This is a genomic window from Marinobacter vulgaris (genome assembly GCF_003344045.1).
In the GTDB taxonomy this organism is placed as follows: Bacteria; Pseudomonadota; Gammaproteobacteria; order Pseudomonadales; family Oleiphilaceae; genus Marinobacter; species Marinobacter vulgaris.
The window spans coordinates 1-418,527 of sequence record NZ_QFWX01000005.1 but is presented as its reverse complement, the minus strand read 5'-3'; the positions used below and the strand labels follow the sequence as shown (position 1 = coordinate 418,527).

At 58.2% G+C, this 418,527-nt stretch carries 391 protein-coding genes, 5 tRNA genes, 1 rRNA gene, 1 other RNA gene and 2 pseudogenes; 125 read left to right on the top strand and 275 right to left on the bottom strand.

Features of this window, described 5'->3' with window-relative positions; translation table 11 throughout:
- Positions 1 to 45: 45 nt before the first annotated feature.
- Both DIT71_RS13320 and DIT71_RS13315 read right to left on the bottom strand, forming a co-directional pair.
- Positions 46 to 1,194, bottom strand: a complete 1,149-nt coding sequence (locus tag DIT71_RS13320; protein WP_114613699.1) for a penicillin acylase family protein — start codon at positions 1,192 to 1,194, stop codon at positions 46 to 48.
- 184 nt (positions 1,195 to 1,378) lie between these two features.
- Positions 1,379 to 2,497 (bottom strand): CaiB/BaiF CoA transferase family protein, encoded by a 1,119-nt coding sequence (locus tag DIT71_RS13315; protein WP_114613698.1) that lies wholly within the window; start codon positions 2,495 to 2,497, stop codon positions 1,379 to 1,381.
- A 182-nt stretch (positions 2,498 to 2,679) separates the two neighbouring features.
- On the opposite strand from DIT71_RS13315, the gene DIT71_RS13310 reads away from it, so the two are divergent.
- On the top strand, positions 2,680 to 3,699 hold the full coding sequence (locus DIT71_RS13310; RefSeq protein WP_114613729.1) for an AraC family transcriptional regulator: 1,020 nt from the start codon (positions 2,680 to 2,682) through the stop codon (positions 3,697 to 3,699).
- Here the strand turns inward: DIT71_RS13310 and DIT71_RS13305 are convergent.
- Both DIT71_RS13305 and rmuC read right to left on the bottom strand, forming a co-directional pair.
- Positions 3,684 to 4,550, bottom strand: coding sequence for a hypothetical protein (locus tag DIT71_RS13305; protein WP_114613697.1), 867 nt, complete (start codon positions 4,548 to 4,550; stop codon positions 3,684 to 3,686). The genes DIT71_RS13310 and DIT71_RS13305 overlap by 16 nt on opposite strands.
- 5 nt (positions 4,551 to 4,555) lie before the next feature.
- Positions 4,556 to 5,911 carry a DNA recombination protein RmuC gene (gene rmuC, locus DIT71_RS13300; protein ID WP_244312015.1) on the bottom strand — a complete coding sequence of 452 codons (1,356 nt, stop codon included), beginning with the start codon at positions 5,909 to 5,911 and terminating at the stop codon, positions 4,556 to 4,558.
- A 380-nt stretch (positions 5,912 to 6,291) separates the two neighbouring features.
- On the opposite strand from rmuC, the gene DIT71_RS13295 reads away from it, so the two are divergent.
- The 3 genes from DIT71_RS13295 to DIT71_RS13285 are packed head-to-tail and all read left to right on the top strand — an operon-like array spanning position 6,292 to position 9,541.
- The gene (locus DIT71_RS13295) at positions 6,292 to 7,077 is read left to right on the top strand and encodes an ATP-dependent zinc protease family protein (protein WP_227538102.1); all 786 of its coding nucleotides are present in this window, start codon (positions 6,292 to 6,294) and stop codon (positions 7,075 to 7,077) included.
- Positions 7,074 to 8,591, top strand: a complete 1,518-nt coding sequence (locus DIT71_RS13290; protein WP_114613695.1) for an inactive transglutaminase family protein — start codon at positions 7,074 to 7,076, stop codon at positions 8,589 to 8,591. The genes DIT71_RS13295 and DIT71_RS13290 overlap by 4 nt, the downstream gene beginning before the upstream one ends.
- A complete protein-coding gene (locus DIT71_RS13285; protein ID WP_114613694.1) occupies positions 8,591 to 9,541 on the top strand; it encodes an alpha-L-glutamate ligase-like protein in 951 nt (316 codons plus the stop codon). The genes DIT71_RS13290 and DIT71_RS13285 overlap by 1 nt, the downstream gene beginning before the upstream one ends.
- A 64-nt stretch (positions 9,542 to 9,605) precedes the next feature.
- On the opposite strand, the gene DIT71_RS13280 is transcribed toward DIT71_RS13285, so the two are convergent.
- Both DIT71_RS13280 and DIT71_RS13275 read right to left on the bottom strand, forming a co-directional pair.
- Positions 9,606 to 11,195: a BCCT family transporter gene (locus tag DIT71_RS13280; RefSeq protein ID WP_114613693.1), complete on the bottom strand. Its 1,590-nt coding sequence runs from the start codon at positions 11,193 to 11,195 to the stop codon at positions 9,606 to 9,608.
- Between the two features lie 240 nt (positions 11,196 to 11,435).
- Entirely contained in the window at positions 11,436 to 13,025 is a 1,590-nt protein-coding gene (locus DIT71_RS13275; protein ID WP_114613692.1) for a BCCT family transporter, read from the bottom strand.
- Positions 13,026 to 13,266: 241 nt separating this feature from the next.
- Between DIT71_RS13275 and DIT71_RS13270 the strand changes: the two genes are divergently transcribed.
- Complete coding sequence (locus DIT71_RS13270) at positions 13,267 to 14,913, top strand: FMN-binding glutamate synthase family protein (RefSeq protein ID WP_114613691.1); 1,647 nt, start codon at positions 13,267 to 13,269, stop codon at positions 14,911 to 14,913.
- A 113-nt stretch (positions 14,914 to 15,026) separates the two neighbouring features.
- Positions 15,027 to 15,103: transfer RNA gene (locus DIT71_RS13265), tRNA-Pro, on the top strand.
- Positions 15,104 to 15,152: 49 nt separating this feature from the next.
- On the opposite strand, the gene eutC is transcribed toward DIT71_RS13265, so the two are convergent.
- The 24 genes from eutC to DIT71_RS13145 all read right to left on the bottom strand — a co-directional run bounded on the left by eutC (position 15,153) and on the right by DIT71_RS13145 (position 45,009).
- Positions 15,153 to 15,980, bottom strand: coding sequence for an ethanolamine ammonia-lyase subunit EutC (eutC, locus tag DIT71_RS13260; protein ID WP_114613690.1), 828 nt, complete (start codon positions 15,978 to 15,980; stop codon positions 15,153 to 15,155).
- Positions 15,977 to 17,389 (bottom strand): ethanolamine ammonia-lyase subunit EutB, encoded by a 1,413-nt coding sequence (locus DIT71_RS13255; RefSeq protein WP_114613689.1) that lies wholly within the window; start codon positions 17,387 to 17,389, stop codon positions 15,977 to 15,979. The genes eutC and DIT71_RS13255 overlap by 4 nt, the downstream gene beginning before the upstream one ends.
- A gap of 81 nt (positions 17,390 to 17,470) precedes the next feature.
- Positions 17,471 to 17,842, bottom strand: a complete 372-nt coding sequence (locus DIT71_RS13250) for a VOC family protein (RefSeq protein ID WP_114613688.1) — start codon at positions 17,840 to 17,842, stop codon at positions 17,471 to 17,473.
- A 155-nt stretch (positions 17,843 to 17,997) separates the two neighbouring features.
- The gene (locus DIT71_RS13245; protein ID WP_114613687.1) at positions 17,998 to 18,363 is read right to left on the bottom strand and encodes a MerR family transcriptional regulator; all 366 of its coding nucleotides are present in this window, start codon (positions 18,361 to 18,363) and stop codon (positions 17,998 to 18,000) included.
- Positions 18,344 to 18,646, bottom strand: a complete 303-nt coding sequence (ihfA, locus tag DIT71_RS13240) for an integration host factor subunit alpha (RefSeq protein WP_071264800.1) — start codon at positions 18,644 to 18,646, stop codon at positions 18,344 to 18,346. The genes DIT71_RS13245 and ihfA overlap by 20 nt, the downstream gene beginning before the upstream one ends.
- Before the next feature lie 3 nt (positions 18,647 to 18,649).
- The gene (gene pheT / locus DIT71_RS13235; protein ID WP_114613686.1) at positions 18,650 to 21,022 is read right to left on the bottom strand and encodes a phenylalanine--tRNA ligase subunit beta; all 2,373 of its coding nucleotides are present in this window, start codon (positions 21,020 to 21,022) and stop codon (positions 18,650 to 18,652) included.
- A 59-nt stretch (positions 21,023 to 21,081) separates the two neighbouring features.
- Entirely contained in the window at positions 21,082 to 22,080 is a 999-nt protein-coding gene (pheS, locus tag DIT71_RS13230) for a phenylalanine--tRNA ligase subunit alpha (RefSeq protein WP_114613685.1), read from the bottom strand.
- A 138-nt stretch (positions 22,081 to 22,218) separates the two neighbouring features.
- Entirely contained in the window at positions 22,219 to 22,572 is a 354-nt protein-coding gene (gene rplT / locus DIT71_RS13225) for a 50S ribosomal protein L20 (protein ID WP_027831417.1), read from the bottom strand.
- A 50-nt stretch (positions 22,573 to 22,622) separates the two neighbouring features.
- The gene (gene rpmI, locus DIT71_RS13220; RefSeq protein WP_114613684.1) at positions 22,623 to 22,814 is read right to left on the bottom strand and encodes a 50S ribosomal protein L35; all 192 of its coding nucleotides are present in this window, start codon (positions 22,812 to 22,814) and stop codon (positions 22,623 to 22,625) included.
- 94 nt (positions 22,815 to 22,908) lie between these two features.
- Positions 22,909 to 23,451: a translation initiation factor IF-3 gene (gene infC, locus DIT71_RS13215; RefSeq protein ID WP_114613683.1), complete on the bottom strand. Its 543-nt coding sequence runs from the start codon at positions 23,449 to 23,451 to the stop codon at positions 22,909 to 22,911.
- The gene (gene thrS / locus DIT71_RS13210; RefSeq protein WP_114613682.1) at positions 23,448 to 25,373 is read right to left on the bottom strand and encodes a threonine--tRNA ligase; all 1,926 of its coding nucleotides are present in this window, start codon (positions 25,371 to 25,373) and stop codon (positions 23,448 to 23,450) included. The genes infC and thrS overlap by 4 nt, the downstream gene beginning before the upstream one ends.
- Positions 25,374 to 25,513: 140 nt before the next feature.
- Positions 25,514 to 28,114, bottom strand: a complete 2,601-nt coding sequence (locus tag DIT71_RS13205) for a TRAP transporter permease (protein ID WP_114613681.1) — start codon at positions 28,112 to 28,114, stop codon at positions 25,514 to 25,516.
- Positions 28,115 to 28,204: 90 nt separating this feature from the next.
- On the bottom strand, positions 28,205 to 29,188 hold the full coding sequence (locus DIT71_RS13200; RefSeq protein WP_114613680.1) for a TAXI family TRAP transporter solute-binding subunit: 984 nt from the start codon (positions 29,186 to 29,188) through the stop codon (positions 28,205 to 28,207).
- Between the two features lie 188 nt (positions 29,189 to 29,376).
- Positions 29,377 to 31,761 (bottom strand): efflux RND transporter permease subunit, encoded by a 2,385-nt coding sequence (locus tag DIT71_RS13195; protein ID WP_114613679.1) that lies wholly within the window; start codon positions 31,759 to 31,761, stop codon positions 29,377 to 29,379.
- A gap of 49 nt (positions 31,762 to 31,810) precedes the next feature.
- Entirely contained in the window at positions 31,811 to 32,956 is a 1,146-nt protein-coding gene (locus DIT71_RS13190) for a YCF48-related protein (protein WP_227538101.1), read from the bottom strand.
- A 152-nt stretch (positions 32,957 to 33,108) separates the two neighbouring features.
- Positions 33,109 to 34,497, bottom strand: coding sequence for a DUF1329 domain-containing protein (locus DIT71_RS13185; protein ID WP_114613677.1), 1,389 nt, complete (start codon positions 34,495 to 34,497; stop codon positions 33,109 to 33,111).
- A gap of 180 nt (positions 34,498 to 34,677) precedes the next feature.
- Complete coding sequence (gene pepN / locus DIT71_RS13180; RefSeq protein WP_114613676.1) at positions 34,678 to 37,326, bottom strand: aminopeptidase N; 2,649 nt, start codon at positions 37,324 to 37,326, stop codon at positions 34,678 to 34,680.
- Positions 37,327 to 37,356: 30 nt separating this feature from the next.
- Complete coding sequence (locus DIT71_RS13175) at positions 37,357 to 38,199, bottom strand: DUF2797 domain-containing protein (RefSeq protein WP_114613675.1); 843 nt, start codon at positions 38,197 to 38,199, stop codon at positions 37,357 to 37,359.
- A complete protein-coding gene (locus tag DIT71_RS13170) occupies positions 38,196 to 38,495 on the bottom strand; it encodes a YeaC family protein (protein WP_114613674.1) in 300 nt (99 codons plus the stop codon). The genes DIT71_RS13175 and DIT71_RS13170 overlap by 4 nt, the downstream gene beginning before the upstream one ends.
- Before the next feature lie 127 nt (positions 38,496 to 38,622).
- Positions 38,623 to 39,498, bottom strand: a complete 876-nt coding sequence (locus DIT71_RS13165; RefSeq protein ID WP_114613673.1) for a rhomboid family intramembrane serine protease — start codon at positions 39,496 to 39,498, stop codon at positions 38,623 to 38,625.
- A 3-nt stretch (positions 39,499 to 39,501) separates the two neighbouring features.
- Positions 39,502 to 40,515, bottom strand: a complete 1,014-nt coding sequence (locus DIT71_RS13160; protein ID WP_114613672.1) for a metallophosphoesterase — start codon at positions 40,513 to 40,515, stop codon at positions 39,502 to 39,504.
- 4 nt (positions 40,516 to 40,519) lie between these two features.
- Positions 40,520 to 41,404 (bottom strand): NAD(+) kinase, encoded by an 885-nt coding sequence (locus DIT71_RS13155; protein ID WP_114613671.1) that lies wholly within the window; start codon positions 41,402 to 41,404, stop codon positions 40,520 to 40,522.
- Between the two features lie 131 nt (positions 41,405 to 41,535).
- Positions 41,536 to 42,786 (bottom strand): DNA repair protein, encoded by a 1,251-nt coding sequence (locus DIT71_RS13150; protein WP_114613670.1) that lies wholly within the window; start codon positions 42,784 to 42,786, stop codon positions 41,536 to 41,538.
- A 156-nt stretch (positions 42,787 to 42,942) separates the two neighbouring features.
- Positions 42,943 to 45,009 (bottom strand): oxidoreductase, encoded by a 2,067-nt coding sequence (locus DIT71_RS13145; protein ID WP_114613669.1) that lies wholly within the window; start codon positions 45,007 to 45,009, stop codon positions 42,943 to 42,945.
- 131 nt (positions 45,010 to 45,140) lie between these two features.
- Here DIT71_RS13145 and DIT71_RS13140 point away from each other — a divergent pair, with 131 nt between their 5' ends.
- Positions 45,141 to 46,199, top strand: coding sequence for an AraC family transcriptional regulator (locus DIT71_RS13140; RefSeq protein ID WP_114613668.1), 1,059 nt, complete (start codon positions 45,141 to 45,143; stop codon positions 46,197 to 46,199).
- 203 nt (positions 46,200 to 46,402) lie between these two features.
- Here the strand turns inward: DIT71_RS13140 and DIT71_RS13135 are convergent.
- A tRNA-Asp gene (locus tag DIT71_RS13135) sits at positions 46,403 to 46,479 on the bottom strand.
- 127 nt (positions 46,480 to 46,606) lie between these two features.
- Here DIT71_RS13135 and DIT71_RS13130 point away from each other — a divergent pair.
- Positions 46,607 to 47,485: a MaoC family dehydratase gene (locus tag DIT71_RS13130; protein ID WP_114613667.1), complete on the top strand. Its 879-nt coding sequence runs from the start codon at positions 46,607 to 46,609 to the stop codon at positions 47,483 to 47,485.
- Between the two features lie 5 nt (positions 47,486 to 47,490).
- Here DIT71_RS13130 and DIT71_RS13125 read toward each other — a convergent pair whose 3' ends face one another.
- From DIT71_RS13125 to pncC, 7 genes are all read right to left on the bottom strand, one after another.
- Positions 47,491 to 49,080: an ATP-binding response regulator gene (locus DIT71_RS13125; RefSeq protein ID WP_114613727.1), complete on the bottom strand. Its 1,590-nt coding sequence runs from the start codon at positions 49,078 to 49,080 to the stop codon at positions 47,491 to 47,493.
- Positions 49,081 to 49,125: 45 nt separating this feature from the next.
- A complete protein-coding gene (fixJ, locus tag DIT71_RS13120) occupies positions 49,126 to 49,752 on the bottom strand; it encodes a response regulator FixJ (RefSeq protein ID WP_114613666.1) in 627 nt (208 codons plus the stop codon).
- Between the two features lie 38 nt (positions 49,753 to 49,790).
- Entirely contained in the window at positions 49,791 to 52,199 is a 2,409-nt protein-coding gene (locus tag DIT71_RS13115) for a Lon protease family protein (protein ID WP_114613665.1), read from the bottom strand.
- A 171-nt stretch (positions 52,200 to 52,370) separates the two neighbouring features.
- Positions 52,371 to 52,763 (bottom strand): acyl-CoA thioesterase, encoded by a 393-nt coding sequence (locus tag DIT71_RS13110; RefSeq protein WP_114613664.1) that lies wholly within the window; start codon positions 52,761 to 52,763, stop codon positions 52,371 to 52,373.
- Between the two features lie 71 nt (positions 52,764 to 52,834).
- Positions 52,835 to 53,305 (bottom strand): flavodoxin family protein, encoded by a 471-nt coding sequence (locus DIT71_RS13105; RefSeq protein WP_114613663.1) that lies wholly within the window; start codon positions 53,303 to 53,305, stop codon positions 52,835 to 52,837.
- Positions 53,306 to 53,343: 38 nt separating this feature from the next.
- Positions 53,344 to 54,393: a recombinase RecA gene (recA, locus tag DIT71_RS13100; protein WP_114613662.1), complete on the bottom strand. Its 1,050-nt coding sequence runs from the start codon at positions 54,391 to 54,393 to the stop codon at positions 53,344 to 53,346.
- Positions 54,394 to 54,539: 146 nt separating this feature from the next.
- The gene (gene pncC / locus DIT71_RS13095; protein ID WP_114613661.1) at positions 54,540 to 55,040 is read right to left on the bottom strand and encodes a nicotinamide-nucleotide amidase; all 501 of its coding nucleotides are present in this window, start codon (positions 55,038 to 55,040) and stop codon (positions 54,540 to 54,542) included.
- Between the two features lie 82 nt (positions 55,041 to 55,122).
- Here pncC and mutS point away from each other — a divergent pair, with 82 nt between their 5' ends.
- Together mutS and fdxA are read left to right on the top strand one after the other, a co-directional pair.
- Entirely contained in the window at positions 55,123 to 57,756 is a 2,634-nt protein-coding gene (mutS, locus tag DIT71_RS13090) for a DNA mismatch repair protein MutS (protein WP_114613660.1), read from the top strand.
- A 137-nt stretch (positions 57,757 to 57,893) separates the two neighbouring features.
- Positions 57,894 to 58,217 carry a ferredoxin FdxA gene (gene fdxA / locus DIT71_RS13085; RefSeq protein ID WP_114613659.1) on the top strand — a complete coding sequence of 108 codons (324 nt, stop codon included), beginning with the start codon at positions 57,894 to 57,896 and terminating at the stop codon, positions 58,215 to 58,217.
- Positions 58,218 to 58,226: 9 nt separating this feature from the next.
- Here fdxA and DIT71_RS13080 read toward each other — a convergent pair whose 3' ends face one another.
- From DIT71_RS13080 to DIT71_RS13060, 5 genes are all read right to left on the bottom strand, one after another.
- Positions 58,227 to 58,892 carry a LysE family translocator gene (locus tag DIT71_RS13080; RefSeq protein WP_114613658.1) on the bottom strand — a complete coding sequence of 222 codons (666 nt, stop codon included), beginning with the start codon at positions 58,890 to 58,892 and terminating at the stop codon, positions 58,227 to 58,229.
- Between the two features lie 31 nt (positions 58,893 to 58,923).
- A complete protein-coding gene (locus DIT71_RS13075; protein WP_114613657.1) occupies positions 58,924 to 59,958 on the bottom strand; it encodes a hypothetical protein in 1,035 nt (344 codons plus the stop codon).
- A 60-nt stretch (positions 59,959 to 60,018) separates the two neighbouring features.
- Positions 60,019 to 60,969 (bottom strand): DegV family protein, encoded by a 951-nt coding sequence (locus tag DIT71_RS13070; RefSeq protein WP_114613656.1) that lies wholly within the window; start codon positions 60,967 to 60,969, stop codon positions 60,019 to 60,021.
- Positions 60,970 to 61,214: 245 nt separating this feature from the next.
- Positions 61,215 to 62,591, bottom strand: a complete 1,377-nt coding sequence (locus DIT71_RS13065) for a solute carrier family 23 protein (protein WP_114613655.1) — start codon at positions 62,589 to 62,591, stop codon at positions 61,215 to 61,217.
- 50 nt (positions 62,592 to 62,641) lie between these two features.
- Positions 62,642 to 64,270 carry an acyl-CoA synthetase gene (locus DIT71_RS13060; protein ID WP_114613654.1) on the bottom strand — a complete coding sequence of 543 codons (1,629 nt, stop codon included), beginning with the start codon at positions 64,268 to 64,270 and terminating at the stop codon, positions 62,642 to 62,644.
- A gap of 155 nt (positions 64,271 to 64,425) precedes the next feature.
- Between DIT71_RS13060 and DIT71_RS13055 the strand changes: the two genes are divergently transcribed.
- From DIT71_RS13055 to DIT71_RS13040, 4 genes are all read left to right on the top strand, one after another.
- The gene (locus DIT71_RS13055) at positions 64,426 to 65,925 is read left to right on the top strand and encodes a sensor histidine kinase (RefSeq protein ID WP_114613653.1); all 1,500 of its coding nucleotides are present in this window, start codon (positions 64,426 to 64,428) and stop codon (positions 65,923 to 65,925) included.
- Positions 65,918 to 66,559 (top strand): response regulator transcription factor, encoded by a 642-nt coding sequence (locus tag DIT71_RS13050; protein WP_114613652.1) that lies wholly within the window; start codon positions 65,918 to 65,920, stop codon positions 66,557 to 66,559. Before DIT71_RS13055 ends, DIT71_RS13050 begins: the two co-directional genes overlap by 8 nt.
- On the top strand, positions 66,556 to 67,365 hold the full coding sequence (locus tag DIT71_RS13045; protein WP_114613651.1) for a PhzF family phenazine biosynthesis protein: 810 nt from the start codon (positions 66,556 to 66,558) through the stop codon (positions 67,363 to 67,365). Before DIT71_RS13050 ends, DIT71_RS13045 begins: the two co-directional genes overlap by 4 nt.
- Positions 67,366 to 67,548: 183 nt before the next feature.
- Entirely contained in the window at positions 67,549 to 68,733 is a 1,185-nt protein-coding gene (locus DIT71_RS13040) for a BaiN/RdsA family NAD(P)/FAD-dependent oxidoreductase (protein WP_114613650.1), read from the top strand.
- A gap of 16 nt (positions 68,734 to 68,749) precedes the next feature.
- Here DIT71_RS13040 and DIT71_RS13035 read toward each other — a convergent pair whose 3' ends face one another.
- The 5 genes from DIT71_RS13035 to DIT71_RS13015 all read right to left on the bottom strand — a co-directional run bounded on the left by DIT71_RS13035 (position 68,750) and on the right by DIT71_RS13015 (position 75,215).
- Positions 68,750 to 70,318, bottom strand: coding sequence for a phospholipase D family protein (locus DIT71_RS13035; RefSeq protein ID WP_114613649.1), 1,569 nt, complete (start codon positions 70,316 to 70,318; stop codon positions 68,750 to 68,752).
- Positions 70,318 to 71,244: a universal stress protein gene (locus DIT71_RS13030; protein ID WP_114613648.1), complete on the bottom strand. Its 927-nt coding sequence runs from the start codon at positions 71,242 to 71,244 to the stop codon at positions 70,318 to 70,320. The genes DIT71_RS13035 and DIT71_RS13030 overlap by 1 nt, the downstream gene beginning before the upstream one ends.
- Before the next feature lies 1 nt (position 71,245).
- Positions 71,246 to 72,733 carry a SulP family inorganic anion transporter gene (locus DIT71_RS13025; protein ID WP_114613647.1) on the bottom strand — a complete coding sequence of 496 codons (1,488 nt, stop codon included), beginning with the start codon at positions 72,731 to 72,733 and terminating at the stop codon, positions 71,246 to 71,248.
- A gap of 36 nt (positions 72,734 to 72,769) precedes the next feature.
- Complete coding sequence (nhaB, locus tag DIT71_RS13020) at positions 72,770 to 74,275, bottom strand: sodium/proton antiporter NhaB (RefSeq protein ID WP_114613646.1); 1,506 nt, start codon at positions 74,273 to 74,275, stop codon at positions 72,770 to 72,772.
- Between the two features lie 319 nt (positions 74,276 to 74,594).
- On the bottom strand, positions 74,595 to 75,215 hold the full coding sequence (locus DIT71_RS13015; protein WP_114613645.1) for a LysE/ArgO family amino acid transporter: 621 nt from the start codon (positions 75,213 to 75,215) through the stop codon (positions 74,595 to 74,597).
- A 140-nt stretch (positions 75,216 to 75,355) separates the two neighbouring features.
- Between DIT71_RS13015 and DIT71_RS13010 the strand changes: the two genes are divergently transcribed.
- Positions 75,356 to 76,636, top strand: a complete 1,281-nt coding sequence (locus DIT71_RS13010) for an MgtC/SapB family protein (protein ID WP_114613644.1) — start codon at positions 75,356 to 75,358, stop codon at positions 76,634 to 76,636.
- Between the two features lie 26 nt (positions 76,637 to 76,662).
- Here DIT71_RS13010 and DIT71_RS13005 read toward each other — a convergent pair whose 3' ends face one another.
- From DIT71_RS13005 to alkB, 3 genes are all read right to left on the bottom strand, one after another.
- Positions 76,663 to 78,114 (bottom strand): GntP family permease, encoded by a 1,452-nt coding sequence (locus DIT71_RS13005; RefSeq protein ID WP_114613643.1) that lies wholly within the window; start codon positions 78,112 to 78,114, stop codon positions 76,663 to 76,665.
- 7 nt (positions 78,115 to 78,121) lie between these two features.
- Complete coding sequence (locus DIT71_RS13000; RefSeq protein ID WP_114613642.1) at positions 78,122 to 79,201, bottom strand: patatin-like phospholipase family protein; 1,080 nt, start codon at positions 79,199 to 79,201, stop codon at positions 78,122 to 78,124.
- Positions 79,202 to 79,383: 182 nt separating this feature from the next.
- Positions 79,384 to 80,034, bottom strand: a complete 651-nt coding sequence (alkB, locus tag DIT71_RS12995; protein ID WP_114613726.1) for a DNA oxidative demethylase AlkB — start codon at positions 80,032 to 80,034, stop codon at positions 79,384 to 79,386.
- 57 nt (positions 80,035 to 80,091) lie between these two features.
- Between alkB and djlA the strand changes: the two genes are divergently transcribed.
- A complete protein-coding gene (gene djlA / locus DIT71_RS12990) occupies positions 80,092 to 80,862 on the top strand; it encodes a co-chaperone DjlA (protein WP_114613641.1) in 771 nt (256 codons plus the stop codon).
- 21 nt (positions 80,863 to 80,883) lie between these two features.
- On the opposite strand, the gene DIT71_RS12985 is transcribed toward djlA, so the two are convergent.
- From DIT71_RS12985 to DIT71_RS12975, 3 genes are all read right to left on the bottom strand, one after another.
- Positions 80,884 to 81,510, bottom strand: coding sequence for a methyltransferase family protein (locus DIT71_RS12985; protein WP_114613640.1), 627 nt, complete (start codon positions 81,508 to 81,510; stop codon positions 80,884 to 80,886).
- A gap of 296 nt (positions 81,511 to 81,806) precedes the next feature.
- Positions 81,807 to 84,848 (bottom strand): efflux RND transporter permease subunit, encoded by a 3,042-nt coding sequence (locus DIT71_RS12980; protein ID WP_406565111.1) that lies wholly within the window; start codon positions 84,846 to 84,848, stop codon positions 81,807 to 81,809.
- 56 nt (positions 84,849 to 84,904) lie between these two features.
- Positions 84,905 to 85,987, bottom strand: a complete 1,083-nt coding sequence (locus DIT71_RS12975) for an efflux RND transporter periplasmic adaptor subunit (protein WP_114613638.1) — start codon at positions 85,985 to 85,987, stop codon at positions 84,905 to 84,907.
- A gap of 324 nt (positions 85,988 to 86,311) precedes the next feature.
- On the opposite strand from DIT71_RS12975, the gene ilvG reads away from it, so the two are divergent.
- Together ilvG and DIT71_RS12965 are read left to right on the top strand one after the other, a co-directional pair.
- The gene (gene ilvG / locus DIT71_RS12970) at positions 86,312 to 88,012 is read left to right on the top strand and encodes an acetolactate synthase 2 catalytic subunit (RefSeq protein ID WP_114613637.1); all 1,701 of its coding nucleotides are present in this window, start codon (positions 86,312 to 86,314) and stop codon (positions 88,010 to 88,012) included.
- Entirely contained in the window at positions 88,009 to 88,287 is a 279-nt protein-coding gene (locus DIT71_RS12965; protein WP_114613636.1) for an ACT domain-containing protein, read from the top strand. Before ilvG ends, DIT71_RS12965 begins: the two co-directional genes overlap by 4 nt.
- Before the next feature lie 184 nt (positions 88,288 to 88,471).
- On the opposite strand, the gene DIT71_RS12960 is transcribed toward DIT71_RS12965, so the two are convergent.
- Genes DIT71_RS12960 through DIT71_RS12950 form a run of 3 tightly spaced genes read right to left on the bottom strand, consistent with a single transcriptional unit; the run spans position 88,472 to position 91,820 of the window.
- Positions 88,472 to 89,515, bottom strand: coding sequence for a proline racemase family protein (locus DIT71_RS12960; RefSeq protein WP_114613635.1), 1,044 nt, complete (start codon positions 89,513 to 89,515; stop codon positions 88,472 to 88,474).
- 2 nt (positions 89,516 to 89,517) lie between these two features.
- Positions 89,518 to 90,663, bottom strand: a complete 1,146-nt coding sequence (locus DIT71_RS12955; protein ID WP_114613634.1) for a zinc-binding dehydrogenase — start codon at positions 90,661 to 90,663, stop codon at positions 89,518 to 89,520.
- Between the two features lie 44 nt (positions 90,664 to 90,707).
- The gene (locus tag DIT71_RS12950) at positions 90,708 to 91,820 is read right to left on the bottom strand and encodes an AI-2E family transporter (protein WP_114613633.1); all 1,113 of its coding nucleotides are present in this window, start codon (positions 91,818 to 91,820) and stop codon (positions 90,708 to 90,710) included.
- A 140-nt stretch (positions 91,821 to 91,960) separates the two neighbouring features.
- On the opposite strand from DIT71_RS12950, the gene DIT71_RS12945 reads away from it, so the two are divergent.
- Positions 91,961 to 92,389 (top strand): SRPBCC family protein, encoded by a 429-nt coding sequence (locus DIT71_RS12945; RefSeq protein WP_114613632.1) that lies wholly within the window; start codon positions 91,961 to 91,963, stop codon positions 92,387 to 92,389.
- A 141-nt stretch (positions 92,390 to 92,530) separates the two neighbouring features.
- Positions 92,531 to 93,337 (top strand): oxygen-binding di-iron domain-containing protein, encoded by an 807-nt coding sequence (locus tag DIT71_RS12940; protein ID WP_114613631.1) that lies wholly within the window; start codon positions 92,531 to 92,533, stop codon positions 93,335 to 93,337.
- A gap of 4 nt (positions 93,338 to 93,341) precedes the next feature.
- On the opposite strand, the gene DIT71_RS12935 is transcribed toward DIT71_RS12940, so the two are convergent.
- Positions 93,342 to 93,734 (bottom strand): tetratricopeptide repeat protein, encoded by a 393-nt coding sequence (locus DIT71_RS12935; RefSeq protein ID WP_244312017.1) that lies wholly within the window; start codon positions 93,732 to 93,734, stop codon positions 93,342 to 93,344.
- A gap of 213 nt (positions 93,735 to 93,947) precedes the next feature.
- Between DIT71_RS12935 and DIT71_RS12930 the strand changes: the two genes are divergently transcribed.
- The gene (locus DIT71_RS12930; RefSeq protein WP_114613629.1) at positions 93,948 to 94,682 is read left to right on the top strand and encodes a YebC/PmpR family DNA-binding transcriptional regulator; all 735 of its coding nucleotides are present in this window, start codon (positions 93,948 to 93,950) and stop codon (positions 94,680 to 94,682) included.
- Position 94,683: 1 nt separating this feature from the next.
- Positions 94,684 to 95,397, top strand: coding sequence for a glutamine amidotransferase (locus tag DIT71_RS12925; protein WP_114613628.1), 714 nt, complete (start codon positions 94,684 to 94,686; stop codon positions 95,395 to 95,397).
- Between the two features lie 3 nt (positions 95,398 to 95,400).
- Here the strand turns inward: DIT71_RS12925 and DIT71_RS12920 are convergent, their stop codons facing one another.
- Genes DIT71_RS12920 through DIT71_RS12910 form a run of 3 tightly spaced genes read right to left on the bottom strand, consistent with a single transcriptional unit; the run spans position 95,401 to position 98,171 of the window.
- The gene (locus DIT71_RS12920; RefSeq protein ID WP_114613627.1) at positions 95,401 to 95,751 is read right to left on the bottom strand and encodes an FHA domain-containing protein; all 351 of its coding nucleotides are present in this window, start codon (positions 95,749 to 95,751) and stop codon (positions 95,401 to 95,403) included.
- 15 nt (positions 95,752 to 95,766) lie between these two features.
- Complete coding sequence (locus tag DIT71_RS12915; RefSeq protein WP_114613626.1) at positions 95,767 to 96,516, bottom strand: PP2C family protein-serine/threonine phosphatase; 750 nt, start codon at positions 96,514 to 96,516, stop codon at positions 95,767 to 95,769.
- Complete coding sequence (locus DIT71_RS12910; RefSeq protein WP_114613625.1) at positions 96,513 to 98,171, bottom strand: serine/threonine-protein kinase; 1,659 nt, start codon at positions 98,169 to 98,171, stop codon at positions 96,513 to 96,515. Before DIT71_RS12910 ends, DIT71_RS12915 begins: the two co-directional genes overlap by 4 nt.
- A 217-nt stretch (positions 98,172 to 98,388) precedes the next feature.
- Here DIT71_RS12910 and DIT71_RS12905 point away from each other — a divergent pair, with 217 nt between their 5' ends.
- From DIT71_RS12905 to DIT71_RS12890, 4 genes are read left to right on the top strand one after another with little or no spacing between them, the layout of a single operon-like run.
- Entirely contained in the window at positions 98,389 to 99,825 is a 1,437-nt protein-coding gene (locus DIT71_RS12905) for a phospholipase D-like domain-containing protein (RefSeq protein WP_114613624.1), read from the top strand.
- 19 nt (positions 99,826 to 99,844) lie between these two features.
- The gene (locus tag DIT71_RS12900; RefSeq protein WP_114613623.1) at positions 99,845 to 100,942 is read left to right on the top strand and encodes a carboxysome shell carbonic anhydrase domain-containg protein; all 1,098 of its coding nucleotides are present in this window, start codon (positions 99,845 to 99,847) and stop codon (positions 100,940 to 100,942) included.
- A gap of 20 nt (positions 100,943 to 100,962) precedes the next feature.
- Positions 100,963 to 101,364, top strand: a complete 402-nt coding sequence (locus tag DIT71_RS12895) for a PA2779 family protein (RefSeq protein WP_114613622.1) — start codon at positions 100,963 to 100,965, stop codon at positions 101,362 to 101,364.
- Positions 101,365 to 101,376: 12 nt separating this feature from the next.
- Positions 101,377 to 102,381, top strand: coding sequence for a PA2778 family cysteine peptidase (locus DIT71_RS12890; RefSeq protein ID WP_227538097.1), 1,005 nt, complete (start codon positions 101,377 to 101,379; stop codon positions 102,379 to 102,381).
- Here the strand turns inward: DIT71_RS12890 and DIT71_RS12885 are convergent.
- The 5 genes from DIT71_RS12885 to DIT71_RS12865 form a co-directional block, all read right to left on the bottom strand.
- Entirely contained in the window at positions 102,378 to 102,914 is a 537-nt protein-coding gene (locus tag DIT71_RS12885; RefSeq protein ID WP_227538096.1) for a class I SAM-dependent methyltransferase, read from the bottom strand. The two genes, DIT71_RS12890 and DIT71_RS12885, sit on opposite strands and share 4 nt — an antisense overlap.
- A gap of 126 nt (positions 102,915 to 103,040) precedes the next feature.
- Positions 103,041 to 103,358, bottom strand: a complete 318-nt coding sequence (locus DIT71_RS12880) for a putative signal transducing protein (RefSeq protein ID WP_114613620.1) — start codon at positions 103,356 to 103,358, stop codon at positions 103,041 to 103,043.
- 87 nt (positions 103,359 to 103,445) lie between these two features.
- Positions 103,446 to 103,823 (bottom strand): thiol-disulfide oxidoreductase DCC family protein, encoded by a 378-nt coding sequence (locus tag DIT71_RS12875; protein WP_114613619.1) that lies wholly within the window; start codon positions 103,821 to 103,823, stop codon positions 103,446 to 103,448.
- Between the two features lie 56 nt (positions 103,824 to 103,879).
- On the bottom strand, positions 103,880 to 104,293 hold the full coding sequence (gene arfB / locus DIT71_RS12870; RefSeq protein WP_114613618.1) for an alternative ribosome rescue aminoacyl-tRNA hydrolase ArfB: 414 nt from the start codon (positions 104,291 to 104,293) through the stop codon (positions 103,880 to 103,882).
- The gene (locus tag DIT71_RS12865) at positions 104,287 to 105,279 is read right to left on the bottom strand and encodes a CobW family GTP-binding protein (protein WP_114613617.1); all 993 of its coding nucleotides are present in this window, start codon (positions 105,277 to 105,279) and stop codon (positions 104,287 to 104,289) included. The genes arfB and DIT71_RS12865 overlap by 7 nt, the downstream gene beginning before the upstream one ends.
- Before the next feature lie 138 nt (positions 105,280 to 105,417).
- On the opposite strand from DIT71_RS12865, the gene DIT71_RS12860 reads away from it, so the two are divergent.
- Positions 105,418 to 105,987, top strand: a complete 570-nt coding sequence (locus DIT71_RS12860; RefSeq protein ID WP_114613616.1) for a DJ-1/PfpI family protein — start codon at positions 105,418 to 105,420, stop codon at positions 105,985 to 105,987.
- A gap of 47 nt (positions 105,988 to 106,034) precedes the next feature.
- On the top strand, positions 106,035 to 106,403 hold the full coding sequence (locus DIT71_RS12855; protein WP_114613615.1) for a ribbon-helix-helix domain-containing protein: 369 nt from the start codon (positions 106,035 to 106,037) through the stop codon (positions 106,401 to 106,403).
- 15 nt (positions 106,404 to 106,418) lie between these two features.
- On the opposite strand, the gene DIT71_RS12850 is transcribed toward DIT71_RS12855, so the two are convergent.
- Positions 106,419 to 107,111 (bottom strand): SDR family oxidoreductase, encoded by a 693-nt coding sequence (locus DIT71_RS12850; RefSeq protein ID WP_114613614.1) that lies wholly within the window; start codon positions 107,109 to 107,111, stop codon positions 106,419 to 106,421.
- Positions 107,112 to 107,286: 175 nt separating this feature from the next.
- Between DIT71_RS12850 and DIT71_RS12845 the strand changes: the two genes are divergently transcribed.
- Positions 107,287 to 108,147, top strand: a complete 861-nt coding sequence (locus DIT71_RS12845; RefSeq protein WP_114613613.1) for a PA4780 family RIO1-like protein kinase — start codon at positions 107,287 to 107,289, stop codon at positions 108,145 to 108,147.
- Here the strand turns inward: DIT71_RS12845 and DIT71_RS12840 are convergent.
- From DIT71_RS12840 to DIT71_RS12810, 7 genes are all read right to left on the bottom strand, one after another.
- Positions 108,144 to 108,539: a hypothetical protein gene (locus DIT71_RS12840; RefSeq protein WP_114613612.1), complete on the bottom strand. Its 396-nt coding sequence runs from the start codon at positions 108,537 to 108,539 to the stop codon at positions 108,144 to 108,146. The two genes, DIT71_RS12845 and DIT71_RS12840, sit on opposite strands and share 4 nt — an antisense overlap.
- A 21-nt stretch (positions 108,540 to 108,560) precedes the next feature.
- Complete coding sequence (locus DIT71_RS12835; RefSeq protein ID WP_114613611.1) at positions 108,561 to 109,094, bottom strand: hypothetical protein; 534 nt, start codon at positions 109,092 to 109,094, stop codon at positions 108,561 to 108,563.
- Positions 109,095 to 109,219: 125 nt separating this feature from the next.
- Complete coding sequence (locus DIT71_RS12830; protein ID WP_114613610.1) at positions 109,220 to 109,894, bottom strand: spermidine synthase; 675 nt, start codon at positions 109,892 to 109,894, stop codon at positions 109,220 to 109,222.
- Positions 109,895 to 110,239: a YdbL family protein gene (locus DIT71_RS12825; protein ID WP_114613724.1), complete on the bottom strand. Its 345-nt coding sequence runs from the start codon at positions 110,237 to 110,239 to the stop codon at positions 109,895 to 109,897. It abuts the gene before it with no gap.
- 29 nt (positions 110,240 to 110,268) lie between these two features.
- Positions 110,269 to 110,433 (bottom strand): YnbE family lipoprotein, encoded by a 165-nt coding sequence (locus DIT71_RS12820; protein ID WP_227538112.1) that lies wholly within the window; start codon positions 110,431 to 110,433, stop codon positions 110,269 to 110,271.
- Between the two features lie 69 nt (positions 110,434 to 110,502).
- Positions 110,503 to 112,404, bottom strand: coding sequence for a YdbH domain-containing protein (locus tag DIT71_RS12815; protein WP_158538973.1), 1,902 nt, complete (start codon positions 112,402 to 112,404; stop codon positions 110,503 to 110,505).
- 30 nt (positions 112,405 to 112,434) lie between these two features.
- Positions 112,435 to 114,003, bottom strand: coding sequence for a carbon-nitrogen hydrolase family protein (locus DIT71_RS12810; protein ID WP_114613607.1), 1,569 nt, complete (start codon positions 114,001 to 114,003; stop codon positions 112,435 to 112,437).
- 161 nt (positions 114,004 to 114,164) lie between these two features.
- On the opposite strand from DIT71_RS12810, the gene DIT71_RS12805 reads away from it, so the two are divergent.
- Complete coding sequence (locus DIT71_RS12805) at positions 114,165 to 114,665, top strand: C40 family peptidase (protein ID WP_114613606.1); 501 nt, start codon at positions 114,165 to 114,167, stop codon at positions 114,663 to 114,665.
- Positions 114,666 to 114,677: 12 nt separating this feature from the next.
- Here the strand turns inward: DIT71_RS12805 and DIT71_RS12800 are convergent, their stop codons facing one another.
- Positions 114,678 to 115,718: a sodium:calcium antiporter gene (locus tag DIT71_RS12800; protein WP_114613605.1), complete on the bottom strand. Its 1,041-nt coding sequence runs from the start codon at positions 115,716 to 115,718 to the stop codon at positions 114,678 to 114,680.
- Between the two features lie 81 nt (positions 115,719 to 115,799).
- Here DIT71_RS12800 and ftsH point away from each other — a divergent pair, with 81 nt between their 5' ends.
- Positions 115,800 to 117,692, top strand: coding sequence for an ATP-dependent zinc metalloprotease FtsH (gene ftsH, locus DIT71_RS12795; RefSeq protein WP_114613604.1), 1,893 nt, complete (start codon positions 115,800 to 115,802; stop codon positions 117,690 to 117,692).
- A gap of 13 nt (positions 117,693 to 117,705) precedes the next feature.
- Here ftsH and DIT71_RS12790 read toward each other — a convergent pair whose 3' ends face one another.
- Complete coding sequence (locus DIT71_RS12790; protein WP_114613603.1) at positions 117,706 to 118,107, bottom strand: DUF2784 domain-containing protein; 402 nt, start codon at positions 118,105 to 118,107, stop codon at positions 117,706 to 117,708.
- A gap of 132 nt (positions 118,108 to 118,239) precedes the next feature.
- Between DIT71_RS12790 and DIT71_RS12785 the strand changes: the two genes are divergently transcribed.
- Positions 118,240 to 119,295, top strand: coding sequence for an alpha/beta hydrolase (locus DIT71_RS12785; protein WP_114613602.1), 1,056 nt, complete (start codon positions 118,240 to 118,242; stop codon positions 119,293 to 119,295).
- Between the two features lie 148 nt (positions 119,296 to 119,443).
- Positions 119,444 to 122,014, top strand: coding sequence for a GcvT family protein (locus DIT71_RS12780; RefSeq protein WP_114613601.1), 2,571 nt, complete (start codon positions 119,444 to 119,446; stop codon positions 122,012 to 122,014).
- Between the two features lie 26 nt (positions 122,015 to 122,040).
- Here DIT71_RS12780 and DIT71_RS12775 read toward each other — a convergent pair whose 3' ends face one another.
- The gene (locus tag DIT71_RS12775; RefSeq protein WP_114613600.1) at positions 122,041 to 123,423 is read right to left on the bottom strand and encodes an L-serine ammonia-lyase; all 1,383 of its coding nucleotides are present in this window, start codon (positions 123,421 to 123,423) and stop codon (positions 122,041 to 122,043) included.
- A 321-nt stretch (positions 123,424 to 123,744) separates the two neighbouring features.
- Here DIT71_RS12775 and gbdR point away from each other — a divergent pair, with 321 nt between their 5' ends.
- Positions 123,745 to 124,854: a choline metabolism transcriptional regulator GbdR gene (gbdR, locus tag DIT71_RS12770; protein WP_114613599.1), complete on the top strand. Its 1,110-nt coding sequence runs from the start codon at positions 123,745 to 123,747 to the stop codon at positions 124,852 to 124,854.
- Here gbdR and DIT71_RS12765 read toward each other — a convergent pair.
- The 5 genes from DIT71_RS12765 to DIT71_RS18025 form a co-directional block, all read right to left on the bottom strand.
- Positions 124,846 to 126,582: a formate--tetrahydrofolate ligase gene (locus tag DIT71_RS12765; RefSeq protein WP_114613598.1), complete on the bottom strand. Its 1,737-nt coding sequence runs from the start codon at positions 126,580 to 126,582 to the stop codon at positions 124,846 to 124,848. The two genes, gbdR and DIT71_RS12765, sit on opposite strands and share 9 nt — an antisense overlap.
- Positions 126,563 to 127,492, bottom strand: a complete 930-nt coding sequence (locus tag DIT71_RS12760; RefSeq protein ID WP_114613597.1) for a methylenetetrahydrofolate reductase — start codon at positions 127,490 to 127,492, stop codon at positions 126,563 to 126,565. Before DIT71_RS12760 ends, DIT71_RS12765 begins: the two co-directional genes overlap by 20 nt.
- Positions 127,493 to 127,569: 77 nt before the next feature.
- Positions 127,570 to 128,931, bottom strand: coding sequence for a glycine cleavage T C-terminal barrel domain-containing protein (locus DIT71_RS12755; RefSeq protein ID WP_114613596.1), 1,362 nt, complete (start codon positions 128,929 to 128,931; stop codon positions 127,570 to 127,572).
- Between the two features lie 136 nt (positions 128,932 to 129,067).
- Positions 129,068 to 129,646 (bottom strand): hypothetical protein, encoded by a 579-nt coding sequence (locus DIT71_RS18030; protein ID WP_199491012.1) that lies wholly within the window; start codon positions 129,644 to 129,646, stop codon positions 129,068 to 129,070.
- 48 nt (positions 129,647 to 129,694) lie between these two features.
- Positions 129,695 to 130,417 (bottom strand): hypothetical protein, encoded by a 723-nt coding sequence (locus DIT71_RS18025; RefSeq protein ID WP_199491011.1) that lies wholly within the window; start codon positions 130,415 to 130,417, stop codon positions 129,695 to 129,697.
- A gap of 187 nt (positions 130,418 to 130,604) precedes the next feature.
- Between DIT71_RS18025 and DIT71_RS12745 the strand changes: the two genes are divergently transcribed.
- On the top strand, positions 130,605 to 130,958 hold the full coding sequence (locus tag DIT71_RS12745; RefSeq protein WP_114613595.1) for a gamma-glutamylcyclotransferase family protein: 354 nt from the start codon (positions 130,605 to 130,607) through the stop codon (positions 130,956 to 130,958).
- A gap of 48 nt (positions 130,959 to 131,006) precedes the next feature.
- The gene (locus DIT71_RS12740; RefSeq protein WP_114613594.1) at positions 131,007 to 131,420 is read left to right on the top strand and encodes a DUF2721 domain-containing protein; all 414 of its coding nucleotides are present in this window, start codon (positions 131,007 to 131,009) and stop codon (positions 131,418 to 131,420) included.
- Here the strand turns inward: DIT71_RS12740 and DIT71_RS18210 are convergent.
- From DIT71_RS18210 to DIT71_RS12705, 7 genes are all read right to left on the bottom strand, one after another.
- Positions 131,359 to 132,405 (bottom strand): serine hydrolase domain-containing protein, encoded by a 1,047-nt coding sequence (locus tag DIT71_RS18210; protein WP_227538095.1) that lies wholly within the window; start codon positions 132,403 to 132,405, stop codon positions 131,359 to 131,361. The two genes, DIT71_RS12740 and DIT71_RS18210, sit on opposite strands and share 62 nt — an antisense overlap.
- Positions 132,402 to 133,532 (bottom strand): GGDEF domain-containing protein, encoded by a 1,131-nt coding sequence (locus DIT71_RS18205; RefSeq protein WP_114613593.1) that lies wholly within the window; start codon positions 133,530 to 133,532, stop codon positions 132,402 to 132,404. The genes DIT71_RS18210 and DIT71_RS18205 overlap by 4 nt, the downstream gene beginning before the upstream one ends.
- Positions 133,533 to 133,535: 3 nt before the next feature.
- Complete coding sequence (locus tag DIT71_RS12725) at positions 133,536 to 133,814, bottom strand: DUF2721 domain-containing protein (protein ID WP_114613592.1); 279 nt, start codon at positions 133,812 to 133,814, stop codon at positions 133,536 to 133,538.
- Between the two features lie 43 nt (positions 133,815 to 133,857).
- Complete coding sequence (locus DIT71_RS12720; protein ID WP_114613591.1) at positions 133,858 to 134,295, bottom strand: PaaI family thioesterase; 438 nt, start codon at positions 134,293 to 134,295, stop codon at positions 133,858 to 133,860.
- An 87-nt stretch (positions 134,296 to 134,382) separates the two neighbouring features.
- Positions 134,383 to 134,937 (bottom strand): RNA 2',3'-cyclic phosphodiesterase, encoded by a 555-nt coding sequence (gene thpR, locus DIT71_RS12715; protein WP_227538094.1) that lies wholly within the window; start codon positions 134,935 to 134,937, stop codon positions 134,383 to 134,385.
- Complete coding sequence (locus DIT71_RS12710; RefSeq protein ID WP_227538093.1) at positions 134,930 to 135,520, bottom strand: CPBP family intramembrane glutamic endopeptidase; 591 nt, start codon at positions 135,518 to 135,520, stop codon at positions 134,930 to 134,932. Before DIT71_RS12710 ends, thpR begins: the two co-directional genes overlap by 8 nt.
- Positions 135,517 to 135,843 (bottom strand): antibiotic biosynthesis monooxygenase family protein, encoded by a 327-nt coding sequence (locus DIT71_RS12705; protein WP_114613590.1) that lies wholly within the window; start codon positions 135,841 to 135,843, stop codon positions 135,517 to 135,519. Before DIT71_RS12705 ends, DIT71_RS12710 begins: the two co-directional genes overlap by 4 nt.
- A 345-nt stretch (positions 135,844 to 136,188) precedes the next feature.
- Between DIT71_RS12705 and DIT71_RS12700 the strand changes: the two genes are divergently transcribed.
- On the top strand, positions 136,189 to 136,395 hold the full coding sequence (locus DIT71_RS12700) for a cold-shock protein (RefSeq protein WP_027831301.1): 207 nt from the start codon (positions 136,189 to 136,191) through the stop codon (positions 136,393 to 136,395).
- 176 nt (positions 136,396 to 136,571) lie between these two features.
- Positions 136,572 to 136,991, top strand: coding sequence for a universal stress protein (locus DIT71_RS12695; RefSeq protein WP_114613589.1), 420 nt, complete (start codon positions 136,572 to 136,574; stop codon positions 136,989 to 136,991).
- Positions 136,992 to 137,063: 72 nt separating this feature from the next.
- Here DIT71_RS12695 and DIT71_RS12690 read toward each other — a convergent pair whose 3' ends face one another.
- From DIT71_RS12690 to DIT71_RS12680, 3 genes are all read right to left on the bottom strand, one after another.
- A complete protein-coding gene (locus DIT71_RS12690; RefSeq protein WP_114613588.1) occupies positions 137,064 to 137,258 on the bottom strand; it encodes a hypothetical protein in 195 nt (64 codons plus the stop codon).
- Positions 137,259 to 137,355: 97 nt separating this feature from the next.
- Positions 137,356 to 138,027: an SDR family oxidoreductase gene (locus DIT71_RS12685; protein WP_114613587.1), complete on the bottom strand. Its 672-nt coding sequence runs from the start codon at positions 138,025 to 138,027 to the stop codon at positions 137,356 to 137,358.
- A 27-nt stretch (positions 138,028 to 138,054) separates the two neighbouring features.
- Positions 138,055 to 138,516, bottom strand: a complete 462-nt coding sequence (locus DIT71_RS12680) for an MgtC/SapB family protein (RefSeq protein WP_114613586.1) — start codon at positions 138,514 to 138,516, stop codon at positions 138,055 to 138,057.
- A gap of 201 nt (positions 138,517 to 138,717) precedes the next feature.
- Here DIT71_RS12680 and DIT71_RS12675 point away from each other — a divergent pair, with 201 nt between their 5' ends.
- Positions 138,718 to 139,560 (top strand): M90 family metallopeptidase, encoded by an 843-nt coding sequence (locus DIT71_RS12675; RefSeq protein ID WP_114613585.1) that lies wholly within the window; start codon positions 138,718 to 138,720, stop codon positions 139,558 to 139,560.
- On the opposite strand, the gene DIT71_RS12670 is transcribed toward DIT71_RS12675, so the two are convergent.
- Positions 139,555 to 140,019 (bottom strand): ion channel, encoded by a 465-nt coding sequence (locus tag DIT71_RS12670; protein WP_114613584.1) that lies wholly within the window; start codon positions 140,017 to 140,019, stop codon positions 139,555 to 139,557. The two genes, DIT71_RS12675 and DIT71_RS12670, sit on opposite strands and share 6 nt — an antisense overlap.
- 46 nt (positions 140,020 to 140,065) lie before the next feature.
- The gene (locus DIT71_RS12665; protein WP_227538092.1) at positions 140,066 to 140,296 is read right to left on the bottom strand and encodes a hypothetical protein; all 231 of its coding nucleotides are present in this window, start codon (positions 140,294 to 140,296) and stop codon (positions 140,066 to 140,068) included.
- Positions 140,297 to 140,445: 149 nt separating this feature from the next.
- Between DIT71_RS12665 and DIT71_RS12660 the strand changes: the two genes are divergently transcribed.
- Genes DIT71_RS12660 through DIT71_RS12650 form a run of 3 tightly spaced genes read left to right on the top strand, consistent with a single transcriptional unit; the run spans position 140,446 to position 144,797 of the window.
- Positions 140,446 to 141,186, top strand: coding sequence for an ABC transporter ATP-binding protein (locus DIT71_RS12660; protein WP_227538091.1), 741 nt, complete (start codon positions 140,446 to 140,448; stop codon positions 141,184 to 141,186).
- Positions 141,187 to 141,190: 4 nt separating this feature from the next.
- On the top strand, positions 141,191 to 143,569 hold the full coding sequence (locus tag DIT71_RS12655; RefSeq protein WP_114613583.1) for an ABC transporter permease: 2,379 nt from the start codon (positions 141,191 to 141,193) through the stop codon (positions 143,567 to 143,569).
- A gap of 19 nt (positions 143,570 to 143,588) precedes the next feature.
- Positions 143,589 to 144,797 (top strand): efflux RND transporter periplasmic adaptor subunit, encoded by a 1,209-nt coding sequence (locus DIT71_RS12650; protein WP_114613582.1) that lies wholly within the window; start codon positions 143,589 to 143,591, stop codon positions 144,795 to 144,797.
- Between the two features lie 4 nt (positions 144,798 to 144,801).
- On the opposite strand, the gene nuoN is transcribed toward DIT71_RS12650, so the two are convergent.
- The 13 genes from nuoN to ndhC all read right to left on the bottom strand — a co-directional run bounded on the left by nuoN (position 144,802) and on the right by ndhC (position 159,684).
- A complete protein-coding gene (nuoN, locus tag DIT71_RS12645) occupies positions 144,802 to 146,241 on the bottom strand; it encodes an NADH-quinone oxidoreductase subunit NuoN (protein ID WP_114613581.1) in 1,440 nt (479 codons plus the stop codon).
- Entirely contained in the window at positions 146,241 to 147,773 is a 1,533-nt protein-coding gene (gene nuoM, locus DIT71_RS12640; protein ID WP_114613580.1) for an NADH-quinone oxidoreductase subunit M, read from the bottom strand. The genes nuoN and nuoM overlap by 1 nt, the downstream gene beginning before the upstream one ends.
- The gene (gene nuoL, locus DIT71_RS12635; RefSeq protein ID WP_199491014.1) at positions 147,770 to 149,650 is read right to left on the bottom strand and encodes an NADH-quinone oxidoreductase subunit L; all 1,881 of its coding nucleotides are present in this window, start codon (positions 149,648 to 149,650) and stop codon (positions 147,770 to 147,772) included. The genes nuoM and nuoL overlap by 4 nt, the downstream gene beginning before the upstream one ends.
- Positions 149,651 to 149,655: 5 nt before the next feature.
- Complete coding sequence (gene nuoK, locus DIT71_RS12630) at positions 149,656 to 149,964, bottom strand: NADH-quinone oxidoreductase subunit NuoK (protein ID WP_114613578.1); 309 nt, start codon at positions 149,962 to 149,964, stop codon at positions 149,656 to 149,658.
- Positions 149,961 to 150,491, bottom strand: coding sequence for an NADH-quinone oxidoreductase subunit J (gene nuoJ, locus DIT71_RS12625; protein ID WP_114613577.1), 531 nt, complete (start codon positions 150,489 to 150,491; stop codon positions 149,961 to 149,963). Before nuoJ ends, nuoK begins: the two co-directional genes overlap by 4 nt.
- Before the next feature lie 18 nt (positions 150,492 to 150,509).
- Positions 150,510 to 151,112 (bottom strand): NADH-quinone oxidoreductase subunit NuoI, encoded by a 603-nt coding sequence (gene nuoI, locus DIT71_RS12620; protein WP_114613576.1) that lies wholly within the window; start codon positions 151,110 to 151,112, stop codon positions 150,510 to 150,512.
- 9 nt (positions 151,113 to 151,121) lie between these two features.
- Entirely contained in the window at positions 151,122 to 152,099 is a 978-nt protein-coding gene (nuoH, locus tag DIT71_RS12615) for an NADH-quinone oxidoreductase subunit NuoH (protein WP_114613575.1), read from the bottom strand.
- Entirely contained in the window at positions 152,096 to 154,813 is a 2,718-nt protein-coding gene (gene nuoG, locus DIT71_RS12610) for an NADH-quinone oxidoreductase subunit NuoG (protein ID WP_114613574.1), read from the bottom strand. The genes nuoH and nuoG overlap by 4 nt, the downstream gene beginning before the upstream one ends.
- A gap of 8 nt (positions 154,814 to 154,821) precedes the next feature.
- A complete protein-coding gene (nuoF, locus tag DIT71_RS12605) occupies positions 154,822 to 156,129 on the bottom strand; it encodes an NADH-quinone oxidoreductase subunit NuoF (protein WP_227538111.1) in 1,308 nt (435 codons plus the stop codon).
- Positions 156,130 to 156,179: 50 nt separating this feature from the next.
- A complete protein-coding gene (gene nuoE, locus DIT71_RS12600) occupies positions 156,180 to 156,695 on the bottom strand; it encodes an NADH-quinone oxidoreductase subunit NuoE (protein WP_114613572.1) in 516 nt (171 codons plus the stop codon).
- A complete protein-coding gene (gene nuoC / locus DIT71_RS12595) occupies positions 156,695 to 158,467 on the bottom strand; it encodes an NADH-quinone oxidoreductase subunit C/D (RefSeq protein ID WP_114613571.1) in 1,773 nt (590 codons plus the stop codon). Before nuoC ends, nuoE begins: the two co-directional genes overlap by 1 nt.
- 50 nt (positions 158,468 to 158,517) lie before the next feature.
- Positions 158,518 to 159,195 carry a NuoB/complex I 20 kDa subunit family protein gene (locus DIT71_RS12590; protein ID WP_114613570.1) on the bottom strand — a complete coding sequence of 226 codons (678 nt, stop codon included), beginning with the start codon at positions 159,193 to 159,195 and terminating at the stop codon, positions 158,518 to 158,520.
- A 72-nt stretch (positions 159,196 to 159,267) separates the two neighbouring features.
- A complete protein-coding gene (gene ndhC / locus DIT71_RS12585; RefSeq protein ID WP_114613569.1) occupies positions 159,268 to 159,684 on the bottom strand; it encodes an NADH-quinone oxidoreductase subunit A in 417 nt (138 codons plus the stop codon).
- 199 nt (positions 159,685 to 159,883) lie between these two features.
- Here ndhC and DIT71_RS12580 point away from each other — a divergent pair, with 199 nt between their 5' ends.
- Both DIT71_RS12580 and DIT71_RS12575 read left to right on the top strand, forming a co-directional pair.
- Positions 159,884 to 160,324, top strand: coding sequence for a universal stress protein (locus DIT71_RS12580; protein WP_114613568.1), 441 nt, complete (start codon positions 159,884 to 159,886; stop codon positions 160,322 to 160,324).
- 142 nt (positions 160,325 to 160,466) lie between these two features.
- The gene (locus tag DIT71_RS12575) at positions 160,467 to 160,907 is read left to right on the top strand and encodes a universal stress protein (RefSeq protein ID WP_114613567.1); all 441 of its coding nucleotides are present in this window, start codon (positions 160,467 to 160,469) and stop codon (positions 160,905 to 160,907) included.
- A 2-nt stretch (positions 160,908 to 160,909) separates the two neighbouring features.
- Here DIT71_RS12575 and DIT71_RS12570 read toward each other — a convergent pair whose 3' ends face one another.
- From DIT71_RS12570 to DIT71_RS12555, 4 genes are all read right to left on the bottom strand, one after another.
- Positions 160,910 to 161,539 (bottom strand): methylated-DNA--[protein]-cysteine S-methyltransferase, encoded by a 630-nt coding sequence (locus tag DIT71_RS12570; protein WP_227538090.1) that lies wholly within the window; start codon positions 161,537 to 161,539, stop codon positions 160,910 to 160,912.
- A gap of 21 nt (positions 161,540 to 161,560) precedes the next feature.
- On the bottom strand, positions 161,561 to 161,860 hold the full coding sequence (locus DIT71_RS12565) for a YkgJ family cysteine cluster protein (RefSeq protein ID WP_114613565.1): 300 nt from the start codon (positions 161,858 to 161,860) through the stop codon (positions 161,561 to 161,563).
- Between the two features lie 25 nt (positions 161,861 to 161,885).
- Positions 161,886 to 162,905 carry a chemotaxis protein CheB gene (locus DIT71_RS12560; protein WP_114613718.1) on the bottom strand — a complete coding sequence of 340 codons (1,020 nt, stop codon included), beginning with the start codon at positions 162,903 to 162,905 and terminating at the stop codon, positions 161,886 to 161,888.
- A gap of 217 nt (positions 162,906 to 163,122) precedes the next feature.
- Positions 163,123 to 163,950: an ion transporter gene (locus DIT71_RS12555; protein ID WP_199491010.1), complete on the bottom strand. Its 828-nt coding sequence runs from the start codon at positions 163,948 to 163,950 to the stop codon at positions 163,123 to 163,125.
- A gap of 249 nt (positions 163,951 to 164,199) precedes the next feature.
- Here DIT71_RS12555 and DIT71_RS12550 point away from each other — a divergent pair, with 249 nt between their 5' ends.
- Positions 164,200 to 165,489 carry a cation:proton antiporter gene (locus DIT71_RS12550; protein ID WP_114613563.1) on the top strand — a complete coding sequence of 430 codons (1,290 nt, stop codon included), beginning with the start codon at positions 164,200 to 164,202 and terminating at the stop codon, positions 165,487 to 165,489.
- 340 nt (positions 165,490 to 165,829) lie between these two features.
- Here the strand turns inward: DIT71_RS12550 and DIT71_RS12545 are convergent, their stop codons facing one another.
- The 4 genes from DIT71_RS12545 to DIT71_RS12535 all read right to left on the bottom strand — a co-directional run bounded on the left by DIT71_RS12545 (position 165,830) and on the right by DIT71_RS12535 (position 167,357).
- On the bottom strand, positions 165,830 to 166,096 hold the full coding sequence (locus tag DIT71_RS12545) for a DksA/TraR family C4-type zinc finger protein (RefSeq protein WP_114613562.1): 267 nt from the start codon (positions 166,094 to 166,096) through the stop codon (positions 165,830 to 165,832).
- A gap of 169 nt (positions 166,097 to 166,265) precedes the next feature.
- Positions 166,266 to 166,427 (bottom strand): hypothetical protein, encoded by a 162-nt coding sequence (locus DIT71_RS18015; protein WP_167507461.1) that lies wholly within the window; start codon positions 166,425 to 166,427, stop codon positions 166,266 to 166,268.
- Positions 166,428 to 166,544: 117 nt separating this feature from the next.
- A complete protein-coding gene (locus DIT71_RS12540; RefSeq protein WP_114613561.1) occupies positions 166,545 to 166,754 on the bottom strand; it encodes a hypothetical protein in 210 nt (69 codons plus the stop codon).
- Positions 166,755 to 166,844: 90 nt separating this feature from the next.
- Positions 166,845 to 167,357 (bottom strand): copper chaperone PCu(A)C, encoded by a 513-nt coding sequence (locus DIT71_RS12535; protein ID WP_227538089.1) that lies wholly within the window; start codon positions 167,355 to 167,357, stop codon positions 166,845 to 166,847.
- A gap of 217 nt (positions 167,358 to 167,574) precedes the next feature.
- Here DIT71_RS12535 and DIT71_RS12530 point away from each other — a divergent pair, with 217 nt between their 5' ends.
- The gene (locus DIT71_RS12530; RefSeq protein WP_114613560.1) at positions 167,575 to 168,303 is read left to right on the top strand and encodes a tellurite resistance TerB family protein; all 729 of its coding nucleotides are present in this window, start codon (positions 167,575 to 167,577) and stop codon (positions 168,301 to 168,303) included.
- Positions 168,304 to 168,336: 33 nt separating this feature from the next.
- On the opposite strand, the gene DIT71_RS12525 is transcribed toward DIT71_RS12530, so the two are convergent.
- From DIT71_RS12525 to DIT71_RS12515, 3 genes are all read right to left on the bottom strand, one after another.
- A complete protein-coding gene (locus DIT71_RS12525) occupies positions 168,337 to 168,852 on the bottom strand; it encodes a phosphate-starvation-inducible PsiE family protein (RefSeq protein ID WP_114613559.1) in 516 nt (171 codons plus the stop codon).
- Positions 168,853 to 168,876: 24 nt separating this feature from the next.
- Entirely contained in the window at positions 168,877 to 170,832 is a 1,956-nt protein-coding gene (locus DIT71_RS12520) for a metallophosphoesterase family protein (protein WP_114613558.1), read from the bottom strand.
- Between the two features lie 101 nt (positions 170,833 to 170,933).
- Complete coding sequence (locus DIT71_RS12515; RefSeq protein ID WP_114613716.1) at positions 170,934 to 171,500, bottom strand: histidine phosphatase family protein; 567 nt, start codon at positions 171,498 to 171,500, stop codon at positions 170,934 to 170,936.
- 120 nt (positions 171,501 to 171,620) lie between these two features.
- Here DIT71_RS12515 and DIT71_RS12510 point away from each other — a divergent pair, with 120 nt between their 5' ends.
- From DIT71_RS12510 to DIT71_RS12485, 6 genes are all read left to right on the top strand, one after another.
- Positions 171,621 to 172,073, top strand: a complete 453-nt coding sequence (locus DIT71_RS12510; protein WP_114613557.1) for a YaiI/YqxD family protein — start codon at positions 171,621 to 171,623, stop codon at positions 172,071 to 172,073.
- 83 nt (positions 172,074 to 172,156) lie between these two features.
- Positions 172,157 to 173,947, top strand: a complete 1,791-nt coding sequence (locus DIT71_RS12505) for an ABC transporter ATP-binding protein (protein WP_114613556.1) — start codon at positions 172,157 to 172,159, stop codon at positions 173,945 to 173,947.
- Between the two features lie 97 nt (positions 173,948 to 174,044).
- On the top strand, positions 174,045 to 174,818 hold the full coding sequence (locus DIT71_RS12500) for an ABC transporter ATP-binding protein (protein WP_114613555.1): 774 nt from the start codon (positions 174,045 to 174,047) through the stop codon (positions 174,816 to 174,818).
- Positions 174,808 to 175,740, top strand: coding sequence for an iron-siderophore ABC transporter substrate-binding protein (locus DIT71_RS12495; protein ID WP_114613554.1), 933 nt, complete (start codon positions 174,808 to 174,810; stop codon positions 175,738 to 175,740). Before DIT71_RS12500 ends, DIT71_RS12495 begins: the two co-directional genes overlap by 11 nt.
- The gene (fhuB, locus tag DIT71_RS12490) at positions 175,730 to 177,757 is read left to right on the top strand and encodes a Fe(3+)-hydroxamate ABC transporter permease FhuB (protein WP_114613553.1); all 2,028 of its coding nucleotides are present in this window, start codon (positions 175,730 to 175,732) and stop codon (positions 177,755 to 177,757) included. Before DIT71_RS12495 ends, fhuB begins: the two co-directional genes overlap by 11 nt.
- Positions 177,747 to 178,568: a (2Fe-2S)-binding protein gene (locus DIT71_RS12485; protein ID WP_114613552.1), complete on the top strand. Its 822-nt coding sequence runs from the start codon at positions 177,747 to 177,749 to the stop codon at positions 178,566 to 178,568. Before fhuB ends, DIT71_RS12485 begins: the two co-directional genes overlap by 11 nt.
- 128 nt (positions 178,569 to 178,696) lie before the next feature.
- Here the strand turns inward: DIT71_RS12485 and DIT71_RS12480 are convergent, their stop codons facing one another.
- Positions 178,697 to 180,874 (bottom strand): TonB-dependent siderophore receptor, encoded by a 2,178-nt coding sequence (locus tag DIT71_RS12480; RefSeq protein ID WP_114613551.1) that lies wholly within the window; start codon positions 180,872 to 180,874, stop codon positions 178,697 to 178,699.
- Positions 180,875 to 181,090: 216 nt separating this feature from the next.
- Here DIT71_RS12480 and DIT71_RS12475 point away from each other — a divergent pair, with 216 nt between their 5' ends.
- Positions 181,091 to 182,215, top strand: coding sequence for a PQQ-dependent sugar dehydrogenase (locus DIT71_RS12475; protein WP_114613550.1), 1,125 nt, complete (start codon positions 181,091 to 181,093; stop codon positions 182,213 to 182,215).
- A 10-nt stretch (positions 182,216 to 182,225) separates the two neighbouring features.
- Here DIT71_RS12475 and DIT71_RS12470 read toward each other — a convergent pair whose 3' ends face one another.
- On the bottom strand, positions 182,226 to 182,639 hold the full coding sequence (locus DIT71_RS12470) for a GFA family protein (RefSeq protein WP_114613715.1): 414 nt from the start codon (positions 182,637 to 182,639) through the stop codon (positions 182,226 to 182,228).
- Positions 182,640 to 182,762: 123 nt separating this feature from the next.
- Between DIT71_RS12470 and dkgB the strand changes: the two genes are divergently transcribed.
- Positions 182,763 to 183,572, top strand: coding sequence for a 2,5-didehydrogluconate reductase DkgB (dkgB, locus tag DIT71_RS12465; RefSeq protein ID WP_114613549.1), 810 nt, complete (start codon positions 182,763 to 182,765; stop codon positions 183,570 to 183,572).
- Here dkgB and DIT71_RS12460 read toward each other — a convergent pair.
- Together DIT71_RS12460 and DIT71_RS12455 are read right to left on the bottom strand one after the other, a co-directional pair.
- Complete coding sequence (locus tag DIT71_RS12460; RefSeq protein ID WP_114613548.1) at positions 183,541 to 184,227, bottom strand: DUF6064 family protein; 687 nt, start codon at positions 184,225 to 184,227, stop codon at positions 183,541 to 183,543. The two genes, dkgB and DIT71_RS12460, sit on opposite strands and share 32 nt — an antisense overlap.
- On the bottom strand, positions 184,224 to 185,147 hold the full coding sequence (locus DIT71_RS12455) for an aldo/keto reductase (protein WP_114613547.1): 924 nt from the start codon (positions 185,145 to 185,147) through the stop codon (positions 184,224 to 184,226). The genes DIT71_RS12460 and DIT71_RS12455 overlap by 4 nt, the downstream gene beginning before the upstream one ends.
- Before the next feature lie 358 nt (positions 185,148 to 185,505).
- On the opposite strand from DIT71_RS12455, the gene dacB reads away from it, so the two are divergent.
- Positions 185,506 to 186,981, top strand: coding sequence for a D-alanyl-D-alanine carboxypeptidase/D-alanyl-D-alanine endopeptidase (gene dacB, locus DIT71_RS12450; RefSeq protein WP_244312023.1), 1,476 nt, complete (start codon positions 185,506 to 185,508; stop codon positions 186,979 to 186,981).
- A gap of 52 nt (positions 186,982 to 187,033) precedes the next feature.
- Here dacB and DIT71_RS12445 read toward each other — a convergent pair whose 3' ends face one another.
- Genes DIT71_RS12445 through napE form a run of 6 tightly spaced genes read right to left on the bottom strand, consistent with a single transcriptional unit; the run spans position 187,034 to position 191,638 of the window.
- The gene (locus DIT71_RS12445) at positions 187,034 to 187,621 is read right to left on the bottom strand and encodes a cytochrome c3 family protein (RefSeq protein WP_114613545.1); all 588 of its coding nucleotides are present in this window, start codon (positions 187,619 to 187,621) and stop codon (positions 187,034 to 187,036) included.
- Positions 187,618 to 188,094, bottom strand: coding sequence for a nitrate reductase cytochrome c-type subunit (locus DIT71_RS12440; RefSeq protein WP_114613544.1), 477 nt, complete (start codon positions 188,092 to 188,094; stop codon positions 187,618 to 187,620). The genes DIT71_RS12445 and DIT71_RS12440 overlap by 4 nt, the downstream gene beginning before the upstream one ends.
- 11 nt (positions 188,095 to 188,105) lie before the next feature.
- On the bottom strand, positions 188,106 to 190,610 hold the full coding sequence (gene napA, locus DIT71_RS12435; RefSeq protein ID WP_114613543.1) for a nitrate reductase catalytic subunit NapA: 2,505 nt from the start codon (positions 190,608 to 190,610) through the stop codon (positions 188,106 to 188,108).
- Between the two features lie 22 nt (positions 190,611 to 190,632).
- Positions 190,633 to 190,932: a chaperone NapD gene (locus tag DIT71_RS12430; protein ID WP_114613542.1), complete on the bottom strand. Its 300-nt coding sequence runs from the start codon at positions 190,930 to 190,932 to the stop codon at positions 190,633 to 190,635.
- Positions 190,925 to 191,455 carry a ferredoxin-type protein NapF gene (gene napF, locus DIT71_RS12425; protein ID WP_114613541.1) on the bottom strand — a complete coding sequence of 177 codons (531 nt, stop codon included), beginning with the start codon at positions 191,453 to 191,455 and terminating at the stop codon, positions 190,925 to 190,927. Before napF ends, DIT71_RS12430 begins: the two co-directional genes overlap by 8 nt.
- A 9-nt stretch (positions 191,456 to 191,464) precedes the next feature.
- Entirely contained in the window at positions 191,465 to 191,638 is a 174-nt protein-coding gene (napE, locus tag DIT71_RS12420; protein ID WP_114613540.1) for a periplasmic nitrate reductase, NapE protein, read from the bottom strand.
- Positions 191,639 to 191,932: 294 nt separating this feature from the next.
- Here napE and DIT71_RS12415 point away from each other — a divergent pair, with 294 nt between their 5' ends.
- From DIT71_RS12415 to DIT71_RS12405, 3 genes are all read left to right on the top strand, one after another.
- A complete protein-coding gene (locus tag DIT71_RS12415; protein ID WP_114613539.1) occupies positions 191,933 to 192,307 on the top strand; it encodes a DUF4398 domain-containing protein in 375 nt (124 codons plus the stop codon).
- Positions 192,308 to 192,333: 26 nt separating this feature from the next.
- On the top strand, positions 192,334 to 193,143 hold the full coding sequence (locus tag DIT71_RS12410) for an OmpA family protein (RefSeq protein WP_114613538.1): 810 nt from the start codon (positions 192,334 to 192,336) through the stop codon (positions 193,141 to 193,143).
- 262 nt (positions 193,144 to 193,405) lie between these two features.
- On the top strand, positions 193,406 to 194,275 hold the full coding sequence (locus DIT71_RS12405) for a DUF6279 family lipoprotein (protein ID WP_114613537.1): 870 nt from the start codon (positions 193,406 to 193,408) through the stop codon (positions 194,273 to 194,275).
- Positions 194,276 to 194,277: 2 nt separating this feature from the next.
- Here the strand turns inward: DIT71_RS12405 and DIT71_RS12400 are convergent, their stop codons facing one another.
- From DIT71_RS12400 to DIT71_RS12380, 5 genes are all read right to left on the bottom strand, one after another.
- Positions 194,278 to 195,048: an SDR family oxidoreductase gene (locus DIT71_RS12400; RefSeq protein ID WP_114613536.1), complete on the bottom strand. Its 771-nt coding sequence runs from the start codon at positions 195,046 to 195,048 to the stop codon at positions 194,278 to 194,280.
- A 16-nt stretch (positions 195,049 to 195,064) separates the two neighbouring features.
- Positions 195,065 to 195,754, bottom strand: coding sequence for a histidine phosphatase family protein (locus DIT71_RS12395; RefSeq protein ID WP_114613535.1), 690 nt, complete (start codon positions 195,752 to 195,754; stop codon positions 195,065 to 195,067).
- Positions 195,754 to 196,818 carry a phosphotransferase family protein gene (locus DIT71_RS12390; protein ID WP_114613534.1) on the bottom strand — a complete coding sequence of 355 codons (1,065 nt, stop codon included), beginning with the start codon at positions 196,816 to 196,818 and terminating at the stop codon, positions 195,754 to 195,756. Before DIT71_RS12390 ends, DIT71_RS12395 begins: the two co-directional genes overlap by 1 nt.
- A gap of 41 nt (positions 196,819 to 196,859) precedes the next feature.
- On the bottom strand, positions 196,860 to 197,675 hold the full coding sequence (locus DIT71_RS12385; RefSeq protein WP_114613533.1) for an SDR family oxidoreductase: 816 nt from the start codon (positions 197,673 to 197,675) through the stop codon (positions 196,860 to 196,862).
- Positions 197,676 to 198,046: 371 nt separating this feature from the next.
- The gene (locus DIT71_RS12380) at positions 198,047 to 199,258 is read right to left on the bottom strand and encodes an acyl-CoA dehydrogenase family protein (RefSeq protein ID WP_114613532.1); all 1,212 of its coding nucleotides are present in this window, start codon (positions 199,256 to 199,258) and stop codon (positions 198,047 to 198,049) included.
- Positions 199,259 to 199,378: 120 nt separating this feature from the next.
- On the opposite strand from DIT71_RS12380, the gene DIT71_RS12375 reads away from it, so the two are divergent.
- On the top strand, positions 199,379 to 200,272 hold the full coding sequence (locus tag DIT71_RS12375) for a LysR family transcriptional regulator (protein ID WP_114613531.1): 894 nt from the start codon (positions 199,379 to 199,381) through the stop codon (positions 200,270 to 200,272).
- On the opposite strand, the gene DIT71_RS12370 is transcribed toward DIT71_RS12375, so the two are convergent.
- Positions 200,273 to 200,629: a hypothetical protein gene (locus tag DIT71_RS12370; RefSeq protein WP_167507462.1), complete on the bottom strand. Its 357-nt coding sequence runs from the start codon at positions 200,627 to 200,629 to the stop codon at positions 200,273 to 200,275. It lies immediately after the preceding gene.
- Positions 200,630 to 200,650: 21 nt separating this feature from the next.
- A complete protein-coding gene (locus tag DIT71_RS12365) occupies positions 200,651 to 201,415 on the bottom strand; it encodes an EAL domain-containing protein (RefSeq protein ID WP_114613530.1) in 765 nt (254 codons plus the stop codon).
- 191 nt (positions 201,416 to 201,606) lie between these two features.
- Between DIT71_RS12365 and DIT71_RS12360 the strand changes: the two genes are divergently transcribed.
- Positions 201,607 to 202,758 (top strand): isocitrate/isopropylmalate dehydrogenase family protein, encoded by a 1,152-nt coding sequence (locus tag DIT71_RS12360; protein WP_114613529.1) that lies wholly within the window; start codon positions 201,607 to 201,609, stop codon positions 202,756 to 202,758.
- Between the two features lies 1 nt (position 202,759).
- On the opposite strand, the gene DIT71_RS12355 is transcribed toward DIT71_RS12360, so the two are convergent.
- From DIT71_RS12355 to DIT71_RS12345, 3 genes and pseudogenes are all read right to left on the bottom strand, one after another.
- Entirely contained in the window at positions 202,760 to 203,329 is a 570-nt protein-coding gene (locus DIT71_RS12355) for a DUF1439 domain-containing protein (protein WP_199491009.1), read from the bottom strand.
- A gap of 40 nt (positions 203,330 to 203,369) precedes the next feature.
- A complete protein-coding gene (locus DIT71_RS12350; RefSeq protein ID WP_114613528.1) occupies positions 203,370 to 203,561 on the bottom strand; it encodes a CPXCG motif-containing cysteine-rich protein in 192 nt (63 codons plus the stop codon).
- 95 nt (positions 203,562 to 203,656) lie between these two features.
- Positions 203,657 to 204,652: pseudogene (locus DIT71_RS12345) on the bottom strand (pyridoxal phosphate-dependent aminotransferase); the annotation flags it as partial.
- 399 nt (positions 204,653 to 205,051) lie between these two features.
- On the opposite strand from DIT71_RS12345, the gene DIT71_RS12340 reads away from it, so the two are divergent.
- A complete protein-coding gene (locus DIT71_RS12340; protein ID WP_114613526.1) occupies positions 205,052 to 206,032 on the top strand; it encodes a D-2-hydroxyacid dehydrogenase in 981 nt (326 codons plus the stop codon).
- 138 nt (positions 206,033 to 206,170) lie between these two features.
- On the opposite strand, the gene DIT71_RS12335 is transcribed toward DIT71_RS12340, so the two are convergent.
- The 4 genes from DIT71_RS12335 to DIT71_RS12320 all read right to left on the bottom strand — a co-directional run bounded on the left by DIT71_RS12335 (position 206,171) and on the right by DIT71_RS12320 (position 212,207).
- Positions 206,171 to 206,836 carry a response regulator transcription factor gene (locus tag DIT71_RS12335; protein WP_114613525.1) on the bottom strand — a complete coding sequence of 222 codons (666 nt, stop codon included), beginning with the start codon at positions 206,834 to 206,836 and terminating at the stop codon, positions 206,171 to 206,173.
- Positions 206,837 to 206,880: 44 nt separating this feature from the next.
- Positions 206,881 to 208,827, bottom strand: coding sequence for an acetate--CoA ligase (gene acs / locus DIT71_RS12330; RefSeq protein WP_114613524.1), 1,947 nt, complete (start codon positions 208,825 to 208,827; stop codon positions 206,881 to 206,883).
- 285 nt (positions 208,828 to 209,112) lie between these two features.
- Positions 209,113 to 210,648: a fatty acyl-CoA reductase gene (locus tag DIT71_RS12325; protein ID WP_114613523.1), complete on the bottom strand. Its 1,536-nt coding sequence runs from the start codon at positions 210,646 to 210,648 to the stop codon at positions 209,113 to 209,115.
- 236 nt (positions 210,649 to 210,884) lie between these two features.
- Positions 210,885 to 212,207, bottom strand: coding sequence for an AAA family ATPase (locus DIT71_RS12320; protein ID WP_114613522.1), 1,323 nt, complete (start codon positions 212,205 to 212,207; stop codon positions 210,885 to 210,887).
- A gap of 315 nt (positions 212,208 to 212,522) precedes the next feature.
- On the opposite strand from DIT71_RS12320, the gene DIT71_RS12315 reads away from it, so the two are divergent.
- Together DIT71_RS12315 and DIT71_RS12310 are read left to right on the top strand one after the other, a co-directional pair.
- Complete coding sequence (locus tag DIT71_RS12315; protein WP_114613521.1) at positions 212,523 to 214,502, top strand: HDOD domain-containing protein; 1,980 nt, start codon at positions 212,523 to 212,525, stop codon at positions 214,500 to 214,502.
- A gap of 22 nt (positions 214,503 to 214,524) precedes the next feature.
- Positions 214,525 to 216,699, top strand: coding sequence for a GGDEF/EAL domain-containing response regulator (locus DIT71_RS12310; protein WP_114613520.1), 2,175 nt, complete (start codon positions 214,525 to 214,527; stop codon positions 216,697 to 216,699).
- Positions 216,700 to 216,706: 7 nt separating this feature from the next.
- On the opposite strand, the gene murI is transcribed toward DIT71_RS12310, so the two are convergent.
- Both murI and nudC read right to left on the bottom strand, forming a co-directional pair.
- On the bottom strand, positions 216,707 to 217,528 hold the full coding sequence (gene murI / locus DIT71_RS12305; RefSeq protein WP_114613519.1) for a glutamate racemase: 822 nt from the start codon (positions 217,526 to 217,528) through the stop codon (positions 216,707 to 216,709).
- Entirely contained in the window at positions 217,525 to 218,355 is an 831-nt protein-coding gene (nudC, locus tag DIT71_RS12300) for an NAD(+) diphosphatase (protein ID WP_114613518.1), read from the bottom strand. Before nudC ends, murI begins: the two co-directional genes overlap by 4 nt.
- Positions 218,356 to 218,498: 143 nt before the next feature.
- Here nudC and plsB point away from each other — a divergent pair, with 143 nt between their 5' ends.
- Positions 218,499 to 220,967: a glycerol-3-phosphate 1-O-acyltransferase PlsB gene (gene plsB / locus DIT71_RS12295; protein WP_114613517.1), complete on the top strand. Its 2,469-nt coding sequence runs from the start codon at positions 218,499 to 218,501 to the stop codon at positions 220,965 to 220,967.
- 20 nt (positions 220,968 to 220,987) lie between these two features.
- Here plsB and DIT71_RS12290 read toward each other — a convergent pair whose 3' ends face one another.
- The 7 genes from DIT71_RS12290 to ppc all read right to left on the bottom strand — a co-directional run bounded on the left by DIT71_RS12290 (position 220,988) and on the right by ppc (position 228,711).
- Positions 220,988 to 221,800, bottom strand: coding sequence for a class I SAM-dependent methyltransferase (locus DIT71_RS12290; protein WP_114613516.1), 813 nt, complete (start codon positions 221,798 to 221,800; stop codon positions 220,988 to 220,990).
- Positions 221,800 to 222,084, bottom strand: coding sequence for a hypothetical protein (locus DIT71_RS12285; RefSeq protein ID WP_227538087.1), 285 nt, complete (start codon positions 222,082 to 222,084; stop codon positions 221,800 to 221,802). The genes DIT71_RS12290 and DIT71_RS12285 overlap by 1 nt, the downstream gene beginning before the upstream one ends.
- 183 nt (positions 222,085 to 222,267) lie before the next feature.
- Positions 222,268 to 223,065, bottom strand: coding sequence for an undecaprenyl-diphosphate phosphatase (locus DIT71_RS12280; RefSeq protein WP_114613514.1), 798 nt, complete (start codon positions 223,063 to 223,065; stop codon positions 222,268 to 222,270).
- A gap of 36 nt (positions 223,066 to 223,101) precedes the next feature.
- A complete protein-coding gene (gene tsaB / locus DIT71_RS12275) occupies positions 223,102 to 223,797 on the bottom strand; it encodes a tRNA (adenosine(37)-N6)-threonylcarbamoyltransferase complex dimerization subunit type 1 TsaB (RefSeq protein WP_114613513.1) in 696 nt (231 codons plus the stop codon).
- Positions 223,798 to 223,801: 4 nt separating this feature from the next.
- On the bottom strand, positions 223,802 to 224,455 hold the full coding sequence (gene adk / locus DIT71_RS12270) for an adenylate kinase (RefSeq protein ID WP_114613512.1): 654 nt from the start codon (positions 224,453 to 224,455) through the stop codon (positions 223,802 to 223,804).
- Between the two features lie 204 nt (positions 224,456 to 224,659).
- On the bottom strand, positions 224,660 to 226,030 hold the full coding sequence (locus DIT71_RS12265) for an HDOD domain-containing protein (RefSeq protein WP_114613511.1): 1,371 nt from the start codon (positions 226,028 to 226,030) through the stop codon (positions 224,660 to 224,662).
- Positions 226,031 to 226,065: 35 nt separating this feature from the next.
- On the bottom strand, positions 226,066 to 228,711 hold the full coding sequence (ppc, locus tag DIT71_RS12260) for a phosphoenolpyruvate carboxylase (protein ID WP_199491008.1): 2,646 nt from the start codon (positions 228,709 to 228,711) through the stop codon (positions 226,066 to 226,068).
- Positions 228,712 to 228,812: 101 nt separating this feature from the next.
- Here ppc and DIT71_RS12255 point away from each other — a divergent pair, with 101 nt between their 5' ends.
- Complete coding sequence (locus tag DIT71_RS12255) at positions 228,813 to 229,046, top strand: hypothetical protein (protein WP_114613509.1); 234 nt, start codon at positions 228,813 to 228,815, stop codon at positions 229,044 to 229,046.
- A 78-nt stretch (positions 229,047 to 229,124) separates the two neighbouring features.
- Here the strand turns inward: DIT71_RS12255 and DIT71_RS12250 are convergent, their stop codons facing one another.
- From DIT71_RS12250 to cysM, 5 genes are all read right to left on the bottom strand, one after another.
- Entirely contained in the window at positions 229,125 to 229,469 is a 345-nt protein-coding gene (locus DIT71_RS12250) for a pilin assembly protein (protein ID WP_114613508.1), read from the bottom strand.
- Positions 229,470 to 229,597: 128 nt separating this feature from the next.
- Positions 229,598 to 230,446 (bottom strand): nucleoside triphosphate pyrophosphohydrolase, encoded by an 849-nt coding sequence (gene mazG, locus DIT71_RS12245; RefSeq protein WP_114613507.1) that lies wholly within the window; start codon positions 230,444 to 230,446, stop codon positions 229,598 to 229,600.
- Positions 230,443 to 232,680, bottom strand: coding sequence for a GTP diphosphokinase (gene relA, locus DIT71_RS12240; protein WP_114613506.1), 2,238 nt, complete (start codon positions 232,678 to 232,680; stop codon positions 230,443 to 230,445). The genes mazG and relA overlap by 4 nt, the downstream gene beginning before the upstream one ends.
- A 57-nt stretch (positions 232,681 to 232,737) precedes the next feature.
- Positions 232,738 to 234,075 (bottom strand): 23S rRNA (uracil(1939)-C(5))-methyltransferase RlmD, encoded by a 1,338-nt coding sequence (rlmD, locus tag DIT71_RS12235; RefSeq protein WP_114613505.1) that lies wholly within the window; start codon positions 234,073 to 234,075, stop codon positions 232,738 to 232,740.
- Between the two features lie 35 nt (positions 234,076 to 234,110).
- The gene (gene cysM, locus DIT71_RS12230) at positions 234,111 to 235,004 is read right to left on the bottom strand and encodes a cysteine synthase CysM (RefSeq protein WP_114613504.1); all 894 of its coding nucleotides are present in this window, start codon (positions 235,002 to 235,004) and stop codon (positions 234,111 to 234,113) included.
- A 246-nt stretch (positions 235,005 to 235,250) separates the two neighbouring features.
- Between cysM and DIT71_RS12225 the strand changes: the two genes are divergently transcribed.
- Positions 235,251 to 238,130, top strand: coding sequence for an ATP-binding protein (locus DIT71_RS12225; RefSeq protein WP_114613712.1), 2,880 nt, complete (start codon positions 235,251 to 235,253; stop codon positions 238,128 to 238,130).
- Between the two features lie 23 nt (positions 238,131 to 238,153).
- On the opposite strand, the gene pdxJ is transcribed toward DIT71_RS12225, so the two are convergent.
- From pdxJ to rpoE, 13 genes are all read right to left on the bottom strand, one after another.
- On the bottom strand, positions 238,154 to 238,903 hold the full coding sequence (gene pdxJ / locus DIT71_RS12220; RefSeq protein ID WP_114613503.1) for a pyridoxine 5'-phosphate synthase: 750 nt from the start codon (positions 238,901 to 238,903) through the stop codon (positions 238,154 to 238,156).
- The gene (gene recO, locus DIT71_RS12215) at positions 238,893 to 239,621 is read right to left on the bottom strand and encodes a DNA repair protein RecO (RefSeq protein ID WP_114613502.1); all 729 of its coding nucleotides are present in this window, start codon (positions 239,619 to 239,621) and stop codon (positions 238,893 to 238,895) included. The genes pdxJ and recO overlap by 11 nt, the downstream gene beginning before the upstream one ends.
- 7 nt (positions 239,622 to 239,628) lie before the next feature.
- Entirely contained in the window at positions 239,629 to 240,546 is a 918-nt protein-coding gene (gene era, locus DIT71_RS12210; RefSeq protein WP_114613501.1) for a GTPase Era, read from the bottom strand.
- Complete coding sequence (gene rnc, locus DIT71_RS12205) at positions 240,546 to 241,235, bottom strand: ribonuclease III (protein WP_114613500.1); 690 nt, start codon at positions 241,233 to 241,235, stop codon at positions 240,546 to 240,548. Before rnc ends, era begins: the two co-directional genes overlap by 1 nt.
- The gene (locus tag DIT71_RS12200) at positions 241,232 to 241,621 is read right to left on the bottom strand and encodes a DUF4845 domain-containing protein (protein WP_114613499.1); all 390 of its coding nucleotides are present in this window, start codon (positions 241,619 to 241,621) and stop codon (positions 241,232 to 241,234) included. Before DIT71_RS12200 ends, rnc begins: the two co-directional genes overlap by 4 nt.
- A 29-nt stretch (positions 241,622 to 241,650) precedes the next feature.
- Positions 241,651 to 242,436 (bottom strand): signal peptidase I, encoded by a 786-nt coding sequence (gene lepB / locus DIT71_RS12195; RefSeq protein WP_114613498.1) that lies wholly within the window; start codon positions 242,434 to 242,436, stop codon positions 241,651 to 241,653.
- An 11-nt stretch (positions 242,437 to 242,447) separates the two neighbouring features.
- Positions 242,448 to 244,250, bottom strand: a complete 1,803-nt coding sequence (gene lepA / locus DIT71_RS12190; protein ID WP_114613711.1) for a translation elongation factor 4 — start codon at positions 244,248 to 244,250, stop codon at positions 242,448 to 242,450.
- Positions 244,251 to 244,355: 105 nt separating this feature from the next.
- Positions 244,356 to 247,082, bottom strand: coding sequence for a bifunctional diguanylate cyclase/phosphodiesterase (locus DIT71_RS12185; RefSeq protein WP_114613497.1), 2,727 nt, complete (start codon positions 247,080 to 247,082; stop codon positions 244,356 to 244,358).
- A gap of 107 nt (positions 247,083 to 247,189) precedes the next feature.
- The gene (locus DIT71_RS12180) at positions 247,190 to 248,659 is read right to left on the bottom strand and encodes a DegQ family serine endoprotease (protein WP_114613710.1); all 1,470 of its coding nucleotides are present in this window, start codon (positions 248,657 to 248,659) and stop codon (positions 247,190 to 247,192) included.
- An 89-nt stretch (positions 248,660 to 248,748) separates the two neighbouring features.
- A complete protein-coding gene (locus DIT71_RS12175) occupies positions 248,749 to 249,198 on the bottom strand; it encodes a SoxR reducing system RseC family protein (protein WP_114613496.1) in 450 nt (149 codons plus the stop codon).
- On the bottom strand, positions 249,195 to 250,229 hold the full coding sequence (locus tag DIT71_RS12170) for a MucB/RseB C-terminal domain-containing protein (RefSeq protein WP_227538084.1): 1,035 nt from the start codon (positions 250,227 to 250,229) through the stop codon (positions 249,195 to 249,197). The genes DIT71_RS12175 and DIT71_RS12170 overlap by 4 nt, the downstream gene beginning before the upstream one ends.
- Positions 250,230 to 250,271: 42 nt before the next feature.
- On the bottom strand, positions 250,272 to 250,850 hold the full coding sequence (locus DIT71_RS12165; protein ID WP_114613495.1) for a sigma-E factor negative regulatory protein: 579 nt from the start codon (positions 250,848 to 250,850) through the stop codon (positions 250,272 to 250,274).
- 14 nt (positions 250,851 to 250,864) lie between these two features.
- Positions 250,865 to 251,482, bottom strand: a complete 618-nt coding sequence (gene rpoE, locus DIT71_RS12160; protein WP_114613494.1) for an RNA polymerase sigma factor RpoE — start codon at positions 251,480 to 251,482, stop codon at positions 250,865 to 250,867.
- A 199-nt stretch (positions 251,483 to 251,681) separates the two neighbouring features.
- Here rpoE and nadB point away from each other — a divergent pair, with 199 nt between their 5' ends.
- The 5 genes from nadB (at position 251,682) to DIT71_RS12135 (ending at position 256,033) form a co-directional block, all read left to right on the top strand.
- Positions 251,682 to 253,286: an L-aspartate oxidase gene (nadB, locus tag DIT71_RS12155; protein ID WP_199491007.1), complete on the top strand. Its 1,605-nt coding sequence runs from the start codon at positions 251,682 to 251,684 to the stop codon at positions 253,284 to 253,286.
- Between the two features lie 44 nt (positions 253,287 to 253,330).
- Complete coding sequence (locus DIT71_RS12150; protein ID WP_114613492.1) at positions 253,331 to 253,585, top strand: FAD assembly factor SdhE; 255 nt, start codon at positions 253,331 to 253,333, stop codon at positions 253,583 to 253,585.
- A gap of 10 nt (positions 253,586 to 253,595) precedes the next feature.
- Positions 253,596 to 254,069 (top strand): hypothetical protein, encoded by a 474-nt coding sequence (locus DIT71_RS12145; RefSeq protein WP_144114491.1) that lies wholly within the window; start codon positions 253,596 to 253,598, stop codon positions 254,067 to 254,069.
- Positions 254,070 to 254,083: 14 nt separating this feature from the next.
- The gene (ygfZ, locus tag DIT71_RS12140) at positions 254,084 to 255,082 is read left to right on the top strand and encodes a CAF17-like 4Fe-4S cluster assembly/insertion protein YgfZ (RefSeq protein WP_114613490.1); all 999 of its coding nucleotides are present in this window, start codon (positions 254,084 to 254,086) and stop codon (positions 255,080 to 255,082) included.
- A 117-nt stretch (positions 255,083 to 255,199) separates the two neighbouring features.
- Positions 255,200 to 256,033 carry an HDOD domain-containing protein gene (locus DIT71_RS12135; protein ID WP_114613489.1) on the top strand — a complete coding sequence of 278 codons (834 nt, stop codon included), beginning with the start codon at positions 255,200 to 255,202 and terminating at the stop codon, positions 256,031 to 256,033.
- Between the two features lie 164 nt (positions 256,034 to 256,197).
- Here the strand turns inward: DIT71_RS12135 and ung are convergent, their stop codons facing one another.
- From ung to ffh, 13 genes are all read right to left on the bottom strand, one after another.
- On the bottom strand, positions 256,198 to 256,944 hold the full coding sequence (gene ung, locus DIT71_RS12130; protein WP_114613488.1) for a uracil-DNA glycosylase: 747 nt from the start codon (positions 256,942 to 256,944) through the stop codon (positions 256,198 to 256,200).
- 1 nt (position 256,945) lies between these two features.
- Positions 256,946 to 258,478, bottom strand: a complete 1,533-nt coding sequence (lysS, locus tag DIT71_RS12125) for a lysine--tRNA ligase (protein ID WP_114613487.1) — start codon at positions 258,476 to 258,478, stop codon at positions 256,946 to 256,948.
- A gap of 52 nt (positions 258,479 to 258,530) precedes the next feature.
- Positions 258,531 to 259,626, bottom strand: a protein-coding gene (gene prfB / locus DIT71_RS12120; protein WP_114613486.1) for a peptide chain release factor 2 whose coding sequence is annotated in 2 segments (ribosomal slippage) — positions 258,531 to 259,553 and positions 259,555 to 259,626 — 1,095 coding nt in all. Because the reading frame shifts where the segments join, the coding sequence is not laid out codon by codon here.
- A gap of 132 nt (positions 259,627 to 259,758) precedes the next feature.
- Positions 259,759 to 261,492 (bottom strand): single-stranded-DNA-specific exonuclease RecJ, encoded by a 1,734-nt coding sequence (gene recJ / locus DIT71_RS12115; protein ID WP_114613485.1) that lies wholly within the window; start codon positions 261,490 to 261,492, stop codon positions 259,759 to 259,761.
- Between the two features lie 5 nt (positions 261,493 to 261,497).
- Positions 261,498 to 262,901, bottom strand: coding sequence for a threonine synthase (thrC, locus tag DIT71_RS12110; protein ID WP_114613484.1), 1,404 nt, complete (start codon positions 262,899 to 262,901; stop codon positions 261,498 to 261,500).
- Between the two features lie 12 nt (positions 262,902 to 262,913).
- Positions 262,914 to 264,215 carry a homoserine dehydrogenase gene (locus DIT71_RS12105; RefSeq protein ID WP_114613483.1) on the bottom strand — a complete coding sequence of 434 codons (1,302 nt, stop codon included), beginning with the start codon at positions 264,213 to 264,215 and terminating at the stop codon, positions 262,914 to 262,916.
- Positions 264,216 to 264,328: 113 nt separating this feature from the next.
- Complete coding sequence (locus DIT71_RS12100) at positions 264,329 to 265,018, bottom strand: DsbC family protein (RefSeq protein WP_406565110.1); 690 nt, start codon at positions 265,016 to 265,018, stop codon at positions 264,329 to 264,331.
- A 195-nt stretch (positions 265,019 to 265,213) separates the two neighbouring features.
- Entirely contained in the window at positions 265,214 to 266,146 is a 933-nt protein-coding gene (gene xerD, locus DIT71_RS12095) for a site-specific tyrosine recombinase XerD (RefSeq protein WP_199491006.1), read from the bottom strand.
- 109 nt (positions 266,147 to 266,255) lie between these two features.
- Complete coding sequence (gene rplS / locus DIT71_RS12090) at positions 266,256 to 266,612, bottom strand: 50S ribosomal protein L19 (RefSeq protein WP_027831200.1); 357 nt, start codon at positions 266,610 to 266,612, stop codon at positions 266,256 to 266,258.
- A 26-nt stretch (positions 266,613 to 266,638) separates the two neighbouring features.
- Complete coding sequence (gene trmD / locus DIT71_RS12085) at positions 266,639 to 267,397, bottom strand: tRNA (guanosine(37)-N1)-methyltransferase TrmD (RefSeq protein WP_114613481.1); 759 nt, start codon at positions 267,395 to 267,397, stop codon at positions 266,639 to 266,641.
- A 3-nt stretch (positions 267,398 to 267,400) separates the two neighbouring features.
- The gene (gene rimM, locus DIT71_RS12080; protein ID WP_114613480.1) at positions 267,401 to 267,928 is read right to left on the bottom strand and encodes a ribosome maturation factor RimM; all 528 of its coding nucleotides are present in this window, start codon (positions 267,926 to 267,928) and stop codon (positions 267,401 to 267,403) included.
- Positions 267,929 to 267,958: 30 nt separating this feature from the next.
- A complete protein-coding gene (rpsP, locus tag DIT71_RS12075; protein ID WP_114613479.1) occupies positions 267,959 to 268,204 on the bottom strand; it encodes a 30S ribosomal protein S16 in 246 nt (81 codons plus the stop codon).
- A 143-nt stretch (positions 268,205 to 268,347) separates the two neighbouring features.
- On the bottom strand, positions 268,348 to 269,736 hold the full coding sequence (gene ffh, locus DIT71_RS12070) for a signal recognition particle protein (protein ID WP_114613478.1): 1,389 nt from the start codon (positions 269,734 to 269,736) through the stop codon (positions 268,348 to 268,350).
- A gap of 179 nt (positions 269,737 to 269,915) precedes the next feature.
- Between ffh and DIT71_RS12065 the strand changes: the two genes are divergently transcribed.
- From DIT71_RS12065 to DIT71_RS12050, 4 genes are all read left to right on the top strand, one after another.
- The gene (locus tag DIT71_RS12065; RefSeq protein ID WP_114613477.1) at positions 269,916 to 270,722 is read left to right on the top strand and encodes a cytochrome C assembly family protein; all 807 of its coding nucleotides are present in this window, start codon (positions 269,916 to 269,918) and stop codon (positions 270,720 to 270,722) included.
- Between the two features lie 90 nt (positions 270,723 to 270,812).
- Positions 270,813 to 272,090: an HlyC/CorC family transporter gene (locus DIT71_RS12060; protein ID WP_114613476.1), complete on the top strand. Its 1,278-nt coding sequence runs from the start codon at positions 270,813 to 270,815 to the stop codon at positions 272,088 to 272,090.
- A gap of 124 nt (positions 272,091 to 272,214) precedes the next feature.
- Entirely contained in the window at positions 272,215 to 272,817 is a 603-nt protein-coding gene (locus DIT71_RS12055) for a Yip1 family protein (protein WP_114613475.1), read from the top strand.
- Positions 272,818 to 273,003: 186 nt separating this feature from the next.
- Positions 273,004 to 275,232 (top strand): DUF1631 domain-containing protein, encoded by a 2,229-nt coding sequence (locus DIT71_RS12050; RefSeq protein ID WP_114613474.1) that lies wholly within the window; start codon positions 273,004 to 273,006, stop codon positions 275,230 to 275,232.
- Between the two features lie 75 nt (positions 275,233 to 275,307).
- Here DIT71_RS12050 and grxD read toward each other — a convergent pair whose 3' ends face one another.
- Complete coding sequence (grxD, locus tag DIT71_RS12045) at positions 275,308 to 275,634, bottom strand: Grx4 family monothiol glutaredoxin (protein WP_114613473.1); 327 nt, start codon at positions 275,632 to 275,634, stop codon at positions 275,308 to 275,310.
- A 326-nt stretch (positions 275,635 to 275,960) separates the two neighbouring features.
- Between grxD and argF the strand changes: the two genes are divergently transcribed.
- Both argF and DIT71_RS12035 read left to right on the top strand, forming a co-directional pair.
- Positions 275,961 to 276,875: an ornithine carbamoyltransferase gene (gene argF, locus DIT71_RS12040; RefSeq protein ID WP_114613472.1), complete on the top strand. Its 915-nt coding sequence runs from the start codon at positions 275,961 to 275,963 to the stop codon at positions 276,873 to 276,875.
- 4 nt (positions 276,876 to 276,879) lie between these two features.
- The gene (locus DIT71_RS12035) at positions 276,880 to 277,950 is read left to right on the top strand and encodes an ABC transporter ATP-binding protein (protein ID WP_114613471.1); all 1,071 of its coding nucleotides are present in this window, start codon (positions 276,880 to 276,882) and stop codon (positions 277,948 to 277,950) included.
- Between the two features lie 20 nt (positions 277,951 to 277,970).
- On the opposite strand, the gene glpK is transcribed toward DIT71_RS12035, so the two are convergent.
- From glpK to DIT71_RS12020, 3 genes are all read right to left on the bottom strand, one after another.
- The gene (glpK, locus tag DIT71_RS12030; protein ID WP_114613470.1) at positions 277,971 to 279,452 is read right to left on the bottom strand and encodes a glycerol kinase GlpK; all 1,482 of its coding nucleotides are present in this window, start codon (positions 279,450 to 279,452) and stop codon (positions 277,971 to 277,973) included.
- A 280-nt stretch (positions 279,453 to 279,732) separates the two neighbouring features.
- Positions 279,733 to 281,307, bottom strand: coding sequence for an ATP-binding protein (locus tag DIT71_RS12025; protein WP_114613469.1), 1,575 nt, complete (start codon positions 281,305 to 281,307; stop codon positions 279,733 to 279,735).
- 58 nt (positions 281,308 to 281,365) lie between these two features.
- Positions 281,366 to 282,103, bottom strand: a complete 738-nt coding sequence (locus tag DIT71_RS12020) for a response regulator (RefSeq protein WP_114613468.1) — start codon at positions 282,101 to 282,103, stop codon at positions 281,366 to 281,368.
- Positions 282,104 to 282,402: 299 nt separating this feature from the next.
- Between DIT71_RS12020 and DIT71_RS12015 the strand changes: the two genes are divergently transcribed.
- Positions 282,403 to 283,167, top strand: a complete 765-nt coding sequence (locus DIT71_RS12015) for a GNAT family N-acetyltransferase (RefSeq protein ID WP_114613467.1) — start codon at positions 282,403 to 282,405, stop codon at positions 283,165 to 283,167.
- Positions 283,168 to 283,197: 30 nt separating this feature from the next.
- Positions 283,198 to 284,007, top strand: coding sequence for a lysophospholipid acyltransferase family protein (locus tag DIT71_RS12010; RefSeq protein ID WP_114613466.1), 810 nt, complete (start codon positions 283,198 to 283,200; stop codon positions 284,005 to 284,007).
- Here DIT71_RS12010 and DIT71_RS12005 read toward each other — a convergent pair.
- From DIT71_RS12005 to DIT71_RS11990, 4 genes are all read right to left on the bottom strand, one after another.
- Complete coding sequence (locus tag DIT71_RS12005) at positions 283,992 to 284,450, bottom strand: FKBP-type peptidyl-prolyl cis-trans isomerase (protein ID WP_114613465.1); 459 nt, start codon at positions 284,448 to 284,450, stop codon at positions 283,992 to 283,994. The genes DIT71_RS12010 and DIT71_RS12005 overlap by 16 nt on opposite strands.
- On the bottom strand, positions 284,450 to 286,657 hold the full coding sequence (locus DIT71_RS12000; RefSeq protein ID WP_114613464.1) for an acetyl-CoA hydrolase/transferase C-terminal domain-containing protein: 2,208 nt from the start codon (positions 286,655 to 286,657) through the stop codon (positions 284,450 to 284,452). The genes DIT71_RS12005 and DIT71_RS12000 overlap by 1 nt, the downstream gene beginning before the upstream one ends.
- Positions 286,658 to 286,834: 177 nt before the next feature.
- On the bottom strand, positions 286,835 to 287,149 hold the full coding sequence (locus tag DIT71_RS11995) for a hypothetical protein (RefSeq protein WP_114613463.1): 315 nt from the start codon (positions 287,147 to 287,149) through the stop codon (positions 286,835 to 286,837).
- A gap of 255 nt (positions 287,150 to 287,404) precedes the next feature.
- Positions 287,405 to 288,442, bottom strand: a complete 1,038-nt coding sequence (locus DIT71_RS11990; protein ID WP_114613462.1) for an NADP(H)-dependent aldo-keto reductase — start codon at positions 288,440 to 288,442, stop codon at positions 287,405 to 287,407.
- A 146-nt stretch (positions 288,443 to 288,588) separates the two neighbouring features.
- On the opposite strand from DIT71_RS11990, the gene DIT71_RS11985 reads away from it, so the two are divergent.
- Both DIT71_RS11985 and DIT71_RS11980 read left to right on the top strand, forming a co-directional pair.
- Positions 288,589 to 289,809 (top strand): glycosyltransferase family 4 protein, encoded by a 1,221-nt coding sequence (locus DIT71_RS11985; RefSeq protein WP_114613461.1) that lies wholly within the window; start codon positions 288,589 to 288,591, stop codon positions 289,807 to 289,809.
- Positions 289,775 to 290,350, top strand: coding sequence for a phosphatase PAP2 family protein (locus DIT71_RS11980; RefSeq protein ID WP_114613460.1), 576 nt, complete (start codon positions 289,775 to 289,777; stop codon positions 290,348 to 290,350). The genes DIT71_RS11985 and DIT71_RS11980 overlap by 35 nt, the downstream gene beginning before the upstream one ends.
- Here the strand turns inward: DIT71_RS11980 and dinB are convergent.
- Positions 290,325 to 291,389, bottom strand: coding sequence for a DNA polymerase IV (gene dinB / locus DIT71_RS11975; RefSeq protein WP_114613459.1), 1,065 nt, complete (start codon positions 291,387 to 291,389; stop codon positions 290,325 to 290,327). The genes DIT71_RS11980 and dinB overlap by 26 nt on opposite strands.
- A 113-nt stretch (positions 291,390 to 291,502) precedes the next feature.
- Between dinB and DIT71_RS11970 the strand changes: the two genes are divergently transcribed.
- From DIT71_RS11970 to DIT71_RS11940, 7 genes are all read left to right on the top strand, one after another.
- A complete protein-coding gene (locus DIT71_RS11970; protein WP_114613458.1) occupies positions 291,503 to 291,784 on the top strand; it encodes a DUF1244 domain-containing protein in 282 nt (93 codons plus the stop codon).
- Positions 291,781 to 292,170, top strand: a complete 390-nt coding sequence (locus tag DIT71_RS11965) for a HopJ type III effector protein (protein WP_114613457.1) — start codon at positions 291,781 to 291,783, stop codon at positions 292,168 to 292,170. Before DIT71_RS11970 ends, DIT71_RS11965 begins: the two co-directional genes overlap by 4 nt.
- On the top strand, positions 292,167 to 292,931 hold the full coding sequence (gene minC, locus DIT71_RS11960; protein ID WP_114613456.1) for a septum site-determining protein MinC: 765 nt from the start codon (positions 292,167 to 292,169) through the stop codon (positions 292,929 to 292,931). The genes DIT71_RS11965 and minC overlap by 4 nt, the downstream gene beginning before the upstream one ends.
- A 65-nt stretch (positions 292,932 to 292,996) precedes the next feature.
- Positions 292,997 to 293,809, top strand: a complete 813-nt coding sequence (minD, locus tag DIT71_RS11955; protein WP_114613455.1) for a septum site-determining protein MinD — start codon at positions 292,997 to 292,999, stop codon at positions 293,807 to 293,809.
- Between the two features lie 3 nt (positions 293,810 to 293,812).
- Positions 293,813 to 294,067, top strand: coding sequence for a cell division topological specificity factor MinE (minE, locus tag DIT71_RS11950; RefSeq protein WP_114613454.1), 255 nt, complete (start codon positions 293,813 to 293,815; stop codon positions 294,065 to 294,067).
- Positions 294,068 to 294,230: 163 nt separating this feature from the next.
- Positions 294,231 to 294,722 (top strand): CBS domain-containing protein, encoded by a 492-nt coding sequence (locus DIT71_RS11945; RefSeq protein ID WP_114613453.1) that lies wholly within the window; start codon positions 294,231 to 294,233, stop codon positions 294,720 to 294,722.
- Between the two features lie 20 nt (positions 294,723 to 294,742).
- On the top strand, positions 294,743 to 296,128 hold the full coding sequence (locus DIT71_RS11940) for a PhoH family protein (RefSeq protein WP_208727692.1): 1,386 nt from the start codon (positions 294,743 to 294,745) through the stop codon (positions 296,126 to 296,128).
- Positions 296,129 to 296,162: 34 nt separating this feature from the next.
- On the opposite strand, the gene DIT71_RS11935 is transcribed toward DIT71_RS11940, so the two are convergent.
- From DIT71_RS11935 to DIT71_RS11920, 4 genes are read right to left on the bottom strand one after another with little or no spacing between them, the layout of a single operon-like run.
- A complete protein-coding gene (locus tag DIT71_RS11935; RefSeq protein WP_114613451.1) occupies positions 296,163 to 296,588 on the bottom strand; it encodes a secondary thiamine-phosphate synthase enzyme YjbQ in 426 nt (141 codons plus the stop codon).
- A gap of 14 nt (positions 296,589 to 296,602) precedes the next feature.
- Entirely contained in the window at positions 296,603 to 297,670 is a 1,068-nt protein-coding gene (locus tag DIT71_RS11930) for a succinylglutamate desuccinylase/aspartoacylase family protein (protein WP_114613450.1), read from the bottom strand.
- Position 297,671: 1 nt separating this feature from the next.
- Positions 297,672 to 298,577 carry a 30S ribosomal protein S6--L-glutamate ligase gene (gene rimK / locus DIT71_RS11925; RefSeq protein WP_114613449.1) on the bottom strand — a complete coding sequence of 302 codons (906 nt, stop codon included), beginning with the start codon at positions 298,575 to 298,577 and terminating at the stop codon, positions 297,672 to 297,674.
- A complete protein-coding gene (locus tag DIT71_RS11920) occupies positions 298,574 to 299,071 on the bottom strand; it encodes an ATP-dependent zinc protease family protein (RefSeq protein WP_114613707.1) in 498 nt (165 codons plus the stop codon). The genes rimK and DIT71_RS11920 overlap by 4 nt, the downstream gene beginning before the upstream one ends.
- A gap of 132 nt (positions 299,072 to 299,203) precedes the next feature.
- Between DIT71_RS11920 and phrB the strand changes: the two genes are divergently transcribed.
- Positions 299,204 to 300,604 (top strand): deoxyribodipyrimidine photo-lyase, encoded by a 1,401-nt coding sequence (gene phrB / locus DIT71_RS11915; RefSeq protein WP_114613448.1) that lies wholly within the window; start codon positions 299,204 to 299,206, stop codon positions 300,602 to 300,604.
- A 115-nt stretch (positions 300,605 to 300,719) separates the two neighbouring features.
- Here the strand turns inward: phrB and DIT71_RS11910 are convergent, their stop codons facing one another.
- Genes DIT71_RS11910 through hemA form a run of 4 tightly spaced genes read right to left on the bottom strand, consistent with a single transcriptional unit; the run spans position 300,720 to position 304,680 of the window.
- Positions 300,720 to 301,478: a HesA/MoeB/ThiF family protein gene (locus DIT71_RS11910; RefSeq protein WP_114613447.1), complete on the bottom strand. Its 759-nt coding sequence runs from the start codon at positions 301,476 to 301,478 to the stop codon at positions 300,720 to 300,722.
- Positions 301,465 to 302,316, bottom strand: a complete 852-nt coding sequence (prmC, locus tag DIT71_RS11905) for a peptide chain release factor N(5)-glutamine methyltransferase (protein WP_114613446.1) — start codon at positions 302,314 to 302,316, stop codon at positions 301,465 to 301,467. The genes DIT71_RS11910 and prmC overlap by 14 nt, the downstream gene beginning before the upstream one ends.
- Complete coding sequence (gene prfA, locus DIT71_RS11900; RefSeq protein WP_114613445.1) at positions 302,309 to 303,394, bottom strand: peptide chain release factor 1; 1,086 nt, start codon at positions 303,392 to 303,394, stop codon at positions 302,309 to 302,311. The genes prmC and prfA overlap by 8 nt, the downstream gene beginning before the upstream one ends.
- The gene (gene hemA / locus DIT71_RS11895) at positions 303,391 to 304,680 is read right to left on the bottom strand and encodes a glutamyl-tRNA reductase (protein ID WP_114613444.1); all 1,290 of its coding nucleotides are present in this window, start codon (positions 304,678 to 304,680) and stop codon (positions 303,391 to 303,393) included. Before hemA ends, prfA begins: the two co-directional genes overlap by 4 nt.
- Before the next feature lie 238 nt (positions 304,681 to 304,918).
- On the opposite strand from hemA, the gene DIT71_RS11890 reads away from it, so the two are divergent.
- The 14 genes from DIT71_RS11890 to DIT71_RS11825 all read left to right on the top strand — a co-directional run bounded on the left by DIT71_RS11890 (position 304,919) and on the right by DIT71_RS11825 (position 319,262).
- On the top strand, positions 304,919 to 306,679 hold the full coding sequence (locus DIT71_RS11890; protein WP_114613443.1) for a tetratricopeptide repeat protein: 1,761 nt from the start codon (positions 304,919 to 304,921) through the stop codon (positions 306,677 to 306,679).
- Complete coding sequence (gene lolB, locus DIT71_RS11885; RefSeq protein ID WP_114613442.1) at positions 306,676 to 307,314, top strand: lipoprotein insertase outer membrane protein LolB; 639 nt, start codon at positions 306,676 to 306,678, stop codon at positions 307,312 to 307,314. Before DIT71_RS11890 ends, lolB begins: the two co-directional genes overlap by 4 nt.
- Complete coding sequence (gene ispE / locus DIT71_RS11880; RefSeq protein ID WP_114613441.1) at positions 307,311 to 308,168, top strand: 4-(cytidine 5'-diphospho)-2-C-methyl-D-erythritol kinase; 858 nt, start codon at positions 307,311 to 307,313, stop codon at positions 308,166 to 308,168. The genes lolB and ispE overlap by 4 nt, the downstream gene beginning before the upstream one ends.
- A 19-nt stretch (positions 308,169 to 308,187) precedes the next feature.
- Positions 308,188 to 308,262 (top strand) — tRNA-Gln (locus tag DIT71_RS11875).
- A 52-nt stretch (positions 308,263 to 308,314) separates the two neighbouring features.
- On the top strand, positions 308,315 to 309,265 hold the full coding sequence (locus DIT71_RS11870; protein ID WP_114613706.1) for a ribose-phosphate diphosphokinase: 951 nt from the start codon (positions 308,315 to 308,317) through the stop codon (positions 309,263 to 309,265).
- Between the two features lie 156 nt (positions 309,266 to 309,421).
- A complete protein-coding gene (locus DIT71_RS11865; RefSeq protein WP_114613705.1) occupies positions 309,422 to 310,075 on the top strand; it encodes a 50S ribosomal protein L25/general stress protein Ctc in 654 nt (217 codons plus the stop codon).
- Between the two features lie 30 nt (positions 310,076 to 310,105).
- Positions 310,106 to 310,693 carry an aminoacyl-tRNA hydrolase gene (gene pth / locus DIT71_RS11860; RefSeq protein WP_114613440.1) on the top strand — a complete coding sequence of 196 codons (588 nt, stop codon included), beginning with the start codon at positions 310,106 to 310,108 and terminating at the stop codon, positions 310,691 to 310,693.
- A gap of 36 nt (positions 310,694 to 310,729) precedes the next feature.
- A complete protein-coding gene (ychF, locus tag DIT71_RS11855) occupies positions 310,730 to 311,821 on the top strand; it encodes a redox-regulated ATPase YchF (protein WP_114613439.1) in 1,092 nt (363 codons plus the stop codon).
- Between the two features lie 20 nt (positions 311,822 to 311,841).
- Positions 311,842 to 312,582 (top strand): 4'-phosphopantetheinyl transferase family protein, encoded by a 741-nt coding sequence (locus DIT71_RS11850; protein WP_114613438.1) that lies wholly within the window; start codon positions 311,842 to 311,844, stop codon positions 312,580 to 312,582.
- 77 nt (positions 312,583 to 312,659) lie between these two features.
- A tRNA-Met gene (locus DIT71_RS11845) sits at positions 312,660 to 312,736 on the top strand.
- A gap of 284 nt (positions 312,737 to 313,020) precedes the next feature.
- Entirely contained in the window at positions 313,021 to 314,298 is a 1,278-nt protein-coding gene (locus DIT71_RS11840) for an O-acetylhomoserine aminocarboxypropyltransferase/cysteine synthase family protein (RefSeq protein WP_114613437.1), read from the top strand.
- Positions 314,299 to 314,447: 149 nt separating this feature from the next.
- Complete coding sequence (lipA, locus tag DIT71_RS11835) at positions 314,448 to 315,494, top strand: lipoyl synthase (RefSeq protein ID WP_114613436.1); 1,047 nt, start codon at positions 314,448 to 314,450, stop codon at positions 315,492 to 315,494.
- A gap of 8 nt (positions 315,495 to 315,502) precedes the next feature.
- On the top strand, positions 315,503 to 316,723 hold the full coding sequence (locus DIT71_RS11830) for a methyl-accepting chemotaxis protein (protein ID WP_114613435.1): 1,221 nt from the start codon (positions 315,503 to 315,505) through the stop codon (positions 316,721 to 316,723).
- Between the two features lie 52 nt (positions 316,724 to 316,775).
- On the top strand, positions 316,776 to 319,262 hold the full coding sequence (locus DIT71_RS11825; protein WP_114613434.1) for an efflux RND transporter permease subunit: 2,487 nt from the start codon (positions 316,776 to 316,778) through the stop codon (positions 319,260 to 319,262).
- A gap of 129 nt (positions 319,263 to 319,391) precedes the next feature.
- Here the strand turns inward: DIT71_RS11825 and DIT71_RS11820 are convergent, their stop codons facing one another.
- Entirely contained in the window at positions 319,392 to 319,841 is a 450-nt protein-coding gene (locus DIT71_RS11820; protein WP_114613433.1) for a Spy/CpxP family protein refolding chaperone, read from the bottom strand.
- Positions 319,842 to 320,059: 218 nt separating this feature from the next.
- On the opposite strand from DIT71_RS11820, the gene ylqF reads away from it, so the two are divergent.
- Together ylqF and fnr are read left to right on the top strand one after the other, a co-directional pair.
- Positions 320,060 to 320,932: a ribosome biogenesis GTPase YlqF gene (gene ylqF, locus DIT71_RS11815; RefSeq protein WP_114613432.1), complete on the top strand. Its 873-nt coding sequence runs from the start codon at positions 320,060 to 320,062 to the stop codon at positions 320,930 to 320,932.
- Positions 320,933 to 321,090: 158 nt separating this feature from the next.
- The gene (gene fnr / locus DIT71_RS11810) at positions 321,091 to 321,837 is read left to right on the top strand and encodes a fumarate/nitrate reduction transcriptional regulator Fnr (protein ID WP_114613704.1); all 747 of its coding nucleotides are present in this window, start codon (positions 321,091 to 321,093) and stop codon (positions 321,835 to 321,837) included.
- Positions 321,838 to 321,867: 30 nt separating this feature from the next.
- Here the strand turns inward: fnr and DIT71_RS11805 are convergent, their stop codons facing one another.
- The 9 genes from DIT71_RS11805 to rnr form a co-directional block, all read right to left on the bottom strand.
- Positions 321,868 to 322,746, bottom strand: a complete 879-nt coding sequence (locus tag DIT71_RS11805) for a sugar nucleotide-binding protein (protein ID WP_114613431.1) — start codon at positions 322,744 to 322,746, stop codon at positions 321,868 to 321,870.
- Positions 322,747 to 322,866: 120 nt separating this feature from the next.
- On the bottom strand, positions 322,867 to 323,964 hold the full coding sequence (alr, locus tag DIT71_RS11800; protein WP_114613430.1) for an alanine racemase: 1,098 nt from the start codon (positions 323,962 to 323,964) through the stop codon (positions 322,867 to 322,869).
- A complete protein-coding gene (gene dnaB, locus DIT71_RS11795) occupies positions 323,964 to 325,361 on the bottom strand; it encodes a replicative DNA helicase (protein ID WP_114613429.1) in 1,398 nt (465 codons plus the stop codon). Before dnaB ends, alr begins: the two co-directional genes overlap by 1 nt.
- Before the next feature lie 184 nt (positions 325,362 to 325,545).
- On the bottom strand, positions 325,546 to 325,992 hold the full coding sequence (gene rplI / locus DIT71_RS11790) for a 50S ribosomal protein L9 (protein ID WP_114613428.1): 447 nt from the start codon (positions 325,990 to 325,992) through the stop codon (positions 325,546 to 325,548).
- Between the two features lie 20 nt (positions 325,993 to 326,012).
- Complete coding sequence (locus DIT71_RS11785; protein WP_114613427.1) at positions 326,013 to 326,879, bottom strand: hypothetical protein; 867 nt, start codon at positions 326,877 to 326,879, stop codon at positions 326,013 to 326,015.
- Between the two features lie 27 nt (positions 326,880 to 326,906).
- Complete coding sequence (gene rpsR / locus DIT71_RS11780) at positions 326,907 to 327,137, bottom strand: 30S ribosomal protein S18 (protein ID WP_114613426.1); 231 nt, start codon at positions 327,135 to 327,137, stop codon at positions 326,907 to 326,909.
- 29 nt (positions 327,138 to 327,166) lie between these two features.
- A complete protein-coding gene (rpsF, locus tag DIT71_RS11775; protein ID WP_114613425.1) occupies positions 327,167 to 327,583 on the bottom strand; it encodes a 30S ribosomal protein S6 in 417 nt (138 codons plus the stop codon).
- Between the two features lie 230 nt (positions 327,584 to 327,813).
- Positions 327,814 to 328,551: a 23S rRNA (guanosine(2251)-2'-O)-methyltransferase RlmB gene (gene rlmB, locus DIT71_RS11770; protein ID WP_114613424.1), complete on the bottom strand. Its 738-nt coding sequence runs from the start codon at positions 328,549 to 328,551 to the stop codon at positions 327,814 to 327,816.
- Positions 328,552 to 328,554: 3 nt separating this feature from the next.
- Entirely contained in the window at positions 328,555 to 331,182 is a 2,628-nt protein-coding gene (gene rnr, locus DIT71_RS11765; RefSeq protein ID WP_114613423.1) for a ribonuclease R, read from the bottom strand.
- 271 nt (positions 331,183 to 331,453) lie between these two features.
- Here rnr and DIT71_RS11760 point away from each other — a divergent pair.
- Both DIT71_RS11760 and DIT71_RS11755 read left to right on the top strand, forming a co-directional pair.
- Positions 331,454 to 331,540: transfer RNA gene (locus DIT71_RS11760), tRNA-Leu, on the top strand.
- 227 nt (positions 331,541 to 331,767) lie between these two features.
- On the top strand, positions 331,768 to 332,442 hold the full coding sequence (locus tag DIT71_RS11755; RefSeq protein WP_114613422.1) for a sensor domain-containing diguanylate cyclase: 675 nt from the start codon (positions 331,768 to 331,770) through the stop codon (positions 332,440 to 332,442).
- Positions 332,443 to 332,583: 141 nt separating this feature from the next.
- Here DIT71_RS11755 and DIT71_RS11750 read toward each other — a convergent pair whose 3' ends face one another.
- From DIT71_RS11750 to mpl, 6 genes and pseudogenes are all read right to left on the bottom strand, one after another.
- The gene (locus DIT71_RS11750) at positions 332,584 to 332,976 is read right to left on the bottom strand and encodes a globin family protein (protein ID WP_114613421.1); all 393 of its coding nucleotides are present in this window, start codon (positions 332,974 to 332,976) and stop codon (positions 332,584 to 332,586) included.
- Positions 332,977 to 333,446: 470 nt separating this feature from the next.
- Positions 333,447 to 334,134, bottom strand: a pseudogene (locus DIT71_RS11745) (IS6 family transposase).
- A gap of 36 nt (positions 334,135 to 334,170) precedes the next feature.
- The gene (locus tag DIT71_RS11740; RefSeq protein ID WP_114613420.1) at positions 334,171 to 335,445 is read right to left on the bottom strand and encodes a sensor domain-containing diguanylate cyclase; all 1,275 of its coding nucleotides are present in this window, start codon (positions 335,443 to 335,445) and stop codon (positions 334,171 to 334,173) included.
- Positions 335,446 to 335,996: 551 nt separating this feature from the next.
- Complete coding sequence (locus DIT71_RS11735) at positions 335,997 to 337,142, bottom strand: acyl-CoA dehydrogenase family protein (protein ID WP_114613419.1); 1,146 nt, start codon at positions 337,140 to 337,142, stop codon at positions 335,997 to 335,999.
- A 116-nt stretch (positions 337,143 to 337,258) separates the two neighbouring features.
- A complete protein-coding gene (locus DIT71_RS11730; RefSeq protein ID WP_114613418.1) occupies positions 337,259 to 337,906 on the bottom strand; it encodes a flavin prenyltransferase UbiX in 648 nt (215 codons plus the stop codon).
- Positions 337,907 to 337,944: 38 nt separating this feature from the next.
- Positions 337,945 to 339,339: a UDP-N-acetylmuramate:L-alanyl-gamma-D-glutamyl-meso-diaminopimelate ligase gene (mpl, locus tag DIT71_RS11725; protein WP_114613417.1), complete on the bottom strand. Its 1,395-nt coding sequence runs from the start codon at positions 339,337 to 339,339 to the stop codon at positions 337,945 to 337,947.
- Between the two features lie 153 nt (positions 339,340 to 339,492).
- On the opposite strand from mpl, the gene DIT71_RS11720 reads away from it, so the two are divergent.
- Positions 339,493 to 340,755, top strand: a complete 1,263-nt coding sequence (locus DIT71_RS11720) for a 6-phosphofructokinase (RefSeq protein ID WP_114613416.1) — start codon at positions 339,493 to 339,495, stop codon at positions 340,753 to 340,755.
- 71 nt (positions 340,756 to 340,826) lie between these two features.
- Here the strand turns inward: DIT71_RS11720 and DIT71_RS11715 are convergent, their stop codons facing one another.
- Together DIT71_RS11715 and DIT71_RS11710 are read right to left on the bottom strand one after the other, a co-directional pair.
- The gene (locus DIT71_RS11715; RefSeq protein WP_114613415.1) at positions 340,827 to 341,078 is read right to left on the bottom strand and encodes a GrxA family glutaredoxin; all 252 of its coding nucleotides are present in this window, start codon (positions 341,076 to 341,078) and stop codon (positions 340,827 to 340,829) included.
- 127 nt (positions 341,079 to 341,205) lie between these two features.
- On the bottom strand, positions 341,206 to 343,332 hold the full coding sequence (locus DIT71_RS11710; RefSeq protein ID WP_114613414.1) for a methyl-accepting chemotaxis protein: 2,127 nt from the start codon (positions 343,330 to 343,332) through the stop codon (positions 341,206 to 341,208).
- Between the two features lie 103 nt (positions 343,333 to 343,435).
- On the opposite strand from DIT71_RS11710, the gene DIT71_RS11705 reads away from it, so the two are divergent.
- Positions 343,436 to 343,876: a YqaA family protein gene (locus DIT71_RS11705; RefSeq protein WP_114613413.1), complete on the top strand. Its 441-nt coding sequence runs from the start codon at positions 343,436 to 343,438 to the stop codon at positions 343,874 to 343,876.
- On the opposite strand, the gene DIT71_RS11700 is transcribed toward DIT71_RS11705, so the two are convergent.
- The 12 genes from DIT71_RS11700 to DIT71_RS11645 form a co-directional block, all read right to left on the bottom strand.
- Complete coding sequence (locus tag DIT71_RS11700) at positions 343,819 to 345,261, bottom strand: ABC1 kinase family protein (RefSeq protein ID WP_114613412.1); 1,443 nt, start codon at positions 345,259 to 345,261, stop codon at positions 343,819 to 343,821. The genes DIT71_RS11705 and DIT71_RS11700 overlap by 58 nt on opposite strands.
- A gap of 95 nt (positions 345,262 to 345,356) precedes the next feature.
- Positions 345,357 to 345,995, bottom strand: coding sequence for a lipoyl(octanoyl) transferase LipB (gene lipB / locus DIT71_RS11695; protein WP_114613411.1), 639 nt, complete (start codon positions 345,993 to 345,995; stop codon positions 345,357 to 345,359).
- A 4-nt stretch (positions 345,996 to 345,999) separates the two neighbouring features.
- On the bottom strand, positions 346,000 to 346,269 hold the full coding sequence (locus DIT71_RS11690; RefSeq protein WP_114613410.1) for an HP0495 family protein: 270 nt from the start codon (positions 346,267 to 346,269) through the stop codon (positions 346,000 to 346,002).
- A gap of 28 nt (positions 346,270 to 346,297) precedes the next feature.
- Complete coding sequence (locus DIT71_RS11685; RefSeq protein WP_114613409.1) at positions 346,298 to 347,464, bottom strand: D-alanyl-D-alanine carboxypeptidase family protein; 1,167 nt, start codon at positions 347,462 to 347,464, stop codon at positions 346,298 to 346,300.
- A gap of 31 nt (positions 347,465 to 347,495) precedes the next feature.
- On the bottom strand, positions 347,496 to 348,353 hold the full coding sequence (locus DIT71_RS18410; protein ID WP_114613703.1) for a septal ring lytic transglycosylase RlpA family protein: 858 nt from the start codon (positions 348,351 to 348,353) through the stop codon (positions 347,496 to 347,498).
- Between the two features lie 11 nt (positions 348,354 to 348,364).
- Positions 348,365 to 349,393: a lytic murein transglycosylase B gene (gene mltB / locus DIT71_RS11675; RefSeq protein WP_114613408.1), complete on the bottom strand. Its 1,029-nt coding sequence runs from the start codon at positions 349,391 to 349,393 to the stop codon at positions 348,365 to 348,367.
- Between the two features lie 113 nt (positions 349,394 to 349,506).
- Positions 349,507 to 350,649, bottom strand: a complete 1,143-nt coding sequence (gene rodA, locus DIT71_RS11670; protein ID WP_114613407.1) for a rod shape-determining protein RodA — start codon at positions 350,647 to 350,649, stop codon at positions 349,507 to 349,509.
- Positions 350,649 to 352,541 carry a penicillin-binding protein 2 gene (gene mrdA, locus DIT71_RS11665; RefSeq protein ID WP_114613406.1) on the bottom strand — a complete coding sequence of 631 codons (1,893 nt, stop codon included), beginning with the start codon at positions 352,539 to 352,541 and terminating at the stop codon, positions 350,649 to 350,651. The genes rodA and mrdA overlap by 1 nt, the downstream gene beginning before the upstream one ends.
- A gap of 9 nt (positions 352,542 to 352,550) precedes the next feature.
- Positions 352,551 to 353,021 (bottom strand): 23S rRNA (pseudouridine(1915)-N(3))-methyltransferase RlmH, encoded by a 471-nt coding sequence (rlmH, locus tag DIT71_RS11660; RefSeq protein WP_114613405.1) that lies wholly within the window; start codon positions 353,019 to 353,021, stop codon positions 352,551 to 352,553.
- Positions 353,022 to 353,023: 2 nt separating this feature from the next.
- Positions 353,024 to 353,374: a ribosome silencing factor gene (gene rsfS, locus DIT71_RS11655; protein WP_114613404.1), complete on the bottom strand. Its 351-nt coding sequence runs from the start codon at positions 353,372 to 353,374 to the stop codon at positions 353,024 to 353,026.
- Positions 353,375 to 353,461: 87 nt separating this feature from the next.
- Complete coding sequence (gene nadD, locus DIT71_RS11650; RefSeq protein WP_114613403.1) at positions 353,462 to 354,094, bottom strand: nicotinate-nucleotide adenylyltransferase; 633 nt, start codon at positions 354,092 to 354,094, stop codon at positions 353,462 to 353,464.
- A gap of 6 nt (positions 354,095 to 354,100) precedes the next feature.
- On the bottom strand, positions 354,101 to 355,357 hold the full coding sequence (locus DIT71_RS11645; RefSeq protein WP_114613402.1) for a glutamate-5-semialdehyde dehydrogenase: 1,257 nt from the start codon (positions 355,355 to 355,357) through the stop codon (positions 354,101 to 354,103).
- Positions 355,358 to 355,547: 190 nt separating this feature from the next.
- Between DIT71_RS11645 and DIT71_RS11640 the strand changes: the two genes are divergently transcribed.
- The 3 genes from DIT71_RS11640 to DIT71_RS11630 are packed head-to-tail and all read left to right on the top strand — an operon-like array spanning position 355,548 to position 359,013.
- On the top strand, positions 355,548 to 356,564 hold the full coding sequence (locus tag DIT71_RS11640) for a GGDEF domain-containing protein (protein WP_114613401.1): 1,017 nt from the start codon (positions 355,548 to 355,550) through the stop codon (positions 356,562 to 356,564).
- Entirely contained in the window at positions 356,564 to 357,562 is a 999-nt protein-coding gene (locus DIT71_RS11635; RefSeq protein WP_114613400.1) for a GGDEF domain-containing protein, read from the top strand. The genes DIT71_RS11640 and DIT71_RS11635 overlap by 1 nt, the downstream gene beginning before the upstream one ends.
- Positions 357,559 to 359,013: a bifunctional DedA family/phosphatase PAP2 family protein gene (locus DIT71_RS11630; RefSeq protein ID WP_114613399.1), complete on the top strand. Its 1,455-nt coding sequence runs from the start codon at positions 357,559 to 357,561 to the stop codon at positions 359,011 to 359,013. Before DIT71_RS11635 ends, DIT71_RS11630 begins: the two co-directional genes overlap by 4 nt.
- Positions 359,014 to 359,021: 8 nt before the next feature.
- Here DIT71_RS11630 and DIT71_RS11625 read toward each other — a convergent pair whose 3' ends face one another.
- Together DIT71_RS11625 and DIT71_RS11620 are read right to left on the bottom strand one after the other, a co-directional pair.
- Positions 359,022 to 359,600 (bottom strand): LON peptidase substrate-binding domain-containing protein, encoded by a 579-nt coding sequence (locus DIT71_RS11625; RefSeq protein WP_114613398.1) that lies wholly within the window; start codon positions 359,598 to 359,600, stop codon positions 359,022 to 359,024.
- Positions 359,601 to 359,655: 55 nt separating this feature from the next.
- Positions 359,656 to 360,912, bottom strand: coding sequence for an HDOD domain-containing protein (locus tag DIT71_RS11620; RefSeq protein ID WP_114613397.1), 1,257 nt, complete (start codon positions 360,910 to 360,912; stop codon positions 359,656 to 359,658).
- A 147-nt stretch (positions 360,913 to 361,059) separates the two neighbouring features.
- On the opposite strand from DIT71_RS11620, the gene ilvD reads away from it, so the two are divergent.
- Positions 361,060 to 362,895: a dihydroxy-acid dehydratase gene (gene ilvD / locus DIT71_RS11615; protein ID WP_114613396.1), complete on the top strand. Its 1,836-nt coding sequence runs from the start codon at positions 361,060 to 361,062 to the stop codon at positions 362,893 to 362,895.
- A 70-nt stretch (positions 362,896 to 362,965) separates the two neighbouring features.
- Here the strand turns inward: ilvD and DIT71_RS11610 are convergent, their stop codons facing one another.
- Together DIT71_RS11610 and DIT71_RS11605 are read right to left on the bottom strand one after the other, a co-directional pair.
- On the bottom strand, positions 362,966 to 363,385 hold the full coding sequence (locus tag DIT71_RS11610; RefSeq protein ID WP_227538082.1) for a peptidoglycan-binding domain-containing protein: 420 nt from the start codon (positions 363,383 to 363,385) through the stop codon (positions 362,966 to 362,968).
- An 80-nt stretch (positions 363,386 to 363,465) separates the two neighbouring features.
- Positions 363,466 to 364,581 carry an AI-2E family transporter gene (locus DIT71_RS11605; RefSeq protein ID WP_114613701.1) on the bottom strand — a complete coding sequence of 372 codons (1,116 nt, stop codon included), beginning with the start codon at positions 364,579 to 364,581 and terminating at the stop codon, positions 363,466 to 363,468.
- A gap of 124 nt (positions 364,582 to 364,705) precedes the next feature.
- Between DIT71_RS11605 and DIT71_RS11600 the strand changes: the two genes are divergently transcribed.
- The 3 genes from DIT71_RS11600 to DIT71_RS11590 all read left to right on the top strand — a co-directional run bounded on the left by DIT71_RS11600 (position 364,706) and on the right by DIT71_RS11590 (position 366,440).
- The gene (locus DIT71_RS11600; protein ID WP_114613395.1) at positions 364,706 to 365,050 is read left to right on the top strand and encodes a hypothetical protein; all 345 of its coding nucleotides are present in this window, start codon (positions 364,706 to 364,708) and stop codon (positions 365,048 to 365,050) included.
- A 120-nt stretch (positions 365,051 to 365,170) separates the two neighbouring features.
- Positions 365,171 to 365,419, top strand: a complete 249-nt coding sequence (locus DIT71_RS11595; protein ID WP_114613394.1) for a hypothetical protein — start codon at positions 365,171 to 365,173, stop codon at positions 365,417 to 365,419.
- A gap of 121 nt (positions 365,420 to 365,540) precedes the next feature.
- Positions 365,541 to 366,440 carry a haloalkane dehalogenase gene (locus DIT71_RS11590; protein WP_114613393.1) on the top strand — a complete coding sequence of 300 codons (900 nt, stop codon included), beginning with the start codon at positions 365,541 to 365,543 and terminating at the stop codon, positions 366,438 to 366,440.
- 12 nt (positions 366,441 to 366,452) lie between these two features.
- On the opposite strand, the gene DIT71_RS11585 is transcribed toward DIT71_RS11590, so the two are convergent.
- Positions 366,453 to 367,241, bottom strand: a complete 789-nt coding sequence (locus DIT71_RS11585; protein ID WP_114613392.1) for an acyl-CoA thioesterase — start codon at positions 367,239 to 367,241, stop codon at positions 366,453 to 366,455.
- Positions 367,242 to 367,438: 197 nt separating this feature from the next.
- Here DIT71_RS11585 and DIT71_RS11580 point away from each other — a divergent pair, with 197 nt between their 5' ends.
- Complete coding sequence (locus DIT71_RS11580) at positions 367,439 to 368,950, top strand: DEAD/DEAH box helicase (RefSeq protein WP_114613391.1); 1,512 nt, start codon at positions 367,439 to 367,441, stop codon at positions 368,948 to 368,950.
- 28 nt (positions 368,951 to 368,978) lie between these two features.
- On the opposite strand, the gene DIT71_RS11575 is transcribed toward DIT71_RS11580, so the two are convergent.
- The 4 genes from DIT71_RS11575 to DIT71_RS11560 all read right to left on the bottom strand — a co-directional run bounded on the left by DIT71_RS11575 (position 368,979) and on the right by DIT71_RS11560 (position 372,374).
- Entirely contained in the window at positions 368,979 to 369,494 is a 516-nt protein-coding gene (locus DIT71_RS11575; protein WP_114613390.1) for a dihydrofolate reductase, read from the bottom strand.
- Positions 369,495 to 369,939: 445 nt separating this feature from the next.
- Complete coding sequence (locus DIT71_RS11570) at positions 369,940 to 370,779, bottom strand: thymidylate synthase (protein WP_114613389.1); 840 nt, start codon at positions 370,777 to 370,779, stop codon at positions 369,940 to 369,942.
- A complete protein-coding gene (lgt, locus tag DIT71_RS11565; RefSeq protein WP_114613388.1) occupies positions 370,776 to 371,564 on the bottom strand; it encodes a prolipoprotein diacylglyceryl transferase in 789 nt (262 codons plus the stop codon). Before lgt ends, DIT71_RS11570 begins: the two co-directional genes overlap by 4 nt.
- Before the next feature lie 15 nt (positions 371,565 to 371,579).
- Positions 371,580 to 372,374, bottom strand: a complete 795-nt coding sequence (locus DIT71_RS11560) for a sulfite exporter TauE/SafE family protein (RefSeq protein ID WP_114613387.1) — start codon at positions 372,372 to 372,374, stop codon at positions 371,580 to 371,582.
- A gap of 81 nt (positions 372,375 to 372,455) precedes the next feature.
- Here DIT71_RS11560 and DIT71_RS11555 point away from each other — a divergent pair, with 81 nt between their 5' ends.
- From DIT71_RS11555 to dxs, 4 genes are all read left to right on the top strand, one after another.
- Complete coding sequence (locus DIT71_RS11555; RefSeq protein ID WP_114613386.1) at positions 372,456 to 373,241, top strand: NRDE family protein; 786 nt, start codon at positions 372,456 to 372,458, stop codon at positions 373,239 to 373,241.
- A gap of 48 nt (positions 373,242 to 373,289) precedes the next feature.
- Positions 373,290 to 373,544: an exodeoxyribonuclease VII small subunit gene (locus tag DIT71_RS11550; protein WP_114613385.1), complete on the top strand. Its 255-nt coding sequence runs from the start codon at positions 373,290 to 373,292 to the stop codon at positions 373,542 to 373,544.
- Entirely contained in the window at positions 373,544 to 374,443 is a 900-nt protein-coding gene (locus DIT71_RS11545; RefSeq protein WP_114613384.1) for a polyprenyl synthetase family protein, read from the top strand. Before DIT71_RS11550 ends, DIT71_RS11545 begins: the two co-directional genes overlap by 1 nt.
- A gap of 160 nt (positions 374,444 to 374,603) precedes the next feature.
- Positions 374,604 to 376,538, top strand: coding sequence for a 1-deoxy-D-xylulose-5-phosphate synthase (dxs, locus tag DIT71_RS11540; RefSeq protein ID WP_114613383.1), 1,935 nt, complete (start codon positions 374,604 to 374,606; stop codon positions 376,536 to 376,538).
- Positions 376,539 to 376,566: 28 nt separating this feature from the next.
- On the opposite strand, the gene ribA is transcribed toward dxs, so the two are convergent.
- From ribA to DIT71_RS11510, 6 genes are all read right to left on the bottom strand, one after another.
- Positions 376,567 to 377,181 (bottom strand): GTP cyclohydrolase II, encoded by a 615-nt coding sequence (gene ribA / locus DIT71_RS11535; protein WP_114613382.1) that lies wholly within the window; start codon positions 377,179 to 377,181, stop codon positions 376,567 to 376,569.
- Between the two features lie 113 nt (positions 377,182 to 377,294).
- Positions 377,295 to 377,801: a cyclic pyranopterin monophosphate synthase MoaC gene (moaC, locus tag DIT71_RS11530; protein ID WP_244312013.1), complete on the bottom strand. Its 507-nt coding sequence runs from the start codon at positions 377,799 to 377,801 to the stop codon at positions 377,295 to 377,297.
- A gap of 59 nt (positions 377,802 to 377,860) precedes the next feature.
- Positions 377,861 to 378,820, bottom strand: a complete 960-nt coding sequence (locus DIT71_RS11525; RefSeq protein ID WP_114613380.1) for a Nudix family hydrolase — start codon at positions 378,818 to 378,820, stop codon at positions 377,861 to 377,863.
- Between the two features lie 2 nt (positions 378,821 to 378,822).
- Positions 378,823 to 380,040 carry a bifunctional glutamate N-acetyltransferase/amino-acid acetyltransferase ArgJ gene (argJ, locus tag DIT71_RS11520; protein ID WP_114613379.1) on the bottom strand — a complete coding sequence of 406 codons (1,218 nt, stop codon included), beginning with the start codon at positions 380,038 to 380,040 and terminating at the stop codon, positions 378,823 to 378,825.
- A 95-nt stretch (positions 380,041 to 380,135) separates the two neighbouring features.
- Positions 380,136 to 382,883, bottom strand: a complete 2,748-nt coding sequence (secA, locus tag DIT71_RS11515; RefSeq protein WP_114613378.1) for a preprotein translocase subunit SecA — start codon at positions 382,881 to 382,883, stop codon at positions 380,136 to 380,138.
- Positions 382,884 to 383,045: 162 nt separating this feature from the next.
- The gene (locus DIT71_RS11510) at positions 383,046 to 383,999 is read right to left on the bottom strand and encodes a M23 family metallopeptidase (protein WP_114613377.1); all 954 of its coding nucleotides are present in this window, start codon (positions 383,997 to 383,999) and stop codon (positions 383,046 to 383,048) included.
- A 293-nt stretch (positions 384,000 to 384,292) separates the two neighbouring features.
- Between DIT71_RS11510 and DIT71_RS11505 the strand changes: the two genes are divergently transcribed.
- Complete coding sequence (locus DIT71_RS11505; RefSeq protein WP_114613376.1) at positions 384,293 to 384,739, top strand: DciA family protein; 447 nt, start codon at positions 384,293 to 384,295, stop codon at positions 384,737 to 384,739.
- A gap of 12 nt (positions 384,740 to 384,751) precedes the next feature.
- Here DIT71_RS11505 and lpxC read toward each other — a convergent pair whose 3' ends face one another.
- From lpxC to rsmI, 18 genes are all read right to left on the bottom strand, one after another.
- Positions 384,752 to 385,666 carry a UDP-3-O-acyl-N-acetylglucosamine deacetylase gene (lpxC, locus tag DIT71_RS11500; protein WP_114613375.1) on the bottom strand — a complete coding sequence of 305 codons (915 nt, stop codon included), beginning with the start codon at positions 385,664 to 385,666 and terminating at the stop codon, positions 384,752 to 384,754.
- A 206-nt stretch (positions 385,667 to 385,872) separates the two neighbouring features.
- Entirely contained in the window at positions 385,873 to 387,030 is a 1,158-nt protein-coding gene (gene ftsZ / locus DIT71_RS11495) for a cell division protein FtsZ (protein ID WP_114613374.1), read from the bottom strand.
- 101 nt (positions 387,031 to 387,131) lie between these two features.
- The gene (gene ftsA, locus DIT71_RS11490; protein ID WP_114613373.1) at positions 387,132 to 388,367 is read right to left on the bottom strand and encodes a cell division protein FtsA; all 1,236 of its coding nucleotides are present in this window, start codon (positions 388,365 to 388,367) and stop codon (positions 387,132 to 387,134) included.
- A 36-nt stretch (positions 388,368 to 388,403) separates the two neighbouring features.
- Positions 388,404 to 389,243 (bottom strand): cell division protein FtsQ/DivIB, encoded by an 840-nt coding sequence (locus tag DIT71_RS11485; protein ID WP_114613372.1) that lies wholly within the window; start codon positions 389,241 to 389,243, stop codon positions 388,404 to 388,406.
- The gene (locus DIT71_RS11480) at positions 389,236 to 390,210 is read right to left on the bottom strand and encodes a D-alanine--D-alanine ligase (protein ID WP_114613371.1); all 975 of its coding nucleotides are present in this window, start codon (positions 390,208 to 390,210) and stop codon (positions 389,236 to 389,238) included. Before DIT71_RS11480 ends, DIT71_RS11485 begins: the two co-directional genes overlap by 8 nt.
- Positions 390,203 to 391,648, bottom strand: coding sequence for a UDP-N-acetylmuramate--L-alanine ligase (gene murC / locus DIT71_RS11475; protein ID WP_114613370.1), 1,446 nt, complete (start codon positions 391,646 to 391,648; stop codon positions 390,203 to 390,205). Before murC ends, DIT71_RS11480 begins: the two co-directional genes overlap by 8 nt.
- Positions 391,641 to 392,726 (bottom strand): undecaprenyldiphospho-muramoylpentapeptide beta-N-acetylglucosaminyltransferase, encoded by a 1,086-nt coding sequence (gene murG / locus DIT71_RS11470; protein WP_114613369.1) that lies wholly within the window; start codon positions 392,724 to 392,726, stop codon positions 391,641 to 391,643. The genes murC and murG overlap by 8 nt, the downstream gene beginning before the upstream one ends.
- Positions 392,719 to 393,921: a putative lipid II flippase FtsW gene (gene ftsW / locus DIT71_RS11465; protein ID WP_114613368.1), complete on the bottom strand. Its 1,203-nt coding sequence runs from the start codon at positions 393,919 to 393,921 to the stop codon at positions 392,719 to 392,721. The genes murG and ftsW overlap by 8 nt, the downstream gene beginning before the upstream one ends.
- Positions 393,921 to 395,261 (bottom strand): UDP-N-acetylmuramoyl-L-alanine--D-glutamate ligase, encoded by a 1,341-nt coding sequence (gene murD, locus DIT71_RS11460; protein ID WP_114613367.1) that lies wholly within the window; start codon positions 395,259 to 395,261, stop codon positions 393,921 to 393,923. Before murD ends, ftsW begins: the two co-directional genes overlap by 1 nt.
- A 14-nt stretch (positions 395,262 to 395,275) precedes the next feature.
- A complete protein-coding gene (gene mraY / locus DIT71_RS11455; RefSeq protein ID WP_114613366.1) occupies positions 395,276 to 396,361 on the bottom strand; it encodes a phospho-N-acetylmuramoyl-pentapeptide-transferase in 1,086 nt (361 codons plus the stop codon).
- Positions 396,346 to 397,737, bottom strand: a complete 1,392-nt coding sequence (locus DIT71_RS11450) for a UDP-N-acetylmuramoyl-tripeptide--D-alanyl-D-alanine ligase (protein WP_114613365.1) — start codon at positions 397,735 to 397,737, stop codon at positions 396,346 to 396,348. The genes mraY and DIT71_RS11450 overlap by 16 nt, the downstream gene beginning before the upstream one ends.
- Entirely contained in the window at positions 397,734 to 399,218 is a 1,485-nt protein-coding gene (locus DIT71_RS11445; protein WP_114613364.1) for a UDP-N-acetylmuramoyl-L-alanyl-D-glutamate--2,6-diaminopimelate ligase, read from the bottom strand. Before DIT71_RS11445 ends, DIT71_RS11450 begins: the two co-directional genes overlap by 4 nt.
- A gap of 4 nt (positions 399,219 to 399,222) precedes the next feature.
- A complete protein-coding gene (locus tag DIT71_RS11440) occupies positions 399,223 to 400,962 on the bottom strand; it encodes a peptidoglycan D,D-transpeptidase FtsI family protein (RefSeq protein WP_114613363.1) in 1,740 nt (579 codons plus the stop codon).
- Positions 400,963 to 400,992: 30 nt separating this feature from the next.
- Positions 400,993 to 401,400 carry a cell division protein FtsL gene (gene ftsL, locus DIT71_RS11435; RefSeq protein ID WP_114613362.1) on the bottom strand — a complete coding sequence of 136 codons (408 nt, stop codon included), beginning with the start codon at positions 401,398 to 401,400 and terminating at the stop codon, positions 400,993 to 400,995.
- Between the two features lie 35 nt (positions 401,401 to 401,435).
- The gene (gene rsmH / locus DIT71_RS11430; protein ID WP_114613361.1) at positions 401,436 to 402,395 is read right to left on the bottom strand and encodes a 16S rRNA (cytosine(1402)-N(4))-methyltransferase RsmH; all 960 of its coding nucleotides are present in this window, start codon (positions 402,393 to 402,395) and stop codon (positions 401,436 to 401,438) included.
- The gene (gene mraZ / locus DIT71_RS11425; RefSeq protein ID WP_114613360.1) at positions 402,392 to 402,844 is read right to left on the bottom strand and encodes a division/cell wall cluster transcriptional repressor MraZ; all 453 of its coding nucleotides are present in this window, start codon (positions 402,842 to 402,844) and stop codon (positions 402,392 to 402,394) included. The genes rsmH and mraZ overlap by 4 nt, the downstream gene beginning before the upstream one ends.
- Before the next feature lie 304 nt (positions 402,845 to 403,148).
- Positions 403,149 to 403,510, bottom strand: an RNA gene (gene rnpB / locus DIT71_RS11420) — RNase P RNA component class A.
- Between the two features lie 91 nt (positions 403,511 to 403,601).
- Complete coding sequence (rsmI, locus tag DIT71_RS11415; RefSeq protein ID WP_114613359.1) at positions 403,602 to 404,468, bottom strand: 16S rRNA (cytidine(1402)-2'-O)-methyltransferase; 867 nt, start codon at positions 404,466 to 404,468, stop codon at positions 403,602 to 403,604.
- A gap of 185 nt (positions 404,469 to 404,653) precedes the next feature.
- Between rsmI and DIT71_RS11410 the strand changes: the two genes are divergently transcribed.
- The 3 genes from DIT71_RS11410 to DIT71_RS11400 are packed head-to-tail and all read left to right on the top strand — an operon-like array spanning position 404,654 to position 407,505.
- On the top strand, positions 404,654 to 406,522 hold the full coding sequence (locus DIT71_RS11410; protein WP_114613358.1) for a penicillin-binding protein activator: 1,869 nt from the start codon (positions 404,654 to 404,656) through the stop codon (positions 406,520 to 406,522).
- 15 nt (positions 406,523 to 406,537) lie between these two features.
- Entirely contained in the window at positions 406,538 to 406,912 is a 375-nt protein-coding gene (locus DIT71_RS11405) for a YraN family protein (protein ID WP_114613357.1), read from the top strand.
- A gap of 2 nt (positions 406,913 to 406,914) precedes the next feature.
- A complete protein-coding gene (locus tag DIT71_RS11400; protein ID WP_114613356.1) occupies positions 406,915 to 407,505 on the top strand; it encodes an SIS domain-containing protein in 591 nt (196 codons plus the stop codon).
- A 70-nt stretch (positions 407,506 to 407,575) separates the two neighbouring features.
- Here the strand turns inward: DIT71_RS11400 and DIT71_RS11395 are convergent, their stop codons facing one another.
- From DIT71_RS11395 to rrf, 13 genes are all read right to left on the bottom strand, one after another.
- Entirely contained in the window at positions 407,576 to 407,998 is a 423-nt protein-coding gene (locus DIT71_RS11395) for a ClpXP protease specificity-enhancing factor (protein WP_227538103.1), read from the bottom strand.
- A gap of 56 nt (positions 407,999 to 408,054) precedes the next feature.
- Positions 408,055 to 408,684, bottom strand: a complete 630-nt coding sequence (locus DIT71_RS11390; protein WP_114613354.1) for a glutathione S-transferase N-terminal domain-containing protein — start codon at positions 408,682 to 408,684, stop codon at positions 408,055 to 408,057.
- Positions 408,685 to 408,792: 108 nt separating this feature from the next.
- Positions 408,793 to 409,548, bottom strand: coding sequence for a cytochrome c1 (locus DIT71_RS11385; protein WP_114613353.1), 756 nt, complete (start codon positions 409,546 to 409,548; stop codon positions 408,793 to 408,795).
- Positions 409,548 to 410,780 carry a cytochrome b gene (locus DIT71_RS11380; protein WP_114613352.1) on the bottom strand — a complete coding sequence of 411 codons (1,233 nt, stop codon included), beginning with the start codon at positions 410,778 to 410,780 and terminating at the stop codon, positions 409,548 to 409,550. The genes DIT71_RS11385 and DIT71_RS11380 overlap by 1 nt, the downstream gene beginning before the upstream one ends.
- The gene (gene petA / locus DIT71_RS11375) at positions 410,780 to 411,376 is read right to left on the bottom strand and encodes a ubiquinol-cytochrome c reductase iron-sulfur subunit (protein WP_114613351.1); all 597 of its coding nucleotides are present in this window, start codon (positions 411,374 to 411,376) and stop codon (positions 410,780 to 410,782) included. The genes DIT71_RS11380 and petA overlap by 1 nt, the downstream gene beginning before the upstream one ends.
- Before the next feature lie 241 nt (positions 411,377 to 411,617).
- A complete protein-coding gene (gene rpsI, locus DIT71_RS11370) occupies positions 411,618 to 412,010 on the bottom strand; it encodes a 30S ribosomal protein S9 (protein WP_114613350.1) in 393 nt (130 codons plus the stop codon).
- Positions 412,011 to 412,022: 12 nt separating this feature from the next.
- The gene (gene rplM, locus DIT71_RS11365; RefSeq protein WP_114613349.1) at positions 412,023 to 412,451 is read right to left on the bottom strand and encodes a 50S ribosomal protein L13; all 429 of its coding nucleotides are present in this window, start codon (positions 412,449 to 412,451) and stop codon (positions 412,023 to 412,025) included.
- 242 nt (positions 412,452 to 412,693) lie between these two features.
- Positions 412,694 to 413,482 carry a TatD family hydrolase gene (locus tag DIT71_RS11360; protein WP_114613348.1) on the bottom strand — a complete coding sequence of 263 codons (789 nt, stop codon included), beginning with the start codon at positions 413,480 to 413,482 and terminating at the stop codon, positions 412,694 to 412,696.
- 16 nt (positions 413,483 to 413,498) lie between these two features.
- Positions 413,499 to 415,079: a peptide chain release factor 3 gene (gene prfC, locus DIT71_RS11355; RefSeq protein WP_114613347.1), complete on the bottom strand. Its 1,581-nt coding sequence runs from the start codon at positions 415,077 to 415,079 to the stop codon at positions 413,499 to 413,501.
- A gap of 96 nt (positions 415,080 to 415,175) precedes the next feature.
- The gene (rimI, locus tag DIT71_RS11350; protein ID WP_227538080.1) at positions 415,176 to 415,682 is read right to left on the bottom strand and encodes a ribosomal protein S18-alanine N-acetyltransferase; all 507 of its coding nucleotides are present in this window, start codon (positions 415,680 to 415,682) and stop codon (positions 415,176 to 415,178) included.
- 3 nt (positions 415,683 to 415,685) lie between these two features.
- Positions 415,686 to 416,528: a hypothetical protein gene (locus DIT71_RS11345; RefSeq protein ID WP_114613346.1), complete on the bottom strand. Its 843-nt coding sequence runs from the start codon at positions 416,526 to 416,528 to the stop codon at positions 415,686 to 415,688.
- A 28-nt stretch (positions 416,529 to 416,556) separates the two neighbouring features.
- The gene (locus tag DIT71_RS11340) at positions 416,557 to 418,104 is read right to left on the bottom strand and encodes a 2-isopropylmalate synthase (RefSeq protein WP_114613345.1); all 1,548 of its coding nucleotides are present in this window, start codon (positions 418,102 to 418,104) and stop codon (positions 416,557 to 416,559) included.
- A 187-nt stretch (positions 418,105 to 418,291) separates the two neighbouring features.
- Positions 418,292 to 418,407 (bottom strand): 5S ribosomal RNA (rrf, locus tag DIT71_RS11335).
- Positions 418,408 to 418,527: the final 120 nt, after the last annotated feature.

The following is a 418,527-nucleotide window of genomic DNA, read 5'->3' as shown; positions in this document are numbered from 1 at the left end:
CAATGCAGCAGAGCTGGCCTATTGGAAAGCTCAAAAGACGGTGGCCTAAAACACTTGACCACTACATGGCTTCTCAACTTTGTCCTTTACGTACGCAAGGTTGTCGCCATCCTTGAGCACCAATTCGTACCAGGTAAACTGACGGCTCGCGGTATTGGTATGGGACCAGGCCAGATTCGCGTTGAAGTTGATCAGTGGAATAGCTGTACCCAAAAGCCCGGCGCCATGAACATTAAGATACCCCGGCACTGTCATCTGCACCTCGTAAAGGCGGCGATGTCCTGTGTAGGGGAAATGCGGATTTGCCAGGAGGGCGCCACGCCCCTGCTCGGTCATGGATTTACCTAGCCCCCAGGCGTTGCTGGCAAGACCGGTGCCAGCGAAGTTGGTGTCCGATTTCGCCCCTGCCCGGGCAGTTGCCACGATGTCTTCAAGGAGCTTATCCACTCCCTCCGCATTGCTAACCGAACCTACAGCACGTGGTGCAGGGCTCTGGCCGGGAGGAACCGCCAGAAATACAGCGCCAGTCGCGAATAACGCCCCACTGGCGTACTGCCCCACCAGCCGATAATAGGCCAGAAGATCAGCAGGTGTAATCACTTTCACCCATTCCTGATCCCTGCATTCCTCGGGCAGGTCGCTCGGGTCCGTCTCCCTCACGTAACGATTGAATCCTTCAGTGAAGCCCTCAGTCAGTGCACGGCTTTCGTTAGTCAGTGCCGCAAACTCGGCTTCAGCACCACTGTGAATTTTTTGCGCCTTGTAGCTGAAATCATTGACGATGTTGAGTCCCACACCAAATTGAGTGTCCGGACCTGGGCCAAAATATTTCGCCCTTTCGCTTCTGGCCTTAACAATCGCTTCCGCCAATACACATACATTATCCTGGGCCTGCGCATAACCATGCCCGAACGCCGCCGAAGCAAGATTAGCCGCCTTGATATGGGGAACCCCGTTCGTCGTTCTCCTTATGATGGCCTTATATTTATCGTTTGGTGGGGAGAGCCGTTTCTTCATTGCACCTTTGAGAACTGCCCTCTCCGAAACTCTGCTCTCGGACACGTCGCCCTCGGAAGCTGAAGAGCCGCTACTGTACAAACACCCCGCGATCAAAAAGCTGCTGGCCAGCGTCACCCCAGCCGCTTTCAATGCGCCTTTATTGGCATTCTTGAAAGGTTTAGGAAGTAATTTCATAGTCCTTTATCCATTGTCCATCGTCCATTGTGATCTTGAGAGTGAGCCAGAGGACTCACTCTCAAAAATTAGCAGAGAAACCCATAAACCGATACGAGCTAATTCTGCATTCATCTCCTATTCGGGTGGCAATGCGATTGATTGTCAGAATGAGTATTTTAAGGCGAAGTGAAGCAGAACAACGCTAAAGATCGCCGTTATCCGCGCCCAGCCTGCGCCCCGCATAGTGAGTCTCACATGGCGTTGCACTGAACTTGATCGGGTGTCCGATCTGCTTCTGAAACCCGCCATCTCCTTTGGCCACCTCAATTACCATGTCCCGTGCTTTCATCTGCGGATGATCAGCAGCCTCGGTAATCGTCAACACCGGTTCAACGCAGGCATCCAGGCCTGCAAAAACCTCCTCCCATTGCTTCAGGGTTTTTTGGGCGAACGCCGCTTTCAGGGCCTCACGGATGGTTTGCTGATGCTCGGGGTTCTGGCTCAGCGCAAAGCTTTTCATCTCGGGAATGTCCAGGGCATCGCATAACCGGCCCGAGAATTGTGGCTCAAGGCTGCCAACCGATATCCAGCGATCATCGCTGGTCTGGTAGTAGTCGTAGAAAGTGCCGCCGTTGAGCATGGAGCTTTCCTGCTTCTGTTCCTGACCACCGGCCAATGCCGCGGCTCCGGCCATGCCGTTCAGAGCGAAGGCGGCGTCGGTCATGCTGATGTCGATGTACTGCCCTTCCCCGGTCTGCTGCCGGTGAATGACGGCCGCCAGGACACCCATTACGGCGTGGTGAGAGCCGCCTGCCACGTCCGCTATCTGGATTCCCATCGGTGGCGGCCCGCTCTCCTTGCGGCCGCAGTGGCTGGACACACCCGCCAGCGACAGGTAGTTGATATCGTGACCGGCACGGTCTTTGTACGGGCCGGTCTGGCCGTAGCCGGTGATAGCGCAGTAGATAAGGTCCGGGTTGATGGCTTTCAGGGTGTCGTAACCGATGCCCAGTCTGTCCATCACGCCCGGGCGAAACTGTTCGATCACAACGTCGTGCTCCTTCACCAGTCGCTTGATGACGTCCGCACTGCCTTCTTTTTTCAGGTCCAGGCTCAGCGACCGCTTGCCGCGGTTGAGGAACGTGTGGGCGGTGCTTACGCCGTCTTCCAGCGGGGGCATGACACGGGTCAGGTCCAGGCGATCAGGGGCTTCCACGCGCAATACGTCAGCCCCCATATCCGCCAGCAGCATGGTGGCGTAGGGGCCAGGCAGCAGCGTGCTGAAATCCAGTACCTTGAGTTGGCTTAAAGGGCCGGGCATGTATCACTCCTTTTGTTCCTGTTGTTGGTGCCGATCGATGCTGCCCTTTTTCCCTGGCCGGGCCAACTGCCGGTTCCGTCATTCCAACTGACCATTTCTTCCATCCGGCGGACGGCGCAATGGTTGCATTGTACCCGGGGGGTTTTATGATGGGCCTCATTCAAATCAGGATAAAGGATGACATGTCGGAACTCACCGTTTCCAGACACTTCGTGGAAGCCGCATTGACCGGTCCTGAGAGGGCGGGTTTCGATGCCCGGGCCCTGCTCGGGGAAGCCGGTATTTCACCGGACCTGCTGAGGATCGAGATGGCGCGGGTCAGCAGCACCCAGTACAGCCGGCTGCTGCAGGCCATCTGGAATGTGATGGAAGATGAGTTCATGGGGCTGGGGCCAAGACGGTGCCGCACCGGCACTTTTGCCACCATGTGTGCCCTGGTTATCGACTGCCCCAACCTCGAGGCGGTATACCGTCAGGCATTCGAGTTCTGCCGCCTGTTTGAGCCCATGGTGGCCATGAAGCTGGAGGTGGATGAGAAGGTTGCAAGGCTGGTCACGGTGATCGAGGGCGACATTCAGGACCCGATGTATTTCTTCCGGGAGAGCATCCTGGTGATCTGGCACCGGCTTGGCAGCTGGCTGATCGGGCAACCGGTAGATCTGCTCAAAGCAGAGTTCAGCTACCCGCGACCGCCCCACGGCGACGAGTACCGGCACATCTTCCATTGCCCGCTGTCGTTTGACGCCAGTGAAACCGCCCTGACGTTCGACAAGCGTTTTCTCCAAGCGCCGGTCATCCGCGATAAACCTGAAATGCGCCAGTTTCTGAAAACCTCGCCGGCCGATCTGCTATCGAGGCCGGACGAGAGCAACACCTTTACCGGCCGCATCCGGGCGCTGATTGGCCGGGATTTTACCCGTTCCCTGCCCGATTTCGAGTGGATTGCTGCGGAGCTCCATACCAGCCCCCAGACCCTGCGCCGGCGGCTGAAGCAGGAAAATACGTCGTTCCAGGAGATCAAGGATCTGCTCAGGCGGGATATGGCCATCTACTACCTGTCACGGCCGGATCTGCCCATCAATGACATCGCATTCCGGGTGGGCTTCACCGAGCCGTCCACCTTTCATCGTGCCTTCAAGAAGTGGACAGGCGTCACTCCGGGCGCTTATCGCGATGGCGAACGGGGTCAGCTGCGGGGCTGATCCACACCCTGCATGGTTTTTATCAGGCGGCCGAGTGTGCGGGCGATTTCCTGGGCCCGTTCGCGATCCTGGCTCAGTTTCATCAGCCGCGAGCCGTCCCTGGGGTCGTAGATCCAGCAGCTGTCGGTGGCGCTCTCGCAATTCCACTCGACCTGAGGATTCACACCGAACACACCCAGTGATTCCGCGGTTCTCACCACGCGGCCACTGTCCTCGCGACGGGCCTCCTGAATGCTGATCAGATCGTTGCGCCGGTCAAGCTTGTACGCAATGTCGGCGGGCTGATCGAGTCGCACGATGCGCTGGTCTTCCCGCCAGCCGGCTCCTTCCAGAAGGGTATTGGCGTGAATCACCAGGGCTTCTGCATCCGAATCCGCCAGGTACAGCTGCTTGAGCTGTTCCACGGTCTCGGTACCGGCCGGCTCGATAATCGCAACAGGTTCACTGGCGTTCTGACCACTCTGACTGGCCCGGGCGCCTTCCTGTTTGCGGGTTTTTTCCACGCGGGTGATCAGCTTCAATGCGTCGTTATAGTAGTCGCCCTCGGCCCCCGCCTCGCTGACGTATTTTTCCAGTGCCGCTCGCGACTCGTTGAAGTGGCCCGACTCCAGCATCACGCGGCCGCGATAGTAGAAATAATCCGCGGGTTTTTCCCCTTCCAGTTGCTGAAGACGGTTCAGATACTCCCCGGCTTCACCCCAGTTCTCAGCGGCAACGGCCTCTTCAGTGGCCAGCATCAGGCGGCGAATTTCATGTTCGGGCTCCAGTGCACTGACATGGCCCGCCATCAGCAGCAGCGCCACCACAAGGCCGCAAACAGAACTGCGCCCGGCTCGGATTACTCTCACCATGTTATCTACTCCCTCTGGTTGTCTCGGGCGTCATCGTCTTCGGCATCCACTTCCGCCTGATCCAAAATCGTTTTTGGAAGTTCTTTTTTAACACGAACCCCCAGCTCCACAAAGCGATTGGCCTGGGATATGAGATTTCCCCGGCCACGGGTCAGGGTATTCATTGCTGAATCATAGCTGCCCTGGGCAGTATGCAACTGGCTGCCAAGCTTCTCCATGGCCTCCACAAACACCCGCAATTTGTCATAAACCGCACTGGCCCTGTCTGCAATCCGCCGCGCGTTCTGGCTCTGGCGCTCGTACCGCCAGATGTTCTCGATGGTGCGTAATGTGGCCAGCAGGGTGGTTGGTGTCACCACAATAATCTTTCGCTCAAAGGCTTCTGCGAATAGGTTCTCGTCCTGCTGAAAAGCGGCTACAAATGCCGGCTCGATGGGCATGAAAAGAAAGACGAAGTCGGGCGAATGTATGCCGTGAAGCTGGCTGTAGTCCTTTTCACTCAACGTGCGGATATGATTGCGCACAGCTTCTACGTGTTGCCTGAGCGCTTCTTCGCGGGCAGTGTCGTCTTCTTCCGTTGCCCACTGCTGATAGGCCAGCAGAGAGACTTTCGAGTCCACCACCAGGTTGCGCCTGTCGGGCAGGTGAACAATCACATCCGGCCGCAGCAGCTGGTTGTCGCCGTCTCGGTAGCTGCCCTGGGTCTCGTACTCAATGCCCTTGCGCAGGCCGGAGCGTTCCAGCACCCGCTCCAGAATCAGCTCGCCCCAGTTGCCCTGGATTTTCTTGTCGCCCTTCAGAGCCTTGGTGAGGTTGGAAGCCTCTTCGGTAATCTGGCGATTCAGTTCCTGAAGGGACTTGATCTCGCTTCTCAGGGCCTGGCGGTCACGGGTTTCGCTGGTATAGACGTCTTCCACCCGCTTGCGGAAATCCTGCAACTGGTCCCGGAACGGGTTCAACAGGGTATCGATGCTGGTGCGGGTCTGCTGGCTGAAGCGTTCACTTTTCTGCTCGAAAATACGATTGGCAAGGTTCTCGAATTCCTGTTTCAGGGCTTCGCGATTGCGCTCCAGCAGCTCCAGCTTTTCCGTGGTCGCCCGGCGCTCTTTGTCGAGAGTGACTTCCTGTTCCCTCAAAGCGACCTTGGCATCGCCAAGCTCCCTGGCCAGTCCATCAGCACGGCGCTGCTGCGAGACTCTTTCCGCTTCCAGCTGCTCGATGCGTTCCAACCTGGACCGGCTTTCAGACTCCAGACCGGCCACCTGGTTGTCCAGCACTGCGGCGCGCTGACGCCAGCTTTCGGCAGCGCGACCACCCTTCACCCCCCAGAATGCCAACAGGCAGAAGACCAGGACGAGCATTACCGCAAACACCATGATCTCCGGTTGATTCTGCAAGACAGCGACAACGGCCTCGGGCACCCTGATCTCCTTGACTGATTTCTCGAAAATGACACTTTAACGACAGTTTACCGCATTAGCAGACCGTTTTTGCGCGATGCCGCACCGGATAGGTCTCGTTATACCCCGGGGCAATTCGCAACCTGGCAGGATTCGATCCACCCATAATGCCGCCGTTAATGATCTGTAAACGTGCTCGGCAGTTATGTTGTTGTATACTTGCCTATTGTGACTGATTTGACTGCCCAACAGGGCAACGACGTTAATTGCGGCATTCTTTATGACGGTATTCCGGGATTCGGGAATTCACGCCGCGGCTTCAGAGGTTTCGGATGTTTTTTATGCGCTCGGATTTTGGAAAGATTACGACGGCCACAATTGTTCTGTTGCTGTTGGCGGGCTGCACGGCAGATCGCTACTTCATGGTCGAGAAAAACGACCTTGAGACCCTGAGCACCTCGCTCGAGAGCCAGAGTGAGCAGATTTCCAGACTTGGAAACCGTGCAGAGGAGACCGTCGAGACGCTGACCCGCCTGAATGAGAAATCCACCAATACCATCCTGCAGGCCATCACCGAACAGGTGGAAAAGCCCGCCTGTCCGCCTGCGCCGGAAGAGCCGGTATGTACCATCGCCGACACCAGCAGCGATGGCAGAGCCGACAGGCTTGATGGCAAGGTCATCGTCGGCAAGGTTGAAAAATTCTACCTGGTCGGGACCGGGCTCGTTTATGACGCCCGCATCGACAGCGGGGCAGAGACTTCGTCACTGGATGCCCGAAACATTACCCGCTTTGAACGGGACGGCAGTAACTGGGTCCGGTTCGACGTTCCGGTGCCGGGTGCCGATGGGCTTGAAACCCTCGAGCGGGAGATTTCCCGCCGGGTGAAAATCATCCAGTCCAGCACAGATGAATCGGAGCGACGGGTGGTGGTGGAATTGCAGTTCATGATTGGTAACCATCGCCAACAGGCGGAATTTACCCTGACAGACCGCGAGCACCTGTCCCACAGAGTCCTGGTCGGGCGCAATATACTGAGAGATGTCATGCTGGTTGATGTTGGCAAGGAATTCGCCACAGAGCTTCCCGATGATCTCCCCGAGGAAGACAGCGGGGATAAATCTTGACCTCGCGCTCCCGCATACCCTTCTACTTTGCCATTCTCCTGTTGATCGCTGCCGGAGTCTCCATCGCTGTCTGGCGCCATGTGGAGCTCAGGATTCCCTGGTTTACCGGCGAACAGCAACCGGTGTGGATGGTAGAGGCCCGTGTTGATTTCACAGGCACCGGCGAGCCGGTGCTTGCCAGCATGAATATTCCCGATCAGCCCCCGGGCTTCCGGATTATTTCCGAACAGGCTGCATCACCGGGCTATGGTTTTTCCATCGTGGAGGATTCCGGCGAACGCCGGGCCGAGTGGTCAAAACGCGATGTCAGCGGCGCACAGACCCTTTACTTTAAGGTCCAGCTGGTTCCCGACGAGCAGATAAAGCCAGACAAACCCCGGCAGCGCCCGAAACCTGAGCCCGCATTCTGGGAGGAACCCCAGGCAACCGCCGTGGAAGAATTGCTTCAACAGGCCGCTGCCAGGTCGAGCACACCGGAGAGCATGACTCGGGAGCTGATCAAGCTGCTGCAGCCGGACGGCAATGCACAGAATACAACCCTGCTGGTGGCCAATGACAATTACATCAACCTGTTGAACCGGATGCTTAACCACGCCGGCATTCCCGCGCGCACTGCGGATGGACTGGCCCTGGAAGACGCACGGCGCCGGCAACAACTGCGCCCGTTCCTGCAAATCTACGATGGCGACAAATGGCTGACCTTTAACCCCCGCACCGCCGAGCAGGGTCTGCCGGAAAACGTGCTGCTGTGGCGCCAGGCTGCCACGTCCCTGCTGGATGTGGTGGGGGGTGACGACTCCGAGGTGAGCTTCTCCATGCTGAGGCAAACCGTGCCCGCATTACAGCTGGCCCAGGCCCAGTCCGCCGAGAATGGCCTGGGTTTTCTGAGCCTTTACCAGCTGCCCATCGAAGAGCAGGGCATGTTCAGGATGCTTCTTCTGCTGCCACTGGGCGCCCTTGTTGTGGCTTTTATGCGTATTGTTGTCGGCATCAGAACCTCCGGCACCTTTATGCCGATACTGATTGCTGTGGCCTTTGTACAGACCACGCTGATTCCGGGACTCATTGCCTTTCTGTCCGTGGTGGCCATCGGCCTGCTGATGCGCGGCTACCTGTCGAGCCTGAACCTGCTTCTGGTATCGCGAATATCCGCGCTCATTATTCTGGTGATCTTTATCACCGCAGGGCTCAGCATTGCCGGCTACCAGATGGGCTTCAACACCGGCATGACGGTGACCTTCTTTCCCATGGTAATCATCGCCTGGACCATCGAGCGCATGTCCATACTCTGGGAGGAGGAAGGTGCCCGTGAAGTATTTGTCCAGGGCGCGGGCAGCCTGTTCGTGGCGGTGTGCGCTTTTCTGCTGATGAGCGCTCCCCTGGCAGAGCATCTGACGTTCAATTTCCCTGAGTTGCACCTTGTGGTGCTGGGGCTGATCCTGCTGATGGGGCAATATACCGGCTACAAACTGTCTGAGCTTCGTCGCTTCCATCCCATGAAGGCCTACGACTGATGGGCTGGATCTCGCCCTTCAAGCTCAATCAGCTGGGGATGCTGAACATGAACCGGCGCAATGTGGACTACATTGCCCGGTATAACAGCCGCGCCTCCTACCCGCTGGTGGACAACAAGCTCAAAACCAAGCTGGTGGTCGCCGAATATGATGTCCGCACACCCCGGCTGCTTCAGGTAGTGAGGCAGCAGCACGAGATCCCCCATTTCCGGGAAATGGCCGAGGACCTCACGGGCTTTGCCATCAAACCTGCCAAGGGATCAGGCGGCAAAGGCATTACCGTGGTGACGGGGCGCGACGGCGACGAATACATCAAGGCCTCAGGGGCACGCGTCCCCTCAGCCTATCTTGAGCGGCATCTGTCCAACATTCTTGCCGGTCTTTATTCACTGGCCGGCACGCCGGACGTGGCCGTGGTTGAAAACCTCGTGGAGTCCATCCCGGGGCTGGCCAAATACTCTTTTCAGGGTGTGCCGGACATCCGGATCGTGGTTTTTCAGGGTTACCCGGTGATGGCGATGCTGAGACTGGCCACCAAGGCTTCAGATGGCAAGGCGAACCTTCATCAGGGCGCTGTTGGCGTGGGCCTCAACATTGCCAACGGCCATGGCCTGAATGCGGTACAGTTCAACCGCCCTATCACATTACATCCGGACACCGGCCTGGCACTGGAAAATATCGTTATTGAGGACTGGCAGGAAATGCTGGTGATGGCCTCCCGGTGCTACGAGGCCACTGGCCTCGGGTACATGGGAGTTGATCTGGTAGTCGATGTTAACGAAGGACCACTGCTGCTTGAGCTGAATGCCCGTCCCGGTCTTGCAATCCAGATGGCTAATGGCCGTGGCCTGCTGCCGCGTCTGCGGCAGATTGAAGCCATCCGCAAGCCACACTTCACACCTGAAGAGCGGGCAGCCTTCGCAATGGAAACCTTTACCTCCAGACGTTGATCGGCAAATTCCAGGCACAAAAAAACCGGGGCCGTGGCCCCGGTTTTTCAGTCCAGTGCTGCAATCAGAGCTTGCCCTCGGCAAGCAACAGTTTGCGCTCATGGGACAGGCCCTTCAGCAGCCCCCAGGTCATTACCAGTAGCACCGCCGTAAAAGGCAGGCCTGCGGTTATCGCAACCGCCTGGATCGCACCCAGGGCATCTTCACCGCCACCGAAGATCAGTGCCGCGGCAATCGCACCTTCCATAACCACCCAGAACACACGCTGAGCGGTGGGCGCATCGGTTTTGCCGCCGGCGGTGATGCTGTCAACAACCAGCGAACCGGAATCCGAAGAGGTCACAAAGAACACCAGAACCAGAATGATGCCAATGAAAGAACTGATGCCAACGAACGGAAGGTTGGCGAGCATCTGGAACGACGCCAGGGGAACATCTGTCAGACCATCTTCGGCCAGGGCGCCGATGCCTTGCTGGATCTGCTCCAGGGCAGCGCCACCAAATGCACTCATCCAGACCACGGTGATTACCGTCGGAACAATCAATACCGCGGTGACAAACTCACGTACCGTGCGTCCGCGGGAAACCCGGGCGATAAACATACCGACGAACGGTGACCAGGAGATCCACCATGCCCAGTAGAACACGGTCCAGCCGTGGAACCAGGCCTCGTCATCGCGGCCGAACGGGTTGCTCAGCTGCACGACATTACCCACGTAGCTGGAGGAAGTGATCCAGATGGTCTCGACAATGGTCATGGTCGGGCCGGCAAAAATGATAAAAAACAGCAGAAGTGCCGCCAGCGACATGTTGATGTTACTCAGGAGTTTCACGCCACCGTCCAGGCCTCGCAGTACCGAGATCAGAGCCGCTGCCGTTACGCCGGTAATAATTGCCATCTGCACGTTGATACCGGACGAGATCCCGAACAGGTAGTCCAGACCAGCGGCCGCCTGCTGGGCACCGAAACCAAGAGACGTGGCAAGGCCGAATATTGTCGCCACGACCGCCAGGGTATCGATGATGTGTCCCGGCCAACCCCAGACACGATCCTTAAGCAAAGGGAAGAAGGCTGAGCGGATGGTCAGTGGCATGTTCTTGTTGTAGGCAAAGAACGCCAGCGACAGGGCTACAATCGCGTAGATGGCCCAGGGGTGCAGGCCCCAGTGATACATGGTGGCACCCATGGCCAGCCTCGCAGCCTCCGGGGTGTTGGCTTCGACGCCCAGAGGCGTTTCATACCAGCCGGTGTAGTAGGCCACCGGTTCGGCAACGGCCCAGAACATGAGGCCGATACCCATACCTGCGGCAAACAGCATGGCGAACCAGGACGCCGTCGAGAAATCCGGTTTTGCGTCCATACCGCCAATGCGGATTTTACCCATCGGCAAAAATATCAGGGCAAGAGCAACCACCACAAAAATATTGGCACTGAGCAGAAAGAACCAGTCAAATTGTGCGATTGTCCACCATTTCGCGCCGTCCAGAAGCTCTTTCGCTTCTCCCGGGAACATCAGCGTACCTATAACGAACGCTACTACCAGTGCCGCCGTGATCGGAAATACCGGCGCGTGCAGGTCGAGACCGTATTTCTGGATATTATCCTGGCCTGCGACGTAATCCGTCGAGTATTCGTCTTTTACCGCGTCGCCCACGTGTTGAGCCTCCTGTTTGAGTAAAGCTTTTAAATATTCAGGTGCGAATATTAAAAGTTCGCCATCTTATTGCTTTGAGTTCAAAACATCAAAGGCTGGATGCCCCTCGAGTCTTCCGGAAACTTTAGGCCAATCCTTCTGGCAAGATGTCTTTTTCATGAAAAAAGGCACCATACTGTCGGGGCATCCAGCAGTATAGCGCCTTCTGGGGTGAAACCCGGCTTCGGGCTTTTTTACTTATCAGAGCTTACCCTCCGCCAGGAGCAGTTTGCGCTCATGGGTCAGGCCTTTCAGCAGACCCCAGGTCATCACCAGCAGGATCGCGGTAAATGGCAGACCGGCCGATATCGCAACCGCCTGTATCGCGCCCAGTGCGTCCTCGCCACCGCCAAATATCATTGCAGCGGCGATCGCACCTTCCATGACCACCCAGAATACGCGCTGAGCAGTCGGCGCATCGGTTTTACCGCCGGCGGTGATGCTGTCGACAACCAGCGAGCCGGAGTCGGACGAGGTTACGAAGAAAACAAGCACCAATATGATACCCACGAAGGATGTAATCCCGACGAGCGGCAGGTTGGAGAGCATCTGGAACGAGGCCAGGGAAACGTCGGTCAGGCCATCTTCGGCCAGGGCGCCAATGCCCTCCTGGACCTGTTCCAGGGCAGCGCCACCGAAGGCACTCATCCAGACCACGGTAATGACGGTGGGAACAAGCAGGACCGCGGTGACAAACTCACGAACCGTGCGGCCGCGGGACACCCGGGCGATAAACATACCGACGAACGGGGACCAGGAAATCCACCAGGCCCAGTAGAACACGGTCCAGCCGTGGAACCAGGTCTCATCTTCGCGCCCGAACGGGTTGCTCAACGCCAGGCCATTAGATACATAACTGGACGAGGTAATCCAGATCGTCTCGAGGATGGTCATCGTAGGGCCGGCAAAAATAATGAAGAACATCAGAATGGCTGCCAGTGCCATATTGATGTTACTGAGGACTTTTACGCCGCCGTCCAGGCCCCTCAGAACCGAGACCAGAGCCGCTGCCGTCACACCGGTAATGATCGCCATCTGTACATTGACAGTGGCCGAGATGCCAAACAGGTAATCCAGCCCTGATGCGGCCTGCTGGGCGCCGAAACCCAACGAGGCGGCAAGCCCGAAAATGGTTGCAAACACCGCCATGGTATCGATGACGTGGCCCGGCCAGCCCCAAACCCGATCTTTAAGCAGTGGAAAGAAAGCGGAGCGGATCGTCAGCGGCATACTCTTGTTGTAGGCGAAAAATGCCAGTGAAAGCGCCACCAGCGAGTAGACGGCCCAGGGATGCAGGCCCCAGTGGTACATGGTGGCACCCATGGCGAGCCTGGCCGCTTCCGGGGTTTCTGCCTCAACCCCCAGCGGTGTTTCGTACCAGCCAGTATAATAGGCCACCGGTTCCGCCACCGCCCAGAACATCAGGCCGATACCCATACCTGCGGCAAACAGCATTGCGAACCAGGATAGTGTCGAGAAATCCGGCGTGGCGTCGACACCGCCGATGCGGATCTTGCCTATGGGCAGGAAAATCAGCGATAAAGCAACGATCACCATGATGTTGGCGCTGATCAGAAAAAACCAGTCAAACTGGCCCAGTATCCACCATTTTGCCCCGTCAAGAATTTCTTTAGCTTCCGACGGAAAGATCAGGGTACCTATAACGAAAGTAAGCACCAGTACGGCCGTAATCGGGAATACTGGCGCATGCAGGTCCAGACCAAACTTTTGAATATTATCCTGGCCTGCAACGTAATCCGTTGAGTATTCGTCTTTTACAACGTCGCCCACGTTTGAGCCTCCTGTTCGAGTAAGCTGGCTTGGTTCGGATGCAAACGTTACAAGTTCGCCATACTATTGCTTTGAACTCAAAACATCAAAGACCGACATGTTTACGCCCTGAAAACAAGCTTAGACCAATATTCGGGGATGCAGAGAAAACCAGCTGAACCGATTTCAGGCCGTGACACCCAAGGCCCGATTAAATGCTGGTAACATTTATCGCACTGTCGCTCAACGCCCAGAGGATTCAATGGCAAAAACACGAACCATTCCCTTCCGTTACACCGTCTACGCCCTGAGCGTGGCAGGCTTGCTGCTGTCCCTTCTGGGCAGCGTCTCACTGAAGGGCTGGTTCATTGCCCTGCCTTTCGTTTTTGGCGCTCTGACGATATTGGGCACCTGGGACCTGCTTCAGCGCAAGCGCACCGTCAGCCGAAATTATCCGATCCTCGCGCATTTTCGCTATTTCCTTGAATCCATCGGCCCCGAAATACGGCAGTACTTTATCCAGTCCGACACAGACGAACGCCCGTTCTCGAGGGAACAGCGAACTATTGTCTACCAGCGGGCCAAGAACATTCTCGACAAGCGCCCTTTTGGCTCCCAACTGGGTATGTATGACGAAGGTTTCGAGTGGATCAATCATTCCCTCAGGCCGGTGGAGCTGACCGATTCCGACTTTCGCATCGTGATTGGCAAACACTGCCCCAAGCCCTACAACGCCAGCGTCTTCAACATCTCTGCCATGAGTTTTGGCTCCCTTTCCGGCAATGCCATACTGAGCCTGAACACCGGTGCGAAAATGGGCGGGTTCTATCACGATAGCGGTGAGGGTTCTATCTCCCGCTATCACCGGGAACCCGGAGGTGATCTGGTGTGGGAAATCGGGTCTGGCTACTTTGGCTGCCGGCACCCGGACGGCACTTTCAATGAGGAGATGTTTGTCCGGAATGCCGCGCCAGATCAGGTCAAGATGATAGAGGTCAAACTTTCTCAGGGCGCGAAACCGGGGCACGGCGGCATACTGCCCGGAGAAAAGGTAACACCTGAAATTGCCCAGGCCCGAGGGGTGGAGCCCGGTGAAGATGTGGTCTCTCCCGCCAGCCACTCAGCGTTCTTAACCCCCACGGAACTGCTTGAGTTCCTGGATCACCTGCGCGAGCTATCCGGTGGCAAGCCCGTCGGCTTCAAGCTGGCCATAGGCCATCCCTGGGAGTGGTTCGCCATCGTCAAGGCAATGCTTGAAACTGGCAAAAAGCCGGATTTTATTGTGGTTGATGGCGGCGAGGGAGGAACCGGCGCGGCTCCCCTGGAGTTCATCAACCGACTGGGTACGCCCATGAGAGAGGCCCTGTTACTGGTGCATAACACGCTGGTGGGAACGAATTTACGGGAAGACATCGCCATCGGCGCTGCCGGCAAAATCACCTCCGCTTTCAATGTCGCCAGAACCTTGGCCCTGGGCGCCGACTGGTGTAACGCGGCGCGCGGTTACATGTTTGCCCTGGGCTGCATTCAGGCACTGAACTGCCACACCGGTAAATGCCCCAGCGGCGTCGCAACCCAGGATCCGAGGCGCAGTAATAAGCTGGACGTAGAGGACAAAAGCCAGCGGGTATACAACTACCACCGGAACACCCTGGATGCGTTGATGAATCTGCTCGCCGCCTCTGGCCTGAAGCATCCTTCCGAGCTGGGGCCGGAGCATATCATCCGCCGCACCTCCCGCACCGAAGTCCACTCCTACATGGAACTGTTTCCATTCCTTGAGCCTGGCGCGCTGTTCAAAGGTGAAACCGGCCAGCAGGTGTTCGACAAATATTGGCCCGCGACCACCGCGAACAGCTTCGAGCCCCCGGAATTCATTCGCAAATTACGCGACACCAAGCTTCAGTAGAAATACCCAGGGAATTCGCGAAAGGTTGTTTATTTTTTGCAGAGGCTGGTGTAGACTTCGCTCCCGCTAAGCCACTGAGATTTATCCCAAGTTTCTCTGGCCAATAGCAGTATCGGGGCGTAGCGCAGCTTGGTAGCGCACTTGCATGGGGTGCAAGGGGTCGTAGGTTCAAATCCTACCGTCCCGACCAGAATTCCCTACAACAAAGCCCGGGCCGGAAGGTCCGGGCTTTGTTGTTTTCAGTCAGTCAGAAAATTCCTGTTATTCGCGGTTTTTTCGATCACAACCTCTTCGGTTCGATCCTTGAGACTGACACCGGAGATCTTCAGCCGCCTGGCCCCGCGCATCAGGTAGAGAAGGCGCTGACTCGCTTGCTCAAAAGCCAGCCCCGCAGGCCGAATATTCGAGATGCAGTTGCGGCGGGCGTCGTTCAATCCACTCTCAGGGCCCCAGGTAAGATAGATCCCCAGGCTGTCAGGCGAGCTGAGACCGGGCCGCTCACCGATCATGACAACCACCACACTGGCCCCCAGACGCTGTCCGATTTCATCACCCACGGCAACCCTCCCCTGCTCCACAATTGACAGCGGCGCGAGCCGCCAGCCTCCGCAATCCTGCTCCAAGTCCTGCAGAAATTGCCTGACCATGGGCACGGCGTTGTTCTGGACGGCCGAGGATGAAAGGCCATCGACAATCACAATGGCGACAACGGTCCTGGCCTGGTCGCTGACCTGGAGCCCGGCGAGGCGTCGCACTGACTCCCGGGACAGAGCCCGTCCGAGATCCGGACGTTGCAGGTAGGTCTGCCGGTCGTCTGCCTGACTTCGAAGCAACACAGGGGACTCGGCCGGCAATGCCAGGGCCGATTCCTGCAGGTCGCCAACCAGCCGCTTCACGTCCAGAGGGAAGTGCACGGCGTCCCTGGCCTGAGCGTGAGCAAGCTGGAACCTGAGGAGCTCGTGAGTGGGCAGGCTGATACCGGCGCGGCCCAGGCCGATTCTGGCGTCGGTGAACTGGCGCAAGACCCGCCAGGCATTATCGGTTACGGGGATGTTCTGCTCACTCATTGGCCCGCGCCTCCCCCGGTCAGTCGTTTCAGCGATCCCTTGAACAGGTCCGGCAGTTTCCGGCTGGGCGTGTAGCTATTTGCGTTCTCGAAAATCTGCATCTGAATCAGCCAGTCCTCGAATTCCGGCGCCGGCCTGAGATCGAGAACACGCCTTGCATAGAGTGCGTCGTGGAAGGAGGTGGTCTGGTAATTCAGCATGATGTCGTCGGAACCCGGAATCCCCATGATGAATGTGCAACCGGCGACCCCCAACAGGGTGAGGAGGTTATCCATGTCATTCTGGTCGGCTTCGGCATGGTTGGTGTAACAGATGTCACACCCCATGGGCAGGCCCAGCAACTTCCCGCAAAAGTGGTCTTCCAGTCCTGCACGGATGATTTCTTTGCCGTCAAACAGGTATTCCGGACCAATAAAGCCCACCACCGTGTTAACCAGCAGCGGATCGAAATGCCGGGCCACCGCATAGGCTCTGGCCTCACAGGTCTGCTGGTCGATGCCGTGGTGGGCGTTGGCAGACAGGGCACTACCCTGTCCCGTCTCGAAATACATCACGTTGTTGCCGACAGTCCCCCTCTTCAGGGACAGGGCCGCATCTTGCGCCTCCCTGAGTGTCGCAAGGTTGAAGCCGAAGCTGCTGTTGGTGGCTTCGGTCCCTCCGACAGACTGGAAAACAAGATCGGTGGGGGCGCCCTGCTCTATGGCTTCAAGGGTATTGGTCACATGGGTAAGCACGCAGGACTGGGTGGGAATATTGTATTTCTGGATGACGTCATCCAGCAGCGTCATCAACCTGATGGCCTGACTGACATTGTCCGTTGCCGGGTTGATACCGATAACCGCATCGCCATTTCCATAGAGCAGACCATCCAGAATGCTCGCAGCGATGCCGGTAATGTCATCGGTCGGGTGGTTTGGCTGAAGGCGGGTGGAAAGATGGCCAGGCAGGCCGATGGTGTTCCGGAACGCCGTTGTCACGCGGCACTTCCTGGCGACCAGTATGAGGTCCTGGTTACGCATCAGTTTGCTGACAGCGGCAACCATTTCCGGTGTCAGGCCGCTGCGAAGCAGCTCCAGGGTTGCCGAAGTGGCATCGTCGCTCAACAACCAGTTGCGGAAGTCACCCACGGTGAGGTGGGCTACCGGCGCAAAGGCTTCCGCATCGTGTGAATCCAGGATGAGGCGGGTCACCTCATCCTTTTCGTAGGGAACCAGCGCCTCGCAAAGAAACTCCCGAAGGGGCATCTCGGCAAGGCGCATTTGAGCAACCACACGCTCTTCCGCCGATTGCGCCATGATGCCGGCCAGCCTGTCACCGGAACGGGCCGTCGTTGCCTTTGCCAGCAGGTCCGCCAGGCTTCTGAACTGCCAGGTACGTGCTCCCAGGGTGAACGAGTACTTGTAATCCATTGGCTTTCCCGCCCCTTGCAAGGGTCAGACAGATAACAGGCAAACCACTACACCAGGCAACCTTGCCCCGGCCTTTTACGACTAGCCGAAGTGGAAGAAGGCCAGTTTGTTGCCATCGGGATCGCGAACGTAGGCGCCATAAAACTGGTCCGGTATGCGTTGACCGGGCTCTCCGTCGCTGGTGGCACCCAACTCAATCGCACGGTGATAATGTGCATCAACCGCTTCTTTTGAGCCAGGGGGAATGGCAAACATATTACCGTTACCACAGTTGGCGTCCAGCCCGTCTGCCGGTGTACAAACCGCCAGCATCGGTGATTTCATGTCCTTGCCGATAAACGCGATGCGGCCAAGATCCAGCAGCTCTTTTGCACCAAGGTCGCCCAGCAGGTCCAGGTAAAACTTCTTGGCTTTCTCCATATCCTTCACGCCAATTGTTACGTAACCGATCATATTGCTTTGCTCCTGTTTGAGAGTATATACGGATAGCTATACGAGCCACCGGGTGAAAACAGCCACCGGTTTACGGACATTCCCCGCAATTAACGTGGTGCTTTAACAAAAAAACCGAAGGCGAACCTTCGGTTTTCGATGTCTGATGCGGACGTTCACTTTGCCGGCGCGTTGAGTACATCCAGGACTTCCTCGAGCTCTGTGATCATCTGCCGGATGAGCTGCTTGTACTGGGAGGTATCGTCTTTCACCTCATGGCTGCTGAGCTTTTGTTTGGCCCCGCCGATGGTGTAGCCCTGGTCATAGAGCAGGCTTCTGATCTGGCGAATGGTGATAACGTCGGCACGCTGGTAATAGCGGCGGTTACCACGGCGTTTGACGGGCGAGAGCTGCGGAAACTCCTGCTCCCAATACCTGAGGACGTGTGCCTTCACCGCGCAGAGTTCGGCAACTTCACCTATGGTGAAGTAGCGCTTACCCGGTATCGTAGGTAACTCGTTGTTATGACTGGGTTCCAACATACGCTTCTACTTTCTGTTTTAGTTTTTGTCCTGGGCGAAACGTAACCACACGTCGTGCACTGATGGGAATTTCCTCACCAGTTTTCGGGTTCCGTCCCGGCCTCTGCTTCTTGTCACGCAAGTCAAAGTTGCCGAATCCCGACAACTTTACCTGTTCATTATGGCTGAGAGCGCCTCTGATTTCGTCGAAAAAAGCTTCCACCATCTCCTTGGCTTCACGTTTGTTGAGACCCAATTCCTCGTACAAGCGCTCCGCCATTTCCGCTTTCGTCAAAGCCGCCATCTGTTAACTCCTCAGTGTTGCCCCCAACTCTTCCCTCAGTGCCTCGATAACACCGTTGAAGAGCGAATGCACCTCTTCTTCATTTAGTGTGCGTTCGGGATGCTGCCAGAACAGGCTCAGGGCGAGGCTGCGATTACCTTCACCCAGGCTTTCACCTTCATAGACATCAAACGCACGCAAAGCCGTGAGGTAACCGCCGGCGTGCTTTTTCGCCACGCGTTCGACGTCTGCAAACCCCACATCGCTTCCGATAATAATAGCCAAATCGCGCCGAACTTCAGGGAATTTTGAAATATCTTTGAAATTAGGCACATATCCGGAAACGATCGAATTCAAGAATAGCTCAAACATCAGAATCGTGCCATTAAGTTCCAGTTTTTTCTGAACTTGTGGGTGCAACGTGCCCAGCCAGCCTACATGTTCTCCGGCACGCATTAATTCAGCCGTCTGGCCCGGATGCAAGGCCGGATGCTGGCCGGGAAGGAACCGGACTTCAATGCCCAACAGGCGGAACAGGCTCTCCAGTTCTCCTTTGACATCAAAGAAGTCGGCGTTCCGGCGGCCATTTGCCCAGTTTTCAGGCAGCTGGTTACCCACAACCACGCCGGCGAGCATCGGCTGCTGATCAATCCTGTCGCCTTCCTTCACAAACCGGAGGCCGGTTTCGAACAGGCGAATCCGTGGTTGCTGGCGATTCTGATTATAGGCAACCGTTTTCAGCAGCCCGCTCCAGAGACTGGTGCGCATGACTGACAGATCCGAGGAAATGGGATTTGCCAGGGCAATGCCTTCCCGCTCGGGATCAATCAGGCCCTGGACCTTCGGGTCCACGAAACTGTAAGTAATAGCCTCCTGATAACCACAGGCCACGAAATAGTTCTGGATCGCTGAAACCGGGCGAATCGCCTCTTCCTGGGCTCTCAGGCCCAGCGCTCCGGTCGGCTCAGTGACCGGCAGGTTGTTATAGCCGTAAATCCGGCCGATTTCTTCAATCAGATCCTCTTCGATACTGATGTCCGGGCGAAAGCTGGGTACGTGCACACGCCAGCCGTCCTTCAGCAGCTTGTCGATATGTAAGCCAAGGCGAGTCAGGATTTCTTCCAGCGTTGTCCGGTTAATTTCCAGGCCCAACACATCCGCGACGCGCTTCTCGCGAAGGTCAACCGTTCGATCCTCCGGCAGATGCTGCTTGCTGACCACCTCGACAATAGCACCGGGCTCACCGCCAACGATGGACATCAGCAGTGCAGTGGCGCGCTCCATGGCGTCGCGGGCAAGCTCATAGTCCACTCCCCGCTCGAAGCGGTGTGAGGCGTCGGTATGAAGTCCGTAATGGCGGGCCTTGCCGGCCAGGGTAATCGGGTCGAAGTAAGCTGCTTCCAGAATCAGGTCGCGGGTTTTTTCGCTGACACCGGAATGCTCACCGCCCATGACGCCTGCGATGGCAATCGGCTTGGCATGATCCGCTATAACCAGCGTGTCCCCGGTCAGCTCCACTTCCTGACCGTCCAGCAACACCAGTTTTTCGCCCGGATTCGCCATACGCACCACAATGCCACCGTCGATCTCATAACGATCAAAGGCATGAAGCGGCTGGCCCAGCTCGAGCATGACGTAGTTGGTGACATCCACGGCCGCATCAATGGAACGAATACCGGAGCGGCGCAGTTTTTCCTGCATCCAGAGCGGCGATTCAACGGTAAGGTCCACGTTGCGCAGAATCCGCCCCAGGTAGCGGGGGCAGCCTTTCGGCGCCTTGACGATGATTTCCGGAACTTCCGAATGCGCCGCTTCCACAGGGCCAATTTCGGGACCTTCAAACACCAGACTGTTCAGCGCACCGACTTCACGGGCAATGCCTTTGATAGAGAGACAATCACTGCGATTGGGCGTCAGATCCACATCAATGGCGACATCGTTCAGCTTGAGAAATTCGCCCAGCTCCTGGCCCACCGGTGCATCACCAGGCAGTTCCATCAGACCGTCGTGGCTTTCTGACAGCCCCAGTTCCGCCTCCGAGCACAGCATACCCTCGGATGACTGCCCGCGGAGCTTCGCCTTCTTGATCCTGAAATCACCGGGCAACACCGCGCCCACAACGGCAAAGGGCACCTTGAGACCATCCCGCACATTAGGCGCGCCACAAACCACCTGTACCGTCTGCTTGCCATCACTAACCTGACAGACCCTGAGCTTGTCCGCATCCGGATGGGGCGCCACGGAAACCACTTCACCCACCACAATGCCACTGAACTTGCCGGCCACCGGCTCAAACCCGTCAACTTCCAGACCCGCCATGGTGATCTGGTCCATCAATGCCTGGGTATCGTTTGCCGGATTGACCCATTCCCGTAGCCACTGCTCACTGAATTTCATGGTATCTGCCTTGTCCTGATGCGGTTTTGCCTGTTAATTCGATTGCCCGGATAACGCGTTCAGCGGAACTGCCGCAAGAAGCGGAGGTCGTTCTCGAAGAACATGCGCAGGTCGTTCACGCCATAGCGAAGCATGGCCAGGCGCTCAACCCCGAGACCAAACGCAAAGCCCCGGTATTCCTCGGCGTCAATACCGCAATGTTCGAATACCTTGGGGTGGACCATGCCGCAGCCCATTACTTCCAGCCACTTGATGCTGCCATCTTCTTCGCGGCCCCACTCGATATCCACTTCTGCGGAAGGTTCTGTAAACGGAAAGTAGGAAGGGCGAAAGCGCACTTCCAGATCCCGCTCGAAGAAAACCCTCAGGAATTCCTCAACAGTGCTCTTCAAATCGGCGAAGCTGACGTTTTTCTCAACCAGCAGCCCTTCCACCTGGTGGAACATGGGGGTGTGGGTCATGTCCGAGTCACAGCGGTAAACGCGCCCGGGGCAGATCATGCGAAAAGGTGGCTTACCATCTTCCATAGTGCGGATCTGTACCGGCGAGGTGTGGGTTCGCAGTAGCGTGCCCGGATTGAAATAGAAGGTGTCGTGCATGGCGCGAGCGGGGTGGTGGCCGGGAATATTCAGGGCTTCGAAGTTGTGATAATCGTCCTCGATTTCAGGGCCCTGTTCCACGGTGTAGCCGGCGCGGGAGAAAAACTGTTCAATGCGTTGCAGGGTGCGAGTCACCGGGTGGAGCCCGCCCAGTTCCTGGCCACGACCCGGAAGAGTCACATCAATGGATTCACTGGCCAGCTTCTGCTCAATGGCAGCCCGTTCCAGATCCGTACGGCGGGCGTTGATTGCCTCTTCCACCTGTCCCTTGGCTTCGTTAATCTTCTGGCCGGCAGCCGGACGCTCTTCCGCGGACAGCTTGCCCAGCGTCTTCGCCTGTTGGGTGATAACACCCTTTTTGCCAAGATATTCAACACGAATCTGATCCAGTGCCTGCAAACTGTCGGCACTTTCAACCGCCGCCAGGCCGTCCTGAACGAGTTGATCCAGGTTTTCCATTGACCCTGCTCCAATCCAGAAATGGAATCGTTCCAAACAAAAATAGGGGAAGAGCGCGCCCTTCCCCTATCAGAAGGCGTCCCCATGAAACCATGGCGACGCCTGATTCGATCGATAACCGATGAAAGAGCTAAGCAGTCACAGCGATGCTTTTGCCTTCTCAACAACAGCAGTAAACGCCTGCTGCTCGTTCATGGCCAGGTCGGCCAGAACCTTGCGATCGATCTCAACATTGGCCTTTTTAAGACCGGCAATCAGACGGCTGTAGGACAGTCCGTTGGCACGGGCGCCGGCATTGATACGGGCGATCCACAGTGCGCGGAATGAACGCTTGCGGTTACGACGGTCACGGTAAGCATACTGACCGGCCTTGATAACCGCCTGTTTGGCTACACGGTAGACGCGGCTGCGCGCTCCGTAATAACCCTTGGCCTGATTCATGATTTTCTTGTGACGACGACGTGCTACCACGCCACGTTTTACACGAGCCATACTTTAATCCTTCTACCTTTAAACCTTTGCAGGAATGGTTAGCGGCTGAATCAGCACGCTGTCATACGCTTGATGGAAGCCACGTCGGCCTTGGCAATCAGCTTGGTACCGCGGAGCTGACGCTTACGCTTGGGGCTCTTCTTGGTCAAGATATGACTGGTGAAGGATTGCTTGTGCTTGAAGCCAGTGGCGGTTTTCTTGAACCGCTTGGTGGCCCCGCTTTTGGTTTTCATCTTGGACATTTTTTAAAACTCCGCATTCTGTTTTTAAATGACATCAATGTGTCCCTGAACGACAAAACCCCCGCAACCGCGGGGGATCATTACCTGATCAGGGTCACTTCTTTTTGCGGGGAGCCACAACCATGGTCATCTGGCGGCCTTCCATCTTCGGCCGCTGTTCTACCTGGGCAATATCTTCAATATCCTCTTCGATCCTGTTCATGAGCTTCATACCGATTTCCTGGTGTGCCATCTCACGTCCACGGAAGCGAATCGTCAATTTGCCGCGGTCCCCGTTTTCAAGGAAACGTACCAGGTTGCGTAGTTTGACCTGATAATCCCCCTCTTCAGTTCCTGGACGGAACTTAAGCTCTTTGACCTGAGTCTGCTTCTGCTTTTTCTTCGCAGCAGCCTTGGCCTTCTTCTCATCGAAGATTTTCTTGCCGTAGTCCATTATCTTACAGACGATCGGATCGGAATCCGTTACCTGAACCAGGTCAAGAGACGCTTCTTCTGCCTGCTTGATTGCATCTTCGATCGACACTACGCCGACTTGGTTGCCCTCTGCGTCAATAAGACGGACTTCAGTTGCGTCAATATTCTCATTGATCGGCGCCTTTGGTGTACGCCCCCGATTCGCTCGCTGTTTAATAATCAGATCTCCGTTTTGGTTCTGCCTTTGCGCTCGATTTCATCAGCCATCAGCTGCTCGAACGCGTCCAGCGATAAAGTCCCCAAATCTTCGCCTTTACGGGTTCTCACCGCAACGGCGTTGTTCTCGACTTCTTTGTCGCCGACAACAACAAGGAAAGGGACTTTGTTAATAGTATGCTCGCGGATTTTAAAGCCGATCTTCTCGTTTCTCAAGTCAGCATTAACCCTATAGCCAAGAGAATCCCATTTTTTTGCAAGATTCTGGCAATAATCACGCTGATTGTCGGTAATATTGAGCACGGCAATCTGCGTCGGGGCCAGCCAGGTCGGAAAAGCCCCTTCATATTCTTCAATCAGTATGCCGATGAAACGCTCGAACGACCCCAGCACGGCCCTGTGCAGCATGACCGGTGTCTTGCGCTCGGAGTTGTCCGCTACGTATTGGGCTCCAAGGCGCCCCGGCATGGAAAAATCGACCTGAATGGTACCACACTGCCAGACCCGGCCGATGCAGTCTTTGAGGGAAAACTCGATTTTCGGACCGTAAAACGCCCCTTCACCGGGCAACAGCTCCCAATCCACGCCCTCACGATTCAGGGCTTCTTCCAGGGCCGCTTCCGCCTTGTCCCAGACTTCGTCAGAGCCAACACGCTTTTCCGGCCGGGTTGAAAGCTTATAGAGGATTTCGGTAAACCCGAAATCCTTGTAAATCTCGTGGAGCATCTGGATAAAATCAGACACTTCCTGCTGGATCGCATCTTCCTCGCAGAAAATATGCGCGTCATCCTGGGTAAATCCACGCACCCGCATCAGTCCGTGCAACGCACCGGACGCCTCGTTGCGATGACAGGAGCCGAACTCCGCCAGGCGCAGGGGCAGATCCTTGTAGCTCTTAAGGCCCTGATTGAACACCTGCACGTGGCAGGGGCAGTTCATGGGCTTGATGGCGTAATCGTGCTTCTCGGACTCGGTGGTAAACATGTCGTCCTTGAACTTGTCCCAGTGTCCGGACTTTTCCCACAATGACCTGGAAACCACCTGTGGCGTCTTGATCTCCTGGTAGCCATGCTCATGCTGTTTGCGGCGCATGTACTGTTCAATCTCCTGGTACAGGGACCAGCCGTCCGGATGCCAGAACACCATGCCTGGAGCCTCTTCCTGCATGTGGAACAGGCTCAGTTTCTTGCCGATCTTGCGGTGGTCACGCTTCTCCGCCTCTTCCAGGCGATGAAGATAGGCTTTCAGATCCTTCTTGTTGCCCCAGGCAGTACCGTAAACACGCTGCAGCTGCTCATTGCTGGTGTCACCACGCCAATAGGCGCCGGCCACCTTGGTCAGCTTGAACGCCTTGAGCTTGCCGGTGCTGGGGACATGGGGGCCACGACACAAATCGATAAAGTCACCCTGGCGGTAAAACGACAGATCCTCGTCACCGGGAATGTCCTCGATGATGCGAACCTTGTACTCCTCCCCCATTTCGTCAAACAGGCGCACGGCCTCATCACGGGACATCACTGAGCGGGAAACCGGAATATCCTGCTTCGCCAGCTCTTCCATGCGTTTTTCAATACGGCTCAGGTCTTCATTGGTAAACGGCCGGTCGAACTTGAAATCGTAGTAGAAACCGTTGTCCACGACCGGACCAATGGTGACCTGGGCTGACGGAAACAGTTCCTTGACGGCCATCGCCAGAAGATGGGCGGTGGAGTGGCGAATAATATCCACACCGTCTTCATCCCGCTCGGTAACAATGGCGAGATCGGCGTCTTCGTCGATGGGGAAACTGGTGTCGACCAGCGTTCCATTCACTCGACCAGCAATAGCGGCCTTGGCAAGACCGGCCCCGATGTCTGCGGCGACATCGTGAACGGTGACAGATTCGGCAAAACTGCGGTGACTGCCATCCGGCAGGGTTACAACAGGCATAATTGGCTCCTTGAGTCCCAGAGGTGATCCGTACCAAAGACCACGTGTTGACGGTTGGCCGCGACACAAACCGCGGACCGTGACAGGCGGGAGTTTAACAGAAAAAAGCCCGGCAGGTTAATGCCGGGCTTGAGAGGTGGCTAGAGCTCGTAAGCACTTGCCTCTTCGGGCGTTCGCCTCCGTAACTGGCCGAATGCAACAAGGCCCAGCAGGATAAGTGCAGGTATGAACATCAGCTCTTTGGGTGGACGGTCCAGTTCGACCTGCACCGAGTCAATAGTCCAGCCGAAGCTGATACCGGCATCCTCGGCCTCACTGCCAAAGCCGACGAAGTCCACAACCATGGTGTCGTCCCGGCGGGACAGCTCCAGACCGGCACTCTCCAGCCTTGCTTCCGGGGACTCTGCTGCCGGCAGCTCCAGGCTCAGGTAGGTCGACACCTCATCACCACTCAGGGACATGCCGGATGCCTGCAGAATGATAGTTTCACCGGCAGGCACGTTCTCGACATGTTCAACCACCTCGGTACCCGGCCGATCTTCCGTTGCCGGGTACACCATATCCCACCAGTACCCGGGACGGAACAGAGTGAAGGTTATCAGCAACAGCAGCGCCGATTCCCATTTATAGCTCTTGGTGAACCAGTAGCCCTGGGTGGCTGCAGAAAAGACCAGCATGGCGGTGACCGCGCTGGCAATGGTGACCAGCAGATCAAACCAGCCCGTCAGCCCGATCAACAACAGCTGGGTATTGAAAATGAACATGAAGGGCAGAATCGCCGTGCGGATATCGTAGGTGAAGCCCTGGATACCCGTTCGTATCGGATCCGCCCCGGATATTGCAGCCGCCGCGTAGGCGGCCAGCCCCACGGGCGGCGTATCATCCGCCAGTATGCCGAAGTAGAACACGAACAGATGCACTGCAATGAGCGGGACTAACAGGCCATTCTGGGCGCCCAGGGTAACGATCACCGGCGCCATCAGGGTGGAAACCACAATGTAGTTGGCCGTGGTGGGCAGGCCCATACCGAGGATGAGGCTGATGATCGCGGTAAATATCAGCATCAACAAGAGGTTGCCGCCGGATATGAACTCCACGAACTGGGTCATCACCAGGCCAATGCCGGTCAGGGTCACCGTACCGACCACGATGCCCGCTGTTGCCGTAGCCACACCGATACCGACCATGTTCCGTGCGCCTGTGACCAGCGAAAGGGTCAAGTCCACAAAGCCGGTTTTTGTTTCAGCCAGGAAGGCGCCTTGCTTGCGGAAATAGGCCTTCAGCGGCTGCTGGGTAATGACGATGAAAATCATGAACACCGTCGCCCAGAATGCCGACAGCTGGGGAGAAAAACGCTCAACGGTCAGGCACCAGACCAGCACTACCACCGGCAACAGGAAGTAGAGGCCAGTCTTGACCGTTGGCCCCACCTCCGGAAGCGTATCCATCGCCGAATCCGGATCGTCCTGCTCAAGTACCGGAAAGCGCGTGGAGTACCAGACAAGCCCTATGTAGACCAAAAGCAGCAGAGGCCCCAGCACCCATACAGCAGCCTCACCAAGCACAACTTTCAGCCAGCCGATGCCGTAGTAGACAATGAACGTCAGTACGCTCAACCCGAGCAGAATCACAACCCAGTTCAGCATCCGCTGGGCCAGCGTCGGACGATTGGGGCGTTCAATGCCCTTCATCTTCAGCTTGCAGGCTTCCAGGTGAACGATGTAAATCAGCGCGACATAGGAAATCAGTGCCGGCAGGATGGCGTGCTTGATCACCTCCAGATAGGAAATGCCCACGTACTCGACCATCAGGAAGGCCGCTGCGCCCATGATGGGCGGCGTCAGCTGGCCGTTGGTAGAGGCAGCCACTTCAACGGCACCAGCCTTGGTAGCCGGAAAACCAACCCGCTTCATCAGAGGAATGGTAAAGGTACCCGTGGTGACCACGTTGGCAATGGACGAGCCGGAAATCACACCGCTCAAACCGCTGGATACAACCGCAGCTTTCGCGGGACCTCCACGCATGTGACCGAGCATGGCATAGGCAACCTGAATGAAATAGTTACCGGCCCCTGCGCGTTCCAGCAGAGCTCCAAACAGGACAAACAGGAAAACAAAGCTGGTAGAAACCCCCAACGCAACGCCGAAGACACCCTCGGTGCCCAACCACATGTGAGAAGACAACTTGCTCAGGCTTGCGCCCTTGTGGGAAATGACATCGGGCATGTAGGGCCCGGCGAGGGCATAAATCAGGAAAACGCCGGCCACAATTGTCAGCGGCAACCCCAGGGCGCGGCGGGTAGCCTCCAGCAGCAACACAATACCGCCCAGGGCAATAATCAGGTCCTGGGTTATGGGCGCCCCCGGACGTGTTGAAAGCTGGTCGTAGAAGAAAAACAGATAGGAGGCTGAAAAGGCAGCTGCCAGTGCAAGAATCCAGTCGTAGAACGGAACGTGATCCACATTTCGGCCGCGAATCATCGGATAGGCCGCAAAAGCCAGGAAGGTGGCAAACGCAAGGTGGATCGATCGCGATTCCGTTGAGTTAAAAACACCGAACTCGACGATATAGGGAAGCGGTGACGCTATCCATAGCTGGAAAAGAGACCAAAGCAGCGGGACAACGAAGAGTATTTTGGCAGCCATGCCGGTTGCAGCTCTTCCACCGGTTTCGGTCTGGAGTACCTCTGCAACTTTTGTGCTGTCGATCTTATCCCCGGCTTTCGGTTCGCTATTGGTCATAGCTGGATCCTGTATAAATATAGCGGGTCGGAGACCAAAACACCGCAGGCGGACATGCCTGCGGTGTTGTTTTGTTTACCGGTTACAGGATCACTCGATCAGACCGGCTTCTTTATAGTACTTCTCGGCGCCCGGATGCAGCGGCGCACTCAGGGCGTCAGAGACCATTTCTTCCTTGTTCAGATTAGCGAACGCCGGGTGCAGGCGCTTGAAGCTGTCAAAGTTCTCGAAAACAGCCTTGACGACCTCGTAAACCACTTTATCAGACACATCGGTGGAAGAGACAAAGGTAGCCGCAACACCGAAGGTGGTGGTGTCGTCATCGCTTCCCCGATACATGCCACCCGGAATAACGGCCTTCCGGTAATAGGGGTTGTCATCGATAAGGGTTTCGGTCGCCTCGTTATCAACGCTTACAATGACGCTGTCGCAGGACGTGGTCGCTTCCTTGATGGCACCGGAGGGATGGCCAACGGTATAGAAGAAGGCATCAATGTTACCGTCGCATAGCGCCTGGGACTGCTCAGCCGCCTTCAGTTCCGCGGCCAGAGAGAACTTGTCCATGGTCCAGCCCATTTCATCCATCAGCACCTCTGCGGTAGCGCGCTGACCGGAGCCAGGGTTACCGACCGACACCCGCTTACCTTCAAGATCCTCAAAGGTCTTGATGCCGGAACCCTTGCTGGCTACGACCGTAAACGGCTCGGGATGAAGTGAGAAAACGGCCCGAAGCTTTTCATTGGGACCGTCTTCTTCAAACTGGCTGGTACCATTATAGGCATGGTATTGCCAGTCGGACTGGGCAACCGCCAGATCCAGCTCGCCCTGACGAATCGCGTTCAGGTTATAAACAGAGCCACCGGTACTTTCTACCGAGCAACGGATCCCATGCTCTTTACGGTCCATATTCACCAGCCGGCAAATCGCGCCGCCCGCCGGGTAGTAAACCCCGGTTACGCCACCGGTACCGATGGTGACAAATTGCTGCTCCTGTGCATTGACGGCTGTAGCGGTCGCTCCAAAGCTGACTGCCGCGGCGACGGCGAGTGCGGAAAATTTCTGTTTCAAAGCCATGACTTTTCCCTTTTTTCTGATCATTGTTGCTTTTTTTGGCCTGTGACACCGCACAGACACTCTCCACGTTCGCTTTAAAACATAGACCACTTTGCGCCATAAATAAAGCCGGGATTAGCACGCTAACCAGTTGAGCGGTAAACAAAAAAGCCCGCTATGCGGGCTTTTTTGATCAGCCGGGCGAGCGGTTATTTGCTCGCACGGGCCTTGGCAACCATACGGTCCGGGCGCAGCAGGAAGCGCGCCAGGGCCGGAAGCAGCCAGATGGAACCGACCATGTTCCAGATAAACATGAAAAACAGCAGAAGCCCCATGTCCGCCTGAAACTTGATGGGCGAGAAGATCCAGGTCACCACACCGATACCCAGCGTGATCCCTGTAAAGATAACCGCCTTACCAGTAGATTTGAGGGTTTCAAAATAAGCCTCCTGAAGGGGTTTGCCCTCAAGCAGGAACTTCTCGAGCTTGCTGTAGATATAGATACCGTAGTCGACACCAATACCGACACCCAGCGCAATAACCGGCAATGTTGCCACTTTGATGCCGATACCGGACACCGCCATGATCGCCTCTGCCAGAATCGACGTCAGCCCCAGCGGAATCAGGATACACAGTACCGCCCGAATTGAACGGAAGGTCAGCAGGCACAACGAGGCGACCACGCCATAGACGAATATCAGCATCATGTTCTTGGCGCTGGAGATAACGTCGTTGGTCGCCGCTTCCACACCCGCATTACCGGCACCCAACAGGAACCTGTATTCATCGGTATTATAGTTGCTGGCAAATTCCTCAACACGCTCGGTCACCGTCTCCAGGGTCTCTGCCTTGTGATCCTCAAGGAAAACAAGTACCGGAGTAAGGTCACAGTTGGTATTGATCAGGCCTGCTGGCGCCTCACGGATAGAGGCGTTGATGATGGTCTGGTTGCGGGAAATCTCATACCACTTCCAGTTGCCCTCGTTCAGTGCCTTGGTGACCAGTTTGGACACGTTCGCCAGCGAGGCCGAGGACTGGACGCCCGGCGTATTCTGCAACTCCCACTGCAGCGTATCCATGGCACGCAGAACGTTGTACTGGGTACACTGCTCGTCTTCGGTCTTCACCATCACCACCAGCACATCGGCACTGGTCGAGTAGTTCTCGATGATGAAGGCGTTATCCTTGTTGTAGCGCGAGTCGGCTCTCAGCTCCGGAGCACCCTGGTCAAGGTCACCGACCTTGAGATCCTGCTTGAAGTAGAGACCAACCCCCAGGCCAATCACCGCGATCAGCAATGAGATCGGTGCCACACCGGGATGCGCAAAGTACGACAAGAGGCGCCATTTGCGATCCTGTTTTTCACCGTGGTTCTGCACATGGCGAACGCCTCCCTTGGAAATGCCAAGGTAGGACATGATCAGTACATGCAATACCAGATTGGTGAGGATGACGAATGCCACACCGATACCGGCTGCAACCGCGAGATCCCGGATCACATCAATTTCGATGAAGATCAGTGTCAGGAATCCGAAGGCATCGGAAATCAGCGCCAACATGCCCGGAATGTAAAGCGCGCGGAATGCCAGCCGGGCTGCGGTAACCGAGTCAAATCCCTTGGCCGCCTCCACCGCCATAGCGTTGACTATCTGAACGCCGTGACTGATACCAATGGCAAACACCAGGAACGGAACCAGCACCGAGTAGGGGTCCAGCCCGTACCCAAGCAGCCGCAATGTGCCCAACTGCAGGAACACAGCGATAATCGAGGTAAAAACCGGTACCAGTGTTCCCTTGATGCACCGGGAATAACCAAACAGCAGCAGCGTGGTGAGAATGATGGTGATGCCGGCAAACCAGGCGATGGAACCGATACCTTCTATCAGGTCACCCACTTTTTTGGCAAAACCAACAATATGGATGTCAATGTTGGGATTCTGCTCTTCGTACTTGTTCCGTATTTTTTCTTCCAGCTGCCGCGAGAATTCCCCATAGTCCAGCGGTTCCCCGGTTTCCGGATTGTTCTCGTACAGCGGGGCATACACTATCGTGGACTGGAAGTTGTCTGAGATCAGACGACCCACTTCGTTGGAGCGGAGCACGTTCTGACGCAACTGTTCGAGGCTTTCCCGGGAACCATCGTAGTTATCCGGTATCACCGTCCCGCCCTGGAACCCCTGCTCGGTGACTTCCACCCAGCGGACATTCGAGGTCCAGAGCGATTTCAGCCCGGAACGGTCAACCCCGTCCAGATAAAACACCTCGTCAGTGATCTGTTTCAGGGTCTCCATGTACTCTTGCGTGAAGATATCGCCCTCTTCCACTTCCACGGCGATACGCACGAAGTTACCCAGGTTTTCCAGGTCGTCCCGGTACTCCAGCATGTTGACAATGTATGGATGCTCCAGCGGAATCATCCGCTCGAAACTGGCATCCGGCTGGATCTTGACCGCGTTGTAACCTAGAAACAGGGTCAGGAAGAAAAACGCAATCAGGATAATCGCCCGATTGTTGAAGATCAGCCGCTCCAGGAACGGTTCCGCCTTCGGTGTAGTCAGGTAATGTTCGCCCTTGTCATGCTTCGGGTTCGACATTCAATAGCCCCTCTTGTTTTCAATCTGTTGGTGCCACGTCAGGGCGTTATTAAAGGCTCTTGCCGCGAGCATCGGTATGCTTCACGCCACCCTCACCCACAATCACAAGGCTGGTCCCGGATACCGGGACAACGTCCATGACACCCTCCCGGTCGTCCCGGGAATAAGCCCGGAAGGATTCGCCGCCATCGGTACTCATCAGGACCGTGCCGCCATTACCAACCAGGGTGATCCTGCCGTCATCTGCAACAACACCGTCATTGAGCGTTGCCCCGGCTTCGTTCGGGACCATTTTCCAGGTCTCGCCAAGATCAGTGGAGAGGAGCATGTTACCGCGCAGGCCAAATGCCAGAATTTCATTCACCTGCCCCGTGCCGATGGCGCCAAACAGTGAACCTTCATAAGGGCTTTCACGCTTTTCCCAGCTGTCACCGCCATCAACGGAGACGAAAATCTGCCCGGCCTCACCCACAATTACCAGGCCACCTCCAGTGATCTGGGTAATGCTGTTCAGGTGAAAGCCGGTTGGGTTATCAACCCGAGGAGACCAGTCGCGCCAGGTTTCGCCGCCATCTGTGGTGCGCAGAAACATGCCGTAGGCACCCACGACAAAACCGTGGCTCTCGTTCTCAAACCAGACATCGAGAAGAGGATTCACCGGGCCGATGTCCAGATCAGACTCCAGATTCTGCAATGAGAAAATCAGATCATCCAGGGCCCATTCCAGGTCGGCGACCTCTTCCTCAGGAGCTTCTTCTATTCTTTGCTCCATCTCCTCAATCTGTTCCTGGCGACTTTCAATGACAAGCTCCATGGCGCGGATGCCGGTCAACTGAATCTCCCAGCTTTCTCCGGCATCGCTGGAATGAAGCACAACACCGCTATGGCCCACAGCCCAGCCGTGTTGCTCTGTGCCGAAATCAACGCCGGTCAGGGTAACGGAAACCGGAACCTCAGCCTGCTCCCAGCTTTCACCTTCATCCTCAGAGAAAATGATATGCCCACGCTCGCCAACTGCCACGATTTGCCCACCCGCGCGATCTGCGTCAGTGAGCAGATTCTCGGGCGCGAGCAGGGTGGGCCGGGAGGGAACTTCGATGATATCTGCAAGCGCAAACACCGAGGACGCGGACATTGCCATGGATAGTCCAAGACAGGCCGCTCCCAGATTCTTGCACATCAATCTTGTATCCATTCAGATTGCCTATATGTTGTTTTGAACTGTGTCACTCTGCTTTACCGGTTCTACCGGCCTAAACTGCAAACGTACCGGCACCTTTCGGCCACCGGCACTATCCACCACCAGAAGTTTCTGGCAAAAATCGGGCACAATTGCAGGCGCAAGCGTTAACGCACACTCCTGCGACGAAGTGATGACGGCGAGAAGTAACGCCGGTTGGGCACTTCCTCGGTAAACGTCCGGGTTGACGGCTCTTCCGTATCCAGGCCCAGCACGTGATAACGGCGTGCCTGCAGGTCATGATACACGTCCAGAACCGTCCACACGCCTGGAAGTTCATAATAGTTTTTGAGCATGCCCATGGTCACGCGCCAGAGCTCGCCACGACCGTCGTACTGGTCCAGCAGCACCGTGTTCCAGCTGTCAGCATCCACGTAGAAACGACGCTTGCCGTAGATGTGACGCTCGCCCTCTTTCAGGGTGGCCTCGACTACATGCACCCGGTGAAGCTCCCAGCGTGTCAGGTCCGGGTTCAGGTGAGCAACGCCCAGTATCTCGGAATAAGGTGTGCCAGCCTCACCAAGCCTGTAGTTGTTGTAGGGAATATAGATTTCGCGCATTCCCTCATATTCCCAGTTATAGCGATCCAGGGCGCCATTGAAGATATCGGTATCGTCCGCGGTTCTGAGGTTATCGGCGGCCGCAATCGGGGAATCATAGCCCAGGTTCGGGGCACGACGGACACGACGCTGTCCGGCATTATAGCCCCAGCCGTTGCGGGGGTTGATAATCTGGTTCAGGGTTTCATGAACCAGGATAGCGCCACCTGCGAGACGGGGAGGCGACTGGGTGAACGACAAATAATAAAAGATAACATTATCCAGTTCCTCTTCACTGCCCTCGGGATTGTAATAATTGAAGAAGGCTTCTTGCTGGGAGGTAACCAGTGAGTAGTCGCCATCGGTTTGTACGGCAACTTCACTGGAACGACGGGTAATGTTGATGCCGCGCCAGCGAGTCAGATGGTTCCAGATAACCTGCCACGCTTTTTCCTCGTTGTTGCCATGAAGAATCGGGAAGGGGTAACCCGCAAAGGCTCCGTCTATGCCCGCCCCTTCTCCAACAATCTCCGCTTCAACGGCATTTTCTCTGGTATTTTCCGCAACCCAGTCCGGCACCGCGTGGGTGCGCCGGCTCTTGTAGATCGGAATGCGGAATGTGGTCGGGTAGGCGTCCAGCATGGCACGCAGGCCGTCCGTCAGGTACTCGTCGTACTGACCCATATTGGAGGCGTCAATCGTGAACAGCACCTCGTCGTCGGGGAACGGATTGATATGATGCTGGCCACTGCCCTCGTACCCGGCGGGGGCCTCCGTAAGACCTCCCGTCCACGGAGGGATGGTTCCTGCCTCATTTCCGGCCTTCACAGAACCGAAAGGAGTCAGCTCCTGGCCAAGACGAGCGGCCTCACTGGCAGACACAGCAGCATTGACGGGCATGGTAAAAACAGAAAGCACAAACAGACTGCCAAGAATAACCTTGTTTTTGTATTTCATTATTTAACCCTAAACCTGTCTGGAAGCCCTGTGTAAGGCTTTTTTTATTGTGTTGTCATGGAATACCGGCGGCTGACAGACTAACCGATTGGCCGATATTGTCTATCGACCGAAAGTGCGATTTTGTATCCGCCTGCGGCAGGCCGCTTAAACACAGGCGGACACGATTTACAGCTCCTCTTACTGGCCCGCAAGACTCTTGTGAACCACCTCGTAGACATCACGGGACAGGCCGGATTTATCCCTGATGGCTTCAAGTGCTTTTTTCATCTGTTCACCGTGCACCGGTGCATACTTGCGCCAGCGTGTCAGCGGCGATACCAGTCTCGCGGCGATCTGCGGGTTGCTGTCGTCCAGGCGGCGCACCTGCTCCTCCAGGAAGCGATAGCCTGAGCCGTCTTCAGCATGGAACGCCGGGAGATTCTGACCGGCAAACACGCCGATAACGGAGCGAATCTTGTTGGGGTTTTTCCAGTCGAAAGCGGGGTGCGACATCAACTCGCGAATTCTGGAAAGCCCTCCGGTGCGGCTGCTGCCGGCCTGCACTGCAAACCACTGCTCCACCACCTGAGGGTCTGCCTTCCACTGCTCATAGAAGGCGTCCAGCATCTGTTTACACTCCTGTTCGTAACCGGAGTTCACCAGCGCGCGCAATGCCCCCATGCGGTCGGTCATATTGTCTGCCTTGGCAAACTGGCTTTCCGCCAGTGCCCGGCCCTCCTCATCATCCGTATGCAGCAACCACGCAAGCGCGGTATTTCGCAGACTCCTGCGGGCAACGGCTTGCGGCGTCACCTCATAACGACCCTCGACAGAGTTGCGCTTATAGCAGGCAAGCAGATCATCCCGCAAAGCAGTCGCAAGGTGCCCAAGCACCTTTTCGCGGGCGCGGTGAATGTCAGGCACATTGGGCTTGTCAGCCAACTCAATCAGGTAAGCTTCGGAGGGCAACTGCAGCATTTTCGCAACCAGCGCCTGGTCCAGGGATGTATCGGTCAGCAGGCCCCGGTAGGCTTCCGTCAGTCCGGAATCAACCGCTTCGCTGCCAGCCTCTCCAACAAGCCCGCTGATCACATCAACGGCCAGTCGCTGGCCGGCATCCCAGCGATTGAACCCGTCCGGATCGTGACTCATAAGGAACATCAACTGCTCCCGCGTCCACGGATAGTAAACCCTGACCGGCGCCGAGAAGTTTCTCAGCAGTGACGGAACCGGGCACTCAGACACGCCATGGAATTCAAAGGTGTGGCTGGCTTCTGTCAACTCGAGAACACGGTCTGTTGGTTCGTCGGCATCGGTGGCACTGAGTTTCAGCGGCAGGGATTCGCCATCAGCGCCCAGAAGCCCAATGGCAAAGGGGATATGCTGCGGCTTCTTGTTGGTCTGGCCCGGGGTATCGGGGATTCTCTGGTCAATCCTAAGACGGTAGATTCCGGCGGCCTGGTCATATTCATCCTTTACCGTGAGCTCAGGCGTGCCGGCCTGTTCATACCAGAGGCGGAACTGGGACAGATCCCGGCCGCTGGCGTCTTCCATGGCCCGGACGAAGTCGTCCGTGGTCACGGCCTGGCCGTCATGGCGCTCAAAGTAGAGGTCACTACCCTTGCGGAACATGTCCGGGCCGAGCAGCGTATGGATCATGCCCACCACTTCGCAACCCTTCTCATAGATGGTCAGGGTGTAGAAGTTGGTGATTTCCATGTAGGACTCGGGGCGCACAGGATGGGCCATGGGGCCGGAATCCTCGGCAAACTGGGCCGTGCGCAGCATGGTGGCGTCTTCGATGCGCTTGACCGTGGGCGAACCCATATCGGCAGAGAATTGCGAATCCCGGAACACTGTGAAGCCTTCTTTCAGGCTCAGCTGGAACCAGTCGCGGCAGGTAACCCGGTTACCGGACCAGTTGTGAAAATACTCATGGGCAACGATGGACTCGATACGCTGGAACGCCATATCCGTCGCGGTTTCCTGGCTGGCCAGCACGCATGAGGAGTTGAAAATATTCAGCCCCTTGTTCTCCATGGCACCCATGTTGAAATCATCCACTGCAACAATCATGAAAATGTCCAGATCGTATTCGCGGCCGTAAACCTCTTCATCCCAGCGCATGGCACGCTTCAGGGAGTCCATGGCGTGATCGCACTTGTCTGAGTTGCGCGGCTCCACGTACATGCGCAGGTCGATATCGCGCCCGGACAGGGTGCGGAAGCTGTCACGCTTTTCCACCAGGTCGCCGGCAACCAGGGCAAACAGATAGGAGGGTTTCGGGAACGGATCCTCCCAGGTCACGAAGTGCCTGCCACCGTCCAGATCGCCCTTTTCCACATCATTGCCGTTGGAAAGCAGGATGGGAAAGCTGGCCTTGTCCGCCTCGATGCGGGTGCGGAAACGGGCCATTACATCCGGGCGATCGGGGAAGTAGGTGATGCAGCGGAAGCCTTCAGCCTCACACTGGGTACAGAACATACCGGAAGACTGGTAAAGCCCTTCCAGGCGAGTGTTATTCTGGGGTTCAAGCCAGGTCACCACACCCAGTTCAAAGTGGTCCGGAACGTCATGAATCACCAGCCTGTCGACGCTGTCCTCGTAGGCGTCTATCCCCAGTTCTTTGCCATCCAGGCTGAGGGACTCCAGCTTAGTCAGGGTATCGCTGTTCAGCTCGACACTCGTGTCTGAACTGTCGCTGTCAGGGTTACGGCGCATGGACAGGACGCTATGAACTCGTGCCCCGTCTTCAAACAGCTCGAATCGAAGATCCACGTGATCCACCAGAAAAACGGGGACGCGGTAATCCTTCAGGTAAATGGTCTGTGGCTGGTTGGTACGCATTGGTTATCTCCAGAATTGGTTGGGCCTGGTTCAGCTGTTCGGAAAGACCCGGAAGCGGATTTCGTAACCGGTGTACTTGCGGATATTGATGACGCCCGTGTCCAGAAGCAGATACTGGCCCTTGATCCCCTGCAGCACACCCTCCGCGGTGGGTAATTTGTCCAGATTATGGGTTTTTACCGTCCGGGGCCACACCTGGACCGGATAACCCAGGGCAAGGCCAGCTTCTTCGACCGCTCTGATGGTGTTTTCACCATGGGTGGCCCGAAGTTCGGACAGGTCGTCGGCAATCAGATCGAGGATGCGACCTCGCTCTGCAACCAGATCCAGCTCTGGTATGTCGCCCTTCAGCATCGTCCGCCAGTTGGTGCGATCCGCCACGTACTTTTTGCAGGCCACCTCAACGAAGCCCGCCAGTTGGCGGGTGGCCACACGTACCATGGGAATAGCGTCAACAGCGCCCTGATCAATCCAGCGGGTGGGTACCTGCGAGCCCCGGGTAATGCCGACTTTCAGGCCGGACGAGTTGGCCAGATAAACCACATGTTCAACCATGCAGTGGCTTTCACCCCACTCCGGCTCACGGCAGGTGCCCTGGTGATAATGGCACTTTTCCGGGCTCATGATACAGCTGTCACAGGCCGCCAGTTTGCGAAAGCACGGATAGCAGAAACCCTGACTGAAACTCTTGTTGGTCTTGCGGTCGCAATTGATGCAGCGTATCACCCCGTCAAAATCGAACTGCACGGGGTATCCCAGCATCTCGTTCAAAGGCACACGGGTGTCACCCACCCGAATGGTATAACTGACCGGCTGGCCCGGTTCTGCCGGCATCTTGCGCAGGCGACCGGTGACATCAACCAGTGGGGTCAAGACTTCACCTCGAAGAACTGGTCGGAGTCTGCCGCCCCGTTGGTGGAGTTACCAGCGGTACGGCTCACGCTGGGGTCACAGGCTGTTCCCGCCTTCTTGCCACGATCCAGGTAGCCAACCCGCTCTTCCCTGGGAATCTGGTGGTGGTCCTCGTAGTAGATAACCGCCTCCATGCAGATTGAGCGCTGCTCATCGCTAAGCTTGCGACCATCCGGCCATTTGCCCAGCTCCAGGGCTCTCTTGAGGCTCTGATAGACCGCCGGATCCAGCCTCTCAATCAGCTCTTCGTAAGTCATGTCATCCTCCAGCAAAAAAAGTGAGCAAACCCGTTGACACCATTAAACGATAATGATTATCATTATTTCGCCAAATGACCAAGGTCGTGTTCATTTGGTCTCTCTCATCAGGAGCTAAACGCTCTTTTTATGCCCCGCGATTTCGCGGGGCTTTTTTTGGTACCGGCAAAATCGCGGCCAGGGCCAGGCCGGCCACAAAGCCCCCCAGATGGGCCTCATTCGCCATTCGCCCCAACCCCAGAACTTCCGGCAGGGATGTGAACCCGATGACCATCCAGGCCACCGCAAAGGTAATCAATGCGGGGGGAAACTGAAACCTGGGGACCTGCCGCTGGCTGAGCCAGCAATAGCCGAGAATGCCGTAAACCACGCCGGACAGCCCGCCGAACAGCGGGCCGGAGACGATATACTGCAATCCGTTGGACAACAGACTGGTCACCACAAACAACACCAGCAACCGGACACGACCATCGAACCATTCAATCTGGCTCCCCAGGAACCAGAGCATGACAGAATTGAACAGGATGTGAGTCCAGCTGAAGTGCAAAAAATCCGGCGTAATCAGGCGCCATACCTGACCACTTGCCAATGTTGAGGACAGTGCCTGGACACGCTCTGCCATGCTGCCCCACTCGTAAACCCGAGGGTCCACAAACATCAGCAGGGTGGAGAGCTGGTTCTGCCCCATGCCAGTGACCCACGCCATCAGTACCGCCAGAATGATCATTCCAAGCACCACCGGTGCATGGCGTGGTGACGGCTGCCAGCGGCCCCCGACAAACACCGGCGACTGTGCGGTTGTATTCACCGCCTGCTGAACCTCCGGCTCGCTCAGGAACCGCTCAAGGGCCTGCAGGACTGGTTCCGTATGCTCGGGGTTTTCCAGCCACAGCACCTGGTATCCGCCCTCCTCGGTAATCCGGTGGTCCACCCCCTGCTCTTTAAGCCAGCGACTGAAGCCTTCCAGGTTGATCGAGGTGTCGATCTGCTTGATTCGGTACACAGGCTACCTCGCCACGCTGTCTTCGCTGGTGGGATAATCCGGCTGTTCCGGCCGCTCAACATCCACCCAGACGAACTTGTCCCGGGACAACGTGCGCTCGCCGTCCAGCCGATAGGCCACCAGTTTGCCGTATTTGACGGCACTGAAATCGATACAGGCGACGTTGTGTTTGAGCGGCGCCGGCTCACCTTCCATCCAGTAATGCCCCACGAACACGGGCGGTGCCGAAGACGGATAGCTGATCAACTGGCTGCGCTCCGCGTCCGTGAGCTCGCGGCTGGCAACCTCTTCTGGCAGCGGATCCGGCTGGAACACCACATCGGCGTAGGTTCTGGGATTGTCTGCCCAGAACTTGGTACGAAAGAACTCTCTCACATAGCCATCCTTGCCGGTGATCTTCACACCTGGCGGCAACCGAAGATCAGTACCTCGCAAAAGGGTATCCATCACCTGGCCGGCGAAAGACTCAATGGCAGCAGAGGCGTGGAGAAAATCGTCGTCAATACAGGCCCCACCCTGGCTTTCCTTGAATTTGTTGATCAGGTCACTGTCCCAGCACGCGTGCACCGCCCGGAAGTCCGACTCATCAATGAACAACGGAATGGTGTAGAACCACTCCAGAAACTCGTTCCATTCATGGGGATAATGCTCGAACTGCTCAAGGGTCTCGCGGATAAGCCGGTCGTGCCGGGCATTGTGCTCACGCAGGAAAGTCTTGCCGCTGCCCGGCCGGGCGCGGGTACAGTAACCGAGTGCGTTGTATTCGTGATTGCCCATCACAATGCGGGCAGAGCCGTGGTCAACCATGTCCCGCACCAGATGCAGGGACTCACGGATACGCGGGCCCCGGTCAATAATATCGCCGATAAATATGGCCTGCCGCCGCGGGTGTTCGTAAACACCGTTGACCTTGCGGTAGCCCATCTGGGCCAGCAGGCGCTCCAGGGTGTGGGCGCATCCGTGAATATCGCCGATGATGTCGTAGCCGCGGCTTGCGGATCTAGCCTGTCCTACCATGTTTTTAACTCGCTGCAATCTCACTGGCCCAGCCCAGCTTGTCCCGGCATGTGGCGTAAAAATTGTGGTCCGCGGGATGAATAAGGCGGATCTTGAAAGGCTTCTTGGTGATACGGATGATATCGCCGGGTGCACAGGCAATGTTCATCTGGCCGTCAAAACTGATTTGCGGGTAAGTTTCATTGGTCTCACCAATCACCAGCTTGATCTCGCTTTTGCCATCCACCACGATCGGGCGGCTACTCAGCGTATGCGGGAACATCGGCACCAATACCACGGCATCCAGTTTGGGATGCATGATGGGCCCTCCCGCCGACAGCGAATACGCAGTCGACCCGGTTGGAGTCGCCACGATAAGTCCATCTGACCGCTGGCTGTATACGAAATGTCCGTCGATATACAGGTCAAAACCGATCATCCGGGTGGATTTGCCGGGATGGAGCACGACATCGTTGAGGGCAGTCCCGAAACCCAGGGGCTGGCCGTTGCGCTCCACATGCCCGTCCAGCAGGAATCGCGTCTCTTCGATATATTCGCCCTGAAGGACCTTGCCCAGCCGCTCTTCCAGATCGGATGGTGATATGTCGGTCAGAAAGCCCAGCCGGCCGCGATTGACGCCCAATAGCGGAATTTTGGACTTGGCCAGTTCCCTGGCTGCGCCCAGCAGGCTGCCGTCTCCACCCACAACAATCACCAGATCACAGATTTCCCCGAGAAGCTTTTTGCTTGCCACCTGCAGGCCATGCCCTGGCAACATGCTGGCCGTGTCTTCTTCGATGATCACGTGATAGTGGTTGTTGACCAGATACTGTTTGAGCTGACGCAGCGACTCGACCACTTTGACACTGCCCATGCGGCCAATCACGCCAATGTTTCTGAATTGATCCATGTAGCTTCCTGTGGATATCTGTATGGGCCGGGGGGCGATCTGGCTGGCCTCCCGGAAAGGTCTGGGGACCATAGTAACGAAATACGGCCTGATTCTGAAAAAAGATCCCGTCGAGGGCAGGTAATGCGGCGTCAGTTCTCGGTCTGCGGCTGGTGCTTTTCGCAACGATCATCGATTCCCGGCCGGAAGTCGGCGGGCTGACTGACCCGCATGACCGGTTCGTCACAAAGGCTGCCGTCATCATTGCGATGATGGCAGACCGGGCTCTCGTAATGCTCCAGCCATTCCCTGTAGGCGGGCTCGTTCAGGCCACAGCGCTCGGCAGCATAGGCCACCGGGTTACGGAAGTAGGTTTCAATATCGTCGTATGGCAGGGTGATGTGACCAACGCCGGGGTGATACGCCACCAGAAAAACCGAGTGACTTTGCAGATGCTCCATGAACGAGTCTTCGGTCGGTGCCTGGTGAAGCAGTTCGTGGTTTTCCCGCTCAAGGGCCACGATTTTTTCGTCCCGCAGCTCCAGTTCCCGCTGGCGACGCTCCAGTTGTTCCCGCAACAGAACAACCTCGGCATCGGCCGTGGCGTCATTCCGCTGCCTGCGCTCATCACCGCCGGCGATCTGCTCCTGCATCGACAGGTACTGTTCATTACGCTCGGCAAGGCGCGTTTTCAACTGCTCGTTGCTGAGCTTCTGGCGCTCGAACTTTTGCTGCAGCTCCGCCATTTCGTTGCGCAGCGCCTGCATTTCGTGGCGGTTCTCCCGCTGAATATCAGACAGGGCGTCCCTGTGAACGCTTTGCAGCGTCTTGATGCGAAGCCGCTGTTCACGGATGACACGCGCCAGGCGCACACGGTCCGCTGACGATTCGATATCTTCCGGGGAACGGGACTCGTCCCCGAGGACTGGAATATCTTCCTCCGGCTCGGGCTCCACTTTCCGGAACTTCAGGCTGTTGGCATCAATGGCGCGCCGAATAGCCTGGAAATGGTTACTCCCCGGAGTCATGTCCGGATCCCACAGCTCCTCAGCGTTGGCTGACTCCGGGCACTGACTGCGGCATACCAGGCGAATCGGGCCGGCCCCCATGTCGGGGCCCTTGGCACCCTTTTTTGCGAGCTTCTCCACCGGCAGATTCCAGTGGCTGTCTGCCCGACCCTCTTCATCAAAATAGATACGGAAAAACACCAGGGACTGCACGTGAAGATCGGCACCCAGAAGCACATACACAGCCTTGACGTCGGTGTCCGCGAGATCCGAAAGCCCTACGTAGCCATCAAGAAAGGCACCAAACTCCGACGCACGCATCTGCCTCGACACACTGCTGCCGTCCATGAACATTACCGCCGAATAACCATCATGCGCCTGGTCGGCAGACCCCATTGCAGACTCCCACTCTCCGAAAAACTGACAGACTTCCGGATTGTAGTCTAGCGGGTCAGTGCCCGCTGGACAGAGGAAAAGTGCAACGTTTTGTGATCATGGGGCATGAAGCACGGTTATTGCTCCTGACCCCGGCCACGGACCACCCTCATGCTCTCAGAGCTCCGCTGCCAGACGGCTGCCCTGATCAATGGCGCGCTTGGCATCCAGTTCCGCCGCCACATCAGCACCACCGATCAGGTGAACCTGCATTCCGGCGGCCTCCAGACCATCCTGCAATTCCCGCAGTGGCTCCTGGCCGGCGCAGATCACGATGGTATCCACGGGCAACACCCGGTCTTCACCCTGCTCGGCGCCTTTCGGGGTCACGGTGATGTGCAGACCTTCATCGTCAATCCTGCGGTAACTGACACCCGACACCATCTGGACCTGCCGGTTTTTCAGGGAGGTGCGGTGAATCCAGCCGGTGGTCTTGCCAAGGTTCTTGCCCACCTTCGAGGTTTTGCGCTGAAGCAGGTGCACCTCCCGCGCAGGTTCTGGCACTTCCGGCTCAACGCCCTGGATACCACCCCGATGCTCGACGGTCAGGTCCACACCCCACTCCCGCATGAATTCCTGCGGATCCAGCGCCGTGGGGGTGCCCTTGTGAACGATGAACTCGGAGACATCGAAGCCGATACCGCCAGCGCCGATGACCGCCACCTTCTGGCCAACGGGCTTCCTCCCCAGCAGGGCATCCAGGTAGCCAATCACTTTGGGATTGTCCACGCCCTCGATGTCCGGGGTCCGGGGCCTGACCCCGGTGGCCAGCACCACATGGTCAAACCCTCCAGCCTTCAGATCTCCCACATCGACCCGGGTGTTCAGGCGAACATTCACTCCGTGCTTGTCCAGCATCACCCGGTAATAACGTAAGGTTTCATAGAATTCCTCCTTGCCCGGGATCAGCTTGGCGACATTGAACTGGCCACCGACTTCACTGCCGGCATCGAACAGGGTGACATTGTGACCCCGCTCTGCTGCCACGGAAGCGAATGCCAGACCAGCGGGGCCGGCACCCACCACGGCGATATTTTTCGGCGCTGCCGTTTTCAGGTAGGCAAGCTCGGTTTCATGACAGGCACGGGGGTTAACCAGGCACGAGGTCAGCTTGCCACTGAACGTGTGGTCCAGGCAGGCCTGGTTGCAGCCTATGCAGGTGTTGATCTCCTCGGCGCGGTCTTCTGCTGCTTTGCGCACCAGATCCGCATCCGCCAGGAACGGGCGGGCCATGGAAACCATATCGGCATCCCCCTCCGCCAGAATCTTTTCGGCAACATCCGGCATATTGATGCGGTTGGTGGTCACCAGGGGAATAGTCACTTCATCCCGCAGGCGTGCGGTAACCTTGGTAAAAGCACCTCGCGGAACGGAGGTGGCAATGGTCGGCACCCGGGCCTCGTGCCAGCCAATACCGGTGTTGATGATGGTGGCTCCGGCTTTTTCAATTTCCTTGGCCAGCTGTACCACTTCTTCCCAGGTGCTGCCGTCTTCAATCAGATCCAGCATCGACAGGCGGTAAATCAGAATAAAATCGCTTCCCACCCGCTCACGGACGCGGCGAACTATCTCGATGGGCAGACGGATGCGGTTTTCGTAGCTGCCTCCCCACCGATCGGTACGGTGATTGGTATGGGCCACGATGAACTGGTTAATGAAATAGCCCTCCGAACCCATGATTTCCACGCCGTCATACCCCGCTTCCCTGGCCAGCGCCGCGCAGTTCACATAATCATCGATCTGCTTTTCGATACCGGCTTCGTCCAGCGCTTTGGGCTTCAACGGATTAATGGGCGCCTGAATGGCCGATGGCGCTACCAGTTCCGGATGATAGGCGTAACGACCGGCGTGGAGAATCTGCATGCAGATCTTGCCATCGGCATCGTGCACTGCGCGGGTGATGACCTTGTGCCTGTCGGCTTCTTCCCGGGTGCTCATTTTTGCGGCATGCTGAAACACGGCGCCTTCGACATTCGGTGAAATACCACCGGTGACAATAAGGCCGGCCCCGCCGCGGGCGCGCTCGGAATAAAACACGGCAAGCCGCTCGAAACCGTTCTTCGCCTCTTCCAGACCCGTGTGCATGGAACCCATCAGCGTGCGGTTGCGAAGACGTGTGAACCCGAGATCCAAAGGTTCCAGCAGGTTGGGATAGCGCGTAACGCCTGGTGTCGAAGTGCTCATGGTCTCTCCTCATTGTTTGGCCGGCGATGCCGAATTATGGGCTCTAAGGTATTCCCGGAGCTTGAACCAGACAATATCCCCGGATCACAATCTGATATCCTCAGATAACTTGTCAGACAATACCGGATTCCATGCGCCCCATAACCAGACACAAGAACCCTCTCGGAGACATCAGCGTGCTGTACGTTGCCGTCATGGCGCGGGCCATACGGGCTGAAGGCGAGGATCCTGCGGACCTGCTGGGACGTTTCGGACTCAATGAGCAGGCACTGGGGACACCGGAGGCCCGCATCAGCATCCCCCGGTTCATGCGAATGGGCCAGGCAGCCATCGCGCTCACCGGCAATCCCGCACTGGGGCTCACCATGGGTCAACTGTCGCGACCGGTGGATGCAGGCATCGCCGGACTAGCCGCCCAGTCGGCGCCCACAGCAGGTGCGGCTATCGACACCCTGATACGCTATGCTCTGCTCACCAGCCGGAACAGCCGCGGAGTGCCATGGACAGCCGATCGTGGCCGCGAGGCGCATTTCTACTCGATCAAGCCCTACAACGTGTTCAACTTTTTTGTGGTGGACTCGGTGCTGGCCGCCTGGACGCGGTTTCTGAGAGTTATTACCGGCCAGGAGGAGGTTATCGAACGGGTGACCATCGAATACCCTTCCCGGAACATGGCGGACCTGTTTGAGCAGTGGTTTGCCTGTCCGGTGAGGTTTGGGGCCGAAGGTAACAGCCTGAGGCTGGCTCCGGGCGTGGCAGACGCAGTCTCGCTGCAGGCGCAGCCGGCCATGTTCGAACAGTTGTCAGCGGACTGTCAGCAGGACCTGGCGCGGATCCGGGCCGGCTGGAGCACCGGAGATCGGGTGAAGGACCTGCTTCCTGCCCTGATGCAGGGCGATACCCCGACCCTGGCCACCATTGCGGAGAGACTTGGCATGGCCCCCTGGACCCTGCAAAGGCTTCTGGCGGAGGAAAATACCGGATTTCGGGAATTGGTGGACGAAACCCGCAAGGAACTGGCGATGGAGTACATCCGGGAAACCCGCGCTTCGCTATCGGAAATTGCCTGGCTATTGGGGTTTGCCAATCCGGCAGCCTTCCATAAAGCCTGGCGGCGCTGGTTTGCGACCAGTCCGGGGGAACACAGAAAGCAGTACCTGGCTGAGCAGAACGACAAGGGGCTTCGCTAGCCAGCAGAACCGGGCTTACAGTTCGGTGGCGTCATCCGGGGCTTCGTCGTCATCATAATCTTCAAACTGACAGTCCATCAGTTCTTCTTCGTAATCAGACATCATTCATCTCCTGTGCATCAAGCGGGCAAAGGATGACAGGCAATTGTTACATCGGGATGAATCGGGGATGACAGCAGACAGATTTACTGAGGGGAAGAAAATGGCGGAGCGGACGGGACTCGAACCCGCGACCCCCGGCGTGACAGGCCGGTATTCTAACCAGCTGAACTACCGCTCCGCGTGAGCCGCCACCTCTGGCACAATCAAGGGTGTGATTGCTCGGTGACAACGAGGGCGCATTATAAAGAGGCAGCCTCGCATGTCAACGTTTTTCATGAAAAAGATGCTCCAGGAGAATTAACGCCATGACAGATACTTTAACCTATCACAATCGCCCGCCGGGCCTATGGTCACTTTACGGCAAGGTACTGCTGCCCCGGAGAAAGTCACCCTCCGGCGGTGATATCCGGATTCCCCGGTTGTCTGCGAAACTGACCGGGGTCAGCACGGCCAACGACAATCTGAAACGTTACCAGGCCATATGCGGGTTTGCGCAGCGAACGACCGTGCCCATCACCTGGCCCCATATACTGGCATTCCCCCTACACCTGAAGCTGCTGACGGAGACCGCTTTCCCCCTGCCACTGCTGGGTCTGGTACACCTTCGTAACCACATCACCCAGCATCGCCCTATAGGTGCCGGAGAGAGTCTGGACATCGTGGTGAGACTGGGAGATCAGAGCACCACCCCCAAGGGCCTCGAGTTCGACCTGGTCACCAAAGCCTGGGCAGGCGGCCGCCTGGTGTGGGAAGAAACCAGCACCACCCTGTTCCGGCAAGCGGATAAAAACGGCAGACACTCCGGCGACAAGTCACCAGAACTGCCGCGCTACCCCGAGACCGCAGAGATCCGCGCGCCGGAGTCCATTGGCCGGCAGTATGCTGACGTGTCAGGGGACAGAAACCCGATCCATCTTCATGCATTGACCGCGAAGGCGTTCGGTTTCCCTCGGGCCATCGCCCATGGAATGTGGAGCAAGGCCCGGGTGCTGGCCCTGTTGGAACAGCAGAGCGGCTGGCGGCAGGATGCGGTATCGGTCTCGTGCCAGTTCAAAAAGCCACTGTTTCTGCCTGGAACAGCACAGCTCAACTGGCAGGCCGGAACGTCCACCTGGGAGTATCAATTGCTGAATGCATCAGGAAATGCGCCTCACCTCAACGGCAAGGTTCACTGGGGAAGCTGAGCCGGTTATTCCGCCGGCTTTGACTCGTCGGCCTCGGCTCTGCAGGAGATGCCATCGGCGCCTGCCACTGGCAAAGTGAAATAGAAGCAGGCGCCACCCAGCTGTGGGCGTTCGAAGCCGATATCACCGCCCTGGGCCTGGATCAGCGAACGGCATGTTGGCAGGCCGATACCCATGCCCTCTTCCTTGGTGGTGTAGAAAGGCAGAAAGAGTTTCTCTTCTGCGTCATCCGGCAAACCGATACCATGATCGGTCACTGAAACCCTGACACAGCGACCGCCGGACATGGCCACGTCCACTTCCACCGGGGCTGAGGAATTCGCACTGCGTGTCGACTCCAGGGCATTGCGGATCAGGTTCAGCGCTACCTGCTGAACCTGAATGGGATCGGCCAGCACCTCAGGCACGTCATCAGCGACGGAAATCTGAACGCCGCCTTCATTATTGCGAATATCCACTTCCGCAAACTGGCGGGTATCCTCAAGCAACGCGGCGAGGGAAAGCACGTCCTTCCCCGCCGCCGGTTTTTTCATGAACCGGCGAATCCGGCGGATTACTTCACTGGCGCGGTGCGACTGGGCCTCGATTTTCTCCAGCGTGTCCTCGAGCAACGGGTAATCCGGCTCTTCTTTGGCCAGAACCCGCTTGGCAACACGCGCATAATTGGTGATGGCGGTCAGCGGCTGATTGACTTCGTGGGCCACACCCGCCGCCATCTCACCCATGGTGGTCAGGCGTGAGAAATGGGCGATCTGTTCCCGCTGCTCCTGAACCAGGTTGCGGGCTTCTTCAAGCGCCCGCTCACTCTCAAGTTCGGTGGTGATATCACGAAAAACAACCACCGCCCCGTGCAGTTCATCCCCGTCAAGATTGGGCGTGGAGCGATATTCGACCGGAAACGCAGCGCCATCTGCCCGCAGCATTTCGATGTTGCGCTGGTTTTCCGCAACTCCCTGGCTGCAGGTGGCATAAACCGGCAGTGACTCGCATCCCTGGCCGGCCGTGCGGAAATGCAGTTCAAAAAAATTCTGGCCGACCAGCTCCTCGGCTGAGCTGCGCATGATCAGGGCAGCGGCGGGATTGGCAAATACGATAACGCCACTGGCATCCAGCCCGTAGATACCTTCGCTGATGGAGTTCAGTATGCGGGCCTGATCATTTTCGAGCTGGCGATTACGTGCCTGGAGCTCCCGCTCCAGACGGATAACCCGGGCATGGGTTTTAACCCTGGCGATCACTTCCTGGGCCTGGAAGGGCTTGGAGATATAATCGGCACCACCCAGGGAGAAGCCCCGGACTTTGGCCTGAAGATCGTCAAGGGCGGAGAGAAATACAACCGCGCTATCGGAGGTAACCGGGTCGGCCTTGAGGCGCTCACAGACCTGATAGCCGTCCAGTTCCGGCATCATGATGTCGAGCAGGATAACTTCAGGCTGGTGGCGATGAGCGAGGTCCAGGGCCTTTTCACCATCGTTGGCGATGAGCAGGCGATAGCCCTTGTCCTTGAGGGTTTCGTAAAGAACCTTCAGGTTCTGCGGGTTGTCGTCAACGAGCAGAACCGTTACGTCTGATGTCTCCAGGACAGCATCTGTCATATAAATACAGCCGGTTACGATGGTCACTGCATAATGCCGGCCAAATCAGCGCGCGTCGATAAGGTCCTTTACGGACAGCACCATACGCACCAGGTGTGCCAACGAATGGGTACCCATCTTGTGCATCACCCGTGAACGGTGTATCTCAACGGTCCGCTGGCTGATTTCAAGCTCAATGGCAATGACCTTGTTGGCCTGCCCCGCAATCATCCGGTCCATGATCTCGTGTTCGCGCGGGGTCAGGCTCTTCACGCGGCGCAGGATTTCCTGTTTCTCGCCGAGGGTTTTGCGCTGCTCCCGGTCCTGCTCGAGTGCCGCCTCGATTTTCTGCAACAGGGCTTCTTCCCGGTAGGGTTTCTGGATAAAGTCCACCGCCCCCTCTTTCATGGCGTCGACGGCCATCGGCACATCACCATGGCCGGTCACAAAGATGATCGGGAGGATGGAGTGCTTTTCGTTCAGCTTTTTCTGAAGTTCCATGCCGTCCATACCAGGCATACGAATATCCAGCACGATGCAGCCTGCCATCTTGTCGGAATAATCCTTCAGGAATGCGTTGGCATTCTCGTAAGTTCTGACGGGCTTGCCATCGGATTTCAGCAGCAGTTCCAGGGAATCACGAACCGCCTCGTCATCCTCAACCACGTACACCGTTTGCTGGGTATCAGTCATGTGCCTTGCCTCTCCTTCTCGATTACCGTCGATAGGGCTCAGTGGATCGACGGATCTTTGTGATCGTCCCGGGCATGCTCCTGACGCTCATGCTCGCGCATTTTTTCCAGGCGTTGCTGAATCATGCCAAAAACGCTCTGCCTGGGATACCTGCCTTTCCTGTCTGCCTTGCCTGCCGGCTTGCCCAGCAGCAGGGCGATGGCGTCCTCTGCCCGGGTCACCGAATGAACGACAAACTTGCCGTCACGGACAGCCTGAACCACTTCCTGGTCGAGCATCAGATTCTGGACATTGGTTGCAGGTACGATCACGCCCTGGGTTCCGGTCAATTCCCCAAGAAGTTTACAGGTGCTGAAAAATCCCTCCACCTTCTCATTGACCCCCCCGATCGGCTGAACCTCCCCAAACTGGTTCACCGACCCGGTGATCGCCAGATCCTGGCGCACGGGCAACCCCGACAGCGACGAAACCAGCGCGCACATTTCTGCCAGGGAGGCGCTGTCACCATCCACCTCACCGTAGTTCTGCTCGAACGTCAGGCTGGCAGACAGGTGCATGGGATCATTCACCGCAAAATGGGCAGAAAGCCAGGAGCTGAGTATCATCACGCCCTTGGAATGGATATTCCCCCCCAGCTTGACATCACGCTCGATGTCCATCACACCGCCATCTCCATAATAGCAGGTGGCGGTAATTCTGTTGGACAGCCCGAACTCAAAGCCGCCGGTCGAAAGCACCGAAAGCGCATTCACCTGCCCTACGCAGGTACCCGTGGTAGACACCAGCGTTGACCCGTCACGGATAGAGTCGTAGAACTGATCCCGAATGCGGCTGCTACGATATCGGGCGCTTTCCAGCGCCTGGTCCACGTGGGAGTTCTGGATCAGCCTGGCCCCGGCCTGCCGCGCCCAGTAGTCGGATTCGCGCAACAGGTTGGCAATGTCCGCGGCATGCAGTGACAGGCGGTCCTGATGCTCCGCCATGCGCGCACTGTGCTCGATGATGCGGGCCACCGCCCTGTTGCTGCAGTGAAGCAACTTCTTTTCATCCACAAGGCTGGCGATGAACTTGGCGTACAGAACCTGGCTCTCATCTGTGCGCATCATTTCATTCTCGAAATCTGCCGTCACCCGGAACAGCTCGGCAAACTCGGGATCATAGTCCTGCAGCAGCATCCAGGTTTCCCGGTCGCCGAACAACACGATTTTCACGTCCAGCGGGATTGCCTCAGGCTCCAGCGAAATGGTGCCTGACAAGGTCAACTCCCGTTCCAGGGAATTGATCTGGATGGATTTGGAGCGCAATGCGCGCTTGATGCCATCCCACACGAATGGCTGCTCCAGAACCTTGATGGCATCCATCAGCAGATAGCCGCCATTGGCACGGTGAAGACTGCCCGGGCGGATAAGCGAGAAATCGGTAAACACGGTGCCTTTAAAGGTTACACTTTCGACATAACCGAACAGGTTGTGGTAGGTGGGATTATCCTCCACCACCACAGGCACTTCATCGGTTTTCTGGTGGACCAGCACGTTCACCAGATAGCGACGGGGCATTTTCTTGTCGAGCGAGGCGTAGGCGATCGCTGCCTGCTCTTCATTATCTTCCAGGAATATTTCCAGGCTTTCTGACAGGTCCTTGCGCACAGCCTCGAAGTAGGCAACCACATCCGGCTGGTCCCGATACTTTTCTACCAGTTCATCGATCTGGTGGCCCGAGATTCCCTCCAGGGTCTCTTCATTAAGAGCCTGCTGGCTCTCTGCATACTCCTGCTCCCAGTCCGCCAGTTTGCGCAGTGCCTGGCGCAGCTTTTTCTCAAGCTTGTTGATATCGCTCTCGAATTTCTCCCGCTGCTCTTCGGTCAGCGCCTGGAATGACTCAGCGGTGTGGGGCTCCTTGCCGTTCATCGCCACCAGGCGGTAGCCTCCCGGAGTGGTGATATTCAGGCTCACTTTTTTGCGTTTTGCCTGGGCCGCGACCTTTTCCAGCTCGTCTTCCTGTTTTTTGGTGTAGTCGTTCTTCAGTTTCTCAGCACGCTCCAGAAAACTGTCGCTGTCAAAGGTCTGGGGGATCATCTTCATCAGACGCCCCATCAGCTTTTCCATGTCCTGTTTCAGTTCGGTGCCTTTGCCGGCAGGAAGTCTGAGCATCCTGGGCACGCGGGGCTCTTCGAAGTTGGCCACATAACACCAGTCATGGCTCTGATTCTCGGTGTCCACGTGATGCTCCAGGTAACGCAGCATCATGGTGCGTTTGCCCAGGCCGTTGCGGCCGACCGCGTAGACGTTATAGCCGCCATGGGGCATGGCCAGGGCAAAGCGCACCGCCGCCTGGGCACGGTTCTGCCCGACGATTTCTGCCAGCGGCTCGAGTTGTCTGGTGGTCTTGAACGGTAAATCTTTTAAAACACAGGCTTTATAAAGCTGGTTCAGGGACAGTGACTTCAAGATTCGGTCCTGTAACGGAATGAAAGCATTTGGTGTTGGCCGGTCATTGTAGAATCTGGGGCCCGCCCTGTCGCGGTCGGGCTACAGATTTCGCCAAACTTGTGGGTGAATCGATCAATCAGGCACGATTACCGATGGGTTCAGTTTGAAGGCAGGAAAACACAGAAAGCGTCAGTCCATCAGGTGTTCAGACAGTTTTGACCTGATCCCGTCAGGAATCGGAAGCGCTTTTTCTCGCTCGTAGTCAAAATGAATCAACACGGCTACGCCGCGGGCAATCTGTTTGCCGCTCTGCCATGCCTCCTGGACAACGTGAAAGGACGTGTTGCCGATCTTGCCGATCCCGGTACGAATCTCCACAGGCTGGTGCCAGTAACTTTGTGCCATCAGGTCGATTTCCAGCCGCGCAATGATCAGCGGCCAGGTTTCCGCCTCAAGGGTAGGATGAAAAATCCGGAACAGCGGCTTTCGGGCCTGTTCGAACCAGACCGGCAGGGTGGTGTTGCTGATATGCCCCAGGGCATCGGTATCGCTGAAACGTGGTTCCAGTTCAAGATGAAACATGACGTCTTCCCAATTTCCAAAACCGCCTACTATACACCGGCGGTAAGGAAAGACCCCAGTCATTCTCTTACCTAGAACAGACCCGCATCCAGGCCAGCCGCCACATAAAGCCCGAGTTCCCGGCACTGGTCCTCGAACTCGTCCCTATACTCGCCATGACACAGCAGTGGCTCCTGTACCAGGCGCCAGCGCAAACCAGTCGTGATGGATTCGATAGCACGATGAGTGCCTGTGCCGTCAAGTCCGGCGCGGATGTAAAACGTGAAGGGCAGGCCCTGGGTTCTCTCAAGGCAGGGATAATAGCTGCGGTCGAAGAAATCTTTAAGGGCGCCACTCATGTAGCCCAGATTTTCAGTAGTACCGAGGATAATGGCATCACACGCCAGAACATCGTCGGGGCCGGCTTCCAGAGGCGGACGCACCGTCACCTCGACGTTTTCAATGTCCTGATGTTTTGCCCCCTGTGCTACGGCTTCCCGCAGTTTGAGGGTATTCGGGGAGGGTGCATGGGCAATAACCAGCAGTCTTTTCTTCGTCTCCATACCACCTCCCCCGACAGGTCAGGTACTCACAACAGCACTTAGAGAAGCTCACCATTGGCGTCTGCTGTTATCTCTTCAGCGACGGCTTCTTTCTTTACCGGCTTCGGCATCAGCTTGTCGCGCACAGCGGCTTCAATTTCGTTAGCAATCTCCCGATTCTCTTCCAGGAACTTGCAGGCATTGGCCTTGCCCTGGCCGATCTTGTCGCCCTTATAGGCATACCAGGCACCGGACTTGTCCACAAAGCCCTCCTTGACACCCATATCAAGCACTTCGGCCATATGGTAAATGCCCTTGCCGTACATGATCTGGAATTCCGCCTGTTTGAACGGGGGAGAAACCTTGTTCTTGACCACTTTCACGCGGGTTTCGTTGCCAACAACCTCGTCGCCTTCCTTGACCGAGCCGATGCGGCGGATGTCCAGGCGAACCGAGGCGTAAAACTTCAGCGCGTTACCACCGGTGGTGGTTTCCGGGCTGCCGAACATAACGCCGATTTTCATGCGGATCTGGTTGATGAAGATCAGCAGACAGTTGGCGTGCTTGATGTTACCGGTCAGTTTCCGCAACGCCTGGGACATCAACCGAGCCTGAAGGCCCACGTGACTGTCACCCATTTCACCTTCGATTTCGGCTTTCGGAGTCAGCGCAGCGACAGAGTCGACAATAATGATGTCTACCGCATTGGAGCGCACCAGCATGTCGGCGATTTCCAGCGCCTGTTCACCGGTATCCGGCTGGGATACCAGCAGATCGTCCACGTTCACGCCCAGCTTTTCGGCGTAAATGGGATCCAGAGCGTGTTCCGCATCGATAAAGGCGCAGGTTTTGCCATCCTTCTGGGCTTCGGCGATCACCTGAAGGGTCAGTGTGGTTTTACCGGAACTTTCCGGGCCATAAATCTCGCAAACCCGCCCGTAAGGCAGGCCACCAATACCCAGGGCTACATCCAGCCCAAGGGACCCGGTGGAAACCGCAGGAATGGCCTCACGGGGCTGGTCACCCATTTTCATCACGGCGCCCTTGCCGAACTGGCGTTCAATCTGGCTAAGTGCCGCGCTCAGTGCTTTGTTGCGCTTGTCTTCCATCGTTGCAAACCCTCTGTCGCCAATGCCGTTATCGGGACGGGAACCCAACGGCCGAAATCGTGGACTGCGGAACCCGGCAAGACCGAACTCCTGTATATTTGAACAGTATTAAAACATAACCCGCGGGCAAGACCAACCCCCCGGTTTCAGGAGTTTTCCAGAAAGCCCCTAACTCCCTGTAATACATAAAATACAGCCTGGCGCCGTACCTGATCACGATCGCCGGGAAAGGTTTCAACCACCGCTTCGATGTCCCCCGGTGCGCTGCCCCAGGCAAACCACACCGTACCCACCGGTTTGTCTTCGCTGCCGCCCCCGGGGCCGGCAACACCGCTGATAGCCACCGCAACGCTGGCGCCCGTGGCCGCCAGCGCACCTGCAACCATTTCCCGCACTACCGGTTCGCTGACAGCACCATATTCGTTCAGGGATTTCTCGGTGACCCCAAGCAGTTGGGTTTTGGCGCCATTGCTGTAGGTAACCAGCCCGGCCAGCACATAGGCAGAGGAGCCTGCACGGTCGGTCAATACCTTGGCAACCCAGCCGCCGGTGCAGCTTTCGGCGGTGGCGATGGTAAGCTGTCGCCGCTCAAGCACTTCAGCCAGCTGCTCACCCGCTTCCGTCAATGCTTCGTCGGTCAGTGGCATAATGATCTCCTTCGTTTCATCATGGCGGTTATTTTCTTACAATCCCTGCCTTCTTATAAAGCCAATGGATCCGGACCCGTTCATGTCAGCAGCCCAGACCGATCTGTCCCAGCACACGCCGATGATGAGGCAATACCTCAAGATCAAGGGCGAACATCCCGACGAGCTGGTGTTCTACCGCATGGGGGACTTCTACGAGCTGTTCTACGAGGACGCCCGCAAGGCCGCCGAGCTGATGGACATTACCCTCACAGCCCGCGGGCAGTCCGGCGGCAGCCCGATTCCCATGGCCGGCATTCCGTACCATTCCGCTGAAGGTTACATTGCACGTCTGGTGCGGGCTGGTCAATCCATCGCCATCTGCGAACAGATCGGCGACCCGGCCACGAGCAAGGGACCGGTCGACCGCCAGGTTGTTCGCATCGTGACGCCAGGCACGTTGAGCGATGATGCCTTCCTTGAGGACCGGCGGGATAATCTGCTGGTTGCGATCTACAGCCAACGGCAGCAGTTCGGTTTCGCTTCCCTGGATATTTCCAGCGGGCGCTTTACCGTATCCGAGCTGGATGATCTGGAGAGCCTGCAAGGCGAGCTTCAGCGCCTGCGACCAGCGGAAATCCTCGTCAGCGAAGACTTCCCGTACCAGGATGTACTTGAGGGTTACACGGGCATCCGCCGCCAGGGCCCCTGGCTGTTTGAGTCTGATACTGCCCGGCGCGTGCTCACCCAGCAATTACAGGTGCGAGATCTGACCGGCTTCGGGTGTGACGACCTCACCCTGGCAATCTGCGCTGCCGGTTGCCTGCTGCAATACGCCAAGGAAACCCAGCGCACTGCCCTGCCCCACATTCGCAAGCTCAGCCGCGAGCGCCGGGAAGAGGCGGTCATCCTGGATGCCACCAGCCGCCGCAACCTGGAAATCGACACCAACCTGATGGGTGGCAGCCAACACACCCTGGCCTGGGTAATGGACCGCACGGCCACGTCCATGGGTGGCCGTCAGCTGCGGCGTTGGCTGAACCGGCCACTGCGGGACGTTACCGTGGTGGGACAACGCCAGCAGGCGGTCGCCGCGTTGCTGGACGGATTTCACTACGAGCCGGTCCACGACCTGCTCAAAACCATTGGCGATATCGAGCGGGTGCTCGCGCGGGTGGCACTGCGCTCCGCCCGCCCCAGGGATCTGGCGCGATTACGGGATGCGTTCCAGGCGCTTCCGGACCTTCAGCAGGCTCTCAAGCCGGTGAACTCCCACCATATCGTCAAGCTGGCGACCACGATCAACGAATACCCCGAGCTGGCGGATCTGCTGGAGCGGGCCATCATCGACAATCCCCCGGTGGTGATTCGCGACGGCGGAGTAATACGGGAAGACTTTGATGAAGAGCTGGACGAGCTGCGCAACATCAGTGAAAACGCCGGCCAGTTCCTGCTGGATGTGGAGACCCGGGAGCGGGAACGCACCGGCATCAGCACACTGAAAGTGGGCTACAACCGGGTGCACGGTTATTACATTGAAATCACCCGCGCCCAATCCGGTCAGGCGCCCGTGGACTACATCCGCCGCCAGACCCTGAAAAACGCCGAGCGCTTCATCACCCCGGAACTCAAAGAGTTCGAGGACAAGGCCCTCAGCGCGAGAAGCCGCTCGCTGGCGCGGGAGAAAGCCCTGTACGACGAGGTGCTGGAGGCCGTCGCCGCGGAACTGGCGCCCCTGCAGGATGCCGCCCAGGCCCTGGCTGAGCTGGACGTGCTCAGTAACTTTGCCGAACGGGCTACCAGTCTGCGCTTCAGCGCGCCGGAATTCAGCGAAAATCCCGGCTTCGACATCGAGGAGGGCCGCCATCCGGTGGTCGAGCAATTACTGAGCGATCCCTATGTGCCCAACGATCTGCTGATGGACCGGCAGCGGCGCATGCTGGTGATCACCGGCCCGAATATGGGCGGCAAGTCCACCTACATGCGCCAGGCGGCACTGATCGCCCTGCTGGCCTACACCGGCAGCTTCGTACCCGCCAACCGCGTAGTTATCGGTCCGGTGGACCGCATCTTCACCCGGATGGGCTCATCCGATGACATCGCCGGCGGGCGCTCAACGTTCATGGTGGAGATGACCGAAACCGCCAACATCCTCCATAACGCCACCGAGTACAGCCTGGTGTTGATGGATGAGGTGGGGCGTGGCACCAGCACTTTCGACGGACTCTCCCTGGCCTGGGCTACTGCCGAGCATCTGGCGAAGCACATTCGCTGTTATACGCTGTTTGCGACCCACTATTTCGAGCTCACGCAACTGGCCGACGAACTGGAGCACGCGGTCAACGTTCATCTGACGGCAACAGAGCACGACGACACCATCGTATTCCTGCACAATGTTCACGATGGCCCCGCCAGCCAAAGCTACGGTCTGCAGGTCGCCAAACTGGCGGGTGTACCCCAGGACGTTATCCGTAACGCGCGGGAACAACTGTCCCACCTGGAAGGCAGTGCCGCCTCGGCGAGCCCCGGGCCGGCTCCAGCCGCAACTTCTCCAGCCGAGAATGGAAAAAGCAAACGCCGAGCCCGGGTCAGTGAGCCGGTCATGCAGGGGGACATGTTCGCCAGCCTCGAACCCAGCAGGGTGGAGGAGACTCTGGCAGAACTGGACGTTGACGGGCTGACGCCCCGTGATGCGTTGAATCGTCTTTATGAGCTGAAAGAACTGCTGAAGAAATAACTGGAAAATGGCACCAACTTGACCCAGGTAATAACGATAGTACGCCTTGGCGCTTGCGAGTGGACAGGCCGCTCAATACAATATCGCGCAATTATTATTACACTGATGAGATTGACTACCGGACCAGGAATCTGACTATGACGTTTGTCGTTACCGATAACTGCATCAAGTGCAAATACACGGACTGCGTGGAAGTGTGCCCCGTTGACTGCTTCTACGAAGGCCCGAATTTTCTGGTGATTGATCCGGACGAGTGCATTGACTGCGCCCTGTGCGAACCGGAGTGTCCGGCCGAGGCCATCTTCTCGGAAGACGAGCTGCCCGCAGATCAGGTCCAGTTCGTTGAGCTCAACGCCGATCTCGCGGGCAAGTGGCCAAACATCACCGAGAAGAAAGATCCGCTGCCGGATGCCGAAGAGTGGGACGGCAAGCCGGACAAGCTGCAGTACCTGGAAAAATAACGGCTGCACTCACTGGGCGGCCAGCTTTGCCCCTATAGCAACGAAAAAGCCGCCGGTCAGGGCGTTAAGCGAACGTTTGATGCCCTGACCCACCCCAAGCCGGCGGGATTTGACCACCAGCAACGCCAACCCACATTGCCATACCATAGCCAATACGAAGTGAACCGCTGCAAGGAACAGTGACTGCTGAAAGGCGTTCCCGGCGGGATCGATAAACTGCGGCAATAACGCCATATAGAACAGTGCGGTTTTGGGGTTCAGCACGTTGGACAACAGGCCCTCACGAAACGCCATCCTGGCTGACACTGGCTTCACAAGGGGCTGCAAGGAATCAGTAGGCTGCGGCTCTGCGCCCGTATCTGGCGCCCGCTTAATGGCCTGTCGCAATGAGCTCAGCCCCAGCCAGATCAGATAACAGGCACCGGCCCATTTGAGCACCGTAAATGCCCAGGCGGTCTCGACCAGCAATACTGAAATGCCAAGGGCCGACAGGGCGGCATGAATAAACAGCCCGCAACAGATACCAATGCTGGTTACGCAACCGTCCCGCAGGCCACTCTGCAATCCACCCCGCCCGGCATTCCGCATCACCAGCAAGGTATCCACTCCCGGTGTTACCGTCAGCAGTGAAATGGCCACCAGATAGGCCCAGAACAGATCGGTTGGTATCCACACGTCTAAACATCCCCAATGACAGCAGGCGTATTCAGTTCGACTGCTGCAAAAGCTTTTTCGCCGCCGCGGACCTGTAGAATGGCTCAAGACGACGGCGGATCACGGCTTCAAGATACCCCTCCTCCCGCAACACGTCTATCACCGGGACTGCCAGGGCATCCACTTCTGCCATTACCAGATCATGGTCTACACCAACCTCGCCAAGCAGCTCTATCACCGGCCTGTCACCGTACATGGCGAACAGGTGCTCCACAACAGCCCTGGCACAGCCCTCGAAATACGTGGTCTTGCGGAACTGCAACCAGAATTCGTACCCCAGCACCAAGAACGCCTGCAGTTGCACGTTGCCCAGGCCCTCGTGAAGCTCTTCCATTGTGCGGTCTTCCACGGCAACCCAGGCAGCCATCACACTGTCGCGCAGTTCGTCATCCGTCAGGGCCCGGTGCAGGAACTGTTCGCTGCGAGCAATCAGCCCGGGCAGGCTGTCCGCTAGCCAGGTCTTGAACCCCCGTTCGAAGGATTCGTCCAGGCCGGGCATCGCTTTGTTGGCCATACGCTTGCCGAATTTCATCATCGAGCCGACGCCGGGAACACTCTTGGTGACCAGATTATCCTCGTAGAGGTATTTCATCACGCCCTGGTACACCAGATTCGAAACCAATTGCTGGTAGACGGGGTGCGCCATGATCTTACTGATCACCCGTTCCCGCTGCCTCCGGAGTTCCAGCGCTTGCTCAAGAAAACCGCTGACCTGCTCCCTGGTAATGATGTCCCTTAGCCGCGAGGTTCGCTGGACCCGGGCATTCAGTACTTCCGTCGCCATCTCTCCTGCCATTTCTGGTACCCCTGCAGCCAGCTCCATGTCGATCACGATGCGCTGGATCACCCCCATCACCTGCTCTGGTGAGATCAGACGATTCAGTGTGATGCTACCGGCGTAATCGAACAGTTCATCCACCTCGGTTGCCAGAAACCGGCGCAGTTTAGCGCCTTTCAGAGACGCAAGTTCGTGTTTCACATGCTGCTCGAGCAGGGTATTGGCGAGATCCGTTTTGCCTTGGGTCATAATCAGGGTCCGTTACTGTCTGGGAGTGGCAGGGCTGCCCCGGGCTGCATGAGACGAGTATTACTGAAAATCATTGAATTCGTGAGGTTCTGCCGCCAGTGCCAGGCACAGGCTGCCAGGGCCGATATAGATACTGCTGGTAATCCCCATCTGGGACAGCAGCAGATCCACGCCATTCCTTTCGCAGGCATCCCGCAGGCGATTCAGGCCCGGAAGGTCCTCGATTTCAATCCAGGTCAGCCCGCAGGACAGACTGACGTAGGGCGTAAGCAACCCCGCCTGCACCCGGGCAGCGGCGTAATTCATCACCTTTTCCACGGCCGTATCAAAACTACGGGTTTTCGCCGCAGGCTGACCCTCGGCACCCAGACCAAAAATCACCGGAGTGATATTCAGGGTCCTGCCCAGGAAGGCCACCAGCGCCGAAACACTCTTGTCGCCACGCTTGCGGGCACGCTCCCGGATGTAATGCAGATCCCTGGGAATCACACAGGTATAGATGCTGTTCGTGAAGCTCTCTATTTCATTGCGGAGGACATTTTTTGGCAGCTTCTGACCGATCAGCCTGAGCGTGTGGGCGGCCAACAGCCCCTGGCCGGCAAAGATCTGTCTGCTGTCGACCACGCGCATGGAAAACGTGCCGTCTCGCCCTGCCACCTTGCGCGCCTCATGGTAGTGCGCCATTACACTGTTCATGGCTTCGGTGGCGTTCTGGAAAATCAGGCTCCGTGAGCGGGTGACCGTCTCGCAGATCGCCACATCGAACTGGGTGACAATCTTCTCCATAAACAAGTCATGAATCTGCCGCGGAGAAAATGCCCGGGTTTCGGCATGATGGCCTTTTTGCAACAGCCCGCTCTGGTAGAACTCCTGGGTGCGTACGGGCTCATGCTCATCAACGTAGGTCTGGCCATCGATCACGGCTGTCACGGGCAGTACGAACAGATCGTGCTTGCGACTGAACTCGTAGGGCAGATCGCAAGCGGAATCCACTATTAGACCGACACGCATGGGGCCTCCAACCTGGGGAAGCTGTTCCTGCCGGGACACTCCCCTTTATTGTCGTTGTTCCTGGCAGCGCTCAGTCTTGCACAACACCATAGTAATTTCAGCAGTCTGATGACGGGCAGTTTGCTCCAGCTCAAGTCCGCAGAGGTTTTTATTGATCAGGACACAAAAAAAGGAGGTATGGCGAAGCCGATACCTCCAAGGACACACAGGGGTTGATAGCCTCCGTCGAAAGCGGAGGCCCTCGTTCAGTGCTCTTCCGCGGCCTTCACGCCCGGGGCTTCCGGGTCGGCGGTAAATCCAATGAGTTTGGTGCGTTCAATCAGGAAATACAGTACCGCACCGGTGGCCAGGCCCCAGCCCGCGCCATAAACTGCCAGCACCACACCCATGGTGCCGGCAATGCCACGCTCGGTATTGTTCTCCAGTTGCTCAAGACCCACCATCAGGCAGATGTAACCGGTCAGCAGAAGGGTCAGTGACAGTGCAATCGGCAGCACCGGCTGGAAAAAGCTCACTAGCGGCAGCATGAATACGGCAATGAAACCGGTGATCCAGAAGGTACCGCCACCACTGTAGATAGACTCCATGGCGTTGCGGCCGTACTTGTAGCGCTCTGCCATGGTGGCGGTTACCGCCGTCCAGATCGGGCCTGCCAGGCCGGGATAGGGGGCGAAGAACGCATGGCCACCGTTACGAATAGCGGTTACCAGGTGCACACGGTCAATGCTGTTGTCGATGTCTTCGTCTTTGCGTAAATGGTCCACGCGGCTCATCAGCGACTGGCCCACAACGATATCGCCGAAGGCGATCACGTAGGCGATCACCGCGGTCGGGATGGCATAAAGGAACACATTGGCATCCGGGAAACCAACCGAGAACGGCAGGTAGTTCCACAGCTCGTCAAATGCCGGCTTGGTAATGCCCCACTCGACATCGGGAACCGCGTATTCACCGGTGGCAAAGCCCACAGCAATAGCAACCACCATACCCGGCACCATGCCGTAGTTGGCGATCTTGCGGGCGATACTGTTGGTGTCCACAAACCCCTTGAAAGACACGGAGAACATCAGGTAAAGACAAACCAGACCCCCGACAATCAGGGAAATCGGCGTTTCCGCCAGCCGGCCGCCAGCCTCGATTTCCCCCATCAGGGCCGCAATGCCGGCACCGATGATTATGCCGCCTTTCATGGACCGGGGAATCAGCTCTACCAGCTTACTACCCAGGCGGGTTATGCCCAGCACCAGGAAGATGACAAATACCAGGAACTGCAGCGCGAACAACGCCTGAATGGCCTCGGGTCCGGGCTCGTAGTCTCCCAGGAACAGCAACACCACGGGTATGCCCGGGGTGATCCAGCCCGGCACCAGCGGAACACCCAACAGTGCCGGCAACATAAAGCCAACGCCGCAGATCACAACGTAAGCGAGTGCGACGTCGTAAGGCACGCCGAGATAGGTTTCCAGCAGCGGAATCATCGCCAGGCTGACCACGAACATGATCAGCCCCTGCACCATTTCCGCAAATTCCCAGCGGTAGTGGACAAACGGCAAACGGATCTTGAAAGGGCCAGCGGGCCAGTACGGCTGCTCTTCCCCGTTCTTGCGATGGTACATTTGCATAACAAAGTCTCCTGGCGCGAGGTGGTTCGCGCCGCCTGTTGTTTTTGGTGTTAGCCGAGTTCTTTCGCCTGGTCACGCAGCACGAATTTCTGGATCTTGCCGGTAGAGGTTTTTGGCAGCTCCGTGAACACGATGGTTTTGGGCACCTTGAAGCGGGCCAGACGCTCGCGGCAGAAGCCGATCAGGTCCTCTTCACTCACATCGCCGGCTTCCGGCTTGAGGGTGATGAATGCGCAGGGAGTTTCGCCCCATTTATCGTCCGGTCGCGCAACCACGGCTGCTTCGAGTACGGCCGGATGACGATAGAGAGTATCCTCCACCTCGATGGTAGAGATATTCTCGCCACCGGAGATGATGATGTCTTTCAGGCGATCCTTGATTTCCAGGTAGCCGTCCTCGTGCCAGACGGCCAGGTCCCCGGTATGGAACCAGCCGCCGCGGAAGGCTTCCTCGGTGGCCCGGGGATTCTTCAGGTAGCCTTTCATCACGGTATTGCCACGCAGGAATATCTCGCCAATGGTCTTACCGTCTTTGGGAACCGGCGCCATGGTATTGGGGTCGCCAACCATGGTGCCGGCAAGGGTCGGATAACGAACGCCCTGGCGAGCCTTGAGGGTAGCCCGCTCATCCAGGGTTTTTTCGTCCCATTCGGACTTCCAGGCACACACGGTAACCGGGCCGTACACTTCTGTCAGGCCGTAAACGTGAGTGACGGCAATGCCCATCTCCTCAATAGCGCCAATGACCTGGGCGGGGGGCGCGGCGCCGGCGGTCATGGATTTCACTTCGTGGTCAATGCCGGCCTTGGCGGCTTCTGGCACGTTCAGCAGCGCGTTGAGAACAATAGGGGCACCACACATGTGGGTTACCTGGTGATCGCGGATCAACTGCAGAATTTTCTCAGGGTCCACCCGGCGCAGGCACACGTGAGTGCCTGCCAGAGCGGTGACCGTCCAGGGGAAACACCAGCCGTTACAGTGGAACATGGGCAGGGTCCACAGATAGACCGGATGCTGCCCCATGGACCACACCGCCTGGTTGCCCATGCTGTTCATGTAGGCACCGCGGTGGTGATAGACAACGCCTTTCGGGTTGCCGGTAGTGCCGGAGGTATAGTTCAGGGAAATGGCATCCCACTCGCTGCCCGGCAGGCTCCACTGGAACTGCGGGTCACCCTCCTGCAGGAAGGCCTCGTAATCCAGCTCACTCACTTGGGTGCCTTCACCGTACTCCGGGTCGTCCACATCAATCACCAGGGGCTTTTCGTCCAGACGGCTGACGGCATCGCGGACCACATCGCCAAATTCCCGGTCCGCCACGATGACTTTGGCTTCCCCATGCTCCAGCATGAAGGCAATGGCTTCGGCGTCCAGGCGCACGTTCAGTGTGTTGAGAACCGCGCCGATCATGGGCACACCAAAGTGACACTCCACCATGGCCGGGATATTGGGCAGCATCGCCGCCACGGTATCGCCACGGCCAATGCCGCGGCCAGCCAGTGCCGAGGCCAGACGGCGACAGCGCTCGTAGGTCTGAGCCCAGTTGTAGCGAATGGCGCCGTGAATCACCGATGTGTATTCCGGATACACGCTTGCCGTGCGCTCGATAAAATCGATGGGGGACAGAACAGAATAATTGGCGTCGACGGGCTCCAGGCCCTGGTCAAAAATCGAGGTCATTGCTGTGGTCCTCTGGGTTCCATTGTTCTTATGGTGTATTCAGTAAGTACGCCGGAAAAGCTATACTCTTGGCTGGCAGGAATGGTATTGGATAGTAGATATACTAGAAATTACACCAATGTATTATAGTGCTTATACTATATAACGGCTGACCAATGACAATAACAGCGACAGTCCCCGCCTTTCAGCTTCCCGACACCGACCCGGAAGCCGGGCTGGTTCTTGGCTTTGACAGCAGGGTTCTGGCAAATAATCCGGCAGCGAGAGCCCTGGCACAGCGTGCAGGAACGGAGCGGGTAGCGGGCCTGCTTCCGGTTAATACCCAGGCACTGATCAACGCCTGCCTCTCCCAGGGGCGGGCGATTGCAGATGTGGAGAGCCGGCTTGCCGGGCTTATCTGTCTGTGGACATTCATACCTGACCAGGCCTCTGGCCAGGTTCTGGCCCGGGGCAGGAATGCCACCGATGACATCCGCAAGCTGGACGAAGCCACCCGCTCCAGCCGCCTCTACCGCCTGATCACCGAAAACACCACCGACCTCATTTCCCGCCACGCGCCGGATGGCCGTTTTATAGACGCCACCCCGGCCTCCTGGCGGTTACTGGGTTACTGGCCGGAAGAGCTCAGGGGCAAGCCGCTGGAAGACGTGTTCCGTAGCAGCACCCTTAACGGCGAGCTGGAAGACGTCCGCAACCGTCTTCGGGATGAAGGCTATGCCACCCTGACGCTTGATATCACTCATCGGGACGGCAGCAAGCGCTGGTTCGAGATTGCCAGCCGGGCCATCCGGGAAACTTACACCGGCGCAGTGATTGAAGTGGTGAGTGTGTCCCGTGACATCACTGCGAGGGTTGAGTCCGAGGAGAACAACCGGCGGCTGGCGGACGAACTGGCTCACACGGCCCGCCTGGCAACCCTCGGCGAGCTGGCTTCCAGTATTGCCCACGAGATGAACCAGCCACTGGCCACCATCGTCAATTTCGCCAGTGCCAGCCAGCGCTACCTGAAACAGGCGCGGGACAACCCGGAGTGCCTGGAGCGGGTGGACGACGGCCTCCAGCGCATCACCCACCACGCCAACCGGGCATCGGAAGTGATCAGGCGACTGAGGGCATTTCTGCGCAAGGGCCAGAAGCGTACAGCCCCCATCAGCATCAACGACGCCGTGGCCAACGTAAAGCGCCTGTGCCAGTGGGATGCAGACAAGAACCGGGTCGCCATACGGGAACGCCTGACCGACAGCGACCCGGTTATTACCGCTGACCCGGTGCTGCTTGAGCAGGTGTTGATCAACCTGATCCGCAACGGTATCGATGCCAATATTGAGGCCCACCAGGACAGCAGTACCCCCTCACAGATTACCGTGACAACCTGCGTGAACTCAGAACAGGAAATTCTGGTGGAGGTTGCCGACCAGGGCCCGGGGCTGGACGAGACCGGTTTGCGGCAGATGTTCACGCCCTTCTACACCAGCAAACCCCAGGGGCTGGGGCTGGGGCTTTCCATGAGCCGATCCATCGTCGAGGGCTTTGGCGGCTTCCTGGATGCAAAACCAGCGGATGACGGTGGCCTGGTGCTGGTCTGTCGCTTCCCGCCACTCCACAGCAATAAAATCAGATGCCACCCCTCCAGGGAGACAGACCCCCATGAGTGATCTACCCCACACCGTTTACGTGGTAGACGACGACGCCGGCATGCTCGAATCCACCCAGTGGTTACTGGAATCCGTGGGGTTGCAGGTGCAGCCCTATGCCGACGGTCGGCTGTTCCTGGAGGCGGTGGATCCGGTGCATACCGGTTGCGTGATTCTCGACATACGCATGCCCGGCCTGGGAGGCCTGAATGTCCAGGAGGAACTGCAGAAGCGGGGCTCGCAACTGCCCATCATTTTTGTCTCCGGCCATGCCGACGTGGCGATCGTGGTCCGCGCCTTCAAGTCCGGCGCCTTCGACTTCATCGAAAAACCGTTCAACGAACAGCTGCTGCTCGACAGCGTTCAGCAGGCGCTGCAGGAACACCAGCAGGCCAGCACCCGGCAACAGGGTGACCGGCATACCGACGCCCTGATAGCCGCCCTCACCCGCCGGGAGCGGGATGTGTTCATGCCACTGGCCCAGGGTTATACCAGCCGCGAAATTGCGGAACAGCTGGACGTGGGCATCAAAACCATCGACCTGTACCGGGCACGTGTCATGAAGCGACTGGGGGTGGAGCGGGTCCCTGACGTCACCGGCATCGCCATTGCGGCGGGCCTGCTGGACCCGATTAACCTGCGGAGCGACCCATGAAAACACTACCGATCTACCAGCTTGACGCCTTTACCAGCCAGGTTTTTGGCGGCAATCCGGCTGCGGTCATGCCCCTGGAGGAATGGCTGCCAGACGACACGCTGCGGGCACTGGCCATGGAGAACAACCTGTCGGAAACCGCATTCCTGGTATCATTACCGGCAGAAGCGGATGCAGACTTCCACATACGCTGGTTCACACCCACCGTAGAAGTGCCGCTATGTGGCCACGCCACCCTCGCCAGTGCCTGGGTCGTGTTCAACAAGCTGGGCTGGAAGCATGAGCGGATCCGGTTCCAGTCGAAAAGCGGCCCCCTTGGCGTACAACTGACCGACGACGGCTGGCTGGAGCTGGACTTCCCGAACCTCGCTTTCGAAGAACGCCTGACACCTGAGCTCATCCACGAAGCACTGAGAGGCGCTCCGGCAACAGCCCTGTTTGTGCCCAACGACACCAACTACCTGGTCGTTCTCAATGACGAAAACGCAGTAAAGGCCGCGCAACCGGACATCCGCAAACTCAGGGAACTTGGCAACCAGGGCGTGATCATCACGGCGCCCGGAGAAAACTGCGACTTCGTCAGCCGCTACTTCGCCCCCGGCGCCGGCATCGACGAAGACCCAGTCACCGGCTCCATCCACAGCGTACTGGTGCCCTACTGGGCCGAAAAACTTGGTAAAAACACACTGCTTGCCCAACAGGTCTCCGCCAGAGGCGGCGTACTGCGCTGCGAACTGAAAGGTGACCGCGTAGCCATAGCCGGCCAGGCCACGCTCTATATGGAAGGTTCCGTACACCTGCCCTGATAACAGCAGAAAATGTATACTGCGCCCAGTTAACACACAGCGGCGGTAAGCACAGATGTTTGGCAAGGCACGGGTTGAGGGCAGTCAGGGATCGTCAAAAACATGGATGTTTTTGTCGAGCGTACATGGACGTATTCACCGCGTATCCCTGACTGTCCTCAACCCGTGCCGGAACTCAATAGAATGACACTCCAGAGCTATGACGTAATCATCATAGGCGCAGGCGCCGCAGGCCTGATGTGCGCCGCAACAGCCGGCTACCGAGGCCGCAAGGTCCTGGTGATCGACCACGCCAACAAACCCGGCAAGAAAATTCTCATGTCCGGCGGCGGCCGCTGCAATTTCACCAACCTGAACAGCACCCCGGCCAACTTCCTCTCGGCCAACCCCCACTACTGCATCTCCGCCCTCAAACGTTACACACCCCAGCACTTCCTGGATCTGGTGGAGCGCCACGGCATTGAGCATGAGGAAAAAGCGGCCGGCCAACTCTTCTGTAAAGACAGCAGCAAGGACATTCTCAACATGCTGCTGACCGAATGCGAATGGGCCGGTGCAGAAGTGCGTCTGAAAACAGAGGTCAAAGCCATCAGCAGCCCGGGAAACGGTTACCAACTGCAAACCACCTCCGGCACCCTAACCTGCGAGTCCCTTATTGTTGCCTGCGGCGGGCTCTCCATCCCCACCATGGGCGCCACCGGATTCGGTTATGACATCGCACGGCAGTTCGGGCTGACTGTTCTACCCACCCGTGCGGGGCTGGTCCCGTTTACCCTGCACCCGGAACTGAAGAAGCAACTGGCCCCACTGGCGGGGGTGAGCTGTCCGGTGGACGTTCACTGCAATCACGAACACTTCCGCGAACCCATGCTGGTCACCCATCGCGGACTGAGTGGCCCGGCGATGCTGCAGATCTCCAGCTTCTGGCATCCCGGTGACAGCCTGAGCATCAACATGCTCCCCGGGACCAATATCGAACAGGACCTGTACCAGCTGAGGAAAGACAGACCACAAGCCACGGTTGCCCAATACCTGCAGCAGCACCTGCCGAGGCGCTTCGCCCAGGCGCTTAACGACCTTCACGGCTGGACCGGTCCACTGCAGGGCTACAAAAACAGCGACATCGAACAGGCATCGCGGACTCTCGGGCAGTGGGCCATAAAACCCGCCGGCACCGAGGGTTATCGCACCGCCGAAGTGACCCTGGGAGGTGTGGACACCCGCCAGCTGTCATCCCGGACCATGGCGGTTCTGGACCGACCGGACCTGTACTTCATCGGTGAAGTGGTGGATGTGACCGGGCATCTTGGCGGGCATAACTTCCAGTGGGCCTGGGCCTCAGGCGTGGCAGCGGGCGGCAGCGCCTGAAAACCCGGGGCAAGTACTAGAGATATTTCTCGATCGGCAGCCATGACAGGAACCGGGACTGGGCACGGGTCCACCAGCCAATGGTCGGCTCGCTGGTGTACAGGTGTTTCTCACCGCGCCACTGCACCTCGCCGCTTTCATCAAGAGAAACTTCCCAGCTGTTCCGTGGCTGCATCACCGAGCGGATGTCCTTGGCCACCCGCTCGGCCATCTCTGCGCTGTGGATAATCAACACTGTTTCACCATTCAGATAGATGGAGCGGAGATTGACGTTGAAAGATCCCACCACCAGGGTACTGCGATCAAACACCACGGATTTAGAATGCAGGCTGACCTCACCGCGGGAGCAGACCGCATCGTCTTGCAGCCATTGCTGGCAGGCCTCCGCATCGGGTTTGAGCTCGTGGATCCGTATTCCGCGGCGGAGCATATAAGGGCGCCAGCGAGCATAGCCGGAGTGATTGGTGACCAGGTCGTTGGAGGCCAGCGAGTTGGTCAAAGCCGCAACCTCCAGCCCCTGGCGACCCTCAACATCCAGCAGCGCCAACTGCTCCCCGGTGAGTATCAGATAGGCGGATTCAATCAGAATTTCCTCGGTGGAAGCTCTCGCCAGCCGCTGAAGCGCTTTGGCGCTGCGCTTGGGGGTTTTGCCAGGCCCGTCCATGGTTTCCGAGGGAGAATCGAACACCAGCTCGCCGCGGGCAAGCGTCAGTTGGTGGAACAGTTCAGCCAGCTCTGACCTGCCCTGGGCGCTGTCTGTCGGGGCCGGCACCGGAATACCGTCCTGTGTGCCGGCCTGGCGGCGAAGTCTGTCAAGGATCGCCGCCGCCCCGTTCGCGGGAACCTCGGGGTAAAGGGCTGACACCGGGTAGGCCCAACGATTGTTCCAGTAGGCCTGGAAGTTCTCCGCCATGCCGTCAACCACTGCCCCCAAAGCCAGCACGTCACGATCCCGGAAATAGCGATCCTCAGCAAATCCGAAGTACTCATCGCCAATGTTGCGCCCGCCAACGATACCCGCCGACCCATCCACCACGAACGTCTTGTTGTGCATGCGGCGGTTGATACGTTTGAAATCCATCAGGAACGAGACCCAACGACCCCATCCGCTGCGACTTGTAGCGGGATTGAAAATACGGACGTCAATGTTCGGGTGGGTATCGAGAGCAGCAAAGAGTTCGCCAATGCCTTCGATATTGAAATCGTCCAGCAACAGCCGTATCCGCACATCACGATCCGCGGCCAGCAGCAGCCGGCCTGCCAGGTAACGCCCGGAGCCGTCGTTGTTCCAGATATAATATTGCGCGTCGATCCGGTGCTCGGCGGCCTCGGTCAGGGCCGCACGGTAGAGAAAGGCTTCCCGGCCCGAATCAAGCATGTAAAAACCGGACTGGTCGCCAGTACTGCCCAATCGCTGCAAAGATTGATTGAGCAGGAAGCTGTCCTCGCTCTGCACGGTTTTCTCACCTCCGGGGTGTGTCACCGGCGGCAAACCGCCGGTACAACCCGTCAATAAGACCACCAACACCAGAAATCCGCCGCCTAACGCCAACAATGCCGCCACGGAGCCCTGGCAAAACAGCATTAGCGCAGTATTACCAGAGGTTTGCGGGCGGTCTTGAGCATCGTCGTGGTGGTACTGCCGATCAGGAACTGTCGAATCCGCGAGTGCCCGTAAGCGCCCATCACCAGGATATCGATGTCATGCTCCTCCTGGTAAGCGTGAAGCGTTGGCTCCACATCGCCGGCACGGATGGCCAGGGTGATTTCGGCGTCCAGGTCACCGAGCATCTTCTCGGCCTTCCTCAGCTGCTCCCAACGGTCATTGGTATCAGCCCCGACCATCACCAGGTGAATCGGCATACCTTTCAGTACCGGGCTGCCTGCCAGCAACTCCACGCCCTTGAACGCGGTGGCGCTGCCATCGAAGGCCAGCATCGCGCTTTTCGGCTGCTGGTATTCGTCCGGCACCAGGAGGATCGGGCGATGGACACTGCGAATCACCGTTTCCAGCTGGCTGCCGACGTGTACGTCGCGATCCGAGCTGCTCTCGCCGTGAAGCCCCATAACCAGCAAACGGGTCTGGTTTTCCAGAGCCACCAGGGACTCGGTCAGATCGCCATGACGCTGGCGCTTGATGATATCCTCGAGGCCAAGCCTCTTCATACGGTCTTCGGCCTCATCCAGCATATGGTGACCATGCTCCAGCGCCAGCTTCGAACGCTTGCGGTCCAGCTCGGCCAGTTCGTCCATCAGCTGTTCGCGACTACCCAGGCCAATATTGCCAGCCAGGTCCGGTTCTGTCGGATAACGCTCTTCGTCCAGCACGTGCAGCAGGGTTATGGGCGTTTCCATGTGCTTGCTGGCCCAGGCGGCGTAATCACACACCGCCGGTGCGGCCCTGGAGCCATCGATACAGGCAACTACTCGTAACATCTCAACCTCGCCGTGGTGATCGTTATGGTTGTTATTCTGACCGGGATCGTTGTTGGATTCCCTGGCTTGTGTCATATCAGTGCCCCATCAACTGGTCGACGGCGCCGGGTTTGTCGTGCACCCCGAAACGGTCAACGATTGTGGCGCTGGCCTCGTTCAGCCCGATGATTTCAACCTCGGCACCCTCGCGGCGGAACTTGAGCACCGCTTTGTCCAGGGCGCCTACCGCGGTGATATCCCAGAAGTGCGCCCGGGTCAGGTCTATGACCACATTATCCACTGCTTCCTTGAAATCAAAGGACTCCGTGAATTTTTCCGAGGAACTGAAGAATACCTGCCCAACCACGTTGTAAGTGCGGCTATCGGTTTCCTCATCAAATTCGGAGGTCACCAGCATGTAATGGCCCACCTTGTTGGCAAAGAACAGCGCCGCCAGCAGCACGCCTGCCAGTACACCGAACGCCAGGTTGTGGGTTGCGACCACTACGATAACCGTGACCACCATGACTATGTTGGTGGACAGCGGGTGCTCCTTCAGGTTCTTGATGGAGCCCCAGCTGAACGTACCGATCGATACCATGATCATTACCGCTACCAGCGCCGCCATTGGAATCTGTACCAGCCACTGGTCCAGCACCAGCACCATCAGCAGCAGGAACACACCCGCGGCCAAGGTGGACAGGCGGGTGCGACCACCGGATTTGATGTTGATAATAGACTGGCCAATCATGGCACAGCCCGCCATGCCGCCTAACAGGCCGGAACCGATATTGGCAATGCCCTGCCCCCTGCACTCGCGGTTGCGATCACTGGTGGTATCGGTCAGGTCGTCCACGATAGTGGCTGTCATCATCGATTCCAGCAGGCCCACGACGGCGAGACCCACCGAGTACGGCAGGATAATCATCAGGGTTTCCAGGTTCAGCGGCACATCCGGCCACAGGAAGATCGGCAGGGTGTCCGGCAGTTGCCCCATATCCCCCACGGTGCGGATATCAATGTTATAGACCATCGCAACTGCTGTGAGTGCAACGATACAGATCAGCGGCGATGGCAGGATGCGGCCAATCACCGGAATCAGCGGAAACAGATAGATGATACCCAAACCGGCGGCGGTCATGGCGTATACATGCCAGGTGACGTTGGTCAGCTCCGGCAACTGGGCCATGAAGATCAGGATCGCCAGGGCATTTACAAACCCGGTCACTACCGATCGTGACACGAATCGCATCAGGCCACCGAGCTTCAGATAGCCGGCTCCGATCTGCAGCAGGCCGGTTAGCAGCGTGGCTGCCAGCAGGTATTCCAGGCCATGCTCCTTGACCAGGGTCACCATCAGCAACGCCATGGCCCCGGTGGCGGCAGAGATCATTCCGGGGCGGCCGCCCACAAAGGCGATCACAACAGCAATGCAGAAAGAGGCGTAAAGGCCCACTTTCGGGTCCACACCGGCGATGATGGAGAAGGCGATGGCTTCGGGAACCAGTGCCAGCGCCACCACAATACCGGCGAGCAGATCGCCCCGTATATTGGAGAGCCAGTCGGCCTTGAGCTTGTTAATCATAGTTGAGGTCCAGTCAATTGATTCAACGGAGAGAATCTACAGAAAGTTGATGACCGCCAGCAGACCAACGGATCCGAGGACGACGGTGTAAGGGAAAGCCATAATTACCATGCGGCCGTAGGAGAGCCGCACCAGTGGTGCAATAGCGGATGTCAGCAGGAACAGGAACGCTGCCTGGCCATTGGGCGTCGCAACGCTGGGCAGGTTGGTGCCGGTGTTGATGGCTACAGCCAAATCCTGGAAGTGCGCGCGGGATATCACGCCCGCATCCAGCGCCTGTTTGATTTCGCTGATGTAAACAGTGGCAACAAAGACATTGTCGCTGATCATCGACAGCAGCCCGTTTGCCACGAAGAACAGCGCCGGCTGCTGCGCCTCCGGCTGTGCCAGCACAAAGTCGATCACCGGTTTGAACAGGTGCTGCTCGTGAATCACCGCCACCACGGCAAAGAACACGACCAGCAGCGAGGTGAAAGGCAGGGATTCCTGAAATGCCTTGCCAATCTGGTGTTCGTCCGTCACCCCGGTGAACGAGGTAATAAGGATGATCACCAACAGCCCGATCAACCCCACTTCCGCAATATGGAACGCCAGCCCGATCACCAGCACCACAGCAGCCATGGACTGTACCCACAGGGCTGCCTGATCCGCCTTGGTGCGCTTTTCACGCTCGGTGTCCGCGAAATCTTCCAGCACCCGCCGAACCGGTTTGGGCAGCCGCGCCCCGTAGCCAAACCAGCGCAGCTTCTCCAGGCACCAGCAGGTGAACAGGCCAGCGCCCAGAACCGGCAGGCTGATAGGTGCCATACGCTGGAAAAACTCGGCAAAGTTCCAGCCCACCACTTTTGCTATCAGCAAATTCTGGGGCTCCCCTACCATGGTCGCAACGCCCCCCAGTGCGGTTCCGATCGCGCCATGCATCAGCAGGCTGCGGAGAAAGGCGCGAAATTGCTCCAGGTCTTCGCGGTGCAGTTCCACCACGTGCTCGTCGCTCTGGGCATTGTGACTGGCGTGGTGGTAACCCTTCCCGGAAGCTACTTTGTGGTAGACCGAATAGAAGCCCACTGCCACGCTGATGATGACGGCGGTGACCGTCAATGCATCCAGAAAGGCGGAGAGTAGCGCGGCCGCAGCACAGAACAGCAGGGATAGCGCCGACTTTGATCGCACCCCCACCAGGATCTGGGTGAAAGTCACCAGCAACAGCTCTTTCATGAAATAGATGCCGGCGACCATGAACATCAGCAGCAAAATGACTGGCAGGTTGATCAGTACTTCGTGATACACCGCCTCCGGCGTTGCCAGCCCGATCAGCAGCGCCTCAACTGCCAGCAGGCCACCGGGCAACAGCGGGTAACATTTCAGCGCCATGGCAAGGGTGAAGATAAACTCACCCACCAGAAACCAGCCAGCCGTCGCCGGGCCAAGCAACCAGACAACCAGGGGGTTGACGATCAGAAACAGGACAATAACCTGTTTGTACCAGACCGGGGCATTGCCGAGAAAATTGTGGGTGAAACCTGACATCACTGTTTTGGGCATGGGAAACCGAACGACTGGGGACGAAAACTCGGAGACAATAAGTAGCGTGGTAGTCGCCGGAAGCGAATACAGGCTATTGGCTCAAGGAATTAACCTGGAGGGCGCGCAGAGCGCTAGGGTGGAGTGATCGTCGGGAAGGTCGCGAAGGCGTTCATTAGCGTAAATTCATAGACTGTGAAATAAAGGCGGCGAAGCTTACCAGAAAGGCCCCGGGAAAGTAACCAACACCAAAATTTTCTTAGGGGCCTAAACAAAATACACTGGCGACAGAGCATGGTGCTCTATTGCATCGAATGCGCACGCTAGCCCGGCTGGCCTGTCACACAGCGGGGCCAGACAAACCATTACTGGCAAGGTGAAAGGCAATCACCGCCATCATCGAACCAATAGCCCCGTCAATAAAACGCCATGCCATGGGGCTGGCCAGCCAGGGCGACAGTGCTGCACCGCCAAAGGCCAGCAGGCCGAACCACAATACCGAGGCGCTGCTGGCTCCAGCAACGAACACGGCCGGGCTCTCCTGCTGTGCGCCGATGGCGGGAATCAGTAACAGGGTATCCAGGTAGACCTGCGGATTCAGCAAGGTGACCGCCAGGGTGGTCAGTACCACCACCCGAAGGCTGGTGGCCGCCGATGCATCCGCACCCAGCCCTTTCCTCCCGGTGGCCACTTTGTAGAACGCTGCCAGTGCCAGCCAGCCCAGGAACACCACCCCCAGCCAGCGCAGAACATCCAGCGCTTCCGGTACTGCCATTAACGCCGCATTCACGCCGAACATACCGGCCGTGAACAGCAGAATGTCTGCGGTCATGCAGATGCCCGCGCAATGCCAGTGGTATTCCCGGCGGATCGCCTGGCCCAGGATATAGGCATTCTGCGCCCCGATGGCGATGATAATCCCGCCACAAACGATCAGCCCGGTCAGGTAACTTGTCAGCATGTCGTTCTCCCGAATAAGCTGAAAGCTTTACGGGGCCCAGCTATACTTAAAAATCAGAATCTTATATTGCCACCCTCTCACTGGTATGCAATAGCCAGCAAACATTCCAGAAGCCGCAAAACCGGAGAACCTACTGCTCCATGGATGAAGTGACCAGTCAGTTTATCGTCGACAACCAGACCACCCTGAACCTGGCGATTGCCCTTTTGCTGGGCGGCATCATCGGGCTGGAACGTGGTTGGGACGCAAGAAAACAGGAATCGGGTGAACGTATTGCCGGTATTCGCACCTTCGCTCTGATTGGCCTGCTGGGGGGCGTTGCCGCGCTTCTTGCCAAGGAAGTGACCGAGTGGGCATTTCCAGTATTACTGGTCAGCGTGGTGGCTATTGCCCTGGTGGCTTTCAGTGAGCGCCTTACCCATATCCGCAACTTCAGCATCACCGGCACCATCGGCATCGTGCTTACCTTCTGTTATGGCGCAATTGCCGTGGCCGTGGATCCGGCCATCGCCACCGGTGCTGCCGTGGTCACTGCGCTGATTCTGGACAACAAAAAGGAAATCCACGGGCTGGTCGACAAACTCCAGGCGCACGAGCTGGATGCGGCGCTGAAATTGCTGGTGATTTCGGTGGTAATGCTGCCACTGCTACCCAGTCAGGACCTGGGCCCCGGTGGCGTTCTCAATCCCCGGGAAATCTGGTGGATGGTGGTCCTGATTGCGTCGGTGTCATTCGTCGGCTACTTTGCCATCCGGCTGGCTGGCACGAGCAAGGGTATTCTGTTTACCAGCCTGTTCGCAGGGCTGAGTTCCTCAACTGCTCTGACACTCCACTACGCAAGACAATCCAAGGCTTCACCGGAAGTCAGCCCCCAGTTTGCCAGCGGCATCCTCATCGCCTGCGGCACCATGTTCCCCCGAATCCTGATCTACTGTGCACTGATTAACCCTGCGCTGTTACCCAGGCTGGTATGGCCGGTAGCGGTGATGACACTGTTACTGTATGTGCCGGCTTTCGTTATCTGGAAACGCAATCAGCGACAGCTGGAAGTAAGCCGGCCGGAACTCACCCAGAACCCGCTGGACCTGAAATCCGCTCTGGTGTTCGGACTGTTACTGGTGATTATTCTCCTGTTGGGAGAATTCCTGCAGAAATGGCTGGGCGACCTGGGCATCTTCGTGCTGGCAGCCACTTCCGGTGTTGCAGACGTAGACGCCATCACCCTGTCCCTGACACGAATGTCCGAGGACTCCATTGGTCTGCAAACGGCGGTGATCGGCATCGTGATTGCGGCAGCCACCAATAACCTGGTGAAATCCGGCATTGCCGGTGCCATCGGCCGGAAAGAGCTGGGAGTCCGGGTCGCGGGTCCCATGATACTGTCCCTGGTCGCCGGGCTGGCGGTCGCCTGGCTGCAGTAAGGCCGGTTATCGTGTCCGCCGGAGGGTCAGAATGTGCCGAAAAGCGTACCCACGGTAATCAGGAACACCAGAGATATGATGGGTACCAGCACGGCCACCACGGCGATATCAAGGTACGACTCCCGATGCGTGAGTCCGCATATTGCCAGCAAGGTAATTACCGCACCATTGTGCGGTAAGGCATCAAGCCCGCCTGTGGCAACGGCCGTAACCCGGTGCATCAACTCTGGTGAGATCCCTGCGGCCTGGCCCATGGCGACGTAGGTCTCGCCAAGCGTGGCCAGCGCGATACTCATGCCACCGGAGGCCGAACCCGTCATGCCGGCCAGCAGGTTGACCGCGATCGCCAGCGAGATTAACGGATTGTCGCCGCCCCATGCGGTCACCGAATCGCTGATGATGTCGAAGGCCGTCAACGATGCCACTACCGCGCCAAAACCGACCAGGCTTGCGGTATTGAAGATCGGCAGCAATGATGCGTTGGCTCCGCTATCCACTGTGCTCGTGAGCTTTGGCAGCCTTTTCCAGTTAGTCGCGATAAGCACCAGGATTGACAGAGTCAGTGCGGCAATGATCGACCAGACACCGCGCACCGAGTCGATCGTTGTCGCACCGTATTGCGGCTGCGCCAGATAGTCGGTATCCATGGATGGAATCACCCAACTGGTCAATAACAGGTTCAGAAAAATCACCAGCACGATCGGTAGAATCGCCAGGGGCAAGGTCGGCATCCTGTCCGGCACGGCCTGCTGCCGCACCTCTGCCAGGTCGAAGCCTTCACCCGCGCTGTGCTCGCGCAGGTGCGTATTGACTGCAGGGCTGTCGAGGTTGTGGTTGCCATAACCTTCACCAGCGGCACGAGCCGTGCGTGCCCGATTATTGAGCCAGAGCTGGCCAAGTACCAGCATCATCAGCCCAGTCAGCACACCCAGACCGGGAGCCGCAAAGGGTGAAGTGCCGAAAAACGGCATGGGAATCGCATTCTGAATGGCAGGCGTGCCAGGCAGCGCCGTCATGGTAAAGGTGAATGCGCCCAATGCGATGGTGGCGGGAATCAGTCGCTTGGGCAGATCTGCCTGACGGAACAGCGAGGCGGCAATGGGATAAACGGCAAATGCCACAACGAACAGCGAAACACCGCCGTAGGTCATCACTGCGCAGGACATAACAACGGCCAGAATCGCCTGCGCATCACCAAGCCGAGCGACGATCGCCTGGGCAAGTACCTCGGCACTGCCTGAGTCCTCCATCAGTTTGCCAAAGATGGCACCCAGCAGGAACAACGGAAAATAGTGCACCACAAAGTTTCCGGCAGCGCCCATGAACACCTGCGTGTAACTGGCCAACACCGGTGCCTCGGCAGATACAAGCGCCAGGATGGCGGCCAGCGCTGGCGCCAGAATCAACAGACTTATACCGCGATAGGCAAGGTACATCAGCAATGCGAGTACTATGATAATCGTGACAATACCAGCCATTTACGTGTTAGCCTCTCCTCTTTCCGGCCTGAGCGTGATCAACCTTCCCAACGGGCCGAATCGCGTCCTGAAACAGCATGTCCAGGTCGAAGGTGGAGTGATCACCAATCGCATCGAAGTTATCGTTCAGCCACTGATCCGCCCAGCGTCGACCCTGCTTGTGCAATCGCTGCAAAAAGCGCCATTCGGTGTTCATCTTGCTCGAGGCGCTCATCTTTTCGACTTCATGCTCGGCATGGATCAAGTGCAGGCGCATGGCCCGGTAGCTCTCAAGCTCCAGCCCTTCCGATTCAATCAACTCGTGCAGCAGGTGAATCGAACGTAGTTCCTTGATCAGGCTGGAATTGAAGGTGATTTCATTGACCCGGTTGAGAATCTCGCGCGCACTGACCGGCAACTTTTTGCGCAGCAACGGATTGATCTGGACCACAACCAGATCGCGACAGTCCTGATCGTCCACCAGCGGGTACAGCGCCGGGTTGCCGCTGTAGCCGCCATCCCAGTACGCCTCGCCGTCAATTTCCACTGCCTCGAACATGAATGGCAGACAGGCCGAAGCCATTACCATATCGACCGATAGCTCCGGTTGCCTGAAGATGCGCGCGCGGCCAGTACGCACATTGGTTGCAGTTACGAAAACCTTCAGCTTACGGCAGGCATTGACCCTTTCGAAATCCACCTGGGCCTCGACCATTTTGCGCAAAGGGTTGATCTTGAGAGGGTTGAGTCTGGAGGGTGAAATCAGTTGCGTGAGGTTTTCGAAAAACAGGTAGCTCAGCGAATGGTCCAGACTGTCGTTGCCCATCAGCCGGTCCCAGATCCCGCGCTGAATGGGCGAAAAACGACCGGCACGGGCCACCGCGCTCCAGAATGTATGCAAAGCCTCGCGAGCGCCGTCACGGCCACCACGGTGCATCCCATCAGCCACCACTACCGCATTCATTGCGCCGGCGCTGGTGCCGCTGATACCGTCGATCTCCAAACGCTCATCTTCGAGTAGCCGATCCAGGACCCCCCAGGTCAAAGCTCCATGAGAGCCACCTCCCTGCAAAGCCAGATCGATCTTCTTACAATCGGTTTTCGCCATCAGTCCTCCCAGACAACGGACGCCAGCGGCTACGCAGCCCTGAGCCGCACGCCATTCGACACCCCGCTCTACAGTCTCCCACATCTGTTACTGACTAATCATGCCTTCTTAAGGCAGTTGTCGGAAAGTGCCTCGGGCACTCGATTAATACCATGAACAAGAACCGAGGCCGAAAAGGGGCCCTAACCAGCGCGACGAAACGTCAGGTTATACCGACAGGCTCCGGTCAGAGGGTGCTCCGGCGATTTGAGAGTCAGAACCCCATGATACCGGAGACGTGATGACCCACCCCAGACCACCACATCGCCGTGCTCCAGAGGAACCTTCTGCGGGCGTTCACTGCGCCGGTGTCCGCCGAACTGAAACACAATAGGAGAGCCCAGAGAGACTGAAACGATGGGCTGACTGAAATCCGATTCGTCCTTGTCCTGATGAAGCCCCATTTTTGCGCCAGGCAGATACCGGTTAATCAGGCAGGCGTCCGGATCAAAGTCGGCGTAACCTGCCTTTGCAGCAGCTTCGATTGCCAGGCTACGAAATGTTTCCGGTATGGCTGGCCACGGGACCCCGGAGACCGGGTCCTGGTGTTGATAGCGATATCCCTTTGTATCGGTGACCCATCCCCAGTCACCACAACAGGTCATGGCTACCGACATGGTATGGCCACCCGGCGTTTGCATGTGCCGGAACGGTGCTTGGCTCGCCACTTGCTCGATAGCTTTCAGCAATCCGGCGTCGCAGGTGCTGGCAAACCGGCGAAGCACCAGGGCCCCCTCGCAGATAGGCTCAGCCCAGGGTTCTTCAGGTGATTGGTCAAAAAGGTCCATGGTCATGCTGTTTTCACCCCCGTATACTTTGCGCAGTTTTACACACTTGAAAAGGACACTCACATGTTCGGCCTGTTTATCGGCGGTTTGATCGGCTACCTGTTTGGCCGTTTTCCCGGATTACTGATTGGTGCTGTTGCGGGTGCGATGCTCACTCGTTATATCAAGAGCCGCCTGTTTCAGAAACTGCGTAATGTACAGACGGATTTTCTGGAGTCCGTATTCGCAGTGATGGGCGCCCTGTGCAAGGCCGATGGCGTCGTTACCCGCGACGAGATCCGGGTTGCAGAAGCGATGTTCGACCGTTTCCGTCTCTCTGGTGAACATCGGGAACGCGCCAAGGCCGCCTTCAACCGCGGCAAGGCCGACGATTTCGACCTGGACGCCGAATTGCAGCATTTCCTGAGAGTAAGCGGTCGTCAGCCTTCGCTGCTACAGATGTTCCTGCAGGTTCAGGTGTCTGCCGTTGCGGCCGATGGCGTAGTGCATCCCGCTGAACACGAGATGCTATTGCGCATTGCCCGCGGCCTGGGGCTGCCCGAGACCCAGGTAGACCAGTTGGAGGCGATGTTGCGTGGCGCCCATAAAGGTCAGTCGGGCGCTACTGGCCAGGCCTCTTCCGCAAGCCAGCTGGACGATGCCTACAAGGTTCTGGGAGTTTCACCCTCAGCAAGTGATGCGGAACTCAAGAAAGCCTATCGCAAATTGATGAGTGAAAACCATCCGGACAAACTGGCTGGACGTGGCATGCCGGAGAGCATGCGGGAAATGGCGGAAGAGCGCACGCGGGAGATCAGCCACGCCTACGATGTCATCAAGGAAGCCCGTAAATAGCCCTACCCGTAAAGAACTGGCTCAGAGCCAGCGCGGCACTCGCCTGCGATACGCCTCGTAGGCGTCTCCGAAGATATCCGCGAGTGCCTTCTCCTCTACCCTCGCCTGGCGCAGCAGAACGGTCACACCGGCAATCAGACATACCAGAGAAAACACCGAAGGCAGGGCCAGGAAAAAGCCAAACTGGCCGAGCATTATTGCCATAAACACGGGATTACGGCTGCGACTGAACGGGCCACCCGTGAGCAGATGACGGTTCTGGTTGGGATCCACCCCTGTGCGCCAGTCGTCATGCATATAAGCCTGAAGGTAGTTGACCAGGCTGAACGACACCAGCAGCAACAGCATCCCGGTTACCAGAACCGGACCATAATACAGTGAGTCAAGCACCCCCAGCCAGGGGTCGATGTCTACAAAGATTCGCGCCACAACCGCCAGCAGGATCAGGGCACGGAACACATTGAACACATGCCGGTGCCACCAGCCGGCAGATGCCCGCCTGCCATAGTTGATAAACGAAAACCCCATCCTTGCATGAAGGCCGAGGCTGCGGCTGGCGAACTGCACACCGATCATCAGGAAGAAAATACCGAGAAAATAACGGACCAGTGGCTCGGCAAATGCGTCGAAACTATCCAGGAATACCATTGAATTCACTATCTGAGATGATTGTTATCCTTAACCAGCTTATCGCCTGTCGCTGCGACTGGAAACCGCATTTCCAGTTTTTCTGCGCAACAACACTGCAAACAACGCAACGGAAAGCCTGGCGGGAAAGTCGCGACAGCCCATCAGGCCAGGCGTTGGACAGGACCCGAGGCCGATGCCAGTATATGGGTCAGAATACAGCGACGCGCCGCCCCCGTTCACAACAGAAAGCCAGAGCCTATGCAGGATACGGATGCCTTTGTGAACTTTCACAAAGCGCTTCCTGTTAACACCCTTCATGTCGACCATTTTTTAGCCAGCCGGTAGCGAACCTCTTTGAGTTTACACCCGGTTTTGTCGCCCAGAACCAGCATTGCCGGTGTCAGCAACAACGTCAGTATGGTGGCAAACGCCAACCCGCCGGCGATGGCACTGGAGAGCTGGGTCCACCACTGGGTTGAGGGCGCACCCAGCCCCAGGGACGGCGTCACCAGGTCCACGTTCACCCCCAGCACCATCGGCATCAGTCCCAGAATCGTGGTGATGGCGGTCAACAGTACCGGGCGGAAACGCAGGCAACCGGTTTCCAGCGCGGCCTCGAAGGCTTCCGTGCCGCTTTTCCGCATCTGGTTATAGGTGTCGATGAGAATGATGTTGTTGTTCACCACAATGCCTGCCAGGGCAATAATGCCCATGCCCACCATCACGATGCCGAAGGACTGCCCGTTGAGCAGCAGACCCAGCAGTACCCCCGCAGTGGAGAGCACAATGGCCGACAGAATCAGCAGGGTCTGGTACAGGGAGTTGAACTGGGTAACCAGGATCAGCAGCATCAGCGCAATAGCCACCATAAAGGCGGAGGCGAGAAAGTTGGACGCCTGCTGCTGATCTTCATTTTCACCGGCAAAACGAACGGATATACCCTCCGGGGTTTCCGGCATTTCCTGCTGCAGGGTTTTCAACAATTCGTCGACCGTGCGCCCGGGCTCCACATCCGACTTGATGGTCACGGTCCGCTGCCCATCCACCCGCACGATGCTTCCCGTCTTGTCTCCCGGCTCCAGCGCCACAAACTCCGAGAGCGGGACCTGCCCGCGTTGGGTATGGATGGTCTGGCGCTGGAACTGATCCAGCTCGCGCCAGTTGTTGGGTACCCGTACCGCGATATCCACCTCATCGCGCACATCCTCGGGGCGATAGGTTGCCAGCACCAGGCCGTTGGTGATGAGCCGCACGGCGCTGCCCACACTCAGCACATCGGAACCGAAACGGGCGGCGGACGCCCGGTCCACGTTCAGGCGCCACTCGATGCCCGGCAGGCTGCGGTCATCTTCGACATCGACGAAGCCGCCGATCGTTGCCATACGATCCTGGATAAGGCCGACATACTGATCAAGCCTGTTACTGTCGAGACCGCTGACCATGAGTTCGATGGGTTTGCCGCCGGCCGGTCCTCCCTCCTGCTTGCGAAATTCCAGTTCAATACCGGGAATATCCGCCGTGCGCTCGCGGAAGTCCTCGAGAATCCGGGAGGCGGAGCGGCGCTCGAACCAGTCGGTAAACTGGAACTGAAGCACGCCGATAACGTCCGGTGCCATCTGGTTGCCGGCGCTGACCATGGAGCGGGCATACAGGGCTTTCACTTCCGGCAGCCCCTGCAGCCGCTGCTCAACTTCCCGCACAATGGCATCCCGCTCTTGCACGGAGAGATCACCCCGCGCCCTCACCTGGACCTGCGCTGAATCGGGCTCGACATCGGGAAAGAATTCCACGCCGTGGTTGAACTTGCCGTATGCCACGTAAATCACCACAACCACAACCAATACACCCAGCAGCGTAAGCCCCGGCATCACCAGCAAGCGGCCCAGCAGGTTCCGGTACAGCCCGGTTATGCGCCCGTCTGGTGACGCCTGGCGCTTGCGCCTGCCACCGCTGATACTCCCGAGAACCGGCAGAAACACCAGCGCCATCGCCAGCGACGCGGTCAGGCAGATGATGACCGTAATCGGAAGGAATTTCATGAACTCCCCCACCACGCCGGGCCAGAACAACAAGGGGACAAACACCGCCAGGGTGGTCGCGGTGGAGGCGATAATGGGCCAGGCCATGCGGCTGGCCGCCTCGCCCCATGCGGACTTCACACTCTGGCCCTCGGAGAGATTCCGGTCTGCCAGCTCCGACACCACAATCGCCCCGTCCACCAGCATGCCCGCTACCAGAATCAGGCTGAACAGAACGACAATATTGAGCGTCAGCCCCATCCCCCATATCACCAGCATGGCGGTAAGGAAGGCTCCCGGGATGGTCAGCCCGACCAACAGGGCCGAGCGGGGGCCCATGGCGGCAATGATCAGGATAATCACCAGTACAATGGCGGTGAGAACGTTGTTGAGCAGGTCACTGAGGATGTCCCGCACGTCACCGGACTGGTCCATGATGTAACGGACGTCGAGTTCTTCCGGCAACTCCGACTCTGCCGCACTGATCAATTCTTTCACCTGACCAACGGTTTCAATAATGTTGGCGCCGGCACGCTTGGAGATTTCCAGCACCAGCGCCGGCTCTCCGTTGATCCGGGCGTAACCTGTGGGGTCCTTGAAGGTACGCTGGAGCATGGCCACGTCCCCGAAGGTGACCACGGTATCGCCATCCACTTTGATGGGCATGGACATGACATCCTCTACCGACTCGATCACACCAGGCACCTTCATGGTCATGCGCCCGGCGCCGGTATCCAGACTGCCTGCGGCCACCAGCTGGTTGTTGCGGCTCACCAGTGACGCCAACTGGTCAAAATCGATGCCGTAGCTTTCCAGCACCTGGGGATCCACCACAACCTCCAGCAGGTCTTCCCGGTCACCGCCAATATCCACTTCCAGCACTTCCGGAATCCCCTCGATGGCATCCTGCAACCGGCGGGCAATGGTCACCAGCTCACGCTCCGAAAGCGGTCCGGAGAGGCCGACAGACATCACCGGGAACAGCGCCACGTTGATCTCGTTGACCCGCGGCTCGTCTGCCTCCCGGGGCAGCTTGCTGCGGGCGGTATCAACTTTCTCCCGCACATCCTGAAGCGCCATGTCCGGATCGAAGCCGGCGTCGAACTCCAGCATTACCGACGCATGCCCCTCGGATGCGGTGCCCCGCATTTCCTTGATGCCTTCAAGAGAGCGCAACTCCTGCTCCATGGGCCGGATAAGCAGTCGCTCAGCATCCTCGGGGCTGATGCCTTCGAGGGTCATGGAGACATAGATCATTGGAATGGTGACGTCCGGGTTGGCTTCCTTGGGCAGGGCCTGAAAGGCAGCGATGCCTCCCAGGATCAGGAAGAGCAGCATCAGGAGCGTGGTGCGGCTGCGGTCGAGGGCTGCGAATATCAGGGTTCGCATGTCGGTCAGCCCCGGTCCGCATCACGATTGACCGGGCGTACCTGCTGCCCGATGGACACGAATCCGGCCCCCCGTGTGATCAGACGGATTTCTTCCGGCAGGCCGGTCACCCAGGCCCCGTCTGTGGTGACATTCAGCAACTTGACGGTGGTGAACACCACCTGGTTGTTTTCGCCCACATAGCGGACGCCGGGACGGCCATCGTCACCAAGGCTCAGATAGGCCGGCGAGATAAACATGGCCCTGACCTCCGGCAGCGAGATCCTGAGCGTTGCGCTTCCACCCGCCACCCGCTTGCGTTCAGGATTTTCCACCGTCACTTCCACGGCAAAACTGCGGGTTTCCCGGTCTGCGGCGCTGGCCACGAAACTCACCCGGCCTTCCAGCGTTTCACCATCCAGGGTACCGATCGAAACCGGCTGGCCCTCCTTTACATTGCCCACGGACTGCTGTGGAATCTGGCCGGTTGCTTTCAGGCGATCTATCCGGACCAGCTCAAGCAATGGCGAGCCCACCTGAACCAGGTCACCAAGATCCACGTCGCGTCGATTGACCGTACCGTCGAAGGGGGCACGCGGGGTCAGATTGTCCATCACCAGCCGTGCCCGTGCCAGTTCGGCTTTGGCAGCGGAGAGTTCACTCTGCAGGGTCAGCAATTCGGATTCGGAGGCGAGATCGCGGGCACGGAGCTGCTGGGCGGCGGCAAGATCCGCCTCCAGTTTACGGATGCGGGATTGCCACTGTTCCACCGCTGTACCGCGACCATCCTCGGACAGCCGTAACAGAACATCCCCCTCGTTGATCCTGTCGCCCTGCTCCACCATCAGCTCATCCACGGTGCCTGAAGCTCGCGCGCCTATGACCACGGCCCGCCAGGGCTCCAGTTGACCCTGCACCATCAGTGCCGGTGCGTAGAGCCTTGCCTGCAGCGTATCCACCTGTACCGAGGGCGCAACGGCCTTTTCCTCAGGCGAAGTTTCCGGCGCCTCTTCGCGGGCTTCCTTGACCTCTCCGGTGGCCATCCAGATAACCAGTAAAACCAGTACCAGAAAGGACAGGCCGATGGATCCCAGTTTTGCTTTGGTCATTGCCTGCTCACAGATTGAAACGGATGATGTCGGTTTGCACCCGGGTGCATGTCTGAAAAACAGCCAGAAAACGGTTGCATCCGGTTATTTCCGTGGGGTAGATTCTACACATAAATGTCTCACAGATTCAGAGCCGATCCTGATTTTATGAACCTCAACGCAGTCGTCGTTCTCGTAAAGCTAGTCCTGGTGGTCGTGGTACCGTCCGGGGGCTTTTGCGTGGACAAGCGGGTGAGATAGCAACAACCTGACAAGACACGAGAAGCCCCCGGCACCGAAAGGTCCCGGGGGCTTTTTTTTGCAGCAGGAAAAGGGAAAACGACCATGAACGGCGCACAACACATTCTTCAAGCCTTCCACCGCCACAACATCAGCACGGTATTCGGTTATCCCGGCGGCTGTATCATGCCGCTATACGACGCGCTGGTGGATGATGTGGGTGTGGAACACGTGCTGTGCCGCCACGAACAGGGCTGCGCCCTTGCCGCAGACGGTTACGCCCGCGCCAGTGGCAAGCTTGGAGTTTGCATTGCCACCTCTGGCCCCGGTGCTACCAACCTGATTACCGGTGTTGCCAACGCCCACCGGGATTCCATCCCCATGCTGGTGATCACCGGCCAGGTCCCCTCCGGCCTGATCGGTACCGACGCTTTCCAGGAAACCGACGTACTGGGCATGACCCTGGGCATCGTCAAACACAGCTATCTGATTGATGACGCGAATACCCTGCCCGCCATCATGGCAGAGGCCATGGCACTCGCCCGGAGTGGTCGACCGGGCCCGGTGTGGATTGATATCCCGAAGGATCTTCTGCTTGCCGAGGTTGCCGATGCGCCCTTCCCCGCACCGGAACCAGAGGAAAACAGCCACCCGGAACTGACCCAGGCGCTGGCCATGCTGCGAGCCGCCCGCAAGCCACTGCTCTACAGCGGAGGCGGTGTCAGCCTGGCCAATGCCGAGGACCAGTTCCGGGTATTTGCCGAGTCCTCCACGTTGCCGGCTGTGGTTACCCTCAAGGGCATCGGGAACCCCGGCAAACACAACCCCTGGAATCTCGGCATGCTTGGCATGCACGGCTCCCGCGCCGCCAACAGGGCCGTTGACGAGTGCGACCTGTTACTGGTCATCGGCGCCCGGCTGGACGACCGCGCCACCGGCAGACTGGACGGCTTCGCCCCCAACGCCAGAATGATTCACATCGATGCCGATGCTGCTGAAATCAACAAACTGCGCCCGGCCGACCTCGCCATCCGCGGAGATCTGAACGACATCCTGACGGCCCTGACCGACGCTTTGGTACACAGACCACTGGCCATCAGCGAATGGCAGACACAGTGCCGCAACTGGCACACCATGGGCGGCTTCCAAGCGGCCGACAATGAAGAACCCCTCGCCCCTATCACCGGCCCCGCTTTCATACGACAGCTATCGCGGATCGCCCCGGACGACACCGTTATTGCCTGCGACGTCGGCCAGCACCAGATGTGGGTCGCCCAGCACTACCAATTCGATCACCCGCGTCACCACCTCACCAGTGGCGGTTTGGGCACCATGGGCTTCGGCCTGCCGGCCGCGATCGGGGCCCAGTTCGCCGACCGTCAGAGCACGGTCATCAATGTCACCGGCGATGGCTCGTTCATGATGAACGCCCAGGAACTGGCCACCATCCGACGCTACAACCTGCCGCTAAAACTCATCGTCATGGATAACCAGTGCCTGGGCATGGTGCGCCAGCAGCAGGAGCTGTTCTACAACAACCGGGAAAGCCAGATAAGCCTGGATGACAACCCGGACTTCGTGGCCATGGCGCGCGCCTTCGACATCCCGGCGTTGTACATCGAACGCACCGACCAGATCCGCCGCGGCATCGAGACCATCCTCGCCTTCAACGGCCCGATGCTGTTGCACGTCGCCATCAGCCGGGAAGAAAACGTCTGGCCTATCGTCAAACCCGGCGCCAGCAACCGCGACATGATCGACGAAACCCGACGCACCAGCCCTGCCAGCAAGGAGCACATCGCATGACCTCGCAAACATACATCTCAATGCCGAGCTACACCCTCAACTGCCGCATGTCCCGGGAAGCCGCCGCCCTGGAGCGCCTGTGCCAGGTGATCCGTGTTCGCGGCTTCCGCATCGCGAGAATGGCGGTCGAGTCCGCTGGGGATCACATTGATATCGCCCTGACCCTAGAAGGCACCCGTCCGATTTCCATGCTCCAGTCGCAACTGGAGAAGCTGCACACAGTGGCGGAGGTCACTCCCGGGCAGGCTTCGGGTGTTCAGGTTCAGACTGCCTGAGGCGTTTCGGATTGCCCTCCTTTTCGCAGCCTGCCGGTTTGCGGGCGGATAGGGGGGTGGCATCTGGATTTTTTGCCAGAAAAAGATGTCTGAGCGAAGCGAGTTCTTTTTCAAAAAAATACAGATGTCACCACGCAAGCCCGCCCCAAAGCCATCAGACCACGAAATGGCAGGCGCTAAGCGGTCACTCCGGATGGGCACTGGTCAGAATGTGGGTGAGTCCGCCACAGTCTACCAACGGGTCGTCACAGTTCACGATGATGTCTCCCCGGCTCAGCACGTAGCTCCTGCCGGTAATGGTGTTCTCCACCACCTGGTGGTCTCCTTCCTGGCGAACACCTGTGAACTCACCGATAAAACCGGTTTCCCGCAGGGAGACAGTTTCCAGGCGGTCACCCGGCTGGATTGTGCCTTCGTAGTTCATTAGCGCCAGCCGGGCCGAGGTTCCGGTGCCCGTGGTGCTGCGGCAGATCACGCCCGGGTGCACGTAGGTGGCCGAGCGGGAGCGGTAGGAATGGTCAGACCGCTGCTCCACCGGTCCCATGAAATGAAGGAATGGCATCGGCCCTACATCTCCCAGTATGTAATGGGAAAAACCCCGTTCCGCCTGAATGGCCTCAATAATATGGTAGGCACATTCGCTGAGCTTTCTTTCCTCGTCGAGAGTCAGTGAGAACCCCAGGCTGGTGGCATCCACCATGGCGTAAAAGCCGCCGCTGTAGGCCACACTGTAGGTAACATCGCCAATGGAGGGAACGTGAATGCTTGTTTTGTAGGTATCGATGTAGCTGGGAAGCCCTCCACAGGTGATCGCCTCCACGACACCGTCACGCACGAGGGCATCGATGTGGACAAGGCCTGCAGGGGCCTCGAGCGCGAAGCTTTGCAAGCCCTCGCGTTTGGGTACGATGCCGGCTTCAAGTACCGCCGTAGCCGTGCAAATGGTGTTGGAGCCCGAGTAAATCGGATACCCCATGACCTCCATAATGATGTACCCGGCAACCGCCTCCGGGTCCGTAGGCGCCACCAGAAGGTCAACGGACATCTCGGGGATGCCGTAAGGCTCTTCCAGCAGAAGCCGGCGCAAGCCGTCGGCCTCGTCGCGGAGGTATTCCATCTGGGCCCGTACGGTGGCTCCCGGAAGTTTGACGATACCGCCAGTGACAATTCGGCTTACATCACCGCCGGCATGGGTATCCATAAGTTGCAGATTGAGCTCAGGGGGCATCGTTACTTCTCCAGGGCAAAAGGGGCGCCATGCTCCGCCCACTGGGCGTCGGGGACAATCACGATCTTGCCCAGATAGTTGCTGTTGCGGTTGACGAAGTAGCGTTCCGCTTGGTGCAACTCGGAGAGTCTGAAAGCGGCGTGCAACACCGGTTTCAGCTGGCCGCTGCGAATCCAAGCGACCAGTTGCTCCGCTTCTTCCCGGGTACCATGTGACACTCCGAAAACCTGAACCTGATAGAGATAGATCCGGGTCCACATGATTTCGCTGACATTGCCCGCGCTGGCACCGGCAATGCTTAAGCGGGGATAGTCGTCGCGGCTGTTCATGTCGAAGATCATGGTGTCGATAAACTGGTCGGTCATATCGCCACCGGCCAGATCCATCACCGCATCAATGGGCCGACCACCGGTCACCGCGCGCACCTTGTCGGTGAAGCTGGTCATGTCCGACCGATCCAGTACCGCTGCAGCTCCGAGTTTCAGTAGCGCCTCTGCCTTGTCCTGCTGGCTCAGCGCATAGGGAATCGCACCCATGATCCGGCACAGCTGGATAAGGGCGGTGCCAACACCGCCGCTGGCGCCGGTAACCAGTATGTGTTCACCCGCCTTCACCCTTGCAGAGGTGAGCATGTGCAAGGCGGTCTGGTAGGAGCACATGCCCATGGACGCAAGCTCGGCATCCGCAAGGTCGGTATTGTCGACATGATGGAACTGGTCGGAGGGAACGGCGATGTACTCGGCAAACCCACCGTCAGCACCATGACCGTAGTAGTCCGGTGTAAGGTTGATATCCCGGCGGTCGTCAGCGTACAGGTTGAAATCCAGCAGGCCGCGCTGCCCAATCCGCGCCTCGTCAACACCCTCACCCACAGCGACGACATGGCCAACGACGTCCGCGCCCTGAATGCGGGGGAAAGTCAGCGTGGCTGAGCCACCCATCTGGAAAGAGGTGACCTCGCCCTTTTCCTTGGTGGGATAAAGGCCTTCACGGGCCTTGCGATCGGTGTTGTTTTTGGCGGTAGCGGTTACCCGCACGAGAACCTCCCCCGCATCCGGTTCGGGAGTGGGAACGTCCTGGGTGTATTCCAGTTTTTCAATGCCACCGTGGCCGGTGAGCAGCATCGCTTTCATGGTCTTCGGGATCATGGGCTTTCTGCTCCTTTTTTGGAGGATATGCAGTCAGGATAGCATTAGCGCGCAATGACGTTATAGATGGGGCGCAGCCGCGGTATCTGTTTCAGGATTACCTGAATGACAGTCATCAGTGGCACTGCCATGAGAACGCCGACAGGGCCCCATAGCCAGCCCCAGAAGAAAATCGATACGAAGATAATCACGGGGTTGATCGCCATGCGGAAACCATGGATCCAGGGCTCGATAAAAAAACCGACGGTGGCGGTCAGGGCCAGGTAACCAACCGGTGCTATAGCCATCATCCAGGGACTATCCAGGCTGGTGGCGGAGACAATGGTCAGCAGGCCGATGGTGAGGATCACGCCCAGGTAGGGGATGAATCTCGCCAGCCCTGCCAGCAGTCCCCATACCACCGGATCCGGCAGACCCACGGCCCAGCAGACCAGGCCGGTGGTGATACCAATGATAAGGTTGCTGAGGCTGAGTACGCCCAGAAACTGGGCGATCTGCTGCTGGGAATCCCGGGCGATGTGGAGAACGTTCCGGCGCTGCCCCCTGGGCAGCTGGCGCACGAAATTCTGGATGATGCGGTCGCCACCCACCAGCAGGAAGTAGGTCAGTGCCAGCGCAAGGGCAAGGCCGGCGGCGCCGTTGCGGGCTTTGGTCATCAACTGGTTGCGCCATGAGTCGGTTTGAAGAACCACTGTATTGGTGGGCTCCTGCGCCCCCTCGTCTTCCGAGAGTTCGTCCATTGACTCCTCCACCTTCCTGGCGGATTCACTGACCCTGTCGATCTGACTTTTGAGATCGCTCTCGCCCACCAGCAAACGGGAGATGCCCTGCGGCGCCTTTTGCGCCCACTCAAGTGCCGGCGTGGCAACGGCGACTCCGATACCGACGAGGCCGGCAAGGACAAGAATCACCAGCACCAGCGCACTGAGCGCCCTGGGAATGCCGGCTTTTTCATAGGCTTTCCTTACCAGGGGGAACAGCAGCAGGCTGGTCAGAATAGCCAGTACAATCGGAAGGACAATCTGATGGGCAAGATAGAGAGTGTAAAGAATGCCCAGGGCAAACAGGCCATTGAGGGGTGTAGCAAGGTCTGACCGGGCCGGTTTGGCGGATCCCGGATCGTCAGTCGGTTGGTTTTTCTGGTTTTCGTCATCCATGCAGGTCAGGGTGCCTTTGCTGTCTGAGTGGGTTGTGGTTGTCCGTTTTCGGGCCAGAGCCCGGTCACCTGTGCCCTGCGACTTTTGTTGTAGCACATAACCGGATACTCTGTTTGGAACAGTCTCTCAAGAGTGCAGCTATGGCAACCTATACCATCGAAATTGACGAAACCTTTGATGTGCCGCGAAGCCGGGTGTTTGCCCTTTTTGCAGATCATGAACGCTTCGGAAAACTGCTTGGCGCTCCGGTAAAGCGCATTCGCGACAGCGACCAGGCCGACCCGAACGGTGTTGGTTCCATTCGCAAAATCGGGCTTGGACCCATCAGCATCAGGGAGACAGTGATCACCTTTGAGCCGGGCTCGCTCATTGAGTACACCATTTCCAGCATGAGCCCCATTCGCAACCACCTTGGCAGGATCCGCTTCGCGGATGCCGCCGGTGACAGAACCCGGGTTCTGTACACCATCACCTTCGAGGATGTTGTCCCCTACACGGGCAAATGGCTGAGCTCGGCTCTGGATCGGGGGATCCGCAGGGGTATTCGGCGCGTTCCGCGGCTGGCCTGAGCGCGGTTGCAAAACATTACTTGATTGATATCAGTTTATTGACCTGACGCAAAAGGCCGCCCCTTCCAATTTTGTACTCTCCCGCAAATTTTGCAGTATTCGGCCATCCCGGCCGGATAGTCAGCCTTCCGGGAGACAAGAATGGCAGCGGAACCCATCGTTCTGTTTGATAACGGGCATCACAAGTGCCTGATGTTCGATTCACTGGTAACCGGCGAGGGCGTGCAGTCCAACCAGTTTCTGGTCGTTGACGGCAAACACGAAGCATTGATTGACCCGGGTGGCGACCTGACCTACACCCCGCTGTCGGTTGCCGCTTCACGGTACATGAACATCCGCGACATGGACTATGTGTTTGCTTCCCACCAGGATCCGGACATTATCGGTGCTATTGACCGCTGGATCGTTCATACCCGCGCCAAGATCGTCACCTCCCGCCTTTGGGCCCGTTTCCTGCCGCACCTGGTGTCCGGCTATGTAACCGGGCAACTCAGCGGAAGCGTCTATGACCGCATCCTGAGCGTGCCGGATGGCGGCATCAACGTGCCCTTCGGGGAGTCGTATATCCAGTGCCTGCCAGCCCATTTCATGCATTCGGTCGGTAACCTGCAGTTCTATGATCCGGTCTCGAAGATCCTGTTTTCGGGTGACCTGGGAGCGTCCATGGGTGGCGAGGATGACCACAAGCCGGTAACAGACTTCGACAAACACATACCCAACATGATCGGCTTCCACCGCCGCTACATTGCGTCACGGAAGGTCTGTGAGTTGTGGGCCAATATGGTGCGGCAGATGGAGGTCAGTGCCATCGTGCCTCAGCATGGTAAACGCTTTGAAGGCCCGGCAATGGTGGATCAGTTCCTGAACTGGGTATCCAGCGTTGACTGCGGCATTGACCTGGTCAGCCAGGAAAATTACCGGCGACCGGTGGACTATCTTTCTGCATAGCGGTTCACGGAGCTTTCCCCTCCGCCATGGCATGCCAATAGTCGGCCTGGGTCGGGTCAGGTACGGTGCCGATACCCTCGGCGTAGGCTCTTGCGACTTCCTCCATACTCAGTCTGTCGCCGGATTCGGCCGCTCTCAGATACCACTCGAATGCCTTGGCGTCGCTCTGGGCGACACCCCGTCCCGCAGCGTACATGTTCGCCAGGTTGTACATGCCCTGATGACTGCCCGATTCGGCCAGAGCCTGGTAACGCTCGAAAGCCAGATCGTACTGCCCCATCTTGTAGACAGCATAGGCTTCAAGCACCTTGACCATTTCACGCGCGACGCCCAGTTGGTGGTCCGCCTCGTCGCCCTGCACTGAGGGCGACAGCACTATCAGTAAACTCACGGCCATGGCTATCCGTCTGGTAGCATATCGGCGTGGCATGGAAACCTCCGGGACTTAGGGGATGCTCTCACGCTATCATCTGGAAAACATGGCGTCTTTGACCCTAAAGTGGCAAAGATTTACAACTTTAGGTGCAGCAGGCAACCGGGAAATAAATCTGTCACCGGTCTGTTTTGTCGAGTAAAATCCGCACTTTTGAAACGACATCGAGGCAGCGAAATGGGCAGAGCCTATCAGAACCGCAAAGACTCCATGGCCAAAACGGCCGCCGCCAAAACCAAGGTCTATAGCAAATACGGGCGTGAAATCTACGTATGCGCCAAGTCCGGTGGCCCGGACCCGGACAGCAACCTCACACTGCGCGGCCTGATCGACCGTGCCAAGAAAGACCAGGTGCCCGCCCACGTTATTGAAAAAGCCATCGAGAAAGCCCAGGGTGGCGCCGGCGAGGACTTCTCAGCGGCCCGCTACGAGGGTTTCGGGCCGGGTAACTGCATGGCCATCGTGGATTGCCTGACGGACAACCCTAACCGTACTTTTGGTGACGTCCGCCTCGCCTTTACCAAAACCAAATGCAAGATTGGCACCCAGGGCAGTGTCAGCCACATGTTCGATCACTGCGCCATATTCGGATTCCGGGGCGACGATGAAGAGGCGGCACTGGAAGCACTGATGATGGCAGACGTGGATGTCACCGATATTGAGCAGGAAGACGGGATGATTACCGTGTTCGCGCCCCACACTGAATATGCCAAGGCCCGGCAGGCACTGCAGGAGGCGTTTGAGGGCCTGGAATTCGAGGTGGACGAGATCCAGTTCCTGCCCCAGACCACCACTACCATTGAGGGCGACGACATTGAGCTGTTCGAAAAATTCATGGACATGCTGAACGATCTGGATGACGTACAGAACGTCTATCACAATGCCGTGATCGCAGACGGACAGGAGCAGTAACTTGCCACGGGTGGTCGTACTGAAAACCGGCACCACATACCCTGCCCTGCGCGACGCATTCGGGGATTTTGACCACTGGTTCGTCGCCCGCCTGGCGCCGGAGCTCAATGTGGACGTTGTGGATGTGACGGTAGACGACCTTCCTGGTCGACCTGAGGACTGGGACGGTATCGTGATCACCGGGTCCCCGGCCATGGTCAGTGACCGGGAAGCATGGAGCGAACAGACCGCCAGCTGGCTTGCCGACGCCATCGGGGCCGAGGTTCCGGTACTGGGGGTGTGTTATGGCCATCAGCTGCTGGCCCATGCCCTGGGTGGCGAGGTGGGTTATCATCCCCGCGGCCGGGAAACCGGCACCCATCCGGTGGAACTGCTGGATGCTGCATTGGACGACCCTCTTTTCAAAGGGCTGCCGCGACAGTTCCCGGCTCAACTGACTCACCGCCAGTCCGTTCTGCGGCTTCCTGATAGCGCCGTTCTTCTGGGCCACAATGAGTTCGAACCCCACCAGGCCTTCCGGCTGGGGCCATGCGCCTGGGGCGTGCAGTTTCATCCGGAGTTTTCCACAGACGTGATGCGGGCCTATCTTGAAGTCCAGGCACCGGACCTTGTGAAGGAGGGGCTTGATGCTGACGCTCTGCTGGCAAGCGTGAGCAGCGCGCCTGAAGCTTCCTCTCTGCTGGACCGTTTCTCCCGCATAGTCATGAACCGGTAGCGCCTAGTCGAGAATATAGGCGGTTTTCTCCATCGCATTCTCGTCTTCGTCCACAAACCGGAACTCGTTCCAGGCAATCCGCACCAGGTCGTTGGCATTGAGGCGCTGGCGGCCACTGATCCGGATATCGTTGACAAAAGTACCGTTGGTGCTGTCGCGGTCGGTAATGTAGAAATCCATCGTATTTTCCAGGTACGGGTTGGGGACCGCTTCAATGACCGCATGCTGGCCACTCACGGAAATTTCGTCGATCCGGATGTCGTTGTCCGGACCCCTGCCGACACGAAGCGCAGGCTGGTCCAGTTCAAACCTAGTGACCACGACGTTGTCCACCAGTTGGGAAAGTGACGCCATATCAGGACTCCATCTCTAATCGAGTATCAAAATGACAACGGACACGTTATCCGCTGCTTCATTGTCCAGGCTTGCCTGCACCAGGGCCCGGACTTGCTCGTCCGCAGACTTCTGCGCTGACATCAGTGGCAGCCAGTCAGCTTCCGGTAGCCCATCGATGAGCCCATCGGAGCAAAGCAGCAGGCAGTCGCCCGACTCCATCACTACCCGCCCGAAGCTGGCGAGTGCGGACGAGGCACCCAGGGCCCGGGTCAGCACATTGCGAAATGGCACATGGGGGACATCATCGGGCTGGATACTGCCGTCTTCCAGCATGTTCTGAACCACAGTATCGTCCCGCGTCAGGCACTGAAGCTCTCCCTTGTGAACAAGATAACAGCGGGAATCCCCCAGATGGGCAATGAGAGCTTCACCATCGATCACCCACGAAACCACCAGGGTCGTGCCCATCTTGGCGAGGTCCGGATCCGCTGCCCTGCGTTCCTGTATGCGCTCACTGGCCAGGTTGATGGCCACCTGGATGGCATCAGGCCGGGCGTCGCAAAGGCCCCCGTTTCCGGACTCAAAATGTGCTCCCAGGGTCTCCATGACCGTATCTACCGCAATCCGGCTGGCAATTTCCCCACCCTGGTAGCCCCCCATACCATCGGCAACCACCAGCAATATCTGACGATGGTCATCACTGATCCGCCAGTCTATGGCATCCTGATTGGCGGCGCGCACGGTTCCCACGTCAGTCAGTCCGGCTACGCTGGGAATCTTCATGACGTTACCTCCCTCGCCTCACGGGATGCCTGCCGCCGCAACGCTTCCGCCATGGTGGCAGCGCTGGGGAAACGCTTGTCGGGCTCCCGCTGTATGGCTTTATTGATAAGACGAACCACACCATTGGGCAGTTCCGCATTGAACTCTCGCACACTCTTCGGGCGTTTGTTCAGAATCTGGTAGGTCAGATTGGCCAGTGTATCGCCCTGATAAGGTGTTTCTCCGGAAACCAGTTTGTAGAGGGTGATACCCAGGCTGTAAGTGTCGGATGCGCCGGTCACCCTCTGCCCTTTCAACTGCTCAGGGGACATATAGAGCGGGCTTCCCATAACGCTGCCAGTGCGGGTGCGGGAGTCATCTGAGATCTTGGCTATCCCGAAATCGGTGATTTTGATGTCCCCGTTATCCGGGTTGAAGATGATATTGCCAGGCTTGATGTCCCGGTGAATGATTTTCTGCCGATGGGCGTAATCCAGCGCGTCCGCCACTCTGGCAACAATGTCCAGCACGGTGGTCAGGGGCAGCAACCGGCCCGGCTTGCCAAACTCGCTGAGTGGACGACCCCGGGCATAATCCATGGCAATGAAGGCCAGATCTGCTTCCTCTCCCACATCATACACGGTCACAATGGCCGGATGACTGAGGCGCCCGGCTGCTTCCGCTTCGCGGAAGAATCGGGCCTTCAGGTCCCGTAGTTCATTACCATCGAAGGCCGCGTAGCTGAGCGTTTTTATCGCCACCGTGCGTGCGATTTTCGGGTCCTTGCCAAGATAGACCACACCCATGGCGCCACGCCCTATCTCCCGCTCGATCTCATAGCGGCCCAGTGTCGGCCGGCTGACATTTTTTTCCGGCATCAACAACGTTCGGGTGCTATCGAAGTTTCCGGAGACCGCTGCAGTGCCGTCTGCATCCAGGTTTTCCAGGGCAGCCAGCCGCTTGTCGGCATCCCGGTACCTGCGTTTCTGATCAAGAATCTGCCGATAGGTAGTGCAGGCCCTGTCGTACTGGCGCTTGCGCTCCTGCTGGATGGCGATATCGTACTGCAGGCCAAGGGTCTCCTCGCTCGGGGGGCATTCGGCCAGCGTCTCCAGCGCTTCATCCGCCTGCCCTTGTTGCAGTAACAGTCTGCCCAGGCGGGTTCGTGCCGCCTGCACATTTGCGGAGAGTGCCTCGATGTCACGCCGGGGTTGCAGCCAGAAAAGCATGATCAGGTAGCCTGTCACCAGCAGGGTGACCACCTCCCCAAGCGGGAGCCAGGCATTCCGGTAGAACATCAAGGCTGCCTGCAGCACCACCAGTGATCCCGCCGCCAGCAGAATGACCGGCAGGCTCACACTGCCACCCATCCGGGGAACCGCAAGCACCAGAAACAGTGCCGTCACCATCAGCCCTCCACGAATGGCAACGTCGGACCAGGCCGGTCGGGCAAGCCCCCTCGTCTCCAGCGCCCCGCTGAATGCCTCTGGCGACAGTTTCAACAGCGTGCCGGCGTCACCCATACCGGCGGTATTTCCCAGGGAGCCCAACGCAATACGATCCAGCCATCCAAGGGCCGGGAGGGCGTCACCGATGAAGGCAAAGATCAACGCCAGTGCAACAACGAGCAGGCGCAGACTGAAAAGTCGGGAGAATAGGAAAGCCAGTGAATTCACGGAGACCGCTATGGTAAGTAATTGATCGTGCAAGTTTAGAAAGTGAGGACGGGCAGCGATAGATTACCAGGCGCTGTTTTTTGTAAAGGTTTGTTTAGCTGGGAACGCTATCACACCGGAAGTTTAGTGAACCAGGGATGACATGGGTGTAAAAGACGCCATCGACCTTTCTGCAGTATAGTCCACCTTATGGACGTCTCCGCCGGGAAGCATAACAATGACATTCAAGTTACTGACTGGCCTGTTTGTTCTGGCAATCACCACAACCAGCCTCTACCACTCGTTCAAATCCCTGCCCCACGGGCTCGCTTACGATGGTAAGGAGCAGCCACTCATGAACGCCAGGCTGCTCATCGACAAAACCCTGCACTTCGGTAATGAACAGCCGCGACTGGACCAGGAAATCTTCGCCGAGATTTTCAGCCTGATCGCCAATGCGCAGCAGTTTGTGCTGGTGGACATGTTTCTCTTTAACGACTCCCGTGCTGATGGCAGCCGCCAGATACCGCTGGCGCGCAAGCTTACCGATGCCCTGATTGCACGCAAGCAGGCCCATCCCGGCATGGACATTATCGTGATTTCCGATCCTATCAATACTGTCTACGGCGGCACCACGTCGCCCCATTTCCAGCAACTTCGACAGGCCGGCATACCCGTGGTGGAGACTCGCCTGACGCGTCTGCGTGACAGCAACCCCCTCTGGTCGGGGTTATGGCGCGTATGCTGCCAGTGGATGGGTAATTCCGCGTCAGGCGGCTGGCTACCCAATGCTCTGGGCGAGGAGCCGGTCACCCTGCGCAGCTATCTGGCGCTGCTCAACTTCAAGGCCAACCACCGCAAAACCCTGGTCGCGGACAGCCCCAACGGATTCCGGGCGGTCGTCACTTCTGCCAACCCCCATGATGGCAGTAGCCGTCACAGCAACATCGGCCTGCGTTTCGGGGGACCTGCTGTCGCAGACCTGCTCGGGACAGAAAGGGCGGTGCTGGCAATGTCCGGCGCAGACACAACCGCTGTGGACAATGCCTTGGGCTACCTTCCCGAACAGACGTCTGACTCACCTGAGACCATCAGGATCATTACCGAGTCTGCCATCCTCTCATCGGCGAAGGACATTATCGGAACCGCAGCGCCGGGGGACCGCCTGGATCTGGCAATTTTCTACCTGTCCCACCGCACCTTGCTGCCGGCGCTGATAGCGGCTCATAAAAGGGGCGTTCACGTTCGTGTTCTGCTGGACGCCAACAGAGATGCCTTCGGAATGAAGAAGAGCGGAATTCCCAACCGTCAGGCCGCCATGGAGCTTAACCAGGCGGGCATAACGGTGCGCTGGTGTCATACCGAGGGCGAGCAATGCCACACCAAGCTTCTTGTACGCCAGGACAGGAATGGCAACGCGCAGCTACTGCTGGGCTCCGCCAACTTCACCCGCCGGAATCTGGATGATCTGAACCTTGAGACCAGCGTTCACATCGAGTCGACAACAGAGGCGGAAACCGTGCTCAAAGCCTCGGTTTTTTTTGATGAACAGTGGAATCATGGTCCCGGTGATACGCCGGTGATGAGCCTGCCTTACGAAGCCTGGGCGGACGAATCCCGGCTGCGCTACTGGCAATACAGGTTGATGGAGTCGACGGGACTGTCTACGTTTTAGATTTGCAGAGGTGATCTCAATGACTGCGCCCGTTCATTCCCGACCTATTGACGAGCGGATCGACTGGTTGATGGCGCTGAGCCGGAAACATTCGGCAAGCTTCTGCAGCCCTGAAAACCACCTCGCCCGTCAAAGGTACCTGGCAGAACACAACACCCTGATCATTGCCCTGAAATGCATGGATGGCCGCATCCATCTGCCCCATGTAACCCGAACGCCAATGGGCATCATCCAGCCGTTCCGCAACCTCGGCGGCATCTTTGATCTGGGCTGGCCCTATCTCGGAGATCTGCTGGCAGACACGGTGCAGAGCGCGGTCAGTGCCGGCAGACGGGTACTTATTATCATTACCTATCACTATTCGAAGGGCGCAAAGGAACGGGGATGTGCCGGCTTCAACTGCGACCTCGACGCCGCCCGGGCACACGCCATCAGCATCCGCTGTCAGGTTGAGGCGTTGTTTGGCGAAGCACACCAGACCGTGTACCCACTGGTTTGCGGCTTTGAAACCGATGAAGATGCACTGATTCTGCACGGTCCCGACGGCCGGTGCCTGGACCTGTCGACAATCGCGCCCAACAGTGCCGACGAAACTGGCGCAAGAATCACAGCTCTGTTCCCCGATATGCCGTTGCCCATACAGCGCGACCTGTTACCCCTGGTTCGTGGCAACATCCGGCACATTGCCGAGATCAGGGAAAGCGACCGGGAGCTGAATATCGAGCACCGGGAGTGGGTCATCTGCATCGGCCGGGGGTTCGACTTTCTGCACGCGCCCAATCTGGCGCTGATCATCGGCCCCTTCAGCCCTGATCTGTCGCACCCCATACGCCAGGCTGCCGGTATCATAAAAGCCAATATGGAGAGCGGCCGGATACCGGGTGACGGATTTCTTTTACTCTCATCGGCCCCCTATCAGGAACCTGGAACCCAGAAAGCGCGTGCTACTCTCAAGTCCGCTTTTTTACTGGAATTTGCGGCAAACGTTATTCAACGGGAATTTCCCGAACTGGCAGAGCTTATGGTTGCTCATTCAGCTATCCTGAACTGGCCGGAACGACGTCTTGAAATACAGCCTGCAAAACCGGAGTCGGAACACGGGAATCGTGTTTCATAATCAAAAGCAAGGAGAATGGAATGCAGACTATAAGAAAGCACCTGCGGTACGTATCGTTTTTTATGGCCCTGGTGATGGCATTCGGCAGCGTCTGGGCATCATCTGCCGCGGCCGGCATGGTTGGCACTGGCGAACTGTTGACCGAACAGCGTGCCGACCTTGATCGTCAGTCCCTGATGAATATGCTTGAGCGCGACGAAGTGAAAGAGAGACTTGCGCAAATGGGTGTCAGCCAGGACCAGGTTGAGAAGCGCATCCAGAGCCTGACGCCGGCGGAGCTGTCGTCGTTCGAGCAACAACTGGCAGAGGCGCCGGTGGGTGAGGACGTTGTCGGTATCATCGTTCTGTTCCTGCTGGTCTTCGTCGTTACCGACATGCTCTGTGCCACCAACATCTACCCCTTCATCAACTGTATCCGGTAGCGCGCTGACTTCGTGACTATCACCACTATCAGCTCCAAATCGCAGCTGCTGCGAATCGTTGTCAGTATGGTACTGGCAACGATTCTGGCGGGCTGCGCCAGCCGGCCCCAGTGGCCTGAACAAGATTCCCTGGACACTGCCGCCAACATTGAGCAACGCCTGGTGCTGGACGACGTTCCGTTTTACGCACAGGAACGCTATCAATGCGGCCCTGCCTCCCTGGCCATGATGCTGAACAGCCAGGGACTGGATACCCACCCGGAGGTGCTGAAGGAACTGGTCTACCTGCCTGAACGCCATGGCAGCCTGAAGGTGGAGCTTGTGGCAGCAGCCCGTGCCCATGGGCTGCTGGTCTATCCGCTGGATGGGTCACTGGACAGCCTGCTGACAGAGGTGGCTGGAGGCAACCCGGTACTGGTGATGCAGAACCTCCGGTTTGGCTGGTGGCCGCAGTGGCATTTTGCTGTGGTTATGGGATTCGACGCGGAGAATCGGAACATTATTCTTCACACCGATACCCGTGACTATCACGAGGAAACCGTGGAAGTGTTCACGGCAACCTGGGACCGTGCGGAGAATTGGGCCGCTGTCATGCTGCCCCCTGACCGGCTGCCGGCCACCGCCGAACCGCTGCGCTATCTGATGTCGGCCAACGACCTGGAAACCACTGGCCGGACTCTGGCCGCGATGACCGCCTACCAGACTGCAGAACAGGCGTGGCCCGAGCAGCCGGCCGCCATTATGGGGCAGGGTAATATCGCCTGGGAACAGGGACAGCCCGGGGTCGCCACGCGCCATTACCTGCGCCTGACCCGGAAATTTCCCGGCGTGGCAGCCGGCTGGAACAACCTTGCCCATTCACTGGCAGCACAGGGCTGTGCCACCGCTGCTGAAACCGCGACCCACTGTGCCGCTGCCATCAATCCTGAGCGCTTTGATGGAACAGCTCCGGAGATACCAAGCACCGACGCTAAGGACACATGCCCGGCACTGCAGTGCCCTGCCCTTTCCGACTAAACCTTGTGAAATAACGCCACATCCTTGGCTGGAATGCTCAGCGCCCAGCCATGGGCCTTGGCCAGCCACTCCATGGTAGCTTGACGATAGAACACGATATGGGTGGGGTCACGGCGGTAGTGCCAGTTGGCAAAGCGTTCGTCGCTGGTCTGGAAACAGGTCATGATACCGAGCCAGCCCCCTGGCACCAGCAGCTCATCCAACTGGCGAAAAATCGCGGCGGGACGACGCAGGTGCTCCGCCACTTCCGTGCAGGTAATAAAGTCATACTGCCGGCTCAGCGCGGACTTCTCCGGATAGAAAAACGGGTCATACAGCGCCATATCCATGCCCGCCTCCGTTAATACGGCCGCCAGTGCCGGCCCGGGACCACAGCCGAAATCCAGGCCGCAGTCTCCCGGCTCCAGGCGTTCAAGGAGCGGGTAGGTCAGCTTCGATAGAAAACGGCGGTAGCCCTGGTCCCGGGGATCGTTGTCGTGAAGATCATAAATGTCTCTTTCCCGGCTCTCATCCAGCCAGCATGATGGGTCCATGACCGTCGCCTCGCAGGTTTTGCACCGATAATAAGGCGTTTTGTTGATGACCTGGAAGGGGACCAGTGCGGACGTTTCACAAACCGGACAGCTGGCAAGCAATGACTTCAACTCCTCAATAAACTCTCAAAGCGCTCCGATCAGGATCACCATCAGGACAGCCAGGAACAACAGAAACCAGGTCGCGTACCGGTTAGCCCGGTCCTCAACCTGATCCGAGGGGATATCCAGAGGCGCGGCAGACTCATATTCGGCTACCAGGGTGCGCGCCTGGGCGTAGTCTTCGTCTTCGACATGGACATTGGTAAATCCCGCAGCACCGATTTCCCCCATGGCACCCTGCAGGTAATGGCCACCGACGTGACACTCAATACCTCTTGATTGCAGCAAACCGGCGACTATGTGGGCTTCTGCCAGGTCACGGGCACGATAGGCTATTTGCATTGGCAGGCTCCGGTCAGTTGCAATGGTGTCTCCCTGAACCCTAGCTCGTATCCCGCCGTTCGTCGATTCGTGCGCCCCCCTTCACCATTACTTGGGCAGGCGCCCGGTTCTTTCCAATCGTTCACCGACCCACCGATGGTAAAGCTTTGCCAGCATCGGACGGATGACCGGCAAACCAATCACCCATGCCAGTGGCTTCAGCAACCAGACTCGCGACATCAGCAGAATGTAGGCATCCAGTTCTCGGTGTATCCTGCCCTTGCTATCCTCCACATGCAGTTCCTGAAGCGCAGCCTCCGGTTCAATCCCCCGCTGCTTCAGCTCCTCATCACGACCGGTAATATCAACCCACTCCACCGACTCGCCGGTCTTGCCAGCCAGGCGTTCATAGAGCCTGCGATCCTTGACACAGCTCGGGCAGGCACCATCATAAAATACGCGAAGATGATCTTCTGTCGCAGCCATAGCGCTCTCCATTTCTGGCATCGCATTTACACGTTAACAGTCTAAAGCAATGAAGATCATAGCTGAACCTTGCCGCGCAGGGCCTTGGTTTTGCCTTTTTTGGTTTTTTTATCAACACGCCGGCGCTGTGAACCCTTGGTGGGGCGGGTAGCCCGACGTGCTTTCTGCTGCTTCACTGCCTCCTGAATCAGCTCCTTCAGGCGGGCAAGAGCGTCCTCCTTATTCAGTTCCAGGGTGCGGTATTTCTGCGCCTTGATAACAATAATGCCCTCCTTGCTGATGCGCTGGTCAGAAAGTGACATCAGCCGCTCCTTGTAGAATGGCGGCAGGCTGGAGTTGGGAATGTCGAACCGCAGATGGACCGCAGACGCCACCTTGTTAACGTTCTGACCTCCGGCTCCCTGGGCGCGGATCTGGGTCAGTTCAATTTCCCAGTCACCCAATTCCACGGCGTTGGAGATTTTCAGCATGAGGAATCCGTCTGTTCGATGGAGGTTCGCAGGCTGGCGTCCAGTTCATCCATATCCAGCGTCTGCTCGCTGATGACCTCGATGCGGGATAGCTCCCTGGGCTCGCATTCGGACACCGATAAGGCACCGTCGGCCATGTTGATGGTCCGCCAGCCATCGCGGGTGTGCACTACGGCCTTGAAGCGGGCAAAACGATCATCCATGAACAGCGCCAGCAAGGCAGTTTCAGAAAACACCGTATCCGGATGTACCCGCCAGCCCAGACTGAAGTGACCCTGCCCCTGGTTACTGGCACGCTGCCAGGGCTGGTCGCGGATATCGGTAACGGGCGCCAATCCCGCCGATTCCTGGTGATGATGGGCATGGGGACTGCTTACAGCGGACAGCGCAGTTCTGCCATCAAGCCAGGCGATATCCATCCGGCCCTGGCGGGTATGGAAAACAGCGTTTTTCGCCGGCTGCAGGCCAGCCAACCAGTCATCGAAACGGGCAATCTGCTCTGGCTGGCACAGGTCCGTCTTGTTGGCCACGACAATATCCGCAGCAGCAACCTGATCCTGGAATTGCACGTTCTCTGTAACCCTGGGTTCATCCAGCCTCCGCGGGTCGACCAGGCAAAGCACGGGGCCCAGTTCCAATACGTCCCGGTAGTGCGTCCCCGTCAACGTCTCGATAATCTGCGAGGGGTGGCCAAGCCCAGTGGGCTCAATCAGCAACCGGTCCGGCCTGGCCTTGTGGATCAACTGGTTGAGGCCGATCTGCATCGGCAGACCAGCCACACAGCACATACACCCACCGGGCACTTCCCTTACAAAAGCGCCTTCGGTTTCAAGGATAGCGCCGTCAATACCCACCTCGCCGAACTCGTTCACAAGAACCGCCCATACCTCTCCGTCCGGCTTATTCTTCAGCAGGTCCAGTATGGCGGTGGTCTTACCCACGCCCAGAAAGCCGAGTACCAGATTGGTGGGTATTGGTGAAGTCATAAATCGCCCGTGTGGTAAATGGAGAGTCGACGCAACCAGGTGTTATAACATAACACTGTAGTATTCCCCTAATACCTGTTCCCGTCTGACCCTTGATAATGTACACAGGCTACCACCAACAATGACAAGGAGACGGCTATGAGCGGTAAAAAGATACTGATGATCACCGGTGACTTTACCGAAGACTACGAGACCATGGTGCCCTTCCAGGCACTGCAGGCTGTCGGTCATACAGTTCATGCGGTCTGTCCGGACAAAAAGGCAGGGGACACCGTGGCCACGGCCATTCACGATTTCGAGGGCGACCAGACCTACACCGAAAAGCCGGGCCACCGGTTTGCCCTGAACGCGGACTTCGCCGGGCTCAATCCCGCCGACTACGACGCCCTGGTGGTGCCGGGCGGTCGTGCGCCGGAATATTTGCGCCTGAATGACGAGGTGAAAAACCTGGTACGGCACTTCTTTGAAACCGATAAACCGGTGGCAGCCATCTGCCATGGCGCCCAGCTACTGGCGGCGGCGGGGGTACTTGAAGGCCGCGAATGCTCTGCCTATCCTGCGTGCCAGCCGGAAGTGGAACTGGCGGGTGGACGGTTCGCCGCTATCGACGTTGACGCCGCTGTGACCGATGGTAATCTGGTGACAGCCCCGGCATGGCCGGCCCACCCTCAATGGCTGGCCCAGTTCTTCAAACTGCTGGACAAGTGACGGTAACGGGGTCGTTGCGGCGGCCCCGGATTCATGAGGACAGCGTCATGTGCAAACTCTTCGTCCACGCGGACTCCGACCTCTGGGTCAGCCGTACCCACTCCCTGCGTATCGACGGCATGGTCACCAGTATTCGTATGGAAAACGCTTTCTGGAATGCCCTCACCGAAATTGCCGCCCGGGACGGCATGAACCTGCCCCAAATGATCACTAAGCTCTATCATGAATCCATTGATGCCGGTCACGACCTGGGCAACTTTACGTCCTTCCTGCGGGTGTGTGCCATGCGTTATTTGGCGCTGCAGCTCAGCGGCGACATCCCCCGCGACACCCAGGTAGCCATTGCCTCGCTGGATGCAGAAAAGATTCTCGCGAGGAACATGGGCCAGAAGCCGCCCAGCGAAGCAACTCACTAAACGGCGATTGCGAAGTTATTCTAGGGGAGGCGTTGGCCGCACCAGGATTTCGTTGACATCCACGTGGGCAGGCTGGGAAACCGCGTACATGACCGCATCGGCAATGTCCGCTGGCTTGAGAGCATTCGTCGGGCGCTCGTCAAAGAACGGCGTATCCACCATCCCCGGCTCAATCAGGGTGACTCGAATGCCGGAACCCCGCAGCTCCTCTCTCACGCCATAACCAATGGCCGAAACTGCCCATTTGGTCGCGCTGTACATGGAGCCAGGGATGGTTGTCCTGCCGGCAGCCGAGCCCGTCAGCAAAAGGTGGCCCCGACTTTTACGCAGCGCCGGCAGACAGCTCTGTACCGTCAACCCCGCACCGTAAACGTTGGTCAGGATCATATCCTTCCAAACCTCATGATCGGCGCTGCTGAATCCCCCGGGTTCACCACCGCGGCCCGCATTCACGAACACTGCATCAATCTGCCCGAAAGTGGCCAGGGCTTTGTCCACCACTGCCTGCTGGTCTTCCATGCTCTGGACATCGCACCGGGCGATCATGACACGCTCACTGCCCCCGAGCTCTGTCTGTAGCTGTTTCAGCTTGTCTTCCGAACGCGCTGACAAAACCAGTCGATAGCCCGCCTTGTGGGCTGCGCGTGCCGTTGCCTCGCCAATTCCGGACGAGCCACCGGTAATCAGCATGACCGGGTCGTTACTCATAAGCTTTCTCCTTGGTCAGATATTGCTTTGGGTGTTGCAAACTAGCTACGCGACCTGAAGCTTTTACAGATCACTCTTGGCATGAGGGTTCTGACGCCAATATCAGGTAGTATACGCGAAGACATGCCGGCCAAAATGATTTGCCGGCCAGGCGAACCAGGCAACCGACGGATTTATGAAAATACCGAAACGATTACAGCCCCTTGTCGACGACGGCATGGTGGACGAAGTGTTGTACCAGTTGATGAGTGGCAAGGAAGCCGAGGTGTTCGTTGTGCGTTGCGGCGACAGTGTACGTTGCGCCAAAGTGTACAAGGAAGCACAGAAACGCAGCTTCAAACAGGCCGTGCAATACCAGGAAGGCCGCAAGGTTCGCAACAGCCGCCGCGCCCGAGCCATGGGCAAGAAAACCCGTTACGGCCAGAAGGAGCAGGAAGACGCCTGGCTGAACGCCGAGGTAGATGCCCTTTACCAGCTGGCAGGTGCCGGGGTGCGTGTACCGAAGCCGTTCGGGTTTGTGGATGGCGTGCTGTTGATGGAAATGATTGCCGATGAAGACGGCAAGGCCGCACCGCAGCTGGGAGAGGTGTCACTGACGCCGGAGCAGGCGCGGAACTACCATGGCAAGGTGATTGCTGACGTAGTACGTATGCTCAGCGCCGGGCTAATTCACGGTGACCTTTCAGAATTCAATGTGCTGGTGGACTCCACCGGCCCGGTGATTATCGACCTGCCCCAGGCGGTCAACGCGGCCGGAAACAACAGCGCGAAGCAGATGCTGGAACGGGACGTGGACAACATGCGCCGCTATTTCGGACGTTTCGCGCCGGAACTGCTGAACACCGATTACGGCAAGGAAATATGGGCACTCTACGAGGCCGGTGACCTGCACCCGGACAGCCGTCTTACCGGCTGCTTCGAGCACGACACCGAAAGCGCCGATGTGGATGAACTCATGGCGGTTATTGACGCCGCCAAGGAAGAGGAAAGAGATCGCCAGGAACGCCAGCGCGATGCCGAGGAAGGCGACGACTAGCCCGGAGCGCCCACGAAGCGGCCCACCACGCGATCAGACAGCATCAGGTGGGCCAGTGCCGGATAGGGCAGATAATGGCTGAGCAGGAATATCACCGCCGCCATGTCCAGCCCCGCAGACAGCCCCACGAAACCTGCCCAGGCCACAAACAGTGCGCCAAGAAAGCCACCATAGGACCACAGCACCCGTGCGCGCTCGTCACCGGTCGGCACCCGCTTCAATAGGCGCGCTACAGACCAGCTGATATAGGCCGCAATCAACGCCGCGATAACCACCGAAACCACCACCCCGGTCAGCCCCAACAGGAAGCGCGCCAGATAGTTGGCGAGAAAAAAAAGAACAATGGCACTGACTGTAATGATGGTTACCCGCGAACGCTTCAGATCTTTCATAGACAATACCGGTTGATTACATCAGATCGTTGGCATTGTTTTAACATTGCGGGCGTCGAGAAGCGACTTTGCTTCCTGAAGCTGCTCAAGGCTGGACGCGTGAACCGCCAGCACATATTTTCCCTCGCTGAGGGCAGCCTGGGCCTTCATCAGATACGGGGTGTGATCCGGGCGGAGCGTCACGGCACCCGCGACCAACATCCCGATGGCCGCCGCGATTACGGTCATTACTGATGCGGCAACAACGGTATTCTGGGCGATGAAACCCACACCCAGGGCGCTCAGTATCAGAAACAGCACAAACCCCGCTACCGCACCGGCAATACCCAGACCAATATGGGAACGCACCAGCGTCCGCCAGATTCCCTGGTCCTCAGGCTCGAGCTCCTTGCCCTGGTGCCGGTCATTCGGGCTGAGGACGGTTACCTGCTCATCCGTCAGGCTGGTTTCCTCGCATATCGCTTTCGCTGTTCCCCGGGCGTCAGGCTCTGTGTCAAAAACTGCAGCCACCTTGTGGTCTTCCTTCTCGCCGGTCAAATTCGCTGAAGAGTTCATAAAAATACCCCCTTGGTATCCCACAGAATTAATGAGGCTCCTGATATGAAACTTTGGACCTTTACCTGAGAATACAACCCGCCAACCGGTTTTTCCAATGCCGGGTCAGCGCCGGGGGCGTGAGCCTACCAGGCCAGCCAGATCACATGGCGGGCACCCTTGCCCGGGCGCAGGGCCCGCACGGTTACAGGCTCTACGGAAAGTCCGGCGCGGCGCAGCCGCTCGGTAAACGCGTGTTCCGGACCGGCAGACCAGTAGGCCAGGACCCCATCGGAGCTAAGGGATCTCTGGGCGGCCGAGATGCCGGCGGGAGAGTAGAGCCAGTTATTTTCCTTGCGGGTCATTCCTTCCGGGCCGTTGTCCACATCCAGAAGAATGGCGTCCCAGCTGCCTTTGCCCTCCCTGAGCAGTTCCGCCACATCACCGATGTGAACACTGGCCCTGGCGTCGTGCAATGGGTAGCCGGCGGCAGAGCCCAGCGGTCCGCGGTTCCAGGCTTCCACTTCTGGCACCAGTTCCGCCACGGTTACCCGGGCATCCTGCGGCAGAGCTGAAAGTGCTGCCGCCAGAGTGAATCCCATTCCCAGCCCGCCTATCAGCACCCGGGCTTCGGGCTGGCTGGCGATTCGGTCGCAGGCAAGCGTTGCCAGAGCATCCTCCGAACCGTGCAAACGGCTGTTCATCAGTTCCCCCGTGGTGCCGGCAACTTTGATGGAGAATTCGTCATTGCGCTGCAGCAACCGCAGCCGGGTTCCATCACCGGGAATGGTTGCGGTACCAATTTCCTCAAAACGAGCCATCTATTTTTTGACCCACTTGCCGTCCACCAGGATGTACTGCCCCGCGGGTGTTTTTTCCAGCGCCTTCTGACCGGCCACTGTTTCCACCTGGGTCACGGGAATGTCGTGCTTCTGTGCAATGCGGGCATATTCTTCCCGCCGGGCCTTGTTGATGGCTCCGACAATACCGCGGGCGTCGTTATCTGCCTTGACCACCTCCAGGTAGCCGGTTGGCGTTTCGCCCACCAGTCCCTGCTGCTTGGCCGTATCCAGCCGGCTTTTGGCCTCATCCAGCCCCATCGAGAAGGCGGGTACGGCCAGGCAAAGTACGAGGATGAACGCACCGAGTTGAACAAAACGTTTCATGGCTGACTCCCTGGATTCAGAATTGATCATCAGAACAGGCCCTTCTCGCCGAAGAGTTCATCCACGTCCTTGTCCACCTTCACGTAGATTTCGTGCTGGATCTTGACGTTAAGATTCACCGTGATGGGCTCTTTCGGTGCCTCCATCCTCACCGTAGGCGTGCATGCCGCGACACTCACGGCGAACGCCAGCATCACCAGCGTGTTACCACCCTTTCCGGACAGGATGCCCGGGCTAAACCTATCCATAGACCACACTCCTGATTAATTTTCCGATCCGGTTGACTGGCTTTGGGCATCCCGTTGCTGCATCAGCTTGCGCACTTTTTCGGTCACCGCTTCATTGACCCGGCCACTCAGTTGCAGGCTGGTCAGTAACGCCGGAATGTCTTCTTCAAGGTTGATATTGAGCACGATGGGATGCCCGTCGCGCACCTCGGGGCTGCTGCCTTCAAGACGCAATCCCAGAACCAGCTTACCATCCCGGTCGTAGTCTACCGTGCTGTTGAGCACCTTGTAGTTAAAGTTTTGCATGGCGCGGACAACCAGTGCCATCGCTTCATTGTCCCGCGCCATACCCCTCAACCGGTCCGCCGGCAGCTTCAGTGTGCCGCCGGGTGCCAATGCTGCAATCTGGCCCGCCTCAACGCTGACCCCGGCCGCGCTGACCCACACTGGCAGTGTGCCCGCAAGCACGCCACTGCCCGCCAGTCCCTCCGCGGGATAAACCTGCATCAGCTCCGACAGCTCAATGCCGTTGAGCTCGACTGGAACCCGCAGGGGTAACTCGGAAAGCTGCCACTGGGCAGGCGTGATCTGGACCTGACCACCCAGAAGTTGAGCGGACGCCTGCTCCAGCGTCAGCGTGCCGGCGACCGGGTGATCCATGGTTGAGCGATAGCCACCGGAGATCCGGATATCGCTCAAGGCAATACCCGGATTGACGGTAGCGAGCACCAGACCCGACGTGCGCATAGCCACCCGTTCTCCGGAAAGATCAACGGTCACCTTACCATCGAGGCCGGTCCAGGCAGTGCGGCCATAAAGCCCGCCCACACCATCAAAGCGAATGTCTCCCCGCAATTGCGGGCCTGCAGATGGCAAACGCAGCTCCAGATCTGTGCTGATGCTGCCCTCCCCGACCTCGAGCTCTTGCGGCCAGGCAGCAAAGGTCCCCGCCAGTGCAGCCCCTGCTTTCGCGCCGGTGGCGGTCATTTCGGCCGCCACCTCCGCAACACCATCGAACGGAACGCTGACAGCAATATCAGCGCCGGCCCCGGCGTCCGACGAAAGCCTGCCATCAAGGCTAAGTGCTTGAAGACTGCCCTGCAGCCGGCCATCCAGGCGCCAGGGCTGGGGGAGCAATTGCGGATGGCGGATAGCAGCTGTGGTTGCCACCACTGGGCCCTCGAAAGCGAGGCTCTGCAGAACCATTGGCCGGAGGTCATAACTGGCGGTGACACGGGTCCCGGTCAAGGTGATTCCGAGTTTGTCCAGCTGCGCTGTATTGTCCGGCGCATCTACCCCGGTGAACTCGAGGCGGGTTTCATCGGAAAATTCCAGAGTCGCGGACCGCTCGCTGGCTTTGCCGGCAAACAGCAGGTTCGCCTGCCCGCTGTGGAACTGCCAGCCCGCCAGGTGGATGCCCGTCATCGGAGCCTCTAGTCTCATGGCGTCGGTGACAAGTTTGCGCTCGCCGGGCACCGAAAGCTGTGACAGTGCCAGGTCGCCCTCGGCGCGTACGTCGTCGGGGAGCGTGACAACAAGTCGATCAATGACAACGGTATCAGGTAGCCACAGGGGCAGATCAGCAGGGACACTTTCGGACGGCCCGCCGGGCTTTTCGGGCTCAGGCCAGGCCGGAATATCCACCGTCAACCGACCCACCCGTAAAACGTCAAGTACCGGGCCATGCCAGTGCCAACTCCATCCCAGTGACAGTTCCTCGCCCTCGGCCCGATACGTCTCGCCACCCCGTCTCTGGCTCACGGAAAAATCCTGTAGCCGGACCCCGGCCAGCGACACATCAAGCCCCTGCCATTCAGGATCGTTGACGCCGTTTTCCTGCTGCCACTCCTGCCAGGCAATCCGGGCATACCAGCTTCCCGCAATCAAAAGCAGCATCAGCAAAAACAGCAACCAGAATATCAATCGGCGTAGTGTCATCAAGCTTGCCACCGACCCGGCCATAAGGGATTACTGCCCGCGCCAGTTCACTGTGTAGAGGTCGTGACGGCGATCCTTCAGGTTCTTCACGGTGCCGCTGTTGCGGGCGGTAATCAGCGTCTCCGGCCTCAGGTCGGCAAAGGCGACGGTCTCCACGTTGGGGGTCGTATCCGCCGCAATACCGTCCCGGGCAAACGGGAAATCGCAGGGCGTCAGAATGCAGCTCTGGCCATATTGCAGTTCCATATTGGGAACATTGGGCAGGTTACCCACATTGCCCGACATGATCACGAACAGCTGGTTTTCCACGGCACGGGCCTGGCAGCAATAGCGGACCCTCAGGTAACTCTGACGCTCGTCGGTGCAAAAAGGTACAAACAGTATCTGGATTCCCTGGTCCACCAGGTGCCGGGTCAGCTCCGGGAATTCAGCGTCATAGCAGACCAGCACACCAATCGGCCCGCAATCGGTTTCAATGGCGGTAACGTGGCTGCCACCGGTGATGTTCCACCAATAGGCCTCATTGGGTGTGGGATGGATCTTGGGCTGGGAAAAGACCTGCCCGTCCCGCAGGAACACATAGGCCATGTTGCGAATCCGGCCATCCTCTTCCCTGACCGGGGTGGAACCGCCGATGATGTTGATATTGTGGCGCAGGGCCAGCTCCCGCATCAGGTTGCGAAAGGGCTCGGCATACTCGGTCACCGCCTCAATGGCCTCGGCCGGGGTGCCCTCGCGACTTTCAATGGACAGCAACTGCAACGTGAACAGCTCCGGGAATACCACAAAATCGCCTTTGTAGGTGGACACCACGTCCACAAAATATTTGACGATATCACTGAACTCTTCGAAGGAGGCCACCCGGCGCTGCTGGTACTGCACGGTGCCGATCCGCACGGTGTCCGGCACCCGCCTGCCATAACGCTTCCGCTTGCCATTATCGTCGCTACGGGCCACCTTCGGGTTACGCCACACCAGGTGAACACCATAGCCAAGGGAGGCATGGTCCGCATCCAGGTAATGTGGAATGATTCCGTGGATTTCAAAGCCGTTATGCAGCTGGAACGACAGTACCGGATCACGCTGTTTCTTGGATCGGATCGCCTCTACGTAAGCTTCTACTGACTCGAATTTCTTCAGGCGTTTGGCCAGAGTCGGTAACCGCCCTGCGAATACCACGCCCTGCAATTGCAATGACTGGCAGAGGTTCTTGCGCTCGTTGTACAGGCGCTCACCGATCTTGTAGCCGCGGCAGTCCGGGTCGACACAGACTTCCATGCCATAAAGCCACTCGCCTTCCGGATCGTGCCGCGAGGCATAGCCGTTGCCGGTAATTTCGGTCCAGTCATGGGGCGCGAGCGCAACGTCCTCACCGATACGGAAGGTGGCGCAGTAGCCCACCACACGGTCACCGAGCATGGCCACGAACTGACCCTCGGGAAAGGTGTTGATCTGTCCCGTCAGGGGCCCCGCGGTGTAACCATACATGCCGGTGCCCTCGTATACCCGGAGGCTGAGGGCGATAATTCCGGGAATGTCCGTAAGGGAAGCGTTTCTCACATAGAGACGCTGGGTCTGGTCAGAGAAGGGAGCGCTCATTAAAACCTCGTGGCTGGAAGCGTCTATCCATAGTTCGCGAAATAGCCGCAAGCCGTCAAGTGGCCCGCAAAAGACAGCGAGCCCAAGCAAACTTTAAGCTGACAAACGAGGGCCCGGGCTTTTAAAGTGGTGCCTTGTCACATGGCTTGAGGTTAAACCCCATGAATCGGCGCACATTGGTCCCGTTTCTCACTGTTTTCGTTGCGCTCAGCCTGGTGGGCTGTGCCAGCAACCAGAGTCTGCGCCCTGCCACCGAAACCGACTGGCAGCCACCAGGGGAAGTCTCTGGTGACTCGGCCAGGGCTGGCCGACTATGGCAGGTGTTCGAGCGCTACCAGGGCACCCCCTACCGTTACGGGGGGACTTCCGCCAGCGGCTTTGACTGCTCCGGTTTTATTGCAACCGCCTTTGACGAAGCGCTCGGGCGACAGTTGCCCCGAACCACCTCCCAGATGCTCGCCGCCGGTGATGTGGTTGAACGGGATCAGCTCCGGGCCGGTGACCTGGTATTTTTCCGCATCAAGGGCAAAGACCAGCACGCCGGCATCTATATGGGTGGTGAAACCTTCATCCACTCATCCTCGTCGATAGGCGTCACTCACTCGTCGCTTAACGGCTACTACTGGCGCGACCGCTTCAGCCAGGCCCGGCGATTTGACTAGCCGCGTGGAACACTAACCACCGGTCAGCAACAGTACGACGCCCAGTACATAGAGAACCGTAATAACCACGCTTTCCATGCCGATCATGCCGATGCCTTCGCGCTCCCGGCGAATCAGTCCCATCATCAGCACCCCGGACATCAGCAGGGTCAGCACCGCCCAGAATTTCGAGTCGTCCGGTATGGCATGGTAGATCGAGCCCCCGCGATAGGCGATGTCCGAGGCAGCGGTAAACAGGGTGTCGAAGGCATTGCCTCCGATGATGCCGCCAACCGCGAGGGTCAGCGCGCCGCGTCGGACAGCGGCAATGGAGGTTACCAATTCCGGTATGGACGTACTGATCGCCGTCAACATGACCCCGACCACGGTCTGGGTCAGATTGGTCTTGTTCGCGATCACGGTTGCGGCCGGCTCCAATCTCCAGCCGGCAATACCCAGCACCGCCATCAGTACCAGAAACTCAGCCGAAAGCCGCGGCAGCGATGGCATGGTGTTGACGTCGTCGGGCTCGTCCTCCCGCGTCTCCCCGGTAACCGAAGGTCGCCACATGGGGGCCTCAGTCGCCCCTCGCACCAGATAGATACCGTAGATGTAGACACCCAGCAGAACCGGGGTTACCGGATGAACCCCCGCAATGGTGTACTCTGGCAAATAGGGAGCGAAGAGAATCAGCGACAGCAGGCAGATCAGCAATCCGTTCTGCATCATGTTGGGCACAGAAGCGGCCGCATGCTCAAGATTGGCGCGGCGGTATACCATATCCGCGACCGCCAGGAAAAAAGTCTGCACGGCAATGCCGCCCAGGGCGTTGCTCACCGCCAGTTCGGCATGACCATTCCAGGCCGCTGTCACCGAGAGCACAACACCGCCCATGGAGGTGGAGGCACCCAGTAGCACCGCACCGGCAGCTGCTTCGCCTATTCCCGTTCGATCAGCCAGCTGATCCACGACGCCGGTAATACGCGTTCCGGCCACCGCAATCACCAGCGCACAGACGCAAAAAACGATAATACCCTGCAGCAGACTCCAGTTTTCCGGATCCAATGGAATCATGTTTCTATTCCTTGCCACCTGAACAGTCGCGGTGTAAAACACCATTGGCAGGAGATTTTACAGCCATAAAGACGGAACACCATGACCCAGACACAAAAGCCCCAGCAGCCGGAACAACCGCAAAATCCACAGATACCTTCCCAATACTCGTTTTTATGGCTGAGTGCTGCAATCATTCTGATGTTTTTCTGGCTGCAACAAGGAAGTCAGCAGCCAACGGTTGCCGAGTTGCCCTACTCACAGTTCAAGGAAGCCGTCGCCAACGATCATGTTGAAACAGTCACCCTTCGGGCCGACCACATTGAAGGCCAGCTGACCGAGGAAGGCGGCAGCGCCTGGGGTGAAAGCAGCGATTCCCTCCGTTTCCACAGCGTTCGCCCGCCGATCGAGGACCCCGACCTGCTTCCGCTGCTGGAATCCCACGCCGTTACCGTCAGCGCCATGCCCGCAGAGCCCCCGGTGTGGCAACAGGTGCTGACCAGCGTTCTGCCCTGGTTGCTGTTCCTCGGGCTGATGTTCTGGTTCTGGTCCTACGCCCAGCGGCGCATGATGCAAGGCGGAGGGGGCGCACTGGGCTTCAGCCGCTCCAGGGCCCACCGGGTGGAAAAGCAATTCTCCACAACAAGCCTGTCAGACGTGGCAGGGATCGAATCCGCAAAGCGCGACATCACCGAAATCATAGATTTCCTGACCAATCCCGGGAAATACAAGGCCCTGGGCGCGGATATGCCCACGGGTATCCTGCTGGTAGGTCCACCCGGAACCGGTAAGACCCTGCTGGCCAGAGCAATTGCCGGCGAGGCGGATGTGCCCTTCTTCAGCATCAGTGCGTCTGAATTTATCGAGATGTTCGTCGGTGTTGGTGCAGCACGGGTCCGCGACATGTTCGATACCGCCCGCAAGGAGGCACCGGCCCTGATCTTTATTGATGAACTGGATGCCATTGGCCGTTCCCGGGGCGCGGGCTTTGGTGGCGGCCACGATGAACGGGAGCAGACTCTCAACCAGATCCTGACGGAAATGGACGGCTTTGAAGGCCACGAAAGCGTGGTAGTGCTGGCGGCGACCAACCGCCCGGATGTGCTCGACAGCGCCCTGTTGCGCCCGGGCCGTTTTGACCGCAAGGTGACCCTGGACATGCCCCACAAGGAAGCCCGGAAGGCCATTCTGGAAGTTCACGTCAGGAAAGTCCCCCTGGACAGCAGTGTTGAGCTCGGGGAAATAGCCGCCCGCACCATCGGTTTCTCCGGCGCTGACCTGAAAAATCTGGTTAACGAGGCAGCCCTGACGGCTGCAAGGCTGAACCTGGAAAAGGTCAACAGTGACTGTTTTGAACACGCCCGCGACCGCATTGTGCTGGGGGAGGAACGCGACGCGGAACTGACCCAGGAAGAAAAACAGGTGGTCGCCTACCACGAGTGCGGGCATGCCCTGATGGCCTATTACATGCCCAAGGCCGACCCCCTCACCAGGGTCACCATCATCCCCCACGGTATGGCAATGGGTGTGACCGAACAGACACCCAAAGAGGACCGCTATAACTACACGGAAAGCTATCTGACCGACCGTATCAAGGTCATGTTGGGCGGGCGTTCATCAGAAAAACTGATCTACGGTGAGGTAAGCACCGGCGCCCAGAATGACCTCAAAGAGGCAACCAAGCTTTTGCGGCGGATGTTTGGCCAATGGGGCATGAGTGAAAAAATCGGCCCGCTGGGACTGGGCATTGGTGAAGAGCATGTTTTCCTGGGGCGGGAAATGGGCCAGCCCAGGGAATACAGTGAACACATGGCGGAACTGATCGACGTCGAGGTCCAGGGCAAACTGATCGAACTTGAAAAGGCCACGCTGAACTTCCTTTGCGAGCACCGTCAGCAGCTCGAGGCCCTGGCCGAGGCCGTGCTTGCGAAAGAAACACTCTCGGCCCCGGAGATCCGCGAGATTCTGGAGGGAACCGAGCGTCAGCGCGCCTGAACACACTCCCGTGTCAGTCGCGTTTTCTGTGCCGCGGCGGAAAGCGCCACCAGGCAACCACTACCAGCAGGCCAAACAGCGTGTAGGCTGTGACAAACACCCACGCGGGTGCGTCGTAGTAAAGAATCTGTTGCAGCCAGTGCTCGATAAAGCTGCCACTGTAGCCCTCCACGCCCGCTTTCGAGCGCAGCCACATCTCCAGCGTAGTCAACGGGCATACAACTCCCAGCCAGGCTTCCGCCACCACCACTCCAATGGCACCCAGATGGGCGAGCCGGAACCAGATGTTATTCACCCAGCGCCAGTTCAGGCGGTTGCCCGCCAGCACCAGAACCAGCCCCATAACAACAAAGACCACCACTGACACGTGAACGGCCAGGACGGTGTCGGCAAGAACCTGATACACAGCAGCCATGACGAACGTCTACCCTGCGTTGGAATGCCCCCATGATCACGTCCTGAGGGCCTGATTTCAAATGTTTACTTTCGCGGGGAAATAGGCGAAAACTCCGGTATCCCAAGACTTCGATTGTCCAAAGGCTGATTCATGATCTGGTTTGTACTGGCGCTACTGCTGCTCATTGTTCTGATAACCGTTGTGGTACTTCGCGGTGAAAACCTCGCGCACCTGGACCGGGACGGCTTTCCGAAACAGGATTACGTTCCCAGCGCCGGCCATCACCAGGTGCTGCAAACCATCAGGGACATGAGCCGCTCAGCACGGGGACTGCGCGGCAGAGCCCGGATCAGGGCACTGCGCAAGCATATGGACCGGCTCAGCGAGGGACGTGACTTTGCCTCTGAGTTCCGGCCTTCCGGGGCGAATGCGCCAAAAGGGGAATGGGTACTGGCACCAGGAGTGAACACCCGGCGCCGACTGCTTTACATTCACGGTGGCGCCTGGATGGCTGGCAGTCCCCTTAGCCACCGCACCATCACCGACCGGCTATCGCAAGTCGCCAATGCAGCGGTGTTTGCGGTGGATTATCGGCTGCTGCCGGAGCATCGCTACCGCGATGGGCTGCGGGACTGTCAGGAGGCCTATCAGTGGATACTGGAACATGGCCCCGACGGCCCCGAACCCGCCGAATTTGTTGTGGTGGCCGGTGACTCCGCCGGTGGCAGCCACGCCCTGGTGCTGATCGCCTGGATTCGTGACCATGGCCTGCGCCAGGCGGATGCCGCCATCGCCCTGTCACCGTCGACCGATCTCACGCTGACCGCACCCAGCAACCGCCTCAACGTAAAGACGGACCCGCTGCTTGGCCCCTCCTTCGGCAACCTGATGCGGGTACCGCTGCCGGTGCTCTGGTGGCTGAGCTTCTTTGGCATGCGCCTGTCCCCATCCAGCCCGCAGGCTTCGCCGTTACGGGGTAATCTGGAAAACCTGCCACCCGTCCTGATCCACGCCAGCGACTCGGAAATGCTGCTGGATAATGCCCGCCGCTATGCCAATAAGGCGAAGGATTCGGGCTCGCCGGTTGAGCTGAAAACCTGGCCCGGCATGGTGCACGTGTGGCACATGTTTCCAGATTTTTTACCGGAAGCGGACGAGGCCTTTGAACACATCGGTGATTTCCTGCAAAGAATTGAGCCGGGGTGAGGGCTATCGGCCCTGCCCATCGCCTTGACGCTTTTGGACGACTTGGTGTCGTATTGGATTTACCACCCCGGCCCGATCAGGGCCACATTGAATCAAGGCCGTGGCGCTGCGCCCGCGGGCGTCCAATGTGGGTAAAGGGGGAATCGAGATGGCACAATTACCGAAACGCGCAAAAGTCGTCATTATTGGCCAGGGCGGTATCGTCGGGTCCTCGGTAGCCCACCACCTGATTGAACTGGGCTGGGACGACATTGTCGGGCTGGAAAAGTCCGCGATTCCCTCGGACATCAGCTCCACGTCCCACGCATCGGACTTTTGCTTCACCACCTCCCACGAGAAGCTGAACATCTACACCACCAAATACAGCCAGGCGTTTTATGAGAAGCGTGGCAATTATGTAAAGTGTGGCGGCATGGAGGTGGCCCGGATCGACGATGACGAGCGCATGGATGAGCTCCGTCGCAAGGTTGGTTCCGGGAAAGCTTTTGGCACCAGCGTCAGCATGATTTCGCCGGGCCAGGCAAAAGAGCTGTTTCCGCTGCTGGACGAAAGCCGGATCCAGGGCGCCATGTGGGATCCGGATGCCGGCCTGGTGGTGCCCCGCTCCCAGAAAGTCGCCGGCGATCTGGTGGAAGAGGCGGTCGCTACCGGCAAACTGCAGGCCTTCGCCTATACACCGGCCGTCCGCATTGATGTCCAGGACGGCCAGGTACGTGGCGTTGAAACCCACAAAGGCTACATCGAAACCGACTACGTCGTGCTCTCCATGGGGATCTGGGGACCATTGATGGCCGACACCGCCAATTCGCCGCTGCCGCTGATGCCGCTGGAGCACCCGCTGCTGTTCTTCGGCCCCTACCAAGAGCTGGCTGGCACCGGCAAACAGATTGTCTACCCGTTGTTTCGCGACCAGGGCAACTCTGCCTATGTGCGTGACACCGGCGACCCCACCACCACAGAAGGGGGTCGTATCGAATGGGGCTATTATGAAGCCGAAAACCCGCGACTGGTCTATCCCAGCGCCATTGCCGAGCCTGGCGAGGCGAGGATGTCTCCCTCCATGCGGGACCTTTCCCTGGAACAGGTGATGGACGCCTACGAAAAAGCCATCGAAATAACCCCGATCCTGGGCGAGCTGGGCTGGGAGGAAAAGCACTCCTTCAATGGCCTGCTGTCGGTAACGCCTGATGGTGGCTCGTTGATGGGCGAATCCCCGGAAGTACGCAACCTGTGGTTCTGCGAGGCCGTCTGGGTCAAGGATGGCCCCGGCGCGGGCAAAATTCTGGCGGACTGGATGACCCATGGCTCTCCGGAGATGGACCCGCACAGCATTGATATTGCCCGCCACTACCCGCTGCAGAAAACCCCGGATTACGTCTACAACCGCTGCTACGAGACCGCCAAGAAAATCTACACCCCGGCGGTTCATCCCCGGGAGCCCTACCTGAGCAGCCGCAAGATGCGAACCAGCCCCTTCTACCTGCGGGAGGTTGAACTGGGCGCCTATTTCATGGAAGCCGCCGGCTGGGAGCGGGCCCACGGCTACGCCGCCAACGAATCGACCCTGCTGACAAAGTACCGCGACCGAATTCCGGTGAGGGAACATGAGTGGGATGCGCGGCATTTCTGGGAGGTATCGAACGCCGAGCAACTGGAGATGAGCGAATCGGTGGGCATGATCAACCTGTCCCACTTTGCCATCTTCGACATCTCCGGGAACGACGCGGAGGCGCTGCTGGAATACCTGTCGGTGGCCAAAGTGGGCGGCACCACGCCCCATGGCAAAGGCGTCTACACCCACTTTCTCGATGCCCGTGGCGGCATCCGTTCCGACCTCACCATCATTCGCCGCAGTAACAACGATTATCGGGTGGTCTGCGGCGGCGATACCGGCCACCGGGACTACTGCTGGATCACCCGCATGGCCAGGGAGAAAGGCCTGGGCGAGATCCACGTGCAGGATCGCACCGATGAGCTGGCGACCCTGGGGCTCTGGGGCCCCAAGGCCCGTGAAACTCTGGCACAGTTGGTTTCTGACCCGGACGAACTGTCTGCAGAGAACTTCCCGTTTGCCACCGCGCGGGAGCTGAACGTTCAGGGTGTGCCGGTCTGGGCTTTCCGGATTTCCTATGTGGGCGAGCAGGGCTGGGAACTCTACTTCCCGTTCAGTTATGGCCTGCGGATATGGGATCTGTTATTCGAGGCTGGCGTTACCCCGGTAGGCATAGAAACCTACGCCAACACCCGGCGCCTGGAGAAGAGCCTGCGGCTGCAGAACGTGGACCTGGAGACGGAATACAACCTGTATGAGGCGGGGCTGCAAAGGCCGAAGGTCAAGGACGCCGATTTCCACGGCAAAGCCGCTTACCTGGAGCAGCGGGAATGGCCCCGCCAGGCAGCCTACCTGTGCACCATGACCATGACCGAGCACCGGGACGCCAATGACGTGCTTCGTTATCCGGTGGGCCAGTGGCCGATCCTGGACCCGCAAACCGGCGACGTACTGGTGGACAGTCACGGCCGGCGCTCCTATAGCACCAGCGCAGCCTGGGGACCGTCTGTCGGCAGGATCATCCTGCTGGGCTATATTCCTGTGGAATACGCCCAGGAAGGCAGGGAACTGACCCTGGAATATTTCCAGGAGCACTATCCCATCCGTATCGAGGCGGTCGGTTACCGGGCGCTGTTTGATCCGGACAACGAACGGGTCAGGTCCTGAGCGGGTTCCCCGAACGGGGCTGGTGATCAGCATTCAATGATGTTGACCGCCAGCCCTCCCCTTGCGGTTTCCTTGTACTTGTCCAGCATGTCGCGGCCGGTTTCCCGCATGGTGTGCAGCGCCTTGTCCAAGGAAACATAATGCTGGCCGTCACCCCGCAGGGCCATGATGGCAGCGTCGATGGCCTTCACCGAAGCCATGGCGTTGCGCTCGATGCAGGGAATCTGCACCAGCCCGCCAATGGGGTCACAGGTCATGCCCAGATGATGTTCCATGCCAATTTCAGCGGCGTTTTCCACCTGCTCCGGGGTACCGCCGGTCGCCGCCGCAAGCCCGGCCGCCGCCATGGCACAGGCGGAACCAACCTCGCCCTGGCACCCTACTTCGGCTCCCGAAATGGATGCATTTTCCTTGAACAGCCGGCCTATCGCCGCGGCGGTTAACATGAAACGCACAATGCCGTTTTCGTCCGCCTGCGGGCAGAACTCCCAGTAGTAGTGGAGCACCGCCGGAATAATCCCCGCAGCTCCATTGGTGGGCGCCGTTACAATCCGCCCCCCGGCGGCGTTTTCCTCATTGACGGCCAGGGCGTAAAGATTGACCCAGTCCAGGGCGCTCAGGGATGGGGAAATCAGATCCACCCGCTGCTTGTCCATCAGCGACCGGTACAGTGACGCGGCACGGCGCCGCACCCTGAGACCGCCGGGCAGCTCTCCCTCATGCCGGATACCACTCTGTACACAGGCCCGCATTACCCGCCAGAGCTCCAGAATGCCGCTACGGATTTCATCCGGTGTGCGCCAGGCCTGCTCATTGGCATACATGATGTCGGCGATGGTCAGGCCATGTTCCCGGCAGAGGGCCAGCAGCGCCTTGCCGCTGCAGAAAAGATAGGGCTGCGGGGTGTTGTCCTCGCGAATTTCCGGGGTGCCTGCGATGGTTGCATCCACCACAAATCCGCCGCCCACCGAGTAATAGGTCCTTTCAGACAGGCACTGCCCGTCATCGTCAAACGCCTGGCAGGTCATGCCGTTGGGGTGTCCAGGCAGTGATTTGCGACGGTGGTAAACCAGATCGGTATATTCGCGGAAGCGAACCCAGTGCTGCCCTGCAATCGACAGGGCCCCGGCCTCCCGAATCTGTTCAAGGCGGGCCGGCATTTCCTCGGAATCGATCAGGTCAGGCTTTTCCCCCTCCAGCCCCATCATGACCGCGGGGCCGGTACCATGGCCCTTGCCGGTGGCACCGAGAGAACCATAAAGCGACACCTTGAGCCGCTTCACCGATGTCAGCAGACCCTCTGCCTCCAGAGCCCCTGCAAACCGTTGCGCGGCCAGCATGGGCCCCACGGTGTGAGAACTGGAAGGACCAACGCCTACCTTGAACAGCTCGAACAGACTGATCGACAATTTTCCGACTCCTGCCGGGGGATCTGTTTAGAAAATAACGCCGCCACGGTCCGGCCGCATGCTCGCCGACGACACAGGAGTGCTGATTTACGACAGACGGGAAGTCGCGCCGGGACCATGCTGAAGCATGGGGTGTCGCATGTGGACCATTGCAGGTCTGGCCACCGCCCCAGAATGAAGCCACAATGGAACTGTTCACTTATTGCACTATCAAATTGCACTATCAAGGTGCAACAACTAGTGTTCAGGCAGTGGGGGTCAATAACAAAACTCCGGGTATTGACTGCCGCGCCGGTCCCGGACGGGGCAAGGGGGTTAATCGTGACCACAGCAACAGGCCCGCTCACAAACAGGCCGGCTCAAGAGCCCTACCGGGTCGGTTTTCTGCTGATCGAGAACTTCACTCTCATCGCGCTTGCCACCGCCGTTGAACCCTTGCGTGTTGCCAACCAGTTGGCAGGCACTGAACTCTATTCCTGGAAACTGCTGACCGCGACGGGCGACTTCGCCCGTGCCAGCGACGGCATCACCATGGTACCGGATGCCTCCATTGACGAAGCACACAGCTTTGACCTGGTGATGGTGGTTGCCGGCATTGACGTCACCCGAAGTTTTTCCCGCAAGGAAGTCAGCTGGCTGAAACAGATGGCCAGGCGGCATGTTCTGCTGGGCGCAGTCTGCACCGGGCCTTATGTGCTGGCCAGCGCGGGCCTGCTCGACGGCCATGCCTGCAGCGCCCACTGGGAGTGCCTGGAAGCGATGCAGGAGGGTTTTCCAAGAGTCCAGACCAACAACCGCCTGTTCACCGTCGAACGGGAACGCATGACCTGCACCGGTGGTACCGTACCCATGCACATGATGCTCAGCTTCCTGGCACGACGTCATGGTCAGGAGCTGAGCAATGCGATAGCCCACATGTTTGTCTGTGACCGGGTGCGGGAAGAGAGTGAACAGCAGCCCATGCCCATGCATCCGAGACTGGCCCGGGCGCAGCCCAAGCTGGCCGAAGCCGCCCAGTTGATGGAAGCCAATATCGAAGAGCCCATCGAACTGCAGGAACTGGCGACACTGGCGGGGATATCACGCCGGCAGCTGGAGCGGCTATTCCTCAAACACATGGGCTGCACCCCCTCACGCTATTACCTGCGGGTGCGGCTCAACCGGGCCCGCCGGCTCCTGAAGCAAACCTCCTGCTCTATCGTTGAGATTGCTTCCATGTGCGGCTTTGTCTCCGCTACCCATTTCAGCCGCTGCTATCGCAAAATCATGGGGCGGGCGCCGAAATATGATCGGCTGGACGGCTTGACACAGGGCAACAGCGAAACCGTGATCGATACCATGGCCAGCTTGCCGTCCTCGTCATCACAGGCCCTGAAACGTGCCCGTACCGAGCCCACCTACGGCACATTCGAGTGCACCGATTCAGGTTAGCCCCACCACCAAGCCATTATCATCCAGGGCAATGTCCATGGCTGCCGGGCGACGTGGCAGGCCCGGCATGGTCATTATATCGCCGCAGACCGCCACCACGAATCCGGCTCCCGCAGCAAGCCGCACTTCCCTGACTGGCAACATGTGCCCGACCGGCGCACCCTTGAGTGACGAATCCGCGGAAAAGCTGTACTGGGTCTTGGCGATACACACCGGCAGATGGCCAAAGCCAAGGCTTTCGTATTCCTTCAGTTGCCGCCTGGCCACGGTGGTAAATTCCACACTTCCCGCATGGTAGATGCGAGTGGCAATGGTATGGATCTTGTCTTCCAGCGGCAGGCTGTCCTCATAGAGGAATCGGATCTCGGGCGTGCCTTCGTCCATCTGGTCGAGCACCGCCTGAGCCAGTTCCATAGCGCCTTCCCCCCCGGTTGCCCAATGGTCCGCCGGTACTGCCCGTACCCCAAGGTCTTCGCTGATGGTCTGAACCAGTGCCATTTCCTCCCCGGTGTCGTCGGGAAACCGGTTGATGCATACCACAGGAGTTATCCCGAACTGCTTGAGGTTGCAAATATGCCGTTCCAGATTGGCGGCGCCTTTTCGCAACGCCACCAGGTCGGGAATGCCCAGTTGGCTGCGGGGAACACCACCCTGCATCTTGAGAGCCCGAATGGTACAGACGATTACTGCAGCGTCCGGGCGCAGGCCGGTGTGACGGCACTTGATATCAATGAACTTTTCCGCCCCCAGGTCGGCACCAAAGCCAGCTTCGGTCACCACCACATCGTTCAGGGCCAGGGCAGCGCGGGTCGCTGTAACGGAGTTGCAGCCGTGAGCAATGTTGGCAAAGGGCCCGCCGTGGATAAACACCGGGTTATGCTCCAGGCTCTGCACCAGGTTCGGCTGCAGCGCTTCCTTCAGCAACACGGTCAGCGAACCTTCGACGCCCAGGTCGCGAACGGTGACCGGCGTCATGTCGGAACGTCGGCCGACGATGATGTTACCCAGCCGCTGCTTCAGGTCTGCCCGTCCGTCTGCCAGGCACAGGATCGCCATAATTTCGGAAGACACGGTGATATCAAAACCGGTTTCCCGGGGCACGCCATGGGCCGCACCACCCAGACCGCAGACCATGTTGCGCAGGGAACGGTCGGTAATATCCAGAACTCTCCGCCAGCTTATGTGGCGCGGGTCCAGGCCGGCTTCATTACCCCAGTGAATGTGATTGTCAATCAGCGATGCCAACAGGTTGTGGGCAGAGGTAATGGCGTGGAAGTCGCCGTTGAAATGCAGGTTGATATCCTCCATCGGGATCACCTGGGCACGGCCGCCGCCGGCAGCACCACCCTTCATGCCGAAACAGGGACCCAGAGACGGCTCCCGCAGGCACACGGAAGAGCGCACCCCCAGACGATTAAAGCCATCATTCAGCCCTACGCTGGTGGTGGTCTTTCCCTCCCCCGCCGGAGTTGGTGTAATGGCGGTTACCAGCACCAGCCTGCCCCTGGGGGCGGTCTCGGAGGTATCCACATAGGCCATGTCCAGCTTGGCTTTATAGTGACCAAAAGGCACCAGGCTCTCCGCAGGCAAGCCAAAACGCTGCTGGGCCAACAGCAGCATGGACTGGGGCTGAACCGAGCGGGCTATCTCGATATCCGGAGTACCCGGCGGCAGAAACTCCGCGGGTGTGGGCGTTGCGGATGTCAGCTTACTGTACTGAAGGCTCATGGAACTGTCCCCTCTGGTCCTCTGCGGACCCACTATGCTCTTGAATCCATTGCGCCGACTGGCGCAACCCGCCGAACGGGAATAGATGGATGCCCCGCAGCAGGGTTTCCGGGTTATCCAGGCAATACCGGACCAGTGCATGCACCATGGCGTCCGGTGTCCAGGCACGCAGCAGTCGGGTGCTGCCCGGCCGCCGCAAAATCGCGCGGGCAGATGCCCCTACCCCACACTGGGCGGCGTAGGCCATGAGCGTTCTCACCCGTGTAGGGCCGGCCATGCCAATATCGACAGGCACCTCTTCCAGGATATTGCCCAGACTCTGCAGCCAGTCGATCACCACATCGGCGTCGAAAGTGAACTGGGTCACCACCCACAACCGCGTGGACGTAGTTCGGGCATATTCACGTTTGATACTGAGGGCCTGGCTCAGGGTGGCCCGGTCTGCCATGGGGTGCCCGTCAGGATGCGCCGCAACACCGATACCGTGAAACCGGAACTGGGCCAGCAGGCCGGATTCCATTACCGCCAGGGTGTCCGGAAAAGGACCGGCAACCGAATCGCTGTCGCCGGCGATCAGCAACAACCGGTCGACGCGGCTTTCATCCAGTTGTGCCAGCCAGTCCCGCAGTTGCCCGCGGCTTTCCGCCATCCGGGCGGGCACATGGGGGATCGGCTGCATACCCAGATCCAGGAGACGGCGGCAGGCATCCAGTGTTTCCCTGAACTGGCCCTTGGGCAGGAACGGCACATAGACACAGGTACCCACGGGTAGCAGCTCCGACAGGTCCTCTGTCGTCATGATCTGCCGCGGTGTCGCCTCAATGGATGCCGAGCGCACCAGGGCACGAAACCGCTCCTGCGCCTCCGTATCCCGGCAATTGGCCGCCTGTTGTTCGCTCATCGGTTTCATAAGCCACGCATCCCATCACTCCCCGAGTGCTTGGGGCAGGGATCAAGCGGCTGTCAGCGCCTGCCCTGCCTGTTCTGCTAGTCGGCAAAGTCGATACCTTTCGCCCGCGCCCGTTCGCGGGCGTTGGGATTCACCGATGGCCGGAAGGGAACTTCCACCACTTCCGCCTCAACATCGGTTGAGCCGTCTGCAGCCGCGTACTCCACCGGCAGGTGCACAGTCAGACGGGTGCCGACAGTGCGCAGGTCAAACGGCACATAGGCCAGAGCAATGTTGGTCTCCAGTTCCGGCGAGTACCAGGGCGATGTGACGTAGCCCTCGGGCTCACCACCACCAGGCCCACTGATCAACCAGAAATCATTGGCGTAGTCAGTCACCGGACTGCCGCCGAAGCGGATACCCACCATGATGTGGCTGAAGGGCGGGCGCCCGGCATCAATCTGCTCGCGAACCTGCTCCAGCTTCTGCTTGCCGATGTAATCCGCCTCCTTGTTGCGCGGAACCTGGTAGGCCAGGGCGCACTGGAACGGCAGGGTTTCCTGGTCTACGTCCTGGCCCCAGGAAAGAATGCCCGCAGCAATGCGACGGTGGTGCGCGGGGGCAATCACCCTCAGGTTGTGCGGTTCGCCGGCGGCAAGCACCGTGTACCAGAGATCCTCGGCGTACTTGGTGGCTTCTTTCAGGTAGATCTCGTAGCCCTTCTCGCCGGTGAAACCGGTCTGGGAGACGATCACGTCATGGCCGGCAACCTGGCCTTCCATCAGTCCGTAGTAGGGAATATCCCTCACTTTTTCACCGAAAAGATCGACCATGAGCGCTTCCGATTTCGGGCCCTGGATCTGGACGGGGGCCACATCAATCTCGGCAATACTGACGTTGAAGCCCATGCCGATGTTCACGCCCCGCATCCACAGTTCCAGATCACTGTCGGAAAGCGAAAACCAGAATTCGTCTTCGGCGACCCTCAGCAACACCGGGTCGTTGATGATGCCACCCTCCTCGTTGCAGAGGATGACGTACTTGCCGCGCATGGGTTTTATCCTGGTGGCGTCCCGGGTGATCACGTAGTTCACAAAGCGTTCCGCATCCGGGCCCTTGACCTGGATCTGGCGCTCTACCGCCACGTTCCACATGGTTACATCATTGATCAGGGACTCGTATTCCACCATGGCACCCCCGTCTTCAGGACGGATATAACCCCGGGGGTGGTACATACGGTTGTAAACGGTTGCCCGCCAGCAGCCGGCCTCGTAGGACAGGTGCCAGTATGGCGACTTGCGGACCCGCGTGGAAATCAGCATCTCTACCGGTGTCGGCCCGGACTGGCGCAGGTTAACGGGAACACGCCGATCAGCCTGATCGACGCTGCCGGGTTGGCGCGCGGCGCCCGCCCGTTGTTGAGGATATTCCTTGAGTGCGTGTTCGAATTTAACGGCCATTGCTATCTCCCCCCTTACCGGGTTGTTGATAGCTCTAATGTGGCCCTGTTTAAGGTTATCGGGTTGAACCAATACGACACTGGCGCAACCAAAAACGTCAGAGGAGGGAAACCCTCCCCTCCTCGGTGCCAGCCTCTCAGTCGTGGGGGATCGGGTCCGGATTGCGGTCCCAGCCCACCATCACCAGGGTGGCCACCACACCAATCAGAAGACCAATCCAGGGCTCAAAGAACGCCAGGGCCGCACCTATCAGCACCACGGTGCCCCGGGAAGCATTATCCCTGGGAATGGACATGGCAATGTAGGCACAGGCAAAGCCGGTGAGAACCAGGGTGAGTGAGAGGGCGATGCCCAGCAGCGGCTTGAGCCCGGTCAGCAGGGGCAACAGGAAATAGATAAAGGGCAGCCCCATCAGATAGTAGGACGCAAGCCCGCTGTGCAGACTGCCCATCGCCTTTGGTCCCTGCTTCCAGCGCTGCACCACAATTACGTGAACCCCAGTCCAGACCGCACCCTGGGTGGGGAAGAACGGTGCAAAGAACCCCATCAGCGCATTACGGATCGACAGTGAAAAGTGGGTGCGATTGAGGTTGATATCGATATGCTCATCGGTGCGGGTTTTCATACCGTCCCGCAGCACCTCATTACCAGTGACGATATCGCCGAACAGAATAATGTACGCAATCAGAGCCAGTGGAACGCTCTGGGCGATCATCTCCAGGCTCGGCCAGCCATTGACCAGCGGCGATGCCTTGGCAACCGCCTAGGCCAGCGGCGGGACTATAAAGCCCCACTGGATATCGAAGCTGACCTCTCCAACGAATGGCCCCACCATGGCGGCAATCAGGAAGCCCGGCAGCAAACCGAGGGCACCCAGCATGAAAAAAAAGCGGTTGCGGGCCTTCAGCTTCTGCATCGGCACCGAGAAAGTAAAGATCAGGCAGATGGCGCAGGCCAGAGTGGTGGCAATGGGCTGCTCCAGCAGAAAGCGCTCGGCATCATCAATAAAGACGCGTTTGAGAGCTGCAATGGAGGCGCCGAGGATGATGCCGGCCTTGAGGGTATCCGGTAGCCAGATCACGAATCGCCGCCCCAACCCGGTAATGCCGAGGATAAACACCAGCGAGGCAAACACCAGGGACAACGCCGTCATCGCCTGGAAACGCGTTGACGGATCTTCGTAGCCGCCAATGACAAAGGCCAGGATCAATGGCAGGGCCGGCGTTATCCAGCCGCCGGCATAGGGTTCACCAAAAATGATCACCGCCGAGGCAATCAGGAAGGCGTGGACCATGGACAGGGCCACGGCTTCTTCGAAGCTCAGGCCGAAGTAGGCGGTCATCACCGGAATCAGGGCCAGCCCCGTAGCGGCCGACACCAACAGCCCCTGCAGGAATTCCGACCAACATAACCTGGTGTGATAAAAAGGTACGCGAAAGGTAAACGGGCCCCATCGCCAGCCCGCCAGCTCTTGTCTCTCTGCCATCTCGGATTATCCGCTTGTGATTATATTTGTAGTGACCTGAGTATGGGAAGGGCTGGGGTATTCCGCGAATGAATTTTTCTGATTGCCCCGGATAAACCGGATTGATGCCGATCAAGAGCTGGACCACTGGATGCATACCCATCCGACGATTTAGACTCGTCATCGTTTTTCTGCCTGAAGGGAGCCCATGAAGCATATTGTTGCGGTTTACGGTACGCTGAAGCGCGGTTACAGCAACCATCACCTGCTCGACAAGGCCTGCTATATTGGGCCGGACACGCTCACCAGCCTGACCCTCTACGATCTGGGTCCTTATCCGGGAGCACTGGCAAAACCATCCACTGGAGTCAGCGTTGAGGTTTACGCCATAAATGGGCCATTACTGGCGATGCTGGACGAGCTGGAGGGCTATGACCCGGGTGCTGACAAGGCAAGCCTGTACCAGCGCAGAAAGATACAGACCCGTCACGGCCTTGCCTGGGTCTATCTCTACAACAGGCCCGTCCGGAGTCGCCAGCGGATCGCCGATGGCAGCTGGTAGCGCCTTAATGAACCCGATCAACCCGTACGCGCAACCAAGGAGCAGTCGTTGACACTGACCACCCCCGCCCTGTTATTTCCTGCTATTTCGCTATTGCTGCTGGCCTATACCAACCGCTTTCTTGTGCTCGCCCAGCTTATCCGCCAGCTCAAGCAGATGGATACCGAGGAAGATCATGCCCTGATTGCCCGGCAGATCAGCATGCTCCGCAAACGCATCGTACTGACAAAACGTATGCAGACTTATGGTGTGCTGAGCTTTTTCGTGTGTACGATGTCGATGTTTGTGCTGTTTCTGGGCGCTCAGCTTGCCGGCGCCATCGCGTTCGGATTAAGCCTGGTACTGCTTTCCATATCACTGCTGTATTCGCTGTATGAAATAGTGATCTCAACCAATGCCATCAACGTTGAGCTTCAGAGTTTTGAGGCGAGGAAACAGGGGGAAGCGGAAAAGCGGGAATAACAAATTCTTCCAGCAGCGCGTTCTGACGCTGCATGAAAGACGGAGATGCCGGCGGCTGTGGGTCAGACGTCATCACCACGGTCATGGCCAGACCGGGAAAGACGTAAAGCATCTGCCCGCCGTAGCCACGACCATAATAAGCACGGTGCCCACCCAGGTCGGTCACAAACCAGCCATAGCCGTAACGGTCGTCGGTGTAGCTGGAGGTGCCGCGCTGCGTCCAGGACTGATCAATCCATGCTTTTGAGAGCAGCTGTTCCCCGTCGTGCACTCCGTCGTTGCGGTAGAGTTCTCCAATTTTCAGCAGCGCCATGGGAGTCAGGCGCATGTCGTTGCCACCGAAATAGATGCCCTGGGGGTCCTTCAGCCAGGGACGGATGCGGATGCCAAGCGGCTCACCCAGCCAATCTCGGGTAATGTCCAGAGTGCTGCGCCCTGTGCGTTTGGTGAGCGCCGCGGAAAGCAGATGGTAGCTGCCGGTGGAGTAAAGCATGTCACCGCCCGGCTCCGCCACAAACCGGCGGCTGAGGGCGTAATCCACCCAGTTATCGCTGTTGACCCACTCACCGTAAAACCGTCCGGAAGTTCGCTGAAGGCCGGCCTGCATGGACAGCAAATGGCCAATGGTTACCTCACTGATCCGGTCGCTGGCGTTTTCCGGGACTGCCAGTATGTCGGCAATGGCCTGATCCACTCCATCGAAAACACCACGGTCGATGGCGATGCCAACCACCGCTGACAGCACTGTCTTGGAGAGGGATTTGATGTTGGCGGGCTCATCAAGCTCTGGCCCACGGAAGACCCGGGAAAACACAGGTTCGCCGTCCACAGCAACCACCAGGCTATGAAGGCGTTCAAGCCCGGCCGCTTCATCGGCGAGCCCGGGAAACAGGGGCGCTGACTCCTGCGCTGCGGCAACTGCGGTAAAAACCATCAACGGTGCCAGCAACAGAATGGTGGTCAAGCCACGTAACAGCCTGGTCACACCTCCCCCCTTTTTACCCGGTACATGTCGATGTCTGCATGGCGAATCAGTGCTTCACGGGTCTCACCGTTTTGCGGGTAAACGGCAACGCCGATACTGGGGATCAACGTCAGATCCGCCGCGGACAACTCATAGGGCTCACTGAGCGAGGCTCGTACTTTTTCAGCCACACTGAAGGCATCGTCCGGTTGTTTGATGGCATAAAGCAGCACGATGAACTCATCGCCACCGAGGCGGGCAACCGTGTCGGAGGCGCGAACACATTGAGCCAGCCGGTCAGCCATCGTCTGCAGAACTTCGTCACCGGCCGAGTGACCGTAGCTATCATTGACCCCCTTGAAATCATTCAGGTCCAGATAAAGTACCGCCAGATAACTCCTGTCTCTGGCCGCCCGTTCCAGCGCTTTGTGAATCCGGTCCATGAACAGGCGACGGTTGGGCAGCCCGGTCAACTGATCGTAATTGGCCATGAACTCCAACTGAGAATGCATTTGCTTGCGATCCACCGCTGCCGCGACCTGTACCCTGACAAATTCCAGCAGCTCTCTGTCCGGATCTGAACAACATCTGTCGTCAACCTGCTTTTGCTCCTCGATTGCACCCAATACTTCCTCTGAAGAGGCCAGCGGCACCCCTTGCCAATCATGGATTGGCGAGCCCAGCGCCGCGAGCAGATCATCCACCACCTGGTGAATGCGCAGGTACATCGTCGAAAGGCTGTCCGAGCTGTTCGCTGCTTCTGAAATCGCATACATGGCCGCCTGCATGGCTTCCGCTCGTCTGCGTCCGGTAACATCCCGTGCTACCGCTACCCGGACCTGCTCTTCCTCGGACCAACGGGCCGACCACATGATCTGTGCAACCGAGCCGTCCTTGCGAACATAGCGGTTCTCGAAACTGGGTTTCAGCTCGCCCTGCAATATCTCCTTCACCGCCTGCCGGGTTTTGTCCCTGTCTTCCGGATGAACAAAATCGAGAATAAGCCGACCAACCATCTCCTCCGGCTGATAGCCAAAAACCCGCTCACTGGCGGCACTGACATACCGGACATAGCCATCGCGATCGACCACGCAGACGGCATCCAGCAGCAGGTCTATGAAGCTCTCCGGCGGGATTGCGGTTTTCATTGCCTACCGGCTACCCCATATCCTGGCCACGGCACTGTCACTACCCAACAGGCCCACCACAAAGCAGACCAGGCTGATGACAAAAAACAGAACAATGGGAAGAATGGCGCTGAATGTTTGGGCAAAGACAGAGAAGAACAGTGACACACCTGAAAGCACCAGGAACAGGAAACCCACGACCAGAAGTATTTTCCGGTGGGACGGACGATAACCCTCTGCATTCCCGCCCTTTTCAAAGAAAACGAGAACGGGCCAGAATACCTTACGCAAGACATCTTTCACTTATAAAACCTCTCAGATTTATAGGGCCAGCGACGTTTACCCCCTAGGTGACAGGAACCTCACGGGGACTGACGATGGCCAGTGTAACCGTTGCCTTGGAGACCAGCCGCATGTCATCAGGGGTTCCGCAATAGACTTCAGACTCCACCACCGTCAGGGAAGAGCCGGCCTTGAGCACCGTGGCAACACAGTCAAGGTGCGTGCCCTTTGCGGATCTCAGCAGCTTCAGCGAGAAATCGGATGTCAGCACGATCTGGCCGGGCTTTGCCATAGAGGCGCCCGCTGCGCCGGCCGTGTGGTCAGCCACAGAGGCCTGAACCCCAAAATGAACAAAACCATCCTGCTGCAGATGTCTGTTCTCAAGCACCAGTCGGGAGCGGCACTCCCCGGATTCGATGGAAACCGGCTCGAGGCCGAGATCGGCAATGAATGGTGCCGATGAGAATATTCGTTCTACTTCGTTTTTATTGTGCTCCTCCACCTGGCCTCCTCCTGGTCCTCGTAAAGGCATTGATGACATGCCCCGAAATCTTACCGGAATTTCCCGGCATTGGTGTGGCAAATCTCGTCACGACGCAATCAGCGGAAACCACTCCAGGACCCGGTAGACGGATCCGTACCTGCCCTGAGTGCTTTCAAACAGCGCAATCCGGTTCACCGTAAACGAACCTGCCACTAGCGTATCAGGGTCCCGCAGCAGATCGGCGACGGACCCTGGCGCTTTTTTGAAGCGGGCCAGTGTGATGTGGGGCTTGAAGCTGCGCTTTTCCGGCCCGAATCCGGACGCTGCCAGTCTCTGGTTGAGCGCGCCATGCAATCGGGCCAGTTCCGCCACCGGCTGCACCCCCGCCCAAAGATTTTTCGGGCAGTCAGGGTGGCCAAAACAACCGACCCCTGCCACGGTAAGATCAAAAGGCTTGACCGGTAGATTCCGCGCGGCCTGGCAAATATCGGAAAGCTGTTGTGCTTCCACGCTGCCGAGGAACGCCAGGGTCAGGTGCAACTGATCCGCATGCTGCCAGCGCGCACCGGCCACGGGCTGCTGTATCGACAACAACCGCTGCTTTATTGACTCCGGAATTTCCAGCCCAAAGAACAGGCGCAGCTTTGCTGTCTTATTCAACGCGCACTCCAAACCATCCCGGAAAGCGGCGCAGGCAGTACAGGGCAATCAGGTCGTATACGCCGTGCCAGACCATCACCAGAACCAGGCTGTCTGTCAGTGCATAGGCCGTACCCAGCACCAGACCCAACCCGGTCGCCACCATGAAATAGGTAAAGGAGAGATAGTGTACAAGCCCGAACAGCACCGAGGCGGCCAGGATTGCGACCGATGCGTGCATATGCTGGGCCAGCCAACCCTGTATCGCACCCCGGAACAGCAACTCCTCCCCGGCGCCAGCGAGGGCCGACAGGGCAATCAGTACTGGCCAGGAATAGTCACGGGCAAACCGGTGCAGTTTCTCCAGCTGGGCTTCCAGCTGATCCGTGAGCAAGCCGGGCAGCCGGGTAAGCATCATGATCACGACGTAGGTCGCCACACTGCCGGCCACACCCCAGAAAACGGCGATGCCGGGGCTTAGTCCGTCGTAACTGACGGGAATTCCGAACAGCATGATGGCTGCCAGGCCCACCACACCGATTGCACCCTGAAACAGCAATGCCGAAGCTGGCGAAATCTGCGGACGCTGTGCGGCCCTGGTCACTCAGCAGCCCGCTTGCCAGGCGGCATCACAACCCATTCTGGATCTTCGAATTCACCAATCGGCGTAATCTCGCAAAAAGGCGCAGCGCTGCGAATGATGCTGGCGACCTCCGGGTTGTGCTGCCCTTCCATCGCGTCCCTGTCTGCCTTGCTGTCCCAGCTGGCAATGGCAATCAACACATTGGGGTCATCGATCTTCCGGTGCAGCTCCGTGCCCCTCGCACCCGGCGCCTGCTGTATAATCTCGCTGGCCCGAACCCAGGCATCGGCGTATTCCTCCGCGGAGTGCCCTTCCCGGACGCGAACCTCAAAAATGTATTTCATCAATTGCCTCCCATGTGGGCTTTTCCTGTTGCCAAGGCAGACTCTACCCTGCTACCCCGCTGCAATGAAACTGCCCACCCTACCCGGATGATTCAGCCCGCACTGGAGCACTTTCATTGGCGCCTATCAAAATAAACTTGCCAACCCCGTGAATATAAGAGTACAGTGCCTCTCGTAGGAAAGATTTAGCACAGCAGTTCACGAATAAGACGCATCTCGATTGATTTAGGTAGTTGCCCGTCCTGTTTTTGATTCCGCGCGTTTTTTGTTTCCGCACAACGCTGATCAGTCATCATTTCAGATGGTCTGACGGCACATTAAATTATCGAATTCAGGATTATGATTATGTCTACAACTACCGGTACTGTTAAGTTTTTCAACGAAGCAAAAGGTTTCGGCTTTATCACTCGCGAAAGCGGCCCGGACGTCTTCGTTCACTACAGCGCAATTCAAGGTGGCGGTTTCAAGACTCTGGCTGAAGGCCAGCAGGTCGACTTCACCGTTACTGAAGGCCAAAAAGGCCCGCAGGCAGAAAACGTTGTTGCTGTTTAAATAACAGCCAGCACGTTTGAAAAAGACAGCTTCGGCTGTCTTTTTTTGTGCCTGTAATTTGCCATTTTGTTCTGGATCAATAACGGGTACTTTGGCTTTGACAGTCTGGCCATGCATTGAGATTCTGGAATAGTCAGTTCGGATTGATCATATTCTGGACACACCTGGAGATAATCATGTACAGCAAGATACTGGTGCCGGTAGATCTGGCACACAAAGACAAGATAGCAAAGGCACTGGACACCGCCATTGATATTGCCAAGCACTATCAGGCCAAGATCAGCTATGTGACCGTGACCAATACAACGCCCTCAGAAGCAGCACATAACCCTGAAGAACTGGCCGAAAAGCTTGCCAACTTTGCCTCCGAGCAGAGTCAGTCTCATGGGGTGGAAACAGAGAGCCAAGTCATAAAATCTGCCGACACCGCTGTTGAGCTCGACAAAAAACTCCTCAAGGTGATCAAGGATTCCGGGGCGGACCTGGTTGTCATGGCCTCCCATGCTCCCGGCATCGGCGATAAACTGCACTTCATTCACTCCAATGGCGCGGATATCGTCAAGCACAGCGACATCTCTGTCTTTATTGTTCGCTGAAGGCGATTCAGAAGTGAAAAAGGCAGCCTCCGCTGCCTTTTTAGCACATCCTACTGGCCATGATGGTAGCGCCTAATAAGTCACCTCGTGGCGGTCGAAGATTTCCTCTATCTCTCTGCGTTCTTCCGCCGGCAACATGACCCTGATGACCTGCTCGTCGTGGTCTATATAAATATTTTCCTGGGGAATTCCCGATCCGACCAGGTCGTCCCAGACGTTCTTGGCCTGGTCTTTTGAAGTGAACTTTCCATTCAGCGCTTTACTCATCAGACTAGTCTCCAGGTAGTTGGTATACATTCTTGAGAATAGAAGAGGATTGGATACCTGTAAATTACTGAAAGAAAGACTCACGATGACTCTATGGTCACCAGGGCAACTCTTCACCATTGCTGTGCCAGAATGAACCGGTGTTCTCCAGATTCAGCCCCTCAATCCTTGCCGCGAGTCCCTTCGCCGACTCCTCGGGACTGATCAGCCCGCCAAAATTCACCATGCGAGTCTGGACATAGCCGGGATGAAGCTGGGCGACCGCAATCCCCTCCGGTTTAAGATCCATGGCCAGGGACTTGCCAAAGGCGTTCAGTGCCGCCTTGGACGCGCGGTAGCCGTAACGACCGCCGGAATCATTATCGGCAATGGAGCCCATGCGGCTGGTAATATTGGCTATCCTGCCTCCCGCGGGGATCTGCGGCGCCAGGGCTTCCGCCACACGCAGCGGTGCGTAGGCATTGACTTCCATCTGGGTACGGATAGAGTCGAAATCGATGCTGCCCAGCTTTTCATCCTGCAGCAGGCCGGCGTTGTTGATCAGCAGCTCGATTACTTGCCCCTTCAACTCGCCCGTCAGTTTGCCGATGCCGCTGTCGGTGGTTACATCCACGCCGTCAATGATCCTGGCAGCCACCGCCTGCAGCTCTGCAGAGGCTTCCCGGCATACGCCAATCACGTTACAGCCCTCACCAGCGTAATGACGGGCAAGCTCAAGACCGATGCCACGATTGGCGCCGGTAATCACAACGGTTCTGTTATCTGACATAAAAACCTCCTGGTCTGTGTTAAAGATTCACCGATCCTGCTCGGTGGACACCCACTCCCGCTCGAAGTGGCCAAGCATTACCATGATCACCAGCGCCAGACCGGTCACCATCCCTGCCAGGTAGAAATTGTTAATACCGGCAGAAACCCCGATTGCCCCTGCAAGCCATATCGAGGCACCCGTGGTAATACCCTGAATCTGCCCGCCACTGCGAATAATACTTCCGGCACCGAGAAAACCGATGCCGCCAACCACACCCTGAACCACACGGGTCGGATCTATGCGGGCAGAAGGGTCACCCTCTGCCGTCGCAAACAGCACACTCATACCAATCATAATGAAGGTTGCGGAGCCCAGTGATACCAGCATGTGGGAGCGCAATCCGGCGGGCTTGCCACGCAGTTCCCGCTCCAGTCCCAGAAACAGCGCCAGGCCTGCTGCAACAGAGAGACGGAGTAGCATATCCAGAGGGGCAATTTCAGTTTCCATGACTTGCCTTAAAGACGTTTTGGTTAATGGACGACGCCAGTCAAGGTTAAGCATAGCATCGCAGACCTGCTTGCTTTCAAACCGAAATCCCCGCACCAATTTCTTGCGGCTTGCGGTTGCTGGCAATGCGGAGCCTGGTGACGGCTGCGGATACGAATTACACTGTCAGCCCACCAACCCTATGCAGCCGGAGCCCCACCAATGCTGATCTACACCCTCTGCATGCTGGCTGTTATCGGGTTCTCGGTTTTCTACCTGTTTTTCTACCGGGGCTGGCGGCGGGAGCGGCAACTGCAACAGCCCTTCCCGACCTATTGGCGGGAAATACTCCAGTCCCGGTTACCCGTCTATGACAGGCTAACTCCGGAATTGAGACAGCGGCTTGAACAGCACATACAGCTTTTCCTGGCGGAAAAATCCTTTTACGGCTGCGATGGGTTTGAAGTGGACGACACCGTGCGCCTTACCATCGCAGGGCACGCCTGCCTGCTCATCATTGCCCGCAACTTCTCCGACTTCGACGAGGTAAACAGCATTCTGGTGTATCCGGACGCCTATCATGTCAGGGATATCGAGAGCGACGGAATCGTGGTCAGCGAGAGCAACCAGATACGCTCCGGCGAAGCCTCAAGCCACGGCCAGGTAGTGCTGGCGTGGGCACAATGTGAGGAAGGTGCGGTCAATCCTGCCGGGCAGCATAATGTCATCCTCCACGAATTTGCCCATCAGCTGGATTACCTGGACGGCACTGCCGATGGCTCGCCTCCTCTGAGCGGCGAGCAGGCCCGCCACTGGCAGGAAACCATGACCCGGGCCTATGAGAATCTGCGGCACTCGCTCCGCCACCACCGCAAGCCCTGGCTGGACCCTTACGGCGCCACCGAGCCCGCCGAGTTCTTTGCCGTACTGACAGAAGCCTTCTTCCAGCAGCCCGACCATCTCAAGGCAGAGCAACCAGAGGTATACAAGGTATTACGGGGGTTCTACCGGTTAGACCCGGTGACCCTGACGCGAGTCGAGGCACCGGTTGGTCAGGGATTATGATGATTGACTGCCGTCGCCCCAGGCGCGGGCCATGACCAGATAGCTGAAAGATGCCGACCAGGTAATCATCATGAAGCCCACCAGGGCCTCTGTGCCAGCCAGAAATCGGACATGGCCGGTTGCAGTCAGCTCTCCCCATCCCACCGTGGTGTATGTAGCCGCGGAGAAATACACACTATCCAGCAAGCTGAGGTGGGCGTAGCCGTCAATGGCACCCAGGCCATCCTGATCCAGCAGGTACCAGAAGGCGACACCGAATAGCCAGATTTCCACCACATGGGCGATCAGCAGCACGAACATGTTTGCGAGTATGATCGGCCGGTTTCGGAAAGTCCTTGATGACGAGAGTTTCTGACTGGGACGAAAACGGTTCAGCAGCTGCAGGACCTCAAAATGGAAGACGACAACCAGACCAACCACCAGCGATGTTACTGATACGACAATCAGTTCGCCGCCCACTAGAAACTCCCCCTTTGCCCAGATCTCGCTTTCATGAGTAGTACCATTACCCGCGCACGCCCAACCTGTCTAGATAAACGTGAAGCTCCTGTTCACTGATATTAACGTGTTCCACCACCCGACCATAGAGCATCACCGTCGGGACATTGCGGCCGTTCAGCTCTCGCTGGGTTTCCTGCAACACATACAGAATTATGCGCTCGGTGCGGGTAAGACCGTCGCGCGCATCCGGGATGGTTTCCAGCAGGGTTTCAAGTTCCTGAGGGCTCAAAGTCAATTCAGCACACGCCTTTTGGTTTTTGGCTTACACCCGGAATGTCAGAAGGTCCCAGCCTGTTCTAGTATAGAGAAGTCTATAGGAATAGATTGTGTTGTACCTCCATCGGCTGACTCACTCCATCGATGTCTATGGACAGGAGCCAATTCATGGCAAAGGCCTATCACATGGACAGAGCAACCTCCGGCCCACCAGTTTTCCACACTTCGGAGCTGACCAAGACATACCAGCAGGGGGAGGTCGAAGTACAGGCCCTGAGGGGAGTGAACCTTGACCTGTATTCAGGCGAACTGGTGGTAATGCTCGGCGCTTCAGGCTCTGGCAAGTCCACCCTGCTCAATATTCTTGGCGGGCTGGATGTGCCTACCAGCGGCGAGGTGAAATACCAGGACATCGACCTGACCCGGGCGAAAGACCGGGATCTGACACGTTATCGTCGGAACTATGTCGGGTTCGTGTTCCAGTTCTACAACCTGATCCCCAGCCTGACTGCACGGGAAAACGTTATCGCCGTCACCGAAATCGCCCGCGACCCCATGAGCCCGGAGGCAGCGCTGGAACTGGTGGGGCTGGAGAAGCGCATGGACCACTTTCCCGCCCAGCTTTCGGGCGGCGAGCAACAGAGGGTCGCTATCGCCCGGGCCATTGCCAAGCGCCCGGAAGTGCTGCTTTGCGACGAGCCTACCGGCGCCCTCGACTCTGCCACCGGTGCACTGGTTCTGGCAGCGCTGGATACCGCCAATCGCGAAACCGGCACCACCACCGTGATCATTACCCACAACGCTTCCATAGCGCAGATGGCAGACCGGGTGATTACGCTATCTGACGGCACCATCAGTGGCGAATACCGCAATACAACGCGGCAGGATCCGCGGACCCTGAGCTGGTAGCGCCATGCCAATCTTTCATGCCAGCGCCCTGCACACCAAACTACGCCGGGAACTATGGCAGATGCGGGGCCAGACCCTGGCCATCGCCCTGGTAATCGCCGGTGGCATCGCCGTCTGCTTGCTGTCGCTGGTGAACTACTCGTCGCTGACCGCCACCCGCGCCCAGTACTATCAGGAACACCAGTTTGCGGATGTGTTCGCCACCCTGAAACGTGCGCCCCGGCATGTACTCCAGCGGGTGGCAGACATACCTGGTGTAACCCGCATCAATGGCAGGGTGGAAGGCGTCGCCAAACTTGAAGTACCCGGATTCAGCGATCCTGCATCCGCGCGTCTGGTTTCATTGCCGCCCGAAGGACAGCCGGACGTCAACCGGGTTTACCTTCGTCACGGGCGACTGCCCCACGCGGCGCGCGGCGATGAGGCAGCCGTGATCGGCAGTTTTGCCGACGCTCACGATCTGCGCCTGGGTGACCGCCTTGGGGCCATCATCAATGGCCGGCGCCAGAGCCTGACTGTTGTGGGCATTGTTGAATCACCGGAATTCATTTATGTCATTCCTCCAGGCGGAATGTTGCCCGACTACGAACGTTACGGGGTGCTCTGGATGGCCCGGGAAGCACTGGCCTCGGCCATGGACATGCGCGGCGCTTTCAATAGCCTGGTACTGCAGGTCGACCCGGCGCTGCCGGTTGCCGGTGTCATTGATCTGCTAGACCGGTTGCTGGCGCCTTACGGCAGCACAGGCGCCTACGCCAGGGAGGAGCAGTTTTCCCACCGTTTCCTGAGCGACGAACTGAACCAGCTGAAAACCATGGCGGTGATATTCCCCTCCATCTTCATGGCAGTGGCCATGTTTTTGCTCAATGTCGTGATTACGCGGCTGATCAGCACCCAGCGGGACATCATTGCGGTATTGAAAGCCTTTGGTTACAGCAACTGGCAGATTGGCTGGCACTACAGCCAGTTGGTAATCACCATCGCCTTCATCGGCCTGCTGATCGGCACTGCGGCGGGCATGTGGCTGGGCCGGGCTCTGGGCGAGTTGTACATGGATTTCTACCGGTTTCCGAAACTGCTGTTCAGCATCAGCCCCTGGTGGGTATTACTGCTCGGTGTACTGACCCTTCTGGTGGCTCTGCTCGGGGGCTGGCGCGCCATTCGCAGTGCTGCTGCTCTGCCCCCGGCCGAAGCCATGAGGCCGGAAGCACCGGCCAGTTACCGGGTAACCATCACCGAACGCATGCTGTCCTGGGTCCGCTTCAGCCAGCCGTCACGCATGATAGTACGGCAACTGGCACGGCGGCCGGCCCGCGCCGCAATGTCTGTAACAGGCATCGCCATGGCAACAGCCATAGTGATGGTGGGCAACTTCCAGTTCAGCTCGGTTTCGCTGATGGTGCACACGCAGTTCGCCCGGGTTCAGCAACAGGACCTGACAGTCAGCCTGACCGACTCGGTTCACCAGTCTGCCATGTATGGCATGACGCGGCAGGCGGGTGTGAGGTACACCGAGGGCCGACGTGTTGTGACGGTAGAACTGGTCAATGATCACCGGCAGTGGCGAACCGCCCTGACCGGCATCCCTGATGACGCCCGGTTGCAGTTCGTGGTGGACCAGCATCTTAACCAGGTGCCCATACCTCCTGCCGGTCTGCTGCTGACTGACTTCCTGGCAGCAGAGCTGGGGCTCGCCGCTGGCGACACGGTTCAGGTGCAGGTTCTGGAAGGCCACCGCCCGGTGCTGGAGCTGCAGGTTGCCGGAGTAACCAGCGAGTTTCTCGGCGTGGGCGCGCACATGAATCTGGCTGCAATGAACCGCACACTGAAGGAAGGTCCAGTGGTCAACCAGGTATTGATGAACCTGGATCCAGCGCAGGCGGAAACCGTTTATCGTGACCTGCGGGACACCCCACGGGTCATGGCCATCAATGTCCGCCAGGCCATGCTGGACAGTTTCTTCGAAACACTGGCAAAAACCTTTCTCACCTATACCCTGGTGATCAGCCTGCTGGGCGGCATCATCGCCTTCGGCGTCATTTACAATACCGTGCGCATCTCACTGGCAGAACGCGGGCGGGATCTGGCAAGCCTGCGAGTGCTGGGCTACAGCCACAACGAAGTGGCCCACATTCTACTGGGTGAACTGGCCATCCTGCTGATACTTGGCATCCCTCTGGGCTGGGCCATAGGCCACGGGCTGGCAAGCCTGGTGGTCACCATGATGCAAACCGAGCTGTACCGGGTACCGTTGATCATCACCGGTAGAACCCTGGCCCTGGCAGCCAATGTGGTGATCGTGTCTGCCCTGGCATCCGGCTTCATTACCTGGTGGCGCTTACGTAAACTGGACCTCGTGGCAGTCCTGAAAACCCGGGAATAATCAGACAGGAAAATCATTAATGGTGGAAGGTAAGCGTATTGCGGGTAAGTGGCTGTTCTGGTCTGTGCTGGGAGCTCTGGCCATCGTTGTGTTGGCCTATATCCTGCGGCCTGAACCCGTCTGGGTAGACTTGGCAACCGTGCAACGCGGGCCCATGGAAGTCACCATCCTGGAAGAAGGCAAAACCCGCGTGAAAGACCGTTACGTTGTATCTTCACCCGTGACGGGTTACCTGCAGAGAGTGGAGCTCGACGTTGGCGACCGGGTCATTCCAGGTGAGTTATTGACCGAAGTGGACCCGATGCCAGTGAGCGTTCTGGACGCAAGAAGTCGGGCCGAAGCAGAAGCAAGAGTGGAAGCCGCGCGCTCGGCACTGAACTCTATCCGCCAGAAAACCCAGGCAGCCGAGGCCGACGCCGAACTGGCTGAAACAGAGTATCAGAGGCTGCTCACCCTGGACCGCGCCGACTTCGTGTCGGACGAACGCCTGCAACAGGCCCGCTCTACCGCCGCCCGCAACCAGGCGATCCTGCGGTCAGCCCGCTTTGATGAAGAAGTCGCCGCCCACGAGCTGGAAGCCGCCAGAACCCGACTTGAGATTTCCGCAACGCGGTCTGAGGGCGAACAACCGGCCGAACGGCTGGCAGTCAGGTCGCCCGTCAGCGGCAGCGTTCTGGGCCTGCTACGCAAAAGCGAAGGTGTCATACAGGCGGGCGAACCCATCCTGGAGCTTGGCGACCCGGGTGCCCTGGAAGTCGTGGTGGATGTCCTGAGCTTTGACGCCGTAAAACTGGAACCCGGCGTTAAAGCCCGGCTGAACGGCTGGGGTGGCACCCCGCTGGGGGCCGTGGTTCGCCGGGTTGAACCCGTTGGATTCGAAGACATCTCTGCCCTTGGCGTGGAAGAGCAGCGGGTCAGGGTAATAGCAGACATGGTCACCCCGCGCGAGAACTGGGAAATGCTGGGAGATGGTTACCGCGTGGACGCCGAGTTCATCCTCTGGCAATCAGCCGACGTGCTCCAGGTGCCCGCATCCGCCATTTTCCAGAGCGCTGGCCAACCCTCGGTCTTTCTCGTTGACAACGAGCTTGCTGTGATACGGGCAGTGAAAACAGGCCGCAGTAACGGGCTGATGACCGCCGTGGAAAGCGGACTGAACGAAGGCGACCAGGTCGTCCGTCATCCCGGCAGGGAGTTGAGCGACGGCGACCGTATCCGTTCCAGGTAGCTTATCAAAAACCGATCATTGGCAGTTCTGCCACCCAGTCGATCATGGGCGTGGGGTAGACCCCCAGCATCAGGACCAGCACTGCAACAACCAAGAGCGTTAGCCCGCCTATCCGGTTACCCCAGTCGTTAGGGGCGTCCATCCGGCGCATACCGGGTTCCGGCAGGTAAAGGGTGACCATAACACGCAGATAATAGAACAGGCCGATGGCGCTGCCGGCCACGATACCGCCCACCAGCCACCAGCGACCATCGGAAACGCCCAGGACCAGTACGTAAAACTTGCCGATAAAGCCGGCGGTGAGCGGGATACCCGCCAGGGACAGGAAGCTCACCGTCATCACCGCCGCCAGCCAGGGCCGGCGCCAGAACAGGCCACGATAATGGTGCAGCCCGGCTGCGTCTTCACCCCCGAAAGGACTGGACAGTTGGGTGACCACACCGAAGGCCGCCAGGGTGGCGATCAGATAGGTTACAAGGTAGACCCCAACGGTTTCTGCGGCCAGCGTGCCCCCCACGACGATCGCCACCAGCAGGTAACCGAAGTGGGCAATGGATGAGTACCCCAGCAGACGCTTGAGGTTCTGCTGGAACAACGCCAGCAGGTTGCCGCCCAGCATGGTCAGCAAAGCCAGCACTGTAATCAGGACCCGCAGCCAGTCACTGTCAAAGACGGGCGCGGTCATCATCAAACGTACCACCACCACAAACACCGCCAGTTTGCTGACCGTAGCCAGGAAAATCGTGGCCGGGGCGGGCCCGCCCTGATAAACGTCGGGGGTCCAGAGATGGAAAGGCACGATGGAGAGCTTGAAGCCCAGACCGACCAGCATCAGCACGGCCCCGGCCAGGCTCCAGACATCCGGGCTGGTGACCAGCTCCGTTGCCAGGCCAACCAGATCAAGGCTACCGGTGCGGGCATAGACCAGCGCCATGCCGAACAGCAGGAAGGCGGTGGCAGCAGCCGAGAGAATCAGGTACTTGATGCCTGCTTCCAGCGACCTTTCCGCCCGGTAGCTGTACGCCAGCATGCCGTAGAGCGGCATCGACAGCAGCTCCAGACTGATGAACAGGGTAGCCAGGTGATTGCTGGCCACCAGCCCCAGCGCTCCGGTGACGGCGCACAGCAGCAGCAGATAAAATTCCTCCCTGGGGCCGATATAACCGGCCAGGTAATGGTGACTCAGGGCCACCGTCACCAGAGCGCAGAGCAGCACCAGCACACTGCCCATTATGGCCAATCCGTCCATGATCATCAGCGGCGGTGACGACTGGGCCGCTGAGGCCAGCGGCATGCTCAACAGGGCCAGCACGAGACCAGCGGCGGACACGATTGCCGTTGCCGCATGGTACCGTTGCCAGGCAATGCCCAGCATTACCACAATCGCGGTGGCGGCGACGATGATCAGCGGCAGAATGGCCATCAGGTTTGCCAGGGTCAGCATCAGTTCACCTCCCCTGCCCGGACTGCCAGTTCTGCACTGCCAGTGAACAGTTCAGCCACCGGGCCGGCCACGGCTGCGGTGGTATCCAGCAGGGGCTGCGGATAGAGCCCCACTGCCAGTGTGAGCACCAACAGCACCAGCATGATGCCGTACTCCCGCCTATCAGGGCCCGCCAGCAGGCCCGAACGGTATTCGGAACCGAAGTGCACCCGCTGCATCAGCAGCAGCGAATAGATGGCCGCCAGCACCAGCCCGATGCTGGCGACAACCACCACCATCGGTGCGCCGGGAAAGGTTCCGAACAGGATCATGAACTCGCCCACGAAGTTGGCTGTGGCAGGCATGCCCAGGGAGGCCGCCACGAAACACAGGGTAAATCCGGGCAACACCGGCAGGCGTCCCCAGAGCCCACCCATGACGCGCATGTCACGGCTATGGATGCGTTCGTAAAGCTGGCCACTGAGTATGAACAGGGCAGCGGTGGAAAAGGCGTGGGCGACCATCAGCACGATGGCGCCCTGGATCGCCAGCTCCGATCCGGAATAGAGTGCAATCAGCACAAAGCCCATATGGGAGACACTGGTGTACGCGATCAATCGCTTGATGTCCTGCTGCCCGCACGCCAGTACTGCACCGTAGATGATACCAACCAGCCCCAGGAACATCGCCACCGGAGCGAAAGCCGCGGACTGTTCCGGAAACAGCGGCAGGGCAAACCGCAGAATGCCGTAGGCGGCCGTTTTAAGCAGAATGCCCGCCAGGTCAACGCTGCCGGCAGTCGGCGCCTGGGCATGGGCATCGGGCAGCCAGCCGTGGAAGGGCACCACCGGAAGCTTCACCGCAAAGGCGATAAAGAATCCAAGCATCAACCAGAAAGCCAGAGGCTCTGGCACGTCAGTTCCACGCAGGGTGTCGTAGCCGAACGACAGCTCCCCGGTGTTTGAGTAGTGCACGAAAACCAGCGCAATAATCGACACCAGCATCAACAGGCCACTGGCCTGGGTGTAGATGAAGAAGCGGGTGGCTGCGCGGATCCGCGTCTGCCCTGCCGAACCGCTGTGCCCCCAGAGCGCAATCAGGAAGTACATGGGCACCAGCATCATTTCCCAGAACAGGAAGAACAGGAACAGGTCCAGGGCCAGGAATACGCCTACCACGCCGCCGAGGATAAACAGCAGATTCAGGTGGAAGAAACCCACCCGGTCGGAAATTTCCTGCCAGGAACAGAGCACCGCGAGCAAGCCAAGAAAGCCGGTCAACGCCACCAGGACCAGCGACAGGCCGTCCATGGCGAGATGAATCTCGACGCCGAAACGGGGAATCCAGGGCGCCCGCCATTGCAGAAGCCACTGGCTACTATTGGCACTTGCCGGAGCGAAGTCCCCGGTAAGCCAAACCACCACGCTGATCACCAGCACGAACAGCATGGTGCCAAGGGCAATCCAGCGTGGCGCCTGGTGACTCCAGCGCTCGGCCTGCCAGCACAACAGGCCGCCGATAAACGGGATCAGTATCAGCCACACCAGGATCATACGGCCCCTCCCTGCACCAGAGCCAAGGTCAGCAGGATCGCCGTGGCGCCAAACACCATCACCAGGGCATAGCTTCGCACCCGGCCATTCTGGCCACGCACCAGGCCGGCGTTCAGTGCCCGTGCCACCAGTGCCGGCAGGTTCATCATCAGGTTTATCAGATCGACCCGCAGGTATTTCACCGTCAACTGCCAGGGCCGCACCAGGATCCGGTCGAACAGGGCATCAAAACCCCAGGCGCTGTGCCAGAGTCTCCAGAGACTGTTACCGAAGCCCTGGCGAACCGTTTCGTCAAGCCAGCGGCGCTGCCACAGGAACAGCCACGCCGCCAGCAGCAGACCGGCGAAGGCAGCTCCCATGGCCAGCACCTGCAAGAGGGTATGGCCGGTGTCGGCCGCCTCTCCCGGCGAGGCGGGAAACAGCCCACCGAGCCCCGGATAGAGCCACGCCCCGACAAAGGTTGAGCAGATCGCCAGCACGACCAATGGCAGGTGATGGGTGAGCGGATTCACGCCCGCCTCGGGATCGCGGACATGATCGCTGGTTGGCCCGCCATGACCGGGTTCGCCATGAAACGTGCTCAGGATCAGCCGCACGGTATAGAGACCGGTCAGCACGGCACCCAGCAGGCCGGCCAGCAGCAGCCCGGTCTGGTCCGCGGCCATGGCCTGCCACAGAATTTCGTCCTTGCTGAAAAACCCGGCGGTGGCCAGTGGTAGCGCCACCAGCGCAGCGCCGCCGACAAGGAAGCCACCGTAGGCGACCGGCAGTTTGCGCCAGAGCCCACCCAGGCGGCGCATGTCCTGCTCATGGTGACAACTGATAATCACCGCGCCGGCGGAGAGGAACAGCAGCGCCTTGAAGAACGCGTGTGTCACCAGGTGGAAAATGGCCGCATCAAAGGCCCCTACCCCCAGCGCCAGGAACATGTAGCCGATCTGGCTCATGGTGGAGTAGGCCAGTACTCGCTTGATATCGGTCTGGGCGAGGGCCGCGAACGCCGCCAACAGCAGGGAAACCGCACCAATCACGCCCACCAGCAGCATGACGTCAGGTGCCAGCAGGAACAGCCCGTGCAGACGGGCAATAAGGTAAACACCGGCGGTAACCATGGTGGCCGCGTGGATCAACGCCGACACTGGCGTCGGGCCGGCCATGGCATCTGGCAGCCAGGTGTGCAGCGGCACCTGGGCCGACTTGCCGAGGGCGCCACCAAGCACCAGCAGTGCCGCCAGGTTGGCAGTGGTGCTGCCCTGTGCCCAGGCCTGCGGCGCCAACTCCAGCACCGTGCGGATATCCAGGGTGCCAAGCTCCATGAAGATCAGGAACAGCCCCAGGGCCAGAAACACATCACCGATGCGGGTCACCACAAAGGCCTTGAAAGCGGCCTGACCGTTGGCGTGGCTGCGATAGTAATGGCCGATAAGCCCATAACTGCACAGACCGACACCTTCCCAACCCAGGAACAACAGCAGCAGGTTGTCCCCGAGCACGAGCAGTAACATGCTGAATACGAAAAGGTTCATCCAGGCGTAAAAACGGGTAACCCCCTCCTCTCCTCTCATGTACCAGGCCGCAAACAGGTGGATCAGAAAGCCGACGCCGGTGATTACCGACATCATCACCAGCGACAGGCCATCGACGGCCAGACCGATGGTAGGCTGAAAATCCCCTACTGCAATCCAGTTCCACAAGGTAATAACAGTGACGCTTTCGCCGCCGGGGGGTGTCATCACCGCCCACGCCGTGGCCAGAGCCGCCAGTCCCACGCTGCCGACACCAATGAACGAACTCGCCCGCACACCCAGTCGACCGGCGGAGAGTGCAAGAATCAGGGTGCCCGCCAGGGGAAAAACAAACGAGAGTATTAATGCCATTGCCATTATCCGCGCATCCTGCTGGCTGCATCGAGATCAAGGGACCTGAATCGCTGGTAGAACTGGATCATCAATGCCAGTCCCACACTGGCTTCTGCCGCAGCCAGGGTGATCACCAACAGGAACATGGCCTGCCCGTCTGGCTGGTTCCAGGCGGTAGCGCCCACCACGAAAGCCAGCGCAGCGGCATTGAGCATCACTTCCAGGCTCATCAGCACAAACAGCATATTGCGGCGCAGCATGAGCCCCAACAGCCCGAGACTGAACAGGATGGCCGCCAGGATCAGCCCGTGCTCCATGGGAATACCTGTCATGAGGCGCCTCCACCAGTGCCTGGAGAGGTTCCGGCGGCATTGCTGCGACGCCCCACATGGGAGGCCGTAACCAGGGCAGCCAGAAGCAGGATGGCCGACAGTTCCACCACCATCAGCCAGGGTCCGAACAGTGTCAGCGCCACCGCCCGGGCAGTGAGCAGCTCTCCGTCAATGGTTTCGCCCACGACGCCCTGGCTGATCAGCGCCACCAGCGCGGCAAGCAGCACCAGGGCCAGAAGCGATGGGCCTATCCAGTAGCGGGGCTGCGTCAGAGTCTGTTCCCGTGCCGTGTCCGGCCCCAGATTGAGCATCATCACCACGAAAACGAACAACACCATGATTGCCCCTGCATAGACGATAATCTCCAGGGCGCCTGCAAAGGGTGCTCCCAGGGCAAAAAACACCAGTGCCACGGCAATAAGCGAAACGATCAGGTACACCACTGCGTGCACGGGATGGCCGCCGGTAATCACGCCCGCGGTGGCCAGCACGGCCACCAGGCCGCTGAGGTAGAAAGCCAGTTCCATCAGTGTCTCCTTGTCCGTTCAGGGGAGCAGCGTACGCACATCCTCCGGTGCCTCCTCATTTTTCGCCTGGCCCTTGTCCTTGCCGCCAATGGCCAGGCCGGCAACCTTGTAGAAGTGGTAGTCGTGGTCCTTGCCGGGGCCGTTGATCAGCAGGTCTTCTTTCTCGTACACCAGCTGCTGACGATCGTATTCGCCCATCTCGAAGTCCGGTGTCAGCTGGATGGCAGATGTGGGACAGGCTTCTTCGCACATGCCGCAGAAAATGCAGCGGGAAAAATTGATGCGGAAGAATTCGGGATACCAGCGACCGTCCTCCTGTTCGCCCTTCTGCAGGGAGATGCAGTCCACCGGGCAGGCAACGGCGCACAGATTACAGGCCACGCAGCGTTCTTCACCGTCGGGGTCGCGTGTCAGCACGATACGGCCGCGATAGCGTGGCGGAAGGTAAACCGACTGTTCCGGGTAATTCACCGTCTCCCGTTTGCGGAAGCTGTGCATGAACACCATGCCCAGCGTGCGTATCTGGGACCAGGTGGCTGGCACCAGCCTCAGAAAAGAGGTTGAGGACAATGACCGGATCAGTGGGACCTTCTCTTTCCGGGTTTTCTCCTCTTGTTCCATAAGTCCTCCCTAGGCGTCTACCAGGAGCATAACCGCTCCGGTGGCCAGTAGATTAATCAGGGTCAGTGGCAGGCACACCTTCCAGCCAAAGCTCATCACACGGTCGTAGCGCGGTCGTGGCAAAGACGCCCGCAAAAGAATGAACAGCAGCAGGAAACAGCCGGTCTTGAGCGCAAACCACAGGATCGGTGGCAGCCAGGGGCCATGCCAGCCACCAAAGAAAAGCGTCACGATCAGAGCTGACACCAGCAGCATGCCCACGTACTCACCAATGAAGAACATGCCAAATTTCATGCCGGAGTATTCGACGTGATAACCATCCGCCAACTCCTGCTCGGCCTCCGGCTGATCAAAGGGATGACGGTGGGTGACAGCAACGCCAGCAATCAGGAAAGTGGCGAACCCGAAAAACTGGGGAATCACGAACCAGAGGCCTTCCTGGGCTGCGACGATATCGCGCAGGTTGAAGGAGCCGGCCAGGGCCACCACCCCCATTAGCGACAGCCCCATAAACACCTCGTAGGAAAGTGTCTGGGCCGAAGCCCGCATGGCGCCCAGCAAGGCGTACTTGTTGCCACTGGCCCAGCCCCCCAGCAATACCGCATAGACGTTGATACCCGCCATGGCCAGGAAGAAAAGCAGCCCGATATGCATGTCAGCCACCCCCCATCCGGGGGTAATCGGAATAATCACGAACGACAGCAGCAGAGAGGCAAACGCAATAATGGGCGCCAACACGAACAGCGGTCGGTCGGCAAATGGCGGTATCCAGTCTTCCTTGAAAAAAATCTTGATCATGTCGGCAATCAGTTGAAGAGTGCCGAAAGGCCCTACCCGATTGGGCCCGTGACGGTCCTGCCAGAGCCCAAGCAGGCGACGTTCCACCACCGTCAGCACGGCGCCAAGCAGCACCGCGCCCAAAAGAATCACAAGGGCCTGGAACATGGCCCACAGGATGGCTGCCAATTCCGGGGTCCACCAGCTCATGACTGATCTCCCGCTACCTTTTGCAGGGCCACAGGCTCCCCGGGCAACAACCCGGCAACCAGCCCCGCCGGCAGGCCCGCCCAGCCATCGGGCCAGCCTTCCTGCTCGCAAACCGGCAGCTTCGTCCGCTCATTGAGGGTTACGATCTCCCCGTTTTGAACCTCCAGACGTAGAGCATCGTCATGGTTCAGGGTCACGCAGGGCTCCTCCTCCCGTTGCTGGATGGGCATCGCCCGGGCGGAGGTTTCCTCGCCTCCGAACAGGCGGGGCAGGATCAGGGCCCGCAGGCCCTCCGTACCTTCCAGAGTTTGCGCAGGCTGGCTGTAGCAGCCCTGCCCGGGCACCGGGTGAATCAGGCGCACCCCGGGATCGCCACCGCGCAGGTGCCCACCTACCTCATCGGTAAACTTGTTCCAGGCCTGGGGCGAGTTCCAGCCCGGGGCCCAGGCGAATGGCACCTGCTGTCGGGGCTGCTGATAGCCGCTGTAGCCCTCCATGGAATGGGCGAACGCCGTGTCCGGATCCTGCGGCGCCCGTGGCTCGCTAACGTGCCGGTTGGCCCGCATGGAGGTTCGCCCGCTATACCGATGGGGCTCCCGCGCCAGTCGCAGACCATCGATACGGTAGTGAGCATCCGGGGCCGCATCGACCATACCGGCCAGCGCCGGGTGGGCATCAGCACAGGCGCCGACAACCGTATCGAGGTTGATGTCGCCGGCGGATTCACCTCGCAGATTGGCAGCAAGCGCGTGCAGCCAGCGCCAGCTTTCACGGATGCGGGTCTCCGGCCGCATATAACCAGGCTCGTAGACCTGGAAGAAGCGTTGGGCACGACCTTCCAGGTTCACCAGGGTGCCATCGGACTCGGCGAAACTGCCAGCCGATAACAGGAAGTTGGCACGCTCGGCCGTGGCAGTGCGCTGGTGATCCAGCACGATGCGGACCTCCGCCCGCGCCAGAGCCTCATCCACCCGTTCGGGGGACAGTCGCTGGTAAAGGTCGTTCTCCAGCACCACCACGGCATCGGCATTGCCCTGGGCCAATTCCTCCAGCGCCCAGTCCAGCGGCTGACCACCCATCAGGGACAGCCCTGTGCTGTTGGCTTCACGCCGGACCAACACCAGCCCGCCTCTTTTGGCACGCCGGGACAGGGCCCGTGCAACACTGCCTGCGGCCTCAAGCACGGCCCTGGAGGCCAGTGAGCCACCGCTGACAACCAGCGGCCGTTCCGCCGCCACTAGCGCCGATGCGATCCGCCGGGCAGCTTCATCCTCGGCTGACGTCAGGCCCTCCACCGCCGGAGCCGCGGTATCGATAGCGTGGGCCACCGCGAAGCCAAGCCGGGCAATGCCGTCCGGATCCAGGGCATAACGGGCTGCTGCCACGTCATCAAGATCCGTGGGCCCGGGCCAGGCAATGAACAACGGGTGGTAACGGTCCTGGGCCAGGGTTTTGAGGGCTTCGGCGTTCCAGTCCGGTATGCCGATGGTTGCGCCCAGTGCCGCGCATCGGGCCAGGGCCGCCTGTCGCAGATTCAGGCCCAGACGACCGGCGCTCTGCACCGGGTCTTCCCCGAGCACCAGCATGGCATCGTGGCTTTCCATCTCCCGGGGCGTCGGGGTCGGCAGACCAGCGTGACGCTGAAGCTGGTTCATCAATTCCAGGCAGGTCTGTTCCCGGGCTTCAATGCCGGTGGAAAAATTATGCTCTCCAACTAATACCTGCAACTGGTGATTGCTCTCAAGGCTGGCCCTTGGCGAGCCAATACCGATAATCCGGCGAGCATGGCGCAGGGCGTCGCCGGCCTGGGCCAGAGCGTCATCCACGCCCAGGCCGACCGGCTGGCTGTCCGGCGATTGCCGCCATTCCGGCACAACTGGCCGGTCAGCACGGTTGACATAGCCGTAGCCAAACCGGCCGCGATCACAGAGAAAATAGCCATTTAACTCGCCGTGGTAGCGATTCTCGATGCGACGGACTTCGCCATAGCGCTCCCCCGGGCTGACGTTGCAGCCCATCGAGCACTGGTGACAGATACCGGGGGCAAACTGCATGTCCCATTTGCGGGTATAGCGGTCAGAATGGCTCTGGTCGGTAAACACACCGGTGGGGCAGACCTCCGTAAGGTTGCCCGCAAACGGGCTTTCCAGGGTGCCATCCTGGTAGCGGCCGAAGTAGACATTATCCTTGCTGCCGAAGGCACCGAGATCGGTGCCTCCGGCGTAGTCGTTGTAGAAGCGCACACAGCGGTAACAGGTAATACACCGGTTCATCTCGTGGCCGATAAAGGGACCCAGAAACTGGTTACGGCGGGTGCGCTTTTGAAAGCGGTAACGTCGACGGTCGTGGCCGGTCATGACGGTCATGTCCTGCAGGTGACAGTGCCCGCCCTCTTCGCAGACCGGACAGTCATGGGGGTGATTGATCATCAGCCACTCCACCACACTGGCGCGGAAAGCCTTCGCCTCCTCGTCGTCGATATCGATGCGGGTCTGATCTGCCGCCGGGGTCATGCAGGACATCACCAGCATGCCCTTGTCGTCGTCCTCGCCCTTGTACTGGCGTACGGCGCACTGGCGGCAGGCCCCCACGCTGCCCATGGCCGGATGCCAGCAGAAATAGGGAATATCCAGCCCCAGGGACAGGCAGGCCTGAAGCAGGTTATGGGCACCGTTGACCTGGTAACTTTGTCCATCGACGTGAATCGTTGCCATGATTCTGCCTACCCCTCTGCCGCTTTTGTTCGGGGCTCACTGATGCCCTGCTCGAATTCATGCCGAAAATGCTTCAACGCCGTTTGCAGCGGCATTGCAGCACCAGGGGCATGGGCACAGAAGGTCTGGGCCGGGCCACAATCAGCAGCGAGCTTGTCCAGCAGTTCGATATCGCCTGCCTCGCCCTGCCCCGACTCCAGGGCCCGCAGCACCTTGACGGTCCAGGGCAGGCCGTCGCGACAGGGAGTACACCAGCCACAGGATTCCCGGGCGAAAAACTCCTCAAGGTTGCGCACCAGCGCCACGAGGCTTTGTTCCCGGGGCACCACCGTTATCAGGCCAGTGCCGAGACGGCTGCCCTCCTTGCCCACAGTATCGAAGTCCAGGGCGAGCTCGAGATGTTCCGGCAGCAGGAAGCCGGTACTGGCACCACCAGGCAACCAGGCCTTGAGCTGGCGCCCGTTACGCATACCCCCGGCACGATCCAGGATTTCGGCACCGGTCGTGCCCATGGGCAACTCCCAAAGTCCGGGTTTCTCCACCAGCCCCGACACGCCGTAGATCTTGCTGCCACCGTTGCCGGTACGCTCTCCGGAGAGGCCCTGATACCAGTCGGCGCCGTTCAGGATGACGCCCGGCGCATTGCACAGGGTTTCCACATTATTCACCACCGAGGGCTTGCCCCAGGCTCCGGACTGACCGGGAAACGGTGGCTTGGCCCTGGGGTTGGCACGCTTGCCCTCCAGCGAATTGATCAGGGCAGTCTCCTCGCCGCAGATGTATCGACCGGCCCCGGAGTGCACCACTATGTCAAAATCAAAGCCGCTGCCGTTGATATCGGCACCCAGCCAGCCCCCTGCCCTCGCCTCATCCAGCGCCCGGTTCAGCACCCGGCCCGCGGTCACATATTCACCCCGCAGGAAGATGTAGCCGTAACAGGAGTTGTTGGCCAGGGCGGCCAGGATCATGCCCTCAATGACCAGGTGCGGCTGTTGCTCCATCAGCAGCCGGTCCTTGAAGGTGCCCGGCTCCATTTCGTCGGCATTGCAGATCAGGTAACCCCGGGGCATATCGCCCCCCTGCAGGGTCAGGCTCCACTTGAGACCGGCGGAGAAGCCGCCGCCACCGCGACCACCTACATTGGCATCCTTCATGGTGGCAATAATGGCCTGGGGATCACCGTCGGCAAGTGCCTTGCGAACGGACTGGTAGCCATCTTTGCGCAAATATTCTTCAAGCCAGACCACTTCGCCGTCGTCCCGCAACCGCCATGTCAGCGGGTGGGTGTCCGGGTGGCGCTCTGCCTCCGGCTGCATCAGCCGACTGCGGTAGCGAAGTGACTCACGCTGGCTGGCGATGGACTGGCTCATGGGTAAGCCTCCAGCATGCCCGGCAGATCAGCCGGGGACACCGGCCCGTAGGTGTCGTCGTCAATCATCAGGGCCGGCGCGCCATCGCAGGCGCCCAGACAGCAGACCGGCAACAGGGTAAAACGGCCGTCTGTGGTGGTCTGGCCGTAATCAATCCCCAACTGTTCTACCAGGGCGTGCCTCAACTCCTCGAAGCCAGTGAGGAAGCAGGCGCTGCTATCGCATACCAGCACTATGTGCCGACCCACCGGCTGGCGGAAAATCAGGCTGTAAAAAGTAGCCACACCCTCCACCTCGCCGGGGCCAATGCCCAGTACCCGGGCAACGGCTGCAATAGCACCGTCCGGCACCCAGCCATGGCGGCGCTGTACGATCTTCAGGGCCTCGATACAGGCTGCCTGGGGCCGCTCGTAATGGTCCATTTCTTCGATAATCGCGGTCTCGTCGGCGGGATCGAGCTCGAAGCCATCGCTGCCAATCAGCGCGGTTTTCTGTGGTGTGTCTGCCATCATCAGCGGTCCACGTCTGCCATCACGAAATCAATACTGCCCAGGTGGGCAATGAGGTCTGGTACGAAGCCACCACGCATCACCGACGGAATCTGTTGCAGGTGCGGAAAACTCGGGGTGCGTATGCGGGTGCGGTAACTCATGGTGTTGCCATCACTGGTCAGGTAGTAACTGTTAATCCCCTTGGTGGCCTCCACCATCTGCAGGGATTCCTGAGGCTTGAGCACCGGGCCCCAGGACACCTGCAGAAAATGGGTAATCAGGGTTTCAATGTGCTCGAGCATGCGCTCCCGGGGCGGCGGCGTGGTCAGCGGGTGGTCGGCCTTGTAGTCACCGGCGGGCATATGGTTCACGCACTGCTGGATAATGCGCAGGCTCTGGCGCATTTCCTCGATGCGCAGCTGGCCCCGGTCGAACACGTCCCCGTTGTGGCCCAGGGGCACATCAAAATCGAACTGCTCATAACCGGAATACGGGCGCTGCTTGCGCAAGTCGAAGTTGCAGCCGGTAGCCCGCAGGTTGGGCCCGGTCACACCCCACTCGAGCGCTTCTGCTGTGCTGAAGGCGGCCACATGACGGGTTCGGTCACGCACGATGGCATTCTCCATCATTGCCCGCTCGTACTCCCGCAGCCGTGACGGCATCCAGTCGAGAAAGCCCTGCACCAGCTTCTCCCAACCCTGGGGCAGGTCCTGCATGACACCACCGATGCGATACCAGGCCGGATGCATGCGAAAGCCGGTAATGCCCTCGATCACCTCATAACCCCGCTGCCGGTCGCTGAAGGTGTAGAACACCGGCGTCATCGCTCCCAGGTCCTGCAGGTAGGTACCCAGGAACAGCAGGTGACTGGTGATACGGAACATTTCCGCCATCATCACCCGGATAACCTTGACCCGCTCCGGCACCTCGATACCTGCCAGTTTTTCGGCCGCCAGCACGTACGGCAGATTGTTCATGACACCGCCGGTGTAATCGATGCGATCGGTATAAGGGATGAAGCTGTGCCAGGACTGGCGCTCAGCCATCTTCTCGGCACCCCGGTGGTGGTAGCCGATGTCCGGTACACAGTCGACTATCTCTTCGCCATCCAGCTGCAGGACAAGGCGGAAGGCGCCGTGGGCTGAGGGGTGATTTGGCCCCAGGTTGAGGAACATGAACTCGACACCCTGCCTTTCACGCTGCATCCCCCAGGCTTCCGGATCAAAGCGCATGGCCTCCTGCTCCGTGTCCTGGCCTTCTACGGTGAGGGTATAGGGGTCAAACTCCGTGGCACGGGCCGGGTAGTCCTTGCGCAAGGGATGGCCGCTCCAGGTTGCTGGCATGAGAATGCGCGTCAGGTGGGGGTGCCCGGCAAAGGTAATGCCGAACATGTCCCAGACTTCGCGCTCGTACCAGTTAGCGGCGGGGAATACCTCAACGGCAGTGGGCAGGCTCAGATCATCCGCTGACAGGGCCACCTTGAGCATGATGTCTGCGTTGCGACTGATGGAAAGCAGCTGGTAGAACACGGTGAAGTCAGCTGCCGGCAACCCCTGACGATCACTGCGAAGACGCTCATCAATGGCGGACAGGTCGTAAAGTAAATCAAAAGGCGCAGTCAGGCCTTTGAGATAACCAAGCACGTCAGTCAGCGCGTCCCGGGTTACCCAGAACACCGGCATACCGGTTAAGGTTCGCTGCTCATGGAGCAGGCCGTCACCGAAATCCCGTTTCAGGATCTCGGCCAGACTGTCACCACTGCTGTCCGGGTTTTTTCCGGTATCCATGTTCATGCTGATGTATCAGCTCCTGAAAATCGGTTATGAAGCGACGGAAAACGGATTCAGAGTTTGTCGGGTGTCCTCAGTTCGGTAGCCTGAATGCGTTGATCACGCCATTTCTCCCGTTGCGAGGGCATCTCTGCCCTGTAGACGCCCTGGTCTCCGACCACCCAGGACAGGGGCCGGCGCTCCTCCTGAATCGAGTCCTGCAACAATTGCAGCCCCTGAAGAAATGCCTCGGGCCGGGGAGGGCAACCGGGCACATACACATCGACCGGAAGAAACTTGTCCACGCCCTGTACCACGGAATAGATGTCGTACATACCACCGGAATTGGCACAGGATCCCATTGAGATCACCCATTTGGGCTCCAGCATCTGGTCATAGAGCTGCTGGATCACCGGTGCCATCTTGATAAAGCAGGTGCCGGCGATGACCATGAAGTCCGCCTGCCGCGGCGAGGCCCGAATGACTTCGGAACCAAAGCGCCCGATGTCATGGGGCGCGGTAAAGGCGGTGGTCATCTCCACGTAGCAGCAGGACAAGCCAAAATTGTAGGGCCAGAGGGAGTTTTTGCGCCCCCAGTTGACTGCAGAGTTGAGCACTTCACTGAGCTTGCCGGTAAACACGTTGCGTTCAAGCTGGCGCTTGAGCGGGTCTTCCGCTGGCTCCCGACGCTGCACCGGGTACTCACTGCCGGCGTTAGCCGCCTGGTCTGCCCTGGTCAGGGTATAAGACATACTTCGCCTCCTTGGGCACTGGAACCAGCGGCGACACCGCCACCCGTCCCCGCCCTGGTCGGGTGCGTTGGGTCAGCCTGCCGGATTGCGGGGCCTGCCATTGGACGATTCCGGCGCCCAGTCCAGGGCACCGGTACGACTGTCGTAAAGCAGGCCGGCCAGCAGGATGAAAATAAAAACCGCCGCGCCCCAGAAGCCCGTCCAACCCACATCAGGAATGACAATGGCCCAGGCAAACAGGAACACGGCCTCGATATCGAAGATCACGAAGAGCATCGCGACCAGGTAGAACTTCACGGAAAAGCGCTGGCGGGCATCGCCGGTACCAACAATGCCTGATTCAAAAGGAAGGGATTTACTGACACCCTGGCTGCGACCACCCAGCAGACTGGAAAAGCCCACCATGAAGGCACAAAGGGCCAGGGTGGCAACGATAAAGAAGCCGGTGGCCCAATAGCGGGCAAGCAGGTCGGTGACAGTATCGGCCATGCACTCTCCGTGGCAGCATTGCCGCTACCGTATGGAAAAAAGGGTAATGCTTCAAATGATGCTATATTTAAAAACCTACCAGTGGATTGGCATTTGCGCAAATAACGGCCTTAGCCTGTTTTAAGCGTCGAGTATTCGAATGGTATGCAAATTAATGCTACGTTAATAAATCATTCAACAACGAGATAGGGAGAGCAGCATGAGCAAGGCTACTCCTAGCATTGTGGTCGCCTGTGACGGTTCAGAGCAATCAATCCACGCGGCACAGGTCGCGGCCGATCTGGCCAAAGCCACCGGTCACCCACTCAAACTGTTATCCGTGTTTCCCGGATCAAAAGCGCAGAAGCTGATCATCAGCGGCGTAAGGCCCGATGAACTCGAGGAAAAAGAAGAGCAGTTCGCACGCGAGGCCTTCGATGCTGTGAGATCGGCGGTGAGTGCCACAGCCAAGCCCTCGGAAGTGGTCCTCCTGAAGGGCGATCCGGCCGCTGAGATTCTCGAATATCTGGAGGAAAACCCCGGCGCTCACCTGGTTCTGGGAAGGCGCGGCCACTCACTGGTACGCAGTCTTACCCTGGGCAGTATCAGCGAAAAGGTCATCAGGCATGCCACCGGGCCGGTTACTGTTGTAGGCGAATAATATTGTTTGAGGTGCGGGGAGATGGCTTTCATCAGAACTCCCGCCTCTTGCAGACTCACCCAGCGCCATTGACCTGCGTCAACCGCTGGGGGTTGGCATCAATGTTATGTTAAAAATACATCTAACAGAAACGGAGAATACCATGCCCACAGATACTCAGACCATTGTGGTTGCTTGTGACGGTTCAGATCATTCATTGCATGCGGCGAAGATGGCAGCCGATCTGGCGAAAGCGACCGGCCAGCCACTTAAACTGTTAGCCGTGTTTCCGGGCACAAAGGTAGAGCAGCTGGTCGTTACCGGCGTATGGCCCACCGAGCTGGAAAAAGAGGCAAAGGATTATGGGCGCAAAGTGTTCAATGCCGTGAGAGAGGCCGTAAGCGGAATAGTCGAGCCGAAGGACGAGGTTCTTCTTCAGGGTGAGCCTGCCAAAGAAATCATTGAATACCTGGAAAACAATCCGGGCACCCACATGGTTCTGGGAAGGCGTGGCCACTCAATGGTGCGCAGCCTTACTCTGGGCAGTACCAGTGAGAAGGTCGTCAGGCATGCCAACGGTCCGGTTACCGTGGTCAGCGAATAGTATCAGGGCGCTGGGGGAACCTGTGAGTTCTCCCACTCCTGCACCCTCTTTTTCCTGGCTGCCCCCCAGCGATACCCGCCCATCGCACCGCTCTTCTGGATAACGCGGTGACACGGAATCAGCACCGCAACCGGATTGGCTCCAATCGCATTACCCACCGCTCTTGATGATTTGGCGGATCCCAGTTCGCAGGCAATCTGGGAGTAACTCGCCAGCGTACCTCGTGGAATTCTCAGCAGTGCTCGCCATACCGCCACCTGGAACTCAGTACCCACTACATGCAGTGGCACCAGACCATGCCGACCGTCGGCCGGTTCGCCGAACAGGGCCTCAACCGCATGGCTCGTGGCCCTGTCATTTCTTGTCAGCTCCGCCTTTGGCCAGTCCCTGCGCAGTCCTGCAAGCCCTCCATCCTCGTTTCCACCGTCAAGAAACTCCATTCGACAGACACCTCGAGGGGTAATTGCGACAAACATAGTGCCCAGAGCCGTATCATGGACTCCGTACTGGATCGCAATCTCTCGATCGCCGTTTCCATGTTTGCCGGGCGTCATTACCTCCAGAACCGGCTGGTCCCGGGCATACTGTGGCGTAATAGCAGTGACTTCGTCGATTCGGTTATTGTCAGACATGGCGTCCATCCCCAGACAGTGTCAATCGGCCCCCATCATCGCGGTTCTTTCTTCACGGCACTCATAGGAACCCATTTCAAACTCCCGACAGATCCATGGGCGATTTTCGTAAATCGTACACAGGAAGGTTTCCCGGTCCAGGGCAGAACACCAACCATCCGCTAACCTGAGCATGGTTTCACCACCCCACTCATCGAACGCAATATGCCGCTCGGGAACACCGGTGTCACTGATAATCATTACTTCTAGACGGCAGCAACAGGCCTGACAGTTCGAGCAGGAAATCTTCGGGTCGGTTAAATCTTTAACAGCAATAGTCATGGATATTATCGTATCAGTTCCCTGGTCAGGAAGCCGGTGGGCCAGCGTCCTCGACGTGAGAGTCTTTTTCGGTAGATTTCAACATGGCACGGATACGGTCAATGTGGACCTTAGAATCCTTAGCCCGTTGGGAGATCGATGAGGTAGATGTTTGGCTTTCATTTTTACTCATGGTGACAAGCAGGTTTTGCCGCTCCTCAAACATTCTCAGTGCAACCCAGAGAGTTTCCTCGATTTTTACCGTTTGCTGGGCAATCAACGCCGAGGAGGTAAACGCATGGCCGGTATGACAACGATATCTCAGAAGTTTTCCTTCTTTCATCTGCCATAATACCCCACCACAATCCGGACAATTGTATGGCACCTGATCGCCAAGCGCCTCCACCGAAGGCAAATCGCTCAAAACCCGCTGGGCGATCTCTGCCTCGATCACTATGTCGTCTGGAGCCGGCCCGCTCTCCGGCAGTACTCTACTGGCAAGATCTGACAGCAACTCTCCCATTCCGGCTATTGGCAAGCAATAATCGGCTCCGACATTGGCTATTACCGAACGCGGCATATCCGGGTAAGACGCATCCTCTGGATCCTGTGCTATACAGACACCCCCGCATCGCTTGATAGCCATCATGCCACTGGTGCCATCATCCAGGTATCCGGTAAGGATAATTCCTATTACGCGGTTGCCGTAGGCCACTGCGGCAGAGCGAAACAAAGGATCAATAGCTGGCCGTGAACGGTTTTCCCTGGCACCTTTTGTGATGAGGATTTTGTCTTTCCCGATCAGCATATGTTGATCGGATGGCGCCAGATAAATATGCCCGCTTTCGAATGCTTGTTGATCCTGCGCATGTACGCAGGTAAGACTGCCACTCTCATTTAAAACTCTGACAAGCGCATCACCGCTGGTATGAGCACTCATATGGTTAACAATGAAAATGGGCGCCGGAAAGTCCTCCGGAAACTGGGCAACCAGTTCCTTTAATGCTGCCATGCCACCGGCCGACGCCCCGATAACAACGAGCATTGATTGTGGGGATTTATTCATTCGCAAACCCGAGCCACGAGTGGGGCCCCCGACAAGTCCTGTCATCTGCTTTTTTTTGGCTCATTATTGAGCCCTCCTGATAGGCCCTTTTCTGATTGGCATCGACGTCGATACTCCCATGAGTACAAAGTATTCCTGTTTTATTTCTGTCACAACCCGCCGTATCGATTGTGTGCCGTTGTTCGAGGCTTTTCCGGAATCGGGTCTGCAATACGTTTTACGAATCCGGCGGCTGTTGCGACAACGCGCGGATTTCAACCCGTAAGGCGCTTACCTCATCACGGATCGCAGCCAGTTGTCGGGAGCCAGCCACCTCGGCGTCGTTACTGTCGGCGTCCCGACCGACAAAAAAGGTGGCAAGCGCCGCTGTCACGTACCCGAAGACACCGAAGGCGTAGAGCGCCAGAAAGACGCAAAGCACACGACCCTCGGCCGTCTGCGGCCAGTACTCCGAGCCCATCGTTGCCATTATCATGGCAGTCCACCACAGTGACTCACCGTAGCTATTCAGGCCTCCGGATGCCTCGTTCTCGAAGGCATACATCCCGGCCGCGCCGGCGAATGTGACGAGCACCGTGAGGGCGATCACGTACCCGAAGCCCCGTCGACTCAGGCTTGCGCCCAGCGCCTTCATACCCCGGTTCAGCGAACTGACAACGCGGACCAAACGCAGCCCTCTTCCCGCCCTGGCTATGCGCAGCAGCCGGAACACTCGGAAAACGCGGAAAATCCGTAGCGCAGGAAGCAACAGGGCAATGGCGGTCAGCCAGTTAACCTTGAGGTAAAGGAGCTTGTCCGGAGCCAGGATCATCTTCACTGCAAAATCGATGATAAAAACGATCCAGATAGTCGTGCCGAGAAAATAAAACAGCCGGTTCTCTCCCTGAACCAGCTCCAGGATCAGCAACACCAACCATACGAACGCGAGAGCCAGCATCGGCGTTTCGAGCCAGCCCTCCAAGCGCCGGAGCAGCTCGTACCGCTCCCGCTTCAGCTCCTCCGGGACCGTCGATTTCATGCCAGGATCTTCAGCTGTTGATTCCAAGGCATTTCTCCTGAGACACCGGATGACTTTTCAAGCCTCTGACCACGCCAGAGTCGACCTTCAATGAAAGATTAGCGCTTGCTGGCAGCGGGGTATGTGCGGTTACCCACTAAGCGGGTTGGCGGGTTGGTGTAGAATTTCAGAAATAGGATTGCAGGGATTCGGGATCTTGCCATTAGGGACATAAAGTGCAGAAGCGCCCCCAGATCCGGACTGGAACTTAACTCTTCTCTGGGCGGGAGGCTGCACATGGAACTGACGGGCACCCTGAAAATATTCTCCAGCTACAACCTAACCATTGTCGTCATTGGCTTGGGAGTGCTTGCGCTCGCGACACTGCTCCACCGCTTCAAACATTACCCTTTCTCTTTCCCGATAGTCGCACTCACCCTGGGATATATTGCCTTTGCCCTCCCTCTGGGGCTCACGCCCCCTGATCCTCTTGCGCATAAAGCCGTGGCAGTTCATCTGACTGAAATTGGTGTCATCATTTCTCTGATGGGCGTGGGACTGAAGATCGACCGAATGCCTGACTGGCGCACCTGGAGCTCAACCTGGCGACTACTGATGGTATGCATGCCGTTAACGATTGCCGGCGTTGCCTTCATGGGCTGGTGGGCGCTGAGCCTGACCCCGGCCGCCGCCTTGCTGCTTGGCGCTTCGCTTGCCCCCACGGACCCGGTGCTTGCCTCTGACGTGCAGGTGGGAGAGCCAGAGGATTCGACTCCCAAGGAAACCGCCCCGGAGAAGAAGGAGGATGAACTCCGCTTTACTCTTACGTCCGAAGCCGGTTTAAACGACTCGCTGGCGTTTCCGTTTACCTACCTTGCTTTGCTGATGTTAACGGAGGGAGTGGCGCCTTCAAACTGGATTACGCAATGGCTGCTGATCGATGTGGTTTACAAGATCGGTATGGGAATTGGCGCAGGACTGGCGGTTGGCTGGCTACTTGCAAGACTTCTGCTGCGGCTGCCTGTCGATACAGAGCCACAGAGAATGCAGGCCGGCGTCGGGGCGCTAGCTGCCACATTGCTGCTATACGGAATCACTGAAGTCGTTGGCGGGTACGGCTTTCTGGCAGTCTTCATTGGAGCCATGACGATCAAACACGGCGAAAAAACCCACCAGGCTCACACTTCTTTACACACCGTTATCGAGCAGTCAGAGCAACTGCTTATGCTGGTCATTATGATCGCCCTGGGCGCCTCCATAGCAGGCGGCCTACTTGCTCCCCTTACATGGGAAGCCGCCTTGCTGGGGGTTCTGCTGGTGCTCGTTATCAGGCCTATGGCCGGGCTTATCGGGATGGTGGGTACGCCATGGCTTTCGTTCAGAGATCGTCTTATCGCCAGCTTTTTCGGTATTCGCGGTATTGGCTGCCTGTTCTACCTTGCTTACGGGCTGCAGGAGGGAAAGTTCTTGCAAGCTGAATTGCTTTGGGCAACCTGTGCCTTTGCTGTCGTTCTGTCGGTTTTCGTGCATGGAATAACCGCCAGTCCCATCATGCAGACGCGGGAGCGACGACTTAACGAGAAGTGAAACTGTCGGTTAACGCACAGACGAACATTTGATTCCTCTGCATCCTTATTCCAAGACGGCTCCAAATTTTGCCGTTTTGGGTATCCGTCCTACCATTACACTTGATAGTGGCAGGGCCGAAGGAGAACAAGATGAATAAGGAAATCGTCGAAATGCCCTGGGCAAAGCCCAGGAAAAGAGCGACAGACCATCGGGGCAAGGATCGGCTTGACCTGATTGCCGCCAAACGGGATGAGCTCGAGCGAGATTCAGCGTGCTTACGCCATTATAAAAGACACCGCGGCGCCCTGAATCCATAGGTCACAACCGTTTCGGGGCTCGAGGTATGCATTACTGCAGGCTACCTGAGCTGGCTGTCCTTGCTGCCACGGCGGTTGAACCCGCTTGTGTAAGTTTCCTGTTTTTCATGAGCGGATTGACACGCAATGCAAAGCCGGACTCCCGGAATCGCTTTGCGACGCTCTTCTGGAATAGCAGAGTCACACTCTTCACAACGGACAGCGCTCACCCCGTCAGCCAGTTGGCTTCGTGCCCGCTGCACGCCGTCTTCGACGCTCGCATCAATCTGATCCTGAACCGCACCATCCCGTGACCAACCACCTGCCATAGTATCCTCCAATCTCTGGATGATTCATAAAGTGGCAAAATCAGCTTGCCACCAAAACCAGCGGAAATTTAAAGAAACCGTCTTTTTTAAGCCTCACAAAAACACGGCAGGGCAGAGGATGCCGTTCTGATAAATTTGTCGATTAATTCAATATCAGCTGCCCAACTGCTCAGCCACTTTTCAGATTAATCTGCTTCGAACCTGCGGAAACGATGTGTCCACTTTTGCCTTTGACGACGTACTCAACAGACCCGCCAGACTTCAAAAAAGCAGCGGTTTGTTCCTCAATTGTGGCAGTAGTGATGGTATCTTTTACAAGTTTCTTGCTCATTGTGTTTTCCCGGTTAAATGTTGGCGTGCTCGCCAAATTCTGAAAGCCATTATGCCTGAAACAGGAAAATATTGTTGCATTGATTAATTAAATCAGCTTCTCACTGGCGTACAAACCCTACTCCAATGTCCGATACTGCAATATAAGGCGTATGATTTCATGATCGCTTGTCGCTGATGTCAGAGATTGATTTACGGTTGATCTCTGTGGCAAGCGAATATCAAATTTTGAGCGCAAAACCTCCACCACTTGTTTATCAACAAGGGGATCGAACTCCCGCCCTGCATAAGCAAATATGCGTTGAAGAATAAAGTCTTTATTTGCCATAAAAAGAATATTTCCCGGTTAAAACTCTGTTGTTGCTCCTTTTGCGGAGTTATTGATGCATATTCACTGAAGTGGAGGAACTGCACGCCGTCAGTGCCCGGAATGATCCATCCCCTGCTCGTTCATTTGCATATCGCCATCCATCGGCTCGACGCTCAGTTCAATGGTCATGGCGGCGGTACCCGTGAAGTTTACGGTCATCGGTACGCTCTCCCCTGCTTTGAGGGGCGCATCCAGCTTTTCCAGCATCAAGTGGTAACTGTGGGGTTTGAGTTCCACGGTTTCACCGGCCGGGATGGCCAGGCCCTCTGTTAAGGAGCGCATGCTCATAATGCCGTCTTTCATGGTGCTCTCGTGAATGGAGACGCTTTTCGCCCTGGGCGTGACCGCACTGGTCAGGGTCACGTCACTGTCGCCGTTGTTGGTAATGGCCATATAGCCGACGCCCATGGGTGCGCCTGGCGGTGTTGGACGGCTCCAGGGATTATTGATGGTAATCTCGCCCGCGACGAATTCGTCGGCTACTACAGGAGTGGAAACCGCGCCTGAGAGGAGGCTGACGCCCAGGAACACGTTGGCAACCATCGCGTTGAATGTTTTCATGGAACCTCGCTTTATGGGTTTGTCATCCGTAGGTTTTCAGTAAAAATATAGTGTCACTGCCGCCGCTGCTGATGACAAGCGTTACCGGCAGTCCCGTATGAAATCTCCTGCGCGCATCGGGGCACCAAAACGGAAGAAGGAGGTCATACCAGCGCATACGAAAAGGGCTTCGAGCAAGAACCAAGCTTATTCACCGACGTAATCCAGGAGCGCACAGATGAACGCTATGACAATTCTCAAGCAGTTGATGAGCCAGGCTTCCGGCGGCCAGGCCGGCTCTGGCGGGGGAACCGACGTCAATCGCATGGTTGGAGAGCTTGCCTCGCAATTCAAGGGTGGCGGTTCCAAAAGTGGAGGTTCAGGGGGCATCGACGTCAAAAGCTTGCTCGGTGGTGGGGCCGTCGGCCTTATGCTCGGGTCGAAGCGGGGCCGCAAAATGGGCGGAAAGGCTCTGAAATACGGTGCCCTGGCTGGCGTTGGTGTGCTGGCGTGGAAAGCCTACCAGAACTATCAGGCCCAAGCGGCCGGTCAGGTGCCCGACAACACCCAGCAGGGCCAACCACTGGAACAGCTACAAGGCAGCGCCCAGGAACAGCGGGGCCTGGAAATACTCCAGGCCATGATCATGGCGGCACGGGCCGATGGGCACGTGGACGCCAATGAGCGCGCGCTGCTTACCCAGGAGATCGAAAAACTTGGGCCAGACGACGAAATGCACACCTGGATTCAGCAGCAATTCGATGCTCCACTGGATGCCAATGCTCTGGCAAAAACCGCAGACTCTCCCCAGGCGAGCCGGGAAATCTATATCGTCAGTGCGGTCATGATTGACGAGCAGAATCCCATGGAACGGGCGTGGCTGGACCAGTTGGCAAATGCCCTGAGGCTGGAGCCAGCCCTTGCCAGGGAGCTGGAGCAACAGGTGCACGTTGCGGCAGGCGTGTAGCGTTTAGAAAGACACCTCCCGCAACAAGGGCAATCAGTCATCCCAGTCGTGATACTGATTGCCCTGCCGAAGCAGCCAGTAAGTGATACCCAGCGCCAAGGTGGTGGCGGCAATACCGATCAGGTACATGGGTGTCAGGGTATCGAAATCCAGCACGATGACTTTACGGGCGATGGCCATGAGGGCGGTGGCAACCACCAGCTGCACCGGGAAGACATTGGTGCCCAGGTAAAGCCGTATGTTAATAAAGATTTCCACCGCAATCAGCACCGCCATAAAGGCACCGAAAGTGTAGAAAATATCGTTAATATTCAGCAGCAGGAACGGGGGTGTAATCAGTCTGTCATAGATGATGTAGACAACATCGCAAACGCCCCAGAGAATGACAGCGACCATCAGTACTGCAAGCACCCGGATCGCAAAGCGAATAATCCTGTGGAGACTGCGAAAGAACGGATCAGGAAAATCAACCGGGAGTTCCTGGTGCAGTTCGTGCCGGCTCTCCGGTCGTGACTTGGCGGGCGTTACTTCTTTATCGTGATCGGCCATTCAGTTTCTCCATTAATCCGCCTGTTAACTCTCCGATTCAGGCTTCAGAAATCGTGTTCCACCGGAGCGTGAATTCCGTTGCTCGATGTTTGTTGGCGTACCTTCCTCGTCCAGGTCAACGATGCCGATGCCAGCATTATTCCACAGTCGCTCGCCGGCATCACGGCCTTCGGGTTCCCGGGGGGTTACCCGCATCCGTCGGCGCTTGGTAAACCAGTTCAGGGGCGACCAGGGCGCGTAGAGCCAGCGGTTGATCCGGTCTAGCCACTCCATGAGGGTGTGGGGGAACTCGTTTTTGATGCCGCTGCTGGTGATTTGCCAGATTCTGGGCCAATCCGGCCTGTGGCGAAGGCGCACGTCGTAGGCGAAAGAGTAGTGAACATCGCCTGAGAGGATCACAAAGGTTCCCGGGGTTCGCGAATGACGGAAGATGTTCAGCAGCACACTGGCGGCACCCCGGTGGGCCATCCAGTTTTCTGCGTCTACCACCAGTGGTTTGCCGAAAAAAGTGAACACACCCTGGATGGCTTCAATGAGTTTGACACCGAATATGGGCGCCGGAGACACCACGATAACGGCTTTTTCGTCGATGATATCCTGCTGGAATTCGGTCAGAGCTTCCCAGTCAAGGAGACCGGATGGCCTGGCGCGATTGAGCTCGCTGCGCCAGCGACGGGTACGCGTGTCCAGCACAACAATGCGCGGTGACGTCTGCAGGTTGTAGTGCCAGTGCTCAAACTGCAGCAGGTTATCGATCAACTGGTCCTGCAGCACCGCGTCGAACACAGCGCCCTGCTCTGCCGATGCCGCCAGCTCCCGCAGAGCAGGCATGATGCCAACGAAGGCATCGGGGTTGTTTCCCCAACCCTGACATAGCAGGTAGGCGATCAGCGCGTTACCCACAATCCGGCGGGAGAACGGGTGTTCGTAGGTTGTGGTTTCCCATAGCGCAGACAGGTTCCAGTCGTCCGTGACATCGTGGTCATCGAAAATCATGTAAGTGGGCAGATGCGCCAGCGCCCGAGATGCGCGGGGCAAGCCCGCCACGAAGTCATCAATGTCGATTTGTTGTTGCTGGTAGGTTTGTTGGTCTTCTGCGGACAGGACCGGTTGCTCCATGGTTACCAGGCGCCAGCACACCGGCGACCACACCAGCAGGTACATGGCCAGAACCTCGTTCAGAGAGATGAGGTGGTTGTGCGCACTGGCGGTGGTAAATACCGGTTTTCTGACACCGCCAAAGAAACGCTCTAACAGTGCCTCGTTACTGCGGATATCGGGGAGCAGCTTTTCACGGTGAAAGTAGGTATCCGGGTTCTCCCGCAATGCCTTGCTGTCAGTGACTGAACTCCCGGCGAGTACCTCCTCGTAAAGGCCGAGGCGATCGATCAGGCTATGTATGGCCCGAAGCATTGGGCCGGCAACATCATCGGCATAAATCTGGTCACCGGTCATCAGCATCAGTGCCGGTCGCTTCGCAATATCGTTCTGTACCTCCTGCAGCGATTGGTCCAGCCTCACCAGTCCATCGGCCGCGGAAGAGTGCGGCCGCCGGCATGAGCCATGGGCCAGGCGGTCCAGCCGTTCTTTAATGACAAAATCGGGCCGGCTGGCTTGCGGCAAGCACAGGTGTGGTGCCCATTCCGCTATCCAAGACTCGGCACCATCACCTTGCCCGGATGACTGCGCATTGGACACACCCAGATCGTATCCGATGCGGGTGTTCGCTGGCAGCGCATCGTCAGGTTCAACATCGATCAAATGCAGGCAGGCATAGTCTCCGAAGCGTATCCGCGTGACTTCCTTCTCAGCAAGCACCCGCTCAATCCAGGGCTCACTGGCACCCCCTCGATAAAGACGCAGCCGCAGGGTCAACGAACAGGACCCCACCAGCCAGAGGGTGAGCCTGTTAAAAGTCGTGTGCCTGAGAATCGGCCCGGCCAACACCGGTGGCAGAGACTGCAAAGACCGCTCGCTCATTCAATCCTCCTGACACACTTGGATGCTTACCTGACTTTACCTCAAACCCTGTCCGTTGAATGAGCGTGCTTGATTCACCACGGCATGACAACTTTTCGACCTCACGGCGAAACCCTCGCCAGTACCGTCGGGTTTTCAGACAGCGGCAGGGCAATCACCACTCCCTCGTTAGACGAAGGGAACACATCCGTCAGCGCTGTCACGTTCACCTGATGGGAGACCAGAACCACCGGCGGCCCGGGTTCCAGCTCGTTAACAATGGCAATGGTTTGGTCCGTCTGCATCTGCCCATCGCCGCGGTTGCGGAAAAACGAATTCAGCGACCTCATCTCCTTCACCGGCCCCATGTCCATTTCCCGTGCCGTATCGAGACAACGGCAACACTGGCTGCTGAATACACGCGCTTCGGTGATGCCATGCTCTGCCAAATACGGCTTCCAGGCACGAGCCTGTTCGCGGCCCCTGTCGTTCAGATTGCGCTGGGTACTGCAGTCATCAACCTCAAAGTTACCCGGGTCCCCGGTGCCCGGCGCCAGGGCATGTCGAAGCATTAACACCGCACGGCCCTCGCGGAGGGCTTCCCAGGCCTCTGTGTTGCTTTCAGTGGCAAACACCGGGAAAGAACAGAAAAAGCCCAACAATGCTGTTAATACACACCGAGTAATCATGATCAACGCCTCCGCTGCCGAATTCTGAAACACCCGAGAAGATACGCAGCCCAAACCTACCAGGCTCATGCCAACAAAAGGTAAACTTCAGCCAGAAACAATCCAGTATAGGAGCCAGCCATGCCAATCTGGGTCGACGCCGACGCCTGCCCCGTGCCCATTCGGGAAATCCTCTGCCGCGCCGCCACCCGCTGGCAAGTTGAGACGACCTTCATCGCCAACCACGCCATCAACCTGCCGCCGAGTCCCTATATCAAACGACGCCAGGTTCCCCAGGGTTTTGATGTCGCCGACAACGAAATCATGGACCAGATGCACAAAGGCGACCTGGTTATTACACAGGACATTCCCCTGGCTGCCGAAGCCATCGAAAAGGGCGCAGACGTTTTCAATCCCCGTGGCCAGGCTTTTACCAAAGAGAATATCCGCCAGCGCCTGGCCATGCGCAACTTTATGGAGGAAATGCGGAACGCCGGCCAGGTTACCGGCGGACCGCCGCCACTGGGCCAGACCGACCGCAAGGAATTCGCCGACAAACTGGACCGCTGGCTGCAACGGAACACCCGCAAGTGATAATGATTCTGTTTTAAAGCTTGGGGAAATCCGCTACCCTTGCCACCCTTTTGCCTGCAGATTCCAGGGGAGACAAGCGAAGTATGTCCTCACACAGTCATCACGACACCAGCAGCTTTGCCGCCCTTGGCCGGCTGCTGAAGTACGCGCGGGGTTACCGCAGGCAGATTATCGCAGCGTCCACCTGCTCCATTATCAACAAGCTGTTCGACATTGCCCCCGAGATTCTGATCGGTATTGCCATCGATGTAGTGGTGAACAAGGAGGAGAGTTTTGTCGCCGGCCTGGGCTTCGACACGGCCCAGGAGCAGATCACCATCCTTGCGGTCCTCACCTTTTTTATCTGGGCCGGCGAATCCGTCTTCGAGTACCTTTTCCAGATTCTGTGGCGCAACCTGGCCCAGCGACTGCAGTCGGACCTGCGGCAGGATGCCTACGAGCACGCCCAGAAACTGGACATGAGCTTCTTTGAGGCCCGCAGCTCCGGCCAACTGGTTGCCACTATGAACGACGACGTCAACCAGCTTGAGCGTTTCCTGGATGGTGGCGCCAACGCCATGATCCAGGTGGTGGTAACCGTTGTGGCGGTGGGTGCGGTATTTTTTGTGCTATCACCGCTGATTGCCCTGCTGGCATTCACCCCGATTCCGTTAATCATCTGGGGCGCCTTCTACTTCCAGCGCAAGGCCGGCCCGCTCTATGCGGATGTGCGGGAAAAGGTGGGTGATCTGTCCAGCCGCCTGGCCAACAACCTGGGCGGCATCGCCACTATCAAGAGCTTCACTGCGGAGCAGCGTGAAGCCGAACGCCTGAAGGCCAGCAGTGAGGCTTACGTGGAGGCCAACCGCAGGGCCATTCGCATCAGCTCGGCGTTTATTCCGGTGATCCGCATGGCCATCCTGGCCGGCTTCCTGGCCACCTTTACCGTGGGGGGCATGATGGCACTGGAAGGCACACTGAATGTTGGCGCCTACGGGGTACTGGTGTTCCTGACCCAGCGCCTGCTGTGGCCATTGACCGGGCTTGCCGAGGTAATCGACCTGTTTGAACGGGCCATGGCCAGCACCCGCCGCATCCTCGACCTGCTCGCTGAGCCGGTGCATGTTCGTGACGACGCCAACGAAGCACTTGTGCAGCCAGTAAAGGGCGAAGTCACCTTCGAGAAGGTGAGCTTTCACTACCCGTCCAGCGGCGCCGGCATCGACAACATATCGTTTCAGGTTCCTGCAGGAAACACTCTGGCACTGGTTGGTGCCACCGGCTCCGGCAAGTCGACGCTGACCAAGCTGCTGTTACGCTTTTACGACCCCTCCGGAGGGCAGATTCGCATCGACGGCCAGCCCATTCAGTCCGTCAGCCTCAGGTCCCTGCGGGAAGCCATCGGACTGGTAAGCCAGGATGTGTACCTGTTCGAGGGCAGCATCCGCGACAACCTTGCCTACGGCTGCCCCGACGCCAGTGATGAACAGATTATCGAGGCGGCAAAAACCGCCGAGGCCTGGTCCTTCATCGAAACACTGCCCGAAGGCTTGTCCACGGCTGTGGGCGAACGCGGCGTGCGGCTTTCAGGCGGTCAGCGCCAGCGACTTTCCCTGGCCCGGGCGCTGCTGAAAGACCCACCTATCCTGGTGCTCGACGAAGCCACAAGCGCGGTCGACAACGAAACCGAAGCTGCCATCCAGCGATCTCTCAAGCGCATCGGCCACAACCGCACGGTGATCATGATCGCCCATCGGCTGTCCACCATTGTGGATGCTGACACCATCGCCGTGGTGGACGGGGGACAGATCGTGGAATCCGGCCGCCACCAAGATCTGGTGGCGGACAACGGACCTTATGCGGCCCAATGGCGGGTTCAGACCGGTCAGTTGTAAAACCCGCTGGTCACTTCGCCTTGCAACTGCCAAAGATTTATTGATAGTAATTCGCATTTAGATTAATATGCAGCCCCTCAGAATTACGGGAGCCTGCATGTCTGCGTTTTTCGAAGTATCCGACTTGGGTATGCACATCGGCGATACCTCTATCCTACGGAACATCAACATCCAGTTCCGCGAAGGCGAGTTGACTGCGCTTCTCGGTCACAATGGCTCCGGCAAGTCCACACTGCTGAAGGTTCTGGCACGACAGATGTCTCCCACCAGGGGCGATGTCAGCCTGTTTGGCAGCTCTTTCCGCACCACCGGCGCCCGGGAATTTGCCCGCAAGGTGGGTTACCTGCCCCAACACCCACCCGGCACTGATGGCCTTACCGTGCGGGAACTCGTCGCTCTTGGCCGCTATCCCTGGCGCGGCCCTCTGGGCCGCTACAACGACGAGGACCGCCGGCTGATCGACCAGGCCATTGTCGATACCGGGCTGGCCCAGTTTGGGCATCGGTCCGTCGACACCCTGTCCGGCGGAGAACGCCAGCGTGCCTGGATAGCCATGCTGCTGGCCCAACAAACCCGCTGCCTGCTGCTGGATGAGCCCATCTCCGCCCTCGACGTGAAGCACCAGGTGGAAACCCTGCGGCTGGTGCACCGCCTGGCGGAAGAACGGGAACTCACCGTGGTCGTGGTGCTGCATGACGTAGACCTGGCCGCCCGTTTCTGCAACCGGCTGGTGGCACTCAAATCCGGACAGCTGATCGCAGATGGCAGCACCCGGGAGATCATGGACTCGGGGATACTGGAATCCATCTATGGGGTACCCATGGGCGTGATGGAGCGGGCTCCGGGGCAGTGGGTCTCCTATGTCCATTAAGTGTTGCCTCAGAAGCGGTTTTGCGCTGCTGTTCATTGGCATACTGTCACTGCCGGCCAGTGCCGGGACCTGGCAACACGAGCACGGCACCCTCACCCTGGATGAGCCACCAAAGCGCATCATCACCCTGAACTGGGCTGCCACCGAAGCCGTTCTGCTGCTGGGAGAAATCCCGGTGGGTGTGGCGGATCGGGCTGGTTACGATGTGTGGGTGAACGAGCCCGAGCTGCCGGAGGGAGTACGCAATATCGGCACACGTGTTGCACCCAGCCTGGAGGCAATCGCGGAACTGGAGCCGGACCTGATTGTTACCAGTGCTGAAATGGCCCCTGCCGCCGACCTCCTGGAACAAATTGCACCCACCTACGTCATCAGTGTCTACAGGAACGGCAGCCGGCCCTTCGAAAAGGCCAGCGAAATGCTGACCACACTGGGGGAAATGCTTGGCCGTGAAGACCGTGCCAATGCCATTCTGGCAGACATCGAGCAGACCCTGGACACCCAGCGCCAGCGGCTGGAAAAGGCAGGTATGACAGACAGGCCCGTGGCCCTGGTGAACTTCCTGGACGACCGCCACGTGCGCATCTATGCCCCCAATAGCCTCTACCAGAGCACCCTGAACGCCCTCGGGCTCAAAAACGCCTGGCCCCGGGAAGGCAATTTCTGGGGCTTTTCCGTGGTCGGCCTGGAGGCTATCGCACCCCAGCAGAACAGCCGTCTCGTGGTGGTTTCTCCTACCCTTCCCGGGCTTTCCGACACCCTGGCCAGCAGTCCATTCTGGACCTACCTGCCCGCGGTCAGGCGCGACGAGATCTACCAGATAGACCCAGTGTGGCCGTTCGGCGGTGTCTTTCCGGTGAAACGGCTGGCAACCATGCTGACGGACTCACTGCTGGAAGGGGGCTCTGACAATGTACGCTGATGCCGCCAGCCTGCCCCGGTCGCGCCCTGCTATTCCCGTAAAGCTGCCGGTGGCGGCGGTTATTCTGTGGTTCGGCGCTCTGATTGCCAGCTCGGTCCCGTGGTTTGGGGAACTGGATCTCGGTGCTCTGATATCGGCTTTCTGGACCTTTGATCCCGAGGACTATTCCTCGGTTCTGGCCCACTACAGCTGGGCTCCCCGGGTGTCCATCGCCATCCTGATAGGCTGCGGGCTGGGGCTGGCCGGGGCCGTTACCCAGCAGATACTGGGTAACCCGCTGGCCTCTCCCACCACTCTTGGCGTTGAGGCCGGCGGCCAGTTCGGCATCACCGTCGCGACGCTGTTTGCTCCGGGGCTATTGGCCTTCAGCCCTGACCTGGCTGCCATTGGCGGCGGGCTGCTGGCCATCGGCATGGTGATCGCTCTCACCTGGCGGGTGGGTTTCTCGCCGGTCACCGTGATTCTGGCCGGACTGGTCATTACCTTCTTCCTGGGTGCCATGAACATGGCATTCCTGCTGCTCAAGGGCGAATGGCTGGGCAACCTGTTTATCTGGGGCGCAGGCTCCCTGGTTCAGAACAACTGGGGCCCCTTTACCGAGCTCTGGCCACGCGTAGCTGTTCTCGCCATTCTGATGTTGCTATTGATGCGGCCGCTACAGTTGCTGCAACTGGGGCAGACTTCCGCCAGTGCCCTCGGTGCCAGGGTCGGCCTTATTCGCGCGCTGGCTCTGTTTCTGGTAGTTCTGATGACGGCCACGGTTGTCAGCCGGGTTGGCGTGGTGGCCTTTGTGGGCCTGGCAGCGCCAGTACTGGCCCGGCTGCTGGGTGCCCGCACCCTGGGCAGCCGTTTATTGTGGAGCACCCTTATGGGCGGCGGGTTGCTGCTCCTGGCGGATACCCTGGCACGCTGGGCTTCCACCTGGGGTGACGGTTCTCTCGTCCCCACGGGCACCGCCACCGCGCTGATCGGCGGACCTGTGATTCTGCTGGCGCTTCAGAGTTTCAGGAACACCCACCATATGCCGGGACAGGAAACCAGCCCGGCAGGTTTCCTGCCCAAACGCCGCTCACCCCTGGTTGTTTCCGGCATCGTCGCTGCATTGCTTTTAGCCACGGTGGTTGTTTCCATGGGCTGGGCTCCGGGACTGGAGAGCTGGCACTGGACGGCGATAACACAATGGAACGAGGCTTGGGTATGGCGCGGTCCGCGGTTGCTGGCGGCCATACTCGCCGGGGTCGCACTGGGGCTGGCCGGCACACTGATCCAGAGAATGACAGGCAATCCCATGGGCAGCCCGGAAATGCTGGGCATCAGCGGTGGTGCTGCATTGGTCATGGTGCTGATTGTGCTCTCGGGCGCCGAGGTTGGCCGGCTCGGCCAGTTGGGCGGCGCCACCCTGGGTGCGGCCGGCGCCTTGGGGCTGCTGATTCTGCTCGCCCGAAAACACCGCTTTGCGGGAAACCAGCTCCTGCTCGGAGGCCTGGCGCTGTATGTGTTTATGGACGCCGGCCTGCGGCTGGTGATGGCTTCCGGCGGCACCGTTGCCTCGCAACTGCTGAACTGGATGTACGGTTCCACCTGGCTGGTCTCAGAGGTCGAGGCTTTCGGCCTGTTGGGCTTCACCGTGCTTGTCAGCGGCTTACTGCTGTTGGTCGTGCGCCCATTGACCATTCTGCCCCTCGGCGATACGGCGGCATCGTCGCTCGGGCTTTCGGTGTCTCGTGTCCGCCTGCTGCTTCTGCTACTGGCGGCCGTGCTGACCGCCTCGGCGACGGTGGTGATCGGCCCCCTGAGTTTTGTCGGCCTGATCGCCCCGCACCTGGCAAGAGTTCTGGGGCAACAAACCGTCGGCCACCAGATGATTGTGGCGGCGCTGGTGGGTGGCCTTCTGCTCGCTGTGGCGGATTACCTGTCACGGATTGTGGTCTTTCCCAACCAGTTGCCGGCCGGCTTGCTGGCTGCGCTGGTAGGCGGCGTTTATTTCCTGTGGGGATTAAGCCGCCATGGCCGATAGTGAGCGCACGGGTGGCAGAGGTGCCTGGGCCGAGCGCTACGCCCGACTCTTGGAGTCATCCGGGCTGGACCGGGAGGCCATTCTTACCCGGGCTCTTCAGCCAGCCTGCCATGATCACAGTGGCCTCTTTTCTCTTGCGGACTGTCTGCAGCAACCGGCACTGCTCATTGAACAGGTGAAGTCAGATTACCCGCACGCCGCAGATTCCCGCGCAATCCGGGCCCAGGTCTCCGTGCTTCAACAGAATCTGGCTCTGAACGTTATTGCCTCACTAACACTGAGGCTGTTCCTGGATGGCCAGGCTCCCCTGCCCGATCCCCGCCATGTCTTTCTTGCCCCTCTCGGGCGTGGAGAGGCAGCCACCTCACGCTGGTTCCGGATACCAGGAGCGCACATCGCCAACGAAGATGATTTTTTACAGGCACTTGGAAAGCAGACGAGTGACTGGTATCCCGTGTTCAGGCAAAAACTGGGGGTTAGCCCTGGCGCCTACTGGAGCAGCATCGGACTCGGGCTGGGTGCGCCATTCTCGGCGGTGTGGAATCTGGCAGAGCCTGCCGCCGTGTGCGAGCTGGCACAACGCTGGCTCGGAGAGTTCAGTAATGAGGCCAACCAGTTTATCGACTGGATTCCGGCGGTGTTCGGTGGGCAGACTACCGCCATTCCGCAACGGAAGGGATGCTGCCTGAAGTATCTGTTACCCGAGGGTGGTTATTGCGGCACCTGTGGCGTCTATCGCAAGGAGCGACTTGCAGCCCTCAGGCACCAACAGCCGAACCCACGGCCAGGCCAATGGCAACCAGGCCGATAACCGCGGCGGCACCTGCAGCCAGCTTTAATCCTTCAATCATTTCCTGTTCGGGCGTCATTACTTTTCCTCCCTTCTGCCGTTAAATCAAAAGGAGGGGTGGGAATGATTCCCCACCCCCAACTTTCAGGTCAGTAAACCCAGGAAACCGTCAGGCTGGCATTCGCCGGCTCTCCGTAGAAACCCTGGGCAGAAGCGCCAAACTTCTTGAGACTCTCGATGTATTTTTCGTCGCTGACATTGTTTACGTTGAGTGTGGCATTCCAGTCGCGGGCGAAGTCGTAGCTGGCCATCAGATCCACCACCGCATAGCTTTCCTGCTCGGTAACGATCTTCGCGCCGGCGTTGGGCCCGGTAGTGGCCTCGCCCTGATCCTGACTGATGGACGACTGCCAGCGTACCTGACTTCCGACCTCCAGACCTTCGACGCCCGGCACTTTCCAGGTGCCCCGCAGCTGTGCCAGGTGCTCCGGCACAAAGGATCTGGCAGATTTGCCATCGGCGTCTTCGATGTCAATGTAGGTGTAACCAGCGAATACCTGAATTCGATCGGTCACGTCTCCGACAAACTCAAGCTCAACACCCTGGCTCTGGAGACCGTCTATGCCACGGTAATAAGGGTCTTGAGTGCCTGGCAACGTTCCGGCAGCCTCGGCGACGTTCTGCTGCTCAGTCTGGAACAGGGCCACAGTGGTGTTCACGCGGTCATCCACGAACTCACTCTTGAGCCCCAGCTCATAGTTGACGCCATCAATCGGGTCCAGCCGATCGCGGTTGATGTCCAGCTCGGTTTGTGGCGTGAAGATTTCGGTGTAACTGGCGTACACGGAATGGTTGTCGCTCAGATCGTAGATCAGCCCCGCGTAGGGCGTTTCAACCGCATCATAGCTGGTTGTTTTTGTGAGGCCGTAGCTGGTGCCTTCGCTATCGAGCCAGGTGAGACGAAGCCCGGTAATGGCCGTCAGGTTATCCGTCAGGGTCCAGCGCGCAGCCGTATAGGTTGAGGTCTCACGGTCTGTCCAGTCCGATCCATCAACGCCGTTATCGAAGGCCGGCCGGGGGTAGTTACCGTCCCACTGGTTCAGGGGTGGAAGTAGGTTGCCAATACCTTGACCATAGCGGGATTCGTCCACCGTTTCGGAGCGCGACCAGGTGGCCCCCAATACCAGCTCGTGCGTCCGATTTGCCAGCTCAAAGGGGCCTGTTGCATAGGCATCGATCACCCACTGCTCTATGTTGAGATCGTATTGGCTCGGGTAGGCCCTCAGCCCTTCACCGGTTTGCGAATCCGGCGCACCGTATTGGTAGAACAACTCTGATTCACTGTCATTCTCCAGCCGGGATACGGTGCCCTTGGCCTGCCAGCCGCCAGCCAGTTCCTGCTGCAACTCCACGAAACTGTTGTGCTGGGTGTTATCCCAGTAGGACCAGTCCGAGGCGGTGCTGGTTGAGCGGGCGAAGTCTGTTGCGGTGCCGTCGGTGTAGAACAGCGGCAATGCGCCCCAAAGCGGGCTGTCGGTATCCGAGGTCTGGATGGAGTGGCCCAGCGTCAGCAGCGTGGTGTCCGTCAGATCTGCCTCAAGCACGCCGTAGAACATTTGCTTCTCGTTGCTATAACGGTCCAGGTACGAATCCTTGTCCTCATAACCGGCTACTACCCGGCCACGGATGGCACCGGATTCTGAAACCGCGCCAGATACATCCCCAACGATACGCTTTTGGCCCCAGGATCCCCCGGTGACAGCAACCGAGGCATTGGTCTCTGCCGTCGGACGTTTGCGGATGAAATTAACAGTTGCGGAGGGGTTACCGGACCCTGTCATCAGACCATTGGCACCGCGCACTACCTCTACCCTGTCAAAGAATGCGGTGTCGAGTTCGCCCTGGACGTTGTCGTAGACCGCCGGCAAGCCGACACCATCGTACTGGAAGTTGTTGATATCAAAACCACGGGCGGTGTAGTAGGTGCGATCCGTCTCGACCGACTCCACCGTCACCCCGGTAGTGCCTTCAAGAACGTCGTTGATATCATTTTGGGCAAAATCGTCCATCTGCTCGCGGGTAACCACGGTTATTGCCTGCGGCGTTTCCCGATGGCCGAGTTCCATCTTCATGGAGGTCGTGGTTGCGCCACTGGTATAACTGCCGGTGGACTCGGAGGATACCTGGCCGCGTTCAGCGGATACCTCAAGTGCTTCCAGTGTTGTGGCCTGGTTCTCCTGGGCAGCAGCGAAAGCCGGCAGGGTTGCACAAACGATCGCGGTGAACAGTGCCTTGCGGCGGAACTGGGGTTCCGGAATTCGGGACATCTTTTGCTCCGTTACTGGGGTCAGTTTGGGTTTTAATCTTGTTCGCGTATATTAATACGAATCATTATCATTTAAAAGAAAGAAACACTGATCCATTGAGTTTTTGTCGTCCTATATATTCCGGTGCAGGCAGGACTCCTCGTGGGAGCGCCCTCCAACTGCTATTCTCAAACATCAGTCAGGTATTGAATGGCGCCAACAGAAAGGGAGGTTCCCATGCGAGCTTGCACACGTTTGATCCTTGGCCTCAGCTTTGTACTGGTTTCAGCACCAACCCTGTCTGGGCAAACCTTTTCGTCCGACAAGGCGGAGTTTCAGCTGGAAACCGTGGCACAGAACCTTGAACACCCATGGAGCCTGGCGTTTCTGCCGGACGACTCCATGCTGGTTACTGAACGGGAGGGGCGGTTACGAATCATCCGTGACGGGGCTCTGGTGGATGAACCGGTCAGCGGATTGCCTGAACTTGTGGTGTCGGGCCAGGGCGGCCTGCTGGATGTGATCCTGCACCCGGAGTTTGAAGACAATCGGACCCTGTTTCTCAGCTATGCCCACAAGATAAGCCGCAAGGGCATGACCACACGGGTGGCAAAGGCAAGGCTGGATGGCAATCAGTTATCCGATGTGGAAGTCATTTTCGAGGCCCTGCCCCGCGGCAGCACCGGCCGCCACTTTGCCGGCCGGATGGAATTTGACCGGGAGGGCAACCTGTATGTTGCCGTGGGTGACCGCGGCGAGATGGATCGCGCCCAGCAAACTGACGACGATGCCGGCGGCGTTCATCGCCTGACTACTGACGGACAACCCGCACCCGGTAATCCATTCACCGACGATGCCTCGGTAAACGACACCTTTTTCACTTACGGCAACCGCAATATCCAGGGCATGACCATTCACCCGGAAACCGGCGAAATCTGGAGTCACGAACATGGCCCCAGGGGTGGTGACGAGATCAATATCATTCGCGCCGGCAACAATTATGGCTGGCCAGACGTCACTTACGGCATTGACTACTCAGGGATACCCATCACCGACAAGACCACCATGGAGGGCGTGACCGACCCGCTACATTACTGGGACCCCTCCATCGCTCCGTCGGGCATGGCGTTCTACACCGGTGACGAGTTCCCGCAATGGCAGGGCGACCTGTTCGTAGGAGCCCTGAAGATGCGGAAACTCGTCAGGCTGAGCATCGAAAACGAGGAAGTCGTGGAGGAAGAGGATCTTCTGGAAAGCCTGGACGAACGTATCCGCGATGTACGGATGGGCCCTGATGGCGCCCTCTGGTTACTGACAGACCATTCCGACGGCAAGGTTTACCGGATAGTACCTGCGGAATGATCCGGCAGCGTCAGTTCGGGTCGTAGCTTCTTTCGGTTTTGTCGTACTGGGGAATATTATCGGTAATGGCAAACCAGTCCGACTTGGAACCGACGTAAACGTGTGAGGCCGGCCCTTTGCCCAGAGGCTCATTGATCATACCGACCCGCAGGCGCAGGATACCAGGGATGGCATCTACACGACTGTAAAGCTGGCTACCACAACGCGGGCAGAAGCCCCGGTATTTGCCGGGCCGGGATTCGTATTCACGGATCAGTTCCTCACCCGCGGTAAATCGGGCACGGATTTTCTGGATCGGCGCACTGGCGGAAAACGCACTGCCATGGGCGCGCCGGCACTGGCTGCAATGGCACAGGGCTATCGGTCCCAAAGGGCCGTCGTATTCCAGCTTGATATCGCCGCAAAGGCACTGCCCTGTCAGCATGATTTGACCTCGATGGTTCGTCGGATTGCCGTGTTTCGGGGCCGGTATGATAACCAGCCGCCACTTGAAGAACCAGCGGGCAAGCACCACATACAAGTCACAACGTTCGCAAAGGAGGCCACTATGGCATTCAGCACACTTCCGAACATCGGAATGGGGACATTCCGCCTGAAGGGTAATGATGCAAGAGACGCCGTGAAAAGCGCGCTCTCACTCGGTTACCGGCATATCGACACTGCCCAGATGTATGAAAATGAATCTGAAGTGGGCGATGGCATTACCTCCAGTGGCATACCGCGGCGCGAGATTTTCCTGACGACCAAGATCTGGCACGACCAACTCCACCGGAGCGACCTGATCAACAGCCTGCACGACAGTCTGGCACGGCTTAAAACCGACCATGTGGACCTGACGCTGATCCACTGGCCGTCGCCGGACGACGAAGTACCCATGGAAGAATATCTTGGGGCATTGCGGGATGCACAACGGGAAGGGCTGACAACGCACATCGGCATTTCCAACTTTACCTGTGCCCAGATGGACCAAGCAAAGGCTATTCTAGGGGATACACCCATTTTTACCAATCAGGTCGAAGTCCATCCGTTCCTGGCCAATCGCAAGGTGGTCGACCATGCCCAGAAGCTGGGCATTACCGTGACCGGCTACATGCCTCTTGCCGTGGGCAAAGTGATGGAAGACGATACCCTGATCCGTATCGGCCGTGAGCACAACGCTTCACCGGCGCAGATTGCCATTGCCTGGACCGCTTCTCGTGGCGTGGTGCCCATTCCCTCATCCACGCGTCCCCAGCACCAGAAAGCCAACCTGGAGGCGATCGAGATCGGCCTCAGCGCCGAGGAAATTGCCCAGATCGACCAACTCGACCGCGGTGAGCGTATTGCTAATCCGGACTTTGCGCCGGCCTGGGACTGAACCAGAAGCTCACCAGTGTCAGCGTCAGTGTGGCAACAGGAAGGACAAACACCAACCGGGTGCCGAGGGTCCACAGAGTTGCTGCACTGAACACAGACCAGAGCAACGGCAACAGCAGAAACAGCCAGCGAACCCGTCTGGGCAACAGCAACAGGCAGGGCACTGAGGCAGCCACCGTTACACCGGGCGCAATCCCGAACAACGCAATGGCCTGCCAGTTTCCAGTCTGGGCCACCATCAGCAGGGGCAACAGTCCCGTCATCGCCAGCCAGCCAGTGCCAGCCCGCCATCGGCGTGCAGGCCTGGCGGCATTTCCATCCCAGGGCCATACCAGGGCTGCCACCGTCAGTAGCGCGGCCTGCAGAATAAATCCCCAGCCAAACCAGGTGGCCGGGAGGTTGATGGGCCCGTAATATTCCAGCAGGAAGCCTGCACCGCTCCACAACCAGGCCGCCGCCAGCAATAACAGGACGGCCCGCTTCGCCAGCTTATCGCCGCGCACCAGAAACCCTGCAATCAGCAGCATCATCACAACGGCGACGCCTTGCCAGGGCCAGAAATCCTGATTGATACGAACAAAGAGCCGGAGAAACACCTCCGGCCCGAACATCAGAAAATCCGACAGCGAGTAGCTGAACCAGTCCACGCCCGTCATAACCCTGCCACGTAGTCAGCCATCCGCCGGCGCTGCTGTTCATCCGGAAGGTCCCCGTACTGCGCTCCCATGTTCTCTTCCATGTGCTTCACTTTGGTTGTCGCCGGAATGGCACAGGTAACGGCCGGATGGGACACGATGAACTTGAGGAAAAACTCCGCCCAGTTACCGCATCCTGCTTCTGCCGCCCATCCCGGCAATGGTTCGGACTGGTAGCGACGGAACAGGCTGCCACCCTGGAAGGGGCGATTGACAATCACGGCAATTCCCCGCTCTTTCGCCAGGGGCAAGAGACGCTGCTCGGCCTCACGGTCCAATACGTTGTAGGTCAACTGCACAAAATCCAGGGGCTCCTGCTCCATTATCTGCGCCAAATCACGATGGCGCCGGCCGTGGGAGGTGGTGATGCCCAGATACCGGATATCGCCGTCCGCCTTCATCTGTTTCAGGGTTTCCAGATGAGGTTCCCAGGCCACCAGGTTGTGCACCTGCTGCAGATCAAAGCGCTCAATGCTCCACTTCCTCCGTGAGGCTCCGTCCTGCTCTCGTGTAGCCCCGCCATCGCTGGTCCAGATCTTGTTGGCAGCAAATACCTGGTCATGGGCATTGAGGGTGTCCAGTGCCTCTCCCATCACGTCATCTGCTGAGCCGTACATGGGCGAGGAGTCGACCAGCGTGCCGCCCGACTCGAAAAATGTCTTCAACACCTCCGTGCGCTCTCTCACAAGGTGCTGATCTCCCCCCACATTGAAGGTGCGCCAGGTACCCATGCCAATCACGGGCAGGGATTCTCCAGAAGACGGGATAGGCCGGGTAATGGCCTTCCCGCCAGGTGCGGCCATCAACCCCGGCATGGGAACTGAAAGGCCGGTGGCAGCCAGTGCGGCCATGAACTGTCGTCGGGTCCATTGCGTTGCCATACCTAGGTCTCCGGTGTCCATTGCGTTCATGATTGCATTACGCACTCACACAGATTCAGGTTCTGCCCCCTAACTGACAGGGTAACGCTGAGGTTGCCCCTGCGCTAACCTGTTGATTAAAAGGAGCACTTACATCTGTTAACAAAATGCAGTATAAACAACGTCACTACTGGCATTTTTTAACGTCATGTATAGCCCTTTCGCATAGTATGGGCCGGAATTTTGGGCTATTGTAGTTGGATCGAGAACCAACGAGCATTGCACCATGTTGCTGACGGCACGAAGCCATTGTTACAAGACCCAAAACGGATCAGGCCGCCAGCAAAATCGAGCAGTGCCGCGCCTGCTTGTTTCTGCCATGGCAGCCTTGCTTTCATTTGGCACTGCCTCTGCCTCCGATTCGTCCACCAGCTCCCCAAATAAAACCTGGAGCGGTCAGGTGCGGAGTTATGCGTTTCAATCCCTGAACGACGAGCAGGCCCTTAGCATGGCGGCCATCCCGATGAACGGCCCCGGCATCGAGCAGTACATTAATGCCGATGCGCTGATGAGCCCCGGATCCATTATCAAGCTGATTACCACCTACGCAGCACTGGAGACCCTGGGCCCGACCTACCACTGGGACACCAATTTCTATACCGACGGTGAGCTGGTCGGCGACACGCTCAACGGCAACTTTTATGTCGACATGGGCGGTGATCCGAAACTGACCATCGAACGCCTCTGGAGCACACTGAGTGAGCTCCGTGGCATGGGCATCAGCGCCATCAATGGCAACCTGGTTCTTGATGGCGACGTGTTCAGGCTGGCCGACGGACTGCCCGGCTTCGACGACAATGGCGACAATCCCCATGCACCGTTTCTGGTTCAGCCCTCGCCTTACCTGTCCAACCTCAACCTGGTGCATTTCCAGGTGCGGGCCGACGAGCGCGGCACCCAGGCCTGGAGTGCGCCCTCGCTGAATGACGTTGTGATCGACAACCGCGTCACTGCGACAGCTGAAGGCCCTTGCCCCGCCCGCAGACGCTTTGAATGGGAACCGATCTTCCATGAGGATCACCGGGTCACCGTCAGGGTCACAGGTGAGCTGCCCCAGGGTTGTCGCACAACCGCCTACCTGTCCGTACTGCCCCACGAGCAGTACACCGCTTCACTGATACGGTCGCTGCTTACGGATATGGGCATAGAGATAAGCGGCAAGAGCCTGTTGGCCGACACACCGGATGACGCCCGGCTGATGCTGAGAACCACCTCGCCCGATCTGGTGACCATGGTGCGGGACATTAACAAGTGGAGCAGTAACGTCATGGCCCGCCAGCTACTGCTGAGCATTGGTGCCGAGCACCGGCTGGAGGGCGATGAAGATGACCGGGTTGCCGGCATCCGCGTGATCTACCAGTGGCTTCAGGAAAAAGGAATCAATACAGCGGGCATGGTTATCGACAATGGCGCAGGCCTGACCCGTCACGGGCGCATCACCGCCCGCCAGGGTGCACAGATTCTTCAACACGCCTGGAACAGCGACTATTCCGCGGACCTGATGGCTTCCATGCCGCTGATCGCAATGGATGGCACGATGGCCAGGAGACTCAGAAATGCGGGCCTTGATGGCAAAGGCCGTATCAAGACCGGTTACCTGGAAAACGTGCGTTCCATTGCCGGGTTTACCAAGGACGACACCAACACCACCTGGGCTGTCGTGGGCATGGTCAATAACGATCCGGCCTGGAACGGTCAGGCAGTGCTCGACCGCATCATCTACTCTCTTCATCACCGCCCGCCTACCGGAACGACGCTTTCCCAGGCACCTTCCAGTGGCACCGAGATTCGCTGAGCCTGGTCGTGTGCCGTAACCGGTCCAGGCCAGGCGCTTCCCCCGGTCAGGGTCAGCGGCTCACTCCTGCCATGTCTGGCAGTTCATGGGCAATACCCTTATGACAGTCAATGCAGGTCTGATCCCCTTCACCGGTCAGCGCCGTTGAGTGCGCTTCCGCGGCACGGGGATCCTGAAGCGTAAAATCCATGGACTCGAATTCGTGGCAGTTACGACACTCCAGCGAGTCATTGGCTTTCAGCCGGTGCCATTCCCGCTGGGCAAGTTCAAGGCGCTTGGCCTCGAACTTTTCCGGTGTATCAATAGTGCCGAACAGCCAGCCCCAGACTTCCTTTGAGGCTTCCATCTTTCGCCCGATCTTGTGGGTCCAGTCATGGGGAACATGGCAGTCAGAGCAGGTAGCTCTCACACCGGAGCGGTTGGTGTAGTGAATTGTGCCTTTCAGCTCCTGGTAAGGATTGCTGTACATCTCGTGACAACCAATACAAAACTGCTCGGTGTTGGTAGCCTCAAGAGCCGTGTTGAAACCGCCCCAAAAAATGATTCCAGCCAGAAATCCGCCCAGCGTCAGAAACCCCAGACTGTAGTGAACGCTGGGCTTCCGTAGCAGACGCCAGTAATACTTCAGCCGATCCATCATTGGCTCTCCCCCCGATCTCCTTCACGGATAACCTGATCGATGGGTTTGAAGTCGGAATCCATCAGCGCTTCGGCGTCGGTCTGAGGTACGTGACACTGGGTGCAGAAATACCGGCCCGGCGTTACCTCCGCCCGGACCTGGAAGTTGCGGTCCATGAAGTGAGTCACGCTGACCATGGGTGCACCTGCCGACGGCGCGGCTTGCCGGCTGTGGCAATCCAGGCAGCGATTAAAGCGCTTGTCTACCTGATAACCCCGGATGTTGTGGGGAATTACCGGTGGCTGTTCGGGGTAGTTGCGTACTTCCCGCTTCACCTCTCGTGGGTCGCCGGCAATCGGGGGGGCAGCCCCCACTTCGCCAAGGGTTCCACCGTCCCGAAGGCCATCAGGCGCAGAGGGTGACAGGGAGGGTGACTCTGCCAGGGCGACCATGGCAAGGGAGGCCATCAGCAGGACAGCAATAAGCTTTTTCATGATGTGTCTCCTCAAGCCAGGTTAACCAGTTCCAGACGAACCGCACACTTCTTGAAGTCCGTCTGTTTGGAGATGGGATCGGTGGCGTCCAGCGTGACCTTGTTGATGATTCTTCCGGCATCAAAGAAGGGCACGTAAACCAGACCTTTGGGAACACTGACCCTGCCACGGGTTTCCACCCGCAACCGCACTTCGCCACGACGACTGGCAACCAGAACCTCGCTGCCGCGGCGGAAGCCCTGACCCCTCGCATCTTCCGCATTCATGTAGATAAGCGCGTTTGGCACCGCCTTGTGGAGTTCGCCTACCCGTTGTGTCATGGAGCCTGTATGCCAGTGTTCCAGAACGCGACCAGTACAGAGCCAGAAGGGATACTCTTCATCCGGGGATTCCGCCGGCGGCTCATGGGGCAGCGCAAAAATCCGCGCGCGGTTATCGGCATTGCCATAGAACTGGAAACCGGTGCCCTCTTCCACATATGGGTCGGAGCCTTCGCGGTAGCGCCAGAGCGTCTCCTTACCATCCACAACCGGCCAGCGCAGGCCACGGGTATTATGGTAAGTGTCGAAGTCAGCAAGGTCCTTGCCCTTGCCTTTGCCAAACCGCCGGTACTCCTCGAACATGCCCTTCTGGATATAGAAGCCGAACTCTTCCGCTTCATGGTTGCCGTATTCCGGATTCAGATCATCCAGGGGATAGGCATCCACATTACCGTTGCGATAGAGCACATCGAACAGAGTCTTGTCCCGCATTTCGGGGGCTTTTGCCAGAAGCTCCTCGGGCCAGACATCGGCGACCTTGATGCGCTTGGCCAGGGCCACCGTCTGCCATAGATCAGATTTGGCCTCCCCCGGTGCAGACACCAATTCCTGCCAGAACTGGGTGCGGCGCTCGGCGTTGCCGTAGGCACCTTCTTTCTCAACCCAGCCGGCGGACGGCAAGATCAGGTCCGCCGCCTGGGCAGATACCGTGGGGTAAATATCGGAGACGATGATAAAGGTATCCGGATTGCGCCAGCCCGGCAGCGTTTCCTGCATGGTATTGGGGCCGGCCTGGATGTTGTTGGTGACCTGGGTCCAGTACACCCGCAGTTTGCTGTCCTTCAGCATCCGGCTCTGGAGCACGGCGTGATAACCGACTTTGGCGGGAATGGTTCCTTCCGGCAGTTTCCAGATTTTCTCTGCCTTGGCCCGGTGCTCCGGATTGGCCACCACCATGTCTGCCGGCAAGCGGTGAGCAAAAGTGCCGACTTCGCGGGCGGTACCACAGGCAGAGGGCTGGCCGGTGAGGGAGAAGGGGCTGTTGCCGGGGGTAGCAATCTTGCCGGTCAGCAGATGCACGTTGTAGATCAGGTTATTAACCCAGACACCACGGGTATGCTGATTGACGCCCATGGTCCAGAAGGTGGTTACGCGCTTCTGTGGATCTGCATAGATTCTGGCCAACCGCTCCAGCCGGTCCGCAGAAACGCCGGACTCCCTGACTGCCCGCTCAAGATCATAGGCTTTGACGTATTCGGCAAAAGCCCCGAAGCTCATGTCTTCAAAGCTGCCGGCATTGTTGGCATTTTTGGCGTTCTGCTGGCGCGGGTCTTCCGGACGCAGACCGTAACCGATATCCTCCACGCCCTTCACGAATTTAGTGTGTTTGTTGACGAAGTCCTCATTAACCGCATCGTTCTGGATGATGTAATTTGCGATGTAGTTGAGGATGGCAATGTCCGCATGGGGCGTCATCACCATTGGCAAATCCGCAAGGTCGAACGAGCGGTGCTTGAAGGTGGAGAGCACCGCCACTTCGGTAGAAGGATGCGACAGACGACGGTCCGTTACCCGGGTCCACAGAATAGGGTGCATCTCCGCCATGTTGGAGCCCCAGAGCACGAATGCGTCGGCGCTCTCAATGTCGTCGTAGACGCCCATCGGCTCATCAGCGCCAAAGGTACGCATGAAGCCGGCAACTGCTGAGGCCATGCAATGCCTGGCGTTGGGGTCGATGTTGTTGGTGCGGAAACCCGCCTTGAACAATTTGCTCGATGCATAACCTTCCCAGATCGTCCACTGGCCGGAACCGAACATGCCCACACTGTCGGGGCCGTGTTCCCTGATGGACGAGGTGAACTTCTCCGCCATCACATCCAGAGCTTCGTCCCAGCTGACCTCCTCAAACTCTCCTTCCTTGTGAAACTTGCCATCGCGTTTGCGCAAAAGGGGCTTCGTCAGCCTGTCGCGTCCGTAAAGGATCTTGGACAGAAAATACCCCTTTACACAATTGAGCCCCCGGTTCACCTCAGACTGGGTATCACCATGGGTAGCGACGATCTGGTTGTCTTTGGTGGCAACCATCACACTGCAGCCGGTTCCGCAGAAACGGCACGGAGCCTTGCTCCATTTCAGTTTCGTAAGTTCTGCGTTGGTAATCAGGTTGGCGGCCCCTGCGGGAATCGAGAGCCCCGCGGCTGAAGCCCCCAGAGCGAGCGCATTGGCCTTGGCGAATTCGCGTCGTGTCAGGTTCATGATCCTATCCCTGTCATCAGGTTTATTGTGTTTTGTTCAGGTCAATCATTTCGTGATTGGCTTCCGCCACCGACATCAGCTCGTGATAGACCAGGATGCACTCCAGAACGCCGGGCTGGCTTTCCAGCAGTTCCATGGTTTCCAGCAGGCGGCCCTGGTGGGGTCCCTCCGCAATGACCACCAGTTTGCCTTCGGGAGATTCTGCCCCGGTCTCCAGACCCTCCGTCTGGTTGACCTTTGCCTTGATGGCAGTCAGGTGTTCCGGCCAGCAATGGACAATAAAGCTGGCAATATGCAGTTCGTCCGTGGAAGGCTCAGACATTGGTTACTCCCCCACCCTTGATTGGAGACTTTTCACCCACCGGCTCTGGTTCCGGAACAACCAGAGCAATGGCATCCTGGGGACACACGGCAACGCAGGCCCCACACCCTGTGCAACTGTCGGTATCGACGTCCGGTCGCGGCACGCACCCTAGGCTGTAACGAAAAACAATCGCCTCCGGCTCGCAGGCGTCCTGGCAGCTCTGGCAATGGATCCCTGCTTTTGTCAGACAGTTGTCCCGAATGCCGGCGCGCCACTGGAAGGCTTCCCGCGCCAGATCGAAAACCGGCTCGTCACAGGCCCAGACACATTCCTGGCAAAAGGTGCAGCCGTCATGCTCGAAACTGATGCGCGGGAAACCGCCGTCTCCCTTCTGGAGAATGCCCTCTGGGCAGGCGTCTATACAGCCGTCACAGCGCACGCAGGTATCAACCAAATTGCTGCTGGTCCAGGGAGGCCGGTGCTCCGACGCCAATGGTTTGCCGCCCCGAAGAAAAGCTCGTCGGGCAAGAGATACTGCCATGAGCGTTCCTCAGCCGGGTGGCCCTGGGGGCCCCATCAGAATCTGGGACATCCAGACAATAAAGCCATACCCGCCGACAATGGCGACCGAGAGAATGGGGAAGAGAAAAACGATTAGAAAAACAAACAACCGGAGTTCGTATTTTTTTCTGTGCTCCTGTGACGAAGCTGTCTGATCATCCATAAACCCGCCTTTTGGATGTGTATATACAGAAACCTAGCAAACGCTCCGAGATTATCAACTGACACATATCAAGTTTTTATAAAACTGATAAACGTCAACACAGCGATTGGTAATGAAGATTATTTCCCTACCGTCACACCCGACTCTGAACCGCGTGCTAATCTATGACGTAGGCGCAGAAGGCTCTCTGCTTAGAGAACGTTTTCCCAGGTACCGGGTGTTCCGTCTGCAGAGGTGTCTACTCAAGCTCAGGCAGGGCAAACGTCCCTGCTTTTCATCACAGGGAGAAAATGCATGAATAAGCATACTTCAATGTTGGGCGCTGCCGGCATTCTCGGCATCGCGGTTGTAATCGGTGGCTGCGCCAGTTCCGCTGAGCGGCCGGATGGCGACATGAGAACCGCAGAGTCTGCTATCCAGCAGGCAGTGTCATCGGATGCCAGAAAATTCGAGCCGGTATTGTTGAACCAGGCGCAAAACAAGGTGGCCGATGCCGAAGAGCTTATTGAGCAGGAGAAATATATTGAAGCAGAACGCCTCCTCGAACAGGCGTCCGTAGATGCACAACTGGCCGGGGCCCGTTCAGACACCGCGAAAGCAAAGCAGGCGGTTGAAGAGATCAATGGCAACATCGAGTCACTTCGCCAACGAATGGAAAATCGCCAGTAAGGCCTCAGCGGAAACAGGAGATTCGTATGAACAAGCGCAACATGACTTTGGGCATGGCCGTCAGTTTTTCTGTGTTACTGGTCGGATGTGCCAGCACGCCTCAGGATAACGCACAAGTGGAAGAGGCAAGGGCTGCCTATGAAGAAATCAGGAACGATCCGAACGTAGCCCGCGTTGGTGATACTCAGTTAAGGAACGCCAGGGACGAGCTGTCCCGCGCTGCAAGCCTGCTGGAGGGTGACGCGGATATTGCAGAGATTGAGCATGCCGCCTACCTCGCCACTCGGCACGCCCAGATCGCCGCCGAACAAGGTAAGCGCGCGGATTTGCAGGATCAGATCAATTCCGCGGAAGAACGGCGCAAGGAGCTCGAATTGCAGATGAGTTCCAGTGCAGCAGCGCAGGCCAGACAAGAAACGGAAGAACTCCGGCGGCAGATGGAAGAACTTCAGGCGGAGCAGACGGACCGTGGCATGGTGCTGACACTCGGTGATGTGCTGTTCGATCTCAACCGGGCCGAACTGAAGTCATCTGGCGAGGAAACCATTGAGCGGTTGGCGGAGTTCATGAAGGAGTATGAAGAGCGCCGTGTGCGCGTGGAAGGCTACACGGACAGCACCGGCGAGGCATCCTACAACCAGGGCCTGTCTGAGCGCCGCGCGGAAGCCGTCCGCGATGCACTGGTCGCCATGGGTATCAGCTCCGACCGGGTAGAAACGAAAGGATTCGGGGAACAATTCCCGGTAGCCAGTAACGAGACCTCCGGCGGGCGGCAACAGAACCGCCGGGTCGAGATTGTCATCTCCGATGAGGATGGCAATATCGACACCCGCTGATTGTCATCCTGAGCAGGCAGTCCATAAAAATAGCCCCGGACCATCCGGGGCTGAATTATCAACGCTTTTAAGGACTGATTACTTTACGTATCCAGATGCTTCACTGGATCATTTAAGCCCACCGAAATCATCCGGCAGAATCAAGCCAAGTCCATCAGCAAGATCAGGGGTTCGGCGCGCACAATAGAGCGTTCGCCCCCTGAACTCCATCTGAAAGTCATACAACAACGTATGATTCGAGACACTTCAAAGGATGAAATCCATGCAGCGGGTCTTATGCATCGCGTTATTAAGTTTCCTGGTTCTGACAGGCTGCAGCTCGACCAAGCTGGCCTACCGCTATGCGGACTGGGGTATTGTCTGGTGGGTGGATGACTACGTTCCCATGACATCGCAGCAGGAATCCCGGCTTGAGCAGGACATCCGCGATCTTCGGCAATGGCACTGCAGCACTGAACTGCCGCTCTATTCCCAGTGGCTTGGTCAGTTGAAAAGTGATGTGAGGGCCGGAAACCTGGACCAGTCGGTCATTGCCGGCCATCAGGAAACGCTGTTTGCTTTTTTCCAGCCATTGGTCAATCGGGCCAAGCCAGCAGTAACAGGCCTCTTGGCAAGTCTTAGTGATGAACAGGTGCAACAGCTCGCGGCAAATATGGAAAACAGCCAGGAAGAGCTCGAAGCCGAGTTTCTGGGGGACAGTCCGGAGGAGACCCGTGCCGCCCGGGCGGAGCGCACCGGGGAAAGGGTCGAGCGCTGGCTGGGGTCATTGAATGAGCGCCAGCGGAAAACTGTCAACGCCTGGTCCGACGCTCGGGGCGAACAGACGAAGATCTGGCTGGAAGGTCGACGCAACTGGCAACAGGCATTACTTGAGGCCCTTGAACAAAGGCGCAGCGAGGATTTTGCCGATCGCATCAGTTACCTGATCGATAATAACGAAGAGGTTCGCGGGGACAGGTATCAGCAGATGATGTCCGAGAGCCGGATGGCGATGGCGGCTCTGATGGCGGATTTGTTACAGCAGGCGGATCAGCGCCACCTGGACCACCTGGTGGACCGGGCAACGGAACTGGAAAAAGATTTCGATACCCTTGCCTGTGTCAGCGAGGGTACCGAAAGCCGGACCAGCTGATATCAGATTGTCAGGTAGCCGCCGTCCACGTTGATGCAGGTGCCCGTGGTATAGCTGGAGGCGCCGGAGGCGAGGTACAGCACCGTGCCGGCCATTTCGTCCGGATCCGCTACCCGCTTCATGGGAATGTGGGCCATGGCCTGCTTCTTGATAGCCTCGTTAGAGGTCAGGGCGCTGGCAAACTTGGTATCTGTCAGCCCCGGCAGAAGCGCATTCACCCGTACGTTCTGTTGTCCCAGTTCCATGGCAAAAGATTTGGTCATTGAGATAACCGCTGCCTTGGTCACCGAATAGATGCCCTGGAAGTGGCCCGGATTAACGCCGTTTACCGAGGCCACATTGATTATGGAACCGCCGCCGTTTTTCTTCATGATCTGGGCGCCGCGGGCACACATGAAGAAATAACCGCGAATGTTCACGTCCACGGTCTTGTGATAGGCGCCGATGTCCGTATCTTCAATGGGGCCAAAGTAGGGATTGGCCGCCGCATTGTTGACCAGAATATCCAGTTTGCCGTGTTTTGACTCGATGTGCTGCCAGATGTCTTCAATCTGATCCATTTCGCCGATATGGCAGGCATAGGCTTCAGCACTACCACCGTCCTCGCGGATACTGGCGGCCACGGCCTCACAGGCATCAATCTTGCGGCTACTGACAATCACATGGGCGCCGTAGTTGGCCAGAGTGCGGGCAATGCTCTCGCCAATGCCGCGACTCGCGCCGGTGATAAGGGCGACTTTGCCGCTCAGGTCGAACAGGTCTTGCTTGTTCATTCTTCACCTCAATTCGTTATCGAAAGGTCACCAGGGAGGCGTCTTCCGCTTCCAGATGGCTGTAGTTGTTGAATACCGCCAGGGTGCGGCGCGCGCCGGAATGTAAAATCCGGGTGACGCTGGTATTGGCGATCACCGAGTTCATATCCAGTGCCTTGCGGTCACTCAGTTGCAGCAGGTGTTGGGCAATGACGGCAATGGGGCCGCCGGAGGTGGACACCAGGGTGTCGCCACCATCTGCGTAGTCGATCAGCTGCTCAAGGGCTGTGATCACCCGGTTCTGGAATTCACCCCAGCTTTCGGCGTATTCGTCGTCATGTTGCCCGCTGACCCACCGGACCATCGCTTCCTCGAACACCTGCTGGAAGGCTCTTGCGGGTTTTGGAAATGCCGCCAGGTCCCGCGCCATACGCTCCCGGTCTTCCCATTCCGGGCGCAGGCGCTCAATCAGCTGGGCATGGTCAAATTCACTGAAACCCTCAACCGCCTGCATATCCGGAAGGGTGTCACCGTAGCCGCTGGCAATGGCTTCCATAGTTTCCCGGTGGCGCTCCATATTGCCGCCAAACACGGCACTGGGGGTGACCTTGCCTGCAAGCCAGCGGCCCAGAACCCGGCCCTGCTCCCAGCCCCGTGGCGACAACTGATCGTAGTTTTCCTTGCCAAAACTGGCCTGGCCGTGGCGAATCAGATAGATCGTTGCCATTACAGGTCACTCGCCTCGATCAGCCGCTGACAGCGCTTCTCCAGATAGTTCGCGGCATGACCGAAGGCAGCGAAACGCTTGTCTCTGGTCTGGCCATGGTAATAGCGGTAGTAAATCTGCTGCACAATCACTGCCAGCCGGAACAGACCATAGATCTCGTAGAAGTCGAAGTTGTCGATTTCAAGGCCGGATTTTTCAGCATAGTAAGCGACCACTTCCCTGCGGGTCAGCATACCCGGGCGATGGGTGGGTTGTCGGCGCAGCATCTGGAACGGGCCTTCATCGTCTGCCTCGACCCAATAAGCCAGGCTGTTACCCAGATCCATCAGGGGGTCACCAATGGTGGCCATCTCCCAGTCCAGCACACCGATAACCTCGAACGGGTTGTCAGGATTCAGCACCACATTGTCAAAGCGGTAGTCGTTATGGATAACCACCTGGGCGACGTCCTCCGGCATCTTGTCGTTCAGCCAGCCCATGACGGCCTCAAAGTCGCCTACGTCATCGGTTTTGGCCTTGCGGAAGCGGTCACTCCAGCCGCCAATCTGGCGCTGCACATAGCCGGCACCCTTGCCGAGCTTGTCCAGGCCGGTGGCCTTCGCATCCACCTTGTGCAGATCCACCAGTTTGTCGATGACGTTCAGGCACAGCTTGCGGGTATCCGCCTCGCTGAGCTCGAAGTCCTCGGGGAAATCCTGGCGCAGGATGATGCCCTTCAGGCGCTCCATGACGTAAAAATCGCAGCCCAGTACGTCATGGTCGTCGCAGATGGCAACGATGTTGGGTACATAGGGAAATTCAGGCTTGAGGGCCCGCATTACCTTCGCTTCCCGCAACATATCGTGGGCGGACTTGGCAATCTTGCCGAACGGAGGACGGCGCAGCACGTAGGAGCGGTCGCCGTAATCCACCTGATAGGTCAGGTTGGAAGCACCGCCGGGGTACTGTTTGATCTTCGGCAGGCCTTCCAGGTCCGGAATGGCCTGCTTCATGAAGCGGTCAACAGCCGCGACATCCAGCTCTTCACCTTCGCGGATATCAACAGCCTGGTCGATCTGGGTCATTCAGGGCTCTCCTCTGTTTGCAATATAGCAGCAAGCCAGGCTCAGGCCTTGCCGCCCATTTTCTTCATCCAGCGCCTGCTTTCCTGGTGCATCAACCAGTCAAACGCCTTGGGCGCGTGGCGCTTAACCATCCACATACGGCGTTCTTTTGCGTGCGGCAGCACCCAGAAATCACCCTTTTCCACCGCGCGGATGATATCGTCAGCCACATCCCCAGCGGTAATGGTGGAGCGCTTCATCAGCTTGTTCACGTTCTGCTGTATACCGGGAATATCCGAGCGCATGCTGCTGGTCAGATTGGTCTGGAAAAACGCCGGGCACACACAGCTGACATGTATACCGGAGTCTCTCAGTTCCTGGCTCAGGGTTTCCGAGAGCGCGATCACACCGGCCTTGGATACATTGTAGCTGTCCATCAGCGGCGCAAGCATCAACCCTGCCATGGAGGCGATATTGACAAATGCGCCGGCGCCCTGCTTCTTGAACTGCGGCGTAAAGGCCTTGCAGCCCCGAACCACGCCCAGCACGTTGATGTCCATGATCCATTCCCAGTCGGCCATGGTGGTGTCTTCAATGGAACCTGCAGAGGCAACACCGGCGTTGTTGACCACAACGTCCACCCCACCCCATTTACTGGTCAGGTCCGCACAGATTTTCTCCAGGTCCGTCAGCCGCCGCACATCGCACTCAACGAAGTAACCTTCGCCACCAGCGTTGTTGATCTCCTGCTCTACGGCAACGCCCTGTTCCGGGTTAATGTCACCAATGCAGACCCTGGCCCCTGTCTTGGCATACTTCAACGCAATCGCCCGGCCCAGGCCACTGGCCCCGCCGGTTATAAATACTCGCTGTGTCATCTGTGTTTCACCGTTGTCTTAGTTATCCGAGTTCGTTTTATCTGAATCAGTGCAAGAGCTGGAGCCGGATTACGCTTCCAAAACACGCTGTGAATACGTCCCTGTACGCTCCGCTCCGCCATCCATGGCTCCGCAGGGTTTTGGAAGCGTAATCCGGCCCCAGCTCCCCAACATGTCAGTTAGCCGCTTGATCCCCACTCGACACTGGCACGCTCTGAAGTCCGCCCCCCAAAGTTCGACTGAGCGGACGGACGGGGCGTTCTGAAACTGTACGGAGCCATGGATGGCGGAGTCCAAGCGTCACATGGATGTGCCGAAGGAGCGTGTTTCAGAACGCCCCGTCCGTCCGCTCACACTCCGAATTAGCGGTCTCACTTCCGGTATTTAGCCAGTTCAAGGCGGGCAACCATCGCCCGGTGAACCTCGTCCGGGCCATCGGCCAGCCGCAGAACCCGAGCATAGGCGAACAGCTGGGTCAGCGGGAAGTCGTCGTCGCTGACACCGGCACCACCGTGAATCTGAATGGCATCATCCACAATCTGCTGAAGCATCTGCGGAATCACCGCCTTGATCATCGAGACTTCCTGCAAGGCACCCGCGATACCCTTGGTATCGAGGGCCCAGGCACACTTCAACGTCAGCAGCCGCGCCTGCTCGATCGACATGCGGGCATTGGCAATGATGTCCGGGTTACCACCCAGCTTGGCAATCGGGCGACCAAAAGCCTCGCGGCTGGTGGCGCGCTTGATCAGCAGCTCAAGGGTGCGTTCTGCCGCACCGATGGCTCGCATGCAATGGTGTACGCGGCCGGGCCCAAGACGACCCTGGGCGATTTCGAAGCCGCGGCCGGGGCCGGCAATAAAGGCGCTTTTTGGCAGGCGCACATTCTCGAAGGAAACAACACCGTGGCCGTAGGGCTCGTCGTAAGCACCGAATACGGGCAGCATGCGTTCGATTTTTACACCCGGGGTGTCCAGCGGCACCAGCACCATGGAGTGGCGGCGATGTTTGTGGGCCTCCGGGTCCGTCAGGCCCATGAAAATGGCGACCTTGCAGTCCGGGTGGCCAACGCCGGTGCTCCACCATTTGCGACCGTTGAGGACGACTTCATCACCCTCAACAATGGCAGTGGCTTCCATGTTGGTGGCATCGGAAGAGGCGACCGCCGGCTCTGTCATGCAGAAGGCGGAGCGCACTTCGCCGCTTTGCAGGCGTGGCAGCCATTCGGCTTTCTGTTGTTCCGAGCCGTAATGGATCAACACTTCCATATTGCCGGTGTCCGGCGCGTTGCAGTTGAAGATTTCCGGGGCGATAAAGCTGCGGCCGGTTTCCTCGGCAATCAGGGCGTAGTCCGAATTCAGCAGGCCGCAGCCGTTTTTCTCGTCTGGGAAAAACATGTTCCACAGGCCCTCGGCCCTGGCCTTTTCCTTGAGTTCCTTGATGACAGGCAGCACCACCCAGCGGTTTTCCTGTGCCATCAGTTCCTTATGGTACTGCTCTTCAATGGGGAAGATTTCTTCCTTCATGAAGGTTTTGACGCGCTTGAGATAGTCCTGGCCTTTTTCGGAAATATTGAAATCCATCGCCGTATCCTCGTGGTTTGACCGATATGGCATCAGTCTAGATTTCCCCGAACTATTACGCGACTGAATTATTCTTATCCTTTATCATAAAATCTGCTTATTCGAGAACAGGAGACGCCCATGGCACTTAACCGGCTCGATCTGAACCTACTGCACGTATTCGACACCATTTACCGGGAAGGCAGCCTGACCCGCGCAGCCCGGGCCCTGCACCTTACCCAGCCGGCGGTCAGCCATTCCCTGTCACGGTTGCGGGAACATTTTGATGACCCCCTGTTCAGCCGTCAGGGTAACCAGATGGTGCCGACGCCTCTTGCCCGTCGCTTTCTGGAATCCATGCGGCCCGGGCTTACTCAGATACAGAGCGCGGTGAACCAGTTTCACGCGTTCGACCCCGCCAACCAGCGTAAGACCTACTCCCTGGCATTGCGGGACATTCTGGAGTCCACCTTTTTGCCGAAACTGATGGGCCGGCTGGAGAGCTACCCGGAACTGGAGATTGTCAGCCAGCGCGTGCCCCGGAGGGATATGGAAACCCAATTGGCAGCAGGCAAACTGGATTTTGCCGTAGACGTGCTGTTGCCGGTGAGTAACCAGACAGCCCATGAGTTGCTGAGGCGGGACCGGTTGGTGGTTCTTGCGAGAAAAGGCCATCCACTGACCCGCGAGGGGCTGACCATGGAGAAATACCTGGAGGCAAAACACGTGCTGGTGTCGTCCCGGTCCGAAGGGCCGGGAATTGAGGATTTCGAACTGTCACGGTTCGGGGTGCAGCGCACCATCCGCCTGCGGTGCCAGCACTACTATGCGGCCTGTCGGGTGGCGGAAGGGACCGACCTGCTGTTGACCATGCCCGAGAATTACGCGCGGATCATTGCCGAGCGTGCCGACATAAACATTCATAATGCTCCCGCGGACCTTCCGGGGATCGATGTCCATCTTTACTGGCACAAGGCTTACGAACGGGAACCGGCACTGCTCTGGTTCAGGGAACAGTTGAACCGCATTGCCTGACTAGTAAGCACCCACCAGCTTCAGAAAACCCAGGAACCCGGCCGCCGTGATACCCAATGACAGGGTAACGATACCGAAGCCCCACCAGATCGCTGCACCCTCGGACACCGGCGCATCATGGCCCCGCAATGTGCGATAAAACGCCCAGGGCCCGAGGATGAAGGCGCCCAGCACCGCGAATACAAGACCAATCGCCACGCCGGCAAAGGTCCACGTGGCCAGCTCAGTGGCGCGTTCGGACACCTGCTCCTTTACACCGTGGCGAAGCAGAAACTGCTTGCAGAAGAACCAGATCAGGGCGAACAGGACGATGACGAAAATGAGTCCGCCAACCAGGGTAATCAGGCGATAGAACAATGTTAATCCTCAACCGTTGCTTTAACAGGGAAAATAGGGCTTCGGCAGGCATTCAAACCCCGGTCTGGCAAAGAGGTAACCCTGAAACAGGGTAATGCCCTGGGACCGTAACCAGAAGTACTCTTCTTCGACCTCCACGCCCTCGGCCACGATTCGGCCGCCGAGTTGCGACATCATCGTGATGATACCGGCAACGACTGCCTGCTTGTTAGGCTCTTTATGAATGTCCCGTACCAGGCCCATATCAAGCTTCAGCAGATCTGGCGGGCTCGCCATCAGTATATTGTAGCGGGAATAGCCAGCTCCGAAGTCGTCCAGTGCGGTGTGAAACCCCATCCCCCGATAGGAGTTGATGATCTTCACAAGATGATCCAGCGAAGACAGATCTTCGGTCTCAATCAGCTCGAAAATAATTTTCCGGGTATCAAATTTGTAGGTTTGTGCCGCCGCCAGCGTGGTCCTGATGCAATACTCGGGATTGTAGACCGCATTGGGCATGAAGTTGATACTGAGCATCGTCTCCATACCCAGACGGGCCGCCAGCTTTACCGCTTTCACGCGGCAGATCTGGTCGAAGGAATAGCGGTTCTTCTCGTTAACCTTTGACAGCACACTGTAGGCGCCTTCACCCTCCGGCCCACGGACCAGAGCTTCATAGGCATAGACAGTTTCGCTGGTAATATCAACAATCGGTTGAAATGCAAAGGTGAATGAAAAATCGAGGCCTTCTCCGCAAGCGCATTGCTCACAATGAGACTCATCAAACAACTCGGTAGGCTTATTCACTCAAACTCCTGACCAGTTAAACGGATCACTACAACGAATCCGACATCTTAAAGCAATAAAACGAACTATAGCCATCGAACCAATACCGGTAAAACCAAGTATTGTTAAATCGTGTGGATTCCTTGTGCCACATGACTACACTAAACCAACATATCTATGTACGAACAAAGCGACCCGAAGGAGTATCCGGAATGGCCCAGAAAATCCGCATTGCCGTCACACCGGGTGATGGCATCGGCCCTGAAGTGGTTGCCGAGGCAGTGCACTGCCTGGAAGCATTGAGATCCAGCCACAATCTTCCCCTCGAATGGACCCGCTTTCCCTGGCCCTCCCACGCCTGGCACGAGGAGAACGGCGAATCCATGCCAGGTGACGCCCTGGAGCAGCTGAAACAGTATGACGCCATCCTCCTCGGTGCTCTCGGGGATCCGGGACCTGTGGACGACCCTGAGCGCTACCTGTTGCCAGACAGCATTTCCCTGGCGCCGCTGCTGGACATGCGCAAGGGCTTCGACCAATGGGTTTGCGAACGCCCCGCCAGGCTGCTGCCGGGCGCCCGCCAATACCTTGCGGACGAACGTGCCAAAGATATCGACATGCTGGTGATCCGGGAAAACAGCGAAGGTGAATATGTAGGCCAGGGCGGCCGACTCCGCAAGGGTTTACCGGACGAAGTGGCGACCCAGATGGAGGTATTCACCCGCCGGGCCACCGACCGGATTATCCGTTATGGTTTTGAGCAGGCCCGTCTCCGGGCAGCCGCCCGTGCCGAGGAAGGCAAAACCCGCCACTTCAGGACCCTGGATGGAAGGACCTGCGAAAGCCAGGTCTGTATCGTCACTAAACGCAATGCGTTGCGTTACTGGGGTGATATGTACAGCGAAGCCTTTGAGGAAATGGCCAGGCAATACCCGGACGTGGCAACACACCACGAGCTGGTGGATGCAGCGTGCATGAAATTCGTGCAGGCACCATGGGCTTTCGATGTGGTGGTGGCCAGCAACCTGCAGGGCGATATCCTGACCGACCTGGCGGCAGTACTGTCCGGCGGCATGGGAGTTGCGCCCTCCTGCAACCTCAACCCGGACGACCCGAACATGCCGTCCATGTTTGAGCCGACCCACGGAAGTGCACCGGACATCGCCGGACAGGGGCTGGCCGACCCGACGGCCATGCTCTTTACCACGGCAAGGATGCTGGAATGGCTGGGGCGGAACGACCCTGCGGTTGCCGCTGCTGGACGGGAATTATTCGATGCCGTCGCCGCGGACCTGGCGGAAAATGCCGGTGCCAGACGAGGCACCCAGGAAATTGGCAAGGCCGTCCGTGATCGACTGAAATAGCCTATTCGGCCATCACAAACTCAAGCCGCCCAGGGGCGACCCTTACGCCCATGGGGACCATTCCGAACATCCGTTGGGCGAAGTCCGCTTCGTCCAACCGGTAAACCGGCATGGTCTCAAGCATCTGGGCAACAGCCCGCATTACCGTGTCTGTAACCGGTTTCAGATCGCCTTTGAAAAACGGCGAATCAATACTGCTCTCCAGCAGCTGCAGACGACGGATGTAGATCGCTTTTTCTTCACTGTCGTATACCGGGGCCCCTTCCACTTTCAGAGCGATGTCCACCGGCAGCTTTGCCAGCAGAGCATTGAGGGACACCTGGCCACGCAAATCAATCACCGCCACGTCACGGCCGTCCGGCCCCAGGGTGACATCCGCATTACTCAGACTCAGGCTCAGAGGCGAACCGCTTTGCAGTTGCTGGCGATCGAAGTCACTAACGGTGTCCTGGAGGTGTCGCTCCAGTGTTGCTTCGGATATGGAATAGGGAGACAGGCTGGCGCAGCCGCCAAGCAAGGCCAGGGCAAACAGAATAAACGCCGGTAACAGCCGGGCTGGTGTCGTAAACATCAGGAAATCTCCTTTAAAGCCCGCTGAGGGGCGGCGGGTACTAATCGTTTTCGGCCCGGACATCCACTGTGGGCTCCAGGTTCTCGTCCAGTACCACATGAACTACGATGGGCTGGCAGCAAACCTGGCAATCCTCAACATATTCCTGATCGGCTACCGATGGGTCGACGCTGATTTCCAGCGTCTCCCAACAGTAAGGGCATTGCACTAGTACGGAGTCCAGAGCTGACATGGCCGTCAGAACTGCTGCTTGGCCATCCAGGGGATGATCCTGTCGAACGCTTCGTCCAGCTTCTCACAGGTTGTGGAGAAGCTGATCCGGACGGCATTGGTACACCCTTCACCAAACGCGTCACCGGGAACCAGACAGACGCCGGTTTCCTTGAGCATGCGCAGTGCCAGGTCTGAGCCATCCACATGGGGCGGCAGATCCGGGAACGCGAAGAAGGCACCGCCGGGCTTGTACCCGGTCATGTAAGGTGTCTGGTCAATCAGCTCCACCACCTTGTCGCGACGTTCACGGTAGATGTCCACCATGTTACTGACGCACTGCTGGTCGCCGGTCAGGGCGGCCACGCCAGCAAACTGCGATGGTGTGTTGGCTACCGACGTCGTGAACATGTGAAGCCGGCGCAAAGACTTGATAGCGGCCTGGCTCGAAATCACCCAGCCTACCCGCAGCCCGGCCATACTGTAGGTTTTCGAGAAACTGCTGATGCACATGATGTTATCCAGGTCCATCGAGCAGTTCAGCACGCTGGCGAAGTCATCATCATCAAAAATCAGGTGGTCATAGACTTCGTCGGCGTAAACCTGGATTCCACGGTACGCGCACTCCTCAAGGATCGTTTCGATGGTACTGCGAGGATACACGGCACCGGTGGGGTTATTCGGGTTGTTGAGAATCAGGGCAAACGTGCGCGAGCCCATGGCCCGGATGACTTCATCGGGGTCCAGTTGATGGTTATTTTCCGCGCGGGTGGGGACAAATTTCACCTCACCCCCGTTCATGCGGATCAGCGGTGCATAGAGCAGGAAGGACGGATCCGTCACGATAAACTGCCGCCCGGGTGCGGAGGTCGCCGAAATCGCCAGGTACATGGCCTCGGTGGCACCGCTGGTAACCAGGATGTTATCCCGGGTCAGCTTGCGATCGTAGCGGGCGCCGTAATAGTCCCGCAACGCCACCAGCAACTCCGGCAGGCCCGCATCCATGGTGTAACCCGTCTGCCCGGCATTCAGGGCATCGATATAGGCATCAATGACATGCTTTGGTGTCGGCAAGTCCGGCTGACCAATGGAAAGATGAATGACATCCTTCATGGTGGCCGCCATATTCACCATGCGACGAATGCCCGGCACCGGAACTGCCTGCATCGCAGGGTTCCAGCTGGCCTTGTTCTTCCGGTACTTCACTTTACGCGGTTTGGTCTGGCCGGTTTCTTTATTGGCGGCTTCTGCCATAAACACCTCCTGGGAGCGGGGCAAAAAGTAGATACCCCTGCAGGTTAGCCAGTAAACAGGGGCCGTACAAGACATAAAACAGAAAGATTCAACGGGTAGCCTGAAAGGCTGCCAGCACTGTTGCCACAGGGTCTACGACCATAAGTCTATAACGGCTCAGGTTGACCAGCTCATAGTCAGATACCAGACTGTAAGGCTGATATCCGGACTGTCGATTCCCGCGACCGGACGCGGACAAACTGCATTGGCGGAGGACAGATGACCCAACACAGCAAACCGGTTGTGACCGTTCTGACAGCACCCGGAGAGAAAGAACCTCCCGGTATGGACGCGCTGCGTGCCCGGGCGGAGGTTCGCTTTGCCTCCGATGAGCCCACCCTGCGGGATACCCTGCCGGGCACCGACGTGATGATAGTGACGGATTTCAGGACTGACGCATTGGCGGCAGCATGGCCTTCGGCCGACAAGTTGAAGTGGATTCACGCCACCAGCGCCGGCGTTGATGCGCTGATGTTCCCCGACCTGATCGAGGGCGATGTGACAGTGACCAATGCCCGGGGGATTTTTGACCGCACTATTGCTGAATATGTGCTGTGCACGATTCTGATGTTCGCCAAGGATTTTCCCCGTTCACTGCGCCTGCAGGCAGACCACAAATGGCAGCACCGGGATACCGAAAGGGCCGAAGGCAAGCAGGTGCTGATCGTAGGGGCCGGCTCCATTGGTGGCCAGATCGCCCGGCTCTGCAAGGCCGCCGGCCTGAAACCCCATGGCATTGCTCGCAAGCCACGCCATGATGACCCGGATTTCATCGCGGTTCATGGCAACGACGATCTGACCGAACAACTGGGCCTGGCCGATTTCGTGGTCATCGCGGCTCCGCTGACACCCCAGACCGAGGGGCTGTTCAACGAGCAGGCGTTCAAGGCCATGCGCACCTCCGCCCGCCTGATCAACATCGGCCGCGGCCCGGTGGTAAAAACCGACGACCTGATAACCGCCCTGAATAACGGCGACATCGCCGGCGCCGCCCTGGATGTATTCGAGCAAGAGCCCCTGCCGGCAGATCACCCGCTCTGGGACATGGAAAACGTCATTATGACCGCGCACATGTCGGGGGACTTCATTGGCTGGAAAAGGGCACTCACTGACCAGTTCCTGGAAAACCTGGACCGGTGGCACAAGGGTGAGGAGTTATTCAACCTGGTCGACAAGAAGCTGGGGTACGCCAGCAAATGAACACTTGCGGGCGCGAATCTGGAGGAGTTACCGGATTACGCCTCTGGCCAGTCCGGTAAAGCCGACTTTTCATGTATTAAAAAAGCGGAAGCCCTCAACAGGTTTCCGCTTTTTAAATCGATATAATTTTCAGGCTATTCAGCTACCGGACAACGATGTATCCGAAGGATCAATCTCCATCTGCTGAATCGCGATCACCGCCTGGGTCCGGTTACGGACCCCCAACTTCCGGAAAACCGCCGTGATATGCGCTTTTATGGTTGCTTCCGATACGTCCAGATCATACGCAATCTGTTTGTTCAGAAGCCCCTCGGCCAACATACCCAGGACCCGGAACTGCTGCGGCGTCAACGACGCCAGCTTTTCGGAGAAATCGGTCATGTCCGAATGCATCCGCTCGATCTTGTCCGCCACACCCACCGGCAGCCAGACATCCCCTTCCAGAACGGCCTGAATCGCCTCGGTAATGGTCGGCAAAGGGGCGGACTTCGGAATGAAGCCAGACGCCCCGTAGTCGATCGAACGGCGCATTACCTGCATTTCCTCCGATCCTGACACCACCACTACCGGCAATCCCGGGTATTGCCCGCGCATAAACACGAGCCCCGAGAAACCGTGTGCGCCCGGCATGTTCAGATCCAGCAACACCAGATCCGCATCCGGGTGCGACTCCACCGCCGCCTGCAGTGCCTTGATGCTGTCCACTTCTACGGTCTTGGCATCAGGTACCGCCTGACTGACCGCCTGTTTCAGAGCTGCCCGAAACAGCGGGTGATCATCGGCGACGATAATGGTTTGTGTCATTCAACAGATTCCTCACAGCCAAACAGCCTGAGTGCAAGCAGGCCTTACTTGTTTCCACGACCGCTGATCAGGTCATCCACTACACCGGGATCCGCCAGTGTGGAGGTGTCGCCCAGTTGGTCGTGCTCGTTTGACGCAATCTTACGCAAAATCCGGCGCATAATCTTGCCTGAACGAGTCTTGGGCAGTCCAGATGCCCACTGGATGACATCCGGGGACGCAATCGGACCGATCTCCTTGCGCACCCACTGAACCAGCTCTTTTTTGAGCTCGTCTGAAGGTTCCTCGCCGTGAACCAGGGTCACATAGACATAGATGCCCTGCCCCTTGATATCGTGCGGGTAACCCACCACGGCGGCCTCAGCGACCTTGTCGTGCGCTACCAGAGCGCTCTCTACCTCGGCAGTACCCAGACGGTGACCGGACACGTTCAGAACGTCGTCCACACGGCCGGTAATCCAGTAATAACCGTCCTCATCACGACGGGCACCGTCGCCGGTGAAGTACATACCCTTATAAGTGCTGAAGTAGGTTTGCTTGAAGCGCTCATGGTCGCCAAAGATGGTGCGCATCTGGCCTGGCCAGCTGTCCAGGATAACCAGGTTACCCTCGGCCTTGCCGTCCAGAATATTGCCATCGTTATCCACCAGCGCCGGCTTTACGCCGAAGAACGGCGTGGTGGCGGAGCCAGGCTTGAGGTCAGTGGCGCCTGGCAGCGGTGATATCAGGATGCCGCCGGTTTCGGTCTGCCACCAGGTATCCACGATCGGGCACTTGCCGTTACCAATCACGCGGTGATACCACTCCCAGGCTTCCGGGTTGATGGGTTCACCAACCGATCCCAGAATACGCAGGCTTTCGCGGGTGGTGCCATTCATGCAGGACTCACCTTCGGCCATCAATGCACGGATGGCGGTGGGCGCGGTGTACAGGATATTCACCTTGTGCTTGTCCACCACCTGCCCCATGCGGGAACTATCCGGGTAGTTGGGCACACCCTCGAACAGCACCGTAATTGCACCGTTGGCCAGCGGGCCATAGAGGATGTAGCTGTGACCAGTGACCCAGCCAAAGTCAGCCGTGCACCAGTAAACGTCGCCGTCGTGGTAATCGAACACGTATTGCTGGGTCATGGAGGTGTAGACCATGTAACCGCCGGTGGTATGCAGCACGCCCTTGGGAGCGCCCGTGGAACCGGAGGTGTAGAGCATGAACAATGGATCTTCGGCATTCATCGGCTCTGCAGGACAGTCGGTCGACGCAGTCTTCATCAGCTCTTCGTAGCTCAGGTCCCGGCCGTCTTTCCAGGCCACATCGCCGCCGGTGCGCTTGACCACAATCACCTTGTCGACGTCAGCACCGGCTTCATTGTTGAGGGCCGCATCCACGTTCTTTTTCAGCGGGATCTTGCGTCCACCGCGAACACCCTCGTCCGCCGTTACCACAAAACGGGACTTGCCGTTGGCAATACGCGCGCCGAGCGCTTCAGGAGAGAAACCACCGAAGACGACAGAGTGGATCGCGCCGATACGGGCACAGGCCAGCATGGCAACGCCGGTTTCAACAATCATGGGCATGTAGATGGTGACCACATCGCCTTTTTTCACACCCTGATCTTTCAGGACGTTAGCGAACTTGCAGGTTTCTTCGTACAGCTCGCGATAGGTCACGTTACGGGAATCGGCGGGATCGTCACCCTCGAAAATAATCGCCGTCTGGTCGCCACGCTTTTCCAGATGGCGGTCCAGGCAGTTGGCAGCAGCATTCAGCTGGCCGTCCTCAAACCACTTGATGGACAGATTGTCGTAATCGAAGGTGGTGTTTTTCACCTTGGAGAAAGGCTTGATCCAATCGAGGCGTTTGCCATGTTCGGCCCAGAAGGTCTCCGGGGCGTCCACTGATTGGCGGTACATTTTTTCGTACTGATCACGGTCTAGCAAAGCGTGTTTGGCCACGTCCGGAGTTACCGGATAAACCTGTTTATCAGTCATTGTGCTCCCCTTTATTTGTCAGAGTCTGTTGTCATTGTCGGTTTTGAAATATAGAGCGTGCGGGCAAAAAAGCCCTGAAGACGGATGCCCATAGTTCAACATGCGTGCCAGTGAACAATGAATTAGACTAACGTCCTAATGCGCCAGCACTTTTAGTCAGAATGACGACTTTACTAGGGGTGACCCTGTTGTTCTGAAGCCGGCCCTTACAAGGATAGACCCACTGGCAGAAACAACAAGTGAAGCGGGCCCCCGGGGAGAGGGCCACTATCTATCCTTCGGGTTTCAAGCTGCTTTCTTGCGGGGCTGGGCAGCGCGAAGGCTGTAGAGCTTGCGCTCTTTCAGCGCGTAACGATTGAGACCGCCAAGGTGAATCTTGCGCAGGTATAGTTCCCAGTCAATCCGGCGCGCATCCACCGGGAACAGGACCCGGTCCATCTCCCCCATGCGAGCCGCCAGTGCCAGCAGCCGGTCATTACGGAAAATATAGTCAGGCGCGGTATAGAATCCGAAGATGGTGGCCAGCGACCGGGTAGTATCCAGGTTTTTCAGAACTTTCAGCTCCCTGTTCTGGCCTGCCAGCCTCAGCGCCTTCCCGGCAATGGACAGGGGCAACCTCATACCGCCCACCACCACATCAAACAGTTTGCGGTTTACGGCAATGAAGGGCCTGGTGGGCTGGCGATAGAACAGCTGGCCATAATCCGCGTAGTTGGATTTCGCCTCCGCCATCAGATGATCGATAAACCCGCCCAGTGAAACCGGGTTGGAGCTGCCGCTGCAGCACTGGTAGATCCTGCGCTGGCCGGTTTCGGCAATCGCTTCTGCCAGTGACAGAATGATGCTGTTGGCAACCAGATCCACCGGAATGACATCAATGATGCCACTGCGCTTACCCGGGAACAGGGACACCTTTCCACGGGCGTAGGCCAGGATAATCGCGTCGGCAACCTTAACGCCCTCAATCCAGCCTGGTGACGGCTCTTCCAGCGCACTCTCGATGATGGACGGACGCACGATAGTGAGCGACCTGCCGGACAATGCTTTCATCAGCAGCTGTTCGCCAAGCCATTTGGTAAAGGTATAGGTATCACTCCAGCCGTAGATATTGGCTTCGCGAATTCCCAGGTCCACCAGTTTTTTCTCGAGCAGCTTACCGGAATACCGGGACCGGACATCGGCGATCTTGTCCTGCAGCAGATGCACAAGCTCATCAATTTCGTAGTAACCATCGGTGCTGCGGGGAATGGCTTCGCCTGCCGGCTTGATAACAGACTCGGTCACTTGGCCTGAATTCTTGCCATTGACATAACAGGTCGAAACCTGGATGACCGCCATCGCTTTGTTCATCCGCGCCAGAGCGGCGGTGTTCTCCAGGCAAAGGGTGTTGATCTTGAGAGCCTTGTCGAGCTCCTCGCGAAAGTTGACGCTGGCAGCGGAGTTGATGAATGCATCCACCCGGCCTGCAAGTGCCTTGAAGCCGTCCTGTGACAGGCCGAAACGTGGCTCCGTGACTTCACCGGTAATGCAGTGAACACGGCCTTCGATAAAATGCTCGAACGCTTCGTTATCTTCATGGCGCAAACGCGCGAATACCGACGAGCTGGCGATCTCATTGAGGAAGCGCTCGCGGGCATCCGGGTAACGTTTGTTGCCTCGGATCAGAAGATGAATGCCACCGATGTCGGGTACCGCACGAATCAGTTTTTCCAGCACCACCTTGCCGAGAAAACCGGTGGTACCGGTAATCAGCACGTGTTTACCCCTTAATTGTTCCACAACAACGGACGCCGGGGTTCCGGTGTTTTGTTGCTTTGCCATGGCGCGAACTCCTTCTCTCGGTCACTGCGCAGCCGTTAAGCGCAGCGGCTTCCAATTCAAGAATGACAGATTCCTGACCTTTGCATTTTGCGGGCCACGATTCCGAATATTGGGTCAATGTTTCCACAGGCACCGTTACAGCACGGTGACACACCGTGAAGTTACGCCACAAAAGGCGTAAATAAAATGACGATATAATAAGGTGATTTCCGGAAAAAAAGGGAGACCGAAAACCGTCAGGAACCGTTCCTGTCTGCCAGGGACCGCAACAACTGGTCCAGCGAAATATCGGAGGGCAGCTCCTTGAGCGCCTTCGCCAGGCGGCTCTGATCGCCGAAGCTGACACGATCATAATAGGGTTGGACCTGTTTTCTGGCGTCTTCGGCCGGGGCGCTGCCTGAACCAGCATCGCGCTGATCCGGGCCCGGATCAATCTGGCTGGCCAGCTGCTGAAGGTGGGTCGCCAGATGTGCCCGCTGCGCCTTCCCCAGACGGTTCCAGTCAAGAGTGGCCAGGCCGCTCTTGAGGATTTCGACGGTGTCGGCATCCATTGTGCGCCCCAAGAGTGCAAACAGGGCGGGAAACGCCTCATAACGCAGCGAGGATTCATCGCCGTTACCCGCCAGCACTCTGTCGATATCCGCCACCAGTCGCTTACATTCCGAAACCGGTGCCGGTGGCGGACCCGACTCATTACTCCGGGTGGCAGCAGCAGGTTCCGCAGGCGTCGACGAAACCCGATGCCAGTAAGCTGCAATCCCCGCCTTCCGGGCGGGAAGCTGACGCAATCGCACGTTCAGCATGTCCGAGAGGGTGCGAAACTGGCGACAGGAGGGGTCCGACGCGGGCATCAGGGCTACCGGGCGCTGGTTCAGTACAGACTGGCGCAGCGTCTCATCCCGCCAGATAGCCCCCAGGTAATGCAGCTGTATCCCCAGGTGGCGTTGAGCGGCCCCGTCCAGACGCTGAAATACAGACCTGGCCTGACTGGCGCCCTGCGCCATATTGACCACCACGCTGGGGGTCCGCCGATAACCTCGTCGAATCAGTAACTTTACCAGCGAGAAGGCATCCGTCAGTGAGGCCGGGTCGGGCGTAACCACCACGCAGGCCAGCTCCGCCGCAGCGATCATGTGCATGCCGGTTTTCTGTAATCCGGATGCGGTATCAATAATCACATACTCGTAGTCTTTCTCCAGCCGGGATAAAGCTTTGAGTATCCGCAGGCTATCATCCGCCGGCATCTCCACACACTGCTCGACACCGGACGCACCTGGGATGATGTGAAGCCCCCATTCTGCCTCCATAACGATATCGCGAAGACTGCAGTCCCCGGCCATGACATCAGCCAGGGTCCGTGTCGGATAGCGACCCAGCATTATGCTGACATTGGCAAGGTCGGTGTCACCGTCCAGCAACAAAACCCTGTAACCCTCACGTGCAAGAGTCAGGGACAGGTTCAGGGCAACGGATGTTTTGCCCACACCTCCCTTGCCACCGGTAATCGCCAGCGTTCGGGGTTGGGCTTGATGTTGCTTCTTGGCGATGGAGTCCGTCATGAGTTCTTGATAGGCGCTGTCTGATCCGTTGACTGGCACAATTCCGGGAAACTTGTGAAGCGTTTAAAGTGTAACCCGGACGGTGTGGTAACTGTAGCCAAAAACGCGACATTCAATTGCCGAAACTTGCGATGATCGGCCACATTTTATGTGTAAAAAGTTTACACACATCGAAAGGCGGGTAATACTCTGTCTAAAAAAGGAACAGCAACTGTTTAACAAGTGCAACTTATTGTCTATGCTCAGGCGCAATGTTTTTCATGAACAAACTGTCAGAAACTGACAACTAATCAGCTATCGAACACAGGCAGGCTTATGCAGATTGCCCCTGACATACAGTTACCGAGCCTCCCGGAGGTGACCCTCAGGGCACTGGAAGCCTGTCATCAGGACGCAAGCTACCGCAGGATAAGTGACATTGTTTCCTCTGATACGGCGCTGGTGTCACGGGTGCTGGCACTTGCCAATTCGGCGCTTTACGGGCCGGTCGGTGAAATTCGGTCAATAGACCAGGCCCTGCTCCGCCTGGGCACACGCCGTTTCCAGACCCTGGTGCTCACAGCCGCGCTTCGCCAGATATTGTATGAGCTGGCCGCAGACCAGTGGCAACAGCTCAGGGATTTCTGGCGACATTCCCTGACCACGGCGCTCACCGCCCGGGCGCTGGCGACGCTGACGCGCTACTCCGAACCCGACCAGGCTTTCATGCTGGGCATGCTTCATAACGTGGGTGAGCTGATCGCCCTCAAGACGCCGCCGGGGGAAATCCGCCAGTATTATTTTGACCACCAGGCCGACATTGCCGCTGAGCTGGTCAGCTCGTGGGGGCTCGGCGCCATGGCGTCCGACGCCATGCGATACCAGCAGGCCATGCCAACGGATATTCGCGATGCCGGCCACCTGGTCAAACTGATCAGCCTGGCCACGCGGCTGGCACTGTCAGACGCGGCCGGTATCGCCGCGGCCGGCACCATTTTCGGACTGAACGAGGAACTGACACGGGAAATCAATCGGCGCATTGACCGGGAAGTCGGCGGGGTGGCCGAGTCCCTGGGCATACCCCTGTCCGATGAATACGATGCCAGTCACTCCAACCACAAGCTCAAGCAGACGATACTGAAACAGGCCATGGCGAACCAGGCGCTGGAACTGGCCCCGATAAGGAGCAGTGCCCAGGAGTGCCTGGCCGCGACCGTGAACAGCCTGACGCTGATTACCGGTCTGCCAGCACTGTATTTCGGCCAGGCCGGTGATGGTCTTGTCCTGCTGTCCGCAAGCAATGGCGACGTTCCCGATTTCACTGTTGCCAGCGGGCCCGCCTCCAGCTTACTGACCGAGGCATTCGCCAGCGGAGGTGTACTCGGCCTCGACAACCGTTCGCCAACGGTGCTGGACCGGCAGCTACTATCCCTTCTGAAAACCCCTTCCATGGTCGCCATACCCGTAAACGGTCACGACCAGTGCGCCGGGGTATTTGCCGTGGGCACGGATAGCGAGAATTCCAGGCAGACCGAAGAGATCGGACTCCTGTTCAGCGAAAAGCTGTCACTGTCGCTTGCCGCCATGCTGGCTGACAGCAACAACAGTCAGGACAGCATCGAGGCAGAATTGGCCCAGGAGGCCATCCGGCGTCAGGTACATGAGGTCAGCAATCCGCTGACCATCATCCGGCAGTATATCTATCAGTTGAGAAACCGGCTCGATGATGACGAGGTTCAGGAAGAGCTGGACGTGATCCGGGATGAGCTCGATCGGGCCGGAGATCTGCTGTTGCAGATCAGCCGCGCCCCCGACCATGGCAAAGCAGAGCTGTCCGGTACGTGCAAGCTGAATGACGAACTGCGAATACTGCGGGACCTGCTGGAGGACAGCCTTTTCAGCGGCGACGAAAAGTCGTTGACGCTGGTTCTTTGCGAGGAACCGACCAGTGTATCTGTACCGGGTGCCATTATCCGGCAAGTAGTCATCAACCTGGTCCGCAACGCGGCAGAGAGCCTGCACGAGGGTGGCAACGTATCCATCCGCACGCTGGCCCCTGTCTGGCAGGGCGGAAAAACCTGGGTTGAACTGGAAATCGCGGATAGCGGAGAAGGAATTCCCGCCGACGTTCGCAACAACCTGTTTTCTCCGGTTCAATCCACCAAAGGCAAGGGCCACAGTGGCCTGGGCCTCAGCGTAGTCAAACAACTCATTGATGACATGGAGGGCATCATTAATTGCCGCACGGGACGTGGAGGGACAGCATTCCGGATACTGTTACCCGCGGCGGCAAATAACAAAAACGATGACGAATGACGAAAAGCGACGGGCGCAAACAATGAAACCTTCGAGCACCGAATGGACCTCCGGCAACGGCGCAACGCCACGCGTTCTTGTCGTGGATGACGACCCGAGACTGTTATCCAGTCTGGCATCACTGCTCAAAGGCAAGGGCTATGACGTCACCGAGGCGGAAGGTGGCCGCATGGCCTACCGTGTGCTGGAAACGCAATCCTTTGATCTGGCAATGCTGGATCTGAGGATGCCGGATGTGGACGGATTCGATGTCATGGAACGGTTGTCATCGCGGCAGCCGGACTGCGGCGTTATCGTGGTCAGCGGGGAAAGCTCATTCAGCTCCGTCAGCCGGGCCCTGCGCAGAGGCGCCCTCGACTATATCCGTAAACCTTTCGACCCGGAAGAGCTGCTAACGACCGTTAACAGCGTGCTTGGCAAACGTTCGTTGATTCGCGCCCACGAGCACGTGCGCATGCGACTGGAGAAGTCGGAGGAACTGCACCGTTACATCGTCAACAGTTCTCCGGATATTGTTTTCATGCTTGATGGCAATGGCCATTTCTGTTTTGTGAACAGCAAGATCGAGAGCCTGCTAGGCTATCAGCCGGATGAGCTGTTCGGCCGCCACTTTCGTCATATCCTCGATGACCGGGACATTGCCCGGGGCACCTATGCGCTCAAGGGCCCGAACATTTCCGCGGACAACCCCCGCACCCTTGAACTGAGGCTGAAAACCCGGGGGAGCCGGAAGGCCAACCGGCATTTCGAAATCACGGCATTCCCCATCGATCCGGCAACCTGGCCCCACTCCAAGGACGACGTTGGCAAACATGGTGGCCGGGAGGCCCGCTATTACGGCACTGCCCGCGACGTTACCGAGCGCAAGGAAGCAGAGGCCTTTATCAACTTCCAGGCCTATCACGACCTGCTGACCCGGCTGCCCAACCGTGCCCTGTTCAAGGACCGTCTTGATCTGGCCATTACCCACGCCCGCCGCAGCGAGCAGAAACTGGCGGTTATGTTCCTCGACCTGGACCGCTTCAAGGTCATCAACGACACTCTTGGCCATGCCATGGGCGACCGTTTGCTGCAGGCGGTTACCCAGAGGCTGGAACGCTGCCTCCGCAAGGGTGACACTCTCTCCCGCTTTGGCGGTGATGAGTTCACCCTGCTGCTGCCCTCTATTCACAGCCATGAGGATGCACGGCAGATTTCAAAGAAACTGATCACGGCCCTGCGGGCGCCGTTCCAGCTCGGTGATCACGAAGTGTTCGTAGGGGTCAGTATCGGCATTGCCATCTATCCGGAGGCGGGTGAATCGATGGATCACCTGATCCAGAATGCCGACATCGCCATGTACCATGTCAAGGCTCGCGGAAAGGACGGGTATCGATTCTACTCCGAGAGCATGAGCATCGACACTGCCAACCGCCTGAACCTGGAGCGGGATCTGAGGCTGGCGCTGGAAAGAGACGAGCTAAGGGTGTTCTACCAACCCCAGGTCTGCTCGACCAGCAACCGGATAGTGGGCCTGGAGGCCCTTGTGCGCTGGCAACATCCCGAGCGGGGCCTGCTGTATCCCCGGGACTTCCTGCCCCTGGCGGAAGAGACCAAATTGATCGCCAAGCTCAGCGAATGCGTGCTGGACCAGGCCTGCCGTGATGTGGGGGAATGGATCCGCAACGGGCACAGTAATCTGCGACTGGCGGTCAATCTGTCACCGGTGCAGGTTGAGCATCCCCGGTTTGTGGAAACCCTGATGGATCAGATCCACGCTCATGGGTTTCCGCCGCAAAATCTCGAGATCGAGATCACAGAAAACGTGATCATGAACGATCTTGAGCAGATCAGTAAAAAACTCCGTGAACTGGCAGCGTTTGGCATCAGGATAGCCATCGATGATTTCGGCACCGGCTATTCCTCTCTCAACTACATCCACCGCTTGCCCATCCACACGCTGAAAGTGGACCAGTCCTTCGTCAAGGCCATCCGCAGGGGCGAGGAAGGTGCCTGCATCGTCAACGCCATCGTTGCCATGGCCCACGGCCTGAAACTGGAAATCGTGGCGGAAGGCGTTGAAACCGACGAACAACTGGCCTACCTCAAAAGCCTTGGCTGCCATCAGGTTCAGGGTTTCTTCTATGGCCCGGCACGGCCGGCTGATGTGATCGAGAAAACCCTCGGCCAGGTTACTGCCCGCGCTGTTGCGTACTGACCTATCCTCACACCGCTGCAGCCCAATGTCCGATAATTCTGGCGTCACCCAGGCCCAGCCGGGCCAGGAACGCACCGAGCCCGGCGGGCGCCTCTCCCGTAAACAGGGCCGCATCAAAGGGCGCGGCATTAAACGGATGAGTCAGCTTATCGTGGTTACACCCCTGCTGTTCAAGCAGCCAGGCCGTGCGACGGGCGATGGCGTCACCAGAGTCCACCCAGTATTTCACCCCAGGCAGATGCTGCCTCAACAGTTCACCGATCAGGGGGTAATGGGTACAGCCCAGCACCACTGTATCCACGCCGGCATCGCGAAATGGCTGCAACGCCCCGGATAGCAGCGCCTCAGGTATCGGCGTGCCGGTCACCAGCCGCTCGATCCAGTGGACCAGATCCGGATGCCCGACGCGCTCAACGATGCAGCCATCGGCAAAATCGCGGATCAGGTCGGTAAGGTAGGGACGCCGCACCGTAGCCGGCGTTGCCAATAGGCCAATGCGACGATTGACCGACATCGCGACGGCCGGCTTGATCGCGGGGACCACACCGATAACCGGGATCGAGGTCATTTCCCGCACATGGGGAAGCACCACCGTACTTGCGGTATTGCAGGCTACAACAATGAGGTCACAGGGAAATTGCTCGAGTGCGGCTGCAATCAGCGACTGGCTGCGCTCAATCACCACCGCCTCCGCCTGATTACCATAGGGGAAGCCGGCATTATCGGCCAGGTAAAGTAGTTTCACGGCGGGCAACTGCCGATGGATACAGGCCGCAACGCTCAGACCACCCACACCGGAATCAAAAACCAGCACCCTCGGGGTTGTCACGCTTGCGCTCCCTCCTCACCACTGATTTCCCGCACCATGGCGTCAATCAACTGGCCGGCAATCGTGGTCGAAGGCGGGACAGGGGGCAACTCCCCCGGCCGGAACCAGTCTGCCTCGGCGATTTCGTCTTCCTGCAGTGTCAGGTTTCCGCCGGCATAGTCGGCAAAGAAGCCCAGCATCAGCTGATGGGGAAACGGCCATGGCTGGGAGGCCTGGTAACGAACACCGCTGACATCCAGACCAGTCTCCTCTTTCACCTCTCTTGCCACCGCCGCTTCAATGTTTTCACCCGGCTCGACAAAACCTGCAATCAGGCTGAAAAAGTGGCGTTTCACCCGTGATGAACGGGCCAGAAGCATACGATCATCCCGGCGGATGACAACAATCACGCAGGGTGCCAGCCGCGGATACCAGGGAATGCTACAGGCCTCGCACCATTTTGCACGCTCCAGTGGGTGCAAGCCGGTAGCCCCGCCACAGCGGCCACAGAACCGGTGATCCCGCCACCAGTGGTGAACCTGGAAGGCCGTGCTCAACATGTCTGCCGGCGCATCTTCCATCATCAGCAGTGCGTCTCGCAACGGTACAGGCTCGGGCGCGCCCGGAAGAGCATCAGCATCAGCATCAGCCTCGGCAACGTAGACGGCCTGACCGTCCCATTGGCCCACATAAACCGCATCAGGTTCGGCCTTGGCAAATGGGGACACCGCTCGCCATTGATTCAGCCACCCGATATCCGGTTTGAGAACAGCATCACCGGCAATGGTCAGTACAAGATCATGCTCCTGGGGAGCTTTGTTCGACCAACCGGGTGTCCATATCGCCATAATCCGGATCCTGCAGCTATGATGAAGTCAGAACTGAAAATGTACCACACCGACACAACACAACTGAACGACACCATGTCTTTCGGCACCGTGCGCAACCAAGTAAACTTAGCGCCTCTTTCTGAGAACCGGAGCGACCGTGTATGCGTTTTTTCCTGGGCCTTCGCAGCCTGTTCCTGACCCTTTTCCGGAAAATCCTTTTTTTGTGGGTCCGGACGGATGTAAGCGGCAACAGCACGGAAACCCTGGGACTGGACCCGGAAAAACCGGTTTGTTATGTGCTGCAGTACAGCTCACTCTCCAGCCGTCTGGTACTGGAACAGGAGGTCCTGAACGCAGGTCTGCCCGGTGCCGAATCCTCCCTGCCGGTGAAAAACGGGCCAAACCATTCGTTTTTCTTTCTCTACCGCAGGATCGGCGGCCTGTTCCGGCGGCGCCGGACACCCGTTCCCACCAGCGAGTTCCGGGCGCTGGTCCGCCACGGCCTGGAACATCCCGAGCAGGACGTGCAGATAGTGCCGGTATCACTGTTCTGGGGGCGCTCACCCGACAAGGAAAGGTCGCTGGTCAAGCTGGTCCTCTCGGACACCTGGTCTGTCGCCGGCCGATTGCAGAAGTTTCTGATTATCCTGGTGCATGGGCGCAGCACTTACGTACAGTTTAACCAGCCCCTGTCGCTGAAACAGGTTATTGACGAATACCGTCACAGTGAAGAACGCGCCAACCGCAAGCTGGCCCGTATTCTTCGCACCCATTTCCGCCGTGTGCGCCAGGCTGTCCTGGGCCCCGACCTGTCCCATCGCCGCACGCTGGTCGGTGGCCTGATACGTACCCAGGCCGTCAAGGAAGCCATCCGCGAAACCGCCCGCAAGGACGACATCCCTCCGGCAAAAGTCCGCGCCAAAGCCTACAAGTACGCGGATGAGATTGCAGCAAACATGTCCGTTGTCACCATCCGCGTGATGGAAGTGTTGCTGTCCTGGCTGTGGAACCGTCTCTATAACGGCATTTCCATCAACAACATCCAGGTGGCCAAGGAAGTGGCCCAGGATAATGCAGTGGTCTATGTACCCTGCCATCGCTCCCATATTGATTACCTGCTGTTGTCCTACGTGCTCTATAAAAACGGCCTGATGCCTCCGCATATCGCCGCGGGCATCAATCTGAACATGCCCCTGGTCGGACCTGTTCTGCGCCGTGGCGGTGCGTTTTTCATGCGCAGGAGCTTCCGTGACAACCCGCTTTACGCCACGGTATTCAACGAATACATGCACGTGATGTTTTCCCGGGGCTACTCCGTTGAGTACTTTGTGGAGGGTGGGCGCAGCCGCACCGGCCGGATGCTGCAACCGCGCCCGGGCATGCTGTCCATGACCGTTCGCAGCTTTCTCCGTGACCACCGCAAGCCAATCGTGTTCGTGCCAGTCTACATCGGGTATGAAAAGGTGATGGAAGGTCGTTCCTACCTTGGCGAGTTGCGGGGCAAGAAAAAACAGAAGGAAAGCGTGTTTGCCCTGGCCAAGACGGTCCGCAAGCTGAGCAACTCTTTCGGCAGGGTGGCGGTTAACTTCGGTGAGGCCATACCGCTCGCCGATGTACTGGATGAGGCCCAGCCCAGCTGGCGAGAGCAGGCCTACGATTCCGATTACCGCCCAAAATGGCTGAATCGCGCCGTGTCTGACCTTGCCACCCGCGTGGCCTCCCATATTAACGCCGCCGTGGCCGTCAACCCCATTGGCATTACCGCCACGGCTCTACTGGGCACCGAACGCCTTGCCATGGATGAGGGCCAGTTGATACGTCTGATGGATCAGTACGCCGATCTGCTGAAGGCTTTCCCTTACGCGGAAACCATTACCCTTCCGGAGGGCAGTGGCAGAGACTGGGTCGCCTACTGTGAAAGCATGGGGCTGATCACCCGCCAGCCCCAGCAGCTTGGCGATATTATTGCCCTTGAAGGCACTAACGCCATACTGATGACCTATTACCGTAACAACATCCAGCACCTGTTTGCGCTGCCGTCACTGATCGCCAGTCTTTTCGAGAACAAGCCGTCACTGAGCAGGGACAGGATCAAATTCCTCGCCGGTGTTGCCTATCCCTACCTGAAGTCGGAACTGTTTCTGAAATATCACCCGGATGACATTGCCGGGGTCATCAACCAGTGGATCGATGTACTGATATCCAGGGGCCTGCTCCTAGAAGAGGAGGATGAAAGAATCAGCCGCCCCGAGGAGGGCACCGAGGCCATGCTGCGTTTACGGATGCTCTCACGATTCATAATCCAGACGCTTGAGCGCTACCACATTTCCATTGGCATTCTGCGCAAGTACGGGTCGGGGAAAATTACCGCCGGTGAACTGGAGGAGCAGAGCACACTGCTGGCTGAACGCATGTCCATCCTGTTTGGTCTCAATGCTCCGGAATTTTTCGACAAAACCCTGTTCCGCAACTTTATTGCCAATATGCAGGAGAACGGCGTGGTCAGCACCGATGAGAATGGCCTGCTGTGTTACAGCGAGGGCCTGGATGAGGTCGCAGAAGATGCCCGACTGGTTCTGAGCGTGGAAAAACGCCAGGCCATCCAGCAGGTAACCATGTTGGGGGCCTGAATGTCCCGGCATTGTCCGCTTTATGAGCCTGTGGGTAACGCCCTGATTGGATAGATATCGTAGCGGCTGCTCTTACCCTCGATGCGGGTGGCAGGCTCCGGGCCACTGACTGACTCGGCCTTGCGAGGGCGCTTGACGACCACGCGGTAGGTTGCCACAGCCAGGGCTGCGGCCAGTAGCTCGGGTGAATCGTCGTCATCCCCCACCACGGTACGGAAGACCTGCATTTCCTTTTTTACCAGGGCTGACTTTTCCCGGTGGGGGAACATCGGGTCCAGGTAAATGACATCCGCGGCATCTTCTCCGGCCCGCCTCAGCCAGTCAATACTGTTGCCGGGCTGCAATGACATGCGCGCAGCCAACGGCGCGCTCTGCTCATTCAGGGCGGCCCTGGCAAGACCATCACTGAGCAGAGCATGTACCACCGGTGAGCGCTCGAAAAGCGTAACCTGGCAGCCCAGGGAAGCCAGCACAAACGCGTCCTGACCCAAGCCTGCGGTGGCATCAACAACACGAAGCGACTGCCGGGTTTTCTGCAAGCCCACAGCCTTTGCGACCATCTGGCCAGTGCCACCTCCATGATCTCTGCGGTACCCCGCCTTGCCCGTTACAAACTCTGCCCTGACCGGGCCCGGGGCGCCCTTACCGGTCACTTGCAGGCCCAGACCGTTTTCATCAGCAAACAGGAGAACCGGATATTCCCGCACATCACGGGGGCGCACCGTACCCAGGAAAGGCACCTCCAGCTGTTCGGCCAGCATTCGTGCGGCAAGGGCATCACCCAGGGGGCTGCAGGCAACGGCAAGTCCGTGAGCGTTGTTTTGCGGAGACATCAAACCAGAATATCAATGCCGTACAGGCCGTTATCTGAGGCATCGCCCCGGGCGGCCACATCGGCAAACGTTGACAGGGCCCGTGAGGCATTGAGAGAGACTTCGTCAGCGCGGAAGCGCTCAAGCCGTAAATCTTCGGCCGCCTGGCGCGCTTCAATGCGACGCTCAAGAGACTCGGACGAGGGTATCGGCCGCTCTTCGGCATTGCGGGAGCGGGTGTCGGTCAGATCCCGCCGGACCGCATCGCGGTTGTTATCCGGTGCCGTTGCGGGTGCCCGTGCCACATCGCTGCGCTCCCTGACCGGGCTGTTATTGCCGGACTGGAAGGGAAGACCGCTATTAGGATTAACACCACCAATCATTTAAGGCCCACAGATTCTGAAGGAACTGTTTCGGATTATGGAAGATTTATGCCGCTTTTAAAAGCTGGCTGCTCACATTTTGCTCTGCCCGCCACCCCAGCAAAGTTACCAAAGCATGACGATCAGCAACGCACCCAGCACCATCCGATAGATCACGAACGGCATGAGGCCCAGCCGCTCAAGGAACTTCAGAAACAGATGGATACAGATAACGGCACTGACAAATGACAGTGCCGCGCCCATGGCGATGGCCGCCCAGTCGGTCGCGCCACCCTGCTCTATCAGTTCGAGGGTTTTCAGCAGACCGGCGGCAAGGATAAGCGGGATTGAGAGCAGGAAGGAGAACCGGGCCGCTGCCTCGCGACCAAAGCCCAGGAACAGTGCGGCGGTGATGGTTATACCTGAACGGGAGGTGCCAGGGATCAGGGCCAGGGCCTGGGCCAATCCGATAATCACTGCGTCTTTCATGGTCAGGGACGGCAATTCGCGGGCGCGACGCCCCACCGCATCCGACCACCAGAGGACCAGGCCAAAACCAATGGTGGAGGCGGCAATGACAAGACCCGAGCGCAGGGAGGACTCGATGAAGTCATTGAGCAGAAGCCCGGCCAGGCCGGCCGGAATAGTGCCTGCGATCACCGCCCAGGCGAGTCCGCTATCCTGCCCAACTCGACCACGGGCCGTGTCTCCTGCCCAGGCAACAGAGAGCCTGAAGACCTCCTGGCGAAAATACCAGACCACCGCTGCGAGGGTGCCGACATGAACGGCCACGTCAAAAGCGAGACCCTGGTCAGGCCAGCCCAGAACCTGTGACGGCAGAATCAGGTGGGCAGAGCTGCTGATCGGAAGAAATTCCGTCAGGCCCTGAATAACAGCCAATACGACAATGTGCCACAATTCCATGGGCAATGTTTCCGGATGGTAGCAGAGAGGAGGTTATCAGCGGCCCGGGAGTTTCTTCCAGGCCACTTCGTCACGAATATAAACGGGCTGGGCCTGTGCGGCGGACACTCCCGCACCTTCACGGAAGGCAGAGGCAGCTATTTCAGCCACCCGGGAGGCCCTGGGAACCAGAGATAGGTCGATCGTTGTCATGGCACCGGTAACGGCGGCCGGAAAGCGGTCCTGTAACTCCCAGCCCTGACCGGCACCGAACCAGCGGGTCACTGGGGGCGCCAGGGCAACCGATTCCGGCGCACATACCCGCTCGTCACCAACCAGCTCCGGCTGGCCATCCCGGCACACATAGCAGCCCCAGTAGACCTCACCCATGCGGGCGTCGAAGGCCACAGCGATGCCATCGCCTTCCGCGAGGGAGGAGCGGAAAATGGCATCAGCAGCAACTGCTGCCAGTGACGACACGGGAACAACGGGCACGTCGAGTCCATACGCCAGCCCCTGAACAACACCCGTGGCAATACGAAGACCGGTAAATGACCCCGGACCACAGGCAAACGCCAGTGCATCCAGCTGCGCCGGCATCATCCCCTGCTCTGCGAGAAGCTCGCGGACCATCGGCATCAGCAACCGGGTATGTCCCCGGGGAGCAAACTCAAACCGCTCGGTAACGCTGCCATCCACGAGCAGGGCTGCCGAGCAGCCCTCGGATGAAGTATCCAGTGCCAGTAGTTTCACGCTGTTACTTCAATTTCGTAAGGATCTGGTCGCGGATGTCGTCCAGGCCGCCCACACCTTCAACACGCACGTATTTCGGGGCAGAGGCCGGGTCTTTCTTTGCCCATTCCTGATAGTAGTTGATCAGTGGAGCAGTCTGCTCGTGGTAGATCTCCAGGCGCTTGCGAACCGTTTCTTCCTGATCGTCCTCGCGTTGAACAAGTGGTTCACCGGTTACGTCATCTTTGCCTTCGGTTTTGGGCGGGTCATACTTTACATGATAGATGCGACCACTACCCTCGTGGACGCGACGACCGGACAAACGACTGACGATTTCCTCATCTTCCACCGCAATCTCAACCACGTAGTCGATGTCGATTCCCTGGTTTTTCAGTGCTTCGGCCTGCGGGATTGTGCGGGGGAAACCATCCAGCAAAAAGCCGTTCTTGCAGTCCGGCTGTTTTACCCGCTCTTCAATCAGCGCAATGATGATGTCATCAGACACCAAGCCACCAGAGGCCATCACTTGCTTGACCTGCTTACCAAGCTCCGACTCGGCCTTGACCGCTGCACGCAACATATCGCCGGTAGAAATCTGGGGAATGCCAAACCGCTCGGTTATGAACTGGGCCTGAGTTCCCTTGCCCGCGCCTGGCGCGCCTAACATGATGATTCTCATAACGCTGTGCTCCCATTGTAGTCATTATCATTTGAAAAGCTGCGGCAAAACTCTGCGGCTTTGCGACAACCTCTCGCCGGCCACAGCCCGAAAAGCCATGCCAATACGGGCGCATTATACGAACTCAACTACCTCAGAGAAAGTGGACCTCCGTCGCATGCACCAAAAGGTCACATCAGCTTGTCCTGTGCAATTATGTGGGCATCAGGATGACAGCGAAAGCGCCAATGCGTCCAGATCCCCGGAAACTTCGTCGATCTCCTTACCGAGCACGGCAAGGTCGGCGTCCGAAAGACCGAGAGGCTGTGCCAGCGCCCTCAGGTCGTCCGGATTGAACTCATCCCCGATCCCCTTCTGCTTGAGTAAACCGTTGGCAAGCTGAACCATGAGTACATAGCTTTCATGCTCACCCTGATACCCCTGATGCTGATGCATACCGGCAGCCTTGACGACCGGATCCGGCAACTCCCACAGCCGATGCAGTATGCCCCCTATGGCGCCATGGCCAACCGCCAGCATCTGCTGGTTGTCGTCAGCACCGAACACCTGCTGCTCCAGCGAATGCATGCTTGCCTCGGGATTGGCTTCGCGAAGGGTGTTCAGCTCCTTGAACTCCTGTGGAAACAGGTGACCGATCAGCAGCAGACCGAAGTTGTGCAACAAACCGCAAAGATAAGCCAGCCCCTTGTCAGCATGACATTTCAGTGCCATCCGCTGACAAAGAAAGGCGCAGTAGAGAGAGTGCCGCCAGAACTGATCCATCCCCAGCATACCCTGACGGGGCACCTCAAAGGCACGCACCGAGGCAATACCCAGGGCTATGTGGGCGACACGATCGAAGCCAAGAACACGGGTGACCGCTTCCTGAACAGAGTTGATCTGGCCGGGATAGTTGAAAAGTGCGGAACGGGCGTAGCGCATGATCTGCGCCGTGAGGCTGGGATCAAACTCAATCAGCTCTGCCAGTTCCCTGGCGGTGGCTTCGGTGTTGGCAGTCAGCCTGAGAATACGCAGGGCCAGAGCCGGCATGGGCGGCAGCCGATACAGTTTCTGGAGTTTATCTGCCACCTCTTCCAGCGTCAGCGCGTCACGCTCGCCATTGCTCTGTCCGCGGATCACCAGGTGTCCGGGGGTCGCATCAGCCAGTGCTCTCGCCAGTGAGGTACGGTCCAGCTCCAGAAGAGTGTGGTCGCTACCGCTACACATCAGCGTGCGGGGAAAACCCAGAACATCGTCGTCCACCAGTACCGCTATGTCATAGGCGCCCCCGACTGGGGGCTGAAAACCCGGATCGCAATCTGCAAACAGGCGCGCCGACTGGCGTGCGGTCAACGGTTGCAGGCGCCGGCCGGTAAGCTTATGAACCAGATCCATATCCAGGCTGGTGTTGTAACCGTGAACGGCCATGACGACGCCATTGATGTCGATAAGCGGCGTGGCCCGGATGAACTCATCCTGCGGTCGGCCTGAAGCCATGACAGCGGCATCGAAATTAAGCACCTGGTCGATTGCCAGTTCCCGGTAGGCGATTCCCCTGCGATTCAGAAAACCCTCCAGTCTTGCCGCTAACGCCACGGCCTTACTCCTGTGTTCCACTTGATTATTGGTTTTTATCCGGTATTTCGCATACCTGCCGAAATACCTGCCATGGTGACCTTCAAGGCACGCTCGACCATATCGGGCACTTCGCCCTTGCCCTCACTCTCGCGATCGCGCTTCAGCAGTTCGGCCTGCAAATAGTGCAGCGGGTCAGTATACGGATTACGCACACGCATGGAATGGGCAAACACCGGTTCCTGCTCCAGCAGTGTGTCCTGCCCCTTCAGCTCCAGCAAATGGCGGATACAGCCCTGCAGGCGTTCACGCAGGTCTTTTCCCAGCTCCAGGAGTTTCGGCTCGTCCACCAGAGTCTGTTCATAGTAGCTGGCAATTCGCAGATCGGATTTTGCCAGCACCATCTCCAGCATGTCGACGTAGGTTTTGAAGAATGGCCATTTTTCCATCATTTCCCGCAGTATCGGTACGCGGCCGCTGCGGAAAGCTTCTGCCAGGGCAACGTCGCTGCCCAGCCAGCTCGGGAGCATAAGGCGCATCTGGGTCCAGGCGAAGATCCAGGGAATCGCCCGCAGGCTTTCCACGCCACCGCCGGGTTTGCGCCGGGCCGGACGGCTGCCCAGAGCGAGCTTGCCAAGCGCCTGTTCAGGGGTGACCTGCCGAAAATAGGGAACGAAATCCGGGTTGTCCCGGACCACATCACGATAGGCCTTAAGCGACCGCTCGGTGAGCCAGTCCATAACCTCGCGCCACTTGGGCTCAGGCCCTCGAGGCGGGGCCAGTGTGGCTTCCACCACGGCAGTGGTGTACAGAGTTAGACTCTGCTCCGCCAACCGGGGCAAGCCGAATTTGAAGCGTATCATCTCGCCCTGCTCGGTAATCCGGAAGCTGCCGTTGACCGACCCCGGAGGCTGGGACAGGATGGCACGGTTGGCGGGTCCGCCACCACGGCCGACAGTGCCGCCGCGACCGTGGAACAGCGTCAGGTGAACACCATACTTGCCGGCAACTTCCGTGAGTTTTTCCTGGGCCTGATACTGCGCCCAGGCGGCCATCATCTGGCCGGCATCCTTGGAAGAATCGGAGTAACCGATCATGACCTCCTGGCGGTCCTCGCAGTATTTCCGATACCAGTCCACGTTATAGAGTGCCGCCATGCTGTCGGGTGCCCCTCGCAGATCATCAAGGGTTTCAAACAGCGGCACCACCCGCATCGGGTTTTCCATACCCGCCTCCCGCAACAACAGGATCACGCTCAGCACGTCCGATGGCTTGCTGGCCATGGAGATGACATAGGAACCCAGGGCCTCCGGTGTCTGTTCTGCCACCACTTTGCAGGTTGCCAGCACTTCCGCGACTTCCGCCGAGGGCTGCCAGTTTCTGGGCACCAACGGCCGCCGGCCTTTGAGCTCACGCACGAGGAAATCCTGACGTTCCTGTTCTGACCAGGACAGATAGTCTCCCATCCCCAAGTACTCCACCATTTCGGCAACCGCCCCGGCATGGCGGGAAGCTTCCTGGCGGATGTCCAGACGGATCAGCGGCAGACCAAAGGTATGGGCGCGGCGAATGGTATCCAGCAGCGGGCCATTGGCAATGGTTTCCAGGCCACTCTCGATCAGGGAGCGATAACACAGTTCCAGCGGGCCGGTAAAATCCTCGTTGGCAAACAGAATACCCGTGGTGTCTGCGGACTCACCTGCAACGCTGGCCTCTGCCCAATCCCTGGTCTTGATCAGCTTTTCCCGCAGCCCCGCCAGCACCACGCGATAGGGTTCCCGGGAATCCCCGGTGACCGCACGCAGTTCATCACTGGCCTGCCACATGGAGAGCTCTGCCCGCAGAGCCTGAATGTCGCGCAGGTAGAGATCGGCAGCCATCCAGCGGCCCAGCAGGAACACCTTGCGGGTCACTTCGTGGGTGACATTCGGGTTTCCGTCGCGATCACCCCCCATCCACGAGGCGATACGGATTGGCGATGCATTCAGCGGCAGGCCCCGGCCTGTGGCTTCGGTGAGCGACAGATCAAGACTGCGTAGAAAACGTGGCAGGGCCTGCCAAAGGCTATTCTCGATAACGGCGAACCCCCACTTGGCCTCATCCACGGCAGTGGGTCGTTCGTGACGGATTTCGTCGGTATGCCAGGCCTCGGTGACCAGCTGCCCCAGCCGGTCGACGATCTCCTCGCGCTCTGCGGGCATGAGGTCATCATGATCCAGGCGGGCCAGGCAGTCTGACATCTCATCGTATTTCATGATCAGTGTGCGACGCGCCACTTCCGTAGGGTGGGCGGTGAGCACATACTCGATGCGCAGATCGGCGACACGCTGATGCAGATCCTCCGCGCTCACACCGCCGCTCTTCAGGCGACCGAATACCTCACTGAGGGACTCGACCATCAGGTCCGACTGGTGGCCACGCTTGCGACGGATACCGTGATACTGTTCGGCCAGATTGGCCAGGTTCAGAAACTGGTTAAAGGCGCGTGTTACCGGCAACAGCTCGTCATCACTCAGCTTACCCAGCAGATTAACCAGGCGCTGACCGGAACCGCTCTCCTGTCGACGATCAGCCTTGGCAGCTGCGCGCACTTCTTCAATCCGCTCGAAACAGTCCTGGCCGGGATGGCGCTGGATACTTTGTCCCAGCAACTCACCCAGCATGCGGACATTTTCTCGGAGTTCGGGATGTAGCTCGGTCACATTGACGCCCTTTTGCATTGACGGAGGTGAAGTAAACTTACGATACTATTTACTCTTAAAGCCTGTCTAACGATTAAAGCCTGTTGCCGCAAGGAGTATTCATGAAAGTAACCGATCTGCCCAAACACTGGGAAGGCAAAAAAGAACCGGTCGACCGGAGCCATGATTACAACCTCCGTCTGCCACTGGAAGATGCTGCGCGCATCGCTGCGCTGGCCGAACTTTATCCGGACCGCTCGGAAAGCGACATTCTCAACGACATGATTGCGGCCGCCCTCGACGACCTGGTGAGGCTAAGTCCCTTGAAGGACAAGCTCGAAGGCAAGGAAAAATAACAGGGGTAAGTGTACTTCGGGGTGGCGTGACCACCCCGTCGTTAGTGCCGAACTGTCGCAATCAGGCAGTGGACCTGATCAGGCAACCGAATCCAGTTGGCGTGCCTTCAGCTTCTGGATATGCTTCTGGCTCAGGCTGATGAAGCGAGGCGTCATGCCCTTGTCTTCGTAGATCTCGAAACCGTCCTCATCGAAAGCAACCACTCTCGAGCCCTGGACATAGGGAAAACTGGTTTCCAGTTCATCAATGGCGGCGGAGATCAGGTCGCGCATGAGATCCTGCGACGACTTCATCGGATAAAGCGCAGCCAGCTTTTCCAGTCGCTTGTGATGCTGGTCGGACAGGTTGGCAAAATGCGCATCACGAGTCAGCCGACCACGAGCATGCTTGTCCCAGTAATTGACCAGATCTTTAATTTTCATAGTGCCTTCACTCCTGCATCTTCTTGGTGGCCCACGATACGCACAGAAGGAGTGCGTCCGTAACCGGAAGTGTAGACGAAGCCGCAGTGCCGGGGGCTGAAATATTGGTAACGGATTGTACTTATCCGTTACTTTTTCCGCTGTTTTTCAATCCCTTTGACGGCCTGCCAGACGGCGTCCAGTGCCTCCAGCGATTCGGCGTCCAGATCACGGCCTTCGCGTTCCAGGTGTTCCTCAATAGCACGGAATCGCGTTTCGAATTTATGGTTGGTGCTATTAAGGGCCTGCTCAGGATTTACCTTCATAAAGCGTGCCAGATTAACGCAGACAAACAGCAGGTCCCCCAGCTCATCCTCCACCGCATCCACCGGGCCTGCTCCGGAACACGCGTCATACCAGGCTTCTTTCAGCTCATCGATCTCTTCATGGAGTTTGTCGAACACCGGTTCCACATCCGGCCAGTCAAAGCCATGGTTGGCCGCCCTGCGCTGAAGTTTCTCAGCACGCACCATTGCGGGGAGGGTACGGGCAATACCATCCAGCCGGCCGGCAGACTCTGAGCCTGCCGGCTTCGAAGCCCGCTCCTCCGCCTTGATCCGTTCCCAATTGGCCTTGATTTCCGCCTCTGCTGGGCGATTATCAGGATCAATCCGGCTTGCCAGCGTACCCGCCGGGAACACGTGGGGATGACGCCGGACCAGTTTGTGCACCAGGTTGTCCACCACCGAGTCAAAATCAAAATGGCTCTGCTCTTTACCCAGCTGGCTGTAGAAGATTACCTGGAACAACAGATCACCAAGCTCATCTTCCAGGTGCGGATAGTCCTCCCGGTCGATAGCGTCGGCCACTTCGTAAGCCTCTTCCAGGGTATGGGGAACGATGGTCTTGAAGGTCTGGCGGGTGTCCCAGGGGCACCCCGTGTCCGGGTCCCGCAGCCGGGCCATCAGGGTTTTCAGATCCTCAACGGTATAGTTCATGAGCGTTTGCGCCTGACGTCGATGATGTTGGGCAGATTACGGATCTGGGCTAACAGCCTTGCCAGCTGATCAAGGCTGGAGATTTCCACGGTCACGATCATGGTCGCGGTGTTCTCATCCCTGTTGGACTTGGTGTTCAGTGACAGTACGTCGCTTTTGGAGGACGACAGAACCTGCGTGATGTCCCGCAACAACCCGGAACGATCGTACGCCTCGATTTCGATATCCACCGGATAAACGGCAACAGGCCGCCCTCCCCAGCTCACCTCGATAATACGGTTGGGCTCGTTTTCCCTGAGATTGAGGAAAGTGATGCAGTCCTGCCGGTGCACTGTTACACCGCGACCAACGGTAATGTAGCCACCGATCGGATCGCCCGGCAGCGGTTTGCAACACTTCGCCACCTGGGTCTTGAGTTTGCCGACACCGCGGATCTGGATATCCGCTTCGGTATCGTAGGGCTGGCGCCTCAGTCCGCTGAGCTTCAGGTTCAGCTGCTCGGATTTCGGCTCCAGCATCTGCTGGGCAATGTTGGCCACATGGGTGGGACGGAGGTCGCCCGCGCCCACCGCCGCAAACATATCCTCGGCTTCCTGGTAATTGACCTTGCCGGCGAGGTCATTGAGGTCGACGTCGTAAAGCGACAACCGCCTGAACTCGTCTTCCAGGATCGCGCGGCCATCGATGATGTTACGGTCGCGGTCCTGCTGTTTGAACCAGTGGGTCACTTTCGCCCGGGCCCGGGAGGTCTGGATATAACCGAGGCTTGGGTTAAGCCAGTCACGGCTTGGCGCCTGGGTGTTGGAGGTGAGAATGGATACCTGGTCCCCGGTTTTCAGGGGATAGATCAGCGGCACGATGCGGTTGTTGACCTTGGCTCCGCGGCAGGCATGGCCGATTTCCGTGTGTACCCGGTAGGCAAAATCCACCGGGGTGGCGCCCTGTGGAAGGTCCACCACATGACCCTCAGGAGTAAACACATATACGCGGTCGGAGGCGATATCCGACTTGAGGTGATCCGCCAGACCGGACAGGTCACCCAGCTCTTCCTGCCACTCCAGAACCTGGCGCAGCCAGTTAATCTTGGCATCGTACCCGACCGAGCGGTTACCCTTGTCCATGCCTTTATACAGCCAGTGGGCGCAAACACCCAGCTCGGCTTCCTCATGCATGTCATGGGTACGGATCTGTACTTCCATCACCTTGCCTTCGGGACCGATCACCGCAGTATGAAGGGACTGGTATCCGTTTTCCTTGGGGTTGGCAATGTAATCATCGAATTCGTTGGGGATATGGCGCCACAGCGTATGAACAATGCCCAGTGCGGCGTAGCAGTCACGCACAGCCGGAACCAGTATCCGAACCGCGCGCACATCATAGACCTGGGAGAAATCGATACCCTTGCGGCGCATTTTTCTCCAGATGCTGTAGATGTGCTTGGCGCGTCCCGCCAGCTCCCCCTCTATACCGGAAGCGCACAACTCGTCCTTGAGGGAGGTAATCACACGCTTGATGTAACTCTCCCGATCCAGCCGCTTCTCGTCCAGTAGCCTGGCTATCTTTTTATAGGCCGATTCGTGCAGGTAACGAAAAGAAAGGTCTTCCAGCTCCCACTTGATATGGCCGATACCCAGGCGGTGTGCCAGGGGCGCGTAGATGTCAAAAACCTCGCGAGCTACCCGCATACGTTTTTCTTCGGACGCATTCTTCACTGCCCGGATCGCGCATGTCCGTTCGGCAAGCTTGATCAACGCCACCCGGACGTCATCAATCATGGTGACAAGCATCTTGCGGACGTTGTCGAGCTGGCCCTCGGTCTGGCCGAGTACGTTACCTTTAAGGGGATGATGAATGGACGATATCGCGGCCATCTGCTGCACGCCGTCAATCAGCCCGGCCACTTCGTCACCGAACTCCTTGCGGATGTCCTCCAGGGGGATGCGCTCCTCGCGCACAGCCCGGTAAAGAATCGCTGCAACAAGGCTGGCCTGGTCCAGGTGCAATTCAACCAGCACCTGGGCCATTTCTATACCGGTGCGGAAGCTGCTGGCGCCGGGAGCCCAAACCCTGTCCTCACGCACCGCCTGGACATCGATGGCTGCGGCTTTTTCGCAGGCCCGCCGGAACTGTTCTGCATTTTCCAGGTGCGTCTGTGACTCAATCTGATGAACCCAGCGGTCGATATCCACCCGGCCGTCGCCCGTCACTGCGTAATCTTCGCGAACTTTTACCATATCGCTTTGTTCTTCCTGGTCGCTTACCCGGCCATCCGTGACCGGCGCCGAGGTTGATCAGTTATCCACGCGCTCGAACATTGCCATGGACTCAACGTGCGTGGTGTGAGGAAACATGTCCATAACCCCCGACCTCACCAGACGGTAACCATTGCGCACCATAACCCCCGCATCCCTGGCCAGCGTGGCCGGATTGCAGGACACATACACAATCCGCCTGGCCCCGAAAGCCGTCAGGTACTCGCATACCTCCTGGGCTCCCGAGCGGGGCGGATCGATCAGTATCTTGTCGAACCCTTCCGCCGCCCAGGACTGTGCGGTGAAATCCGCCTGCAGGTCAGCGCCGTGGAATGCGACATTCGATAGTCCGTTGAGTTCCGCGTTTTCCCGACCACGAACGACCATGGATTCATCACCCTCGACACCGACGACCTGAGCCGCACGGCGCGCCAGGGGCAGGGTGAAATTCCCCAGCCCGCAGAACAGGTCGAGCACCCGCTCGCCGGGCTGAACATCCAGCCATTCCACAGCCCTATGTACCATGGACCGATTGATCCCCGCATTGACCTGGGTAAAGTCCATGGGATGAAACTTCATGGTCAGGTCGAATTCATCCATTCGGTAGGTCAGTCGCTCTTCACCGGACTCCGGCCAAATTCTGTGTACCGTCTCCGGCCCTTTTGGCTGCAGGTAGATATGCAATTCGTGGGCCTGGCCAAAACGGATCAGCGCCGCAGTGTCTGCCTCGCTCAACGGATCCATATTGCGGAAAACCATGGCGGCCTCCTGATCTCCGCAGGCCACTTCAACCTGGGGAATGCGGCGATAGGCATCCAGTCCATGAAGCATTTCCCGCAACGGCATAATACGCTCGCCGATGCGCGGATCCAGAACAACACACCGATCGATATCCGTGAGGAAGCTGTTGCGCTTTTCACGGAAGCCGACCAGGACCGATTCCCGTGCCGGCACATACTTCACACCCAACCTGGCCTTGCGTCGGTAACCCAGCGCTGGTGACCGCATCGGGGCCACCCATTCCTGCGGTTCTATGCCCCCGAAATGGGCAAAGTGTTCCCGCAGCGTCGCTTCCTTGAACCGGATCTGCGCGTCACTGTCCATGTGTTGAAGACTGCAGCCTCCGCACAGGTCGGCAAACTCGCAGGGTGGCGTAATCCGGGCATCGCCGGCGTTTAACACCTCGACCGTCCTCAGTTCATCAAACTTGCTGCGTGAGCTGATCACTTTTGCCATCACCGTCTCACCCGGAAGCGCGCCGTCGACAAACTGGGCCTTGCCATTATCCCGGGCGATGCCACGACCATCGTGACTCAGGGTCTCAATAACACAACGCACCGGTTCGGTGGGCAGGACTTTCCTGCGTCTTCTACTCATAGGACGTCTCTTGCTGGGGTCTGGGCTTGGTAAATTCAGGCGCCGGGAAATACACCGGTAGACAGGTAACGGTCGCCCCGGTCACAGATAATGGCCACGATCACTGCATTTTCAACCTGCGCTGAGAGCTTCAGGGCAGCGGCAATAGAGCCGCCAGAGGAAACCCCGCAGAAAATGCCTTCCTCTCTGGCCAGTGCGCGCATGGTGTCTTCCGCTTCCTGCTGGCCGATATCCAGTACCGTGTCCACGCGAGAGGCATCGTAGATTTTTGGCAGATAGGGTTCCGGCCAGCGGCGGATACCGGGTATGGCAGCACCTTCTTTTGGCTGCAGCCCCACAATCTGAATATCGGGGTTACGCTCCTTGAGATATCGGGAGACGCCCATAATCGTGCCGGTGGTACCCATGGAGCTGACAAAATGGGTGACCCTGCCCCCGGTCTGTTCCCAGATTTCCGGCCCTGTGGTGCGATAGTGCGCCAGCGGATTGTCCGGGTTGGCAAACTGGTCGAGCACCTTGCCTTTACCCTCCGCCTCCATTTGTTGAGCCAGGTCGCGGGCGCTTTCCATCCCCCCGTCTTTGGTCACACTGAGGATCTCGGCGCCATAGGCCCGCATGGAGGCCCGGCGCTCTTCGCTCGCGTTTTCCGGCATGATCAGGACCATCCGGTAACCCTTGATGGCCGCTGCCATTGCCAAGGCGATACCGGTATTACCACTGGTGGCCTCGATCAGCGTGTCACCCGGCTTGATTTCGCCGCGGCGCTCGGCTTCCTGAATCATGCTTATGGCCGGGCGGTCCTTTACTGAGCCCGCCGGATTGTTGCCTTCCAGCTTCGCCAGAATCACGTTGCTGGTCTCACCGGGAAGCCGTTGCAACCTCACCAGGGGCGTGTGCCCCACGTAGTCTTCTATGGTCGGGAAATGCATGCTTTTACCTTCCTCAAATCTTCCGCAATCCGCGGCCAGCCATTTACGCCGGCAACACAAGCCTGTGGTACACTTCAGAGTTGCATGATACGCGGAATACCCGCCGTCTCCCAATACAGCTTCTCGCTATGCCCATGACAACAGGCTATATCCGGGAGTGCCATCAAGCCAGACTGGATGGAATCATCTATTCTGACAGGGAAGATGACCGAATTTGCGACCGGAGAATTCAATCGGGAACTCACTATGCGGCGCTGGGGCATACGCAAAAAAGTACTTGTGGTGACACTTGTCCCCACCCTTCTGACCACATTGATGCTGGGACTTTTCTTTACCTACAGCTGGGTCACCAATATTGAAAGCCTGCTCAAGGACCGGGGTGAATCCCTCTCGCGCCAACTGTCTGCCGGAGCTGAATACGGCCTCTTCACTGCCAACCGGAGCCTGCTCAGCAGCCTCTCCAACGCCCTGCTGGAAGAGCAGGACGTGCGCTCGATTACCTTCTTTGACAGCGATCATGACCGACTCCTTCACACTGGACCGGGCAGCTCCGATGACATCGGCCGGGAAGCCCTGACCGGTGAGGAGCCCGAACAGATCAGCACGCCCGACAGCACCGTATTTGTCACCCCGGTTTACCTTCAGGACCTGATGATTGAAAGCATGCTGGACCCGGACTCCCGCCGGAATGTCGGCAGCGGCAAGAAACCCATTGGCTGGGTCACCGTGGAAATGTCCCACGTTCGCACCGAGAAGGAGACCTACAAGGCGCTGCTGATTTCACTGCTGCTGGTGCTGGCAGGGGTTCTTCTAAGCCTGGCAATCGCCTTGCGCCTGAGCCGCGCCTTTACCGACCCAGTTTTCGAGCTTAATGAAGCGGTTGCGAGACTCAAAGAAGGCAAGCTGGATACCCGCGTCTACACCGGTGCCGGACCTGAGTTTGAGCAGCTGGAATCGGGGCTTAACGCCATGGCCGGAGAGCTGAGCAAAGCCCAGGCTGAAATGCAGCAGAATATAGACCAGGCCACGGAAGACCTGCGGGAAACTCTGGAGACCATCGAAATCCAGAATATTGAACTGGATCTGGCCCGTAAGGAAGCCCTTGAGGCCAGCCGCATCAAATCGGAATTCCTGGCCAACATGTCCCATGAAATCCGCACGCCGCTGAACGGCATCATCGGCTTTACCGAGCTTCTGCTGAAAAGTCCCCTGCCCCGCCAACAGCGGGACCACCTGAGCACCATCCGCAAATCGTCGGAAATTCTGCTCACCATCATCAACGATATCCTCGATTTCTCGAAGATCGAGGCCGGCAAGCTGATTCTGGACCGGATTCCCTTCCAGCTTCGGGATATTGTCGAGGAAGTCATGGTCATGCTTGCTCCGGCAGCTCACAGCAAGAACCTGGACCTGGTGCCTCTGGTTTACAACGATGTACCCGACAACATTATGGGTGACCCACTTCGGGTGAAGCAGGTAATCACCAATCTGGTGAACAACGCCATCAAGTTCACCCAGACCGGCGAGGTGGTTCTGCGCGCCAGCCTTGAAGAGGAAGACAAAGAAAGCAACCGGATTACCCTGCGGCTGAGCATTACGGACTCCGGCGTCGGGCTGTCCCGGGCCCAGCAACATTCCCTGTTCAATGCCTTCAGTCAGGCCGACGCCTCCACCGCTCGCCAATACGGCGGCACCGGGCTTGGCCTCGCAATCTCCAAACGCCTGGTTGAGGAAATGGGCGGCAAGATCGGCCTGGACAGCGAACTCGGAAAAGGCTCCACCTTCTGGTTTACGCTCACCTCCGAGTTGTCCTCCACCGGCGAGGCGATTGCGCCAAAAGACGCCCTGCGCGGCGAGCGGGTCATCTACCTGGAACAGCAGAAGACCACCGGCCTGGCGGTAGAGCACATGCTGCGGGAATGGGGCATGACCGTGGACCGCGTTTCGGCACCGGGTGCCATGCAGGAACAGATTGAGGAGGCACAGAAAGAACAGTCGGGTTATGCCGTTGCCATACTCGGAATCACCCGTCATCTGCTCAACTCAAGCCAATACTGTTCGCTGGTGCGAACCCTCGAACTTGAGAGGGACTGCCGAACCCTTTTGCTGACCCCGACACTGGAAACCCATGACACCCCACTTTCTGGCCTTGCCAGCGGACACCTTACCAAGCCGGTATGCCGTGACTCCCTTTACGACGAGCTGTTGTTGCTGGTCCACGGCATCAACAGCGGGCAAGGCCAGCTTCCCCCTCTTTCCGCTAAAAAAGAGGCAGCATCACAATCTGCCAATGTGCCAAGGGTGCTGGCCGTGGACGACAACGATGCCAACCTAAAACTGGTCCTGACCCTGTTACACGATTGCCGGATTGAAGCCGAGGGTGCGAGCAGCGGCTTTGAGGCCCTCAGCAAAGCGAGACAAAAACCGTTCGATCTGGTTTTTATGGATCTGCAGATGCCCGGCATGGATGGGGTCGAGACCACGGAAAGACTGCGGGGCCTGGACAGCAACAGCCACCGTACCCGCATCATTGCCCTTACCGCCCATGCCTTGGCAGAAGAGCAGGACCGGCTGACCCGGCAGGGTTTCGACGGCTATCTTGCCAAACCCATCAGCAATAGCCAGCTGATCGACATCATTTACGACTACACCGGTTATAGCTGCAATGCAGGCGCAGACAACGGCTATCTTCCGGTGCCCGAGATTCGCGATACCCGCCAGGGCCTGCGACCGTCAACCCGGAGGCAGCAGCCGGATTGTGTCAGCATCGCGGAGAGCATCCAGTTGGCTGCTGGCAAAGCAGACCTGGCAGAGGAGTTATTCAGCATGCTGGTTGAACAGATCCGTACCGACGTGGATCGCGTGGCCCAACTCTGGGTTAACGGAGAACGGGAAGAGTTGCTGGAATGCGTCCATAAACTGCATGGCGCAACCCGCTACTGCGGGGTTCCGGAACTGCGAGGCGCCGCCGACCAGCTGGAAACTGCCTTGAAGTGCGCCTCGCCTGATACCGAATACCAGAAAGACCAGCTGATCGTTGCCATGGAGCGCCTTCAGGCCTGGAGCGAGCAGACCGACTGGCAGCAGCTTTTCCGTCATCAAACCCGGAAAGCGACAGCCGACTAGAGCTGCCCGTAGCCTCGGCCCAGTCAGGCCCGTGCGCTTGCCAGAATGGCCTTCATGTCCCTGACAGCCTCTTTGAGGCCTGTGAAAACAGCTCTGGCAATGATGGCATGGCCAATGTTGAGCTCGTTGATACCGCTGATCGCAGCCACCCGCTCAGTGTTGTGATAATGCAGTCCGTGGCCTGCATTCACGATCAGGCCCCTCTTCCGGGCATGCTCTACGGTAGTCACCAGGGTACTGAACGCAGCTTCCTCCGCTTCCGGCGTAGCGGCTTCAGCGTATTCGCCGGTGTGGAGCTCTACTACCGGCGCACCGCACCGGACAGCGGCGTCAATCTGGGCAATATCAGGGTCGATAAACAGAGACACTTCCGTGCCGATCCTCGCCAACCGCTCACAAGCCTTGGCGACGCGGGCTTCCTGACCATCCACATCAAGGCCGCCCTCGGTTGTCAGCTCCTCGCGCTTCTCGGGTACCAGACACACGCATTGCGGGCGTACCTGTTCAGCAAATGCCAACATGGCATCGGTAACCGCCATTTCCAGGTTCATCTTGGTGGTCAGGATTTCCTTGAGCAGAAGTACATCCCGGTCCTGAATGTGGCGGCGATCTTCCCGGGGATGAATGGTAATGCCATCGGCACCTGCCTCTTCCGCAAGGATGGCAGCCTGGACCGGGTCCGGATAGCGTGTGCCCCTTGCCTGGCGGAGCGTCGCGACATGGTCAATATTGACACCCAGCAACACTCTGGGGTTCGTTGGGCTAGGGTTCATTGCGATCTCCTCGATGATGACTGAACAGGGTTCGGCTGTTTAGAGGCCGGCCCTGCAGAAGATAATCCACCAGTACACGGGTTACCCTCTTGGCGACGCGGCGACATTCTATCGACTCCAGATCCCCGGAAGCCAGCGCCAGCAATGTGGCACCATGAAGGTTCTGAAGCCTGACACCAGGCGAGGACGCGGCCAGAATCCCCTGCTCCGGATCATAGCAATAATACTCATTGGCCTCGACCGTAAACCCGGTGTCAGTGGCCATATCCCAGGCGAAGTCGTACCCCAGCTCTGCCGCCAGGGATTGCTCAAAACGTCGGAGTACCGGCTCAACATCGATGGCCGCCGATAATTCGGCAATCACGTCGATATAGGAGGCAAAGAGATGGGGGTGGGGATCGGCCAATGGCAGCAGGCGTTGCAACAGCTCGTTGACGTAAAGCCCGCTGTAAAGTGCCAGGGTGCGCTTCAGCGCTGGCCCGCCGCGGACTTCCGCCTGGATCAGGGTCTTCAGATCGCTGCGGCCGGTCCAGTCCAGCAACAACGGCTGGAAAGGCTGAAGCTGGGCTTTCAGCGGGCTTTTTGCGGTATTCCCACCGCGGGCAACAATGGTTATGCGGCCCGCACTGAGTGAGAAAATATCCACCATCAGGCTGGTTTCGCGCCATGGGCGGCGGTGAAGGACGTAAGCAGGCTCCTGTCGCACGGGCCCCGTCATAAACGCCTCAGAAGTCGTTCATGCCAAGACTTTTAAGCGCCCGGTCACTGTCAGCCCAACCACGCTTGACCTTGACCCAGAGCCTGAGCATGACCTTGCTATCGAACAGACGTTCCATATCGGCCCGGGCTTCCTGGCCAATACGGCGAAGTCGCTCACCCTTGTCGCCAATCATGATTTTCTTCTGGCCTTCCCGTTCCACCAGAATCAATGCCGAAATGTGCAGAGTCTTGCCATCCTTGCGAAACTCCTCGATCTCGACTGCCACCGAGTACGGCAGCTCAGCGCCCAGTTGCCGGGTGATTTTCTCCCGCACCATCTCGGAGGCCATGAAACGCTCACTGCGATCGGTAATCTGGTCATCCGGGTAGAAATGCACACTCTGCGGAAGGAAACGCCCCACTGCCTCTTCCAGCGGCGCCAGATTCATGCCCTTCAGGGCTGACAGCGGGATAATTTCGGCGAAGTCACGTTTCCTGGACAGCATGTCCAGATGAGGCAGCAGCGCTTCGCGATTCTCAATCCGGTCGACCTTGTTCACCGCGAGAATAACCGGGCACTTCAGGCTACCCAGTTTTTCCAGCACCATCTCGTCGGCGGTGGTCCATGCCATCTGGTCAACCACGAACACCGCCACGTCAACACCCTTCAGTGCCGAGGTTGCCGCCTTGTTCATGTACCGGTTGATGGCACGAGGCTCTTCCTCATGCATACCCGGTGTATCCACGTAAATGGCCTGTATCGGGCCCTCGGTCTTGATTCCCAGAACCTGGTGGCGTGTGGTCTGCGGCTTACGGGAGGTAATACTCAGTTTCTGGCCAAGAATATGGTTCAGCAATGTGGATTTGCCAACGTTGGGACGACCAACGATCGCCACGAAACCACAACGGCTGTCCGGATTTTCCGGATGGGTAATATCATTCATCACTCATTCTCCACGCCCAACTGCTTAAGGGCATTGCGGGCGGCCTGCTGCTCGGCAATTCGACGGCTGTTGCCGGTACCGATGGTTTTCCGGTCCAGGGACGGCAGAGCACAGGAAACATGAAACGTCTGGGCATGGGCTTCACCATCCACAGAAATGACGTCGTAAAGCGGCAGTGGAAATTGCCGCGACTGCAAATATTCCTGCAGCCGGGTTTTCGGATCTTTTTGGGTATCCTGCAGGTCCAACTGCTCAAGGCGCACCTCAAACCAGCGCAGGACCTGCTCCCGGCAGGTATGAAAATCGCTGTCCAGGTAGATAGCGCCGATAATGGATTCAACCGCATCCGCTAGGATAGATTCACGACGGAATCCACCGCTTTTCAGCTCGCCGGAGCCCAGGCGCAGGTATTTTCCCAGTTCGAACTCGCGACCGATTTCAGCCAGCGTAACCCCCTTGACCATGCGGGCGCGCAGACGGCTCAACTGTCCCTCCCTGGCCTTTTCAAAGTGCAGGTAAAGATGCTCCGCTATGACCATATTGACAATGGAATCACCCAGGAATTCCAGGCGCTCATTATTCTGATTGCCGTAGCTGCGGTGGGTAAGCGCCAGCAGCAGGCGCTCAGGGGCTTTGAACTGATAGCCGATACGCCGCTGTAGCTGTTCCAGATCCGGTTGCGAATTCACTTTCCCTGCATCTCATACTCGTGTTGGAAGTGGATAACGGTATCCACGTTTCGGAAAAGGTTGTTGCGGACTTCATAATCCACATTGATCACCACCAACTCACCGTTCTTCTCAACGGTGATGTTCTTGGCGTCAAAGCCTCTCACATTGTTGACGCTCAGTCGCTTGTTGATAAGACTCCTGACCTGCGCTGGCCCCATGGTGGATAGGTCGTCAGTGCCATCCAGGCTTTCCAGTGCTTCCTGAATGGTAATGTCGTCCAGATAAGCCGGCCCCAGCTTGATGACCAGTGTCAGCAACCCGCCAAAAAAAAGCACCATGATCAGGATCACCAGTGACGAGGCACCGGCCTGCTGTTGCATGGACGATAGACTGTTTTTGTTCATTATAAAGACACCCCTGAATTACAACGCATTTATTCTATGCTACCCACACGATCAAAGGAGGGCAGACTGGTCAGCGACTCCCAGTGCATCCAGATCGCAAATGCCTTGCCAACAACCATCTCATCCGGAACCATGCCCCAGTAGCGGCTGTCATTGCTGTTATCGCGGTTGTCGCCCATGACGAAATACTCACCCTCCGGCACCAGCCACTCTCCCTCCCCGGAACGGCCCGTGCGTCCGAGGGTCAGGAACACATCGTGCTGGGTATCACCAAGGGTTTCACGCCACAACTCTACCGGGGGCAACCGGGCAATAAAGCGGGACTCCACCTTATCGCCATTAATGAACAGTTCACGACCCTCATAGCGGATCAGGTCGCCAGGCAGGCCCACGACACGCTTGATGTAGTTGGTGCTGCCATCCTCCGGATAACGGAAAACAATGACGTCCCCGCGTTCCGGGTCGTCCACTTCCAGTATCTTGGTGCCGGCAACGGGCAGCCTTAAGCCATAAGCGAACTTGTTGACCAGAATGAAATCGCCGACTTCCAGGGTGGGCAGCATTGAACCGGAGGGGATCTGAAACGGTTCCACCAGGAATGAGCGCAATACCAGCACCACGGCCAGGACCGGGAAGAACGATCGGCTAAGGTCGACAAGATAGGGCTCCCTGGGCTCTTCGTCAGCCTCGACCTTCCCCGGCTCCAGGCCCGCGGCAGCGAGCCTGCGCTTGCGAAGAAAGAGTCTGTCCAGCAGCCAGATTAGCCCGGTTGCAAACGTCAGAACGACCAGAACCAGGGGAAAATCAATATCCATTCAGGTGCCTTTTAGTTATCCACTTTCAGTACGGCAAGGAACGCTTCCTGAGGCACCTCAACATTACCCAGCTGCTTCATGCGTTTTTTACCTTCTTTCTGCTTCTGCAGCAGTTTCTTCTTGCGGCTGACGTCGCCCCCGTAACACTTGGCCGTCACGTTCTTGCGAAGCGCCTTGACCGTTACCCTGGACACCACCTGGTTGCCGATGGCCGCCTGGATGGCAATATCGAACATCTGCCGCGGAATCAGCTCTTTCATTTTCTCGACCAGGGCGCGGCCCTTATAGTGGGCCTGATCCTTGTGCACGATCAGCGCCAGAGCATCCACCCGTTCAGCATTGATCAACACATCCAGCCTCACCAGATTGGCGGTCTGGAAACGCACGAACTGGTAATCAAGAGACGCAAAGCCCCGGCTGGCCGACTTGATACGGTCGAAAAAGTCCAGAACCACCTCGGCCATCGGCAGCTCGTAGGTCACCTGCACCTGGGTTGACATGAAGTGCATGTTTTTCTGGACACCGCGCTTTTCTTCACAGAGCTTGATGACGTTACCCAGGTGCTCCTGCGGCACCAGAATGCTGGCCTCCACAATCGGCTCCCGCATCTCCTCAATGGAACCAATATCCGGAAGGCTGGAAGGGTTGTCCACCGACAGGGTCTCACCCTGTTTGGTAACGACTTCATAAATTACCGTTGGCGCGGTGGTAATCAGGTCAATGTCGTATTCACGCTCCAGACGCTCCTGGACAATCTCCATGTGGAGCATACCCAAAAAGCCACAACGGAAACCGAAGCCGAGGGCGTCCGAGCTTTCCGGTTCGAAAAACAGCGAGGCGTCGTTCAGGGTCAGCTTCTCAAGCGCGTCGCGAAAATCGTTGTAGTCGTCCGCGCTGACTGGAAACAGGCCGGCATAGACCTGGGGCTTCACTTTCTTGAAGCCGGGCAGCATCGGTATATCATCCGAGCCTTTTTGCTGCACGATGGTATCGCCGACCGGTGCACCATGGATGTCCTTGATGCCGGCCACCACAAAGCCAACGTCCCCGGCTTCCAGAATATCCGTATCCTTGGGCTTGGGGTTGAAAATGCCTACCTTGTCCGCATTCCAGGCCTTGCCGGTGGACTTGATGACGATCTTGTCACCCTTTTTCAGCGTGCCCTCGGTCACCCGAACGAGGGAGACCACGCCCAGGTAATTGTCGAACCAGGAGTCAATAATCAGCGCCTGAAGGGGAGCACTGCGATCGCCCTTTGGGGGTGGAATTTTGGCAATCAGATCTTCCAGCACATCTTCCACGCCAATGCCGCTCTTGGCACTGCAGCGGACGGCCTCGGTAGCGGCAATACCGATGATATCCTCGATCTCCTGGGCGACGCGCTCGGGTTCAGCCTGGGGAAGATCCATCTTGTTCAGCACCGGCACCACTTCCAGGCCCTGCTCGATGGCGGTATAACAGTTGGCAACCGACTGGGCCTCAACACCCTGTCCGGCATCCACCACCAAGAGCGCACCTTCGCAGGCATAGAGCGATCGCGACACCTCGTAGGAAAAGTCCACGTGGCCGGGTGTATCGATGAAGTTCAGCTTGTATTCATTACCATCCCGGGCCGTGTAGTTCAGTGTCACGCTCTGGGCCTTGATGGTTATGCCACGCTCGCGCTCAAGATCCATGGAATCAAGCACCTGCTCGGCCATTTCACGTTCCGTGAGGCCGCCGCAGATCTGGATGAAGCGGTCTGCCAGCGTGGATTTACCGTGGTCAATGTGGGCGATGATCGAAAAATTTCGGATTCGGCTCAGTTCAGTCACAGACAATGAATACTCATAAAAATACGAAGGATTGAGCCCGATCGGGCCGCTGCCGGAGTCCGGCGACGGCGTGATTTTACCGGTTACCGGCCCCCATTGCCATGATCAGGAGGTCAGTGGCCGCTCATATTGGCGAATCAGGAAGCCAATGAGCGCATCTTCATCCAACGGATAGCTGAACAGGTTGCCCTGGCACTGGGTGCAGCCGGCACTTTTGAGAAAGCTCAGCTGTTGCGGAGTTTCCACGCCCTCGGCAACAACGGTGAGGTGCAGTTTTCTCGCCAGGGCAATGACAGCCGACGCCACATCCGTTGCGCTGACGTTATAGGGGATGTCCCGGATGAAGCTATGGTCAATCTTGATCACATCCAGTGGCAGCTGTTGCAGCGCCACAAGGGAGCAGGAACCGGTCCCGAAATCGTCAAGAATCAGGCAAACACCCATATCGTGGAGGGAGACCAGACGTTCCCTGAGCATGCGGGGATCTTCATTCAGCAGCTCCGCCGGCATTTCCAGCTCGAGCCGCTCCGGTGACACCCCGGTTTCAGTGATCACCTGGCGCATCATATCCAGAAAGCCGGGATCGATCAGTTGGCGAACCGAAAGGTTGACCGCCATTTTCAGGTTCTCGAATCCCGCACGCTCAAGTGCCTGGACCTGAATACAGGCCTGGCGCAGCGCCATTTCTCCGAGCCTGACAATCAGACCGGTTTCCTCTGCCAGCGAGATAAACTGCTGGGCGCTGACCAGCCCTTTGTCCGGGTGGAGCCACCGCAGGAAAGCCTCGACGCCTATTACCCGATCACTCCCCAGGTCGATCTTCGGCTGGTAGTGCAGGACGAAGCGATCACCCTCCAGTGCCGTCGCCAGCTCCTCCTGTTGCAGCAGGCGCCGGGCTGCCTTGATATTCATTGCCGGGGTGAAGAACTGATGAGTGTTCCGCCCCAGCTCCTTGGCACGATACATGGCCAGATCGGCGTATTTCATCAACGTACCCGGGTCTTCGCTGTCGTGGGGAATCATGGTAATGCCGATACTGACGGTAATACCCACTTCATGATCATTCAGGCGAATGCGCTGGCACAGGCGCCGCAGTATGGTCTCGGCAACCTTGCCAGCGGCCTCCGGACCACTGATCCGTGACAACAGCACAACAAACTCATCGCCGCCCAGCCTGGCAACCGAATCGTCTTCCCGAACGCACCCGGTGAGCCACTGGGATACCTGCTTGAGCAACTCGTCACCACTGTCATGACCAAGGGTGTCGTTGATGCGTTTAAAGCCATCCAGATCCAGGAACATCAGGGCAGCCGGCTCTTCGGTGCGACGGCTTCGGTGCACCACGTGACTCAGGCGATCCTTGAACAACTGTCGGTTGGCCAGCCCTGTGAGCGGATCATAGAAAGCCAGGCGGTGAAGTTCTGACTGGGCTGCCTTGAGCTGAGTCAGATCCCGCAGACTGAGCACTACACCGTTTACTCCCGGCACGTTAAGCATGGCGGTAAAGGTACCCTCCATGTCTCGCCACTGCCCCTCCGCATCACGGATGCGGACGTGGATAACCGGAATCTGTTTCCCGGGCGATGCCACCGCCCGGTCAAAACCGGCCTTGAGTTGCGGCCAGTCCTCTGAGTGAACGAGGGTATCGAGCTCCAGTTGATAGATCTGCCCGGGATCAAAACCAAGGATGTAATGGCTGGACGGACTCGCGTATTTGGGACTGCCTTTGCGCTCCAGCACCAGGGTCACATTGGCCGCCCCTTCGGTGATCGCCCGGTAACGGCCGGCACTGATCTGCGCCATGATCCGGCTGCGGATCATGGTAAGAACAAACAGGAACATCAGCAGGCTGATGACTATTCCGGAACTGAGGACGATCGGAGGGCGCGGATCCGACGCGAGAAAATCGAACGCCGGTGTAGAACGGGTCTGCAACAGCCAGTCCCGACCACCATGGGTAATGGTCTGGCTCATCTCAAAACTGAAGTTTTCGTCTAGGGAGCCCAGATTGGAGCCGTACATCCGCGACTCCCGGGATATGTTCCCGCTGTCGTAAATCTTTACGTCCAGAAACGGAGAAATCAGGCCGACGATACCATCCAGCAGGTGATTCATCCTGAATGCACTGAAGACGTAGCCAGCCAGCATCATCTGGCGCTCGACGCGGCTTTCCGGCACGGCGCCACCCTGATAGACGGGGTAATACATCAGGAATCCCGCCTGGTCTTCAGCCACTTCTTCCTGCACCAGAACCACCTTGCCGGTCACCTTGGGCTCGGCATGGTCCCGGGCGCGCACCATGGCACGGCGATGCACCGGGTCGCTGAAGGCATCGTACCCCAGTGCCTTGCGATTTCTTTCAGTGCCCGGCTCCAGGTACACCATGGGATAGTAGTAGGGTCCGGTGCCAAGTGGCGTGACCAGATAATTAGGAACGCCATCCCGCCGCACCGATGCGATATGATCCGCCATCTGGCGAACGCCAATTTTGCGGACATAGCCAATGCCCTGGATGCCCGGGTAATAGCGGTTGATATCCACCTTGTCGATGTATTCGCGCCAGTCTTCCCTGCTGATGTCACCGGCAACGGAAAAAAGGCCCGCGCTGCCAGCCAGCACCTGCTCATAGTTCAACAGCCGCTCTTCAATGGCAGTTTTAAGCTGCAGGGACTGGTTCTTGAAGCGTGCCTCCGTACGGTCGTCTACCAGGCGGATAGACACCTGCCACAACAGCACGGTTACAGTGAGAGAGCCTGCTAACAGCAACCATGCCACCCATGAGTAACGCGGCTGAAGCAGTTTTCGAAGGGGAAAATCCTTTTTGTTCATCATCCGGGCAGGTCCGATCCGTGGCCATTTATCTGCTTAACTGCCCGAGTATAACAAAAGCCCTGCTGACTGTCGTTTGAGCAACAGCCAGCTGGGCTCTGCTCCTTCTATCAGGGCTTCATGACCAGGTAAATCGCCCGTCCCTGACGCACGACCCGAACCGACACCGCACTGTCTTCCGGCAATGACGCTACCGCTTCCCGGAAGTCTTTGACAGAGCTGATGGGGCGGCGGTTAAGCTCAGTAATCACATCCTGTGGCCGGATGCCCGCCGTCATTGCGGGGCCCTGCGCAACATCGGACACCAGCACACCTTCGGAAATATCCAGCGAGCTCTTGACGTCCTCCGGCAGGGGTTCCACGGTCATCCCCAGGGGCGCGGATGATGGCCCGCCGCTACCATTATCAGGGGTGGCGGATGCTCGCTCCTGGCCTTCTTCCGGCAACTTGCCGATTTCAACGTCAAGACTGATCTGCTTGCCTTCGCGCAAAACATCCAGAGAAGCGGTTTCGCCAATGGGGGTGCGACCTACCATGGGCGGCAAATCAGAAGACAGGGTCACGTCCTCGCCTTCGTACTCAAGTACGATATCGCCGGCTTTCAAGCCTGCCTTTTCCGCTGGTGAACCTGACATAACCTCGGCAATCAGGGCACCACGCGGACGTTTCAGTCCGAAGGATTCCGCCAGGTCACGGTTCACTTCCTGGATAAGAACGCCCAACCATCCGCGGGAAACCGAGCCGTCATCCCTGAGCTGCCGGAACACATTCATGGCGTCGTCGATGGGGATGGCAAACGATACCCCCATGAAGCCACCGGAGCGGGTATAGATCTGGGAGTTAATGCCAACAACCTCCCCGTCCAGATTGAACAAGGGCCCGCCGGAATTTCCGGGGTTAATCGCCACATCGGTCTGGATGAAGGGCACATAGTTTTCAGACGGCAGCGAACGGCCAAGGGCACTGACGATGCCTGCAGTCACTGTGTAATCAAAACCAAAAGGAGAGCCGATGGCCAATACCCATTCACCCACCTGCAGGTCTTTGGAGCGCCCCACCCTGACAACAGGCAGATCGTCCCCGTTTTCAATTTTCAGCACCGCCATGTCCGAACGGGGGTCGGTTCCCACCAGCTTCGCCGGCAATTCCCGGCGATCGTTCAGGCGCACGATAATCTCGTCGGCCCCCTCCACGACATGGTTATTGGTCAACACATAGCCGTCACTGGAGACAATGAAACCAGAGCCCATGGACTGGCGCGGCGCCGAACCTCCCGGACCTCCGCCGAAAGGCGACTGGGGTCCACGAAAGAAGTCCTGAAAGAATTCCGGCAGTTGCTCGAGCTGGCGCTCGTCGAATGGAAGACCATTGGAGCGGTTTCGACCGGACTTGGGCTCGGTGGTGGTACTGATGTTGACCACCGCAGCAGAATTGTTTTCAACCAGTTCGGTGAAATCGGGCAAACTGCGAGCCGATACCGATTGCGCCAGCGTAAGAGGCAGCAACAGACACAGCAGATACAGACCAACCGTCGCCAGCCCCTTGCCGCCAAACTGGCTCGGCGTTTCACGGCCTTTCATGACTTCAAGCATTCAGAACCCCCTGATCAACAATCATTTACAGAGTATTTTGTGGTCAAAACCGGTAATTTCAATATGACGTGAAGAATTCACGCCAGGGAATCGGCATGAATCTGACTGACTTTCACCAAGCGGGGTTCGTAGCCCCTGCCAGGGTTCGAGCCAATCCGCCGGGCAACCATAAAACCCGCCGCCATTCCCACTGCGGCACCTAGCATGGCTGCTCCGTCGTGCCCCTCTGACAGCTGATGACCGGATACAGTTCCAAGTACCATCAATACCAGAGGTAACGCATACACCAGCAGGGAAGCACCAAGCAGCGCTGACTCGTCAATGGCCACGGTCACTTCATCGCCAACCCGTGCACCCAGACTGTTAGCTACCAGCACCTGGTTGGCTCGCCCACCAGACACACCGGCCAGTGCCCGCTGACCACAGCCCTGGCGCGCCGAGCAACTTTCGCAGGCACTGGTCCGGATTGTCTGGACCCATACCCGGTCGCCAGTCACCGCTACCACTCTGCCGGTTTCCGTAATCATTGTCCGATAGCCCCGAACGCCAGTCTGTCGTCGACTCTGACAGCCTCTGCAACCTTGCGCGCTGTCGTGGGAGGAATTTCACCAACCACGGTGACAAAAAAGTCCACGTCATCGACTTCAAGCTGTTTCATGTAAACAGTCGTCGCACCGATGCGGGATGCCCCCGTAGGCATCACCATCTCCCTCGCTGGCTCGACGAACACGGAAAATGCCGCCAAACCGTCGGAAAAAGCCACAGCCTGCCCTTTTCCGGAGCGGGGAGCCGCCGCCGGGATGAATCCGTCCGGCCGCCATTCCAGAGTCCAGCCGTCCATTCGCGGGGCCGGGGAAGACGTCTTTTTAGTCGCCAGCTCACGTTCGATCTCTGTACCCTCGGTACGTATCACAAATTCGCTGTCCGACAAACTGTCGGTAATTTCGAGACTGGTGAACTGGAAATGTTCAAGAACCTCACCGTCCGATGAGCTCACATTGCTTTTAACCAGCAGGCCGGTGGACTTCTCGAGCCACAATTGATGACTGTAACGAAGCTCGTCTTTGGCATTGAGCGCGAGCTTGACCACCTCGTAACCCGCTATTCGATCGTCACCGGCAACTTCCGACTTATACCACCGGCTAACCGGCATCAGCTGACTTGAAAACGCTTCGGCAAAAGGGCCTGAGGGAATCACCTGGTCGAGCTGGATGCGCCCGTGGTCCGGAAGCACACAAATCACGCGCATACCCTTGCGGACAATTTCACCATTGGCGCCATCCTGGGGAACAAGGCGCTCCTCAACAACACCGTTCTGGTAGCGGTGGGCGATCTGCATGGAGCTGACCTGGTTTCCACGGGCGTAGACAAACACGCCCCGGTAGGAGGTCATGTTGAGAGCCGGACCCAAACGGTCGAGCCAGTATTCCGCGTCCTTACTGGCAGTGTCAGAAAAAGCCTGCCCGGCCAGAAAAAAGGCCAGAACCGAGAGCAGGGCCAGCATGGGCCTGCCCGGGATCAGGGACCGTGCCGGGGTTCGGGTTACTATTTTGCGCATCAACTATCAGACTCCGACCGTGTTCAGGATAACATCGTGGCCCTAGTAACCCGGCCCGGATGCACTTACCAGCCGAGCGTAGCCTACCGAGCCCCGGCCTGCGCCGACACTGTTGTGCTGGGCATGTTCGAGAAGATAACGGCTTACCTGCTCCCATTGCTCGTCATCCAGACCCTGCAGAGCGACCTCCCGTACCGGCTCACCCTCACTGGCCGAGTTCCGGCTCTCGGACTGATCGGCGGGAACGCCAGCATTGGCAATCGTGGTGGAATCCTCTACGGAATCCCAACCAGCACCTGCGCCGAAACCCACGACCAGTGCCAGTGTCACCATGGCCACCGCAGGCCAGTGCCAGCTCCGCTCCCTGCCAGCCCGGTGCGACGCCACCGAACCCGGTGCCTGCTGCGGGCCACCGTCCAGTGCATCCCTGACACCGGCACTGACGTCAACCCGGTCATCGGCCAGGTTTCCCTGATGCATCAGGTCACGGACCTGCTGCCAACGCTGCCACTGGGAACGAACCTCATCCTGATGAGCGTGCGACAATAGTCTGCGGACAGACAGTTCGTCCGCCTCGTCATCCATCATTGCCGACAGGGTTTCTTTGAGACGATCATCCATGGGATGCAACCTCACTATGTTCGGGAATCGTTTAATAATGGGCCAAGGTGACGATCCACCGCATCTCGTGCCCTGAAAATCCGCGACCTGACCGTGCCAATCGGGCACTCGAGAATTCCGGCGATATCTTCGTAACTCAGCCCGTCGTATTCCCTCAGCAGAAACGCTGACCGGAGTTCTTCCGGCAGATTGCCTATGGCCACTCCGAGAGCCTCCTGCAACTGGTCCCGCTGCAGCAGTTTTTCCGGTGACGCATTATCTCTGAGCCTTGAACCATCCTCGAAATTCTCAGCATCAACAGCGTCGGCACTCCCCTGCGGACGGCGACCACGGGACTCGAGAAAATTCTTGGCCGTATTCACCGCAATCCGGTACAGCCAGGTGTAAAAAGCACTGTCACCCCGAAAGCGATCTATCGCGCGATAGGCCTTGACGAAGGTTTCCTGGGTCAGGTCCATCACTTCCTGACTGTCGTACACATAACGACTGATGATCGACGCTACCCGCGACTGGTATTTGACCACCAGAAGGTCAAAGGCAGGCCTGTCACCATGACGGACCTTCCTCACCAACTGGAGGTCCGTCTGGCTTTCACTGTTTTCTTCCTTGTGTCGTTCTGTATCCGCAGTCATGGACGGAGTACCGGGGTTTCCATAGTGAGCGACCATTCGGCCAGCTTGCCTGTGTTTCGGTGGAATCATGCTACTGCCCAGCGTCCGATTAGGCTATGGTGCGCCCGCTTCAGTGGGTACACCCCGTCAAGCCAAATAGACAGCGGGCACAAAGTTTAGTTCAATACACTTCCACATTATGGCCTGCGATAACAACCCGATGCCACAATCCTACGAATTCGATGTCTTGATAATCGGCAGCGGCGCAGCCGGTCTGACCGTTGCCCTCAATCTGCCTGAACACCTGCAAGTCGCGGTCGTCAGCAAGGCTGACATCAGCAGTGGTGCAACCCTCTGGGCTCAGGGCGGCATTGCGGCAGTGCTGGACGACGACGACTCCCTGGAGAACCATATCAGCGACACCCTCAGTGCCGGGGGTGGTCTCTGCCACGAGGATGCCGTGCGATTCACCGTGGAACACGGCCGCGAGAGCATCGACTGGCTGATTGACAGCGGCGTCACTTTCACCCGCGATGACGAGTCGCACTATCATCTGACACGGGAGGGCGGACACAGCCACCGGCGCATCATCCACGCCGCCGATGCCACTGGTCATGCAGTCTCCACAACGCTGACCTCCCAGGCCCAGGCACGCTCCAACATCTCACTGATGTCCGGCAGAGTTGCGGTTGACCTGATCACCAACCGCAAGTTGTCGCTGCCGGGCAACGCCTGTGTAGGTGCCTATATCCTCAACCTGGAAGACAACCACGTCGAGCTGTTCCGGGCACGCTTCACCATTATTGCGACCGGTGGTGCCAGCAAGGCTTACCGCTACACCACCAACCCCGATGGCGCCTCGGGAGACGGCATCGCCATGGCCTGGCGGGCAGGCTGCCGGGTAGGCAACATGGAGTTCAATCAGTTCCACCCCACCTGCCTGTACCACCCGCACGCCAAGTCATTCCTCATCACCGAGGCGGTGCGGGGAGAAGGGGGGACCCTGCTGCTTCCGGACGGCACCCGTTTCATGGACAGGTTCGATGAGCGCGGGGAGCTGGCCCCCAGGGACATCGTGGCACGCGCCATAGACCACGAAATGAAGCGTTTGGGGGCCGATCATCTGTACCTGGATATCAGCCACAAACCGGCCGACTTCGTCAGGCATCATTTCCCGACCATTTATGAAAAGTGCCTGACTTTTGGCATAGATATAACCAGAGAGCCGATTCCCGTGGTGCCCGCGGCTCACTACACCTGTGGCGGCATAGTCAGTGACGAACGGGCGCGCACCGACATCAACCAGCTCTACGTTGTCGGCGAAGCGGCGTTTACCGGCCTGCACGGCGCCAATCGCATGGCCAGTAACTCGCTGCTGGAGTGTCTGGTCTATGGCCGCGCCGCCGCCGCGGATATCGCGCGGCGGGAATCGGATATCCCGGCCCCGCCACACGCACCCGACTGGGACGAGAGCCAGGTGCGGGATTCCGACGAGGACGTGGTAATCTCCCACAACTGGGACGAGCTGCGGCATTTCATGTGGGACTATGTGGGTATTGTCCGCACCACCAAACGTCTGCAGCGGGCCAAACACCGTATTGATCTTCTGGAGCGGGAAATCGGCGAGTTCTACAGCAATTACCGGGTGTCCAATGATCTGCTGGAATTGCGGAACCTGGTTACCGTTGCCGACCTGATCATCTGTTCGGCCCTGCAACGCCGGGAAAGTCGTGGCCTGCATTACACCCTGGATTATCCGGGACTGCTTCACGAAGCAAAAGATACCGTACTGGTTCCGACAACCTATAGACGAGCCGCTCCCTGACCGGAGCGGCTCACACTGATCCCACTGGGCAACTGAGAGTATTCATGTCTGATAACACCGAGTTTAACCGCCTGTGGTGGCACAGCCGCCGCGGCATGCTGGAGCTGGACGTATTGCTGATCCCGTTCCTGGAAGAGGCTTACCGGGATTTGCCAGCAGAGGACCAGGCCCGCTACGAGAAACTGATCACCTGCGAAGACAGCGACATGTTCGAGTGGTTCATGCAACGCAGCCGCCCGGAAGACCCGGATCTGCAGCGCATCGTCGATATCATGCTCAAACGTGTCCAGCCGGATTGATCTTCAGGTTTTGCCATCGCATCCGGTGGCGTTCCTGTGTGCCCTGCCCTGGCTTTTGCTGGCAGCGCTGGGGGCAATTCTCGCCAGTGGTCATGGTCTGGCTTTAACGCTGGTGACCACAGTCCCAGTGATCGGCGCCATCTTTCAATATCGCCGGACCGGTTTGCTGTCAGGCGCGAATTCAGTGACCGGTTTGCGTATTGAGAACCAGCGTCTTTACGTTCGCCTCGGTTGCGATGCGCAGATTGCGGTCAGCCCCTGCGATGAAAGCCGGATGGGCGCCAGCTTCGCAATCTTGAAACTGCGGCGTATCGGCTCCATATCCGGAACATATCCCGTTGTGCTGGTTGCGCTCACGCCCTGGCTCTCCAACACGTCACCGGAAGCATTCCGCCAGTTGCGGGTCTGGCTTCGCCTGGGGCCATCTTCCGGTGCCACCAGGGTCGCCGACCAGCAACCACCCAATGTTCAGAAAACCCACTGATTCTGGAGCGCTTCATGTCAGACACCGAAAATCCAGCTGCCAGCGACCCGCTGCCCTGCCCTTCCCGCGTTGCTGTTTCTGACCGCGTTATCGTCAGAATAGCCGGCCCGGGAACCGACAGGTTCCTGCAGGGTCAGTTCAGCCAGCAGATTGATGATGTCACCTCGGGCCACGCTCCAAGGGCGGCAGCGTGCACGCCGAAAGGACGCGCCTATTGCCTGACCAGACTGGTCAGGGATGGCGAGGACGTGCTGATGGAGCTGCCGACAGAACTGGCGGATGACACCGTTAGCCAGCTACGCAAATACCTGATGCTTTTCCGCGGCACTTCCATGGAAGTGGAAACCGGGGCCCGCATTGTTGGGCTGCTCGGGGAGTCCGCCATCAAACAATGGCTGCCGGACGCAGCCGACAGACTGGCGGATTCAGGAGACGCTGTGGTCATCCAGGGAGGCCACCTGGTGCGCACGATGGACACCGCCGAAGGAATGGCCCGCTATGAGCTGTGGCAGACCGGAGCACTTGACGAGCCTGTCAAACAGGCACTGGATGACATTCCCGAGGCGACCCTGACCGACTGGCGCGCCTCCGAAATCGCCGCAGGCGTGGCGTCACTTACCCCGGCCACCAGGGAAGGCTTTGTCCCGCAAATGCTGAACTGGCAGCACCTGGGCGGCATACACTTCAAAAAGGGATGCTATACCGGGCAGGAGGTGATCGCCCGTATGCATTTTCTGGGGCAACTGAAGAAAAGTCTGTTCCGGTTCTCCTGCGCCCAGACTGATCACCTGCCTGCCCCCGGAGAGGCCGTCATGAACGAGGATCGTTCTGTGGGCACGGTCATCAACTCTGTCCGTTTTTCCGATGGCACCGGCGAGCTTCTGGCCGTGGTGCGCCACGATGCCGCAGAGGCCAGCCTTGCACCCCAGAGTGCGCCAGCCGCGACCCTTTCTCCGCGCCCCCTGCCCTATCCGGTTTCTGAACGTGAACAGTCGGGGCCGTCTGATACATAAGTTGACAGGAAGAACCCGGAAAATTTGCTATAAAGTACCTAATATATCTGAAAATTTTGGCCTTCCCGGATTCTTCTGCTGGCCAGGTAACCCTCAACAGGCGGACCACAGCTGATTATGTCGAACATTGTTGAAACCATAAAAACCGATCTCACCGATGCCATTGATAACGACAAACTTGTACTCCCGACGCTTCCGGAAGTAGCGTTACAGGTTCGGGAAATTGCGGAAAACGAAGATTCCGCGATTATGGATCTGGTCAAGGTCATCAGCAATGACACAGCGCTTTCTGCGAGGATCATCCGTGTCTGCAACAGCCCTCTGTTCCGTGGCAGTCGCGCCATTGAAAACCTGAACATGGCGGTCAGCCGCCTTGGCATGGCCTATACCAGCAATCTGGCCATGGGCCTGGCCATGGAACAGATGTTTCAGGCAACATCCGACATGATCGACAAGCGTCTCCGGGCCACCTGGCAGAAGAGCACCGAGGTAGCGGGTGTGTGTCATGTGCTGGCGCAGCACTACACCAGGCTGAAGCCCGATCAGGCGACTCTGGCAGGGTTGGTGCATCTGATCGGGGTACTGCCGATTCTGCGCTATGTGGAGGATCGTGATATCCAGATCAGCGGTATCATGCTGGACAATGTGATTGAGGAAATCCACCCGCGCATTGGTTCGATGATTCTGCAGAAATGGGATTTCCCGAAGGAGTTGCAGAATGTGCCTCTGGAATATGCCAACTTGCATCGTGAGGTACCGGCTGCGGATTATGCGGACCTGGTGTTGGTAGCGAATCTGCAGTTGATCGCGGGTACGGATCATCCCTGGACGGAGGTGGACTGGAAGACGATTTCCGCGTTTGATCGGCTGGGATTGGATCCGGAGGTGGATATGAGCGAGGAAGAGGATCTGAATGCGCAGATGGAAGCGGCTATGGCGCTTCTTAAATAGTCCGGGGCTGGCCAGGGGGCCTGAAAAACTGGGGGCTGGCCGGAGGCGGGGGTATTTTTCTTCGGGAAAAGAACTCGCTGCGCTCAGACACCTTTTCCTGTCAGAGAAAATACCCCCGCCTCCGGCCGATCAGACTCTATTGCGGGCCGCCCTTCGCGGTCCTTTTAAGAGCTGGACTGACTTTTCCCGTATTGTTCCAGCAACTCTGATTTGCTTGGCAAGGACCAATCGACGGTGGGTAGACCGTTTTGCTGTAACCACTCGTTGGCCCGGGAAAAGTGCTTGCAGCCGAAGAAGCCGCGGTAGGCGCTTAGCGGGGACGGGTGCGGGCCGTCCAGTACCAGGTGTTTGCTGCGGTCGATGTGTTGTCCTTTCTTTTTCGCGTAACTGCCCCAGAGCAGAAACACCACGCCCTGCCGTTCCCGGTTGATGGTTTCGATAACACGATCAGTGAAGATTTCCCACCCTTTGCCCTGGTGGGCGCCGGCCTGGCCCTGGACGACGGTGAGGACACTGTTGAGCAGTAGTACGCCCTGGTCGGCCCAGGGTTGAAGGCAGCCGTGATCCGAGGGCTGGATGCCTAGGTCGCTCTGGATCTCCTTGAAGATGTTGACCAATGACGGTGGCGTGGCCACGTGGGGGCGCACGGAAAAGCACAGTCCGTGAGCCTGGCCGGGGCCGTGGTAGGGGTCCTGGCCGAGGATGACGACGCGGACCTGGCTCAGCGGGGTGCTGTTCAGGGCGTTGAAGCACAGGTGGCTGGGGGGAAACAGGGTTTTTCCCGCCCGTTCCTCCGCCGCCAGAAAGTCAGCCAGCTGTTGCATGTACGGCTGCCTGAATTCGTTGCCGAGATGCTCCGACCAGCCGCGGTTGGGCTTGAGCTGGTTTGCCAGTACTTCCACCGGCTGCATGTCAGCCCTCGTCTTTCTTTGCTTCCGCCTTGTGTTCCGGGCGCATGGCCGGGAACAGAATGACGTCGCGAATAGAGGCAGAGTCGGTCAGCAGCATGGCCAGGCGGTCGATGCCTATGCCTTCGCCAGCGGTTGGCGGCAGGCCGTATTCCAGTGCCATGATGTAGTCTTCATCGTAGAACATGGCTTCGTCGTCACCGGCATCTTTTTCCGCCACCTGGTCCTGAAAGCGTTCGGCCTGGTCTTCGGCATCGTTGAGCTCGGAGAAGCCGTTGGCGATTTCGCGGCCGCCGACGAAGAGTTCAAAGCGCTCAGTAACAAAGGGGTCATTGTCCTTGCAGCGGGCGAGCGGCGACACTTCTTTTGGATAATCGGTAATAAACGTCGGCTGCATCAGGCGGTGCTCGGCGGTCGCCTCGAAAATCTCGATCTGGACCTTGCCAAGCCCCCAGCCGTTCTTGATATAGATGCCAAGATCCTTTGCCAGTTGCCGGGCACCGGCTTCATCAGCCAGCTGTTCGCTCTTCATGTCGGGGTTGTGACGCAGAATAGCTTCCACCACTGTCAGCCGCTCGAACGGCTTGCCGAAGTCGTATTCAATGGTTTCTTCCTCACCGCTCGCCAGGGTGCGTGTATTCACCACCGTGGTGGTGCCCAGCACCTTCTGGGTGATGGTGCGCAGCATGTCTTCAGTCAGATCCATCAGGTCATTGTGGTCTGCGTAGGCCTGATAGAACTCCACCATGGTGAATTCCGGATTATGTCGGGTGGACAGCCCCTCATTGCGGAAGTTGCGGTTAATCTCGAACACCCGCTCAAAGCCGCCCACTACCAGGCGTTTGAGGAACAGCTCCGGCGCAATGCGCAGGTACATATCGATGCCCAGGGCGTTGTGATGGGTCACGAACGGTCGCGCCGTGGCACCACCCGGGATCACCTGCAGCATCGGGGTTTCCACTTCCATGAAATCCCGGTCTGTAAAGTACTGGCGCATGACACTGATGATCTTCGAGCGCGCATAGAACACCCGGCGGCTGTCCTCGTTCACCATCAGGTCAACGTAACGGTGACGGTAACGGGCCTCGGTATCGGTCAGGCCCTTGTGCTTCTCCGGCAGCGGCCGCAATGACTTGGTGAGTAGAGTGTACTCGTCCATGCTCACATACAGGTCGCCCTTTCCGGACTTGCACAGAACACCACGCACACCCACGATGTCGCCCAGATCCCAGTGCTTGGTGTCTTTCTGGACCTCCTTGGAGGCATAAATCTGGATGCGGCCGGTCATGTCCTGAACCACTTTGAACGCCTTACGATCCAGCATCATCCGGCCGGCAATGGCCACCACGATACCCATTTCCGCCAGCTCTTCCTTGCTCTTGTCGCCATATTTCGCCTGTAGCTCTGCAGCGGTGGCGTCGCGACGGAAGTTATTGGGAAAGGCGTTGCCTTGCTCGCGCATCTCGGCCAGCTTGGCGCGGCGCTCGGCAATCAGCTTGTTGTCCTCTGGCTGTGCATTCTGGGTGTGATCTGTCATGTTGGCTCACAAAAATCGGGAATTGTCCGGGTTAGCTTGGTTACGGCGCTGATTACAGCGCCATCTTCAGGCTGGCTTCGATAAACTTGTCGATATCGCCATCCAGCACCGCCTGGGTATTGCTGGTTTCCACCTTGGTACGAAGATCCTTGATCCGACCATCGTCCAGCACGTATGAGCGAATCTGGCTGCCCCAGCCAATGTCGGCCTTGGCGTCTTCCGCCCTCTGTTTCTCGGCGTTACGCTCCTGCATCTCGCGCTCGAACAGCTTGGCCTTGAGCTGCTTCATGGCCTGGTCTTTGTTCTGGTGCTGGCTTCGGCCAGCCTGACAGGCCACAACAATACCGGTCGGGTTGTGGGTCAGACGCACCGCGGACTCGGTCCGGTTAACGTGCTGACCCCCGGCGCCGGAGGCCCGGTACACGTCCACCCGCAAATCAGACGGGTCAATTTCGATCACGAAACTGTCATCCACTTCCGGGGATACGAAGACCGACGAGAACGAGGTGTGGCGGCGATTGCCGGAATCAAACGGGGATTTTCGCACCAGCCGGTGAACACCGGTTTCCGTGCGCAGCCAGCCGAACGCATAATCGCCCTGGACGTGAACGGTGGCACTCTTGATGCCTGCCACGTCGCCGTCCTGCAACTCGACGATCTCCGCCTTGAACCCGCGATGTTCGGCCCAGCGCAGATACATGCGCAGCAGCATGTTGGCCCAGTCCTGAGCCTCGGTGCCCCCGGAGCCGGCCTGAATCTCAAGGTAAGCGTTATTGGCGTCCATCTCGCCGGAGAACATGCGGCGGAACTCGAGTTTCTCGAGTTCTTTGTCGAGGCTTTCCAGGTCGGCTTCAATCTCTGCAACCGTACCCTCGTCCTCTTCCTCAGCCGCAATTTCCAGCAGGCCATCGGCGTCGTCCAGGCCAGTGGTGAGGTTGTCGATGGTACGTACAATCAACTCAAGATCAGACCGTTCTTTACCCAACGCCTGGGCCCGCTCGGGGTCTTCCCACACCGAGGGCACTTCCAGCTCGCGCTCTACTTCGGTCAGTCTCTCACTACGCTGATCGTAGTCAAAGATACCCCCTGAGCGCTTCAGTGCGCTCACGAAGGTCTTTTATCTTCGTAACAATGGGATTGATTTCCATGAAATCCTTACTCACTCTCGGAAAATGGATGCGATCAAAAATCAGACGCGAGATTCTACCGGAAATCTGTTTTTAAATCAGCCGGTGGGTTTTTTCTTAGGTTTGATCGGCATAGGGGTGGGGCTCTCCGAACTAGGCCAGAGGCTCCAGATAATCCACCAGAAGCTGTAGATTGGTACGCCCACGAAAGGTATTGGCATCCGGCTTGTACACCACCCGCGCTCCAGTCCGGGTATAGTCGGGCACTTCCGGACCAGTGTTGAAGGCGATGCCGTCGATGATGGCGCCGCCCTCTTCCGGCTGTAGAACCAGTTTCAGGTGGTTCTCGCCAACAATACGCTGACTGACCACGCGGAAGTTGCCGTCGAACAGCGGCTCCGGGAAATGCTGCCCCCAGGGGCCGGCGCGTTTCAGCAGCGTGGCAGTATCCAGATGGAGTTCGTCCGCGCTCAGGGGGCCATCGGTGGTGATGGCAGCTTCCAGATCTTCGACCCGCAGGGTATCTCGTACGGCCCTGTCGAAGGCCTCGCTGAAGGCGTCCAGGTCGCTGCGGGACAGGGTCATGCCGGCGGCCATGGCATGGCCACCGTATTTCTTCATCATGCCCGGATGGCGGGCGTCGACCACTGCAAGCACGTCCCGGATATGCAGGCCCGGAATAGAGCGGGCGGAGCCCTTGATATCCTCGCCATTGTCGTCCGGAGCAAAGGCAATGGTCGGGCGGTGAGTCTGCTCGCGAATGCGGGCGGCCAGTATACCAATCACGCCCTGGTGCCAGTCGGTGTCGAACAGGGCCAGCCCCCAGGGCAGGCCCTCAACATCCAGCGACATGGACGCCAGCAGGTCCTGGGCCTGGGTTTTCATGTCTTTTTCTATGGTGCGCCGTTCGCGATTGAAGCTGTCGAGCTCACAAGCCAGGCGCTGGGCCTCGTCGCGGCTGTCGGCCAGCAGACAGGAAATACCCACGCTCATATCGTCCAGGCGACCGGCCGCATTGAGTCGCGGGCCAACCACGAAACCGAGATCGGTGGAGCTGATCTCACTGTGGTCGCGGCCCGCCACCTCCAACAATGCCAGAATACCCGGGCGGGCTTCACCCTGACGGATGCGGCGCAGACCCTGTTCCACAAAAATGCGGTTGTTGTGGTCCAGCGGCACCACGTCCGCCACGGTACCCAGGGCGACCAGATCCAGCAGGCTGCCAAGATTCGGCTGCGGATCCGGCAGCAGGCCCTGCTCTCGCAGATGCTTTCGCAAGGCCGTCAGCACATAGAACATGACACCCACACCCGCCGCATTCTTGCTCAGAAACGGACAGCCGGGCTGGTTGGGATTCACGATGGCGTCAGCGTCAGGCAGGACTTCCCCGGCCAGATGGTGATCGGTCACCACCACCTTTATGCCCAGATCCCGGGCAACACGCACGCCCTCGACCGCTGAAATACCGTTGTCCACCGTAACCAGCAGATCAGGCAGTAAACCCTCCTCCTGAAGCCGGTGGATGATTCCCGGCGTCAGTCCGTAGCCATCGGAAAACCGGCTGGGCACCCGGAAATCGATGTCGTTAAGTCCCAGCATACCCAGCCCCAGCATGGCGACTGCCGTGCTGGTGGCGCCATCGGCGTCGAAGTCCCCCAGGATCATTACCCGCTGCTGTTTGGTGATCCCCTCTGTCAGCAACTCCACGGCGCGGGCGATTCCCCGCAGATCCATGGGAGAAGCCAGATGCTTCAGGGTATAAGTCAACTCTTCATCGCAAGTTACACCACGAGCGGCATAGAGGCGGCGCAGAAGTGGGGGCAGGTTATGTCCCCAGTCCGACGTATTATCGGAACCGGGGCGGCGCAGAATTTTTTTTGGTGTCATACCGGTCAGGTATTCTTCCAGTGCTTCGCGATAAAGTCCTGCACTGCAGGCAGGTCGTTATCCAGCACGGTGTATTGTTCTTCCCGCTCGAACAGGTCCGCCATGTGCAGCGGTAGCGAGGGCTCGGCCTTGACCCCGGAACGCAGCACCGCATCCGGGAACTTGGCCGGATGAGCAGTACCCAGGGTAATCATGGGAATGGCCAAATCCCGACGACAGTTTCGGGCCGCCCGGACACCAATGGCAGTGTGCGGATCCAGCAGGTATTCGTTCTGCTCGAAGATTTCACGAATAGTGTCGGTGGTGTCCTCGTCGCCCACCGCATCGCTGTCGAACAGCTTGCGGGCATTTTTCCAGCGGTATTCCTCGATACTCACCGGCCCCCTGGAGGCGTTTTCCAAAAGCTCTTTGACAGCGATTCCATCACGCCCGTGCAGATCAAACAGCAGCCGCTCGAAGTTACTGGACACCATGATGTCCATACTCGGCGACAGGGTATGCTCCAGCTGCAGCTGCTCGTAACGGTTGCCGCTCATGAATCGGTGCAGGATGTCGTTACGGTTGGTGGCAATGACCAGTTGGGAGATGGGCAACCCCATTTTCCTGGCCAGGTAACCGGCAAAGATATCGCCGAAATTACCGGTTGGCACTGAAAATGCCATGCTGCGGTCGGGCCCACCAAGGGCCAGGGATGCGTGAAAATAATAGACAATCTGGGCCATGATCCGGGCCCAGTTGATGGAATTCACTGCGGCAAGCTGGGTTTTTCCGCCCAGGAAAGACTGATCACCGAAACTCGATTTTACCATGCGCTGACAGTCATCAAAGTTGCCACGCACCGCGATATTGTGGATGTTGTCACCCTTCACGGTGGTCATCTGGCGGCGCTGCACTTCGGAAACACGCTCGTGGGGATGCAGGATAAAGATGTCGACGTGCTTGCAGCGACGACAACCTTCGATGGCTGCGGAACCGGTATCGCCGGACGTTGCCCCCATGATCACCACGTGCTGCTGACGCTTCTCCAGCACGTAATCGAGCAGACGCCCCAGCAGTTGCAAGGCAAAATCCTTGAAGGCCAGGGTGGGGCCACGGAACAGTTCCATGACCCACTCGTTGGTGTCCAACTGAACCAGTGGCGCAACCGCCTTGTGGGTGAACACATCACCGTAGGTCTCATCCAGCATTCTGCGGAAATCTTCCGCAGGAATGGCATCGTCCACGAACGGATGCATTACCTTGAAGGCCAGCTCGCTGTAGGAAAGCCCACGCCAACTGCGGATTTCTTCAAGGCTGAAATGAGGCAGGGATTCCGGGACATAGAGGCCACCGTCGGTGGCCAGGCCTGTCAGCAGGACATCTTCAAAGCCCAGGGCGGGAGCTTTGCCCCGTGTACTGATGTATCTCACCTTGCGTTCCTGTCAGTTAAAGTTTTCGGCACGAATGCGAACGACCTTGCCATCGATGTCGCTGAGGGCTTCCAGTTCTTCAATGGCGCGGTTGATCTGGCGCTCCTGAACCGTGTGGGTCAGAATGATCACCGGAATACGGCCGTCTTTCAGCTCGGATTCCTTCTGCATGATGGACTCGATGTTGATGCCGTGTTCGCTGAGCGTGGACGCTACTTTCGCCAGCACACCGGGGCGATCCAGCGCCTGGATACGCAGATAATAGGCTGACTGGACATCTTCCATGGACAGCACCGGAAGATCCTCCATGGCCGCCGGCTCAAAACCGAGGTAAGGCACACGCTGGTTGCTTTCAGCAGCGACGGAGCGGGCCGCATCGATAATATCGGCAATCACCGCGGAGGCAGTGGCCTCGTCACCAGCCCCCGGGCCGTAATACATGGTCTGGCCGACCGCATCGCCATCCACCAGCACCGCGTTCAGTACGCCGTCGACCTGGGCAATCAGGTGACTGCGGGGAACCAGTGTCGGATGAACGCGCAGTTCGATGCCCTCATCGCGCCGCCGGGCAATACCCAGATGCTTGATGCGATACCCCAAAACTTCGGCATGGGCGATGTCGTAGGGAGTAATCTCGGAAATCCCTTCGGTATAGGCTTTTTCGAACTGGAGCGGCACGCCAAACCCGGCCGAGGCCAGAATGGTCAGCTTGTGGGCGGCGTCGATGCCCTCCACGTCAAAGGTGGGATCGGCCTCTGCATAACCCAGATCCTGGGCTTCTTTGAGCACCTCCGCAAATTCGCGGCCCGCGCGCATTTCGGTCAGGATGTAGTTACCCGTGCCGTTGATGATGCCGGCGATCCAGTCGACCCGGTTGGCCGCCATGCCCTCACGAACCGCCTTGATAACGGGAATCCCGCCGGCGACACCCGCCTCGTAGGAAACAATCACGTTTTCCTTGGCGGCGGCTTCGAAGATCTCATTGCCATGGACCGCTATCAGGGCCTTGTTGGCGGTCACCACGTGCTTGCCATTCTTGATGGCTGCCAACACCAGTTCCCGCGCAGTATCGTAGCCACCAATCAGTTCCACCACAATATCCACAGACGGATCATTCACCACATCGAACACGTCGGTGCTGAACGGGATATCACCCAGATCAATATCCTTGCGGGGGGTGCGTGTCGCCACCCTGGCAATCCGGATATTGAAACCTGTCCGGCCCTTGATCAGGCCAGCGTTTCGGGTCAGTACGTTGAACGTACCACCACCGACCGTTCCCAGTCCGCAGATTCCGACATTAACGTCTTTCAAGCTTTCACCTCTGTTCCCGATGGGTTGCTGTGGGGAGCGACAGTATAACGGTTAACGTGCGCCCGAATAAGCCCTGACCGATACAACAGGCAGAGCGTCAGACCGGTAGACTATCAGAGCAGCCCCAGGCCTTCAGCCAGTTTTTCTGCCGGCACGTAACCAGGCACGATGTTACCGTCATCCAGCACAATCGCCGGGGTACCTGTCACACCGATCCGGCCGCCCAGCTGAAACTGCTCCGCGACCGGATTTTCACAGCTCCGCTCCTGCACACTGCGTCCCTGCTTGGCGGCATCCATGGCTGCCTGCTGGTCATCGGCACACCAGACAGAAATGTATTTACGGAATGAAGGCGTGTTGGGCCCGGAGCGGGGAAAACCATAATAATGAACGGTAATACCCATTTCATTGAGCTGTGGCACTTCGTCGTGCATTTTGCGGCAGTAGGGACAGTCAATATCGGTAAACACGGCAATCGAGGCTTTTTCCGGCCCCTTGGCCGCATAACTGATCACCCCTCTGTCACCAAACTCGTCCATTGTCCTGGCCCTTTGTGTCGCCCTTCTCTGCTCGGAGACGTTGGCGATGCCATTGTCGGTCACTTTCAGGAGATCTCCGGTGAGGATGTACTGGCCATCAGCGGTGGTAAAAATGGTGTCACCGTTATTACTGTAGACCTCGTACAGGCCCTCAGCTTCCGACTTGCGGATCTCCGAGATTTTGAGACCCGGAACGGCTGCCGTCAGTTTTTCAGCAATCGTATCCTCGATCTCACCCGCTTGCAGGGTTGATGTTGCGGCCATGGCCAGGGCAACGGTGGCAAACAGCAGGCAGTACTTGAACAGGCTCTTGGTCAACATATCGGTTTCCGGTTTCCTGGGCTCAGAGGGAGTTCAGTTATCAGGGCAACGGGTTTCCCGCCGCGTTGATGCGACACTGCCCGCAACAGAAAGTTCAGTGTAACAAGGCCTATCGCTGCCGCCTAACCAGACGGGGCACTAGCCCCGTGGATGATGGGACTGGTGCAGTGACTGCAAGCGTTGGCGCGCTACATGGGTATATATCTGTGTAGTGGACAGATCGGAATGGCCCAGCAGCATCTGCACGACCCTCAAGTCGGCACCATTATTCAGCAAATGGGTCGCAAAGGCATGGCGCAGGGTGTGGGGTGACAGATGCTTGTGGATTCCCGCCCGGGCAGCGTAGTGTTTGATCCGATGCCAGAAGGTCTGCCGGGTCATCGCGGCGGGTCGGTTTCCGGGAAACAGCGCATCACAGGGTCGCCCCTTGAGAAGCTCGCCCCGCCCTTCCTTCATATACCGCAGCAGCCAGTCGATGGCTTCTTCACCCAGGGGAACCAGACGCTCCTTGTTACCCTTGCCGATAATCCTGACCACACCCTGACGCAGATTAACTTCATCAACACTCAGCTCTACCAATTCCGAGACTCGCAAACCACAACCATACAGAATCTCCATCATGGCCTTGTCGCGAAGCTCAATGGGAACCCCGGGGTCGGGTTCCGCCAGCAGATTATCCACATCTTCCTCGGACAGGGAATCCGGCAGCCTCCTGGGGAGCCTCGGACTGTCGATGCGTAGCGTCGGGTCTTCGGAAATCACCCCCTCACGCAGAAGATAGCGATAGAAGCGGCGCAGACCTGAGAGGCGGCGGGCGGCCGTGGAGGTCTTGAAGCCGTCCGCCAATCCGCGGGATATCCATGCCAGTAAATCGGTGCGCCGCACCTCTGTCAGCAAGGGTTTACCCGGCTGCTCCCGCAACCAGGCCGCCAGGCGCTCAAGGTCGCTGCGGTAGGCTTGACGGGTATTTTCGCCCAATCCGTCCTCAAGCCAAACGGCATCGGTAAACCGCAGGATGACACCCTCGTCATGGGGTCGCAATTCGGCCCGCGTTGTGGTTTTCCGGCTCATGACAGCTTACCCGAGGCGGACCGCGCCGACGCAGGTCCGGCGAATGCACACGAAAAAGGCAGCCAGTGGCTGCCTTTTCGACGAACTGTAATCAGCAAACCGCTGCTGCTCAGCCCAGCTTTTCCTTGATGCGAGCCGCCTTGCCAGACAGGTCGCGGAGGTAGTAAAGCTTGGCCTGACGAACGTCGCCGCGACGCTTCACGCTGATGCTGTCGATCAGCTTCGAGAAGGTCTGGAAGGTACGCTCGACACCAACACCGTAGGAAATTTTGCGTACGGTGAAGGAAGAGTTCATGCCACGGTTGCGCTTGCCGATAACCACGCCTTCGAACGCCTGCAGACGCTCACGGTTGCCTTCGGTTACACGGACCTGGATAACCACGGTATCACCCGGCGCAAAGGCAGGGATTTCCTTGGTCATCTGCTCTGATTCAATCTGACTGATGATGTTGTTCTTACCGCTCATCGTTAGTGCTCCTGATACCCAATCTTTTAATGCCCTGATGATTCAGAGGCACCCGGTTCGTTTAAAATCTCTTCCAGCAGCTCACGCTCTTCGTCCGTAAAAACCCGCTTTTCCAGCAGGTCGGGGCGTCGCTCCCGGGTTCGCCTCAACGACTGCTTCAGTCGCCAACGCCGGATCTGATCATGGTGACCGCCCAATAAAATATCCGGCACCGCCTGACCTTCGTAGACCTCGGGCCGGGTGTAGTGCGGACAATCCAGCAAACCGTCAGCAAAGGAGTCCTGCTCTGCCGACTGCGCATGACCCAGCGCTCCGGGGATGAGGCGTGCAACCGCATCAATAACAGCCATAGCCGCGAGTTCGCCACCGGACAGCACAAAGTCTCCCAATGAAACTTCCCGATCGACTTCCGCCGAAATCAGGCGCTCGTCGACACCCTCGTATCGTCCGGCGATCAGGATGAGGCTGTCCTCTGCCGCCAGCGACTCGACTACTCCCTGATTCATCGGCTCCCCCTGCGGAGAGAGATAAACCACGCAGGCCTTTCCGGGTGCCGATTCTTTAGCCATCTGAACCGCATCCCGCAGTGGCTGAATTTTCATCAGCATGCCGGGGCCGCCGCCGTAGGGCCGATCGTCAACCGTGCGATGACGATCATGGGTAAATTCCCGAGGATTCCAGACCCTGAAGGTCAGCAGACCCTCACGAACCGCTCTGCCGGTAATCCCGTAATCTGTCACCGCAGCAAACATCTCGGGAAACAGACTGACTGCGCCAATCCACACCCGTCAGAACTCCGGATCCCAGTCTACTACCAGGCGCGAGCTGGCCAGGTCCACGCTCCGCACCACTTGGTCCGGGCGATAGGGAATCAGCCGCTCGCGCTGGTCAATGGAGGCGTCGGTCGCCCTCACCACCAGGACATCGTTGGAGCCTGTCTCTATCAGATGGTGCACTTTGCCCAGGCACTCATCTTCAACCGTGAATACGTCCAGCCCTTCCAGCTGATGCCAGTAGTACTCCCCTTCAGGAAGCTCCGGCAACTCTTCGGTAGACACTATAACGTCGGCACCACAGTAGCTGCGCGCCACTTCACGATCATCAATACCTTTCAGCCTGACGACGATCCCCTGGCCTTGCCGGCGACCTTCCTCAAGCTTTGCAGGAATACGCTTACCATCGTGGACCAGCGTCCAGTCACGGTAATTCAGTATGCCTTCTTTGGGGTCGGTAAAAGAGAAAACCTTGAGCCACCCTTTAACCCCAAACACCGAGGTAATCTGACCGATCACAGTTTCCTGCGAATGCTGAGCCATATTCGAACCCCGGACGTTAAACGTTATTGCTTACTGTGCCGCAGCGCCTTTCAGCAGCTGAGCGACGCGCTCGCTGGTCTGTGCGCCCTGGCCCAGCCAATGATCAATGCGATCGCGATCAATACGCAGGCGCTCTTCCTGGCCGCGGGCGACCGGGTTGAAGAAACCGACGCGCTCGATAAAACGACCGTCGCGGGATTTGCGGCTGTCTGTCACTGTCAGATGGTAGAACGGGCGCTTCTTGGAGCCACCACGAGCCAAACGGATAATTACCATTTCGACCAATATCCTGTTCTGTTGAACGAACTTTGTACGATTCACACCCGCCAAACCAAGGCCGGCGCGAAGACCCATACTCGAAAGGGGCGCTATTCTATGCTAAATGAACGCCAAAGAAAACAGGGAATACATCCCGGTTTCTACATACGCCCACGGGGCGGCATTCCGCCACCTCCTCCGCCCGGCGGCATCATACCGCCAAGACCGCGCATCATGTTAGCCATTCCGCCTTTCTTGCCGAATTTCTTCATCATTTTCTGCATTTGCTTGTGCTGCTTCAACAGCCGGTTGATATCCTGGATCTGGGTACCGGAACCGCTCGCAATGCGGCGTTTGCGGGAGTTGTTGATCACATCCGGGTAACGGCGCTCTTTCGGGGTCATCGAGCAGATGATGGCCTCCATCTGACCCATGGACTTGTCGTTCACCTGCTGCTGGGCCATCTGCGCCATCTGCCCCATACCCGGCAGCTTGTCCATCAGGCCCCCGATGCCACCCATACTTTTCATCTGCTGCAACTGGTCGCGGAAGTCCTCAAGGTCAAAGCTCTTGCCTTTCTTGATCTTCTTGGTCAGCTTCTGGGCTTTTTCCTGATCAATCTTGCGCTCGGCTTCCTCGATCAGGGAAAGCACATCCCCCATTCCCAGAATCCGTGACGCCACCCGGTCGGGATGGAAGGGCTCCAGGGCATCGGACTTCTCCCCCACACCCAGGAACTTGATCGGTTTGCCGGTAATGTGCCGCACTGACAGCGCAGCGCCACCACGTGCGTCACCATCGGTCTTGGTGAGAACCACACCGGTCAGCGGCAGTGCATCGTTGAACGCCTTGGCGGTGTTGGCAGCGTCCTGACCCGTCATGGCATCCACCACGAACAAGGTTTCAACCGGGTTCACCGCCTTGTGCAGGCGACCAATCTCACCCATCATCTGTTCGTCAACGTGCAGACGTCCCGCGGTATCGAGAATAACCACATCAATGTGTTTCTTGCGGGCGGCGTCCATCGCTCCGTTGGCAATATCAACAGGGTCCTGGTCCGCGGAGCTGGGGAAGAACTCTACCCCGACTTCCCCGGCCAGGGTCTCCAGCTGACGTATCGCCGCAGGACGATATACGTCGGCACTCACCACCATCACCGATTTCTTGTGCCGCTCTTTCAGGAATCGGGAGAGTTTGGCAACGGTGGTGGTCTTACCCGCACCCTGCAAACCCGCCATCATGATCACCGCCGGCGGCGCTACCGCCAGATTGAGGGACTCGTTGCCGTCCCCCATCACGCGCTCCAGCTCCTGCTGGACCACTTTCACGAATACCTGCCCCGGGCTCAGGCTGCGCTGAACTTCCTGGCCAATGGCCCGCTGACGTACGCCCTCTATAAACGCCTTGACCACTGGCAGGGCAACGTCCGCCTCCAAAAGCGCCATGCGAACTTCGCGCAGCGTTTCCTTTATATTGTCATCGGTCAGCCGCGCCTGACCTGATATCTTGCGCAGACTGCCGGAGAGTCGGTCCTGGAGGTTTTCAAACATGTTGCTCTTCCGTACCCGAATTAATGGAGTGCATGAATCACGGGAACCCGATCAGGTTCCTTGATTCCTGTTGCATAATCGCGACATTATAACCAGACTATCGCCCTGAAACGACCAGCCCGGTCAAATCGGCGTCAAACCCCGCCGACCCCCAGACAGAGAGTGGTTAAAAGGAAGTCATGGGAACGCTGATTCTCGCGGTCACCTCGTTATTACTATACAGCATCGGCACTGCTCTGCAGGCGCTCAGCTTCAGAGGCCGGGTGCATACCAATATTGCAATTACCACCCTCATCGGCATGCTGGCACTGACCGCCCACGGTCTTCTGATCGCCGAGACAGTTCACCGGGAAGGCGGGTTCAATTTCGGATTCTTCCAGAGCTCGGTGCTGATTTCCTGGCTGATTGTCTTCCTGTTGCTCGGCCTCAACCTTCGCAAGCCGGTCCAGAGCCTCTTCCTTGGCGTTTATCCCATTGCAGCCCTGACCATCGTCATGGGACTGATCACCCACTCATCCTCCCGCCTGGTCCCCGAATACAGCTACGGCATGCTCTCCCATATTGCGCTGTCGGTTACAGCCTACAGCCTGTTCACCCTCGCGGCCATACAAGCGGCGTTGCTGTACCTGCAGAACCGCCAGTTAAAACACAACTACAACAGCATACTGATCAGAAACCTGCCGCCTTTGCAGACCATGGAATCCCTGCTGTTTGAAATGGTCTGGGCGGGGGTAGTGATGCTGGTGCTGGCCATTGTTACCGGCGCCGTCTTTATCGACGATATCTTTGCCCAGGACCTGGCTCACAAAACCGTGTTCTCGCTGCTGTCTCTGGTTGTCTTCCTGGCATTGCTGACAGGGCGCTATACCCGTGGATGGCGTGGCATCACAGCCAGCCGATGGACGCTGGCGGGCTGCGCCCTGCTGATGGTGGCCTTCTATGGCAGCAAGTTTGCCCTTGAGATGGTATTTCATCGAGGCGGCTGAACCGACCTCCATTCGTGGGGCCAGTACTTGACACCCCGAACCCCGACCGCCTATTTTCGCTACTTGTCAGCCACATAAGGATACCCCGACTTGAACGAGACATCGCTTACCGCGCTGTTCATCATCCTGGTAGGACTGATCGTACTCTCCGGATTTTTTTCAAGCTCCGAAACCGGCATGATGTCGCTCAACCGCTACCGGTTGAAGCATATGGCCAAGACCGGCCACAAGGGTGCCAAACGGGCCCAGGCACTGCTGAACCGCACGGATCAGCTGATCGGCGTCATCCTTATTGGCAACAATTTCGTCAACATTTTTGCCTCCGCCATTGCCACGGTTATCGCCATACGGATCTGGGGCGACGCAGGCATTGCCATTGCCACCGTGCTGCTGACCATTGTCATACTGATTTTTGCTGAAGTAACACCCAAAACCCTCGCGGCGCTGTTCCCGGAGAAAATTGCCTTTCCTGCCAGCCATGTACTGGGCCCGCTGCTAAAAATCCTGTACCCGGTAGTCTGGGCCGTTAATCTGTTCACCGGCGCCATTCTCAAAATTATCGGCGTATCTGCCAACGACGTTGCCAACGAACACCTCAGCCGCGAAGAACTCAGGACCCTTGTCAACGAGGCAGGGGCACTGATTCCGGCGAAGCACAAGGACATGCTGGTCAGCATTCTCGACCTCGAAAAGGTAACCGTTAATGACATCATGGTCCCCCGAAACGAAGTGGTCGGCATTGACCTTGAGGACGACCTGGACACCATCCTGCGCCAACTGAGAAGCAGCCAACATACCCGGCTGCCAGTCTTCAAAGGCGACATCAACAACATACAGGGCGTGCTTCACCTGCGTAATGTCTCCAGACTGCTGCTACAGGATGACATCAACAAGACCATGCTGATGCAGCTTTGCCGGGAGCCCTACTTCGTTCCGGAAAGCACGCCACTGAACACCCAACTGATCAACTTCCAGAAGCAAAAGCGACGCTTCGGCATCGTGGTGGACGAATACGGGGAAGTTCTTGGCCTGGCCACCCTGGAGGACATACTGGAAGAGATTGTCGGCGAGTTTACCACCGATTACGCCGCCACAAGCCCGGACATCATTCCCCAGGACGACGGCACTTTCATTATCGATGGCACATCAGCCGTCAGGACCATCAACAAAGCCCTGGGCTGGAAACTGCCGATTGACGGCCCCAAGACTCTCAACGGACTGATCACCGAAACCCTCGAAAACATTCCGGAAACCAACGTCTGCCTGAAAGTCGGCGGCCATCGGGTTGAAGTCCTGCAGATCAAGGACAACGTGGTCAAGGCTGCCATCGTTCACCCCAAGAAACGGAAAAAGCGCGCGACCAGCTAGATCATCGAGTTATAACAGGAATATCTTTAGAAAGATCAAAATTTAATCTTTCCCCTTGACCGCACGGCCGTTCCCGCCAAGACTGAAGATGTACAACAAAACAATAATTAACAGGAGTATGTCCATGAGTCTAACCCATACGGTGGGTCTGCTTACGCATCCGGATCGCGAATGGGAAGCCATTCGCAACGAGCCGGAATCCCTCGGCAAGCTTTACTTCGGTCACGTTCTGCTGTTGGCACTAATCCCGGCACTGGCCGGTTTCTACGGCAGCACCCAGGTTGGCTGGCAGATTGGTGACGGCCAGGTGATCAGGCTGACATCCACCAGCGCCCTTCAGCTTTCCGTACTCTTCTACGGAGCCATGCTCGCAGGCATATTTATCATCGGGCGCTTCATTGACTTTTTTGCGGCCACCTACGAGGTCAAAGACAGCACTCCGAGAGGAATCACACTGGCGGCCTACACCGCCACACCGGTGTTTATGCTGGGCATTATTGCGGTATATCCCAACATCTGGGTAAACATGATCGTGGGGCTTATTGCCGTTGCCTATGCTGTCTACCTCCTCTACGAGGGGCTGCCGATACTGATGAAAATACCGGAAGACCGCGGCTTCATGTTTGCCACCGCCGTACTGACCGTCGGGTTGGTCATGTTTGTCGGCCTGCTCGCCATTACCGTGGTGATCTGGAGTGTGGGCATCGGCCCGGTGTATGTAAGCTGACACCAGCCGACAGGATCCTCTGAAAGCCGGGAGACCATCGGGTCTCACGGCATTTTTTATTTAACGACTCTGTTAGCATTTGGTCATGTTACCAAGTGTTAAAATGAGGTAGATTTAACTTATAAATAATAAACACGGTTGTAAGCTCGGTCATGTATCCGGTTGAGGCGTACACAGGAGTCGGCCATGAATAAGCAGTCCGGCATACATTATCTCCGCGAGCACCGGGAGGCTGGGAGTTCAAACCCCGTACCTGCACAGGTGGTCCGTATTCGTGACACTGTTGTTGCCGGACTGGGAGATTTGTTGCAGGGTGCATTTGACGCAGTTGATGACTCGCTGTTCGAGCTGGCAAACAATGCCAGGAGCAATAACGAGCAGAACCGCTATTTTGAAGCCATGCGCGAAATCCGTATCAAACGGAAGGGCGTTGAACGCCATTTCCAGAATGCAGTTGCCCAGCTGTTTGCGAACCCACCCCGTAGCGGTACCGTGACAGCCGAGGAAAGCCTCGCCAATCAGACCAGCCCCGACAGCCTGTCGCTGGTGGGAGATGACGACCTGGAAGAACAGGTTGCCCTGAACGCGATGATTACCAAGTCCAAGGTCCATTTTCAGGGCCCGCTGCTTCAGCTGCAGACCCGATTCAGTGTCGTCTACCCTGGCGCAAGCGAAGAAATACCAGTCAACCCCATGGCGCCTGAACACCTGTGCAGTGCCTTTGTTGAGGCCATCCAGGCCCTTGAGATCCAGATCCGCGAGCGTCTGATCCTGCTCAAGCAGTTTGACCGTTACGTGGTATCGAACCTGGGCATGTTGCTCGATGAGGCCAATCGCATACTGATTCAGGCCGGCGTCATTCCAAATTTCCGGTACCATGGTACGGCCGGCGAGCAACATGACCCCTCTGCACAGGGTCCGGCGGCGGAACAGCCCGCCGATCAGAGCACCTCTGCCTCGGGCGGTCAGCAGGGGCATCATGAAGGCGCCATGTTCGAGCAGATCAGGCAAATGCTCGCCCATCAACGCGCCAATGCCGGCATCCCGCCCAGGGCTTCAGACCCAACCGTCCATGTGATTGGCGGCGCAGAACTCGCCAACCTGCTGGGGGCGCTCCCCCAGCAACCCCGGGGTGAGCAGGTCAGCGGTAACCTGAGCTCCGGTGAGCCGGTGATTGTCGATCTGTACCAGGTGGTCGAGCAACTGCTTGCCCAGGCCGGAACCACCAGCGATGGCAAGAAGCCAGCGCTGAATGAAATGGACGAGGACCTGATTAACCTGGTCTCCATGCTGTTCGAATTCATTCTTGATGATTATAACCTGTCAGCGCCTGTCCAGGTGCTGATCAGTCGCCTGCAGATTCCCATCCTCAAGGTGGTAATCAAGGACAGAACGTTCTTCAGCAAAGCCAGCCACCCGGCCCGCCGACTGCTTAATTCACTTGCCCGTGCCGGCATCGGCTGGAGCGAGAGCGACGAGAAAACCCGGGATAAACTTTACGAGCAGATCCATGCCGTTGTCGCCCGTATCCTGAATGAATTCGACGGTGATGTGACCCTTTTCGCAACCCTGGGCGATGAGTTTGAACAGTTTCTGGCCCGGGAAAACCGCAAGTCTTCCCTGGTGGAACAGCGTACCCGGGAATCGGAACGTGGCCGTATCAAATCCCAGAAGGCGCAGGAAACAGTGGATCAGCTACTGCAGAAAAAGCTGGCGCGTTACAAGCTGCAGGAACCGGTCCGGAATATTCTGTTGAACGGCTGGAGCCGGGTCATGTTTCTGGCCTATCTCCGGGACGACGTGGAACATCGCTGGCTGCAGACCGTTCGGGTTGTGGACGACCTGATATGGTGCCTTTACCCCCATCAGGACGACGAGGAGCGTGACCAGTGGGTCCGCGTTGTGCCCGGGCTTTTGAAGTCCCTCAGGGCCGGTCTTGAGGAAGTTTCCTACAATTCATCCAGACTGGATGAAATGATGTCGGATCTCAAGCATGAGCTGACCGAAGCGTTCCGCGCCAATGCGCTTGCCGAAGCCATGGAGGACATTCCAGCGCCGGAAGCCGAGGATGAGGACGACCCGGTCAATCACCAGACCGCCATACAACGGCAGCAGGAGCTGGAGGATGCAGCAATCGCCGAGTATGTGGCACAGATAGATGAAATAGAGATTGGCAACTGGGTGGAGTTCAATCTGGTGAACGGCGCCAGCTTCCGCTGCAAGCTGTCCGCCATTATCGAAGAAGCAGAGTGTTTCGTCTTTGTTAACCGCATGGGGCTGAAGGTTATCGAGAAGTCCCGGACCGATCTCGCTCACGAGATGCGGCGGGGGCGCCTGACTGTTCTTGAACAGGGGGCGCTGATCGACCGGGCCCTGGACGCCGTTGTAGGGAGTCTGCGGAGCAAGACGGGATAAGCGGTCGTCCCGTGCGGAGGCGCTTCCGGGGTTGAACTGATCGTTGCCCCGGAAGCGCTTATCGAAACCGGATTTTCAGGCTTCGGCCTGCTTGACGGCTGCCTTGACCTGCTCGGCCAGTTCACCACTCTCGGACATCTCCAGAATGATGTCGCAACCACCGACAAGCTCGCCGCTGATATAAAGCTGCGGGTAGGTTGGCCAGCTTGAGTAGACTTTCAGCCCTTCACGCAACTCCTGATTATCAAGGATATTCACAAAGGCAAACCGCTCGCCACAAGCCATCAGGGCCTGAACGGTTTTGGCGGAAAAGCCACACTGTGGCGCCTGCGGCGTACCCTTCATGTAAAGGATAATGGGGTTTTCTTCAAGCTGGCTCTTAATGGTTTCGTTGATATCCATTGCACTTACCTCTCATTGAAACGGGATGGGCCTTGCGGTTACCCGACTGGCCCCATTGTACACGTACCGGCATTGCCACCAAACACCGACATTGATCCAGCACAACCACGTGACCGGCGGCGTTGTCTTCAGAACCCTGACGGGCTAGACTTGAGCCCCTGCCTTCCAGGAAGCCAGGCAACCCCCGTCTTACTTTCCCGCCAGTGCGGCCTTCGCCGCCCGCTGGCGTATTGTTGTTTCAGGACAATGACCTCTGCGGGCCGGTTGTAACACGAACACGCACCGGAACTCGGACACAGGGTTATCGATCAACTAAGGGCCATAGCATGGCAGCAAGACACTTTCTCACACTCAATGACCTCAGCTCTGATGAGCTCGAGCAACTGCTGGATCACGGCACCCGACTCCGCAACGAGTGGCGCCATGGCACCTTGCGCGAGACCCTGAAGAACCGCGTTCTGGCCATGATCTTCGAGAAATCCTCCACCCGTACCCGGGTTTCCTTTGAAGCAGGCATGACACAGCTCGGGGGCGCGGCCCTGTTCCTGTCTCCCCGCGATACCCAACTCGGCCGTGGAGAGCCCATCGAGGATTCTGCCATCGTGATTTCCAGCATGGTGGACGCGGTGATGATCCGCACCTTCGCCCACAGCACCGTCGAGAACTTTGCGGCAGCCTCGAGAGCTCCTGTTATCAACGCGCTCACGGATGATTTCCATCCCTGCCAGTTGCTAGCCGACATGCAGACCTACCGCGAACATCGCGGCAGTATCCGCGGTGGCACCGTGGCCTGGATCGGTGACGGCAATAATATGTGCCAGTCCTATATCAATGCGGCCGTGCAGTTCGGATTCAACCTCCGCGTGGCCTGCCCGGAAGGCTATGAGCCGGACAGCAGCCTGATTGAGGACCAGGGTCAGCAGGTGTCAATTGTTCGTGACCCCGCCGAAGCGGCCAAAGGTGCAGACCTGCTGGTTACTGACGTTTGGGCGTCCATGGGCCAGGAGGACGAGCAGAGAGCCCGGCAGAAGGCTTTTCGCAACTATCAGATCAATCCGGAATTGATGAAACTGGCAGACAAGGACGCTCTGTTCATGCACTGCCTGCCGGCCCATCGTGGCGAGGAGATCTCTGCAGACATGATGGACCACCCCCGCTCCGTGGTCTGGGACGAAGCCGAGAATCGCCTGCATGCGCAAAAAGCATTGCTCGAGTTCCTGATACTCAATCGACTGGACTGACTGGATGACTGAAAGCCTGGTAAAGCCTACCGACTGGCTGCTGGAAGTAAACAATCTCTCCTGCGGCTATGGCGACGGCTCTGTAGTGACGGACGTCAGCTTTGCCCTTAGCCACGGCGACATCGGCTGCCTGCTGGGGCCGAGCGGATGCGGGAAAAGCACCATTCTGCGGGCACTGGCAGGTTTTCTGCCCATCAATACAGGCGAGATCCGCCTGCAATCAAACGCCATCAGCCTCCCCGGCCGCACGCTGGCTCCGGAAAAACGGCGTATCGGCATGGTGTTCCAGGACTACGCCCTGTTTCCGCACCTGACAATTGCCGAAAACGTCGGATTTGGCCTGCGCAATGAAAACCGCAACGAGAAGCGCCGGAAGGTCATGGAACTGCTTCAGCTTGTTCATCTGCAGGATCTTGCCGAAAACTACCCCCATGAGCTGTCCGGCGGGCAGCAGCAGCGTGTGGCGCTGGCACGTGCACTGGCCCCCGAACCCACGCTGATTCTGCTGGACGAGCCATTCTCCAGTCTCGATGCAGACCTTCGTCGCCGGCTGAGCCTGGACGTCCGGGAAATTCTTAAGACCCTTGGCATCAGTGCCATCCTGGTAACCCACGATCAGCAGGAGGCATTCGCCATGTGTGATCAGGTGGCGGTTCTTAAGGCTGGCTCCATCCAGCAGTGGGATGTGCCCTATAACCTTTACCACGAGCCCGCCAATCGCTTTGTGGCAAATTTTGTCGGCCAGGGTGGATTCATACCGGGCAAGACCCTGGGTCCGGATACTATCGAATCGGAGCTGGGGGTGATCTGTGGCAACCGGGCCTATAAGTGGACGCCCGGTACACTGGTAGACGTGCTGATTCGACCCGATGATATTGTTTACGATGCCGAGTCGGACCTTAAACCGCGGGTCGTGGAAAAGACCTTCGCCGGCACCTCAACGCTTTACCGCTTCCGCTGCTCGGAAGACACCGAATTCGAGGCCCTGTTCCGCAGTCATCTTGATTTCCACCTGGGGGAGCATGTTCCGGTCCGGGTCGAAGCCGACCATCTGATCGCGTTCGAGCGAATCTGAACCGGGCACACTGCAGCGGATCAGTTATTACAGACCCGCTCGACGGAATCCAGCCAGCCAGCGTACAGTTTTTCCCTCAGGGCCGGCAGCATCACCGGTTCAAAGCGGCGTTCGCGCTCCCATAACCGGGCTATCTCTTCCAGGCTCTGATAGACACCGGTTTGCAGGCCGGCCAGGTAGGCTGCCCCCAGTGCCGTGGTCTCGGTGACCCCCGGCCGATCCACCGGCACGTTGAGAATGTCCGCCAGGAACTGCATCACCCAGTCATTCACCACCATCCCGCCATCCACCCGCAATGCCTGCACGGATGCTCCGTCGTTAAGGATGGCCCGGATCAGATCCTTGGTCTGGTAGCACACGGACTGCAGGCCGGCGGTGACGATTTCACCGATACCGGTGTCCCGGGTCAATCCCAGAATGGCCCCGCGGGCATGGGGATCCCAGTGCGGGGCACCAAGCCCGGTAAATGCGGGCACCAGGTACACGGGATTATCCACGCCCACCGCCGTAGCATAGGCAGAGGACTCACTGGCGTGACTGATCAGCCGAAGGCCATCACGCAACCACTGCATGGCGGCACCGGCAACAAATATGCTGCCCTCCATGGCATAGCAGGGCTTGCCATTGAGGCGATAGGCCATGGTTGTCAGCAACCGATTCTCCGAGCGCAGCGCTTTCTCACCGGTGTTCAGCATCAAAAAGCAGCCGGTTCCGTACGTGCTCTTTGCCATCCCCGGCTCAAAACAGGCCTGGCCAACCAGTGACGCGTGCTGGTCACCGGCGATGCCCGCCACCTGAACGGGCGCGCCCAGCCACTGCTCGTCAGTGACACCAAAGTCCGCTGCCGAATCCAGCACCTCCGGCAATAACGCCGAGGGAACGCGGAACAGCGCCAGCAACTCGTCGTCCCATTGCTGCTCGTGGATATTGAACAACGCTGTGCGGGAAGCGTTGGTGGCATCCGTGCGGTGCGAGCGGCCGCTGGTGAGATTCCACAGCAGCCAGCTGTCGATGGTGCCGAAGGCAAGCTCTCCCGCTTCCGCTTTCGCCCTGGCCCCGTCTACCTGGTCCAGGATCCAGGCAATCTTGGTAGCGGAAAAATACGGGTCGATAAGCAGCCCTGTGCGTTCAACAACGCTGCTCTCGTGGCCATCGGCCTTGAGTTTTGCGCAGACGGATGCGGTGCGACGATCCTGCCAGACAATGGCATGATAAATGGGAGCTCCGCTTGCCCGATCCCAGATAACGGTGGTTTCACGCTGATTGGTGATACCGATACCCGCCAGCTCTGAGGCGTCAACGCCGGATTCTTTCAGCGCCTGCCGGCATACTTCAAGGGTGCTGTCCCAGATTTCCACGGCGTCATGCTCCACCTGGCCGTCTTTGGGAAAATACTGGTGAAACTCCTGTTGGGCCGTAGCAACGGAGATGCCGGAGGCATTGAAGACGATGGCACGGGAACTGGTGGTGCCCTGATCGATAGCGAGCAGGTACTGGGTCATTTTGAGGCGTCCTTTCAGAATAGTCGGCATCGTTGTTGTTAGTGATGCAATCTTCTCAAAGGATCGGAGAGAACGCCATGGCGTGAGCGGAGACAAAAAAAAGGGCCGGTAGACCGGCCCTCAAATGACGAATGAAACAAGGAAAGTTCGTAAGAACTGCAACCTCAAAAGTCATCCCTTACGAAATCAGTGTCCCGCACAAATTCAGGGCCTTCAGTTGCGGTTGTGTTGCTGGTTTGTTACATCCGGTGAGGGGCCGAGAAAACCATCACAACCCCACTCACAGGCTGTGTTCCATGGGCTTCTTCCGGGGCCATACCAGGCTGAACCGGGCACCGCCCAGCTCTTCACTGCGGCTGACAAAAGCCTGGCCGCCATGCCAGTAGAGAATTCTTCTCACGATTGACAGGCCAAGACCGTAGCCACCGGAAGTCCGGGTACGGCTGTCATCCAGCCTCGCAAAAGCGGTGAACACTTTTTCCCAGTCCTCCTCGGGAATTCCCGGGCCATCATCTTCAACATCGATGCGACAATTGTCTTCATCAAACTGGCAATGAACCCTGACCCTATGCTCGGCGTAACGGGCGGCGTTGCCCACCAGGTTCTGGACGGCACGATGCAGGTAGCGGGGCTCAACATCCGACAACGACCAGCGTTCCGAGTCATCGTCAATATCTGCCTCGATGCTGTGCCCGGGGCGGATCATCTGCTGCTCGCTGACCACCTGCCGGACAATATCCGAGACCGATGTTTCCTGCAGCGCAAAGACCGGGCCGCCCTGCTCGAGCCGGGCATAAGTCAGTATTTCGTCAATCAGCTCGTCCAGTTCCTGAATGTCACCGTCAATGCCGTCCAGCTGTTTCTGGAGCGCTTCAGGGCTGCTGGCGCTCTCGATCATCTGGATACCGAAACGGATTCGGGCAACGGGCGTTCTCAGTTCGTGGGAAACCGCATGAATCATTTCCCGCTGCACGCCTACGAGCCTCTGGATGTGCTCCGCCATGCTGTTAAAGGCTACCGCAAGCCTCGACACCAGCCGGCTGTCACCGGCATCAACTCGAGCACCCATCTCCCCCCGGGCAATACGGATGGCAACGGATTCTACCGCACGCAGGTTGCTGTCCACATCTCTCAGGGCAAGAAACAGCGCCAGTGCAAGTACACCCCCCGTTACTGCCAACAGCAGCAGGACTACCGGCCAGGCCCAGGGATTGAAAGACGCCGGCATCGCCATATCCACCAGCGTTCCATCCTCCAGACGAAGCAGCACGTGAGCGCGGCCCTGAACGGGATGATGGTAGAGGGAGATACCGCGCTCTGAAACGCGCTCCAGAACATCCGAATCAGGGAGAGCTGACTGGTCCTGAACGGCTGCCATATTGACGGCAAGAGCGCCTGACAACTGCTTCATTGTCTCTTCCCGGCCCTCAGCCGGCACCGGGTCCAGGTGAATGCGGGCAACCAGCGCTGTAGCCTCGGCAACGTCCGTATAGATATCCCCCAACCGCAGGTCGAGGACACGACCCTGCCCACTCTGAATCATTACCTGCTGGCCGATACTGGTTTCCCGGGCCACGACCTGACCATAGGAGAGGCGTTCCCTGATGACATTGGAGAGCGCCAGGTCACCGGGAGGGGCCACCCGGAAATCATAAAGCGACTCAAGCCAGTGGTACTGGTATTCGGGATGAGGGGTTGCCGCAATCCAGCGCAGCAGCGGCCCGGAAAACCGTTCCTGCCAGAACTGCTCCCGCACGGAATTCACCCCCAGAAATAGCGCTGCGCAAGTCAGCAGAATCAGAAAGGTCAGGCCAATCAGGCGGGCATAGAGCTTGAGAAAGAATTTGAGGGGCATTGCGATAACCCTGGCGATGAACGCCAGCCCGGGCGGGCCAGCGCCAGAGACTGAACAGTCAGGCTTCCTTTACGAACAGGTAGCCTTTACTGCGTACGGTTTTAATGCGCCTCGGGTGGATGGGATCGTCACCGATCTTCGGGCGTATCCGTGAAACCCGGACGTCAATCGAACGGTCCTGGCCATCGTATTCAATACCCCGGAGTGCGGTGAAAATCTCCTCGCGGCTGAGAACACGGCCAGCATTGCTTGCCAGCAACCACAGCAGGTCGAATTCTGCGCTGGTAAGATCGATGCTGTTTTCACTCAGCCAGGCTTCTCGCATGGATCGGTCCACAACCAGATCGTTGAACTGCAGCCTGACGGGTTCCTCGCCATTACCCTCTTCCGCGGCGGTCGACCCGGTCTCTGTGATCCGGCGCAGCAAGGCACGGATTCGTGCCAGCAAAACCCTGGGCTGAACCGGTTTGCCTATGTAGTCATCGGCACCCATTTCCAGGCCGAGCACCTGGTCCAGGTCATCTGTGCGAGCCGTCAACATAATAATGGGACCAGGATAGAAGGGTCTGGCACGCCTGCAGATGGAGAGCCCGTCTTCGCCGGGCAGCATCAGGTCAAGCACCACCAGGTCGGGCTGTTCCTTGCGGATACGCTCAACGGCGTTGCCACCGTGGGTTTCGAGAGCAACTGTCAGACCATTGCTTTCCAGATACTCCTTGGTCAGCTCGGCCAGCCTCTCATCATCCTCGACTATAAGAATCCGCCAACTTTCGTTCGTCTGTTCCACGCCATCCATCTCTGATTTTGTTTTTCCAGTTTGTGAAGCTTCCGGCCACGCTCACCGCGCCTGGCCGGAGACGAGTTGTCTGTCGGAAGCTCTTCCTTGTAACCGACAATACAGACTACCTCCTGTAACAGCAATTATACATGCTATTCAGAAATATACATGGAACCGCCTGTTCGTTACAGGACGTGACAAACGTCACACCGTGTGATCAGCGCCGACCCGTGTCACGAAGTCGTCACCCCCCGTTCATTCCGGTGTCACACGGGATTCATAGCCTTGTCGAAAAGTGGAAACAAAGAGGCATTGCCATGAACGCCCAGATCGCCCGCACTGCACGTCCGGCTCGCCGGCTTAAAACCGTCATCACCCGGCAGCCGGATCTGATCGAATCTGCCCAGAAATTGCGCTACCGGGTATTCTCGGAAGAGTATGGCTCCGACCTGGGCGCCGCTACCCCCGGGATCGACGCGGACGCATTCGATCGTTTTTGCGACCACCTGATTGTTACCGACGAAAACACCGGTGAACTGGTGGCTACCACGCGCGTGCTGCATCACAGCAATGCCCGGGAGGCCGGTGGTTTCTATTCAGAAGGTGAGTTTGAGCTGTCCTCGCTGTACCGCCTGCCGGGCGCCGTCGCGGAACTCGGTCGGACCTGTGTGCACCCGGACTACCGCAACGGCGCTACCATCAGCCTGTTGTGGGCATCCGTGGCTGAATACCTGGTGTCCCGTAACGTGGATTACCTGATTGGTTGTGCCAGCATCGGCATGTCAGACGGCGGCCTGAAAGCATGGCGTATAGCGCGCTACCTGCAACGGGAGTTTCTGGCGCCAGAGGAGTACCGGGTAACGCCGCTGCGGGCCTTGCCCCACCTCACCCACACCCTCAATGAAGACCGGCCAGTGGACGTTCCTGCCCTGATCAAGGCCTATATGCGCCTCGGTGCCAGGGTATGCGGTGAGCCCTGCTGGGACCCGGATTTCCGCTGTGCCGACCTGTTGGTGGTGCTGGATGTCAACAACCTGGCCAGTCGCTACAGCCGCCACTTCATGCGCACCCAGGCCCGATAGAACACCCAGCCGGCAATCAGAGGAGTGGCCATGGAACTTACCCGCTTGATCACAAGACTCACACTTTTTGCCGGATTTCTGGCACTGACCGCGTTTCTGGCAGGCACCCTGCTGCTGATTGACGCCCTGTTCCGCAGCCACATAGACCGTGCCCCGTTTGCCCGCCTCTGCTTCCACGGTGCCAGCCGTTGCCTGGGCTTTCGGGTGTCGGCACTGGGTGCATTCAGCGACAGGCCGGTGCTTTACGTCAGCAATCACATTTCCTGGTCTGATATTCCGGTGCTGGGAGGAATGGTGCCCCTGCGGTTTCTGTCCAAGGCGGAAGTGGGTCGCTGGCCGGTAATCGGCTGGCTGGCCACTCAAGCCGGCACGCTATTTATCCAGCGCGGCGGCGGCAAGGCAGGTCAGGCCCGCTGTGAAATTGCCGACACGCTGCGTAGCGGGCAGTCGGTGCTGGTTTTCCCGGAAGGAACCACCACCGCAGGCGTCACCGTTCTGCCCTTTCATAGCCGGCTGCTCAATGCCGCTGCGGATGCCGGAGTGGACATCCAGCCGATCAGTATCGGTTACCTGAGAAACGGGCACCCGGACCATCTGGCTCCGTTTATCGGAGACGATGAATTTCAGCCTCATCTGGTCCGGCTGCTCCGCCAGCCGGCGGTGGAAGTGGGCGTGATCGCCCACCCCGTGGTGACCATCACGGGCGACTGCGACATGTCGAAGATTTCCAAAGAGTTGCAGAAGACGATCCAGGAAGGCCTGTGGCAGATCCAGGCAGGGCGGCTCTCTAAAAGAGGAGCAGCCGCCAGCCCGGGAGTGCGGCGTCAGCTCAGCGGGTGACCGGCATTGATTTCTTCTTCCGTGGCTTCACGCCTGCCGAGGATTTCCAGATCGAAATAGAGAGTGAAGCCTGCCAGCGGATGATTGGCATCTACCCTCACCAGGTTGCCGTCAATAGCCACCACCTGAACCACCTGGGCGCTATCGCCGGTGTTGGTCTGGAACTTCATTCCCACCTGCAGGTTCTCCACACCTTCAAACATGGAGCGGGGTACCGTGCGGATAAGCTCGGGGTTATGGTCACCATAGGCCATGGCGGGTGGCACCGTTACTTCCAGGCAATCCCCCACATTGCGGTCTGCCACCGCTTTCTGGATGCCTTCAATGATCTCCGGGCTACCCTCCAGAAAGTGTAGCGGCTCGCTGCCCTCGGAGGTGTCGACCAACTCTCCGAGCTTGTTCTTGAGAACATAGTGAACGGTAAATACAGCAGGTTTTTGCATCAGGCAGTATGGTTTCCTGTGTCCGGTGTGTCAGTCAGGTTCAGTGCGTGAATGACCAGGCGCTGCTCCAGCCTGGCTTTCAGCCCACTGGGTTTTTCCAGGCTCATGCGCTCCAGCAACGACCGGTAACGGTCCTCATCGTCCTTTGCTTTCATTGCACGCCATATTGTTGCCAGTTTACCACGGCGGGTCGCCGTTGCGGCCTTCAGGGTCTGCAATGCCTTGCCCAGCTTCAGCTCTTCATCGGTGAAATCCCTGCCAAAAGGAAAAGGCGGAAACACCTCTCTGTCACCCGCCGCCTCGATGGCCGCCGCAATCGCCTCCGGCGTGTTGTCGCACCACTCCGCTGGCAGACGGAACGAAGCATCCACTTTTCCCGCATCCTGGGCCTGTTTCAGCAGATCCTGCTGGAACCGTGAATCGGCAATGCGAATCAGGCGCAGGTATACCTGCTCATCCGACTGGCCCCTCAGGTCCGCGATGCCATATTCAGTGACCACGATATCTCTCAGGTGGCGGGGAATGGTGCAGTGGCCATAACTGAACACGATGTTGGACAGGGTTTTACCGGCAGAGCTGCGGGTACTGCTCAGGGTCATCACCGAGCGCGCACCGGGCAGTTCATGGGCCATGGCGACAAAATTATACTGGCCACCCACGCCGCTGACGACCCGACCGTCATCCAGACCATCGGATACCGCCGCCCCGCTCAGGGTATACATCATCGCCGAATTGACAAAGCGGCTGTGAATCCTTTGCTCGACTTTCAGGCGCTGATCACCGAAGGCGTGATCGTAAAGGTGGTTGATGTAATTCACACTGGTCAGACAGATGCGCTGCCGATCCTGCGGTGACAGATCCCGTAATCGCTGGTAAAACTGCTCGGGACCGACGTAGAAACCGCCGTGGAGCACAATGCCCCCGGTCAGGCGCTCACCAAGAGCCATTGTGGCAATGGCCTGCCTGACGTCTTCACTGTCCAGATCCAGGTCCACTGACTGTTCACCGATTTTCAGGCGCCCGCCCTTGAACTCCACGCCCGGTTGAAAAATACCGTAACGACGAAGCCATTCTACGTCCCGGGCCCTCAGCGGTGAGTCAATCAGCTGTTCCCGTCGCAATACATCCAGCGTATCCAGCGAGACACTGTGGGACAGGTCGCCGCGGTTGATCAGTGCCTGCAAGCCGGCGTGATCAAACACTTCGCGCTTCAGCACACCGGCTTCCATCAGGTAGATAAACCCGTCCACCATCATTTCACTGCAACCGTAAAGTCCCTCTGCAAAGGTACCGGTACCGCCATATTCATTGACCACGGGAAACCGCTCGGCAATCTGAAGGTGGTCAAAGACCTTGTTCCAGTGGTCGTTGTCACGGTGTCGCAGGATTGTACTGTGTACCAGCGCGGCGCCCAGGGACCCGATGCCCACCTGCAGGGTGCCCCCGTCCTTCACCAGCGCGCTGGCATAGAACCCGATCATATGATCTTCCGCGCTGACCGACATCTGCGGCGCAGAAAACAGGGGATAATCCGACGAGGACTGCTCAAGAACCATATCGAATCGGGTCTGCTCGACCGCTGCATCGTTACCCATGAAGGGGAGGTAGCTATTGGTTTCAGCCACGATGGCGACAGGTGTCCCCGCTGCTTCGCGCTGCCGGAGCAGGGGAATCAGATCGAGGGTGAGATCCGGGTTGCTGCTCAGGCTGAACTTGCCCTGCTGCTCCGGCCCTGCCGGCGGTGCCACCATCTGCGCCACCACATTGACGCCAATCGCCAACAGGTCACGGACCGCATGGGTGTAGTTGGTACAGACATAATTTCGCTGCTGGGTTTCGTTGTGGAGAAAGGACCCTGCCTTGAAAAAGAATTCCGACACTTTCACGTTCTGCGGCAGCTTCTGCCGAGTCACATCCCGGGCATACTCGAGTTCCGGGATCTGTCCATAGAGTCGCTCAACGAAAGGCCCCAGGAAACGCTTCTCCAACGACGAGCTTCCCGCCGGAGCGGCGAGGGACAACGCGGTCACGATATGCAGCTGAATGGATGAGTCATCCCGCGCGCGCTGATACAATGCGTTCACGAAACGCACAGGTTTGCCGAGCCCGAGCGGCAGGCCCAGGGTAATATTCTTCCCCACGCGACGGATCAATTCATCGACACACTCACTGCCCGTCTCCAGCGTAACCGGTTGTTCCTTTGCCATGGTTATACTCCGTTTCTATCCGTCAAGAGGCATCAAAAAGCATTCGACATGGATAATCACATGCGAAAACGCTTCAGGCAATGCGCCCGGTCATATAAACGGCAATTCGGGAAGTTCAGTGCAGAGAGGAAAGCCCGCGTCGGCGCTGGGGTCGACGGAGAGGAGTCAACAGCGGATTCAGAAATTCCATTTGAGATTGAGACAGGCGCCCTCTTCTAGCAACGCTATGCCATGATCCGCACGCGCAGGGTCAGATGCGTAACTTCTTGACCGGGTGTCCGAGCCACTGAAGCCGAGGCTCAGCAAACGTGAGCCAAGGTTGGCATACATGTCCACGTCATCGCTTTCAAAATCTCCCGACATCTGATCCTGAAGCTGGTAGATATCTTCAGCCGGCATCTCGTCGGCGAACACTCGCTCACCGGCTTCGGCGCGAACCACAAAAGCGATCATGTTAAGGGCAAGAAGTGCGACGAAAATACGGATAATCATGAGTTTTCTGGCGACCTGTTAACGAAACGGAAGTCTACTGTCACATAAGGCTTAAGTCTAATGATTAACCGCCGGAAAGATGTGATTGCGCACACACTTGTGACGATCTTTTGTCACAGGTTTGCCAGTGTTTTGTCAAAAACTCATCGACTTTGATTGCAGCCTGTAATCGGTGCCGCTGTTTCGCGCCTTTATGGGCAACAGAGCAGCGTTTTTGCAACTTCCACGCATTAAAAAATCGTAACGACGATTCGCTCAGGGACAGGGATAGGTGTACTTGCCGTTAAGTTCCTCGATCGCCTCCAGCACATCATCCCCGAGAGCAACGGAAGCCGATCCCAGGTTTTCACGAAGCTGCTCCAGGGTGGTGGCACCGATGATGTTGCTGGTGACAAAATCTCGACTGGTGACATACGCAAGCGCCATCTGTACCGGCGACAACCCATGTTGGCCAGCCAGGTCCACATAGGCACGGGTGGCCTCAAAACCCCGCTCGCTGGTGTACCGGGTGAACCGGTCAAAGCGGGTCAGACGTGCACCCTCCGGGCGATGACCGTCCAGGTATTTACCTGAAAGCATACCGAACGCGAGGGGTGAGTAGGCCAGCAGGCCCACCTGTTCGCGGCAGGCGATTTCCGCCATGCCCACTTCAAAGGTCCGGTTCAGCAGGTTGTACGGGTTCTGCACGCTGACAATACGGGGCCAGTTACGCTCCCGCGACAGCCGCAGGTATTCATTGGTACCCCAGGGCGTTTCATTGGAGAGGCCGATATGGCGGACCTTGCCCTCCTGCACCAGTTCAGAAAGCGCGCCGAGCGTTTCTTCAATGGGGGTGGCCTGCTCGTCCTCCCGGTGCCGGTAACCAAGCTTGCCGAAAAAGTTGGCATTTCGATCCGGCCAATGCACCTGGTAAAGGTCAATATAGTCGGTTTGCAGCCGACGCAGGCTGTCTTCGCAAGCCTGGCGGACATGGTCCCGGGTCAGGCGGGGGCCGTTACGCAAATAGGTCAGGCCATTGCCAGGCCCGGCCACCTTGGACGCAATGACCAGATCATCCCTGCGCCCACGTTTCGCCAGCCAGTTTCCCAGATAGGCTTCTGTCAGCCCCTGGGTCTCGGCCCGGGGCGGCACCGGGTACATCTCCGCCGCATCAATGAAATTGACGCCTTCGGCGGTTGCCAGGTCCAGTTGCCCGAAGGCCTGTTGTTCGGTGTTCTGCTCTCCCCAGGTCATGGTACCCAGGCAGATCTCGCTGACATCGATATCGGTGCTGCCCAGTTTGCGGGTTTTCATGCGTGCTCCCAGTGTTGTTGGTAGAAGGATGAAAAGATAAAGCGCTGGTTGCTGAAAGGGTCAACGGATTGTCACGGAAGTGTCCCGGAACTGTCATGCCAGCTTTTCATAGTAGAGGCATGAGGAAAAGCAGCACAGGAAACATCATGAGCGGAACCACTCAGGCTTCAGGGCGAAGGCTTCACATTACCATTGTTGCGGAGACGTTTCCTCCGGAGATCAACGGCGTGGCCAACACTTTGCGGTATCTTTGTCTGGGACTGATGCAACGCGGGCACAGGGTGTCGGTTATCCGCCCGCGCCAGAGTCATGAGTCGAAAGGCCCACGTTGCGCAGCAGGGGAACGGCTGTTTTCCCAGGAGCACCTCGTCACCGGCCTGCCAATTCCCGGCTATGGCGACCTGCGGTTCGGGATCGCCCGCCCCGCTTATCTGGCCTCCCTGTGGGAACGCGATCGCCCGGACGCAATCTATGTCGCCACTCAAGGCCCTCTCGGGGTTGCCGCGGTTTCAGCGGCCCGAGGCGCCGGCCTGTCAGTCAGCTCCGGCTTCCACACCAACTTCCATGCCTACAGTCGCTATTATGGCGCCGGTTTTCTGGAAAACCTGCTGTGTGGTTACGGCCGCTGGTTTCACAACCGAACCGCCCTCACCCTGGTTCCCACCCGGAAAATAGCGCGAACCACTGCCGACATGGGCATTTACCCGACATCGGTCTGGAGCCGCGGTGTCGACTGTCACCGGTTTTCGCCTCACAAGCGGGATCCCGTGCTGCGGCAGCAATGGTGTCTGCAACCCAGCGAACGGGCTGTTCTCTATGTCGGGCGACTGGCACCGGAAAAGAACCTGCAGATGGCCGTGTCCTGTTTCGAGCGCATCCGCGCCTTGCACCCTGCTGCCCGATTTATCCTGGTGGGTGACGGACCCATGCGCAAGCGTCTGGCCGAGCGCCACCCGGACTATATTTTTGCGGGCACCCGCCGGGATGAAGACCTGACCCGGCACTATGCTTCAGGGGATATTTTCCTGTTTCCCAGCAAGACCGACACCTTTGGCAACGTGGTCACGGAAGCCATGGCCAGTGGCCTCGCCGTCGTTGCTTTTGATGATGCTGCTGCCGGCGAGCATATCCGCCATGGGAGCAACGGTATGAAGGCACCCCTGCCCGACGATGAGGGCTTCGTGGATCACGCCCTGCGCCTGGCCGACCAGCCCACACTGATGAACAGGATTCGCGCCCAGGCACGCCTGGATGCGCTGGAGCTGGACTGGGCGGCACAGGTCGATCAGTTCGAACACCTGATACTGAACCAGCCACAAAGGAGCCACTGCAATGCCCTCAACCAGCAAGGCATCCCGTATTTTTAGCGTGGTGGACCAGAAGGAATTTGCCTTTTGCCAGTCCATCAACCGCACCCTCAGGTTCCGCCCGGTCCACGGTTACTTTCAGGTGGCAAGCCGGCTGGGTGACGGCTGGTTCTGGTACCTGGTGATCCTGGCCCTGCCACTGCTCAGGCCCCAGGACGGTCTGTCCATCGCACTGCTGATGGTTGCAACCGGACTCACCTGCACCATTACCTACAAGCTTTTAAAGCGCTGGCTGATCCGCGAACGGCCATTCATATCGTTCCCGTCCATCAACTGCGGCACCCCGCCCCTTGACCGCTACAGTTTTCCGTCCGGCCACACGCTGCACGCCGTCTGTTTCAATACCGTGCTGGCCATGACTGTACCGGGTCTGGCCTGGCTACTCCTCCCTTTCACACTCAGTGTGGCCGCTTCAAGAGTGGTGCTGGGATTGCACTATCCCAGCGACGTCGCCGCGGGAGCCCTGATCGGCGGCAGCCTGGGCCTGCTGTCGGCATTCGGCCTGCATGGCGTGTTCAGTCAAATAGCCGCAGCTGCATAACCGGCGATTCATCGCTGCGAAACCGCACCCCCAAACCCAACAAACGCACAGGCCGTTCAGCATTGCTGACCAGCTCATCCAGTAACGGCTGGTAGTCCTCCATTGCTGGCTCCCGGATCTGTTCGCGCACCCGCTCCAGGGTATGGGTGGAAAAATCGCTGTAGCGGATTTTGATAAACAGTTTGTGGATGGGCTTGCGGGCGGACTTGCGAGTCAGCCTGAGATTCAGGTCTGCCACCAGGGACGCCATCACCGACTCGCAGGCCCGCTTGTCTGGGAGATCCTGGGAAAAGGTGCGCTCCACGCTGACCGATTTGGCGATGCGGGACACCACGACATCGCGGTCGTCCCTGCCATAGGCCATTTCCCGCAGTCGATATCCCTGTTTGCCGAATTTTTCCAGCAGGACATCGGCAGGAATGTTCTGCAGATCACCGCATGTCCCGGCGCCCAGGGCGTGAAGTCTGCCGGCGGTTACCTGGCCCACCCCGAACAGCTTTTCGACCTTCAGATCCCGAACAAAGCCGTCAACGTCCTCCGGGCGAATCACAAACAGACCGTCGGGCTTTTTCCAGTCACTGGCAATCTTTGCCAGGAATTTGTTGGGAGCCACACCGGCGGAGATGGTAATGCCCACCTCATCCTTTACCCGCTGCCTGAGATGCTGCGCCATCAGGGTGGCACTGCCTTTGTGATCACTCACTTCGCTGACGTCGAGATAGGCTTCGTCCAGGGATAGCGGCTCCACCAGGTCGGTCAGCTCACGTAATATCGCCATGACCTGTTTCGACACAGCCCGGTAACGGGCCATGTCTGTCGGCACCGTCACCAGCCCCGGGCAAAGGCGCCGTGCTTCGCCGCCGGGCATGGCAGAACGCACCCCGAAGGCTCTCGCCTTGTAGTTGCAGGTGGTGACAACGCCACGGCCACCCTCTCCACCCACCGCCAGGGGAACCTCTCTCAAAGAGGGATCGTCCCGCATTTCGACGGCGGCATAGAAACAGTCGCAATCTACATGGATAATCTTGCGCTGGGCCATGACTCTTCAATCAGGTAAATTGTCTGTACATATGTACAGCCTTGTATCTTACGGTAACATGCCGAGAATGTCAGGAGCTCTCAACTCAACCCCAGTAACTGGTGTAAACAATAATGACGACCCCCATCCCCGAACAATCGCAGACGGAAATCGAAGCCGCCGCATTTCGAAAGCTTGTCAATCACCTGCGTGAGCACACCGAGGTGCAGAATATTGACCTGATGAACCTGGCCGGATTCTGTCGCAACTGTCTGTCCAAGTGGTATCGAGCCGAAGCGAGCGAAAGGGGCTTCGACCTGTCAGATCCGGAAGCCCGCGAGATCGTTTACGGAATGCCTTACGAGGACTGGAAAGCCCTCTATCAGCAAGGCCCCAAAAAGGATCACGGCGCATGAACCTCAATGACGCCGTCCGCATACACCTGGCGTCAGTAGACGCGGGCCATAGTCACTTTGATGATACTCTGGCCCTGATCGACCGTTTTTTTGAGGTCCAACCCGCCGGTTTCCATAACGGCCCTCTGTATAATGGCCCTGGCGAGAATGCCGGCTCGTGCCGGGTTTTTTCGCTGGCCCAGCATTGCAACCTGAACGAGGCCGACACGTTGCGCCTGTTTGCACAACATTACCGGCAGGTGCTGGATGAGCCGGCGGGCGAAAGCCACGGCAACATTCGTCAGTTTATCGGAACCGGCTGGTCCGGCATCCGCTTTGAAGGCCCGGTGCTTCGCAAACGCCCGACCACCACCCAGGACGACACCACGGAAGAGACCCATCCATGAGCGAGACCGCCGTATCCGGGGTAAAACACTGCTTCCAGCTCAAGAGTGCCAGTGTGTCGATGACGGCACTGGAGCTGTATTTTTTCGATGATGAAGCCTTTGAGAGCACGCTTCGGGACAAGATCAGTCAGGCCCCCGGCTTCTTCAAGGATATTCCCCTGATTGTCAGCCTTGAAAAATACGAGGGGCTGAGCAGTGAACTGGACTTTTTCAAGATCATCGGAACCTGCCGCCGTCACAGTATTCATGTGATTGGCGTGCGTGGCGGCAACGACGACCAGCGTCGACTGGCCAGGGGGGCGTCCCTGGCCCTGCTTCCCGGTGGCAACCAGAGGGACCAGGAGATTGATACCGGCCCCGCCACTGAGACCACCGGAGCCGCAGACAGCCCGACCCCCGCAAGAGTGGAAACCCGCGCTGAGCCGGCCGCGGCGAAAATCATCAACCAACCGGTGCGTTCCGGCCAGCAGGTATACGCCCCCGATGGCGACCTGATTATCCTGGCGCCAGTACAGGCCGGCGCGGAAGTGCTGGCAGCGGGCAACGTCCATGTCTATGGACCGCTCCGTGGTCGGGCCCTTGCAGGTATTCACGGGGCCGAACACGCGCGGGTATTCTGCCAGTCTCTTGAAGCAGAGCTTGTGTCCATCGCCGGACACTATAAAATCTCAGAAGATCTTCAGGACAATGGCTGGAAAACCGCCGTCCAGATCCAGCTCAGGGATGACCTGCTGGTGGTAACGCCACTGGAAAAGGCCTGATCAGAGCGTAATTACCCGCACAGGCGGGGAAAACGACGAATCCACCGCAAAACAGGAATGCAACCTTGGCTAGAATCATTGTCGTTACCTCAGGAAAAGGTGGCGTAGGTAAAACCACAACCAGCGCCTCTATCAGCACCGGCCTGGCCAAACGTGGCCACAAGACCGTGGTCATTGATTTTGACGTGGGCCTGCGCAACCTGGATCTCATCATGAACTGCGAACGCAGGGTGGTGTACGACTTCGTGAACGTGATCCAGGGCGAAGCCACACTCAACCAGGCCCTGATTCGGGACAAGCGGGTCGATACCCTTTACATTCTTCCGGCCTCCCAGACCCGGGAGAAGGAAGCCCTCACCAAAGAGGGCGTTGAAAAGGTAATCAACGAGCTGTCCGAACGGTTTGACTACATTGTCTGCGATTCACCTGCGGGCATTGAGCACGGTGCGCTGATGGCGCTTTACTATGCTGACGAGGCCGTGGTGGTTACCAACCCGGAAGTGTCCTCGGTGCGGGACTCTGACCGCATACTCGGCATTCTGCAAAGCAAGTCACGGCGCGCTGAAATGGGCCAGGACCCGGTCAAGGAACATCTGCTGCTGACCCGCTACAACCCCGACCGGGTAGACCGGGGCGAGATGCTGTCGGTGGCGGATGTGGAAGAAATCCTCGCCATTCCCCTGCTGGGCGTGATTCCGGAATCCCAGATCGTGCTGAACGCCTCCAACCAGGGGCTACCGGTAATCCTCGAGGAAGAAAGCGACGCCGGGCAGGCCTATGAAGATGCTGTTGCCCGTCTATTGGGTGAGGAACGCGAACATCGTTTTATGTCGTCCCAGAAAAAGGGTTTCTTCTCACGGATGTTCAAGGGGGGCTGACGGATGAGTTTCTTCGACTATTTCAAGAGCAAGAAGGATAACCGGACCGCCAGCGTTGCCAAAGAACGGCTTCAGATCATTGTTGCCCATGAGCGGGGCCAGCGTGAACAGCCCGATTACCTGCCAGCACTGCAGAAGGAGCTGCTTGAGGTCATCCGCAAGTACGTTCAGATCAGTGACGATATGGTGCAGGTGGAAGTCGACCGTAACGACAGCTGCTCGGTCCTGGAGCTGAACGTCACCTTGCCTGAAAAGTGACCGTACCGGCATTCAGTGATCAATCCCGGCCCCCTGGCTGCAGGCATTGATCACGATGCCGGGTTGACGGATGTGGTCGTTAAAACTCAATCAGGGGATGACTAGCCAGGCAGTAACAGCTAAGCTCTTTGACAAAGGACCTGTTAACGGAGCCGCATCGTCAATGACCGTTCTCGCCTACGAGATCATGACCCCGAGCATAAAGGCCGTACCCCAGTCATGGACAATGGACCGGCTGGCAAGATTCCTCACCGATAACGAGATCACCGGCAGCCCTGTAACCGACGAGAGCGGTGAAATAATCGGCATTGCCACCCTCAAAGACATCACCGAATTCCGCTGGAACGCCAGCCGCCCCGAAACCGAGACCCGCATGACCCCGGAAGAGGAGCAGGAAGCCAGGCGTCTTCGCATGGTTATTTTCGAGGAAATGGGGAAGGTGCCGGTAGAAGTTCGCGACATCATGACCCCCATCGTTTTATCGGTTGACGAGCAAACGCCAGTGCGCGACATTGCCGATATCATGATGCGTGAGCACCTGCACCGGATTTTCATTACCAAAGACGAAAAGATCACCGGAATTGTAACCACGTACGACATGCTCAAACTGATCTCCGACCAGGAGCTCACCAAACGCTGTGCCGGGAACGGCTGACCAGAGAGGTATCACACCCTATGCCAAGAGCACCGCAGGCTCGCAGAAAGATGTACGTCCTCGATACCAATGTCCTTATCCACGACCCGAATGCCCTCCTGAACTTTGAAGAACACGATGTCATCATTCCGATGACCGTCCTCGAAGAACTCGACAGCCTCAAATCCGGCAAGCAGGCGGTCGCCGCCGACTGCCGCCAGGCAATCCGCAACATCGACAAGCTGTTAGGCGATGCCAGCCCGGGAGAGATCGAGAAGGGCGTTGCCATCGTGCGCGGCAAAAAGGCACAGCCGCTGGGCACACTGTCGATACTGATGAGCACAGAGTATCAGGGCAACCACGGCCTGCCGGAGCACCTCAACGACAACAAGATTATCAACACCCTCGCGGCCCTGCAGGCACGACACAAGTCCCGCGACATCATCCTTGTCAGCAAAGACATCAACATGCGGTTGAAGGCCCGTGGCTTCGGTGTGGAAGCCCAGGACTACCACAACGACATGCTGCTGGACGACATCGACCTGCTGCCCAAGGGTTACAAGGAGTTCCCCAATTCCTTCTGGGACACCATCGAAAAAGTGGAAACCATCCAGCGCGAGGGTATCACCGAACACATACTGCGCCGGGAGGGTGACCTGGCCAAACTGACCATCAATGAGTTCGTGATTGATCAGCAGGGTTTTGTCGGCAAGGTGTCAGAGGTCAGCGAGCAACAGATTGTCATTCGTGACCTTCATCAGCACGATCTGATGAACGAGGAAGTCTGGGGCCTGGTGCCAAGGGATATCTATCAGGCCATTGCGCTCAATCTGCTGCTGGATCCGGACATCCACCTGGTGAATCTGACCGGCTCCGCCGGATCCGGCAAAACCATCCTGGCCCTGGCCGCCTGCATCGAAATGACCGTTGCCAGCAAGATCTACAAGCGCATTATTGCCACGCGGAGCACCCAGGGACTGGATGAGGATATCGGCTTCCTGCCGGGCACCGAAGCCGAGAAAATGGAACCCTGGCTGGGCGCCATCGTGGACAACCTGGAAGCCCTCCACGAGGATGACGAGAACATGACCGCCAGCGTGGACTACATACTCAGCAAGGTACCCCTGCACTTCAAGTCCATGAACTACATTCGCGGCCGCAGCTTCCAGCACAGCCTGATCATCATCGACGAATCCCAGAACCTGACGCCGCACCAGATCAAGACCATCATCACCCGCGCCGGCAACGGCTCCAAGGTGATCTGCCTGGGTAATCTGGCGCAGATCGATACCCCCTATCTCAGCGCCCTGAGCTCGGGCCTGACCTACATGACCGAACGCTTCAAGAGCTTCCGTCACGGCGGGCACATTCACTTGCAGGGCGTGCCAAGGTCGGTACTGGCTGAGTACGCCGAGGCCAACCTCTGACTCCCGGGCTCCGCAAATAACACGTCACAGGGGCCTACCATCGCCCCTGTAGCGTCGCCACGATTTTTCGGCCGCCGGCACCGTCCCGGTGCTCGCACAGATAGAGGCCCTGCCAGGTTCCCAGCGCCAGGTGGCCGTTCCTTACCGGAATGGTCAGCGAAGGGCCTACCAGAACGCTCTTGATGTGGGCAGGCATATCATCCGGACCTTCCAGGGTGTGCTCGTAGTGGGGTGCGTTCTCAGGCACCATCACGTTGAAATGCCGTTCCAGATCACCGCGCACGTCCGGGTCAGCATTTTCGTTGATGGCCAGGGAGGCCGATGTATGCTGAATGAACAGATGCAACAACCCTACCTGGCAATTCTGCAACGCCGGCGCCTGGGCCAGGATTTCGTTGGTCACCAAGTGAAACCCCCTGCGCAGGGGCGCCAGTTCTATAAAAGTCTGTTCCCAGATCATAACTCGCCTCCCGGTTACCTCTGCCGGTCGTCCCAGGGGTGAACCGGAATCATATCGTCGCCCACATCCCCCTCGTAGCTGCTGCGGAAATAGTCCATGGCCTTTTCCGCCTCGCTGAGTTCATCGAAGCGGGCAATGTGATAGATCGCCTCGCCCTCGTTAACCAGCGGCAGGTTGTTGACACAGATGACTATGCCGGAACAGGGAGAAAGCACGGCGGTTTCAGACTCGCCAAACGGGTCTGCCACCATAGCGAGTTTCTGGCCCTTACGCACCTTCTGGCCCAGGCTTGCCACCGGCCGCATGATGCCGTCGGTGTCAGTCCGCACCCACTGTGAGTTGGCGGCGGTTTCAGAGCGCTTTCTGGGCGCCTTGGGTCCCTTCTTGGCGGGAATCATTTCCAGTTCCCGCATTACCCGGATCACACCCTTCACGCCACTGGAAATCACCACATCGTCAAACCGCAGTGCCTCACCACCTTCAAAAGTGACCACCGGAATATCCTGAGAATCGGCGTAAGCCCTGAGGCTGCCCTCCCGCAGACTGGCATTGATGATGATGGGGGCACCAAACGCCTCTGCCATGCGAATGGTTTCCGGGTTCTTCAGTTCCGCGCGAATCTGGGGCAGGTTGAAACGGTGAATGGCCCCGGTGTGCAAATCGATGATATGGGTGACATGTTCCATGATCTGGGTACGCAGCAGGTAAGCGATGCGACCGCCCAGAGAGCCGCTCTCGGTGCCGGGGAAACACCGGTTCAGGTCGCGGCGATCCGGCAGGTAGCGGGTCCGCTGCACAAAGCCGAAAATATTGACGATAGGCACTGCCACCAGCGTGCCCCGCAGGTGTCGCAGGGCGGAATTGGTCAGCACCCGGCGCACGATCTCAACGCCGTTGATTTCATCCCCGTGAATCGCGCCACACACCATCAGTACCGGGCCACCGCGACGACCATGAACCACTTCCACAGGAACGTGCAGCGGCGTATGGGTGTACAGCTTGGCCACCGGTATTTCCACCGTCTGCCGGGTGCCGGGCCTGATTTCGTTGCCGGCCATGACAAAAGGTGCCCGGGCGGCCATCTCAGCCCCTCCCCTTGGTGCGGGTTTTCCAGGGCTGCTGATTTTTCTCGGTCCAGTTCATGATCATGCCAGCCACGTTCTTGCCAGTGGCATTCTCAATGCCTTCCAGGCCCGGTGAAGAGTTTACTTCCATCACCAGCGGCCCGCGGCTGGAACGCAGCAGATCCACACCGGCTACGTTCAATCCCATGGACTTGGCTGCGGTAATCGCGGTACGACGCTCTTCCGGCGTGATGCGGATCAGCGAGGCAGTGCCTCCACGGTGCAGGTTGGAACGGAATTCTCCCTCTCCGCCCTGGCGTTTCATGGCGGCAATCACCTTGTCACCGATGACGAAACAGCGAATATCGGCGCCACCAGCTTCCTTGATGAACTCCTGCACCAGGATGTCCGCTTTCAGGCCCATGAAGGCCTCAATCACGCTTTCCGCCGCCTTGCGGGTTTCCGCCAGCACCACACCAATGCCCTGGGTACCCTGCAGCAACTTGATCACTACCGGTGCACCGCCCACCATTTTCAGCAGTTCCGGCACGTTATCCGGTTTGTTGGCAAAGCCCGTAACCGGCATGCCCACGCCTTTCCGAGCCAGCAGCTGCAGTGAGCGCAGCTTGTCACGGGAGCGTGTAATGGCAACAGACTCATTCACCGGGAAAACGCCCATCATTTCAAACTGCCGCAACACGGCCGTGCCGTAGAAGGTCACCGAGGCACCGATCCGGGGGATCACCACATCAAAGTCTTCCAGAACTTCTTCATGGTAGTGGATCCTCGGGTCAGCGGAGGTAATATTCATGGAGCAGTGCAGGCAATCAATCACCTTCACTTCGTGACCCCGGTTAACGCCCTCTTCCACCAGACGACGTGTCGAGTAGAGATGACGGTTACGCGACAGAATCGCAATTTTCATTTTTTCGTCCTTAGGGCCGGTTCGCCGGCAAGATAGGAGCATTCAGGAAGTACAATGGCGCGCCGGGCCATTGCCGTTCGACCAAGCAGCATACGAAAACGCATGGAGTCACGGTTGGTCAAGGTCATTTCAATCGGCCATTCGGTATCCCCGAGCACAAGGCGGGTTTCGATCACCAGCCGAAGTTCCTTGTGCCCGCCGGAATCCGACACGTTACGCTCATCCAACACCAGCGCATCGCACTCCACCACATGATGCAGATCATTCTGGATAGGATGCACCCAGAATCGGACCCGGCGCTCGCCGCTGTCAGTGTAGGGCTCTGTACGAAAAGTGTGAAGGCACGAGGTGCGTGCGCCGGTATCCACTTTCGCCTTGATCCGGGAAATATCAAACTCTGGCAAGGCAACCCATTCACGCCACCCCAGGGCGAGCTTTCCGTCGGTATTCGGCACACGGCCGGCATTGGCGGTTTCATCCGTTCTGGTCGGCATCCGGTTCTCCATTTTTGGTTGCGGTTTCCGGTTCTTTGTCCATGTTTTTTGAGATTAACTATAATCCAATCAGCATGTTCCAGCGAATATCCATCCGCCGCCATCAAACCGTCACCGGGCATAGGAAACACAATGACTCAGCTCGTCTGGTTCCGAAACGACTTACGCGTGGCCGATAACGCGGCGCTCACCGCTGCCTGCAAACACCGGCAACCGGTCCGAGCCTGCTTCGTCGTCACCCCAGAGCAATGGCGCGAGCACGACTGGTCACCCGCCCGTGTCCGGTTTGTTCTGGACCACGCCAATGCACTCTCGCAGGAACTGTCCAGACTGGGCATTCCGCTGTCGTTTATTACCGCAACCACTTTCTCGGACAGCGTTGAAAAACTGAAGGATTTTTGCCGGAGCGAGAGTATCCGGGATATCCACTTCAACGAGGAATACGGAGTTAACGAAAGGCGCAGGGACAAAACCCTGAAACAGGCCCTAGACGCCATGAACGTCGCCGTAAACAAATACCGGGACCAGACCGTGGCACCTGTTGGCAGCATTCTGACCCAGCAGGGCGAGCCCTATTCCGTGTTCACTCCCTTCTCACGCCGCTGGCGCAGCTGGATAGATGCGGCTGCGCCAACCCTGTACCCCATTCCCGAACCGGTCGGAGATGTCGTCAAAGCCGCCAGCTATGACGAGCCCCCCGAAGGATTCGATACCCCGCCACCCCGTCTGGTGAAGACCGGTGAAGACGCGGCCCATCACCAGCTGCAGGAATTCCTGGAGAACCGCGCCGGTGACTACAAGAATCTTCGCGACCTACCCTCAGTGGACGGCACCAGCCTGCTCTCACCCTATCTCGCCAACGGTGTACTGTCGGGCAGACAATGCCTGATCGCCGCCCGCCAGCACCAGGGTATGGGCGGCAACCAGGAAGGCCTGGCCACCTGGACCAACGAAATCGCCTGGCGGGACTTCTACATCAATATTCTCTATCATTACCCGAGGATAAGCATGCGCCGGGCCTTCAAACCGGAGACCGAGGCCCTTCAGTGGAATACTCCCGGAGAAAATTTTGAAGCCTGGAAAACCGGCAATACCGGCGTCCCCATTGTGGATGCCGCCATGCGTCAGTTAAACCGGACTGGCTGGATGCATAACCGGCTGCGGATGATCACGGCCATGTTTCTCACCAAAAACCTGTTTATCGACTGGCGACTCGGTGAAGCCTATTTCATGTCGAAATTGGTAGACGGCTTTCTGGCTTCCAACAACGGCGGCTGGCAGTGGAGCGCTTCCACCGGCACCGATTCCGCGCCTTATTTTAGGGTGTTCAATCCCGCCACCCAGAGCCAACGGTTTGACCCGGACGGCGAGTTTATCCGCGAATACGTCCCTGAGCTAGCAAAGCTGGATAACAAACGGATTCACCAGCCCTGGTCGGGCGGTGTTATTCCCGGAGGGTATCCGCGACCTATCGTGGATCTCAAAGAAAGCAGAAAGGAGGCAATAGCAAAGTTTCAGGCGCTGAAGAACTAGGCGGTAACGGCAGGGCGGGCAGGCCCTTCCAAAACACGCTGTGAATACATCCCTGTACGCTCGGCTCCGCCATCCTTGGCTCCGCACGGTTTTGGAAGGGCCTGCCCGCCCTGCCTTATGCTGACTCTCTACTGCTACAGACAGGACAACCTGGGTCTCTTGCCAGTTTCATTTCCCGCCATTCCATTTCCCAGGCATCAAGGATCAGTAATCGGCCGGTCAGTGACTTGCCAATACCGGTAATTACCTTGATGGCTTCCATCGCCTGGGAGGCTCCGATCATGCCCACCAGAGGTCCAATCACGCCGGCTTCGGAACAGCTGAGGTCTTCGTTTCCCTGCTCGGAATAAAGACAGTGATAGCAGGGGCTTGCCGCATCCCGAACGTCATAAACCGCCAGCTGCCCCTCGCCGCGAATGGCGGCACCCGACACCAGGGGCAAGCGCGCGGCAACACAGGCTCGATTGAGGGCAAAGCGGGTGTTGAAGTTGTCAGTGCAATCCACCACCAGGCTGGCCGACTTCACCTCGCGCTGCAGTTCGTCTCCCTCAAGCCGCTCCGTCAATGCGGTTACGGAGACTTCCGGGTTAATCCGCCGCACACGATCTGCCAGACGCTCGGCCTTGGATTCGCCGAGGTCAAACTGTTCGAACGCGATCTGGCGCTGCAGGTTGGCCACTTCCACAGTGTCGTCATCAGCCAGAGTAAGATGACCAACACCGGCGGCGCCAAGATAGAGAGCTACCGGGCAACCCAGGCCGCCCGCACCCACCACCAGGACCCTCGCGGATTTGAGTTTGGTCTGTCCGGCAATGTCGAACCGGGGCATCAGTATCTGGCGGCTGTAGCGCAGCAGCTCTTCATCGTTCAGCATGATGTTTTCTCCCAAGGGTAAAGCGATCGCGGCGGCCGTAATCCTGACCGGTTTCAACGCCCGTGAATCCGGCACCGATGAAAAGCTGCCGCACTGCCTCGCCCTGCCCGTAGCCATGCTCCAGTATCAGCCAGCCACCCGCAGTGAGCCAGCGTTGGGCTTCGGCCGTGATCCGCCGGATGTCATCCAGGCCATCGTCACCTGCCACCAGTGCAGATTCCGGTTCAAACCGCACATCGCCCTGGCCCAGATGGACGTCATTGCCTGCAATGTACGGGGGGTTGGAAATAATCAGATCAAAAAAAGCGACCGGCAAGTCGGCAAACCAGTCGCTTTGCCGCACCGTCACCGGCAAGCCAAGACGCGCGGCATTTTCGGTTGCCAGCGCTACGGCTTCAGGAACGGCATCACAGGCAGAAACCCTCCAACCGGGCCGTTCACTGGCCAGGGCCAGGGCAATGGCGCCAGTGCCCGTACCCAGGTCAAGCACGCTGGCATTTTGCGGCAACTCCAGCATCAGGACGGCCTCTACCAGGCATTCGGTATCGGGCCGGGGAATGAGCGTGGACGGGTTTACCAGCAGCGGCAGCGACCAGAACTCCTGTTCGCCCAGCAGATACGCTATCGGCTGCCCGGCGCTGCGCTGCTCAACCAGGACACGAAAGCGGGCTGCCGCCTCAATATCCACTTCCCGCTCGGGCCAGGCCCGGAACACCGTTCGCGACCAGCGGGTAACCCGGGCCAGCAACAGTTCGGCGTCCAGGCGCGGAGAGTCACCGCCGATGGTCTCAACGGCTTCTTTCAGCAGCGCCTCGCAGGTCAGAAACCCATCACTCATCGGCCAGTGAAGCCAGTAGGTCGGCCTGGTGTTCCTGCTGCAGGGGCCCGATGACTGCATCCAGGTCTCCGGAGATCACCTCATCCAGCTTGTACAGGGTCAGGTTGATGCGGTGGTCGGTCACCCGCCCCTGGGGGAAGTTGTAGGTACGAATGCGTTCCGAGCGATCACCACTACCCACCAGGCTCTTGCGAGTGGCCGCCATGGTTTTCTGCTGACGCTCGATTTCCTCGTTCTGGAGACGGGATGCCAGAAAACTCATGGCCTTGGCGCGGTTCTTGTGCTGGGAGCGCTCTTCCTGGCACTCCACCACAATGCCGGTAGGAATGTGGGTGATGCGAATCGCGGAATCGGTCTTGTTGACGTGCTGGCCGCCGGCACCGGAAGCACGGAAAGTATCCACTCGCAGGTCGGACTTGTTGATCTCGACGGCTTCGGTTTCGTCGGCTTCCGGCATCACCGCCACGGTACAGGCCGACGTGTGAATACGTCCCTGGGACTCAGTTTCCGGTACCCGCTGCACCCGGTGGGCGCCGGATTCGAATTTCAGTACACCGTAAACAGCACTGCCGGCAATACGGGCGATGATCTCCTTGTAGCCGCCGTGCTCACCCTCGCTTTCATTGATCACTTCCACCTGCCAGCGCCGGCGTTCGGCGTAGCGCATGTACATCTTGAACAGGTCGCCGGCAAAAATGGCAGCCTCATCGCCACCGGTACCGGCGCGGATTTCCAAAAACACGTTCTTGCCGTCGTTGGGGTCTTTGGGCAGCATCAGGCGCTGGAGCTCTTCGTCCAGTTCCTCGGCCTTCTGCTCCGCAAGATGCAGTTCTTCTTCCGCCATGGCACGCATATCCGCATCACCATCCCGTGCCAGCTCCGCCGCTTCCCTCATATCCTCCCGTGACTTCTGCCAGGCCTGGAAGCAGTGAACAATGGGCTCGATTTCGGCGAATTCCCGCGAAAGCTCGCGGAATTTATCCTGGTTGGCGATGGTGGCCTGATCGCTCAGCAACGCGCTGACTTCCTCAAAGCGATCAGCAAGCTGCTCGAGGCGGGACTGAATCGATGACTTCATAGTTTTTCCGGAATGATAGGCGCGTCGGCATCCAGCGCATCAAGCTGATGCAGCTCCCTGAGCCATTGGGTGACCTCCGTTCTGCCTTCGGTGGTCGCCTTGCGAACCTGAATGGAGGGTTCGTGGAGCAGTTTGTTGGTCAGCCCCCGTGCCATGCCCCGCAGAACGGTCTCCGGGTCGGCACCGTTGCGCAGCGCGCGGATCGCTTTTTCGGTTTCCGCGTCCCGCAGCGTCTCTGCCCGCTGACGGAACTGCTTGAGGGTAGACACCGCATCCAGTGCCCGCAGCTGGCTGAGGAACTGCTGCACCCCGTCAGTTACCAGATTTTCCGCCTCCCGGGCCGCCCCTTCACGGGAACGCACGTTCTCCTCGATGACCTGTCGCAAATCATCGACGGTGTAGAGGTAGACATCGGCAAGGGAGCTTACTTCCGGCTCAATATCCCTGGGAACAGCGATATCCACCATGAAATAGGGGCGATGCTTGCGCTTTTTCAGTGCCCGCTCAACAGCGCCCTTACCCAGAATCGGCAGGGGGCTGGCCGTGGAGGAAATGATGATATCCACATCCGCCAGGTACTCGGGAATCTCCGAAAGCAGAATACCTTTCCCGCCCCGGGACTCTGCCAGTGCCTGGGCACGCTCAAGGGTACGATTCGCCACCAGAAAATCCTTTACACCGGCATCGGCCAGGTGACGCGAGACCAGTTCAATGGTCTTGCCGGCTCCAATCAGCAGAGCCTTGTTGTGAGACATATCGGCAAAAATATGATGGGCCATGCTGACAGCGGCGTAAGCCACCGACACCGGATTCTCACCAATGGCTGTCTGGGTGCGCACCCGTTTGGCTACGGAGAATGTCTGCTCGAACAGGCGCGAAAGGAAAGCTCCGCTGGCGTTATTCTCGCGTGCCAGAGCATAGGCGTCCTTGAGCTGCCCCAGGATCTGTGGCTCGCCAAGAACCATGGAATCAAGGCCGGCGGCTACCCGCATGATATGGCGCACCGCGTCCGAATCCCGATGAATATAGAGCACTTCTTCCAGGTCAGCGGCCTCCATGTCATGAAACCCAGCCAGCCAGCGCAACACCGCCGGCGCACAATCGTCGTCTCCGGCAAGGTAAAGCTCGGTGCGGTTGCAGGTCGACAGTATGGCAGCCTCGCTGGCCCCGGAGGTGGCGCGCAGTTCGGCGAAGGCCTCGGCCATACGCTCGGGAGTGAACGCAACGCGCTCACGCAACTCGACCGGAGCGGTACGGTGGTTAATGCCGAGGGTGACCAGTGCCATATCGGAGTTAGACTGCCTTATGCCTGAAGACGTGAACACGGAGTATCACCGGTATTTTAACGGTCAGGGGCTTCTGTCGCCACCCAAAACCACCGTGATATCGGGAACTGCTGACAGGTTGGGCAATATCAGGCGCTTGTGCCATCATAGAACCTCGTCTATCACGCCACACCTGAGATTGCCGCCAGAGTCGCTTGCGGCCGATCAGGTGCACTGTACACAGATCATGGGATGTTGCATGCAAAAGTCCGCATTACTGCTTGTTACCTGCCTGTTTGGGCTTTCCCTGTCCGGCTGCGCTTCTCTCCAGGGTGATCAGGAACAGCAGCCCGATACCTCCCCGGAACGTACGGACAACTCCAACCCATCGGCGAAAAAGGACCAGGAACAGGAAATTCGCTACGCCGATTTTGAACCCGAAGAACTCTACCTGCTCCTCTCCGGCGAGATAGCTGCCCAGAGGGGACGTTTTGACGTCACGCTTGTTAATTACATGAAAGCGGCCCAGCAGTCCCGGGACAAGGCCGTGATCGAGAGAACCATGCGCATCGCCCAGTCCCTCAATGCCGACAATGCCCAGCGCAAACTGGCCGAGTTATGGCTGGATGTGGACCCGGACAATATGCAGGCGCACCGCATTGCGGCTATCCAGGCGGTGAAGAACAACCATCTTGAAACCGCCCTCGGCCACATGGAACGCATTATGGACCTGGGTGGCGATGCAGACTTTGACAGCCTGGCGGCCATGGCGGGAAGCCTGCCGCCCGGACAGCAGCAGGAGCTGCTGCAGCTCTACCGGCAGATGGAGGAGCGGCACCCCGGTAATCCTGAACTCCAGTACAGTATCGCCCTGCTCCTGAAAGTTAGTGGCGAACCCCAGCAGGCTCTGGACAAGCTGGCACCCCTGCTGGACGACGAACCTGACTTCCAGCCCGCCCTGGTGCTCAAGGGCGACCTTCTCTATGAGGTGGGCGAGAAACGCCAGGCACTGGACCACCTCCTGCGCCACACCCGGCGCTTCCCCGACAACCGCCAGATGGGCACGCTCTACGGCCGCATGCTGATCGGCGAAGGCGAACTCCAGGCCGCCCAGGACGAATTCAGCAGGCTGGTCAGGCGTTTTCCCGACGTGCCCGGCCTGCGCCTTTCCCACGCACTGGTAGCACTTGAAAACGACCAGACAGCGCTGGCGGAAGAAGAGCTGACGCGACTGACCGAACAGGGCCACCATGCCGATGAAGCCCACTATTATCTGGGCAGAATCGCTGACGAAAGGGACAACACCGAGCGGGCCATCGGCTTCTACAACAACGTGGAAAAGGGTAATTACTACTTCCCCGCCCTGGCACGGGCCAGCGAACTGATGGCGGAACAGGGTGATCTTGACGAGGCGCTGGCTGCGATACGGGAACTGAGAGACAACAATCCGGAGCAGGAGGAGAACTTCCACCTGCTGGAAATCAATTTGCTACTGGACCGTGAGGAGAACGAGCGGGCACTTACGGCCGCCAACGAAGCCCTGGCGGACTACCCGGACAATATCCGAATCCGCTACGCTCGCGCCATGCTGCTCGACTCCCAGGGCGAGCCGGAGCAGGCGGAGGATGACCTGAGACGGATCATTGACCAGCAGCCTCAGAACGCAGTTGCGCTGAACGCCCTGGGCTACATCATCACTACCCGCTCGGATCGCTATGCGGAAGCCAGGGACTACATTGAACGGGCACTGGCAATCGACCCCGAAAATCCCGCCATCCTCGACAGTATGGGCTGGGTACTCTACAAGCAGGGTCAAAACGAAGAGGCCCTTGACTACCTCTCCCGGGCCTGGGAAGCCTATGCCGACCCCGAGGTCGCCGCCCATTTGGGCGAAGTGCTCTGGAAAACCGGTGAACAGGAGCAGGCCCGCATCATCTGGGAAGAAGGCTTCGAGCAGGACCCGGACCATCCGATACTGATAGAAACTGTCGAGAGGCTCTCCGGGGAGCAGCCCCTGTGAGATTTACCGCTGTCGCCCTGACTCTCGTCGCCCTGCTTCTCGGCGGCTGCACCTCACTGCAGATTGATCCGCTGCCTGAGGGCCTGACGGAACAGCCGCCAGCGGACTGGAGCGCAACCAGCGCTCGACGGGACCAGTTCCGGCACTGGGAGCTGACGGGCAAACTCGCTGTCCGCCAACCCTCGGACAGCGGCACTGCCGTGATCAACTACTGGAAACAGGACCGGCAAATCTACAAACTCGCCCTGTCCTCGTCGTTTCTGGGCATGGGCCGCACCACCCTTGAGGGTGTTCCCGGCTTTATCGAACTTACACTACCTGACGGCGAGCGATATCAGTCCGGCGACCCGGAAGCACTGGTCAGCGCCGCCACCGGCTGGCAGCTGCCGATCGACAGCCTGGCCTGGTGGATTCGCGGCCTGCCCGGCCCTGAAGGTGATTTCCGGTTATTCTTTGATGATCAGGAGCGGCTGGCCGTTATCCGCCAGCTGGGATGGGAAATCCGCTACGACCGCTGGGAAGAATTTATCGACGCTTACCCACCCTTGCCTGCCAGAATCACTGCTGTCAAGGGTGAAAAACGGGTGAGAGTGGTGGTTACCAGCTGGCGTAAGACTGACGGAGACAGCCAGTGACCAGTCTTGCACTGCCCTCCCCGGCAAAGCTGAATCTGTTCCTGCATATCCTTGGTCGCCGGCCTGATGGCTACCATGAACTGCAAACCCTGTTTCAGTTCCTGGATTATGGCGACACAATCACCCTCACCCCCCGCACCGACAACCGCATTGTGCTTGAGCAATCCGTGCCCGGGGTGCCCGACGACGAAAATCTCGTCATCCGCGCAGCGCGACAACTGGCTGGCACGGCCAGCACCGCAGTTGCCGGTATGAGCATCGCCATCGACAAAAAACTGCCTATGGGAGGCGGGTTGGGCGGCGGTAGCTCCAATGCCGCCACCACCCTGCTCGGGCTGAACCGGCTGTGGGGACTCGACCGGTCTCTCGACGAACTGGCGGAACTTGGTTTGGCGCTGGGTGCCGATGTGCCGGTGTTCGTTCGCGGCCACTCGGCATGGGGTGAAGGCGTTGGTGAACGACTGACCAGCGCCAACCCCCCGGAAGACTGGTTTGTGGTTATAAAACCACCGTGCGATATAAGTACCAAGGAGATTTTTTCCCACCAAGGGTTGACAAGGGATACCCCCGGAATCAAAATAGCGCCCGCTTTTGAGGGAGACGCCTCGAGGTACCGAAACGACTGTGAGGATGTAGTTCGAAGACTGTATCCTGAGGTTCATCAAAGCCTGGAATGGCTTGCACAATTCGGACCTGCAAGATTAACCGGAACCGGGGCTTGCATATTTGGACGTTTCCCTACAGAATCCGCAGCCCGGATTATCTGGGAAAGCAAACCCTCCGGCATCACGGGGTTCGTAGCTAAAGGGGTGAACATTTCACCACTTCACGAAAAGCTGACAGAGCTAAAATGATGCCAAAAAAGCACGATACTGGGGTGTCGCCAAGTGGTAAGGCAACGGGTTTTGATCCCGTCATGCGCAGGTTCGAATCCTGCCACCCCAGCCACCTTTCTCCCGCTTCTTCTGAATCAACCGCCGTTACCGAGAAGGATGCCGTCGTGTCCAAACTGATGATTTTCACTGGCAACGCCAACCCTGAGCTTGCCAAAGCCATCGCCCAGAAACTCCACATCCCCATGGGCCAGGCCACCGTTGGAACCTTCAGCGACGGTGAAACCACTGTTGAAATCAATGAGAACGTGCGCGGGCATGATGTCTTTATCATCCAGCCCACCTGCAACCCGACCAACGATAACCTGATGGAACTTATTGTGATGGCCGATGCCCTTCGTCGAGCCTCCGCTACCCGGGTTACTGCGGTTATTCCCTATTATGGCTATGCTCGCCAGGATCGCCGTGTCCGCTCCACCCGCGTTGCCATCAGTGCAAAAGTGGTTGCAGACATGATTTCCAGCATCGGCGTCGACAGGGTTCTGACACTGGACCTGCATGCCGACCAGATCCAGGGGTTCTTCGATATCCCGGTGGACAACATCTACGCCACCCCGGTCATGCTCGAAGATATCGAGAAGCAGCGTTTTGAAAACTTTGTCGTGGTATCTCCTGACGTGGGCGGTGTTGTTCGGGCCCGCGCCGTGGCCAAGCGCCTGGATGACGCCGATCTTGCGATCATCGACAAGCGTCGGCCGAAGGCCAATGTGTCACAGGTCATGCACATTATTGGTGATGTGAAAGACAAGACCTGCATTCTGGTGGACGACATCATCGATACCGCCGGCACTCTCTGCAAAGCCGCCAATGCCCTGAAAGAACACGGCGCCTCGAAAGTGGTTGCCTATATCACCCATCCTGTTCTGTCAGGGCCGGCTGTCGACAATCTCAACGCCTCCGAACTCGACGAGCTGGTCGTCTGTGACACCATCCCGCTGGGTGACAAAGCACACAATTGTGATAAGATCCGCATCCTCAGTATGGCTGGGCTGCTCGCGGAATCCATTCGTCGCGTCAGCAACGAAGAGTCCATCAGCGCGATGTTCGAGAACGCCTGATCAGCTAATTGCCTGATTTACTGACAAGAATCCGGACCGGGGGCCCTCAGGGCTCCCGGTCTGTTTAGTCCGCCGGAAAAGCTTCCGGCATTTCGAAAATATCACCTGCTCAGGACCTGGTCGCGGGCCGTTCGGGTGAAAATTGAGGTTATAATCATGTCTCAGGAATTTCTTATTGAAGCATTTCCTCGTGGCGATCAGGGGAGAGGTGCGAGCCGCCGCCTGCGTCGCGAGGAGCGGAAAATCCCGGCTATCGTCTATGGCGGTAATAAAGAAGCCGTTTCCATTTCCATCTGGCACAACGAGCTGAAAAAAGCGCTGGAGAACGAAGCCTTTTTCTCTCACGTTCTGACCATTGAGCTGGAAGGCAAGAAAGAAAGCGTGATCCTGAAGGATCTGCAGCGTCATCCTTACAAGCCGCTGCTGACTCACGCCGACTTCCTGCGCGTTGACAAGGATCACGAGATCCACGTTAACGTACCACTGCACTTCCTGAACGAAGACTCCGCACCGGCCATCAAGCTTCAGGGCGGCGTTGCTCACCACCAGATCAACGAAGTGGAAGTCATCTGTCTGCCACAGGATCTGCCAGAGTTCATTGAAGTTGACATGAGTTCAGTGGAAATGGATCAGGTCATTCACCTGAGCGACCTGAAACTCACCAAGGGCGTTCGTATCGCTGCACTGCAGCAGGGCGAAGACCACGATCTGCCCGTAGTTGCAATCCACAAGCCTCGCGCTGCCAAGACCGAAGACACTGAAGAAGGCGAAGACAGCGGAGCAGGTGAAGAAGGCGAAGACAAGGAGTAACCACTCCTGCACTGACGAGGGCAACGGTAGATGGCACAGGATATCGTCATGGTGGTGGGGCTGGGTAATCCCGGCCCGGACTATGCGAATACCCGCCATAACGCCGGCGCCCTTTTCGTCGAAGCTCTGGCCCGCGAAGCGGGCCAGATGCTCCGCCCCGAAAAGAAATACCACGGGCTCTACGCCCGCATTCAGCTGCAGGGCCTTGACCTGCACCTTCTGAATCCCTCCACCTACATGAACCGCAGCGGCCTCTCCATCAAGGCCCTGGCGGACTTTTTCAAGATTCAGCCCGAACAGATTCTGGTTGCCCACGACGAGCTCGACCTGCCCCCCGGCACTGCCAAGCTCAAGAAAGGCGGCGGCCACGGCGGCCACAACGGCTTGCGGGACACCATCGCTCATCTGGGCACCAACGATTTCCAGCGACTGCGTATCGGTATCGGCCACCCCGGCGACAGCCGCCAGGTAACCGGCTACGTACTCGGGCGACTGAGCAAGCGGGAAACCGAAGAGCTCGATGCCGTGATCGACGAAATCATCCGGGTGTTGCCGGATGCCGTCAGTGGCAAACTTCCGGCGGCGATGAATCGCTTGCACAGCTTCAAACCGGTATAATCCGGCAAATTTTTCCAGCACCAGCAGAGGCACTCCATGGGATTTAACTGCGGCATCGTCGGCCTCCCCAACGTCGGCAAATCCACCCTGTTCAACGCACTGACCAAAGCGGGTATCGGCGCAGAAAACTTTCCGTTCTGCACCATCGAGCCCAATGCCGGTGTAGTGGCCATGCCCGACCCGCGCCTCAACAAGCTGGCCGAGATGGTAAAGCCCGAGCGCGTGGTGCCCACCACCATGGAATTTGTGGACATTGCCGGCCTAGTGGCGGGCGCGTCCAAAGGCGAAGGCCTGGGCAACCAGTTCCTGGCCAATATCCGCCAGACCGATGCCATCGCACATGTTGTTCGCTGTTTTGACGACAGCAACGTGATTCACGTGGCCAACAAGATCGACCCCGCCTCCGACATTGACGTAATCAACACCGAGCTTGCCCTGGCGGACATGGACACCGTGGAAAAAGCCATCAAACGCGTCCAGCGCGTTGCCAAGGGCGGTGACAAGACCGCCAAGGCCCAGCTGGAAATCTTCGAACGCCTGCTGCCGGTACTGAACGAAGGCAAGCCCGTGCGGAGCATGGGGCTCGACAGGGACGAGATGGCACTGATCCGCGAACTGTGCCTGCTCACCGTCAAGCCGACCATGTACATCGCCAACGTGGACGAGGACGGCTTCGAGAACAACCCTTACCTGGATCAGGTACGTGAGATTGCCGAGGCGGAGAACGCGGTTGTAGTGCCCATCTGCAACAAGATGGAAGCCGAAATCGCAGAACTGGAGGACGATGAAAAAGCCGTCTTCCTCGACGAGATGGGCATGGACGAACCGGGACTTGACCGCGTCATCCGTGGCGGATACCGCCTGCTGGACCTGCAAACTTACTTCACCGCCGGCGTGAAAGAAGTCCGGGCCTGGACCGTCCGTGTCGGCGCCACTGCGCCCCAGGCGGCAGGCGTGATCCACACCGATTTCGAGCGCGGCTTTATCCGTGCCGAAGTGGTGAGCTACGAAGACTTCGTCAAATACAACGGCGAAGCCGGTGCCAAGGACGCCGGAAAGTGGCGCCTCGAAGGCAAAGACTACATCGTCCAGGATGGGGACGTCATTCACTTCCGCTTCAACGTCTGATTGCTCCGGAAGTTTTGACGGTGAGTCTCCTGCCAGCCTGCTGCAGCAGCCCTGACGACCGATGGCCCTGGCCGCACCCCCTGCCGGGCCTGCATCTGATCAGCCTGGGTTTTGAATCGGACCGCTTCCACCCCGATGACTTCCGCTGTAGCGACATTATTCCACCTCCCTCCGTGGAAAGGGCGGTCAGCAAGCGTCAGTCGGAATACCTGGCAGGACGATTCTGTGCCCGCGAGGGCTTGTCCCGCCTCACAGGTCGCCCAGACACCCCAGCCCAAGGTGCTGACCGGGCCCCGGTATGGCCAACCGGATGCGTGGGGTCAATCACCCACACACGAGGCTGGGCGGCGGCGGTGGTTGGACATCAGCAGCATTACAGGGGGCTTGGCCTTGATGCGGAGATGATCATGCCCGATGACCGCGCGCTGCCACTTTCCCGCCAGATCCTGACTCAACCGGAACAGGCGCGGTTTGGCTGCGAGCTGACCCACCAGCCGGGATTTCTGATTACCCTGGCGTTCTGCCTCAAGGAAACGCTCTTCAAGGCACTTTACCCTCTGGTACAAAAGCGTTTCTATTTCGAGCATGCCGAACTGCTGGCCTGGCATCGGGACGGCACCGCCAGGCTGCGCTTGCTGACGACCCTGTCACCGGAATGGCCGATCCACAGCGAGCTCAACGCCTGGTTTTCCCTGGAGAATGACCGGCTGATCAGCCTGATTGCCATCCCCGCCCACAATCCCGCCAGCCACTCAGCCTGAAATCCGGAAAAGGGTTGACAGCAACGCATAAAATCCAGAAAATACGCGCCTCGTTTGGAGCACAACCCAACGAATATGGCAAGGTAGCTCAGTTGGTTAGAGCACGGCACTCATAATGCCGGGGTCGGCGGTTCGACTCCGCCCCTTGCTACCAGTATTGCAAAAGGGTCCTCGCGTAAGCGTGGGCCCTTTTTTAATTCCGGCGTCCTCTCCTCTCTACGCTCCCCACATAATGACAGGCCACCCGCCATGCCGGTTTGTCTTAATGCATTTTTCTTGCAAGCTGGCACAGGCCATATCTTCCCGAAGCTGGCGCGAAACCAGCAAAGTCACAAGCCAATCGGACGAACATGACACTCTGCTCACACCACCAGCTGTGGCATAATCATCCACATACGCTCAATTCGACAACAATGGCAACACAAGGGATGCACTATTATGAAACCGGAGACTCTTGCCCTCCACGCTGGCTTTAACGGCGACCCGACCACCAATGCCGCCACCACGCCCATTTACCAGACTACTTCCTATACCTTCGACGACACCCAGCACGGCGCCGATCTGTTCGACCTGAAGGTACAGGGCAACATCTATACCCGAATCATGAACCCCACCAACGCCGTCCTGGAAGAGCGCATGGCCCAGCTTGAAGGCGGCGTGGGCGCTCTGGCGGTGGCATCGGGCATGGCCGCGATCCTTTATGCCCTGCAGACCATCTGCAAGGTGGGCAACAACATTGTCAGTACCGGCCAGCTCTATGGCGGCACCTACAACCTGTTTGCCCACTCACTGCCGAACCAGGGCATTGATTGCCGCATGGTGAGACACGATGACTTTGATGCCGTGGAAAAGGCCATCGATGACAACACCCGTGCGCTGTTCTGCGAGTCCATCGGCAACCCGGCCGGCAACGTGGTGGACATCCAGCGCTGGGCAGAGATTGCCCACAAGCATGGCATTCCCCTGATTGTCGACAACACCGTGGCAACGCCTTTCCTGTGCCGCCCTTTCGAGCACGGTGCCGACATTGTGGTTCACTCCCTCACCAAGTACATCGGTGGCCACGGCACGACGGTTGCCGGCGTTGTGGTGGATTCCGGCAAGTTCGACTGGGCCGCCAACAAGGCCAAGTTCCCCATGCTGAATGAGCCGGACCCGTCCTACCATGGAGTGGTCTTCACCGAAGCGCTTGGTGAAGCCGCCTTCATTGGCCGCTGCCGCGTCGTTCCTCTGCGCAATACCGGTGCGGCACTGTCACCGTTCAACGCGTTTCTGATCATGCAGGGCCTGGAAACCCTCGGGCTGCGCATGGAGCGCCACTGCGAAAACGCCGAGAAAGTCGCCAATTACCTTCAGGATCATCCCGCCGTTGAGTGGGTCAACTACGCCACGCTGGCAGACAGCCCCTACAAGGCTACCTGTGACAAGATCTGCGGCGGTCGCGCCTCCGGCATTCTCAGTTTCGGCATTACCGGGGGTCGCGAGAACGGCGCCAGGTTTATCGATGCCCTGCAACTGATATACCGCCTGGTGAACATTGGCGATGCCAAGTCTCTGGCCTGCCACCCGGCCACAACCACGCACCGTCAGCTCAATCCGAAAGAGCTGGAAAGCGCAGGGGTCAGCGAGGATCTTGTGCGGCTGTCCATCGGCATCGAACATGTCGACGACATCATTGCCGATATCAGTCAGGCCCTGGACAAGGCAACGGCCTGAGCGACCAACGGGCACGACGAGCGTCGTGCTCGCAATCCCCGTGATTATCCGTACCTGCCTTGTATCCTCAGCGGGTGCGGATTACTCTTTAACGTAAGCTGAGATTCGTGTACCTCCCCAGAAGCCAATAGACAGAGAGTCCGTTTGTAATGAGCGATAGTGCCAAGCCCCGGGTCACCAGTGGTTCCAAGTTCCGCAATGAACATGGTTTTTCCGCCATCAAGGACGGGATCAAGCGCTCAGGATCGGGCATCATCGACACCAGTACCCAGCGCAAACCTTCCTGGCTCCGGGCCCGGATGCCCGGCGGTGAGCGCTACGAGGCGGTGCGCAAAAACGTCAGCGAACACCGCCTGAGCACGGTATGCCAGGAATCCCACTGCCCCAATATCGGTGAGTGCTGGACCAACGGTACCGCTACCATCATGGTCATGGGGTCAGTGTGTACCCGGGCCTGCCGCTTCTGCGCTGTCGACACCGGCAACCCCAAAGGCTGGCTGGACCACGAAGAGCCGGAAAATACCGCCAAATCCGTCGAGCTCATGGGCCTGCGCTACATTGTCCTCACCTCGGTGGACCGGGACGACCTGGACGACGGCGGCGCAGCCCACTACGCAGCGTGTGTGTCCGCCATCAAACAGCGCACCCCACACGTGGCGGTTGAGGCACTGACACCGGATTTCGATGCGGTAATGGAACACGTCGAAAAGGTCGTGGACTCAGGACTGGACGTTTTCGCCCAGAACGTGGAAACCGTCAAGCGTCTGACCACCCGGGTGCGGGATCCGCGCGCCGGTTATGAAAAAACCCTCAGCGTTCTGGGCCACGCCAAGAAATACCGTCCGGACGTGCTGACCAAAACCAGCCTGATGCTGGGTCTGGGTGAAACTGAGGAAGAGATACTCGAAACCATGGACGACCTGCTCGCCGTCGGTGTTGATATCCTGACTCTGGGCCAGTATCTGCGCCCGACCCAGAACCACCTGCCAGTCGAGAAGTACGTTACTCCGGAGGACTTCAACCGCTTCCGCGAAATCGGCCTGGAAAAGGGATTCATGGAAGTGCCGTCGGGGCCCATGGTTCGCTCCAGCTACCGGGCTGACCGGGTATTTGAAAAAAACAACCTCGGTCTTGCCGTGCCGGAAGTTCCTGCTTCATCGAAAGCCCAGCAAATCCCTGTAAAAGCCGTTGACTGAGACCCTCAATGCTGCAACTGATCAGGAATGCCCGGCTCAAGTACAAGTTCTGGCTGCTCAATATTGTTGTGTTTGTCGTACTCTGCCTGCTGGTGATCTATGCCATGAACACGGTAGCAGGGCTGACTGACCAGTCGTTTTCAGAGGTTTTCAGTGAAACCGCCGGTGGCTTCGCGCTGGTTGTTGCCGTTTTGATGATGCTGGAAATGGCCGGCTCGCAACTGCTGATTTCCTTCATTGAGCGGCACGTCTATCGCCTCAAGACAACCATGGTCTCCGTTCAGGCCTCCGGCAATCTCAGCGAACGGGCCCATGTTGACTCCACGGATGAAATCGGCGAGATGGGCCAGGCCTTCAACGCCATGCAGGATCGCACCATGGGCGTGGTAAGAAGCATGAAACAGGCCATCGATCATCTGCACCGGGAAGTGCAAGAGCTGACAGTGGCCGCAGAGGCCCGCCGGGATGACCTGGGCCGGCAGCAGTCCGGCGCCGATCGCAGCGCCGAGATGATAGAAACCATGCTGCAGAGTTTTACCGGCATTGCCGAACAGGCAGGCATCGCCAAAACCCTGTCTCACGAAGCACGAAATGCCACCGTTGACGGCAGCGAACGGGTTGGTCGCAGTGCCGACTCCATCCGGCGACTGGCCACCGCTATCCAGACCTCGGCAGACAGCGTGCAGGCGCTGGCTGAAAACAGCCATGAGATCAGCCACTCCGTTGCCGAAATCAAGGGCATTGCAGAGCAGACCAACCTGCTGGCACTGAATGCCGCGATTGAGGCCGCCCGTGCCGGTGAGCAGGGCCGGGGATTTGCCGTGGTGGCGGATGAAGTGCGCAATCTGGCCAGGCGGGTCCAGGATTCCACTGACCAGATTCAGGGCACCATAGACCGCCTGCTCACCGCCATGGACAACGCGGTCACGCAGATGACCGCAAGCTCGGGGGACGCCTCCCTGTGTGTCGATGAGTCAGAAGAGGCCCGCAAGTCCCTGGATGCCATCAATTCGGTTGTCAGCCGCATTGACCAGACCAACCAGGAAATCGCCAACGTATCCGCCGACCAGACAGCCTCAACCGACTCAGTCCTGGCCAATGTCCAGAGCATCCGCGATACCACCAACAGCATGGTCACCCAACTCACCGAAAGCGCCGATATGAGTAAACGCCTGAAACAGTTGATCGATTCTCTGGAAGAAGCGTCCAACAGGGTCACCGTCGACTGACAGTTTGTGGCACACTCTGCACTCGTTTTCACTGTGTAGGGTAATTCTTGCGATGTCCTGGCTTCGATCCTTCTACGACCGGCTGATTTTCCCCCATCCTGTTCTGGTACTGCTGCTGTTCGGCGCCGTGCTGATAGTCGCCAGTTTGCGGCTGGACCAGTTCCGTCTGGACGCGTCCGCCGAGTCTCTTGTCCTGGAGGACGATCGCTCACTGGAGCAGTATCGGGAGGTCAACCGGCGGTTTACCAACTCCGACGACTTCCTGATTGTTACTTTTACGCCCCACGAGGAACTGTTCAGTGACGACGGCCTGGCACTGCTGCGCTCACTGCGGGATGAACTGGCATCGCTGGATAACGTCAACTCCACCAACAGCATTCTCAACGTCCCCCTGCTCCACAGTCCTGACCTGACCCTGGATACCGTGGACTCCGAGATCAAGACTATCGACGAAGACGGTGTTGACCCTGACACCGCCCGCAAAGCACTGCTCAATAACCCCCTGTACCCCAATCTGCTGATCAGCGAAGATGCACGCACCACGGCCATACAGGTCAACCTGCCCACCCCTGAACGCTATTTCGAGCTGCTTCGTGAACGCAATACCCTGCGGGACAAGGTTGACAGTGGCGAAGCGACGGAACAGGAACAGCAGCAACTGGAAGTCGTCAGCCGCAAATTCATCGAATTCACCGAGGCCCAGGGCGAGGAACGGGATCGCACCATCGCCCAGGTCAGGGAAATTCTGGACAGCTATCGGGACCGTGCAGAGATTTACCTCGGCGGCGTGCCGATGATCGTTGCGGACATGATTCGTTTCATTGAGAACGATCTGTCCACTTTCGGGATCGGCGTACTGGTGTTCCTGTTATTGACCCTGGCGATCATCTTCCGCCAGTGGCGCTGGGTACTGGTACCGGTGCTGTGCTGCAGCTTTACTGTCTGGCTGGTGGTCGGTTACCTGAGCTGGGCACGCTGGCCGGTGACGGTCATTTCCTCCAACTTCGTATCGCTGCTGCTGATCATGACCCTGTCGCTGACCATTCACCTGATCGTCCGCTACCGGGAGTTCCAGCACGACGACCCTGATGCCGCGCCCAGAGATACCCTTCGCAATACCCTGCTGGCCATGATCAAGCCGTGTTTCTACATGGCCATTACCACCATTGTCGCTTTCGGGTCGCTTACCTTCAGTGGCATCCGCCCGGTGATCGATTTCGGCTGGATGATGACCATCGGCCTCGCCGTGGCCTTCCTCATCACCTTCCTGATTTTCCCGGCGCTGCTTACCCTGTTGCCACCGCCAGTGGATGAGCGGGTGCGCTCGGACCGCGTGCCATTTACCGACCTGTTCGCCCGCTTCACCGAACACTATGGAAAAACGGTGCTGGTCGGCTCTGCCATCATCGCCGTACTCTGCGCGATCGGCCTCAACCGCCTGACGGTGGAAAACAGCTTCATCGACTACTTCAAGTCCAGCACTGAAATCCACCAGGGCATGGTCACCATTGATGACCGCCTGGGGGGCACCACGCCTCTGGACGTGGTGATCACTGACGACAGGCCACCGGAAAGCGAAGGCGGGGGCGATCCTTTCGCCAGCGACTGCGATCCGTTTGTGGAGGATTGTGACCAGGCCGAGGAATACCGGGACACCTGGTTCACCTACCAGAAGATGGAGCGCCTGAGGAAAGTCCACGATTATCTGGACAGCCTGCCGGCAACCGGGAAGGTGCAATCCATCAGCACCACCCTCGATATACTGGCCCTGGTCAATGGCGGCGAGCCCCTGGATGCCCTCGAGCTGGCATTCGTACCTTCGGCGGTGCCTGAGGATTTGCAGGACATTCTGTTGACCCCCTACATCAACGAGAAATACGACCAGGCCCGCTTCAGCATTCGCGTCCTGGAGACCTCTGAGGACCTGCGACGCCAGGAACTACTGGACGAGATCCGCCGTCACCTGACCGAAGAAATGGGGTTCGAGGACGATCAGGTGCAGCTCTCAGGCATGATGGTAATGTACAACAACATGCTGCAAAGCCTTTTTGAATCCCAGATCAAGACCCTGGGTGTGGTTTTCCTGGCCATCATGATTATGTTCCTGATCCTGTTCCGGTCGATAAAACTGGCGCTTATCGGCATGGCGCCAAATCTGATTGCAGCGGGCTCCGTGCTGGGTCTGATGGGCTGGCTGGGCATCCCGCTGGACATGATGACGATTACGGTGGCGGCCATTACCGTGGGTATTGCGGTAGACGATACCATTCACTACATCCACCGGTTCAAAACGGAGTTCGAGAAAGACGGCGACTACATCGCCACCATGCACCGCTGCCACCGCAGTATCGGGCAGGCAATGTTCTTTACCTCGCTGACGATCATTACCGGATTTTCGATCCTGGTGCTGTCGAACTTCATCCCGACCATCTACTTTGGGTTGTTCACCGGCTTTGCCATGTTCATGGCGCTGGTTGGTGCTCTTACCCTGTTGCCTCGACTTATTGTGCTGGTTAAGCCGTTCGGTGTTCGAGAATAAAAGTCGAGCCTGAAGGCCTGCCGCGACGAACTTCCAGTTTGCGGGCCACAGATACAGAAAAACCGCCAGGGCCAGAAGCCAAGGCGGTTTTTCTGAATTCCGAACGCTAGTCCAGAGTAGTAACGAAGCTTACTGCATGCCCTGCTGCTGCATCTGCATCTGACGCTGCTGTTGCATCTGCTGCTGCATCTGCTGCATGCGCTTGTTCAGCTCTTCACGCTGCGCTTCGGTGAACACGGCATCAACCCGCGCCTGCATCAGGGTGGACATGGCCGTCATTTCACCAGTGACATCACCAAGCTCTTCCGCTTTTTCACGAATCTCGTCTTCATCGTAATCCGGCTTGATCTGGGCCTGGATCTCCTGCTGGAGTTGCTGGGCTTCGCCCTGAAGCTCCTGAATTTCAGACTGCATCTCGTCGATGATGCCGCGGATTTCTTTCTGCTGGTCATCGCTCAGGCCAACCATCTGAGCCAGCTGATCGACCTGGTCCGGCTGCCCGCCAGATTGCTGGGCCATCGCCGGAGAAGACAGCCCGACTGCAATCAGGGCAATTCCGAACAGTTTCACGAGCTTCATAGATATCTCCACTAATCGATTTTGGGTCACTTTGGGTTTTCAAGGATTACACCCTAAAACAAAACGACCGGACATTTCACCCCGAACCCCCTCCTTTTAGTACATACTCCACGGCAGTAAAACCCTCAGCTCCCGCCAATGGCGGGCTCAGAGAAATGTGAAAATTTAGTCATTCCCGTCCATAATGGCGCCGTTCAGCCATTTCCGGAGTAACAAACATGGCCATTAACTGGTTTCCAGGGCATATGCATAAGGCCCGCAAGGAGATCAAAAAAGAAATGCCCCAGATGGATCTCATTATCGAGGTTGTGGATGCGCGCCTGCCGTTCAGCAGTGAAAATCCGCTGGTTCCCGCCCTCAGGGGTGATACGCCGGTCATCAAGGTCCTAAACAAGCGCGACCTCGCCGACCCGGAGATTACCCGGCAGTGGCTCGCCTGGCTGGAAAAGGAGCGTGGGGTGCGGGCCATTACCATGACCCATAACCAGCGGGCAGAGGCTCTGGATATCCTGCGCCTGGCCGGCGAGATGACCCCCGACCATGATCGCCAGAAACGGGCTCTGCGGGTGATGATCCTAGGCATTCCCAATGTCGGAAAATCCACGCTGATCAACACCATGGCTGGCCGGCCAGCAGCCAAGACCGGCAACGAACCCGCCGTGACCAGGGCGCAGCAGGCGATCAAACTGCCGGACAACGTGTTGCTGTATGACACCCCCGGCTTTCTGTGGCCCAAACTGTCGCCGGAAGCCTGCGGTTACCGCCTGGCCATCAGTGGCGCCATCCGTAGTGCGGTGATCGAGTTCGAGGATGTGGCCATGTTCGAGGCGGACTACCTGCTGGAGGCCTATCCCGCGCTGGTCATGGCGCGCTATGGCTTTGAGGAACTGCCAAAGGGTGGACTGGCGCTGATGGATGGCATTGCCCTGAAACGACGATTCCTCGGCCGTGGCGGCGTTCCGGACCTGCACAAGGTGTCGGAAATACTGCTCAATGAATTCCGCTCCGGCAAACTGGGTCGCATTTCTCTTGAGACCCCGGCGATGGTTGAAAAAGAAGCCCGCGAGGAAGCGGAGCGAGATGGCGCCTAGACTGAGGGTTTTAGCTGACTCAGCACGCCCATGGCTGGTTCACGGCTGTTGGCGGAGTATATGCTTATAATTGTCTATGGCATTGGTCATTGGCAAAGGCCACCGTTCGTACTAAAGTACGGTTTTGACATGAATCAATAATGGATGGTTCAGCTACCATGGCGCAAGCTATCAGACTTCACCAGGTTTCCCCTCTCAAGGCATCCTGTCATCAGTGCAGCCTCAGCAACCTGTGCCTGCCCCTGGCTGTGGAAGAAAATGAGTTGGACCGCCTCGAGGATATTGTCCAGCAGGGCCGGATTTTCAACCGTGGCGAGCATATCTTCGACCAGAGCACACCGTTCCGATCCTGTTTCGCGGTCAAGAGTGGAGCCATCAAAACGTCCATCATCAGTGAGAACGGTGAGGAACAGGTAACAGGGTTCTTCATGCCCGGCGAGCTGGTGGGACTGGACAGCATGGGAAGCAAACACTACGCCTGCACCGCCCGGGCTCTGGAACGTACCAGCGTCTGCGAATTTCCGATCGACCGCCTGGAGGAGCTTACCGTCAAGCTGCCTGACCTCCAACACCACATGTATCATTTGATGAGCCAGGAAATCCAGGGTAGCCACCAGTTGGCCATGTTACTGAGCAAGAATACCGCAGAGGAGCGGATTGCCGCGCTGCTGCTGTCCCTTTCCAGCCGCTTCCAGCGTCGCCGTTTGTCGGGGACCAACTTCAGCCTGCCCATGGCACGAAACGACATCGCCAATTTCCTCGGACTGGCCGTTGAAACCGTAAGTCGGGTGTTCACGCGCTTTCAGAACCAGGGCATCATCAGCGCCCGAGGGCGTGAGGTGGAACTTCTCGATGTCGAGGCGCTGCAGACCGTAACCCGTGAGTTTTCACGTCAGAACATCTGATAGCGCCGCCTGACCGACGAACGGCGGCATTCAGCCGGCCGGTTCGTCGGTCAACTGTCTGTCCCCGTTCAGGGAGAGCAATTCCAGCTCCTCAGCCAGTCCTGAACGCCAGGGTAACTGCTTGACGCCAAAGGTGTTGCGGATCTTGGTGCAGATCATGGTGGCATTGACCGGCTCAAACGCGGCCCAGGCCGGAGTTTCGTCCAGAACGCGGATTCCGCTGGGAATACCACTCAACCCGGTGATCGCGAGGCCCAGCTCATAAAGTGAAATATCTTCGGCACCCGCATACTGATAGGTTCCCCACACCTCGGCACCACAATCAACCTGTTGCACAATTGCGGTAATCACCCGGGAAAGATCACTGACAGTGACGGGCTGGCCATGGCACTTGCTGGGCAGCCTGATAACGTCAGACCCGGCCGCCACCGACTGCACCTTGCGAATAAAACGCCCCAGACTCCAGCCCGTGCGAAGGATGAGATGTCGGGGCAGAAGCGTTCGCACCGCCTGCTCGCATTCCCACTGCCAGTTGCCCAGCTCGTTACAGGGCTGGCCCGGGTTGGAGGAAATATAGGCATTCTGCTTGCGACCGTCGAATACGTAACAGGAAGAAAGCTGTAACAACGCAATATTCCGTTCGCAGGCGTGCTTGGCCAATGCCACGGGCAGGGAGAAGGACGCCTTGTGAGCTGCTTCCGGATTTTTTTCGGCAATTTCCGGATCGGCAAGCCACAGCGCGTTCACGATCAGGTCGGTATCGTCGGGAATCCACCCTTCCAGTGCTGTCAGGTCAGCCGATTCCAGATCACTGACCAGCAACGGGGTGACCTGCACCGACGTATTTCTCAGGCGCTCCAGCAATACTCGCCCCAGGGGGCCATAATCATGGATAACAAGAACGTGCACGAGCGCTTACTACCTCCGGTTTCTGGCGAATGCCTTGGTGAAAGATCTTACGAGCATACAACAACAGAACCCACATCCTGAACCGGCAAAGCCGCAAGCAGCGACAAGCCGCCTGCTGAGCTACCCTGCCCTGTCGCCGGGACTGTCGTAGAACCTGGGGACCCGTGCCGTAACTCCAGTGAGCAGTTCGTAGGCAATTGTGCCCGCATGTCGCGCAACCTCATCAACACTCACATGCCGGCCCCAGAGCTCCACCGTGTCGCCGGGACAGGCGGCCGGTGCATCCGTCAGGTCCACCGCCAGCATGTCCATGGACACCCGGCCGATCAGCCGTATGCGGCTGCCTGCGACCCAGGCCGGGGTGCCGCTACCGGCATGGCGCGGATAACCGTCGCCGTAGCCGATGGCAACGATCCCCATCCGGGTTTCCCGCTCTGCGGTCCAGCTGCAGCCATAACCCACAGATTGCCCCGGCTTGAGCAGTCGTACCGCTATTAACGGTGCTTCCAGTGACATTGCCGGCTCCAGGCCCAGTTCCGGCCCGGTCTTCTCAAGCATCGGAGAGGCACCATAGAGCATTATGCCCGGACGACTCCAGTCGAACATCGGCTGGCCAGGCAGAAAATGGGCCGCGGAGTTGCTGGCGCTTTTTGCCAGTAACGGCCAGTCAGCAACAGCCTCTGTAAATACCCCCGTTTGATCATCCGTAAAGTTGCTGGCCACATCATCCGCGCAGGCAAAATGAGTCACGAAGCCAACCAGGTTCTGCATTACCATGTATTCTTTCAGTCGGGCCATGGCGTCGGCCAGCATTGCCGGCGCAAAACCGAGCCGGTTCATGCCCGTGTTCACTTTGAGCCAGAATGCAGGCACCTGCGTCGCGTGCATGAGCCAATCCAACTGGTAGTCACTGTGAAGCACCACCTCAAAGCCTTCACGGGCACAGATAGCCACGTCATCAGAGCTGTGCATGCCCTGCAGCAGAACCACGGGGTGCCTGATGCCCGCCTCACGGATGGCCAATGCCTCCTCAATACAGGCAACGGCAAATTTCGGTGCCTCGCCCTCCAGCGCCCGCGCAACCTCGGCAATGCCGTGGCCGTAGCCATCGGCCTTGATCACGGCCATGGCCCGGGCGGGGCTTGCCAGCCGGCAGGCAAGGCGATAGTTATGGCGAAGTGCACTGGTATCAATACGGGCAACGGTGTTCCGTGGCATCAATAATCCCCGCCATAATCGCCATGGGCCAAATCCTCGAACTTGGTGTACTTGCCGATAAAGGCCAGACGAACGGTACCAATGGGACCGTTCCGCTGCTTGCCAATGATGATCTCGGCAATGCCCTTGTCCGAGGTGTCCTCGTTGTAGACCTCGTCGCGGTAGACAAACATGATCACGTCTGCGTCCTGCTCGATGGCCCCGGATTCCCGCAGGTCCGAGTTGACCGGGCGTTTGTTGGGCCGCTGCTCCAGGCTACGGTTAAGCTGGGAGAGCGCCACTACCGGGCAACTGAGCTCCTTGGCGATGCCTTTCAGGGAGCGGGAGATTTCGGAGATCTCGGCGGTCCGGCCCTCGGTGTTACCGGGCACCCGCATCAGCTGGAGATAATCCACCATGATCAGCCCCAGCTGACCATTGTTCTCGCGGGCGATACGGCGAGCCCTGGAGCGCATCTCCGTGGGACTGAGACCCGGGGTGTCATCAATGTAGAGCGGCTTGTCTTTCAGCAGGCTGACAGCCGAGGTCAGCCTGGGCCAGTCATCTTCCTCCAGCTTGCCACTGCGGATGCGGCTCTGATCGATCCGCCCCAGCGACGACAGCATACGCATAACCAGTGCATCCGCCGGCATCTCCATGCTGAACACAAGGATCGGTGTGCTGGTGCTGATCAGGGCATTCTCGACAATGTTCATGGCAAAGGTGGTCTTACCCATGGAGGGTCGACCGGCAACAATCAGCAGGTCTGCCGGCTGCATACCCGATGTCCACTCGTCCAGGTCCTTGAAGCCGGTGGTCAGGCCTGTTGTGGTCTCACCGGATTCAAACAGCTCCTCGATACGGCTGAGCGCCTTGGTAAGAATCGGATTGATGGTCTGTGGGCCAGACCCCTCCTTCACCCGCGATTCTGCAATCTGGAAAACGTTACGCTCGGCCTCGTCCAGAATCTCGTTGCTGTTCCTGCCCAGGGGATTAAACGCGGAATCGGATATCTGCCCGGACACCTGAACCAGTTGTCGCAGGATCGACCGCTCCCGCACAATCTCGGCATAGGCGCGAATGTTGGCTGCCCCCGGCGTCTTCTCGGCCAGTTCCGCCAGGTAGGACAAGCCCCCGGCGTCTTCAATATCGCCGGCGCGCTCGAGAAATTCCGTCAGCGTTACCACATCCAGTGGCTCACTCTCACCGGCAAGCCGCTCGGCAGCGCCGAAGATCAGCCGGTGATCCTGACGGTAAAAATCGACCGCGGAAATAATTTCCGAGATCTCATCAAATCGGCGGTTGTCCAGCATCAGACCGCCAAGAACCGCCTGCTCGGCCTCCACGGAATGGGGCGGAACTTTTATTCGGCTGGTTTCGGGGTCGCTGTTTACCGGTTTGAAATTCGGGTTGGCCATGGAAACATCTTCATCTGGGCATCACATCCGGGACAGTGTACGGGGATTGTCGATGCGATGGGGAAGCTATAGTAGGGACAAATCATACACCAGAAAGCAACAAGCCCGGAATCCACCTGAGCGGATTCCGGGCTTGTATGGCTGCCGCGGGGCCGAAACCCTGCGCTACCGCTTGACCTGCAGTTTACTCGGCAACAACGGCCAGGTTAACTACAACGCTCACGTCAGAGTGCAGCTGAAGCTCGATCTCGTACTCGCCAACCGCGCGAAGCGGGCCTTCCGGCAAACGAACTTCACTTTTCTCTACTTCGGTACCGGCAGCGGTAATCGCATCAGCGATGTCACGCACGCCAATTGAGCCGAACAGCTTGCCTTCTTCACCAGCCTTGGAGGTGATGGTGAAAGAAGCGCCTTCCAGAGCCTCTGCACGGGCCTGAGCAGTAGTCAGCTTTTCAGCAGCTACTTTTTCCAGCTCTGCGCGGCGCTCTTCGAAAGCCTTCAGGTTGTCGGCGGTTGCCGCAACGGCCTTGCCATAAGGCAGCAGAAAATTACGACCGTAACCGGCCTTTACTTTGACCTTGTCACCCAGTGAGCCAAGGTTTGCTACTTTTTCGAGCAGAATAACTTCCATCTCGTTAACCTCTTCGTGCTTTATTCAGCCGGACCGGAGGGCTTTAGTCGTCTCCGGATGTCCAGCCAGCTATCCACAAAAGCCAGAACTACCAACAGAATCATCAGGCTTGGTCCAAGCAGAACCAGTGCCGTGTAAAACAGTATCAGCCACTGGCCACTCAGATTTTTACGACCCACAACCCCATGAACCAGGGCCAGCCCCGCCACGAACAGTGGCAGACCTCCGGCCCAGCCAAGCAGCATGGAATTCAGCCCGAGAACGGGCCCTGCCACCATGGTAATCACACAAATAACCGCGATTGCCGGTGACAGGCGAAGCGAGTGGAACTCGCTCCGGAATCCGCCCGGGTTATACAACCCGGCCTGCCAGGACCTTGCCAGCATGGTCATGCACACCCCGATTACCAGATAGGTGCCGGCCATGCTCGCATTCATGGTCTGCCGAATGACCGTTTCCAGTCTGTCGCCAAGACTGCTGGCCACTTCGGCGTTGTACTCTTCGTAAAATCTTACCCCTGTCTGCACCAGATCATTCAGCAGATCCGGGTACAGAAGGGGCAGCAACATGCCTGTCACAATACCCAGGAAACTGCCCGCCAGCAGCGCTTTCTCCCACGACAGGGTTGTTCTCAGTATTGATGCCATCAGCATTACCTGCAGCAACGCGACCAGGGCTGTCGGGTCCTGCCCGAACCAGCTCCAGCCGAGTGCCGGCAGTAATGCCCAGAGGCCGATATTAAGCCCCTGACTGATACCCAGCCTGAGAATGACCAGGCCAATAACCGCTGCACCAATCCAGAACAACAGAGGTATTGCAGTCGTTACCGCTGCCACCCCGCCTGCCTGCAGAGGACCGCGCATTACAAACTGTGCCAGTGCACGCATGGTCCCGGGTCCTGTTTATTCTGTTACTTAGTTATCGTGGCTGTCCGAATACGGCAGCAATGCCAGGTAGCGGGCACGCTTGATAGCGGTAGCCAGCTGACGCTGATAGCGTGCCTTGGTGCCGGTGATACGGCTGGGCACGATTTTGCCGGTTTCAGTGACATAACCTTTCAGGGTGTCCAGATCCTTGTAATCGATCTCTTTAACACCTTCTGCCGTGAAGCGGCAGAACTTACGACGTCTGAAAAAACGAGCCATAACTTAACTCCTCAACTCCGGTGATGGTTTTACTCTTCTTCGTCCTGGGTTTCAGCCTGCTGACGTGGCTCGTCAGATTCGGCTGAACGACGCGGACGATCATCGCCGCCACGACGGTCTTCACGGGACTCGGAAGCTTTCATCGGGGACAGGTCCGTATCGGCACCATCGCGGCGCAGGATCATGTCGCGGATGATGGCATCGTTGAAACGGAAGTTGTGAGTCAGCTCGTCCATTGCTGCCTGTGAACATTCAACGTTCATCAGCACGTAGTGAGCCTTGTGAATCTTGTTGATCGGGTAAGCCAGGTGACGACGGCCCCAATCTTCTAGGCGATGTACCTTGCCGCCATCTTCAGTGATGACGTTGGTATAACGCTCGATCATCGCGGGCACCTGCTCGCTCTGATCCGGGTGTACCATAAATACGATTTCGTAGTGACGCATGAGTTCTCCCTACGGTTTAAACAGCCCCTAACACAGCCACAGGTTCAACAACCGCGCCAATGCAAGAAGCAAGGAGGTGGCAGGCAAAGCTGCCGGCTTCTTTTTGCTCTTTTCAACAAGACGTTACGGATAAAGCCTGATCAAAAAGCCAGTGTTGGCAGCCGGTTTCAAGGGCAATACAACACTGCCCCCTGGAAAGGGGGTCACGTATTCTAGGCGTGTGCAGGCTTCTATGCAAGCCGCTGGCGCAAGGCTTCATAAAGACAGACGCCGGTCGCTACCGACACGTTAAGGCTGTCAACGTGACCAAGCATGGGGATATTGATCAGCCGATCGCAATGCTCCCGGGTGAGACGGCGCATGCCCTTGCCTTCGGCGCCCATAACCAGGGCAACCGGACCGGTAAAGTCAGCCTCGTAAAGAGTGCTCTCCGATTCGCCGGCGGTGCCAATGAGCCATACGCCGTCATCCCGGATCGTTCGCATGAAGCGCGCGAGATTGGTAACACGCACCAAGGGCACGGTTTCAGCGGCACCACAGGCTACCTTGCGAACCGTAGGTGACAGCGACGCAGATTTGTCTTTCGGCACAATTACAGCCTGTACACCCACCGCGTCGGCGGTACGCAGGCAGGCCCCCAGGTTGTGGGGGTCGGTTACACCATCCAGGATCAGCAGAAACGGCGGCCTGTCCGACGCGGCGAGCATTGCCAGCAGGTCATCCTCGCTCCATTCGCGGCTTTCAGACACTGCCGCCACGACTCCCTGATGAACCCCTGAAACCCGCTGATCCAGCTCTTTACGGTGCACCACGTTCCAGCGCACCCCAAGCTCGTTCAGCGCATCGGTAACGGTTTTTACCCGGCGATCTTCCCGACCGGTCTGAATCCACACCTGCTGAAGGCGCTCAGGCTCGCGCTTCAGTACGGCCTCAACCGCATGCCAGCCGAAAATAAACTCTTCAGACACGGCCTATTTCCCCGACTTGCGAGGCTTGCGTTTCTTGTCAGACGCTGAGTCCTTGCCAGTGGCTTTTTTGCCTTTGCCCTTGCCCTTGCCCAAAGCCAGCTTGGCCGCTTCCGCCACCAGCTTGTCGCGCGCTGACAGTTCACCATCGTCCTCGTAGGTGGGCGCTACTTTTTCGGGCTTTTCCGATTTGCCTGCAGGCTTCGACCCCGATCCTTTGCGGCGCCGGGGCTTTGCCACCGTGTCGTCAGTTTTTTCCCGACCGCCTTTTTCACCATCGTCCTTGGGGGAGCGACCAGAGCCTGATTTTCCGCCCTTGCCCCGGCCCTTACCCTTGCCCTTGTCTTTGGGCTCACGCTTGGTGATCTGCAAAGCGTCCCGATCCGCCTGGCGATGCTGGGGCTCACTGACCAGCTCAAGGTCAATCTTGCGATCTTCCATTCCCACGCGCATCACCTTCACGCGGACGTCGTCACCGAGGCGGAAGCTCATGGCAGTCCGCTCGCCAATAAGGCGATGCTTGGCCGCGTCATGATGAAAAAAGTCTCCGCTGAGCGTGGACACGTGCACAAGGCCCTCAATGTAGACTCCGGAAAGCTCTACGAAAAAGCCGAATGGCACGACTGCAGCAATCACGCCATCGTACTCTTCACCCACATGGTCCTTGAGATACTCGCACTTGAGCCAGGCCATGACATCACGGGTGGCGTCATCCGCGCGCCGCTCGGTCATCGAGCAGTGCTCGCCCAGCTGATGCATACGGGCGGTATCGTAAGGGTATTCCGCAAGGTCCGGGTCCGGCTTTGGCGGAGTCACAACGTCCTTGCTGTTTTCTTCACCATGCACAACCGATTTGATACCACGGTGCACAATAAGATCTGGGTAGCGTCGGATCGGCGAGGTGAAGTGGGCATAGCTGGAAAAGCCAAGGCCGAAATGGCCACCCTCTTCCGGGCTGTATACCGCCTGACTGAGCGAACGCAGCATCACCGTCTGGATGACGTTGGCATCGGAGCGGTCGGAAATACTCGCCAACAGTTCCTGGTAATCCGCCGAGGTCGGCTTGTCGCCGCCACCCAGTTGCAGGCCCAGTTCACCCAGAAAAAGCCGCACTGCGTTAAGCCGCTCCTCGGAGGGGCCGTCGTGAACACGATACAGCGAGGGCACCTTGTGCTTCTTCAGGAAACGAGCTGTCGCTACGTTCGCGGCCAGCATGCATTCCTCGACAATCTTGTGGGCGTCGTTGCGCTGGACCGGAACGATCTCCTCGATCTTGCGGTTCGCGTCAAACACCATCTTGGTTTCCGTGGTCTCGAAATCAATGGCGCCCCGCTCTGTCCTGGCCTTGCGCAGCAACTTGTAGAGATTGTAAAGGTTGTGCAGGTGCGGCAACACGTGGGCGTACTGTTCCGACAGCCTGTAGCCCGGCTCGGAATCCGGCCGCTCCAGCATGTCGCTGACCTTGTTGTAGGTCAGGCGCGCATGGCTGTGCATCACCGCCTGGTAGAAGGTATAGCCGCTGATCGCGCCGGCGGCACTGATGGTCATGTCCGCCACCATACACAGCCGGTCCACCCCCGGGTTCAGGGAACACAGGCCGTTGGAGAGCTTTTCCGGGAGCATGGGCACAACGTGGTCCGGGAAATACACGGAGTTGCCGCGATTAATGGCCTCTTCGTCCAGAGGTGTGCCCGGGCGCACGTAGTGCGACACATCTGCAATCGCTACCAGCAGACGGTAACCGCCACGGGGGCGGGGCTCGCAATAAATGGCGTCGTCAAAATCCCGCGCAGTTTCATCATCAATGGTCACCAGGCGCAGGTTGCGGATGTCCACCCGGTTCTGCTTGTCTTTTTCCGTCACTTCCTCGGGGATACCTGCAGCCTGCTCACCCACTGCCGGTGGCCAACTGTGGGGAATGTCGTAAGAGCGGATAGCAACATCGATTTCCATACCCGGCGCCATGTGCTCGCCCAGTATTTCAACCACCTTGCCGGTGGGCTGGGTTCTCACGGAGGGTTGGCGCAATATATCCACCACCACGTACTGGCCATGCCGCGCTTCATTGATGTGCTCGGCGGGGATCAGTACTTCGTGATTGATGCGGGCGTTCTCCGGAACCACAAATGAGATGCCGCTTTCCTGGAACAGCCGACCGACGGTCTGATGGGTGCGGTATTCCAGCACCTCGACGATCACGCCTTCACGACGGCCGCGGTCATCGACACGCTCGACCCTTGCGGCAACCCGATCACCGTGGAAGACCTGGCGCATCTGGCGAGCCGTGAGAAACAGGTCCGAGCCACCATCATCAGGTATCAGAAAACCAAATCCGTCCTTGTGCCCCGTTACCCGGCCAGTCACCAGGTCCGCCTCTTCGATAGGCAGGTAGGCGCCACGCCGATTGCAAATCAGCTGCCCATCGCGGCACATCGCAATCAGCCGGCGGCGCAGGGCTTCAATACCCTCTTCCGACTGCTGCCCCAGCTCTTCGCACAGGGTTTCATGAGTCGCCGGCGCGCCCCTCTCCTTCAAATGCTCGAGAATGAATTCCCGGCTCTGGATCGGGTTGTCGTACTTGCTGGCCTCACGCTGGGCGTGAGGGTCGTTGTCTGTCTTTTTTCTGGAAACCATTCGTATCCTTAATTCTGATTTCCCCACGGAAATCAATCGTCATATTGCATTTGTCGGAGAGTATAACGCCGCTAGCAGCAACCTGCCTAACCAGCCACTAAAAATAGGTACAAAAACCGGCATTGACCAACAAAAAATGTTTGACAGCCTTTTTCCGAATGATTAAAGTACGCGCCATCGGTTAACGGTAATACCCGTAACCGCGGCAGAAATACCGAGAATTCAACAACGTAAAACTGTTGAAACCCATCGGAAAGGCTGCAAATCACCTGCCGAGGTGGTGAAATTGGTAGACACGCTAGCTTCAGGTGCTAGTGGGGGCAACCCCGTGGAGGTTCAAGTCCTCTCCTCGGCACCATTTCCTTCCCCAGGAAATGTTACGAATGTCATCTGAATCATAACTTTTCCACGATGGAAAGTTTATTGTTCTCGGATAGCATCAATGGCCTGACCACGAATCACTGTCACCTATGCGCAGCTCATTGAGTATCATCTAGATCCGCTCACTTATAGAGCTTACCCCTTCCGGAAAAGTTATGCTTCCACACCTACTCACCCTCAAATCTTTATAATTGAGGAAATTTTATGGTTCATAATCTGGGCCAAAAAATTCATCTCATTCGACCTTTAATCTCAAGGCAACCTCCGAAGCGCCCCGAGAGTATTTTCGAGGTGATCCATCCTGATGATCTTGAGGTGGTCAAGGACACCATCGAGTACTCCTACGAATCACTATGCCAATGGGTCTGCGATTACCGAGTGCTCGTGGATGGTAAATCTAAATGGATGAGGGGCATTGCTCAGCCTGAACGTGAAACGGATGGAACGGCCACCTGGCACGGAATGGTAATCAGTATTGACGATCAAAAAAAACTGGAAGAAGAGCTCCAACGGCTCTCGACTATCGATGAGCTCACGGGAGCCTACAATCGTCGTTATGTGCTTGCGGAGCTTGAGTCCCAGCTGGCCAATCATGCCCGATATAGCAGCGCCTTCTCGCTGATCTCAATGGATATTGACCACTTTAAGGCCGTGAATGATACCTACGGTCATCTAATCGGAGATGACGTGCTTAAGCGGTTTTCCGACATTGTTGCGGCCCGTATCAGAAAAACGGATATCTTTGCCAGAACCGGCGGGGAAGAATTCTTGATTTTGATGCCGCACACGGAAATTTCAGATGCTCATATTCTCGCAGAGGGACTCAGAGAAACGCTGGAAGCCCTTAGATTCCAAGCTTCTGATAAAGAACATATCTAGATTACCATCAGCGCCGGAATTGTAGGTTGCCACAGTCGACAAGTCTCAGATATATCAGAATTGCTGGCGCAGTGTGATTAATCTCTTTACGAGGCGAAGAGGTCAGGTCGCAATAGATTGATGCTCAGGGAGCTGTGAAGCTCAATAAGCGCCCTTGATCAACTGAATGCCGGGGGTTAGGACCTCAACCCAGGCGCTTTCAAGCGCTTGCGTATGATCGGGGTCGTGTTTGCGAACGGTTTTAAGCAGAGAGCTCAGCCAGAGCTCGTACCATTCCGGCTTGATGTCGTAGTGATTCCTGTTATGGCTCTCGCACAAAGCGCGTAGCTTGCGGTCTGACATGCCTCTCGCGTGAAGGATCAGCTGCATGATTCCATTACGAAGCAAGTGTCTTTGCGCTGCCATGTCAGTGTCGATAAAACGATTTTTGATTACTTCCGAACTGGACATGAAGTAATCGTAGAAATCGATAAAAAATGCATCATTACGACAGCAGCGTCCGTAGCTCTGAAAAACTAGATCGGTCTTTTTCATATTGCGATTTCATCCCTGAGGCAGAGTTGCAAAGATCGGGCACAATATACTTTTTCAAAAAGGCCTTTTCCGTCAGTATTTGTAACGGATTGAGAATTCGATGCTTTGTAGGGCATGCCAGAGTTCCCGAATTCTCTCTACTTGATGCTCGTCTGACCTGCCCCCAGCCTTTAATCCAACTGCTTCCTTGTAATGTCCGTTATTTTGATCCTGCCCACCCAGAGTTGGAAATATCCGACTCCTGAGCAAAGTGAGTCCGTTTGATTGGATTTTGGGACTGGTGCGGGTCGGCTTGAACGTTCGTTTTGTTTAAAACCGCAGCAGCTCAGATCATACTCAACTTCAATCCCGGACACTTCCTGCTTCGTCAGCAAAGTAACCAGGTAGTCACGGAGTTCCTTTGTAACCACCCCAGAGGGTACTGCCAAATTAACTACCGTCGAACACAGTTGTGACGCTTCCCGCCTTTCTCATGCCACAGCCATTTTCCAATCCGAGAACGCACCTTCCCTGAGTTTTCTGTAGTGCCCTGCCCCGATCAAGTAACGGCCAAGATTAAACAACGTGTAAATTGCAGCCTGCGCTTCAAGGAAGCGCTGCGCCTGTCGGGGTGACTTGAATCGACGCAGCTGCCTCTCCCGCACACGGGTCGGCTGGTGCGATAGTTCCGCTTTGTTATTAGCATACTGGGCGTTGTCATGAATGACCTCCGGCATCATATCTCGGTGGGCGACTCCATAGCTGCGTAGTTTGTCGGTCACAACCTTCCGAGGTTCGCCACCATGAGAAGCTATGAGTCGCCAAAAATCCCTTCGCAGCTTGTCCGTCTCGTCTGGGTTGCAGGAGTACATCGACCACATCGCCATCCTGGTCAACAGCTCGCCACAGGTCGTGCAGTTAGCCATCAATCTTCACGAAGACCTCATCAACAAAGAAAGTATCTCCGTACCCCTGGTGTTTGCGCTTCAGACGCCGGGCGTACTTGGAACCAAACTTGTTGCACCACAAACGGATCGATTCATGACTTACCGTGATGCCACGCTCAGCCAGAAGATCCTCAATATCTCGGTGACTCAGGCTAAACCGATAGAAGAGCCAGACCGCTTAGCTGATGATTTCCGGCGGGAACCGGTGGCGCTTGTATGTGTTCACCGGCAGAGTTTAGCAAATTACACCAGTTAACTTGGCAGTACCCTATGCCAGACTATCCGGATTGAGCACGACACAGTTTTTGCCCTCAGACTTGGCTGAATACAGGGCGACGTCAGCCCTCTTTGCCATGCAGTCAATGGAAGAATCTGAACTTTCTAAATAGCTTGCGCCAATTGACACTGTGACAGCAATGGATACGTCCTGATCAATATTGATCCGGAACTCTGAAAGCTCAATACGGAGGCGTTCTGCGAGCTCCCGAACCTCTAGCCCGGCCACTCCGGGAAGAAGTGCCACAAACTCCTCTCCGCCCCAGCGCCCCAATATGTCGATGTTTCGTAGCGCGTTGATAAAGCATTCGCCGACTGCACTGAGCGCACGATCCCCCGCATGATGTCCATAGGTGTCGTTGACTTCTTTGAAGTCATCTATGTCCAAGAACAGAAAGCCAAGGGGGATATCCAGCCGCTGGCAGGTGGCGAACTCTCTTTTCGCAAGGCTATTGAAATTATCCCGGTTGTTGAGACCGGTCAGATAATCTATCTGCGCTTTACGTATCAGCTCTTGTTCCAGCTCCTTGCGTTCAGTTACATCCACCAGAGTAGACCGGCTCATAATGAATTCTGCCTGCTCATCGTAGATAGCTGTGCTGTTTAGCCAGACCGTACGTTTCCTGCCGTTTTTCTGAATCAGTTCCAGTTCAAGGTCTTTCTGGCTGCCTGACTTTTTATAGCGCTCAAAATTTTCGGTATAAACGTCCTGGCTGGCGGAGCTCAGATAGTTTTTGAAGGTTTTACCAATGACCTCTTCCCGGCTGCACCCCAACCATGAAAGTTCAGTGTTATTGATTTTGACGATCATGCCGTCGGCATCGACCGAGTGGTAACCGCAGGGGGCGTGGTTATATAAATCATTGAGTTCGCGAATAGATCGCAAAAGGGCGGCTTCTTTTTTCTTGGTATCCGTGAGATCACGAACGATGATCACGGTTTTACGAGGGCCGGATCCATCGACAATAACGGCTGAGCTGGTCCATCCAACAAAACGGTTGCCGTCACTCCGAATATAGGTGAGTTCGCCCTCCGTACTACCCTTTAATTCCCGCTCTTCCAGCATCCGTGGAATCTCTGGAGACGCAGAAGCGTCGATCAGACCGCTACGTCCAAGGGAGCAAATCTGGGCCTCGGTATATTTGAGCAGATTACATGCCGCAGGATTTGCAGCCAGAATCTGACCGTCAGTTTCCGTGTAGAGCACAGCATCCATGCTGAACTCAAATAGTAGACGGTAATGATCTTCACCCAGATGACGCGCCATATGACCGCCCGAGAAGCAGGACTTTAAGATTTAACGGAAGTGTACCTTTTAGAACGTTCGGAAAACCAGTTATTGGACTTACCCCGTTGCCGTAGACACTTCCGGCCTATGATTGGACTTACCCCGGTGCAAAAGGTCCGCTTTGTGGTCATTCAGTCGTTTCTGAATGTCCGCTTTTGTTTAAAGGCGTGCTTTTTGAGCCCGCAGTATTCAGGAACGTGCCTCACCAAAATCTGGGCGCTCGCGCCAGACTATAGTTGCATCATTATTAACCGTGGGTTGGCTCTGTAGTGGAAAATTTATGCTTCAAAATTTGGAAAAGTTATGGGTAAAACCACAACGAATTCAGAAAGGTTTTCCCAGTTTTCAATAATTACTTTTTGCTGACCTCCGTTTGTCCGGTTTCATCCCACGATCCCGCTGCCCGCTGCCTTTACTACGAGGAATATTGACGTGAAGAGTCCTGACAGGTCTGACCGTTTGTAAGCTTCAGAACCAAAAATGCGCCAGCGGAGAGGCTCCGGCGGCGCGTGAACATACCACATCAGACTTCAGAACGAGCGCGCAACGATCTCCTTCATGATTTCGTTGGTACCGGCGTAGATACGCTGAACCCGGGAATCGGCCCAGGCACGGGCAATGGGGTACTCCCACATGTAACCGTAGCCACCATGCAGCTGCACGCACTCATCCATCACTTTGCATTGCAGGTCAGTGGTGTGCTGCTTCAGCATTGCCGCGGTGGGGATATCCAGTTTCTTTTCCAGATGCAGCTCCAGACAGCGGTCACAGAACACCCGGGCTGCGGTAATTTCAGCTTTCATTTCCGCCATCTTGAAGCGGGTATTCTGGAATGCGATCACCGGCTTGCCAAAGGCCTTGCGTTCTTTCACGTAATCCAGCGTCCATTGCCAGGCAGCCTCCGCGGCGGCAACCGCCGTCAAGCCAACCTGCAGGCGTTCCGCCGGCAGCTCCGACATTAACTGGAAAAAACCCTGGCCTTCCATGGAGCCCAGCAGTTTGTCCGCCGGAACCCGCACGTCCTGGAAAAACAGCTCTGAGGTGTCCTGGGCCTTCATCCCCACCTTATTCAGGTTCTGCCCTTTCTCGAACCCTTCCCAGGCAGTTTCCACCAGCAGCAGGCTGGTCCCCTTGGCGCCCTCTTTCGGGTCGGTCTTGGCTACCACAATGACCAGGTCCGCCATCTGGCCGTTGGTGATGAAGGTCTTGGACCCATTGAGCAGGTAATGCTCGCCGGTCTCGTTTTTCACGGCCGTGGTTTTCACGCCCTGCAGGTCAGAACCGGCACCGGGTTCGGTCATGGCGATAGCGCCAATCATTTCACCGGATGCCAGTTTCGGCAGGTAATACTGCTTCTGTTCTTCGGAGCCGTAATTGAGGATATAGGGGGCCACGATATCGGAGTGCAGGGTCCAGCCTATTCCGGAAAGGCCGGCCCTGGAAACCTCTTCCATGATTACCGCGCTGTAGCGGAAATCCGCGCCCACGCCGCCGTACTGTTCCGGCATGGTGGGGCACAGAAAACCGAGGTCACCAGCCTTGGTCCAGAGTTCCCGGCTGACCTGGCCATCTTTTTCCCATTGTTCGTGGTAGGGTGCCGCCTCCTGCTGCAGGAACTTGCGGACGGAATCCCTGAAGCCTTCAAGGTCGGCATCGAAGAGTGTGCGTGGAATCATGGTGAACCTCGGTGAATGACTGGCTTGTGATTGTCGTTCACCAAGTCTCGGCGGCACGGAGTTTTCGCTCAATGATGAAAAACATCAATCGGGCTGACCAAAACCATCGCTGGCCGTCAGTCGGACTGCTTTGCCCTGAGCCGCTCCTCCCCCCACCGTGGCATCAGATCCTGAGGCAGGCCCAGGTGATCAAGCAGGCGGGCGACGATGAAGTCCACCAGGTCTCCGACAGATTGCGGATGATGATAGAAGCCGGGGCTCGCCGGCATGATAACGGCACCCATGCGGGTCAGCCGCAGCATGTTTTCCAGGTGCACTTCGGAAAAGGGTGCTTCACGGGGCACCAGAATCAGCTGCCGCCGCTCTTTCAGCGCCACATCCCCGGCACGCTCGATCAGATTATTACTGGCACCGGTGGCCAGCGCGGAGAGGGTACCCGTGCTGCAGGGGCAGATAACCAGCGGTGCTTTCTCACCGGAGCCGGATGCCGGCGGAGAGAACCAGTCCTCCCGCCCGAATACCAGCACCTGCCCCGGCCTGGCGTCTGCGTAGACGGCCAGCACTTCCTGCATGGCCGGGGTATTACCCGGCAGCTTCAGCTCCGTTTCCGTGGCAATCACTATCTGCGCCGCCTTGCTGATCATCACATGCACCCGGCAATCCGCTGCCACCAGGCACTGCAACAGGCGCAGACCATACTGGGCCCCGGATGCGCCGGTGAAAGCCAGGTTGATCACCCGCTGGTTGTCTGATGTTGCTGTCATGCTGATGTTTCCTGGTCGGTTAGGAGGCAAGAGTTCTGTCAGCCGGTTTTACGCTCAAGTTCCGCAATCAGCTTCTGATGAATACCACCAAACCCGCCATTACTCATAATGACAATATGACAGGGACCGGAGACCTGTTCCAGAACCCCCTCGATCAATGCCTCCACAGTTGACTTGACTGAATGACGATCCGGCGCCTCCGCAGTGGCGTTATGACCTTCAATCAGTGCCGGCAGCCATTCCATCTGGTTGAGATTGGCCCAGAATACCCGGTCGGCTGCCGCCGCGCTGGGCAGCAGGGTCTGCTGGTGCACCCCCTGCTGCATGGTATTGGAACGGGGTTCAATCAGGGCGAGAATGGTTTCCCCCCCGACCTTGTGGCGCAATCCTTCCAGAGTGGTGGTGATGGCAGTCGGGTGATGTGCGAAGTCATCGTAGACATGCACGCCGCCAATGTCCGCCAGCAGCTCCATCCGGCGCTTGACCCCGGAAAACCGGCACAGTGCTGCGACTGCATGGTCCGGCGTCACCCCCACATGCCGGGCAGCGGCTATGGCTGCCAGGGCGTTCCGGACATTGTGGAGACCGGTCTGGGACCATTTGACCGCAGCGACCGGCTGTTCGTGGTGAACCACCATGAACCGGCTGCCATCGTCTGCCAGTAACTCCGCCCGCCAGTCCGCCATGTAGGGCACTTCACTGCCTACCGATGTTGCCTGAACACGGGTCCAGCAACCCAGGTCCAGCGCCCTGTCGAGATGAGCATCCAGGGCCGGACGCACGATCAGCCCTCGGGATGGAACCGTTCTGACAAGATGGTGGAACTGGCGCTCAATGGCCTCGACGCTATCGAAGATGTCGGCGTGATCGAATTCCAGATTGTTGAGAATCAGGGTGTGGGGCCGGTAGTGAACAAACTTGGAGCGCTTGTCGAAGAAGGCGCTGTCGTACTCATCCGCCTCGATCACAAAAAAGTCACTGTTGCCAAGCCTGGCGGATACCGGGAAGTCGTTGGGCACACCGCCCACCAGGTAGCCGGCCTCGAAACCCGCCTGTTCCAGAATCCACAGTAGCATCGCGGTAGTGGTGGTTTTGCCATGGGTGCCGGCAACCGCCAGCACCCAGCGATGACGCAGCACTTCCCGCGCCAGCCATTCCGGCCCGGACATGTAGTCGATATTCAGGTTGAGGACCGCTTCCACCTCCGGGTTTCCCCGGGACATGGCGTTACCAATCAGCACAAGGTCTGGCCGGGGCCTGAGATTGTCGGCATGGTAACCCTCCATCAGTCCGATGCCCTGGGCTTCCAGCTGCGTGCTCATGGGCGGATATACACCCTGATCGGAGCCGCTCACAGTGTGCCCCAGCTCCCTTGCCAACACGGCCAGGCTGCCCATGAAGGTGCCACAGATTCCCAGGATATGAATATGCATTCGGTTATCGACCTCTTGGATGAAACCTGCAAAGCGTCACGTATAGACTGCGGGTCGTCAAGGATTGCTTACGACGTTTGATGTCATGAAAAAAACCATCGATTGACGTATCATCTGCGCACTCGATGAAACTGCAGGAGGCACCAGCCCGAAATGGCCATCAGAAATGCATTCTACGCTCAGTCAGGCGGTGTGACCGCCGTCATAAACGCCAGTGCCTGCGGAGTCATTCAGACTGCTCGCAAGCACCCGGACCAGATCGGCAAGGTTTTCGCCGGGCGTAACGGTATTATCGGTGCCCTGAAAGAGGAGCTGATCGATACCAGCCTGGAAAGTGACGACGATATCCAGGCATTGATCCACACGCCGGGCGGCGCGTTCGGGTCCTGCCGCCACAAGCTCAAGAATTTCTCAGAGAACAGGCGTGAGTACGAGCGCCTGATCGAAGTCTTCCGTGCCCACGATATCGGCTATTTTTTCTACAACGGTGGCGGTGATTCCCAGGATACCGCCTACAAGGTATCGCAGCTCGCCGAGAAGATGGGCTATCCGATCACCTGCATCGGCGTCCCCAAAACAGTGGATAATGACCTGCCTTTCACCGATTGCTGCCCCGGCTTCGGCTCGGTAGCCAAGTACATTGCCACCTCTACCCTGGAGGCCAGCCTGGACATCCGCTCCATGTGCGAGACCTCTACAAAGGTGTTCATCCTGGAGGTCATGGGGCGCCACGCGGGCTGGATTGCCGCATCTGGCGGCCTTGCCGGCAAGGGCGAAGGCGAACCGCCGCACATCATTCTGTTCCCGGAAGTACCCTTCGAGCGGGAGCGGTTTCTTGAGCGGGTGGATTTCTGCGTCAGAGAGTATGGCTACTGTGTGGTTGTCGCGTCTGAAGGCGCCCAGTATGAGGACGGGCGTTTCCTCGCCGATGCCGGTGCCAAGGATGCGTTCGGCCATACCCAGCTTGGTGGCGTAGCCCCAGCACTGGCCAACATGGTGCGCCAGGCCCTGGGCCACAAGTACCACTGGGCGGTTGCGGATTATCTCCAGCGCAGTGCCCGCCATATTGCCTCTGCCACGGATGTTGAACAAGCCTACGCCGTTGGCAAAGTGGCGGTGGAAATGGCCCTGGCCGGCAAGCAGGCATTGATGCCCACGATCGTGCGCGAGCAGTCACGTCCGTATCGCTGGCACATCGGCGAAGCCCCGCTGAGCGAGGTCGCCAACCAGGAAAAGAAAATGCCAATCCATTACATTACCGATGATGGCTACGGCATCACCCAGGATTGCCGCGACTACCTCGAGCCACTGATTTACGGCGAGAGTTTCCCGCCGTTTGATGACGGTTTACCCCGCGTGGCGAAACTGAAAAACCAGCTGGTAGAGAAGAAACTGAAAGCCGAGTTCAAGATCTGAGTGGCCCCTCGGACCAAAAGGCGCCAGACGGCTTTCCGTCTGGCGCCTTTTTTGAGGATTCATACTCGGTTTCAGTTGGTTGTGCTACCGGCCCGCTGCAGGTATTCGGAAAAGTGGTCGAATCCGCCGACATGCTCCTGACCCACAAATATCTGCGGAACCGTGTGTACCGGCTTGCCAATGGTGTTCGACAGGTCCTCTTTGCTGATGCCCTCTTCGACAATATCGACATAACGGTATGGCAGATCGTTGATCTCGCACAACTGCCTTGCACGCGTGCAGAAACCACAGGAAGCGCGGCCAAAAATAGTGACTTGCTCCATAATTCAACTCCTGGTCCGGAAAATAGGCGGGCCTTCACAGCCCCGAACACACGGCATTATGATCGCACGTTTGCCGAGAAATAAAATTGATGGGCTGAATGGTAGCGATAGTAAGAGACGATGCAGGTCAGGTTTTAAGGCGGCTCAGCTCTGACTCCAGTGCCTGTACCTGCTCATCCAGAGAACGCCCGCTGCCACTCACCCGTTGCGCGAGCGCCCGCAGATCATTCGCGGCATCACCAATGCGAGTGAGGTTCCGGTTGATTTCCTCGCTGACGGAGCTCTGCTCCTCTGCCGCCGTCGCCACGTGGGTCACGTGCTCTACGATGGTTGCAATACGCTCTACCACCGAAGCCAGGGAATGGTCTGCCTCTCGGGTACCCTCCACCGCCCGGGTAGCGCGCTCAACCCCACTCTGAATAATGGTAACGGCTCCGCTCACATCACTTTGCAGACCATCGATCATCTGACTGATTTCATCCGTCGACTCGCGGGTGCGGGAAGCAAGTGTTCGCACCTCATCCGCCACCACAGCGAAACCGCGACCCTGTTCACCTGCCCGGGCCGCCTCGATGGCCGCATTCAGCGCAAGCAGATTGGTCTGTTCCGCAATGCCCCGGATAACCTCGATGATGCGATTGATTTCCTCGCTACGGGTGGCCACATGGCTGATAGCGGTGCTGGCCTCGTCCATATCGCCGGCAAGGGCGCTGACGCCATCCAGGGCTGAGGTCAGCGTGTCCTGGGTAAAGCGCACGCCATCCTGGGCCATCTGCGCGTTTTCGGCCGCCTCTCCCGCGAATCCGGCCACTTCACCGGCAGCCGCCGACATCTCGTTCATGGCGGTGACAACACTTTCAATGTCCTCGTGCTGGCGCTCGGTCTGATCATCCGTATCCCTGGCAATCATGCCCACATCGGCCGCCTGCTGACCAACTTTGCCATTGACCTGTTTCAGGTCGTTGATCATTTCCCGCAGCCTGCCCAGGAACCTGTTAAACCCACCGGTCAGCTCAATCAGTTCGGCATGGGTATCAATGTCCAGCTCATTGGTAAGATCTCCATCGGCACTGGCCAGGTTTTTCATGCGATCGCGGATTTCGTTGAGCGGCCTGGTAACCGAGCGCACCAATAGCACCAGAACCAGAATCGCGAGGACCGACACCAGAACACCCACCATGGTCTGCCGCCCTGCCGTGGCGTTGACCTCACTGGACAGCAGCCCGGTAATCTCGGCGACATCTGCCAGGGCCGTCGTCCGGGGCAGCTCGATCAGCAGCGACCATTCAGTATCCGCCAGGGAAATTCCGATAGGATAGGATACCGCCAGGGTTTCTCCATTGTCGAAGGTGCCTTCGCCACGGTGCAGAGACGCGTATTCACCGGCCTGCTCCGGAAGCGCTTCCGCCAAAGGCCGGCCCAGGTGATTATCATAGTGGCTGGAGGCGGCAATCAGGCCATTGCTGCTGAGCAGGGTAACCCTGGACTCACCATCGTAAAGCTCACGGCTGACGCTCTGCACTGTTTTCTGCAGTGTGGACAGGTTGATATCAACCCCCGTCACACCGGCAAACTCGTTATCCCTGAGGATCGGCACCACGAGACTGGTCATCAGCTCCGAGTAACCCTCCTCGATCTCATATTCGTAGGGCTCCATAATGCAGGGTTTTCGGGTGTCCCGGGAACACAGGTACCATTCCGCTTCGCGAATGCCGAATTCGTTACGGGTACTCAGGTACTTCACTGAGGGATCTTCCGTGCGACTGAAAGTCACATTCCCTTGCGGCGTGCGATAGTAATAGATCTCCAGGGTGCCTTCATCACTGCTGTGCTCTTCCACACCCCCGGTAAAGTAGCGGTCCTGGCCGTCGTAGGCATCGGGCTCGAACTGGGCGTAGATGGAGCTGAGGCTATTCTGTTCTTCCAGGATCGCCCCGATCGTTTCCTGAAGATCAATACGGCTGATACGCCCGGAGCTGTCGGCCTCGATATTCCGACGGATCACATTGCGGACCACTTCCGGCGTCCGGTAGGCTGTGGCAAACATGCCGCTGACCAGCTCGCCATACTTGCCGGCCGTTGCACTAAGGCGCTCGACGGCCATATCCTGGACGGTTTCACGGGTTTCGGAGGTGATCCTCTGCTCCATTTGCCCCAAGGACAGCTGCGCCGTCACGACAATACTGATGCCCATAACAAGCAGCAGAGAAATCACAAGGGCATAGAGCTTGAAACGAAGTGACAGCTTTTTCATTGGTACCACAACCTGTCTTGATGCTGGAGTTCATTATCGGCGCGGCGCCTTGTGGGCCCTGCTACCATCCGGGACTGACGGCCTTTATTGAGAGGAGCCAACCTTGGCCTATCTGACCCTGTTCATGACCGCCATGGCCGCCGCAACACTGCTGCCGGCATACTCGGAAATACTGCTCGGCGGCATGGTTACACAGGGGTATTCGCTCTGGTGGATCTGGTTCTGGGCCACCGCCGGGAATACTCTGGGGTCAGTCGTTAATGGGGTTATCGGCCGGCAGGTGGATCGCTTTAAGCATAAGCGCTGGTTTCCCGTGACCGAGAATCAGCTCGAGAGAGCCAGAACCCGCTTCAACCGTTACGGGCAGTGGTCGCTGCTGTTCGGCTGGTTGCCGATAGCCGGCGACCCGCTTACCCTCGTGGGCGGCATCATGCGCGTGCCATGGTTCAATTTCGTGGTGCTGGTGGGTATTGGCAAGGGAATCCGCTACGCCCTGGTGATATGGTTTGTACTGGAGGCGTCCGGTGTTCCCGGGTCGCCGTAAAGATATTTCCGCAGCATGTCCTCGCCATTAAATTCGGCGTTGAGCACCGCAATGAAGGTGTAAACACCAATCAGCTTCCGGTTGAGAAAGACAAACTCTTTCGGCGGAACCTTGAAGTAACGGCTTATGGCGGATCTTGCCGCCTGGCGCGCCACCCGGGAGGGCAGGTCGCTCTGTTTCCAGCGGTATTCGCCCTTGTCGTTGACGGCGTAATCCGGCCAACTGCTCCGGTCCCGCGACAGGGGCTCCAGCACCGACATGCAGACCGCGCCAAATTTCTCCAGCACGTCTGCCGGCCAGTCCTCACTCATGAAGCGGAGTTTCACACCCCCATCGATCACTGCCTCCAGGTCACCCTCGTAGGAGGCCCGGATCATCTGGATAACCGGATCGAGGAACTTGGCCGAATAGGATTGGACGGCACCGAAATCCAGTAATACGATCTGGTCATGCTGGCTGTCGGCACCGCTTTCCCCGGCAATGCGGATACGATAATTGCCAAAGTTGGGGTCGGTCTGGATTTCACCCCAGACAAACAGTTCCCGGAAAAACAACTCCAGTGCCGCCCGGCCAAGGTCGCTGCGGCGCTCCAGAGACAGTTCCCTGACCGCAACAGAACTGACGGAGTGCCCATGCTCGTAGGTGGAAGCGATAACATGGGCCGTGCAGTATTCTTCCAGAACTCTTGGCACCACGAAACGGGGATCGTTCAACAGCATCTGGCGAAATTTTTCCGTGGTGCGGGCTTCCAGGCGATAGTCCACCTCCCGGTGCATCATATCCCGGACTTCTTCCAGCCAGTCGTTGAATTCCGGGCCAAACGACACCAGGCGCGCAACCCTGAGCAGCTGGGCTACCGAGTTCAGGTCACTGTCGACGGCTTCATCAACACCCGGGTACTGAACTTTAAGCACCAGCTCAAGCCCGTCACTGCGGCGGCGGGCCCGATGGACCTGACCCAGGGAAGCGGCACCGATCGGGTCAGGGTCCACTTCCAGTTCCGCCAGGCGCTGGGCACCCAGCTCGTCTTTCAGCACACGTTCAATGGACGACCATTCCAGCCAGGTGGTCTGGTCTTCCAGGGTATGTAGTGCTTCGGTCACCTCTTCCGGCAGAAAATGCTCGCCGTATAGCGCCATCACCTGACCGATCTTGACCACACTGCCTTTCAGCTTTCCCAGCTCGTCGACCAGGAACTCGGCCTGGCTCGACAGCATCTTGCGATGTCTGGCATCCCGCTTGTCCTTGCTGCCAAACCAGTTGGTAGCCATGTGCGAAGCCATGCGGGTGCCGGCATACAGCCCTGCCCTGGTCAGCGTGAGCCTGCGCTCGAAACTTCCGGTCTTGATACGTGCTACGGAGGTGTTCTTCGGTCTGGGTGCCATCAAAAACCTGCTCGGTTCAGTAAGTGTTGGCGTTATCAGCCTTCAACATCATTATTATACGGACACTTTGGCGCTTAAACCTAACCGAGGCGCCGTCACCGCTGAGCGATTTCGCGAACGTTACTGTGGGCCAGGATCGCGGCGAGCTCACCGGAGAGCAGGTTCGTAACCTCACTGATGTCCACCCCGGGCACAAAATCACTGACCTGGCACATGGCCATACCCGTGTAGCCGCAGGGATTGATTCGACGAAACGGTTCCATATCCATGGACACGTTCAGTGCCAGGCCGTGAAAGGAGCAACCCCGTTTCACCCGCAGTCCAAGGGAGGCAATTTTCGCCTCTTCAACATAGACACCCGGCGCATCAGGCCGTGGCGAGGCAGTGATCCCGAATGTCGCCAGGGTCTGGACAATGGAGCGCTCGATCACATCCACCAGTGTGCGAACACCAAGCCCGCGCCTGGTCAGATCCACCATCAGGTACACCACCAGCTGCCCTGGGCCGTGATACGTCACCTGGCCACCACGATCAACCTGAATCACCGGGATATCACCCGGCGCAAGGATATGTTCGGCCTTGCCCGCCTGGCCCTGAGTATAGACCCGGGGGTGCTCAAGCAACCAGATTTCGTCCGGCGTCGAGGCATCCCGGTTGGCGGTGAAGGTTTTCATCGCTTGCCAGGTTTCCAGGTAGGGTTGCTCACCCAATGTGCGAACGATCAGCTCATCCACCTGGTTAAAGCACCATGTGAACCCGGCCGCTGGCCTTGAGCTCTTCAAACAGGGCCTTGAGCTGCGGCTCGCCAGTGGCGACGATTGTCAGGTTGATAGAGGAGAAACGCCCTCCGCTGCTTTCCCGGACAAACACGTCCTTTTCAGAGAGCCCGGGCGCGTGCTGCTCTACCACTTCCACCACAAACCGCACAAAATCCGGGGCTGAATCCCCGATGACCTTGATGACATAGTCACAGGGAAACTCGATCTTGGGTGCTTTTGGCTCACTCATTGCGGATCTCTCCCGGGCGCACCGGCCCTCACTCGAACAACTGAACAAAGAATAGCTTGATGGCGTCCCAGATACGTTTGAAAAATCCGCCTTCGGGCACGTCACTGAGAGCAAGTACCGGCTGGTCCACCATGACCTCATCATCCAGTTTCACAGTCACTCGACCAAGCTCGTCTCCCTGCGATACAGGCGCCTTGATAACGGAGTCCAGCTCTACCGTTGAGTCCAGTGACTCCCGGGAGCCTCTGGGGATCGTTACATGAATATCTTCCATCACGCCAACCGACAGGGTGTTGCTCTCGCCGCCCCAGATCTGCGCTTCCAATAGCTCCTGGCCATTACGGAACAGGCGCTCTGTCTGGTAGTAGCGGAAGCCATAGTTAAGCATTTTCTGGACTTCCTGGGCCCGGGCAGCCGGGCTGTCAGAGCCCATGACGACTGCAATCATTCGGGTGTCATTGCGCTTGGCGGATGCCACCAGGCAGTAACCGGCCTCCTGGGTATGACCGGTCTTCAGGCCGTCAACACTGTCATCCCGCCACAACAGGCTGTTGCGGTTGGGCTGGCGAATATTATTGAAGGTGAAATGCTTTTCCGCATAAAGCGGATAGTTCTCGGGATAATCATTGATGATTGCCTTGGCCAGCAATGCCAGGTCGTAGGCCGTTGAGAACTGGTCCTGAGCCGGCAGGCCGGTGGCATTCGAGAAGCTGGTGCTGTTCATGCCCAGTATTTCGGCCTGCTGGTTCATGATATCCACAAAGGCATCTTCGCTGCCGGCAACAAACTCTGCCAGGGCCACAGAGGCATCATTTCCTGACTGGATAATAACGCCCTTCAGCAGGTCCTCCACCGCCACCTGGGTACCTTCCTGGACAAAGGTGCGGGAGCCTCCGGTGCGCCAGGCGTTGACACTGATAGGTACCATGTCGGACATGGCTATCCGGCCTTCGTCCAGTTCCCGCTCAACGATGTAGGCTGTCATCATCTTGGTCAGACTCGCCGGAGGCAGGCGCTCCTGGCTGTTTTCCTCCATAATGATCCGACCGGACAGGGGATCCATCAGAATGTAGGAACTGGCCGCGATCTGGGGCGGCGACGGGATCAGCACCGACTGTGCCGCAGCTGGCGTTGCCGCCATCAGGGCCAACATGAAAACAGCGATACAGACGCGGAATACGTTATTTATTGCCATGGGTCCATTCAATATCTAGTGGGTGACTGGTTCAGTGTGTATCGGTCAGCAATATTGACTGACCGAATCCGTGGTTTTCAAGCAGACTCTGGGCTCTGAGAGCTTCGTTCTCATCCCTGAACGGACCCACCTGCACGCGATGGAAGCGGCCGGATGCCGTTTCAACTTCCCTCACCCGCATGGGGTTTTCAACGGCCCGCCGGGCGCGGTCCAGCAGCACCTCGGCCGGATTCCGCTGGCTGAAGGATCCCAGCTGGACGAACAGCGATTCGTTGCCGCCGCCCTGGTCAGCCAGTCGCTCGGACGCAACCGGCGCCCCGGCCTCGGGAAAGGGTCTTCCGGCGAGGGTCATTGATCCATCCGGTTTGACCGTGATCGCGGCCACCTCAACCCTGGCGGTGCCCCTGCCCTGGTAACCCAACTTCTTGGCGGCAGCATAGGAGAGGTCAATCAGGCGGTCACCATGGAACGGACCGCGGTCATTAACCCTGACCACCACCGAGCGGCCGTTGTCGAGGTTGGTAACCCGGGCGTATCCGGGAATCCGCAGACTCTTGTGGGCAGCGGACATTTCGTACATGTCAAAAACCTCGCCGTTGGAGGTTTTGTGGCCATGGAATTTCTCACCGTACCAGCTTGCTGTGCCCCGCTGCACGTAGCCGTCGTTACTGTCCAGAACATGGTACTGCTTGCCCCAGACCTGATAGGTTGACATGTTTCCCGCCCGCCGGGGCTCCTCATACCGCGGCTTCGCATCAGCAAGCCCGGAAACGTCAAAGCTGCCCGCGGGCGCCCTGTCCTGGGAAAGGGTGTAACGGGACGAGTGATCCGGTTCAGGCGATGACGCACATCCTGCGAGGGTCAGCACCCCGATAATAAGCAATACCATCTGGAATTTGATCACGAGTTGCCAGCTACCTCGTCTTTTTGTTCCGCCTGTTCTGCCCGGGCTTCCAGCGCACCCGCCAACTGATGCACCGCCATGGCGTAGAGATGACTGTGATTGTAGCGGGTTATCACGTAAAAGTTATGATAGGTCAGCCACAGTTCCGGGCCGGTTTCACCAGCCAGCCGAATAGCCCTGGCTTCCGCTTTATCTGACACCTCGGCCTCCGGCTCTATGCCCACCTCGCGGTAATCATCGACTGTAAGCTCCGGCTTCAGGCCCTTGGTCAGCAGCGGCGAGGAAACTGGCAGGATGGCATCGATTTGCTCCGCCACAGGCTTGCCAGGCTGCCAGTGATGGGCACTGAAATAGTTGGCGACGCTACCTATGGCATCCACCGGGTTGGCGAGGATATCGGCCACCCCGTCGCCGTCAAAGTCGACGGCATAATGCCGGTAACTGCTGGAAATAAACTGGCCATAGCCCATCGCCCCTGCGTACGAGCCGGTCAGCTCGAGCGGGTCAAAGCCCTGCTCTCGGGTCAGCAGCAAATACTGGACAAGTTCACTGCGGAAAAAACGGCTTCGGGGCGGATAATCGAACGCCAGGGTAGCAAGGGCATCCAGTACCCGGTGCTTGCCCCTGTAGGTACCATACCAGGTCTCGACGCCAATAATCGCTGCAATGACCGATGCCGGCACCCCGTACTCGCTTTCCGCCCGTTCAAACGCATCCCGGTGTTGCCGGAGGAAATCGACCCCCTGTTCAATCCGTTCATCGCGCATGAATATCCGGCGGTATTCGTACCACTCCAGGGTTTTTTCCGCGGGCCGGCTGATGGAGTCCAGTATCGAATCACGGCGTTGGGCACTGGCCAGCAATGCGGACACACGCTCCGTTTCAAAGCCATAGCGTTCCGCCATTTCGCGAACAAATTCACGGCCTTCAGGCGTTTTGTCATACTGGCTGGCCATCACCAGAGACGGAAGCACAAGACACACCAGCGCCAACCCGGTACGGACCAAATATCTGACAACTTTCATGAATCCCCTTGACCGGGCACGACCGGAAACTTCATCAATAAAACGCGGCAAAGATTACCACGGAGGCAAGCCCGGCAACCATTACCCCCTGTCCATGGTTACGGGCTGCAACGTCACGCACTGATCATCCGCCTGTGAGTATGGACCGACATCAGTACACCGAAAGCGGCCATCAGTGTTACCACAGACGTTCCACCATAGCTCACCAGCGGCAAGGGCACGCCCACCACCGGGAGCAGGCCGCTGACCATGCCCACGTTGACAAAAACATAGATGAAAAAAGTCATGGTCAGCGCGCCGGCCAAAAGCCGGCTGAAAGAGTCCTGGGCTATCGCAGCAATGTACAGACAACGCAGGATGATCAGAAGATAGAGCGCAAGAAGAATCAGGATACCCACGAACCCGAACTCCTCTGCCAGCACAGCCACAATAAAGTCAGTATGGCTCTCCGGAAGAAATTCCAGATGGGATTGAGTACCCTGGAGCCAGCCCTTGCCGTCCATGCCGCCGGATCCAATCGCAGTCTTGGACTGGATGATATTCCAGCCAGCACCGAGCGGATCGCTTTGCGGGTCAAGCAGCGTCAGCACACGCTGTTTCTGGTAATCGCGCATGACAAAGAACCACATCAGCGGCGCCGCAACCGATACCATGCCAAAGAAAGCGCCGATCAGCCGCCAGCTGATACCGGCGAAAAACACCACGAAAATTCCGGCCGAGCCGACCAGTAGCGAGGTTCCGAGATCCGGCTGCAGGATAATCAGCGCCATGGGCACCAGCGCGATCAGCAAGGCCACCGCCACATGGCGAAATCTGGGGGGCAGGTAGTGGCGTGACAGGTACCAGGCGGCCATCATCGGCACCACCAGTTTCATCAGCTCCGAGGGCTGGAAGCGTGGCAGGCCGGGAATGGCCAGCCAGCGCTGGGCCCCCTTGGCGCCAACACCCACCAGTATTACTGCGACAAGTGACGCAACCCCTACTGCAAACAGCCAGGGTGACCATCTCCGGAATACAGCCGGATCAAGCTGGGCGAAGACGAACATCACCACAAGAGCTACCCCCATGCGGACACCCTGAGCCTTCACAACCGCCATGTTGCGGTCTGCCCCGCTGTAAAGCACCACCAGTCCGCCGGCGATGAGGGCGAGCAGCAAGAGCAGCAGTATCGGATCAATATGCAGCGCCGACCAGATACCCCGGGGGCCCGACAATGGGTGCCTCGCGGATCGATTCAACAGGCTTCCGGCTGGCATCAGTTGGAAGCCTCCCCTGAAGAACCGACTACCAGGGCTTCACCCTCCTTGGGAAAGCCCAGCAACCAGGCATCAAACATGGCGCGGGCAACCGGCGCAGCAGTTCCGCTGCCACTCCCGCCATTTTCCACGATCACTGCAACAGCAATCTGCGGGTCGTCCACCGGCGCAAAGCCGACAAAAAGGGCGTGATCCCGCAAACGCTCACGGATTTCTTCTTCATCGTATTCTTCATCCTCGGCCAGGCTGAAAACCTGGGCTGTGCCGGTCTTGCCCGCCATACGATAGGGGGCGCCGCGCGCTGCTCCACGGGCCGTGCCCTTGCTGCCGTGCATGACTTCCGCCATGGTCTCCACAACAAACTCCCAATCGTCCGGATTCTCAAGTTCGATAGACTGATGGCTTCCGGTCGGAAGCACATCATCAATCGACCGGTCCCCCAGGACAGCTTTCAGCAATCTTGGCTCGGCCCAATTACCGCGATTGGCGATAACCGAAGTGGCGGTAGCCAGTTGCAGTGGAGTTGCCAACATGAACCCCTGCCCGATGCCAAGATTTACCGAGTCTCCCGGATACCAGGGCTCATTGTGGACCGCGCGCTTCCAGTCCCTGGAAGGCAGTAGTCCAGGCAGGGCCCCGGCAACATCCAGTGTCGCGTCCTCGCCAAAGCCGAACTCCGCAAGATACTGGTGCATGGTGTCAACGCCCATGGCCACGGCCGCTTCGTAGAAATAGATGTCGCAGGATTCAGCCACGGCGGCGGTCAGGTCGACCCAGCCATGACCGCTCCGTTTCCAGTCTCGCCAGGGTCGCCCGCCAGGAGTCAGTCGGAAGTATCCCGGGTCCCAGATGGTCTTGTCGCGGGTGACGGCACCGCTGTCGAGAGCCGCAACGGCAAGCATGGGTTTGAGTGTCGAGCCCGGCGGGTATTGCCCCCGCAGGGCCCGGTTGAAAAGCGGCTTGTCGACGCTTGTACTAAGCTCGCGATAGGCCTCGACACCAATACCGGTGACGAACAGGTTGGCGTCAAAGCCGGGAACACTTGCCAGCGCCAATAAACCACCGGTAGACGGCTCAACGGCAATGATGGCGCCACGACGGCCGTCAAGCAGTTCGTGCGCCAACCGCTGTAACCGTAAATCCATATGCAGGCGGATATCCTCCCCGGGCACCGGGTTCTCCCGCTCAAGCACGCGCAATGTTCGGCCACGGGCGTTTGTTTCCACGTGCTGGTAGCCGACACGCCCGTGCAGAAGCTGTTCATAAAACCGCTCTACACCGGACTTGCCGATGTAGTTCGTGCCCGCGTAGTTGACCGGATCGATTTGCTGCAGCTCCTGCCGGTTGATGCGCCCGACATAACCAAGGGCATGGGCGGTCAGTTCGCTGTGGGGGTAATAACGTACAAGCTCTGCGGAAACCTCCACGCCGGGCAATTCATGACGGTGAACCGCCAGGCGGGCAATTTCCTGCTCGTTGAGATCGTAACGCAGAGGCAACTCCTGAAAGGGACGGCGAGGCTCAAGCAAGCGCCGGTCAAATCGCTCCATATCCTCTTCGGAAATGCTCAGAATGCCCTGGAGCTTGGCCAGGGTCTGCTCCATATCGCCGACGCGTTCGGGCACCAGTGTTACACTGAAAACCGGGCGGTTTTCAGCCAGGAGCACGTCATTGCGGTCATAGACCAGCCCCCGGGGGGGCGCTACCGACTGCACCTGGACACGGTTCTTGTCCGAAAGCGTGGTGTAAATATCGTGTTCAACAACCTGCAGCTGATACATTCTGGCAACCAGCAGGCCCAGCATTACCACCACCAACAACAGCATGACGACGGTACGACGCTGGAACAGACGGCGCTCGGCCACGATGTTTTTGAACTCTCCCCAGGGCATATCGTTTTCCTAGGCCCGGTGATATGGGTGGTTGCGGGTGACAGACCAGGCACGATACAACTGCTCTGCCAGCAGAATACGCACTAGCGGATGTGGCAGGGTCAGAGACGAAAGCGACCATAACTGATCTGCCCTCGCCCGGCAGGCGTCGGCAAGACCATCGGGGCCGCCGACGAGAAAACTGACATCGCGCCCCTCCTGCTGCCAGTTTTCAAGCTGGCCGGCGAGTTTTTCGGTGGACCAGTTACGCCCACTAACTTCCAGGGCAATGACAAGGTCGCGGGAGCCCAATGCAGAGAGGATCGCGTCCGATTCTTTCTGCATCAGCCTGGGGATATCCGGATTCTTGCCACGGTGGGCCATGGGGATTTCCACCAGCTCGATGGGCAGTTCTGGTGGCATCCGGCGAACATACTCGTTATAGCCCTGGCTGACCCACTCGGGCATTTTCTGCCCTACACAGACCAGTCGTAACCGCATGACTACTCGCTACCTGCAACACCCAGATCCGGCGCATCGCGCCATAGGCGCTCAAGATCGTAAAACTCCCGGGTTGCCGGCATCATGACGTGAACCACAACATCACCAAGGTCGACCAGAATCCAGTCGCTGGCGTTGGCGCCTTCTACGTTGCTTGCCCTGACTCCCTGATCCTTTGCTTCCGACAGCACCGAATCGGCCAGGGACTTCACGTGCCGGTTTGAGGTTCCGGAAGCCAGCACCATGTAGTCGGTCACGCTGGTTCTTCCCCTGACATCAATAATACTCACGTCCTGCGCCTTGACGTCCTCAAGCGCACCCACGACCAGTTCTTTCAGTTGCTCTGCCTGCATAATCACCCTGTTGGCGGGCGGCGGCGAAGGCGGCCACCCGAAAAGTCCTATTCAGACGGGATTGTAGCACTAAAAGTTCCCGACAGGTCACGCTCCGTAGAGGCCGAGGCGACGAATTTCATGCCATACACTGTCTGGCAGGAGATAGCGGGGCGAGCGGCTGGAAAGGATCCGCTCGCGGATGCCTGTCGCCGATATATCCAGCAGGGGCGGATCAAGCTCCAGAATATGGCCACAGGGAGCGCTGTACAGCGCCTCCACCCGGTCAACGGCGCGCTCCTCAAGCAGACGCGCCGGCACACTGCCTGACTCCAGACCGGGCCCCGGTCTTCGCACCACCACAATATGCGCCAGCTCGGGAATGCGCTGCCACTCCTGCCAGCAGTCAAAACTGGCAAAGGAGTCAGTGCCCAGAACCATTGTCAGCGGTTGCTCAGGGCCCAGTTCCGCACGAACCTGACGCAGGGTTTCCGCCGTGTAAGAGGCGCCATTGCGCCCCAGCTCACGGTTATCCAGGGTCAGGCCGGGCTCATTGGCAATGGCCAGTTCCAGCAACGCCACCCGTTGCGCACTGGTAGCGCCGGGGACATCCCGGTGCGGAGGCACATGACAGGGCATCAGTGATACCTCGGGCACGCCCAGCCGCTCGCGGAGTTCCACTGCCAACCGCAAATGGCCGTGATGGATCGGATCAAAGGTACCACCGTAAATTACGTGCATGCAGGATCAGGTCCGGATATGGCCATCGCCAAACACCACGTATTTCTGCGATGTCAGACCTTCAAGGCCGACAGGGCCCCGGGCGTGAATCTTGTCCGTGGAGATACCGATTTCCGCACCCAGGCCGTATTCGAAGCCGTCAGCGAATCGGGTGGACGCGTTGACCATGACCGAGCTGGAATCGACTTCCGTGAGAAACCGGCGCGCCCTGGTGTAATTCTCCGTAACGATACTGTCCGTGTGCTGCGAGCTGTAACGATTGATGTGCCCGATGGCGCCGTCCAGCCCGTCGACAACCCTGACCGCAAGAATCGGTGCCAGGTATTCGGTCGCCCAGTCCTCCTCCGAGGCAACGGCCACATCCGGCAGAATTTCCCGGGTTCGGTTGCAACCCCTGAGCTCCACCCCCTTTTCACGAAACGCCTTTGCCAGCAATAACAGGATATCCGCGGCAATCTCCTGATCCACGAGCAGCGTTTCCATGGTGTTGCAGGTGCCATAACGCTGGGTTTTGGAATTGACGGCCACGGCCAGAGCCTTCTCGGGGTCGGCATGGCTGTCGATATACACGTGGCAGATACCGTCCAGGTGCTTTATCACCGGTACCCGGGCGTCCCGGCTGATTCGCTCGATCAGCCCCTTACCACCCCGGGGCACAATAACATCGACAAACCGTGGCATGGTGATCAGTTCGCCCACAGCAGCGCGGTCGGTGGTCTTGATGACCTGCACAGCGTTCGCCGGCAGCCCCGCCTCCGACAGACCTCGGGCCAGACATGCGGCAATAGCCTGATTGGAATGAATGGCCTCGGAGCCGCCCCGCAGAATCGTGGCGTTACCGGATTTGAGGCACAGGCTGGCTGCCTCCACGGTTACGTTGGGCCGTGACTCGTAAATAATGCCGATAACCCCCAAAGGCACCCGCATGCGTCCCACCTGTATACCGGAAGGGCGGTAGGTCATGCCGGTAATTTCACCAATAGGGTCTGGCAACGATGCCACCTGACGAAGCCCCTCGATCATGGTGTCGATCCGTGCCGGCGTCAGCTCCAGCCGGTCAAGCATGGCATCATCAAGGCCGTTGCTACGGCCACTGTCCAGGTCCTTCGTGTTTGCTGCGGCCAGCTCGGGCCTTGCCGCATCCAGCGCTTCCGCCGTTGCCAGCAACGCCTGATTGCGAATCGCCGTTGTCGATCGGGCGACCGCAGTGGCAGCTTCCCGTGCCTGCTGCCCCACTTCAGCCATGTAAGCTGCAATATCCATCCGATTACCTTTGATTGCCTTTGGATTTTTAAACCGATTGTGCGAATCAGGGCCTAACTCTACCTTCCCCGTTTCAAGTACGCATCCCAAGCGATTATTATACCGCCCTTACAAAAGTCATTACGCGGGTGATTGAACGGCACCTGCTGTATGCTTCGACAACACGGACGCCCGGGAGAGGACGGATACCATGGCCCAGATGGCCGAAAAATTCCTGCTAAGCCGCCTGTCGAGAGCGGGATTTCTGATCTTGCTCTCCATTGCTGTATTTGCGGTGATTCAGAGAGAGCTTCTTACCGCGGTTACGGCAATAGTGGGCGCCGGCCTGGTCTATACCAGTAACGGTTTTCACCCCGGTCGCGTCCGGCAACCCTGGCCGGCCCTCCATCGCCTGCTGTTCGGGGCTCTGATCCTGCTTCTGGTCACCACCCTGTGGACCGGGCCCTGGAGCCTGATCCACTGGCTCTATGTGGCACCGCTTATCGGCTTTGCATTATTGCCGGTACCCTGGGCAACAGCCACCACGTTGCTGCTTGCCGTGCTGGCGGTAGTCGCCACTCAGGGACACGGTGGCATTCCCGAGCGTCACCAGATGATCAGCGCACTTTTGCTGACCGTAATGCTGTCCGGTTTACTGGTATTTCTCCGGGAGTACAAGTCCCGACAGCTGGCCCCTCTGCGCCGCACTGATGAACTGACCCAGGCCGCCAGCCGGGAGTATCTTTCTGCCGACCTGCACAAGGAAATCCAGCGCAGCGAAAGAGAAGGCACAGACATGTCCGTGATCATGATCGGTCTGGACACCCATCTCAGCGACAGCGATCCTGATGCCGACATTCGCTCCATACTGCCACGAATTGGCCGTTACCTGCACTCGCAACTGCGGGATTTCGACACCTATTACCGCGTGGCCGACCTGCAGTTTCTGATCATTCTGCCCGGCATCGCAACCACGGACGCCGCCGCACTGGCAGAGACCATCCGCAGGGGGCTGAGCACACTGCTGGCATCCCATCAGCTGGACCTGACGGTCAGTGCCGGTATCGCGGGGCTGAACATCGGCGACGACGCCGACAGCCTGCAACAGTCTGCCGCCAATGCCCTTCGGCGGGCCCAGCAACAGGGTGGCAACCGGGCCCAGTCCTACAGCACCTGGTCCCACACGGCACCGCCGGCAGGTACCGAAGGTAGCGGAGGACCGGCTTAATGACCGAGACACGACTGAGAAGCTTCACACACCTGGCGGGCTATGCGCTTGCCAGCCTGTTCATCGCCAGCCTGGCTTTCCAGAATCTTCGTTACGGCTTCTACGAGCTGTTCTTCCTCGCGTCTGGCATGACACTACTGACCCTTGCCGGCGCCGGCTACACCGTCATCTGCCGCCGTCATCAGCTATCCGCCCCGGGGCACCTGATCATTCTGGCCGCCCTTAACAGTGGCCTGGTTGCGGCAATGTACGCGCTGGATCCGCCCGGAATCAGCCACTGGGTCATGCCCCTGATAGTTCTGAACCTGCTGATCCTGCCCTTACGCCAGGGAATGATTCTATCCCTGCTGTTGCTGCTGGCACTGACCCTGTTTCTGCTGTTCACCCAGACGGTCACCTACACGGTCACCGTCAGCTTCGGGACGTTTGCATTGATAGCTGTCGTGGCCCTGTATATCTGGCATTATGACCACATGGCCCAGTCTGCCGAAGACCTGGCCATTACGGATCCTGTCACCGGCGCCCACAACGCCCGCTTCCTTGACGAAACCCTGCAGAAGGAAATCAGCCGCGCCATCGAGATGTCGCACTCGCTGTCAGTGATATCACTTTCAATCGACTACGCGGATGAAGCCGAAGACCTCCATGGCAAAGCCGGTATGCAGCGATTGCTGAGGGATCTCACCCAGCATCTGTTCGGGGTCATTCGTGCCGGCGATACCCTTTACACGCTCGAGGATGGCGAGTTTTTCCTGATTCTGCCCTTCACACCGGAGGAAGGCGTCAGGGTGATTGCCGAACGTATACGCCGGACCATCGCAGAGCAGACCTGGCCCCTGGCGGGCAAGGTCACTGTCAGCCTTGGCTGCGCCACCCGCGCCGCCACAGAAACCCGTACCGCCGACTTGCGCAAACGGGTACGGCAGGCATTGGAGGAAGCCAGAAGGCGTGGGGCAGACTCTGTCTGGTATAGCCAGGGAGAGATCCGTCAGTCATGAGTTCGGAGTGGCTACAGGCACTGAGCGCATGGCTTGGCTCCAATCCTGGCTGGCTCTCGGCCGGCCTCTTCTTTACCGCATTCCTGGAGTCCCTGGCCCTGGCTGGCATCCTGATTCCGGGTGTGGCTATTATTTTTGCAGTGTCCGCGCTAGCGGGCCAGACAGCCATGCCAGTCCTGGAAGTTATGCTCTGGGCCGGGGCTGGCGCCGTGACCGGCGACGGTATCAGCTTTGCCCTCGGCCGGCTGTTCCAGGGCCGACTGGACAAGCTTTGGCCGCTCAACCATTTTCCGGGGTTCATCGCAAAAGGTGAGGTTTTCTTCCGCCTTCACGGGGGCAAAAGCGTGGTTATCGGACGCTTTGTCGGTCCGATCCGCCCGGTCATTCCCCTGGTTGCCGGCGCTTTTCTGATGCCCTGGCGGCGATTTCTGGCGTTTAATCTCTCCTCCGCGCTTGCCTGGGCGCCGACCTACGTCCTGCCGGGCTACCTGTTCGGTAGTGCCGTGGCCAGTGATTTCGAGCCGCCAGCGCATTTCTATCCAGTGATAGGGATCAGCGCGGGCATTCTGGTAGTTATCTACCTGCTGTTCTTCCGCTTCCAGCTAGGGCTGGGCCACAGCAGCCGGGTATACCAAGGGCTCGCCGGCCTGATGGCCCGTTACCACATTACTCGCCGCTTCTGGCGACGTTATACCAGCCAGAGGCCCGCCCAGGCAGGCGAGTTCCCCCTCCCCTCGCTGTCGCTGGCCCTCGGTGCCGGTGCATTGTTCATGATACTGGGGCAACTGGTAACGGCCACAGGGATGTTCGCGCCGTTCAACAACCTGGCGCTGGAATGGTTTGCACAGCTCAGAAGCCCATTACTGGATCCGGTAATGATTCTGCTGACGCTACTGGGGGACCCACCAGTACTGCTGGCCGCCGCCGCCCTGTCTTCACTGGTACTGGGAATGCGTGGTTTTTACGCGGCGGCGCTGCACGTTGCCGGTGCCGCTCTGCTGGCGACGGTACTGGTATGGGCGCTGAAGAATCTGTCGGCAATCCCGCGGCCGGAACTGGTGCTGGGACCGCCCGAATCTGGCGCTTTTCCAAGCGGACATGCCACCGGAATCACCGTGTTTTCGTCACTGGCCGCCAGTTTCATTGCCCGGGAAAGCCGGCTTCGCTGGCGCTGGCGGTATTACCTGGCGTTCAGTCTACCTATCGTTCTGATCGGCCTCAGCCGTCTTTACCTGGGAGTCCACTGGTTTACAGACGTGGTCGCGGGGGTTTTGCTGGGGCTGTCCATTTCAGGGCTGACCAGGGCCAGCTACAGCCGTTATGACAACATTCCACTGACGACAGACAGCTCATTGCTGGCGGCCGGCATTGCGTGGGCACTCTATATCGTCTGGTACGTGACGGCTAACTGGTCGGAGGCGGTTGTTCTTTATGGATCGGTGGCAGGCTAGGCACACGGTCAATACTGCTCAAGCGCTTCCAGCAGACCCAGCAGCCGCTCAAGGCGTTCCAGTGGATCCTGGAGCTCAACAAGGCGCTGCTTTTCCTGTTTATCCAGGGGAAGAAGCTCCGTCAGCCGCCAGCCAACATCACGGGCGTCGTCATAGTCCACATGCATGCCCAACTCACGGATAACCGGATGGCGAAACAGCGCTTTCAAAACCGAGGGCAGCTCAGTGAAACGCTCCGGAACGCGCAACTCCCTCTCCGCCAGCAGGCACTCCACATCGCCCACATTCAGGCCATCCGGCTGCTGCCAGGTGCGGACCACGGTCACCTTGCCCTGACCTTCAACCGTAATGCCCAGAAGGCCATTATCCATCTGCTGGAAGTCGATGATACGCACGTAAGTGCCGATGTCGTAAAAAGCCGCAGCGGTGGCGGTTTCCAGCCCTTCCCTGAGCAGAACGACAACAAAGCCCCGGTCTTCCTTGAGACAACGTGTCAGCATGTCGATGTATCTTGGCTCGAACAGCTGGAGGGGGATCCTTCCCCGAGGCAGCACAACAGAATTCAACGGAAAAATAGGTACATTCATTGTTGGTATTGTCACCAGTAGAGAGCTCCGGAAGACCGACAACCCTGTCACATTTTCAGTGTATTGAAAGCAGGCGATGGACTTCGTCCACCCTTGCACGGGCTTCCGTCAGCAGTTGCAGACTGCGGGATGCATTGAGTTCAAGCTCGCCGAGCCGTCGGTAAGCAGGCACCTCGTCAAAGGAGGGCAAATTACCGTTCTGGCTGGAACCGATCATGGCATGCAATTGGGCCACGATCACAATATCCACTAACTGGGGGGCCGTTTCCCGACATTCGTACGACCAGTCCTCCGCGTGGCGGGTGGCCTCAAGAAAGTTAGCAGGGAACGACCAGCTTTCCAGAATTGCGGTACCCACATCTGCCCGTAGCTCGCCCATGGCGTGTTCGAGATTGGCCTGGTCGGCGAACAGGTTGACATGGTGCTCGGCCTGAACCAGTACCGGGACCACCCCGATATCATGCAGCAGCCCGGCGAGCAGAGCCTCCTCGGGGTTGGTGGCAGTGGCACTGTCGGCAAGCACCCAGCAAAGCGCCGCAACCTCGCGGGAATGTCGCCAGAGCTTATCCATCTCTTTTTGCAGCGACGGCTGCCTGGTCTTGAAGACTTCCCGCAGGGAGAACACGGTCACCAGCTGGCGGGTCGTCCGCATGCCCAGCCTGACGACAGCCTCACGTACATTTCGGACATCGCTGAAGCCCCTGTACAACGGGCTGTTACAGGCGCGAACCAGCTTGGCCGCCATCGACGGATCCGCAGAAATAGCACTGGCCACCTGGTCCGCGGTGGAATCCTCACGGTCCACGGTCCGGCGTACTTTCCATGCCACATCTGGCACGCTTGGCAGGGTCAGCTGGTTCGAACGCAGCTCCGCGTAAAATTCCATCAGCAGGTGGTGCTCTTCGCTGCCATCGTCACCAAGACCGTCACCGGAATCCATTTCCACCTGTGGCACTGGCGCAGCCCGCAGCAACTGATTGAGGATGTCCTGCTGAATCACCAGAAACTCGCTCGCCCTTATCGCGGTTACGTCGTACATGCGTGGCTGCAGCCGGGCAATCGGGTTAAGGGCCTTGTCAGTATCCGCATCGATGGTGGACTTGCGACCGTCCACGGATTCCAGCTCAACACTTCCGGCAATAAGAAAAATATCCATGCCATCCCGGACGCCACGCTCAACCACCCGCTGGCCGGGGCCATGGGTTCGTCTTTCTGCCCGACTAGCGAGCAAAACCAGCTGGTCATCCGTCAGCCGGTTCAGGGGCTGAAACTGTTTAAGACGACGCAGAGGCAGGCTTTCCCGGCCAGCCATAGAATTACTCCTTGTTGATCAGTTTTCATTAACTCTGTTACACATTGTAAGCGCGGATTCCCAAAACAACCATGCGATCATGGGGTAATCTGGTATCCTTCCGGCTTTAATTTTTCGATCAATTTCCAGCAGAGAGACCAGAAAACCATGCCCCAGTATCGTTCGCGGACATCCACCGCAGGCCGCAATATGGCTGGCGCCCGCGCGCTTTGGCGCGCCACCGGCATGAAGGATGAAGACTTCGGCAAACCCATCATTGCGGTTGCCAACTCCTTTACCCAGTTTGTCCCCGGCCATGTGCATCTCAAGGACCTGGGCCAGCTGGTGTGTCGCGAAATAGAAAAAACAGGTGGTGTCGCCAAGGAATTCAACACCATTGCCGTGGATGACGGCATCGCCATGGGACACGACGGCATGTTGTACTCCCTGCCTTCCCGAGAAATCATCGCCGACTCCGTGGAATACATGGTGAACGCCCACTGCGCGGATGCTCTGGTTTGCATTTCCAACTGCGACAAGATTACGCCTGGCATGCTGATGGCCGCCATGCGCCTGAACATTCCCACCATTTTCGTATCCGGTGGCCCGATGGAAGCCGGCAAGACCAGACTGTCAGAGCATAAGCTCGATCTGGTGGATGCCATGGTCATCGCCGCTGATCCCAACGCCGACGATGAAACCGTTGCCGAGTACGAACGCAGTGCCTGCCCCACCTGCGGGTCCTGTTCCGGCATGTTCACTGCCAATTCAATGAACTGCCTCACCGAGGCCATCGGCCTTGCACTGCCGGGCAACGGCTCCCTGCTGGCGACCCACGCTGATCGTGAGCAGTTATTTCTCAGGGCGGGCCGGCAGATTGTAGAGAATACCCGGCGCTATTACGAAGAAGACGACGCCAGCGTGCTGCCACTGAGCATTGCGTCCATGGAGGCATTCGAAAACGCCATGGTCATGGACATTGCCATGGGTGGTTCAACCAACACTATCCTGCACCTGCTGGCGGCCGCACAGGAAGGCGGCGTTCCATTTACCCTGGACGAAATTGACCAGCTGTCCCGCCGGGTACCGCAACTGTGCAAAGTTGCCCCGAACTCTCCCAAATACCACATGGAGGACGTTCACCGTGCCGGTGGCATCATGGGCATTCTCGGTGAACTGGAACGTGGTGGCCTGATCAATACCGACCTGCCCACGGTCCATAGCAGGACCATGCGCGAAGCGCTGAAAACCTGGGATATCATGCAGGAGCCGACGCCGGAAGTGGTGGAGTTCTTCAGGGCAGGCCCCGCAGGCATACCCACCCAGACCGCATTCAGCCAAAGCACCCGCTGGCCATCGCTCGACGGCGATCGCGAAAACGGCTGCATCCGGTCGGTCGAAAACGCCTATTCATCTGAGGGTGGCCTGGCCGTGCTCTTCGGCAACATTGCCCTGGACGGATGCGTGGTCAAAACGGCCGGCGTGGACGAAAGCATCTACCTCTTCGAGGGCAGAGCACGGGTCTTCGAAAGCCAGGATACGGCGGTGGACGGTATTCTCAACGACGAAGTGAAACCCGGCGAAGTGGTCATCATCCGCTACGAAGGCCCCCGTGGCGGACCGGGCATGCAGGAAATGCTCTACCCCACCAGTTACCTGAAATCCAAGGGCCTGGGCAAGGAATGCGCCCTGTTGACTGATGGCCGTTTTTCCGGCGGCACCTCCGGCCTGTCCATCGGCCATGCCTCACCCGAGGCGGCAGCCGGCGGGGCCATTGGCCTGATCGAGAACGGTGACCTGATCCGGATCGACATTCCCAACCGTTCCATCAACGTCGAGATCGATCAGAACGAGCTTGACCGGCGTCGTGAAGCGAGAAATGAGAAAGGCTGGAAGCCGGAACTTGCCAGACCCCGCAAGGTTTCTGCCGCGCTGAAAGCCTATGCGTTGCTGGCAACAAGTGCCGACAAGGGTGCTGTCAGGAACCTGGAAAAGCTGGACTGAACGAAGCAGGCCCGGCGCAAAGAGTACGGCCGGGCCTGACTCTATGATCGCGAAGAGCGAGGATTGAGGCCTAGAAGAAAGACCAGCCACCGTCGTCGCCTTCCTCGATATCATCCTCCTCCGCCTGCACAGCCTGCTCTTCCGGCTCAGCGCTACCGCTGGAAGCACTCCCGTTCCGGGATGCGCCGGCACTGCCAGTGGAGCCTGACGCAGCAACCTGAACCGGCACCATCCCCAGCTCTTCCTTGGTGGCGTCGTCCAGAACACCAGAAGCGTTCAACCCTTGATCCTGCTGAAACGTCGACAGCGCCGAGCGGGTGGATTCATCCATTTGCGGACTCACGTTATTGATATCGTAACCCGCCCCGTAAAGCGCGTTCTTGAGGGCCACGATCTCGTTTGCAGCCACGTGGGGAGCCGCCGCAAGAGCCATTGCCCCAGCAATGATGGCTGCCGCCATACGAGCACGCATGTGTGTTTGCCTAGCCATGATCTACTCCGATTACCTGTCGTTTTTTATTGTGTCGCCTGCCCCTAGAGAACGGGCATTGCCATCAGAGATTAACATAGTTACTCCTGCCCACTCTTTTCCGTTTGTTGCATTTCTGTAGCCCTGTCAGAGGTTGTATGCACAGCCGTTCCCGGTACCTCCCCGAACTCACGGATAAAGATTCCCCAGAAGGCCATGAACAGGGCTGCCACCAGGGGGCCCATCACGAAACCGTTAATGCCGAACATGACAATGCCTCCCAGCGTCGAGAGCAGCACGATATAATCCGGCAGTTTGGTGTCCCTACCGACAAAAATCGGGCGCAGAATATTGTCGGCAAGGCCGATCACAACCGAGCCGAAAGCCGTCAGGATAATCGCCGAAACAATCTCTCCGGTCGCAGCCAGATACAGGGCCGCCGGCACCCAGACCAGAGCAGCGCCCACCGCGGGGATAAGCGAGACAATTGCCATCACCACACCCCATAGCAGTGCGCCCTGTATTTCCAGCAACCAGAAAATCAGTCCGCCAAGGGCACCCTGAATGATCGCAATCAGCAGGTTGCCCTTCACCGTTGCCCGGGTTACCTCTGCAAACTTGGCAAACAGCAGGCGCTCCCGCGCATCACCCAGTGGCAAGGCCTGGATCAGCAGGTCCACCAGCTTGCTGCCATCCCTGAGCAGGAAAAAAGCCAGATAAACCATTAACGCCAACCCCAGAAAGAACTGGAAGGTATTCTGACCGAATCCGAGGGCCTGTTTCGCCAGAAACTGGCTCCCTCCCACAAAGGCACTGACGACACGGTCTCTCACCTCGGCGAAATCCATTCCGAATTGGGCGAAGAAGGCTTCAATCGCCGGAAACGACTGGTTTACCCTGTCAATGTACTCCCCTGGCCGAAGCTCCCCACCCTGAATCTTCTCGTAAATAGAAAGGCCCTCCGCAACCAGTGAGGTCACCAGCGCAAGCACCGGTATAACCACGATCACCACGCAGATCAGCAGCGTCAGCAACGCGATCACATTGGGGCGGTCGCCAATCCGCTTTGCCAGGCGCTCACGAACTGGATGGAATATCAACGCAATGGCCACGGCCCAGAAAATCGGGCCAAAAAAAGGCTTCATCAGCAGAATAAACGCCAGGGAGACGCCCACAAGCATGGCCAGAAAAGTCCGTGTCTCCAGTTTTCCGTACATCATAAAACGTGATCCTGATTCTCATCGCCAACCGACACACTAGACTACCACGGCCCCGTGGCCAGTCTAGCGGCTTTCAGGTTATAGTGGAGCGCTATTGGTCATTCGTTAAACAGGTCAGACATTGGGTAACGAAGAGTTTGATGTCGAAACAGCGCTGGACGCAGCCGTTGCGCTAAACCGGGTGTTGGCAGCCAGAACCCATCGCCGCAAGGTGATGGGCCAGGAAGTGGTTGTGCCCGGGCAACTGGGGGAAGCCCTGCACCTTCCCCACATTATCCGGCGACTCCAGGGCAAGCAGCTGCGCCAGCGGGAACGTGGGCTTGATGAATTCCAGGAGCTCTGGCCGACCCTGTCTTCTGTCACCCGTGAAAAAGTGCTGGATGCTATCGGATGGTACGATCCGAAATCTCTCAACTGGGAAGACAAACGCTCCAACCGCCGCCCGATTGTCGATTCCGACCTGTGACAGAATGCCCCGGACAGCGGTTCTGAGCCACATGCCGGGCACTTATAGACTAAATTAAGGATCGCTGACTTTGAATTGTCACAATTCGCCCCTAGGTTGGGAGTATCGGGAGGTTCTTTTATGACACACACAGAGCATTACCAGGCAATTGCTGCCAAAAGCAGTGCCGTACCAACCCTGCTGTGCGGCCACTGCCGTTCCACCCTTTCCCGTGGTCGCATCTTTCGCAACGGCGAACGCTACAGCTTCGACATTGACTGCCACACGGTTGCACTGTGCTCCGCGGACGATTGCGGCGTGCTGAATTGCTGCGACGAAGCACTGGCAGGGCTTGATGGCGCAGCTGACCTGATCAGCAAAGCGTCCTGATTCAAACAGCCAACGTGCTGTTACGTAAACCAAACACACGAAATACCCATCTGCTTTATGCTGCTTCCTGAAGGCTGTACGAATCCAGCCACGCAACCACTCAGTCAGGACAGTCGATGGCATGCGTATTCTGAGAACCGACGAAGCCCGCTTCGCGGAGCTTCCGGATTATCCTTTTTCCCCTCATTATCTGGACGTCGAGCCGGGCCTGAGAATGCACTATGTAGACGAAGGCCCGAGAGACTCGGCCCCGGTGCTGATGCTGCACGGAGAACCCTCCTGGTCTTACCTTTATCGACATATGATTCCACTGGTGGCCGAAGCAGGGCATCGCGTGCTGGCGCCGGACCTGGTTGGTTTTGGCAAATCCGACAAACCCGCCAGCGTGGACGACTACAGCTACGAGCGCCACATCTACTGGCTTTCCCGGTGGCTCAAGGCGCTGGACCTGAAGGATATTACGCTGGTTTGCCAGAACTGGGGCTCGCTGCTGGGGCTTCGCCTGGCAGCCGAACATCCGGATCTTTTCCGCCGCATTATTGTTGGCAACGGCATGCTGCCGACGGGGGAAGCCCCGGTGCCGGTCGTATTTTCACTCCTGAAAGCCTTCGCCACTCACAGCCCCTGGTTTCCGGTAAGCCGAATCGTCCAGCTGGGAACTGAGAGAACCATGAGCAGGGCCGAAATCGCGGCCTATGAAGCCCCTTTCCCCAGTGCCGAGTTCAAGGCCGGAGCAAGGGCTTTTCCGAAACTTATTCCTCTGTCTGCTGACGACCCGGCCAGCGACGCCAATAAAGCCGCCTGGCGCGTGCTGGAGAAATGGAAGAAACCCTTCATAACCTGCTTCAGCAGTGGCGACCCCATCACCCGGGGCGGAGACCGGCATATGCAACGGCGTATTCCCGGTGCCCATGGACAGCCCCACATTACGCTGCGCGGTGGCCACTTCCTCCAGGAGGATTCACCGGACGACTTTGCCCGCATCATCATCGATGCCTGCAAATCGGAAATGGCGGCCTGACGCCGCCGCAAGCTAACCGAATACCGTTACCGTCTGGCGGCTGGTTGCAACCAGCTCTCCGCGACTGGTCCAGATACCCGCCTGGGTATGCCCGTAGCCGGCACCAGCCTGGTCAATGGTGGCACGGTACAAAAGCCAGTCATCCGGCCTGATCTCCGGCCGTGGATGCATGATATCCAACGCCCAGCTCAGGGAACTGGCCGGTGCGGGGGACTTCAGGTGCGGCAGCAAGGCTGGCGGCCAGGCATCCACCAGAGCCACAATGTGCGCATCAGTGATGACTTCGGGCGCCTCGCGAAACTGCATCCACCCCCCCATCTCACGGCCACCAACGCCACTGAACGGCAGGCCCCCGAACGCCCACCGCATTTCAATATGTTGGGTGAACTCGGGGGTAACCCCCTCGATATACGGCAGCTCGCGGCAATCTCCGACAGGCCTGGCTTCCGGTGCCGGGAGCGGCTCCACCGTTACCGCGGATTCCCTGTCACCACCGAAACTGGCCAGCACCACCAGTCTGGGCTCACCACCCTGAGCAATACGGCCCATTACCTGGCTGACGGCCTTGCCTTCCCGCAGAATTTCGGCTTCGACGGTGGCAGGCTCATCCGGTGTAACCGGCCCTACAAAAGACACCTGCATGGATCGCATTGGCCGTCCGGGAGCGACCACCGCATTCATCCGGTCAAACACCAGTGCTGTGGTCATGCCCCCAAAAGAGGCCCGGCCCTGGGCCCAGGAAGACGGTATAGTGACGTCTCCGCCGCTTGCGGCCAAAGTCAGTAACTTTTCAAAATTCATCGATACGCCTCATTAGCATCCTACCCTTAATAATCCGGAGGTTGCCCAATATCTTTCCCCAACGCAACTGCATGTCTGACAACTACCTACAGCCCAGCTGGCATTTGCCGTGTTAAAAATCCGAGAAACCGGTTATAATCCCCGCCACATCATGCATTGCATTGCAATGCTCTACCCTTCGAATTCCGAGTAAATTAATGTCTGAATTGTCCTTTGCCGAACTCGGCCTAGATCCAGCTGTCCTTGAAGCTGTTGCCGCCGTCGGTTATGAAAAACCCTCTCCCATACAGGCCCAGACTATTCCTGCGCTGTTGGCCGGTAAGCATTTGCTGGGCGTTGCCCAGACCGGAACCGGGAAGACCGCCGCCTTTGCGCTGCCCCTGCTGAGCCGTATCGACGCCTCTCTCATGGAGCCGCAGATCCTGGTGCTGGCGCCCACACGGGAGCTGGCTATCCAGGTGGCCGAGGCGTTTACCACCTACGCCAGCAAGTTCCGCAACTTTCACGTACTGCCTATTTACGGCGGCCAGGATTTCTTCCCCCAGATCAAGGGCCTGCGCCGTGGTGCCCAGGTGATCGTGGGTACTCCCGGGCGCATGCTGGACCACCTGCGCAAGGGTACCCTGAAGCTCGACAGCCTCAAGGCCCTGGTGCTGGACGAAGCCGACGAAATGCTTCGAATGGGCTTCATCGATGACGTGGAAGCGATTCTGGCAAAAACGCCGGACAACTGTCAGCGCGCCCTGTTCTCCGCAACCATGCCACCGCAGATCAAGAAGGTCGCGCAGACCTATCTGCGCGATGCCACGGAAGTCAAGATCGAGAGCGAGACCCGCACGGTTGAGCGCATTTCCCAGTTTGTATTGCCGGTGTATGCAGAGCGCAAACTGGACGCGTTGACGCGCATCCTGGAAGTAGAGCCGCTGGACGCTGCCATCGTATTCGTGCGCACCAAGGCTGAAACCACGCTGCTGGCGGAAAAACTGTCAGCCCGTGGCCACGCCGTAGCACCGTTGAACGGTGACCTGAACCAGCGCCAGCGCGAGCAGACGGTGGACGACCTCAGGCGCGGCAAAAAAGATATCATCGTGGCTACAGACGTTGCCGCACGTGGACTGGACGTACCCCGTATCACCCACGTCATCAACTACGACGTGCCCTACGATACCGAGGCCTATATCCACCGGGTCGGTCGCACCGGCCGTGCCGGCCGTGAAGGCAAGGCGATTCTGCTGGTGACTCCTCGTGAACGCAGCTGGTTGCGCACCCTTGAGCGTGCCACCAACTCGCCGATGGAATCCTATCAGCTGCCTTCGCCCGTGGAACTCAAGAAAATGCGCGAGGAGCAGTTCGAAACCCAGCTGCTGGGGTTTGCCGAAGACGGCAAACTGGCCAAGGCCATGGCGCTGCTGGATGAGATTGCCGAGCGCAATGAAATGGATACGGCAATGGTAGCCGGTGCCCTGGCCTGCTGGCTCGAGGCATCCCAGCCCGGCTCGCTGCCGCTGGATCAGCCGGAGGCCCTGCCTGAGATCTCAGCCACTGCGCCACCGCGTCGTGACCGGGACCGTAAAGGCGGCGGTGGCCGTCCAGGTGGCAAGCCCGGCTTCAAGAAAGGTCCCAAAGGCCGCGGAGGCCCCGCCCCGAAAGGCAAACCGCCCGGCAAAGGCGGCAAACCCGCCGGTAAACGCCCGCCTCGTCAGGACTGACTTGGTCGCCCCTGGCTGACTCAGTCGCTCAAGGCTGAGTCAGGCGCTGATAGACGACGAAGCTGTAATCGTAAGGGTTGTTGTCGGACGCGGAGAAATCCTCCCGTCCGATTTCTTCCCACTGATCCCAGTTCACTTCCGGAAAGAAGGCATCTCCCTCGATTTCGGCATGTACCTGGGTAATGTAAATTCTGTCCACGATCGGCAGCGCTTCTGCGTAAATCTGACCGCCACCGATAATCATCACCTCGTCCCCACCCTCGATCTCGGCCTGGGCTTCGGCCTTGACCAACGCTTCGTCCAGTGACGTTGCAGCCACCGTTCCCGCCGGCGCCTCCCACTCCGGATTCCGCGAAATCACCACGTTCATCCGCCCGGGCAATGGCCGACCGATGGAATCCCAGGTTTTCCGCCCCATGATGATGGGCTTGCCCATGGTGGCCTGCTTGAAGTACTTCAGATCCCCTGGCAGATACCATGGCAGCTTGTTGTTACGGCCGATGACCCGATTCTGGGACATGGCCACTATCAGGGCTTTCCTCATTGATTGTTTGTCCTCGTGCTTGGGAGCTCCCCCGGATCCGGGGCCCTCTGGATTTGGGGGCTGCAAGAGGGCGGGAAGATGTGTCCAAAAAACGCCTCAAGGCATCCATGCGCGGCTTGGGCTCCGCCATCCATGGCTCCGCACATTTTTGGACACATCTTCCCGCCCTCTCGCGATTCGACAATGTAATCAGCTGACCTACAGACACTACGGCATAACGTTCTGATTTAGAGTCAGTTAGGATAGGTATCCCAGTTTGACCCCAGCTTCCTGAAAATCGATCTCAACCATTCGATCGCAGGACACCGGGTGGGGGTTTCCGAAAATGTGCGGAGCCATGGATGGCGGAGCCCAAGCGTACATGGACGTATTTACAGCGTTTTTCGGAAACCCCCACCCGGTGTCCTGCAGAAGCCAGAATAATAGGGCCGGTCCCAGCTAGAAATCAAATAGCAATAGGCGCCTTAATCCCGGGGTAAGGGTCATACCCGGCAAACTCGAAATCCTCCAGCTCGTACTCAAAGATCGACGAAGGTTTCCGTTTGATCACCAGTTGGGGCAACGCCCTTGGCTCCCGCTTTAACTGCTCAAAGACGATGTCGCCAGTCAGGTGGTTCTGGTACAGGTGACAATCACCGAAAGTATGCACAAATTCGCCAACGCCCAGATCGCATTGCTGGGCGATCATGTGGGTCAGCAGGGCGTAGGAGGCGATATTGAACGGTACACCCAGAAACAGGTCGGCACTGCGCTGATAGAGCTGGCAGGAGAGCTTGCCGTCGGAAACGTAGAACTGGAACAGGCAGTGGCATGGAGCCAGGGCCATACGGCCCTGGCGGACGTTGTCCTGGGGGCCGATGGATTCGTCCGGGAGCTCGGCCGGGTTCCAGGCGGAGACGATCAGGCGGCGGGAGTTGGGCTTGGTGCGGATCTGGTCAATCACATCACTGATCTGGTCGACGGTGCTGCCGTCCGGGCATTGCCAGCTGCGCCACTGCTTGCCGTAGATGGGGCCCAGATCGCCGTTTTCCAGGGCCCATTCGTTCCAGATGGACACTTTGCGTTCTTTCAGCCAGTTGTTGTCCGTGGAGCCCTTCAGGAACCACAGCAGCTCCTGGATGATGCTGCGCAGGTGGACTTTCTTGGTGGTAACAAGCGGGAAACCTTCCTGCAGGTTGAAACGGATCTGGCGGCCAAACACGGAACGGGTGCCGACGCCGGTGCGGTCACCGCGGTCCATGCCGTTGTCTACCACGTCTTTCATAAGGTCGAGATAGGCTTTCATTCAGCGTTTCTCCGGTAAGCAAAAACAATCAGTGCAACTCCCGCCAGAACCATCGGGAACGACAGCACCTGCCCCATGGTCAGCCAGTCGAAAGCCAGGTAACCCAGCTGCGGGTCAGGTTGGCGGACGAATTCCACCAGGAAACGGAAGACGCCATAGCATGCCAGGAACAGGCCGGACACCGCCATGCGGGGCCGGGGCTTTGAGGAAAACCACCACAGGATGATGAAGAACAGCACGCCTTCGAGAGCGAACTGGTAAAGCTGTGACGGATGGCGGGCCAGGGCGTCGGGAGCGGTACGGAAAACCATACCCCAGGGCAGGTCCGTGGGCTTACCCCAGAGTTCGCCGTTGATGAAATTGCCGATGCGCCCGGCTCCGAGGCCAACCGGCACCAGCGGTGCGACGAAGTCGGAGATTTGCCAGAAGGTGCGGTCCACTTTACGACCGAACCACCAGATGGCAAACATCACCCCCAGCAGGCCGCCGTGGAAGGACATCCCCCCCTCCCAGACCCGCAACAACATCAACGGATCAGCCAGGAAGGCACCAAAGTTGTAGAAAATCACGTAGCCGAAGCGGCCGCCGAGGATGACGCCAAGGGCAATATAAAAAAGCATGTCGCCCATCTGGGCTTCAGTGATTGGCGACCAGGGTTTGCGGGCCCTTATCCGGCCCAGCCACCAGCCCACCAGGAATCCGACCAGGTAGGTCAGGCCATACCAGTGTATTTTCAACGGCCCGATGGAGATGGCCACCGGATCGATTTGCGGATGCTGGAGCATCAATAACCCCTCAGGTCATAGCAGAAAACGGATACCCACCACGATTAACACAATGGCGAAGATTTTTTTGAGTAGCGCCGCATCCAGGCGGTGAGCCAGATTGGCACCGACCCGGGCGAACAGGACGCTGGTGAGGACAATTCCCAGAAACGCGGGCAGATAAATGAACCCGACACTGAGTTCCGGCAGGTGCGGATTCTGCCAGCCAGTGCCGATGTTAGCCAGCGCGCCGGCCACGGCAATCGGTAGGCCACAGGCGGCCGATGTTCCCACAGCCTGCTGCATGCGCACGTTACACCAGCTCAGGAAGGGAACCGTCAGCGTGCCACCGCCAATGCCGAAGATGGCCGACGCCCAGCCAATGCCGGCGCCCGCACCCGTCAAGCCGGCGGAACCGGGCACGTCACGACCGGCTTTCGGATTTACCTGCAACAGCATTTTCAGCGCCACGACAATGACAAACACACCAATGATCAGTTCCAGAGCATCGCCACTGAGCATGGACGCGGTCCAGGCACCGAGTATCGCCCCCACCACGATACCGGCAGTCATGGGTCGGAAAATTTCCCAGCGAACCGCCTGATGGAGGTGATGCGAGCGTATGGAGCTCATCGACGTAAAGACGATGGTTGCCAGGGAGGTTCCCACGGCCAGATGGGCGGCGATTTCGCTGCTGATTCCCTGCAGGCCGAAGCTGAAAATCAGAACCGGCACAATCACCAGCCCGCCACCAATGCCAAACAGTCCGGCCATGGTGCCCGCCAGCGCGCCCAGCGCCAGATAAAGACCAATTACAGCAATCAGGGTCATACTCAGCCACACGCAGAGAACAGAACAGGCTGGTATGATACACACCGACGCACCTTTGTTCACTCGCGATGGATGAGCCCCATGTGCCTGATTGTTTTTTCCCTCCGACAGCATCCCGATTTTCCATTGGTGGTGGCGGCCAATCGTGACGAATTCTTTCGCCGCCCCACCGCTGCCATGGACTGGTGGGCCAGCGAAACCGCCGATCGGAAGGTTCTCGCGGGTCGTGACCTGCTATCCGGCGGCACCTGGCTGGCCGTTGACGTCAACGGTCACGTTTCCGCGGTGACCAATGTACGGGAGGGCGCCCAGGCTCCCGGCACAAACTCCCGGGGCGAGCTTCCGCTCTTGGCCCTTGCTGAGCACAGCGAGACCCTGGAACCCCGGCTCCAGCAGCAAAAAGACCGGTATTCCGGTTTCAACCTGGTCAGTCTGAATACAGAACATGGCTGGTATTTCAGTAACCGGGACGCTCACCCCGGCCGCCATGTGCACCGCGGCACCTATGGCCTCAGCAATCACCTGCTGCAAACGCCCTGGCCCAAACTGCTCCGGTTAAGGAGCTCGGTTACCGGGCTGCTTGAGAGCGCAAACTCCGGAACCACGGAGGCGCTCCATCAAAGCCTGATTGCGCATCTCCAGGACACCACGCCGGCACCGGACCATGAATTACCCGACACCGGTGTGGACCGTACGACAGAGCGTTTTCTGTCATCACCCTTCATCGTCGGCAGTGATTACGGCACCCGCGCCACGACGGTTGTGACCGTCAGCGCCGGCGGTGAGATCCGCGTGACCGAACAGGTTTGGGGCCCGGAGGGAAAAAAGCAGGACACCAGAGCGTTCTGCTGGCAGCGGCCGGCCTGAAGCTTTGGTATAATCCGCGAAATTCCGCGAAGCAACCGGAGGCCCTGTATGGCCGGTGAGAAAAGCACGGCGTCTATCGCCGACTTTGAAAAATCCCTGGATGAGCTGGAAAAACTGGTTCGTGACCTGGAGCAGGGGGAGCTGTCCCTGGAGCAGTCACTGACGGCTTTCGAGCGGGGCGTAAAGCTCACAAGGGAGTGCCAGCAGGCGCTCAGGACGGCGGAACAGCGGGTGGAGCAGCTGGTCGAAAACAGCGATGGCACACTGGAAACGCGACCGTTTACCCCGGATGAACCTGCCTGATGCCAACGCAGAATACCCGTCTGGAAACATTCCTGGAACAGTGCCGACAGCAGATCGACGCTGAACTGGAGCACCGGTTTTCCACCTCAGACACTGGCCCTGCACGCCTTCAGGAGGCCATGCGGTACAGTGTATTGGGCGGCGGCAAGCGTATTCGCCCGGCCCTGTGCATGGCGGCAGCTGCAGCAGTGGGCCAGCCCAAGAACAAAGCAATTGTTCCTGCCTGCGCCCTGGAGCTGATCCATGCCTATTCGCTGATTCACGACGACCTGCCGGCCATGGACGATGACGAACTGCGCCGGGGGCGTGCCACAACACACATCGCCTTTGACGAAGCTACCGCCATTCTTGCCGGTGATGCCCTGCAGACCATGGCATTCGGCTGGCTGGCCGAAGCCCCGGGAGTGGATGACCAGGTCCGTCTGGCGATGATTCGGGAGCTGGCCCTCGCAAGCGGGCACCAGGGTATGGTGGGGGGCCAGGCTATCGATCTGGAGTCGGTCGGCAGAAGCCTCACTATCGATCAGCTGGAGAAGATGCATCGCCACAAAACCGGGGCTCTGATTGCAGCCAGCGTGCGCGTGGGCGCCCTGACTGCCCCGGATGTCAGCCAAGACCAGCTGACAGCCCTCACCACCTATTCACAGACTCTCGGGCTGGCATTCCAGGTTCAGGATGATCTTCTGGACATTGAAGGTGACACCACAGTGATCGGCAAACCTCAAGGGTCAGACCTGGCACGCGCCAAGCCTACCTACCCTTCCCTGCTTGGCAGCGCCGGTGCCAGAAACTATCTGGCACAGCTTCTGGATTCGTCCCTCTCCAGCCTGGATGGTTTCGGCAGGGAAGGCGACATGCTAAGGGACATGGCCGGTTATGTGGTGGCCCGCACCCATTGAACCATCACGGCGCTGGCATGCACACTGGCCAACAGTAGCTGATAAAGCCTGACCGGCCCAATCAGTATGAAACCGGGTCCCTTCATCCCCTATAATGTCCAGTAATCGATTATTATCGTCAGCAGTCACATTTTGAAACAGCCGGAAAAGACTCGAGCAGATGCAGGATACATATACTTTCAGGGAAATTCCGTCACAACGGCCCAACACGCCGCTTCTGGACAGGATCGATAGTCCCGCACAGCTACGGGAGCTGGCAGACGACCAGTTGACTCAGTTGGCGCGGGAGCTGCGCGCGTTCCTGCTCTGGTCCGTGGGGCAGACAGGTGGCCACTTCGGCGCCGGCCTTGGCGTTCTGGAACTGACTGTTGCCCTGCATTATGTCTTCAACACACCGGAAGACCGGCTGGTATGGGACGTCGGCCACCAGGCCTACCCCCACAAAATCCTCACCGGCCGCCGTGAGCGCATGAACAGCATCCGCCGCAAAGGTGGACTGGCAGGTTTCCCGAAACGGGCCGAGAGCGAATACGATACCTTCGGCGTAGGCCATTCCAGTACCTCGATCAGTGCCGCCCTGGGCATGGCGATTGCCTCGCGCATGCAAGGAACCGGTCGCAAGAGTATTGCGGTCATCGGTGACGGTGCCATGACGGCAGGAATGGCGTTTGAAGCCCTGAATCATGCCGGTCACCTGCATGCTGACATGCTGGTTATCCTCAACGACAACGATATGTCGATTTCCCATAATGTCGGCGGCCTGTCGAACTATTTTGCCAAGTTGCTGGCAAGCCGTACCTACAATCAGGTGCGCGACAGCAGCAAACGGGTGCTGCAGGCGGCGCCCCATTTGATGGCATTGGCCCGCAAGACCGAGGAGCACTTCAAGGGCATGATTGCGCCCGGCACCCTGTTCGAGGAGCTTGGTTTTAATTACATCGGCCCCATCGACGGTCATGACCTGCCTCTGCTGGTGGAAACCCTGGAAAATATCCGCGAGCTGGACGGCCCGCAATTCCTTCATGTGGTAACCACCAAGGGCAAGGGCTTCGCCCCCGCCGAAGCCGACCCGATTGGCTATCACGCCATTAACAAGATTGACCCGGTGCCCCCCAGCAAGCCAGAACCGGTGGCCCCCAAACCGTCGAAACCCAAATACGCCAACGTTTTTGGCCAGTGGCTCTGTGATGCGGCAGAAGCGGACGAGCGCATTGCAGGCATCACCCCGGCCATGTGCGAAGGCTCTGACCTGCTGGCGTTCTCCCAGCGCTTCCCGGACCGGTATTTTGATGTTGCCATTGCCGAGCAGCACTCGGTTACCCTGGCTGCGGGCCTCGCCTGTGACGGAGCCAAGCCGGTGGTTGCCATCTATTCCACGTTTCTGCAACGCGCCTACGACCAGCTGATTCACGATGTCGCCATACAGAATCTGGATGTATTATTTGCCATTGATCGCGCGGGTCTGGTGGGCGAAGACGGCCCCACCCATGCCGGTGCTTTCGATATCAGCTATCTGCGCTGCGTCCCCAACATGATCGTAATGACACCGTCCGATGAAAACGAAACCCGCCAGTTGCTGCACACCGGCATGCTGTTCGAGGGGCCTGCAGCGGTGCGTTACCCCCGCGGAACCGGCCCCGGCGCCGAGATCGTCCGGGAACTGGCCGCCCTCCCCATCGGCAGGGGCCGGCTGGTCAAAGAGGGTTCCGGAATTGCGATACTGAACTTCGGCACCCTGCTGACACCTGCTCTTGAAGCGGCAGAAGCGCTGGGCGCAACGGTGGCGGATATGCGGTTTGTAAAACCACTGGACGAGGAGTTGATTCTGTCACTGGCGGAGCAACACAACCTGCTGGTGACGATCGAAGAGAACGCCATCGCAGGCGGCGCTGGCAGCGCAGTGACGGAGTTCCTCAACAGCCGCGACGTCAGCCAGCCGGTATTGCAGATCGGTCTGCCGGACACTTTCATTGACCACGGCAAGCACGGTGAGCTGCTGTCTTCCTGCGGACTGGATGCAAAGGGCATCAGGCGTGCTATTGAAGGTCGCCTGGAGCGAATGAGATACAATCAGTCACTCAAGGCTGTGAAGTAAGGGAGCGGCAGGGCAGATAGGGGTAAGCTCAGACGGTGGGATCGTCGTCCTGATGGGTCTCGAACCAGTGGCCGAGCTTGCTCTGCTTGGTGTTCAGATAGTGCTCGTTATGGGGGTTGCGCCCTACGTGCAGGGGCACACGCTCGGCAATTTCAATACCTAGATCGGTCAGCGCATCCACCTTGCGGGGGTTGTTGGTCATCAGCCTCAGGCTGCTGATACCAAGATGCTCCAGCATGTCGCGGCACATGGTGTAATCCCGCAGATCAGCTGCAAAACCCAGTTGTTCGTTGGCCTCGACCGTATCGGCACCCAAATCCTGGAGATTATAGGCACGAATCTTGTTCAGCAGGCCAATGCCACGACCTTCCTGACGCAGATACATCAGAATGCCACGGCCCTCGCGGGCAATGCTGCGCAAAGCCTCCTCAAGCTGATACCCACAGTCGCAGCGCATGCTGTACAGGGCATCGCCGGTCAGGCACTCGGAATGGGTCCGCGCCAGCATCGGCTCAGGGCTGTCCAGATCACCCAGCGTAAGCGCCACATGTTCCTTTCCGGTGTCCGGCTCTTCAAACCCGTGCATGTCGAAAACGCCGAAAGGGGTAGGCAACCGGCATGTCTGGATGTAACGAACGGCCACAGTGCTTCCTCGTGGTTCAGTCAATCGGGCCGCGCATTCTAGCACGCGGCCACCGTCCTGGCGTAGTCTCTGCACGGTCATTCCTCCGTCCGGTATCACTGAATAGCAAGAGTTTACGAACCGGAGTCTGAAGCGGACCAGTGGCCACTTCGACCACCTTTCTTCTCGAGCAGGCGCACATTATCTACCACCATGCCGCGATCAACCGCCTTGCACATATCGTAGAGAGTCAGCGCCGCGACACTGGCGGCCGTCAGAGCCTCCATTTCGACCCCTGTCTGCCCGGATAGCTTGCACAGGGTCCCGATATGAACCGAAGCACCATCATCGCCCGGTGTCAGTTCCACTTTGACCGAGGTCAGGTTCAGGGCGTGACAAAGGGGAATCAGGTCATGGGTCTTCTTGGCGGCCATAATGCCGGCGACCCGCGCAACCGCCAATACATCACCCTTGGGGTGCTGCCCCTCCACAATCATCGCCAGGGTTTCAGGCGCCATCCGGATCAGCGCCTCTGCCCTGGCCTCCCGTTCGGTGGCTGCCTTGGACGTAACGTCCACCATGTGTGCGGCGCCTTTGTCATCAAGATGGGTCAGTTTGCTCACAGTGTCTCCAGAGATCATCGAGTGGGTATTTGTCCGCCATCATAACAGAGCGCGGAGTCTCTGCGGCCGGCGTAATATCAGACAGATGACCACCAGAAACTGATACCGGCAATACCCTGGGCACCGGCACCGCGAGCCTCAGCAAGATCCTTCAACGAGAGACCGCCCAACGCAAAAACAGGTACCGTCGAGACTGCCACCAGCTCCCGGAAACGGCGCCAGCCGATCCCGGTCGCGCCAGGATGAGAGGGAGTGGGCATCACCGGACCAAGGGTAATGAAATCCGCCTGCAGCAGGCCGGCATGGGCTATTTCCTGCTCATTGTGACAGGAAACCGCCAGCAGATAACCGTCGGGAACAGGCCGGGCGGAATGTTGCCTGGCCTCATGCCAGGGCAGATGCAGGCCGCAAGCGGCCGGGAACTGCTCAAGCAGGGATGCAGAACCATGCAGTAGCAGCCTCGCACCACTCGCCCTGCAGGCCTCCAGGGACCAGGCTGCAAGTTGTGCATAGGCGTCGTCACTCAGGTTCGGCGCCCGCAGCAGACACAGCTCCGGCTTTGCGGTACGCAACCCCTGTTCCAGCTGCCTCAGGTAAGCCGTCGTATCGGCTGCAATACCGGTAATGGCGTACTGGCGGGGCAGGCGCAAGGCCCGGATGATGGGGCGGTTGGCAGCAGGAAAGTCCGCATCGGCCAGATCGCAGACATTGAGCCAGCTTATCTCCTGCCCTTCGCGGCCCTCAGGGCTGCCCTGGGCTGAGGAGGCTGCCCAGACATCAAGAAATACCCGCTTGTCACCATAATCGTGGCGGATTTCGATCACCGGTTCCAGGGCGTCCGGTGCAATCCGTAACCCGGTTTCTTCGCGAATTTCCCTGACCAGGGCCTGCTGCACGCTTTCACCGGTTTCAACCTTGCCACCCGGAAATTCAAGCAGCCCACCCTGGTGGACATGGTCCGGGCGACGGGCAATCAACACCTGTCCCTGGCGGAAGATAACTCCAACGGCGACGTGTATTTCCCGGACTGCTGTCATGGTCAGGTGCGGTACTCGGCATTAATGGTGACATAGTCATGGGAAAAGTCGCAGGTCCAAACCCGTTCCATGACATCACCCCGCTTGAGGTCGATGTGAATGGTAATTTCCTCGCCAGCCATTACCGCCTGCCCGCGGGCTTCGCTGTAGTCTTCCGCGCGGCCGCCCTTGCGCACCAGGCAGACATCCCCCAGCCAGATTTCAAGGGCATTCAGGTCCAGCCCCTCGACACCGGCACGCCCCACCGCGGCCAGGATCCGGCCCCAGTTGGGGTCAGACGCAAACAGCGCGGTCTTCACCAGGGGCGAGTGGGCAACGGTGTAGGCAACGTCCAGCGCCTCCTGGACCGAACCCGCCTGGCTAACCTCAATGGTGACAAACTTGGTGGCTCCCTCTCCGTCCCTGACAATGGCATGGGCCAGCTCCAGGAACACCTCGTTCAAGGCGCCCCTCAGCTTTGGCAGGCAATCGCTGCCAGCAGTGATCTCCGGGCCGCTGTATTGGCCGCTGGCAATTAGCATGCAGGCGTCGTTGGTGGAGGTATCGCCGTCAATGGTAATGCGATTGAACGACTTTTCTCCCAACTCGGAAGCAAGCGCCGACAACACCTCGGGCGAGATTTTTGCGTCAGTCGCGATAAAGCCCAGCATGGTGGCCATGTTCGGGCGAATCATGCCGGCACCCTTGCTGATCCCTGAAATGGATACTTTGTGACCGTCCAGATCGATCTGGCGGGTAGCGCCCTTGGGCCGGGTATCCGTGGTCATGATTCCGGAGGCCGCTTCCGCCCAATGGGATTCCGATACATCCGCCAATGCCTGCGGCAACCCATTCAGGATCTTCGCGACCGGCAGCGGCTCACCAATAACGCCGGTCGAGAATGGCAGCACCGAGCCCGCGGACACACCTGCCGCGTCTGCCAGTGCCTGGCAACAGGCCTGGGCGTCTTTCATGCCCTGCTCACCGGTACCGGCGTTGGCATTTCCGGTATTGATCAACAGATAGCGGGGTGCATCATTACCCAGGTGGCGTCGGGCGATATGAACCGGAGCCGCGCAGAACTGGTTGCGGGTAAAGATACCGGCCACACGGCTCCCCGGGGCCAGCTCAATAACCACCAGATCCTTTTTGCCCGGTTTCTTGATCCCGGCGCTTCCGATGCCCAGCTTTACACCGGGAATCGGGAAAAATGTCGGCAAGGTGCCTGGACCAACGGCCATTTTCACTCTCCTGTCATCAACAGCAACCCAATGAAAAACCCGCAGCCTGCATGGATCAGGGTGCGGGTCGTTATGCTACTGGTCAGTATCGGTAATCAGCTGACCTTTCCGCAGCACTGCTTGTACTTCTTGCCGGACCCGCATGGACAGGGCTCGTTGCGCCCCACTTTCCGGTCCTGTCGCACAAAGGTTTCCGGGATGCCCTGTGCCTGCGCACCGGCAGCACCGGCATTGTCGTCCTGCTGCTGAGCGGTGGCGCTGGTTTCATCGTGGCGCAGACGGGCCTGGGCGAGCTCTCTCTCCAGCTCTTCCTTGCGCCGGCGCTCGACTTCCTCCATTTCTTCACGGCTCTGCACGCGAACGTGGGAAAGCACCCGCACCACATCCCGCTTCATGGTTTCCAGCATGGTCTCGAAGAGGTTGAACGCCTCGCGCTTGTATTCCTGCTTGGGATTCTTCTGGGCGTAGCCACGCAGGTGTATACCGCGGCGCAAATGGTCCATGTTCGACAGATGCTCCTTCCACAGGGTATCGAGCACCTGCAGGAACACCTGTTTCTCGAACTTGCGCATGGATTCGGAACCGGCAATCTCTTCCTTGGCCTCGTAGGCTGCAACGATTTCGTCGAGAATGCGTTGGCGCAGATTTTCCTCGAACAGCTTGCTGTCCTCGTCCAGCCACTTCTGAATCGGGAGATTGATAGCCATTTCCGACTGCAGCTGACTTTCCAGTCCCGGCACATCCCACTGTTCGGGCATGCTTTGCGGCGGAATGAATTCGCTGATCAGGGAGTCGACCACATCTTCGCGGATGGTCTTGACCATCTCGGAAATGTCATTCGAGGACATCACCTCGTTGCGCTGATCGTAGATCACCGTGCGCTGGTCATTGGCCACATCGTCGTATTCCAGCAGGGTTTTGCGCATATCGAAGTTGCGGCCTTCCACCTTGCGCTGGGATTTTTCGATGGCATTGGTGACCATGCGGTGTTCGATGGCCTCGCCCTTTTTCATGCCCATGGCCTGCATCAGGCTCTTCACCCGATCCGGAGCGAATATCCGCATCAGGTTGTCTTCCAGAGACAGGAAGAAGCGTGACGACCCCGGGTCGCCCTGACGACCTGCGCGACCCCGCAGCTGGTTGTCGATACGGCGGGATTCGTGCCGCTCCGTGCCGATAATGTGCAGGCCACCGGCATCAAGAACCTGATTGTGGCGCTCGGTCCATTGCGCCTTGATGCGGCCAACCTCTTCTTCGGTGGGGTTGTCCAGACCCGCGACCTCGAATTCCCAGTTGCCGCCCAGCACGATGTCGGTACCACGACCGGCCATGTTGGTAGCGATGGTGACCGCACCCGGACGACCCGCCTGGGCGATAATCTGGGCCTCACTCTCATGCTGCTTGGCGTTCAGGATCTTGTGATCAATCCGCGATTTTTTCAGCAGCATGGACAGCATTTCGGACGCCTCGATAGAGGCGGTACCTACCAGAATGGGCCGCCCCTCGGCAGTGACGTCCTTGATCTCGTCAATGATGGCGTGAAACTTTTCTTCCTCGGTCAGGTAGATCAGGTCGTTGTAGTCGATCCGCTGGATCGGTTTGTTGGGCGGAATAACAACGACATCCAGTCCGTAGATCTGGCGGAATTCGAACGCTTCGGTATCCGCGGTACCGGTCATGCCGGCCAGCTTGTCATACAGACGGAAGTAGTTCTGGAAGGTAGTCGAAGCCAGGGTCTGGCTCTCTGCCTGGATACGGACACCTTCCTTGGCCTCAATCGCCTGGTGCAAACCCTCGCTCCAGCGGCGGCCCGGCATGGTGCGCCCGGTGTGCTCGTCGACGATCACCACCTGGTCACCCTGGACAATGTAGTCCACATCTTTCTGGAAAAGGTGGTGTGCCCGGAGGGCGGAATGGATATGGTGCAACAGGCTGAGATTGGCGGCGGAATAAAGGCTCTCCCCTTCCTTCAGCAGACCACGTTCCAGTAACAGCTCTTCCACTCTTTCATGGCCATTTTCGGTCAGCTCTACCTGTCGGGACTTTTCGTCGATGGTGAAGTCGCCGCTGGGCTCGGCTTCTTCTTCGCTGACCTCACCCTGTTCAAGTCTTGGCACCAGTTCGTTGATTGCCTGGTACAGTTTCGAGCTGTCTTCGGCGGCACCGGAAATAATCAGCGGGGTGCGGGCCTCGTCAATCAGGATGGAATCCACCTCGTCGACGATGGCAAAGTGCAGGCCACGTTGCACCTTGTCCTCGGTGCTGAACGCCATGTTGTCCCGCAGGTAATCAAAACCGAACTCGTTATTGGTGCCGTAAGTGATATCGGCCTGATAGGCGGCGCGCTTTTCTTCCTGGGGTTGACCAGCCGCTACCACCCCCACCTGAAGGCCAAGAAAACGGTACAGCTTGCCCATCCAGTCGGCGTCACGACGGGCCAGGTAGTCGTTTACCGTCACCAGGTGCACGCCTTTTCCGGTCAGCGCGTTCAAGTAAACTGCCAGGGTGGCCACAAGGGTTTTACCCTCGCCGGTTTTCATTTCGGCGATCCGGCCCTCGTGGAGCGTAATGCCACCCACCATCTGCACGTCATAATGACGCATGCCCATCACCCGCCGGCTGGCCTCCCTGGTGGTGGCAAAAGCTTCCGGCAGCAGCGCGTCAAGGCTTTCGCCCTCCTCATACCGGCGACGGAATTCCGCAGTCTTTCCCTGCAACTCGGTGTCCGACAAATTGCCATACTGCTCTTCAAGTTCGTTGATGCGCGAGACGGTTTTGCGCATTCGCTTGATTTCTCTGGCGTTCTTACTGCCGAACATCTTGGTTGCAAGCTTTGTGAACATAGACCAATGCTTCTTTGATTAAACGGAGGAAGCCGGCATTCTAACCTTATTTCACAGCAGTACAAAAGTCAGGCCTCACAGAAGCCTGTCACAACGCTGAAAAGATTGAAAAAAGGTATCTGTCCGGGCGGCAGGACGGCGCAGGGCGACTGACCGGGCCGCTTAGCGCCTGGCTCTTTTTATGTAGGTTTCCGGGTTTTCGGACTTGCCGTTGCGAATCACCTCAAAATGAACGTGAGGGCCGGTCGAGCGCCCGGTGCTACCCATCAGGGCGAGAACCTGACCTTTCTGGACGACATCTCCCACGCTAACCTTGATGGTCTTGGCGTGTGCATAACGGGTCACCAGGCCCTCCCCGTGGTCCACTTCCACCAGATTGCCATAACCGTAGCGCTTGTCAGCGTAGGTGACCACACCGCCGGCAACGGAGATGATATCGCTGCCGTCCTTGCCTGCCAGGTCGACACCGGCATGCCAGGTACGTTTTCCGGTGAAGGGATCCGAACGATAGCCATACTTGGACGACAGCCACCCCCAGGTGATCGGTCGACCCTGCACATAAAGTTCTTTCTCGAGTTTCTGGCGGGAAGTGACCATATCCAGCATTCGCAGTTGCTGTTCGCGATCCTCGATACGCTTTGCCAGCTGATCAATCATGCCGGTGAGCTCAGGGGCCGTGTAGGAGTCGCCATCAAGGCTATCCTCAGGGCCACCTACTGCGGCCGGCTGGTCGAAATCAAACTCGTCGCTGGCGACGAGGCCGGATTCCACGAACCGTTGCCCCAGCGCGTCAAGGCGAAGCAGGCGCCCCTGCATTTGACCCAGGCGAAGTGTCAGGGCATCCACCTGCTGCTGGACATTGCGTTCTATTTGCGCGAGCTCGTCTTTCTGTTCACTCAGTTTCGAACGCCATTCTGCCACCAGCTCCGGGTCTCCGGCCTCGACCTGTTCTACCTGCCCAAGGGCAATCTGGTAACCAGACCAGCCTGCCAGAGCCAGCAGTGCGGTTACGATAAAGGCCAGGCCGGCCGCAACCGGAGCGTTTATCGAGACGGCACGAGATTTCCCATGGCGCTTGCCTACGAGGATGATATTCATATCGTCTTCTGGTTTCATGGGGACACAACCTGATCCTGCAGGGTTGCATCCTGAGTGTTCTGACTGGGCCTGCCGGGGCATCCTTTGCCAGATTGCGGAGCTTCTCTCCGTCTACTCAATCCTGGGCAGCATCAATCGTGTCTGAATACGCACGTGCTATCCGTCGCAACGCCTGCAATTGATAAAATGGCAGTCACCCGTGGACACACACACATCAAGCAATGTAAAACGAGTGTAATACAGGGTCTGCCTATTAACCGTACAAAAGTGTAACCAATCGTTACCGTTGTCGTCGAGAACTACTGATTGCCATGAAAAAGAAAACCGACCTCGAATTGACTCCGGACAGCTTCTCCAGGGCTTCAACCCTGCGGGAGCTGATGGCAAAGGCCCAGCATCATGCCCAGGCGGAACAGATGGTCGTCGCGGCGCTGCCGCAGAGCCTGGCCAAAGGGACCCGCTTTGTCAGCTGCAAAGAGGGTGAGCTGGTGCTTTCCGCATCAGCAGCCACCACTGCCAGCCAGATCCGTTTCCGCCAGCACGAAATCATGGAAGCGCTGCGCAAACAGGAGCTGTTCCGTTTCGTGTGGAAACTGAAGGTCAAGGTTGCACCGCCAAGATTCAGCGAGCGCCCCAAGATTAAAATGACACCCCTCAGCAACGAAAATGCCCGGCTCCTCAAAGAAGAAGCCGGGCACACGAAGGACAAACAGTTACGCGAGGTTCTCGAAAAACTCGCTAGCCACGTCCGGGATTAAGGCGTCCCGCCCCTAGCCCGCCGCCAGCACAGGTTTCATGTAGGAAATCGGGGCAGCGGCCTCGTCGTCAAAGGTCACCACTTCCCACGCATCCTCTTCTGCCCTGAGCTTGCGCAGCAGCTTGTTATTCAGGTCATGGCCGGATTTAATACCACGGAACTCCCCAATCAGGCTATTGCCTAACTGGTAAAGATCGCCGATGGCATCCAGCAGCTTGTGCTTGACGAATTCGTCTTCGTAGCGCAGGCCGTCTTCGTTGAGGATCTTGTAATCGTCAACGACGATGGCGTTATCCACGCTTCCGCCCAGCGCCAGGTTCATTGCCCGCAGCTTTTCAATGTCGCGCATGAAACCGAAAGTCCGCGCACGACTGACTTCCTTCACGAAAGACGTGCTGGAGAAGTCGACGGTTGCAGTCTGGGCGCGCCCCTTGAAAACCGGGTGGTCGAAGTCGATGCCAAAGCTCACCTTGAAGCCTTCGAAAGGCAGCAGGGTCGCTTTCTTGTCACCTTCCTCGACCGTCACTTCGCGCTTGATGCGGATGAAACGCTTGGCCGCGTCCTGCTCGGCGATACCGGCAGATTGCAGAAGAAACACAAAAGGACCGGCCGAGCCGTCCATGATGGGCACTTCCGCCGCGCTGAGTTCGACGAAGCAGTTATCGATTCCGAGACCAGCCATGGCTGACAACAAATGCTCTACTGTTGCAACCCGGACACCGTCTTTCAGAAGTGTCGTGGAAAGCATGGTCTCACCCACGTTTTCCGCACAGGCACGGATATCGACCACGGGGTCAAGATCGGTGCGGCGGAATACGATGCCCGAATCCACTGGTGCCGGCTTCAGGGTCAGGTAAACCTTTTCACCTGAGTGAAGGCCAACACCGGTGGCACGGATGGTGTTTTTGAGTGTCCGTTGTCTGATCATCGGTACATATTTCCGTCACATAAATGCGATATAGTCTGGGCAAAAATCTGCCCGGAGAATACCAGAAAGTAAAACTGAATACCATTTAACCAATCGTAGCTCTTTGTAACTACTGAACAGGTTCTCCGGCGCGAGGCCGGGCTGATACTCAGCACGCGTCATTCAGCGAAAATGGTTCCACTTTCGAACGCATTTGCAACAGATTATCAGTCAGCCTGACGACGCAGGAATGCGGGAATATCGAGATAATCGACGCCCTGCTCTTCCTTGTCCTTGCTCTGATCAATCGCCACGTTGCCGTGAGCCACGGCCCGGCGGCGCAGTACAGCGGGACGATCAAGCTGGTTGTAATCCGTTGTGCCATCAAGGCTGCGGGTGTTATCCACCACCTTGGTGGGTTTTTCACGATCTCCACCCAGGCCAGTAGCAACAACCGTTACCTTGAGCTCATCGGTCATGTCCGGATCGATCACCGTACCCACCACAACGGTGGCGGAATCCGATGCAAATTCGCGAACAATGTCGCCAACTTCGGAAAATTCGCCCAGGTTGAGATCCATGCCCGCGGTGATGTTGACCAGGATACCCTTGGCGCCCTGCAGGTTGATATCTTCCAGCAGCGGGCTGCGAATTGCCGCTTCGGCAGCTTCGCGGGCCCGGTTCTCACCAGTGGCACGCGCGGTACCCATCATGGCATTGCCCATTTCCGACATAACCGTCTTTACGTCGGCAAAGTCCACATTGATCATTCCGTTTCGGGTAATCAGGTCAGCGATGCCCTGAACCGCGCCCAACAGCACATCATTGGCCGAAGCGAACGCGTCCAGCAAGCTGGTTTTCTTGCCCATCACCGCCAGCAACTTTTCGTTGGGGATGGTGATCAGCGAATCAACGGTTTCTTCGAGTTCCTTGAGGCCGGAGTCGGCAACGCTCATGCGTTTGCCACCTTCAAACATGAAGGGCTTGGTGACCACGGCCACCGTCAGGATACCCAGCTCACGGGCCACTTCAGCCACCACGGGAGCAGCACCTGTCCCGGTCCCGCCGCCCATGCCGGCAGTAATGAAGACCATATCAGCACCTTTCAGCGCCTCGGCAATGCGATCGCGGTCCTCGAGGGCAGACTGGCGCCCCACTTCCGGGTTGGCTCCGGCACCCAGGCCCTTGGTGATATTGCCACCAAGCTGGATGATCTGACGCGCGTCCAGGTCCGTGAGGGCCTGGGCATCGGTATTGGCGCAGATGAACTCCACACCTTCAATATCACTGTTGAGCATGTGGCGAACGGCGTTACCGCCACCACCGCCAACTCCCACTACTTTAATGACAGCGTTCTGCTGGACATTATCGACGAGTTCAAACATTCCCCTACTCCTTCGTGCTGTTTATCAGCCTTTTCCAGACTGATTTTTCGAGATTATGATTTTCGAGATACCTTCGTGTACTTCTTCTAAACCGGCGACCGTCAGAAATGACCGGTAAACCAGGCTTTCATGCGCTCAAACAGCGTGGGTGTATCCTCACCCTTAAGCGCTGGCGCCCGCCCCAGGTCCATCTGGCGGAAACCATGGATCAGCAATCCCACGCCAGTGGCGTAGATCGGGTTGTTGACCACCTCCGTCATGCCGGAAACCGCCTGCGGACAGGCCAGCCTCACCGGCATATGGAAGATCTCTTCGGCCAGCTCCACCACACCTTCCATGGTTGAGGAACCGCCGGTAATCACGATGCCGGCCGGGATCAGATCTTCAAATCCCGAACGGCGAAGTTCCGACTGCACCAGGGTGAACAGCTCTTCGTAACGGGGCTCCACCACCTCGGCCAAAGCCTGACGGGAAAGATCCCGCGGCGGCCGGTCACCCACACTGGGCACCTTGATGGTTTCATCCGCGCCGGCCAGCTGTGTCAGGGCACAGGCGTACTTGATCTTGATTTCCTCGGCATTCTGCGTGGGTGTGCGCAGGGCCATGGCAATGTCGTTGGTGACCTGGTCCCCGGCGATCGGAATCACCGCCGTGTGACGAATGGCCCCACCGGTGAACACCGCGATATCCGTGGTGCCGCCGCCGATATCCACAACGCAGACACCCAGCTCCTTTTCATCCTCGGTGAGGATGGCGTGGCTTGAGGCCAGCTGTTCGAGGATGATGTCGTCTACTTCCAGACCGCAGCGCTTGACGCACTTTTCGATGTTCTGGGCAGCATTCACCGCACAGGTCACCAGATGCACCTTGGCCTCCAGGCGCACGCCGGACATGCCCATGGGCTCCTTGATGCCTTCCTGGCTGTCAATCACGAACTCCTGGGGCAGAATGTGGAGGATTTTCTGGTCCGCCGGAATCGCCACTGCCTGGGCAGCATCAATCACCCGGTCAATATCCGCCTGGGTTACCTCCCGGTCGCGGATGGCGACAATGCCATGGGAATTCAGGCTCTTGATGTGGCTGCCGGCAATGCCCGCATACACTGAATGAATCCGGCACCCTGCCATCAGCTCCGCTTCTTCCACGGCCCGCTGTATTGCCTGGACCGTGGTTTCAATATTGACGACTACGCCACGCTTGAGCCCGCGGGACGGGTTGGAACCGATGCCCACCACCTCAATGGTCCCGTCCATTTTGCGCTTGCCGACAATCGCAACCACTTTCGAGGTTCCGATATCAAGGCCGACAATCATGTTTTCCGTTTCAACCGATGACATGTATTCCACCAAACCGTAGGTCTGAATTATGTGTTGCTATGATTTTGATCGGGATGCCGTTTCTGCCGACTTCCACTGAACCGCTACGCCATTGCTGTAGCGGGCATCCACCCGGCTGACCTCGTCTGAGCGCGACGCCAGCCGTTCCTGATAAACCGTAATAAAACGCTCGAAGCGTTCCTCGACCTGGTCCCTGCCCAGAACCACTTCGATGCCGTTAGCCAGGGTCAGGGTCCAGGCCCCCCGCTGCTCCAGGTTCAACCCCGCAAACCCCAAGTCGTGGCCAGTGAGCGTATCCGCCATGGTCTGGGCCATACTGATAACCTCCTTTACACGCTCATCGGGCCCCGCCAACCGCGGCAACCGCCCCGCCACTTCCGGGTTGGCCGGTGCAAACAGCTCGCCGTTGCGGCTCACCAGCCGGTCACTGTTCCAGTAAGCCAGCGGCTTTTTCTCACGAACCTCGATCTGCAGCCGATCCGGCCAGACACGTTTGACCGCTGCTGACTCCACCCAGGGACGCTGCTCCAGTGCCTCCTTGATGTCCGAGAGGTCCGTTGCAAAGAAACTCCGGCCGACCCACTTGCCGGCACTGCGCTCCAGATCCGTGCGGCTTTCACCCACCAGCGCGCCGGTCACGTCGATGGCCATGACCTGGCGATCCATGGCACTCAACACCTGGCTGGCCCCCCATGGCACCAATGCCGCCAGCAGCACAATACCTGCCCCCATTAGCGCCTGCCCCCAGGGCACAGCGGCCAACACGGCTTTCAGCAAACCAAACCGGTCCCGTGAAGGCCCCAGGGTTGTCGCTCCCCTGCGCTTCGGTGGGTCGGACGGTACCGCCCGGCTCCGGATCAGCAGCCTGTCAAGCATCGCGCTCCTCCAGCGTATCCGTCAGGATGCGCACGACCAGCTCTTCAAAACTGATACCCGCCGCTTTTGCCGACATGGGCACCAGGCTGTGGTCGGTCATTCCCGGAACGGTATTTACCTCCAGCAACCAGAAATCCCCTTTGCTGTCCTGCATGATGTCCACCCGGCCCCAGGTACGGCAGCCCAGCACCCGGAACGCGTCCAGTGCCAGATGCTGGAGTTCCAGCTCGCGGTCGGGGGCCAGCCCACAGGGAATCTGGTAACGGGTGTCATCAGCCAGGTACTTGGCGTCGTAGTCGTAGAACACGTGGTCCGTGCTAAGGCCGATCGCCGGCAGGGCCTGGTTCTGAAGCAGGCTGACGGTGAATTCAGGGCCTTCTACCCACTCCTCCACCAGCACCAGTGGATCCAGCACCGCAGCAGCTTCATAGGCTTCGATCAATTCCTGACGACTGGCAACCTTACGGATACCAATGCTCGATCCCTCTCGCGAGGGCTTGACACTCAGTGGCAGATTCAGCGCCTGCAGAATACTGTCGGCTTCATCCACCGCCCCCATGGCACGGAACGCCGGGGTTGGTAATCCGCAGCCCTCGAACACATATTTTGTTCGCAACTTGTCCATGGCCAGCGCCGAGGCCAGAAGCTCGCTGCCAGTGTAAGGAATACCAGCCTGGGACAGGATTGCCTGGATGGTGCCATCCTCACCGCCACGGCCGTGCAACGCGATGAATACCCGGTCAAACTGCGGATCCTCCACCGTTTTGAGCAGGCAACCACGAACATCTACCGGATAGGCATCGACGCCGGCGGACAGCAATGCAGACAGCACCGCCTGCCCGCTTTTCAGGGAAACCTCGCGCTCGGCGGAATCCCCGCCCATAAAGACGGCGACACGCCCGAATGCCTTCAGGATTTGCGGATCCGCCTGATAACCCTGTGTGTCCATCCGGTTGCTATCACTCATCAGCAATGACTCCTGCCGCCGCAAGACGAGCGGCAACACCACCAATATCCCCGGCCCCCTGCGTGATCAGCAGGTCGCCATCACGCAGGTTGTTGGCGAGCAGGATTTCAATCTCGCTATTGTCTTCCACGAAGACCGGCTCGACACTGCCGCGCTGCCTTATGCTGCGGCACAACGCACGGCTGTCGGCACCGGTAATAGCCGGCTCTCCTGCGGGGTACACCTCCATCAGTAACAGGCCATCCACTTCCGACAGTACCCGTACGAAATCCTCATAAAGGTCCCGGGTCCGGCTGTATCGATGAGGTTGATATAACATCACCAGCCGGCGGCCCGGCCAGGCATCATGAGCCGCGCGAATAACTGCCTCGACTTCCGTCGGGTGGTGACCGTAATCATCGATCAGCGTGATGGTTCCCTTGCGGGTCTTGTAATCGCCATAGACCTGGAACCGCCGACCAACACCGGCAAAGCCTGCAAGACCCCGACAGATAGCGACATCCTCTACGCCTTCATCGGTGGCCACGGCAATGGCTGCCAGGGCATTCAGTACGTTATGGCGCCCCGGCATTTTCAGTTCGACATCCAGGTCACTGCGCCCACCAGGACGTCGCACGACGAAGCGGGTTCTGAGCCCGTCGGACCGGATATTTTCGGCCCGATAATCGGCCTCGGGATTGTCGATACCGTAAGTGATAATGGCGCGGGAAATCCTCGGGATAATTTCCTGCACATAGTCATCATCCACGCACATCACGGCAACACCGTAGAAAGGCAGGTTGTGGAGAAAGTCCACAAATGTCTGCTTCAGGCGCCCGACATCGCCGCCATAGGTGTCCATGTGGTCGGCTTCAATATTGGTGACCACAGAGATGACTGGCGTCAGGTGAAGGAACGATGCATCACTTTCGTCGGCCTCGGCCACCAGGTACCGGGACCCGCCAAGCTGAGCATTGGTGCCGGCGCTATTGAGCTTGCCGCCGATCACGAAGGTAGGATCCAGCCCTGCTTCCGCCAGCACGGAAGCGATAAGGCTGGTTGTTGTGGTCTTACCGTGAGTTCCGGCCACGGCGATGCCATGACGATAACGCATGATCTCTGCCAGCATTTCAGCGCGGGGCACGATCGGCACCCGTCTGCTGCGGGCGGACGCGACTTCCGGGTTCTCTCCCGTTACGGCGGAGGAAACCACCACGACATCGGCGCTGGCACTGTTTTCTTCACGATGCCCGATGAACACGTCGATACCCATGGCAGACAGCCGGTCGGTGACCGCGCCCTCGCGGATATCCGAGCCGGAAACCTCGTAGCCCTGGTTCTTCAGTACTTCAGCAATACCGCTCATGCCGGCACCGCCAATCCCCACGAAGTGGATATTGCGGATGCGGCGCATCTCCGGCACCTGATAGACCAGCGGGGGGTTAGTGGGCTCAGCCATTGGCGGCCTCCAGACAGTAATTCACGACTCTCTCCGTTGCATCAGGGCGGGCCAGCGTCTTTGCCGCCTTCGCCATATCGATAATCCGGCTGCGGTCCTTTCCCAGATCCTTCAGGCTTTCCGCCAGCAGATCTGCTGACAGCTTTGGCTGCGGAATCAGGATTGCGCCTCCGGCGTTGACCATTTGCTGTGCGTTTTTGGTCTGGTGATCGTCGACGGCATGGGGAAACGGCACCAGAACTGCGCCAACGCCAGCAACGCACAACTCGGAAACCGTCAAGGCACCGGCCCGGCAGAGTACAATATCGGCCCAGCCGTAGGCCTCTGCCATATCCTTGATAAAGGGCTCCACCAACGCTTCCACATCATTTTCGTTATATGCCTGCCGCGCCTCTTCAGTATTCTTTTCGCCACACTGGTGACGCACCGTCGGGCGCTCGGCTTCGGGCATCGTTGCCAGGGCCACCGGTAAGGTGCGATTGAATATCTGGGCGCCGAGGCTGCCTCCCACCACCAGTAATCTGAGCGCGCCGGCACGGCCTGACAGCCGCTGTCCCGGTTCCGGTAATGACGCTAGATCCTGCCTCACCGGATTTCCCGTACATCGGGTTACCACCTCCGCGCCGAAACTGCCGGGGAAAGCTTCCAGCACTGTGGTGGCGAAACGCACCAGAATACGATTGGTCATGCCCGCGACCGCATTCTGCTCATGGATCACCAGGGGCGTCCGGGTCAGCCAGGCAGCAACCCCGCCGGGCCCGGTCACAAACCCACCCATCCCGATAACGCAGTGGGGGCGGATACCACGGACCACCGAAAAAGCCTGCCCCAATGCCCGCATCAGCCGGAATGGCGCCATCACCAGCGCCAGCCGACCCTTACCACGCAGGCCTGAAATCTGGATAAGCGACAGGGGTATGTCAGTTTCACTGATCAGCCGCTCCTCCATGCCGCCCCGTGACCCGAGCCAGAAAACCTCATGGCCTTTTTCCTGGAGTTTTCTGGCGGTCGCCAGGGCAGGAAAAACATGACCCCCGGTGCCGCCGGCCATCATCAGGAAGCGTCTTTTATCAGTCATAAACCGCACCTCCCCTGGCCTCAGGTTTGCGGGACTTTTCGGCCGCTACTTTTTCGCGGTCCAGCCGCTCCATTTCTACCCGGGCCAGGATCCCGATACAGACCGCGGTGATCATCAGACTGGAACCGCCATAACTCACCAGTGGTAACGTCAACCCCTTGGTGGGCAGCAGTCCGGTGCTGACAGACATGTTGATACTGGCCTGCAAACCGATCAGTAATGTGATGCCGTAGGAGAAACATGCCGCGAACGGCATTCCCGCTTTTTCAGCCCTTCTGGCAATCACGAATCCTGTGACCACCAGCACGGTGAACAGACCCAGCACAATGAGCGATCCCAGCAATCCGAACTCTTCAGCGATGATGGCGAAGATAAAGTCAGTATGGGCCTCGGGCAGGTAAAACAGTTTCTGCACCGAGTTACCGAGACCGGTACCTGCCCAGTCGCCGCGACCGAAAGCGATCAACGACTGGGTAAGCTGGTAGCCGGTGTCGAACTGGTCTTTCCAGGGGTCGAGATAACTGACAACCCGCTTCAGCCGGTAGGGCTGGGTAAACACCAGTACCGCGCCCATGACTATGAGCACGCCGATCAGCGGCATAAAGCGGCTGAGACGAACCCCGCTCAGGAAAATCATGCCGGCCGCTGCAGCGACAAGCACCACAGTAGCCCCGAAATCAGGTTCGATAACCAGCAATACCGAGGCGATACCGAGCACACCAAGTGGCTTCAGAAATCCTGCCCAGGTATTCAGCAGCTCTTCACGACGGCGAACCACGTAGCCGGCCAGGTAGGCGATCAGGCACAGTTTCGCTATCTCCGACACCTGCACATTAAATAAGCCGAAGGAGATCCAGCGGGTGGAACCGTTCACCGTGCGCCCCAGTGGTGTCAACACCAGCAACAGGGACAACAGCCCTATCCCCAGCAGCAGCCAGCCACTGCGCTCCCACCAGGAGACAGGCACATTGACCGCGATCAGGGCAAATACACAGCCCATACCGGCAAAGATCAGCTGACGGATCACATAGTGGTAACTGTTTCCCATGGTTTCCGCCGCCATGTCCATGGAGGCGGATGAGATCATCACAATACCCATTACCAGCAGCGCAGCGGAGCTGATGATCAGCAGCGGCAGCGGCCGCAGGTCGCGGAACAGGCTCTGGCGACCGGGAAGAGACAGATCAGCGTGCATCACAGCCCCTCCACCTGTCTGCGAAAGCTGTCTCCGCGGTCGCCGTAATCGCGGAACATATCGAAACTGGCGCAGGCCGGTGACAACAGAACCCGGTCACCTGGCCGTGCCAGATTCGCGGCCTTGTGAACGGCGTCTTCCATGCTGGTGGCACTAACAGTCTCTGCCTGATTGCCGAGGGCAGATGCGATCAGCCCGGCGTCGGTGCCAATCAGCACGACCGCCCGGCAGTGGGCGGAAACCGGTTCTGCCAGTGCCGAGAAATCGGCACCTTTGCCTTCACCGCCGGCAATAAGAACGATTTTCCCATCCTGTGGCACCAGGCTCTCGATCGCTGCCACGGCGGCACCCACATTGGTGCCCTTGGAATCATTGATGTAATCCACACCTCCAACCCGCCGGATGAACTCGCAGCGGTGGGGCAGCCCCCTGAACTGTTTCGCCGTCGCCAGCATTACCTCCATCGGCAGGCCAACCGCGTGCCCCAGTGCCAGCGCTGCCATCACGTTGCTGATATTGTGACGGCCCATCAGGCCCAGCTCAGCGGCCAACAGCAGGTTATCGAAACCAAAGGTAATCCAGGTTCCCTCATCATCATCCCGGGTACTGAAGGTCTCCGGATTGACCCGATTAAATCCGAAACACAAAAAGCGGAGATTGTCCCGTGCCATGGGCGTGCTCAATGCGTCATCCAGGTTCACCACCGCATTGCTGCAGCCGTTGAATATCCGCTGCTTGGCCTGGAAATATTCCATCTTGGTAGGGTAGCGATCCATATGATCATCGCTGACATTTAGCACGGTTGCTGCCGAGGCATTGAGCTCACTGGTTGTCTCAAGCTGGAAGCTGGACAGCTCAAGCACGTAGAGATCTGCGCCGCGGCCCAGGAGGTCCAGCGCCGGGGTACCTATATTGCCACCCACTTGCACACGGCGACCGGCCGCCCTGGCCATTTCCCCCACCAGGGTGGTCACTGTGGTTTTGCCGTTGGAACCGGTAATCGCAACAATGGGAGCATCCGCTGCTTCCGCGAACAGGTCGATATCGCCGCGAATAACGGCGCCTGCTTCTGCCGCATGGCGGATTGCGGGCTCGGCAATGCTGATGCCCGGACTGACTACCAGCTCGTTGAAACTTGCGAACAGCTCACTGTCAAAATCACCGAGATAAACAGGTAGCTCCGGCCATTGTGACCTGAGCTGGTCCAGACCGGGAGGCGCCTTGCGGCTGTCAGCCACGGCCACGTCCCGACCTTTTTCGCACAGATAGCGCACGCAGGAGAGCCCGGTTTTACCGAGCCCTACGACCAGTGTGCGACGATCTGAAACGATGACACCCATGGTGCTCTGCTTCCCTATCTCAGTTTCAGGCTGGCAAGACCAACCAGTACAAGTACAACGGTGACCACCCAGAAGCGCACGATAACGCGCGGCTCGGGCCAGCCTTTCAATTCAAAATGATGGTGCAGCGGCGCCATGCGGAAAATCCGCCGACCGGTCAGCCGGAAGGACGCCACCTGCAGGATCACGGATATGGTCTCCATTACGAAGACACCGCCCATGATAAACAGCACGATCTCCTGCCTTACAATCACCGCCACAATACCCAGTGCCGCGCCCAGGGCAAGCGCTCCCACATCTCCCATGAACACTTGGGCGGGGTAGGTGTTGAACCACAGGAAGCCCAGCCCCGCCCCCACCAGGGCGCCACAGAAAACAATCAGCTCCCCGGTGCCCGGCAGATGGGGGATCAGCAGATAATCGGCAAACTGCGCATGGCCGGAGACATAGGCAAAGATGCCCAGGGCCGCGGCAACCATAACCGTTGGCATGATCGCCAGACCATCGAGGCCGTCGGTGAGATTCACTGCATTGCTGCTGCCAACGATCACGAAATAACTCAGCAGGATGAACAGCACCGGCCCCAGTGTCAGGGATACATTCTTGAGGAACGGCACATAAAGCGACGTTTCCTGGGGCAGCGAGGAGGTCATGAACAGCGCCACTGCGGCCGTAGCCCCGATCACCGACTGCCAGAAATACTTCCACCGGGCCGGCAAACCGCGGGGGTTGCGCTCCACCACCTTGCGATAGTCATCTACCCAGCCCACTGCCCCGAAAAACAGGGTTACCAGAATCGCCACCCAGACGTACCGGTTGCTCAGGTCGGCCCAAAGCAGGGAACTGACACCCACGGCCACGAGGATCAACGCGCCACCCATGGTAGGAGTGCCCGCTTTGCTCAGATGGGTCTGTGGTCCGTCGTCCCGCACTGCCTGGCCGATCTGGTACTGGCCCAGCTTACGAATCATGAACGGCCCGATCAGCAATGAGATCAGCAGTGCGGTCAGAACGCCGAAAATCCCTCGCACCGTCAGGTACTGGAAAACCGTCAGCGCGGAAAAGTATTGTGAAAGAGCCTCTGTCAGCCAGAGCAGCATGTGTTACCCACCTTTTCTTTAATTCCCTCCACCACGCGATCCATGGCGGAACTGCGAGAACCCTTGACCAGTACCGTCTGCGAATCGGCAGGTCGCTCAAACAGACGACGCACCGCGTCGTCATGGGTCGCACACACCTCAGCGGCATCTCCGAACCCCTCAACGTATCCCTCACAACCATCACCCACGACGATCAGGCGCTCAATGCCCACCGCCCGGGCATACTCACCGACTTCCCGGTGCAACGCGAGGCTGTCCGACCCCAGCTCGGCCATGGCTCCCAGCACCGCAACACGGGTGCCAGGGCGCGCAGCCAACACCCCGAGCGCTGCCTTTATTGACGACGGGTTGGCGTTATAGCTGTCATCGATGACGGTTAGTCCGGGAGAGAGCGCAAGAACCTGCAGGCGCCCTTTCACGGCCTGCACGGAAGCCAGCCCCCGCTGAACAGCCTCATCACTGGCGCCTAACTCCCGTGCCGCCGCAATCGCCAGCAAGGCATTGGTAATATTGTGCTCACCGTGCAATGGCAGACTCACATTGCACGCCCAGCCACGGGGACCGCAGGCGCGGAAAACCAGCGAATCCCTGTCCTCCCGGATACCGTCGGCAAAATAGTCGCCGCCGGCACTGGCCTGTCGGCTCACCCCAATAACCCGGCGCTCGCCAGCCCGCCGCTGCCATTTGTCAAAGGCAGGATCGTCCCGGTTCAGCACAACCAGGCCGGATTCGATGACACCGTCAATGATTTCCCCCTTGGCGCGCACGATGTTGTCGTAGCCACCGAAACCCTCCAGGTGGGCCTGCCCGGCATTGGTCAGGATCGATACGTGTGGGCGCACGATATTCACGGTATGGGCGATTTCGTTTAGTCCACTGGCGCCAAGCTCGATCGCCCCGAACTCATGTTCCGGAGTCAGCCGGAACAGCGTGAGGGGAACACCGATGTGGTTGTTAAGATTGCCTTCGGTGGCAAGGGTGCTGCCAACACACGAGAGGATCGCCGCAACCATTTCCCGAACCGTCGTTTTGCCGCTGCTACCGGTGATCGCCACCAATCGCGCCGGGCTCGCATTACGATTACCTGCAGCCAGTTTTGCCAGCGCCGCGATAGTGTCCGGCACAAGAATCTGCGGAAGCGCCAACTCCGGATCCGGCTTGTCCACTACAGCAGCCACGGCACCCGCTTCTTCGGCCACCGCCAGGTAGTCATGGCCATCAAAATTATCGCCTCGCAGCGCCACAAACAGGTCGCCCCTGGCGATTTTGCGGGTGTCGGTGGAGACGCCCTGAAACACCAGCCCGTCCACGCTGGCCCCAGCGGTTATGCCGCCAACCCATTTCAGTGCATCGCCCACCGGGAATGCCTGCATCATGCGACACCCCCGTTCAATGCCAGGGCGTGCCGAACCTGTTCGGCATCGCTGAACGGAATTCGCTGGCCTGCGATTTCCTGCCAGGCCTCGTGGCCCTTGCCGGCGATCAGGACAATGTCACCCGCCACGGCCAGGTGAATAGCCTGCCGAATGGCCTCGGCCCGGTCGTGAACGACCGCAACCAGCTCCGGGCGACTGAAGCCGGCAACGATATCGGATGTAATGCTTTCAGGGCTCTCGTTGCGGGGGTTGTCATCCGTCACGATAACCACATCGGCTGCTTTTTCGGCTTCACGGGCCATCTCGGGACGCTTTCCGGTGTCACGGTCGCCACCGCAGCCGAATACACAGAATAGGCGCCCACTGACATGAGGGCGCAACGCAGCCAGTGCACTGTTGAGTGCATCCGGGGTATGGGCATAGTCAACGATCACGCGGACACCGTTACGGCCGGCGAATGGCTCCAGCCGCCCGGGCGGTGGTGACAGGCTCGCGACAGCGCGCTGAACCCGCTCTACCGGCGCGCCCAGACTCAGGACTGCCGCCATGGCTGCCAGAATATTGCTGACGTTAAAACTGCCCAGTACTCGCGCGGAAATATCGAATCGGCCCCAGAGTCCGTCGACACTGGCCTCGAATCCGTCGATGGATGGGGAGAATCCGGTCAACCAAAGCTCGGTCTGTGCTTCGTGGAGACTGTAACGGACACGATCGCATTTGCCCTCAAGCTGCTCATAGAGCTGCCTTCCAAACGGATCGTCAAAATTGACCACTGCGAAATGCAGCTCTTCACGCTCGAAAAGGCGCGCCTTGGCAGCGCCATACGCTTCCATGGACCCGTGATAGTCGAGATGATCCCGGGTTAGATTGGTGAAGACCGCCCCGGTCATGGTCAGACCGTCAACACGCCCCTGCTCAAGGGCATGGGAGGACACTTCCATCGCCGCTGCACGCGCGCCCTGGGAAAGAATCCGTGACAACACGCGGTTTACCTGAACAACATCCGGTGTCGTGTGTGAGCCTTCCTGCATCGCGCCGGGCATGCCATAGCCAAGGGTACCGATAATGCCACAGGGGGTGCCGGTTTCCTGTAACAGAGCGGCAAGGTAATGACTCACCGAGGTTTTTCCGTTGGTACCAGTCACGCCTATCAGGCGCAGCCGCTGGGAGGGATGCTCGAAGAACCGGTCGGCAATCTTCCCAAGTTGCATCCGCAAATCCGTCACCGGAACAATCAGCGCACCGTCATGCTCATGGCATTCATCTGCCTGCGTGGTTTCCAGCAGGACAACGCTGGCGCCAGCGGCAATGGCCTGCCTCACATAGTGGTCGGCGGGCGTTCGGGCGCCAGCCAGGGCAACAAACGCATCGCCCGCCCTGACCTCGCGACTGTCGGTTTTCAGGCCGTGAATCGTGACATCAAACACCGAAGGTACCGGCGCGATTCCCTGCAACAATGTGCTGAGCGACGTAATACACATAGACCTAACCCTGCTCCGCGGAAGCCGGACGCGGCTTCAGCGCCTCACCCAGCTCCAGTTCCGGTTTTACGTTCAGCAACCGCAAGGCATCCCCCATCACTCGTGCAAATACCGGTGCCGCCACTTCGCCACCGTAATATTCACCGGACTGGGGTGCATCAACAGCCACCACGGTGACAATCCGGGGATTGTCGATCGGGGCCATACCGGCGAATATTGACTTGTACTGGCTGTCTTCATAACCGTTCTTGCCAACCAGGTGGACAGTTCCGGTTTTGCCACCAGCGGAATAAAATCCCGGCTGGGCCCGTTTTCCGGTTCCGTTTTCCACGACCTCCCGCAACATTTCCCTGATCTGGAAGGAGACATCCTCGGACAGAACCCGTTCCCCGACAGGTTTGCCATTAACCTTCATCAAGCTCAGCGGATAACGAATACCGCCGTTTGCCAGCACCATGTAAGCCTGCGCGAGCTGAAGCGCATTGACGCTCATGCCATAGCCGTAGGACAACGTTGCCTCTTCAACGGGCCGCCACTTGGGTGGCGCCGGCAGAACGCCAACGGCCTCACCGGGAAAACCGATCCCGGTCGGCTGCCCCAAGCCAAGGCGTGCGTAAAGTTCGCGTATGGCGTCACCACCCAGCTCGGTGGCGATCTTGCTGATACCCACGTTGCTCGACTTGGCAATTACATCAGTGAGGCTGATCACGCCATAATTACGGTGATCCCGGATCGTGAAACGACCAAAGCGCCGAAACCCCGGCGCCGTATCTATGGTGCTCGAGGTCCTGAATTTCCCCGATTCCAACGCCGCTGCCATGGAGACCGGTTTCATCGTGGATCCGGGCTCAAACAGGTCGGTGATCGCCTTGTTTCTCAAGCGGTCAGGACTGAGCTGGCTGCGGTCATTGGGGTTATAGGACCCCTGATTCACCATCGCCAGAACTTCACCGCTATCGACATCCAGCATCACCAGCGTACCGCCCCTGGCATCATGAGCTCCCACTACCGCCTTCAACTCCCTGTAAGCCAGGTACTGCAAGCGCAAATCAATACTGAGTTCAAGACTGCGACCGGGTTTTGCATCACGAATCAGGGTCAGGTCTTTAATGACGCGCCCACGATTGTCCTTGAGGACCCGCTTGCGGCCACTTTCGCCACTTAGCCACTGGTTATAGGCCAGCTCAATGCCTTCCTGGCCATTTTCATCAATGTTGGTGAACCCGACGACATGGGCTGTCACCTCGCCAGCGGGATAATAGCGGCGGTATTCCTGGCGGCTGTATACCCCCGGAATATCCATTGCGAGCACCTGCCGGGCGGTTTCAGGCTGCAGCTTGCGACGCAGATAAATAAATTCCCGGCCGGCGTATTTGCGTAAGCGATCCCTGAGCCTGGCTTCCTGGAGACCCAGCAGCCGCGCCACATTTGTCAGCCGCGGCTCATCCGCGTCAATTTCAGATGGGTTGGCCCAGATAGTCTGGACCGGCGTGCTCACCGCCAGTGATTCACCGTGTCGGTCCGTTACCACACCCCGGTGGGCGTCAATGCTTTCGACCCGTATGGTGCGCACATCGCCCTGCTCACGCAGGAATTCATTGTCCACCACGTGCAGATCGACCAGGCGCCATGCCAGGGCGCCCACCACCACCAGGAAAACACCCAACACGGTGCCGTACCGCCAGGCTCCAAGCCCGGCAGCCAGTCGCTGGCTCCATGTTGTTGTCTTTCCCTGATCCGCCACTGTCTTCACCTTACGGTTTGTTATTTTCGCTTACCGCGCCCCGACAAGGGGCGCCATCAATGGCACCAGGACAATGTCCTGCTTGCCGGGAACCACCATGTCGAAACGTTCCGATGCCAGCTGCTCCACCCGGCCATGGGCACTCAGCGCACTTTGCTCCAGCAGCAACTGGCTCCATTCGCGCTGGTAGTTGTCACGCCGTTCCTGCAACTGCGACAGGGTATTGAACAATTCCCGGTTCTCGTGAGCGCTGACCACAACGCCCAGGGATGACATCAGCAGGAGCATCACCAGCCCCATGGAGATCAGCACCCGCTTTTGTTGAAGCGCGGCGAAGACCTGCTGCGACAGCCTGACCGCCGTCGCCACACCATCCCTGACACGCTGCTTGTTCAGTCGTGCTGTTTTTGTCGGCCTTTCAATGGCTACCGCGCCCATGATCCCGCGCTCCCTACCTGTGTTTGTTACCCGGGTTATTCCGGTATCCGTTCGAGAACACGCATAACCGCGCTTCTCGCCCGCACGTTGTCACTTACCTCTGCCGAATCCGCCTTGTTGGCCTTGCCGATCAGCCGGAATGCCGAGGCTTCCTGCTCCGCAGTCACCGGCACGCCTTTTGGCAGCCTGGGGCCACGGGCCAGATCCCTCATGAACCGCTTGACCAGCCGGTCTTCCAGCGAGTGGAAGCTTATTACCACCAGCCTCCCGCCGGGCATCAGCTTTTCGACGGCAGCACTGAGCCCCGCCTCCAGGTCTTCCAGTTCCCGATTGATAAAGATTCGGATTGCCTGGAAGGTCCGGGTAGCCGGATGCTTGTGTTTTTCCTTTTTTGGAACCGCCTCGCTGACCAGTGACGCCAGTTGATGCGTGGTCTCCAGTGGCGCTTCTTTGCGGCGCTCCACAACGAGACGGGCGATACGGCGGGAGAACCTTTCCTCGCCGTATCGCCAGATAACGTATGCAATGTCTTTTTCGTCTGCCTCGGCCAGCCATTGTGCGGCACTGGGCGCCTGGCCCGGATCCATCCGCATATCCAGCGGGCCATCCCGCATAAAACTGAACCCACGGGCAGCGTCATCCAGTTGCGGGGATGAAACACCCAGGTCCAGCAGCACGCCATTGACCTTCACCCATCCCTGGGACTCCGCAGCTGCGGCCAGTTCGGCAAACGAGCCGTGGAACGGCTGAAAACGCGAATCCTCAAGCGCAAGCTCCCGGGCCACCTGAATGGCCTCCGGGTCCTTGTCGATGCCCAGCAACTTGCCACCAGGACCAAGCTGCCCGAGGATCAGGCGGCTGTGGCCGCCACGACCGAATGTGCCATCGATATAAACGCCTTCCGGATCGTTAATCAGTAGGTCGACCGCCGAGTCCAGGAGCACAGAGCGATGCCGGTACGAACCAGCTGGCTCCTGATCGCCGTCGATGGTCATAGTGACAGTGCTTCCATTTCCGGTGGCATTTCTTCCTCATCCGACGACTCGTCAAGCCATGCGAACCAGCGCTCTTCACTCCAGAGCTCCAGCTTCTTACCCTGACCAATCAACATCAGTTTTTTCTCCAGACGCGCATAGCTGCGCAATGTGGGTGGCACCAGGATGCGACCGGCGGAATCCAGCTCAAGCGGCGTAGCATGCCCCAGCAACAGGCGCTGCAGCCTGCGGGCAGCCTTGTTCATATTGGGGAGGGCTTCGATCTGTGGCCTCAGGGCCTCCCACTGCGGCTCCGGATACACCAGCAGGCAGCGCTCTTCATCGGCATTTGCCGTCAACACAATGCGGCCGCCACAGGCGTGCGCGAGCTCTTCACGCACCCTGGCGGGGATCGCAAGGCGACCCTTCGCATCCATATTGATGGCATGACTGCCAAGAAAATTGCTCATCTGCACCAATTCCGGGGTTTAGAAACCACAAATAACCACTAGAAACCACTTTTTCCCACTTGTGCACACTATAGAAACACGCAATACACAATGCAAGCGCCGCGAACAGCGCCATACCCGGGAAAGTTCCTTTTATGACAAGAGGTTACAGAACAAGACTGGCAACAGAGTGGAGATTACGGATAAGAAAAACCTAAAAATCAATTACCTGCAGACAGAACTGAAGACGACAAGTGAGCTCTAAGATTTTTTGGCTATAAAAGTTAGCTGGTGAGAATGACGAATGTCATGCAAAGCGGAAATAAAAATGAGCTCGCCGGTAAGCCGGGTTCTGTCTGGGACAGTCATTCATCTAGGGCCTGCGTCGCCGCAGGCCTCAAGCGACCTACCCGAATCCAGCGCGGGCCGCGCCATAGGATTCCTATTTGGTCTTGCTCCAGGTGGGGTTTGCCATCGCCGTGAACTGTTGCCAGCCACGCGGTGCGCTCTTACCGCACCATTTCACCCTTACCAGTGACCGCGAGCGTGTCACGGCCACTTAGGCGGTATACTTTCTGTTGCACTTTCCGTCGGCTCACGCCGCCCAGGCGTTACCTGGCACCTTGCCCTATGGAGCCCGGACTTTCCTCCCCCGGTAAAACCGGCGGCGACTGTCTGGCGAGCTCGGGCGAGACCATACTCCAGCTAGCGAAGTCAGGCAAGAGAAAACAGCGATACTGCTCCTCTACCACCTGCCCTATGGATATCGACGCTCCGGCTATTCAACTCTCAGCTCAAGGGCCCGCTGGTAGAGCTCATTCTTTGGGCGACCGGTCAATTCCGCTCCCAGCTTGGCTGCCTTTTTAACCGGCAGCTCCTTGAGCAGTATGCCCAGCACCCGATCAATTTCGACCTTACCCATGGCAGACTCGGCATCGCTGACACCATGAACCATGACTACGAACTCACCGCGACTGCCGTGGGGATCCGCCTCCAGCTCATCTCCGACCCGTGATGCAGCACCCGCATAAAATGTCTCGAATGTCTTGGTGAGCTCCCTGGCCAGCACCAGCTCCCGCTCCGCCCCCATAACCCGCTCGATCTCCCTGACCGTATCAACAATCCGGTGGGGGGATTCATAGAACACCAGGGTTGCGGACTCTCCCGCCAGGCGTTCGAGAGCAGCCTTGCGCGCGCCCTGCTTGGCCGACAGAAAACCCTCAAAAAGAAACCGGTCGGTCGGTAAGCCGGCCGCGCTTAACGCCGCAACAAGAGCGCAGGCCCCGGGCACCGGGCTGACCCGAAATCCACGCGCCCGCGCCTCGCGCACCAGCACGTAGCCCGGATCGGAGATCAGCGGTGTGCCGGCATCTGAAATCAGCGCAACATCTTGGGATGCCGCCAGTTTGTCCAGAACCAGCCCGGCCTTGTCCCGCTCGTTATGATCGTGCAACGCCATCATGGGCTTGCGAATCCCCAGGTGCTGCAACAGCCGTCCACTATGCCGTGTATCTTCTGCAGCGATCACGGAAACCCGTGATAATATCGAGGCAGCCCTGGGTGAGAAATCCTCCAGGTTGCCAATGGGGGTAGCCACGATATAAAGGGTACCAGACTGTTCTGACGGGTCGTTCTCTGAATTCATGCATACCTCTCTTTACTCCGGCGGATGACACCAACTTCATGTGAATTCGCGTGGGAGCTGTTAAACTTGCGGGCCTGATCAAGCAAACCATTTACGGGAAGCCCGGCGGGATTGGGGCTTCCGGCATGATGCCGCCGATCACCCGGCGCCACAAGCGTAATAACCCGGAGTAATGTGAGCCAGCCATGACCAGATACCGCCTGAACCTTAGAATCACCTCACTCCTTATGGCGATGGCACTGCTTTTTGCGGGTTGCGCCAGCGTGAACCTGGAATCTCACGTCGCCGAAAGCGCCGGCGAAGCCCTCAATGTTGCCGACACCGTAGCCGACCCCCAGGCCGCTCAATCGTACCTGCTGCGGACCGCAGACAGATTCCAGAACCGCAACCAGCACCGTGACGCGAGAATACTTCTGCAAAGCGACCAGTTCGATCCTCCCGCCCAGGAAACCGAGGACCAACTGATACTCCTGTCCATGGCAAGCGCGGTGGCCCTCGATGATGCCCAATGGGCAGCCGATATCGTATCGCGGATTGAACCGGACCAGTTTCTCAACTACGAGCGCGACCTGATTAACCGGGCGGCCAATCTGCAGGCGCAGACCTATCAGCTTACCGGGGATAACCTGGCAGCTGCCGTCACCCTGATTCTACTTGCAGCGGCAGATACTGACGCTGATACCCAGGCGCTCCACGATGCCATCTGGCAGAACCTGAAACAAACCTCCGACTCCGAACTGGCGGATGAGAAAGGACGCGCTATCGGCTATGAGGCCCAGGGGTGGCTCGAGCTGGCGGCGATTCTCAGAGAACCGGACGCCAACCTCGAGGAACAGGGCAGGATGATCCGAAGCTGGCAGAACAACTGGCCCGACCATCCAGCAGCGGCCACACCACCGGCCGAGCTTCAACTCATTGCAAGCCTGGCAGAGAACCGCCCCGAAAAAATCACCCTCGCCATTCCGCTCAGCGGGCCCCTTGGGAGCGCCGGCGCGGCCATCCGCGACGGTTTTTTCGCCGCCTACTATGAAGACGAGTCTGCGGATCGCGAGAAAATCAGCATCAGAGTCGTGGATACCGCTGGTAGCGACTTCCCTCAACTGTATAAAGAAATTTCCAGGGAGAACCAGGACCTGATCGTCGGTCCGCTGGAAAAGGACGCACTGGCAACACTGGCTGATATGGATTCTCTGCCGGTCCCTGTGCTGGGGCTGAACTATCTTCCCGGCGATACTGAAGCGCCATCCGGACTTTACCAGTTCGGGCTTTCAGCGGAGGACGAAGCCCGGCAAATCGCCGATCGCATGACCGCTGAGGACATTGACCAGGTGCTGGTACTGATACCGGCAGGGGGCTGGGGTGACAGGCTGGAGGCAGCATTGCTAAATCGCCTCGAACAGAACGAAGGCGTCGCGCTGGACATCGAGCGGTATTACCGCGAGGACAATTTGCGGGCGGTAACAGCCGACCTGCTGGGGATCACAGTGTCCCGTAACCGCGCCATTGACGTAGAACGCACGGCCGGCATCAACGTTGAGTTCGAGCCCCGGCGAAGGCAGGATGCAGACGGCATCGTTATGGTCGCCGAGCCCACAGTCGCTCGCCAGTTCAAGCCTTTATTCGCGTTCTATTTTGGTGGCGAGCTACCGGTATACTCTCCCTCCATGGTTTATGAGGGCAATCCGGATCCGTCCCGGGACCGTGACCTGAACGGCGTTATTTTTACCGATACACCCTGGGTCCTGGCAGAAGACAACCAGTTTCGCAGCCTGGTCAAAGAGGCCATGCCCGACATCAGAGGCCAGCTCGGCCGCCTTTTCGCCATGGGCGCAGATGCCTGGAACCTGAGCAAGCGCCTGCCTCTGCTACAACAGGTTGAAGGATCAAGCATTGACGGTCAGACGGGAAAGCTGTCGATGACGTCTGACGGCAGCATTCACCGGGAACAGCTGTGGGCAAAATTCCGAAACGGAACACCCGAAAGACTGCCACCCCTGAAAGAGGCTGACGGCGGAGAAACCCCGGAAACGGACGAACTTGCCGGACAGGAATAACAACAGGTTGTAGCCATGGATGGCACTCCGAAAACCCGCAAAGCGACTGGGCATCATGCAGAGGGCGTTGCTGCCCGCTACCTCATGAGCCGTGGCATCAAGATCCTCGAGAGAAACGTATTCAGCCGCGGCGGCGAAATTGACCTTGTCGGGTCTGACGATGGGACACTGGTGTTTTTTGAGGTTCGCTTCCGGGGAAAAGGCAGTCTCACCGGCGCGGCGGAGTCCATAACCCCCACGAAACAGAAAAGACTGATCAGAGCGGCCTCGTTCTATCTCCATAAACATGGTCTTTGGGACAGCTATAGCCGAATCGACGTTGTTGCGATCGCCCCGGGCGAAAACACGAAATACCGGATACAATGGATCAAAAATGCCATTCAGGTCTGACTATGACGGATACGGAACAACAGATAAACCAGTGGTTTGCCAACCATATGGAGCACACCGCCCAGGCTGCCAGCTCAACAGCCCCTGACATAGAGAGGGCTTCAGATGCTCTCGTCGGAGCCCTGCTCAGCGACGGCAAGATCATTGCCTGTGCCAATGGCAACGCCAACATCCTCGCCCAGTATTTCTGCACTGCTCTGCTGAACCGGTTCGAGCATGACCGACCGGCACTGCCGGCCATTAACCTCGGGGCAGACGCAACCACCTACTCGGCCATCTGCCGCGACAACCGCTTCAACGACACCTTCTCGAGACAGGTTCGAGCCATCGGCAAAGCCAATGACCTGTTGATGGTGTTCGTCGATGATGGCCACAAGGCCAACCTGATACAGGCCATTCAGGCGGCTCATGACAGGGAAATGAATGTGGTGGTACTTAGCGCCAAGGAAAAGACCGATATCACGTCGCTGCTGCATCCGGAGGACCATGAAATCGCACTGGACAACCTCTCTCCCACCGCGGCAACCCCCATAATGCTGGTGGTCATCAATGCCTTGTGCGGGCTCATCGATCAAAAACTTTTTGGTGGCTAACAAAAAAGCCAGCTGGTTCTGACAGCTGGCTTTTCGGACTTCTCCCGACTCTCGGGATCAATCACCAGGACTATTTCACCACCTTGAGAGTTGGCCGGCCACTGGGTCGGTCTCCGGCTTTCCCGCTCTCATCGGAACTGTCCGTATCTTTCTTGCCTCCCGGCCCTTCCGGATCCGGTGAGCCAGGCTCACTACCAAACACCATCCCCTCACCATTTTCCTTGGCGTAGACGGCCATAACTGCCTGCAAGGGAATAAAAACCTGCATGGGTACGCCGCCGAAGCGCGCACTGAACTCCAGCGCACCGTTGCCAATGACCAGGCTCCGGACAGCTCCGGGGCTGATGTTCAACACGATCTGGCCGTTGGCGACATGGTCGGTCGGCACCTGGACTCCCTGGATGCCTGCATCAACCACAATATAGGGCGTACAGTCATTATCGAGAATCCATTCATTGAACGCCCTGACCAGATACGGGCGGCTCGATGTCATGGTTATCTTGCTATCAGGCACTGCCTCTCTCCTGAACCGGTTTCAGGCTCTGCAAATCAACTGCGAATATCTTCTTCCAGATCCGACAGGCTCGCCTTGAACCCCTCACGGCTGAAAATGCTATCCATATACTTCTGAAGCGGCTTTGCCTGCTTCTCGTTAAGCTCTATCCCCAATGAAGGCAATCGCCACAGAATCGGGGCAATACAGCAATCCACAATGGTGAACTCTTCCGACAGGAAAAATGGCATCTCGCCAAACAGCGGCGCTGTCGCCAACAGGCTCTCGCGAAGCTCTTTCCGCGCAGCTTCCGACGCTTTCGCATTAGGCTGGGCAAGGATCTGATCCACCAGCCCGCACCAGTCTTTCTGGATGCGGTGAATCATCAACCGGCTGTTCGCGCGCGCAACCGGATAGACCGGAAGCAACGGTGGGTGAGGGAAACGCTCATCCAGGTACTCCATCATGATGTTGGGCTCATAAAGCACAAGATCACGATCTACCAGCGTAGGCAGGGCGTTGTAGGGATTAAGATCGGCCAGCTCTCCGGGCGGGTTGTCCGGATCCACATTGACGACGTCAACGGTTACGCCTTTTTCTGCCAGCACAATGCGGACTCTGTGGCTGTAATGACTGGCCGGGTCCGAGAAAAACGTCATTGATGACCGCTTGGTCACAACGCCCATAGAACTACCTCACGATTTGACTAACCGAATTGACCCTGAAAAACGCAAAAATCCAGCGGGCCGACAAGTGCCCGCTGGAACTCAGGGATAAGGATTATACCTGAAATCTCAGTGTACGTCCTTCCAGTATTCACGATTCAGCAGGTACGCGAAGACAAAGAAGATCGCCACGAAGATCAGGGCAAACATCCCGAGCCTTTCACGCTCAACCTTTACCGGATCCCCCATGTAGGACATGAAGTTGGTCAGGTCGTACATTGCGCTGTCAAATTCCGCCGACGACATCGAGCCCTCGATTTCCCATTCCGGGCAAATATCCGCATTGCGGACATCCCCGCTGAGGGGATCAACACTGGCTCTTCCCCCGATCTGCGGCTTGACTGCACACAGGCCCTGCAGATCGGTCATGACATGAGGCATCCCGACATTAGCGAAAACCACATTATTCACACCCAGCGGACGGGCATCATCCTTATAGAAACCCCGCAGGTAAGAATAGATCCAGTCCTCGCCGCGGAGGCGGGACTCGAGGGTCAGGTCCGGTGGCGGAGCACCGAACCAGTCCGCCGCCATATCCTTGTTCATGGCATTCTTCATCAGCTCGCCGATTTTTGCGCCCGTGAAGATCAGATTTTCCTCGTAAAGCTCCTGGGGAATCCCCAGATCCTCCGATACTCGTTTATAACGGGCATACTCCATGGAATGACACCCCATGCAGTAGTTAGTAAACAGGGCGGCACCGCGCTGCAGAGACGCTTTGTTCGTATGATCCGGTTCCATCGTATCCAGCTCAACAGATGGCGCCGCCGCCAGCCCGAGAGCCGGCAGGATCGCTATGAAAAGACCAACAATCAGCTTTCTCATTATCCTGTCACCCTCTCTGGCACTGGCTTGGTTTTCTCCATGCGCGTGTAGAACGGCATGAGGATGAAATAGAGGAAGTAGAACGTTGTCAGGATCTGCGCAACGGTCGTACGCCCCTCTGTTGCCGGAACGATACCGAGGTAGCCCAGGATTACGAAGCTTACCGCAAAGATCGCCAGCGCAACCTTGCTCATCCACCCCTTGTAGCGCATGGAACGCACCGGGCTCTTGTCCAGCCACGGCAGGACAAACAGTATGGCAATGGCGCCGCCCATGACGACAACACCCCAGAACTTTGCATCCAGCCCGAAGAGGTCAACGGTAACCGCTCGCAACATCGCGTAGAAGGGAGTGAAATACCACACTGGCGCTATGTGGTCCGGTGTCTTGAGAGGATTGGCCGGCTCGAAGTTCGGCTTTTCGAGGAACAGACCGCCCATCTCGGGGAAGAAGAACACCACGATAAAGAAGATGAAGAAGAATACGCCCACACCCATCAAATCGTGAACGGTGTAGTACGGATGGAATGGAATACCGTCTTTGGGTATACCGTTTTCATCCTTGTTCTTCTTGATGTCGATACCATCGGGGTTGTTCGAACCAACCTCGTGCAGCGCAAGGATGTGCAGAACCACCAGGCCAAGCAGGACGATTGGCAGAGCGACCACATGCAATGCGAAGAACCGGTTCAGTGTAATGCCGGAAATCAGGTAGTCACCACGGATCCACAGGGACAGGTCGTCACCGATAACAGGAATGGCACCGAAGAGGTTGACGATAACCTGTGCACCCCAGTAGGACATCTGTCCCCAGGGCAGCAGGTAACCCATGAAAGCTTCAGCCATCAGCACCAGGTAGATCAGCATGCCGAAGATCCAGATCAGTTCCCGGGGCTTTTTGTAGGAGCCGTACATCAGGCCACGGAACATATGCAGATACACCACCACGAAGAACGCCGAAGCGCCGGTGGAGTGCAGGTAGCGAAGCAGCCAGCCCCACTCGACATCACGCATGATGTATTCGATCGAGGCGAAGGCGCCCTCGCCGGAGGGGTTATAGCTCATGGTCAGCCAGATGCCGGTAATCAGCTGATTGACCAGTACCAGCATGGCCAGCGAGCCGAAGAAGTACCACATATTGAAATTCTTCGGCGCGTAGTATTTGCCGAGGTGCTTGTTCCACGCCTCGACAATCGGGAGACGCTCGTCTACCCAGTTCACTAATTTGTTCATTACGCTGCCCCCTCAGGATCCAGGCCGACGGTCAAGGTGTTTTCGTCGTCATAGCGGTAGGGAGGCACCTGGAGGTTCGATGGTGCCGGCTGATTCGGATACACGCGACCGGCCAGGTCATACTTCGAGCCGTGGCATGCACAGTAAAATCCACCGAGCCAGTCTTCACCAAGGTCAGCGGGAGCAACTTCGGGACGGAACTGGGGAGAACAGCCCAGGTGCGTACAGATGCCGACAACAACCGCGTAGTCGTCTCTGATGGCACGAAGCTCCCCGTCAATATAAGCCGGCTGATCAGCCTCCTTGGAGAGGGGGTCTTTGACCACGTCGTTCAGCTCAAGGATATTCTCATTCATTTCGTCGGTGCGCCGAATGACCCACACCGGCTTCCCGCGCCACTCGACGGTCATCTGCTGACCTGGCTCGAGCTTACTGACATTGACGGTTACCGGTGCACCGGCTGCTTCCGCTTTGGCACTGGGGTTCCAGGATGCTACGAAAGGTACGGCCGCACCGACGACGCCGACACCACCCACCACAGACGTTGCACCGATCAAAAACCGGCGCCTGCCTTGGCTCACGTCGCCATTACTCATTATGGTTATCTCCCATCAGGCGATATACAGCCTTGCCAACAGGGCGTCTGCATATCGAAAAGGACTTCTCTCAACCCAAAAATATAAGCGCTCAAATGGTAATGAAATTACCCTGCCCTTACAAGTCGGAAAGCTCTCAGGCCGGAGCATTACCTGTTCCGGATCAAATTGATATTAATTTTTTTCGCCCATAAAAAAACCCGGCCAACGGACCGGGTTTTTCGGGTCTGCTCCAGCAAACTTAACGCTTGGAGAACTGAGGACGCTTACGCGCCTTGCGCAGACCGACTTTCTTACGCTCAACTTTACGAGCATCACGAGTAACGTAACCCTCTTTACGAAGAGCAGGACGCAGAGTCTCGTCGTAATCCATCAGTGCACGAGTCAGTCCGTGACGGATCGCGCCCGCCTGACCGCTGCTTCCACCACCTTTCACGGTGATGTTGATGTCGAACCGATCTGTCGAATCGGCAACCACGAGGGGCTGACGAACGATCATACGAAGGGTATCACGACCGAAAAACTGGTCAATCGAACGACCATTGATTGAGATGTTACCGCTTCCCGGCTTGATAAAGACCCGAGCCGTGGAGGTTTTGCGGCGACCAGTACCGTAATTTTGTGCTACAGACATATCCGCCTTCCGTTAAATGTCGAGTTCTTTGGGCTGCTGGGCTGCATGAGGATGCTCAGCGCCGGCATAAATTTTCAGCTTCTTGAACATGGCGCGCCCGAGCGGGCCATTGGGAAGCATGCCTTTGACAGACTTCTGGATGATTTGCTCAGGAGCCTTGTCAACCAGCTTCTCGAAGTTGATGGACTTGATTCCACCCGGAAAGCCGGTGTGACTGTAGTACATCTTGTCAGATGCTTTTTTGCCGGTAACCCTTACCTGGCCTGCATTGATAACCACAATGTAATCACCAGTGTCGACATGAGGGGTGTACTCAGGCTTATGCTTGCCCCGCAGACGACGGGCGATTTCAGTTGACAGACGACCCAGCGTCTTGCCGGCTGCGTCTACAACGTACCAGTCACGTGTTACTGTTTCTGGTTTCGCACTCAGAGTCTTCATTGATTCCGCCTTGAACGCTATATAAGAAACGTTAAAAACCACCACCGGTAAATGCTTGGCATCCGGAGGGGTTTCCTTACCTGTATATTAAGCGGCAGTGACATCATTCGGGGCTGAGATGATGGCATCGCCTTGAAAAGCCAGGGCGCGAAGTATATCCGAACCAAAAAAGAAAGCCAACCCTGAAGGGGCTTGTTTCGTTATTCACGTACCTTGCGCTCATCCCCCCGGAAAAACAGCCGCTAACGCTCAGACGCTCCGATCTCGTTCCAACCATACAGTCGTTGTACATTGCACAGCAGCGAGCGTGCCAGATCCTCCCGGCCGGCATTACGCAACTCGGCGAGGGTATTGAAAATGCGGGGCAGGCAAGCGGGCGAATTATGCCCCGGCTGCACACCCTCTGGCGCCATATCGGGGGCGTCTGTTTCCAGTACCAACGCGTCAACTGGCAACCGCGCTATGGTGTCCCGTGTTTTACGGGCACGGGGATGAGTGATAACCCCGCCAACCCCAATAAAGCAGCCCAGGTCAATCAACTTTGAGGCCTGCTGGTAACTGCCGGAGAACCCGTGTACGAGTACACGGCCCGCAAACGATTTTCTTCGCAGCACCTCGTAGACCTCGTCATGGGTCTTTACCGAATGGATAACAAGCGGAAACTGCGTCTGTGCCGCGACATCAACCTGGGCCTCGAACCAGGGGTACTGATCTTTCAGCTCACCATGCAGGCGATCCAGACCGCACTCACCCAACGCCACGCAGTGGCCCGGATGATCCAGGAGCGCTGCACGTAATGCCCCCAGGTCCTCCTCTGAATGCTCATTGACGAACCAGGGATGTATTCCGAGGCAGTAATACAGCCCCTCATGTTCTGTGGCAATGCGGCTGACCCTGCCCCAGTCGGGACGGCGTACGCCCGGTATCACCAGATTTGAGAGGCCGGCACTCCGGGCCTCTTCCAGTACCGTATCGCGACGTCCGTCGAATTCGGGGAAGTCAAAGTGACAATGTGCGTCGATGAGCCTCATTCACCACTCCAGCTATTCAGTGCTCCCGGGTTTTGTGGAAGCTGATCTCCGGGTGTCGCTCCTGGGCCAGCTGCAGGTTGACCATGGTAGGAGCGATGTAGGTCAGGCGGTCGCTGCCATCCAGGGCCAGGAAATCGTTAGCCTTGCGCTCGAATTCATCCAGTTTGCGCTCGTCCGAGGCTGTCACCCAGCGGGCCGTCGCCACGTTGATAGGCTCGTATACCGCGTCCACTTTGTATTCGCTTTTCAGGCGGCTGACAACCACATCGAACTGGAGCACGCCCACGGCACCCACAATCAGATCGTTGTTACGCAGCGGCCGGAAGACCTGCACTGCGCCCTCTTCCGCAAGCTGGATCAGGCCTTTTTGCAGCTGCTTCGACTTGAGCGGATCCTTCAGCCGGATCCGCCTGAACAGTTCCGGTGCAAAGTTGGGGATGCCAGTGAACTTGAAATCCTCGCCCGCCGTAAAGGTGTCCCCCAACTGGATCGTGCCATGGTTATGCAGGCCGATAATATCACCGGCAAAGGCTTCACCGGCGTGCTCGCGGTCTCCGGCCATGAACGTGAGGGCATCCGAGAAGCGGACCTCTTTGCCGATACGCACGTGTCTGGCCTTCATGCCCTGATTATACCGCCCTGACACAATCCTGAGAAACGCGACTCGATCCCGGTGTTGCGGGTCCATGTTAGCCTGAATCTTGAAAACAAAGCCTGAGAAGACGTCCTCATCCGGCTCAACCAGTCGCTTGTCGGTTTCCCTTGGCTGCGGCTCCGGAGCCCACTCCACAAGGCCGTCAAGCATGTGATCAACACCGAAATTGCCCAGGGCCGTACCGAAAAACACGGGAGTCAGCTCACCGGCCAGGAACGCTTCCAGATCAAACTCGTGGGATGCCCCCTTGACCAGTTCGATTTCCCCCCTGAGCTCTTCGGCATAGGCGCCAAGCACACTATCCAGCTCGGGATTATCAATACCGCTGATCACCCGCTTTTCCTGGATGGCATGTCCCTGGCCCGATTTATAAAGAACCACTTCATCCCGGGTCAGATGATAAACCCCCTTGAAGTTTTTACCCATGCCAATGGGCCAGGTAATCGGTGCGCAGGCGATCTTGAGGACGTCTTCTACCTCATCCATCAATTCCACCGGATCCCGGGTTTCACGATCCAGCTTGTTCATGAAGGTAAGAATCGGAGTGTCCCGCAACCGGGTTACTTCCATCAGCTTGATGGTCCGCTCCTCGACACCCTTTGCGCTGTCAATCACCATCAGGCAGGAGTCGACAGCGGTCAGCGTCCGGTAGGTATCCTCCGAGAAGTCGGCGTGGCCCGGCGTATCCAGCAGGTTTACCAGGCAACCGCCATAAGGAAATTGCATCACCGAGGTGGTAACCGAGATACCCCGCTCTTTTTCCATTTCCATCCAGTCGGACTTTGCGTGTTGACCGGACTTTTTACCTTTCACCGTGCCAGCCTTCTGAATGGCCTGACCGAACAGGAGAACTTTTTCTGTGATCGTGGTTTTGCCCGCATCCGGGTGCGAGATAATCGCAAAGGTGCGGCGATGTGCTACTTCGCTGGCAAGGCTCGTCATAATTGGTAAAAACCTGAATCGGAGAGACTGAACAACCGGTCGCCATTATAAGGATAATCGCCCGCTCACGCGAATGCGTGTCCGTGCGGCCCCAGCCTAGGGTGGACCGTGATAGCCGCACTGATTATCGACTGCCAGGGCCATCACCAGGGCGTCTTCGCGCTCCCGCCCGCCGGGGTAGTACCCGGGCCTGCGGCCAATGATCGAGAAACCTTCACTCACGTAAAGGTCCATCGCCCCGGTATTGCTGTCACGAACCTCGAGCAGAACCTGTGACATACCATCCCGCGCCGATTCCGCAACCAGATGCCGCAGCAGACGCCGGCCTGCCCCGGACCTTCTCTGGCCGGCGGCCACACACAGGTTCAGGAGGTGGGCTTCACCCGCCATATAGGCAACCACGGCATAAGCCGACAGCCGGTCACAGATTTCCAGGGCCCACAGCCGGTAATCCGGGCGGAAACAACCGCGGAAAATGGACTCACTCCAGGGAAAGGAATAGCCCTGACACTCGATATCAAGTACCTCGGGCAGGTCGTCCTGGCCCAGTCCCCTGATCGTCATTTCACCGTTCTCAACCCTGCGATAGATATCCCGGGACACAGATCAGACTCCGAAAGCGGATTTGAGTTGCTGCCACAATTCACGCTTGTATGACGGGACCGCGGCCAGTTCGGCCAGACTCCGGGGAAAATCAACGGCGGGAGCCCCAAGGGCGCTGCACAGCCAGTCAGAACGACCCGAAGGCATGTCATCCGCCAGAACGCCCAAAAACACGAGTTTTCTGGCGCCGAACTCCTGACTTACAGAGCAAAGCACCTGCCGCAACCCATCCATACCATTGCCGGGAACCCGCGGGTTTCCAAACACCGGCCAGCGGATATAGCGCGACCGTTCCACGCCGGATTCCCCAAGCGAGGCAAGTATATTCCCGGCCAGGTTCTCCTGCAGTCGCTCACTGGCCTCATCAGACACACTGCTGATGAGCACAAGGTGCTCCGCTACCCAGACGCCAAGGCTGGCATTTATCTGAGCTTTCGGATCCATATCAGAAGGAGCATCGACGGCAGGCGCCGTTTCCTCAGCTGGCGGTTCACTTGCAGCAGATGCCGGTAGTTCGACAGAACTCTCAGCAACAGGATCTGGAGCCCTGGACACCTCTTTGTGTGGCTCCGCTTTAGGGGATTGCGGCTCGGCCTTGGCCATCAACGCCTGCAGGCCGGCAAGTCGTTCTTTGGCCGGGCCTTCGTTGCTCTTACGTGGCATTGACGGCTGCAGGGCCCGAGGCGTGACCGCATCCGACTCCAGTTCCGGCGCACGTTCATCGTCATCCACCGGGAACCGGAACTCAGGGCTGGGCGCTGCACCCGGCAGGGGCGCACGGGCGTACCACAGATGGATACCAGCCTTGCCCAGGTAATACTGACGCTCTGCCTCTGTCATCATCATTGTGCGAATCCGTTAACGACTTTGCTACTCAGACGTCGGCTCCCTGGGGATGCTGACGAACACCACCGCTGCTGATCAGGTTGAGGGCCTCAATATAGGCCTTTGCAGACGCGATGATGATATCGGTATCCGCTCCTACGCCGTTGACAATGCGGCCGCCCCTCTCCAGGCGTACAGTGACTTCACCCTGTGCGTCGGTTCCACTCGTAATGTTGTTGACGGAATAGAGCTGGAGGTTACAGCCCGAATCCACCAAAGACTCAATGGCCTTGAACGTCGCGTCCACCGGGCCACTGCCCTCGGCCTCAACCTTGTGTTCCTTACCATCCATCAGCAGTGTCAGGGAGGCCTTGGGCACCACGCCGGTTTCTGAGCAGACCTGCATGGTTACAAGACCGAAGCGGCCATCTTCTTCCTGGCGGGTATGGCTGGCAATGGCCTGGAGATCCTCATCAAAAATCTCGTGCTTCAGGTCCGCCAGGGCCTTGAAGCGGGTAAAGGCCTCATTCAGCTCGGTTTCAGTCTCAAACTGAATCCCCAGTTCCAGCAGCCGGGAACGGAAGGCATTACGGCCAGAGTGTTTACCGAGGACCAGGCTGTTGGTATGCCAGCCTACATCCTCGGCACGCATGATTTCATAGGTTTCCCGATGTTTGAGCACGCCATCCTGGTGAATACCCGATTCGTGGGCAAACGCGTTGGCACCGACGATAGCCTTGTTGGGCTGCACCGGAAACCCGGTAATGGTGGATACAAGCCGGGATGCCGGAACAATGTGCTGCGTATCGATACGGGTATCGATGGTGTAGAGATCCTGGCGTGTTCTTACCGCCATTACCAGTTCTTCCAGCGAGGCATTGCCCGCACGCTCACCCAGCCCGTTGATGGTGCATTCCACCTGACGGGCGCCACTGCTTACCGCAGCCAGTGAGTTTGCGACCGCAAGGCCGAGATCATTGTGGCAGTGCACGGAAAAGACGGCCTTGTCGGCATTGGGGACGCGATTGAGCAACTGACGGATGGTCTCACCAAATTGCTCGGGTATGGCATATCCCACCGTGTCGGGAATATTGATAGTGGTGGCGCCGGCGTTAATCGCCGCCTCTATAATGCGGCAGAGGAAGTCCAGGTCGGAGCGGCCGGCGTCCTCACAGGAAAACTCGACGTCATCCACATGGCTACGGGCCCGCTTGACGGACCTGACTGCCTGCTCCACGACCTCATCAGGCTGCATCTGCAGCTTGTGCTTCATATGAATGGGTGAGGTAGCAATAAAGGTATGTATACGGCCGCGCTCGGCCGGCCTGATCGCTTCCGCTGCCCGGTCGATATCTTTATCCAGCGCCCTTGCGAGGCTGCAGATGGTGGAGCCCTTGATAGACTCGGCAATGCCTTTGACCGCTTCAAAGTCGCCCTGGCTGGCGATTGCAAAGCCCGCCTCAATCACATCAACCCGGAGCTTCTCAAGTATCTTCGCTATGCGTAGCTTTTCCGCCTTCGTCATGGTGGCGCCAGGGCTCTGCTCGCCATCGCGCAGGGTGGTATCAAAGATAACGAGGTGGTCTGTCGCAGGCATAGCGATCTCCGTCGGGACGATTTAACGATTGTTTTCCAGGAGTATATCACTGAGTCACTGGTGGAGGGGTAGTGAGTGAGCATCCCATGCCTGGTCACATAGAGCTGCTGCCCTGAACAGCGATATTTTCTTACCGGCAATAAAAAACCCCGTCAGCGGCAGCTGGCGGGGTTTTTTGGTATTAAGAGCCTGACGATGACCTACTCTCACATGGGCAGAAGCCACACTACCATCGGCGCTGGTCTGTTTCACGGCTGAGTTCGGGATGGGATCAGGTGGTTCCAGACCGCTATGGTCGTCAGGCAAAACGGTTGATCACTGGGTGGACGAGATGGAACGTTGTGATGTTGATTTCGTTGCGTTATCCGCAATTGTCTTGGGTGTTATATAGTCAAGCCGCACGAGCAATTAGTATCGGTTAGC

What these genes read in the sequence shown, in the direction of transcription:
- DIT71_RS12510 (WP_114613557.1), top strand. Translation starts at nt 171,621, where the DNA reads ATGCCAATCTGGGTCGACGCCGACGCCTGCCCCGTGCCCATTCGGGAA.
- DIT71_RS11385 (WP_114613353.1), bottom strand. Translation starts at nt 409,548, where the DNA reads ATGAGAAAGCTGATTGTTGGTCTTTTCATAGCGATCCTGCCGGCTCTC.
- DIT71_RS13060 (WP_114613654.1), bottom strand. Translation starts at nt 64,270, where the DNA reads ATGACCTCGATTTTTGACCAGGGCCTGGAGCCCGTCGACGCCAATTAT.
- DIT71_RS12390 (WP_114613534.1), bottom strand. Translation starts at nt 196,818, where the DNA reads ATGACCCAGATCGACCAGGCTGTTGATATCCGCGAAGGTGAAGAGCTG.
- ygfZ (WP_114613490.1), top strand. Translation starts at nt 254,084, where the DNA reads ATGTCAGACACCGAAAATCCAGCTGCCAGCGACCCGCTGCCCTGCCCT.
- DIT71_RS13140 (WP_114613668.1), top strand. Translation starts at nt 45,141, where the DNA reads ATGCGCCCCATAACCAGACACAAGAACCCTCTCGGAGACATCAGCGTG.
- DIT71_RS18015 (WP_167507461.1), bottom strand. Translation starts at nt 166,427, where the DNA reads ATGAGCAAGAAACTTGTAAAAGATACCATCACTACTGCCACAATTGAG.
- pheS (WP_114613685.1), bottom strand. Translation starts at nt 22,080, where the DNA reads ATGGAAAACCTGGATCAACTCGTTCAGGACGGCCTGGCGGCGGTTGAA.
- rpsR (WP_114613426.1), bottom strand. Translation starts at nt 327,137, where the DNA reads ATGGCTCGTTTTTTCAGACGTCGTAAGTTCTGCCGCTTCACGGCAGAA.
- DIT71_RS12930 (WP_114613629.1), top strand. Translation starts at nt 93,948, where the DNA reads ATGGGCAGAGCCTATCAGAACCGCAAAGACTCCATGGCCAAAACGGCC.
- rpsI (WP_114613350.1), bottom strand. Translation starts at nt 412,010, where the DNA reads ATGTCTGTAGCACAAAATTACGGTACTGGTCGCCGCAAAACCTCCACG.
- phrB (WP_114613448.1), top strand. Translation starts at nt 299,204, where the DNA reads ATGACTCAGCTCGTCTGGTTCCGAAACGACTTACGCGTGGCCGATAAC.
- DIT71_RS12885 (WP_227538096.1), bottom strand. Translation starts at nt 102,914, where the DNA reads ATGGACCCATCATGCTGGCTGGATGAGAGCCGGGAAAGAGACATTTAT.
- DIT71_RS12745 (WP_114613595.1), top strand. Translation starts at nt 130,605, where the DNA reads ATGAAGCATATTGTTGCGGTTTACGGTACGCTGAAGCGCGGTTACAGC.
- DIT71_RS11400 (WP_114613356.1), top strand. Translation starts at nt 406,915, where the DNA reads ATGACGGATACGGAACAACAGATAAACCAGTGGTTTGCCAACCATATG.
- DIT71_RS12460 (WP_114613548.1), bottom strand. Translation starts at nt 184,227, where the DNA reads ATGACGGGCGTGGACTGGTTCAGCTACTCGCTGTCGGATTTTCTGATG.
- DIT71_RS13255 (WP_114613689.1), bottom strand. Translation starts at nt 17,389, where the DNA reads ATGGATTACAAGTACTCGTTCACCCTGGGAGCACGTACCTGGCAGTTC.
- DIT71_RS12385 (WP_114613533.1), bottom strand. Translation starts at nt 197,675, where the DNA reads ATGACACAGCGAGTATTTATAACCGGCGGGGCCAGTGGCCTGGGCCGG.
- nuoM (WP_114613580.1), bottom strand. Translation starts at nt 147,773, where the DNA reads ATGATCCTGGTGTGGCTGATACTGATCCCGTTTATCGGCGGCCTGTTG.
- DIT71_RS11610 (WP_227538082.1), bottom strand. Translation starts at nt 363,385, where the DNA reads ATGGCTAGGCAAACACACATGCGTGCTCGTATGGCGGCAGCCATCATT.
- nhaB (WP_114613646.1), bottom strand. Translation starts at nt 74,275, where the DNA reads ATGCCCAAAACAGTGATGTCAGGTTTCACCCACAATTTTCTCGGCAAT.
- DIT71_RS13270 (WP_114613691.1), top strand. Translation starts at nt 13,267, where the DNA reads ATGGCAAAAACACGAACCATTCCCTTCCGTTACACCGTCTACGCCCTG.
- DIT71_RS11525 (WP_114613380.1), bottom strand. Translation starts at nt 378,820, where the DNA reads ATGACAGCAGTCCGGGAAATACACGTCGCCGTTGGAGTTATCTTCCGC.
- plsB (WP_114613517.1), top strand. Translation starts at nt 218,499, where the DNA reads ATGCGTTTTTTCCTGGGCCTTCGCAGCCTGTTCCTGACCCTTTTCCGG.
- DIT71_RS13150 (WP_114613670.1), bottom strand. Translation starts at nt 42,786, where the DNA reads ATGGGGTCTGCCGACCAGGCGCATGATGGTTATTCGGCGGTAATGTTC.
- DIT71_RS12050 (WP_114613474.1), top strand. Translation starts at nt 273,004, where the DNA reads ATGAATAAGCAGTCCGGCATACATTATCTCCGCGAGCACCGGGAGGCT.
- ilvD (WP_114613396.1), top strand. Translation starts at nt 361,060, where the DNA reads ATGCCCCAGTATCGTTCGCGGACATCCACCGCAGGCCGCAATATGGCT.
- mpl (WP_114613417.1), bottom strand. Translation starts at nt 339,339, where the DNA reads ATGCATATTCATATCCTGGGAATCTGTGGCACCTTCATGGGCAGCCTG.
- pncC (WP_114613661.1), bottom strand. Translation starts at nt 55,040, where the DNA reads ATGCCACTGACCGACGAAGCATTGACGGAAGCGGGTGAGCAGCTGGCT.
- DIT71_RS13160 (WP_114613672.1), bottom strand. Translation starts at nt 40,515, where the DNA reads ATGGTAGGACAGGCTAGATCCGCAAGCCGCGGCTACGACATCATCGGC.
- DIT71_RS12290 (WP_114613516.1), bottom strand. Translation starts at nt 221,800, where the DNA reads ATGTCTCCGCAAAACAACGCTCACGGACTTGCCGTTGCCTGCAGCCCC.
- DIT71_RS11970 (WP_114613458.1), top strand. Translation starts at nt 291,503, where the DNA reads ATGACGACCCCCATCCCCGAACAATCGCAGACGGAAATCGAAGCCGCC.
- ndhC (WP_114613569.1), bottom strand. Translation starts at nt 159,684, where the DNA reads ATGGCCGATACTGTCACCGACCTGCTTGCCCGCTATTGGGCCACCGGC.
- DIT71_RS12955 (WP_114613634.1), bottom strand. Translation starts at nt 90,663, where the DNA reads ATGATCCCGAAGACCATGAAAGCGATGCTGCTCACCGGCCACGGTGGC.
- DIT71_RS11830 (WP_114613435.1), top strand. Translation starts at nt 315,503, where the DNA reads ATGCTGCAACTGATCAGGAATGCCCGGCTCAAGTACAAGTTCTGGCTG.
- DIT71_RS11645 (WP_114613402.1), bottom strand. Translation starts at nt 355,357, where the DNA reads ATGGATATTGCAGCTTACATGGCTGAAGTGGGGCAGCAGGCACGGGAA.
- prfA (WP_114613445.1), bottom strand. Translation starts at nt 303,394, where the DNA reads ATGAAGTCATCGATTCAGTCCCGCCTCGAGCAGCTTGCTGATCGCTTT.
- DIT71_RS12020 (WP_114613468.1), bottom strand. Translation starts at nt 282,103, where the DNA reads ATGGATGGCGTGGAACAGACGAACGAAAGTTGGCGGATTCTTATAGTC.
- DIT71_RS13045 (WP_114613651.1), top strand. Translation starts at nt 66,556, where the DNA reads ATGAAAACACTACCGATCTACCAGCTTGACGCCTTTACCAGCCAGGTT.
- DIT71_RS13295 (WP_227538102.1), top strand. Translation starts at nt 6,292, where the DNA reads ATGCGCTCGGATTTTGGAAAGATTACGACGGCCACAATTGTTCTGTTG.
- DIT71_RS12310 (WP_114613520.1), top strand. Translation starts at nt 214,525, where the DNA reads ATGAAACCTTCGAGCACCGAATGGACCTCCGGCAACGGCGCAACGCCA.
- dacB (WP_244312023.1), top strand. Translation starts at nt 185,506, where the DNA reads ATGGCAGCCTTGCTTTCATTTGGCACTGCCTCTGCCTCCGATTCGTCC.
- thrS (WP_114613682.1), bottom strand. Translation starts at nt 25,373, where the DNA reads ATGCCTGTTGTAACCCTGCCGGATGGCAGTCACCGCAGTTTTGCCGAA.
- DIT71_RS13110 (WP_114613664.1), bottom strand. Translation starts at nt 52,763, where the DNA reads ATGTTTCATCTTGAACTGGAACCACGTTTCAGCGATACCGATGCCCTG.
- DIT71_RS12880 (WP_114613620.1), bottom strand. Translation starts at nt 103,358, where the DNA reads ATGCAAATAGCCTATCGTGCCCGTGACCTGGCAGAAGCCCACATAGTC.
- alr (WP_114613430.1), bottom strand. Translation starts at nt 323,964, where the DNA reads ATGCCACGGAACACCGTTGCCCGTATTGATACCAGTGCACTTCGCCAT.
- DIT71_RS12355 (WP_199491009.1), bottom strand. Translation starts at nt 203,329, where the DNA reads ATGTTTACGACACCAGCCCGGCTGTTACCGGCGTTTATTCTGTTTGCC.
- DIT71_RS12055 (WP_114613475.1), top strand. Translation starts at nt 272,215, where the DNA reads ATGAGTCTAACCCATACGGTGGGTCTGCTTACGCATCCGGATCGCGAA.
- DIT71_RS12780 (WP_114613601.1), top strand. Translation starts at nt 119,444, where the DNA reads ATGGCACAATTACCGAAACGCGCAAAAGTCGTCATTATTGGCCAGGGC.
- mazG (WP_114613507.1), bottom strand. Translation starts at nt 230,446, where the DNA reads ATGAACTATACCGTTGAGGATCTGAAAACCCTGATGGCCCGGCTGCGG.
- DIT71_RS18410 (WP_114613703.1), bottom strand. Translation starts at nt 348,353, where the DNA reads ATGGTATTGCTTATTATCGGGGTGCTGACCCTCGCAGGATGTGCGTCA.
- DIT71_RS11940 (WP_208727692.1), top strand. Translation starts at nt 294,743, where the DNA reads ATGCCAAGAGCACCGCAGGCTCGCAGAAAGATGTACGTCCTCGATACC.
- DIT71_RS11390 (WP_114613354.1), bottom strand. Translation starts at nt 408,684, where the DNA reads ATGGGCGTTGTGACCAAGCGGTCATCAATGACGTTTTTCTCGGACCCG.
- DIT71_RS11965 (WP_114613457.1), top strand. Translation starts at nt 291,781, where the DNA reads ATGAACCTCAATGACGCCGTCCGCATACACCTGGCGTCAGTAGACGCG.
- DIT71_RS11685 (WP_114613409.1), bottom strand. Translation starts at nt 347,464, where the DNA reads ATGGCAATAAATAACGTATTCCGCGTCTGTATCGCTGTTTTCATGTTG.
- ylqF (WP_114613432.1), top strand. Translation starts at nt 320,060, where the DNA reads ATGGCCATTAACTGGTTTCCAGGGCATATGCATAAGGCCCGCAAGGAG.
- nudC (WP_114613518.1), bottom strand. Translation starts at nt 218,355, where the DNA reads ATGGCGATATGGACACCCGGTTGGTCGAACAAAGCTCCCCAGGAGCAT.
- DIT71_RS12380 (WP_114613532.1), bottom strand. Translation starts at nt 199,258, where the DNA reads ATGGATTTCAATATTTCCGAAAAAGGCCAGGACTATCTCAAGCGCGTC.
- moaC (WP_244312013.1), bottom strand. Translation starts at nt 377,801, where the DNA reads ATGATCTCTGGAGACACTGTGAGCAAACTGACCCATCTTGATGACAAA.
- DIT71_RS12485 (WP_114613552.1), top strand. Translation starts at nt 177,747, where the DNA reads ATGGCCGATAGTGAGCGCACGGGTGGCAGAGGTGCCTGGGCCGAGCGC.
- dxs (WP_114613383.1), top strand. Translation starts at nt 374,604, where the DNA reads ATGCAGGATACATATACTTTCAGGGAAATTCCGTCACAACGGCCCAAC.
- DIT71_RS12545 (WP_114613562.1), bottom strand. Translation starts at nt 166,096, where the DNA reads ATGGCAGGTGGTTGGTCACGGGATGGTGCGGTTCAGGATCAGATTGAT.
- era (WP_114613501.1), bottom strand. Translation starts at nt 240,546, where the DNA reads ATGAATGATATTACCCATCCGGAAAATCCGGACAGCCGTTGTGGTTTC.
- DIT71_RS12815 (WP_158538973.1), bottom strand. Translation starts at nt 112,404, where the DNA reads ATGACACTACGCCGATTGATATTCTGGTTGCTGTTTTTGCTGATGCTG.
- rplI (WP_114613428.1), bottom strand. Translation starts at nt 325,992, where the DNA reads ATGGAAGTTATTCTGCTCGAAAAAGTAGCAAACCTTGGCTCACTGGGT.
- dkgB (WP_114613549.1), top strand. Translation starts at nt 182,763, where the DNA reads ATGGCATTCAGCACACTTCCGAACATCGGAATGGGGACATTCCGCCTG.
- DIT71_RS11785 (WP_114613427.1), bottom strand. Translation starts at nt 326,879, where the DNA reads ATGCGTGCACTGGCACAGTTTGTAATGCGCGGTCCTCTGCAGGCAGGC.
- pepN (WP_114613676.1), bottom strand. Translation starts at nt 37,326, where the DNA reads ATGCGTACCAACCAGCCACAGACCATTTACCTGAAGGATTACCGCGTC.
- rsmH (WP_114613361.1), bottom strand. Translation starts at nt 402,395, where the DNA reads ATGACCATCGACGGCGATCAGGAGCCAGCTGGTTCGTACCGGCATCGC.
- DIT71_RS12520 (WP_114613558.1), bottom strand. Translation starts at nt 170,832, where the DNA reads ATGAGCGAGCGGTCTTTGCAGTCTCTGCCACCGGTGTTGGCCGGGCCG.
- DIT71_RS12565 (WP_114613565.1), bottom strand. Translation starts at nt 161,860, where the DNA reads ATGACTATTGCTGTTAAAGATTTAACCGACCCGAAGATTTCCTGCTCG.
- DIT71_RS13015 (WP_114613645.1), bottom strand. Translation starts at nt 75,215, where the DNA reads ATGCTGACAAGTTACCTGACCGGGCTGATCGTTTGTGGCGGGATTATC.
- recJ (WP_114613485.1), bottom strand. Translation starts at nt 261,492, where the DNA reads ATGACACCAAAAAAAATTCTGCGCCGCCCCGGTTCCGATAATACGTCG.
- DIT71_RS11395 (WP_227538103.1), bottom strand. Translation starts at nt 407,998, where the DNA reads ATGACATCGAGCCGCCCGTATCTGGTCAGGGCGTTCAATGAATGGATT.
- DIT71_RS12360 (WP_114613529.1), top strand. Translation starts at nt 201,607, where the DNA reads ATGGCCCAGAAAATCCGCATTGCCGTCACACCGGGTGATGGCATCGGC.
- argF (WP_114613472.1), top strand. Translation starts at nt 275,961, where the DNA reads ATGGCAGCAAGACACTTTCTCACACTCAATGACCTCAGCTCTGATGAG.
- petA (WP_114613351.1), bottom strand. Translation starts at nt 411,376, where the DNA reads ATGAGTAATGGCGACGTGAGCCAAGGCAGGCGCCGGTTTTTGATCGGT.
- DIT71_RS12135 (WP_114613489.1), top strand. Translation starts at nt 255,200, where the DNA reads ATGTCGAACATTGTTGAAACCATAAAAACCGATCTCACCGATGCCATT.
- DIT71_RS11935 (WP_114613451.1), bottom strand. Translation starts at nt 296,588, where the DNA reads ATGATCTGGGAACAGACTTTTATAGAACTGGCGCCCCTGCGCAGGGGG.
- DIT71_RS11560 (WP_114613387.1), bottom strand. Translation starts at nt 372,374, where the DNA reads ATGACCCTGATTGCTGTAATTGGTCTTTATCTGGCGCTGGGCGCGCTG.
- DIT71_RS11345 (WP_114613346.1), bottom strand. Translation starts at nt 416,528, where the DNA reads ATGATGATGACAGAGGCAGAGCGTCAGTATTACCTGGGCAAGGCTGGT.
- DIT71_RS12920 (WP_114613627.1), bottom strand. Translation starts at nt 95,751, where the DNA reads ATGGCGTCACTTTCCCAACTGGTGGACAACGTCGTGGTCACTAGGTTT.
- DIT71_RS18205 (WP_114613593.1), bottom strand. Translation starts at nt 133,532, where the DNA reads ATGAAAACCGCAATCCCGCCGGAGAGCTTCATAGACCTGCTGCTGGAT.
- rodA (WP_114613407.1), bottom strand. Translation starts at nt 350,649, where the DNA reads ATGCCAGCCGGAAGCCTGTTGAATCGATCCGCGAGGCACCCATTGTCG.
- recA (WP_114613662.1), bottom strand. Translation starts at nt 54,393, where the DNA reads ATGGAAGACAAGCGCAACAAAGCACTGAGCGCGGCACTTAGCCAGATT.
- DIT71_RS12705 (WP_114613590.1), bottom strand. Translation starts at nt 135,843, where the DNA reads ATGAAATACATTTTTGAGGTTCGCGTCCGGGAAGGGCACTCCGCGGAG.
- DIT71_RS12335 (WP_114613525.1), bottom strand. Translation starts at nt 206,836, where the DNA reads ATGACACAAACCATTATCGTCGCCGATGATCACCCGCTGTTTCGGGCA.
- rnr (WP_114613423.1), bottom strand. Translation starts at nt 331,182, where the DNA reads ATGGTTTCCAGAAAAAAGACAGACAACGACCCTCACGCCCAGCGTGAG.
- DIT71_RS11700 (WP_114613412.1), bottom strand. Translation starts at nt 345,261, where the DNA reads ATGGCACCCAGACCGAAGAACACCTCCGTAGCACGTATCAAGACCGGA.
- DIT71_RS11980 (WP_114613460.1), top strand. Translation starts at nt 289,775, where the DNA reads ATGCCCTCAACCAGCAAGGCATCCCGTATTTTTAGCGTGGTGGACCAG.
- lgt (WP_114613388.1), bottom strand. Translation starts at nt 371,564, where the DNA reads ATGCTCCAGCATCCGCAAATCGATCCGGTGGCCATCTCCATCGGGCCG.
- DIT71_RS11985 (WP_114613461.1), top strand. Translation starts at nt 288,589, where the DNA reads ATGAGCGGAACCACTCAGGCTTCAGGGCGAAGGCTTCACATTACCATT.
- DIT71_RS12980 (WP_406565111.1), bottom strand. Translation starts at nt 84,848, where the DNA reads ATGCTGCTCTTCCTGATCCTGGGAGGCATCGCTGCCTTTCAGGCCCTG.
- DIT71_RS12515 (WP_114613716.1), bottom strand. Translation starts at nt 171,500, where the DNA reads ATGATTACTCGGTGTGTATTAACAGCATTGTTGGGCTTTTTCTGTTCT.
- DIT71_RS11890 (WP_114613443.1), top strand. Translation starts at nt 304,919, where the DNA reads ATGCAAAAGTCCGCATTACTGCTTGTTACCTGCCTGTTTGGGCTTTCC.
- DIT71_RS12200 (WP_114613499.1), bottom strand. Translation starts at nt 241,621, where the DNA reads ATGAACAAAAACAGTCTATCGTCCATGCAACAGCAGGCCGGTGCCTCG.
- ffh (WP_114613478.1), bottom strand. Translation starts at nt 269,736, where the DNA reads ATGTTTGAAAACCTCCAGGACCGACTCTCCGGCAGTCTGCGCAAGATA.
- DIT71_RS11485 (WP_114613372.1), bottom strand. Translation starts at nt 389,243, where the DNA reads ATGCTTGACAGGCTGCTGATCCGGAGCCGGGCGGTACCGTCCGACCCA.
- rsfS (WP_114613404.1), bottom strand. Translation starts at nt 353,374, where the DNA reads ATGCAGGCAGAGCAACTGAAAGAACTGGTCGTGGGTGCGCTTGAGGAC.
- DIT71_RS12800 (WP_114613605.1), bottom strand. Translation starts at nt 115,718, where the DNA reads ATGATTCCATTGGATCCGGAAAACTGGAGTCTGCTGCAGGGTATTATC.
- DIT71_RS13305 (WP_114613697.1), bottom strand. Translation starts at nt 4,550, where the DNA reads ATGGTGAGAGTAATCCGAGCCGGGCGCAGTTCTGTTTGCGGCCTTGTG.
- rpsF (WP_114613425.1), bottom strand. Translation starts at nt 327,583, where the DNA reads ATGCGTCACTACGAAATCGTATTTATGGTACACCCGGATCAGAGCGAG.
- DIT71_RS13250 (WP_114613688.1), bottom strand. Translation starts at nt 17,842, where the DNA reads ATGATCGGTTACGTAACAATTGGCGTGAAGGATATGGAGAAAGCCAAG.
- djlA (WP_114613641.1), top strand. Translation starts at nt 80,092, where the DNA reads ATGTTCGGCCTGTTTATCGGCGGTTTGATCGGCTACCTGTTTGGCCGT.
- rpoE (WP_114613494.1), bottom strand. Translation starts at nt 251,482, where the DNA reads ATGACTGCGGATACAGAACGACACAAGGAAGAAAACAGTGAAAGCCAG.
- prfC (WP_114613347.1), bottom strand. Translation starts at nt 415,079, where the DNA reads ATGACGAGCCTTGCCAGCGAAGTAGCACATCGCCGCACCTTTGCGATT.
- DIT71_RS12685 (WP_114613587.1), bottom strand. Translation starts at nt 138,027, where the DNA reads ATGTCAGATAACAGAACCGTTGTGATTACCGGCGCCAATCGTGGCATC.
- DIT71_RS12765 (WP_114613598.1), bottom strand. Translation starts at nt 126,582, where the DNA reads ATGAGCCTTCAGTACAGTAAGCTGACATCCGCAACGCCCACACCCGCG.
- DIT71_RS12965 (WP_114613636.1), top strand. Translation starts at nt 88,009, where the DNA reads ATGACCTCGCAAACATACATCTCAATGCCGAGCTACACCCTCAACTGC.
- DIT71_RS12470 (WP_114613715.1), bottom strand. Translation starts at nt 182,639, where the DNA reads ATGCTGACAGGGCAGTGCCTTTGCGGCGATATCAAGCTGGAATACGAC.
- recO (WP_114613502.1), bottom strand. Translation starts at nt 239,621, where the DNA reads ATGACGGGGCCCGTGCGACAGGAGCCTGCTTACGTCCTTCACCGCCGC.
- DIT71_RS11840 (WP_114613437.1), top strand. Translation starts at nt 313,021, where the DNA reads ATGAAACCGGAGACTCTTGCCCTCCACGCTGGCTTTAACGGCGACCCG.
- DIT71_RS11360 (WP_114613348.1), bottom strand. Translation starts at nt 413,482, where the DNA reads ATGAGGCTCATCGACGCACATTGTCACTTTGACTTCCCCGAATTCGAC.
- DIT71_RS11605 (WP_114613701.1), bottom strand. Translation starts at nt 364,581, where the DNA reads ATGTACGGAAAACTGGAGACACGGACTTTTCTGGCCATGCTTGTGGGC.
- DIT71_RS11690 (WP_114613410.1), bottom strand. Translation starts at nt 346,269, where the DNA reads ATGAGTGAGCCAAAAGCACCCAAGATCGAGTTTCCCTGTGACTATGTC.
- nuoC (WP_114613571.1), bottom strand. Translation starts at nt 158,467, where the DNA reads ATGAACATGGATACCGGAAAAAACCCGGACAGCAGTGGTGACAGTCTG.
- mltB (WP_114613408.1), bottom strand. Translation starts at nt 349,393, where the DNA reads ATGAAAGTTGTCAGATATTTGGTCCGTACCGGGTTGGCGCTGGTGTGT.
- cysM (WP_114613504.1), bottom strand. Translation starts at nt 235,004, where the DNA reads ATGCATTTCCCGACCATAGAAGACTACGTGGGGCACACGCCCCTGGTG.
- DIT71_RS11450 (WP_114613365.1), bottom strand. Translation starts at nt 397,737, where the DNA reads ATGATGCAGGCATTCCCGGTGGGCGATGCACTGAAATGGGTTGGCGGC.
- DIT71_RS12830 (WP_114613610.1), bottom strand. Translation starts at nt 109,894, where the DNA reads ATGGCTCGTTTTGAGGAAATTGGTACCGCAACCATTCCCGGTGATGGA.
- mraZ (WP_114613360.1), bottom strand. Translation starts at nt 402,844, where the DNA reads ATGAGCAATTTTCTTGGCAGTCATGCCATCAATATGGATGCGAAGGGT.
- mrdA (WP_114613406.1), bottom strand. Translation starts at nt 352,541, where the DNA reads ATGCCCTGGGGAGAGTTCAAAAACATCGTGGCCGAGCGCCGTCTGTTC.
- pth (WP_114613440.1), top strand. Translation starts at nt 310,106, where the DNA reads ATGGCACAGGATATCGTCATGGTGGTGGGGCTGGGTAATCCCGGCCCG.
- DIT71_RS11910 (WP_114613447.1), bottom strand. Translation starts at nt 301,478, where the DNA reads ATGCTGAACGATGAAGAGCTGCTGCGCTACAGCCGCCAGATACTGATG.
- DIT71_RS11755 (WP_114613422.1), top strand. Translation starts at nt 331,768, where the DNA reads ATGGTTCATAATCTGGGCCAAAAAATTCATCTCATTCGACCTTTAATC.
- DIT71_RS12845 (WP_114613613.1), top strand. Translation starts at nt 107,287, where the DNA reads ATGAAAATACCGAAACGATTACAGCCCCTTGTCGACGACGGCATGGTG.
- ftsH (WP_114613604.1), top strand. Translation starts at nt 115,800, where the DNA reads ATGACCCAGACACAAAAGCCCCAGCAGCCGGAACAACCGCAAAATCCA.
- DIT71_RS12175 (WP_114613496.1), bottom strand. Translation starts at nt 249,198, where the DNA reads ATGATTACGGAAACCGGCAGAGTGGTAGCGGTGACTGGCGACCGGGTA.
- DIT71_RS13245 (WP_114613687.1), bottom strand. Translation starts at nt 18,363, where the DNA reads ATGTTGGAACCCAGTCATAACAACGAGTTACCTACGATACCGGGTAAG.
- adk (WP_114613512.1), bottom strand. Translation starts at nt 224,455, where the DNA reads ATGAGAATCATCATGTTAGGCGCGCCAGGCGCGGGCAAGGGAACTCAG.
- DIT71_RS12855 (WP_114613615.1), top strand. Translation starts at nt 106,035, where the DNA reads ATGTGCAAACTCTTCGTCCACGCGGACTCCGACCTCTGGGTCAGCCGT.
- DIT71_RS12960 (WP_114613635.1), bottom strand. Translation starts at nt 89,515, where the DNA reads ATGCCCCCTGAGCTCAATCTGCAACTTATGGATACCCATGCCGGCGGT.
- DIT71_RS11550 (WP_114613385.1), top strand. Translation starts at nt 373,290, where the DNA reads ATGGCCGGTGAGAAAAGCACGGCGTCTATCGCCGACTTTGAAAAATCC.
- rimM (WP_114613480.1), bottom strand. Translation starts at nt 267,928, where the DNA reads ATGGCTCAGCATTCGCAGGAAACTGTGATCGGTCAGATTACCTCGGTG.
- nuoJ (WP_114613577.1), bottom strand. Translation starts at nt 150,491, where the DNA reads ATGGAACTGGCTTTCTACCTCAGCGGCCTGGTGGCCGTGCTGGCCACC.
- DIT71_RS11570 (WP_114613389.1), bottom strand. Translation starts at nt 370,779, where the DNA reads ATGAAAGCCTATCTCGACCTTATGAAAGACGTGGTAGACAACGGCATG.
- DIT71_RS12540 (WP_114613561.1), bottom strand. Translation starts at nt 166,754, where the DNA reads ATGGCAAATAAAGACTTTATTCTTCAACGCATATTTGCTTATGCAGGG.
- DIT71_RS11730 (WP_114613418.1), bottom strand. Translation starts at nt 337,906, where the DNA reads ATGACAGCAACATCAGACAACCAGCGGGTGATCAACCTGGCTTTCACC.
- argJ (WP_114613379.1), bottom strand. Translation starts at nt 380,040, where the DNA reads ATGGCCGTTGGTCCAGGCACCTTGCCGACATTTTTCCCGATTCCCGGT.
- DIT71_RS13195 (WP_114613679.1), bottom strand. Translation starts at nt 31,761, where the DNA reads ATGTCGAACCCGAAGCATGACAAGGGCGAACATTACCTGACTACACCG.
- DIT71_RS12340 (WP_114613526.1), top strand. Translation starts at nt 205,052, where the DNA reads ATGACCCAACACAGCAAACCGGTTGTGACCGTTCTGACAGCACCCGGA.
- DIT71_RS11865 (WP_114613705.1), top strand. Translation starts at nt 309,422, where the DNA reads ATGTCTCAGGAATTTCTTATTGAAGCATTTCCTCGTGGCGATCAGGGG.
- rpsP (WP_114613479.1), bottom strand. Translation starts at nt 268,204, where the DNA reads ATGGTAATTATCCGTTTGGCTCGTGGTGGCTCCAAGAAGCGCCCGTTC.
- DIT71_RS13170 (WP_114613674.1), bottom strand. Translation starts at nt 38,495, where the DNA reads ATGACTTACGAAGAGCTGATTGAGAGGCTGGATCCGGCGGTCTATCAG.
- mraY (WP_114613366.1), bottom strand. Translation starts at nt 396,361, where the DNA reads ATGCTGCTCTGGCTGACAGAGGCTCTTTCACAATACTTTTCCGCGCTG.
- DIT71_RS12505 (WP_114613556.1), top strand. Translation starts at nt 172,157, where the DNA reads ATGTCCTCACACAGTCATCACGACACCAGCAGCTTTGCCGCCCTTGGC.
- DIT71_RS12445 (WP_114613545.1), bottom strand. Translation starts at nt 187,621, where the DNA reads ATGATGGATCGGCTGAAGTATTACTGGCGTCTGCTACGGAAGCCCAGC.
- DIT71_RS13055 (WP_114613653.1), top strand. Translation starts at nt 64,426, where the DNA reads ATGACAATAACAGCGACAGTCCCCGCCTTTCAGCTTCCCGACACCGAC.
- ihfA (WP_071264800.1), bottom strand. Translation starts at nt 18,646, where the DNA reads ATGGCGGCTTTGACGAAAGCGGAAATGGCGGAGCGCTTGTACGAGGAA.
- DIT71_RS12035 (WP_114613471.1), top strand. Translation starts at nt 276,880, where the DNA reads ATGACTGAAAGCCTGGTAAAGCCTACCGACTGGCTGCTGGAAGTAAAC.
- DIT71_RS12820 (WP_227538112.1), bottom strand. Translation starts at nt 110,433, where the DNA reads ATGCTGGCGTTCGCCGTGAGTGTCGCGGCATGCACGCCTACGGTGAGG.
- DIT71_RS18030 (WP_199491012.1), bottom strand. Translation starts at nt 129,646, where the DNA reads ATGATCGCCCAGAGCGTTCCACTGGCTCTGATTGCGTACATTATTCTG.
- DIT71_RS13070 (WP_114613656.1), bottom strand. Translation starts at nt 60,969, where the DNA reads ATGCGTGTCGGTCTAATAGTGGATTCCGCTTGCGATCTGCCCTACGAG.
- DIT71_RS12950 (WP_114613633.1), bottom strand. Translation starts at nt 91,820, where the DNA reads ATGGATGACGAAAACCAGAAAAACCAACCGACTGACGATCCGGGATCC.
- DIT71_RS11580 (WP_114613391.1), top strand. Translation starts at nt 367,439, where the DNA reads ATGTCTGAATTGTCCTTTGCCGAACTCGGCCTAGATCCAGCTGTCCTT.
- grxD (WP_114613473.1), bottom strand. Translation starts at nt 275,634, where the DNA reads ATGGATATCAACGAAACCATTAAGAGCCAGCTTGAAGAAAACCCCATT.
- DIT71_RS11480 (WP_114613371.1), bottom strand. Translation starts at nt 390,210, where the DNA reads ATGAGTGATAGCAACCGGATGGACACACAGGGTTATCAGGCGGATCCG.
- DIT71_RS13320 (WP_114613699.1), bottom strand. Translation starts at nt 1,194, where the DNA reads ATGAAATTACTTCCTAAACCTTTCAAGAATGCCAATAAAGGCGCATTG.
- rmuC (WP_244312015.1), bottom strand. Translation starts at nt 5,911, where the DNA reads ATGCTCGTCCTGGTCTTCTGCCTGTTGGCATTCTGGGGGGTGAAGGGT.
- DIT71_RS11720 (WP_114613416.1), top strand. Translation starts at nt 339,493, where the DNA reads ATGGCCATCAGAAATGCATTCTACGCTCAGTCAGGCGGTGTGACCGCC.
- DIT71_RS13050 (WP_114613652.1), top strand. Translation starts at nt 65,918, where the DNA reads ATGAGTGATCTACCCCACACCGTTTACGTGGTAGACGACGACGCCGGC.
- DIT71_RS11380 (WP_114613352.1), bottom strand. Translation starts at nt 410,780, where the DNA reads ATGAACAAATTAGTGAACTGGGTAGACGAGCGTCTCCCGATTGTCGAG.
- DIT71_RS12165 (WP_114613495.1), bottom strand. Translation starts at nt 250,850, where the DNA reads ATGGATGATCGTCTCAAAGAAACCCTGTCGGCAATGATGGATGACGAG.
- DIT71_RS12700 (WP_027831301.1), top strand. Translation starts at nt 136,189, where the DNA reads ATGTCTACAACTACCGGTACTGTTAAGTTTTTCAACGAAGCAAAAGGT.
- DIT71_RS12590 (WP_114613570.1), bottom strand. Translation starts at nt 159,195, where the DNA reads ATGTCTTATACCCTGACCAGGGCAGACCAGGCGGCTAACGCCGGCAGT.
- nadD (WP_114613403.1), bottom strand. Translation starts at nt 354,094, where the DNA reads ATGCACGTAATTTACGGTGGTACCTTTGATCCGATCCATCACGGCCAT.
- dinB (WP_114613459.1), bottom strand. Translation starts at nt 291,389, where the DNA reads ATGGCCCAGCGCAAGATTATCCATGTAGATTGCGACTGTTTCTATGCC.
- fixJ (WP_114613666.1), bottom strand. Translation starts at nt 49,752, where the DNA reads ATGACTGATACCCAGCAAACGGTGTACGTGGTTGAGGATGACGAGGCG.
- pheT (WP_114613686.1), bottom strand. Translation starts at nt 21,022, where the DNA reads ATGAAATTCAGTGAGCAGTGGCTACGGGAATGGGTCAATCCGGCAAAC.
- DIT71_RS11735 (WP_114613419.1), bottom strand. Translation starts at nt 337,142, where the DNA reads ATGATTCCACGCACACTCTTCGATGCCGACCTTGAAGGCTTCAGGGAT.
- eutC (WP_114613690.1), bottom strand. Translation starts at nt 15,980, where the DNA reads ATGAGTGAGCAGAACATCCCCGTAACCGATAATGCCTGGCGGGTCTTG.
- DIT71_RS12935 (WP_244312017.1), bottom strand. Translation starts at nt 93,734, where the DNA reads ATGGCCGTGAGTTTACTGATAGTGCTGTCGCCCTCAGTGCAGGGCGAC.
- DIT71_RS11505 (WP_114613376.1), top strand. Translation starts at nt 384,293, where the DNA reads ATGAAAAAGAAAACCGACCTCGAATTGACTCCGGACAGCTTCTCCAGG.
- DIT71_RS11625 (WP_114613398.1), bottom strand. Translation starts at nt 359,600, where the DNA reads ATGAATGTACCTATTTTTCCGTTGAATTCTGTTGTGCTGCCTCGGGGA.
- DIT71_RS12575 (WP_114613567.1), top strand. Translation starts at nt 160,467, where the DNA reads ATGCCCACAGATACTCAGACCATTGTGGTTGCTTGTGACGGTTCAGAT.
- DIT71_RS12440 (WP_114613544.1), bottom strand. Translation starts at nt 188,094, where the DNA reads ATGAAAAAGCTTATTGCTGTCCTGCTGATGGCCTCCCTTGCCATGGTC.
- DIT71_RS12250 (WP_114613508.1), bottom strand. Translation starts at nt 229,469, where the DNA reads ATGAAAATTAAAGATCTGGTCAATTACTGGGACAAGCATGCTCGTGGT.
- DIT71_RS13190 (WP_227538101.1), bottom strand. Translation starts at nt 32,956, where the DNA reads ATGGATACAAGATTGATGTGCAAGAATCTGGGAGCGGCCTGTCTTGGA.
- DIT71_RS12525 (WP_114613559.1), bottom strand. Translation starts at nt 168,852, where the DNA reads ATGGCCGATCACGATAAAGAAGTAACGCCCGCCAAGTCACGACCGGAG.
- DIT71_RS12560 (WP_114613718.1), bottom strand. Translation starts at nt 162,905, where the DNA reads ATGAATAAATCCCCACAATCAATGCTCGTTGTTATCGGGGCGTCGGCC.
- DIT71_RS12005 (WP_114613465.1), bottom strand. Translation starts at nt 284,450, where the DNA reads ATGCAAAAACCTGCTGTATTTACCGTTCACTATGTTCTCAAGAACAAG.
- minE (WP_114613454.1), top strand. Translation starts at nt 293,813, where the DNA reads ATGAGTTTCTTCGACTATTTCAAGAGCAAGAAGGATAACCGGACCGCC.
- DIT71_RS12015 (WP_114613467.1), top strand. Translation starts at nt 282,403, where the DNA reads ATGAACGCCCAGATCGCCCGCACTGCACGTCCGGCTCGCCGGCTTAAA.
- DIT71_RS12395 (WP_114613535.1), bottom strand. Translation starts at nt 195,754, where the DNA reads ATGGCAACGATCTATCTGATTCGCCACGGCCAGGCCAGTTTTGGCAAG.
- DIT71_RS12810 (WP_114613607.1), bottom strand. Translation starts at nt 114,003, where the DNA reads ATGAGCGCTCCCTTCTCTGACCAGACCCAGCGTCTCTATGTGAGAAAC.
- DIT71_RS13010 (WP_114613644.1), top strand. Translation starts at nt 75,356, where the DNA reads ATGGATGAAGTGACCAGTCAGTTTATCGTCGACAACCAGACCACCCTG.
- napA (WP_114613543.1), bottom strand. Translation starts at nt 190,610, where the DNA reads ATGAACCTGACACGACGCGAATTCGCCAAGGCCAATGCGCTCGCTCTG.
- rplM (WP_114613349.1), bottom strand. Translation starts at nt 412,451, where the DNA reads ATGAAGACTCTGAGTGCGAAACCAGAAACAGTAACACGTGACTGGTAC.
- DIT71_RS12985 (WP_114613640.1), bottom strand. Translation starts at nt 81,510, where the DNA reads ATGGTATTCCTGGATAGTTTCGACGCATTTGCCGAGCCACTGGTCCGT.
- nadB (WP_199491007.1), top strand. Translation starts at nt 251,682, where the DNA reads ATGCCACAATCCTACGAATTCGATGTCTTGATAATCGGCAGCGGCGCA.
- DIT71_RS11820 (WP_114613433.1), bottom strand. Translation starts at nt 319,841, where the DNA reads ATGAAGCTCGTGAAACTGTTCGGAATTGCCCTGATTGCAGTCGGGCTG.
- lipA (WP_114613436.1), top strand. Translation starts at nt 314,448, where the DNA reads ATGAGCGATAGTGCCAAGCCCCGGGTCACCAGTGGTTCCAAGTTCCGC.
- DIT71_RS11620 (WP_114613397.1), bottom strand. Translation starts at nt 360,912, where the DNA reads ATGGCTGGCCGGGAAAGCCTGCCTCTGCGTCGTCTTAAACAGTTTCAG.
- DIT71_RS12875 (WP_114613619.1), bottom strand. Translation starts at nt 103,823, where the DNA reads ATGGCTGCGACAGAAGATCATCTTCGCGTATTTTATGATGGTGCCTGC.
- DIT71_RS12255 (WP_114613509.1), top strand. Translation starts at nt 228,813, where the DNA reads ATGAAAGTAACCGATCTGCCCAAACACTGGGAAGGCAAAAAAGAACCG.
- secA (WP_114613378.1), bottom strand. Translation starts at nt 382,883, where the DNA reads ATGTTCACAAAGCTTGCAACCAAGATGTTCGGCAGTAAGAACGCCAGA.
- DIT71_RS13200 (WP_114613680.1), bottom strand. Translation starts at nt 29,188, where the DNA reads ATGGCTTTGAAACAGAAATTTTCCGCACTCGCCGTCGCCGCGGCAGTC.
- DIT71_RS12900 (WP_114613623.1), top strand. Translation starts at nt 99,845, where the DNA reads ATGACTGCGCCCGTTCATTCCCGACCTATTGACGAGCGGATCGACTGG.
- DIT71_RS13155 (WP_114613671.1), bottom strand. Translation starts at nt 41,404, where the DNA reads ATGGATCAATTCAGAAACATTGGCGTGATTGGCCGCATGGGCAGTGTC.
- arfB (WP_114613618.1), bottom strand. Translation starts at nt 104,293, where the DNA reads ATGCTGAAAATCTCCAACGCCGTGGAATTGGGTGACTGGGAAATTGAA.
- DIT71_RS12695 (WP_114613589.1), top strand. Translation starts at nt 136,572, where the DNA reads ATGTACAGCAAGATACTGGTGCCGGTAGATCTGGCACACAAAGACAAG.
- DIT71_RS12480 (WP_114613551.1), bottom strand. Translation starts at nt 180,874, where the DNA reads ATGTCCCGAATTCCGGAACCCCAGTTCCGCCGCAAGGCACTGTTCACC.
- nuoL (WP_199491014.1), bottom strand. Translation starts at nt 149,650, where the DNA reads ATGGCATTAATACTCTCGTTTGTTTTTCCCCTGGCGGGCACCCTGATT.
- DIT71_RS12410 (WP_114613538.1), top strand. Translation starts at nt 192,334, where the DNA reads ATGAACAAGCGCAACATGACTTTGGGCATGGCCGTCAGTTTTTCTGTG.
- DIT71_RS12790 (WP_114613603.1), bottom strand. Translation starts at nt 118,107, where the DNA reads ATGGCTGCTGTGTATCAGGTTCTTGCCGACACCGTCCTGGCCGTTCAC.
- relA (WP_114613506.1), bottom strand. Translation starts at nt 232,680, where the DNA reads ATGGTAAAAGTTCGCGAAGATTACGCAGTGACGGGCGACGGCCGGGTG.
- murC (WP_114613370.1), bottom strand. Translation starts at nt 391,648, where the DNA reads ATGGCTGAGCCCACTAACCCCCCGCTGGTCTATCAGGTGCCGGAGATG.
- DIT71_RS13315 (WP_114613698.1), bottom strand. Translation starts at nt 2,497, where the DNA reads ATGCCCGGCCCTTTAAGCCAACTCAAGGTACTGGATTTCAGCACGCTG.
- DIT71_RS13130 (WP_114613667.1), top strand. Translation starts at nt 46,607, where the DNA reads ATGACAGATACTTTAACCTATCACAATCGCCCGCCGGGCCTATGGTCA.
- nuoK (WP_114613578.1), bottom strand. Translation starts at nt 149,964, where the DNA reads ATGACAGGTATTCCCATGGAGCACGGGCTGATCCTGGCGGCCATCCTG.
- DIT71_RS12430 (WP_114613542.1), bottom strand. Translation starts at nt 190,932, where the DNA reads ATGTCTGAGCCTTCCACGGACGAACTGCATATTGCCAGCTTTATTGTC.
- DIT71_RS12150 (WP_114613492.1), top strand. Translation starts at nt 253,331, where the DNA reads ATGTCTGATAACACCGAGTTTAACCGCCTGTGGTGGCACAGCCGCCGC.
- DIT71_RS12945 (WP_114613632.1), top strand. Translation starts at nt 91,961, where the DNA reads ATGGCAACCTATACCATCGAAATTGACGAAACCTTTGATGTGCCGCGA.
- lepB (WP_114613498.1), bottom strand. Translation starts at nt 242,436, where the DNA reads ATGGATATTGATTTTCCCCTGGTTCTGGTCGTTCTGACGTTTGCAACC.
- ftsL (WP_114613362.1), bottom strand. Translation starts at nt 401,400, where the DNA reads ATGGGCGCGGTAGCCATTGAAAGGCCGACAAAAACAGCACGACTGAAC.
- pdxJ (WP_114613503.1), bottom strand. Translation starts at nt 238,903, where the DNA reads ATGAACCCTAGCCCAACGAACCCCAGAGTGTTGCTGGGTGTCAATATT.
- DIT71_RS11575 (WP_114613390.1), bottom strand. Translation starts at nt 369,494, where the DNA reads ATGAGGAAAGCCCTGATAGTGGCCATGTCCCAGAATCGGGTCATCGGC.
- DIT71_RS12905 (WP_114613624.1), top strand. Translation starts at nt 98,389, where the DNA reads ATGACATTCAAGTTACTGACTGGCCTGTTTGTTCTGGCAATCACCACA.
- DIT71_RS11555 (WP_114613386.1), top strand. Translation starts at nt 372,456, where the DNA reads ATGTGCCTGATTGTTTTTTCCCTCCGACAGCATCCCGATTTTCCATTG.
- DIT71_RS11930 (WP_114613450.1), bottom strand. Translation starts at nt 297,670, where the DNA reads ATGGCCGCCCGGGCACCTTTTGTCATGGCCGGCAACGAAATCAGGCCC.
- DIT71_RS11640 (WP_114613401.1), top strand. Translation starts at nt 355,548, where the DNA reads ATGGCCCAGATGGCCGAAAAATTCCTGCTAAGCCGCCTGTCGAGAGCG.
- DIT71_RS12225 (WP_114613712.1), top strand. Translation starts at nt 235,251, where the DNA reads ATGCGGCGCTGGGGCATACGCAAAAAAGTACTTGTGGTGACACTTGTC.
- DIT71_RS12325 (WP_114613523.1), bottom strand. Translation starts at nt 210,648, where the DNA reads ATGGCAAAGCAACAAAACACCGGAACCCCGGCGTCCGTTGTTGTGGAA.
- DIT71_RS11990 (WP_114613462.1), bottom strand. Translation starts at nt 288,442, where the DNA reads ATGAAAACCCGCAAACTGGGCAGCACCGATATCGATGTCAGCGAGATC.
- DIT71_RS12825 (WP_114613724.1), bottom strand. Translation starts at nt 110,239, where the DNA reads ATGAAACGTTTTGTTCAACTCGGTGCGTTCATCCTCGTACTTTGCCTG.
- DIT71_RS11410 (WP_114613358.1), top strand. Translation starts at nt 404,654, where the DNA reads ATGACCAGATACCGCCTGAACCTTAGAATCACCTCACTCCTTATGGCG.
- DIT71_RS13205 (WP_114613681.1), bottom strand. Translation starts at nt 28,114, where the DNA reads ATGACCAATAGCGAACCGAAAGCCGGGGATAAGATCGACAGCACAAAA.
- DIT71_RS12100 (WP_406565110.1), bottom strand. Translation starts at nt 265,018, where the DNA reads ATGGCCGCAACATCAACCCTGCAAGCGGGTGAGATCGAGGATACGATT.
- rpmI (WP_114613684.1), bottom strand. Translation starts at nt 22,814, where the DNA reads ATGTCCAAGATGAAAACCAAAAGCGGGGCCACCAAGCGGTTCAAGAAA.
- nuoI (WP_114613576.1), bottom strand. Translation starts at nt 151,112, where the DNA reads ATGGAACAAGAGGAGAAAACCCGGAAAGAGAAGGTCCCACTGATCCGG.
- DIT71_RS13000 (WP_114613642.1), bottom strand. Translation starts at nt 79,201, where the DNA reads ATGGCGAAAACCGATTGTAAGAAGATCGATCTGGCTTTGCAGGGAGGT.
- DIT71_RS11545 (WP_114613384.1), top strand. Translation starts at nt 373,544, where the DNA reads ATGCCAACGCAGAATACCCGTCTGGAAACATTCCTGGAACAGTGCCGA.
- DIT71_RS11630 (WP_114613399.1), top strand. Translation starts at nt 357,559, where the DNA reads ATGAGTTCGGAGTGGCTACAGGCACTGAGCGCATGGCTTGGCTCCAAT.
- ftsZ (WP_114613374.1), bottom strand. Translation starts at nt 387,030, where the DNA reads ATGTTTGAACTCGTCGATAATGTCCAGCAGAACGCTGTCATTAAAGTA.
- nuoF (WP_227538111.1), bottom strand. Translation starts at nt 156,129, where the DNA reads ATGCAGCCGGAGGCAGAGCGCCACCCGGACACCCACCCGCTGACATGG.
- DIT71_RS12065 (WP_114613477.1), top strand. Translation starts at nt 269,916, where the DNA reads ATGGGAACGCTGATTCTCGCGGTCACCTCGTTATTACTATACAGCATC.
- DIT71_RS13310 (WP_114613729.1), top strand. Translation starts at nt 2,680, where the DNA reads ATGTCGGAACTCACCGTTTCCAGACACTTCGTGGAAGCCGCATTGACC.
- nuoE (WP_114613572.1), bottom strand. Translation starts at nt 156,695, where the DNA reads ATGATGGCAGACACACCACAGAAAACCGCGCTGATTGGCAGCGATGGC.
- ftsW (WP_114613368.1), bottom strand. Translation starts at nt 393,921, where the DNA reads ATGCACGCTGATCTGTCTCTTCCCGGTCGCCAGAGCCTGTTCCGCGAC.
- fnr (WP_114613704.1), top strand. Translation starts at nt 321,091, where the DNA reads ATGGCGCAAGCTATCAGACTTCACCAGGTTTCCCCTCTCAAGGCATCC.
- DIT71_RS12170 (WP_227538084.1), bottom strand. Translation starts at nt 250,229, where the DNA reads ATGCGCAAAATAGTAACCCGAACCCCGGCACGGTCCCTGATCCCGGGC.
- DIT71_RS11995 (WP_114613463.1), bottom strand. Translation starts at nt 287,149, where the DNA reads ATGATTATCCGTATTTTCGTCGCACTTCTTGCCCTTAACATGATCGCT.
- rplT (WP_027831417.1), bottom strand. Translation starts at nt 22,572, where the DNA reads ATGGCTCGTGTAAAACGTGGCGTGGTAGCACGTCGTCGTCACAAGAAA.
- nuoG (WP_114613574.1), bottom strand. Translation starts at nt 154,813, where the DNA reads ATGGCAACGATTCACGTCGATGGACAAAGTTACCAGGTCAACGGTGCC.
- DIT71_RS12000 (WP_114613464.1), bottom strand. Translation starts at nt 286,657, where the DNA reads ATGGCAAAGGAACAACCGGTTACGCTGGAGACGGGCAGTGAGTGTGTC.
- nuoN (WP_114613581.1), bottom strand. Translation starts at nt 146,241, where the DNA reads ATGCTGACCCTGGCAAACCTGATGGCCATTCTGCCGCTGATCATCGTC.
- DIT71_RS12375 (WP_114613531.1), top strand. Translation starts at nt 199,379, where the DNA reads ATGGCACTTAACCGGCTCGATCTGAACCTACTGCACGTATTCGACACC.
- DIT71_RS11825 (WP_114613434.1), top strand. Translation starts at nt 316,776, where the DNA reads ATGTCCTGGCTTCGATCCTTCTACGACCGGCTGATTTTCCCCCATCCT.
- DIT71_RS11585 (WP_114613392.1), bottom strand. Translation starts at nt 367,241, where the DNA reads ATGAATTTTGAAAAGTTACTGACTTTGGCCGCAAGCGGCGGAGACGTC.
- ychF (WP_114613439.1), top strand. Translation starts at nt 310,730, where the DNA reads ATGGGATTTAACTGCGGCATCGTCGGCCTCCCCAACGTCGGCAAATCC.
- DIT71_RS12865 (WP_114613617.1), bottom strand. Translation starts at nt 105,279, where the DNA reads ATGACTTCACCAATACCCACCAATCTGGTACTCGGCTTTCTGGGCGTG.
- DIT71_RS12570 (WP_227538090.1), bottom strand. Translation starts at nt 161,539, where the DNA reads ATGTCTGACAATAACCGAATCGACGAAGTCACTGCTATTACGCCACAG.
- DIT71_RS12655 (WP_114613583.1), top strand. Translation starts at nt 141,191, where the DNA reads ATGCCAATCTTTCATGCCAGCGCCCTGCACACCAAACTACGCCGGGAA.
- DIT71_RS12785 (WP_114613602.1), top strand. Translation starts at nt 118,240, where the DNA reads ATGATCTGGTTTGTACTGGCGCTACTGCTGCTCATTGTTCTGATAACC.
- DIT71_RS11590 (WP_114613393.1), top strand. Translation starts at nt 365,541, where the DNA reads ATGCGTATTCTGAGAACCGACGAAGCCCGCTTCGCGGAGCTTCCGGAT.
- DIT71_RS12315 (WP_114613521.1), top strand. Translation starts at nt 212,523, where the DNA reads ATGCAGATTGCCCCTGACATACAGTTACCGAGCCTCCCGGAGGTGACC.
- DIT71_RS12535 (WP_227538089.1), bottom strand. Translation starts at nt 167,357, where the DNA reads ATGAAAACATTCAACGCGATGGTTGCCAACGTGTTCCTGGGCGTCAGC.
- DIT71_RS13065 (WP_114613655.1), bottom strand. Translation starts at nt 62,591, where the DNA reads ATGCAAATGTACCATCGCAAGAACGGGGAAGAGCAGCCGTACTGGCCC.
- DIT71_RS12400 (WP_114613536.1), bottom strand. Translation starts at nt 195,048, where the DNA reads ATGAACAAGCAAGACCTGTTCGACCTGAGCGGCAAAGTCGCCCTTATC.
- DIT71_RS13285 (WP_114613694.1), top strand. Translation starts at nt 8,591, where the DNA reads ATGGGCTGGATCTCGCCCTTCAAGCTCAATCAGCTGGGGATGCTGAAC.
- DIT71_RS12860 (WP_114613616.1), top strand. Translation starts at nt 105,418, where the DNA reads ATGAGCGGTAAAAAGATACTGATGATCACCGGTGACTTTACCGAAGAC.
- DIT71_RS11920 (WP_114613707.1), bottom strand. Translation starts at nt 299,071, where the DNA reads ATGCCGACCAGAACGGATGAAACCGCCAATGCCGGCCGTGTGCCGAAT.
- DIT71_RS13105 (WP_114613663.1), bottom strand. Translation starts at nt 53,305, where the DNA reads ATGGAGACGAAGAAAAGACTGCTGGTTATTGCCCATGCACCCTCCCCG.
- DIT71_RS12010 (WP_114613466.1), top strand. Translation starts at nt 283,198, where the DNA reads ATGGAACTTACCCGCTTGATCACAAGACTCACACTTTTTGCCGGATTT.
- rplS (WP_027831200.1), bottom strand. Translation starts at nt 266,612, where the DNA reads ATGAGCGGTAAGAACAACATCATCAGTCAGATTGAATCAGAGCAGATG.
- DIT71_RS11945 (WP_114613453.1), top strand. Translation starts at nt 294,231, where the DNA reads ATGACCGTTCTCGCCTACGAGATCATGACCCCGAGCATAAAGGCCGTA.
- DIT71_RS13075 (WP_114613657.1), bottom strand. Translation starts at nt 59,958, where the DNA reads ATGACCCAAGGCAAAACGGATCTCGCCAATACCCTGCTCGAGCAGCAT.
- DIT71_RS12690 (WP_114613588.1), bottom strand. Translation starts at nt 137,258, where the DNA reads ATGAGTAAAGCGCTGAATGGAAAGTTCACTTCAAAAGACCAGGCCAAG.
- DIT71_RS11445 (WP_114613364.1), bottom strand. Translation starts at nt 399,218, where the DNA reads ATGTGTATTACGTCGCTCAGCACATTGTTGCAGGGAATCGCGCCGGTA.
- DIT71_RS12415 (WP_114613539.1), top strand. Translation starts at nt 191,933, where the DNA reads ATGAATAAGCATACTTCAATGTTGGGCGCTGCCGGCATTCTCGGCATC.
- DIT71_RS13185 (WP_114613677.1), bottom strand. Translation starts at nt 34,497, where the DNA reads ATGAAATACAAAAACAAGGTTATTCTTGGCAGTCTGTTTGTGCTTTCT.
- DIT71_RS11635 (WP_114613400.1), top strand. Translation starts at nt 356,564, where the DNA reads ATGACCGAGACACGACTGAGAAGCTTCACACACCTGGCGGGCTATGCG.
- ftsA (WP_114613373.1), bottom strand. Translation starts at nt 388,367, where the DNA reads ATGTCATCGGTTGAAACGGAAAACATGATTGTCGGCCTTGATATCGGA.
- DIT71_RS12660 (WP_227538091.1), top strand. Translation starts at nt 140,446, where the DNA reads ATGGCAAAGGCCTATCACATGGACAGAGCAACCTCCGGCCCACCAGTT.
- murG (WP_114613369.1), bottom strand. Translation starts at nt 392,726, where the DNA reads ATGACTGATAAAAGACGCTTCCTGATGATGGCCGGCGGCACCGGGGGT.
- DIT71_RS12500 (WP_114613555.1), top strand. Translation starts at nt 174,045, where the DNA reads ATGTCTGCGTTTTTCGAAGTATCCGACTTGGGTATGCACATCGGCGAT.
- prmC (WP_114613446.1), bottom strand. Translation starts at nt 302,316, where the DNA reads ATGAGTGATGGGTTTCTGACCTGCGAGGCGCTGCTGAAAGAAGCCGTT.
- DIT71_RS12180 (WP_114613710.1), bottom strand. Translation starts at nt 248,659, where the DNA reads ATGAAAGGCCGTGAAACGCCGAGCCAGTTTGGCGGCAAGGGGCTGGCG.
- DIT71_RS13035 (WP_114613649.1), bottom strand. Translation starts at nt 70,318, where the DNA reads ATGCTGTTTTGCCAGGGCTCCGTGGCGGCATTGTTGGCGTTAGGCGGC.
- DIT71_RS13145 (WP_114613669.1), bottom strand. Translation starts at nt 45,009, where the DNA reads ATGAGCACTTCGACACCAGGCGTTACGCGCTATCCCAACCTGCTGGAA.
- DIT71_RS12350 (WP_114613528.1), bottom strand. Translation starts at nt 203,561, where the DNA reads ATGTCAGCTCTGGACTCCGTACTAGTGCAATGCCCTTACTGTTGGGAG.
- rsmI (WP_114613359.1), bottom strand. Translation starts at nt 404,468, where the DNA reads ATGAATTCAGAGAACGACCCGTCAGAACAGTCTGGTACCCTTTATATC.
- DIT71_RS13025 (WP_114613647.1), bottom strand. Translation starts at nt 72,733, where the DNA reads ATGATTAACAAGCTCAAGGCCGACTGGCTCTCCAATATACGGGGCGAT.
- lpxC (WP_114613375.1), bottom strand. Translation starts at nt 385,666, where the DNA reads ATGATCAGACAACGGACACTCAAAAACACCATCCGTGCCACCGGTGTT.
- DIT71_RS12805 (WP_114613606.1), top strand. Translation starts at nt 114,165, where the DNA reads ATGAATCGGCGCACATTGGTCCCGTTTCTCACTGTTTTCGTTGCGCTC.
- DIT71_RS12405 (WP_114613537.1), top strand. Translation starts at nt 193,406, where the DNA reads ATGCAGCGGGTCTTATGCATCGCGTTATTAAGTTTCCTGGTTCTGACA.
- DIT71_RS12895 (WP_114613622.1), top strand. Translation starts at nt 100,963, where the DNA reads ATGCAGACTATAAGAAAGCACCTGCGGTACGTATCGTTTTTTATGGCC.
- DIT71_RS12755 (WP_114613596.1), bottom strand. Translation starts at nt 128,931, where the DNA reads ATGGCCGTTAAATTCGAACACGCACTCAAGGAATATCCTCAACAACGG.
- DIT71_RS13125 (WP_114613727.1), bottom strand. Translation starts at nt 49,080, where the DNA reads ATGACAGATGCTGTCCTGGAGACATCAGACGTAACGGTTCTGCTCGTT.
- DIT71_RS11740 (WP_114613420.1), bottom strand. Translation starts at nt 335,445, where the DNA reads ATGGCGCGTCATCTGGGTGAAGATCATTACCGTCTACTATTTGAGTTC.
- lysS (WP_114613487.1), bottom strand. Translation starts at nt 258,478, where the DNA reads ATGACAGATCACACCCAGAATGCACAGCCAGAGGACAACAAGCTGATT.
- DIT71_RS11715 (WP_114613415.1), bottom strand. Translation starts at nt 341,078, where the DNA reads ATGGAGCAAGTCACTATTTTTGGCCGCGCTTCCTGTGGTTTCTGCACG.
- DIT71_RS12760 (WP_114613597.1), bottom strand. Translation starts at nt 127,492, where the DNA reads ATGAAACCGATGAGCGAACAACAGGCGGCCAATTGCCGGGATACGGAG.
- DIT71_RS11510 (WP_114613377.1), bottom strand. Translation starts at nt 383,999, where the DNA reads ATGAAACCAGAAGACGATATGAATATCATCCTCGTAGGCAAGCGCCAT.
- mutS (WP_114613660.1), top strand. Translation starts at nt 55,123, where the DNA reads ATGTCAGCAGCCCAGACCGATCTGTCCCAGCACACGCCGATGATGAGG.
- DIT71_RS12680 (WP_114613586.1), bottom strand. Translation starts at nt 138,516, where the DNA reads ATGGAAACTGAAATTGCCCCTCTGGATATGCTACTCCGTCTCTCTGTT.
- xerD (WP_199491006.1), bottom strand. Translation starts at nt 266,146, where the DNA reads ATGAGCCGGAAAACCACAACGCGGGCCGAATTGCGACCCCATGACGAG.
- ilvG (WP_114613637.1), top strand. Translation starts at nt 86,312, where the DNA reads ATGAACGGCGCACAACACATTCTTCAAGCCTTCCACCGCCACAACATC.
- DIT71_RS12530 (WP_114613560.1), top strand. Translation starts at nt 167,575, where the DNA reads ATGAACGCTATGACAATTCTCAAGCAGTTGATGAGCCAGGCTTCCGGC.
- alkB (WP_114613726.1), bottom strand. Translation starts at nt 80,034, where the DNA reads ATGACCATGGACCTTTTTGACCAATCACCTGAAGAACCCTGGGCTGAG.
- napF (WP_114613541.1), bottom strand. Translation starts at nt 191,455, where the DNA reads ATGGCAGTATCTCTTGCCCGACGAGCTTTTCTTCGGGGCGGCAAACCA.
- acs (WP_114613524.1), bottom strand. Translation starts at nt 208,827, where the DNA reads ATGACTGATAAACAGGTTTATCCGGTAACTCCGGACGTGGCCAAACAC.
- DIT71_RS12840 (WP_114613612.1), bottom strand. Translation starts at nt 108,539, where the DNA reads ATGAAAGATCTGAAGCGTTCGCGGGTAACCATCATTACAGTCAGTGCC.
- DIT71_RS12940 (WP_114613631.1), top strand. Translation starts at nt 92,531, where the DNA reads ATGGCAGCGGAACCCATCGTTCTGTTTGATAACGGGCATCACAAGTGC.
- DIT71_RS11340 (WP_114613345.1), bottom strand. Translation starts at nt 418,104, where the DNA reads ATGCCTGCGACAGACCACCTCGTTATCTTTGATACCACCCTGCGCGAT.
- DIT71_RS12280 (WP_114613514.1), bottom strand. Translation starts at nt 223,065, where the DNA reads ATGGAATTGTGGCACATTGTCGTATTGGCTGTTATTCAGGGCCTGACG.
- DIT71_RS12495 (WP_114613554.1), top strand. Translation starts at nt 174,808, where the DNA reads ATGTCCATTAAGTGTTGCCTCAGAAGCGGTTTTGCGCTGCTGTTCATT.
- DIT71_RS12650 (WP_114613582.1), top strand. Translation starts at nt 143,589, where the DNA reads ATGGTGGAAGGTAAGCGTATTGCGGGTAAGTGGCTGTTCTGGTCTGTG.
- DIT71_RS12320 (WP_114613522.1), bottom strand. Translation starts at nt 212,207, where the DNA reads ATGACGGACTCCATCGCCAAGAAGCAACATCAAGCCCAACCCCGAACG.
- nuoH (WP_114613575.1), bottom strand. Translation starts at nt 152,099, where the DNA reads ATGAGCTGGTGGACCCCGGAATTGGCAGCCATCCTGTGGGCCATGTTC.
- DIT71_RS12915 (WP_114613626.1), bottom strand. Translation starts at nt 96,516, where the DNA reads ATGAAGATTCCCAGCGTAGCCGGACTGACTGACGTGGGAACCGTGCGC.
- fhuB (WP_114613553.1), top strand. Translation starts at nt 175,730, where the DNA reads ATGTACGCTGATGCCGCCAGCCTGCCCCGGTCGCGCCCTGCTATTCCC.
- ung (WP_114613488.1), bottom strand. Translation starts at nt 256,944, where the DNA reads ATGCAGCCGGTGGAAGTACTGGCAAACCAGCTCAAGCCCAACCGCGGC.
- DIT71_RS12475 (WP_114613550.1), top strand. Translation starts at nt 181,091, where the DNA reads ATGCGAGCTTGCACACGTTTGATCCTTGGCCTCAGCTTTGTACTGGTT.
- DIT71_RS12185 (WP_114613497.1), bottom strand. Translation starts at nt 247,082, where the DNA reads ATGATGAACAAAAAGGATTTTCCCCTTCGAAAACTGCTTCAGCCGCGT.
- rlmD (WP_114613505.1), bottom strand. Translation starts at nt 234,075, where the DNA reads ATGAGTAGAAGACGCAGGAAAGTCCTGCCCACCGAACCGGTGCGTTGT.
- napE (WP_114613540.1), bottom strand. Translation starts at nt 191,638, where the DNA reads ATGGATGATCAGACAGCTTCGTCACAGGAGCACAGAAAAAAATACGAA.
- DIT71_RS11710 (WP_114613414.1), bottom strand. Translation starts at nt 343,332, where the DNA reads ATGAAAAAGCTGTCACTTCGTTTCAAGCTCTATGCCCTTGTGATTTCT.
- DIT71_RS12835 (WP_114613611.1), bottom strand. Translation starts at nt 109,094, where the DNA reads ATGAACTCTTCAGCGAATTTGACCGGCGAGAAGGAAGACCACAAGGTG.
- DIT71_RS13030 (WP_114613648.1), bottom strand. Translation starts at nt 71,244, where the DNA reads ATGACACAAGCCAGGGAATCCAACAACGATCCCGGTCAGAATAACAAC.
- rimK (WP_114613449.1), bottom strand. Translation starts at nt 298,577, where the DNA reads ATGAAAATTGCGATTCTGTCGCGTAACCGTCATCTCTACTCGACACGT.
- minC (WP_114613456.1), top strand. Translation starts at nt 292,167, where the DNA reads ATGAGCGAGACCGCCGTATCCGGGGTAAAACACTGCTTCCAGCTCAAG.
- dnaB (WP_114613429.1), bottom strand. Translation starts at nt 325,361, where the DNA reads ATGGCCAACCCGAATTTCAAACCGGTAAACAGCGACCCCGAAACCAGC.
- DIT71_RS12025 (WP_114613469.1), bottom strand. Translation starts at nt 281,307, where the DNA reads ATGCCCCTCAAATTCTTTCTCAAGCTCTATGCCCGCCTGATTGGCCTG.
- DIT71_RS12455 (WP_114613547.1), bottom strand. Translation starts at nt 185,147, where the DNA reads ATGGCAACGCAATGGACCCGACGACAGTTCATGGCCGCACTGGCTGCC.
- DIT71_RS13040 (WP_114613650.1), top strand. Translation starts at nt 67,549, where the DNA reads ATGACACTCCAGAGCTATGACGTAATCATCATAGGCGCAGGCGCCGCA.
- DIT71_RS11750 (WP_114613421.1), bottom strand. Translation starts at nt 332,976, where the DNA reads ATGAAAAAGACCGATCTAGTTTTTCAGAGCTACGGACGCTGCTGTCGT.
- glpK (WP_114613470.1), bottom strand. Translation starts at nt 279,452, where the DNA reads ATGACCCAGTACCTGCTCGCTATCGATCAGGGCACCACCAGTTCCCGT.
- murD (WP_114613367.1), bottom strand. Translation starts at nt 395,261, where the DNA reads ATGGGTGTCATCGTTTCAGATCGTCGCACACTGGTCGTAGGGCTCGGT.
- DIT71_RS12975 (WP_114613638.1), bottom strand. Translation starts at nt 85,987, where the DNA reads ATGACCAAAGCAAAACTGGGATCCATCGGCCTGTCCTTTCTGGTACTG.
- DIT71_RS12675 (WP_114613585.1), top strand. Translation starts at nt 138,718, where the DNA reads ATGCTGATCTACACCCTCTGCATGCTGGCTGTTATCGGGTTCTCGGTT.
- DIT71_RS11595 (WP_114613394.1), top strand. Translation starts at nt 365,171, where the DNA reads ATGACACACACAGAGCATTACCAGGCAATTGCTGCCAAAAGCAGTGCC.
- fdxA (WP_114613659.1), top strand. Translation starts at nt 57,894, where the DNA reads ATGACGTTTGTCGTTACCGATAACTGCATCAAGTGCAAATACACGGAC.
- DIT71_RS12580 (WP_114613568.1), top strand. Translation starts at nt 159,884, where the DNA reads ATGAGCAAGGCTACTCCTAGCATTGTGGTCGCCTGTGACGGTTCAGAG.
- DIT71_RS12850 (WP_114613614.1), bottom strand. Translation starts at nt 107,111, where the DNA reads ATGAGTAACGACCCGGTCATGCTGATTACCGGTGGCTCGTCCGGAATT.
- rlmH (WP_114613405.1), bottom strand. Translation starts at nt 353,021, where the DNA reads ATGCGGTTACGACTGGTCTGTGTAGGGCAGAAAATGCCCGAGTGGGTC.
- DIT71_RS11405 (WP_114613357.1), top strand. Translation starts at nt 406,538, where the DNA reads ATGGATGGCACTCCGAAAACCCGCAAAGCGACTGGGCATCATGCAGAG.
- DIT71_RS12550 (WP_114613563.1), top strand. Translation starts at nt 164,200, where the DNA reads ATGGAACTGACGGGCACCCTGAAAATATTCTCCAGCTACAACCTAACC.
- DIT71_RS13005 (WP_114613643.1), bottom strand. Translation starts at nt 78,114, where the DNA reads ATGGCTGGTATTGTCACGATTATCATAGTACTCGCATTGCTGATGTAC.
- hemA (WP_114613444.1), bottom strand. Translation starts at nt 304,680, where the DNA reads ATGGCACTGGTCACCCTCGGCATTAACCACCGTACCGCTCCGGTCGAG.
- DIT71_RS18025 (WP_199491011.1), bottom strand. Translation starts at nt 130,417, where the DNA reads ATGGCAGAGAGACAAGAGCTGGCGGGCTGGCGATGGGGCCCGTTTACC.